The organism is Streptomyces sp. SID13726, assembly GCF_010548375.1.
GTDB lineage: Bacteria > Actinomycetota > Actinomycetes > Streptomycetales > Streptomycetaceae > Streptomyces.
Genome location: NZ_JAAGLY010000002.1, coordinates 282,172 through 743,544, shown reverse-complemented (window position 1 = coordinate 743,544; position 461,373 = coordinate 282,172). Strand labels below are relative to the sequence as shown.

The window sequence follows — 461,373 nt, the reverse complement described above, 5'->3', positions numbered from 1 at the left end:
CCCGCCGTCGGCTCCCCGCTCGTGTCCCCGTGCGCCTTTTCCTCGGCCGCGGGCTTGTCCGCGGCGGTCGTCACCTTGTCCGCGTCCGAGCCGCTCCAGTCGATCATGGAGACCATCGTGGCCGACCCGGCGATCACCAGGACCGCGGCCGCGGAGCCGCCGACCGCGCTCCAGACCCGGCGGCCGGGCAGAAAGCCCCGCAGCGGAGTGCGCGCCTTCCGGGCGAACAGATCGGCGAACTCGCCTTCCTGGCGGTCACCTTGCGGGGAGTCGGGCGTGTGCGGCATGAAGTGGGTCCTTAACAGGGGTGGGTTGAGAACGTGGTGCGGGCTTGCGGCTACGGCGTCTGCGGGATGTCCTCCGGCCTCAGCGTCAGCACGTCGGACTCCGACACGTCCGACAGCTCGGCCACGCGGTACGCCTGACGCTCCGTCATGGCCTGGAAGAGCTGGCGAGCGGTACGGCCGTTGCCGAACCCGCGGTCCCTCGGCATGGTGTCGAAGCGCGCGGTCAGCGCCTCACGGGCGTCCGGGGCGAGTTCGTACTGGTGCCGCGCCGCCTGGTGCTCCACGATGCTGACCAGCTCGGCGCTGCCGTAGTCCTCGAAGAGCAGGGTGCGGTTGAAGCGCGAGGCGAGACCGGGGTTGGAGCGGACGAAGGTCTCCATCTCCTCCAGGTACCCGGCGACGATCACCACCACGTCGTCGCGGTGGTCCTCCATCAGCTTGACCAGGGTGGCGATGGCCTCGCCGCCGAAGTCGTTGGAGCCCGCGTACTGGGTGAGCGAGTACGCCTCGTCGATGAACAGCACGCCACCGCGCGCCTGTTGGAAGACCCGGGTGGTCTTGGGACCGGTGTGGCCGACGTACTCGCCGACCAGCGCCGAGCGGTCGGCCTCGACCAGGTGACCGCGCTCCAGCAGACCCACGGCGGCCAGGATGCGGCCGTAGAGCCGGGCGACGGTGGTCTTCCCGGTGCCGGGGTTCCCGGCGAAGACCAGGTGGCGGCTGAGCGGCGGCGGCGCCAGGCCCATCTCCTCACGGCGGCGCACCATCCGCATGAGCTTCACCAGCGACGACACATCGTGCTTGACCCGCTCCAGACCGGCCAGCCCGTGCAGCTCGGCGAGCAGGTCGTCCAGGGTGTCCTCGGCGGGCGCCTCGGTCTCCCGCGCGGTGCTCGCCGAACCCGCCGTGTCCGGGCCCGCGGCCGCCGACAGAGCCTGTTCCGCGCCGGTCGGCAGGGACGGGTTCCGCACGTCCCGGGAGAGACAGTCGTCGAACACCGGCCGGGCGCCCTTCTCCAGGGCCACGTCCTCCTCGGTGTCCCGGACCAGACAGCCGCGCAGCACCGGCGCCGCGCCCGCCGACAGATGCAGCGCCGGGAACGCCGTACCCGAACCGCCCGCCCCGGCGAAGACGCAGTCCTCGAAGGTGCCGCGGGCCTTCTCGCCGACGAACACGCTGTTCTTGCCGGTCCTCGCCACCGTGACGGACTTGATACGCGGCTCGGCCTGCGGGCCCACGACCAGTCCCGAGCCGTCCGCGTCCCGGACCGAGCAGCCCTCGACGCTGGGGGTGGCCCGTTCGCCGATCACCAGGCCCGCCGTGCCGGTGCCGCTGACCCGGCAGTCCCGCAGCACCGGCGCGGTGCCGGTGCCGCAGGAGATGCCGGCCCGCTCGGCGCCCGCGACATCGCACTCCTCCAGGACCACCGTGCCGGTGGAGTCGGTGCTGATCCCGGACGTCCCGCGCAGCACGGACAGCCCGCGCACCCGCGCCTCGGCCGCCGCGTCGATCCGCACGCCCGCCAGCCCGCAGTCGGTGATCCGGCCGCCCTCGACGGTGAGCCCGGCCCGGTCCGTGGCCCGGATGCCGTGCTCCGCGGTGGAGCCGATCCGGCACCCGGTGAGCGTCACCCGGGAGTCGTCGCAGGCGTGCACCGCGCTGAAGGAGCTGTCCGTCACGTCGGTGGCGGCCACGCGGACCTCTGAACGGTCCCCGGCCAGCAGCCCGTTGGCCCGGCTGCCCGTCACCGACGTGCCCTCGGCGGACAGCCGCGCGGAGCCCCGGGCCACCAGCCCCGAGCCGTGCGCGCGCTCCACCTGGCAGTCCCGCAGCTCGGCCCGCGCCTCGCCGTCCGCGCTCACCCCGGGCCCCGAGCCGTCCCGCAGCCGGCAGTCGAGCAGCAGCACGTCCCCGGTGCCGGAGACGGCCACGCCGTCCGTCCCGGTGCGCAGCACCTCGCAGCCGGCCAGGAGCACCCCGCCGTCGGCGGACTCCCGGCGCCCCGGCGCCCCCTCGGGACGCGGCGAACTGCCCAGCACCCGGACCCCCTCGGCGGCCGTCTCCGCCAGCCGGCAGTCCAGCGCGGTGACCGAGGCGTCGTCCTCCACCAGCAGCCCGCTGCGGCCCGGACCGGTGATCCGGCACTCGCGCAGCACCGCCCGCGCACCGCCGCGCACCCGCACACCGGACCCGGTGACCCGCCGCACCACCACCTCGTTGGCCGCCACCTCCGCCGAGGCGCCGACGACGACACCGGTGCCGTCCACGTCCTCGACCACCAGCCGGGTCAGCCGCGCCGCGCCCGTGGTGCTCACATGCACCCCGGCCAGCGCCGCCCCCGAGACCCGGCAGTCCGTCAGGACCAGCGAGGCATCGGAGCCCGCCTCCACCCGGCCGCCGGTGATCTCGCACCCCTCCAGCTCCAGACCGCCCTGCCCGGTCACCAGCACCGCGGGCAGCGCCGGGTCCTGGCCGGTCAGGGCGAGGCCCTCGATCCGCACGCCGGGCGCGGCCACCTCCAGCACGGGCCGGCCGGGGGACGCCCCCAGCAGTCGTACGGCATGTCGAGGACCGTCCTCCGGGAGGAGCCGTACCGACCGGTCGAGGGTGAGGACCTCCACGTACTCGCCGGGGGCGACGCGGATCTCGTCGCCGTCGCGGGCGGCCCGCAGCGCGGAGGCGATGCTGCGGTGGGTGCCGCGGCCCTTGGGGGCGACCCGGTGCACGGTGGCGGTGGGCGTCACGAAAGCTCCTCGGTGGACGGCGCGGCCGTGTCGGCGGCCGGCTGGGCCGAATCGGTGGCGGGCGGGGGAGTCGGGGTGGTGGCGGGCGGGGAAGCGGCGGTGGCCGTCGTCGACGGGAACGGCCGGGTCGGCAGGATCTGGGCGGCCCTGTTGTTGATCCAGTAGTTGAGGACGCCCGCGGTCAGTGACTCGCCCGCCTGCCAGATCAGCTCGCCCGGACCGCCGCGGTGGAAGATCCGCGAGCCCGAGGCGGCGTGGAAGGTGTACCGGCCGAGACCGCTGGTGACACCGGTGAACAGCGAGCCCGCCATGCCCCACGCACCGGCTTCGAGGGCTTCGAGCCCGGTGCGCTTGTCGCCGCCGACGCCGAACACGGTCGCGTTGACCGCGTTGTTGACGAACCCGGTGAGCGCGCTGACCGCGAGGCCGTCGACGTAGGCGTAGGCCCCGGAGCGCCAGCGGGACGGGTTCTCGAACGACGACCACTCGCCGGCCCAGTCGTCGTTGGAGGCCAGCGGATGCCGGTTGAGGTCCTGGCCCTGGTCCAGGTTGGTCAGGCCGTACTTGAGCTTGCCCAGCGGGGTCATGTCCTGGGCCATGTTGACGCCGGAGCGGATGGTGCCGCCGATCGCGCCGTTCAACAGGGCCCGCTCGAAGGCCTGGAGCGGGTCGAAGCGGGTGTTGCCGAGGTCGGCGGTGATGGCCGACACCGCCATGCTGGTGCCGAACTCGATCAGGAAGCCCGTGGAGAACTCCGTGGCCGCCTTGCGCAGCCCGTGGAGCCAGGGCGACATGCTGTGCGAGGCGCCGTCCGTGACACCGGTCCAGATGTCGTGGAACGGGTCGCGGAACTCCCGGTTCACCCCCCGGAACTCGTTGGTGTAGCCCCGGAAGTCGACCTCGCGGCCGATCAGCCGCCAGGCCCGGTGCCCGTCAAGACCGACCTGCCCGCCCACCGACGGCAGACTGCTGATCTCCGGCAGCTTGGCCATGTCGAACGCCGACCAGCGGCCGAAGGCGTCGGTGGCCCAGACCCGCCCCATGATCGTGCGCTGGGCGACCAGCCGGTCGTCCTGGTACTCCCGCCACTGCCCCCACAGCGACTCCGACTCCCGGTACCGGCCCGGCACCCCCTCGACCGCGTCCCGGCGGCGCAGCACCTTGCCCATGTCGTACTCCCGCCAGACCCGCCGGTCCACGGTGACCGTCGTGGACGGCTCGAAGTGGCGCGCGGACCGCGACAGCAGATCGGCCAGCGACCCCGGGCCGTTCTCCCTGGCCGGCGTGAAGGCGGGCGCCGGGGTCTCCCGCAGTGTGTACGCGAACTCCCGCACCCGGCCACCGTTCCGCTGCCGTACGACGTCGTCGCCGACGCGGTCGCTCCAGCGGCCCTTGGCGAGGTCCTGGTACTCGCGCGTGCCCTGCGAGTGGACCGTGCCGTCGGCGTTCGTCCTCCGCCAGGTCCAGGTGTGGTCGCCCTGCCGGGTGGCGTCGATCCAGACGGTGCCGTCGTCGGTGGCGCTGCGCTCCCGGATCACGGCGCCGAGCCGGTCGTGGTCGACGAACGAGTCGTCCCAGGTACGGGAGTACAGCGAGCCGCGGTTCTGCTTGCGGACGCCCTCCGTGACGGTCCCGTCGGCGTCGGTGGCCTTCCAACTCCAGGTGCGGTGGCGGGGGTTGCCGTGCGCCTCGACATGGAGGCCGCCCCAGTGGTCGCGCCGCCCGGTGATCTGCATCTGGTCGTTCTTGTCCACCCACACCCCGGCGGCGTCGTCACGGCCCAGGCCCCGCGCCGGGTTCTCGGCGAGGTACTCGCGCACGTCGGCGCCCTGCGAGCGCATCGCCAGCACCTCGCGACCGGCGGCGTCGGTGAACACGTCCTCGAAGGCTCCGTCGGCGGCGACATGACGGGTGCCGGAGACCCCGCTCTTCGTGTCCAGCCAGGGCAGTTCGTACGACTCGGAGGTGCCGTTCCACTTCGGGGCCGGCGCCCACTTCTTCGGGTCGTCGAGACTGCGGCCGACCTCGACGACGTTGCCGTTCTCCAGCTTGCGGGACTCGCGCACGATCCGCCCGAACCGGTCGACGTCCCGCCAGCTGCCCCCGCCGTGCGAGACGAGCCGGACACCGGTCATCTCGGCACCGTCGGCGGCGACTTCGGTCCACTTGGAGACCGTGAACATGGACCGCCCGGTGACGAGGTTCCCGAAGAACCCGTCGAACCGCCCGAGTCCGGTCCGCGCCTGCCACAGAGAGGCGGGCATGCGCTGGTCGGAGAGGCGCACGACATGCAGGGTGCCGCCGTCCGCGAGATGCTCGACGACGTCGATCGGCTTGTTGGCAGGGCCGACGGCCGAGTGCAGCTCCGGGTCGACCCGCATCCCCGCCGGTCGCTCGCCGGGCAGCACCGGGTGCTCCAGATACAGACGGGAGCCGTGATAGCCGTTCAACGGCCACATGTTGCCCCGCTGTTGGGCGACGGCCCGCTCACCGGTGGCCGGGTCGAGGTAGGTGTCCCGGAAGCCGATGTGGTTCCAGGACCACTCCCGGGTGCCGGACAGCACCTCGGCGCCCTTGCTGTCGAAGCGCGTCCAGGTCCACTCGCCGGTGGCGGTCTTCTCGGTGCGGATCAGCCCGCCGTCGATCGCCTTGGTGTACGTCCGCACGTCGTGGACGTCGACCGGCATCCACCGGTACGACAGCGTGTCGTGGACCGTCCTGCGGTCGGCGTCCCAGATCCGCTCGCCGGCCCGCACCTTGGCCCCGGCCCGGTCGAACTCGGTCCAGCGGGCCCGGCCCACCCGGTCCATGTCGACGTGCAGGGTGTTGCCGTCGCCGAGCACCTCGCGCTCGAACAGGTTCACCTTGCCCTCACCGGTCAGCCGGAACTGCCCGGTGCCCGACAACTCCACCTTCGCGGTGGCGAAGCGGCCGGTGAGCGGGGTGCCCGTGGAGTCGACGCGCACGGCGGTCCCGGCGGCATGGTCGATCCTCCAGAACTCCCCGTTGGCCCGCCCGCCCTTGACCCGAACGGCGACCGTCTCCTCCAGCAGCGTGCCGGTACGGCTGAACACGGTCCGCTCCATCGGCTGGGCCGCCCTGCCGACGGGGATCAGGGAGATCCGGCCGTCGTCCAGCAACTCCGTTCGCACGCCCGGGAGTTCGGCACCCGCCCGGTCCAGCACCCGGGGCACCCTGCCGGGAGCGTCGGCGTCGAAGCGCAGGACGCCCCGGTCGCCCGGCAGCCGCACGTCCCGCAGGGCAGGCACACCGTCGGTGCCGTAGTGCCAACTGGCCGTGCCCGCCGTGTCGGTGAGCGTGAAACCGCCCCGCGGATTCGGGGCCACCGTGAAGCCGGCCGGGCGCGTGCCCGCGAAGTCGAGCGAACTCGGCGTCCACGCACCGCCGTCGACCGCACGGCCGGTCATCCCGAGCCTCAGCCCGTCCAGTTCCGCCGGACCACCCCTCAGGAAGACGTCCTGATGGACCAGTTCGCGGTTGGCGGTGAACCCCAGTGTCAGCCCGGACGGGTTGTGGGTGACGGTGAAACGGCTGTCGCCGTGAGGCGTCGGTGTGATCGTGAAGTCCCCCGTCACCCGGCCCGTGTCGCCCCGCAGGTCGTCGAGGCGGGTCGCCAGGGGCAGGTCGAGGTACTCCTGGAGAGCGCGGTTGCCCTCCCGCCGCAGCACCAGCTGGGCCTGCCCGGTGAGCTGCCGCAACTGGTCGTTGAGCAGCGCCGGATGCAGTCCGAGCCGGTCCAGCGACGAGGTCGCCTCCGCGGTGAGACGCTGGAGACCGGGGAGATCCAGGGACTGGAGCGCGTGCGTGTCGGGGGCGGCGTGCAGGAAGTCCATGGCACCGGAGATCCCCGACAGATCGGCCGACGCGCCCGCCGGCGGCGTACGGAAGCCCGAGGCCTCGTCGAGGGTGCGGTCGAAGAACCGCGCCAGGTCGACGCCGTCGTGCTCGGGACTCAGGCCGGGCGGGAGGTGCTCGCCCAACTGACTGCCGAGTCCGTCGAGTTCGTCCTCTCCCAGCCGGACCGGCGGGGTGTCGGAGGCCGCGCCCTCGGTGAGCCGGAGGAAGGAGCCGTCCTGGTCCGGCAGGTCGCGCAGGGCGAGCCGGCCGGTGTGGTCGAAGTGGAAACGCGACCCGGTGACGGTGTCGGTGAGGGTGAACCCACCGGGCAGGCGTCCGGCGAGTGTGCCCTGGGCCGGGGCGAGCTGTACGGACCGGGTGGCGCCGGAGGGGCCGAGCACATCCACCATGACCCGCCCGGCTGCGTCCACCCCGGGACCGTGCGTCACCTGGAGCCGTAGCCCCTCCGGGAGTCCGTCGAACGCCAGCGCGGTGTCCCGGCCGGCGAAACGGCCGTCCGAGTCGAAGGTGAACCGGGTCGTCCCGGCCCGGTCCGTGACGGCGAACCTCCCGCTGTTGTCGACCAGTTCGACGGTGAAGTCGGAGGCGTGGACCCCGGCCGCACCCGGAGCGTGCTCGACGAGCTCCAGTCGGTACGTGCCCGGCGGGACCGTGTCGGAGGCCGGGAGCGGAGCCCAGCGCAGGTCGACGCCGGCCAGCTCGTCCACACCGGACAGCGGCACGCGGTTGAGCTGGTCGACCACCTCCCGGTGCTCGTCCAGACGGGCCCGGATGGCGTCGAGGTCGAGGTCGGACAGCCCGCTGAGGTCGGACAGTGACTCGTCGGAGAGTGATCCGGTGGGGCGGTGCAGGCCGTCCAGGTGTGCCAACGGCAGCTCGGAGGTGGGGAGTTCGAGGGCTCGTACGTCCGCGAGAGCCGACGGATGGGCGCCGTCCGGTACGACGCGCACGCCGCCCGCCTCGTCGAGCGTGCGGTGGAAGAGTTGCGCCATGTCTCCCTGGGCGATGCCGTCGGGGAGGCCGCCGAGGTCGTCCAGGCGGACCGGGGCGGTACCGGGCACGGCGTCGGGCAGAGCGCCGGTGACGGCATGGGGCATGGCATCGGGCGTGGCGCCTTCGGTGAAGCGCAGGAAACCGTCGCCGTCCGGCGCCGGTACGTCCCGGACGGCGAGACGGCCGCCCTCGTCGAAGTGGAAGCGGCTGCCGGTGATCGTGTCGGTCACCGTGAACCCGTTCGGCAACCGCCCGGCGAGACCGCTCTCCATCGGACCGAGCCGGAAGGAGCCGGTGAGGCTGGACGGTCCGGTCAGTTCGAGGACCCGGGTCGTCAGGCCGCCCGCGCCGGGCGTGGTCGTCACCCTGACACCCAGACCGGCCGGGCCGTCGATCCCGCGCAGGATGACCGGCACCTCGTGCTGACGCAGCACTCCACCGGCCGCGAACCGCCACTCCGAGGCGAGCCCGTCGAGGCCCGGCACCCGCACGGTCAGCCCACCCAGTGCCCCGGACGCGTCCCGCATCGGCGTGAGGGTGGCCCCGTGGACGGGCACCCCGTCCGGGCCGACCACCCGGGGCAGCGGAGTCAGCACGTCATCGGTGAACCGCAGCGCGAAGTCGCTCCCGGACAACGGCAGTTCACGGTGTTCCAGACGTCCCAGGGAGTCGAACTGCCACCGCATCCCACCCTGCGGGCCGGAGAAGGACAGCCCTCCGCCCTCGCGCAGAGTCACTCCCACATCGGGGAGCCGCACCGGTCCGCCCACGGCGCCGACGTCCGTCACGTCCACCACGTCCACGCGGAACGAGGCCGGGGCGAGATCGCCGGCCGGGATCTCGGTGACCTTCAAGTGCAGCCCGGCGAGTTCATGCGACCCCGACAGGGCCATGCCGTCGAAGCGGGCGAGGTCGGCCGGCACTGTGTGAGCACCGTCGGTCAGATCCGCCGTCAGCCGGACCCGACCGAGTTCCGGCATATCGGTCAGGCGGGGGAGGGCAACTGCCGTCGGCCCGTGCAGCGCATCCAGCCCGCCCACCGACGGCACAGGCCGCCCATCCACCCCGAACCGCGTGACCACCCCGTCGAGACCCGTGACGCTGAACCCGCCGTCGATCATCCGTACCTCGACGCCGGGCACGACGCCGGAGTCCGTGCGCAGCACCCAGTTCACGGTGGGCCCCGGCTCTATGGTGATCGACTGGCCGGTGGGCCGCCCCAGGTCGTCCAGCAGGCGCAGCTCACCCGTGGGCAGGGCGGCCGCGGGGCCGTTGACGCGGGCGGCCATCACCACGATGTCCTGGCGGACCGCGTCCAGGCTCGTCCCGAGTCGGTCGAAGTCCATGCGGGCCTGGTTGAACTGCAACTGGGCGGCGCTGAGATCGAGTTCGGCCTCCGCGCGCCGCAGCGGCGGCACATCGCCGAGCTCGCCCAGCTCGGCGAGTTCACGGCCCGCGGTGTCCAGGCGCAGTTCGGCGGTCTGGGCGCGCGTCCACGCCTGGAAGCGGTCCATGGCGAGCTTGCCGGTCGCGCCGCCCGTGACGATGTCCCGCAGGGTCAGGGGCGGTGTCCTCGTGGCGGCCGTGTCGGTGGCGAGGCCGGCCCGGACCGGCCCGAGGCCGAGCAGGTCGCCGGCGCCCCGCACACCGTCGTCGGCCCTGGGGATCAGCCGGGCCAGGTCCTCCAGCCTCATGCCGAGGTCGTCGAGTTGCCCGCCGCCCGCCGCCGACCGGAAGGGCTGGACCTGCACGTCGGCCGGGCCGAGGACGCTGATCCGCACCTCGCCCTTGAGCCGGACGTGCACATCGATCGGGTCGGTCCCGCCGATCCGCAGGACGACGCCGTCCGGGGTGGCCCGCACCAGGTCCAGCTCGCCGTCGAGGACCTTGCCCAGCTGCGCCTCGGTCAGCCCGCCGAGCTTGCCGTCGATGCTCAGCGGGGCCAGGTCGGTCAACTCGTCGAACGGCTTGAGCAGTCCGGCGTCGGTGCGGCTGAGGCCGGTCAGGGCGTCCAGCTCCGTGAGCCGGTCGACCGCGGTGCGCGGCGGCAGCAGGACGGAGGTGGTGCCGGGGGCGACTGGAGTGCCGAACCCGTCGAGGGCGTGGAGGTCGTCGAGACCGGTGCGCGAAGGGCCGACCGGCAGCCCGGCCCTGTCGAGCACGGTGTCGAGGCCGTTCATGCGGACGCCCAGGTCGTCCAGCCGGCCGGGGAAGCGGACGGTGTCCGAACCGGTGATCCGGGGGAGCGAGGTGACACCCCGTGTGTCGGTCGCCGTGACCGGCTTCACCATGATCTCGGACAGCTCGTCGAGCGCGTCGTCCCACCCGGCGGTCCCCGGCACGACCAGCTTGCCCGCGGCCGTCTCCCCGAAGGGGACCGCGGACCGGGGCGAGTTCAGACCGCGGCTCGTCAGCTCGGCGAGGTCGGGGGCGAGGGAGCCGGTCCTGGCGAGCGGGGCGACCGTCTGCGGGGCCCGGGCCAGGCCGCGCTCCAGGATGCCGAGGCGGAAGGCGCCCGAGTAGCCGAACCTGGCGAGTTCCGAGTACCGCAGCGGCAGGACGGCGGACACCGCGAAGTCGAAGAAGCGGCCGGTGTTGACGACCGTGTAGACACCGAGCCGCTTGGCGGTACTGCCGCCGACGAACGCCGTCGACATGAAGAAGTCCCGGCGCAGCGCGAACCTGGCCTGCTGCCAGACACCCCGGGCGAACCCGGTGGCGAACCGCGCGGCCGACGACAGCATCCCGGGGGCCCGCGCGAACACCCGGGGGAGCTGGGCCAGCCCGCCGAAGGCCCGGCTCCCGGCCCGCCCGAACGCCCCGGCGCCCCGCAACAGGCCCTGGCCGGCCAGGCTGAGCAGGGCCCGGGGAGCGAGCAGGGTCCGCCCGGCCCGGAAGAGCATGCGGGCGGCCGAGGACGCGGCACTCCCGAAGGCCCGGGCACCCGCCCCCGCCATCCGGGTCAGCCCGCCGATCGTGGTCAGGCCCTTCGTCGAAGGGAACAGGATGCCGAGGAAGGCGAGACCGAGGCTCAGGGCGTTGCCGTTGCCCTGCGCGTAGTCCACCAGCGCCTTGACGAAGAGCACCGCGCCCAGACCGAACGCCACCAGGCCCAGCGGCCCCGACACCACGACCGCGACGAGGGTCAGCACCAGCGTGAGGATCTCCAGCGCCTTCCAGAACGCGGAGACGAACTTCTTCCAGAAACTCTTCTTCGGCGGCTTGATCGGCCGTGACACCAGCCGGGCCGCCTCGTGCAGGGCGTCCTCCAGGATCTTCGCCTCGCCCTGGATGCCGTCGATCTCGGCGGCCACGTCGTTGCGGGAGCGGGCCAGTTCCGGATCGTCCGCGGCCAGCGGCGCCCCGCCGACCCGCTCCAGCGCGGCCACCGTGTCCGCCGCGTTCTCCGCCCGGTCCTGCGCGTCCCCGAGCGCCCTGGAGTACCGGGCCGTCGCCGAGGCCGCCAGGTCGAAGGAGCGGGCCACGTTCACCATGAACGTCTTCAGCTCGTTCTTGACGTACCCGCGCAGCGCGTCCGCCGTCCGCCCCTCGAAGCCGCCGTCCTCCGCCTTCGTCAGCAGCGCGTCGAGCCCGCCGCCGACCTGCCCGGCCAGATCGCTCAGCCCGCGCAGCTCCTTGGTGACGCCGTCGATGACACCCGGGTCCCCCGTCACCGGATTCCCCGGGTAACCGACTCGGCTCCATTCGTCGGAGGTGGCCAAGGAACTCCTCCACGGTGTCCAGGACATGAGGTGCACGGAATGCGCCGACGCGTACGGGCCCGGTCGACGCTGTGGTGACGTATCAAGAGGGACGAAGAGTTCAACTGCGTGACGCACGCCACAGTCTTCGCAGGTCATGGCATCGCCGCCGAAATTCCTTTGAACCATCCGGGCCCGCGTCCTCGTCTACAGGGCGATTCACCGGCGCCGACCCAGGCGCCGTTTCCCGAAGGCTCCGGAAGGCTCTCCGAGGAAGGGACGGAAAACCGTGGTCCGCGTTTCCTACGACTACGACCTGATGACCGAACTCGCCCGCGACATCTGGCATCTGCGCGACGAGTTGGACGTCACCTCGCACTCGGACCACGCGTTCTCCGCGTCCGCCGTCGGGCCCCGCAGGGAGACGGCGGAGGCGCTCACCGACTTCTACGGCGCCTGGCAGAAGTCGTTCCGCGAGGCGTGGCAGGTCATGACCGACCTCGGCAACCTCCTCGACCAGGCGGGCAAGGCCTTCTACGACCAGGACGCGGCCAACGCGGCCGGAGCCGCCCAGCAGAACGCCGCCTTCGTACGCGAGGAGGCCCGCTCCCAGAACCAGGCGTACCAGGACAAGCTGGATGCCGCCCGGCGGGAGACGAAGGCCCAGGACCTGGACGCGCGTTACCGCACCCAGCAGGCGCGGCTCCAGAAGCAGCAGGACGGACTGCGCCGGAAACAGGACCTGATCGACCAGGAGCGCGCCGCCCAGGACAAGCGCCAGGAAGCCCTCGACCGGCAGAACCAGGAACTGCGCGAGCGCCAGGAGCCCCTGGAGAAGCACCAACGGGAACTTCAGCAGCGCCAGCAGGAACTCTGGGCCCAGGAGAAGGAACTCCGCGACCGGCGCGACGCGATGCTCCAGCAGAAGCAGGACCAGCTCCAGAAGGAGTACGACGACCTGCGCAAGGAGCAGGAGCCCCTCCAGCAGCGCTACGCCGACCTCCAGCACCGCCAGCAGGAACTCTGGGCCGACGAGAAGGCCCTGCGCGACCGGCAGGACCAGGAGAACCAGGCGAGGACCGCCGAACTGGAGAAGGAGCAGAAGGCGTACGAGGCCAAGCAGGACGCCCTCCAGAGGCGTCAGGACGAACTCCTCCTGGAGCGCCGGGCCCTGATCGCCGGCGGCCACGCCTCACCGGCCGACCTCGACGCCTGGCAGCGGAGACAGGACGCCCTGACCCGTGAGCGGGACGACCTCTCCGAGACGGAGGGCGAACCGCTCCAGCGCGGATGGGACGCCCTGGAACAGCAACAGCGCGACAACCAGAAGGCTTTCGGACCCCTCCAGAGGCGCCAGGAGGACCTGGACGCCGAGCGCACCGCGCTGGAGGGCGACCAGAAGCCCCTCGCGACACGGCAGGACGAACTCCAGAAGCAGCAGCACTCCCTGTGGGACCTGGAGAAGACCTCCCAGCGGGAACTCGACGACCGGGTGGGCGCCGCCCAGCAGCGACTCGACCTGGAACGCGAGGCCCTCGACCACGAACAGGAGCCCCTGGACCGGGAGTCGGACGACCTCCAGGACCGGCAGCAGACCCTCTGGCAGGACCAGGCCAGGACCGAGGACGAGCAGGCGGCGCTCCAGAAGGAGGAGGAGCCGCTGCGCCGGCAGCAGGACGACCTCCAGCAGAACTACGCCGAACAGCGCGAGGAACTGCGGAACTACACGTACGACCCGGCCAGCGGCGAGGGTGACCCGCTGATGCGCCGCCGGGACCTCGCCGACGAGTTCAGCGACCAGCCGGCCCCCGAACCCAAGGGCCTCACCTGGGAGAACGCCGAGAGCACCACCACGGTCTCCTACAAGCTCGACGCGAACGGCGATGTGGCGGTCGACAAGGACGGCAACCCCGTCGAGACCACGACCACCATCACGAACAAGGCGACGGGCCTCACCTACTCCGAGACCTACCACCAGCTCTCGCCGGACGGCGACTCCGTCACCACGACCCACAGCTCCGACGGCTCGGTCACCAGGTCCTATGTCGACGCGAGCCCCGAGGACCGCACCGACGGCACCATGGTCCGCTACGTCACCGACGAACACGGCGACACCCAGCAGATCTACACCAAGGCGCCCGGCGGCGACTGGCAGTTGACCATGGACAAGGACACCTACCTCGACTCCGAGGCGGGCAAGGAGGACGACCAGCAGTTCCTGGACCGGCCGCCCGCCTACCTGACCGTGGAGAACCCCGTCGTGGACAGCGGCGGCCACCCGTCCGGCGACCCGTCCGCCCCGGGAACGACGACCGCACTCCAGGACGGCGTGACCCGGACCGACTACACCGCGCCCGACGGCTCCCCTTTGAAGGTCGTCACCAACGAGAACACGGGCGTCCGCTATGTCGCCGGAGCGAACAACGAGATCCAGGAGGTCTGGCAGCGCGGCCAGAACGGCTCCTGGTACCTGAGGGACTCCGTCACCCAGCACGAACGCTACGGCGACGAACCTCCCCTGGGCTCGCTCGGCGAGAACTGGGCCTGACCCACCCCAAGACCCCGGTCACTCCCGACCGGTCGCACCGCCACGAAGTACGCACCGAAGAACGCCACGAAGAACGCACCGGAGAGCAAGGATCACCATGCCCAAGAACATCATCGACGACGCCGAAGTCGACGCCACCGCCGCCAAGCTGGACAACGCCGTCAGCAGCACGCTGGTCCCGCAGCTGACCTCGCTCCAGCGTGACGTCGAGGCGCTCCTCGGCAACGGTCTGGTGCTGGCCCAGACGAGCCCGCGGATGCTGGAGTCCTACACGAGCTTCAACACCTCGGTGACGCAGGCCGTCAACAACATCACGCAGTTCTCGAAGCAGTTCCGCGACATCGTCGCCGCCGTGAACAACCTGGACGGGCAGATCGCCAACGGCATCCCCAACAGCTGATTCCAGCACGGCTCCTGAACAGGGGCGTCGGCCAACTCCCCCTTGAGGCCGGCGCCCCGTTTTCCGTTTTTCTTTGCCCCTTTATTGCCTTCGCCTTCGCTACGCGCGTTGCGTCAGCTGTCGATTGGCTGTCGCACTTACCGGTAACCTCAGTTTCCCCTCAGAGTCTCTTGAAACTTCCAGAACCGCTCATAGACTCCCCCCACTGCCCAGCTCACGCCGCCCCCGCGGCGCCCGACCGGACCGGCCCAGACGAACCACGCCGGCCCTGGGGGAGATCCATGAGAACCACCATGCCCAGCCCCGCTCCGCGTGGGAGCGCTCCCGTAGCCGACGAGTCGACCGACTCCGGCGATGCCTGCATACGCAGGCTGTACGAAGAGCACCACGGCCCCCTCCTGCGCTATGTCTCCGGACTGCTGCGCGGCGACCGGCAGCGGGCCGAGGACTTCGTCCAGGAGACGCTCGTCCGTGCCTGGCTGAGCATCGCGGACCAGCCCGAGGGCTGGCAGCCGTCCCGGGCCTGGCTGATCAGGGTGGCGCACAACCTGGTCGTCGACTGGTCCCGGCGCGAGAAGACCCGCCCCGAACTCCAGCACGAGCAGGCCCTGGAGCAGCACACCGAGCCCGTCGACCCGATGAGCCAGGCGGTCCACCGCCGCTTCCTGGTCAGCGCCCTGTCCCGGCTCTCGCCCTCACACCGCGAAGTGCTCTTCTACGTCTACGTCCTCGGCTGCACCGGCCCCGACGCGGCGGACGCCCTCGGCATCCCCCCGGGCACCGTGAAGTCCCGCACCCACCACGCCATTCGCGAACTGCGCCGCCACCACCCGCAGCACGCGCTGGCGGCGGCATGAGCACCGGCTCCCCGGGCCCGGCAACCCCCGTCCCGACGCCCGCCGGCCTGGCCCACACCTCGGTCCTCGCCCTGCCGAAGCCCCATCAGTCCGCGCTCACCGCCGTCATCGTGGCCGCGGTCCTCCTGCTCCTGCTCGTCCTGCTGCTGCGGCACACGATCCGCAAGCGCGGCGGCTGGCGCCGCTTCCGCCGGCGCCTCGGCCAGGAAGCGACCCTGACCCGCCGGGCGTTCGGCGAACCCCTGCGCTCCTACGGCCGCCACCGCCGAGGCGTGCGCGCCCTGGGCCGCCAACTGTCCGACCCCCGCAAGGGCCTGCTCGTACGACGCCTGCTGGACGCGGCCGCCACCGCGCTGGCCGACGCACCCGGCGCCTTCCCCTACGCCGTGCGCACCGCCCCCGGACACGCCGCCGTCCAGATCGCCGCCCGCCGCCCGCCCGAACCGCCCGCACCCTGGGAGCCGGGCGCGGACAGCACCCCACAGGGCTGGGAGTTGACGTTCACGGACGAGGACACCCTGCCGGAGACCGGGGCCCGCCCCGCGCACCGGCTGCGCCCCCTCCCGGTCGCCGTCGGCATGGCGGACGACGCCTGCGTCCACCTCGACCTGGCCGCGGGCCCCCGCGTCATCACCGTCGAGGGCGACACCGCGGCCCGCACCCGCCTCCTCCATGCCCTGGCCGCACAACTCGACCGGCCCGGCAGCGGAGCCACGGTCACCGTCACCGAGGGAGTCCACCCGCACTTCAGGGGACGGCGTCTCGAAACGCTGCTGGGGGAGGTGGAGGAGAGGTCCACCATGCCGGTAGAGGAGGCCGGAGAGCCGGGCCGCACCGCGACCACCGTCGTCGTGTGCGCCGCCCCGAACCCGGAACAGGCCCGCAGGCTCGGCGCCCTCGCCGCCTCCGGCACCGTCGTCTGTCTGACCGACGGCCGGAGCGCGGGGCACAGCTGGGCCCTGCACGTCGACGGCCGCGGCCGGGTGACCGCGCCCGAACTGGAACTGGACGCCGACTCGGCCCCGTTGAGCAGGGCCGTCGCCGCGTCCGTCCGGTCCGACCTGCGCCGGCGGCGCCGCGAGGCGACCCCGCCCAAGGTCACCGCCGTACCCGTACGGCCCGAACCCCGCGAAGAGCCCCGGCGGCCGCGGACCGAGTCGCTCCAGGAGACCGAACCCCTCCAGGAAGCCCCCACCGAGACCGTCCCCCGGGTCACCACCGGCTCCGAACTCCTCGCCGAACCGGCCGCCGCCACCCGCGAACGCACCACCGCGGCCTCCTCCGGCACGACAGCCGACTAGGCCGCGGGGCCGCCCGCCCGCCCCGGCACCTCCGAACTCCCGCCCCTCGAACCACCCCTTAGGGCACACGTGAAACTCCTCATCACCTCCGTCGCCGACGACTCCGCCGGACGCCAGGACGTGCTGCTCAGCGCCTCCGGCGGTACGCCCGTCGAGGACGTCGCCGCACATCTGGCCCGGCTGCGCGCCGACGAGACCGGCACCACCGCGCCGGCGCCGACCGCCTACCTCGGCCAGGACCACCTCGCGCCCGGCACCCCGCTGGCCGCCACCGGACTCATGGACGGCGCCGTCGTCGCCCTCGGCGCCCCGCGACCGCCCGCCGTCACCCCCTACGGCCCCGAGCGCGACGCGATGGCGCAGCCGCACCGGCCCGACCACGCACCCGTCGTCGAACTCCAGGTCGTCGGCGGCCCCGACGCCGGCCGGGTCCACCCGCTCGGCCTCGGCACCCACGGCATCGGCCCGCTGGAGGGCGCCGCCGTCCCGCTGGAAGGCCCTGGCATGCCCAGCGAGGGCATCCGCGTGACCGTACGCCCCGACGGCTCCGCCGTGGTCGAACTCCCCGAGAGCGGCGCCGCCCGGCTCTCCCTGCCCGAACCGCCCGAGCACCGGGGCAGGCCCGACGTACCGCTGCTGCCCCTCGTGGAGCAGGACGAGGAGGGCGACGAGGAGCCCTCGGCCGAAGAACCGCCTCCCGGCTGGGCGCTGTGGGCCGTGGGCGCGGAGCTGTCCGTCGGCGAGTACCTGCTGCGGCTGGCCGAACCGACGCCCAGGGACGCCGCCGTGGTGCCGTCCGAGGGCGGCGGGGGACTGGACTACAACCGGCCGCCGCGCATCCTGCCCCACCTCGCGCCCGAGCGGTTCCGGCTGCCGGGACCGCCCGACCCGCCCGGACGCCGGCCGATCCCGCTCCTCGTGGCGCTCGCCCCGATGCTGTTCGGCGTCGTCATGGTGCTGGTCTGGAACTCGTACTACTACTTGATCTTCATGTTCCTGTCGCCGGTCCTGCTGGCGGCCAACTACTTCAGCGGGCGCCGCCAGCAGCGCAAGGACTACGAGGAGAAGTCCGCCGTCTACCGCAGGCGCCGCGCCGCCCTGGAGGAGGACGTCCGCGAGAAGGTCGCCACCGAGCGCCGGCTGCGCACCGAGAGCGCGCCCGACCCCGCGGTCGCCGGACTGTGGGCCGTCGGACCGGGCCGCAGGCTGTGGGAGCGCCGCCGCGGCGACCCGGACCACCTGGCCCTGCGCATCGGTACGGCCCCGCAACCCTCCCTGCTCGGCATCGACGACGCGGCCCGCGAGGACAACCACACCTCCGTGCACTGGACGATCCCCGACGCCCCGGTCGGCGTCGACCTGGTCGAGTGCGGAGTCGTGGGCCTGGCCGGCGCGGGCGGACCGGTGCGGGCGCTGGCCCGCTGGATGACGGCCCAGGCCGCCGTCCTGCACACCCCGCGCGACCTGCGGATCGTCGTCCTCACCGACAAGGCCTCGCAGGACTCCTGGCACTGGACGCGCTGGCTCCCGCACTCCCGCGACGGCCTGCCCGGCACCCGCGGCGGCGCCGTCACCCTCATCGGCAACGACCCGGAGACGGTCGCCAACCGCGTCGCCGAACTGGTCTCCACCCTGCGCACCCGGCAGCGGGCCGCCGAGTCCACCATGAGCAAGGCGCTGCTGAGCGAACCGGACGTCCTGGTCGTCATGGACGGCGCCCGGCGGCTGCGGGACGTGCCCGGTGTGGTCTCGATCCTCAAGGAGGGCCCGGCGGTCCGGATCTTCCCGCTCTGCCTGGACCAGGAGGAGCGCCTGCTGCCCGAGGAGTGCACGGCCGTCGTCCGCCACGAGAACCACCGGCTGACCCTGCGCCGCACCGGCGAGCCCGAGATCCCCGACATCCGGCCCGATCTCGTCGAACCCGGCTGGTGCGAGCGCGTCGCCCGGGGCATCGCCCCGATCCGTGACGTCACCCCGGACGCCTCCGAGGGCCTGCCCACCGAGGTCGGCCTGCTCGACCTGCTGGGGCTGCCGGAGCCCACCCCCGAGCGGGTCGCGGCCCGCTGGGCGGACCGCCCGGCCTCCACCGCCGTGCTGCTGGGCTCCGGCTACGACGGCCCGGTCGCTTTCGACCTGGTCAAGGACGGCCCGCACGGCCTGGTCGCCGGCACCACCGGGTCCGGCAAGTCCGAACTGCTCCAGACCTTCGTGGGCTCCCTCGCCGCGGTCAACCGGCCCGACGAACTCACCTTCGTCCTGGTCGACTACAAGGGCGGCAGCGCCTTCAAGGACTGCGTCGAACTGCCGCACACCCTCGGCATGGTCACCGACCTCGACAGCCACCTCGTCCAGCGCGCGCTGACCTCGCTGTCGGCCGAACTGACCCGCCGCGAGCACCTCCTGGCCGAGGCGGGCGCCAAGGACCTGCCCGAGTACCAGGGCATGCGCCGGCGCACCCCCGACCTGGTGCCGATGCCTCGACTGGTCATCGTCATCGACGAGTTCGCCACCCTCTACCGGGAGATCCCCGACTTCATCCCCGGCCTGGTGAGCATCGCCCAGCGCGGCCGCTCCCTCGGCATCCACCTGATCCTGGCCACCCAGCGCCCGGCCGGCGTGGTCAACGGCGACATCCGCGCCAACACCAACCTGCGCATCGCCCTGCGGGTCACCGACCCGGTCGAGAGCCAGGACGTCATCGACACCAAGGACGCCGTCAGCATCTCCCCGGCCACCCCCGGCCGGGCGCTGGCCCGACTCGCGCACGGGACGGTCGTACCGTTCCAGACCGCGTACGCCGGCACCCCGCTGCCCGGCACGGAACCGTCCCCCCGGCCGGAGCGGCCCGCCGAGGAGTCCCGGATCCAGGGTATCGCCCTGAACTGGCAGCGACTCGGCCGAGCCCTCGGCGTCCCCGGCGCCGACGAACCGCAGCAGGCGGGCGACCGGGCCGAGGACGAGGGGCTGCCCACCGAGCTCAACGCCCTGGTGACGGCCGTGTCGCGGGCCGCGGAACTCGCCGACTGCGCCCCGCAGCCCAGCCCCTGGCTGGCACCCCTCGGCCAGGACGTCCTCATCGACGACCTGCCGCAGCCCGAGGAGACCGGCGGCGCCCGCCTCGCCCCCGTCTCCTGGGCGCTGTCCGACCTCCCCGAGGCACAGGCCCAGCTCCCGGTCCGGCTGGACCTGCCGGAGTTCGGCCACCTCTACGTCGTCGGCATCCCGCGCTCCGGGCGCTCCCAGGTCCTCAGGACCATGGCCGGCGCCCTGGCCCGCGGTCACTCCAGCGCCGACGTCCACCTCTACGGCATCGACTTCGCGGGCGGCGCGCTGTCCGCCCTCGGAGTGCTGCCGCACTGCGGCGCGGTCGTGCCGCGCGGTGACGTGGAACGCCTGGAGCGGCTGCTCGCCCGGCTCGACGCGGAGCTGGCACACCGTCAGGAACTCCTCACCGAGCACCACGCGAGCAACCTCACCGAACTGCGCGGGATCGTCGCCCCCGGCGCCCGCCCGGCCCACGTCCTGCTGTTCATCGACGGCTGGGACGCCCTGGTCGACCTCATCGCCGACCACAACGGCGGCCGGCAGATGGACCAGGTCAACCGCCTGCTGAGGGAAGGCGCCGCCGTCGGCCTGCACGTCGTCGCCACCTCCGAACGCGCCCTGCTGGCCGGCCGGGCCACCGCCCTCAACGACAACAAGCTGCTGCTCCGGCTCAACGACCGCTCCGACTACCACGCCGTCGGCAGACGCCCCCGGGACATCCCCGACGTCGTCCCGCCCGGCCGCGGCTGGAACTCCGACGGCGGCACCGAGATCCAGGTGGCCCTGCTCGCCCCCGGCGCCACCGGCCAGGACCAGGCCGAGGCGCTGCGCCGGATCGGCGCCGACGCCACCCGCCGGGACACGGGGATCGCCGCCGACCGCAGGCCCGCCCGGATCGGCGTACTGCCGGTGAAGGTGGCCTTCACGGAAGCGTACGAGAAGGTCAGCGAGGCCGAACGGCGCCCGATGTGGGGCCTGTTGGGACTCGGCGGCGACGAAGTGGCGCCCCTGGGCGTGGACTTCGCGGACGCCACCCCGGCCTTCGCGGTCGCGGGACCGCCCGGCTCCGGCCGCAGCACCGCCCTCGCCTCGCTCGCCGTCTCCCTGCTCGCCTCCGGCACCCGCCTGGTGATCCTGGCGCCCCGAGAGTCGCCGCTGCGTCTCCTCGGGAACCATCCGGGCGTACGGCTGCTCACCGAACCCGATCCCACGCCGGACGCGTTCACCGAGGCCCTGGAGGCGGGTTCGGGTCCCCGCGTGGTCGTGGTGGACGACGCCGATCTGTTCGTCCTCCCGGCGATCGACCAGAACCTGCGGTCCGTGGCCGAGTCCGGCAGGGACCGCGGTATCGGCATCGTCGTCTCGGCCACCGCGGAGACCATGGCGGGCGCGATGGGCTGGCTCAGCGCCCTCAAGCGTCACCGCAAGGGTGTCCTCCTCGGCCCGACGAGCGTCCTGGAGGGCGACTACATCGGCGCCCGTCTGACCCACGCCCATCTGCGCGGCCGCAAGCCGGGCCGGGGCCTGACCGTCGACCAGCGCACCGGCGAACTGATCAACGTGCAGATCCCGGAGACCGTGCTCGACGGCCCGGACGGGGCCGCCTGACAAAGCCTGACGAGGACAGACCGACACGGCAGCGCACGGCAGGGAGCCCTATACGCCGAACAGACCCGCCGCGTTGTCGTGGCACACCGCCCGCAGCCACTCCTCCCCGAGCCCCAGCCGCTCCAGCGCCCGGAGCTGATGCAGGTACGGGTAGGGGATGTTGGGGAAGTCGGTGCCCAGCAGGACGCGGTCACCGAGCGCGGCCAGCCGGGGCAGGGCCTGCCGAGGGAACGGCATGAACCCCTCGGTGAAGTCGGTGAACGCCATCGTCGTGTCCAGCCGCACCTCGTCGTACCGCTCGGCGAGGTCCAGGAACTCCTCGTACTCCGGCATGCCCATGTGCGCGACGACCAGCCGCAGCCGGGGGTGGCGCCTGAGCACCCGGGCGATGGGCTCGGGCCCGGTGTGCTTGCCGGGCGCGGGCCCCGAGCCGCAGTGCGTCACCACGGGGATCCCGGCCTCGGCCAGCACACCCCACGCCCCCTGGAGCCGCTCGTCGGCCGGGTCGTACGCCCCCACCTGCACATGCGCCTTGAACACCCGCGCCCCCGCCTCGACCGCCTCGCGCACGTACGTCTCGACGCCCTCCTCCGGGTAGAGCGTCGCGGTGTGCAGACAGTCGGGGGTGCGCCGGGCGAAGTCGACCGCCCAGGCGTTCAGCCAGGTGGCCATGCCGGGTTTGTGCGGGTAGAGCATCGAGGTGAAGGCGCGGACCCCGAACTCCCGCAGTACGGCCGTCCGTTCCGCCTCCGCCTTCCGGTACGTGATCGGCCACTCCAGCCCGCCGACCAGCGGCCCGTTGGTGTCGAAGTACTCCCAGACCTTGTGCAGCACCCGCTCGGGCATGAAGTGGGTGTGCACGTCGATCAGCCCGGGAAGCCCGAGCCCCGCCCAGAAACGCCGGACCTCACCGGCCTCCTCCGAGTCGCCGGCCGTGCCGTGGTGATCGTTCATACCGCCCACGATCGTCCCTGGCACGGGGACAGGGCGACCTTTCGCGCCGGAGCCGCGCTGAGGGATCCATCACACGGACCGGGAACCGGGCCGGGCGCGAGCGCGTGATCACCACCGCCTACCCTTCCTCTGTTCGAAACGCCCGAGGACGCGGGGCCGAGACGGGGGAAGCACATGACATACCGGCGCGCGGTGATACCGGCACTGGTCGGAGGCCTGCTGATCACGCTGTTGCTGTGGTGGGCGGGGGCGAGCGCGCAGGCACTCCAACTGCGCGGCTCCACCAGCGTGTTCGACATCGATTCCGTGAACGAGCTCCGGCGCTGGCTCACCCCTTGGGCGTACGACTCCCCGACGGCCTCGGTGTCCGACGTGGCCGCCGACGCGGGAACCGCGTCGGTGAGCGGCGCGACCCAGTACTCCGGTCTGTACAGCACCGCGATGCAGATCAGGTTCGTGGCACTGTTCGCGTTCTTCGTGGCCGGCGCGCTGCTCCTGGTGCGCAGGATCCCGCCGGCGCGGGGCCGCACCCCGGCCACCCTGCTGGCGCTGTGGGCGTGGGGCCCGGTGGCCGCCACCCTGGCCGTGACGGTCTCCGCGCCCTGGTTCATCGCCTCCCGGGGCCACGGCAGTTACCGCGTCCTGCCCCAGCTGGCCGGGGTGATCGAGTCCGGCGCACCGGTCTCGGTGTTCGCGGCCCTGCTGACCGCCCTGCTCACGGTCCTGATCGGGCGGATCGCCGCCAAGGGGGAGGAGACACCGCCCCGGGCGAGCGTGCCGGCGCCCGCCGCCCGCCTGGCCGCGAGCGTGGGCACCGCGGTCGTCGCGGTGTCGCTGGTGATCCTCTCCTACCAGTCGGTGGCGGCCTGGATCCAGACCTCCTTCAGCGGCGCGGGCCTGTTCTCCGAGCCCGGCGACCTGCTGCGCCAGTGGCTGCTCCTCGGCGTCTGGACGAGCCCGTCGAGCACACCGTTCGGCGACTGGCTGCTCTACCGGGCCGCCGACGCGCTGGTGCTGGCCGTGGTGTGGTGGTCGCTGCGCCTCCTGCCCGGCCTGCTCACCCGGACCACCGCCCCGGCGATGACGCTCGGCGCGGTCTGCGCGACCGTACTGGGGCTGCTGTCGAGCCAGATCCTGCACATGGCGATTGACGGCACGGCCGCCGTGTGGGGCCCGGTCCACCTCTTCTCCAACCTCGGCCAGGGCGTCCCCGCCGCCCTCACCTTCGGCGGCACGGCGGGCCTCGTGGCCTTCGCGACGCTACGGCTGACCGGGGGCCGCGGCACCGACGCGGCCCCGCGGTGAGAGCGGGCGCAGGGCACCCGGGCCGGGCTCAGTCCGTGCGCGCCGGAGGCGTGTAGAAGTCACCGACCGATGTCCAGACGCCGTTCTTCACCTCCACGCGCTGCACACTGCGCGTGCCGAGATGCTGACTCGCGCCGAACTTCATCACCGGTGACACCCCCGGGTCCACGGAGGACGCCTTCTGGTAGGCGGCGGTCAGGGACTGCGAGGTGACCGGGCCCTTGACGGTCTCGGCGATCTGGGCGAACACCTTCGCGTTGCTCCAGCCCCACAGCGCGAGGAAGCCGGCGTCCTGACCGGGTTCGTACTTGGCCATCGCGGTCCGGAACTCCTTCACCGCGGGGTCCGGGTCCGAGGGCGCCTTCACCAGCTGCACGGCCTTGAGGCCCTCGGCGGCGTCCTTGGCGAGGGAAACGGTCGACTCGGCGGCCACCGGCGCGTAGGCGTAGGTGGGCAGCGAGACCCCCTGGAGCTTGGCCTCCTTGAGGAAGGCGGCCGCTTCCGGGGAGGTGAGGATCAGGATCACCGCCTGCGGTTTCGCCGCCTTCACCTTGCTGATCACCGGGGTGTAGTCGGTGGTCTGGTACTTCACCGGCAGCCGGTCCACCTCGACCGAGGGGTCCACCTTCTTCGCGACCGGGCCCACCTGCTCGGCCACGTTCACGAACGCGGCCGGGTCGCTGTGCACGACGAGGATCTTCTTCGCGCCGTCCTGCACCGCCCACGCGGCGATCGCCGCGGCCTGGTCCTCGTAGAGGGTCTGGGTGCCGAACAGACCGGGGCGCGGCGGCTTGTACCAGTTCTCGCTGCCGCCCACCTCGTTGAGGACCGGCACCTTGGACTGGTTGAGGACGAACGGGAAGGCGGCCTCCGCCTGGGAGGTGCCGTTCGCGTTGACGATGGCCACGACCTTGTCCTGGCCCACGAGTTCCCGCGCGATCTGCACGGTCTGCTGCGGGTCGGCCGCGTTGTCCTTGACGGTCCAGCGGACCTTGCGGCCGTTGATGCCGCCCTGGGCGTTGAGCATCTTGAAGTAGGCGTCGGCGCCCGCCTTCTGGGGCACGCCGTACGAGGCGGTGGCACCGGTCAGGGGGAGCCACGCGCCGATGCGGATCTCGGAGGAGCCGCCGGCGGCCCCCGAAGAGTCCTGGTCGGCGCAGGCGTTGGCGGTCAGCGCCACGACGGCCAGGACGGCCGTCGTCCCCGCGGCGCGGCGGAATCTACTCATTGTCCGGAACACGGTCCACCTCGTTCACAACGGGATTTCCAGCAACAGTTCTTGACGGGTTCTCAGGTCACCTGGGAGGTCCGGGCGGCGGCCCCCGCGGTCGTGGCGGACGCGTGACCGCCGCTGAAGTACGCCGCTTCCGCCAGGGCCGCGAACTCCGCGTCCCCGGGCCGCCCCTGGGCCGCCACGACACCCTCGTGCAGCACGGCCACCTCGTGGCAGACGGACATCGCGCGGCTGAGCAGCTGTTCCAGCAGGACGACCGTCAGGCCGTCGTGGGCCAGCCTCGCCAGCCGGTCGTAGACCTCGTCGACCAGCGCGGGGGCGAGACCGAGCGCCGGTTCGTCGACGATCAGGACGTCCGGCCCGACGATGAGCGCCCGGGCGATGGCGAGCATCTGCTGCTCACCGCCGGACAGCCCGCCGGCGGAGGCGGACATCCGGTCGCGCAGCCGCGGCGGCAGCCACTGCACGGTCTCCGCCATCCGCTCCCGCAACGCAGTCCCGCTGATCCCGGCCGCGTACGCCGCGACCTCCAGGTTCTCGCGCAGCGACAGCGTCTTGAACAGGGCCCGCCCCTCGGGCGCCAGGCTGGTGCGGACCGCCCCGCCCGTCTCCCGGTCGCCGCGGGCCGGGGCGAGCGAGCCGTGCAGGATGCCGGCCAGCGTGCTCTTGCCCGCCCCGTTGGCCCCGGCGATGCCCAGCACGACCCCCTGGCGCACATCCAGGTCGACGTCGCGCAGGGCCACCACCCCGCCGTACGTGTGGCCGACGCCGTGCAGCCGGATCATGCTCCGCTCGCCCACGTGCTCGGGCGGCCGGGTCCTGCCGTCGACCGTGCCCAGGTACGACGACCGCACCTTCGGGTCCGCCAGGACGGTGTCCGGGGTGCCCTCGCCGATCGTGCGGCCGAAGTCGAAGGCGAGCACCCGGTGGGCGACGGAGAACAGGTCGTCGAGGACGTGGTCGATGACCACCACGGCCGTGCCGCCGGCGTGCAGCCGCCTGATGTGCCCCGCCAGCAGCGCCCGTTCACCCGAGTCGAGCCCGCCGAACGGCTCGTCCAGCACCAGCAGCCGCGGCTCCCCGGCCATCGCGCGGGCCAGGTCGAGACGCTTCTGGAGGCCGAACGGCAGCTCGCCGGGGCGGCGTTCGGCCACCTCCGCGAGTCCGACGGAGCTCAGCAGCCGTGCCACCTCGGCCCGGTCCTTGGCGGTGATCCGGCGCCGGGTGCACAACACGTTCTCCGCGACGGTGAGTTCGGAGAACACCTCCGCGTGCTGGAAGGTGCGCCCGATGCCCAGCCGGCTCCGCGCGGTCGCCCGCGCCGCCAGCAGGGACCGGCCACCGAACTCGGCGGTGCCGCTGACCCTGCCGTTGCCGGTCAGCCCCGACAGCGCGTTCAACAGGGTCGTCTTTCCGGCCCCGTTGGGCCCGATCACCGCCAGGACCTCGTTCTGCCTGAGCGACAGCGAGGCGTCCTCCAGCGCCTTGAGCCCGCCGTACGACACCGACACGTGCTCCAGCTTCAGCAGCACCGGCCCGCCGACCTCCGGGGCCGCATCGGCCGGTGGCCCGCTCGGCGACTCGGCCGCGGGCAGGGGGAGTTCGGTGTCGGTCCGGCGCAGCACGCGCCGCAGGAGGCTCCGTGCGGGCCTGGCGAGGAACGGCACCACGCCACCGGGCAGGAAGAGGAGCCCGCAGATCAGGACGAGGCCCTGCACGACCGGCTGGGGCAGTCCGACGGCCGACGACAGGGACGGGTTCCATGTCAGGTAGACACCGCCGGCCACGGCGCCGACGACGGTGCCGACCCCGCCGAGCACACAGGCCGCGATCAGCGAGATGCCGAAGGTCAGCGAGAACGGGTCCGGGCTGACGAACCCGGTGAGCAGCCCGAGCAGCACGCCCGCGAAGCAGGTGCACGCCCCGCTCACCGCGAACGACAGCGACGACTGGGCCTCCGGCGCGATGCCGATCGTACGGGCCGCCAAGGGGTGCGACTTGGCGGCCACCAGCCGCATCCGCAGCCCCGAGGCGGCGGCCGGCACGGCCAGCGCGAGCACGACGGCCGCGGCCCCGACCGCGAGGTACTGCGACTCGGTGCTGCCGCCCAGGAGCGTGCCCAGCCCCAGCGCGCTGCGCAGCTGGATCACCGGCACGCCCTGGTCACCGCCGGTCACGCTGGACCAGCGGTTGATCAGCTCCAGGGTGACCGTGGTGAAGGCGAGGGTCAGCAGCGCGATGTACAGCACCGAGAACCTGGCACCGGCGTACCCGAGGAAGGCGCCCAGGGCGGCCCCGGTGGCGACGGCGCCGAGGACCACCGTCTCCAGCGCCCAGTCGTGACCGCTGCCGTACGCCGCGAAGTAGGCGCCGATGGCGAAGAACGCGGGGTGGCCCACCGACCAGATGCCGGACCAGCCGGCCAGCAGGCCGACCGACAGCACGACGATCGTGTACACGGCCGCGAGCCCCACCGAGTACATCTGGTACGCGGGGATCGCGCCGGAGGCCATGAACGCCATGAGCACCGCGCCGGCGGCCGGGCCCAGGGCGGCCCGCGCCAGGAGGGAACGGTTGAAGATCATGGATGCGACCCCTCAGACCCGTTGGAAGGTGCGGGTGCCGAACATGCCCTGCGGACGGATCAGCAGCACCAGCACGGTGAACGAGAACACGAACGTGTCCCGGAAGCTCGCGGAGACGTAGTTCGCCGCGAGGTTGTCCAGGACGCCGATGGTCAGCCCGCCGAGGACGGCGCCGTACATGCTGGTCAGGCCGCCCAGGAAGATCCCGGCGAAGGCCCGGAACAGGGGCGCGACCAGCGCGGTGGGCACCAGCCCGGACCGCGGGGCGTACAGACAGGCGGCGAGTGCGGCGAGGCCCAGGCCCAGCGCCCACGAGATCCGGGCCAGGCGCTGGGCGCTCAGCCCGAGCACCCGGGCGGTGTCCGCGGACTCGGCAACGGCGCGCATGGCCGAGCCGAGCGTGGTGCGGGCGAAGAGATATCCCACCAGTGCCATCGCGACGGCGGCGACGGCGATCGTCAACAGGCTCTGGACCGGTACCGCGGCGCCCGAGAAGCGCACGGTCCCGTCGACCAGGCTGGGGAAGGCCTTGGGCTGGTCGCCCCAGATCGAGCCCGCCGCGCTCTCCGCGATCAGGGACACGCCCATCGTCACGACGAGCGCGGAGAACAACTGGCCCTGTCCGAGCGGCCGGATCACCGTCTCCCGCACCAGCAGGCCCGCCGCCACGGTGATCGCGACGGCGGCGAGGATGCCGAGCACCGTGGCCACTCCGCGGTCGTGCAGCGAGACCGCCACGTACAGGCCCAGGGTCGCGAGCGACGCCATCGCGAAGTTCACGACGTCCGTGGCCCGGTAGATGATGACCAGCCCGAGACCCATGAGGCCGTACACGGCTCCACTGGCCACTCCGCTGACCAGGACAAGCAGGAACTGACTCACAGTCCCTCCCTAGGGGAAGGGCGCGTTCGCGCCACACGTGCAAGCGGCATGATCACCTCACGGGCCGCAGAGTTAAAGTGAACTCAATTCAGTAAGCTAGGCACTCGGCTGCCGGACGGGCAAGCCTCGTGCACGGGTTTTGTGGTGAGCGACCGATCCGGGTTCAGTGCGCGGGAGCCGTCGGTGACCCGGCGAGCGCGGTGCGTGCCGCCGCCAGCCCGAAGACCAGGGCGGGGGCGAGCCCGCCCGCGTAGGCGCGCCGGTACAGCCCGCCCGCGTCCGCCCCGGCCGCGAGCAGACCGGGCACCGGGCCGGTTCCGTCGCCGCCCGCGGACAGCACGCGCGCCTGTGTGTCGATCAGCAGGCCCGCGAAGGTGAAGGTGATCGCCGGGGCCGCCTCGACCACGTAGTACGGCGGCTCGTCGAGGGGCTGCCGGTCGAGCAGCCGGCCGGGCGCCGTCGTACCGCCCGCCCCGACGCCGGCGTTGAACTCCCGGACCCGGTCGCGGATCGTCGCACCGGGATAGCCCCACTCCTCGGGCATCGACGCGAAGGCCTCCAGGCTGTCCGCCACCGCGCTGCGGGCACCCGCGCGATGGCACAGCTGGAACTTGTCCACGCCGGGGATGCCCGCCACGTACGAGGCGCTGATCCACTCGCGGTGCACCCGCGCGTCGGCGACCAGCAGACCCCGCGCCTCCGGTCGTTCGAGCAGCGCCATCGTCGTCAGATGGTCCCCGAGCGTCTCGTCGGCGAAGCGCTCGCCCGTCGTGTCGAACAGGAGGGCGTGCTCGCTGTAGTAGAGCGCCAGGTCGACGAAGCGCGCGGGGTCGGCCAGGGAGACGCCCGCCGGCATCAGATGGCCGTAGAACCCCGCGTCCTTCTTCCTGAACGCGGCGCCGGCGGTCCGGCCGAGCGCGAGCCCGTCGCCGCGGCTGTGCGGGTTGGCGCGCAGGCCGATCTCCGCCGCCTGCGGGTGGACGTGCTCGGCGCGCAGCCCCGGATCGCCCTGGAACCCGCCGGTCGCGAGAAGGGTCCAGGTGGCCTCGATCCGGCGCGCCGAGCCGTCGGGAAGCACGCAGTCCGCGCCTTTGACCACGCCGTTCTCCGTCACGAGGGAACGGGTCCAGGTGTCGGTGAGGACCTCCTGGCCGCGGTCGCGGATCAGCCGCTCGCAGGTGTCGAGGTAGTGGTTCGTGTCGACCTGGTGCCCGCGCCCGAAGCCGAGCACCGGCACCGGCGGCCTGCACTCCACCCCGAGCGACCCGATCCACGCCACGCCGTCGCCGAATCCGTCCACCAGGGCGGCGTCGGGGTCGGGGTCGCCGTCCGGGTTGACCCGGCGCAGCTCCTCGACGGTGGGGGCCGTCCACACGAAACCGGCGAAGCGCGCGGAGCCGCCGGTGCGTTCCGCCTTCTCCACCAGCACCACCGAGCCGCCCCGGGCGGCCACCCGGGCGGCGGCCGTCAGTCCGGCCATGCCGCCGCCGATCACCAGCAGATCCACAGTCTCCGCGTCCATAGCGGGTCCCACCGCCTTCGTGTCGCCGAATGTCCCCCGACGCTAATTGAACTCACTTCTGGAGTCGAGAGGATGGCCGACACCTGGTTCGGCGGTACGGGTTTCGGCCGGGCCGCCGCCCGTCAGTCGGGGACCAGCACCGCCCGCCCCCGCACCCCGCCGGAACGCAGCTTCGCCAGGGCCTCGGGCGCGCCGGACAGCGGGAACCGTTCGACCTCCGCCGTCAGGACGCCCTCCCGGGCCAGGGAGACCACGGCCGCCAGTTCGGGCAGGGTGCCCCAGAACGGCAGCGAGACCCGGGTCCCGGCCGGGAGGACACCGGGCTTGCGCACGGTCAGCTCCCCGCCGCCGCTGCCCACCACGGCCAGCTCGCCGCCCGCCCGCAGCACCCGCACCGCCGGCTCCAGACTGGAACGGCTCCCGACGAAGTCGAGCACGGCCGCCGCCCCGACCCCGCCGGTCCGGTCCCGCAGGACAGTCCCGGTGTCGGGCCGCAGGAGCGTGGTGAAGTGCGCTCCGCACGCGTCAGCCAGGGCGAGCGTCTCCTCCCGCACGTCCACGGCCAGCACCCGCGCGTCGGTCGTGGCCCGCAGGATCTGCACGGCCAGATGCCCCAGCCCGCCGACGCCGAGTACGACCACACAGGCGCCCGGCGCCTCGTCCAGCGCGCGCCGGATGGTGGCCACGGCGTGGTAGGCGGTGAGCCCGGCGTCCGACAGCGGCGCCGCCTGCACGGCGTCCAGGTCGCCCACCGGCACCAGCAGCCGCCCGGACGGGACGAGCAGCAGGTCGGCCATCCCGCCGTCCCGCCCGAGCCCCGCGCCCATGCCGGCGCGGTCCGCGTCCAGGTCCGCGCGCCGGTCGCAGTAGTTCTCCGCCCCGGCCCGGCAGCGCGCGCAGCTTCCGCAGCCCCAGGGGCCGTGGACGAGGACCCGCTCGCCTGGCGCGGGACCGGTGGCCAGCGGACCGCGCTCCACCACCCGGCCCGCGACCTCGTGCCCGAGGGTGAACGGAAGCCGGTACGGGAGATCGCCCGGCCGGGCGTCGGTGACATGCAGATCCGAACGGCAGAGGCCGGCCGCCTCCACCCGGATCAGCACCTCTTCGCCGGCCGGGGAGGGGCGCGGTACTTCGGTGAGGACCGGTGGGCCGCCCCAGCGGGTCAGCCGGAACGCTCTCGTCGTGCCTGTTGACATACCGGCGACAGTAACAAAAATGAAGTCAGTTCAGTAGATGACTGCGAGGTGGTGACCGTGCATGAGCGGTGAGCACACGGGGCGCTTCGACGGGCGGATCGCGCTCGTCACCGGCGCCGGATCGGGCATCGGCGCGGCGGTCGCCCGCCGGCTCGCCGGACAGGGCGCCGAGGTCTTCGCCGCGGACGTCGACGGCCCGGCGGCGGAGACCGTCGCGAAGGAACTGCCGGGAGCCCGGGCCCTGACCGTCGACGTGGCCGAACCCGCACAGGTCGACCGGGCCTTCGACGAGGCCGTACGCCGACACGGGCGGCTCGACGTCGTGGTCCACGCGGCCGGGGTCGACGACCCCGCGGCCAAGCAGTGGATCGCCGAGGCCCTGGTCGCAGGGGAGCCGCCCGAGGTGACGGGGCGGCTCGGCGACGAGGCGTGGCGGCGCGTGATGCGCGTGAACCTGGACGGCACGTTCCATGTCCTGCGCGCGGCGCTGCGGGTCATGGCACCCCGCCGGACCGGCGCCGTCGTCACCGTCGGCTCCTCCTCCGCCTTCGACACGCTGGCCGGCTATCCGCACTACGCGGCCTCCAAGGCTGGTGCGCACGCGTTGAGCCAGTCCGTGGCCAAGGAGGCCATCGCGTTCGGCGTCCGCGTGAACACGGTGGCCCCGGGGCCCACCGACACCGGCATGGCGGCACGGACCCCCGCGCCACTCCGGCAGGGGTTCGCCGATCCCCGGGTGCGGCCGTACGCCACACCTGAGGAGATCGCCGACGTCGCCCTTTTCCTGGCGAGCGAGGAGGCGGCGAACCTGGTGGGGGCCGTACTCCTGGCCAACGGGGGTCGGTTCACGGTGTGAGGGCGGCTTCGACCGAGGGAGGCTTGGATGTTCCGGCTCGACGCCGATCCCGCGATGCTGGCGGAGACCGACGAACGGAGACAACTGCGGGCGGTGCTGCGGGACTTGCTCGCCGAGAACTGCGGGCCCGAGCAGGTCCGGGAACAGGCGGACAGCCCGCGCGGGTACGACCCGGTCCTGTGGGACCGGCTCGCCGGGGAGATCGGTGTGCAGGGGCTCACCGTCCCCGAGGACTACGGCGGGGCCGGCTACACCTTCGCCGAACTCGCCGTCGTCATGGAGGAGACGGGGCGCGTGCTGTGCCCCGCGCCGCTGCTGACCACCGTCGTCCTCGCCGGGAACGCCCTGCTCGACAGCGGCGACCGGCGGGCCTGCGCCCGCTGGCTGCCCGGCATCGCCGCCGGTGAACTCACGGCGACGGTAGCCGGATTCCTGCACCCGGCCGACGTGACCGCCGAACGGGGCCCGCGCGGCTGGGTGTTGCGCGGCGAGGCGGACTTCGTGCCCGACGGAGAGGGCGCTGACCTGTTGCTGGTGGCGGCCCGGGCGCCGGACGGGCAGCGGCTGTTCGCCTGCGAGCCGGAGCCCGCGACCTGCGAACGAGTGGCACGCCGGGTCCTGGACCCCACGCGCCGCCAGGCCCTCGTCCGGTTCCGGGGAGCACCCGCCGAACCGGTCGGCGAGCCAGGCCGGGCCACCGGCGTGATCGACGGCGTCCTGGAGGCGGGGCGGGTGGCGCTGGCGGCCGAACACGTCGGCGGCAGCGCACACGCCCTGGACGCCCTGCTCGCCTACCTGTCCGCGCGGAACCAGTTCGGGCGGGCCGTCGGATCGTTCCAGGCCGTCAAGCACCGGCTGGCCGACCTGCTGGTCGAGATCGAGGGCGCGCGGTCGGCGTCCGCGTACGCGAGTGCCTGTCTCGCCGGGCGCGCCCCGGAACTGCCGGTGGCGGCGAGCGCTGCGGCGGTGGCCTGCACCGGCGCCTACCGGCTGGCCACCACGGAGCACGTCCAGCTCCACGGGGGGATCGGCTTCACCTGGGAGCACCCGGCCCATCTCCATCTGCGCCGGGCCCGCGCCGACGAGGCGCTGTTCGGGACGGCCGACGACCACCGGCTGCGCCTGGCGGGCCTGCTCGGGCTCGTCGGCGCCACCGCCTGATCGCGGGCCATCGGTCCGTTCGTGACCGAGGGGCACCAGTCCATTGACAGGGGCAACCACTGCCCACAGAATCGAACTCAATTCAGTTCAGTTTGGAGGAGCTCATGGCAGTCGAGGACGAGATCCAGTTCGAGCGGGACGGGCACGTGGCGCGGGTCTGGCTGAACCGCCCGCACAAGAAGAACTGCGTGACCGTGCCGATCCTGAACCGGCTGGACGAGATCATCACCGAGGTCGACGCCGACCCCGAACTGCGCGTGCTGGTCCTGCGCGGACGCGGCAACACCTTCTGCTCCGGGTTCGACCTGGACAGCCTCAAGGCCGACTTCATCGGCAGCTCCACCGCCATCGACGTCGCCGTGCTCTCGGCGAAGGTCTGCGACCGGCTCTACTCGATGAAGACGCCGTCGATCGCCGTCCTGGAGGGTCATGTCACCGCGGGCGGCTTCGAGTTGATGATCTCCTGCGACTTCGCGATAGCCGCGGACGACGCCCTGATCGGCGACTTCCACATCCGGCGCGCCCTGTTCGGCGGCGCCGGCCCCATCTACCGGGTGCCGCGCATGATCGGCGTCCGCAAGACCAAGGAGCTGATGCTCACCGGCAAACTGCTCACCGGCGTCGAGGCCGCCGACTTCGGGCTCATCAATTCCTCGGCGCCCTCGGACAAACTCGACGCCACCGTCGAGGAGTTCGCCGACCAGCTCGTCGACAAGAGCCCGTTCACCATGTGGATCACCAAGATGACCATCGACCGCAGCCTCGACGCCGACATCCAGTCGCTGATGGTCATGGAGCACCTCGCGGTCGGCGTGATGCTCAACTCCGAGGACGCGGCGGAGGGCGTGGCGGCGTTCCTGGAGAAGCGGGAGCCGCAGTGGAAGGGCCGCTGAACCGCGCGCCGGAGACCGGGAGCCGGCTGCACGGCTCCCGGTGCCCCGACTGCGCGGTGGCCGTCTACCCCGCCGACCCGGCGTGCCCGCGCTGCGGAGGACCAGCCGAACCGGTCGAACTCTCCGGTACGGGCACGCTGTGGACCTGGACCGTGCAGCGGTACGCCCCCAAGTCCCCGCCCTACGTCCCGCCCGCCGCCGGGTTCACGCCGTTCACCGTCGGATACGTCGAACTGCCGGACGGGGTCCGCGTGCTGGCCGCCCTGGACATCGACCCCGAGGACGTGGAGATCGGGATGCCGGTGGTGATCGGTGCCGGGGGCGGGGTGCCGAGGGGTGCGGGGGGTGCCGTATGAGCAGTGAGGATGTGCTGGTCTGCGGTGCCGGGATCACCTCCTTCGCCCGCACGGAGGCCAGTGGGCGGGAGTTGGCGGTGCGGGCCGTGCGAGCCGCGCTCGCCGATGCCGGAGTGCCGTGGTCGCGGGTGCGGGCCGCCTACGGGGGCAGCGACGCCGCCGGGAACGCGGACACGCTGGTCGCCGAACTCGGGCTGACCGGCGTCCCGTTCACCAATGTGCGCAACGGCTGCGCGACCGGCGGCAGCGCGCTGGTGGCGGCCGCCCAGGCGATCCGGTCCGGGGCGGCCGACGTGGCGCTCGCCGTCGGCTTCGACAAGCACCCGCGCGGCGCCTTCGACCCACGGCCCGCGGACTGGGGGCTCGACGAGGCCTACGGCAGCGACGGGCTGATGGTGACCACCCAGTTCTTCGCCATGAAGATCCAGCGGTACATGTACGACCACGGCATCACCGCCCGCACCCTCGCACGGGTCGCCGAGAAGGCGTACGCCAACGGCGTGCTCAACCCGCACGCCTGGCGCCGCAAGCCGCTCGACGCCGACGAGATCCTGGCCTCCGGCATGGTCAACGACCCCCTGACCCGGTACATGTTCTGCTCCCCGGGCCAGGGCGCGGTCGCCCTGATCCTGTGCGATCGCGCGACGGCCCGCCGACTCGGCGGCACACCGGTCGCCTTGCGGGCGGCGGTCGTACGGACCCGGCGGTTCGGCTCCTTCGAGGTGTTCAGCCCCTGGGCGCCGACCGGCACACCGACGAGCGTGAGCGCCGACGCCGCCCGAGCCGCCTTCCAGGAAGCCGGGTTGGGGCCGCGTGACATCGACGTGTGCCAGTTGCAGGACACCGAGAGCGGTGCCGAGGTGATGCACCTGGCCGAGTGCGGGTTCTGCGAGCACGGCGAGCAGGAGTCGCTCATCCCCTTCGGCGCCACCGCGATCGACGGCTCGCTGCCGGTCAACACCGACGGCGGATGCATCGCCAACGGCGAACCCATCGGCGCGTCCGGACTGCGCCAAGTCCACGAGGTCGTCCAGCAGTTGCGCGGCCGGGCCGGCGAACGCCAGGTGCCAGGAGACCCGGTGGCCGGCTTCACCCATGTGTACGGGGCGCCGGGCGTCAGCGCCTGCACCGTGCTGACCCGTTGAGAGGAGCGCCATGGACGGGACACCCGGCCCGGACGAGTTCCGCGCACAGGCCCGGCGCTGGCTGAAGGGCGTGGCTCCGGCCCGCACCGCACCGCACGAGTGGGGACAGGGAAGCGACTCGGTCGCCGTCTTCGAGAACTGGACCGAGACCGAGGAACGCGAACGCACACGCCGGGCACAGGAGTGGGAACGCACCCGCCACGACCAGGGCTGGGGCGCGATCGGCTGGCCGCCGCAGTACGGAGGGCGTGAACTGCCCGCGTTCTACGAGCAGTTGTACCGCTCACAAGAGGCCGCCTTCGACGTCCCGCGGCGCACCGAGATCTTCCCGGTCACCCAGCAGCTCGTCGCCCCCGCCGTCCGCATCTGGGGCACCGACGAGCAGAAGGAGCGCTGGCTGCGGCCCATGCTCCGCACCGACGAACTCGCCTGCCAGCTGTTCTCCGAGACCGAGGCCGGCTCCGACCTCGCCGCCGTCCGGACCCGGGCCGTGCGCGAGGGCGACGGCTGGATCCTGCGCGGCCACAAGATCTGGACGTCCGGCGCCCGGGTCGCCACCTGGGGCGTGGCCGTCTGCCGCACCGACCCCGACCTGCCGAAACACGCGGGCATCACGGTCTTCCTGGTCCGCATGGACGCCCCGGGCGTGACCGTACGGCCGATCCGGCAGATGACCGGCGGTACCAGCTTCAACGAGGTCTACCTCGACGACGTCCACGTGCCCGACACCGACCGGCTCGGGCCCGTCGGCGAAGGCTGGCGGGTCACGCTCACCGTGCTCGCCGCGGAACGCCTCGACTCCGGCGGACTCGGCCTGGACAACGCCGACCGCGCCCTCGACCTCGCCCGCCACCTGCCCCGACCGCTCGCCGACGGCGAACGGCAGCAGGCGGCCGACCTGTTCGTCCGCTCCCTCGTCCAACGGCTCACCGGACTACGGGTCACCTCCGCCCTCGCCGCCGGCCGCGCACCGGGCGCCGAGGCCTCGGTCGGCAAACTCCACGCCACCGCGACCATGCGCGCCACCACCGACCTCGTCCAGCAACTCCTCGGACCACGACTCGCCGCCGACACCGGGGAGTGGGGCACCTTCGCCTGGACCGAGCACCTGCTCGGCGCCCCCGGCTACCGCATCGCCGGCGGCAGCGACGAGATCCAGCGCAACATCCTCGCCGAACGGGTGCTGGGACTGCCCAAGGAGCCGAAGGGACAGGGCCGTTGACCACCTCCCAACAGCCGAGAGGAGAAGGACGTTGAGCACCCTGACCGAGGTGACGGAACTGGAGCGACGGGTCCGCGGGCGTCTCGGCGCCGAATACGGCAGCCTGCGCACCCTGCCCGGCGGCCACTCGGGACTCACCTACTCCATCACGGCCGGACCCGTCTCCCGCGTCGTGAAGGCGGTACCCCCGGGCCAACGCCCCGTCGGCCGCAACGACGTCCTGCGCCAGGCCCGCATCCTGCGCGCCCTCGCCGGATCACCCGTGCCCGTCCCGGGCGTCGTCGCCGTCGACGAGCACGAACCCGCCTGGTTCGCCATGGAGTTCGTGCCGGGCGAGGCGATCGAACCGGTCCTCGACGAGCACGCACTCGACCCGCGACTGTGCCGGACTCGGATGCTGGCGCTGGCCGCCGTACTGCGCGACCTGCACGACGTAAGCACCGGAGCCGTCGAATCCCTGGGCCCCGCAGCCGAGTCGGAGCGGTGGAGCCGCACCATGCGCGCGGTCCCGACCGAACTCCGCCCCGGCGCCGAGGAAGTGCTGGACGCACTGGCCGCCCGCATCCCCGAGAGCGTGCCCCCCGCCCTCACCCACGGCGACTTCCGCCTCGGCAACGTCCTGTGCCAGGGCGAACGGCCCGCCGCCGTCGTGGACTGGGAGATCTGGGGGTACGGCGATCCCCGCATCGACCTCGCCTGGTTCCTCCTCTTCGCCGACCACCGCAACTTCCCCCGGCTGGGCCACGCCGTCCCCGGCCTGCCCACCGAGCAGGACCTCCTCACCGCCTACCTCGACGGACGCCCCGAACCCCCCGCCCTCGACTGGTTCCGGGCCCTGGCCCGCACCAAGATGGCCGCGATCATGGGCCACAACCTGCGCCGCCACCGCGAGGGCAAGCACCACGACCCCGACCAGGAGCGGCTGCCGCCGACCATCGCCGCGATGATCCGCACGGCCCACGACCTCCTCGCCCGACGGCCCTGAAGGAGCGCCACCATGGACTTCGGACTCTCCCCGAGGGCCGACGAACTCCGCGCGCGCATGGCCGCGTTCATGACGGAGTACGTCCTGCCCGCCGAGCCCGTCTACGACCGGCAGCTCGCCGAGGCGGACGACCCCCACGAACTGCCCCCCATCATGCGGGAGTTGAAGGAGAAGGCCCGCGCCGAGGGCCTGTGGAACCTCTTCCTCGCCCACGGCGACCGGGGCGCGGGCCTCACCAACCTCGAATACGCACCCCTCGCCGAGCTGGCCGGACGGTCGGTCATCGGCCCCGAGGTGTTCAACTGCTCAGCCCCCGACACCGGCAACATGGAACTGCTCGCCCTCTTCGGCACACCCGAACAGCAGGACCGCTGGCTCAGGCCCCTGCTCGCCGCCGAGATCCGCTCGTGCTTCGCCATGACCGAGCCCGAGGTGGCCAGTTCGGACGCCCGCAACATCCGCACCCGGATCGTCCGGGACGGCGACGAGTACGTCGTCGACGGCCACAAGTGGTACACCTCCGGCATCCTCGACCCGGACTGCCGGCTGATCATCCTGATGGGGGTCACCGACCCGGACGCGCCGACCTACCGGCAGCAGAGCATGCTGCTCGTCCCACGGGACACCCCGGGCATCACCGTCCTGCGCGACCTTCCGATGTTCGGCTACACCGACCGCTGCGGCCACGGCGACGTGCTCTTCGAGAACGTACGGGTACCGGCCTCCGCGCTCCTGGGCGGCGAGGGCGAGGGATTCGCCCTGGCGCAGGGCAGGTTGGGGCCCGGCCGGATGCACTACGCCATGCGGGCGGTCGGATTCGCCGAGCGCGCCCTGGAGCTGATGTGCCGCCGCACCCTCACCCGCACCGCATTCGGCGGCCCGCTCGCCGAACAGGGCGTCGTGCGCGAGTGGATCGCCCGCAGCCGGATCGAGATCGAGCAACTGCGGCTGCTGGTCCTCAAGTCCGCCTGGCTCATGGACACCTCGGGCAACGCGGCCGCCCGCACCGAAGTCGCCGCGATCAAGGTGGCCGCGCTGGAGGTCGCCCACCGGGTGGTCGACCGCGCGGTCCAGGCACACGGGGCCGCCGGGGTCAGCGACGACACCGTACTGGCCCGGCTGTACGCCATCACCCGGGCCCTGCGGATCGCGGACGGCCCCGACGAGGTGCATCTGCGGACGGTCGCCCGCCGTGAACTGGCCAAGTACCCAAAGGAGTTGGCGCAGGCGTGAACGGACATCGACTGGAGGGACGGGTCGCCCTGATCACCGGCGGCTCCCGGGGCATCGGGCTCGGCATCGCCAAGGCGTACCGGGAGGCGGGCGCCCATGTCGTCATCGCCGCCCGGAAGGCGGACGGACTGGCGGCGGCTCGCGCGGAGTTGCTGCGGGTCAAAGGGGACGGCGAGGTCCACGAGGTGGTCGCCAACGCCGGGGAGCCCGAGGACGCCGAGCGCTGCGTCGAGGAGACCACGGCCCGCTTCGGCAGCCTGGACGTGCTGGTCAACAACGCGGCCACCAACCCGTACATGGGCGACCTGCTCGACCTCGACCTGCCCCGCGCGGAGAAGACCGTGCGGGTCAACCAGTACGGCATGATCGCCTGGACCCGGTGCGCCTGGCGGGCGTGGATGGGCGAGCACGGGGGAGCGGTGGTCAACATCGCCTCCGTGGGCGGGCTGATCGTCGACCCCCACATCGGCTGGTACAACGCCACCAAGGCCGCCATGCTCCACATGACCCGCCAACTCGCCTACGAACTCGGCCCGATGGCCCGCGTGAACGCCATCGCGCCCGGGCTGATCAAGACCGAGCTGGCGCGGGCCGTATGGGAGCCGAGAGAGCCGATCCTGACCGCGAAGCTCCCGCTGCGGCGACTCGGGACGGTGGAGGACGTCGCCCACGCGGCGCTCTTCCTCGCCTCCGACGCCTCGTCCTGGATGACGGGGCAGACCCTGGTCCTGGACGGCGGCGCGACCGTGCTGCCGATCGGGGTGGAGGCATGACACCGGCCGAGCTGTTCTCACTGCGCGGCCGGACCGCCGTGGTCACCGGGGCGTCCTCCGGACTCGGAGCCCGGTTCGCCCTGGTGCTCGCCTCGGCCGGGGCCACGGTCCTTGCCGCGGCCCGGCGGCTGGAGAAGCTCAAGGAACTCGCCGACGAGGACCCGCGTATCCATCCCGTGGTCTGTGACGTCTCGCGGGAGGAGGACCGGGTACGGCTGATGGAGACGGCGCTCGACGAGACCGGCCGCGTCGACGTCCTCGTCAACAACGCCGGCGCGCCCGGTGCCGTACGGGCCGAGGACGAGAGCGCCGAGGACTTCGCCGGGGTGCTGGACGTGAACCTCGTGGCCCCCTTCCACCTGGCGCGGCTGCTGGCCGCGACGCCGGGGGCCGCAGACGGTCGTACGAGATCGGTGGTGAACGTCTCCTCCGTGCTCGGCCTGGTCTCCGGCGCTCCGCTGGGCGGGGCGGCCTATGCCGCGTCCAAGGCCGGGCTCGTCGGGCTGACCAGGGAACTCGCGGGGCAGTGGGGACGGTCGGGGGTACGGGTCAACGCGCTCGCGCCCGGCTGGTTCCGCTCGGAGATGACGGAGGGGCTGTTCGCGGACGAGCGCTCCCGGCGGTGGGTCGAGCGCGGGGCGATGCTGGGGCGGGGCGGTGAGGTGGGGGAGCTGGACGGGGCGCTGCTGTATCTGGCCTCGGACGCGTCGTCCTACTGCACCGGGCAGGTGCTCACCGTGGACGGGGGGTGGACCGCGCGATGAGGGTCACGGTCGAGGTCGACGGCGACGGGCTGGCGCGGATCGCGATGTGCCGTGGGGCGGGCAACGCCATCGACCTGGAGACGGCCCGTGCGCTGCTGGACGCCGCCCGGGAGTGCGAGAAAGCGCGGGCCCGGGCCGTACTGCTCACCGGGCGGGGACGGTCCTTCTGCGTCGGGGGCGATCTGAAGGAGTTCGCCGTGCTGTCCGGGGAGCGCCTGGCCGCGCATCTCATCGACGTGACCGACGCGCTCCACGGGGCGCTGCGGGTGCTCGCCGGACTGGACGCACCGCTGGTGGTCGCCGTACAGGGGGCCGTCGCGGGGGCCGGACTCGGGCTCGTGGGGGCGGCCGACGTGAGCCTCGCGGCGAGCGACGCCGGCTTCACGGCCGCGTACACCGCGATCGGGTACACGCCGGACGCCGGGGTCAGCTGGTCCCTGCCGCGACTCGTCGGACCGCGCCGGGCCCTGGACCTGCTGCTCACCAACCGGTGTGTCCCGGCCGCCGAGGCGCTGGAGATGGGGCTCGTGGGCCGGGTCGTCCCGCCGGAACGGCTGACCGGGGAAGCGGAACGTACGGCCAGGGAGCTGGCCCGCGGTGCGACGGCGGCGTACGGGGTGACACGGCGGCTGGTCGGACGGGCGCTCACCACGGGTCTCGACGACCACTTGGACGCGGAGGCCCGGCATCTGGCCGTCGCCGCGATGTCCGGGGAAGGGCGGGAGGGCGTGGCGGCGTTCCTGGCCGGGCGCCGAGCTGAATTCAGGGAGGGGGGTGTGCAGGGAGCCGGGGGAGCAGGGGGTAGGTGAGCAGGAGGGGCGGGTGACGGCGCCCCACACCGGACCTCGGACACTCGGCCGCCGCACGTTTCCCGCCCGATCCTCGATTCGTAACCGACTTGAACTTGGGTCTACTCTCGGACGACCGGACGGTGATCGGTACCGCTCGTGCGAGGAGAGGGAGACAGACGATGCCAAGGGCGCGGATCGTGGATCCGGAGGAGGGCCCCAGGTCGAAGCGCGGCGCGATCCTCGTGGCCGCCGTCGAGCGGTTCGGGGAGGACGGCTACGAGAACACCAAGTGGTCGGACGTGGCCGACCGGGTGGGCATCGGACAGACCGCCCTTTACCACTACTTCGAGTCCAAGGCCCACTGCCTGCTGACCATCATGCGCCTCGAACTCCAGCGTTCCCACGACCAGTTCGTCGAGGCCACGGCCGACGAGACGGAGCCCGTGGAGGAGGTGCGCGCCGCCGTCCGCTCGGCCTTCGCGGTCACCGAGCACGAGATCCGCCAGATGCGCATCCTCCAGGCCAACATGTCCCTGCTCGCCACCCCGCGGAAGTCCAAGCGCGAGGAGACCGAGCGGGTCGCCGCCCGCCAGCTGGTCCAGATGGTCGAGCGGGACTGGACGAACCTGCTCATGCGCGGCATGGCCAAGGGCTCCTTCCAGGTCCGGGACGCGCACACGCTCGGGCTCGCCGTCCTCGGCATGATCGTGAGTGTGTGGCGGTGGTACCGGCCGACCGGGGCGATTCCCCTGTCGGAGATCAGTGAGTTGATCGAGGGGTGTGTGGTGCGGATGGTCGCGGACTAGGTTCCGGCGCGAGGCCGGGCCGGTTCGGGCCGGGTCGGGTCGGGTCGGGTCTGGTTGGTTCAGGTCGGTTCGGTTCGGTTCGGGAAGCCTGCCGGACCTCGGCCTCCTCGGTCTACGTCCCGCCTCTTGTAGGAGGCGGGACGCTGCCTTACAGTCAAACTGAACTGAACTCAGGTTGTTTCATGGCGCTGAGGGAGAGCGATCGGCAATGGTGCTGCGCGAATACATGGCCAGAATGGACGGCCAGGACCCGGAGAAGGCCCTGGAGCTCATCGAACCGGACTTCCGGTTCCTCATCTCCCTCCCCGGCGGGCAACGGACCGGCGCCTCCCGCGAGGACTTCGCCGCTTATATCGCCGGGCGCAACGCGGTGGACCGCCGGCACGAGATCGTGCGGTACGCCGTCGACGGCGATGTCGAGACGGCGTACGGCTTCGTCGTCGACCAGGGCGTGACCACGGGCGCCTTCCTGTCCGCCGTACGGGTCTCGCCCGCCGGGCTGATGGCCGGCTACCAGTCCTTCTTCACCCCCGACTTCGACCTCGTGGACCGGCCGTGAGCGCGCGGGCGGATACGCCGTCCACCTCCGCGGCCCCGTTCCTGACCACCTGGTTCGGGATCCTGGACAGCGACGACGCCGACCGCATCCTCGACCTGATCAGCGACGACTTCTCGTTCTCGATCCTCTTCTCCACCGGCGGCGACGCCGGCACCGACTTCCACGGCGGCCGGGCCGAGATGGAGGGCTATCTCGCTCAGCGCGAGGTGGGTGTCCGCACCCATCACGCGCTCACCGCCTCCACGGTCGGCCGGGACGAGCTGTACCTCGGAGAGGTCCGCAGGTCGGGAGTGCCGGAGGCGACTTTCGTGGCCTCGGCCCGGCTGGACGACCGGGGCCGGGTGCGACGGCTGCTGATCGGGCGCTCGCCCGCAGTCCTGTTCACCTGAGGAACCCCGAGTCACCTGAGGAACCCCGAGGCACGACGAACGACCTGGAGACGCGCGATGTACAACCTCGTCCTGCTGGCCGCCCGGCCGCCCGACTGGACCCACGAGCGGTTCATCGCCTGGTGGCGCGGCGAGCACGCCGAACTCACCCGGCACCTGCCCGGGCTCAGGTCCTGGCGGCACACCGACATCGACGAGGCCCTCGAACCGCGCTCCGAGGGCTGGGACGGCGTCTCCGTCCTGAGCTTCGACACCGCCGAGGACCTGCGCACGGCACTCCGGAGCCCGGAGTGGGCGGCGGCCGTCGCCCAGGTCGGAGACATGCGCGGACGCCGGATCGCCGTCATGGGCGGCGAGATGGAGATGTACGGCGGCTGAGCACACCGGGCGCCCGTGTCGTACCGGGGGCCCTTCGCGAAGCGGCGAGGAGCCCTCGCGACATGGCGGACAGCCTTCGCAAAGAGGCGAGGAGACGGATGCGACAGACAGTGCGGGAGTTCTACGACCGCTCCGAACAGGCCGACTTCACAGCGGTCGTCGACGACCACGGACCCCACGGCGCACGCGACCTCCTGCGGCGCGCGACCGAACTGGCCGAGACGATGACCCCGGACGGCACGCCCGGCGGCACCGTCCTCCTCCAGGCCGACAACTCGTGGCGCACCGTCGCCGCGACCCTCGCCGTGGGGCTGACCGGCGGGGTCCTGGCCCTGGTGAACCGGCACACGACAGGCGCCGAGTTCGCCGCCGCCGTCGAGGACATCCGGCCGGACGTCCTGATCGCCGAGCCCGCCGCCATCGAGGAGTGGGGCGGCGGCCAGGGCCTGCCGGACGCACCGGCGGCCGAGGCCCTGGACGGCTGGACGGTCCGGGCCGGTAGCGGCCCGCGCGATGTCTCCCGCTGGTCCGGCGGCGCGGTCATCGGCCTCACCTCCGGCTCCACCGGACGCCCCAAGGGGGTCGTCCAGTCCGAGAGCGCCCTGCGCTACGCCTGCTCGTGCACGATCGACGTCAACGGGCTGCGTACGGGGGACGCGGTGGCCGCCGTCGTCCCGCTCTCCTCGACCGCCGCCTACTGCTTCGGCGTCTGTCTCTCGCTGATGCTGGGCGGACCGCTCGTGCTGTCCGGCCGCTGGGACCGTGAGGAGGCGCTCGCGCGGATGGCCGCGCATGACGTCCGGTGGACCATGTGCGTGCCGACCATGGCCCTCCAGATGGGTTCCGCCGCTGCGGGCTCGAAGGTTCTCGGCGGGGTCCGTTCGATCACCGTCGGCGGTGGCCCCATGGACCGAGGTGCCCTCGCCCGCGCCGAACGCTCCCTCGGGACACGGATTCTGCGGGTCTTCGGCATGTCCGAGTGCCTGGGACACACCTCGCCCCGGCCCGACGACCCCGAGGAGATCCGCCTCGGCCGCGACGGACGGCCCTTCCCGGGTACGGATCTGCGGGCCGTCGCCGGGGACGGCACCGTCCTCGGGCCCGGAGCGACCGGCCGCGCCCAGGTCAGGGGCCCGTCCCTCTTCCTCGGCTACGCCCGCGACGGCAAGGTCGAGCCGCCGGCCCTCACCCCGGACGGCTTCTTCCCCACCGGTGATCTGCTGGTGACCGGCGAGGACGGCACGGTCACCGTGATGGGCCGGGAGAAGGACGTCATCATCCGCGGTGGCCGCAACCTCGACATCACCGAGATCGAACGCGCCGTCGCCGCCCACCCCTCGGTCGCCCGCGCCTGTGTCACCCCCGTACCGGACCCGCTCCTCGGCGAACGCGCCGCCGTACTCGTCGTGATGGAGGACGGCAGCGCCGAACTCGGCCTCGACGAGATCACCGCACACCTCGCCCGTACCGGTCTCTCCAAGGCCAAGTGGCCCGAATTCGCCTTCACCGTCAGCGAGTTGCCGCAGACGACCGTCGGCAAGCTCGACCGCTCGGGAGCCCGCAGACTCGCCCAAGACCTGCACGCGGAACGCACCGCCCACCGCGAACGGGACGGTGTGGGCCCCGAACCGGACTCCGCCAACTCCGAACAGGACTCCGCTCACCCCGAACGGGACACCATTCACCCCGAACAGAACACGGCCCACCCCGATCAGCCCCGGCAAGGAGATGCATGACCACCCCCACGACCCGCACCCCCCGTTTCGACCGCGGCCGTTGGGCGCAGCCCGGACCCGAGACCGTGCACCCCGGTGTCCACCGCATCCCCCTCCCGCTGCCGGACGACGGACTGCGAGCCGTCAACGTCTACGCGCTGGAGGGGTTCACCGAGGGGCTGGTCCTGATCGACGGCGGGTGGTCGATACCCGAGTCCCGCAAGGCACTTGAGGACTCCCTGGCCGAACTCGGCCACGACCTCGGCGAGATCAGCCACGTCCTGGTGACCCACATCCACCGCGACCACTACACCCAGGCCGTCGAGCTGCGCAGGCAGCTGGGCTCACGGGTCTACCTGGGCGCGGGTGAGCGGCGCGGTCTGGAGGCCCTGGGGGAGCTGCGGACGGACGAGCCGGTCGGCTCGCTGGAGACACTGCGCCGCGCCGGGGCCCATGAACTCGCCGAGCGGGTCGCCGCGATGTACGGCGGCGACTTCGACCCCACGGTCTGGGAGGCGCCGGACCGCTGGCTGCGGGCGGAGGAACTCCGTTTCGGGGACGCCCGGTTGACGGTCGTGCCGACGCCCGGACACACCCAGGGCCACGTGGTCTATCTCGACCAGGCGCGCGGGCTGCTGTTCTCCGGTGACCACGTCCTGCCGCACATCACCCCGTCCATCGGCTTCGAACTCGGCGGCCCCGCCCTGCCGTTGGGCGACTACCTCGACTCGCTGCACCGGATGACCCTGCTCGCCGACGCCCGTCTGCTGCCCGCCCACGGCCCGGTCGGCGACAGCGTGCACACCCGGGTCGGCGAGCTGCTGGCCCACCACGACGACCGTCTCGCCGAGTCGCTCGCGGCCCTGGGCGACCGCACGCGCACCGCGTTCGAGGTGGCGGGGGAGCTGGGCTGGACCCGGCGCAGGGTGCCCTTCACGGACCTCGGCCCCTTCGACCGGATGCTCGCCGTCAACGAGACGGCCGCCCACCTGGACGTACTGGTGACCCGAGGACGGGCCCGGAGCACCAGCACCGACGGCGTCGACCGGTACACCGCGTCGACCGGCACGCCGTAACGGCCCTCCCGGGCGCTCCGGACCTTCTCGGCGCTCTCAGCGAGCCGTCCAGCCTCCGTCGACATACAGCTCCGACCCCGTCATGAAGCTCGCGTCGTCGGAGGCCAGGAAGGCCACGGCGGCCGCCACCTCCTCGGGGGTGCCGAGCCGGCCGAGCGGAGTGCCCTCGACCATCGCGGCCAACCGGGGTGTGTCACGCCACAGTTCACGTGACCGGGGCGTCTCGATGAACCCGGGGTGCAGCGAGTTCACCCGCACTCCGCGCGGCGCCCAGTGCAGCGCGGCGTTCTTCGTCATCAGTCGTACGGCCCCCTTGGCCGCGTGGTACGAGAACTGGGCGCCGAACCCGCCGACCGTGCCGAAGATCGACGCGATGTTGACGATCGAGCCGCCGCCGGAGCGCTCGACGGACGGGCCTGCGTGCTTCATGCCGAGCCAGACGCCGGTCTGGGTCACGCCCAGGACCCGCTCCCAGGAGTCCATGGTCTCGGTCTCGACGGTGTGCATGGTGGCGATACCCGCGTTGTTGACCAGCACGGACAACTCACCCAGCGTCGCCGTCGCGGTGGCGACGACCTCCTGCCACGCCGACTCGTCGGAGACGTCCAGGGCCAGTCCCAGGGCGCCGCCCCCGACCTCCTCGGCGAGCTTCTCGCAGGCGTCGGCGTCGAGGTCGGTCACCACGACCGCCGCACCCTCGGCCGCGAGCCGCCGTACGACGGCGTCGCCGATGCCGCCCGTGGCCCCGGTCACCAGAGCAGTCTTCCCGGCCAGCCTGGAACGCATGAACTCCCCTGACGTCGTGGTCATTTCGGTGCTCCTCAGTCCCGTACGCCGAGCCAGGCGAGCGCGCCGCCGTCGATCACGAACGACGATCCGGTGATGAACGCGGCGTCGTCGGAGGCCAGGAAGCAGGCCAGCCTGGCGACCTCCTCAGGACGCCCGAGCCGCTCCACCAACTGGGGCGCGGTCAGCTCGTGTTCCACGGCGTCACGGTCCCCGCCGGCCGCGAAGAAGCCCTGGGCCAGCGGGGTGTCGACGACACCGGGGCAGAAGCAGTTGCAGCGCACCGGGGCCAGATCGACCGCGGTGACCTTGGTCAGATGGATGACACCGGCCTTGGTGACGCCGTAGGCGGGGGCGTTGGCGAAGCCGGTGAGGCCCGAGACGGACGCGGTGTTGACGATGGCTGGCCCGCGCGCGGAGCGGCGCAGATACGGTGCCGCGAACTTGGTCGTCAGCCACACCGCCTTGAGGTTCACCTCGTAGACCGCGTCCCAGACCTCCTCGGCGAGCGTGTCGACCCCGCGCTCCGGTTCGGCCGTGAACGCGGTCTCGATCACCCCCGCGTTGTTGACCAGGACGTCGAGTCCGTCGAAGAGCCCCGCGGTGCGGGTCACCATGGCGGCGATGCTGTCGCGGTCGCGCAGGTCGCAGACGATCGCCTCGGCCCGGGCCCCCGCGGCCCGCACCAGCTCCGCGGTCTCGGCGGCGGTCTCCTCGTTCCGGTCGGCCACGGCCACGGCGGCCGCGCCCTGCCGGGCCGTCTCCACGGCGATAGCCCGCCCGATGCCCTGTCCCGCACCGGTGACGAGCACGGATTTCCCGTCCAGGGAACCCATCATGAGGCCACTCCTGACAACGCTTCGCTCGACACTTCGCTTGACCTGAACTGAACTGGCTTCATTTTCGTCGAGTCTAGATTCACCAGGCAGGGGCGGCAAGGTGCGGGACGGGCCGCTTGAAGTGACTTCCGGTCGGGCCGTGAGGTCAGGGCCGGTCGGCCCGCACGGCGGTGACGCGGTGCGTCACGCCAAGGTCGGCCTCCAGGCGCCACACACCGTCGCCCGCGGGGACGCGGACGGGATCGCCGCCCAGCCGGTCAAGCGGGGCGGGATCGACTGAAGCGGGCCTGCCACAGGTCGCGCAGCAGCGCGATCTCGGACATGTGGTGGATCAGTTCGAGGTTGGACCCCCACAACACGGCGGCGTACGGCTCGTCGGGGTCGGAGCCGTACGGGTACCGGGAGAAGCCGACCGTGTCGAGCTGCTCCTCGGTCACCGCGCCGACGCTCTCGCGCCAGCGGTCGAGAAGCGCCCAGAACCGCTCCTGCGCCAGATCGGCGGAGGGCGTGAAGTCGACCAACTCCCTGGGCTCCGCGCGGTGTTCGCCGAAGGTCCACTCCCAGCTGCCCGCGAAGCAGGAGTGCAGGTGTCCCAGCCGCCACGCGATGGTCGTGACCTGGGTCCGGTCGGGCTCCGGCGCACCGGTGTGGGCGAGGACCTCCTCGACCCGCTCGACGCTCACGCTCCAGTCGGCGGCGATCTTGTCCACGGTCATGCCGTCGGCGGCCTGCCGGGCGACCTCGGCGTACTCGCCCGCCGGGATGTCCGGCGCGCCCTGGTCGAGCAGCCACTCGCCCGGACCGTACGCCCGGGGCGTCACCGCCTCGCCCCGGCGCCGGATCGACCAGCAGTCCGGGACCGGCTCCCACAGGTACTCCTCGTCGCCGAGCCCGGTCAGCCGCACCTGGGCCCGTTCTCTGGCACAGTCGAACTGGTCGAGCAGCAGCCCCAGTCGATCGGTCCGTACGCGCTCGGTCCCCATGGCCCGGCTCCCTCCGCCGTCGCGTTGCCCGTCACGCCCGTGCGGAGGGTAACGGCCGACCCGCACGGGCCGCGACGGATTTCCGCGCCGACGGGCCCGTTCCGGACAGCCGTCTCCTCAGGCGTGTCCCTCAGGCATGTCCTCAGGCGTATTCCTCAGCCGAGTTCCTCCGCCAGGCCGACGACGATCCCCTCGGGGCCGCGGACATAGCACAGCCGGTAGATGTTCTCGAACTGCTCCACTTCACCGACGAGTTCGGCGCCGTGGGTCCGCAGCCGGGCGACCACGTCGTCGATGTCGTCGACCGCGAACATCACGCGCCGGATCCCCAGGGTGTTCGCCGGCGCGTCCTCGGGCTCCGACCTGATCGCCCTCGGCGCGTGGAACCTCGCCAGCTCGATCCGTCCGGGGCCGCCCGGGACCCGGAGCATCGCCACGTCCTGCCGCACGTCGTCGATGCCGATGACCCGCTCCACCCACCGCCCCTCGACCGGGCCCTTGCCCTCCAGCTCCATGCCGAGTTCGACGAAGAACGCGATGACGGCGTCGAGGTCCTCGACGACGATGAGGACGTTGTCCATCCGCTTGATCATTGTTCCGGTTCTCCCAGAGGTGTCGGGTACGGCCATGATGACCGCGTTCGCCTCTGGGACGGAGCCGCCGGGCCGTTCTCGACATGAGCTCGGTTCACGCGGCGCTGCGCCTCCTGTCCGCGTGCGCCCGGACGATGTCCGCGTACCGCCGACCGCTGCCCTTGATTGTCCGCTTCTGCGTGGCGTAGTCGACGTGCACCAGCCCGAACCGCTTGTCGTAGCCGTACGCCCACTCGAAGTTGTCCAGCAGCGACCACGCGAAGTACCCGGCGAGCGGCGCCCCTTGGCGGGCTGCCGACGCGCAGGCCGCGAGGTGCCGCTCCAGGTACTCCGCGCGCTCGGGGTCGTCGACGGTCCCGTCAGGCCGTACGACGTCCGGATAGGCGGAGCCGTTCTCCGTGACGTACAGCCTGCGGGCGCCGTACTCCCGTGTCAGCCGGAGCAGCAGCCGCTCGATGCCCGACGGGTCGATCTCCCAGTCCATGCCGGTGCGCGGGACGCCGAGCCGGCGGACCGTGCGGACCCGAGGGGCCGGACCGGTGGGGTCGTCGGCGACGGTGGACGAGAAGTAGTAGTTCAGGCCCAGCCAGTCCAGGGGCTGCGCGATCGTCTCCAAGTCCCCGGCGCGTTCGGGGAGTTCGACGCCGTAGACCTCGCGCATGTCCTCCGGGAAGCCGCGGCCGTGGACCGGGTCGAGCCACCAGCGGTTGGTGTGCCCGTCCAGCCGCCGGGCCGCGGCGAGGTCCTCGGGCCGGTCGGTCGCCGCCTCGACGACGGACAGGTTGTTCACGATCCCCACCTGCGCGTCCGGCGCCGCCGCGCGGATCGCCTGGGCGGCCAGGCCGTGGCCGAGCAGGAGGTGGTACGAAGCCCGCACCGCGGCCGTGAGGTCGGTCAGCCCCGGCGCCATCTTGCCCTCCAGGTGGCCGATCCACGCGGAGCACAACGGCTCGTTGAGCGTGGTCCAGTGGCTCACCCGGTCACCCAGCCGCTCGGCCACGACCGAGGCGTACGAGGCGAAGTGCCCGGCGGTCTCGCGCGCGGGCCAGCCGCCCCGGTCCTGGAGCGCCTGGGGCAGGTCCCAGTGGTAGAGCGTGACCGACGGGGTGATGCCCGCGGCCAGCAGACCGTCGATCAACTCGTCGTAGAAATCAAGGCCCTTGGCGTTGACCGGGCCGTCGCCGCCCGGCACCACCCGCGGCCAGGCGATCGACAACCGGTAGGCGTTCGTGCCCAGTCGGCGCATCAGCGCGATGTCCTCGCGCCAGCGGTGGTAGTGGTCGCAGGCGACGTCGCCGTGGTCGTCGCCCGCGATCTTCCCGGGGGTGTGCGAGAAGGTGTCCCAGATCGACGGCGAACGGCCGTCCTCGGCGACGGCTCCCTCGATCTGGTAGGCCGAAGTGGCCGTGCCCCACAGGAAGTCGTGCGGGAGTGCGGCGAGGTCGATGGTCACGAAGGTCCCTTCGGAGGAGTGGGTCACTTGACGGCGCCCGCCGTCAGCCCGGCGACGAGATAGCGCTGGAGCAGCAGGAACCCGGCCACCACGGGCACGCTGACGACCAGCGAGGCGGCCATGATCTGGTTCCAGTACACGTTGTTGAGCGTGGAGTAGCCCTGGAGGCCGACGGCGAGCGTGCGGGTGGTGTCGTTGGTCATCACCGAGGCGAACAGCACCTCGCCCCAGGCGGTCATGAAGGCGTAGACGGCGACCGCGACGATCCCCGGGACCGCGGCCGGCACCACCACCCGCAGCAGCGCGCCGAGCGGCCCGCACCCGTCCACCAGCGCCGCCTCGTCCAGGTCGCGCGGCACCGAGTCGAAGTACCCGATCAGCATCCAGATCGAGAACGGCAGCGAGAAGGTCAGATACGTCAGGATCAGCCCGCCGCGCGAGCCGAACAGCGCGATCCCGGTGGCGTTGCCGATGTTGACGTAGATCAGGAACAGCGGGAGCAGGAAGAGGATGCCGGGGAACATCTGCGTGGACAGCACGGTCACCGTGAAGACGCGCTTGCCGCGGAACTCGTAGCGGCTGACCGCGTAGGCGGCGAACACCGCGATCACTACCGAGCAGACCGTCGCCGCGCCCGCCACCACGAGCGAGTTCACGAAGTAGCGGGCCAGCGGGATCGTCGACCAGATGTCGATGTACGGCCGGATCGTCAACTCGCTGGGCAGCCAGTGGAACTGGCCCGTGACGTCCGCGAGCGGCTTCAGCGAGCTGGAGACCATCACGTACACCGGGACCAGCACGAAGCCGGTGAGCAGGGTGAGGAAGACCCGCCGCGTCCACAGGAACGAACTGGGCGGTGCCATCGGGGACTTACGCATCGGGGACTCAGGCATCGGCGGGCCTCCGTCGGCGTCCGCGTGCGGTCAGTGCCAGGTAGCCGCCCGTCACCACCAGCAGGAACAGCAGCAGGAGCACCGACATCGCGGAGCCGGTGCCGAAGTTCCAGGTGACGAAGGAGGCTTGGTAGATGTGGACGGAGATCAGGTCGGCGGCTTCAGGCGCGGTCCTGCCGAACAGGACGTACGGCGTGTTGAAGTCGTTGAACGTCCACAGGAACAGCACCAGGACCAGCACCTGGTTGACGGGCCGCAGCGACGGCAGCGTGATGCGGCGGATCTGCTGCCACACGCCGGCCCCGTCCAGCGCGGCAGCCTCGTACAACTCGCCCGGGATGTTCTGGAGTCCGGCCATCACGATCAGGAAGGCGAACGGCCAGCCCTTCCACACCGACACCGTCAGCAGCGCCCAGAAGCTGTTGTCGCCGATGAGCCAGAAGGACGGCTTGTCGGTGAGATGGAGCTGGTCGTGCAGGACATGGTTCACCAGGCCGTTGTCGTGCTGGAACATGAACACCCAGGTGATGACGGCCGCGTAGACCGGCAGCGCGTACGGCACCAGGAACAGCGCCCGCAGCAGTCCGCGACCGCGGAAGGTGTCCTGCATGCAGACGGCGGCCGCGGTGCCGATCAGCCAGCACAGGGCGACCGACAGCAGGGTGAAGGCGACGGTGACGAGGAACGAGTGCAGCAGGGCCTCGCCGACCGGGGCGTCGAAGTCCACCGACACCTTGTAGTTGTCGACGCCGGACCAGGGCGCGGTGCCCCAGTCACGGATGTAGAACTGCGTCAGCTCCTTGAAGCTCATCACGATGCCGATCACCATCGGCACCAGATGGACCAGGAGTTCGAGCAGCAGGGCGGGCAGGAGCAGCAGATAGGGCAGTCCGACCCGGCGGATCCGGCCGGTCCGGCGCGGGGGCCGGGGCGCGGCGGGCCCCACCCGCTGCTCGCGCACTTCGAGAGTGGTCGTCATCGTGCTCACTTCGCCGGCATCTGCTGCTGGGCCTTCTCCAGCGCCGCCTTCACCGAGTCGGTGGTGACCGGACGCCCGGCCGCCGCGTCGGCGAACAGCCCCTTGATCGCGGTGCCCACGGCCGTCTCGAACTGCGACTCGTCGGCGACCTGCGGCAGCGCGGCGGCGCTCTGCGCGAGGGTGTCCTTGAGTACGGCGTTGGCGGCCGTATTGAAGGAGGCGTCGCCCTGGGCCGACTTGACCGGGGGTATGGAGCTGTACGCGGTGTTGAGGACCTTCTGCTCCGCGTCGCTCGTCATGAACTTCACGAACTTCCGGGCGCCGTCGAGGTTGTCGGTGTTCTTGAAGACGGCGAGGTTGATGCCGGCGACCATCGAGTTGACGTTCGCGCCCGTCCCGGGGGTGCCCGACTGCACGGGGACCGGGGCGATGCCGTAGGCGTCCGCGCTCATGCCCTGGGACTCCAGGTTCGCGGACGCGGACTGCCACAGCAGCATCGCGCTCTTGCCCTTGGCGAAGTCGCTGACCGACTGGTTCTGGGCGTACTCGGCGTTGCCCGGCGCGATGATCCGGTCCTTGGCCATGAGGTCGACGTACTGCTGGACCCCGGCGACCGCGCCGTCGTTGGTGAAGTCGGGCTTGCCCTCGGCGGTGAAGAAGTCGGCGCCGTGCTGCTTGGCGAAGACGAAGGCGTGGTGGATGTTCTCCGACGGGTTCGAACCCTCCGCGCCCAGGCCCCACTTGCCGCCCTTGGAGAGCTTCTTGCCGTCGGCGATCAGCTCCGCCCAGGTGGCCGGCGGCTTGGCGATGCCGGCGTCGGCGAACATCTTCTTGTTGTAGTAGAGCGCGTACGCCATCGAGTACAGCGGCACGGCCGCCGGGTCCTGGCCCTGGGCACCCGTCGAGCCGAGCGCGGAGTCGACGAAGCGGTCCTTGCCACCGATCGCGGCGAGGTTGTTCGCGTCCCAGGGCAGCAGCGCGCCGGTGGCCTGGAGGGAGGCGCTCCAGGTGTTGCCGATGTTCAGGACGTCCGGGCCCTGGCCGGAGGTGGTCGCCGTGAGGATCCGGTTGAGCAGGTCCGACCAGGGGACGACCTCCAGCTTCACCTTGATGCCGGTCTGCTTCTCGAACTTGTCGAGTTCGGGCCGGAGGACCTTCTTGTCGACCTCGATGCTCGCGCCCTGGTTCGACGCCCAGTAGGTCAGTGTCTTCGGCGAGTCGTCGGACCCGCCGCCCGTCGACGAGCCGCCGCCGCAGGCGGTCACGGCGGTCAGTAGGGAGACGGTGACCGCACCGGCGGCCGCGGCTCGGATTCTGCGCATGGCTCAGCTGTCCCTTTCCGGAGGGAGCCCGCGAGTGCGTTCACTTCCCGAACGCCACTCAGGGGTTAATTTAGGGCGTGATTTAAGCTCCGGAAGAAGGGCGCGTCAAGAGATCGCGCAATCTGCGGGCGTCCGACACGGGGGACACGCCGGACCGGGCTCATCCGCGGCGGGGTGGACGTCGCCGGAACGGTCGCGTCAACGGCAGGGCGGCCGTCGGCAAAGGCGCGGGCAAGATTCGCCCTCCCGGCCCGCCGCACGCGCCTCGATGACCGTCTGGCCACGCACTGTTCACTCGGGCGCTGCCGACTCCCGCCAGGGTGCGGTCGTTCAGTTCAACTGCTCGGCAGGGAGGGCGCCATGACCGTACAGGCGGGTACATCGGACGAGTCGGCGAGATCTTCGGAGGGGGTCAGCCGGCGCCACGCGCTGGGCCTCCTGGGCGCGGCGGTGGCCGGCGCGGCCGTCACCCCCTTGCTGGGAGCGGGCGAGGCGCAGGCCGCGCCGGACGCCGCCCCGGCCTTCCACCTCACCGCGGACGCCTCCGGCGCACCGCCGGTCCAGGGTCTGCACCTGACCTTCGGAGCCGACCCGCGCACCCAGATGACCGTGTCGTGGCTCACCGACCGGCCCGTCAGCAAGCCGGTGGTCCGCTACGGCACCCTGGAGCACGGCTTCGGCTCCAAGGCGGAGGCCCGGACCGTCACCTACGTCGACGGCACGTCCAACCGGACCGTCTACGTCCACCACGCCTCGCTGAAGCGCCTGACCCCGGGCACCGAGTACATCTACCTCGCCACCCACGAGGGGGCCACGCCCGACAGCGGTACGTTCCGCACGGCCCCGGGCGGGCGCAGGCCGTTCACCTTCACCAGCTTCGGCGACCAGTCCGCCCCGCAGGTCACCTGGGCGGCCAACGGCACGGCGGCGCTCGACGCGAACTCCACCCCCGCGACCAAGGACATCGTCACCGGCATCGAGCAGGTCGCCCCGCTGTTCCACCTGCTCAACGGCGACCTCTGCTACGCCAACCTCGACGTCGACCGGGTGCGCACCTGGAACAACTTCTTCACCAACAACACCCGTTCGGCGCGCTTCCGCCCCTGGATGCCGGCGGCCGGGAACCACGAGATCGAGAAGGCCAACGGCCCGCTCGGACTCGGCGCCTACCAGACCTACTTCTCCCTGCCCTCGACCGAGACGGACGCCGAACTCGCCGGTCTCTGGTACGCGTTCACCGTCGGCTCGGTCCGGGTGATCGTGCTCCAGAACGACGACAACTGCCTCCAGGACGGCGGTGACGTCTACATCAACGGCTACTCCGGCGGACGCCAACTCGCCTTCCTGGAGAAGGAGCTGAAGGCCGCGCGGTCGTCCCGGGACGTCGACTGGGTGGTCGTCGCCATGCACCAGGTGATGATCAGCTCCTCGGACGCCAACGGCGCCGACCTGGGGCTGCGCCAGAAGTACGGCCCGCTCTTCGACAAGTACGGCGTGGACCTGGTGCTCTGCGGTCACGAGCACAACTACGAGCGCTCGCTGGCCGTCCGCGGGGTCGTCACCGGCAGCGAGACGCTGACTCCCCGGCCGGTCTCCGGGGCCATCGACTCCATCGACACCGGGCTCGGCACCGTGCACATGATCCTCGGCGGCGGGGGCGTCTCGGGCACCACCAACCAGAACTTCTTCAAGGACGGCTCCGCCAAGGTGATCACCTCGGTGTCCTCGACCGCCGGGGCCAACGGCAAGCGGACCGCCACGTACACCAAGGAACAGGCCGTCTGGACCGGGGTCCGCGACCTCGACCACCCGTACGGCTTCGCCGCGTTCACCGTCGACCCCGGCCGGCACGCCGGTGACACCACCCGCATGCACGTCACGTACTACAACGTGAACAAGCCCAACGGTGAGCTGTCGGTCTTCGAGACCTTCACGCTGCACCGCCGGCGCTCGGACGGCCACAAGAAGTGACGCGGCGGGGCGGTGAGGTCACTCGCCGCTGAGTTCCGCGAGCTGTTCGGCGGCGGTGGTGTTCCCCCGGTCGGCGAGGCGGCGCAGCTCGTCCAAGTCGTCCTGCTCGACGGCGAGTTGGATCAGCTCGTCGGTGGCCGTGGCATTGCCGCCGTCCGACAGCCGCCGCAGCTCCTGGAGGTTGCCCTGCTCCCCGGCGAGCTGTACCAGCTCGTCGGCGGCATCGGAGCTGCCTGCCTCCGCGAGGCGGCGCAGCTCCTTCACATCGCCCTGCTCGACCGCGAGTTGAACGAGTTCGTCGGTGTCGGGGCGGTTCGGGTCCGGTGAGGTGGGGTGCATGGGGGAGCCTTTCCCTGAAGTCGGTCCGGTTCTTCGAACGGCTACGAGGCGGCACCGGGGAGCTTCCCCGCGGCCCGCAGTCCGTCCCGGTGCGCCTCCCACTCGTCCCTGAGCCTTGGCAGGCGCTCGGCGAGGAACTCGGCCAGCGCGACCATCTCCTCAAGGGGGGCCCGGCGCTCCGGAGGTGCGTCGGCGAGCAGGGCGAGGCCCTCCCGGAACAGCGCCGCGTGCTCCGTGTGCAGGGCGGCGTCGAAGTTCTGCGGCTGCCGGCTCGCCGGGGCCAGGCCCACCCGGTCCATCCGCTCACCGGCGGTCCGGGTGCGCCGGGCCGTCCCGTAGGACTCCAGCAGCTTGACGGCGCCGGTGACGGCGCTGCGGCTGGCCAGCAGGGCCTCGGCCAGCTCGTCGATCGTCTGCTTGGGCGGATCGCAGACGAGGAGGTGGCCCAGCAGACGCCCGGCCATGGGCGGGAACCCGTACTGCCGTGCGTAGAAGCGGCCCACATGGTCGGCGAAGAGGAGCTGTGCGTCGTCCGGCATGTGTTCGAGCGTACCGTACGGAACTGAGATGACAGTTATTTGTGTCATCTCAGTTCTCGCTGTTACGGCCGGACGGTCGCGGCCACGGCATGGTCCAGGTGCGCGATGACGGTCGGCACGTCGTCGTTCTCGGTTCTGCGGATCAGTTCCAGCGCCGGCCGGACGAGACCGTGCGGGCGGGCTATGAGGCGGGCCAGTACTGCGGCCCGGACGTCGAGGCGGTCGACGGTGGCGGCGCGCTCCTGTTCGGTCTGGCCGGCCAGGAGGACGGCGTTGTACCAGGCCTCCTCGCGGGACTGGCGGATGCTGAAGTCGAGGATCTGCTCGTCCGTGCGGCCGCCGACCTTGTCGAGCAGGGACATGAGCGGCGACAGGGCGTTGACCGAGTCCTGCACCGCCAGGACCACCTGCGCGAGGATGTCGTTGATCAGCAGGAAGTCGTGGCGCAGGGAGTGGATGTCCGCGCCCGGGCTCGTGCGCGCGGCGGCGACGGCCAGGTCGAGGTTGATGTGCGCGTTCACCCCGAGCAGCAGATGCTGCACGATCACGGTGTCGGAGTCGTCGAGCAGCCCGAACGTCTCGCGCCAGCAGCGCGGCCCGCTCCGGTCGCGGCGCCACGCGTCGTACGCCTCGAAGTACCGGTTGCCGAAATGCGTGTCGAAGCGGTCCATCCGGGCCCCGTCGTCGAACCGGCCCTCATGGATGGCCGTCCGCACCGCGACGGTCACCTGCCGGTACAGCGCGGCGAAGTACCCGATCCGGTCACCGTCCCGCGTGGCCTCCCGCACGATCCCGGCAAGCCCGTCCACCACCTCGTCGATGTTCTGTGCCGCCATGCCCAACTCCCCTTTCCCGCAGCCAAGTTCGGCTCTCACCACCGGTGCCTCGTTGTACCACCGGCGGCCGGGAAAGGGGACTGTCCGTGAGGTCAGGCGGGCAGTGTCGCGGCCGCCGGTACCCAGCCCTCGCGCGGCACGGAGGCGAGCAGCCGCCGCGTGTACGCGTGCTCGGGTGCGCTCAACACCCGTTCCGTGGGCCCCTGTTCGACCACCTCGCCCCGGCACATCACCACCGTCTCCTCCGTGATGTGCTGCACGACCGCCAGATCGTGGCTGACGAAGACGAGCGCGACACCGGTGTCCCGCCTGATCTCGCCCAGGAGTTGGAGGATCTGGGCCTGGATGGAGACGTCGAGCGCGGCGACCGCCTCGTCCAGGACGAGGACGCGGGGGTCCACGGCGAGCGCGCGGGCGATGGCGAGCCGCTGCCGCTGACCGCCCGAGAGCGCGTGCGGCCTCGCGTCCGCCTCCCGGCTGCCGAGCCCCACCCGGTCCAGGAGCCCGATGACCACGGAGTCCGTCGCGTCGTGGCCGTGCAGCCGCAGCGCGATGCGCAGGCACTGGCGGGAGGTGAGCCGCGGATCGAGCGAGACGTACGGGTCCTGGAAGACCATCTGGATCTCGCGGGCACGGGACAGCCGGTCCCGCCGGGTGCGCCGGCCACGGCCCGGTGTCCGGTCCCGGCCGGCCACCGTGACGGTCCCCGTGTCGGGCCGGGTCAGCCCCACGAGGATCCGCGCGACCGTGCTCTTGCCCGACCCGGACTCGCCCACGATGCCCACGGAGCCGCCCTCGGGCAGGGTGAAGGACACCCGGTCGGCGGCGGTCAGCCGCTCGCCGCCCGGCAGCCTGAAGGTCTTGCGCAGCGAGTCGGCGACGAGCAGAGGCGTGTCGGCGACGAGCAGAGGCTTTTCGTGACGGGTCACCGTGCGCTCCCGGTGGTCTCGGTGGCGGGCCGTGCGGGGCCGGACAGGTCGGACAGACGTCGGCAGGCCGCCGTACCGCCGCCCTCGACGGCCGCCGGCTCCGGCCGCCAGGTCTCGCACGCGGCGTCGGCGTGCTCGCACCGCGCCGCGAACGGACAGCCGGTGAACACGTCCGCGAGGGACGGCGGCCGCCCCGGGATCGGACGCAGAGGCCGGGAGGTCTCGCCCAGTTCCGGGGAGCACCCCAACAGGCCCTGCGTGTACGGGTGCCGGGCGCCCGAGAAGAGACGGTGCGCCCGCTGTTCCTCGACCACCCGGCCCGCGTACATGACGTACACGCGATCGCAGTAGGCGGCGGCCAGTTGCAGGTCGTGGGTGATGAACAGCAGCCCCAGCCCCCGCTGTTCGCGCAGGTTGCGCAGCAGGGCGAGGATCTCGGCCTGGGTGGTGACGTCCAGGGCGCTGGTGGCCTCGTCGGCGAGCAGCAGACGCGGCTCGGCGGCCAGCGCGCCGGCGATGACCACGCGTTGCAGCATGCCGCCGGAGAGTTCGTGCGGGCGCTGGCGGATCCGGCGTTCCGGGTCGGGCAGGCCGACGGCGTCGAGGAGTTCGACGGCCCGGGCGCGGTCGGCACGCCGGTCGGCGGAGCCGGTGCGGGCGAGGCGTTCGAGGAGGAAGTCGCCGATCCTGCGCACGGGGTTGAGGGCCGAGCGCGGGTCCTGGTGGACCATGGCGACCGTGCGGGCGCGGTGCTCGCGCAGCCGCCCGGCCGCCATGGACAGCACGTCCTCACCGGCCACCCGGACCCGGCCCTCGGCGTGCGCGCCGTCCGGGAAGAGGTTCAGCACGGCCTTGGCGGTGGTCGACTTGCCCGAGCCCGACTCACCGACCAGGCCGACCACCTCGCCGGCGGCCACCCTCAGGGAGACGTCCGCGAGCACGGGCCGGGCGGCGCCGGGCAGAAGCAGGTTCAGGTGCTCGATGTCGAGCAGCGTGTCGTGCGGCACGGCGGGCTACCTCCTGGCGCCGAGTCGGTCGGCGGCCCAGACGCCGACCACGTTGAAGGCCACCACGACGGCGGCGATGGCGGTGCCCGGCACCAGCGCGGGCAGCAGGGCGCCCTGGACGATGGCCGCCTGCCCCTCCTGCACCATCAACCCCCAGTCGGAGCTGGGCGGTTGGGCGCCGAAGCCGAGATAGCTGAGGGTGGCGAGGCTCATCAGGGACTCGCCGAACAGGACGACCAGATAGCCGACGATCGAACGCGCGAGGTTGGGCACCAGATGGGCCACACAGATCCGGGTGCCGCCCATGCCCTGGACGCGGTAGGCGTCGATGTAGGACTTGGACCGCTCGGACAGCGCGACACTGCGCGTGTACTTCGCGATCGTCGGCGCGAACGCGAGACCGAGGGCGATCACGGAGGTCGTCATGCCGGGCCCGGACACCGCGATGATCAGGACGACGAACAGCAGGCCCGGGAAGGCGTACATGACGTCGGTGACCCGGGAGACGAGGGTGTCCGCCCAGCCGCCCCGCCATGCGGCGAGGGTGCCGAGACCGACCCCGAGGACGGCGGCCAGCAGGAGCAGCAGCAACGGCGCGATCAGGCTCGTACGGGCGCCGTAGAGCACCCGGGAGAGCAGGTCCTGCCCGGAGGCGTCGGTGCCGAGAGGGTGCGCCGCGGTGGTGCCGGCCAGGGACGACGACAGGTCGATGGCGTCCGGCGCGTACGGGGCGAGCAGCGGGGCGAGGACGGCGGCGAGCACCACCAGAGCGAGGAAGCCGCCGGCGAGCGTCACTCCCAGGGGGCGGCTCGTACGGGTCCTCGCGGGGAGGACGACGGCGGTCATGCGCTGCTCCTCAGGGTCTTCAGGCGCGGGTCGAGCAGCGGGTGCACGAGGTCCACGACGGTGGTGACGACGATGTACGAGGTGACCATCAGCAGCAGCACGGCCTGCGCGACCGGGAAGTCGTGGCTGTTGACGGCGCCCACGAGCAGGGAGCCGATCCCGCTGATCCCGAAGACGGTCTCGATCGCGACGGTGCCCGCGAGCATGCCCGCGGTGACCAGACCGCACATGGTGACGATCGGGCCGAGGGCGTTGCGCAGGACGTGCCGGCGGACGATCTCCCGCTCGGGCAGCCCCGAGGCGCGGGCCACCGCCACGTGCTCGGCGGCGCCCGCGTCGGCCATCGCCTGCCGGGTGACCCGGCTGATCACGGCGAGCGCGCCGAGCGCCATGGCCACCGCGGGCAGCGTCAGATGGTGCAGCGTGCCCGCGAAGCCCTCCCCGCTGCCCGTCACCGGGAACCAGCCGAGCTCGACGCCGAACAGCGCGACCAGGGCGATCCCGCCGACGAACGACGGCACCGACGCGGCCAGGGTCGTACCGCCGACCACCGCCGAGTCGACCCAGGTGCCGTGCCGTACGGCGGCCAGGACGCCGGCGCCCACGCCCAGGACGACGAAGAGGACGGTGGCGTAGCCGACGAGGGCGAGCGTGGTCGGGAACCGGGCGGCCAGCAGGTCGGACACCTGGTCGCTGTACTGGAAGGAGCGGCCGAGGTCGAGGTGGAGACAGTCCCACAGCCAGCGGCCGTACTGCACGACCAGCGGTTCGTCGAGGTGGTACTGCTCCCGTACGGCGGCCAGCCGCTCCGGGGTGAGCTTGTCGCGGCCGCCGGCCAGGAAGACGGCGGGGTCGCCGGGGGCGGCGTACACGGCGGCGAAGATCACGAAGGATGCCGCGAGCAGTGTGGCCACCAGGCCCGCGAGCCGCCGCGCGAAGGCGGTGATCATGGTCGTTCAGCCCTTCTTCGTGCTCTTCGTGCTCTTCGCGCCGAGCTTCGCCGCCCACGGCGAGTACAGGTACGCCATCGAGGCGGGCGGGCCGGTCAGCTCGTCGTTCATGACGAGGACGGTCGGCATCTGCGCGACGGGGATCCACACCGCGGCCTCGCTGAAGCGCCGCTGGATGTCGACGACGAGCGCGGCGCGCTTCTTGTCGTCGATCGTACGGAGGGCCTCCTCGACCTCGCGGTCGTAGGCGGCGTCCCGGTAGCCGACCCAGTTGTTGGAGTTGTCCGACATCCCGTTGTCGTAGAAGCCGAGCGGGTCGCTCTTGGATATGTACCAGTCGGCGACCAGCACGTCGATGTCGGCGCGGGCCGCCTTGTCGCCGTAGAACTCCCCGTAGGCCGCCGACGGCACGGTCTTGATCTGCGCCTTCAGGCCGAGCTGGGTCAGCGCGGCGCGCACCGCGTTCGCGATGACCAGGCGGCCCTGGGTGCTGTCGGTGCCGATGACGACGGGGGAGTCGGGGGCGTGCGCGGCCTCCTTGACCAGCTTCTTGGCGCGGGTGAGGTCGTCCGCGGTCGGGGCGGCGGGGGCGTCGGTGAGCTTCTTCTGGGCCGCCTCGAAGGTGGCCTTCTCATAACCCCAGGCCCCGGAGCCGACCGGGGTGGCCCACGGCTCGACCAGGCCGCCGTAGCCGGACTTCGCGATGCCCGCGCGGTCGAGCACCAGGGACAGTGCCCTGCGGACGTCGGGGTCGGCGAGTCCGCCGCGCTCGGTCGGGATCAGGGCGAGGCTCGCGGTGCTGGGGCCGTAGTACTGGGCGAGACCGGACCTGCCGCGCAGGGCGGCGGCCGAACTGACCGTGTCCAGATAGGCGCCGTCGGCCGCGCCGGTGCTCAGCGCGTTGACCATGGCGCTGTCCTCGGCCCAGCGGAACACGACCCGCTTGGTGAGCGGCTTCGCGCCCCGGTAGCCGTCGTAGCGGGTGAGGGTGATCGAGTCGCCGGACTTCCAGCCGGTCAGTTCGTACGGCCCGGAACAGGCGTCGCCCTGGCCGGGCGTGCCGAAGTCCTCGCCGGCCTTCTCGACCTGCTCGCGGTTGTAGACGAGCCCGGCGTCGCCCGCGAGCGCCTTGGTGAACAGGGCGTCCGGCTCCTTGAACGCGATGGTGATCTCGCGCTCGCCGGTCCTGCGCATCGAGTTGACGTTGGCGAACTCGTCGGACTGCTCCATCGCCGGGTCGGCGTGCCGCTTCAGGCTGTAGAGGACGTCGTCGGCGGTCATCGCCGAGCCGTCGTGGAAGGTCACCCCGTCACGCAGGCTCAGGACCAGCGTCCGCGCGTCGGGTCTGGTCTCCTTCGCGACGAGGGAGGGGCGTACGGACATGTCGGGCTGGAGCTGGTACAGGCGCTCGCACACGTTGCTGAGGACGGTACGGCCCGCGCTGCCGCCCTGGGTGTCGAGGTCCAGGGACTCGGGCTCGTCCTCCAACAGCCAGTTCACCGAGTCGACGGCGCCCTGGGCCGCGGCGGTGATCGGGGTGAGCTTCAGCTTGGAGACGTCGACGGCGCCGGTGCCCTGCGACGAGCCGGTGTCGGCGCCGCTGCAACCGGCGGTGAGGGCCAGCGCCCCGGCGAGGCCGAGGGGCGCGAGTCGGGAGGTGAGCTTCATGGTGGCACTCCTGAACGGGACGGGGGCGGAGCGGGTGGACGGGGTAACCGGTTCACCTGGGGGCGTGGGGGCCGTCGTAGAGGTTCCAGGGCAGTCGCTGGTACTCGCGGTCGCAGGGTGTCCCGGCCGTGACGTGGTAGTCGCCCGCGGTGAGGTCCACACAGGAGGAGACCAGTGTCGTCCAGTGCCTGATCTCGGGATCGCGCGGGTCGGCGTGGGTGCACAGCGACTCGGGGAAGCCGAGGTGGTCGGACATCGCCTGCTTGATCAGCTTGCGGGTCTCCTCCGGTGAGCCCGCCTCGCGCAGCAGGCGCAGGCCCTCCTCGGCGCGCGGGACGCGGACGAGCGAGTCGGGGGAGAGGGGGCGGTAGTCGGCGGCGAGGGCGGCGGGGACACCGGCCTGGTAGTGGTTGCCGTGCACCAGCAGACCGTCGTCCGGGTACATCCAGCCGTGCCCCGCCGGAGTGGTCTCCACGTCGACGGCGAAGCCCTCCCGGCAGGTCAGCAGGGCGTTGCTGGCGATGTGGGCGCGGGTGCGGCACAGGACGTTCAGCGCGTCGGTGACGGTCGGCTGGTCGAGCACGCTGCGCCGGATCACGGTCTGCGGCAGGCCCACGGCGTCGTCGAAGCGGCCGCCCAGCCCGTTGGCGTTGAGGGCGATCCCGGCCGAGTTGGCGCCCTGGCGGCCGATCTGGCCCGCCTCCACCTGCATGATCACCGTCGGCTTCGGCGGCTGGACGATCCGCAGCATGACGACGGTGTCGGCGACGCCCGCCCGCCAGTCCCAGTTCTGTCCCGCCCAGACATGGCCGTCGCCGCTCGCCGCTCCGTACGCGGCGAACGAGGTGCAGCCCTCGGCGGGCTCCTCCTGCGGCTGCGGGCCCTCGCTCTCGCTCAGGTGCGCGAAGGAGTCGTCGTAGATGACCTCGCCGCGCGCGTTCAGCGCGAGCACGTCGAGCAGGTCAAGACCGGCGCCGTCGGCGATGCCCCGCATCTCCTCCAACAGGTCGGGGGCGTAGTCGCCGACCGGGGCGAGCCAGCGCGCGGCCCGTGCCGTGACCTGCTGCCAGGTCAGTCCGGAGGACGCCCCGAAGGCCTCCTCGTAGTAGCCGAGGGCGGTGCGCAGCTGGGGGGCCACGGCCTCGCCGTACTGTCGGCCTCTCCGGGACGGGGTCCCCGAGATCTCGACGACGGGCAGGCTGTGATTCATGGAAGGCTCCTCGACGGGACGCAGGCGCTGTAACATCCATTTCGAAAGTTCGCTCTCTCGGAATGAATTGTTCAGAGCGTAACGCCGGTTCCGTGAAGGTCAAGGGGTGTAATGGATATTTCGCGAGCGGGCAGTGCCGCCCCCGGGGGCCTCACCCGCCTCCGTGCCACCGTCCGTGATCTGTGGGACGAGCTGTCCGCCTCGGAGCGGACCGTCGCCCAGTACCTGGTCAGCGCCCCCGTCGAGCAGGTGATGTTCGCCAGCACCCAGGAGCTGGGCACGGCCAGCGGCACCAGCAACGCCACGGTCGTCCGCGCGCTCCAGCGCCTCGGATACGCCGGTCTGCCCGCCCTCAAGCGCGAACTGGCCGCCGACTTCACCGCCGCACAGGCCCCCGACATCCGCCTCGCCCAGCGGATCGCGCATGTCGGCAAGGACCTGGACAAGATCTGGAACGACGTCTTCGTCGAGGCGCAGGAACGCCTCGACCAGTGCCGGCGGCTCGCCGACGCCAAGGCCCTCGAACGCGCGGTCGGCGTCCTCGCCGAGGCCCGCGAGGTGTACTGCTACGGCGTCGCGGCCTGCGAACTCGCCGCCCGACACCTCGCCCGCGCCCTCGGCCGCATCGGCCACCGGGCCCGCTTCGTCGGCGAGACCGGCTTCGCGCTTGCCGACTCGCTCCTCACCCTCGGCCAGGGCGACGCGGTCGTGGTCTTCCAGCCGGGGCGGCTGCTGCCCGAGCTCACCGTCGTGGTCGAGCGGGCCCGCTCGGTCGGCGCCCGCGTGGTCTTCGTGACCGACGAACTGAGCGACACGTTCGAGGGCCGGGTCGACGCGGTGCTCCTCGCGCCCTACACCCCCACGGGCAACACGAACGAATCCCTGACCGGCCTCGCCGTCGCCGACGTACTGCTCCTCGCCCTCACCGCCCTCGACGAGACGTCCGCGGTGGAGAACGCTCACCAACTCGACGTACTGCGGGGCCAGTTGCTGGGCGCGGAGGAGCACCGCGGGCAGCCACGCTGACTGTGCCGGCCGGTCCTGCGGTGGGCGGCTGGGCGGCGACCTCGGCCGTACGGCACGGTCGATCAGCGGGGTCCGCGGGGTGGCGTCGATCAGGCTCCCGGGCGCCGCCCGCGAGTCTCCACCGCGCGTACGGACGACGGGATGAGCGGCGTCTCCTGGACCTCGCCTGGTTCGGGCGACCGCTTGGGGCGGGGCGCGGGAGCATGGCGCGCAGCCTGTCGATCCGCGTCGGTCATAGACCCACCTCGGTCATCGACCCACCTCAGGCATCCCCTCGCCCCGCCCAACGGGGGAACAAGCTCGACCTCCCTCCCACCCCCCACCGGTCGTAGCGTGAAGACATGCCGCAGCGACCCGACAACCGCGCCGACATCCGCGACTTCCTCGCCCGCAGGCGGGCCCAGCTCACGCCGGAGCAGGTCGGACTGCCCACCAGTGGCAGGCGCCGTGTGCCGGGGCTGCGCCGGGAGGAGGTCGCGGTGCTCGCGGGGGTCAGTACCGAGTGGTACACGCGGCTGGAGAAGGGGCACATCGGCGGTGTCTCCGAGGATGTGCTCGACGCGGTCGCCCGTACCCTGCGGCTCAGCGAGGACGAGCGCACCTACCTCTTCGACCTCGCCAGGGCGGCCCAGCCCGGGCCCGCGCCCCGGCGGCGCCGCAAGGCCGGCACGATCCCGCCCCACGTCCAGTGGCTGCTGGACTCCATGACCCTCTCGGCGGCGTACGTCAACAACGGCCGCCTGGACATCGTCGCGGGCAACGCCCTCGCCCGAGCCCTGTTCGCCCCCATGTACGCCAGCCCCACCACGGCCCGGGACGGTCGCCCCAACTTCGCCCGGTACCACTTCCTCGACCCGGGTGCGCAGGACTTCGTCGTCGACTGGGGCAGTGCCGCCGACGTCACGGCCGCCCTGCTGCGCGCCGAGGCCGGACGGTACCCCCACGACCGGGCCCTGCGTGAACTCATCGGTGAACTGTCCACCGTCAGCGCCGAGTTCCGCATCCGCTGGGCCGCCCACGGCGTACGCGTCCACCACGGCGGCGTCAAACGCCTCCACCACCCCGAGGCCGGGCCGCTCCAGCTCACCTACCAGCCCCTCGACCTCCCCGTCTCCGCCCACGAGGCGCACTCCCTGACCATCTACACCGCCGAACCCGGCACCCCCGACGAGGACCGCCTCAAGCTCCTCGCCAGCTGGACGGCAGTGCCCCACGACCAAATGTGATCGCCTAAAACATTGTAAGCCTTGACTACATTGTTAACGGTGAATACATTGGTGATCATGGCAAAGACACCCCCCACCTCCGCATGGACCACCACCCGCATCCCCGACCAGACCGGCCGGCTCGCGGTCGTCACCGGCGCGAACACCGGACTCGGCCACGAGACCGCGCTCGCCCTCGCCGAGAAGGGCGCGCACGTCGTCATCGCGGTGCGCAACCTCGACAAGGGCCGGACCGCCGCCGCCCTCATCGCCGAGCGCGTACCGAACGCGGCGCTCTCGCTCCAGGAACTCGACCTCGGCTCCCTCGCCTCGGTGCGCACGGCCGCCAAGGAACTCGCCGACCGCCACGGTGCGATCGACCTGCTCATCAACAATGCCGGTGTGAGCCACTCCGGCAAGCAGCGAGAGCGCACCGAGGACGGCTTCGAACTGCACCTCGGCACCAACCACCTCGGCCACTTCGCCCTCACGGGGCTGCTCCTGGACCGGCTCCTGGCCGCCCCCGCCGCCCGGATCGTCACCGTGAGCAGCTCGACCCACCGCGTCCGCGGGGCGGACCACTTCGACGACCTGCCCTGGGACGACGACTACCGGGCCTTCGCCGCCTACGGCCGCTCCAAGCTGGCCAACCTCCTCTTCACCTACGCGCTGCAACGCAGGCTCGCGGGCACCGGCGCCACGGCCCTGGCCGCGCATCCGGGAGGCTCCGCCACCGAGTTGATGCGCAACACCCCGCGCCCCGTGCGGATGCTGAGCGAACTCGTCCTCCAGACCCCCGAGATGGGCGCCCTGCCGACCCTGCGCGCGGCGACCGACCCCGCCGCGCTCGGCGGCCAGTTCTACGGCCCCGACGGTCGTGGCCAGGTACGCGGCTACCCGGAACTCGTGACGTCCACCGACCGCTCCTACGACCTGGACCTCCAGCAGCGCCTCTGGAACGCCTCCGAGGAACTCACCGGAGTCCGGTACCCCGCGGTGTGAGGGCGGCCCACAAGGCCGGTCCCGCGCGGTCGGCCCACCAAGCCGGAACCACAGGGCCGAGCCCACACAGTCGGTCCCACCCCGTTCACGCTGCGAAATGCGGATCGGCCCCGCTCACCCGACACTTTGAGCACCCGGGGGGCCGACCGTGAGGAGTGCCGTTCCGTGGCTTCGCTGCTCTACCGTCTGGGTCGCCTCGCCTTCCGCCGACGCTGGTACGTGACGCTCTTGTGGGTCGCCGTACTCGCCGCCCTCGGCTTCGCCTCCGCGAAGGCCCCGGAGGCACCGAACAGCACCTTCTCCGCACCGGGCATCGAGGCGCAGCGCGCCTTCGACCTGATGGAGCAACGCTTCCCGGGTGCCACCGCCGACGGCGCGACCGCCCGCATGGTGTTCGTCGCCCCCGCCGGGCAGAAGGTCACCTCGTCCGCGAACCGGGCGGCCATCGACAAGGCCGTGGCCCAGGCGGCCGACGGTCAGCAGGTCGCCTCCGCCGTGGGCCCCTTCCAGGCGCAGGCGGTGAGCAAGGACGGCTCGACGGCGTACGCGACCGTCACCTACACGGTCGCCGCCGACGACCTCACCGACGCCGCCAAGGCCACCCTGCGCGACGCGGCCGGGTCCGCCCGCGACGCCGGGCTGACCGTCGAGATGGGCGGCACCGCGCTGGCCACCACCCCCGGAGCGGGCGGCGCCGGTGAGGTGATCGGCATCCTGGTCGCCGCCGTCGTCCTGCTCATCACCTTCGGCTCGATGGCCGCGGCCGGGCTGCCGCTGCTGACCGCGGTGCTCGGCGTCGGCATCAGCATGACCGCGATCACCGCCCTGGCCAGTGCGTTCGGGCTGTCCTCGACGACCGGCACGCTGGCCACGATGCTCGGCCTCGCCTGCGGTATCGACTACGCCCTGTTCGTCGTCTCCCGCTACCGCGAGGAACGGGCCAACGGCCACGAGGCCGAGACGGCGGCCGGACTCGCCGTCGGCACGGCGGGCTCGGCGGTGGTCTTCGCGGGGCTGACCGTCGTCATCGCGCTCGCCGGGCTCTCCGTGGTCGGCATCCCCATGCTCACCAAGATGGGCCTGTGCGCGGCCGGCGCGGTCGTCGTCGCCGTCCTGGTGTGCCTGACGATGGTCCCGGCCCTCGTCGGCTTCTGGCCGCGCGCCGTGCTCTCCCGCCGCTACCGCCTGACCGGACGGCGCGTGCAGGGCGTGCTCGGCAACCGGGGCAGCCGCTGGGCCGAGTTCGTGCAGCGCCACCCCTTCCCGGTGCGGTTCACCGCGATGGTCACCCTGATCGTGCTCGCCATCCCCGTGCTCAGCCTCCAGCTCGGCATGCCGGGCGACGAGGCCAAGTCCACCGCCACGACCGAACGCCGGGCCTACGACGATCTCGCCGAGGGCTTCGGACCCGGCTTCAACGGCCCGCTCACCGTGGTCGTCGACGCGCGAGGCGCCGACGACCCCAAGGCCGCCGTCGCGACCGTCGAGAAGAAGGTCGGCGCCACCCCCGGTGTCGTCTCGGTCAGCGCGCCCCGCTTCAACCAGGCGGGCGACACCGCGGTCTTCTCCGCCGTACCCCAGTGGGCCCCCACCGACAAGAAGACCGAGGACCTCGTCCACACGATCCGCGACGAACGCGACGCGACCGTGGCCGGCACCGGCGCCACCTTCGAGGTCACCGGCACCACCGCGCTGAACATCGACGTCGCCCAGAAGGTCCAGCAGGCCCTGATCCCGTATCTGATCGTCGTGGTCGGACTCGCGATCGTCCTGCTGCTCATGGTCTTCCGGTCGATCTTCATCCCGCTCAAGGCGGCCATGGGCTTCCTGCTCTCGGTGCTCGCCGCCCTCGGCTGCGTGGTCGCGGTCTTCCAGTGGGGCTGGGGCGCCTCGCTCATCGGCGTCGAGACCACCGGCCCGATCATGAGCATGATGCCGATCTTCCTGGTCGGCATCGTCTTCGGTCTCGCCATGGACTACGAGGTCTTCCTCGTCTCCCGCATCCGCGAGGCGTACGTCCACGGGCAGGGCGCGGGCGAGTCCATCACCACCGGATTCCGCTACAGCGCCCGGGTCGTGGCCGCCGCCGCGGCCATCATGATCGCGGTGTTCGCGGGCTTCGTCACCGCCGACGAGTCGATGATCAAGATGATCGGCTTCGGCCTCGCGATCGCCGTCCTCTTCGACGCGTTCGTGGTCCGCATGGCCTTCGTCCCCGGTGTGCTCGCCCTGCTCGGCGACAAGGTGGCCTGGCTGCCGAAGTGGCTGGACCGGATCCTGCCGCACCTCGACGTGGAGGGGGAGGCCCTCAGCCGTGCCCACCCCGCCCCCACCCCCGCGCCCCAGCCCGGCGACGGACAGCAGGACCGCGAGACCCCGGTCGGCGTTCCGTAGGGACGTCAGCGGTCGGCGGCCCGGGTGATCGTCGCCGCCACGGCGGCCAGCTCCTCCGCCGTGCGCGGACCGGTCCCGGAGTCCGCCAACAGCCCCTGGGAGTCCAGGAGTCGGGCCGCCGCCACGCCCCACGGCAACCGCAGCCCGGCCTCCCGGAGCAGCTCCGTGCGGGCCAGCGTCGTCGCGGCCGGACCCGTGTGCACGCCCGCCGGGGTGAGCAGGGCCGCGTCGTCGGCCCAGCGCAGGGCGAGGTCCACGTCGTGGGTGGCCATCACCACGGTGGTGCCGCTCTCCCGGAGCCGGTCCAGGGTGGCCAGCAGGCGCTCCTGGCCGTCCGGGTCGAGCCCCGCCGTCGGCTCGTCGAGGATCAGCACCCGCGGCCGCATCGCCACGGCCCCCGCGATCGCGGTCCGCTTGCGCTGGCCGTAGGAGAGCAGATGGGTCGGCCGGTCGGCGAGCGCGCCGATGTCGAGCGCGTCCAGCGCCTCGCCGACCCGGGCACGGACCTCCGGGTCGGACAGCCCGAGGTTCAGCGGCCCGAACGACACGTCCTGCGCCACCGACGCCGCGAACAGCTGGTCGTCCGGGTCCTGCACCACCAGCTGCACGGTCGTCCGCAACCGGGTCAGCCCCTTGCGGTCGTACGACACCGGCTGCCCCTCGGCCTCCAACCGGCCCCCGCGCGGCCGCAGTCCACCGCTCAGCAGCCGCATCAGCGTGGTCTTCCCACTGCCGTTGCGGCCGAGCAGGGCCAGCGCCCGCCCCTCGCGCACCTCGAAGTCGAGGCCGTCGAGCACGACGGGCCCCTCCTCGTAGGCGAAGGACACGCCCCGCAGGGCGACCAGGGCGACGGTCATGACAGCGGCCTTTCCAGTACGAGGGTCAGGGCGGCCAGCGTCACCAGCAGCGCCATGCTCGCCGCCGTGAAGCGGGCGGAGACGCGGGCCTCGGGCACCAGAACCCGCAGCGTGCCGTCGTAGCCCCGCCCGGCGAGCCCCGCCTGGAGACGGGCCGCCCGGTCGAAGGCACGCACGAACGCGGTGGCCCCGAGCCCGCCGAGCGAACGCCAGGCAGCCGCGCGCGTGGTGTGCCCGAGCCGTGCCGCCTGCGCCTCCCGGATCCGGCGGACCGAGTCCAGCAGCAGAAAGCTCATCCGGTACGTCACGAGGGCGACGTCGACGACCGGCGCGGGCACGCCCGCCCGCACGAGCCGGGGGAGGAGGTCGGACATGGGCGTGGTGAAGGCGAACAGCAGCACACCGAGCGAGGCCGCCGAGGTGCGCAGCAGCAACTCCCCGGCCCTGAGCGGACCTTCGGGGGCCGCGGACACGAAGCCGTCCGGGCCGCCGACCTGCACGAGCAGCGTGACCGCGCCGGTCACGCAGAAACCCAGCGGCACCCGGTAGGCGCGCCACAGCTTCCGCGCGGGCACCCCGGCCGGGCCCAGCAGCAGGGCGAGGGCGGCCACCAGGACCAGTGCCGCGCCCGGCCAGGGCGGCAGGGAGATCGCGAGCACGGTGAGGCCGAGCCCGAGCACGGCCTTGTCCACGGGGTGACGGCGGCGCCAGCGACTGCTGTGCGCCGCCGCGTCGATCGGCAGCACGCCGGCTCAGGCCCGTTCGGTGACGGACTCGTCCGGCGCGTCCAGCCCCGCCCGCGCCCGTTCCTCGCCCTGGCGTCGTCCGCGGTGCAGACCGAAGTAGTAGGCGAGCACACCCGCGCCGAGGGCCGCCTGGAGAGCGAACAGGGCGGACTCGATCTCACCCGAGGGCGGCTCGTACAGGGGCGAGAACCACGGCTCGTAGTCCGGCTCGATCTCGGTGATGGCGGTCTCCGCCTCGGCGTCGGCACCCGTGAAGGGCTCCTCCTTGTGGTCACCGAGCCCCAGGGCCAGCGGCAGCACGGCGAGCGCCGCCACGACGAACAGCAGCAGTGCGTTGATCTTCGCGTTGCGGCTCATCGGGCCACCGCCTCCGTCTCGCTCGCGCTCTTCTTCGCACCGGACAACAGCACGCCGAGGCGCGTCAGTTCACCCTTGCTGGACTGCACGAGCAGCCGCATCACCAGCACCGTCAGCAGGCCCTCGCTCACCGCCAGCGGGATCTGCGTGACGGCGAAGATGGAGCCGAACTTGCCCAGCGCGCCCAGGAATCCGCTGCCCGGGTCGGGAAAGGCGAGCGCCAGCTGCACACTGGTGACGCAGTACGTGGACAGGTCGGCGACGAACGCGCCGAAGAACACCGCGACCATCAGCGGCACGTCGAACCGCCGCAGCAGCCGGTACACCGCGTACCCGGCCCAGGGCCCCACGATCGCCATCGAGAAGACGTTCGCGCCGAGCGTGGTCAGTCCGCCGTGGGCCAGCAGCAGCGCCTGGAAGAGCAGTGTGATGGTGCCGAGCACCGCCATGATCGGCGGACGGAACAGGATGGCGCCCAGTCCGGTGCCGGTCGGATGTGAGCAACTCCCTGTCACCGAGGGGAGTTTGAGCGCCGACAGGACGAAGGTGAAGGCGCCGGAGGCACCGAGGAGCAGGGTGCTCTCGGGGTGCTCGCGCACTTCACGGGTGAGCGACCGGACTCCGTGGACGACGAACGGCGCCGACGCGACGCCCCAGGCGACCGCGTGCGCCGGAGGAAGGAAACCCTCGGCTATGTGCATGGCTCAGCAGACCCTCTCCAGCACCTCGTGGATGGTTGACGCGCCTTGGCCGGTCTCCTGGCTCACGGGTACCACCGCCCGTGCTCCGCCTTCCCGGGTCTGGAGGACCCAGTGGCTGCCCCTGAGGGCCGGAGCCGGACTTCCCGATCACAGTGGCGAGGGCCGCACCGGCATCACACCGGATTTCCCGTTCACCAAGGCGTGGTGACAGTAATGCCCGCATCAAGGGAGTGGCAAGCACAGGCCAAGACCGCCCCGGGTGCGGCACACCGCAGGGGCCCCGGCAGTGCCCACCCGACCGAAGACGCCCAGGCCACCGCCCCGTAAAGTGCGTCTCCGTTGACCGTCCGAGCCCCGAGGTATCGCGCAGTGACCCCCGCACGCCCCGACCCGCCCGCCACCGTGACCGTCGTCGGGATCGGCGCCGACGGCTGGCCGGGCGTCCCGGAAGACTCCCGCGCCGCACTCCTCGACGCGGAGGTCCTCCTCGGCGGCCCCCGCCAACTGGACCTGCTCCCGCCCGAGTGCACGGGGGAGCGGATCGCCTGGCCCTCACCCCTGCGGCCCGCGGTCCCCGGCCTGCTCGCCGCGCACACCGGCCGCCGGATCGCCGTCCTGGCCAGCGGCGACCCCATGTTCTACGGCATCGGACGCGCCCTGACCGAGGTCGCGGGCGCCGAGGCCGTGCGCGTGCTGCCCCATCCGTCGTCCGTGTCGTACGCCTGTGCCCGGCTCGGCTGGCCGCTGGAGGACGTCGAGGTCGTCACCCTCGTCGGCCGTCCCACCGCCCGGCTCGCCGCCGCCCTGCACGAGGGCCGCCGCCTCCTGGTGCTCAGCGCCGACGCCGCCACCCCGGGCGAGGTCGCCGCCCTGCTCAGGGACCGCGGGTTCGGCCCGAGCCGGATGCGGGTCCTGGAACAGCTCGGTGGCGCGAGGGAACGTACGACCGCCCCGGCCACCGCCGACGACTGGCGCGAGGAGTCCGGCGACCCGCTCAACCTCGTCGCCGTCGAGTGCCGTCGCGCCCCCGGCACCTCGCGCCTCGGCGCGGTACCGGGACTGCCCGACGAGGCGTACGAGCACGACGGCCAGCTCACCAAGCGCCACGTCCGGGCCGCCACGCTCGGTGTGCTGGCCCCCGCCCCCGGTGAACTCCTGTGGGACATCGGCGGCGGGTCCGGCTCGATCGCGATCGAGTGGATGCGCACCCACCCCTCCTGCCGGGCGGTCACCGTCGAGCGGGACCCGGTCCGCGCCGAGCGCATCGGCCGCAACGCCGACCGGCTCGGCGTGCCGACACTTCAAGTCGTCACGGGCCAGGCCCCCGCCGTACTGGCCGAACTCCCGCCGCCCGACGCCGTGTTCATCGGCGGCGGCCTCACCGCGCCCGGCCTCCTCGACGCCTGCTGGGCGGCGCTGCCCGCAGGCGGACGGCTCGTGGCCAACACCGTGACGCTGGAGTCGGAGGCACTGCTCGCCGACGCCCGTCGGCGCTTCGGCGGTGAGCTGGTCAGGCTCGCGGTGGCGCACGCCGTGCCGGTCGGCGCCTTCACCGGGTGGCGGCAGGCGATGCCGGTCACGCAGTGGGCCGTACAGAAGAACCCCGAACCAGGAGCTGACAGATGACCGTGTACTTCATCGGAGCCGGCCCCGGCGCCGCCGACCTGATCACGGTGCGCGGCGCCCGTACCCTCGCCGCCTGCGGGGTCTGCCTGTACGCGGGCAGCCTGGTGCCGCGCGAACTGCTCGCCGAATGCCCGCCGGACGCCCGGCTGGTGGACACCGCGCAGCTCGACCTGGACGAGATCACCGCCGAGCTGGTCCGCGCGCACGAGGAGGGACACGACGTGGCGCGGCTGCACTCGGGCGACCCGTCGGTGTTCAGCGCGGTCGCCGAGCAGATGCGGCGCCTCGACGCGGCCGGGGTGCCGTACGAGGTGGTGCCCGGCGTGCCCGCGTTCGCCGCCGCCGCGGCCTCCCTGAAGCGGGAGCTGACCGTCCCGACCGTCGGCCAGACCGTCATCCTCACCCGTATCGCCAACCGGGCCACCGCCATGCCGGACGGCGAGGACCTGGCCACCCTCGGCCGAAGCGGCGCGCTGATCGTGCTGCACCTCGCCGCCAAGTACGTGGACCGCGTGGTCGACGAGCTGCTCCCGCACTACGGCGCCGACTGCCCCACGGCCGTGGTCGCCTACGCCTCCCGGCCCGAGGAGCTGATCATCCGGGGCACGCTCGACGAGATCGCCGCGAAGGTGAAGGAGGCCGGGGTGCTGCGCACGGCCGTGATCATGGTCGGGCGCACGCTCGGCGCCGAGCAGTTCCGGGACAGCCACCTCTACTCGCCGGACCGGGAGCGCCATGTCTGCTGAGCAGACCATGCGAATGCGGGACGCCGCCGAGGCGGTCCTCCCGCCGGACGCCCTGGTCCACCCGCGGGGCGTCGCCCCCGACGCGGTCCGCCCCGGGGCGGGGACGGCCCGGGCGTGACCGGGCGGGCTCCGAGCCCCCGGTCAGGCCACCGCGCTGCGGCCCACGATCGTCCCCGCCCGGTCGATGCAGATCACGTCCACCGCGACGGGCGCGCCCCGCAGCACCGCCAGGGCCTCGTCGCGGGCGGCGACGGCCACCAGGTCGCCGAGCGGGACCCCGGCCGCCGCGCACAGCTGGAGGGCGGCCAGCCCCGTGTTGGCCTCCGCGACCTCGCCGGCCAGGGCCGCGTCCGCACCGCCCCGGCGGGCCAGTCCGGCGAGGAAGCCCTTGTCGACCTGGGAGCGGGCGGAGTGCAGGTCCAGATGGCCGGCGGCCAGCTTGGAGAGCTTGGCGAAGCCGCCGCAGATCGTCAGCCGGTCCACCGGATGGCGGCGGACGTACTTCAGGACCGCGCCCGCGAAGTCGCCCATGTCGAGCAGCGCGTCCTCGGGCAGCCCGTACGCGGCGACGACCGTCTTCTCCGAGGTCGAGCCCGTGCAGCCGGCCACATGGGTGCGCCCCGCCGCCCGGGCCACGTCCACCCCGCGCCGGATGGAGTCGATCCACGCCGAGCAGGAGTACGGCACCACGATCCCCGTGGTCCCCAGGATGGACAGCCCGCCGAGGATACCGAGACGCGGATTCCAGGTGGAGCGGGCGATCTCCTCGCCGTGGTCCACGGAGACGGTGATCTCGACGTCACCCGTGCCGCCGTGCCGCGCGGCGACCTCGGCGACGTGGTCCCGCATCATCTGACGGGGCACCGGGTTGACGGCCGGTTCGCCGACCGGCAGGGGCAGTCCGGGCCGGGTGACCGTGCCCACCCCGGGCCCCGCCCTGAAGACCACCCCGGCCCCGGCGGGCAGTCGCCGTACCGTGGCGCGGACCAGCGCGCCGTGGGTGACGTCCGGGTCGTCGCCCGCGTCCTTCACGATCCCGGCCATGGCGTGTCCGTCCATCAGCTCCTCGGCCGCCAGGGCGAACGCCGGTGTCTGCCCCTTGGGCAGGGTGATCGTCACCGGGTCGGGGAAATCACCGGTCAGCAGCGCGGTGTACGCGGCCGTCGTCGCCGCGGTCGCGCAGGCGCCGGTGGTCCAGCCGGGCCGTAGACCGGTGTGCTTCAGCTGGGCGCCGCGACCGCCCTTGGGCTCATTCATGAAGGGAACCGAACTCTCGTGCACGTACTGATCCTGGGCGGCACCACCGAGGCCCGCCGCCTCGCCGAGCTGCTGGCGGCCGGAAGTGGCCTCAGGGTGACGAACTCCCTGGCCGGCCGGGTGGCCGCACCCCGGCTGCCGCCCGGCGAGGTGCGCGTGGGCGGATTCGGCGGGGCCGAGGGCCTCGCGCGGTGGCTGCGCGAGCACGAGGTGGACGCGCTCATCGACGCCACGCACCCTTTCGCCGGGACCATCAGTTTCAACGCGGCGCTGGCCGCCGCCACCGCCCATGTTCCCCTGCTCGCGCTCCGGCGGCCCGGCTGGGTCCCCGTGCCGGGTGACGACTGGCACGAGACCGGCTCCCTGGAGCAGGCGGCGCTGCTGCTGCCCGGGCTCGGCGGACGGGTGTTCCTGACCACCGGGCGCATGGGCCTGGCCGCCTTCGCGGACCTGACCGACCTGTGGTTCCTCGTACGGTCCGTGGACGCGCCGGAGCCGCCCGTCCCGCCCCGGACGGAGGTGCTGCTCGACCGCGGCCCCTTCACGCTGGAGGGGGAGCGGGAGCTGCTGCGCCGGCACCGGATCGACGTCGTCGTGACGAAGGACAGCGGGGGAGCGGCCACCGCGCCGAAACTGACCGCGGCCCGCGAGGCCGGGCTGCCCGTGGTCGTGGTGCGCAGGCCGCCGGTGCCCGAGGGGGTACGGGTCGTCGAGGGCCCCGAACAGGCGCGGGAGTGGCTGGTCAGCACTTTCCCGGACGCTGGCTGAAACCTGACCCGAGCTTTGCCGCGGACCAGTGTTACCTGCAACCTATGTGCAGCAAGCTGGTGCGTGTGGCTGAGAAGATCCCCTCCCCGACCTGGCACCGCGTGCGCACCTCCATGACCCGCAAGGAGTGGACGAGCCTCGCCGGCATGGCCGCGTTCATCCTCGCCCTGCACGTCATCGGCTGGTTCACCCTGGTCGCGATCGTCGCACCCGAGCACTACGACCTCGGCACCAAGACGTTCGGCATCGGCATCGGGGTCACCGCGTACACCCTCGGCATGCGGCACGCCTTCGACGCCGACCACATCGCGGCGATCGACAACACCACCCGCAAGCTGATGAACGACGGCCAGCGCCCGCTCTCGGTGGGTTTCTGGTTCTCCCTCGGCCACTCCAGCATCGTCTTCGCGCTGGCCTTCCTGCTCTCCCTCGGCGTCAAGGCGCTCGCGGACCCGGTCCAGAACGACGACTCCGGGCTGCACGACGTCACGGGCTGGATCGGCACCACCGTCTCCGGCACCTTCCTCTACGTCATCGCGATCATCAACATCGTGATCCTGGCCGGCATCTGGAAGGTCTTCCGGCAGATGCGCACCGGCCACTTCGACGAGGCCGCGCTTGAGGAGCAGCTCGACAAGCGCGGCTTCATGAACCGCCTCCTCGGCCGCGTCATGAAGTCGATCACCAAGCCCTGGCAGATGTACCCGCTGGGCCTGCTGTTCGGCCTCGGCTTCGACACCGCCACCGAGATCGCGCTGCTCGTCCTCGCCGGCTCCGGCGCCGCCTCCGGACTGCCCTGGTACGCGATTCTCTGCCTGCCGGTCCTGTTCGCGGCCGGCATGTCGCTGCTGGACACGATCGACGGCTCGTTCATGAACTTCGCCTACGGCTGGGCCTTCTCCAAGCCGGTCCGCAAGGTCTACTACAACCTCACCATCACCGGCCTGTCCGTCGCCGTCGCCCTCCTCATCGGCACGGTCGAACTCCTGGGCCTGATCGCCGACAAGGCGAACCTGCACGGCCCCTTCTGGGACTGGGTCTCCGGCCTCGACCTCAACATCGTCGGATACGTCATCGTCGGCCTGTTCTTCGCCACCTGGGTCGTCGCCCTGCTGGTGTGGAAGGTCGGCCGCATCGAGGAGAAGTGGACCGCGGGCCTGGCCCAGGGAGCCGTCCCCGCCGAACAGGGCGCCGAATAGCGCCGCGAGGCCGAGGGAACCGGCACGGAAGGCGGCGGCGTCCCCCGGGGCACAGGACCGACAGCGGACGCCCAGGAGTGTGCGATGACCGGCACGGCCACCCGTCACCTCTACCTCGCCCGGCACGGCGAGGCGACGCAGGACCAGAGCGGGCTCTCGGACAACGGCCGCCGGCAGGCCGCCCTGCTCGGACAGCGCCTGCGGGGCGTCCCGCTCACGGCCGTCCACCACAGCCCGCTGCCCCGTGCCCGGCAGACCGCGCGGCTGGTCGCCGACCAGCTCGGGAACGTACCCCTGCGTCAGGAGGCGGCGGCCGGCGACTACGTCCCCCACTTCCCGGCGCGGGCCGAACTCCCCGCCGACTCCGCGGACTTCTTCCTCCGCTTCCTCGCCGACGTCACCGACGAGGAACGCGCACAAGGACCCGTACTGGCCCGCCGCGCGCAGGAGCTGTTCACCGGACCCGTGGCCGGCACCGAGGACCGCCACGAACTGGTCGTCACCCACAACTTCCTGGTCGCCTGGCTGGTCCGGGACGCCCTGCTCGCGCCGGAGTGGCGCTGGCTCGGCCTGAACCACGCCAACGCCGCCCTCACCGTCATCCGGTACGCGCCCGGCCGCCCCGCCACCCTCGTCGTCAGCAACGACATGCGGCATCTGCCGGCCGACCTGCGCTGGACCGGCTTCCCCGCCGGACAGCACGTGTGAGGGACGCGACCGCTACACGCCCGGCTCCGGATAGCGGCGAGGCGTCCAGACGATCTCCTCGCCGTTCCCGCGCCGCACGGTCCGAGTCTGCGAGGAACCCACCAGCAGGATCGTGCGCATGTCGACCTCGGCCGGGTCCAGGTCGGCCAGCCGTACGATCCGCACCCGCTCGTCGGAGCCGCCGACGTCCCGCGCGACCACGACCGGGGTGTCCGGCGCCCGGTGCTCCAGAAGCAGCTCACGCGCCTTGCCGACCTGCCAAGTGCGGCTGCGGGAGCCGGGGTTGTACAGGGCGAGCACCAGGTCGGCCGCGGCCGCCGCGTGCAGCCGCTCGGCGATGACCCCCCAGGGCTTGAGCCGGTCGGAGAGGGAGATCGTGGCGTAGTCGTGCCCGAGCGGGGCGCCCGCGCGCGCGGCGGCCGCGTTGGCGGCGGTCACCCCCGGCAGCACCCGCACCGGGATGTCGGCGTACTCCTGCTCCGAGGCGGCCTCCAGGACGGCCGTGGCCATCGCGAAGACCCCCGGGTCGCCCCCGGAGACGACGGCCACCCGCCGCCCCCGCCGGGCGAGCTGGAGCGCGAACTCGGCGCGCTCGGCCTCCACCCGGTTGTCCGAGCCGTGCCGCAGCTGACCGGGACGGACCGGCACCCGGTCCAGGTAGGTGGTGTAGCCGACCAGATCGTCGGCGGCGGCCAGCGCGCCCCGCGTCTCGGGCGTCAGCCACAGCGGCCCGGCCGGACCGGTACCGACCACGACGACCTCGCCCAGCTCCCGTACGGGAGGCTCGGCGTCGACCTGGCTCGGCAGCACGGCCACCGCGAAGTACGGCACCGACTCCGGTGTCACGTCGGCGAGTTCGGCCAGCCGCTCACCGCTCATGGTGGCCCGCTCGACGTACCGGGCCTCGGCGAGCCGCCCCGAACTCTCCAGCGCACCGCGGACCTTGGTGAAGGTGCGGCCCAGCTTCATCACCACGGCCGCGTCGGTGGCGGCGAGCCGGGCGGCCAGCTCCTCCTCGGGCAGCGTGCCCGGCAGGATCGTCAGCACCTCCTCGCCCTCCGCGAGCGGGGTGCCCAGGCGGGCCGCGGCGGCGGACACGGAGGTGACACCGGGGATGACCTCGGTGTCGTAGCGGTCGGCGAGCCGCTTGTGCATGTGCATGTAGGAGCCGTAGAAGAGCGGGTCGCCCTCGGCGAGGACGGCGACCGTACGGCCCGCGTCGAGGTGCGCGGCGAGCCGCTCCGCCGCCTCGGCGTAGAAGTCGTCGATGGCGCCCCGGTAGCCGCCGGGGTGATCGGTGGTCTCGGTGGTGACCGGGTAGACCAGCGGCTCCTCGATGTGCCGTTCCGTGAGGTGCCTCGCCGCGATCGACCGCGCGATGGACCTGCCGTGCCGGGCACTGTGATACGCGATCACATCGGCCTCGGCGATCACCTCGACGGCCCGGACGGTCATCAGGGACGGGTCGCCGGGGCCCAGCCCGACGCCGTACAGCTTCCCGCTCACTCTTCCTCGCTCGCGATCGCGTTGAGCGCGGCGGCGGCGATGGCGCTGCCCCCGCGACGGCCACGGATGATCAGATGCTCAAGGCCGGACGGATGTGCGGCGAGCGCGTCCTTCGACTCGGCGGCGCCCACGAAGCCCACCGGAACGCCGATGACGGCGGCCGGCCGGGGCGCGCCCTCCTCGATCATCTCCAGGAGGCGGAACAGCGCGGTCGGTGCGTTCCCGACGGCCACCACCGCGCCCTCCAGCCGGTCCCGCCACAGCTCCAGCGCGGCGGCGCTGCGCGTGGTGCCCAGCTTCGCCGCCAGGTCGGGGACGGCCGGGTCGGAGAGCGTGCACAGCACGTCGTTGTCGGCGGGCAGCCGCTTGCGGGTCACTCCGCTGGCCACCATCCGGACGTCCGTGAGGATCGGCGCGCCGGAGCGCAGGGCCTCGCGGGCTCGGGCCACCACGGCGGGCGTGTAGGACAGGTCCCGCACGAGGTCCACCATCCCGCAGGCGTGGATCATCCGGACCGCGACCTGGCCGACGTCGGCGGGCAGCCCCGCGAGGTCCGCCTCCGCGCGGATGGTGGCAAAGGACTGGCGGTAGATCGCCGCGCCGTCCTTCTCGTACTCGAACACCGTGCTCCTACTGGTCATGCGTGCGGGCCGCCGCCAGTGCGGCGGCGAGCTGAAGGGGGTTGTCGGTCGTGGTCGTGGCGTCCTCCCGGCCGCCGCGGACCACGGAGATCCGGTAGCCGCCGCCGTCCCGGGCGACGACGTCGACATGGTCACCGCGCGGCCGGCCGCAGCGCCGCTCGCAGCCGGACCAGTACGCGGGCAGCCCGCCGCCCGTGGTGAGCGAGCCGGCCGCGTCCGTACGGATGTCCGCCCGCGACTTGGCGCAGCCGGGCCGCCCGATGCAGGCGCCGACACCGAGCCAGGCGGAGCCCGGGTCGGTGACCAGCCCCGAGGATTCCAGTGCGGGGAGCCGGTCGGCCGGCACTGTGGGAATGATCACTCCGCGCCACGGGGTCAGACGCAGCTCACCGGAGGCGGCCGCCGTCACCGCGGCCCACTGGACGGCGGTCAGACGGCCCAGCGGGGCGAGGACCGACAGGCTTGTCGTGCCGTCGGGTCCGGTGACGGGCCCCGGGGACGGCTGCCCGCCCGCCAGGGACCAGACCGGCGAGGCCTGCACGGCCCCCGACCGTCGTACGACCTCGCCCAGCAACTCATCTGCGGGGCAGGGGAGTTCGGCCACCCGCCAGACCTGGCCGCCGCTCGCCTCCAGGAACACCTCCGCGGCCAGCAGCACGGCCCGGGGCGCGTCCTCGGCGCTCACGACGGCGACGGCGTCCGAGGCGCCGATCCGCAGCCACGCGGTCCCGTCCGGCGCGGCCCGCAGCGTCACGTCCGCGCCGAGCCCCGCCACGTCACCGCGCCCGTCGTCGAGCGCGAACAGGAACCGCCCGGACAGCCGGGCCGCCGCCTCGCTCGCACAGACCAGCTCGTCCAACGCCCGCAGCCACGGCCGTACGTCGGCCAGGCCCCGGCCGTCGAGGCCGGACAGCGGAGAGGCCACGACATTGCGCACCCGCTCGTGGCGCCACGAGGGCAGCAGCCCGGCCGACTCCAGCCGGGCGGCCAGGTCCGCGCCGCAGCCGGGCCGCAGACCGCGCAGCTGGACATTGCCCCGCGAGGTCAAGTGCAGCTCGCCGTCGCCCAGTTCACCGGCCGCCGCCCCCAGCTCCCGGGCCTGGCCGACGCTCAGCACACCCCCGGGTATCCGGATCCGCGCGAGCGCGCCGTCGTCCGCCGTGTGCAGCCGCAGCGCGCCCGGGCAGGCGTCGGCGCGGTCCCGGGGGACGGCTGTGGCCTGGGACGACGGACGGCGGGACGGCGTGGACATGGCGGCGAGCATACCCACCGTCCCCCGGGGCTGTATGGCCTGCCCTCTTCCCCCGCCCCTTACTATGCTCCTCGGTGGATCATCCGGTCCGCCGACGCCACGACGGCGACAGGGGAGGAAGCCGGTGCGACTCCGGCGCGGTCCCGCCACTGTGAGCCCGTCCCGCGAGGGCCGGGCGAGTCAGGAACTCCCGCCGTCCGACACCGCCCGGGGCGCGGACACCCCGAGGAAGGCCGACGCCGCATGATCCTCCTGCTGTCGACGTCCGACACCGACCTGCTCAGCGCCCGCGCGGCCACCGGCCCGGTCCCGTACCGGTTCGCCAACCCCGCCCGGCTCCCGCTCGACGACCTGCCCGCACTCCTCGACGGCGCCGACCTCGTCGTCGTACGCCTCCTCGGCGGGCTGCGCGCCTGGCAGGACGGTCTCGACCTGCTGCGCGCCGACGGCCGCCCGGTCGTCGTCCTCACCGGCGAACAGGCCCCGGACGCCCAGCTGATGGCCGCCTCCACGGTCCCCGTCGGCATCGCCGCCGAGGCCCACGCCTATCTCGCCCACGGCGGCCCCGCCAACCTGGAGCAGCTCGCCCGCTTCCTGTCCGACACCGTCCTGCTCACCGGCCACGGCTTCGAGCCGCCCGCGCCCGCGCCGAGCTGGGGCCCGCTGGAGCGCGAGTCCCGGGCCGCGGACGGTCCGACGGTCGCCGTGCTCTACTACCGCGCCCACCACATGAGCGGCAACACCGCCTTCGTGGGCGCCCTGTGCGACGCGATCGAGGACGCGGGCGCCCGCGCGCTCCCGCTGTACGTCGCCTCGCTGCGGGCCCCCGAGCCCGAGCTGATCGAGGCGCTCGGGGCCGCCGATGCCGTCGTCACCACCGTCCTCGCCGCGGGCGGCACCAGGCCTGCCGAGGCCTCCGCGGGCGGCGACGACGAGTCCTGGGACGCCGGCGCGCTGACCGGCCTTGACGTACCGATCCTCCAGGCGCTGTGCCTGACCGGCTCGCGCGCCGACTGGGAGGACAGCGACGAGGGCGTCTCCCCGCTGGACGCGGCCAGCCAGATCGCCGTCCCCGAGTTCGACGGCCGTCTGATCACCGTGCCGTTCTCCTTCAAGGAGATCGACGCCGACGGCCTGCCCGCCTACGTCGCCGACCCCGAGCGCGCGGCCCGCGTCGCCGGGATCGCCGTACGCCACGCACGGCTTCGGCACATCCCGGCCGCCGAGAAGCGGGTGGCCCTCGTGCTGTCCGCCTACCCGACCAAGCACTCCCGGATCGGCAACGCGGTCGGCCTGGACACCCCCGCCAGCGCGGTCGCCCTGCTGCGGCGCCTGCGCGAGGAGGGCTACGACTTCTCCGGCGCCGACGTGCCCGGGCTGGTCTCCGGGGACGGCGACGAGCTGATCCGCGCGCTCATCGAGGCCGGAGGGCACGACCAGGACTGGCTCACCGAGGAGCAGCTGGCCCGCAACCCGGTGCGCATCCCGGCCGCGGACTACCGGCGCTGGTTCGCCACGCTCCCCGAGCGGCTGCGCACGGCCGTCGAGGAGCACTGGGGTCCCGCGCCCGGCGAGATGTTCGTCGACCGCAGCCGCAACCCCGAGGGCGACATCGTGCTCGCCGCCCTCCGCTTCGGGAACCTGCTGATCCTCATCCAGCCCCCGCGCGGCTTCGGCGAGAACCCGATCGCGATCTACCACGACCCCGATCTCCCGCCCTCCCACCACTACCTGGCCGCCTACCGCTGGATCGCGGCCCGCGCCGAGGACGGCGGCTTCGGCGCCGACGCGATGATCCACCTCGGCAAGCACGGCAACCTCGAGTGGCTGCCCGGCAAGAACTCCGGCCTCTCCGCCGCCTGCGGCCCCGACGCCGCCCTCGGCGACCTGCCGCTGATCTACCCCTTCCTCGTCAACGACCCCGGCGAGGGCACCCAGGCCAAGCGCCGCGTCCACGCCACCCTCGTCGACCACCTCGTCCCGCCGATGGCCCGCGCCGACTCCTACGGCGACATCGCGCGCCTGGAGCAACTCCTCGACGAGTACGCCCAGATCTCCTCGATGGACCCGGCGAAGCTCCCCGCGATCCGCGCCCAGATCTGGACGCTCATCCAGGCCGCCAAGCTCGACCACGACCTCGGCATGGCCGACCGGCCCGACGACGACGGCTTCGACGACTTCCTGCTGCACGTCGACGGCTGGCTCTGCGAGGTCAAGGACGCCCAGATCCGCGACGGCCTGCACGTCCTGGGCAACCCGCCCGCCGGGGGCGACCGCGTCAACCTCGTCCTCGCCATCCTGCGCGCCCGCCAGATCTGGGGTGGCACCACCTCGCTGCCCGGTCTGCGCGAGGCCCTCGGCCTGGACGAGTCCGCCGCGACCCGTACGACGGCCGACGCGGCGGAGGAACAGGCCCGCGCCCTGGTGCAGTCGATGGAGGACGCGGACTGGGACCCGGCCGCCGTTCCCTCGTCGCACGGCGAACAGGTCGCCGCCGTCCTGGAGTTCGCGGCCCGCGAGGTCGTGCCGCGGCTGTCGGCCACCACGGCCGAACTCGACCACACCGTGCACGCGCTGGCCGGCGGCTTCGTCCCGGCCGGCCCCTCGGGCTCCCCGCTGCGCGGACTGGTCAACGTCCTGCCGACCGGCCGCAACTTCTACTCCGTCGACCCCAAGGCCGTACCGTCGCGGCTCGCCTGGGAGACCGGCCAGGCGCTCGCCGACTCGCTGGTCGAGCGCTACCGCACCGACAACGGCGAATGGCCCACCTCCGTCGGCCTCTCGCTGTGGGGCACGAGCGCCATGCGCACCGCGGGCGACGACGTGGCCGAAGCCCTCGCCCTGCTCGGCGTCCGCCCCGTCTGGGACGACGCCTCCCGCCGGGTGACCGGCCTGGAGGCCATCTCCCAGGAGGAGTTGGGCCGCCCGCGCATCGACGTCACCCTGCGCATCTCCGGCTTCTTCCGGGACGCCTTCCCGCACACCATCGGCCTGCTTGACGACGCCGTACGCCTGGCCGCCTCCCTGGACGAACCGGCCGCGGTGAACCACGTGCGCGCCCACGTCCAGGCCGACCTCGCCGCCCACGGCGACGAACGCCGGGCCACCACCCGCATCTTCGGCTCCCGCCCCGGCACCTACGGCGCCGGACTGCTCCAGCTCATCGACTCCCGCGACTGGCGCACCGACGCCGACCTCGCCGAGGTCTACACGGTGTGGGGCGGCTACGCCTACGGCCGCGAACTCGACGGGCGCCCGGCGCGCGACGAGATGGAGACGGCGTACAAGCGGATCGCGGTGGCCGCGAAGAACACCGACACCCGCGAGCACGACATCGCCGACTCGGACGACTACTTCCAGTACCACGGCGGCATGGTGGCCACCGTCCGCGCCCTGCGCGGCACCGCCCCCGAGGCGTACATCGGCGACTCCACCCGCCCCGAGACGGTCCGCACCCGCACCCTCGTGGAGGAGACCTCCCGGGTCTTCCGGGCCCGGGTCGTCAACCCCAAGTGGATCGAGGCGATGCGCCGCCACGGCTACAAGGGGGCCTTCGAACTCGCCGCCACCGTGGACTACTTGTTCGGCTACGACGCGACGACCGGCGTGGTCGCCGACTGGATGTACGACAAGCTCACCGAGACGTACGTCCTGGACCCCGTCAACCGCGAGTTCCTCCAGGAGGCCAACCCCTGGGCTCTGCACGGCATCGCCGAGCGGCTGCTGGAGGCGGAGTCGCGCGGGATGTGGGAGAAGCCGGACCCGGCGGTGCTGGACGCGCTGCGGCAGGTGTACCTGGAGACCGAGGGCGACCTGGAGGGCGGCGACTGACGTGACGAGGGCTCCCTCGGGCGCACGGCCCGCGGGAGCCCTGGTGTCAGTCCGCTCGGCCCCCGAACGCCCGCAGGATCTCCTCGGCGGCCAGCGTCGCCGTCAACTCGCCGTTCCTGACCCGCTGTTCGAGGCCGGGAGCGAGGGCGCGGACGGCCGGGTCCGCGTGCAGCCGGCCGAGGAGTTCGTCGCGGACCATCGTCCACGTCCAGTCGACCTGCTGGTCGCGGCGCTTGGCGGCGAGGCGGCCCGTGGAGTCGAGCAGCGCGCGGTGCTGTTCGAGGCGCTCCCAGACGGTGTCCAGGCCCGCCGACTCGCGGGCGCTGCAACTGAGCACCGGCGGGGTCCAGGCGGCGTCCTTGCCGTGCATCAGACGCAGCGCGCCCGTCAACTCCCGTGCGGCGGCCCGGGCATCACGCTCGTGCGGCCCGTCCGCCTTGTTGACGGCGATCACGTCCGCCAGCTCCAGGACACCCTTCTTGATGCCCTGCAACTGGTCACCGGTGCGGGCCAGGGTGAGCAGCAGGAAGGAGTCGACCATGTTGGCGACCGCGGTCTCCGACTGGCCCACGCCGACCGTCTCGACGAGCACGACGTCGTAGCCCGCCGCCTCCATCACCACGATCGACTCCCGGGTCGCCTTGGCCACCCCGCCGAGCGTGCCCGCGGTGGGGGAGGGCCGTACGAAGGCGTCCGGGTCGACGGCCAGGCGCTCCATCCGGGTCTTGTCGCCCAGGATCGAGCCGCCGGTACGCGTGGAGGACGGGTCCACCGCGAGGACGGCCACCCGGTGCCCCAGCGAGGTCAGCATGGTGCCGAACGCGTCGATGAACGTCGACTTGCCCACGCCCGGCACACCGCTGACCCCGATCCGCCGCGCCCGGCCGCTGTGCGGGAGCAGCTCGGTGAGCAACTCCTGCGCCAGCGACCGGTGCCGGGGATGCGTCGACTCGACGAGCGTGATGGCGCGGGCCACGATCGCCCGCTTGCCGTCGAGCACGCCCTTCACATACGCGTCGAGATCGATCACTGCCCGTGCCCGAGGTCGGCCGACAGACGCTCCACCAGGTCGTACGCCGCGTCCGGGATCACCGTCCCCGGCGGGAACACCGCCGCCGCGCCCATCTCCAGGAGCGTCGGCACGTCCTGCGGCGGGATCACCCCGCCCACCACGATCATGATGTCCTCCCGGCCCTCCTCGGCCAGCGCCTCGCGCAGCGCCGGTACGAGGGTGAGGTGACCGGCGGCCAGGGACGAGACGCCGACGATGTGCACGTCCGCCTCCACGGCCTGGCGGGCCACCTCGCCCGGGGTCTGGAACAGCGGGCCGACGTCGACGTCGAAGCCGAGGTCGGCGAAGGCGGTGGCGATCACCTTCTGGCCGCGGTCGTGGCCGTCCTGGCCCATCTTGGCGACCAGGATGCGCGGCCTGCGGCCCTCGGCCTCCTCGAAGCCGTCGACCAGGGCGCGGGTGCGGTCCACGGACGGGGACTCTCCTGCTTCGTTGCGGTACACGCCGGAGATCGTACGGATCTGGCTCGCGTGCCGGCCGTACACCTTCTCCAGGGCGTCGGAGATCTCACCGACGGTCGCCTTCGCGCGGGCCGCGTGCACGGCCAGCTCCAGGAGGTTGCCGTCGCCGTCGGCCGCCCGGGTCAGCGCGTCCAGCGCGTCCCGGCAGGCCGTCTCGTCCCGCTCCTCGCGCAGCCGCCGCAGCTTCTCGATCTGCTGGGCGCGCACGGAGGAGTTGTCGACCTTGAGGACCTCGATCGCCTCGTCGCTCTCCACCCGGTACTTGTTGACGCCGATGACCGGCTGGCGCCCCGAGTCGATGCGCGCCTGGGTGCGGGCCGCCGCCTCCTCGATGCGCAGCTTGGGGATGCCGGCGTCGATCGCCTTCGCCATGCCGCCCGCCGCCTCCACCTCCTGGATGTGCTGCCAGGCCTTGCGGGCGAGGTCGTACGTCAGCCGCTCGACGTACGCGCTGCCGCCCCACGGGTCGATGACCCGGGTGGTGCCCGACTCCTGCTGGATCAGCAGCTGGGTGTTGCGGGCGATGCGCGCCGAGAAGTCGGTGGGCAGCGCCAGCGCCTCGTCGAGGGCGTTGGTGTGCAGCGACTGCGTGTGGCCCTGGGTCGCCGCCATCGCCTCGACACAGGTGCGCGTGACGTTGTTGAACACGTCCTGCGCGGTCAGCGACCAGCCAGAGGTCTGCGAATGGGTGCGCAGGGAGAGGGACTTGGCGTTCTGCGGGTCGAACTGCTTGACCAGCTTCGCCCACAGCAGGCGCGCCGCCCGCAGCTTGGCGACCTCCATGAAGAAGTTCATGCCGATCGCCCAGAAGAACGACAGCCGGGGCGCGAACGCGTCCACGTCCAGACCCGCCTCCCGGCCCGCACGGATGTACTCCACACCGTCCGCGAGCGTGTACGCCAGCTCCAGGTCGGCCGTCGCACCCGCCTCTTGGATGTGGTAGCCCGAGATGGAGATCGAGTTGTAGCGGGGCATCCGCTGCGAGGTGTACGCGAAGATGTCGGAGATGATCCGCATCGACGGCTTCGGCGGATAGATGTACGTGTTGCGGACCATGAACTCCTTGAGGATGTCGTTCTGGATGGTCCCGGCCAACTTCTCGGGCGGCACGCCCTGTTCCTCCGCCGCCACGATGTACAGCGCCAGCACCGGCAGCACGGCGCCGTTCATCGTCATCGACACCGTCATCCTGTCGAGGGGAATCCCGTCGAACAGCTGCCGCATGTCGTAGATCGAGTCGATCGCCACGCCCGCCATGCCGACGTCACCGGTCACCCGCGGATGGTCGCTGTCGTAGCCGCGGTGCGTGGGCAGGTCGAAGGCGACCGACAGGCCCTTCTGGCCGGCCGCGAGGTTGCGCCGGTAGAAGGCGTTGGACTCCTCGGCGGTGGAGAAGCCCGCGTACTGGCGGATCGTCCAGGGCTGGTTGACGTACATCGTCGGATACGGGCCGCGAAGGTACGGCGCCACGCCCGGGTACGTCTCCAGGAAGTCCAGGCCCTCCAGGTCGGCGCCGGTGTACAGCGGCTTGACCTCGATGCCCTCGGGCGTCTCCCAGACGGGCTCCGTCTCCTGGGTGGCGTCCTTCACGGCGGTGCGCCACTCGTCGGCGCCGCCGTCGACGGTCGGGGTCCCCAGCTCGATGCCGGTGAAGTCGGGGATTCCCATCAGGACACTCCCATGCGGTCGAGGGTGGCGGTGAGCACGGAGACGGCGTCGCAGCCGGCGAAGACGTAGGAGTCCACCCCGGAGTACTGCCCGGGCCGGCCGGCGAGGAACACATGCCGTGCCCCCGCCGCCCGGAGGGTCCCTGCGACGTCGTCGGCCTGCTCCTCGTACAGCGCGTCGCTGGAGCAGAGGCAGACCTCGGTGGCGCCGCTCTCCTCGAAGCCGCCCTCGCTGACCGGCTCGACACCGCCGGCCTGGAAGAGGTTGGCGGCGAAGGTCAGGCGCGCGGTGTGGGCGGCGGCGGGGCCGATCGCCGCCAGGAAGACACGCGGGCGGGACCCGGTGGCCGCGAGGTGGGCGTCGGAGCGGGCGCGCAGCTCCTCGTACGCCTCGTCGCGGTGCACGCGCGGCAGGCCGCCCTGCTCGGGTGCCGGTGCGGGGGAGCGCTCCACCGGCTTCTCGCCGAGGTGCGGGAACTCGCTGACGCCGGTGATGGGTTCGCGCCGCGTGGCGAGCTTCTTGGAACGCGCCGCCCACGTCGTGGCCAGGTCGGTGCGGAGCCGGCCGGAGCGCAGGACGGCCGCCTGGCCGCCGTCGCGCTCGATCGTCCGGAAGAACCGCCAGGCGGCCTCGGCGAGTTCGTCGGTCAGCCGCTCCACGTACCAGGAGCCGCCCGCCGGGTCGATCACCCGGGACAGGTGCGACTCCTCGACCAGGATCGTCGAGGTGTTGCGGGCGATACGCCGGGCGAACGCGTCCGGCAGGCCGAGCGTGTGGTCGAAGGGCAGCACGGTGACGGCGTCGGCGCCGCCGACCCCGGCGGCCAGCGTGGCGATCGTCGCCCGCAGCATGTTCACCCACGGATCGCGACGGGTCATCATCACCGTCGAGGTCACCGCGTGCTGCACCTGAGCCCCCGCGCCCGGCGCCCCGCACACCTCGGCCACCCGCGCCCAAAGACGCCTGGCCGCCCGCAGCTTGGCGATCGTCAGGAACTGGTCGGCCGTCGCCGCGTACCGGAACTCCAGCTGGGCGCAGGCCTGTTCGACACTCAGGCCCGCCTCGGTCAGCTCCCGCAGATAGGCGACACCGGTCGCGAGGGAGGAGCCCAGCTCCTGCGCCGCCGAACCGCCGGCCTCGTGGTACGGCAGCGCGTCCACGGTCAGGGTCCGCAGGCCCGGGTACGACTCGGCGCAGCGCAGGGCGAGTTCGGCGACCGGCGCGAACTCCGACTCCCGCCCGGTGCGGGCCTCGTGGCCCAGCGGGTCGGCGCCGAGACTGCCGCGCGCCGCGTCCCGGGCGACTCCGCGCTCCTCGTGCAGCCGCAGCAACTCCTGTGCGGCGGGCCCGACTTCGGCGCCCGCGTCGAGCGCTACGGGCGCCAGGTCGAGATAGACCCCTTCCAGGACCCGGTCGAGCGACGGCACCGGAATGCCGCCCGCGCCCGTGACCAGCCAGAGCGAGGTGACGCCGTTCTCCAGGTCGGCCAGCACGGTCGCGTTGTCGGCGACCTGGTGCTGCTGCCGTACGTCCCAGCCGCCCGTGGTGTTGCCCACGGCGCGGCTCGCGCGGACGAAGGGGGCGAAGCCGGGGAGGCCGGGGTCGGGCGCGGCGTCGTGCGCGGTGTACAGGGGGCGGGTGCGCAGCCCGTCCTCGAGCGCGGTGGACAGGGCGTCCTCAGCTGCCGCGCCGGAGACTTCCTTGCCCGACTTCCGCAGGACGCCGGCCACCAGGCCGTGCCACTGTTCGAGAGTCGCGTCAGGGAACTCGGCGGCCAACGAGAGCCCGTCGTCAGGCAGGACCGTCATGCTCGGATGCTAGGGCAGATCGACAAAGGCGCAGCAGAGGGCACGGATGTGACCTTGCCCTCCATGCCGATGTGACGGCGGTCTCCTACCCTTGACCTGCGTAAACGGCGATAATTGCGGCTGTGGTGGATGCGCCCGCCGGGGTCTTAGGGGGCTGTGTGGGGGAGGTTCCAGGGGCGGAGTTTCTCGGGGTTCAGGACGATCCAGACCCGGCTGACGCGGCGGTCGGCGACGTCGACGGAGATGACGGCGGCGACCTGATCGTCGTAGCGCACGACGAATCCCGTGCGCCCGTTGACGGAGTGCGGGGCGAGAACGGTCCGGGGGCGGTGGGCCAAAAGGGTGAGCAGGCCGCGGGCGACCCTACCGCCGCCGTGGACGGGCCGGGTCGGCGCCCGTAGTCTGCCGCCGCCGTCGAAGAACGCGATGGCGTCCGGGGCCAGCAGCGCGGTCAGCCGCTCGGCGTCCTCGGTGAGACAGGCCCGGCCGAAGGCGTGGGCGAGCGGCTCGTGCTCCTCCGGGGTGGCGGGTCCGCGGTGCCTGCGGTCGGAGAAGCCGGACTCCGCGTCCGGCTCGCCGTCGCGGGCCGCGGCACCGGGGACCAGACAGAGCGCGACCGCGGTCCGCGTCAGCCACTCGCGCGCCGCCGGCATCCGACGCCGTCCCGCCTCCGGCAGCGCGCACCACCGCCGGTAGACCTCGTCGACGACCTGCTCCGCCGCCACCGCGTCGCCCAGCAGCCGGCCCGCGACCCCGGCCAGGTATCGGCGCTCCTCCAACAGCTCGGCGAGCGGCAGCACTTCGGCGTCGTCCATGCCGGGCCTCCCTCCCGTGCCTCGCGTGCGGTGCTCGTCCGGTCGGGGAGCACCGGGCGTTCTGGCGAAGCACCTGGAAAGAGGGCTCCTCAAGACGGGCCCCCGCCGGTCGTGCGCGTCGGCAGGGGCCGCTCGCTCCGGGACTACGACTGGCGCGCGAGCCAGTCCGCGAACCTGGTCCCGGCGATGTGCGCGTCCGGGCCCGGCAGGAGCGTGTTCTCCTCCAACGGCGCGCCCCAGTACGTCGCCTGCGGGTCCGTGACGATCTTGCGCGGGTCGTCGAGGGCGGTCAGCCCCATGCGGATGAACTCCTCCAGCTGGAACACGTCGGGGCCACCGACCTCCACCACGCCGCCCACCGGTGCGCCGACCGCGGCACGGGCGACGGCCTCGGCCACGTCGTCGGAGACGATGGGCTGGATCCTGGCGTCGGGCAGGTGCACGGTGTCACCCTCGGTGACCCCGTCGGCGAGCCCCTTCGCGAACTCGAAGAACTGGGTGGCGTGGACGATGGAGTACGGGTTGCCGGACGCCCTGATCAGGTCCTCCTGGACCTGCTTGGCGCGGAAGTACCCGCTGCCCTGGAGCCGGTCGGTGCCGACCACGGACAGCGCCACGTGATGCGCCACCCCGGCCTCCGTCTCCGCCTTCAGCAGGTTGGCCGTCGAGGTGCGGAAGAAGTCCATGACGGCGTCGTCCGCGAACGACGGCGAGTTCGACACGTCGACCACCACCGACGCCCCTTGCAGGACCTCGGCGAGCCCTTCGCCCGTCAGCGTGTTGACGCCGGTGTTGGGCGCGGCCGCGACCGCCTCGTGCCCCTGGGCGCCGAGCCCGGCGACCACCTTCGAGCCGATGAGCCCGGTTCCACCGATCACTACGACCTTCATCACGGAGTCCTCTCGTAGGTTTCTGTCTCTGCCCGGAGAGACCGGGCAGCGGTTCCGTCTGTGACAGGGGTCCGGCCGCGGGAGGTCATTCGGCGAGCTTTCCCTCGGTGGAGACCTCTTCCATCAGCGCGGAGATCTCCTCGGGAACCTCGGGAATGCTCTCGCGGGTCACCCCGGCGTCCGGGGACCACACGAGGTTGACCCGCAGCGCCGGGTCCGTGCCCGGATGGTCGCTGCGGTTGTGGCAGCCGCGCGTCTCACGGCGCTCCAGCGCCGACTCCAGGGTGGCCCGGGCCGCCAGGGCGGCGGACTTGAGGTCGAAGGCGTGCGCGAGGTCCTGGTGGCCGGCGATGTCCGGGTGCACACCGACGTCCCGCATCCGCTTCTCGATCACCGAGAGCTCCGCGAGCCCGGTGCGCAGCCCCTCCTCGTCGCGTACGACTCCCGCGTGCTCGGTCATTGTGTCGCGCAGGGCGCGCTGGAGGGCGCGCACGTTCTCCGGCCCGTCCGCCGCGAGCAGGTCGTCGACCTCCGCGCGGGCCTCGGCGACGGCCGCGGCCGACCGGGGCTGCGCGGTCAGCGACTGCGAGTAGGCGGCAGCGGCCCGGCCGGTGAGACGGCCGTACACCAGCAGCTCGATCAGGCTGTTCCCGCCCAGGCGGTTGGCGCCGTGCAGCCCGCTCGACGCCTCACCGATGGCGTACAGGCCGCGTACGTCGGTGCTGTGGTCCTCGGGGCGCACCCACACCCCGCCCATCGAGTAGTGCGCGGTGGGCGCGATCTCGACCGGGTCGCGGGTGATGTCCAGCATCTGGAGGTCCAGCAGGGTCTGGTAGACCCGGGGCAGCCGGGTCATGATCGTCCGCCGGGGCAGATGGGACACGTCCAGCCACACGCCTCCCTTGGGGGTCCCGCGGCCCTCCTTGATCTCCGTGTACGAGGCCAGGGCCACGCGGTCGCGGGTGGACAGCTCCATCCGCTCGGGGTCGTAGCGGGCCATGAAGCGTTCCCCGAGCGCGTTGCGCAGGACCCCGCCCTCGCCCCTGGCGGCCTCGCTGACCAGGGTCCCGGCCGCGTTCTCCGGCTCGATGATCCCGGAGGGATGGAACTGCACCAGCTCGGCGTCCCGCAGCCGGGCCCCCGCCTCCACGGCGAGCCGGAAGGAGTCACCGGTGTTCTCGTCGCGCCGCGAGGACGTCCGCCGCCAGATCCGGGTGTGACCGCCGGCGGCGAGGATCACGGCGTCCGCGTGGATCACGTGACGTGTGCCGTGGGTGAGATCGAAGCCGTAGGCCCCGAAGACGGCCCCCTCGTGCACCAGGAGCCGCGTGATGTAGACGCCGTCGAGGACGGGGATGCCGAGCTGCTCCGCCCGCCGGACGAGCGTGCGCTGGATCTCCAGACCGGTGTAGTCGCCGGCGAAGGCGGTCCTGCGGAACTTGTGCGCGCCGAAGAAACGCTGCGAGATCCGGCCGTCCTCCTCCCTGGCGAACTCCATCCCGTACCGCTCCAGGTCGTCGATGCCCCGGGCGGCGCCTTGGGTGACGATCTCCACGGTGCGCGGGTCGGCCAGCAGATAGCTCTCCTTGAGCGTGTCGGCCGCGTGCTGCTGCCAGCTGTCCTCGGGGTCCATCGTGGCCAGGGCCGCGTTGATGCCGCCCGCCGCCAGCGCCGTATGGGCGTCGTCCTTGGGCCGCTTGCCGACCGCGAGGACGTCGATGCCGGCCTCGGCCAGCTCGATCGACGCCCGCAGCCCCGCCCCGCCGGTGCCGATCACCAGCACCATCGTGGACAGATGCCGTTCGGTGAGTGCCACGGTTCGCTCCGATCGCCTGAGGTGACACCTCGCCTGGGGTGCCACCCCTTACGACCGGGTGGGACCGGGATCTGTGACAGTCCGGCCGGCGGGCGTCAGCTCGCCAGGGAGGTGACGTAGGGCGCCAGCTTGGCCGGATTCATGACCCACATGAGCCGTTCGACACCCCGCTCCGACACGTCCGCGGACAGCAGCACCACGGCGTCCTCGCCGACGGACACCAGGACGGCGGGCCGGCCGTTGGCCTCGACCCAGCGCACCTGCGTCGGGGGCCAGAAACGCGGGCCGAACGCCGCCAGGTACCGGGACACATGGGTGCGCCCGACCACCGGGATCCGGGACGCGCCGCGGATTCCGCCGCCGTCGGAGTAGCTGACCACGTCGGCGGTCAGGACCTCCTCCAGCACCGACAGGTTCCCGGTCTGCGCCGCCGTGAGGAACACCTCCAGGAGCCGCCGGTGGGCGCCCGAGTCGACCGGCTCCCTGCGCTCCGCCGCCAGGTGCTTGCGGGCCCGGCTCACCAGCTGACGGGTGTTGGCCTGGCTGGTCTCCAGGATGTCCGCGATCCGGTCGTACGGGTAGTCGAAGGCCTCCCGCAGCACGTACGCGGCCCGCTCCACCGGGTTCAGCTTCTCCAGCAGGAACAGCACCGCCATGTCGAGCGCCTCGGCCCGCTCCGCGCCCAGTTGCGGATCCGCGCTGGTGTCGACCGGTTCCGGCAGCCAGGGCCCGGTGTACGACTCGCGCCGCATCCGCGCGGACTGGGCCAGGTTGATCGCAAGCCGCGCGGTGACCTTGGCGAGGAACGCGGTCGGCTCACGGATGTCGGAGCGGTCCGTGTTCTGCCACCGCACCCACGCCTCCTGCACGATGTCCTCGGCCTCCACCGCGCTGCCGAGCACGCGGTAGGCGATGCCGAAGAGCTGGGGACGCGCCGCGATGAACTCCTTGGTCGCCCGGTCCAGGGCGCCCGGCTCGTCCTCGGCACGCATCGGCGTCCTCCACCTGTCGGTCTCTGTGCGGTTGTCGCGGCTGCCGCGTGGGTCAGTCTCACAGACCCGGCACCGCTCCGGTCGTCACCGGCACACAACCGGACAGTCGAGACGTGAATCCACGGGGGATCTCCTTGCCGTGCGGTCGATACACGGCAAAGACCGGACGGCAAGGAGATCTGTGACAGAGGGGCGGATCCCCGGTCCCGACCCGTCGGCTCTGTCACAGGGGCATCGGACCCTCCTCGATCGTGAGCGTGGTGTCGTGCTCCACGAGACGTCGTACGACGGCCCGCTCGTCGGGGGTGTTGTTCGGCTGGTGCAGGGTGAGGGCCAGGGAGCCGTCACCGAGCCGGAAGACCATCCCGTGCCCGCCGTCCGCCGGCCACAGGGCGTGCTCCTCCTGCGTCCACGGCCCGGTGATCAGCCCGGACGCGGAGTGGGCGAGCCCCATCGCATAGCCCTGCTCACCATGGCTGGACCAGAGCATGACGAGATGGCCGCTGCCGAGCCGGAAGAGGAACGGCCCGTCCGTCACGTAGGCGGGGAACTTCACGGACACCCCGGGCAGGGGCTCGGCCCAGGGAGCGTCCGAGGCGTTGAAGAGGAAGACGGGGGTTCCGGTGGTGTGCCGCAGATCCTCGTCGAGGCGCTGCGCGAAGACCGCCCCGTCGTGGATCTGGGTCCACTCGTGGCAGTAGACGATCCAGGGCGCGCCCGCCTCGTCGACGTGCAGGGTTCCGTCGAGGCACTGCCACTTGCGCGGGGTGACGGCCCCCTCGCTCCAGGGGCTGAACGGTCCCTGGGGTGTGTCGCCGACGAGGATCTGCGTGCCGCGGTAGCCGTCCGGAGCGGTGAAGGTGGCGAACATGTACCAGCGGTCCCGGTACGCGTGGACCTCCGGCGCCCAGAAGGAGCCCTCGCTCCAGAACCCGGCGGGCGGCCGGAACGCGGCGAACGGGCCCTCCCAGTGCAGGAGATCGGTGCTGCGGTAGGTGTCGAACCCGATCCCGGGACCGTCCCAGATGTTGGGGTCCGTGCTGCCGTAGAGGAAGTAGGCCGAGCTGGACGGGTCGTGCAGGACGAACGGGTCGCGGATCTGGATCCCGTCGAGGGTCAGGCCCTGCCGCACGGGTTCCGGGACGGCCGCGGCCGGTTCCTCGCCCGTCACGAGCCGCCCGCCGTTCACCGAGCGGACCAGGCCGTCCACCAGCGGCTGCGAGATCTTGCCCTCGCTGAGTTCGACGAGCCGGTTCAGGGAGAACACCCGGGCGGGCCCGAGGTGGGAGACGTCCTGGCCCAGCCGGGTGAGGAGCTCCCGGATCAGGGGGCCGCCGGTGGGGTCCTCCAGCCAGTCGCCCAGGGTGTTCCGGCCGGTCAGTGTGGTGCTCACGCGTGGTTCCTTGTCATGAGGATGCGGCCGGATCACGGCCATGGGATGAAGCCCTCGTGCCGTACCGACCAGCCCTTTGCCGGGAAGCCGGGGTGGTCGCCGTCCGCCCCGTCCCAGCCGGCGGCCATGAGGGAGACGGCCGCGAGGAGGGCGCCGTTGGAGGGGAGATAGACCGGCAGGAGACTGCCGATCTGGGGGGTGTGCCCGGTGGGCAGCCAGTGGTTCTTCGGGGTGTCCATGAGCAGGGCGTCCACTGCGAGGTCGGGGCGGCCCACGCGGGTCGCGGTCATCGCCATGACGGGGAAGTCCCAGCCCCAGGCGCTGTTCCACTCCCAGTCGGCCCGGACGTCCTCCAGCGTCGCGGCCATGACCTCGGCGTCCACGAGCGGGGTGTCCGGGACGACGCCGAGCGCGCACAGCAGCGCGGGGTGGTCGTCACGTTTCAGGTACGGCTCGGTGGTGATGGCGGTGTAGAGACCGTCACGCCGATGGGGGAACGCCAGTCCGTCCTGGACGCGCTGCCACTCCTTGTCCCGCTCCCGGCCGGAACGCTCACGCCAGCGCTGGGCGATCTCCAACCCCCACCACCAGTAGGCGAGTTCGAAGGTCGGGTCCTCGGTGGTCGTGGCGTCGTAGAACTCCTGCGCGGGAAGCAGCGGCGCCGGCAGACGGAAGGTGCCGTCCCGCTCCTCGACGAAGGAGGCCATGAACGCGGCGGTCTCCTCGACGAGTTCGGCGAAACGCGTCACCAGGTCGCTGTCGGGGCGGCCGCGGTACAGCAGTTCCAGGAGATAGAGGGGGTGCGGCTGCTGCCAGATCAGGAACACCCCGATGTCCGAAGGGCTTTCGCGGCCGTCGGGGCCGGTCTGCTTGGGCCAGCGGGCACCGTCGTAGCGCTGGCGGCGGGCGGTGGCGCGAGCCTCGGGGAGGATGGACAGATACCAGTCCAGGCTGCGTTCCAGGAGTTCGGGGCGCCCCCACGTGGCGAAGTGCGCCGCGTGCCACCAGTGCATCTCCAAGTGGTGCTTGCCGTGCCAGGAGTTGGTGATCAGGCCGGTCTCCTGGGGCGGCAGGGTGCCCGAGCAGTTGACCGCCGTGAGGTACTGCGAGAGCACGACCCGCCGCTCCAGCTCGGCGGCCCGCGGATCGGTGCTGCCGGTGAGGTCGATCGCGGCTCCGGAGGTCCAGAAGTCCTCCCACCAGGTGGCCGAGGCCGCGGCGAGGGCGGCGAAGTCCCCTTCGGTGGAAGGCACTTCGCCGTCGGGGGAGAAGGCGGCGACGAGTTCGAGCGTGTCCGAGTCCGTCGTCAGCAGGTACTCGTGCGGGTTCTCCGTCGGTCGTACGGCACCTGCCGGCCAGGTGAGCCGGACGCTGTACGTGGTGTCGTCGAGGGTCCGGCGGAAGACGCACCCGGTGTCGGTGACCTGGTCGAGGTCGGTGCGGTGGCGCTCGGGCGAAGTCCAGTCGCCGGTCTGGAAGAAGCCGTCACTCGCGTAGGGGAAACGGATGACCACGCCGGCCAGACCGTCGGCGAGCAGCTCGGACTCGATCCGGAACGCTACGCGGGCCCGGTGCGGGTCGGCGACGGTGGTGACCGCCGTCTCGTGACCGGCGTAGGTGAAGCGGCTGCTGACCGTCCCGGTCCACAGGTCCAGGCACTGCTCGGTGTCCCGCAGGGCCTCGGGGCCGGTCTCGGGCTCCGCGTCGGGCGTGGGGCGCAGCAGGAGCCCGATGCGGCCGAGGTCGAGCCGCTGCGGGTTGGCGCTGAGCCAGGCCCCGGGGAGCATCTCCTCGGGCAGGTCGCCGCCCATCATGGCCGCGATTCCGAACCGGTCGGGGTAACTCACCGTGCCCCGGGCGGTGTGGTGCTCGGACATGGCGTCCGGGAGCGTGTACCCCTCGGGGTTGGGCATGGCGTGCCAGCCCCAGGTGCTCATGGTTGCGGTGTTCACGGCGAGCCGGCGTTCCGCCATCGCGGCACTCTGGTCGTGGTGCGCCGGGAACGACTGCATGCCGGTGATGTCGCACGAGTAGGCGAAGTCGCCGTTCCCGACGGTGAGGACGTGTGCGGGGTCCGGCTCGGTCAGGCGGACGGTGTGCCGGCGGACCAGCGATTTCCTGTCGATCACGAGATTGCTTTCCTTGCTCGGCGGTGATGACGGCTCTCGGCGGTGACGTCGGTTTCACCCGACGGTGACGACGGTTTCACCCGACGGTGACGACGGCTTCACTCGACGGTGATGACGGCTTCGACCGGCTCGCAGTCCGGCGCGGTCGCCAGGACGCGGATCTTCCCGGGACCGGTGGGTCGTACGACGGCCAGGGCACGGCCCTCGTAGGTGCGCCGGACGCTCGTGTCGAAGCGCTCCTCCGATGCGGGGGCGGCACTGCCGAAACCGATCAGCTCCCCGGCGCCGGAGACCTCGACGGTGACCGGGCGGTCGGCCGAGGTGTGGCAGGTGCCGACCGCGTCGGTGAGCGTGAGGGTCACGTAGGCGAGGTCGCCGCCGGTGGCCTGGACGACCGGCCGGTCCGGCTCGGCGGACAGGCGTACCGGGCCGTTGGCCCACTGGAGGCTGGTGCGGCCGGTCTCGACACCGTCCCGGTAGGCGACGGCGATCAGTTCACCGGGGACGTACACCACCTCGAACTCGGTGCGGAAGCGGTGCTCCGCGCCTACGGGTCGCCGCCCGAACGAGTTGCCGTTGCCGAGGAGTTCGACCTCCTCGGCGTCGGAGTACACCTCGACGGTGACCGGCTTGCCCTCGAAGCCCGGCCAGGTCCAGCTGGCGATGGAGTCGCTCCAGGCCCAGGGGCCGCCGACGGGGGTCAGGCCGTGATTCTCCGGGCGCCGGACCGCGATGTAGGGCTCGGTGCGCAGGCCGAAGACGATCTCCCGGTAGTAGGAGGCGGGGCGCCGGTGGCCGGTGATGTCGAGGTCGCCGCAGCCCGCGAGGAGGTGGGGGAAGGGGGCGGTGTGTTCGGGGCGGGGGCTCTCCGGTGTCGCGAACTGCGGTCGCCCGATGCCGACTTCGCCGAGGTAGTCCCAGCCGGTCCAGGTGAAGTCGCCGATGACGTGCCCGTGTTCCCGCACCAGCTTCCAGTTGCCGTCGATGCGGGTCGGGAAGGTCTCGGTGCCGAGGATGATGCGGTTCGGGAAGAGCTCGCGGTCGAGGGCGTAGCGGGCCTCGGCGTAGTTCATGCCCGCGACGTCCAGGACGGCGAAGGACTCAGCGGTGCGCTGGGTGACCAGGTCGGAGGCGCTGACATAGTTGATCATGTCGCCGGCGTCGGTCATCTGGGAGTTGATGCCCCCGCCGTCCTCGGCCCCCTCCGAGCGTTGTCCCCGCAGGGCGGCCAGCTCGGACATCACGGCGAGGAAGCCGTTGACGGCGTTGGTGATATAGCGGGTGGAGTCGAGGGAGCGGACCTTCTCGGCGAGCTTGCGCCCCCACGCGGCACCGGAGGGGGAGCCGACCTCGGGGATCTCGTTGCCGATCGAGTACATGATGACGCTGGGGTGGTTGTAGTCCTTGGCGACCATCGCCTCGACGTCGCGCTCCCACCACTCGGGGAAGTGCAGGCTGTAGTCGAAGCCGTTCTTCGCGGACGTCCACACGTCGAAGGTCTCGTCGACCACCAGCATGCCGAGCCGGTCGCAGGCGTCGAGCATCGCCCGGCTCATCGGGTGGTGGGACATCCGGATCGCGTTGAACCCGGCGTCCTTGAGCAGCTCCACCCGCCGTTCCTCGGCACGGGCGTAAGTGGCCGCGCCGAGCGGGCCGTTGTCGTGGTGGACACAGGCACCGCGCAGCTTGACCGTACGGCCGTTGAGGCGCAGCCCCTGCTCGGGGTCGAGCCGGAGCGACCGGATGCCGAACCGTACGCTGTCGCCGTCCACCTGGTCGCCCTCGGCGCTCAACTCGACCTGACAGCCGTACAGATGGGGGTTGTCCACGTCCCACAGGCTCGGTTCGCGCACATACAGCCGGGAGCGGACCACCGTGTCCTCGCCGGGCAGCACGGTGACCTTGGTGACGTCACCCGTCACGGAGTTCCCGGCCGAGTCGCACACGTCGACCGCGAGATCGAGGGTGCGGATCGCGATCGAGTCGTTGCGCAGACGGGTCGCGACCTCGACCACCGCCCGGTCGGCCTCCACGTCCAGCGTGGTGACGCGGATGCCGTCCGGGACGATGCGCACCAGGTCGCCGGTGAGCATCCAGACGGGGCGGTAGATGCCGGCGCCGGTGTACCAGCGGGAGTCCTGGTGGGCGCGCGCCTCGACACGGATCTCGTTGTCCTCGCCGTAGCGCAGGTACGGGTCGGCGTCGACGGTGAACTGGGAGTAACCGTAGGGTCGTTGGCCGACGTAGGCGCCGTTGATGTGGACGGTGGCGTCGCGGTACACGCCCTCGAACTCGAACTGGACGCGCCTGCCCCGCAGTTCGTCCGTCACGGAGAACGTCTTGCGGTACTCGAAGACACCGCCGGGGAAGTAGGCGCCCGCACCTCCCTCCATGGTCACCTCGCCGTCCGGCGCGACCCGGTCCTGGCCGATCATCGCGTCGTGCGGGAGAGTGACGGCCTGGAACGGGGCCACGGGGCCGGACAGTTCGGCGAAGGGGTTCACCTTCCGCCGGGTCTGCCAGGCGTCGTTGAAGGAGGTGCGGATCATTGCCTGCCTTGTCTGTTCGGGAGGAGCCGGAAGGGGAGGGGATCAGGCCGCCTGGCCCGCCTCGACGGTGTCGATTCGACGTGCCTTGGGGATGAGTGCCACCAATACGGTGCCGAGGGCGCAGAATCCGGCGACGAGCAGGAAGCCGTTCGCGAAGCCGCCGTCGAGGTAGAACTGCGTGCCCTTCATGACCACGCCGTCCTGCGCCATGACCGTGAACACCAACTGGCTGACGATCACCTGGATAACGCTCTGGATCAGCCACTGGGAGCCGTTGGCGAGTGCCTGCTCCTCAGGCGCCACCGACTCGATGACCATGATCGGCAGCACGGAGACGACGAGGCCCATGCCCGGGCCGGAGATCAGGCCCAGCAGGATGAAGTGCCATATCTCCGTGTGGAGTTGGGAGCCGACGATGTATCCGGCGGTGGTGAGTGCGCCGCCGACGGCGAGCAGGATCCGGGTGTCGACGCGACGGGCGAGCCAGCCGGTGGCGACCGCCGTGGCGATCACCAGCACGCTGATCGGCGACTGGACCGTGGCGCTCTTGGTGACGGACCAGCCGAGTCCGTCCGAGATCGTCGGGATGTGCGGCATGAGGGTGAGGATCATGGTGACGGTGCCGACGGCGAAGGTCGCACCGGCGCCGACCGAGGCGGCCAGGAAGACGGTCCACACCCGGCGCCGCTTGACCAGCGACAGCGGGACCAGGGGGTCGGCGGCACGGGACTCGTAGGGCAGGAACAGCAGTACCGCGAGGGCGCCGAGGCCGATCCAGGTCAGGGTCTTCCCGCTGGTCCAGCCCCACGCCGCGCCCTCGCCGATGCCGTAGACGATCGCGCTGAGGCCACCGCCGAGCAGCAGTCCTCCGATCCAGTCCATACGGCGCGAGGCCTCGCGGACCGGGCTCTCCGGCACGCACAGCAGCTGGAGCAGCAGGCACACGGCCGTGGAGACGACGATGAACCACAGGGCGCCGTGGAAGCCGTGGTGGTCGATCAGCCAGGCCGACAGGAACGGGCCGCCGAGGCCCACCAGGCCGATGCTGGCGGCCAGGACACCGCTCGCCGTGCCGACCAGGCGGCGCGGGAAGATGTCGCGGGCGAGGGCGTAGGCGATGAAGACCGTGGCCCCGTAGGCACCGGCGATGACGCGGCCGGCGATCAGCGTCGAGTAGTCGGTGGCGAAGGCGGCGATGGCGTCACCGAGCAGACCGACGGTGGTGGCGACGATCATGACGCGCTTCTTGCCGTACATCGCGGCGGCCTTCATGGCGAACGGCGTCAGGAACGTGCCGAGCAGCGCGGACCCCAGCGTGAACCACGCGATCTGCGTGGTCTGGAAGTGGACGGCCACCTCGGCCTGCGAGTTCCCGGCGAGCAGACCCGCGATGGGGTTCAGGGCGACGGTCCACAGCAGGGCGACGAGGGCGAGCAGGTGCCGCGAGCTGAAACCGGGCTTCTCGGCCGGCGGGTTCGAGTCGGCCGGTGGGTTCGAGACCGGCTCTGTTTCGGTGGATGGCATGGGGAGCCTTTCGGGCGGGCGGTGGGTACAGCGGGGTTTTGAAACGATTCAGTCGCCTCGGTGGGGGTGCGGACGGCTGGATGAAGGCTGGGTGCTTGATCGCGATGGGTTAGTGATGCGCTTCAGTGATGCGCATCAGCAGAGAACCGCAGCCCGCCGTCGACGGCAAGAGCCGGTGCGGTAACAAATTGGCAATGTGCCGGACCGCCGACGCGGGCGGGGAGGGATTCCTCAGGAGGAGGCGCGCTCGACCAGACGCAGGCTGGTGCGGGGCGCGGGCAGCGCGACGTCCCGCCCGGCGAGGCCCGCGGCCACGGCCTGGGCGCGGTGCTTGCCGGCCTCCTCCAGGTCGAAGTAGACCGTGGAGAGCGGGGGAGCGGCGAAGCGGGCCATGGGGATGTCGTCGGCGCCGATGACCGCGAGGTCGTCCGGAGCGGTCAGGCCGAGATGGCGCATCGCCGCGAGCAGGGCGATGGCGTGCTCGTCGTTGAACGCGCACACGCCGGTGACCTCCTCGGCCGTCCAGCGCTGCACCACGCCGGCCAGGTCGAGGATGTCGAGGTCGGCGGCACCGAGCGCGAGCGGTTCGGCGAGCCCGGCGTGCGCGCAGGCTCCCACGACTCCCTGGAGGCGCTCCTGGCCCATGCGGTGGAACCTCGCGGGCGAGGGCAGCAGATAGCCGATCCTGCGGTGCCCGCGGCCGATCAGGTGCTCGGCCTGCATACGACCCACCGGCGGCATGGCGGACAGATGCGCGTCGGTCGGCGGCAGGACCACGCTCACGCCGAGGCGGTGCAGCGCCTGCACGGTCGGCTCGTCGAAGCCCTCGAAACCGAGCACCGCCGAGGCGCCCACGGTCGCGCACACGTCCGGCACCGACCTGCCCCGGGCGGCCATGAGGTGGGTGACCAGCGTCAGGCCGTGCTCGGCCAGCGACACGGTCAGCTCCTCCACGAACCGGCTGATGCTCGGGCCGATGGGCAGGTCCGGGATCGACAGCAGCACGATGTCGCTGCGCCCGGCCGCGAGAGCCCGCGCGGAGGCGTGCGGCCGGTACTGGAGACGCTCGGCGGCGTCCAGCACCCGCCGCCGGGTGTCCTCGGGGATGGACTGCCCCGGCCTGTTGTTGAGCACATAGCTGACCGTCGTGGGGGAGACCCCGGCCGCCTTGGCGACATCGGCGCTGGTGATCCGCTTCGCGGGACGCGTCATGACCCTCTGCTGCTCGTCCGGACCGTCGGCGCGGCGGGGGTGCGTGGCTCCCCTTCGTACGCCCTGCCACCCGCCGAGGGGTGGGCGGGCGTGTCGATGATACGCGCCCCGCCGGTCCGGCGCTGATGCGCATCACCGCAAGGCCCGCTGGGTACGTGCGTTCGGTCCCGAGGCCGTGGGCAGCGCTCTCCCCGCCCACGGGCGCGGCCCGGCGCTCCTCGCGGGCGGGCCGGGGGCGGGCCCGCCCGTCACTCGGCGGCACGGGTGCGGGCCATCAGGCGTTCCAGCGTCTCGTCCAGTACGTTGCCCTCGGCCAGGCCCACCACCCGCTTCATCGGCACGTCCCGCACCGCCTGGAGCAGCTCGGGCCGGTCGCCGATCCGGCTGCCCTGGTCCTCGGGCAGCGCGGCGGCCAGCTCGCGCAGGACGGTCGAGCCCACGACGGGATGCTCGACCCACTCGCCGAACGTGGACTCCAGGGTGAGTTCCTGGGCGACGGCGTCCCCGGCGAGGGAGACACGGACCTCGTCGATCACCGTGGCGGCGTTCTCACCGAGCTGCACGAGATAGTCGCCGGGCGCGACCGCCCAGCGGGCGTCCTGGACGTCGTAGTGGGCGAAGGCTCGGCGGCCCAGGTCGAAGCCGACCGTCCGGGACTCGCCGGGCTCCAGCCGGACCTTGGTGAAGGCGCGCAGCTCACGCGCCGGCCGGCGCACGGGCCCCGCCTCGGTGGCGACGTAGATCTGGACGACGTGCTTGCCCGCACGGTCGCCGGTGTTGGTGACGGTGACCGAGACGTGCGCCGAGTCGTCCCCGGTGGCCCGCACCGACAGATCGCGCGCGGTGAACGTCGTGTAGGACAGGCCGTGTCCGAACGGATGGCGCACCGGCGTACCGGTCGTCCCGTACCAGCGGTAGCCCACCATCACGCCCTCGCCGTAACGGACATGGCCCTGCTCGCCGGGGAAGTTCACGAAGCTGGGGTTGTCCTCCAGGCGCAGCGGAATCGTCTCCGCCAGGCGCCCGGACGGGTTGGCCTCGCCGAACAGCAGGTCGGCGATCGCGCCCCCACCGCCCTGGCCGAGCAGGAAACCCTCCAGGACGGCGTCGACCTCGTCGTGCCAGCCCTCCAGCGAGACGACCCCGCCGTTGGACAGCACCACGACCGTCCGCGCGGCCACCGCGGCGACGGCACGGATCAACTCGACCTGTACGGCCGGGAGACGCAGGGTGTCCCGGTCGAACCCCTCGGACTCCTCGCTCTCCGCGAGCCCGGCGAAGACGACGGCCACGTCGGAGGAGCGGGCCAGCGCCACCGCGTCCGCCCGCAGCGACTCGGCGTCACCGGAGCCGTCCAGGGCGAAACCGGGTGCGAACTCCACCGAGTCGCCGCGTCCGGCGGCCGACTCCCGCATCGCGTCCAGGGCGTTGTCGAGCCGGGTCGGATTGAGGTGCGAGCTGCCGCCCGCCTGATAGCGGGGTGAGACCGCGAACTCCCCGACGACCGCGATCCGTTGACCGGGCGCCAGGGGCAGGACGCCGTCGTCGTTCTGCAGCAGAACGGCACACTCGGTCGCCAGCTCCCTGGCAAGGCGGTGATGGGCGTCGGCGTCGAACCCGGTGGACTGCTCGACCACGTATTCAGTCAGGCCGAGGACCCGCCGTACGGCCGTGTCGACGACGGACTCGTCCAACTCCCCGTCGCGCACCGCCTCGACGATCCGCCGGGTGTTCTCGGGGGCGGGGCCCGGCATCTCCAGATCCAGCCCCGCGCGCACGGACGCCACCGGATCGTGGACCGCGCCCCAGTCGGACACCACCGCTCCGGTGAACCCCCATTCGCCGCGCAGCACTTCGGTGAGCAGCCGGTGATGCTGAGCCGCGTGCACACCGTTGACCTTGTTGTAGGCGGCCATCACCGTGGCCGGTGCCGCCTCGGTCACGACATGCTCGAAGGCCGGGAGGTAGATCTCCCGCAGGGTGCGCTCGTCGACGTCGGCGCTGACCCGCATCCGGTCGGTCTCCTGGTTGTTGACCGCGAAGTGCTTCAGCGACGCGCCCACGCCCTGCTCCTGCTGCCCGCGCACATGGGCCGCGCCGAGGTGCCCGGACAGCAGCGGGTCCTCGGAGTAGTACTCGAAGTTCCGTCCGCACAGCGGGGACCGCTTGATGTTCACGCCGGGACCCAGGACGACATGGACGCCGAGAGCACGGGCCTCACGACCGACCGCCGCCCCGATCCGGGCGGCCACCTCCGGGTCCCAGCTGCTGCCCACGGCCACCGCCGGCGGGAAGCAGGTGGACGGCAGGCTCTCGTAGATCCCCATGTGGTCGAACTCGCCGACCTGCCGCCGGACGCCGTGCGGCCCGTCGGTCAGTACGACGGAGGGGAGCCCGGGTTCCTCCAGCGGACGGGTGGACCAGAAGTCCTGGCTGGACAGGAGGGCGGCCTTCTGCTCCAGGGACAGCTGCGCGAGGTCGGTCCGCGGGTTCGGGGAAATCTGTGGCATCCGGAAGTCCTTCGAGGTCGAGGCGGTGGAATCGGGCCTGGGAGAACCGGCCGCTCATGTACACACCGTCATCTGCTGACGCGCATCACTGATGCGCGTCAGTGACCATAACCGGCACACCACGGCGGAACAAGGGTCGGTCAAGGCAACCAGTCCCCGAGGGCCCCCGAGGTCATCCCCAGGCACCATCCGGTGCTCCTCCTCCGGGAGGACCGGGCCCGGGCGCCTGGTGCCACGGCACCAAGCGGTATTGCCAGCACCGGCACGATGCCCCGGCACCCCCGCTCCGGACAGGCTGGTGATCCACCCGAACCCCGACCTGGAGATCCCTTTCTCGTGGCTACCTTGCTCTATCGGCTGGGCCGGACCGCCTTCCGACGCCGTTGGCTCGTGGCGGTGCTGTGGGCCCTGCTGCTCGGCGCCGTCGGTGCCGGCGCCGCCACCGCGCCCGCCGCCTCCGACGACGGCACGTCCTTCATGCCCGGCATCGAGGCGCAGAAGGCCTTCGACCTGATCGGCGAACGCTTCCCCGGCACCGACGCCAACGGCGCGAACGCCCGCATCGTGTTCGTCGCACCCGACGGGGAGAAGGTGAGCGCGTCCGGGCACCGCGCCGCCATCGACGCGTTCGTGACCGAGGCCGCCGCCGAGCCGCAGGTCGACAGCGCCGTGAGCCCGTTCGAGGCGGGCGCGGTGAGCAAGGACGGCTCCACCGCCTATGCCACGGTCGACTACAAGGTGAAGGCCGACGACCTCACCGACACCGACAAGGCCGCCCTGGAGAAGGCCATCGACCAGGCCCGGGACTCCGGCCTCACCGTCGAGGCGGGCGGCACCGCGCTCGCCGCGCAGCCGGCGGCGGGCGGATCCGCCGAGGCCATCGGCATCGCCCTCGCCGCCGTGGTCCTGTTGATCACCTTCGGCTCCCTCGCCGCCGCCGGGCTCCCGCTGCTGACCGCCGTCATCGGCGTCGGGATCAGCATGGCCTCGATCATGGCGCTGGGCAGCGTCTTCGGCCTGTCCCTGACCACGGGCACGCTCGCCTCGATGCTCGGGCTCGCGGTCGGCATCGACTACGCCCTCTTCGTGGTCTCCCGCTACCGCGAGGAGCGCGCGAACGGCCACGCACCGCGCGAGGCGGCCGGCCTCGCCGTCGGCACGGCAGGCTCCGCCGTGGTCTTCGCCGGCCTCACCGTCGTCATCGCCCTGGCGGGACTCTCCGTGGTCGGCGTCCCGATGCTCACCAAGATGGGGCTGTGCGCCGCGGGCGCCGTCGCCGTGGCCGTCCTGGTCGCCCTCACCCTGGTCCCGGCCCTGCTCGGCATGTGGCCCGACGCCGTACTCCCGCGCCGCACCCGCAAGGGCACCGCCGCTGCCCCTGGCGCCGCCGCCCCGCGCACCGCCGACAACGGCGGCACCCGCTGGGCCCGGTTCGTGCTCCGGCGCCCGGTGGCCGTGCTGGTGACCTGCGTCGCGGGCCTGGGCGTGCTGGCGCTGCCCGCCGCCCAGTTGGAGATGGGCATGCCGGGCGCCGAGTCCAAGCCCGTCTCGTCCACCGAACGGCGTGCCTACGACGCCCTCGCGGAAGGCTTTGGTGCCGGCTTCAACGGTCCCCTGACGGTCGTGGTGGACACCAGGGACGCCCAGGACCCGAAGGCCGCCGTCAAGGAGATCACCGAGGCCATCGGCGCGACCCGCGGAATCGTGTCCGTCTCCCCGGCCCGGCTCAACCCGGCCGGTGACACCGCGCTCTTCTCCGCGGTCCCGGCCACCGGCCCGAACGACGAGCACACCAAGGACCTCGTCCAGAGCATCCGCGGCGAGCGCCCCGGCCTGGAGGGGCGGACGGGCGCGACCTACGAGGTCACCGGCAGCACCGCGATGAACATCGACGTCGCGCAGGCCCTCCAGGACGCGCTCGTGCCCTACCTGGCCGTGATCGTCGTACTCGCCCTGCTCCTGCTGCTGGTGATCTTCCGCTCCGTGCTCGTGCCCGTCAAGGCCGCCCTGGGATTCCTGCTCTCGGTGCTGGCCGCCCTCGGCTCGGTCGTCGCGGTCTTCCAGTGGGGCTGGGGCGCGGGACTGCTCGGCGTGGAACAGCCCGGCCCGATCATGAGCCTGATGCCGATCTTCCTGGTGGGCATCGTCTTCGGCCTGGCCATGGACTACGAGGTGTTCCTCGTCGCCCGTATGCGGGAGGCGTACGTCCACGGGGACCGGGCCCCGCAGGCGGTGGTCTCGGGGTTCCGGCACAGCGCCCGGGTGGTCGTCGCGGCCGCGGTGATCATGATCGCGGTGTTCTCCGGGTTCATCGGCTCCGGTGAGTCGATGGTCAAGACGATCGGCTTCGGTCTCGCCGTCGCCGTGCTGTTCGACGCCTTCGTCGTGCGGATGGCGCTCGTGCCCGCGGTGCTGGCCCTGCTCGGCGACAAGGCGTGGTGGCTGCCCAAGTGGCTGGACCGGCTGCTGCCCCGCGTCGACGTAGAGGGCGCCGGTCTCACCGCACAGCCGCGACCGGGCGAGGGACCGGCGGACACCGGGTCCGAGGCGCCGGAACCCGCCCGCGTCTGAGCCCCGCACCGCGGGCCGGGCACCGGACAGCACGGTGTCCCGGTCCGCGGTGTGTGAGCATGGCTGCCGTTCCCCTATCCCGGAGTGTGATGAGCACCAGTCGGCAGCGCCGGGCAGTGACCCGTCCGAAGGCCGTCGAGGCCGCGACACTGGTCCTGCTGTTCGCGTTCACCGTCACCGGCGTCCTCGTCACCCGCGCGGTGACGGAGAGGCCCCTGGCCCTGTGGCCCGGCATCGCCCTGTCCGCGCTCGCCTGCGCCGCCCTGCGCCGGCGCCGTACCCACCCCCTGCCGGTCCTCGCGCTGACCACGCTGTGCACGATGGCCGAGGGGGCGCTCGGCTATCTCCTGACCCCCTTGCTGATGGGGCCGCTGCTGGTTGCGCAGTACGCCACGAGCGTGCGCACCTCCCGCCGTACGACCTGGAACAGCGTGGCGGCAGCCGCCGTCTGCATGATCGTCACCGGGGTGCTGCTCCCCACCTTCCTCGACTCGGTGATCCTCGCCGTCGTCAACCCCACGGCCTGGCTCCTGCTGTCCGCCGCCCTCGGCAGCTACACCCGGGTGCGCCGGGAGTACGCGGCGGCCCGCGCCGAGCACGCCGACCGGCGGCGTGAGGAGGAGGCACGGCACCGGGTGTTCCAGGAGCGGATGCGTATCGCGCGGGAACTGCACGACGTGGTGGCCCACCATCTGACCCTGGCCGACGCCCAGGCGGGCGCCGCCGCCCACCTCGCGAGGACCCACCCGGACCAGGCCCTCGGCATCATCGGCAAGCTGCCGGAGACCACGGCCGCCGCCCTGCGCGAACTCAAGGCCGCCGTGGGCCTCCTGCGCCAGGACACCGACCCCGCCGACGACCTGGCCCCCGCACCCGGACTCGGGCAACTGTCCGACCTGGTCGAGACATGTGCGACGGCCGGGCTGGAGGTGACCGTGACCGTCGAGGGACAGCGACGGCGCCTCACCCCCGTACTCGACCTGACCGCCTACCGGATCGTCCAGGAAGCGCTCACCAACGCGACCAAGCACGCCGCCACCCGCACCGCGCGGGTCCGGCTCACCTACACACCGCACCGGCTGACCCTGACCGTCGCCAACGACACCGACCCCGGCCGCCCCCGTGCCGTGCCGGGAGCCGGTGGCGGATTCGGGCTCATCACCATGCGCGAACGCGCCGAGTCGGTGGGCGGTACGTTCCACGCCGGTCACCGCCGGGAGGGCGGCTTCCGGGTCGACTGCGAGTTGCCGTTGGGCGGCGGGGACGGGCACGAGGGTGAGGGAGGACACGCCGAGGAGCGCACCGGCGCCCCCGCCCCCGACACCCGCGAGACTCACGGCATCCGCGAACCGCGTGGCGTCCGCGAGCCTCACGACATCGGTCAGCCGCACGACACCCGCGAAGCCCCCGCCGGCGGCGAACCCCACGACAGCCCCGCCCGCCCCGACGAAAGCCCCGCCCCATGACCATCCGCGTCCTGCTCGCCGACGACCAGGCGCTGCTCCGCGCCACCTTCCGTATCCTCATCGAATCGGCCGAGGACCTGACCGTGATCGCGGAGGCCGCCGACGGGCGGGAAGCCGTCGAACTGGCCGAGACGCACCGGCCCGACGTGGTGATCATGGACATCCGGATGCCGAACGTCGACGGGGTGACGGCCACCGCCGCCATCTGCGCCCGCCCGGAGCTGTCGGACACCCACATCCTCGTCCTCACCACCTTCGAGAACGACGAGAACGTGGCCAAGGCCCTGCGCGCCGGCGCGAGCGGCTTCCTCGGCAAGGGCGTCAGCCCCGAGGTCCTGCTGTCGAGCATCCGGACGGTGGCCGCCGGTGAGGCCCTGCTGTCGCCGACCGCCACCCGGGCCCTCGTCACCCGCTTCCTCGCGACCCCGGACACCGACGACTTCCTCGCGCTCCCCGAGGTGGTCAGGACCCTCACCGACCGCGAGCGCGAGGTGACCGCCCTGGCCGCGCTCGGGAAGTCCAACGCCGAGATCGCCGAACGGCTGGTGCTGAGCCCGCTGACCGTGCGCAGCCACATCCAGCGCGCCATGACCAAGCTGGACGCACGCGACCGCGCCCAACTCGTGGTCGTCGCCTACCAGAGCGGCCTGGTGACACCCCGCCCGCATCCCGGTACGTCCGGCACCTGAAGCGTGGGAAACGTCCTCACAGCACGCGGTACGTCACATGCGTGACCAGCTTCGCCGAGCGCGCCCCGAGCTGCTCCAGCTTCAGTGGCGGGACACCCTCGAAGAGCCGGGTGCCGGCGCCGAGCGTGACCGGCACGATGTGCAGGCGCAGTTCCTCGATCAGGCCGGCGGCCAGGTACTGGTTGACGGTGTTCGCGCCGCCGTGGATCAGGACATCGCCGTCACCGGCCGCCGCCCGTGCCTGGGCCAGCGCCGACTCGATGCCGTCGGTGACGAAGTGGTAGGTGGTCCCGCCCTGCATCGGCTGGGGCTCGCGCGCGTGGTGGGTGAGCACGAACACCGGTGCGTGGAAGGGCGGGTTCTCGCCCCACCAGCCGTTCCAGGGCCGGTCCCAGGCGCCGCGCACCGGGCCGAACATGTTGCGGCCCATGACGAACGCCCCGGCGGCGGCCAGCCGGTCGAGCTCGGCCCGGTTCTCGTCGGGGGTGTCGAACATCCAGGCGTGCAGCCGGTCGCCCGATCCGTCGCCGCCGTCGTCGCCGAACGGCCGCTCCTCGGTCTGTCCGAGCCCCGCCGCGTACCCGTCGGCCGAGATCGTGATGTCGCTGAGCACCCTGCCCGTCGGTTCGCTCATCGCTGTCCTCCAGATCCGCTGGACGACCAGTCTGCGGGGAGGACGCCGGAGGACACGAGCCCTGGGCGCACCGACCGGGCACAACGGCCGTCGCCCGCAGCCCGCCGTCAGGCCGGAGCGTGCGGGGACGTCGTACGGGCCGCCTCCGCCTGGACCAGCAGCGTGAGCAGCGAGGCCACGGTCAGGCCGGCCTCGGCCGGGTGGCGCAGGACCTTGCCGGGTTCGATCCGGTAGGTGTTGGTGCGGCCCTCTTTGACGTGCGAGAGATAGCCGTCCTGCTCCAGGTCGGAAATGATCTTCTGCACGGCCCGCTCGGTGAGCCGGCAGTGCGCGGCGATGTCGCGGATCCGGGCGCTGTGGTTGTCGGCGATCACGGCCAGCACGCGCGCGTGGTTGGTGACAAATGTCCATCCGGTGTGGGGCTCGGGCACTCCATCCATGCACCAACTGTACCGAGTTCGGATTCACGCATTCAAAAGCCGGAACAAAATTTCATGTATTGGTTGACGTACGTGGGCGGGGAGGGGAATCTGTTGAGCGGAGGCAGGCGCACACACGAGGGAGAAGGGTCATGCCGGAACCTGCGCACTCGGCGCAGCCCCTCACCGCACCGGAGTCCGGTCCGCCGTGTCTGGCCACGGTCGAGTACGTGGTGGCCGACGACCGGGCGGGGGTCACGTGCCGCGGCGAACTCGACATCGGCGCGCAGCGGTTGCAGCGCACGCTGCACGACATCCTCGACCGCTCGGCCACCGGGCTCGACCTGGACCTGAGCGCGGTCGCGTTCTGCGACTGCGGCGGCCTGAACGTCCTGCTCGGGCTGCGCAGGCAGGCCCTCGCCCAGGGCAAGACGGTCACCGTCCTGGCGTGCAGCCCACCGGTCGAGCGACTGCTGGAGCTGACCGGCGCCCACGAGCTGCTCGTGCACGACGGCACCGACGGTCAGGGGAGCGCCGCCACCGGGCCCGACGACAAGGAGACCGAGGAGGCGAAGAAGACGGAGGAGGCCAAGGAGACCGAGGAGGCGAATGAGGCCGAGGAGACCACTCCCGCCGGCGTTCTCGCCGAGTCGGCCCGCCCCGTGGACGTCAGCCACGAACTGCGCACGGAGGTCGCCCAGTTGCGTCGGGCCATGCAGTCCCGCCCGGCCATCGACCTGGCCCGCGGCATCCTCATGGCCTCCTTCGGCCTGAGCGCCGAGGACGCCTGGTCGGTGCTGGTCACCGCGTCGCAGAACACCAACACCAAGGTGCACCACCTCGCCCAGCACCTGATGGGCACCGTCCACGGAGCCCCGCTGCCGGACGAGGTGCGCCGGCAGATGGCGGCAGCCGTCGCCCAGGTCCGCGACACCCCGCTGCCGCCGTCCGGCACCCCGACGACGCCGTCCGACGACTCGACGGACACCGCGCCGGAACCACGGGACACCGCCTAGGCGCCGCGGCTACGACAGGTCCAGCAACCCCCGCCGGACCGCCTCCGACACCGCAGCGGCCCTGTTGTCGACGCCGAGCTTGCGGTAGATGCGCACGAGGTGCGTCTTGATCGTCGCCTCGCTGAGATACAGGGACTCGGCGATGGCGCGGTTGCTGTGCCCGTCCGACATCAGCTGCACCACCTCCCGCTCCCGGCGCGTCAACTCCGGCGCGGGACTGACCACTTGGCCCACGAGATCGCCGACGATCTCCGGCGCGAGCCCCATCCCGCCCACCGCGGCACTGCGCACGGCACGGAAGAGGTCCTCGGGCGGCCCGGCCTTCAGCACATACCCCCGCGCCCCCGCCTCCAGCGCACGCACCACCTCACCGCGCCCCGAGTAGCTGGTCAGCATCACCACGGGCAGCTCCGGCGCCCCGGCGGCGATGGCCCGGACCGCCTCGATCCCGTCGGCGGAGCCGTCGCCCCGCCCCCTGCCGTCGAACCGCAGATCCATCAGCACCACGTCGGGCCGCAGGGACAGGGCGAGTTGTACGGCCTCCTCGGGATGGGACGCCTCGGCGATCACCTCGAGTCCCGGCTCGCCCTCCAACAGGGCCCGCAGTCCCGCCCGTACGACCACGTGGTCGTCGGCGATCACCAGCCGCAGCGGAGCGTCCGTCATCAGGCGGCCGCCGTCGGAGGCAGCGGCAGCAGCGCGCCGGGCACCGGGCAGGCCGGGACGGTGGCCCGGACGCGGGTACCCCGGCCGGGCGCGCCGTCGACGGTGAGGTCACCGCCGTACTCCCGCAGCCGTGCCCGGGCGGCCGGAAGGCCGAAGCCGCGGTCCGCAGCGGACGCGTCGTCGACGCGGGTGTGGTCGAAGCCGACCCCGTCGTCGCGCACGTCGAGGTCCACGCGGTCGGAGCCGTGGTGCAGCGTCACGAGCAGGCTGGTGGCCCGCGCGTGCTCCCGCACATTGGCGAGCATGCCCTGGGCCACCCGGAACAGGGTGGTGGCGGCCTGTTCGTCCAGGTCGGGGCGGTGGCCGCCGGTGGACAGGAACCGTACGCTCGCCGCGGTGCCGTCCTGTTCCGCGCGGACGCACAGCAGGCGCAGGGAGCCTTCGAGGCCCTCCTCGGCGACCACGGAGGGGGTGAGGTCGCGGATCATCCGCCGGGTCTCCGAGAGACTCATGTCCAGACCGTCGGCGACCGCGCGCACCCGGCCACGGGCCGCGTCCGGTCGTAGCTCCCACTCCCGCTCGGCGGCCTGCAACAGCATCAGACTGCCGGACAGCTCCTGCGCGAGCGTGTCGTGCAGATCGCGGGCGATGCGCTCGCGCTCGCCGAGCACCCCGGCCCGGCGCTGCTCGCGCGCCAGGACGTCCCGGGTGCCGCGCAACTCGTCCACCAGGCGCTGGCGCTCGGCGGCGTCCCGCTGCTGGGCCTCGTAGAGCGCCACCGTGCCCCACACCGCGGCCACCGGGATGAGGACCATCTCGGCGTCGAACCCGCCCGCGCTGCGGGTGAGCTGGCCGACCAGGACGAGCGTGAGGGCGCCGAGCGCCACCCAGGCCGCCCGGCGTCCGAGCGCGCGCAGCGCCGCACAGGCCAGCGGCACCGCGCACCACACATAGGCGCCGGTCAGCGGCGGGGGAGTGAGGAACACCAGCCACGCCCAGAGCAGGACGAGCGCCGCCACCCAGGCGTGCCGGGCGAGCGGGCCCCGGCGCTTCCGCACGACGAGCCCCGCCGTGTAGGTCACGGCGAGCAGGGTGCTCACGGTGACGATGTCCCAGCACAGCGAGATGTTCAGCCGGGTCAGACGGACCAGGGCCGCACCGACCACGAGGAAGAACACCAGATGCGCCGCGTGCCGGGGAGCGAACCTGCGCCCGCGGGCCGGCGGTGACGGATGGGCGGGGCCCGGGTCGGACACGACAAACCCCCTGGAGAATGATCCTTCGGGGCCGCCGAGTCTATCCGCCGCCTGTAGGGGCGATGTGAAGAGCGGGTCCCGGCCCGAGGGCCGGGACCCTGCCGCCGTCAGGCGCCCGGGTGCAGTCCGGGCCAGCCGGGCGTGGGGTCGCCCTTGACCTCGCCGAAGTACAGGGCGAAGGTCTGCTTCAGGCGCTCCACCTCGGCACGGTCGGCCATGAACTTCGGGAAGCCGTCCACGTGCGCGTTCGGGTACTCCCAGATCGGCTTGAGGCCGGCCGGGGGCTTGATGTCGGTGCGCACCGACCAGCCGTTGAAGGAGTTCTTCTGCACCTCGTCGGAGAGCTGCCAGTTGAGGTACAGCTTCGCTGCCGTGGGGTTCTTGGCCTGCTTGAGGACGGCCGCGCGCTGGCCCCAGCCCATGAACGGGTGGCCGTCGGCGATCACGAACTTCGCGGGGGACGTCGAGGACGGCACCGCCGAGCCCGCGGTGCCGATGCCGATGGCCTTCTTCCCGCCGAAGACGGCGTCACCGGGCGAGTTGCTGCCCCGCGCGAACTGCACGTCCTGCGCGGCCAGCCGGGCCACCCACTCCCAGCCGTACTTCTGGACGTACAGGGAGTAGAGGTAGAGGACGGCGTCGTCGTCGTGCGGGTACGACGAGGCGATCTTGCCCTTCCACTTCGGGTCGACCAGGTCGCGCGGGCTGCGCGGGGCGTCCGAGCCGACGGCGGCGGTGCCGTAGAGGAAGCTGAACGCGATGGCGGCGACGGAGACCCAGGCCCCGTCGGGGTCCCGGAACGACTTGTGCAGCTTGGAGAACCCGGCGGGCTTGTAGTGGAGCAGCCGGCCCTGCTGGTTCCACCGGACGAAGTCCTGGAGGGTCTGGAGCTGTACGACGTCGGGGACGAGGGTGTCGGTCGCGAACTGGTTGTCGACGCGGACGTCGTGGTACTTGCTGTAGTCCACGATCAGCCTCAGGTCGATGTCCGGGAAGCGCGCCTTGAAGGCGGCCTTGGTGCCGTCCTGCTGGGTCGGGGTGTCGCCACCGCTGTAGACGGCGAGCTTCCCGCCCTCGCGGAGGGCGGCCTTGTAGAGCTCGTCGAGCGTCCGGGTCTCCTCGCGCCCGCCGGAGTGCCGTGCGGCGGAAGCGGCCGGGGCCGCCGAGGCGGACTGGGCGGTGGCGCCGACCGCGCCGAGGCCGAGGGCGGCTCCTGCGCCGGTGGTGAGGACACGTCGTCTGCTGAGGAAGCTGGACACGCTGAGGAGACCTCTCTGCTGGGGGGTGGCGTACAGGGCCCGGGCGCCATGGGCGTTCGCCATTGTGGTGCGCGTCGACACGCTGCCGCGTCGTCCGTACGGATCGATGAGGCGTACCGACGGTGGAACCGGGTTCAACCGATCGGTTGAACGCGGACGGACCGGGGAGCTACGCCGGCGGCGCGGCCGTGGTGCGCCGGGTCACCAGCGCGGGTGACAGCCTGACCTGGACCGACGGCTTGCGGCGGTCCGCGATCCGCTCCAGGAGCAGCCGGGCGGCGTTCCTGCCGATCTCACGGCCCGCCTGGTCGACGCTGGTCAGGGAGATCGGGCCGAGCGCGGCGAAGGAGGTGTTGTCGTAGCCCGCCACCGAGAGGTCGCCGGGCACCGAGAGCCCCGCCTCGGCCACCGCCTCCAGCACCCCCATCGCGGCGAAGTCCGCGCCCGCGAAGACGGCCGTGGGCCGCTGCGGACGCGCGAGCAGTTCCTTGGCGCCGTCGTAGCCGCCCTGCTGGGTGTAGCTGGTGGAGACGACGTCGATCTCCGCCTCCAGACCGAGGTTGCGCATCGCCTTGCGGTAGCCGTCGGCGCGCTGGGCGTTGGGCATTTCGGCGATCCGCGTCGGGTCGGTCTCATGGTGCTCGATATGGGCGATCCGGCGGTGCCCGAGGGCGGCGAGATGGCCCACCACCAGCGCCGCGCCCGCCACGTCGTCGTCCGCGACGGTGTCGTAGACCAGGGAGTCCCCGTGCCGTCCCACCACCACGGTCGGCACGGTGGCGGCGATGTGCTCCAGGCGGGCGCGCGAGGAGACCGGCGCGACCAGGACCAGGCCGTCCATGCCCCGGTCGATCAGCGCCTCGGTGACCCGGGCCTCCGCCTTCTCGCCGTTGCAGCCCGGGCCCATCAGGACCTGGTAGTCGGTGTCCTCCAGCCGGCCGGTGATGCCGTCGAGGATCTCCGGGAAGAACGGGTTGCGGATGTCGGGCAGCATCACACCGATCGTGTACGTCTGTCCGCGCAGCCCCCGTGCGGCCGCGTAGGGCCGGTAGCCCAGCTCGTCAATCGCGCGCCGCACCTTGGCCTGCATCTCGGGGCTCGCGCCGTACGCGTTGCGCAGCACCTTGGACACGGCGGTGGTGGACACCCGGGCGTGCCGGGCGACGTCGACGATCGTGACGCGACGCGGAGACGCGGACGGTTCCATGCTGTCCTCCGACACCGTGGGCAACGTTGGCTGAAAGTGTACGGATGAACGGCCTGCCCGGAGCCCATGATCCGGTGCGAGCTTCCGTGCTCCGCCGCAGGAAGCCGTAACAATCGCGCAGTGTGTGCGCCATCTTGACGTCATGCGGAGGGCTCTCTAGGGTCTGGCACCACCCTGTGGGAAACATTACCCACGGGCGCCGGGTCACGTGTCCTGGTGTCGTCGACGCTCCACCGCACGAGAACCCGGCTGGTCCCCTCACTCGGACAGGCCGCTTCAGCCTTCACCGGCGCCTCTTTGAAACGTTTCAAGGAAGCAGGTTCGCCCGTGACCCTCGCACCGAACGAGCAACTCCCCAACCGCGACCACCCCCCGGACCCCGCCCCGACCTCCGCACCCCGCCGCGCCCGCACCGGCCCGCCCTGGTGGTTCATGGCACCGGCCCTGCTGCTGTTCGCCTTCGTGGTGCTCGTGCCCAGCGCCCGTGGCGTGTACTACGCCTTCACCGACTGGGACGGACTCAACCCCCACTACGCCCTGGTGGGGTTCGGCAACTTCACCGACATGCTCCGCGACGAGGACGCGGTTCAGGCCATCTGGCACACCCTGCTGATCGCCGTGTCCATCACCGTCGTGCAGAACGCGGTGGGGCTGCTGCTGGCCCTCGGTGTCAACACCGCCATCAAGTCACGCAACCTGCTCCGGGTGTTCCTGTTCGCGCCCGCCGTCGTCACCCCGATCGTGACCGCCTATCTGTGGCGCAATCTGCTCGGTACGGACGGCGCGGTCAACAGCCTGCTCGGTGCCGTGGGGCTCGGCTCCTGGGAACAGGACTGGCTCGGCAGTCCCGACCTCGCGCTGTGGGCGGTGGTCGGGGTGATCGTGTGGCAGTTCGCGGGCTACTCGATGGTCATCTTCCTCGCCGGACTCCAGTCCGTGCCGCACGAGATCCTGGAGGCGGCGGCGCTCGACGGAGCCGGTCCGGTCCGCCGCTTCTGGTCGGTCACCAGGCCGCTGCTGGCCCCGGCGTTCACCATCAACCTGATGCTGTCGATCATCGGCGGCATCAAACTCTTCGACCAGGTCTTCGCGTTGACCGGCGGCGGCCCCGGCCACGCGACCGACACCCTGTCGACGCTCATCTACAAGGACGCCTTCGCGCTCGGCGAGTTCGGCTACAGCATCGCCCTCGCGGTGGTCCTGACGATCATCGTGGCGATCGCCTCCACCGGTCAGTACTTCGTGCTGGCCCGCAGCGAGAGGGCCGTGCAGTGAACCGCTACCGTCCCCGCACCCTCGGCCTCGAACTGACCATGGTCGCCATCGCCCTGGTCGTCGGCTTCCCGGTGTACGTCCTGGTCAACCTGGCCGTACGGCCCGCCTCGGACAGCTCGTCCCCGATCCGCCCGACGAGTTCGCCGACCCTGTCCAACTTCAGCCACGCCTGGGAACAGGGCGCGCTCGGCGGAGCGCTGGCCAACAGCCTGCTGGTGACGGTGTGCAGCGTCTTCATCGTGCTGGCCGTCTCCTCCCTCGCCGCCTACCCGCTGGCCCGCATCACCGCCCGCTGGTCACGGGGCGTCTATCTGCTCGTCCTGCTCGGCCTGGTGCTGCCCTTCCAGCTCGCCTCGCTGCCGCTCTACCAGACCATGCGCGACCTCGGCCTGCTCGGCACCCCCTGGGCCCTGGTCCTCTTCTACTCAGGGCTCCAGGTGCCGTTCACCGTCTTCCTCTACGTCGGCTTCCTGCGGGCCCTGCCCCGGGACTTCGAGGACGCGGCACTCATCGACGGCTGCACCCCGCTCCAGGGCTTCCGCTATGTGGTCCTGCCGATGCTCAAGCCCGTCACCGTGACCGCGCTCGTCCTCAACGCGGTCGCCGTGTGGAACGACTTCTTCACCCCGCTGCTGTACCTCAGCGGCAGCGCCCAGCAGACCATGCCGGTCGCGATCGCCGGCTTCGTCGGCCAGTACGTCACCGACTGGAACCTCATCTTCGCCGCACTGGTGATCAGCATCCTGCCGATCCTGCTCGTCTACTTCCTGCTCCAGCGCAGCATCATCAGCGGTTTCGCCGGCGGACTGCGGGGATGACACCCGCCTTCTTCTTCCCGAGGGAGACATCATGAAGACACGCACACTCACGGCTCTGGTGGCCACGACGACGGCCGCCGCGCTCCTGGCCGCGTGCAGCGGCGGCACCAAGGCGGGCGGCTCCGGCGGCGGCTCCAAGACGCTGACCCTGGCCTCGGTCGACCAGGGCTCCGTCGAGGACGTCGTCAAGGCCTTCGAGAAGGCCAACCCCGGCGTCAAGGTCAACTTCACCACCAGCGGTGTCGACCAGTACCAGCCGCAGATCCGCACCCAGCTCTCCTCGGGCACCGCGCCCGACGTGATGTCGGTGTGGCCCGGCAACGGAAACCCCGGCGCCACCTACGTGCTGGCCAAGGCGGGCTATCTGCGCGACCTCTCCGACCAGTCCTGGGCCGCCAAGATGCCCGACGCGATCAAGGGCGTCGCGCAGTACGAGGACAAGACGTACACCGCGATCTTCGCGCAGAGCGGTATCGGCATGGTCTTCAACGAGCAGGCGCTGGCCAAGTCGGGGCTCACCGCGCCCGACACCTGGACGGACCTGCTGGCCTTCTGCCGGGCCGCCAAGGCGAAGGGCACCCCCGCCTTCGCGCTGGGCAACCAGGACAACTGGGTCACCCAGCTCGTGCAGTACGCCCTGGTCGCCACCCTCGTCTACGGCCCGGACCGCGACTTCGACAAGAAGATGCAGGCCGGCCAGGCCACCTTCGCCAAGTCGCCGTGGCGGGCCGCCCTCGACAAGTACATGACGATGGAGAAGACCGGCTGCTTCCAGAAGAACCCGCTGGGCACCAACTACGAGGCCAGCCAGCAGCTCGCCGCCACCGGCAAGACGCTCGGCATCATCCAGGGCAACTGGGTGATCGCCCTGCTCCAGAAGAAGAACCCCGAGGGCACCTTCACCCTCAAGGCGCTGCCGGCCACCGACGACCCGGCGCAGACCGTCATCCCGGCGGCGGCGAGCGCGGGATACGGCGTCAACGCCAAGGCGAAGAACAAGGAACTGGCCCTGAAGTTCGTGAACTTCGTGATGTCCCCGGAGGGCATGAACCTGTTCGCGAAGAAGCAGGGCGGCCTGCCGGCCCTGCCCGACACCGGCTACCAGGTCGACCCGTCGCTCACCGAGCTCTCCACCTTCATCAAGGCGAACCGGACCGTGCCCTTCATGGACCAGCTCTGGCCCAACTCGAAGGTGCAGCAGACCATGCTGAGCGGTCTCCAGGAGGTCTTCAGCGGACAGTCCACGCCGGACAAGCTCCTCAAGGAGATGGACACCGACTACCAGGCCGGCTCGTGAGCCCCGCCCTGACGACCGAAGGGACGACGGTGTGAGCGACGCAGCACATGACCCACAGGGCCCGGAGCCCGAGACCCGCGGCGGCGACGGGCGGCGGACCGGACCGCCCCGCCGGACCGTCCTCGCGGCGACCGCGGGCGCGGTGCCCCTGGCGGCCGGCGTGACAGGGGGCGGCCCGACCGCGCAGGCCGCACCGGCCCGCCACGGAGAGGACGGCGCAGTGTACGGACCGACCGTGGAACACCGCACCGACCCGCTCGGCGTGGACACAGCCCACCCCCGCTTCGGCTGGCGCATGCGCTCCGCCGAGCGGGGGCGCGGCCAGGGCGCCTACGAGATCCTCGTGGCCACCTCGCCGGGCAGACTCGCCGCAGGCCGCGCGGACGTCTGGAGCAGCGGCCGGGTCCGCTCCGCCGACTCGGTGGCCGTCCGCTACCGCGGCAAACCCCTCAAGGCCTCCACCCGTTACTACTGGACCGTCACGGTCTGGGACACCGCCGGACGCCGTGCCGGCGGCGGGGCCGTCGCCTGGTTCGAGACCGGCCTGATGAGCACCGACGGCGTCACCGGCTGGGAGGGCGCCCGGTGGATCGGGATGAAGGGCAAGGAACCCGGCTCGCCCGGCGCCCCGATGCTCCGGACCGAGGCACCGCTGAAAGGCCCGGTCCGCGAGGCCCGCCTGTACGTCTCCGCCCTCGGGGTCTACGACGCCTACGTCAGCGGACACCGGGTGACCGTCCCGCAGGACGGCGCGACCACCCTCGAACTGCTGCCCCCGGGCTGGACGAACTACGACACCCGCGTCAACTACCTCACCTACGACGTCACCCACCTCGTGGCCAGGGAGCGGGCCGTCACCCTGGCGGCCGTCCTCGGCAACGGCTGGTACAACGGCCGTATCTCCGAAGGCAGCACCTACTGGTCCGCGGACGGCAACGCCCTCGCCCTCAAGGCCAGGCTGCTGATCCGCTACACCGACGGCACCACCGAGTCCGTCGTCACCCGTCCCGACGGCTCCTGGAAGGCCACCGACACCGGTCCCCACCGGGCCGACGACATCTACGACGGCCAGACCTACGACGCCCGCAGGGAGTTGCCCGGCTGGACGTCGTCCGGCTACGACACCTCCGGCTGGTCGGACACCGAACGGGTCCCCTTCGAGACCAGGTATCCCGACGCCCTGCTGCTCGCGTACCCGGCCGAGACGGCCCGGTTGATGAGCCGCTGGGACCGCAGACCCCGGTCCGTCACCGTGTACACGGGAGTCACCGGCGAGGGCAGGGGGCGGGTGATCGTCGACCCCGACCGGACCGTGACCGACCCGCACCGGGCCGCCTCCACCCCGGTCACCGTCGGAGCGGGCGACACCGCCGTCTTCGACCTGGGCCAGAACATGGTCGGCGTCCCCCGCTACAGTCTGCGCGGCCCGGCCGGCGCCCAAGTCACCTTCCGCTTCGGGGAGATGCTCAACGACGGCAGCGCCGGCGCGGACGGACCCGAGGGCTCCCTCTACCGGGCCAACCTCCGCAGCGCAAAGGCCACCAGCACCTACGTCCTCAAGGGCGACCGGCACGGGGAGAACCACCAGGACTCCCTCACCTTCTACGGCTTCCGCTACGTCTCCGTCACCGCCACCGAGACGGTCACGATCACCGGCCTGACCGGCAAGGTCGCCACCTCCGCCATCCACGAGACCGGCTCGGTCACCACCGACGACCCCGACACCAACCGCCTGATCGCCAACATCCGTTGGGGCCAGCGCGGCAACTACCTCTGGGTGCCCACCGACTGCCCCCAGCGCGACGAGCGCCTCGGCTGGACCGGGGACACCCAGGTCTTCTCCACCACCGGCCTCTACAACGCCGACGCCGGGCCGTTCCTCGACCACTTCCAGGACACCGTCGTCGACTCCCAGAGCGGATACGGCCAGGACAAGGCCCAGTTCACCGGGGTCGCCCCGAGCGGACGCTACAACTTCCCCGGCGGCGGCAGCGGTTGGGCCGACTGCGGGGTCGTCCTGCCCTGGACCCTGTGGCAGATGACCGGCGACCGCTCCGTGATCGAGCGCAACTGGCCTGCCATGACCCGTTACCTCGACTGGATCCGGCAGCAGACCGGAGACACCTACGCGGGCCAGGGCTCCCTCACCGGCGACTGGCTCGCCCCGCAGAAGACCAGCGCCCAGCTCATGAGCGACGTCTACTACGGCCATGTCGCCCGCCTCATGGCCCGGATGGCCCGAGCCGTCGACCGGCCCATGGAAGCAGCCGCGTACGAGCGGCTCTTCGGCGACATCAAGAACGCGTTCGTCAGGAAGTACCTGAGTACCGAGGGCGGCACCGTCACCGTGCGGTCCAGCCTCGGCGACGCCTCCCCGATCGAACCGGGCGCCGACCCCAGCCAGAAGACGGAGGACAACACCCAGACCGCCCTGCTGTGGGTCCTCAAACTCGGCTTCTACGACACCGAGGCCCAACGCCGGGCCCTCGTCGGCCACTTGGCGGACAACATCGGCAACGACGCGGCCTACAAGGCGGCCCACCCGGACAGCAGCCGGGTCGGGTACGCCGAGAAGACCCTGTCCGTGGGCTTCCTCGGCGTCAACGTCCTCGCCCCCGTCCTCAGCGACGAGGGCCGCTCGGACCTGGCGTACGCGCTGCTGCACCAGGACGCCCTGCCCTCCTGGCTGTTCTCGGTGCGCAACGGCGCCACCACCGTCTGGGAGCGCTGGAACTCCTACTCCACGCGGGACGGCTTCGGCCCGGTCAGCATGAACTCCTTCAACCACTACGCCTACGGCGCGGTCATGGAGTGGATGTACGCCTACATGGCGGGCATCGCCCGCGACCCGGACAGCCCCGGCTTCCGGCACTTCGTCCTCCAGCCGCACATCGATCCCACGGGCAGGATCCGGCACGTCTCGGGCACCTACTCCTCGCCGTACGGCGACATCCGCAGCGAGTGGCGGGTTGAGCACGGGGGCAGGACGCTGCGCTACGACGCCACCGTGCCCGCCAACAGCGGAGCGACCCTGCGTCTCCCGGCCGCCTCCGCCGACGCGGTCCGTGAGGGGCGCACCCCGCTGTCCCGCGTGGACGGGGTGCGGCTGCTCGGGCACGCGGACGGCACCGCCTCGTTCGAGCTGCCGGCCGGCCACTACTCGCTCACGAGCACGGTGAGCTGACCTCCTTCGCCCATGAGCAGGGTGAGCTGACCTCCTCGGGCACAAGCTCCTTGACGTCCCACGGCTGCGACTTTAGGGTCGGCCGCACGCCGTGGGTAACGTTACCCATCGCTCCGAGCCGCTGCATTGAAACGATTCACAACCTTTCGCGAGACGGTCCACACCGATCGGAGACTTCGCATGTCAGAGGGACGGAACGGCTCCCCGAGCCGCAGACGGGTGGTCGGCACGATGGCCGCCTCCGCGGCAGGGCTCGCCCTGCCCGTGACGCCCAGGATCCCGGTGCAGAGCGCACAGGCCCAGCCATCGGGCGGAGTCGAGAAGGCCCAGGTGGTGGGTCTGGCCGTCGACGGCCGCGAGGACCGTCCGCTCGGGGTCGACGACCCGGCCCCGCGCCTGAGCTGGCGGGTCGTCCGGGCCGGTGCCGCCTGGACCCAGACCGCCTACCAGGTCCGCGCGGCCCGCTCCGAACGGGACCTCGACGCGGGCCGGCTGCTCTGGGACAGCGGGCCGGTCCACTCCGCCGCCCAGACCGACATCGCCTGGCGCGGACCGGTGCTCCGGTCACGGGAGCAGGTCGTGTGGCAGGTACGGGTCTGGGGCCCGAAGGGCGGCGCGACACCGTGGAGCCGTACCGCGTCCTGGGAGATGGGCCTGCTGCGGCCCGCCGACTGGGGCCGGGCCCGCTGGATCGAGCACCCCGGCCGAGCCGTCGACCAGCCCCTGCCCCTCTTCGCCAAGGCCTTCAAGGTGGACGGGCGCGTCACCCGGGCCAGACTGTACCTGTCCGGCGTCGGGCTCCAGGTGGCCCGGCTCAACGGCGAGCCCGTCACCGACGAGGTGCTCGCGCCCGGCAACTCCAACTACCAGCTGTCCGTGGAGTACCGCGCCTACGACGTCACGCACCTCGTGCGGACCGGCGACAACACCCTCGGCGTCGAACTCGGCCACGGCACGGCCCTGGTGACCCGGTCCGTGACCAACACCGCCACCGGACGCAGCGCCCCGTACAGCTGGTGGCAGAGCCAGTTCAAGGGCACCGGCACCCTGACCGACCCCGCGGCACGGGGCGCCTCCACCGCCAAGGTGAGCAGCACGGCCAACTTCCATGTCGGCGGCACCGTCAACATCGACACCGGTGACGGCGGGGACCGGCTGGAGTCACGGACGATCACCGCGGTCGGCACCGCGGGCAGCGACGGCACCGGCATCTCCTTCCAGCCCGCCCTCTCCGCCGACCACGCCACCGGGGCGGCCGTCACGGCCTCGGGCAACTCGCTCGCCGGCACCGACCCCAGCGCGGGCGCCGCGGTCACCCCGCGCCTCATCGCCCGCCTGGAACTCACCACGGCCGACGGCACGACCCGCACCCTCGTCACCGACCGCTCGTGGAGGACCGCCCTCGGACCGACGACCACCGCCAACTGGTACTCCGGCTCCGACTACGACGCCCGACGCGAGCAGCCCGCCTGGACCGCCCCGCGAGCCGACCTGAGCGCGTCGGCCGAGCGGCGCGACGGCACCCCGGTCGGCTGGACCAGGGCCGGCATCGCACCGCCGCCCAACCTGACCACACAGCTGGTGTGGCGCAACGCCGAGCCGCTCAAGGTCGTCGACAGGCTGCGGCCCGTCAGCGTCAAGCAGCCCCGACCGGGCGTCTGGGTCTTCGACTTCGGCCAGAACTTCGCTGGCTGGCCCCGGCTCGACCTCGACCGGCTGCCCGCCGGAACGACCGTCAAGATACGGCCCGCCGAGTCGCTGAACGCCGACGGCACCGTCGACCAGGCGTCCATCATGGGCGGCGGCGCGGCCCGCGGCACCGACATCTTCGCCGCCTACACCACCCACGGCGGCGCCCGCGGCGAGACCTGGCAGCCGCAGTTCCACTACTTCGGCATGCAGTGGGTCCAGATCACCGGCCTCCCCGAGGGCTTCACCCCGACCCGGGACACCGTCACAGGGCTCCAGATCCACGCGGACGTCCCGGTCGCCGGGTCACTGCGGACCTCGAACGACCGGATCAACCGCATTCACCGCATGTCCCGTTACTCGATCATGAGCAACGTCATGTCGACCTTCACGGACTGCCCCGGCCGCGAGAAGCTCGCCTACCCGGCCGACTACCTCCAGCCCTTCGCCTCCCTGCACCGCACCTTCGGCTACGGCGCCTATCTGCGCACCATGGAACGGCACTTGGCGGAAGGCCAGTCGAAGTCGGGCGACAACATCGGCAACGTCGCCCTCAAGGCGCCGGTGTACGACTGGGGTTACACCGGCCGCTTCGGCGACGAGATCAACTGGGGCGACGGCATCGTCCTCACCCCCTGGTTCCTGTACGAGACGTACGGCGACACTCAGACGATGGCCCGCCACTACCCGCAGATGCAGGCCTTCCTCACCTACATCAGGACGAAGAAGGCGGGCACCGGCGCGGACGCCCACCTCGTGGACGCGGCTCTGGCCGACTGGATCTCCAGCGAGCAGACCTCCGGCCGCATCACCGGTACCTGGGGCTACCACCAGGTCGCCGACCGCATGGCGCGCATGGCCGCACTGCTCGGACGCACGGCCGACGCCGCCGAGTACCGCAGCCTCGCCACCCACATCAAGGACGCCTTCAACGACGCCTTCTACAACCGCTCACTCGGCCGCTACACCGCCGACGGCGACCGGGGAACCGCAGGAGCCACCCAGGCCGCGCAGGCCCTCGCCCTCGACGAGGGACTCGTCCCCGACGGGGAGCACGGAAAGGTCCTCGACGCCCTGGTGGAACTGGTCCATGCCCATCAACCCTTCGGCGGGGGACCGCACTTCAGCGGCGGCACCATCGGCCTGGCCCCCATCGTCAGGGCCCTGCACGAGGGCGGCCACGACGACGTCCTCTGGGCCGTCCTCCAGGAGGACACCCGCCCTGGCTACGGCTACTTCATGGCCCCCACCACCGCCAACCCCGGCGGTCTGACGACCATCCCGGAGAACTGGGACCTCGGCGCCTCCAAGAACCACATGATCCTGCTCCAGATCGAGGAGTGGTTCCACAGCGGTCTCGCCGGCATCCGACAGCCCCGTGGCGGCGTGGCCTACCGCGAACTCGTCATCGACCCCAGGCCGGTGGGTGACCTCACCCACGTGGCGGGCAGCTACCGCACGCCGTACGGCGAGGTCACCACGGAGTGGACGCGGGAGCGCGGTGTCTTCCGGCTCCGCGTCGAAGTGCCCCCGAACACCACGGCGGAGATCCGCGTCCCGACCGGGGGAGGCAAGCCGCAGACCGTGCCTTCGGGGGCGAGGTTCGAGCGCGTCGAAGGGGACCGCGCGGTCTACAGCGTCCGGTCCGGTTCCTATGTCTTCGCCGCCCGGGACGTACGACAAGGAGGCTGACGTCGGTCGGCCGGGCCGGGGCGTGTCGGTGATCGACGCGCCCCAGCCCGGCAACCTGTCACGAGGTGGTGCCGGTCACCGTGCCGCCCGACTTGGTGACGTGGTACGTCGCCGAGCCGCCGCTCCAGAAGTGGAAGGTCAGTGTCACCCGGGCATCGGACCTGAGCGAGTTGACGAAGTCCGGGGTGAGCTTGATCGAGTCGCCGGTGTAGGCGGTGAAGGCGCTGTCCCACTGCTGGTAGGAGGTCCAGTCGGCGGGTCCCGCGTTGCCGCCGTCGTCGTACTTGGCCTCCATGGTGGCCAGTTGGTCGCCACGGAACCGTGTGGGGATGGTCAGCCCCGTGCTGTCGCCGGAGGCGTCGGACAGGAGCGGGGCGTCGTAGGTGACGATGTCGATCCGCCACGGCACACCGCGCGAGAACCTGGCCTCGATCGTCGAGTTGAGCCCGTACGCCCGGTCGCCCGCCAGCTCGGTGAGCGCCGTGGCCGTGAGGGTGAGCTGGTCGCCGGAGACCGTCCAGTCCCGCCCCTTCACCAGGTTGCGGTTGCCCTGCCGGAGGCCCTGGAAGTCGGTCGTGTTGGTGTTCAGGGTGAGCGTCCGGCTCGTGATCGGGCTCGACCTGGGCAGGAACACCTGGTCGCTGGAGGCGGTGCCCGAGCGGGTGGTCCAGCTCGACCTGATCTGCCCGAACAGCTCGGGGTCGCGCCACTGGAGGGTGTTGCGGTTCAGGAACTGGCCGGCGTCCCACAGCATGGTGGTGAGGTGTCGCTCACGGGCGTAGTTGCCCAGGAACTCGAAGTACTTGCGCTGCTCGCCCCGTTCGATGATGCCGGGACGGTTGTGGTCGTAGGCGAGCAGGGCGTACTCGCCGACGATGACCGGCACGCCGTGCGCGACGAAGGTGTCGTACGCCCGGTCGAACTGGTCGGTGAGATCCTGCTGCACCGTGGCGTCGAAGCGGGTGGAGCCCGCGATGTTCACGCTGAACGGCCACCAGCCGTAGAAGTGGATGGTCGTGGCGACCATGGGATCGCGCAGGGCGGTGAGTTCGGCGGCAAGCGCGTCGAGGCGGCCCTGGTCGGAGTTGGTGTACAGGGTGGGCAGGACCAGCAGCCGCTCGGAGTTGCCGCCGCCCGAGGCCCGGACGATCCCGTGGAACTCGCGGTCCAGCTCGGCCAGCAGCCGGTAGTTCTGGTCGTCGCCCGAAGTGCCGCTGAACGTGGGCTCGTTGATGCTCTCGAAGACCAGCCTGGACGGCTCGTCACGGAACTCCCGCGCTATCTGCGTCCAGGTGGCCCGGTAGCGGGCGAGGACGGTGTCGTGGTCGGTGGGGAGGTTGTTGACCCACATCCACGAGTCGTGGTGCATGTTGAGCAGCACGTACAGGTTCTCGTCCATGGCCCAGTCGACGACCTGCCTGACCTTGGCCATCCAGACCGGGTCGATGGCGTATCCGGGCGCTGCGCCCTGGTGGGTGCCCCAGGTGACGGGCAGGCGGATGCTCTTGAACCCCTGCGACTTGGCCTTCCTGAGGAGTTCCCGGGTCACGGGCGGGTTGCCCCAGGAGGTCTCGTCGGGGATGGCGTCGTAGGTGTTGCCGAGGTTCCAGCCGGGCTGCATCGCGGCCACCATGCTCCGGGCGGCCGGAGCGCTGGGCGGTGGGGGATCGGCGGCCTGCGCGGAGGCGGGCATCAGGGGGAGCAGCAGGATCGCCAGGAGGAGTGCCGCCAGGGTCCGGGCGCGGGCCTGGAGCCTGGCCTTGACCTTGGCCTTGGCCTTTGCCCTGGCTCGTGGTCGGGGGAGGAGTCCTGCGAGTCGCGTCATCGTCACGTGCACCTTCCGGTGGGGGCGGCCTGGTGTCGGAGGCCGTCTGAGGTGTCAGCGGGGTGAAGCGGGTTCAGTGAGTGCGGCGGGTTCAGTGGGTTCACTGGGTACAGCGAGCTCGCCGTTCTGATCGCGTTCGTTGCGTTTGTTGCGTACGTCGAGCGAGGAAACTTTCGCTGTGTGCGGCGGAGAAATTAACATGAAGCGGTGTCAGAGGCCACAGGTTCGCGGGGTGGAGATGCGAGAATGAACCGGCGCGCGGGTACGGCGCGGTTCGGGCGGTTCGACGATCGGGAAGGCCACCTTGGCGGAGAACGCAGCAGACGGGCCGGTGGACGAGGGCCGTGAAGCACCCAGGTCGGTCACCATCGCGTACATCGCCGAATCGGCGGGGGTGTCGGTCCCGACAGTTTCCAAGGTGCTCAACGGAAAGTCCGGGGTGTCGGCCGACACCCGCGCCCGCGTCGAGGAGCTGATCAACCGCTACGGCTACCGCAAACCGGCCGGCGCGGGCCGCAGCAACGTCGTGGAGCTGGTGTTCCGCGAGCTCAAGGACATGTGGGCGGTCGAGATCATCCGGGGTGTGGAGCGGGTGGCCCGCCGCCACCGCGTGGGCCTCATGGTCTCCGAGTTCGGTCTGCACGACGCCGCCCCGACCTGGGAGGACACCGTCTCCCGGCGCCCCAACTGCGTGCTGTCCGTGGCGCAGCTGTCCGAGGCCGAGCGGGAGCAACTCACCGCGAAGGGCATCCCGTTCGTGGTCTTCGACCCGATCATGGAACTGCCGGACGACGTCCCGTACGTGGGCGCCACGAACTGGTCCGGCGGCCGCACCGCGACCCGTCATCTCGCCGAGCTGGGCCACCGGCGCATCGCGATGATCAGCGGTCCCGAGGGTCAACTCTGCTGCTCGGCACGGCTGGACGGCTACCGCTCCGCTCTCCGGGCCGCCGGACTCCCCGCCGATCCGGAGATCGTCGTACACGCCGGCCTCACCCGCGAGGACGGCTGCGCCGCTGCGCGCACCCTGCTGGCCCTGCCCGACCGTCCGACGGCGATCTTCGCCGCCAACGACCTCCAGGCGCTCGGCGTCTACCAAGCCGCGCGTGAGCTCGACCTGCGCATTCCGGAGGACCTGAGCGTCGTCGGGTTCGACGACCTGCCGGTCGTGGCCTGGGTGGACCCGCCCCTGACCACGGTTCACCAGCCGCTGACGGAGATGGCCGCGGCCGCGACCGAGCTGGCGCTCACGCTTGGCCGTGGCGAGGCGGCGCCCCAGGTGGGCCTGGAGATCGCGACCACCCTGACGGTCCGGGCGAGTACGGCTCCGCCCAAGGGGTGAGCCGTTGACCTCGGTGTGGCCGGTAGTTAGCCTCGACGGGAAACTATCTGCGATGCAGGTACGAAAGTTTCTCTGAAAGGGACTCGAATTGCCGAGCGCGCCCGAGAGGGACAACACCGTCAGCAACCCCGTGATCCCGGGGTTCCACCCCGACCCGAGCATCTGCCGGGTGGGGGAGGACTACTACCTCGCCTGCTCCAGCTTCGAGTACTTCCCCGGCGTCCCGGTCTTCCACAGCCGGGACCTGGTGCACTGGACGCAGATCGGCAATGCCCTCGACCGGCCGAGTCAGTTGCGCCTGCCGCCGGACACCAGGGCGTCCGGCGGGCTCTACGCACCCACCCTGCGCCATCACGACGGCCGCTTCTGGCTGATCGTCACCAACGTCAGCGGTGACGGCAATCTGCTGTTCACGGCCACCGACCCGGCCGGCCCCTGGTCCGATCCGGTCCCACTGCCCGGCGTCCACGGCATCGACCCGGACCTCGCCTGGGACGACGACGGCACCTGCTGGTGCACCGTCGCCGGAGTCAGCCAGATCCGCCTCGACCCGTACACCGGGGAGACGCTGGGCGAGTCGCGCCGCCTGTGGTCGGGCGCGCCCGGCGCGAAGGCCCCCGAGGCACCGCACCTCTACCGCATCGGCGACTACTGGTACCTGCTCATCGCCGAGGGCGGCACCGAGCGCTGCCACGGAGTCTCGATCGCCCGCAGCCGTACGCCCGAGGGACCGTTCGAGCCCTGCCCGGCCAACCCGATCCTGACGCACCGCGGCACCGATCACCCCGTCCAGAACACCGGCCACGGGGACCTGGTGCAGGGGCCGGACGGTTCCTGGTGGATGGTGTTCCTCGGGGTACGGCCACAGGGCGGCACCCCCGGCTGGCACGTGCTCGGCCGGGAGACCTTCCTGGCCCCGGTGACCTGGGTCGACGACTGGCCCGTCGTCGGCGAGGTGGCACTGGACATGGCCGCCCCGCCCTGGCCGCTGCACGCACCTCAAGTCCCCCCGGTCCGGGACGACTTCGACCTCAGCGAACTCGGCCACGCCTGGATCTCGCCCCGTTCCCGCCCGGCCCAGCACTGCACCACGAAGGAACGCCCCGGCTGGCTGAGCCTGCGGGCGCGCGGCCTCTCCATGGACGACCCCGAGGTCACCTTCCTCGGCCGCCGCCAGCAGCACCTGTCGTGCCGGGCCCGGGTCCTGGCCGACCCGGCGGAGGGGCGCGGAGGCCTCGCGGTCCGTCTCGACGAGCAGCACCACTACGAGATCGAGGCGGCGCCCGGCCAGGTGCAGGTCATCGCCAGAGTCGGCCCGTTCCGCTCGACCGTGGCCTCCCGCTCCACCCCCTCCGGCCCGGTGGTCCTCCGCATCGAGGCATCCACCACCCGCGAGGTCACCGACGCACGCCAGGGCCCCGACACCGTCACCCTCGGCCTGGAGGACGAGCAGGGCACCTTCGTCGAACTCACCACCCTCGACGGCCGCTACCTCTCCACCGAGGTCGCCGGCGGCTTCACCGGCAGAGTGCTCGGCATGTACGCCTCGGTCGGGACGGTCCACTTCGACTGGTTCGACTACGAGGCGCTGGAGGACTGAACGGGCTTCCTGGGTAGCTGTCTTGGGCGTCGACGCGGGAGGCGCCGGGATGTTCACCGGAGACTGCTTGCGGAGGCGTGGCCGCGTCTGTCGGCGCGAACTGGCTTTGCCGGTTGGCTCCCAGGGATGGCCCAACAACCTGAACCACGTGCCGGTTCGCCGTGCCGGTTCGCAATCTCGCTCAAGCGAACGCATCTTGTACCAAGACGTCAGGAGGCAGTCCGGAGACAGGCGGAGGTGAGCCGTGTCGACACATCAGGTACTCGATGAGTTGCTGCGTCAGCTGAGGCTTCGGGGTGGCCAGGACGCCTCGGCCGATGCGCAGGCGCTGATCGACTGGTTGGGGCGACAACTCGGAGCCGAGATCGCACTGGTCGACCCCACCGGCAAGGTGGAGGTGTCCACTACCCACCCCACGCCGCATATGCTTGCCGGGGTCCAACCGGTGCTCACTCGGCTGTCGAACGGACAACTGGCCGCTGCGGCCTCGCAGGTGGGCATGCTCCATGTGCGGTGCGAGGCATTGGGACGGCAAGTGCCGCGTCCGGTACTGGTCGTGGGGAGCTCGTCACCGCTGTCACGCGAGTCGCTGGCGCTGGCGTCCCATGTGGGCACCATGGTCGAAGTCTTGCGGCGAGCACGACAGGCCGACGAACTCACACTCCGCTACCGGCAGGCGGCGGGCCGGCTGCGTCTCGCGGTCTTCATGGCACTGATGACCGGAGAGCCGACGCTGGCCCGCCGGATGACGGCGGGTGCCGTCCCGCCGTTGCTGGATGCGGACCGGCTCCGCGTCCACCTTCTGTGCTGCCCGCCTTCGCACCGTGGAAGGCTCATCGACGCGCACCTGGATGCCTCCGGATATCACGGGCGCGGACTGATGGTGCGCTGCCCCGTCTACGACGACCACCTCATCTGCCTCGTGCCCACGGACCGCGATGCCGACGCCCTGGAAGGCAGCCTGGCCGAGCGATTACGGGCGCTGGTGAGGAACAACCCGGACTACACGCTGGGCATCAGCGCTCCCGAATCGCTGGCAGGTACCGCACGGGCCTACGACCAGGCTCGGCACGCTCTGGCCGTCGCCTGCCACAAGCCCGAGCGGGTCGCCGACTACCGCGGCAGGCCACCGCTGGCCGGGCTTCTCCCCGGTGAAACGGCTCTCGCCTGGGCCAGGGCTTTCCTTGCGCCGATCGGAGCGGCCCCACGGCTCACCCTGGACATCACCAGCCTTTCCCTGAACTTCCCCCGCTCCGGTGTGGCACGGCTGCTGGACATCAGCCGCAATACCGTCGCCGCACATCTGAGGCGGGTCGAGGACGCCCTCGGAGTCGACCTGCAGGACTCTCGCAGCCGTGCCGAACTCGCCCTGGCCCTTGCGATCAACGACCTCCCGCCACCCCGAGGCAAGACCGCAGCCGAGCCGCTGCCATCGCCCTCACTGGACAGCATCTTGTCGACCGAAGCGGCAGTCACCTGGGCTCGCGCTTTTCTTGAGCCCCTTCAACCAGGGACGAACCGTGCCGTGTACCGGACCCTGCGAGCCTGGATCGAAGCCGGTACCGATGCCCAGCGAACGGCTCGGGATCTCGGTATCAGCCGGACCACCGTTCGCGCCCATCTGCGCAGTGCCGAACAGCTCCTGAAACGCAGCCTGCTGGCCCCGGGCCCTGGCACCCACGAATTGGTCCACGCCTTCCGCATCGCCGACTGTGCACCGTGGACAGTTCCGCCCACCTGACTGCGCATGATGCGCATTGCCCGTTCTTTACCGTGCCTCCTAGGGTTTTCCTCATCCGGCCTGCGCCTTGGTCCCAATTGGCCAACGCGTCATTTCGGCCGTGACGTACGTCAGCGAACGACGGGTGAGGCAGGGAATGAGACAAGGGGCACCGAGAAGATCAGCCTGTGTCCCCCTCCCCGAAAAGGCCGTTGTATCCACGGGGAAGAGGAACGCATGAAAATCCGCACTGCCAGGCGTCGCATGGCTGTAACCGCCGTCCTTGGCGCCGCGCTCGGAACCACGTTGGCCATGGTCACGCTGCCCGCTTCCGCTGCTGTCTCCGACGGCTACATCAGCGGTACCGGAAGCTTCCGCAACGATTGGTCCGACGAGACCGTGCAGGCGGGCTATTTTGCGCAATCCAACGCCGCGTGCCTGTGGCAGAAGGTGCTGTGGGCGGAGGGTTTGCTCACCAACTCCGAGGTCGACGGTGACTTCGGCAGCAAGACCATCGCACGCACCAAGACACTCCAGTCACGCTGGCACATACCCGTGACCGGGAAAGCGGACAAGGCAACCTTCAACCGGGCCGGAGGTCGACTGTCGTTGGTCTCCGGCAGCATCGCGAACGGCAAACGGCTGGTGCTCGAGTACAGGGGTGCCGCACAGGAATTCACAGTGCGGCGCAATGAGAGCGGACGGCACGCATTCCACCTGGACGGCAGTTGGAAGACCGCCGCGTACAAGCAGCGCACCTGCAACTGACTCGCGACCCACCGCACATGAATCAACGGGAGGAACCCATGCGTAAGCGCATCGCAACAGTGCTCGGCGCCACGGCGGCAGCCTTCATGCTCACCACGACCACGGCGTCCGCGGACACGATCATCACCGACGACGGCAATTTCATCTACTGGAAGAGGAACTGCAGCACGTCGTACGCCGGAACGGTCACCAAGACCAAGGCGACCACCGCGAAAGGCAACGACGGATCGTGCGCGGGCCACGCCTGGCTCCGCGTCCTCGGAGACAGCTGGGGTACCTGGAAGCACGACCCGACCAGTAAGACCCTCACCAGTCCGAGTGGCAAGTTCCGTAAGGCCCAGCACAAGGGATGCGCCGACTGCACGGTCTACACCACAGAGGTGAGGTAAGCAGGCCGCCCCTGCAAGGGCGCCGTGAACAGGGCCCCGCGCGAGTGGAGAACACTGGCGCGGGGCCCTGTGGGGCTCCGTCGCGGACAGGACCGGCGACTTCGACTGTTCGACCGTGAGCGGGGACACCTGATCCGAGCCGACAGGCGCGCTCCCTGCTGGTAACGGGAGAGCGAGAGCGCCGCCCCGCCGCCCCACCCCGATCAACCAACCTCGAAACTCACCTGCCACCCCAACTCCACGAACCCCAGCACCCCCGCCACCCGCCGAGACGCGGCAGGCCGTGCCCTCCACTGCGGCAGCAGCCCGAGTCCCAGCGCATGCGCGACCGCCGCGGACCCCGTCACCCGGGCCAACCCCCGCCCCCGCACCCCCGGCGCGGTCAGCACGCTGACATGGGCCGTGTGTCCCGGCCAGACCTGGTATCCCGCGGCGGCCACCACCTCACCGTGAGCGCGCAGCACGAACGCGGGTGAAGTGATCTCGTCCAGCGCAGCCTCGTCGGCGTCCGACCGGCCGGCCGCCCGCTCCAGGCCCCGCACCTCCGGATGCCCGGCCGGCAGACGCTCCACCGCACCCGACTCCACCGGACGGAAACCCTCCGCGGACACATACGCCAGGGCGGCGGGACCGAGCGCTCGAGTCGTCGGAAGAGCCGCCCGGACCAGAGCGCCGTCCGCGACGGCAGAGACCGGGAGCCGCCCCAGCGCGTCCCGCAGGACTACGGCGGCACGCTCGCTCGGCGCCGTCGCGATCGCCGAGCCGCCCAGGGCCACGACCCCCGCCCACCCGGCCGGGCACAGCTCGGACCCAGGTGAGACGACCACGTTCACATCGCCCGCCGCCAGGAACGACATCGGCACCCGGGCCAGCTCCTCCCAGAGGGCACGGGCCCGGACCAGCAAGGGATCCATCGACACGCCCCCGATCCTGCCAGGCCAGGAGCCGGACGAGGCCGCGCCCTCCAGGGCCGTCAGGACAACCCGCTTTCGCGAACCTCTTGCGCAACGAAGACGACACAGTTAATTTACCGGGCACAGCTTAAACGTGTAAGCCAACCTCTCGGGACTCCGCGCATCCGGAGCCCGCCACCCCGAGCGACCACCCGGACCGACCACCTCGGTGGCTCCAGGTGGCTCCACCCTCAGCCTCCAGACCCAACGGAGTTCTCGATGAAGAGAAGAACCGTCCTGCACGTCTCGCTCGGCGCGGTCGCGGCCCTCGCGCTGGCCGCCTGCGGCAGCGGAAACGGCACCGGCGACAGCGGCGCCCCCCTCACCGCCATCACCCTGGGCATGTCCTCGGCGCCCAACAGCCTCGACCCCGCCCAGGTCGCCACAGGACCGTTCCTGAACTACGTCGACCCGGCCTACGCCACCCTCCTGACCCGCAACGCCGACGGCACCCTCACGGCCGCGCTGGCCGACAAGTGGGGCTACGTCGGCAGCGGCAACACCACCTTCCAGCTGCGCCTGCGCGACGGCGTGAAGTTCGCCGACGGCACCCCGATCACCGCCGCCGACGTCGTCAACTCGCTGAAGTACTTCCAGAAGGGCAGCGGCCCCAACGCCTCCTACTTCCGCCCGCTGACCTTCACCGCGCAGGACGACGCGACCGTGGTCGTCAAGAGCCCCACGCCCAACCCGGACATGGGCGCCCTGTTCACCCCGCAGTTCCTCGGCGGCGCCGTCATCAGCCCGGCCGGACTGAAGGCCCCGAAGAAGCTCGCCTCCGCGACCTTCGGCGCCGGACCGTACGTCTACAGCGCCGCCGAGTCGGTCTCCGGCGACCACTACGTCTTCGTACCGAACAAGAACTACTACGACCAGGCCGCCATCCACTTCAAGAAGATCACCGTCCGCGTGATGCCGAACGCCAACTCCCAGGCGCAGGCACTGAAGTCCGGGCAGATCGACTTCATGTTCGGCACCCCGGACGTAGCCCCCACCATCGCGGGCGACAGCTCCCTCGGCACCGCGAAGAAGCTCACCACCTGGGCCGGGCTCTTCCTCCTCGACCGCGACGGCACCGTCGTCAAGGGACTGTCCGACGTACGGGTCCGGCAGGCGCTCAACTACGCGCTCGACCGAGACGCGATCACCAAGGCGGTCTACGGTGACTACGGCGCCCCCGTCGCCCAGCCGGCGATGCCCGGATACGACGGCTACAGCCCCGCCGCCGAGAAGATGTACCCCTACGACCCGGCCAAGGCCAAGCAGTTGCTCGCCCAGGCGGGATACGCGAAGGGTCTCACCATCCCGGTGAACTACGGGTCGTTCGACCCCTCCACCGCCAAGCTCGTCCAGGCCGTGCAGGGTCAACTCGCCAAGGTCGGCGTCACGTTGAAGCTGACCGCCGCCACCAACTTCGGCGGCTGGATCAACGACCTGCTGACCAAGAAGTTCGCGGCCACCGCCCTCTCCCCGGGCCAGGGCGGCGACTCCAACTACTACGCCCAGCAGGCGGGGTTCACCAAGACCGGCATCATGAACGTCTTCGGTGTGGACGACCCCGAGGTCGACGCCGCCTACGCGAAGCTCGCCAAGGCCGACACCCAGGCAAGCGGCGCGGCGGCGAAGGACCTCACCGACGTGATCACGCGCAAGGCGCTCGCCCTGCCGGTCTCCGGCGCCGACCTGATCGTCATGTACAACAAGAAGCTCCACGGCGTGCAGTTCACCCAGGGCAGCGCCCTGCCGACGTCTGTCACCACGTGGACCTCTCGCTGACGAGGACCCATGTTCCCGATCCTTCTCCGCAGGCTGGCGCTGTCCGTCCCGCTGCTGCTGGTCGTCTCGGCGATCACCTTCCTTCTCGAGTCGTTCGTGCCGGGCAACCCGGCGCGGACCCTGCTCGGCCTCAACGCGACCCCGGAGCAGTACGCCGCGCTGCGGTCCGCACTCCATCTCGACGAGCCGATCGTCACGCAGTACTGGATCTATCTGCGCGGTGTCCTCCACGGTGACCTCGGCAGCTCGCTGTTCACCGACGAGTCCGTGCTCGGCCTGATCGGCCAACGGCTGCCGGTCACCCTGGCGTTGGTGATCGGGGCGACCGGCCTCGCGAGCCTCGTCGGCGTACTGCTCGGCGTGTACAGCGCGACGCGCGGCCGGGTCAGCCGGCGCGTGGTCGACGTCGTGTCCCTGCTCGGCGGCGCACTGCCCAACTTCTGGATCGCGTTGCTGCTGGTCGCCCTGTTCGCCGTGAAGCTCACCCTCTTCCCGGCGACCGGCTACACCCCCTTCGCCCAGTCGCCCGGACAGTGGGCGAACGGCCTGGTACTGCCCGTGGTCGCGCTCTCCATCGGCGGTGTCGCCATGATCGCCAAGGTCACCCGCGACGCGATGCTCACCACCCTCGGCCTCGACTACGTCAGAACGCTCAGAGCGTCGGGCGTCAGCCCGGCGTCCATCGTCTGGAAGCACGCCCTGCGCGGCTGCGGACTGCCGGTGGTGACCACGATCGGCCTCACGATGATCGCCTTCATCCCCGGCACGATCCTCATCGAGAACGTCTTCACCCTGCCTGGCCTCGGCACCACGGTCGTGGACGCGACCAACCAGCACGACCTGCCGGTCGTGCAGGGCGTCGCCCTCACCTTCACCGTCATGGTGATCGTGGTGAACGTTCTCGTCGACGTCCTCTACGGCCTCCTGAACCCGAAGGTGCGTACGCAATGACCGCAGTCGACTCACCCCCGAAGCCCCAGCCGCGGGCATGGGCACGGGCGCGAGCGCGGACCAGTCCCTTCACCGGGATCTGGCGCCGCCCCGTCACCGCCGCCGCGTTCGTCGTGGTCGCCGGGATCTGCGCCGCGGTGATCCTCGCCCCGTTCCTCGCACCCCACCCACCCCTCGCGCAGGACCTCCTGCACGCGCAGGCCGGACCCTCGGGCAGCCACCCGCTGGGCACCGACAGCCTCGGCCGGGACGTACTGAGCCGACTGCTGTACGGCGGCCGCCCGACCCTGCTCGGCGTGGGACTCGCCGTCCTCGTGTACGCGGTCGTCGGCATGTCCCTCGGCATCCTGGCCGGCTATCTGCGCGGCTGGACCGACCGGGTCATCGTCGCCGTACTGGACGTCCTGCTCTCGGTGCCCGCGATCATCGTCACGCTCGCCGTCCTCGCGATCTTCCACCAGAGCAACGTGGCCGCCATGCTCACCATCGGCTTCTTCGCCTCGGCCAACCTCGCCCGGATCATCCGCAGTTCGTGCATCGCCCTGCGCGAGGAGCTGTTCGTCGACGCCGCCAAGGTGTCCGGGCTCGGCCCCACGCGCATCATGGCCCGGCACATCCTGCCGGGTCTGGTGGGCCAACTACTTGTCCAGGTCTGCCTGTTCGCGGGGATCGCGCTCGCCATCCAGACCGGCCTCGGTTTCCTCGGCATGGCCACCCCGGCACCGGCCCCCAGCTGGGGCGGCATGGTCGGAGAAGCGGCGCAGGTCATGCAGCAGAACCCCCGACTCCTGCTGATCTCGGGCGGGTTGATCGGTCTGATGTCCATCGCCTTCGGGCTGCTCGGCGACGGACTGCGCGACCTGGAGGAGGACCGGCGCAGGGCGACCGGGGGCGGTGCGCAGCGGCCGGTTCCGGTGGTGGCCGCCACCGACACGTCCGACACCGCGCCCGAGGGCGCCGCGCTTGCCGTACGCGACTACTCGATCGCCTTCGCCACCGCGCGGGAGCCACGTACCGTCGTCGACTCCATCAGCTTCACCGTGCGACCCGGCGAGATCTTCGGCCTGGTGGGGGAGTCGGGCAGCGGAAAGACGGTGACCGGACTGTCCCTGCTCGGCCTGCTCGCCCCCGGCGGAGCCGTGACCGGCGGCTCGGCCTGGCTGGGCGGCACCCGCATCAGCGGACTGCCCGAACGGGAGCTGCGGCGCATCCGGGGCGGCGAGATCGCCCTGGTCTCCCAGGAACCCATGATGGCCCTCGACCCCTACTTCACCGTCGGCTCGCAGCTGGCCGAGGTCATCCGGCGGATCGGCACGGACACCGGCTCCGGTGGCAAGGAAGCCGTACGGCAGCGCATCCGCGAGCTGCTGACCAGCGTCCATCTGCGCGACCCGGACGACGTGGCCCGCAGACACCCCCACGAGCTGTCCGGCGGCATGCTCCAGCGCATCGCCATCGCCATGGCCCTGGCCGGCTCACCGAAGGTCCTGATCGCCGACGAACCCACCACCGCCCTGGACGTCACCGTGCAGGCGGGCATCCTGGACCTGCTGCGGACCCTGCGCGACGAACGCGGCATGGCGATCGTCCTGATCACCCACGACCTCGGGGTCGTCGCCGACACCTGCGACCGCGCGATCGTCATGGAGCGGGGCCGGATCGTGGAGGAGGGCTCGGTCGAGGACGTCTTCTACCGGCCGCAGCACCCGTACACGAGAAAGCTCATCGAGAGCACCCCCAGCATCGTCCGGACCGAGGGCAGGATCGCGTGACCGCACACCCCGTACCCCCGCTCGACGGGCCTCCCGTACTCCAGCTCGACGAACTCGCCGTCCGCTACCCGGGCCGCGGCTTCCGCAAGCCCGCGACCACGGTCATCGAGAACGTGTCGTTCGAGGTCGGACAGGCCGAGACGGTCGCGCTCGTGGGCGAGTCCGGCTCGGGCAAGACCACCATCGGCAAGGCGGTCCTCGGCCTGACCCCGGTCAGCGGCGGCCGCGTACTGCTCGACGGACGGGACATCACCCGCCTCACCGGCCGGGCCCGGCGCCTGCTGTCCACCGACCTCCAGGCGATCTTCCAGAACCCCTACGGCTCGCTCAACCCGGCGCTCCCCGTGGGCCGGACCCTCGCCGAGCCCCTGCTCACCGGCTCGACCCGGTCACGCGAGGAGGTCCACGAGCACGTCGCCGGACTGCTGAGGCGCGTCGGCCTCCCGGAGGGCGCGGCCGACCGCTACCCGGCGCAGTTCAGCGGAGGCCAGCGGCAGCGCATCGCGATCGCACGGGCCGTGGCCCGGCAGCCCCGGATCATCATCTGCGACGAACCGACCAGCGCCCTCGACGTCACCACCCAGGCCGCAGCGCTCGAACTCCTCTCGGAACTCCAGCAGACCCTGGGCTGCGCCTACCTGTTCATCACCCACGACCTGGCCGTCGTCAAGGAGTTCGCCGCCCGCACCCTGGTGCTGCAACAGGGACGCATCGTCGAGGAAGGGCCCAGCACCGACGTGTGCGACCGGCCGCGGCACACCTACACCCAGCGCCTGGTGGCGGCCGCACCCGTCCCGGACCCGGTCCTGCAACGACGGCGGCGTCGGCAACGTACCGAAGCCGAGGCGGCCGCCCTGTGAACTGGTGCCACCGGGTCTCCCCGGGGCCCGGTCAGGTGGATTCGCGGACGTGGACCACGAGTTCGTCCGGGACGGGCTCCGCGGGGGACTCCCGTCCTTCGAGCGAGTCGACGACCCGGCGGGCCATGTTCCGGGCGATGACGTCGGTGTTGCGGTGGACCGTGGTGAGCGGCGGCTGGGCGAGGGCGGCGTAGGTGATGTCGTCGACGCCGATGACGGCGAGGTCGTCGGGGGCCCGCAGCCCGAGGTGGTTGAGGCCGGCGAGGAGGGCCAGGGCCACGTCGTCGTTGAAGGCGCACACACCGGTGACCGACGGCTCGGCGGCGAGCCATTCCCGTACGGCTTCGGCGGCGCCCTGGGCGTCGAGCGGTACGGTCCGCACCGCGGGCTCCGGCAGGCCCAGCTCGGCACAGACCTTGCGGACGCCGTCCAGGCGCGGCTGGGCCAGGCTGTCGAGTCCTGGCAGGTCGGGGTAGGCGTAGCCGATCCGGCGGTGCCGGGCCTCGGCGAGATGACGGGCCTGGAGGGCGCCGATGGGGTGCTCGGACACCAGCGGAGGGCAGGACTCGCCCCGGATCGAGCCGTGCATCGCCATGACGACCTGGATGCCGGCGGCCCGCATCGCCTCGGCCTCCAGATCGGCGAACTCCTGGAGCGCCAGGACGGCGGCCGGGGTCATCGCCTTCCAGATCTCCCGCAGCGGGCGCGCCGGATGGGCCGACGAGTGCACCACGAACGTGAGTCCGTGCTCGGCGAAGGCGTTGGTGAGCTGCTGGATGAGGCGTCCGAGCACGTGCTCGATGGGCCAGTCCGGCAGCAGGCCGAGCACGATGTCGGAACGCCCGATCCGCAGGGCCCGCGCGGCGGCCGAGGGGGCGTACCCGAGCCGGGCCGCCGCCTCCCACACCCGCTGCCGGGTCGTCTCGGGGATCTTCTGATGGGGGACGTCATTGAGGACGTAGCTCACCGTCGCGCGGGAGACACCGGCCTCCTTGGCCACATCCGCGCTGGTCACCCGCCTGCCATCGGACACCCCGGTCACCCCGCCCGCCTCGGTCGCACCTCTTGTCAAAGCTCACGGCCGCAGTTAGCTTACCTGCCAGATCACTCAACTGGCACGCGTAAGTGAATCGAGTAGGCGCTCGTCGATCCGAGCCCCGCCCCCGCTCACCCACCCCGTCGCATCGCGGCCGGGCGACCGTACTCCACACCCCCCCATCACCGGTACTCAGGTACTCAGCGAAGAGGACCCATGACTGACGTCGAGAGCCCTGCGGGAAGGCCGTGGAAGACGGCGGTGCTGGCCGGTATGGCCTCCTACCTGGACGCCGGAGCACTGGTGACGTCAGGGGTCGCGATCGGCGGTTATTACGCCGGTCCGCTCCAGCTCGGCGCCGGGACGATCGGGTCGCTGCTGGGGTTGCAGACGCTGGCGTTCGCGGTCGGGGCGCTGTTCGGGGGCGGGCTCGGTGACCGGTTCGGCCGCCGGAAGGTCTTCACGTTCTCGCTCGTGCTCTACGTCGTCGGCGTCCTGCTGCTCCTCGTGGCCGCGGGCCCGGTGCTGCTGTACGCCGGTGTCGTCGCCACCGGCGTGGCCATCGGCGCGGACCTGCCCGTCTCGCTCGCGCTCGTCAACGAGGAGGCGCCGGTCGGGAGGAAGGGCACCATGGTGGTCTTCTCCGGCATGCTCTGGCTCGCCGGCATCGTCGCCGTCCTGCTGCTGAGCTCCTCCATGGGAGTGCGGGGCACGACCGGGGGCAGGATCCTGTTCGCGCATCTGCTGGTCGTGGCGGTCGTAGTCCTCCTGCTGCGTCTGACCCTTCCCGAGTCGGCCGAGTGGACGGCGGCCCGCCGAGCCGCCGACGCACGGCAGCAGGCCGACACCGGGACCGTCCAACTCGCCCGGCTCCGCGAGCTCTTCACGGCACCGACCGGCTACGCCCTCCTCGCGACCGGCCTCTACTACGCCACCTGGAACCTCGGCGCGAACACCCTGGGCCAGTTCGGCACCTTCCTGTGGACCGCCCTGGCCGGGGGACAGGTGGAGGAGTTCTCCCGACTCACTCTGATCGGGCTGCCGGTCGGCTTTCTCGCCGGGCTGGTGTTCATGCGGGTCGTCGACAAACCGGCACGGCACGGCTGGTTCGCCACGGGCTCGGCCCTGATCGTCGTCGCCTGGGCGCTGCCCGCGCTGGTCGGGCCGACGAGGTTCGCCCTGGTCGCCGCCATGCTCATCTCGGGGCTCGGCAACGCGTTCGCGGGGGAGTCCGTCTACAAGATCTGGTCCCAGGAACTGTTCCCGACCCTGCTGAGGGCCACCGCCACCGGTGTGACCATGGCCTTCACCCGGGGTGTCGCCGGACTGGCCGCGCTGGGCACACCCGCCCTCGCGCTCGGGCACACGCGGCTGTTCTTCGGCCTGCTGTTCGGGGTCACGCTGGTCGCCGCGGTCATCGGGCTGGCCTGGGTGCCGCGGCTGCCGAGGGTCCAGGAAGAAGCCGGGCTCTCGACGGGCGGGCACGAGGAGGCCGGTCTCTCCTCGGCACTCGGGTACGAGAAGACCGACCTTCCCGAGGCGCGGCGGAGGCAAGTCGGCCGGCCCGGAGCCCAGGAGCCCGCGGAGGCCGACACCTCGAACCCCTTCGCCTCCAAGGCCACCGGAACCCCAGCGGCGTGACCGCCTGCCCCATCGACCCGTACCGCACCCGCATTGCACTCGCACCGCACCCGCCTCCGCACCAGCCATGAGGAACCCCATGCCCCTGACGCCTCCGCCCTTCGACCCCGAACTCGCCGTGGAGCTGGCGGCGATCGGTGAGGTGCTGCCGCCCACCATCACCCCCGACATGATCGAGGCCGGACGCCGGACGGACGGCCCGTTCGCTCCTCCGACCGACGAAGAGCTGGCCCGTGACGGTCACTTCGAGGTCGAGGAACGGGCCGTACCGGGACCGCCCGGCGCACCGGAGGTCCCGCTGGTGATCTGCCGGCCCGCCGGTACGACCGATCTTCGCCCGGTCCTCTACAACATCCACGGCGGCGGCATGGTGGCGGGCAACAGCCGGCTCGGCATCCCGCTCGACTGGGCGGAGGAACTCGGCCTGGTCGTGGTCTCGGTGGAGTACCGGCTCGCTCCCGAACACCCCCATCCGGCACCGGTGGAGGACTGCTACGCGGGTCTCCTGTGGACCGCCGAGCACGCCAAGGAGATCGGCGGCGACCCGGACCGCATCATCCTCGCGGGAGGCAGCGCGGGCGGCGGGCTCACCGCCGCCGTGGCGCTGCTGGCCCGTGACCGCGGTGGCCCGCGGGCGATCGGGCAGGTGCTGATGTGCCCGATGCTCGACGACCGCAACGACACCCCGTCCGCCCATCAGATGGCGGGCCTGGGCGTATGGGACCGCACCTCCAACGAGACAGGCTGGAACGCCCTGTTGGGGCAGGCCCGCGGTACCGCCGACGTGTCGCCGTACGCCGCTCCGGCCCGTGCCGACGATCTCTCCGGGCTGCCCTCGGCCTACATCGACGTCGGTTCGGCGGAGACCTTCCGGGACGAGGACGTGGCCTACGCGAGCCGTATCTGGCAGGCGGGCGGGATCGCCGAACTCCATGTGTGGCCCGGCGGGTTCCACGGCTTCGACGGCATGGTCCCGCAGGCCGCGCTCTCCCAGGACGCCCGTGCGGCCCGACTGCGCTGGCTGCGCCGACTCCTGGGCGAGTGACGGACCGGCGCCCGCCGTACCCGTGAACTGACCGTACTCGTGGGCCCGCCCGTACCCGTGCACTGCCCGCAACGGCCGAACTGCCCGTAACAGCCGACGTGTTGCTCCGGACCACTCACCCGGAGCGCGCGCTCCCCGTCCGGCAGCGGGTCTCCCCGTCCCGCTGCCGGACCACCGGGCCGCCGCCGCGCGACCGACTCCCCGCAGCGCGGCGGCGGCCCACCGGCGGCCGATGCCGCCACCGAAGGCGAGACGGCACACGAGCGGCCCGCCGCGGTTCAGGTCACGGCGGGCCGCGTCCGGAGGGCACCGGCTCACAGGAGCCGCCGCCGGGACGAAGGACGGTCAGGCGGAGCGCAGCACCAGCCGGTGGTCGCCCGAGCCGAGCAGGCCCGTCGCCGTCTCGGTCCGCCATCCCTCGGGCGCCAGGAAGCTGCCGGTGGTGCCCGGCGGCAGCGAGACGGCCACCGTCAGCGCCGAGCCGTCCAGCGACCAGGCGACGGACGTCGTGCCGTACGGCGTCTCGATCGACGCCTCCGCCGAGGTGAGCCCGCCTCCCGGCCGGGGCGCGACCTCGAAGGTGCGGTAACCGGGCGTGGTGGGCCGCAGCCCCGCGACGGACCGGTACAGCCAGGCCGCGACGGCACCGTAGGCGTAGTGGTTGAACGACAGCATCGTCCCGGCCTTCTCGGTGTCGATGGTGCCGTCGGGGCGGATCGCGTCCCACCGCTCCCACATGGTCGTGGCGCCCCGCTCGACCTGGTAGAGCCAGCCGGGGCACTCGGTGTTGAGCAGCAGCCGGTACGCCTCAGCCGTGTGCCCGGTGCCGGTGAGGGCGGGCAGCACGAACGGCGTGCCGAGGAAACCGGTGGCGATCCGCCCGCCGTTGGCCCGCACCAGGGCGGCCAGGGCCTCGCCCACAGCGGCGCGCTCTCCTTCCGGTACGACACCGAACTCAAGGGCGAGTGCGCACCCGGTCTGCGTGGTCCTGGCGTGCTCGCCCCACTTCCGCCACGCGGCCTCGGCCGTACGACGGTGCAGTGCCGCATACCGTTCGGCGTCCTCGAAGAGTCCCAACTCGTCGGCGGTGTCGGCCAGAAGCCGTGCGCTGTGCGCGACGAAGGCGGTGGCCACATAGGCGGAGTCGGTGGTCGCGCGGGCCGGGTCCTCCGGCGGTGCGGCCGGGTCGAGCCAGTCCCCGAGCTGTGCGTTGCCGCTCCAGGTGCCGTCCTCGTCCAGACGGTCCGCGGTGAACTCGACCCACGCGCGCATCGTCGCGTAATGGCGGCTGAGCAGTCCGCGGTGCCCGTAGGCGTCGAACAGGGCGGTGGGCACGACGGTGGCGGCGTCGCCCCAGCCCGCCGCGGTCCCGGCGAACGGCAGCTCGCTCGGCGGCGGATCACCGAGAGGCACGTCGGGAATCACCATCGGGACCGCGCCGTCCGGCCGTTGCTCGACCGCGAGGTCGGTGAACCAGCTGTCGAGGAAGGAGCGGCTGTCGAAGGTCGCGCACGCCGTCGGCGCGAAGGCCATCAAGTCACCTGTCCAGCCCAGCCGTTCGTCGCGCTGCGGACAATCCGTCGGTACGGCGAGGAAGTTGCCGCGCTGGGAGCGGACCACGTTGGCGTACAGGGAGTTGACCCGTTCGTCCGAGCAGCGGAACGTACCGATGCGGCGCAGGTCGCTCGCCACGACCCGGACCTCGACCGCCTCGACGGTGACACCCGGGGACGCCTCGATCTCGGCGTACCGGAAGCCGTGGAAGGTGAACTCCGGCTCCAGATCGGCCGTTTCACCGGCGAGCGTGTACACGTCGGTGGCCCGCGCGCCGCGCAGGATGCTGGTCAGCAGCCGCCCGTCGCCGTCGAGCACCTCGGCGTGCCGGACGGTGACCGTGCCGCCCCGCGGGCCGCTCGCGCGCAGCCGGAGCCAGCCGGTCAGGTTCTCGCCGGCGTCGACGGTGATCGTGCCGTCGGGCAGGGTCCGCGGCTCGGGCCGCAGGACCTGTACGACCCGCACGGGCGGGTGGGCCCGCTGGACGAGCCCGGTGGGCAGGCCGAGGGGCACGGCCCGTTCCCAACCGCGGTCGTCGAAGCCCGGTTCCTGCCAACCGCCGGGCTCCTGACGGAGATCGAGCTCGCAGCCGTCGTACAGGTCGGCCGTCAGCAGGGCGCCGTGTCCGCCGCGCCAGCTGTCGTCGGTGGCGACGGTGACGGTGCTGCCGTCGGCCAGGGTGACCTCCAGCTGGGCGAGGAGCGCCGAGGTGTCGCCGTAGACGTCACGGGTCTTGTGCCAGGTGAGATGGCCGCGGTACCAGCCGTCTCCGACCGCCGCCGACAGGGCGTTGCGGCCGGCGGCGAGGAGGCCGGTGACGTCGTAGGTGGCGTACAGGAGCCGGTTGGGGTAGCTGGTCCAGCCGGGTTCCAGCAGGTCCTCGGAGACGGGCCTGCCGTTGATCGCGGTGCGGTGGACGCCCAGCGAGCTGACGTACAGCCGGGCGGAGACCGGTGCGGCCGGGAGGTCGAACTCCTGGCGCAGCAGTGGCACCGGGCCCGGTCCTGGGCGCCCCCGGTCACTGGGCAGGTGGACCGGACGGGCCGTCCAGTCCGCGTCGGTGAGCAGCGCGGCCTCCACGCGTGCGGGCTCGCTCCAGCGGGTCCGGCCGGCGTCGGTGCGGACCCGCACCCGCCAGTACCGGACCTCGCGACTCGCCAGCGGTTCGGCCGGCCACGGGTGGTCGACGACCAGGCCGGACGCGACCTCACCGCTGGAGACCGCGTCCTCGAAGGAGGGGTCGGCGGCCACCTGGACCTCGTAGGCGTGCTGGAGGACCCCCGGCCGGTGGCTCGCCAGCGACCACGACAGGCGGGGCGAGGGGTACGGCGTGGCCACGAGACCGGAGTCGTCCCCGGTGCGCAGCCCGGTGACGGCGGTCGTGGAGTCCGTCGCGCGCAGGACCCCGGAGCTGGACGTCGTCATGACTGGAGGTGCCTCCGGAGGAATCGCAGCGTCGACTGGTGCAGGGTGGTGCGGTGCGGCACGGAACCCCAGGCGTGGTCCGCGCCCTCGACGGCCTGGAGCTCGGCGTTGCCGTCGTAGTGGTCCAGGTACCGGCGACCGTACGCGAGGGGAGCGATGTCGTCCTTGTCGCCGTGCAGGATGTGGACCGGGCCCCGGTACGGCGCGGACCGCCCGTACACGTCGAGGCCGGCGATGTCCGCGACGAGCGCCGGGCTCATCCGGTAGCCGTCGGCGTCGACGTACCCCTTGTCGGCGATCTCCGGTGCCAGCTCACGGCCCTTGAGATAGCCGCTGCCGATCTCGAACGGCGCGACCGCGGCCGGTGACCACAGACACAGGGCGCCGACCCAGGGCTCCTCGGCCGCGGCGATGCCGGCGACCACGCCCCCCATGCTCATCCCGACCAGGCCCACGCGGTCGGGGTCGACGAAGCCGAACTCCCGGACCGCCCGCAGGACCGCGCGGGTCTCGGTGATCTCCCCGGCGATGGTGACGTCGAAGAAGTCGCCGTCGCTCTCGCCGTGGCCCGAGAGGTCGAACCGGACCGAGGCGATCCCGTTCGCCTCCAGCAGCCGGGACATGCCGACGAAGGAGGGGAGTTCGAGCCGGTTCGAGGTGAAGCCGTGGACGAACACCGCGGTCGGCCATCGGGTCGCGTCCGCGCCGTCGGGGATGTGCACCGTGGAGCGAAGCGTAAGGCCGTTGTGCTGGAAATCGTGGTGGCGAATCACGCGGCCGCCTTCCTTACAGAGAGTTACTTAATCGCGCCACTTAAACGTGTATGCTGACTGAGCGGGTAAGTTAGCCGCACTCGTGGGCTTTGACAAGAGCCGGGCCGGAGGGAGGGGGCGCATGACCGGGACGCCCGGCCGCAGACGCGCGACCAGCGCGGACGTGGCGCGCGAGGCCGGAGTCTCCCGTGCCACGGTCAGCTACGTCCTCAACGACACCCCGCACCAGCGCATCACCGAGGCCACCCGGCAGCGGGTGTGGGAGGCGGCGGCCCGGCTCGGCTACGCCCCCTCGGCCGCCGCGCGGACACTCCGGATCGGACGTTCCGACATCGTGCTCGGCCTGCTCCCGGACTGGCCCATCGAACACGTCCTCGGACGCCTCATCCAACAGCTCACCAACGCCCTCGCCGAGCACGAACTCACCTTCCTCGTGCACTCGTCGGGCCTCCCCGCGCGTCCGCTGCGGGAGATCTGGAAGGCGATGACCCCGGCCGCCGTCTTGGCCCTCGACGAGTTCCCCGAGTCCGAGGCGGAGGCCATGCGCACGGCGGGCGTCGAGGTCGTCATGGCGGTCTACGGCGACTTCCGGGGCGAACCCCGCGGCCCCCTGGTGTCCGAGGAACCGATCGGCGCGGCTCAGGCGCGCTACCTCGCCGCGTCCCACCACCGACTGGGATACGCCGCCCCCGACCTGGGCAGGCTCGACGCCCTGGTCCGGCCGCGCCTGGACGGCGTCCGCAAGGTCTGCGCCGAACTGGGCCTCCCGGAGCCGGAGGTGCGGACCGTCCCTCTCGACGCACGCGACGCCGCCGAAGCGGTACGGGGCTGGCTCGCCGTCGACGCGCCGGTCACCGGCGTCTGCGCCTTCAACGACGACGTCGCCCTCGCCGTCCTGGCCGGCCTCGCCCACCTCGGCCTGCGCGCACCCGACGACCTCGCCGTCATCGGCGTCGACGACATCTCCTACGCCGCCCTCTCCCAGCCACCCCTCACCACGATCGTCCGTGACACCGACGCCATCGCCCGCAACATGGCCCGCCGCCTCGTCGAGACGCTGGACCGGAGGGAGGTGACCGCGGACCCGCTCCAGGACCCTTTGCGGGTGCGGGTGCGGGAATCCGCGTGAGCCGGTGAGCCGGGACCGGATTGTGGGCGACGCCTGGTCGAGGGCGGGTGAGTGGGCGTGTGTGGGGTGGTGAGGGTTGCGTGTTCGGGTACGGGGGTTCGGTGAGGTGGGGCCGGAGTGCAGGCGACGTGAGGGCGGGTGAGTGGGCGTATGCCGGGTGGTGGGGGCTGCGTGTTCGGGTACAGGGGTTCGGTGAGGTGGGGCCGGAGTGCAGGCGACGCGTAGGCGGGTGAGTAGGTGTGTGCCGGGTGGTGGGGGCTGCGGATCGGGTGTGGCGGACCGGTGAGCCAGGACTGGAGTGCAGGCGACGCGTGGGCGGGCAAGTGGGCGTGTGCCAGGTGGGGAGGACTGTGTTGTTCGGGTGCGGCGGTCCGGGCCGTCGGTCTGGTCGGAGACCGCAGTTCAGGTGCGGGCGCGAATGGGTCGGACGGCTCCCCGTCCGCTGCACCGGTCCCGATCACCGGGATCGGCCGGAACCCATGCCCCGGCCCGGGCGCTCCGGAGCCCCGCGGCGTCGCGCGATCAACACCGTGCTGACACCCTGACACCTGCGGGCACGGGTAACCACGGTCGCCGTACCCGCAGCCAGACCGCCCGCCCTCCCCGCCCCAAGGACCACTCGTGACCACCTTCGCCCTCATCGGCGCCGGCCCCGGACTCGGGCTCGCCACCGCCCGTCGCTTCGGCACCGCCGGCCACACCGTCGCCCTCATCGCCCGGGACGCGGGGAAGCTGGACCGCCTGACGGCCGAACTGGCCCGCGACGGCGTCGAGGCCCGCGCCTTCACCGCCGACGTGCTCGACACCGAGTCCCTGGACTCCGCCCTGTCCGCGGCCGGTTCGTCGCTCGGGCCCGTCGAGATCCTTCAGTACAGCCCCGCGCCCCGCGCCGACTTCATGAAGCCGGTCCTCGACACCGGCGCCGCCGACCTCGACGACCCGCTCGCCTTCTCGGTCAAGGGCCCGGTCACCGCCGTGCGGGCCGTCCTGCCCGGCATGCGTGAACTCGGCCGCGGCACCCTGCTGTTCGTCAACGGCGGCACCGGCGCCCGCCCGCACCCCGAACGGGCCGGTACCTCCATCGCCTTCGCCGGCGAGAGCGCGTACGCCCGGATGCTCCACGACGCGCTCGCCCCGGAGAACATCCACGTGGCCCAACTGATCGTGCCGGGTGCCATCCGGCCCGACGCCGAGCACAGCAGCCCCGACGCCCTGGCCCGGCGCCTCTACGACATCCACCGGGAGCGTGCGGGCTTCCGCCACTTCGCGGAGCCGCTGCCCGACTGAGCGCTCGGAGTCCGGGCCCGGCCTCGGATGTGTGCAGCGCTCACAATGTGTTCGACGCCCACATGGAGGTAGGGTCACCTGCATGAAGACCCGCCCTTACCACCACGGAGACCTCCGCGCCGCACTGCTCACCCTCGCCGAGCAGACGCTGCGCGAGAACGGGCCGGGGGCGGTGTCACTGCGGGAGCTGGCCCGGGAGGCCGGTGTCAGTCCGGCCGCGCCGAGCCGGCACTTCAAGGGGAAGCAGGCACTCCTGGACGCGCTGGCGCTGGAGGGGTTCGACCGTCTGACGGTGGAACTGGGCGGAGCGCTGGAGCGGGCCGGTGACTCCTTCGGCGACCGGATGGCCGCCGTCATGCGCGCCTACCTCGGCTTCGCGACCGCCAACGCGGCCCTGCACGACCTGATGTACGAGTTCAAGTACGCCCCCAGCACCTCCGCGGAACTCGCCGAGGCCAGACAGCGGTTGGGGAACCTGACGGCCGAACTGGTCGAGGAGGGACAGCGGCGGGGCGAGGTGCGCGCGGACCCCCTCGACAGCGTCACCCTGCCGCTCACCGCGACCCTCCAGGGCTTCGCCGCGCTGGTGGTGGGCGGCGCGATCCCCGCCGACCGGATCGAGCGGAGCCTGGACGACACGATCGCCTTCGTCCTGCGCGGATACGCGCCGTGACCTGTTGACACCGCCATGACCCACTGACGCGTGACCGCCGAGACGCTCGTCCAGCACGCCGGGACGCCCCCGTCCAGTACCTCGGACGGGGGCGTCCCCGCAGGTGCCGTAGCCCTCAGGCGGTCATCGCGTCGCGGACCTTCGCGGTGTCCACGAACTGCTCGAAGCGCACGATCAGCCCGCCGCGTACGACGAAGTGGTGCGCCACGCGGACGTCGATCCGTTTGCCGGTGGCCTTGTTGGCGGCGGTGTAGCGGGCCAGGACGACGACGTTCTCGCCGTCCACGACATAGGTGTCGTCGTGGGCGGTCCAGCCGTCCCAGTCCTTGCCGAGCTGCTCCATGACGTTGGAGGTGACCCCGTCCGGGGTGCGGTAGGTGCCGGCCAGCGGGAAGCCGGCCATCTCCGTCCACTCCACGTCGGGGGCGAGGGTGGCGCGCAGGGCCTCCAGGTCCCCGGCCGCGGAGGCCAGGTACTGACGCCGTACGACATCGGCGGGGGCCGGGGAGGAGGCGAACCCCGTGTGATCGCCGGCTTCGGTCATCGTCAGCCCCACTTCATCTCGCCCTTGGCGACCTTCGCGCCGATCTGGGCGGCGATCAGCATGCCGTTGTCGGGGTAGCGCTCGACGAGTGCCTCGGTCAGCGCGGCGCCGTCAGCCGCCTTGCCCAGCTCCTCCTCGAAGGCGACGAGGTAGTCACGGGTGGCGGCGATGGCGGAGGCGTCGGCGGCGGTGCCGGGCAACCGGTGGCCGGGGACGACCAGTTCGGGCCGGAGGGCGGCCATCTCGTCGAGCAGGTCGATCCAGGACGCGCGGTCACCGGGGGTGGGGGTGTCGGCGACCCAGACGTGCTCCTGCTGGAAGAGCAGGACACCGCCGAGCAGGGCGCGGGACTCGGCCTGCCACAGGTAGTGCCGGTCGGGCAGGCTGGCCGGTCCGCCCTTGAGCTCGAAGCGGTGGCCCTCCAGCGTGAGGTCGCCGGTGAGGGGTTCGAGGTCGACCAGACGGGTGGGCAGGTTCGGGCCGAGCGCTTCCCATGCCTTGAGCTTGCCCTCGTAGGAGTGGCGGATGTGCTCGATGACGATCGGGGTGGCGACGAACTTCGCGTCCGGGAACGCGTCGGCGATCACCTCGGCGCCGAAGTAGAAGTCGGGGTCGCCGTGGGAGACGTAGACGGTGGTGAGCGTCTTGCCGGAGTCGAGGATCTCGGCGGCCAGGCGGTGGCCGTCGGCGCGGGTGAAGGCGGCGTCCACCAGCAGGGCTTCGCGCTCACCGGTGACCAGGGTGGCGGTCTTGTTCTTGCTGCCTGCGGGGAAGTCGAGGTCGAGGACCTTGAAGTCGAGGGCACTCATCGGGGGCTCCTTGGACGGGGGAGAAGGACAGGTCAGGAGAGGCTCGCGAGCCGCCGGTCGACCTCGTCGGCGGTGGCGTGGCCGCGGGCCAGGACGGTGACGTGCTCGCCGTCGACGGCGAGGAGGGTGGGGAAGCCGGTGACGCCCAGTTCGGCGGCGCGGCGGAAGTCGCCGGCCGCCGCGTCGGGGTCTTCGAGGGCGGCGACCACGGCCTCGCCGTCCAGCCCGGCGGCCGCGGCGACCTTCCGGTAGGTCGCCGGGTCGGACAGGCTCAGGCCGTCGACGTAGAAGGCGCTCTGGAGGTCGGTGGCCAGTTCCGCCGCCCGCCCGGGAGCGGCCCGGCGCAGCGCGGCCATGCCACGGGCGGCGGCCTCGGAGTCCATGACGAACGACCCGTCGGCGATCAGCCGGTCGTAGGCCGCGCCGAACTCGGCACCGGTCAGCTCGGCGATCTGCGCGTTGGCTCCCTGTACGTAGCCGAACTCACGGATCGGGACGCGGCGCCCGCCGGTGAACAGACCGCCGGAGACGACCTCGACCGGCAGCCCGGGGTGGCGGGCGACGATCTCGCGCAGGGTGGCCGAGAAGCCGTGCGACCAGCCGCAGTAGGCATCGAAGACGTGGACGAGCTTCATCGAAGACCTCGGGGGACGTGGCGCCCGCCTGGTGCGGGCACTCACCCGGGGCCAACATTATCTGACTCGTCAGATATTTCAACGCGGGGAGGCCCGGCCGGGTGACGTGCGTCTCTCAGGGCAGCAGCGGCAGGGAATCGCGGGCCGCGTGACTGAGAATCCGCAGGTCCTCCGCGAAGCGCTCCCGGTGGGAGGCGGGCAGGGGGTCCAGGAAGAACCGCTTGATGTTCTCCACGTGCAGCCGGGAAGCGCGTACGGCGGTCTCCTCGCCCAGCGGTGTCAGGCGCACCAGGCGTCCGCGCCGGTCGCCCGGGTCCGTGACGCGCCGCACCAGGCCCGCCGCCTCCATCCGGTCCACCAGCCGGGTCGCGCCGCCGGTGCTCAGTACCTGCTCCTGCCCGATCGCCCGCATCGAGAGCCCCGGTTCGCCCGCCCGTCCCAGGATCAGCAGCACCTCGTACATGAGGTGGCTGATTCCGCACTCCTCCTCTATGCGCCGCCCCAGGATGTACTCCAGCCGGTTCGCGGCGCCCTGGAGGCGCCCGAACGCCAGGACCAGCTCGTCGTCGGCCGCCTCCTTCGCGGTCGTGATCTCCCGCTGCCCGTCCTGCTCGCCCACGGTGCCTCCGCATGTTCGTCCAGGCGGAACCTATCGCGCCTGATCGCGTGAGGGGGCCCGGAGGTCCGGAGTCGGCGGGTGGGCGCCGACGGGGAAGGTCGGGATGGAGAAGGCCGGGATGTTGCGCGAAGTATTGACACGCCCTGTTCGACTGCGTACATATGACTGCGCAGTCATGACAGCGCAGTCATAAGGATGACTCGCTACTATTCAGGCCGCCGGACACAGGGAGACGCCATGGCGCGAGGGGAAGCACGGAGCGGTGCCTCCACCGCCCCGCGCGGTGTGGACGTGGCCCGTCGGGCGGGCGTCTCGCAGAAGACCGTCTCACGGGTCTTCAACTCCGAGCAGTACGTGTCCGCCGAGGTCCGCCGCCGGGTGCTCGAAGCCGCCGAGGAACTCGGCTACCGGCTCAACAGCGCGGCCCGGACCCTGGCTTCGGGGCGCACCCGCTCCATCGGCGTGGTCGCGCTGGGCACCGCCCTCTACGGCCCCGCCTCGCTGCTCATCGGCATCGAGCGGGCCGCCAGGGACGCGGGGTACGCGCTGCGCGTGGTCAACACCCTGGAGGGCGACCCGGGCGGGGTCGCCGGTGCCGTGGAGTCACTGCTCGAACAGGGCGTGGACGGCATCGTCGTATCCGAACCGATCGACGAGGGCTCGGTCTCGCTCAGCGTCGACGTACCGGTCCTCGTCCTCGGGGCGCCCGCGGCGTTCGGCGGCCCCCGGGCCGTGGCCGCCGGGGTCGGTGCCGAGGCGCTGGCGCGGGCGGCCACCGAACACCTGCTGGGCCTCGGTCATATGACGGTCCATCATCTGGCCGGTCCGCAGCGGTGGTTCGCCGCCCGTGACCGCCTCGAAGGCTGGCGCACCGCGCTGGCCGCCCGGGGCAGGGAGCGGCCGGCCGTCATCGAGGGGGACTGGTCGGCTGCCTCCGGCTACGCGGCGGGCCACGAACTCGCCGCCACCGCCGGGGTCACCGCGGTGTTCGCCGCCAACGACGACATGGCGATCGGACTGGTCCGCGCGCTCACGGAGGCGGGCCTGCGCGTGCCCGACGACGTGAGTGTCGTCGGCTTCGACGACATCCCCGTCTCCGCCTATGTCACCCCGCCCCTGACCACCGTCCGCCAGCCCTTCGACGCCGTGGCGCACGACGGGCTCCGGCTCCTCGTGCAGGCCATCGAGAAACCGGACGCGGAGCCCGCCCCGGCGAGCGATCCGCCGGTCGAACTGGTCGTCCGCGCCTCGACCGCACCCCCGCCGACCCGCGGACCGGCCTCCCGGGCACGCGGCTCGGCCCACGCACCCCCGGCGGGCGCAACGCCCACCACCGGCTGATCCAGCGGTACCCGTTCCCGGTCCGGCGGTGGGCCCGCATGCCCACCGCCCCTTCTCCACAGCTGACTTGAGCCACCCGGCACGTGACACCCGTGCCGGTCAGGGCCCGCGCGACGCACACCCGCACATGGCGATCCCGATGCCCCGGTAGCGCTCCGCGCCGCACACCCCTTCCTCTCCTCTTCTCTTTCTTTTCGTTCCCACCCGTACGACACGCCCTCGCCAGGCGTGCCGTCCCCATGCCCACCGGCGGGAGTTCACCATGCCCCGATCCTTCGTACCCACGTCCGCCATGAGCCGCCGGCGCTTCCTCGCCGCGACCGGAGCACTGTCCCTCGGGGCCGCGCTCACCGCGTGCGGCGGCGACTCCGACTCGTCCGCCGCCGCGAAGCCGGTCAGCCAGGCCGACATCGACAAGGCGATGAAGACACCGACCCAACTGACCTTCTGGACCTGGGTCCCCGACATCCAGAAGGAGATCGCGCTCTTCGAGCGGCAGTACCCCGCGATCAAGGTCAAGGTCGTCAACGCCGGCCAGGGAGTCGCGCACTACACCAAGCTGCGCACCGCCCTGAAGGCCGGCAGCGGGGCACCGGACCTCGCCCAGATCGAGTACCAGGCGATCCCCACCTTCACCATCACCGACAGCCTGCTGGACCTGAGCCCCTACGGCGCCTCCGCACTGAAGGACAAGTTCGTCGACTGGACCTGGGGCCAGGTCAGCGGCCCCGACGGCGAGGTCTGGGCGATCCCCCAGGACACCGGACCGATGGGAATGCTCTACCGCAAGGACATCTTCGACCGGCACGGCATCCAGGTCCCCACGACCTGGGACGAGTTCGCCGACGCGGCCCGCGCCCTGCACAAGGCCGCACCGGACGTCTATCTGACCAACCTCGCCGCGAACGAACACGCGGCCTGGCACGGCCTGTTGTGGCAGGCGGGTGCCAAGCCCTACACCGTCTCCGGCAAGAGCGACCTGTCCGTCGACGTGGACGGCGCGGTCTCCAAGAAGCTCGGCGAGTACTGGGGCGGACTCGCGAAGGAAGGCGTCATCAGCACCGACCCCGACTTCACCGACGGCTGGTACGCGGGCTTCAACAAGGGCAAGTACGCCACCTGGCTCACCGCCGCCTGGGGCCCGGCCTTCCTCTCCGGCTCGGCCAAGGCCACCGCGGGCAACTGGCGCGCGGCCCCGCTGCCGCAGTGGGACGCCGCCAAGCCGGCCTCCGGCAACTGGGGCGGCTCCACGACCGCGGCCCTGCGCTCCACCAAGAACCCGGTCGCGGCGGCCCGGTTCGCCCAGTTCCTCAACAGCGACCCCGCGAGCGCCAAGATGTTCGCCACCGAGCAGTTCTTCTTCCCGGCGACCAAGTCCCTGCTCGCGGCCCCCGGTTTCACCGGCGAGGCACCCGCCTTCTACGGCGGCCAGAAGGTCAACCAGGTCTTCGCCGACATCAGCGACACGGTCTCCACCGCCTTCCAGTGGCCGCCGTTCCTCGACCAGGCCGCCACCGACTGGACCGAGACCGTCGGCAAGTCCCTCGCCGACAGGTCCGACACCGTCGCCGCGCTCGGCGCCTGGCAGTCCCGCCTGACGGCGTACGCGAAGAAGCAGGGCTTCACCGTCAAGGAGTCCTGACATGGCCGTCGCCCGCTCCCGCAGGGCCGGACCACTCTTCGTGGCCCCCTTCCTGATCCTCTTCCTCCTGCTCTTCCTCACCCCGCTCGGCTACGCCGCCTACCTCAGCCTCTTCCAGCAACGCCTCGTCGGCGGCACCGTCTTCGTCGGCCTCGACAACTACGTCACCGCCCTCACCGACCCCCAATTCCTGCACGGCGTCGGGCGCGTGGCCCTGTTCTTCCTGATCCAGGTCCCGCTGATGCTCCTGCTGGCCCTGGCGTTCGCCCTCGCCCTCGACAGTGGCCTGCTGCGGCTGGCCCGGGTGATCCGGCTCGGCATCTTCGTGCCGTACGCCGTCCCGAGCGTGGTCGCCGCGCTGATGTGGGGCTACCTGTACGGCCCCGACTTCGGTCCGTTCGCCCAGCTCAGCCGGAAACTGGACCTGCCCGCCCCGCACTTCCTCAGCGAGGGCTGGATGCTCGGCAGCCTGGCGAACATCGTCACCTGGGAGTTCGTCGGCTACAACATGATCATCCTGTACGCGGCCCTGCGCACCGTCCCGCACGACCTGTACGAGGCGGCGGCCATGGACGGGGCGGGCGCCTGGCGGATCGCCTGGTCGATCAAACTCCCCGCGCTGCGCCCGGCGTTGCTGCTCACCCTGCTGTTCTCCGTGATCGGCAGCTTCCAGCTCTTCAACGAACCCAAGCTCCTGATGAGCATCGCCCCGGACGTCGTCAGCAGCTCCTACACCGCCAACCTCTACGCCTACACCCTCGCGTTCACCGGCAACCAGCTCAACTACGCGGCCACGGTCTCCTTCCTCCTGGGCCTCGTCATCGTCGTCGCCTCCTACGCCGTACTCCTGACCGCGAACCGCAGGAGGACCGCATGACGACCACCTTGCGGCAGCCGCGGCCGACCACCGCGAAGACCCGGACCGCACCCGTACGGCAGCCCCGCGCAGGGCGCCGCCGCAGCACCCCGCTCACGATCGCCATGCTCGCCGCCCTGGGCTACTTCCTGCTCCCGCTGTGCTGGCTGCTGATCGCCTCGACCAAGAACACCCAGGACCTGTTCAACAGTTTCGGCCTGTGGTTCTCGCACACCCCGCGCCTGTTCGCGAACATCCGGGCGACCTTCACCCAGGACGACGGCGTCTTCGTGCACTGGCTGCTCAACACCACCGGGTACGCCGTCGTCAGCGCGGTCGGTGCCGCGCTGCTGGCGGCCGCCGGGGGATACGGCTTCGCCAAGTTCCGCTTCCGCGGCGACCGGGCCGCCTTCAACCTGGTCCTCGGCGCCGTCATGGTCCCGGCCACCGCCCTCGCCATCCCGACCTATCTGCTGTTCGCCGAGGTCGGCCTGGTCAACACCCCCTGGGCGGTCATCCTGCCGTCCCTGGTCAACCCCTTCGGCCTCTACCTCATGCGCGTCTACGCGGCCGACGCCGTCCCGGACAGCCTCCTGGAGGCGGCCCGCATCGACGGCGCGGGGGAGGCCCGGATCTTCTTCCGGATCGCCCTCAGACTGCTGGCCCCCGGCTTCGTGACCGTCCTGCTCTTCACGCTCGTGGCGACCTGGAACAACTACTTCCTGCCGTTGATCATGCTCAACGACCCGAAGCTCTACCCCGTGACCGTCGGCCTGTCGTCCTGGGCGGCCCAGGCACAGAACGGCGGAGCCGGCGCCAGCGGCGACATGCTCCCGCTGGTCGTCACCGGGTCCCTGATCTCCGTCGTACCGCTCGTCGTCGCCTTCCTGCTGCTCCAGCGCTACTGGCAGAGCGGCCTCGCGACCGGCGGCGTCAAGCAGTGACTCCCCTTGCTCTCCTGGAGGTTCATCCATGGCGGTCCTGCCCGCCCGCGTTCTGTTCGGTGCCGCGTACTACCACGAGTACACGCCCGCCTACGACCCCGAACTGCGCCCCGACGAACGGCTGAAGACCGACCTCGACCTGATGGCCGACGCCCGCTTCACCGTGATCCGCGTGGGCGAGTCCGTCTGGTCGACCTGGGAGCCGGAGAACGGCCGCTTCGACCTCGACTGGCTCCAGCCGGTCCTCGACGGCGCCCACGAGCGCGGCATCTCCGTCATCCTCGGCACCCCGACCTACGCCGTACCCCCTTGGCTGGCCCGCCAGTACCCCGAGCTCACGGGGGAGTCGCGCACCGGTGAGCGCATCGGCTGGGGCGGCCGCCAGGAGGTCGACTTCACCCACCCCGGCTTCCGCCACCACGCGGAAAGGGTCATCCGTCGGATCGTCGCCCGCTACGCCGACCACCCGGCCGTCATCGGCTGGCAGGTCGACAACGAACCCGGCCTGCACCTCTTCCACAACCACGGCGTCTTCCAGCGCTTCGTCGACCACCTGCGCGACAGGTACGGCGACGTCGAGACCCTCAACCGCGAATGGGGGCTGGTCTATTGGTCCCACCGGCTGTCCGACTGGGCCGACCTGTGGACCCCGGACGGCAACGTCCAGCCCCAGTACGACGTCGCCTGGCGGGAGTTCCAGGCCCGCCAGGTCACCGAGTTCATCGGCTGGCAGGCGGACATCGTCCGGGAGTACGCGCTGGACGGGCAGTTCGTCACCACCTGCATCTCCTACACCCGTCAGGGAGTCGCGGACGACGAGCTGTCCGCACGGCTCGACATCGCCTCCGGCAACCCGTACTACGACATGCAGGACGGCCTCCTGCTGCCCGACCCCACGCCCGACGAGCACGAACAGGTCTGGAAGACCACCGGCGTCTGGTCGATGTACCAGACCGCCGACTGGATGTTCTCCTCCCGCCAGGAACCCTTCCTCGTCACCGAGACCAACGCCAACTCCATCGGCTTCGCCTGGGACAACCGGCCCGGCTACGACGGCCAGTGGCGCCAGGCTGCGTGGGCCCATGTGGCGCGCGGCGCGCGGATGATCGAGTACTGGCAGTGGCAGACCCTGCGCTTCGGCACCGAGACCTACTGGGGCGGAGTCCTCCCGCACAGCGGCCTACCCGGCCGCACCTACGCCGAACTCGCCCGGCTGGGCGCCGAGTTCGACAAGGCGGGAGCGCTCGTCGCCGGTCTCGAACCCGACGCTGACCTCACCCTGGTGTACTCCACGCCCAGCAAGTGGCTCATGCAGAAGCACCCTCCGCTCGCCACCGCCTCCGGCGACCCCGACCCGGCCTCCTACCACCGCATCCTCGACCCCTTCTACCGCGGCGCCTTCGACGCCGGCCGCCAGGTGCGCATCGTCCACGCGAGGCAGCTCCCGACGGCCACGACACCCTCCGAGGCCGTCCGGCGTCACCCGGTCCTGGTGGTCCCGGCCCTGTACGTCGTCGACGACGCCACCCTCGACTGGCTCGCCGCCTACGCCCACGCGGGCGGCCACCTCGTCCTCGGCCCGCGCACCGGATACGCCGACCACGAGGCCCGGGCCCGGCACGAGAAGGCACCGGGACGCCTCACCGACGCGGCCGGGGTGTCGTACGACGAATTCAGCAATCTCGGCCGGGCCGTCCCGGTCCGCCCCGTGGCCGGGAGTCCGCTGCGGCTGCCGCAGGACGCGACGGCGACCCACTGGGCCGATGCACTGACCGTCGCCGACGCCGAGGTGCTCGCCGGCTACGACCACCCGCACTTCGGCCGCTGGCCCGCGATCACCACCCGCGGGCACGGCGCGGGCCGGGTCACCCACGTGGGCACGGTCCCGGGGCGCTCCCTCGGACGGGCGCTCGCCGAGTGGCTGGCCCCCACCGCCCGGCACGGCTGGGGCGACCTGCCGCGGTCCGTGACCGTGACGACCGGCACCGCCGCCGACGGGCGCCGCGTGCACGTCGTCCACAACTGGAGCTGGGAGCCGGTCCACGTCACCGCCCCCGCGCACCTGACCGACGTACTCGACGACAGCACGCTCCCCACCGGGGCCGAACTCGCCCTCGGCGCCTGGGACGTGCGGGTGTTCGTCACCGCGCCGGTCGCACAGAACTGAGCATCGACCGTGGTCATCCTCAAAGGAGAGGCAATGCAGAGAAGACGGCTGGGAAAGGCGCTGGGAACCTTCGCCGCGGCATCCGCGATGCTGGCGATCCCCCTGGGCAGCGCGCAGGCCTACGACCCGACGGGCGGAATCCTCTACCAGCTCGGCAACGAGCCGTGTCTGAAGGGGCGCGGCAACTGCGCGATCTACCCGAAGACCGCACAGCTGCCGAGCGGACGGCTGGTCGCGTCCTTCGAGAAGGCGACCGTCGTACCGGAGACCGGGAGCGCCGACCGGGAGACGCTGCCGGTCTACAAGAGCGACGACTACGGCACGTCCTGGCAGCCGCTGTCCCAGGTCAAGGCCCCGGCGTACCTCTCCAAGGACCCGAAGTACGCGAAGTACACCAGCAATTGGACCAACCCTTACCTCTACACGCTCCCGCAGGACGTCGGAAACCTGAAGTCGGGCACGCTGCTGCTCGCGAGCGTCGTGTCGGGTGACGACTACTACTACAAGGAGCACAAGGCGGCCGATCCGAACTGGACGCCGTCCAACGACGGCGACCGCAAGGACCTGGCGATCGCCCTCTACTCCAGCACCGACCAGGGCGTGACCTGGAAGGTCCTGAACGTCGTCGCCACCGGCGGCTGGCAGGGCGGCAGCGCGGGCGCGGTCGGCCAGAACATCGCCGCCGCCAACACCCGCCGGCAGGTCGACCCCCTCTGGGAGCCGTACCTGATGGTCCACAACGGCCGGCTCGTCTGCTACTACTCCGACGAGAACGACTACACCGGCTTCGACCCCGCGACCGGCGTCCCGACCCTCGACCCGGCGAACGGCACGGCCACGGACTCGCACGGCCAGATCCTGGTCCACCGGACGTGGGACGGCCGCGGTGCCCGGTGGAGCGGGCCCGTGGTCGACATCGCGGGGCTGACCCAGGACATGGGAGGCGGCAAGAAGGAGATCGGCGGCGGCCGGCCCGGGATGACCAACGTCGTCCCGACGACGGACGGCAAGTGGCTGCTGACCTACGAGTACTGGGGCGGCGGGGCCAACGTCCGCTACGCCGTCGCCGACGACCCCACGAAGTTCTACGCCGGCTCCACCGGCAACCCCGTCACCTCACTGCCGGTCGACGCGGGCTCCCGTCCCCTCGCGACGGGCGGCAGCCCGGTCGTCATCCGGCTCCCCGACGGGCGCCTGGTCTACAACGCCGCTTCGAGCGGCAACGTGTGGGTCAACGAGAGCGGACGCAGCGACGGGGTGTGGAAGGAGTACCAGACGACCGCCCCGGGCGCCTACAGCCGCCCCCTCCAGTACGTCGCCGGCACCGGCCGCGTCTCGATCCTCAACAACCAGGGCACGTCGACCATCGCCTACTCCGAGGTCGACCTCGGCCGCTCCCAGGGCGCCTACCACCAGTTGGTGAACCGCAGGACCGGCCAGGTCATCGGCACCGGGAACAAGAGCAACGACGCGAACATCGGCAACGGCGACGTGCCCGACGTCGTCCTGGAGGACTCCGGCGCCGCCGCGAACAAGGACACCCAGTACTGGCACCTGGTGACCGAGCCCAACGGCGGGACGACGCTGCTCAACAAGTCCGGCGGCCGGGCGGCGGCCATCTGGACGGGCAACGCCACGGTCGGACAGCGGATCGGACAGTGGGTCGACAACAGCGCCACCGGCAGCTGGAACCTGATCAGGACCGCCGACGGCTACTACCGGTTCCAGTCGGTCAAGAACACCGGTGTGTACCTGACCGGCGCGTCCCGCGGTGCCGCGCTGACCCTTCAGAACGCCACCGCCGACGGCTCGCAGGACTGGCAGCTGGTCCAACAGGCGCCCGCCGCGGCCGCGTTGACCACGGACACCCGGTCGAAGGGGCTGATCGCCGGTTCCGTGGGACACCGGGCGACCGTGCGGCTGCACGCGGCGGCCTCCGGACCCGGGGGCGCTCCCCTGCACGCCGGCACGACGGGCCGCGCCTACGCGTTCGCCGCCGACGGGAAGGTCACCGACCTCGGCGCGGTGTCCTTCGACGGGAAGCAGAAGGGCACGCTGACCCTGCCGGGGACGGTCGCGGCCGGCCGGACGTACCGGATCGCCGTGGTCTTCGACGGTACGCCGCTGATGTGGGACGAGGTCGCGATCCGGCGCCGGTAGCCCGGACGCCGGCCGGAGGGGCGGGAGCCGACCCTCTCGGGGATCGGTCCCGCCCCTCCGGACCCGTCACACGACCAGCGGGCTCTCCACCTCGACCTTGCCGTGCTCGATGAGCCACCGCAGCGACTCCAGTACCGCCGCCTCGGGCTGGTAGCCGGGCTCGTAGCCGATGAGCGACCTGGCCTTCTCGATGGTGAGGCAGTGGCTGCGGTACAGGTGCTCCCAGCTCACCCGGGCGTGCTCCTCGCTCGTGTCCGCGCGGAACTCCTCCCACGTCACGCTCTCCAGCGTGGCCGTCCGCCCGAACCAGCCCGCCGCCTCATGGGCGAACCCCCGGACGTTCAGCGCGGTCGGGGCGACGACGTGGAAGTCCTCACCCGCCGCCGCTTCACGGTGCTCGATCGCCCTCTCGAAGCCCTGCGCCACGTCGTCGGCGTGCACGTGGTGCATCAGCTCGACACCGAGGCCGGGGATCCGCAACGGCCGCCCCGCCGACAGGGTGCGCCAGACGGCGGGGTCGTTGTTGCCGAGCGGGCCGATCGGGTCCCATCCCTCGCCGACGATGTGCCCGGGATGCAGCGACGTCGTCACCAGGCCGCCGCCCGCGGTCTCGTCCTTCAGCATCCGCGCGATGCGGTCCTTCTGGATGCCGTACTCGCCGAAGGGCTCGGTGCCCTCCCCTTCCGCGATGGGCAGCTTGTGGCTCGGGCCGTAGCGCCACAGGGTCCCGCAGTGCAGCAGATGCCCGACCTCCCCACGCAGCCGCTCCACCAGGGCCGTCGCGGACTCGAGGGTGAAGCACACCAGGTCCACGACGACGTCCGGGCGCAGGTCCGCCACCGTGTCCCCGAAGACGCCCTCGGCGTCCTCCCGCTCACGGTCCGCCACGACCTGCCGCACCTGCCGCCACTCGGGCGACTCGGTGTACGCGGTACGGCTGCCGCGGCTGATGTTGACCACCTCGTGGCCCGCGCGCACGAGCCGCGGGACGAGGAAGGTGCCGATGTGCCCGCTTCCCCCGATGACGACGATTCTCATACGGCTTCCTCTGCTGCTTGCCCTGATCACACGGAACGCGACTACGGCCCCCGTCGCCGAGCCCACCCGACGAGCCTAGCCGGGGCCCGCTCCATGAAAGCGGCCCTGCCGGACGGGCGGGAGGGTGCGCCGGTGGGGGCAGCGGCGGTACCCCTCACGCAGCGTGGCCGAGCGGGCCGTAGCGTGGGGTCATGGACCACCGCTCCGACATCCAGGACTTCCTCACCCGCAGACGGGCCCAGCTCACGCCGGAGCAGGTCGGGCTGCCCACCAGTGGCAGGCGTCGGGTGCCGGGGCTGCGCCGGGAGGAGGTCGCGGTGCTCGCGGGGGTCAGCATCGAGTGGTACCGGCGGCTGGAGCGGGGGCACATCGGCGGGGTGTCCGAGGACGTCCTGGACGCGGTCGCCCGCGCGCTGCGGCTGAGCGAGGACGAGCGCATCTACCTGTTCGACCTGGCCGAGGCCGCCCGGCCCGGCGCCGCGCCCCGGCGCCCCCGTGAGGCCGTCGGCCTGCCGCTCCGCGTCCAGTGGCTGCTGGACTCCATGACCCTCTCGGCGGCGTTCGTCAGCAACGGCCGCCTCGACATCGTGGCCGTCAACGCGCTGGGCCACACCCTCTACGCCCCGCTGTACGACAGCGCCACCACCGCCGAGTACGGCGGCCCCAACATCGCCCGGTACTTCTTCCTCGACCCCGGCGCGCACGACTTCCTCGACGACTGGGGCGTCTCCGCCTCGCTCACCGTGTCCCTGCTGCGCGCCGAGTCCGGGAGATACCCGGACGACACGGCACTGCGCGCACTCGTCGGCGAACTGGCCACGCGGAGCGCGGAGTTCCGCACCCGCTGGGACGCCCACGAGGTCCGTGTCCACCACGGCGGCGTCAAGAGCTTCCACCACCCCGACGCCGGCCTCCTGACCCTCACCTACCAGCCCCTCGACCTGCCGGTCTCCTCCCACGAGGCGCACTCCCTGACCATCTACACCGCCGAACCCGGCACCCCCGACGAGGACCGGCTCAGGCTCCTCGCCGATCTGGCGGCGAAGCGCCGCTAGTACACCGGCGTACGGCACAGCACCCGGCGCGGCCGACCCTGTCTCAGCGGCCGTGGTTGTGCATCACGTGCTTGGTGCGCGAGTAGTCGTCCAGGGCGTAGATCGACAGGTCCCGGCCGTAGCCCGAGCCCTTGAAGCCGCCCCACGGGACCTCACCGGCCAGCACCAGATGGGAGTTGACCCACACGGTCCCGAAGTCGAGGCGCGCGGCGATGGCGTGGCTGCGGCGGGCGTTCTCCGTCCACACCGACGCCGAGAGGCCGAGCGGGACGTCGTTGGCCCGGCGTACCGCCTCCTCCTCGTCGGCGAAGGTCTCGACCGTGACCACGGGCCCGAAGACCTCCTCGCGGGCGACCTCGGCACCCTCGGGGACGTCGACCAGGACGGTCGGAGCCACGAAGTAGCCCGGGCCGTCGAGAGGGCCGCCGCCCGTCGCCACGCGCACGCCGTCCTTCGCGGCCCGCTCCAAGTAGCCGGTGACCCGGTCGAAGTGGGCCTTCGACACCATGGGCCCGACCTCGACGTCCTCCCCGGCACCCGGCTCACCGACGACCAAGTCGCTTACCTCGCCCACCAGTTGCTCGACGAACCGCTCGGCCACCGACTCGTGGACGAGGACCCGGCACGCGGCCCCGCACTCCTGCCCCGAGTTCCAGAAGCCCGCCACCCGCAGGGCGGACGCGGCGGCCGTGAGATCGGCGTCCTCGAACACCAACACCGGTGCCTTGCCGCCGAGTTCGAGGTGCACCCGCTTCAGGCTTTCCGCGGCGGCCCGGGCGACGGCACGGCCGCCGTGCACCGATCCGGTCAGGGCGATCATGTTCACGTCCGGGTGCTCGGCGAGCCGGGCTCCGGCGGTGCCGCCGTACCCGTTCACGATGTTGAGCACTCCCGGGGGCAGGAGGTCGGCGACGAGTTCCGCGAACTTCAGGGTGGTCAGCGGGGTCTGCTCGGACGGCTTGAGGACCAGGGTGTTGCCGGCGGCCAGCACGGGCGCGATCTTCCAGGCCGCCATCAGCAGCGGGTAGTTCCACGGGGTGATCACCCCGATCACGCCGAGCGGCTCCCGCAGGATGACGGAGAGATGGTCCTCGGCGTAGTCCCCGGCCGCCATCGACGTCGTCGCGCGCACCGCGCCCGCCATGAACCGGAAGGTGTCGACGGTCATGCCGACGTCGTCCCGCGAGACCGCGAGCGGCTTGCCGGTGTTGGCCGACTCCAGCCGGGCCAGCGGTTCGGCGTGCTCGGCGACCCGGTCGGCGACGGCGTGCAGCACCTCGGAACGGGCCTTGGGGACGAGCCGCGCCCACCCGGCCTTGGCCCGTACGGCGGCGGCGACCGCCAGGTCGATGTCCTCGGCGGTTCCTTCAGGGACCCGGGCGACGACGTTCTCGGTGCTCGGGTCGACCACGTCGATGAGCGCGTCGGTGGAGCCGTCGAGGAACTTGCCGTCCACGAAGTGCCGGAGCGGAGGCAGGTCGCCGTCGGTGATCAGCGCGGGGGCGTCCGGCGCGCGGCGGACCGTGGTGTGCGTGGTGGTCATGGTCAGCGGTTCCCCTCGGTCGACCGCGGAAGGGCCCGGACGAGAGCGGCGATCCGCTCGGCCGTGTCGGAGTCGAGGGCCACCAGCGGCTCGCGCGGGTCACCGACGGGGAGTCCGGCCGCGTCCAGGGCGGACTTGACCGCCTGGATGAACGGCGCCGACATGATCGCGTCCATCAGCGGATGGATCCGGGACCACTCGGCCCGGGCCCGGTCCAGTTCGCCGGACACCAACGCCCGGTGGACCGAGACGAGTTCGGCCGGCAGCACGTTCGCGGTGCCCGCCATGACACCGGCGGCGCCCTCGGCGATCGAGGTCAGCAGCAGACTGTCCCAGCCGACGAAGGTCGAGATGACGTCGCCGTGCCGGTGGATCAGCTGCCCGGCCTGGGCCATGTCGGCGCTGGTGTCCTTGATGTAGCGGATGTTCTCGACCTCGCGGGCCAACTGCCCCACGGTGTCCGGGGCGAGGTTGACGCCGGTGGCCCCGGGCAGGTTGTAGAGCATGATCGGGAGCTCCACCGCGTCGGCGACCGTCCGCAGATAGCGCAGCGTCTCGTCGAGTGTCAGCGGCTCGTAGTACGGGGCCACCACCATCAGCACCGACGCCCCGGCGGCCTCGGCGTGCCGGGACAGCTCGACCGCCTCCCTCGTGCTCAGCGCTCCGGTCTGGGCGACCACCGGGACGCGTCCGGCCGTCTGGTCGACGACCGTCTCGACCAGATGACGGCGCTCGGCCCCGGTCAGCGCGGCGAACTCACCGGTGGAACCGCAGGCGACGACACCGTCGACCCCGCCGTCGACACTGCGGTCGACCAGGCGGCGCAGTGTCTTCTCGTCGATCTCCCCGTCCGGCGCGAACGGGGTGGCGAGGGCGGTCAGGACACCGCTCAGCTGTGACGACATTCTGGAATCTCCTCAGGTCGATCCGAGTAAGGGGCGGGGGAGGTGCTAGTCCGCCGGGGTCAAGTGGCGGTGCGCGGACTGCCGTTCGGTGGCGAGCAGGCTCCGGGCCTCCTGCGCGGCGGACAGTCCGGTCTGGATCGCGGTCTCGGTGTAGAGGGTGCCGAGGTAGTCACCGGCCAGCAGGACGCGACCGCTGCGCCGGGTCAGGGTCTGCTGGAGCCGGCCGCGGCCGGGGAAGCAGTACGGGGCACCCGTGGGCCAGCGCTGCACCTCCGCCTCCACGACGTGGTCGGCGAAGCCGGGCAGCACCTGGTCCAGGTCGTCCAGGTAGATCCGGCGGATCTTGTCGTCGTCGTGCTCCAGCAGCTCACGCGCCAGGCTGCCCGGCGAGAACGTCATGATGCTGCTGCCGGGCCGGCGCTCACGCTCGTAACCGTGCACGACGTTCGACATGTTGAGGGCCACGTTGAAGGACCGCTTCGGCGTGGCGATGGCGTAGGCGCCGTCCCAGACCTGGCGCCCGGTCTCGTCGCTGAGGAACGCGGCGCTCACATAGGGGCCGTAGACGACCTTCGACAGCGCCTCGCGGACGTCACGGTCGAGGTCGACGGCGATGCGGTGGCTGACGGTCGCGGGCGTGGCCAGGACCACGCAGCGCGCGTCGACCTCCTTCTCGACGCCGTCCTGCCGGTAGCGGACGACGACCGAGCCGTTCTTCTGGACGATCTCGTCGACGTCCGCCCCGAGCCGCACCCGGTCCGACAGGGCGGCGGCGATCGACTCGGTGAGGGTGGAGGGGCCGCCGAGGATGCTCTGCGAGAGACCGCCGCCGATGTTCCAGACCAGGCTGAAGTAGCCGACCCCGGCGCCCGCCGAGAGCTGGTCGATATCGGCGGCGGACCGGGTCACCGTCGGCTTGAACAGGGCCTCGGCGTCCTCGGGCAGATCGCCGATGAAGTCCTTGAAGGAGCGGTCGTTCATGAAGTCGTAGATCCGCTGCTGCCGTTGGGCCTCGGTCTCGCCCTTGCGCCGCTGCACGATCCGGGCGTAGCGCGCCACCTGCACGGCGACCTTGGCGCCCGCCCTGACCATGCCGACCCGCGCCGACATCGGCATCGGGATGCGGAACGGGTAGCTCTCCACCCGGCCCTTCAGCAGCAGCCTGCCGTTCATCGACAGCCCCGCCAGCGAGCCGGGCACCGGGACCGCGTCGACACCGGTGCTGTTCAGCAGCCAGGAGGTGGCCGAGTTCCCGCCGGCGTAGACGTGTCCGCCCCAGTTGAGCCAGTACGGTCCCCTGCGCTCGGAGCGGATACGGCCGCCGACCCGGGCCCGCGACTCCAGCAGGAGTGTGTCCCAGTGCCGCAGTCGCCAGGCGGCGGACAGTCCCGCGATACCGCCTCCCACGATCACTACGTCTTTCATCGGTGCCCTCCTGCGGGTTCACGGGCGGGGAACTCGGCCGCTGCGAGCGGCAGTCGGTCCCCGGACAGCGCGGTGGATGTGACGGCCCGGGCCCCCGGCAGCGGGGGCCCGGCCGGGCGGTCAGACGCTCGCGGGGCGGCCGGTCGGCTCCGGCCGCACCGGCCGGGGAGTCAGCGCGGCGGCCTCGTGCAGGGCCATGCCCCGGGTCTCGGGGGCCCAGAAGACCGAGACGACGGCGCCGAGCAGGCTGATGGCGGCGGCCGCGAGCATGGTGCCGCCGACGCCCCAGCCGGTCAGGGCCATGGGGACGAGATAGGTACCGACGGCCGCGCCGATCCGGCTGGCCGAGGAGGCGAGACCGACGGCGGAGCCGCGCACCTCGGTCGGGAACAGCTCGTTCGGGTAGATCCACTGGAGGATCTGGGTGCCGCCGATGATGACCGCGTACAGGGCGAACAGGGTCATGATCACGCCCGAGGGCGCGTCGGGGAAGACGCCGAGCAGCAGCAGGGCCAGACCCGACCAGAGGAAGCTGTGGATGACCAGCGGGCGTCGGCCCATGCGGTTCACGCCGAGCAGCGCGATCACACAGCCGATCAGGAACATGACGGTGATCATCGCCTCGCCGATGTTGGCGAGCCCGCCCTCCAGCTTCAGCGCGTCCAGGATCTTCGGCCCGAAGGCGTAGATGGCGAAGAGCGGGACGATGGAACAGGTCCAGAAGACGGTGATGTAGAGCATCCGGCCGCCGTAGCCGGAACGCAGGATCGCCTTGATGTCGACGTTCTCGCGCTCCTCCGCCTCGTCCGGCATGTCGGCGATCGTCACTCCGGGGCCGTAGACCTGCTTGAGGACGGCGTTCGCCTCCTCGGTGCGGCCCTTGTTGGCCAGCCAGCGCGGGGACTCGGGGGTGCCGTGCCGTAGCAGCACGATGACCACGGCGGGCAGCGTGGCGCTGGCGAGCATCCAGCGCCAGGCGTCGTCGCCGGTCTGGAGCAGGATCTCGCCGACGATGTACGCCACCGCGGCGCCGACGAACCACATGACGACCAGACCGCCCAGGAGCGGGCCCCGGTAGCGGCGCGGGGTGAACTCGGCCAGCAGCGAGGTGGCGATGGGATAGTCCGCGCCGACCGCCATGCCGATCAGCAGCCGCAGGACGAACAGCCACACCGGGTCGGTGGCCCAGAACTGCGCGACCGAGCAGACGATGATGGCGATCAGGTCGATGGTGTAGAGGAGTTGTCGGCCGAACCGGTCGGTCAGCCAGCCGCCGGTGAACGCGCCCAGGAAGATGCCGATGAGCGCGGACGCGCCGATCAGGCCCTCGGCGGAGTCGGAGAGGTTGAGCTGCGGCGAGATCTGCACCATGGCGACACCGATGATGCTCAGGACGTATCCGTCCAGGAACGGGCCTCCGGAGGAGTAGAGCGCCAGTTTCTTGTGGAAGCGCGACAGGGGCGCGTCATCCAGTTTGTTTCCTGCGGCTTCGGTCATCACAGCCTCCGGGAGCGGTTCCCGGGCCTTCCCGTGCGGGAGTGGGCCGGGCCAGATCGGGGTTTGATGTGCGGTTTCCAGGTCGCGAGCGGTGCGCGCCGAGCGCGGTCGGCTCGGTCGGGCAGGAGAAGAACTCGCGGTTTCCGGGGGACGCCGGCAGCGTGGCCGCCGGATGGCAACGAAGTATGTGAAGGCCGGGAGCGGCCAACAATGGCCCCGGCCCGGCCCCGGCCGCAGGGGTGCTTCCGAGTCGGAAGTTCGGCTACGGTTGCCGCCATGGCCGGCCGCCCCCGTGACACCGTGCTCCTCACCGAGGAGGAACGCGCCACGCTGCTCGCGTGGACCCGCAGCCGCACCTGCTCCCAGGCCCGGGCCCTGCGCGCACGGATCGTCCTGGCCTGCGAGGACGAGCCGACCAACACCGCCGTCGCCGGGCGCCTCGGCGTCTCCCGGGACATGGTCGGCAAGTGGCGCGCCCGCTTCCACGCCGAGCGGCTGGCGGGACTGGACGAGCAGCCCCGCTCCGGGCGGCCTCCCACGGCCGACGACGACACCGTGGCGCACGTCCTCGTCCGCACCCTCACCCCGGCGCCGCCGGGCGCCCGGCAGTCCTGGTCGACCCGCTCCATGGCGGCGGAGACCGGCCTGAGCCAGAGCACGGTGAACCGCATCGGGCGGACCTACCGGGTACGGCCCGGGGTGCGCGCGGCGGCCGGACCGCGCCGGGCGTGGTCGCTGCCGGACCACGCCGAGGAGGTCGTCGGCCTGTTCCTCGCCCCGCCGGTGTGCGTGCTCGCCGTGACGGCACCGGCGGGCGGCAGGCCGGTGCGCAACCCCGCCGCCACCGCCGTGGGCCGGCTGTTCGGGCAGGACCGGGAGGCACCCCATGTCCTGGCCGTGGCCTGCGCCTTCGCGGTGCTGCGGGGCCGGCCGGACACGCCGTGGACGGACCACTCCGCCCTGCGCGCGTTCCTCGACCGGGTGCGGGCGGCGACCGGGGGAGTCGTCCACCTGCTGGCGCACGGGGTGCCCGCGGAGATCCGCGACGCCCTCACCGCACCGGACGCGGCCCCGCACACGCGCCCGCGCTGGCACCTCGCTCCGGGCGCGGCGGAGTGGACCGACGAGACACAGCGCCTGCTCGCCGCCGACAGCCGGCTCAGCCGGGAGGCCGCGCCGGACGTCCCCCGCCTCCGTGACGCGCTGCTGACCTGGTCCACGACCTGGACCGCCTCGGCGGCCCCCTTCACCCGGATCGCCGCACCGCGCCCGCGCTACGACGTCCCGGCCATCTGCGGCCCCGGTAACGACTCGAATGCTCCGGAGGCGCGCGCACCCGGAGGTCCCACGGGGGAGCGCGGCTCCTTTCCCGACGCTCCGCCGGGCGCCCCCGTCACCACCGACCCGGTCGTGGGCAGGCTGCGCGAAGCCGTCCTCGCGGGTGGTTACCGGCCCGGCGACCGCGTCCGGGAAGCGCCGCTCGCGGCCCGGTTCGACCTGTCACGACGGGGGGTCCGTGCGGGACTGCACGCGCTGGCCGAGGAGGGCTTGCTCGAACTGCTCCCGGGCGGAGCGACCGCCGTCCCGGCGATCACGGTGAAGGACGTCCTCGACCTCTACGCCCTGCGCGCGAGCCTCGGCGCGCTGCTCATCCGCCGGGTCGCCATGCTGGGCCCCGACAACCTCGCCCAGGCCACGGCCGCCCTCGCCGAGGTCCGCGCGGCGGCCCGGGACAAGGACCACGCCCGCATCCGCGAGGTCGACCTGTGGTACCAGGACGCCCTCGCCCGCACCGCGGACCTCCCGCAGGCGGCCGGCACCTTCGAACGCCTCACGGCCCGGCTGCGGATGTTCGTCACCGTGCTCGACATGGACTACAGCCAGGCGTTCGACACCATCACCAACGAGGACGCCGCCGTCCACGACGCGCTGCTCGCCGCCGACGGCAACGAGGCGGCCCGGCTGTGGCGGGTCAAGATCGAGCGCTGCGTGCGCTACATGATCGCCCAGCTCCCGGAGGACGACGTGGCCCCGCATCTGTGGGCGACGCTGGCGGGCAGGCCGCGAATGCACCGGGACGATCTGCGGAGTGCCGGGCACTGACGGGTGGTGCGTGACGGGGCTCGGACGGCCCGCGTCCGAGGGTGCCGCACAGCGGCCGAGTGAGACGGTCCCGCTGTACCGCCCGCTGCGGACAGCCCCGCGTACCGGCTCCCGCTTGAGACGGCCCTGCGTGACGCCCTCGCTTGAGACGCCCCCCACAACGCCCCTGCTTCAGACCGCCCCGCGCAACGGCCCACGCTTGAGACGGCCCCGCGCAACGGCCCCGCCTGAGACGCCTCCCCGCAACGCCCCCGCTTCAGACGCCCCCGCGCAACGGCCCCCTCAGACAGCCCCGCGCAACGCCCGCCTCAGATCGCCGCCCGAATCGCCCGCTCGAACCCCTCGACATGCCCCCGGGCCAGCCGCGCCGCCTTCTCCGGCTCACCCCTGACGATCGCGTCGATCAGGCCCCCGTGCTCCTCGACATGCCCTGCCATGTCCGGCAGCCGGTCGATGAACAGGCACCAGATGCGGGTGGCGAGGTTGTCGTGGCGGACGAGGGTGTCCTCCAGGTACGGGTTGTGCGCGGCGGCGTAGACGGCCCGGTGGACCTGGAGGTCCAGGTGCATCAGCTCGCCGGCGTCCTGGCGGCAGGAGTCCGCGCCCGCCAGCTCCCGTCGCAGCGCGGACAGCGTGGCCCGGTCCGCCGCCGTGGCCCGCCGCGCGGCCTGGGCGGCGGCCAGCGGCTCCAACTCCAGGCGCACCTCGGAGATATGGGCCAGGTCGGTGATGTTGACGTCGGTGGCGAAGGTGCCGCGCCGGGGATACGTCGTGATCAGCCGCTCGTACTGGAGCCGCTTGAGCGCCTCGCGCACCGGGGTGCGCCCCACGCCGAGGGACTGGCCCAGCTGCTCCTCGTTGATCGGCGCACCCGGGCGGATCTCGAGCATGACGAGCCGGTCACGGATGGCGCGATAGGCGCGCTCCGCGAGCGACAGCTCCTCGATCTCGGTCGCGACCTGCTGCATGGATGCCCCCTTGACCTGTTCGGCGAGCTCCCATACCTTACCGCACAGGCTGATATATCAGTTGCTCTTTAGTTGGCTCCCAGGATGGTGCACAGATGGCAACGAACCCGTCGCTCACCACGCTCACCTCCCCCCTCTCCCTCCCGCTCAGCGAACTCGACCCGGACGTCGCCACCGCGGTGGAGGCCGAGCTGCACCGCCAGCAGTCCACCCTCGAGATGATCGCCTCGGAGAACTTCGCCCCGGCCGCCGTCATGGAGGCCCAGGGCTCGGTCCTGACCAACAAGTACGCCGAGGGCTACCCCGGCCGCCGCTACTACGGCGGCTGCGAACACGTGGACGTCGTGGAGCAGTTGGCGATCGAGAGGGTGAAGGAGCTGTTCGGCGCCGAGGCCGCCAACGTGCAGCCCCACTCCGGCGCCCAGGCCAACGCGGCGGCGATGTTCGCCCTGTTGAAGCCCGGTGACACCATCCTCGGCCTCGACCTGGCGCACGGCGGCCATCTGACCCACGGCATGCGCCTCAACTACTCCGGCAAGCTGTACGACGTGGTGCCATACCACGTGCGCGAGTCCGACCTGCGCGTCGACATGGACGAGGTCGAGCAACTGGCCCTCGCGCACCGGCCCAAGATGATCGTCGCCGGCTGGTCGGCCTACCCCCGGCGGCTAGACTTCGCCGAGTTCCGGCGGATCGCCGACGCGGTGGGCGCGTACCTGATGGTGGACATGGCGCACTTCGCCGGACTGGTCGCCGCGGGCCTGCACCCGAGCCCGGTGCCGTACGCCGACGTGGTCACGACCACCACCCACAAGACCCTCGGCGGCCCACGCGGCGGAGTCGTCCTGAGCCGCGCCGACCTCGCCAAGAAGATCAACTCGGCGGTCTTCCCCGGCCAGCAGGGCGGCCCGTTGGAGCATGTCATCGCGGCGAAGGCGGTGGCCTTCAAGGTGGCGGCGAGCGAGGAGTTCAAGGAGCGTCAGCGGCGCACGCTGCGGGGCGCGAAGATCCTGGCCGGCCGGCTGCTCTCCGACGACGTGGCCGAGACCGGGATCACCGTCCTGACCGGCGGCACCGAAGTCCACCTGGTCCTCGTCGACTTGAGGAACTCCGACCTCGACGGGAAGCAGGCCGAGGACCGGCTGCACCGCATCGGCATCACCGTCAACCGCAACGCGGTGCCCTTCGACCCGCGCCCGCCGATGATCTCCTCGGGACTGCGCATCGGCACGCCCGCCCTGGCCACCCGCGGCTTCGGCGAGGTCGAGTTCCGCGAGGTCGCCGACATCATCGCCGAGACCCTGAAGGGCGAACAGCCCGACGACGAACTGCGCGCCCGGGTCGAGAAGCTCGCCGCCGCCTTCCCCCTGTACCCCCACCTGACGGGAGACGCGGCATGACCTCCGAGCCGCTGCCGGAGCACCCGGACTTCCTGTGGCGCAACCCCGAGCCGCGCTCGTCGTACGACGTGATCGTCGTCGGCGCGGGCGGCCACGGCCTGGCCACCGCCTACTACCTCGCCAAGAACCACGGCATCACCAACGTGGCCGTGCTGGAGAAGGGCTGGCTGGCGGGCGGCAACATGGCCCGCAACACCACGATCATCCGCTCCAACTACCTCTGGGACGAGAGCGCGGCGATCTACGAACACGCCCTGAAACTCTGGGAGGGACTCCCCGAGGAGCTGGACTACGACTTCCTGTTCAGCCAGCGCGGTGTCCTCAACCTCGCCCACACGCTCCAGGACGTCCGCGAGGGCGTGCGCCGCGCCAACGCCAACAAGCTCAACGGCGTCGACGCCGAGTGGCTGGAGCCGGACGAGGTCGCCAAGGTCTGCCCCATCCTCAACGTCTCGTCCCGCACCCGCTATCCGGTCCTCGGCGGCACCTTCCAGCCCCGGGCCGGTATCGCCAAGCACGACCACGTGGCCTGGGCACTGGCCCGCCGCGCCGACGAACTCGGCGTGGACCTGATCCAGGGCTGCGAGGTCACCGGCTTCCTCAAGGACGGCGACCGGGTCGTCGGCGTCGACACCAACCGCGGCCGCATCCACGCGGGACGGGTCGGCCTCGCGGCGGCCGGCCACAGCAGTGTGCTGGCCGAGCGGGCGGGCGTACGGCTGCCGGTGCAGTCCCATCCGCTCCAGGCACTCGTCTCCGAACTGCACGAGCCGGTGCACCCGACCGTCGTCATGTCGAACCACGTGCACGTCTACGTCTCCCAGGCCCACAAGGGCGAGCTGGTGATGGGCGCGGGCGTCGACTCGTACAACGGCTATGGCCAGCGCGGCTCCTTCCACGTGATCGAGCAGCAGATGGCCGCCGCCGTCGAGCTGTTCCCCGTCTTCGCCCGCGCCCATGTGCTGCGCACCTGGGGCGGCATCGTCGACGTCACCCCGGACGCCTCGCCGATCATCGGGCGCACCCCCGTCGAGAACCTGTACGTCAACTGCGGCTGGGGGACCGGCGGTTTCAAGGCCACCCCCGCCGCCGGCTGGACGTTCGCGCACACCATCGCCACCGGCGAACCGCATCCGCTCAACGCCCCCTTCGCCCTCGAACGCTTCACCTCGGGCGCACTGATCGACGAACACGGCGCAGCCGCCGTGGCCCACTGAGGCATCGAGGAGGACACCATGCTGCTGATCACCTGCCCGTGGTGCGGCCCGCGCAACGAGACCGAGTACCACTACGGCGGCCAGGCCCACGTCCCCCACCCCGAGGCCCCCGCCGACCTCACCGACGAGCAGTGGGCCGAGTACGTCTTCTACCGCGACAACCCCAAGGGCCCCTTCGCCGAGCGGTGGATGCACGGCACCGGCTGCCGCCGCTGGTTCAACGTCCTGCGGGACACCGCCACCTACGAGGTGCTGACCTCGTACCGGCTCGACGAGCCCCGCCCGGGAGGGACCCGATGACCGACCAGCACTTCCGGCTCGGCCGAGGCGGCCGCATCGACCGCGGCACCGTCCTGCGATTCACCGTCGACGGACGGGAGCTGACCGGCCACCCCGGCGACACGCTCGCCTCCGCGATGCTGGCCAACGGCCTCGTCGAGGTCGCCCCCTCGCTCTACCGCGGCCGCCCGCGCGGCATCGTCGCCGCGGGTGTCGAGGAGCCCAACGCCCTGGTGCAGCTGGACGGTTCGTGCTCGGAGGGCATGCTCCCGGCCACCACCGTGGAGCTGTACGACGGCCTGTCCGCCACCACACTCTCCGGCATGGGCCGGCTCGACCCCACCCCCGACCCGGCCGTCTACGACAAGAAGCACGTCCACACCGACGTCCTGGTCGTCGGCGCCGGACCGGCCGGACTGGCGGCAGCCGCCGCGGCGGCCGGTTCCGGCGCCCGGGTGATCCTCGTCGACGACCGGCCTGAGCCCGGCGGTTCGCTGTTCTCCGATGCCGAGTGGATCGCCGACGTCCGCGCGGCCCTCGCCGCCGCCCCCGAGGTCGTCGTCCTCCCGCGCACCACGGCCTTCGGGTCGTACGACGACAACTACGTGCTCGCCCTCCAGCGCCGCACCGACCACCTCGGCACGGCCGCCCCCGAAGGCGTCTCGCGCCAGCGGCTGTGGCACATCCGGGCCCGCCAGGTCGTCCTCGCGACCGGCGCCCACGAGCGCCCCCTGACCTTCGCCGGGAACGACCGGCCCGGGGTGATGCTCGCCGGAGCCGTGCGCACCTACCTCAACCGCTATGCCGTGGCGCCGGGTTCGCGTGCCGTGGTGAGCACGACGAACGACAGCGCCTACGACACGGTCGCCGACCTGCACACGGCAGGCATCGACATCGCCGCCGTCGTGGACGCCCGGCCCGAACTCTCCGACCGGGCAGCCGAGATCGTCACGGCCACCGGCGTGCGGGTGCTGACCGGCAGCGCGGTGGTGGACACGTCGGGGGAGCACAGGCTCACCGGCGTCACCGTCCGGGCACTCGACGCCGAGGGCCGACTCGGCGGTGAGCCCGAGTCGTTGGACTGCGATCTGCTCGCTGTCTCCGGCGGCTGGAGCCCCGTGGTCCATCTGCACAGCCAGCGCCAGGGCACCCTGCGCTGGGACGCCGAACTGGTCGCCTTCGTGCCCGACGGGGCCGTACGGGACCAGCGGGTCGTCGGTGCGGCACGCGGCACGTACGACCTCGACGGCTGTGTCGCCGAGGGAGCGCGGGCGGGTGCACTGGCCGCCGGGGCGGCCGGGTTCCCGGTGGCCGTACCGTCCGAAGCCGCGCGGACCCCTGTCGGCCCTACCCGCGCCCTGTGGCTGGTCCCCGGCCCGGACGGCGAACCCGCCGACTGGGACACCCACTTCGTCGACCTCCAGCGCGATGTCACCGTCGCCGACGTCTGGCGCTCCACCGGAGCCGGGATGCGCGGGGTCGAGCACGTCAAGCGCTACACCTCGCTCGGCACGGCCAACGACCAGGGCAAGACGTCCGGCGTCAACGCGATCGGCGTGATCGCCGAGGCCCTCGGCGGATCGCTGGGCGAGATCGGCACCACGGCCTACCGGGCACCGTACGCGCCGGTGGCGTTCGCCGCGCTGGCCGGGCGCGAGCGCGGCGACCTGTTCGACCCCGAGCGGACCACCTCGCTGCACAGCTGGCATGTGGCGCAGGGCGCGGAGTTCGAGGACGTAGGGCAGTGGAAGCGCCCCCGGTACTACCCGCAGACCGGCGAGGACATGGACACCGCCGTGGCCCGGGAGTGCCGGGCGGCCCGCGAGGGCGTGGCCTTCATGGACGCCTCCACCCTCGGCAAGATCGAGATCCGGGGCGCGGACGCGGGCGAGTTCCTCAACCGGATCTACACCAACGCCTTCAAGAAGCTGAAGCCCGGCACGGCCCGCTACGGCGTCATGTGCAAGCCGGACGGCATGATCTTCGACGACGGGGTGACCCTGCGCCTCGACGACAGCCGCTACTTCATGACCACCACCACCGGCGGCGCCGCGAACGTCCTGGACTGGCTGGAGGAGTGGCTCCAGACCGAGTGGCCCGAACTCGACGTGCACTGCACCTCGGTGACCGAGCAGTGGGCGACGATCGCCGTCGTCGGACCGCAGTCGCGCGAGGTCGTCGCCCACCTCGCGCCCGACGTCGACCTGTCCGCCGAGGCGTTCCCCTTCATGGCCTTCCGGGAGACCACCCTGGCCTCCGGAATCCCCGCCCGGATCTGCCGGATCTCCTTCTCCGGCGAACTCGCCTACGAGATCAACGTGTCCGCCTGGTACGGCCTGGCGGTCTGGGAGGAGGTCTACGCGATCGGCCGGCCGTACGACATCACGCCGTACGGCACCGAGACCATGCACGTCCTGCGGGCCGAGAAGGGGTACATCATCGTCGGCCAGGACACCGACGGGACCGTGACCCCGCAGGACGCGGGCATGAGCTGGGTGGTCTCCAAGCAGAAGGACTTCATCGGCAAGCGCTCCCACTTCCGCGCCGACACCTCCCGCACCGACCGCAAGCAACTGGTCGGCCTGCTGCCGAGCGACCGCACGACGCGGCTGCCCGAAGGCACCCAACTCGTCGCGCCGGACGTCTCCTTGGAGACCGTGCCCGTGCCGATGCTCGGCCACGTCACCTCCAGCTACCACAGCCCGGCCCTCGGCCGCCCCTTCGCCCTCGCCCTGGTCGCCGACGGAAGGGCCAGGATCGGCGAGACCCTGCTCGCCCCGGTGGGCGAGGACCTGGTGCCCGTCGAGGTGGCCGAGTTCGTCCTCTACGACCCCGAAGGGACCAAGCGCGATGGCTGAACCGACGACGCTCGACGCGGGCGCGGGCCCGGTGGCGCTGCGCACCAGCCCGCTGGCCCATCTGGAGGCGCGGATGCGGGCCGCCGCCGTCACCGGCGCCCGTGGCGTCACCCTGGCCGAACTGCCCTTCCTCACCATGGTGAACGTGCGGGTCGACCCCGACTCCGAGGCGGGCGAGCGCATCGGGAGGACCCTCGGGACACGGCTCCCGCGCGAGTGCGGCGGCACCGCCACGTCCGGCCCCCGTACGGTCGTCTGGCTCGGCCCCGACGAATGGCTCGTGCTGACCCGGCCCGAAGGAGCCTCGCCGGGGGCCGAGTTGAGGCAGGCGCTCGCCGACGACCCGGGTTCGGTCGTGGACGTCTCGGCGAACCGCACCACACTGGAGCTGAGCGGCCCGTCCGCCCGGCAGGTGCTGGAGAAGGGGTGCCCGCTGGACCTGCATCCCCGCTCCTTCACCCCGGGCCGGGCGGTGTCGACCACGGTCGGCCCCATCGCGGTGGTGCTCTGGCAGGTCGACGACACACCGACCTACCGGCTGCTCCCGCGGTCCTCGTTCGCCGACTACCTGGCCCGCTGGCTCATCGACGCGATGAGCGAGTACGGCGGCCCGGAGATCGACTGACGGGGACTCCCCTGGGGGAGCAGGGCGCGGTGAGTCGAGGCGGTGGCGAGGTCAAGCGGCGATGCTCCGGCTCCAGCGGACCTCGCCGTCGTGCCAATCGCCGGTGGGGGTGAGCCCGGCGGCCGTGGCCACGGCGGCGGAGGCCGCGTGGGCGGGGTGGACATGGGCCACCACGGTCTCCACCCGCTGCCCGCCCAGCCACTCGACGAGTCCCCGGGCCGCCTCACCGGCGATGCCCCGGCCCTGCCACGAGGTCCCCACCACCCAGGCGACCTCGGCGACGGCACCGTCGACCGTGGCCTGGACGGTGCCCGTCAGAGGACCCTCGGCCCGCAGCCGGATCACCCAGTTCAGCCAGGAGACCGACGGGTCGGGGGAACCGGCGGTCAGCCGCTCGTACCGCGAACGCAGGGCTTCCGGAGTGTACGGAGTCCCGCCGATGAAGGTGTGCAAGGCGGGGTCCGAGAGCACCGCGGCCATCTCGCGCGCGTGCTCGACGCGAAGCGGCAGCAGGTCGAGCCGTTCGGTGCGGATCACCTGTGCGGTGACCGCGCTCACCGCGCACCACCGGTGCCGGGGCGTGGACTCGGGGCGGGGCGTGGAGAGTTGGATACGGCGAGCACAGGTGTCCTTTCCTGACCGGCGCACGGCGGTCGCGTCGTGATTCTCGCTCAGGCGGTCGCCGCGCGCCGGGTGAAGAGGGCGATCATGGCGGCCGTGGCCGCGAGCACCGCGACACTGGTGAGGGCCGCGGAGAGGGAGAACCAGTCCGCCATGAACCCGATCGCGGGCGGGCCCAGCAGCATGCCGCCGTAGCCGAGGGTGGAGGCGATGGCGACCCCGTCGGGACCGGCCAGCCGGCCCGCGCGCTCGACGGCGACGGGGAAGAGGTTGGCGAGCCCGAGCCCGGTGATCATGAAGCCCAGCAGGGCCGCCCAGACCGAGGGGGCGAGGGCGCCGAGCAGCATGCCGAGCGCGGCCGTGGTGCCGCCGCCCACCAGGGTGCGGGTCTGGCCCAGCCGCTCCAGCAGCCTGGTGCCGGTCAGCCGGCCGATGGTCATGGCGAGGGCGAAGCAGGAGTAGCCCACCGCGGCGACCCCCGGTGAGGCGTCCAGGTCGTGCTCCAGATGCAGCGCGCTCCAGTCGGCCAGGGCGCCCTCGCCGTAGGCCGTGCACAGGGCGATCAGACCGAAGGTGACGACGAGCCCGCGGGTACGGGTGTCCAGTCGGCGCGGCGCGGTCTTCTCCTCGGCCGTGCTCTCCGGAGCCGTCGGCGGCTCGATGCGCAGCAGTGCGCGGCCCGCGAACGCGGTGACGAGCAGGCCGATCACGGTGAGACCGAACAGGTGCTGAGTGGGCGTGAGCCCTCCTGCGACGAGCCCGCCGAGCCCGGCGCCGAGCATTCCGCCGAGGCTGAACGCGGCGTGGAAGCTCGGCATGATGGGCCGCCGCAGGGCGCCCACCAGGTCGACGGCCGCGCTGTTGAAGGCGACGTTGATGCTGCCGTACGCGGCGCCGAAGAGCAGCAGCACGGCGCCGAGCGCCGTCGCGGAGTGGGTCAGCGGAGGCAGGGCGACGCTCAGCGAGAGCAGGACCGCGCAGACGACGGTGACCCGGTGGGTGCCGTAGCGACGGCAGAGGCGGCCGGTGAGCATCATGGTGATCACCGCGCCGGCCGAGACACCGAGCAGGGCGAGGCCGAGGGCGCTGGCGGAGGCGCCGGTCTGCTGCTTGATCGCGGGGATACGGACGACCCAGCCCGCGAAGACGAATCCGTCGAGGGCGAAGAAGACGGTGAGGACGAGTCGGAGCCGGGCGAGGGTGCGGGGGGTCTCCGGCGCGACGCTGCGTGATCCGGATTTGTTTATTAGCGGCACAAACTCAGCGTAGGCGGGCGCTCGATTGTCGGCAAGGGTGTTCGGGTGAGCGGAATCGGGAGCGGGGCGCTGTCGGCCGGCGGAAGTCTGCGCCGGACGCGAAACCCCCATGGGATCTGCACCTGTCCGCACATTCCGGCCGGTGAGGCGGCCGTACCGCCGTGGATACAGTGAGACGTGGTCTCTGGCGCACGCGGCGGCACGACCGGGACGGGCGCGATCGACATCGCGCGGCTCGGCGGGATGTGGCGGGTCACGAGACCCTGGCATCCGGGGTTACGGCCGTACTTGCGCAGCTACGTCGGCTACTGGCAGGCGGTGACTGCCCCGTACGAGGCACGGCTGGTGCCGTCCGGGCGGGCCACGCTGGTGATCAGCCTCGCGGAACCGTTCTCCGAGATCCGCCGCCTCGGCGTACCAGACGGCGGCAGCGGGGGCATCGGGTCACTGGTGGTCGGCCTTGAGGACCGGCCCGCGATCTGTGTGCACCCCGGCGGCCAGGAGGCGATCCGCGTCGAGTTCGCGCCGCTGGGCGCCTACCGGCTGTTCGGCATGCCGATGAGCGAACTGACCAACCTGGCCGTCGAGATCGAGGACGTGCTGGGACCCGGGGCCGGGGTACTGGTGGAACGGCTGGCGGCCACTCCCGACTGGTCGGCGCGGTTCGACCTGCTGGACGCGGCCCTGCTCGCCCGCCTCGACGACGGCCCCGCGCCCACGCCCGAGGTCGGCCAGGCCTGGCAGCTGCTCTCCGGCAGCGCGGGGACGGTCCCGATCTCCCGGATCGCCGCCGAAGTGGGCTGGAGCCAGGGGTACTTGACCCGGCGCTTCACCCAGCAGGTCGGGCTCACCCCCAAGGCGTCCGCGCGCGTGCTGCGTTTCCGGCGTGCCGTGGCGATGCTCGGCGGCGGTACCGCGAGCCTCACCGAGATCTCCCTGGCCTGCGGCTACTACGACCAGGCGCACCTCAACCGGGAGTTCAGGGCGATCGCCGGGACCACGCCCGGACAGATGATGGCGGCCCGCCGGGTGGAAGGGGCGCTGGCCCTGACGGCGAGTGCAGATTCGTCCAATACCGCGTCGGCCGCCGGGCGATAGCGTCCGCGTCTGTGCGCCGACGGCCGGTCGGGTGGCGCGGGGGACCGTCCGACCGGCCGTCGGCGCGCGGCCCGGGCACCTTCGGGCTCGGGACGCCATCGGGTACGGGACCTCTTCGGGCTCGGGCGCCTTCGGGTACGGGCGCCTTCAGGCACGGGACGTCGTCACGCAGCCAGGAATCGAGTTGACCGACAACGGCACACGGCGGTGCGGGAGTTCGCCCCCTTCCCGAGACGGCGTGGCCCCGGAACGGCGGGCCGCCCGGGAAGCCCGAGCCAGGCGCTCCCTCGAATTCGGCGCCGCCTGGCTCATCGGCGGTGTCCTCGTCGCCGTCATCACCCACGGGCAGTTCGAGAACGCGGGCGCGTACGTGGTGACCTGGGGGCCGATGGTCTACGGCGTCCACCGGATCGTCGCCGGTCTGCGCCTCCTCATCGGAAACCGGTGGCTGCCCTGACCGGCCTCGACATGCGACGGTTCTCCCGGGCGGCTGTCTCCCTATGTAGACAGTGTCTTTCATTCGGGACGGCCCCGGGGGACGATATGGCGTCCTCGACAGAAGGGAACGTCACGTGGGGGCCGACTCCGTACTCCTGCTCGCCGTCGCGGGAGTCGCCTCGGGGCTGACCGGATCCATTGCGGGGTTGGCCTCGCTCTTCAGCTACCCGGCACTGCTGGCTGCGGGGCTGCCCCCGGTGGCCGCCAACGTGACCAACACGGTGGCGCTGTTCGCCAACACCGCCGGAACCGCGGCCGGTTCACGCGAGGAACTGCGGGGCCAGGGGCGCCGCCTCCTGCGCCTGGCGCTCCTCGCCGCAGCGGGCGGTTCGGTCGGCGCGGCGCTCCTGCTCTCCACCCCGGCCTCGGCCTTCGGCGACGTCGTACCGTGGCTGATCGCCCTGGGCTCGGCCCTGATCCTCGTCCGCGAACCCCTGCGCCGGCTGGCCGAGAACAGCCCCCACTTCACCGCGGGCGGCCTGCGCGCCCGACTGCCCCTGGCCGGAGCGGTCCTCCTCGTGGGTCTCTACGGCGGCTACTTCGGCGCCGCGGCGGGCGTGCTGATGCTGGCCGTGCTGTCCATGTCGGTGAACGAACCCCTGCGGGTGACGAACGCCGTCAAGAACATCGCGACCGGCGCGGCCAACGTCACCGCCGCGGTGGCCTACGCCTTCCTGGCCCCCGTCCACTGGGCAGCGGCGGCGGCACTGGGCCTGGGGTGCCTGGTGGGCAGCCGGATCGGACCCGTGGTCGTACGCCGTCTCCCGGAGAAGCCGCTGCGCGTCGCCATCGCGCTGGCCGGACTGGGTCTCGCGGTCTCCCTGTGGTGGCAGGGAAGTTGAGCGCAAGCGGTCGCAAAGCGCCCGTGTCCGCGAGCGATTCGTGCACACCCCATTGACCGGGTGATCGCAGCCCCCTAGCCTCCGTCCTCATATGTAGACGCCGTCTTTGTATGAGGATGAATCTATGCCGCTCGTGGTGGTCGCGATCAGCGTCCTCGTCCTGCTCCTCCTGATGACGAAGCTGAGGCTCAACGGCTTCGCCGCCCTGCTCCTGGTCGCCGTGGGTGTAGCCCTGGTCCGGGGCATGGCCCTTGAGGAGATTCCGGACGTCCTCTCCGAGGGGATCGGGGACCAGATCGGCGACACCATGCTGACCATCGGCCTCGGTGCCATGGTCGGCCGCGTGATGGGGGACTCCGGCGCCGCCCAGCGGATCGCGGACCGGCTGCTGGAGATCTGCGGCCCGCGCGGGGTCCAGGTCGCCATGGTGCTCACCGCGATGCTCATCGGCGTGACGATGTTCTACGAGGTCGCCTTCGTCATCATCGTGCCGATCGCCTTCACCCTGGTCCGCGTCACCCGGTCGAACCTGCTCTGGGTGGGCCTGCCGATGTCGATCGCCCTGTCCACCATGCACAGCTTCCTGCCACCGCATCCTGGCCCCACCGCGGTCGCCGCCACCTTCCACGCCTCCGTCGGACTGACCCTGTTCTACGGCCTGTTCATCGCCGTACCGGCCGGCGCGCTGGTCGCCCTGGTGTGGCCGCGCCTGCCGTTCGTCCGGCGGATGAACCCCGACATCCCCAAGGGCCTGGTCAGCGACCGGGTCTTCGAGGACGAGGAGATGCCCGGCACGGGCTGGTCGCTGGCGGTGGCCCTGCTGCCCGTGGTGCTGATCGCCGGAGCCGCGGTCACCGACCTCGCCGCCGACGGCGACTCCCCGGTCCTGCACTTCGTCGCCTTCATCGGCTCCGCGCCGATCGCCCTGCTGCTCACCCTGCTCGTCGCCGTCTGGGCCTTCGGGCCGCGCATGGGCCGCAGCCTCGCCGAGGTCAGCACCTCCTGCAAGGAGGCCGCCCAGGCGATGGCGATGATCCTGCTGGTGATCGGCGCGGGCGGCGCCTTCAAGAACGTCCTCGTCGAGGGCGGGATATCCGACTACATCAAGGACTCGACCGACGGCTGGTCCGTCTCGCCGATCGTCCTGGCCTGGCTGATCGCGGTCATCCTCCGGGTGGCCCTCGGCTCCGCGACCGTCGCCGTGGTCACCGCCTCCGGCGTGGCCCTGCCGCTGCTCGCGGGCAGCGGAGTGCACGCCGAGGTGATGGTTCTCGCTGTCTCCTGCGGCTCGATCGCCTTCTCGCACGTCAACGACCCGGGCTTCTGGATGTTCAAGGAGTACTTCAACCTGTCCGTCATCGACGCGATCAAGGCCCGCACCACCTACACCACGGTGCTGGCGATCCTCGGTCTGGGCGGTGTACTGGTCCTGGAACAGGTACTGGACGCCCTGAAGGTCTGACCCCCCAACCCACCAGAAGGACACCGCCCCGCGATGAGCCAGCCCGTCGTCACCAAGTTCTCCGTCTACCCGGTCGCCGGCCGCGACTCCATGCTCCTCAACCTCTCCGGCGCCCACGCCCCGTACTTCACCCGCAACGTCGTCGTCCTGGAGGACTCGCAGGGCCGCACCGGCCTGGGCGAGGTCCCGGGCGGCGAGGGCATCACCCGCACCCTGCGCGACGCCGAGCACCTGGTCGTGGGCGCCCGCGTCGGCGACTACAAGCGCGTCCTGCGCACGGTCCACGACACCTTCGCCGACCGGGACTCCGGCGGGCGCGGCGCCCAGACCTTCGACCTGCGGACGACCGTGCACGCCGTCACCGCCGTCGAGTCGGCGCTCCTCGACCTGCTCGGCCAGCACCTTGAAGTCCCCGTCGCCGCCCTGCTGGGCGACGGCAGACAGCGCGACACCGTACGGGTCCTGGGCTACCTCTTCTACGTCGGCGACCCGGACCGCACCGACCTCGACTACGTTCGTGAACCCGACGCCGACGTCGACTGGTACCGGGTCCGCCGTACGGAGGCGCTGACCCCCGAGGCGATCGTCCGCCAGGCCGAGGCCGCCTACGACCACTACGGCTTCCGGGACTTCAAGCTCAAGGGCGGTGTCCTGCCGGGCAGCGAGGAGGTGAAGGCCGTACAGGCGCTCAAGGAGCGGTTCTCCGAGGCCAGGATCACCCTCGACCCGAACGGTGCCTGGTCCCTGCGGGAGGCCGTCGAGCTGTGCCGCCCGCTCGTCGGGACGCTCGCCTACGCCGAGGACCCGTGCGGGGCGGAGGACGGTTACTCGGGACGCGAGATCCTCGCCGAGTTCCGCCGGGCCACCGGTCTGCCCACCGCGACCAACATGGTCGCCACGGACTGGCGGCAGCTGACCCACGCGCTGGCCCTCCAGTCGGTCTCCATCCCGCTCGCCGACCCGCACTTCTGGACCATGCAGGGCTCGGTGCGGGTCGCCCAGCTGTGCCACGCCATGGGGCTGACCTGGGGCTGCCACTCCAACAACCACTTCGACATCTCCCTGGCGATGATGGCCCACTGCGGCGCGGCGGCCCCGGGCGAGTACAACGCCCTCGACACCCACTGGATCTGGCAGGAGGGCCTGGAACGCCTCACCGTCGAACCGCCCCGCATCACCGGCGGCGAGGTCGCCGTCCCGGACGTGCCGGGCCTCGGAGTCCGCCTCGACCGGGACCGGCTCCTCGCGGCCCACGAGTTGTACCGCGAGAAGGCGCTGTCGGGGCGCGACGACGCGGTGGGCATGCGGTACCTCGTCAAGGACTGGACGTTCGACGCGAAGCGGCCGTGTCTCGTGCGGTGAGGCGGGGGAGGGCAAGCGTGCCGTGCCCCGGGGCTGTTCCTGAGTCGTTGACATGCTCAAGTCGACTCATTAGCATCCGGGAACCCTGAAAGCGCTTTCCCCCAAGGCGTGTTCAGGCCTTTGCACCCCCACACGCGACGGCTCACCCCCCCGCAGGAGGACCCCCACATGAGCCCCCAGCCCACAGAGTCCGCACAGCGCGCTGAACTCACCGAGCGCCGCACCACCGCCCCCTGGCGCAACAAGGCCCTGGTCGCGACCCTCGCCGCCGCCCTCCTGGCGGCCCCCGGCATCGCCCAGGCCGCTCCGCCCGCCCCGCCCGCCGCTCCGCCCGCCGCGTCGGCCGCCCAGGAACAGGTCGCCGCAGCCACCGTCACCTGGACCCTGGAGCGGGCGAGCAACCCGACCGCGGACCAGCAGGCGGCGTACACCCTCATCACCTCGGCCATGAACGCCGCGGTGTCCCGCTACAACAACCTCAGCGATCTGGGGAAGTCCATCACCGTCCGCTACGACACGAGCGTGCCCACCGCGGACGGCAGCATCAACGGGACGATCCGCTTCGGCGCCAACCGCAGCTACATGACCGAGCGGACCGCGCTGCACGAGATCGCCCACACCATCGGCGTGGGCACGAGCGGGGGCTGGTCCTCCCTCGGCGGCAGCGGCACCTGGACCGGGGCTCAGGCGACCGCGCTGGTGCGGCAGTTCGACGGCTCGTCGGCCAAACTGTCCACCGGCGGCGGGCACTTCTGGCCCTACGGACTGAACTACGAGAACGAGTTCTCCAGCACGGCGGCCGACCGCCACGTGCGGATCGTCGCCGCCATGGTGCGTGACGGTTTGTGATCCCGGCGGTTGGTGTCCGGGGGCGGAAAACCGCCCCCGGACACGGTGTTCGAGCGCAAGTACGGCCCTTCCAGGGAAGGGCCCTTGTTGTCCCGCACATCACCCGCGCGCACTGGGAGCTCCCTTGGACGTCCACGACACGCAAGACAACTCCTGGCCCGGCCCCCTCTCCCGCCGCAGATTCCTCCAGGCCGCCGGCGTCTCGGCCACCGTCACCGCGGTCGGCGTCCCGCCCGCCGTCGCCGACCCGACGACCGCGACCACCCTCTCCCTGACCGCCGCCACCGGCGGTTCCGCGACCCTCTCCCCGGCGGTGGACCGCCTGGTCGCCGAGATCCAGAACGTGCTCTGGTCCGTTCCGCGCGGGGGCGGCGCGGCCACGGCCCTCACCTCGCCAGGACTCGAACCCACCCGCCCGCAGTTCTCGCCCGACGGCAGCCGGCTCGTCGTGTGCGCCTACCGCGGCGGCGGCTTCCACCTCTGGACCCTGCGCCCCGACGGCAGCGACCTGCGCCGGCTCACCGACGGCCCCTGGGACGACCGCGGCCCCGCCTGGTCGCCGGACGGCACCCGGATCGCCTTCGCCTCCGAGCGCGGCGGCGACACCGTGACCGGCAGCCCGTACGGCATCTGGACCGTCGACGTACGGAACGGCGAACTCCGCAGGCTCACCGACGGCACCTGGGAGGACTTCGACCCCACCTGGTCGGCCGACGGCGAGCGGGTGCTGTTCGTGCGCGCCACTGTCACCCCGACCGGCACCCTGCGCGCCGACACCATCGCCTCGGTGCCCGCCGACGGCTCAGGACCGGTCACCGTCGAGCACCGCGACGACTCCGGCGCCCAGCTCATGACCCCGGCCGTGGCACCCGACGGCCGCCTCGCCTACCTGCGCACCACACCCGCGCCCACCGCCTCCTGCACCCTCGTCGTGGCCGGGGCACCGGTCGCCGTCGACGGTGACGTCCTCCCGGCACCGCCCCGCTGGACCGACGGCGACCGGCTGCTGCTCGCGGTGAACGGGCACTTCCGCGTCATCGACCCCGAGGCGCCCGCGGCGGGGGAGGAGATCGCGTTCACGGCGACGATGCCGCTCGACCGGCCCCGCTACCGGAGCAAGGCCTACGACTTCGACGGCTTCGGCACCCGGCCCGTGCGCTCCCTGCACCTGCCCGCCCTCGCGCCCGACGGCCGCAGCGTCGCCTTCGCCGCGCTCAACGCCCTGTGGACGGCCGGCACGGAAGGCGGCCACAAGCCCCGGAAGATCCTCCAGGTCCCGCCCACCCGCTATGTGTCGGGCCCGGCCTGGACCCCGGACGGCAAGGGCCTGGTGTACGCCGACGACCGCGACGGACTCTTCGCCGTACGACGCCGGGACCTCGACACCGGCCACGAGACCCTGCTCGCCCCGGGCGGCCGGGTCTTCCCCGCCCTCTCGCCCGACGGAACCCGGCTGGCCTGTCTCGACATGTCCGGCAACCTCGTCGTGCGCGACCTGCCCGACGGCGCCGAACGCACCCTCGCCGCCCCGCTCGGCGCGGGCGGACTGCCCGGCCGCCCCAGCTGGTCGCCCGACGGACGGTACGTCGCCCTGTGCGACCGCAACCGTCTCAACCAGCGCTTCCGCGAGGGCTACAACCTCATCCGGGTCGTCGACACCACCACCGGAACCGCCGCCCTGCACGCCCTCGCCCCGCACACCTCCCTCGCCGACCGCTACGACTCGGGCCCGGTCTGGTCGCCGGACGGCCGCTGGATGGCCGTGATCGCCGAATCGGCCCTGTGGCTGCTCCCGGTCCGCGCCGACGGCACCCCCGACGGGGAACCGCGCCGGCTCACCACCGACCCCGCGGACCACCCCTCCTGGTCCGCCGACTCCCGCACCCTCCTCCACCTCTCCGCGGGCGCCCTGCGCCTGCTCGACATCCGCAGCGGCAAGTCCCGTACCGTCCGGGTGCCGTTGGACTACCGCCGCCCGCGCCCCGCCGACACCGTCGTGCACGCCGGCCGGTTCTGGGACGGCACCGGCCCCGGCGTCCGCGAGGACATCGATGTCCTGATCCGTGACGGCCGGATCGCGGAGGTGGTCCCGCACCGCGGCGACCGCCCGGCCGCACACCGGGTCGACGCGAGCGACCGCACCGTGCTGCCGGGACTGTGGGACGCGCACACCCACCCCTGGCAGACGACCTACGGCGGACGCCAGACCGCGCTCCAACTCGCCTACGGCATCACGACCGCCGTCTCCCTGGGCGGCTTCGCCTACGAACAGGCCCGCATCCGCGAGGCGGTCACCGCGGGCGCGCTCGCCGGACCGCGACTGCTGGCCACCGGCGAACTCCTCGACGGCGCCCGTGTCGCCTACAGCATGGGCCGCGCCCACCGCACCCCCGAGGGACTTCGCCGGTCACTGGCGCGCGGGGCGGCACTGGACTGGGACTTCGTGAAGACGTACGTCCGCGCCCCGGGCTGGATCATGAATGAGGCCGCCGACTTCGCCCACGAACGGCTCGGCGTGCGCAGCGGAAGTCACCTCTGCACTCCCGGTGTTCAGCTCGGCCAGGATCTGACGACCCATCTCCAGGCCACGCAGCGACTGGAGTTCGGGCACGCGACCACCGCCACGGGCCGCTCCTACGAGGACGTCGAGCAGATCTACACCGAGGCGGGCTTCCACCTCGTCGCCACCCCATTCACGGCCCTCGCCCTGCTGGGCGCGGACGCGGCGCTCGCGGAGGACCCACGGGTCACCACGCTCATGCCGCCGTGGGACACCGCACTGGTCCGGCAGCAGGCCGGGCTGCCGCCCACCGCCGACCAACTCACCACACTCGACCGTGAGTTGGCCATCTACCGGCGCATCCTGGCCGAGGGCGGACTCGTCGCCCTCGGCACCGACCAGCCGCTCGTGCCGGTCGGCCTGCATCTCCACCTGGCCCTGCGCGCACTGCACCGCGGGGGACTCACGCCGGCCGAGGCACTGCGCACCGCCACCCTGCTGCCCGCCCGCGCCTTCGGAGCCGACGCCGACCTCGGCACCCTGGAGGAGGGCAAGCTCGCCGACCTGACGATCGTGGACGGCGACCCCTTCACCGACTTCGACACCCTCGTCCGCACGACGGCGGTACTGCGCGGGGGAGTGCTGTTCGAGCAGAAGGACCTCGTGGACGCGTTCGCCCCCACGAGCCGCCGGAGAGCCGACTCGGGCGAGGAGTGGTTGGAGGTGAGCCGGCACATGCGGCGCGAAGGCTGCTGCGACCCGGCGACCGCCCTCTGAGCGAGCAGCCGCGAGGCAGGTCCGACGGCGGGGAGCCCACGGGCCCTCGGAGCTGACCTGTCCGGTCCGGTGGCGCTCCCGCGACCAAGGGGCCGCCACCGGACCTCAGCCGTTGTACACGTTCCGTGAGCGGCGGGTCGCACACCGCCCCGGTGCTGCCCGCTGACTGTCCGGGGCGCCCCCGAGGTGGGACGCTGGGACGAGAGAGGCAGCCGCCGAGGGCACTCGGGAGGACCCGATGGGACGTGACGTGCCGGCCCTGGTGTTCACGCGGGAGGACCGCCGCCGGTACCGGGACAAGATGCACACCTGCCTCGACGTCCTCGCGCAGATGCTGCGCGAGTCGGGCTTCGAGAGCGAGCGGCCGCAGGTCGGGCTGGAGATCGAACTCAACCTGGTGGACGGGGACGGGCTCCCCGCGATGCGGAACACCGAAGTGCTCCAGGCGATCGCCGACCCGGCCTGGGCGACCGAACTGGGCCGCTTCAACCTGGAGATCAACATCCCGCCCCGCGGGCTCACCTCCGGCGGCCCCGGCTCCTGGGAGCGCGAGATCCGCGACGCCCTCAACCACGCCGAGGAACGCGCCGCGGCGGTCGGCACCCACCTGATCATGGTCGGCATCCTGCCGACGCTCGGGGAGGCGGACGTCGGCGAATCCTCCCTGTCCGGCGACCCGCGCTACCGGCTGCTCAACGAGCAGATCTTCGCGGCGCGCGGCGAGGACCTGCGCATCAAGGTGGACGGCGTGGACCGGCTCGCGATGTACGCCGACGCCATCACCCCCGAGGCCGCCTGCACCAGCACGCAGTTCCATCTCCAGGTCGACCCGAAGGAGTTCGCCGACTACTGGAACGCGGCACAGGCTGTCGCGGGCGTCCAGATCGCCCTCGCGGCCAACTCGCCCTTCCTGTTCGGCAGGGAGCTGTGGCGCGAGACCCGCATCCCCCTCTTCGAGCAGGCCACCGACACCCGCCCCCAGGAGATCAAGGCACAGGGAGTACGGCCCCGGGTGTGGTTCGGGGAGCGCTGGATCACCAGCGTCTTCGACCTGTTCGAGGAGAACGTGCGCTATTTCCCCGCGCTTCTGCCGATCTGCGACGAAGAGGACCCCCAGCGCGCCCTCGACGGCGGCGGAGTACCGGAACTCGGCGAACTGACCCTGCACAACGGCACGATCTACCGCTGGAACCGGCCCGTCTACGCCGTCACCGACAGCGGCCCGCACCTGCGCATCGAGAACCGCGTCCTGCCCGCCGGACCCACCGTCGCCGACACCATCGCCAACGGCGCCTTCTACTACGGCCTGACCCGCGCCCTCGTCGACGACGACCGCCCGGTGTGGACCCGGATGTCCTTCTCGGTCGCCGAGGAGAACCTCCACACCGCCGCCCGCGACGGCATCGACGCCCGCCTGTACTGGCCGGGCGTCGGCGAAGTGCCGGTCACGGAACTGGTGTTGCGCCGTCTGCTGCCCCTCGCCCACCACGGCCTGGAGCTGGCCGGCATGGACGCCGAGTGGCGCGAACCCCTGCTCGGCGTCATCGAGCAGCGCTGCGTCACCGCCCGCAACGGCGCCGTGTGGCAGGCGGAGACGGTGCACCACCTGGAGAAGGCCGGAGTCTCCGACCGCCAGGAGGCGCTACGCCGGATGACGTTGGCGTACCGGGACTACATGCACCTCAACGCGCCCGCGCACACCTGGCCCGTGGACTGATCACCGCCACTCCTCCCGAGGCGTCAGCGGCACCGGGGCCGGCCGCCGCACCGACGTCGACAGCTCGATCCGCCGCCCCTCGGCCGACGAACGCAGCAGCGCCGTCATCGTCTCCAGTACGTGCAGGGCGAGTTCACCGCTCGCACGCGGTGCCCGGTCGCCGTCGGCCGCCACGAAGTCGAGCAGCCCGACGCCCCGCGCGGCACCGGCGTACCCGGCCGACGGAGGCAGTGTGCGCCACTCGGTCCCGCCGAGTTCGAGGAGCCGTACGTCTCCGTCGAAGGTGTTCGGGTCCGGGACCGTCAGGGTTCCCGTCTCGCCGTGCACCTCGATCGGCGCGGCCGTGGTGGCCACGCCGTCGAAGCTCGTCGTGAGCGTCGTCAGGGCGCCGCCCTCGTGTTCGAGCACCCCGGAGACATGGCTGTCCACCTCGACGGGGATCCGCTCGCCCGCGCGCGGACCCGAGCCGATGACCCGCTCGGACCGCAGCCGGCTCGACGCCCCGATCACGGCCCGCACCGGGCCCAGCAGATGCACCAGGGAGGACAGGTAGTACGGCCCCATGTCCAGCAGCGGGCCGCCGCCGGGGACGTAGTAGAAGTCGGGGTGCGGATGCCAGCGTTCGTGGCCCGGGGTGACCATGACCGCCGAGGCGAACAGGGGGCGGCCGACGGACCCGGCCTCCACCGCGGCCCGGGCCGTCTGGACCCCGGTGCCCAGAACCGTGTCCGGGGCGCAGCCCACCCGCACCGCCGCCTTCGCCGCCGCCTCCAACACCGCGTGGGCGTCGGTGAGTTCGGCCGCCAGCGGCTTCTCGCCGTAGACGTGCTTGCCGTGGGCGACGGCACCGAGGGCGATCTCGGCGTGCGCCGCGGGGACGGTGAGGTTCAGGACGGTGTCCACGTCCGGGTCGCTCAGCAGCTCCGCCACGGACAGCGCCCGCACGCCCGGCAGTTCGGCGGCCACCGCCGCCGACCGGGAGGCGTCGAGGTCGGCGACCGCCGTGACACGTACGGCGGTTCGGCCGACCAGCGTGTCCAGGTAGGCGCGCGAGATGACGCCCAGCCCTACGACGCCGACGCGGTGCGGCTCGCCCACAGCATGCCCCTCTCGATCACGGTACGGACGTTCGGGTTCTCCAGCACGTCGAGGCTGTGCCCCGGGGTCGTCACCACGACACGACCCGCGCCCCATCGGCGCGTCCACACCGCGGGCGAGGTGACGGGCCGGTGCCAGGGCTGCCAGGGCCGGGTGGGATGCGTGGTGGTGGCCAGGACGTCGATCAGGTCGTCGTGGAGCACCCAGTACTGCTCGGTGTGCAGCTCGAAGTCCTCCACGCCCGCGGTGATCGGGTGCGTGCGGCCGAGGTCGGTGATCCGGACGACGTGCGGAAGGAAGTTGTCCTCCGCGCCTCCCTGACGTTCGCACGGCTCCTTGCCCGGGTGGGTCGCGAACTGGCCGCCCACCAGGTGGAGATAGTCGGAGGAGGCCCGGAACGAGTCGGCGATCCCGCCGTGCCAGCCGGTGAAGCCGGTCCCCGCCTCGACCGCCGACCTGAGTCCGGCCAGCTGCTCGCGGGTGATCTCCGACATGGTCACGCACTGCACGACCAGATCCGTGGCGGCCAGCTCGTCGGCGTCGGCGTAGACGTCGGTCGACTCCTCGACGCGGACGTCGAAGCCGTTGCTGTCGAGGAAGGGCACGAACAGCTCCGTGGCCTTGACCGGCTCGTGTCCCTCCCAACCGCCTCGGACGACCAGGGCTTTCTTCCGTGTCATCGTGTTCCTTCGTGGGACGGACAGGTGTTCCTGGGGGAAATCCCCCAGGTGAGTCGGAGGAAATCCACGTTCCGGCGACCGGTCCACGTTCGTAGGTTCGATCGCATGAGGTCAACCACCAGGAAGCAGTCATGATCGAAGCCCGCGGACTCACCAAACGCTACGGAGACACCGTCGCCGTCGACGGACTCGGCTTCGAGGTCCGGCCCGGCGCGGTCACCGGATTCCTCGGCCCCAACGGGTCCGGGAAGTCCACCACCATGCGCATGATCATGGGCCTGGACCGCCCCGACACCGGCACCGCCCATGTCAACGGCAAGCCCTACCGGGAGCTGCGTCGGCCCCTGTGCGAGGTCGGCGCCCTGCTGGAGGCCCGCACCTATCACCCGGGCCGCAGCGCGCGCAGCCACCTCGCCGCGCTCGCCGCCGCGAACGGCATCCCCCGCACCCGGGTGACCACCGTCCTCGGCACCGTCGGCCTCACCGACGTGGCCCGCAAACGGACCGGCGGCTTCTCGCTCGGCATGTCCCAGCGCCTCGGCATCGCCGCCGCGCTGCTCGGCGACCCGGCCGTGCTCCTCTTCGACGAACCCGTCAACGGCCTCGACCCGGAGGGCGTGCGCTGGATCCGCACCCTGATGAGATCCCTCGCCGCCGAGGGCCGGACCGTCCTGCTCTCCAGCCACCTGATCAGCGAAATGGCCCTCACCGCCGACCACTTGATCGTGATCGGCCGAGGCAGGCTCCTCGCGGACACCAGCGTCGCCGAACTCACCGCGGGCGGACGCTCGTTGGAGGAGGCGTTCTTCGAACTGACCGGAGACAGCGCGGAGTACCGGGGCACCGCACCCGCCCACCGGAGGAGGCAGCCATGACGGCCGTGCCGGGACACTACCGGTTCACCCATGTGGCACACATGGAGTGGATCAAGCTGCGCAGCCTGCGCTCGACGCTGTGGGCGCTGCTCGCCACCGTCGCCGGGATGATCGCCATCGGCGTCCTCACCATGGCCAACACCAAGGCGCCCGGCGCGGCACAGGCCGACACCTTCGACCCCGTGAACAACCTCCTCGCGGGCGTCGCCCTCGGCCAGCTGATCGTCGGCGTGCTGGGCGTCCTCGCGGTCACCGGCGAGTACTCCTCGGGCGCCATCCGCTCCACCCTGGCCGCGGTCCCGAACCGGCCCCTGCTGCTCACCGCCAAGGCCGGAGTCCTCGGGCTCGTCACGCTCGCCGTCGGAGAGGCGATCACCTTCGTCACCTTCTTCGTCGGACGGCTCGCCCTCGACCCGGAGGTGGCACGGCCCGCCCTGGGCGACCCCGGGGTACTGCGCGCGGTGGTGCTCTCCGGCGCGTATCCCGCCCTGGTCGGGCTGATCGGCGTCGCGATCGGGGCGGTCGTACGGCACACGGCGGCGGCCATGGGGACGCTGGTCGTAGTGCTGTACGTCGCGCCGGCCGCGCTGGCCGGGCTGACGGGGACGACGGTCGCGAAGTTCTTTCCCACCATGATCGCCGGGAACTCGCTGGCCGTGTCCAAGCCGGTCGCCGACTGCCTCTCGCCGTGGGTGGGGTTCGCGGTGCTGTGCGGGTACGTGGCGGCGGCGCTGGCCGCGGGCGGCTGGTTGCTGGTGCGGCGCGATGCGTGAGGACTCGGCCGGGACGGGCGCGATGCGCGAGCACCCCACCGGCCCTCCGTTTCCCCGCCCCTCGTCCGAAATGGACACTGGAACCATGCGCGACACAGCGGCGGCGGCGAGGTCGGTCCTCCGCGGCCCCCTCACCGCCCGGGCCTGGGCGGAGACCCTGTACTGCCTGGCCGGCTTTCCCGTCGCGCTGGCCGGATTCCTCCTGGTCGTCGTGGCTCTCGCCCTCGGCACCGGGTACACCCTCTCCCTCCTCGGCGCCGTCCTCGGGTTGCTGCTGATCGCCGGGGCGCTCGCCCTCGCGCGGGGACTCGCGGTGGTGCACCGGGGGCTGGCGAAGGGACTGCTGGGGGAGACCGTACGGACGCCGATGCGGCAGAAGCCGACGGGCGGGGCGTTCGCCCGGCTGGACGCCCGGCTGCGGGACGCGACCGGCTGGCGGTCGGTGGCGTACGTGCTGGTGAAGCTGCCGGTCGCGGCGCTCGGCCTGTACGCGGTCCTGTGGTGGGCCGCCGGACTGGCCAACCTCACCGCGCCCCTGCGCTGGGCCGTCCTCGGCCGACGTGACATCCCGACCCTCAATCCGATCCCGGTGGGCGGCGGCGCACCCCACGGCACCACCTTCGCCGGAACCCTCGTGACAGCCGCCCTCGGCGTGGCCGTCCTGCTGGTCGCGCCCTGGCTCACCCGGGGTGTCGTCACCGTGGACCGGTACGTCCTGCGGGCCCTGCTCGGCCCGGGCGCGCTGGCCGAGCGGGTGCGGGACCTGGAGGAGACCCGCGCTCTCGCCGTCGACGACTCCGCGGCGCTGCTCCGCCGCCTGGAGCGCGATCTGCACGACGGGGCACAGGTCAGGCTCGTCGCGCTCGCCATGAGCCTCGACATGGTCAGGGAACGCCTGGGCCCGGACGGCGACGCCCGGGTGCGGAAACTGGTCGAGTCCGCGCACCTCAACGCCACCGAGGCCCTCGCCGAGCTCCGCGACCTCGCCCGCGGCATCCACCCGCCCGTCCTCGACGACGGACTGCCCGACGCGCTCGCCACCCTGGCCGCACGCAGCGCCGTCCCCGTCGAACTGTCCGTGGAGGTCCCCGAACGGCCCACCCCGGCCATCGAGACGATCGCCTACTTCTGCGCCGCCGAACTCCTCACCAACGTCATCAAGCACAGCGGTGCCGACCGCGCGGTCGTCGGCGTGACGCAGTCGGACGGGGTGCTGCGGCTGCGCGTCACCGACGACGGGAGGGGCGGCGCCGAGACGGGCATCGGCAGCGGGCTCACCGGGCTGACCCAGCGCGTCCGTACGGTCGACGGCACCCTGGACATCAGCAGTCCCGTCGGCGGTCCCACGGCCGTGACCGTGTCGCTGCCCCTGCACGCGTGAGTACGGCATCGGCCGCACGGCCCGTGAGAGCATGCCGCCCATGCGCATCGTGATCGCCGAGGACGCCGCCGTGCTGCGGGAGTTGCTCGCCCAGATGCTGACCGAGCGCGGCCACGAGGTGTGCGCGGCCGTCGGCGACGCCGAGGCGCTGAAGGCGGCCGTGGCCGAGCACCGGCCCGACGTCACCGTCGTCGACATCCGGATGCCGCCCACCCACACCGACGAGGGACTGCGCGCCGCGATCGACATCAGGGAACGGCAGCCGGGCACCGGGGTGCTGCTCTTCTCGCAGTACGTCGAGACGAAGTACGCCACCAGGCTGCTCGCCGCCGGTTCCGCGGGCGTCGGCTACCTCCTCAAGAACCGGGTGGCCAACGTCGCCGAGTTCACCGAGGCGTTGGCCAGGGTCGCGGCCGGGGGCACCGCCCTCGACCCCGAGGTGGTGACCCAGCTGGCCGGTGCGGGAAGGCGCCGGGCGGACCTGGACACCCTCACGGAACGCGAGCGGGACGTACTGGCGCTGATGGCGGAGGGCCGCTCCAACGCGGCCATCGCCCAGGCGCTGACGGTCTCGGCCGGAACCGTCGAGAAGCACATCGCGGCCGTCTTCGCCAAGCTGGGCCTGCCGACCTCCGAGGACGCGAACCGGAGAGTGCTGGCGGTTCTGCGCCATCTGGGTGCCTGAACTCCGGCTCCGGGCACGCGATTTCGCCAACCCGGAGATTGGTATGGACCTGTCAATCGTCTCCCGCTAGGCTCTGCCGCGCCACACCACTGAGAGCGCTCTCAGAGAACACTGCCGTCCCGTTGGAACAACGAAGGGCAATCTCCATGAGACGCACCCGAATCATGCGCGCGGGCCTCGCCGTGCTCCTCCTGCTCGGCGCGGGCGCCACCGCGAGCACCGTCCCCGCCGGCGCCGACGAGAAGGCACCCGCATCCGCGGGCGTCCTCACCGCGATGCAGCGGGACTTCGGCCTCTCGCGCGAGGGGGCCGTGGCCAGGCTCGCCGCCGAGAAGAAGGCCACGGCCCTGGAGCCCGCGGTCCGCCGGACCGCCGGTGCCTCGTACGGCGGCTCCTGGTTCGACGCCGCCGACAACACACTGACCGTCGCCGTCACCCCCGACACCCCCGCCACCGCCCTCCGCGAGATACGCGCCACCGGCGCCATCGTCCGCACGGTCGCCCACAGCGCCCGCGAACTCGACGCCGCCCAGGCCAGGATCGACCGACTCCCCGCCCCGGCCGCCGTCAGCAGCTGGCACGTGGACGTCAAGGCGAGCACGGTCGTCGTGAACGTCGTCAAGGGCAAGCAGCGTGACAACGATGTCCGGGCGTTCGTCGCCCGCGCCCGCCAGGCCGGCCCGGTCACCGTGCGGGAAGTGGCCGCCGCACCCACGACCTTCGCCGCGGGCACCGTCGGCGGCGACCCCTACTACACCGGCAACGTCCGCTGCTCCATCGGCTTCTCGGTCTACGGCGGCTTCGTCACCGCCGGCCACTGCGACCAGCACACCGGCAGCGTCTACGGCTGGGACCGCAGCTACGTCGGCAACTTCCAGGGCTCGTCCTTCCCGGGCGACGACTACGCCTGGGTCAACGTCGGCAGCGGCTGGTGGACCGTCCCGGTCGTGCTCGGCTGGGGCACCGTCTCCGACCAGCTGGTCCGTGGCTCGAACGTGGCGCCCGTCGGCTCCTCCGTCTGCCGCTCGGGCTCGACCACCCACTGGCACTGCGGCACGGTCCTCGCCATGAACGAGACCGTCAACTACAGCCAGGGCGCGGTCTACCAGATGACCAAGACCAACGTCTGCGCCGAGGGCGGTGACTCCGGCGGCTCGTTCATCAGCGGCGACCAGGCCCAGGGCGTCACCTCCGGCGGCTGGGGCAACTGCTCCAGCGGCGGCGAGACCTGGTTCCAGCCCATCAACGAGATCCTCAACCGCTATGGCCTGACCCTGCACACCTACTGAGCCGGCGAGGTGTGGGTCCGGCATATGTGCCAGACCCACACTCCGGTCAGGACACGTCGGCCACCGAGAACACTCCGGGCCCGCTGACCCCGTACAGCACGTCCCCCACCAGCAGCGGTGGAACCCCGCTCGGTGACAGTTCCTCGAAGGAGCGGCCCGCGGTGTCGAAGGACGGGTCGGTGCGGCTGATCTCCTTGCCCGTCCTCGGGTCGAGCGCCAGGATGCTGGTGTCCGGCATCGTGACGTACAACCGGCCCTCGTAGTAGGCCGGTTCACTGAAGATCCGCAGATCCCGCGAGCTGGACCACAGCGGCTTGCCCCGCTTCACGTCGTAGGCGAGCAGGGTCTCGTTGCCGTAGTCGAAGATGTACATGGTGTCGCCCTGCACCAGTGGCGGCGCCTCCGGCTCGACGCTCCACGGGAAGTCGATCCGGCGGGTCCTGCCGCTGGTGAGGTCCTGGACGACGAAGTCGGCGGAGACACCGCTGTCGTTCTCCCAGCGCGCGTAGTACGCCGTGCCGTCGTGGACCGTGGCCAGCCACAGGCCGTCGTCCGGTGCCGTCACCTTGCCCAGTGTTCTGCCGGTGCGGGCGTCGAGGCGGGCGATGCCACCGGCACCGCCGCGCAGATCGGCGTAGAGGGTGCCCTTGGGTCCCTCGTAGAACGGGCTCACCGAGCTGGAGGTCAGCTCGTGGCGCCACAACTCCTTGCCCGTGCGCGGCTCGTAGGCCGCGTAGCGTGCCGTGTCGGAGTCGCCGAGCTTGTCCAGGTGCACGAGCAGCACTCCGCTCAGGGAGTGGAACTCGCCCAGTGGACCCGGGAGTTGCCACAGCCGCTCGCCGGTCCGCGCGTCGAACGCCTCGATCCCCTCGGAGCGGTCGGTGCTGTTGGTGAACACCACGCCGTCATGGACGACGGGCTCGCGCACCGAGAAGCCGCTGACCTGCTTGCGGCTCATGGGCTTCGTCCAGTCCACGGCGCCCGTGGCCGGGTCGAGACGCGTCAGCGCGACCTGCTCGGAGGTGCAGAAGACGCCGAGGGCGTCCGGGGTGCACGACGAGCCGATCGACATCTGCGTGCCGTCGCCGTCCGCTGTGAGCGCGCGGTGCCAGGGCTGCCAGCCCGCCGATGCCCCGCCGCCGGACGCCGACTCCCGGGCGAGCGCGTCGTACGACTCGACCGAGGGCGCCGGTTCGTCGGTCACCACGGCGAACGCGGCGGCCCCGATGCCGAGGACGGCCACGCTCGCGGCCACGGCGACCCACAGCACCTTGCGGCGGCGCTTGGGCTCGGCCTGGCGGGCGTTCGGGGTCAGCGCCATCGTCTGCTCCGAGGCGACGGCCACCGGTGTCCGGGACGGCTCGACCACGGGCTCGTCGGCCGGCTCGCCTGCGGTCAGGTCCTCCGGCAGATCCGCCAGCGCCGCGAGCACCTCGCTCGACGTCGGCCGGTCCGCGGGCTCCTTCGCCAGACAGGCCGAGACCAACGGGAGGAGCGGCGCGGGCAGTTGGCCCAGCTCGGGCTCGCCGTGCACGGTGTTGTACGCGGCCAGGTAGGCGTTCTCCGCCTCGAACGGGCTGTGCGCGGTGGCCGCGTACACCAGCACCGCGCCCAGCGAGAAGACGTCCACCGCGGAGCCGACCTCGTGCGGGCTGCTGAACTGCTCCGGCGCCATGAACGGCGGCGAGCCCATCACCATGCCGGTCTGGGTGCGCACATCACTGTCGGCCGCCCGCGAGATACCGAAGTCGATGACCCGTACGGCCCCGTCGTCGCCCCCGCCCTCCAGCAGGAGCACATTGCTCGGCTTGAGGTCCCGGTGCACGACCTCCGCGCGGTGGATCTCCCGCAGCGCCTCGGCGAGTTCGGTGCCGAGGCGGCGCAGCGCGGGCCAGTCCAGCGGGCCCGATGCTTCGACCCGCTGGGACAGCGTGGAGCCCGGGACGAACGCGGTCGCCATCCACGGCCGTGCCGCCTCAGCGTCGGCGTCCACGACCGGTGCGGTGAACGCCCCGCTGACCCGCCGCGCGGCCGCGATCTCCTGCCGGAACCTGGCCCGGAACTCCACGTCGTCGGCGTACCGCGTGTGGACGACCTTGACGGCCACGGCCCGACCGGAGGCCGACCTGGCGAGATAGACGACCCCCATGCCGCCGGTGCCGATCCGCGATTCGATCCGGTAGCCGCCGACAGACTCCGGGTCGTTCTCGCGCAGGGTCACCGTGGCTCCTCCACCGGCACCGGCCCAGGAGGCCGCGGTCCGGACGCTTCTGACAGGGACCCCTCACTCTAGAGGGGCACCGGTCCGAAGGGGACGCCGATCCCGGCCTGCTACGGGCCGGAACCCGGCCGCATCACCGTCCGCATGCGGAACGCAAGGGGTCAATCCCGGCACCTGGCCCTATTCTGGGGAGGCATGGAGGGGGCTCGGGGCAGGAGTGCGTTCGGTGAAGTGCCGGAATCCGAGGGGTCGTTCGGTCCGCTCGTCGTCGCCGGACAGCCGATGTACCTGAGGGCCGCACAGGTCGAACTGCCCCCGGAGAACCCCGATCCCACGGTGCTGCCGTCGATCGCCTTGCTCGGACGCGGCTGGATGCCAGGCGGTGTTCCCGAGCAACTGCCTCTGCCTCCGGGCCAGTTGCTCGCCGGGCAGTACCGGCTGATCCGGCCGCTCGGCTACGGCGGCATGGGTGAGGTCTACCTCGCGCTCGACACCAAGGTCGACGACCGCGAGGTCGCCATCAAGATCCTCCACCCCGACCAGGCGGCGGCCGCCGCGGGTGCCCTGGCCAGGGAGCGGCGGGCCCTGGTCGACCTCGGCCACCATGACATCATCCGGGTCTTCAACTACGGCCATCACCCCGAGGTCGGCGACTTCCTGGTCCTCCAGTACGTGGACGGACTCACCCTTGAGGAGGTCAGGGCGCGGGCCGAGCTGAACCCCGGCGAGTTCGGCGGCCGACGCTTCCACGAGTTCGTGCTCGCCTACGGGGTGCGCGTCCTGTCCGCCCTCGCCTATCTGCACGCCGACCGGCCCGGCAAGGTCTACGGCGACCTCAAGCCGGACAACGTCATGCACGACGGCACCACCACGAAGATCATCGACGTGGGGAGCGTACGGCCCGTCGGCGCACCGGGGATGACCACGGACGGCTACCGCGCGCCGACCGTGGGCCGCAACGGCGAATCCCGGGGGCAGGACGACCTGTTCAGCCTGGGGGAGACCCTGCGCAAACTGAGCGGACTCGGCACCTCCGCCCAGGACCTGGCCCGCCTGGGGGACCTCGGGATGCTGGGCGTGGACGGCGTGGACGGCGTGGACGGCGTGGACGGCGTGGACGGCGTGGACGGCGTGGACGGCGTGGAGGGTACGGATGCCCCGGAGGGTGCGGCTGGCGTGGGCGGCGCGGAAGCCGCGGGATCCGCCGAAGCCGCAGGATCCGCCGACGTCACAGCGGCACCGCCCGCCGCCCACGGACCGCCGCCCGAAAAGGAAACCTGGTCCCCCGACGACGCCACCGCCCCCACCCCCCACGGCCTGGGTCTCCTCTCCCTCGCCCGTGTCCTGCACCGCGCCACCCTGAGCGAACCCGCCGGACGGTTCGCCGACGCACGCGAGATGGACGAACAACTGCGGGGCGTCTTCAGAGAGTTGAGATCGCTGCGCACCGGCACCGAGACCTTCGAACCGTCCCCGCTCTTCCTCCAGTCCGCCTACGCCCTCGACGGCGCCCTCGGCTCCGCACCACCCCTGGCCCACTGGACCGCCCCCGACGCCCCGGCCCCCTTCGCGCCGCCCTCGCCCGCGGAGGTCGCCCAGCGTCTGCCCGTCCCGCGCCCCGACCCCCACGACGAGCACCACGCCGAACTGAGCAGACTGGCCGACGCCGCCCCCGAGGCCCTGCTCCAGCACATCGGCGACTGGCGGGACTCCACCGAGGTCCATCTGCTGCGCTTCCGGCTGCGGTTGCGCAACCCGGCGGACGGCCCCGAGGCCGCCGCCCGCGAACTGCGGGCCGCCGAGGCGCGGATCGGGCCCGGGCGCGCCCCGTACGACTGGCGGCTGGACTGGCACCACGGACTGCTCGCCCTCGCCCGGGACCAAGTCGACGCCGCCTGGCGGTACTTCGACCGGGTGTACGCGGCGATCCCCGGCGAGTACGCGCCCAAGCTCGCCCTCGGCCACTGCGCGGAACGCCTCGACCGCCGCCACGAGGCCCTCACGTTCTACGAGGCGGTCCGGCTGCGCAACCCCTCCCTGGGCAGTGCGGCCTTCGGCGCCGCCCGCGCCCGGCTCGCCCTGGACGGTGAGCGGGCGCGCGAGGAGGCCGTACGCGAACTCGACGCCGTACCGCAGCACTCACGGCACCGGACCGCCGCGCGGACGGCCGCCGTGCGGATCGGGATCGTGTACGCGCGCACCACGGAGCGCGCCGACGAGGTGCCGCGACGGCTGCGCGAGGTGCTGGAACGTCTCGCGCTGCTCTTCCACGCGCACGGCCTGACCGACGAGGAGGCCAGGGTGCGGATGACCGTGGAGGCGTGGGAGGCCGTCCAGGGAGCCCTCGCGCGTGGCGCCCTCGACGCGGCCGGTCTCGCGGCCCTGTCCACCGGCGCCGATCCCCGGCTCGGGCTGCCGGCCGACGAACACGGTCTGCGCGCGGACCTGTCCCGCCGCTATGTCACCCTCGCCCACCAGGCCGCCCGCTCCGCCGTCCCCGAGGACGCGGCCGTCGCCGAGATCCTCCTGGACCGCGCCTACGAGGTCCGCCCGCTCGCCTTCCGACACCACAGGGACAGCCCATGGCTCGGCAAGAGAGTCGCCGACTGGCTCCGCACGGCCGCCCGCGCGCCCTCGCACCGGACGCCCTCCGCCTCGCGCGGGCCGTCGCCGCCGTAGTCGCCGAACTCGGCCGCCGCGTCCGGCGTTACGCCTGGCCCGCCACCGCCGGGCGCCGCAACCGCGCCTATCTGCGGGACCGGCTCGTCGCGCTGCCCCTGCTCGCGGTGGTGGCGTTCGGGACGCTCGGCTGGGCGTACTCGGGCGTGCGCGGCGACTCCGCGTACCTCAGGCAGCGCGCGGCGCCCGCGCTGGTCGACCTCGCCGACGCCCGGGCCTCGCTGCTGATCGCGCAGGGCGAGGCCGAGCGGAACCTCGACGAGGGCCGGGCCGCCGAACTCAGCGGCCTGAGCGAGCGGTACCGGACCCGGATCGCCCGTGCCACCCAGAGCCTGAACCAGGTCACCCGCAGCGGTGCCCTCACGGTCGCCGAGGAACAGGAGCTGCGGGTGGTGTCCGCGCTGGTCGTCGACTACACCGGCTGGATCGGCCGGGCCCAGGGCCACGCCACCGACCCGGTCCTGCGCGACGCCGAACTGACCTACGCCCGCAGCATGTTGTGCTCGCAGACCGTCGCCGCGACCGTCCGGAACCCCTACCCGGCGTGCCCGGCGGCCACCGGTTCCGCGGCGACCTCGATCGTCGACCGGGTGACCGGCCTGGAGGGTCGACTGCGCGAGCGCCTCGCCGACCGGGCCGCCTGGGGCCCTGGCGCCATCGCCGCGTCGGTCGTCGCCGCCCTCGCCCTCGCGCTGCTCGCCGCGGGCCTGTGGCGCACGGTGGCCTTTCTGCGCAGCCGCTTCCGGATCCGCCTCAGCGTCCCCCTCGCTCTCGCCGCCCTGCCGCTGCTCGCCGTGCCCTTCCTGACCGCCGACGCCCTGCTCGCCCTGCACGCACAGCACGAGACCGTCCCCGTCGCCGACACCCTGGCCGAGCGGACCTCGCCGCGCACGGAGACGGTCGCCGAGGAACGCCCCTTCGCGGGTCCGGAGCCCGAGGCCATCGAGACGCTCCAGGCCCGGATCGACACCGGTCTCGAGGACGGCCGGCTCGCCTTCCTGGACGGTGTCGCCCCCTTCGTGTTCCCCACGGGACTCGCCACGGCGGCCCTCATCGCCGGTGCCCTGCACGCCTACCGCCGCGAATACCTCGCCGTCACCCGCCCGGGAGCCACCGCATGAGCCGCCTCGCGCGGGCCCTCCTCGCGGCCTGTCTGCTCGCCCTGGTCCCCGGCTGCGGCACGGACACCCGCGACCCGCTCGTCGTCCTCGGCCCCTGGACGGGGGAGGAGGGCAAGGCCTTCGAAGCCGCCCTCGACAGACTGGACGACGGCACGGGACGGACGTACACCTACGAAGGCACCCGCTCACTGCGCGAGACGCTCGTCTCACAGCTGGAGGCCGACGACCCGCCGGACGTGGCCGTTCTCAACAGCATCGGCGAGCTCACCGAGTACGCCCGCCGCGACAAGCTGCGGCCCCTCGCCGAGGAGACCGCCGAGCGCGCCTACCCGCCGTGGGCGCCGACCCTGCTCGTCGACAGCAGACGGCTCACCTACTGGGTGCCGCTGAAGATCGACCTCAAGAGCCTGGTGTGGAGCGAGAAGGGCACACCGGACGACCACCCCACCTGGTGCGTCGGGCTCGCCTCCCAGGCCACCTCGGGCTGGCCCGGCACCGACTGGATCGAGGACCTGGTGCTGCACCAGGCGGGCCCGGCCGTCTACAGCGAGTGGGCCACGGGCCGCCTCGACTGGCGCGACCCGGCCGTCGAGCGCGCCTGGACCACCTGGGCCCAGCTCCTCGGCAAGCGCTCCCCGGCGTCGGTCGAACGCTCCCTGACCACGTCGTTCGAGGGCTCCTCCGATCCTCAGGGCCGGCCCCGCGGGCTGCTCGACTCACCCGGCTTCGACTGCACGCACGAGCACCAGAGCGCCTTCATCCGGTACGTCTACTCCGGCGACGCCGTGACGGTGGAGCCGTCGGCCCGCTATCTGGACGGCCCGTCCGCGTACCGGGACGCCTTCGAGGTGGCGGGCGACATGGCCGCCGTCTTCAGCGACGACCCGGACGCCCAGGAACTCGTGGAGCGGCTGTCCAGCCCCGCCGGACGGGAACGCTGGCGCGCGGAGGCGGACCCCGCGGTACGGCCGCTTTTCCCGGACACGGCCGGGCTGTCGCCGTCGGCCCCCACGACCCCGCTCGAACGGGAGATCGACACCCTGCTCACCACCCGCGCCCGCACCCTCTGCTTCGACGCCTCCGACGTGATGCCGCCCGAACTCCGCGACGCCTTCCATCGCGCGGTCCTGGAGTTCTTCCGCGACCCGACCCGACGACAACTCACCTCACTGCTCCAGCAGTTGGAGACCATACGCACCCAGGTGAACGCCGACTCCGGCACCGACCGCACGTTCCGCCCGCCGGAGGACATCTGCGCACGGCCCGGCGGCTGAGCGCACCGCACCGATCCCGCCCCGGCCGCACCGATCCCGCCCCGGCCGCACCGATCCCGCCCCCACCGTGGCGCAGTCCGCGCTCGGCGGCCTCGGCTGACATGGTGGTGTCATGTGCTGGAGTGCGACAGCGGATCTCGTGGCAGGCGCGGCGATCACGTCCGTCGGAGTGGCCTGCGTGTCCCGGACCCGCCGCGCCGGGGACCTGCCCCTCGCGGCCCTGCCGTTGCTCCTGGGTGCCCACCAACTCGTCGAGGCCCACGTGTGGCACACCGGCGGGGGCACCGGGGCGGCCACCGTCGCCTGGGCCGTCATCGCCCTGCCCCTGCTGGCGGTATGGGTGCCCGTCGGCGTGTGGTGCGCCGTCTCCGGCCGGGCCGCGCGCCGGGCGGCGGTGTTCGTGGCGGTCGGCGCGGTGACCGCCGCCTTCCTCGCCCACGGCCTCGCCACCCGCCCCGTCCGCGCCGAGATCCGCGGTCACACCATGGCCTACGTCATCGGACTGCCCCGCGCCGAACTGCTCGTCGCGGGCTACCTGATCGCCACGGTCGGCGCGCTGCTGCTCTCCGGCGACCGCTGGCTGACGGCACTCGGCATGCTGGCGGGAGTAGGGGCCCTGGTGTGCTGGCTGTTGTGGCGACTGGAGTTCGTGTCGACCTGGTGTGCGCTGGCGGCGGTCTGCTCGGTCGTCCTGTACGGCTGGGTGAGCCGGCGCTCCCGGCCGGGGCGGGCCGCCCCGGCCTGAACCGCCGGGCACGGGCGAGGAGTTCAGCCGGGCGGCCGTCCTGAGCTTTCCCGGATCACCAGCTCCGGCACCGAGACGGGGTGCGGGGCGACCGCTGCCGACTCCTCCAGCACTCCGTGCAGCAGGGCGAACGCCGACCGGCCAAGACCCGTGAAGTCCAGCCGTACGGTCGTCAGGGACGGCATCAGATAGGCGGAGTGCGGGGCGTCGTCGAACCCGGCCACACTGACCTCGCCCGGCACCGAGCGGCCGGACTCGTGCAGGGCGCGCAGCACCCCGAGCGCGAGGTCGTCGTTGCCGCACAGGATCGCGGTGACGGCCGGGTCCCGCGCGAGCGCCAGGCCCGCCGCGTGCCCGCCGGCCGGGCCCCAACTCCCTTGCACGGGACGGGGTTCAGGAGCGCCCGCCTCCTTGAGGGCTCGGCGCCAGCCTGCGGTGCGGGCGCTGGTGCGGCGGGTGCTGGAGGGGATGGCGACGTAGTGCACGGTCCCGTGGCCCAGGGACAGCAGATGCCGGGTCGCCTCGTACGCGGCCTCGCGGTCGTCGGTCCACACCCACGGCTGGTCGCCGGTGGGCGGGCTCGCCGGGGTCTCGACCACGCCGACGACCGGCAGCCCGGCCGGTACGGACTCCAGAGCCCGGACCCCGGCCGGGTCGTAGGCGATCACGACGAGCCCGCCGCCCGTGTCCCCGGCCCGCCGCACCTCGGCGGTGACGGCGGCCTCGTCGGCCGACTCCAGGACGCCCACGCCCACCGAGTAGGCTGCCGCGCGCGCGGCCTCCTCGATGCCCTGGAGGATCGAGGCGTAGCCGTAGTGCGTGGTGTTCGCGGTCAGCACGGTCACGGCCCTGCTGCGGCCCCTGGCCAGCGCGAGCGCGGTGGCGTTGCGCCGGAAGCCCAGCTCGTCGATGACGGCGAGCACCCGCTCCCGCGTCGACTGCCTGACGCTCGGGTGGCCGTTGATCACCCGGGAGACGGTCTGGTAGGAGACCCCGGCGGCCGCGGCGACATCCCTGATGCTCGCCGGACCGCGGGTGTGACCGGTCACATTCATCTGTGGATTGTGTCCCGCGCGCGAGGGGGCGTCAAGAGAACATGACGGGCCTGCCCGCGGAGGAACCCGCCGACTCCGCAGGGGGCCGGCGGGCTCCGGTCGGCGTGCCCGCCTCAGCGGGGCTGGTACGCCCTGGGCAGTCGCATGCCACGCTCGGCCATGATCTGCCGTACGTAGTTCGGGTAGTCGGTGATGATGCCGTCCACGCCCATGTCCATCAGCGCCTCCACGGTGGCCGGGTCGTCACAGGTCCACGGGATGACCTTCAGGCCCCGGGCGTGGGCCTCGCGGACCATCGTGCGGTCGGGGTAGAAGCGGAAGCCGGGATCGCCGACCTTGCCGTTCTGCGGGAAACCGTAGTTGGGGGAGAGCGCCTTGACACCGGGGATCGTCGCGGCGGCCCTCACGAAGTCACCGCCGTAGTCGTCGGCGTCGATCCCGCCGAGCCAGGGGGAGGCGCCGGGCTGACCGACCTGGAGGAAGTCGTAGTTGGTCAGCGCGACCAGCGGCCACTTCGGGGCCAGTCGGTGCATCGCCTTCAGCGCGCCCCAGTCGAAGGACTGGATGGTCACCTGGTCCTCGATGCCCGAACGGTGGATCTCCTCATGGACCCGCCGCACGAACAGCCCTCGCGGCGCGGTCTGTTCGGGCGCGCCCGCCTCCACCTTCGTCTCGATGTTGAGCTTGACCTGCTTGGCGCCGTAGCTCTTGACCAGGTTCAGGACGTCCTTCAACTCGACCATCCGGAAGCCCTTGACCACCTCCTGGTCCGGGAAGCCCGGCAGTTGCCGGTAGCCGCAGTCCATCGTCCTGATCTGAGCCAGCGTCAGATCCTTGATGTACTTGCCGACATACGGGTACATCGGGTCGCCAGGCGTGACAGGGCCCGTGTCACGGCACTTGACCGCGCTGATCTGCCGGTCGTGGTTGACGACGACCTTGCGGTCCTTGGTGACATGGGTGTCCAGCTCCAGCGTGGACACCCCGAGGCGCATCGCCTTGCCGAACCCCTCCAGGGACTCCTCGGTCGTCATGCCGATGCCGCCGCGGTGCGCCTGGAGGTCGAAGTGCCGCTTCTGGGCGGGCGGTCGGCGGCCGTCGTACGCCGTCGCGGGCGCGGCGACCGAGAGCGCGAGCAACGGCGCCAGCGCCAGGCCGGCGAGGACATGTCTCGATGACATCGACACCTCACTCGTGTGGGTCGGGACTCGTGTGGGTCGGGCGGGTGGTCCGGGCGGGTGGGTCGGCCGATGGGCCGGGCGTGTGGGTCGGGCGTGTGGTTCGGGACGCCCACAGACGCTAGTGAGGACGCGGACCGGTTCAACCCCTCGGACGTGATCCCGCCGTGAATGTCCGGGGAACGCCGTCCCGGTCGGCCGAGTAGCGGTTCGGCCGGTGTCCTGCCGGTGTCCGGCCGAGCCGAGGCACGCCCGTCGGAGCCCGCCCCCTGACCTCCGCGGTCGACGTCAAGGCGTCGGGATCCCCGCCGGCCGGGCCGGACGGCCCAGGCGGACCGGGACGCCGGGGGAGTACAGGACGCTGACCGGGGCGTCGGTGAGCGCGGGCAGCCCGGCCGCGGTGACCAGGTCCTGATCGCAGGTGAGAAGCTCGGCGCGGTGCAGGGGCCAGCGCGGATGGTCGTTGGGGAGGAAGGCCAGCGGCTCGGGGCCGCCGAAGAAGGCGTTGTGCATGCCCCAGCGCGCGGTGAGGAAGTGCTCCAGCTCGGTGGGCTCCTCGACGCGCTCCCCGGTCCGTACGGTGATGCGGCTGTGGGCGCCGCGCGGGCCCGGCCAGCGCCGCGAGCTGGTGTAGGTCACGGTGTCACCGGCCGTGCGGACGCTCATCCGGGACCAGAGGTACGGCAGCCGGAAGCCGACGCGTCCCATCACCACCGGGATCAGCCGGGAGGCGTCCATGGAGCGGAACACCACCCCGCGCCGCCCGTGCGAGTCCACCGAGTACAGGCGCACATTGGTCTCCGGGAAGGTCCCGAGGTACGGCACCCCGGGCAGCCGCAGCCATCCGACCCGGTGCATCCGGAAGGCGACGAGGCCGACGTACGTCATCCCGTCGTGGGTGTCGGGCACCGTCCCGCGCGGCAACAGCCCTGCCACGGCGGCCGGTTCGACGGCCCAGTGCAGGAAGGCGAGATCGAGCCACCGCTGGGTGAGGAGAGGGGTCCGTATGAGGGCGGGGGCGTCCGGGGTGACGGGGGTGGGGTTCGGCACGGGGTCCAGGGTGCCAGAGGCACGCCGTGCGCAGCGGGACGGCGGCGGCCGCCGGACCGTGGCCCGGCAGCCGCCGTGGATCAGTTGCGGCGCCCCGCCGGATCGTGGGTGAGCGTGTCCCGGCCGCCGCCCGAGACCGGCGCCGGGGTGGCCGGTGGTTCCTTCGCGCGGTCCGCGTGACCCGGCCACCAGGCCGCGTGGCCGATGAGGGCCGTGAGGCTCGGCGTGAAGAACATCGCCATGACGAAGGCGGCGACGGCGATGCCGAAGGAGACCGCGAAGCCCATCTCCGTGAGCAGGGAGTTGCCGGCCAGCATCATCGTGGCGAAGGTCGCCGCCAGGATGAACCCGGCCGCGGCCACCGTGGGCCCGGCGTGCCGGAGCGCCATGCCCGCCGCCTCGCGTGGCTCCCGGCCCTCGCGGGCCTCCTCCCGCAATCGGGCGATCATGAGGATGTTGTAGTCGGTGCCGATGGCGACCACGAAGAGATACATGATCACCGGGAGCATGAACATCAGGCCCGAATGCCCCTGCCCCTCCTGGAAGATCCAGACGGTGGTGCCGAGCGTGGCGCCGAAGCCCAGACCCACCGAGGCGATCAGGTACCAGGGGGCGACCACACTGCGCAGCAGCAGTCCCAGGATGAGCATGATCAGCGCGGCGGCGACCGGGAAGACCGTCTTGTAGTCGTGGTTGACCGCGGTGTCGATGTCCTTGTAGATCGAGGACATGCCGCCGACCAGGGCCTCGGTGCCGTCCGGGGCGTCGGCGTGCGCCACGTCTCGGACCCGGCCCACCGCCGCGATGGCCTTGTCGGTGGACGCCTCGTACTTGAGCGTCACGGTGAAGTCGGCGGTCGTGCCCGCCTTGTTGACCTGGGCCATCCGGGCGCTCGCGACACCGTCCACGGCCCCGAGCTTCGAGGCGTACGCGGCGAAGGCGGTCCTGTCGAGCGGCTTGCCGTCGGTGCTGGAGAGATAGACGTCGGTGGGTGCGGCGGCGCCCGCCGAGTAGGCCTTCTGCATCTCGTCCTGGACGACCATCGACTCCTTGGTCTTGGGCATGGAGCCCGACGCCAGGTCGAACGTCGCCTTGTAGCCGAGCGTGCCCAGGGACAGCGCGACCAGGACGAGACCGGAGAGCACGGCGGTGAGCGCCGGACGCTTCTGCACGCCCCGGCCAAGCGCGGCGAACCGGGCGTTCTCCGGCTCGCGCTGCCAGGACTTGGAGGGCCAGAAGACCTTCGGGCCGATCAGGGAGACGACGGCCGGGATCAGGGTCAGGCCCGCGATCAGCGTGACGGTGACCGCGATGGCCAGCGCCGGGCCCATCTGCTTGAGGAAGCCCAGCGTGGACAGCACCAGCGCGAGGAAGGCGATGATGACCGCCCCGGCGGCGGAGGCGATGGCCTCACCGACCCGGTCGACCGCGTTGACCATGGCCTGCTTCGGCTCGTCCCCGAGACGCAGGCGTTCTCGGTAACGGAACATCAGGAACAGGAAGTAGTCGGTGCCCACGCCGAACAGCACGACGATCAGGATCGAGGAGATCGAGCTGTTGGCCTGGAGGTCGAACAGCTTGGTGGCGTACGCGATCAGCCCGTTGGCGATCGCCGAGACCAACCCGATGGTGATCAGGGGCAGGAAGGCCAGGATGGGCGCCCGGAAGATGATCAGCAGGGTGATCAGGATGATGACGAAGGTGCCGATGCCGATCAGGGCCTCGCCGCGCTTGGACGAGTCCTGCTGGTCGAGGGCCTGGGCGGCGGAACCGCCGAGCTTGACGTCGAGGTTCGTGCCCTTGGCGAGCTGTTTGACGTCGTCGCGCAGCACCTTGGCCGCGTCGGCCTGCTTGGGCTGGCCGGCGTTCTTGCTGTCCATCTGGACCAGGGTCAGGGTGTACCGGCCGTCCTCGGACGGCTGGCCGGGGACGACCTTCTGCACCTCGTCGATCTTCTTCGCGCCCAGCTCGGTGGTGATCCGGGCGACGTCCTTCTTGTCCTCGGCGGTGAGCTTTCCGCCGTCGGTGCGCTGGTACAGGGCGATCGCGGACGGGGTGAAGGCGCTGGGGAACGCCTTCTCCTGGAGATCGGCCGCTTTGATGGACTCGTAGCTCTTGGGCAGAAAGCTGCTCTCGTCGCTGTTCGAGGGCAGGCTCGGGGCGGTGGCGACGATCGCCACGGCGGCGATCAGCCAGGCCACGATCGTCCAGACGGGATGTCGGACGACTACGTTGCCAATACGTCGGAACATGCGGGGCGTCCTCCTGGGCAGGAAGATCACCGCAGCCCGGGGAGCGGTCCCTGGCATCGGCGACCCCGGCCGTCCCGCAGGGCACTCCCCCCATCGGACCGGCCGGACTGGTTGTCTTGGGCTCTCATGGTAGGGATCACGGGTGAAGATCGCTTCAGGGGGCGTCCCCGGCACCCGGTGGGCACCCGGGCGCGCTCACTCGCCGTCGGGCGCGAAGAGCAGTCGTACGAAGTCGTCGACCGGGCCGACGATGTCGAGCTCCTGGTCGAGGACCCACTGGAGCTGGAGGCCGTTGAGCACGGCCTGGAAGAGGACCGCCGCGCTCTCGGGGCTGATCCCCTCGCGGAGCCCGCTGCGGGCCGCGCCGGCCGAGAGCCCCTCGGAGAACAGTGCGCGACCGCGCTCGTAGCGTTCGACGAAGTAGCTGTGGGCCGGATGACCGGGCCGTGAGGCCGCGGCGGCGAGCTCGATCCACAGGCGCATCAGCTCGGGCGCCTTCTGGTGGTGGCGCAGGAGCGCGCCGAGGTACGGGCCGAGCCGCGCGGGGTGGTCCACCTCGGCCAGGCCCTGCCGCCACTCCTCCGCGTCACGGTCGGCCAGCACGGCCGCGAGCAGTTCGTCCTTGCTGCGGAAGTGGTGCAGCAGCCCGGCATGGGTGATGCCGGCCCGCTCCGCGATGTCCCGCAGCGAGGCCTTGGCGAAGCCCTTCTCGGCGAAGCTGTCCCGGGCCGCCCGGACGATCTCGGCCCGGCGGGCCGGCGTCTTGGCGTACGGCCCGCGCGCCTTCGCCTCACCCACGATGCGCTTCGTCGATGGAGCCGGTCCGGTTCGGCTCGGGTTGGTCCCGCGTATGCGCGAAAGATAACGCTGAGATTACGGACGCTGATCGTGCACTTCCCGCCTTGGTGGCCTGAGCCGCCGTCATGTCCGCGACCGGCCCTCACCCCGACGACGAGCCGCCCTCGGGGTCACCGCCCTCGAACCGCTGGAGCAGCTGCTCCACCAGGGCCTCGGTCTCCGCGTGCCCGCCCGACATTCCCATGCCCTGTCTCCAGTGGGAGCAGTGGACCGACCGGCTCTCGGTCGACCACCACTACCGCTCCAACGTGGCCACCTGGTTCCAGAGCCTCGCCGGGATCGGACCCACCTCAACTGCCTACGAGACGCTGCGTGTTCGGCCGTACAGCCCCACCGTCGCGGTCAACAGCCAGGTGCCGAAGGACGCTCAGGACACCGAGCTGTAGTCCATCACCCTCGACCACGTCAGTGCCGCCGTCGACACCGTGCCGTACAACATCGAGGCCGAGATCTTACGAGGTGTACCGAGCGCGGGCGGGGTCGTACCGCTTCTGGGGGAGGAAGGCGGGACCTCGCCCGTGCCGGGTGGTGCGGACCCGGCACCGGCGGGCCGGCGTCACCAGGTCGGCATCATGCTCTCGGGGTAGCGGGAGCCGGCGGCTCCCTGGGGGAGGATCTCCTGGATGCGGGCGAGGTCGCCGGGGGTGAGGTCGACGTACGCGGAGGAGACGTTCTCCTCCAGGCGGCGCGGGCTGCGGGTGCCCGGGATGGGCACGATGTCGTCGCCCTGGGCCAGGAGCCAGGCGAGGGCGAGCTGCGTGACCGCGATGCCCTTGCTCTCGGCGAGCGCGGTCAGTTCGCGGACGGCGGCCAGGTTCTTCTCGTAGTTGCCGGGCTGCCAGCGCTCGTCGAAGCTGCGCATGTCGTCGGCCGGGTACTCGGCTCCCGGCTTCACCGCGCCGGTGAGGAAGCCGCGGCCCAGCGGCGAGTACGGGACGAAGCCGATGCCCAGCTCGCGCACGACCGGCAGCACCTCGGCCTCCACCGCCCGCTCGAACACCGAGTACTCGGTCTGGAGCACCGACACCGGGTGCACGGCGTGGGCGCGCCGGATGATCTCGGGGCCCGCCTCGCTGAGACCGAAGTAGCAGACCTTGCCTTCGGCGATCAGCTCGCCGACGGTACCGGCCACGTCTTCGATGGGCACGGCCGGGTCGACCCGGTGCTGGTAGAGCACGTCGATGTGGTCGGTGCCGAGGTGGCGCAGGCTGTTCTCGGTGACCTCGCGGATGTGCTCGGGGCGGCTGTCGAGGCCGTAGCCCGCCGATGTACGGCCGCTCAGGTCGAAGCCGAACTTGGTGGCGAGGACGACCTCGTCGCGGACGTCCTTCACGGCTCGTCCGAGGAGCTGTTCGTTGCTGCCGGTGCCCATGCCGTACAGCTCGGCGGTGTCGAAGAAGGTGACGCCCAGCTCATGGGCGCGGCGAATGGTGGCGAGGCCGCCCTGCTCGTCGCCGGCGCCGTAGGCCATGGTCATGCCCATGGTGCCGAGGCCGACGGCCCCGACCTCCAGACCCTGGGTGCCGAGCCTGCGGTGGGGGAGGTTCGTGTCCTGCTGTGTCATGCCCTCAACGCTAGGGACGCGACACCGGGGAGTCATGGGGCACCGATCGCATAGGATTGCCTGATCCTCTCAATCGGCCGAAAGGTGCGCTCATGCTGGACCGGCTTGGTGAGGCCATCGAGCGGCACTGTGTGGGGCGGTGGTCGGAGACCGCCGTGCCCAGGCTGTCGCTGGTCGCCCTCGACGAACTCGTGGAGCCGATGGAGGTGACGTACGAACCGATGATCTGCTTCATCGCCGACGGCGCCAAGCGCACCGCGGTGGGCGAGCGCAGCTGGATCACCCCGCCCGGCGAGATGGCCCTGTTCACCCTCGACCTGCCGGTCACCGCCGCCTTCGAGAAGGTGCCGTACCGCGCCGCGATCATGCGCCTCGACAACCAGGCGCTCTCCGCCCTGCAACTGGAGCTGGCCGAGGCCGGACCCCAGTCGCCGCCGCCCGCCGCCGCGGCGGTCACCGCGCCGATGGCACCGGAACTCGTCGACGCGGTCGCCCGGTGGGTCCGGCTCCTCGACTCCCCGGAGGACATCGGCCCCCTGGCGCCCCGCGTCGAGACCGAGATCCTCTACCGGCTGCTGCGCAGCGGGCTCGGACCCGTCCTGCGGCACTGGTCGCTCGCCGACTCCGCCGCCGCCCGCATCCGTACGACCGCCCGCTGGATCCGCGACCACTACGCCGAGCCGCTCGGCATCGACGAGATCGCCGAGGTGGCCCGGATGAGCCCGGCCACCCTGCACCGGCACTTCAAGGCGGCCACCGGCATGAGCCCGCTGAGGTTCCAGAAGCATCTGCGCCTTCAGCATGCCCGACGGCGGTTGTTCGCAGGGGATGTGACGGCGGCTCAGGTGGCCCAGGAGGTCGGATACGTCAGCGCCACCCAGTTCAACCGCGAGTACCGCCGCGCCTACGGCCTCCCGCCCGGCCAGGACGCGACTCAGCTGCGCACCCGGCTGGCCGAGGCGCGGGAAGTGCCGCTGCTGCACGATGGGTCCGGCGCGAAGCCGTGACTATGTGGCGGGGTTGGCCTTGAGTCCTGTGGGGGTGCCGTGCCGTGCCGCGACTCGACGAGTTCGGTGCCGAGCGGTCAGCCTGGCGAACCCGGTTCGGACTGCGGGTCCGCTGATCCCGGCCTGGGGCCGGTGGCCGTCGGCCAGGTGGTTGACGTCCCGGCGGGCGTGACTGACCTGCTGTAGAAGGGTGGTGCGGTCGATGCGTGCTGACTCGTAGTGGTTCAGGGCCTGTTGGGGATCGTCGTCCGACACGGCGAGGCAGTGGGATCCCGCTGTGATGAGCGACCTCACCTGCCGGGGCTCAGTCGGCGAACGGTGACGGCCCGGCAGCCGGCGATCGGGTAGCGCACGAAGTGCCGGCCGGGTCCGAGTCAGAGGGTGTGGGCGGGGCGTAGAGCGAAGTCCGGTGCGGAGGCGGCGGGCCCGAGGGTACGGAACGCGCAGATCCCGGAGTACTCCGGCGGCGCGGGGTCGGCGACCGCGCCCCGCACGACCGAGTGCACCCCGTCGGCACCGATCACGACGCCGGCCCCCACCGCGCCGCCGTGGCGAAACGCAGCAGCACGCCGACCCGGCCCGTCCCTTCGATCGACGTGCACCGCGCACCCAGCCGGACCTATTCGCCGGGCACCGCCGACCCGACGGCGTCGAGCAGGTGGGCCCGGTGGACGACGTACGTACGCTCGCCGTAGAGCCGCTCGCAGACCCCGGCCAGCCGCTCCACCGAGAGCACCGACCCGTCCGCCCAGCGCCGCCTGCTCGTAGACCGTGGCGGTCGGCCCCGCGCGCCGTAGGGCGGTGAACGGTTCGCCAACTTCCTGTGTGCGAACGAGATTCACCCGTGACAGGGATCAAGCACATCGGGTAATCTTCAAGTAAAGCAACAGTCAAATGAGCAGGGAGGTAGCGTTGTTCGACTTGCGGACCGAAGCCGAGATGAGGCTGTACTCGGACAAGACGGCGAAGGAACTCGCCGTGAAGAAGCAGCGCGAAGAGGTCGGCGAGGAGCAGGCGGTTGCTGATGCGACCGTCGTCGCCGAGCAGGAGCAGGAGCAGGAGCAGGAGCAAGGCGCCTGAGTTCAGGCGCCGATCATGTTGAAGCCGCCGTCCGCATTGAGATAGACCCCGGTCATGTGGGCGGCGTCGTCGGTCGCGAGGAAGAGCGCGGTGCCGGCGAGTTCGGCCGGGCCCGGGATGCGGCCCATCGGGGTCTTGGAGATCATGTCCTCCCGGCGGCCCGACCTCCAGTCCGCGCGGTTCAGCAGCGTCTCGGTCTCGATGAAGCCGGGCGCGAAGGTGTTCACCCGCACGACCGGCGCGAACGCCTGGGCGTAGGACTTGGTGATCCCGAGGATGCCGTACTTCGCGGCGGCGTACTGCGGCGCCCGCGCGCTGCCGCGCACGATCACGGTCGAGCCGATGTTGACGATCGCGCCGTGGCCCTGGTCCAGCATCCGTGAGCCGAACTCATGGACGCAGAGCATGGTTCCCTTCACGTCCACGGCGAGCACATGGTCGACGGACTCCTCGGTGAGGTCCCGCCAGGACATCTGATCGCCGGCCACGTCCCCGACGTTGTTGACGAGCACGTCGAGACCGCCGAAGCGCTCGAAGACCTCCCCTGCCATCCGGATCACCTCGGCGTGCACCGCGATGTCGGCCCGCACCGTGAACGCCTCGCCGCCGACGTCCTTGATCCGGGCCACGGTCCGATCGGCCCCGGCGGCGGAACTGCGGAAGTGCACGGCGACCCGGGCACCCTCCTGCGCGGCCCGGACGGCGATCTCGGCGCCGTAGCCGGTGCCGGCGCCTGTGACGAGAACGGTGCGGTTCTCGAAACGGCGGGGGAGGGGAGGCGGGGTGCGGTGGGGCATGGGGGGGGCCTTTCGGGAGTGGGTGGCGGGTTGTGGGGCGTGCGGCTGTTTCGAGGTGTACGGCGAATCGAAAGGCGTACGGCGAATCGCGAAAGGCGTGCGGCGGATCGGAAGGCGTTCAGCGGATAGAGAGGCGTGGGGCGGCGCACGGCGGTTTCAGCGGTGCCCGGCGGTTTCAGCGGTGCCCGGCGGTTTCAGCGGTGCCCGGCCGTAAAGTGCTGGCGGATCTCGCCGATCCCCTCGATCCGGCTGACGAGTTCGTCGCCCTCGGCGAGATAGCGCGGCGGGTTCATCCGGTTGCCGACCCCGGCCGGGGTGCCGGTGAAGACCAAGTCCCCCGGAAGCAGGGGCAGTACGGCGGAGAGGCGGGCGATCAGCTCCGGCACCGGGAAGATCATGGACTTGGTGCGGTCGTGCTGGACCGGCTGACCGTTGAGCAGTCCGGTGATCTCCAGATCGTCGGGGTCCTCGAACTCGTCCGGCGTGACCAGCGCGGGACCGATCGGGCCGAACCCGGGAAAGGACTTGCCGAGGCTGAACTGCGCGGGCCTGCCCTGGAGTTGGCTGACCCGCTCGGAGAGGTCCTGGCCCACGGTCAGACCGGCGACGGAGTCCCAGGCGCGGTCCTCGCTCACCCGGTAGGTCTCCCGGCCGATCACCGCGACCAGTTCGACCTCCCAGTCGACCTTGCCCGGAGGAAGGGAGACGGTGGTGTGCGGGCCGCCGACGCAGGACGGGAACTTGGTGAAGACGAGCGGTTCCTTGGGCGGCGTGTAGCCGGCCTCCGCCGCGTGCGGTGGGTAGTTGAGCGCGACGGCGAACACCTGCCGGGGGCGGGGGACCGGAGCGCCGAGTGCGGTGACGTCGAGCGTCAAGTCGTAGGCAGAGTCGGGGAGTTCGGCTGCCCAGGCGCTGGTCCTTGACCAGTCTTCCAGGAGGGCCATGGGGTCGGACGGCAGCAGGCCCTGCGAGGCCGTCGCCACGTCCGCGGCTCGGTCGCCGCTGACGACGACAGCCCGGCCGTCGAGTGCCGCGAGCCTCACCACTCGACCCTCTTCGGTACGGGTGTGCCGTACCCCTCCTGCCAGCTGACGATCGGGCTGCGCAGGACGCCGAGGCGCTCGACCTCGGCCTCCACCACGTCACCGGGCTTGAGATACATGTCCGGGTCGCCGCTGAACCCGGCCACGCCCTGGACGGTGCCGGTGGTGACGAGGTCGCCGGCGCTGTAGCCCTGGGGGGAGTGGTAGGCGACCAGGTGCGGGATCGAGACCGACATGCGGTTGGTGTTCGACTTCTGCCGGACCACGCCGTTGACCCGCAGCTCCATGTCGAGGTTCTGCGGGTCCGGTATCTCGTCGGCCGTCACGATGTACGGCCCGACCGGGCAGAACGTGTCGATGGCCTTGCAGAAGGAGAAGACGCCCGACTCCATCTCGCGGCGCTGGATGTCCCGGGCGGTGATGTCGTTGAAGACCACGTATCCGGCGATGTGGTCGGGGGCGTCGTCCACGCCGAAGAACTTGCCGGACTTGCCGATGACGACGGCGATCTCCAGCTCGTAGTCCAACTCGCTGGTGAGGTGCTCGGGGTAGATCACCGGTTCGTCGGGGCCGACGATCGCGTCGACGTTCTGGAAGAAGACGATGCCCTTGTGCATGGGGTGCGACCAGTCGACGTTCTTCGACTCGTCCTCGTGCTCACGGAAGTTGCCGGAGGTGTGGAAGAACTTCTTCGGCGTGATCGGAGCGCGCAGCCGTACCTCGTCGAGCCGGAGCCGCTCACCGGACTCCCTGACCCTGCCCTCCTGCTCGAAGTAGGCCCGGGTGCTCTCCACTTCCAGTGGCAGCACCAGCCGTTCCTCCGGTTCCAGCCTGCCCACCCGTCCGTCGTCGAAGGTGATCAGCTTCACGGGGTATCGCCCTCTTTCGCTGAATGAAAGTCTGATTCACTGAGTGAAGGTGACTTGAGTATTGATGGGGCGTCATACCCCGTCAAGGCTCCTCACCTGTGAAAACGCGCAGCTGAAGGGCGAGGGTGGCGTAGTAGCCCACCAGTGTCGTCAGCTCGAACAGGGCGCGCTCTCCCATTGCGGCCACCGCGTCGGCGTACTCCTCGTCGGTGAGGGTTGCGTGCCGTAACAGTGCGCGCGTGGCTCGTAGGACCGCCTTCTCGACGGGGTCGGGGAGTTCCGGCACCGCTCCGATGCGCAGAGCTGCCATCTCCGGTTCGGTCAGTCCGGCGGCCCGGCCCACGGCTTCGTGTGCCTCCCGCTCGAAGGCGCTGTTCCAGTGCGCGGCCACGGCGAGGATCGCCAACTCCCTTGCCCGCTCGCCCAGGACGGAGCCGTAGCGCACGGCTGCACCCAGCTCCTGGAGCGCGTGCCCGACCGGCGGGCTGAGCAGCATGGCGTTGAACGGTCCGCGCAACCGGCCGTCTTCGTCGGTCAAGGAGAAGGCCCGCGGACCGGCCGCGCGCGGGCCGCCGGTGATGGCTTGGTAGACCTTCCGCTGTTCCCCGTCCAGGTCTTCGGGCGGGATAGCGGCGAGTCGCGATTCCATGCGTACTGCTCGTCCTTCCTGGTTGCTTCCCGCGCTTCCCGCGCTTCCCGCGCATCTCGTGCGCTTCGGTGATCCGTCCGGTGATACCGGCTTCCGTACAATGAAAGTCCCGCGTCAGACGTACGACCGTGCAGAAAGCGAGCCACCCCGTGCCGCCGCGTGACGAACCGACCGCTCCGTCCTCCGAGGGCCCCGCGGCGAAGCGCAGTTACCACGTCGAGGCCCTGGCCAAGGGGCTGCGACTGCTCGGGCTGTTCTCCGAGCAGCGCCCGGCGATGAAGCTCACCGACATGGCCGCCGAGACCGGCGTCCCGCTGCCGACCGCCTTCCGGATGGCCGCCACACTCGTCACCGAGGGGTTTCTGGAGCAACTGCCCGACGGCGCCTACCGACCCGCCCCCAAGGTCCTCACCCTCGGCTTCTCGGCGCTGCGCGGGATGGACCTGGTCGAACTCGCGGACGGCCCGCTGCGCCGGCTCGCCGCGGCGACCGGTCAGACGGTCAACCTCGGCACCCTCTCCGACGACCGTGTCCTGTACCTGATCCGGCTGCGCAACAACGACCTGGTGACCGCCAACATCCAGGTCGGCTCCCGACTCCCGGCGGTCTCCACCTCGATCGGCAAGGTACTGCTGAGCAGCCTGTCCGACACCGAGCTTGAGCAGCGCCTCGGAGAGGACTCGTTCGCCGGGGCGACCGGGCCCAACGCCATTCGCTCGCTCGCCCAGTTGGAGATGACCCTCGACGGGATCCGCAAGCAGGGCTGGGCACTTCAGGACGAGGAACTGGCCTATGGGCTGCGCTCGGTGGCCGCGCCTGTCAGCGACGCGTCCGGGACGGTGGTGGCCGCCGTCAACGTGGCCGTACCTGCGATGGAGTTCCCGGTGACCCGTCTGGTCGACGAACTGCGTCCACCGCTGATGGAGGCTTGCGGGGAGATCACGCGGTTGCTGGGCGGGAAGTGAGCGGGGAGGGTCGGCGTCGTAGGTCACCTGATGGGCAGGGCTGATCGCGCTCAGGGGCATCGGCCCTGACTGGTCGGTGCTGGGACGTGCCGAACTTGCCGGTGACGGCTGGTCGGCACCAAGTCGTACCGAACCCGCCGGCGCTGACTGGTCGGCACCGTCACGTACCGAACCCGCCAGTCCTGGCTGATCGGCACCGACACACACCGAACCCACCCGCCCCGCACCGGCGATCCCCAGCCCCGCCCGCTCAGACAAGCGTCCGGCCGCCATCCACATACAGCACCTGCCCGGTGACGAACGACGCCCGCCGTGAGGCCAGATACAGCACCGCGCCGACCACGTCCTCCGGCGTGCCCAGGCGTCCGGCCGGGACCAGCCCGGCCATCTCCTCCCGCATCCCCGGCCGGTCCAGGTACTCCCTGGTCAACTCGGTCTCCGTGTAACCCGGGGCGACCGCGTTGACGGTCACTCCGTCCGCCGCCCACTCCCGGGCCATCACCCGCACCAGCTGGTCCAGGCCGCCCTTGCTCGCCGCGTACGGGGCGTGATGCCGGTGGGCGAGGCGGGAGGAGACGGAGGAGAAGAACACCATGCTGCCCCGGCCGTTCTCGCGCATGAGGCGACCGGCGGCCCGCCCGGCGTAGAACGCGCTCGACAGGTTCAGCGTGATGATCCGCTCCCACACCTCGTCCGGGGTGTCCAGCACCGGGCGGCGGTCGTTCGTGCCGACGGCGTGGACGAGCACGTCGAGTCCACCCAGCTCGCCGGCGGCCGCGGTGACGGCCCGCTCGCAGGCCTCGGAGGTCGTGACATCGGCCGGGAAGATCCGTACGCCGGCTTTCGCGAGCGCATCATCGTCCCCCAGCGCCTTGAGCCTCGCCTCGTCCACATCGACCACGGCCACCCGCGCCCCGGCATCCACCAGCCCCCGGACACAGGCCGCGCCCAGTCCACCGGCCCCCATGACGAGCGCCCTGTGGCCCTCCAGCCCCAACCAATTCATGAAAGCGCCCTCGACTTCACTCAGTAAAAGTGACTTTCACGCAACAGTCTGGACGATAGACCGGGGCCTGAGGCGGTGTCCATGGGGCGGTCCTGTGAGTCGGGAGCTGGCGGTTCGCCGTTCCTCGACTGGGAGTGGTGGCGGTGGGTGGCCGATAGGGTGGGTTCAACCGGACAGGAGTCCGGTACCTGCGGACGCGCCGGACGTCGAGCCGGGCGCCAAGGGGCTTCGATGCTCGCGAGGAGGGTGAGTGGAGTCGAGGAGTGAGGGGCCGCAGCGCTCGGACGCGCAGCGCAACCGGGAGCGCATCCTGGAGGTGGCGCTGGCGGAGCTGTCGCGTGCGGCGGACGTCCCGCTCAGTGTGATCGCCAAGAAGGCCGGGGTGGGGCAGGGCACGTTCTACCGGAACTTCCCGAACCGTGACGCGCTCGTCCTAGAGGTGCACCGGCACGAGGTGCAGTTGCTCACCGACAGCGCGGCCGAGCTGCTCAAGACCCGGGAGCCGGACCGGGCCCTGCGCGAGTGGATGGACCGGCTCGCCCGCTTCGCCATCGCCAAGGCCGGCCTCGCCGACGCGATGCGCCAGGCCATCGGCACGTCGGACGCGCCGGCGCAGCCCGGCTATGCGCTGGTGGTCGACGCCATCGAGGTCCTGCTGGCGGCCAACCGCGAGGCCGGCACCATCCGCCCCGACGTCACCTCCGACGACTTCATCCTGGCGATCGCCGGCATCTGGCAGATCGACGCCCACGGGGAGTGGCAGACCCGGACCACCCGGCTGCTGGACATCGTCATGGACGGCCTGCGCGCGGGGGCGCCGGGGCGGGGGTGAGGGCGGCTCTGCCTGGCGGGCAAGAGCTACCCGATTGATAAGCGGACAGCTGTCCGGTACCGTTCCTGGTATCGGACAGCTGTCCGCTTCCTGTTCCCGCCAAGGAGATCCCCGCCATGAAGCTGCTCGTTCTCGGCGCCACCGGCCCGACCGGCCGCCACGTCGTCGACCTGGCCCTCGCGGCCGGTGACGCGGTCACCGCCTTCGTCCGCAACCCCTCCGCCCTCGGTGACCTGGCCGATCGAGTCACCGTGGCCACCGGTGACGCCACCTCCTTGCGGGACGTCGCCGGTGCCATGGCCGGGCAGGACGCCGTGGTCGCCGCCCTCGGCCGGGGCAACTCCGTGGTCGCCGACGACTTCTTCACGCAGTCCTCCGCTGCTGTCCTCGCCGCAGCCGCCGAAACGGGCGTGTCCCGCCTGGTGTGGCTGTCGTCCTTCGGCGTCGGCCATACGCTCGGCTGGTCGAGCGTCCCGCAGAAGCTGATCTACCGCTCCCTGCTGCGCTCGGTCTACGCCAACAAGGCGCTCGCGGACGACGCGATCCGCGCCAGCGGCCTCGACTGGACCCTCGTCTACCCCACCCGCCTGACCCACGGCCCCGCGCAGGGCGCCTACCAGGCCGGGGACCGGCTGCCGATGAAGGGCAATCCGACCATCAGCCGGGCCGACGTCGCCCACTTCATGCATCGCGCGGCGCACGGTAACGAGTGGATCCACCGCACCGCCGTCATCTCCGACTGACCCCGCGCGGGTGGCGGACGGTGAGCGTTCGTGAAGCATCTGTACAGGACTGGAGTAACTTTAAGTCTCAAGCTTCTTTACCGCCGCGACACCTGTGACGGTGGGTCCATGGGGGCAGCGCTCATGCCGGACAGACCACCCTGGACCACGAATTGATACAGATCCACAGTGCCGCACGCCTGCTCGGCATGCTGCTCGCCCCCGTTCTCATCGGCGGCCTGGTGCTCATCGGTACCGTCGACCACGTCAGCGCGACCACGGTCCGGGCTCCGGCCTCGGAGTGGCGCCAGGTCTACGGCGACGAGGTGGAGGTCCGCTCCACGGTCGTCCCGACCTCGTCGCGCTGCGGCCCGGGAAGCCCCGTTTCCCGCCCGGTCAGGGTTCCCTCGCCCACTCCGTTGCCGCCGCCGGTCCCGCGGGACTGAAGTTGCGTTCCCGTAGCGCTGAAGTCGAGCCGGGGGCGGAGTCCGAGCCCTGACCGCCCTCGGCGATGCGCCGAATCTGCACCTTCTGTACCAAAGACCTTCTGTACCAAAGAAGGAGTATCCGGCCTCCGGATGTCGCCTCGGACCGCCCTTCGGGTATTTACTAGGACGTCCTAGTATTTTCTCAGCCCGCGCTGCCGACATGTTCTCGGAAGGCCTCGCCATGAGCGATCTGCACCGCCCCGTCCATCCCGTCCGCCTGGTCACCGCCTCGGCACTCTTCGACGGGCACGACGCCTCGATCAACATCATGCGCAGGATCTTCCAGTCCCAGGGCGCCGAGGTGATCCACCTCGGTCACAACCGCTCGGTGCGGGAGGTCGTGGACGCGGCTCTCGAAGAGGACGCGCACGGCGTGGCGGTCTCGTCCTACCAGGGCGGGCACGTGGAGTACTTCGAGTACCTGGTTGCCTCGCTCCGCAAGCAGGGGGCGGAGCACATCCGGGTGGTCGGCGGTGGCGGCGGTGTCATCGTGCCCGAGGAGATCACCCGGCTCCGGGAGAGCGGGGTGACGATCTTCTCGCCCGAGGACGGCCAGCGGATGGGCCTCGCGGGGATGGTCAACACCGTCGTACGGGACTGCGACTTCGATCTCTGGGACGGCAAGCCGGCCGGCCTCTCCGCGGTCCTGGCAGGCGACCGCTTCGCCGTGGCCCGCGCCCTCACCGGTGCCGAACTGGGCAAGCTGCCCCCGGAGTTCCAGGCGGAGCTGCGGACGGCTGCGGCGGCGCGACATGTTCCGGTCCTCGGCATCACCGGCACCGGCGGCTCCGGGAAGTCGTCGCTGACCGACGAGTTGGTGCGCCGCTTCCGTGTCGACCAGCGGGACGCGCTGCGCATCGCGGTGATCGCGGTCGACCCGACCCGCCGCCGGGGTGGCGGCGCGCTGCTGGGCGACCGCATCCGCATGAACTCCCTCGACGGCGACCGGGTGTTCTTTCGCAGCCTGGCCACGCGAGGCAGCCGTGAGCTGCCCGAGCACCTCTCCGACGTGATCGACGTGGTGAAGGCCGCCGGGTTCGACCTGGTGATCGTGGAGACGCCCGGCATCGGACAGGGCGACGCGGCGATCGTGCCGTTCGTCGACGCCTCGCTGTACGTGATGACACCGGAGTTCGGCGCGGCCTCGCAGCTGGAGAAGATCGACATGCTCGACTTCGCCGACGTCGTGGCCATCAACAAGTTCGAGCGCCGCGGTGCCAAGGACGCCCTGCGGGACGTGGGCCGCCAACTGGTGCGCAACCGCGAGGCGTTCGGGAAGCGACCGGAGGACATGCCGGTCTACGGCACCTCCGCGGCCACCTTCAACGACGACGGCGTCACCGCACTCCAGCAGCACCTCACGGCCGTACTCGCCGAGAAGGGACTCCCGCTGCCCGAGGGCACCCTGCCGCGGGTCGACGTACGCCACTCCTCGGGCATCCGCCAGGTGGTGCCCCCGGAGAGGGTGCGCTACCTCGCCGAGATCACCGAGGCGGTCCGCCGCTACCACACCGACACCGAGCAACTGGCCGACGCGGCACGGCGGGTGCAGCGACTGGAGCTGGTCGGCGCCGAACTCGCCGACGCGGGATCCGATGCCGCGGGGGTGCGGACGCTGCTGGAAGACGCCCGTACGCGGCTCCCGAACGACCTTGTGCGCCAGATCGAGAACTGGCCCGCCGTGATCGCCTCCTACTCCGGGGACGAGCAGGTCGTGAAGGTCCGTGACCGCGAGATCCGCACCAAGTTGACCCGTGAGTCGCTGTCCGGCAACAAGATCCCCCGGGTCGCCCTGCCCCGGTTCACCGACCACGGGGAGCTGGTGCGGTTCTGGCGGAACGAGAACCTTCCTGGTCAATTCCCCTTCACCGCCGGGGTGTTCCCCTTCAAGCGGGACGGCGAGGACCCGGCCCGGATGTTCGCCGGCGAGGGCGACCCGTTCCGCACCAACCGCCGCTTCAAGCTGCTCTCCGAGGGCCAGCCGGCGACACGGCTGTCCACCGCGTTCGACTCGGTGACGCTGTACGGCCGTGACCCCGACGAGCGCCCCGACATCTACGGCAAGGTCGGCACCTCGGGTGTCTCGGTGGCCACCCTGGAGGACATGCAGGCGCTCTACGACGGCTTCGACCTCGTGGCGCCCACGACCTCCGTCTCCATGACGATCAATGGTCCGGCACCGGCCGTCCTGGCGTTCTTCCTCAACACGGCGATCGACCAGCAGATCGAGCGGTTCCGCACGGAGGAGGGCCGCGATCCGTCACCCGAGGAGGCGGAGGGACTGCGGGCGCACGCGCTGGCGAACGTGCGCGGGACCGTGCAGGCCGACATCCTCAAGGAGGACCAGGGGCAGAACACCTGTCTGTTCTCCACCGAGTTCAGTCTGCGGATGATGGCCGACATCCAGGAGTGGTTCATCGAGCGGAAGGTCCGCAACTTCTACTCGGTGTCCATCTCCGGCTACCACATCGCCGAGGCCGGCGCGAACCCGATCAGCCAGCTCGCCTTCACCCTGGCCAACGGCTTCACCTACGTCGAGGCGTACCTGGCCCGGGGCATGCGGGTCGACGACTTCGCCCCGAACCTGTCGTTCTTCTTCTCCAACGGCATGGACCCCGAGTACTCGGTCCTGGGCCGGGTCGCCCGCCGGATCTGGGCCGTGGCGATGAAGGAGAAGTACGGTGCGGGCGAGCGCAGCCAGAAGCTGAAGTACCACGTCCAGACCTCCGGACGCTCCCTGCACGCGCAGGAGATGGACTTCAACGACATCCGCACCACCCTCCAGGCGCTCATCGCGATCTACGACAACTGCAACAGCCTGCACACCAACGCCTACGACGAGGCGGTCACCACGCCCACCGAGGACTCGGTGCGCCGGGCGCTGGCGATCCAGCTGATCATCAACCGGGAGTGGGGCCTGGCGATGAACGAGAACCCGCTCCAGGGGTCGTTCATTATCGACGAACTCACTGACCTGGTCGAGGAGCAGGTCCTCCAGGAGTTCGAGCGGATCAGCGAACGCGGTGGCGTGCTGGGCGCGATGGAGACCGGTTACCAGCGCGGTCGTATCCAGGACGAGTCGATGTTGTACGAGCAGCGCAAGCACGACGGCACGCTGCCGCTGATCGGCGTCAACACCTTCCGCAACCCGCACGCCGACACCGCCGAGCCCGGCGCCGTCGAACTCGCCCGCGCCACCGAGGAGGAGAAGCAGTCCCAGCTGGCCCGCGTCCAGGACTTCCACTCCCGCCACCAGGAGGAGGCCAGGGCGGCCCTGGACGCCCTCAAGGACGCGGCGGTGCGCGGGGAGAACGTGTTCGCCGTGCTCATGGACGCCACCCGGGTCTGCTCCCTCCAGCAGATCACCGAGGCATTCTTCGAGGTCGGCGGCCAGTACCGCCGTAACGTCTGACCGGCAGGCGATTCGGGCCAGGGCGCTGAAGCCTCGTCACTCCTCGATCGTGGCGAGGATCAGCGCCTGGAGCTGTTCCGCGGTGTGGTCCAGCGGCTGGGTGCTGCGCTTGGCGCGGCACATCGCCACCGTGCCCTCCACGGCCGCGACGATCAGCGTCGCGAGCTGCGCCGCCCGCCCGGGCTCGGCGCCGTGCTCGCGCAGGGAGTCCGCCAGCAGGGTCTCCCAGGTCTCGAAGACCTCGGCGGCGGCCGCCAGCGCGGCCGGTGTCTCCTCGGTGGCGGGCTCCTCGATGGACACGGCGAGCACCGGGCAGCCCGCCCGGAAGTCGCTGTCCACGACGATCCCGCGCCACAGCCCGAGAAAGGCCCGCAGACCCGCGACCGGCCCGGCCCGGAGCTCCTTGCGCAGACTGCGCGCGGTCCACTCGCCGGTGTAGCGCACCGCCTCCGTGGCCAACTGCTGCTTGCCGTCGGGGAAGTAGTGGTACGTCGAACCGAGCGGCGCCCGGGCGTGCTTGGCCATGTCGCGGATGCTCGTCGCGTTCAGACCGCGCCGGCTGATCATGTCGGCGGCTCCGGCGACGATCCGCTCGCGCGGCGTCGAGGTGGGCTCGGTCACGTACGCATCCCTTCCGGTCTCCCTGGCTATAACGGCCGTCATAGTCTACCGTGATCGTCGCCTATAACGACTGTCATAGCGAGGTGTGCCATGCCGATGATCCGTCTCACCGCCCCGGCCGGGGCCCTGACCGAACAGGGCCGCGGCAGCGTCCAGAAGGACCTCGCCGGGGTGCTGCTCCGTTGGGAGGGCGCCCCCGACACCGCCTTCTTCCGCGCCCAGGCCTGGAGCTACCTCGTCGAACTGCCCGAGGGCGCCCAGACCACCGCCGAGGACGACGCCCCGCGCTTCCTGGTCGAGGTCACCGTCCCCCGCAGGGCGCCCTCTCCGAGCGCCGCCAGGCCGGTCTGGTCGACGAGGTGACCAGCACCGTCCTGGCCGCCGCCGGTCTCGGCCCGGACGAGGCCCCGCGGGTGTGGGTCCTGGTGCACGAGCAGCCCGACGGCACCTGGGGCGCGGGCGGCTCCGTCATCCGCTACGCCGACCTCGTGGCCCTCGCCCGGCAGGGGAGGGGCGATGCGTGAACTGACCTACGTCGCCAAGCGCACCGTCGAGTGGCGCGAGGTGCCCGACCTTAAGGTCGAGTCCGCCGGGGAGGCGATCGTCGCACCGGTGGCCGCGACCCCCTGTGACGTCGACTCGTCGATCCTCGCCGGACACGGCTTCATAGAACCGCCGTTCGCCCTCGGGCACGAGTGCGTCGCCCGGGTCGTCGAGACCGGCGACACCGTCACCGCCGTGGCGCCCGGAGACCTCGTCGTCGTGCCGTGGTCCATCAACTGCGGTGTCTGCGACCGCTGTCGGGCCGGACTGACCGCACACTGCGAAGCCGTGCCCTACATGGCGATGTACGGCGCCCCGATCGGCGGCAGTTGGGGCGGACTCTTCTCCGACCTGGTCCGGGTGCCGTACGCCGACGCCATGCTCGTCCCGCTGCCCACCGGTCTCGACCCGGTCGCCATGGCCTCGGCCAGCGACAACTGGTCCCTGGCCTGGCGCCTGGTGGCGCCCCACCTCACGTCCCGCCCCGGCGCCCGGGTCCTGGTCGTCGCCCGCGGCAGCATCGGCCTGTATGTGTGCGACATCGCCCGCGCGCTCGGCGCCTCCGAGGTCCTCTACGTCGACCCCGATGCCGAACACCGGCAGATCGCGCGGGAGTTCGGGGCCGTCACCGCCGAGACACTGGAGCCGGGACCGCAGCGCTACGACATCGCCGTCGAGGCCACCGGCCGGGTCGACCAGCTCGCCCTCGCCGTCAAGTGCCTTGCCCCGGAAGGGATCTGCGAGAGCGCCGGGAACCACTTCCGCCCCGGCGAACTGCCCCTGCTCGACATGTACCTCACCGGCGTCACCCTGCGCGTCGCCCGCGACAACGTCCGTGCCCACATCCCCGACGCCCTGGAACTCGCCGCCTCCGGCAAGGTCGCCCCCGAGAAGGTCGTCTCCCACGTCATCGACTGGGAGGACCTGCCGACCGCGCTGCCGGAGAAGCACACCAAGCCGGTCTTCGTCCGGGCCGATGACTGAGCGCACCGCCACGGAGGCGCCGCCGATCGCCCTGACCACCGCCGAGGAACGGGAACTCCAGAAGGCCGCCGTCACGCGCCTCGGCCAGGAGCTGCGCTCCCTGGTGGAAGCCACCGTCCGCACCGCCGCCACCCCGGACACCCTGCACCGCGTGGCCGACGGAGTCCGTCACCTCACCGGTCGGCTCACCGGACGGCGGCGGGCACGCGCCGAGATCCCCGAGGTGGACGAGTTCCCGGCGGGTGCGCGGATGTACAGCCCCGTCGTCGGACCCGGCAGCCCGCTGGCCCCGCCTGTGGTCGTCACACCCACCGAGGACGGACTGCTGGGCCGCTGCACCCTCGGCATCGCCCATGAAGGCCCGCCCGGCTACGGCCACGGCGGCATGAGCGCCATGCTCCTGGACGAACTCATGGGCCGTGCCTGCGCGGTGGCCGGCACCCCCGGCCTGACCGTCTCCCTGGAGGTCCGCTACCGCCGTCCGGTACCGCTGGAGACACCGTTGCGGATCACGGCCCGCGTGACGGTCACCGACCACCGCAAGGTCCACGTGACGGGTTCCATCACCACGGAGACGGACCCCGCCACCGAACTCGCCACGGGCCAGGGCGTGTTCGTCGCATTGGACCCCGAGCGCGCCCGCGCGCTGTTCCCGGGGCTGCGGACGGAGGGATGAGCGGAGAGGTGAGCGGAGGTCAGCGGGCGACCGGTGACTCCACCGCCGACCCGCACTCGACGGCGTCCACGACATGGCGGAGGAAACCCGCCGCGCTGCCGCCGTCGCAGACCCGGTGGTCGAAGGTCAGCGACAGATTGACCACCTTGCGCACCTCGACCCGGCCGTCCACGACCCACGGCCGCTCGGTGACCCGCCCCACGCCGATCATCGCCGCCTGCGGGTGGTTGAGGATCGGCGTGGCGCCGTCGACGTCGAAGACGCCGTAGTTGTTGAGGGTGAACGTGCCGCCAGTGCGGTGTCCGGCCGGCAGCGCGTCCCGCCGGGCGAGGTCGGTCAACCGCCGCAGTTCCGCCGCGAGGTCGTCGAGCGCCAGCAGGTCCGCGTCCCGTACGACGGGCACGACCAGCCCCTTCGGCGTCTGCGCGGCGAAGCCGAGGTGCACCCGGGAGAGGTGGACGACCTCACCGCGGTCACCGTCGACCCGGGCGTTGAACTCCGGGAACTTCACGAGCCCGGTGAGACAGGCCTGGGCGAGCAGCGCCAGCAACCCGGCCCCGCGCGCCGCCCGTTCGGCGAGGATTCCGGTGGCGTCCACGTCCGCCCAGATCGTCACCGCGGGAGTGCCGCGATGGGTGCGCAGGAACTTCTGGGCCGCCGCGTCCATCGGCAGTCGGACGTCGGAGCCGTCAATGTCCTTGTTCTGTACGGCCTTTGGGCTGGGTCGGCGCTCCAGCACGCCCGTTCCGTACCCCGTCAGCACCGCACCCGACCCGCTCTCCTCTTCCGCCACGGTGAGCAGCGGTGCGCCCACCTCGACGACCTCACCGGCCGGGCAGTGCAGGGCGGTTACCGTTCCCGCGAACGGACTCGGCAGCGTCACCAGGGACTTGGCCGTCTCCACCTCGGCGACCACTTGGTCGTGGGTGACGGTGTCGCCCACCGAGACCTTCCACTCCAGGAGTTCGGCGTCCGTCAGCCCCTCGCCCAGATCGGGCAGGGTGAAGGTGCGGGCCGAGGAGGGGACGGCGGGAGCGGTGACACGACGTCCGCCGACACCCGACAGGCGGTGCAGCGCGGCCAACACACGCGGGACACCCGGAAGGTGGGCGCCCTCCGTGAGCGGCGGGGGATAGGGGACGTCCAACCCCGTGACCCGCAGCACGGGTGCGCGCAGCGCGTCGAAACACCGCTCCTGCACCAGCGCCGCGATCTCCGCGCCCACGCCGGCGAAGCCCTGGGCCTCGTGGACCACCGCACAGCGCCCGGTGCGCCGCACGGACTCGGTGAGTGCGGGCACGTCCAGCGGAACCAGGGTGCGCAGGTCCAGGACCTCGATGTCCAGGCCGTCGGCGGTGGCCTCCTGTGCGGCGGCCAGGGCCAGCGACACCGACGGGCCGTAGGCGACCAGGGTGGCGTCGGTGCCGGGGCGGCGGACCGCGGCGGTGCCGAACGGCTCGGTGCGGGCGGGGAGTCCGGTGTCCTCCTTCGTCCAGTAGTGCCGCTTCGGCTCCAGGAAGATCACCGGGTCGGGGTCGTCGATCGCCTCGCGCAGCAGGGAGTAGGCGTCCGCCGCCGTCGCCGGGGTCACCACCTTGAGACCCGCCGTGTGCGCGTAGTACGCCTCGCTGGAGTCGCTGTGGTGCTCGACCGCGCCGATGCCGCCGCCGTACGGGACGCGCACCACGATCGGCAGCCCCACCCGGCCCCGGGTGCGGTTGCGCATCTTCGCCATGTGCGAGGCGATCTGCTCGAACGCGGGGTACGCGAACGCGTCGAACTGCATCTCCACCACGGGCCGGAAGCCCGCCATCGCGAGGCCGATCGCGAGCCCCGCGATTCCGGCCTCGCTGACCGGGGTGTCGAAGCAGCGCCCGTCGCCGAAGCTGTCCGCGAGCCCGGCGGTGATCCGGAAGACCCCGCCCAGCCGGCCGACGTCCTCACCGAAGACCAGGACGCGTTCGTCGGCGGCGAGCGCGTTGCGCAGAGCGGTGTTGAGGGCCTGCGCCATCGAGGTCGTGGTCGGTTCGAGAGCCTGTGTCATCTCAGCGCCTTTCCAACTCGGCGTGCAGCGCCTCGCGTTGGGCGAGCAGCTGGGGGGTGGGGGTGGCGAAGACGTGGTCCAGGAGGGTCGAGGGGTCCGCCTCCGGGTCCGCCGCCAGCCGTTCACGCAGCCGTGCCGCACAGGACTCTGCTTCCTCCGCCACGGCCGTGACGTCCGCGTCGCTCAGCAGGTCCCGGGCGCGCAGCGCGGCCTCCAGCCGGGCGATCGGGTCCCGCGTCCGCCAGTGTTCCTCCTCGGCGGCCGTCCGGTAGCGGGAGGGGTCGTCGGCGCTGGTGTGCGGGCCGAGCCGGTAGGTGTGGGCCTCGATCAGCCAGGGGCCGCCGCCCGAGCGCGCGTCCCGCACGGCAGTGGTCAGCACCGAGAGGACGGCCGCCATGTCGTTGCCGTCGACCTGCTCCGCGCGGACGCCGTAGCCGATGCCCTTGTACGCCAGACTCGGCGCGGCGGTCTGGGCGGACAGCGGCACCGAGATGGCGTACCGGTTGTTCTGCACCAGGAACACCACCGGCGCGCGCAGCACCCCGGCCAGGTTGACGGCCTCGTGGAAGTCGCCCTCACTGGTGGCCCCGTCACCGACCAGCGCCAGGGCGACCGTGTCCGTGCCCTTGAGGCGCTCGCCGTGCGCCAGCCCGACGGCGTGCGCGGTGTGGGTGGCCAGCGGGGTGCACTGCGGGGCCGTGCGATGGCGCCCGGGGTCGTAGCCGCAGTGGGCGTCGCCGCGCAGCAGGGTCAGCGTCTCGACGGGATCGATGCCGCGGCTCACCAGGGCGACACAGTCGCGGTAGGTGGGGAACAGCCAGTCGGTGCCGCGCAGGGCGAGGGCCGCGCCCACCTGACAGGCCTCCTGGCCGAGGCTCGACGGATACACCGCGAGCCGTCCCTGGCGGGCGAGCGCCGTCGCCTGCTGATCGAATCGGCGTCCGACGACCATGCGGCGATAAGCCAACAGGAGAATTTCCGGCGGAGGTTCTGTGAAAGTTCCAGGCCTCGATTCGGAGTTGGTTTCCCCGCCGTTATCCAGTTCTCGCAAAAAGGAAACCGGAACCTGGGAAGGAAGCCAGGCGGAAGGATCTACCCATTCTGCGGCCTCCTGATGCATCGGTGTATCTCCCATGGCCCGACGTCCTTTCTTGAAGGGCTGTGCGCCAAGGATGCTGGTCGCTCTCCCGACTCCCGTGCAGGGGTGGGCGGGTGAAGCACAGTTAAACATCGAGGTCGTTGTTCGACCTGGTGAACGCAGGTGGATACGTGTAAGCGAGGCGTTGCCGAAGAGTCATGTGCCCGTCGCCTGTGATTCCGGTGGCCCGGGGTCCAATTGACCGGCGAGACACGGCACTTCGGAAAGCGAGCGAAAATGTCCCGAGCGCTCCCGGGAACACGTCACTACACGGTTGTCTGTTCCTCATGCGGAACCCGCTACGAGGACGACGGACTCATGCTCGACTGCCGTGCCTGCCAGGAACCCGCGTTCCTTCGCACCGAGTACCACGGGACGCACACCGCGAGCACCGCCGGACTGTTCCGCCACGCCGCGCTGCTGCCCGTCGCCCGGACCTTCCCCGGGGTGCCGGGCCCCGTGGTGTACCCGGCGGAACGGCTCGGCCGGCTGCTCGGACTCGACCGGCTGTGGGTGGCGTTCAACGGCCACTGGCCCGAGCGCGGAGCACAGCTGCCCACCTGCACGTTCAAGGATCTTGAGGCCTACACCGTCCTCGGCCGGCTGCCCGACGACCCGCCGCTCCTCGTGATCCCCTCGGCCGGCAACACCGCCGCCGCCTTCGCCTGGGCCGCCACCCGTCACCAGGTCCCGTGTCTGCTGGTCGTGCCCGCCCCGGCCCTGGAGCGCATGCGCTTCCCCGGCCCGCTCGACCCCTGTGTCCGCATCGTCGCCCTGGACGGACCCGCCACCTACAGCGACACCATCGCCTGCGCCGACCTCCTCGCCCGTATGCCCGGACACATCGCCGAGGGCGGCGCACGCAACATCGGCCGCCGCGACGGACTCGGCACGGTCATGCTCGCCGCCGCCGAGGCCATCGGCCGTCTCCCCGAGGTCTACGTACAGGCCGTGGGCAGCGGCACCGGCGCCATCGGCGCCCACGAGGCGGCCCGCCGCATCCGCACGGACGGCGAGGCGCTGCCCCGGCTGCTGATGTGCCAGAACCAGCCGTTCGCCGCCCTGTACGAGGCCTGGTGCCACGGCGGACAGCCGCCCGCGAGCCGTGAACTGGAGCCGCTGGCCCGCGAACTCACCAACCGCCGCCCGCCGTTCGCCGTCCGGGGCGGGGTGCGCGACGCCCTGCACGAGAGCGGCGGCCACGTCCGATGTACCGACAACGAGGCCGCTCTCACCGCCATGGCCCTCTTCGAGGAGACCGAGGGCATCGACATCGAACCCGGTGCCGGAGTGGCCGTGGCCGCGCTCGCGGAAGCCGTACGCGACGGACAGGTGCGCCCCGACGAACTCGTCCTCCTCAACATCACCGGCGGTGGCCGCGCCCGCCAGGCCCAGGACCTCACCCTCGTACCGGCCGAACCCTGGCTGCGGGTCACGTGGCCGGGCGGCGAGTCGGGGCCGCGGTGCGTGGCGGAGCAGGTGGAGCGTCGGCTGACGGGGGTCATGGCGGCGGGGGTGGCTCGATGAGCGACCCATCTGAGACGACCGCGGCGATCGGCACGGCTACGACAAGCGGTGCGACTGCCACCGCGAGCGACGCGACCGGTTCTCCCGAGCCCGCCTGTCCGATCGACCCGACCCAGCCCGCTCACCGGTTGGACCTCTCCGCCGCCCAACGCTCGATGTGGTTCGGCCAACGACTCGACACCGCCGCCGGCTCCGCCTACAACGTCGGCGAGTACACCGAGATCCACGGCCCCGTCGACGTCGCCCGCTTCCGCACCGCCCTGCGCCAGGTCGTGGCGGCGACCGAGACCCTGCGGACCCGCTTCACGGCCGACGGCGACACCGTCCGCCAGATCGTCGAGCCCGACCCCGCCTGGGAGTTGACCGTCGTCGACCTCAGGGACGCGCCCGACCCGGGTGCCGCCGCCGACGCCTGGCGGGAGGCCGACTTCGTGGTGCCCTTCGATCTCGAACGGGCCCCGCTGTTCCGGTATGCGCTGCTCCAACTCGGTGACGAGCACTGGATCTGGTACCACTGCTACCACCACCTCGCCGTCGACGGATTCAGCTGCTCCCTGATCGCGGCACGGGTCGCCGAAGCCTGTACGGCCCTCACCGCCGACACCGGACACACCCCACCGCAGGCCCCCCTCGCCCCGCTGGTCGCCGCGGACGAGACCTACCGCGTCGACGACCGTCACACGGCCGACAGCCACTACTGGACCGGCGCCTGCGCCGACCGCCCCGACCCGGTCGTCCGCGCCGCCCACCCGCCCCGGGTGACCGACGGCTTCCTGCGCCGGACCGGTCATCTCGTGGACGCGGCGGGCGACTTGGTCCACTCGGCCGCCGCGCACGCCGGCACCCGCTGGTCCCGTGTCCTGATCGCCGCGACCGCCGCGTATCTGCACCGGCTCACCGGAGCCCGGGACATCGTCCTGGGCCTGGCCGTCACCGCCCGCGAGACCGACACCGAGCGCGCCACCCCGGGCATGGCCTCCAACGTCCTCCCGCTACGGCTGTCCGTACGCCCCGACACCTCCGCGCACGACCTCGTACGCCAGGCCGCCGCCGTCACCCGCGAACTGCTCGCCCACCAGCGGTACCGGGGCGAGGACCTGCGCCGCGAACTCGACTGGCCCGGCGGCGACCGGCGGTTCTTCGGCCCCGTCGTCAACATCATGGCGTTCGGGCCCGAGTTGAGGTTCGCCGGTCACCCGACCACCCGCCACAACCTCTCCACCGGCCCGGTCGAGGACCTCGCCGTCAACGTCTACGAGCGCGCCGACGGCAGCGGCATCCGCATCGACCTCGACGCGAGCACCGCCTGCTACACGGACACCGAACTCACCGCGCACCACCGCCGGTTCACCCACTTCGCGGAACGCTTCGCGGCCGCCGTACTCGGCCCCGGCACCCCGGTCGGCCGGGTCGAGGTGACGCTGCCCGAGGAGGCGGAGGCGTCCCGGCTCGACGGCAGCACACCCTCCCGCACCGTCACGGGAACCGTGCCCGCGCTCTTCACGGCCCAGGTCGCGGCGACGCCCACCGCGACGGCCGTCTCCTGCGGCGAACAGACGCTCACCTACGCCGAGTTGAACACCCGCGCCAACCGCCTCGCCCACCACCTGCTGCGCCTCGGCATCCGCCCGGAGGACCGCGTCGCCGTCCTGATGCGCCGCTCCGAGCACCTGGTCACCGCCCTCCTCGCGATCCTCAAGTCGGGCGGCGCCTACGTCGGCCTGGACCCCCGCGCCCCGGCGGCACGAACCCGCCGGATCCTGGAAGGCACCTCGACGACGGTCCTCCTCACGGACAGGTCGACCGCGGCGGCGATCCGAACGAGCGGCCCGGCACAGTCGTACGACTGCCGGACGGTCGTGGTCGACGATCTCCCGGCGCTCGCCGCAGAGCCGGACACCGACCTCGAACTACTGCTCCATCCGGACCAGTTGGCCTACGTCAGCCACACCTCCGGCTCCACCGGCACCCCCAAGGGCGTGGCCGTCACCCACCGGGACGTCACGGCTCTCACGACCGACAGCGCCTTCGCGGGCGGCGCGCACACGCGGGTCCTCGTGCACTCGCCGGTCGCGTTCGACGCCTCCACCTATGAGCTGTGGGTCCCGCTGCTGACCGGCGGCACCGCCGTGGTCGCGGGCCCGGACGAGGACGTGGACGCGGCGACGATCGCCCGGCTGACGCGTCGGCACCGACTGACCGCGCTGTGGCTGACGGCCGGACTGTTCCGCCTCGTCGCGGAGGAGGACCCCGGCTGCTTCGCCGGACTCCGCGAGGTCTGGGCCGGTGGCGACACGGTCCCCGCGAGCGCGGTCCGCAGAGCGCTGGACGCCTGCCCCGGGCTGACCGTCACCAACGGCTACGGCCCCACCGAGACCACCACCTTCGCCACGATCCGCCCTTGCGCCGACGCTCGGACGGTGCCGGACCCCCTGCCCATCGGCCGCCCGCTCGACGGGATGCGCGTGTACGTCCTCGACGGCGCTCTCCGGCCCGTTCCGCCCGGCGTGGTGGGGGAGTTGTACGTCGCCGGACCCGGAGTGGCCCGCGGTTACCTGGGCCGTCCGGGTGCGAGTGCCGAGCGCTTCGTCGCCGCCCCCTTCGGGCCGCCCGGTGGACGCATGTACCGCACGGGGGACCGTGTACGACTGACCCCCGGGCGTGAACTCGCCTTCCACGGAAGGGCGGACGACCAGGTCAAGCTGCGCGGCTTCCGCGTGGAACCGGCGGAGGTCGAGACGGCCCTCGCCGAACACCCGCACGTCGAGCACGCCTTGGCCGTCGTCCGCGAGGACCGTGCGGGAGACCGTGCCCTCGTCGGCTACGTCACCGCCGCGACGGACACGGAACCTGATCCGGACGCCCTGCGCGAGCACCTCGCCCAGCTGCTGCCCGCCTACCTGGTGCCCTCCGCCGTGGTCCTCCTGGACCGGCTGCCGCTGACCGCCAACGGCAAGGTGGACCGCGCGGCCCTGCCGGCACCGGTCCGCACCGGCCGGGACACCAGCGGCACCACGGGTAGCTCCCGTATCGCCCGCACCGCGCAGGAAGAACTGCTGTGCGCCCTGATCACCGACGTCCTCGGCGTGCCCGAAGTAGCCCCCGACGACGGCTTCTTCACCCTCGGCGGGCACTCTCTGCTCGCACTGCGACTCGTCCACCGCATCCGTACCACCCTGGGCGCCGACCTTGCCCTGCGGGACGTCTTCGAGGCACCCACCGCCACGGCCCTGGCCCGCCTCCTCCCGAACGCCGAACCGGCCCGTCCGACGCCCCCGCTGGTCAGGAGCACGGAAGACGGCGAGCCCCCGCTGTCCTCGGCCCAGCGACGGCTGTGGTTCCTGCACCGCGCCGAGCCGAACGGCGCCGCCTACCACGTGCCTCTCGCCGTACGGCTGACCGGCGCCCCCCTGGACCGGGACGCCCTGCGAGCGGCCCTGGCCGATGTCGGCGACCGGCACGAGATCCTGCGTACCGTCTATCCGGACACCGACGGCGCCCCGCGCCCCCGGCTGCTGGAGTCGGCGGCACCGGAGCTGTCCGTCGTTGACGTGGCAGAGGGCGAAATCCCGCGTGTGAGTGCCGAGTTGGCGTCCGCGGAGTTCGAGCTGGCCACCGAGACGCCGCTCCGCGCCCACCTCCTCGTCCTGAGCCCCGAGGACCACGTCCTGCTGCTCGTGCTGCACCACATCGCGGCCGACGGCTGGTCGCTCCAGCCGCTCCTGACCGACCTGGCCACCGCTTACCGGGCGCGCCTCACGGGGGAGGAGCCCGGCTGGGCGCCGCTGCCGGTCCGCTACGGCGACTACGCCCACTGGCAGCGCGAACTCCTCGCCGGTGACCGCGACCGGCAGCTCGCCCATTGGCGACAGACCCTCGCCGGCCTGCCCGACGAGCTGTCGCTGCCCGTCGACCGGCCGCGCCCGGCCCGGGCCACCCACCGGGGCGGCGACATCCCGGTCCGCTGGGACGCCGACCTGCACCAGCGGCTGCGTGACCTCGCCGCAGGGCGGGGCGCGACGGTGTTCATGGCCGTACAGGCCGGACTCGCCGCCCTCCTCACCCGCCTCGGCGCGGGCACCGACATCCCGCTCGGCACACCGGTCGCGGGCCGGACCGACGAGGCCCTGGACGACCTGGTCGGCTGCTTCGTCAACACCCTCGTGCTGCGCACGGACACCTCCGGCGGGCCGTCCTTCCGTGAACTCCTCGACCGGGTACGGGAGACCGACCTGGCCGCCCACGCCCACCAGGACCTGCCGTTCGAGCAGCTCGTCGAGGCGCTCAACCCGTCCCGCTCGCTGGCCCGGCACCCGCTGTTCCAGGTGATGCTCGCCTTCCGCCCGACCGCCACCTGGCACCTCGACCTGCCTGACATACAGGACCGTGCCCTGCCCGTGGAGACCGGCGCGACCAAGATCGACCTCACCTTCAACCTCGCCGAGCACCGCGCCTCCGACGGCACCCCGAACGGCATCGAGGGCACCCTCCAGTACAGCGCCGATCTCTTCGACCGGCGCACCGCCGAGGAGCTGGCCGCTCGACTGGAACGGCTGCTGCGGGCCGCGCTCGCCGAACCGGATCGCACCATCGACGCCCTGGACGTCCTCACCCCGGACGAACGCCGGCACCTGCTGTCCGACCTGACCGACACCGCGCGGGACATCCCGGACACCACGTTCCCCCGGATGTTCGAGCGGCGGGCGGTCGAGACGCCGGACGCGGTCGCGGTGTCGGACGCGCACACCTCACTGACGTACCGCGAACTCGACGCGAGGTCAGCTGACTTGGCGCGCGTGCTGGGCGAGCGCGGCGCAGGGCCCGGCCGTGTGGTCGCCTTCGCCCTGCCTCGCTCGGTCGACCTCGTGGTCGCGGTCCTGGCCGTCCTCAAGGCAGGCGCCGCCTATCTCCCGCTCGACCCGGACCACCCGGCCGAGCGCACGGCCTACCTGCTGTCCGACGCCGATCCCGTCTGCGTGATCGCCAGGCAAGCGGTCGACGCGGACCGTCCGCACGTGCACCCCGACGCGACCCCCACCGATCCCGCGGCCCCGCTGCCCGAGGCCCGGCCCGCCGACCCGGCCTATCTCATCTACACCTCGGGCACCACGGGCCGCCCCAAGGGTGTGGTCGTCGAACACCGCAACCTCACCACCTATGTGGCCCGCTGCGTCGAGGCCTACCCGAGCCTGCGCGGCACCTCGCTGCTGCACGCCACCATGACCTTCGACGCCACCGTGACCACCCTGCACGGAGCACTCGCCCTGGGCGGCCGCGTCCACATCGCCGCCTTCCACGAGGCGGGCACGACCGACCTGCCCGGCGGCTACAGCTTCCTTAAGGCCACCCCCAGCCACCTCCCGCTGCTGCCCGCCCTGCCGTACGACCTCTCGCCGACCGAGGAGTTCATGCTGGGCGGCGAGGCACTGGTCGGCGAGGCGCTGAGGTCCTGGCGCCGGGACCATCCCGACGTACGGCTCGTCAACCACTACGGCCCGACCGAGCTCACCGTCGGCTGCACCGACCACCGCATCGAACCGGGGGAGGAGCTGCCCGCCGGACCGATCCCCGTCGGTCGCCCCATGTGGAACACCAGGGCCTATGTGCTCGACACCCACCTGAACCTGGTCCCGCCGGGCGTCGAGGGCGAGCTGTATGTGGCCGGCGACCATGTGGCCCGCGGCTACTGGCGGCGCCCCGGCCTGACCTCCGAGCGGTTCGTCGCCGATCCCTTCGGACCGCCCGGCGAGCGCATGTACCGCACCGGAGACCTGGCCGTGCGCCGCGCCGACGGTGTCCTGGAGCTGCGCGGCAGGGCCGACGGCCAGCTGAAGATCAGGGGCCTGCGGATCGAGCCCGGCGAGGTCGAGGGCGCACTGACCGCCCACCCCGCCGTCACCCAGGCGGCGGTAGTGGTGCGCGAGGACACCCCTGGCGTACGACGCCTGGTCGGCTATGTCGTCGGAGCCACAGCCACAGCCACAGCCACAGCGACTGCCACAGCGGCAGCGGCAGCGGCAGCCACTGCCGCCACCGCCACCGCCCCCGACCTCGACGACATCCGCGCCCACGTCGCCCGACAGCTGCCCGCCCACATGGTGCCCGAGGCGCTCGTCGCCCTCGACGCCCTGCCCATGACACCCAACGGCAAGCTCGACCGGGCCGCCCTGCCCGCCCCCGAGACCGGCGGCACCGCGAACGACCGGCAGCCGCGGACCCCGGAGGAGCAGACACTGCGCGCCCTCTTCGGCGAGGTACTCGGCCTCGCCCCGTCCCAAGTCGGCCTGGACACCGGTTTCTTCGACCTCGGTGGCGACAGCATCACCTCCATCCACCTCGTCAGCAAGGCCCTCACGGCGGGACTGCGACTCACACCCCGGGACGTGTTCGAGCAGCGCACGGTCGCGGGCCTCGCCGCAGTCGCCGCCACCGCGCCGACCGCGGCCGGGACAGCGTCCGCGGCCGCGCAGGACGACCCGACGGGCGAACTCCCGCTCACCCCCGCCCTGCGGCGCATGGTCGAACGCGGCGGGCCCATGGACACGTTCAGCCAGTCCATGCTGCTCGTCACCCCGGAGGACGCCGACGAGGAGCGCCTCGGCAGGGCCCTCCAGTCCCTCCTCGACCACCACCACGCCCTGCGGATGAGGCTGAACAGGGACGGCACGGCCTTCATTCCGCCGGTCGGTTCCGTGTCCGTGGACGACACCCAGCTGCTGGAACGGGTCACCGATCCGGACGATCTACGGCGCCCCGCAACCCACCTGGCCCCGGATCGCGGCGAGTTGGTGCGCGCGGTCTGGCTGGACGCGGGCCCCGGCCGCCGAGGCCGACTGCTGCTGACGATCCACCACCTGGCCGTCGACGCGGTGTCCTGGAATCTCCTGCGCACCGATCTGGCCGCGGCCTGGCGAGGCGAGGAACTCACCCCGCAGGGCACGTCCTTCCGGACCTGGGCACACCTGCTGGAACACGACAGCACAGCAAGGGCCGCCGAACTCGACCTGTGGCGAAGCGTGTTGGAGGGTGCTGATCCCCTGCCTGCCGTGCGGCAGACGGACCAGGTCGGCCAGATGTGCCACCTCACCAGGGAGCTCCCGACCGACGGCCTGCTCACCACCGTCCCCGCGGCCTTCCACGCCGGCCCCGAGGACGTGCTCCTCGCCGCGCTCGCGACCGCCTTCGCCCGCCTGCGGGGCAACCCGGCCCTGCTGGTCGACATCGAGCGGCACGGCCGTGAGGAGTTTTCGGACGGCGTCGACCCGACGCGTACGGTCGGCTGGTTCACCAGCGTCGTACCCGCCCGCGTCGACCTGAGCGGGCTCGACCTGACCGACCCGGCGCAGATCCTCAAGACGGTCAAGGAACACCTGCGGGTGGCCCCCGACCACGGCCTCGGCCACGGCATGCTGCGCCATCTCAACCCCGAGACGGCCGCGGTCCTCACCGAACTCCCCGCCCCTCAGGTCGGGTTCAACTACCTGGGCCGCAGCGCTCCCGGCACGGACACCCCCTGGTCTCCGGCCCCGGAGGGCCTGCCCGGCACGGCACTCGGCGCCGCCCACGACCCCGCGCAGCCCGTCGCCCACGGTCTGGAGATCACGGCCGTGGCCGACGCCGACGGCACGCTCACCGCCACCTGGTCGTGGGTGCCGCGCCTCTGGAACGAGGACGAGGTGAGCGCCCTGGCCGACGGGTGGTTCCAGGCCCTGGCCGGCTACGAGGACACCGGCGAGGACGGCGGCCACACCCCGTCCGACCTGCCCCTGGTGTCCCTGTCCCAAGCGGAGATCGACGAACTCGAAGCCGAGTTCGGAAGCGAGTGGAGGTAACCAAGGTGTCCCGGTCCGGAATCGCCGACATCCTGCCCCTGTCGCCGTTGCAGGAGGGGCTGCTCTTCCACGCCCTGTACGACGACGACCAGGCACCCGACGTCTACGCGGCCCAGCAGATCCTGGAGCTGACCGGAGACGTCGACCCCGCCGCCGTACGCGCCGCGGGCCAGGCCCTGCTCGACCGCCACCCGAACCTGCGCGCCTGCTTCCGCCGCCGCGAGTCCGCCTCCCCGCTCCAGATCGTGCCCACGGACGTCGAACTGCCCTGGGTCGAAAAGGACTTGAGCGCCCTCGATGAGGCCGGACGCGAGACGGCCTGGCAGGCGATCCTGGACGAGGAGCGCGCCCGGCGCTTCGACCTGTCCCGGCCCCCGCTGCTGCGGTACCTGCTCGTCCGCTGGGCGGCGGACAGCTACCGCCTGGTGATCACCAACCACCACATCCTCCTCGACGGCTGGTCGAAGCAGCTGCTGGTGAGGGAGTTCACCGCCCTGTACGGAGGCGAGCACCCCACCGCCCTGCCGACGCCCCCGCCGTACCGCGACTACCTCACCTGGCTCTCCCGACAGGATCGCGCCGCCGCGGAGACCGCCTGGCAGAAGGCGCTGGAGGACATCGAGGAGCCCACGCTCCTGGCCCCCGGAGCGACGGCCGGTGCGACCGTGCTGCCCCGCGAACTCGTCGTCGAACTCCCCGAGTCGGCGACCGCCGCCGCCGAGACCGCGGCCCGCAACCTCGGCATCACCCTCAACACCCTGGTCCAGGGCGCCTGGGGCGTGCTGCTCGGCCGCCTCACCGGCCGCACCGACACCGCGTTCGGGCAGACCGTCACCGTCCGCCCGCCCGAGCTGCGGAACGTGACCTCGATGGTCGGTTTCTGCATCAACACCGTGCCCACCCGGGTGCGTTGGGACGACGGCGACACCGTCAGCGGGTTCCTCACCGCCCTGCAGGAGCGCCAGGCCGCCCTGCTCCCGCACCAGCATCTCGGTCTCGCCGACATCCGGCGCAGCACCGGCACCGGCGACTTCTTCGACACCCTGCTGGCCTTCGAGAGCCACCCCACGGTCACCGGCCCCGGCGAGGACCGCGTCACACAGCTGACCGGCCGGGACGCCACCCACTACCCGCTCACCCTCGCCGTCCTGCCCGCCCGCCGCCTGGCCCTGCGCCTCGCCTACCGGCCCGACCTGTACGACGAGACCGGCGCCCGCACCCTCCTGGACCGCTTCGCCGCCGTCCTGGCCCAGCTGGCCGCCGGCCCGGCCCGCCGAGTCGGTGACGTGGAGGCGCTGCTGCCGGGGGAGCGGGAGCAGCTCACGGGCGGTGGAACAGCCCCCTCGGCCTCCGAGGCCGAGCCGTCGGCCGCCCTCACCGACCTCTTCGCCCGCCAGGTCTCCCGTACCCCCGACGCGACGGCGGTGGTGTACGGGGAGCACCGCCTCACCTACGCCGAACTGGACGCACGCGCCACGGAGTTGGCGCACCGCATGGCCGCCCACGGCGCCGCCCCCGAGTGCCTGGTCGCCCTCGCCCTGCCGCGCTCCACCGACCTGGTCGTGGCGATCCTGGCCGTCCTGAAGACCGGCGCGGCCTATGTCCCGCTCGACCCGGAGTACCCCGCCGAGCGGCTCACCCACATGCTCGACGACTCCGCGCCCGTCCTGCTCCTCACCACCCGGGACACAGGACCGGACCTCCCCGCGACCGCCGTACCCGTGCTGACCCTGGACGACCGGCGCTCACCGGCCGCGCGTGCCGATCTCCCGTCGCCGACCGGCGACCACCTCGCATACGTCATCTACACCTCCGGTTCCACCGGCCGCCCCAAGGGCGTCGCCGTCCCGCACGGCAACGTGGTCCGTCTCTTCGACTCCACCCGGCACTGGTTCGACTTCGGCCCGGACGACGTGTGGACCCTGTTCCACTCCTACGCGTTCGACTTCTCCGTGTGGGAACTGTGGGGGGCGCTGCTGCACGGCGGCACGCTCGTCGTCGTACCGCACGAAGTCAGCCGTGATCCGCACGAGTTCCTGCGCCTGCTCACCAGCGAGCGGGTCACGGTCCTCAACCAGACCCCTTCGGCCTTCGGCGAGTTGGTGCGGGCCGACGCCGAACATCCGGTAGCGGCAACCGAGCTGAGTCTGCGTTACGTGGTCTTCGGCGGCGAGGCGCTCGACGTCACGCCCGTCGCCGACCGGTACACCCGGCACGCCGAGGACGCGCCCGTCCTCGTGAACATGTACGGCATCACCGAGACCACCGTCCACGTCACCGGACTCCCGCTCACCAGGGACCGCCACGAGGGCATCGGCGAGCCCATCCCCGATCTGCGCGCCCACGTCCTGGACGCCGGACTGCGGCCCGTCCCGCCGGGCGTGGTCGCAGAGCTGTACGTGGCCGGCGCGGGCCTGGCCCGTGGCTATCTCGGCCGCCCCGGGCTGACGGCGGGCCGCTTCGTCGCGGACCCCTTCGGGGCGCCCGGCGAGCGCATGTACCGTACGGGCGACCTGGCCCGCCGCTCGCTCGACGGGCGGCTGGAGTACGCCGGTCGCGCCGACGACCAGGTCAAGATCCGCGGCTTCCGCATCGAACTGGGCGAGGTCGAGGCGGCTCTGTCCTCCCACCCCGAGGTGTCCCGCGCGGTCGTCCTGGTCCGCGAAGGTCGGCTGGTGGGGTATGCCGTCACCGAGGGACCCCTCGACCCGGCGGCGCTGCGGGCCCACACCGCACGGACACTGCCCGAGCACATGGTGCCTTCGGCGGTCGTCGTCCTGGACGGGCTCCCGCTGACCGCCAACGGCAAGCTGGACCGCACGGCCCTCCCCGCCCCGGCCGCCGCCACCGGCGCCGGTCGTGCTCCCCGCAGCGCCCAGGAAGAGATCCTGTGCGGTCTGTTCGCGGGCGTCCTCGGCCTGGAGCCCCACCGGGTCGGTCCCGAGGACGCGTTCTTCGACCTCGGCGGCGACTCCCTGCTCGCCATGCGCCTCGCCGACCGGATCAGGACCGCCTTCGGCACCGCCCTGCCCGTGAGGGCCGTCTTCGAGGCCGCCACCCCGGCCGCACTGGCCGGCCGCCTGGGCGAGACACAGGACGCACACCGGCCCGCGCTCCTCCCGCTGCCGAAGCGCCCCGACCCGATCCCGCTCTCCTACGGACAGCAGCGACTGTGGTTCATGAGCCGCCTCGACGGCGGCCACACCACCTACACCGTCCCCGCGGCCCTGCGCCTGACCGGCCCCCTGGCCCGCCAGGCCCTCACCGACGCCCTCGCCGACGTCGTCACCCGCCACGAGCCGCTGCGCACCCTCCAGCCCGACCTCCGGGGCACCCCGTACCAGCGGATCCTGGACCCGGAGGAAGCCCGGCCGCACCTGGCGACCGTCCGCACCACCGAGACGGAACTCCCCGCACTGCTCACCGCCGCGACCGGCCACCGCTTCGACCTCGCCGCCGAACCGCCCCTGCGGGTCACCCTGTTCGACCTCGGCGACGACACCCACGTCCTGCTTCTGCTCGCCCACCACAGCGCGGTCGACGGCTGGTCGATGGGCCCGCTGACCCGCGACCTGGAGACCGCGTATTCGGCCCGGTCCGCGGGCCGGGCACCCGAATGGCCGCCCCTGCCCGTCCAGTACGCCGACTTCGCGCACTGGCAGCGCGAGACGCTCGGCGACGAGAACGACCCCGGCAGCCTGATGTTCGATCAGATCGACTTCTGGCGCACGGCGTTGGAGGGGCTGCCGGACGAACTCCCGCTCCCCGCCGACCGTCCGAGGCCCGCCGAGCCCAGCGGCCGGGGCGACCGTACGGCCGTCGCCCTCGACCCCGCGCTCCACACCGGCCTCGCCGACCTGGCCACCACGCAGCGGGTGACCCTGTTCATGGTCCTCCAGGCAGCTCTCGCAGCTGTGTTGACCCGGCTCGGCTCGGGCACCGACGTGCCCATCGGCACCCCGGTCGCCGGTCGAGGCGACCAGCGCCTGGACGATCTCGTCGGCTTCTTCGTCAACAGCCTCACCCTGCGGACCGACACCTCCGGCAACCCCACGTTCCGAGAACTCCTCGCCCGGGTGCGGGAGTTCGACCTCGCCGCGTACGCCCACCAGGACGTGCCGTTCGACCTGCTCGTGGACGCCGTGAGCCCCGAGCGGAGCCTCGCCCGCCATCCCCTCTTCCAGGTCATGCTTGCCTACACCGGCCACGGCGCGGACCCGGTCCCGGCCCTGCCCGGCCTGAGCGTCAGCCGGGAACCCGTGGCGACGGGCGCCGCGCGCTTCGACCTCTCCCTCTACCTCACCGAGCACCGCCACGACGACGGCTCCCCGGCCGGCATCGACGGTGTCGCCGAGTTCAGCACGGACCTCTTCGAGCCGGAGACCGCCCGCCGACTGGCCCAGAGGCTCATCCACTTCCTCACCGCCGTCGCCGCCGATCCCGACCGCCGCATCGGCGACGTGGACCTCCTCACCGAGGACGAGCACGCACGCCTCGACGACTGGAGCGGGAGCGGGGCCGGAGTGCGGCCCGAGTCCCTGGCCGAGATGTTCACCCGGCAGGTCCAGCTCCGGCCCGACGCCACCGCCCTGAACCACCTGTCGTACGCCGAACTCGACGCCCAGGCAGGCAGGTTGGCCCGCGTCCTCGCCGGTCGCGGCATCGGCCCCGGCGACCTGGTCGCCGTACAGCTGCCGCGTTCAGCGGACCGTGTCGTCGCCCTGCTCGCCGTCGCGCTGTCCGGTGCCGCGTTCCTCCCGGTCGACCCGGCGCTCCCCGCCGACCGCATCGAGGCCCTGCTGGCCGACGCCCGCCCGGCTCTCGTCCTGACGGACCTCACCGCGGACGGCACCCCCGGCGAACTGCCCACCGCCCACCACCCCCGGCACGCGGCCTACGTCATCCACACCTCCGGCTCCACCGGCACCCCCAAGGGTGTGATGGTCGAGAACCGGGGCCTCGCCGCCCTCGCGCGGACGCAGATCGAGCGCTTCGGACTCGGCCCCGACAGCAGGGTCCTGCAGTTCTCGGCGCCCGGATTCGACGCGTCGGTGATGGAGCTGCTGATGGCGTTCGCGTCCGGCGCGACCCTGGTGGTGCCGGACGCGCAGGGGCCGTTGCTGGGTGAGGAGCTCGAACAGGAGCTGATCCAGGGCCGGATCACCCATGCCCTGATCCCGCCGACCGCCCTCGCCACCCTGCCGCCGAACGAACTGCCCAGCCTGGAGACGCTGGTTGTCGGCGCCGAGGCCTGCTCGGGCGAGCTGGTGGCGCGGTGGGCGCCCGGCCGCCGTATGGCCAACGCCTACGGGCCCACCGAGTCCACGGTCTGCGCGACCGTCGCCGTCCCGCTCACCGGCGACCTGGCCCCGCCCATCGGCCGGCCCGTCGCGGGCACCCGGGTCCTCGTCCTGGACGCCTGGCTGCGCCCGGTACCGCCCGGCGCGGTCGGCGAGCTCTACCTCGCGGGAACCGGCGTGGCCCGCGGCTACCTCGGCCGCCCCGACCTGACGGCCGTACGCTTCGTCGCCGACCCGTACGGCGACCCCGGCGACCGGATGTACCGCACCGGTGACCTGGCCCGCTGGTCGGCCGACGGGCAGCTGGAGTACCTGGGGCGCGCCGACGAGCAGGTCAAGCTGCGCGGCTTCCGGATCGAACCCGGCGAGATCGAGGCCGTGCTGGCCCGCGACCCGGCGGTCGCCCAGGCGGCCGTGGTGGTGCGCGAGGACGAACCGGGGGAGCGGCGCCTGATCGCCTACGTCACCACCCGCGCCGGACACCCTCCAGTCGACCCCGCCGCACTGCGCCGGGAGGCCGAGCGGCTGCTCCCGGAGTACATGGTGCCCTCGGCCGTCGTCGCCATGGACACCCTTCCGCTCACCCCCAACGGCAAGCTCGACCGCAGGGCGCTGCCCGCCCCCGAGGCGCCGTCCGCCGTCGAGACGGCCCGGGAGCCGAGGACGCCCGCCGAGCGGGTACTCGCCGAACTCTTCCGTGACCTGCTGAAGCTGCCCGGACTCACTCTCGACGAGGGCTTCTTCGCGCTCGGCGGCGACAGCATCTCCTCGATCCGGCTGGTGAGCCGGGCCGCCGAGGCCGGGGTGGTGATCAGCCCGCGTGATGTGTACGAGCACCAGACCGCGGCCGCCCTCGCGGCGGTGGCCCGCGGGCCCGTGGGCGCCGCGAGCGTGCGGGCCGCCGACGACGGTGTCGGACCGGTGCCCTTCACCCCCGTGATGCACTGGCTCGTCGAGCGCGGCGGACCCATCGGCCGGCTCAGTCAGTCCGTGCTGCTCACGGTGCCCGCGGAGGCCGACGCGCCACGCCTGAAGCGCGCTCTCCAGGCGCTCGTCGACCACCACGACATGCTGCGCTCCCGGCTGACCGGGGAGCGCGTGCTGGAGGTCGGCCCGGTGGGCTCGATCACCGCCGTCGTGGACCGCCGGGACGTCAGCGGGGAGAACGACCTGAACACCGCCGTGGCCGAGGAGTTCGACCGCGCGCTCGCCACCCTCGACCCCGCGACCGGCGCGATGCTGCGGGCCGTGTGGCTCGACGCGGGCCGCGACCGTCCAGGGCGACTGCTGCTGGTCGTGCACCACCTGGCCGTGGACGGGGTGTCCTGGCGGATCCTCGTGCCCGACCTGGAGTCGGCCTGGGACGCCGTCACGGCCGGACGGGAGCCCCAACTGCCGCCCATCGGCACGTCGTTCCGCACCTGGACCTCCGTGCTGCGCGCGGAAGCCGGCAAGCGGGGCGCCGAGGCCAAGCTGTGGCGGCGGACCAGTGACGCCCCGCGCGTCCCGTTCGGCGCCCGGCCGCTCGACCCCGCCCAGGACACCGCGGCCACCACCAGGTCGCTCCGCCTGACCCTCGACGCCGACACGACCGGCCCGCTGCTCGGCAGCGTGCCCGCCGCGTTCCGGGCCGGAGCGCAGGACGTGCTGCTCGCCGGACTCGCGCTGGCCGTCGCCGCGCACCAGGACGTCCCGCACGTCCTCGTCGACGTCGAGGGACACGGCCGCGAGGAGATCGCCTCCGGCCTCGAACTCTCCCGCACCGTCGGCTGGTTCACCTCGCTCTACCCGGTCCACGTCGACCTGGACGGCCTCGACCTGTGCGACGCGCTGGCAGCCGGTCCCACCGCCGACGGCGTGGTCCGCCGCGTCGCCGACCGCACCGGCGAACTCCCCGACCGGGGCGTCGGGTTCGGCCTGCTGCGCTACCTGAACCCCGACACGGCAGGCGAGTTGGCGCAGCAGCCCGCGCCGGCGATCGGCTTCAACTACCTCGGCCGCTTCACGTCCGCCACCGGTGATGGCCCGTGGTCCTTCGCCCCGGAGTCCCCGGCCCTTGGCAGCGGCACCGACCCGGGCCTCGCCGCCGCCCACGCCCTCGACCTCAACGCGGTCGTCCACGACACCCCGGCCGGACCCCGGCTCGTCGCCGACTGGTCCTGGCCCGAAGGAGTGCTCACCGAGCCCGAGGTGCGGGAGCTGGCCGAGGCCTGGTTCGCCGCCCTCACCGCGCTGACCGACCGCGCCGCCCGCACGGCACCCGCCGCTCCGGCGGCCCCGGGTGCCCTGCTGTCGGCGGAGCTCGACGCGGACGAACTCGACGAACTCGCCGCCGGCCTCGACGGCTAGGCACTGTCCGGTGGATCAGGGCGGCCGTGAGAAGCGGCGCATACCGAAAGAGACGAAGCGATGACCCAGCCCGCGCTGGCCGACGTACTGCCCCTCACCCCCCTCCAGGAGGGGCTCCTCTTCCACGCCGTGTACGAGCACGAGCGGGACGCCGCCGACGTGTACCTCGTACAGCTGGTCTTCGAACTCGAAGGCCCGGTCGACGGCGCGCGGCTGCGCGCCGCCTGGCAGGCCCTGCTGGACCGGCACCCCAACCTCCGCGCCGCCTTCCGGCGCCGCAAGGGCGGCGCGCCCGTCCAGGTCGTCCCGCACCGCGCGACCCTGCCCTGGACCGAGACGGACCTCGACACCGAGGAGACGTGGTCCCGGCTGCTCGACGAGGACCGCGACCGCGGCTTCGACCCGGCCACCCCGCCCCTGCTCCGCTGCACCCTCGCCCACCTGCCCGACGGACGGCACCGCCTCCTCGTCACCCACCACCACATCCTGCTCGACGGCTGGTCGGTCTCCGTCCTGGTCCGCGAACTCCTCGCCCTCTACGAGAAGCCGGGGGCCGACCTGCCGCCCGCCCCCGCCTACCGCACCTTCCTGGAATGGCTGGGCCGCCAGGACCGCACCGCCGCCGAGAGCGCCTGGCGCACCGCCCTCGACGAGGTCACCGAACCGACCCGGCTGGCCCCGCCCAACCCCGGCCCCGGCCCCCTCGCCCAGGCCCGCGCCGAACTGCCCGAGGCCACCGGTGCCGCCCTCACCGCCCTCGCCCGCAGGCTCGGCGTCACCGCCAACAGCCTGGTGCAGACGGCCTGGTCGATCCTGCTCAGCCGGACGACCGGCCGGAACGACGTGGTGTTCGGCGCCACCGTCTCCGGCCGCCCCGCCACCCTGCCCGGCGTCGAGTCGATGGTCGGCCTGTTCGTGAACACCGTCCCGGTGCGCGTACGACTCCGGCCCGACCGCTCCCTGAGCGACCTGCTGCGCGAGGTCCAGGACGGCTACATCGGCCTCCTCGACCACCACCACCTCGGCCTCGCCGACATCCAGCGCACCACCGGACTGCCCGAACTCTTCGACACCCTCGTCGTGTTCGAGAACTACCCGATGGACGAGGCCGCCCGGCCCGGCGCCGACAGCCTCCGCATCACCGGGACCAGCGGCCGGGACGCCACCCACTACCCCGTCACCCTGGTCGCCTTCCCCGGACCACGTCTCCGCTTCCGCCTGGCCCACCGCGAGGACCTCTTCGAGTCCGGCTGGGCCGACGCCCAACTCGCCCACCTGGTCCACATCCTGGAGACCGTCGCCACCCACCCGGAACTCCCGCTGGGCCGCCTCGGCCTCCTCGACCCCGAACACGACCCCCGGCCAGATCCGGCCACGGAACCGGCGCCCGCGACCCGCACCCTCGCCGAGCTCTGGACGGCCCAGGCGACGGCCACACCCGACGCCGAGGCCGTACGAGCGGGCGCCACGAGCCTGTCGTACGGCGAACTCGACGCACAGGCGGCACAGTTGGCCCGCCGCCTCACCTCGCTCGGCGCCGGTCCCGAGCGGGTCGTCGGGATCGCCCTGCCGCGCACGCCCGACCTGATCGTGGCCGTCCTCGCCGTACTGAAGTCGGGGGGCGCCTATCTGCCGCTCGACCCGGCGTACCCGAAGGACCGGCTCGCGTACATCGTCGAGGACGCCCGGCCGGTTGCCGTACTGGCCACGGCCGATACGGCGGAGGTGCTGCCCGAAGGAACCGAACTGGTCCTGATCGACGGGGAGATGACCGAGGCGCAGGACCCGCCGACGTGCGCCCGTCCCGACAACCTCGCCTACATCACGTACACCTCCGGCTCCACCGGCCGCCCCAAGGGCGTCCTCGCCACCCACCGCAACGCCGTCGAGTTCGTCGAGTGGACCCACCGCGCCTTCGGCCCCGAGGCGTTGAAGAAGGTCCTCTTCTCCACCTCCCTCAACTTCGACGTCTCCGTGTTCGAGATCTTCGCCCCGCTGCTGTGCGGCGGACGTATCGAAATCGTCGACAACCTGCTGGCCCTCACCGCCACCGGCACCGACGCGGGCCTCGTCAGCGGTGTGCCCTCGGTGATGGCGGGGGTGGTCGCCGAACGCCCCGAGGCCGCGCCGCACACCGTCGCCCTGGGCGGCGAGCCCATCCCCGCGCAACTGCGGACGGACCTCGAAACCGCCTTCCCCGGCGCCCGGTTGGTCAACTTCTACGGACCCACCGAGGCCACGGTCTACGCCACCGCCTGGCGCTCCGACGAGGATCCCGCGGAGGGCTCACCACCCCTGGGCCGTCCCCTCGCCCGCAACCGCGTCCACCTCCTCGACCAGGCCCTGCGCCCCGTACCAGACGGGATCGTCGGCGAGGTCCACATCGGTGGCGGCGGACCCGCCCGCGGCTATCTCGGCCGACCGGGACTCACCGCCGAACGGTTCGTCGCCGATCCGTTCGGGGCACCGGGGGAGCGGATGTACCGCACCGGAGACCTCGCCGTACGCGGCCGGGACGGGCGGTTGCGGTTCGTCGGACGCGCCGACCATCAGGTGAAGATCCGCGGCTTCCGGGTCGAGCTGGGCGAGATCGAGGCTGTGCTCGGCGCGCATCCCGCCGTCGCACAGGCGGCGGTGACGGTACGTCAGGACACGCGCGGTGAGAAGCAGTTGGTGGCGTACGTCGTGGGTGCCGCCGAGCCGAGCGGGCACCTGACCCGTACGGCCCCGTCGGAGACCGCCCTGCGGGAGCACCTCGCCCGCGCACTCCCCGCCCACATGGTCCCCTCCGTGATCGTGCCGCTCCCCGCCCTCCCGCGCACCGCCAGTGGCAAGACCGACCGCACGGCCCGGCCCGACCCCGCCGCCCCGGCCGCCACCACCAGTGCCCCGCGCACCCCGAACGAGGAACGGCTGCGCACGATCGTCGCCGACGTCCTGGGCCTGGACCCCTCCCGCGTCGGCGTCCACGACAGCTTCTTCGACCTCGGCGGGCACTCCCTGCTGACCCCGCGCCTGACCGCACGCATCCGCACCGATCTCGGCACCGAAGTGCCGTTGCGCGCGGTGTTCGACACCCCGAGCGTCGCCGGACTGGCCCAGCGGCTGCGGGGCGGCACGTCGGGCACGGCGCCCCTGGACGCCGTACTGCCCCTGCGCACCCGTGGCACCAGAGAACCCCTCTTCTGCCTCCCGCCCGCCTCCGGACTCGCCTGGGGCTTCGCCGGACTCGCCCGCCACCTCGACCCCGAACGGCCGCTGTACGGGCTCCAGTCGAAGGGGCTGATCCCGGGCGACCCGCGCTCCGGCAGCCTGCGGGAGACGGTCGCGGGGCACATCGCCCGCATCCGCGAGATCCAGCCCGAGGGGCCCTACCACCTGCTCGGCTACTCCATGGGCGGCCTGGTGGCGTACGACGTCGCCGTCACCCTCCAGCGCGACGGCCACGAAGTCGCCCTCCTCGCCATGCTCGACGCCTTCCCCGGCGTCTGGATCGACCGGGGCGCCCGCGCGGCCGACCGGCCCGCACTGCTGCGCAGCCTGCTCGGCATCCTGGGCCGGCCGCTCCCCGACGACTCGGAGCACCTCACGGACGCCCGGTTCGCCGAACTCGTGCGCCGTGTCCCCGACATGACCGCGAGCCTCGACGACGCCGAACTGTCCGCTCTCGTCGAGGTCACCGCCGGGAACCGGCGGCTGATGGAGGAGTTCGCTCCCTCGTCGTACCGCGGTGACCTGCTGTTCTTCACGGCCGCACAGGATCCGGACACGCATCCGGAGCGCCACCACGCATGGCGGCCGTACGTCGACGGACGCGTCGACAACCACGACATCCCGTGTGTCCACGGGGAGATGACCCGGCCGGGCCCGCTGGAGCGGATCGGCCCCGCACTGAACACCGCGACCCATCGGAGGAGCCCCGTATGAGCACCAACCCGTTCGACGACGACACCCTGGAGCACTTCGTCCTCGTCAACGACGAGGGACAGCACTCCCTCTGGCCCGCGTTCGCCGAGGTCCCGGCCGGCTGGACGGTCGTGCACGGCCGGGCGAGCCGTCAGGAGTGCGTGGCGTACGTCGAACAGCACTGGACCGACATGCGCCCGACCAGCCTCGTCACCGCGATGGGCGAATAGGGCACGTACGCAAGGGACTTGGAAGGTGGGACGCAGATGACCGCGCGGCGGACGATCGCAGCCGGGGAACTGGACACGCTGGACCTGGCCGATCCGCGGCTGCACGCCGAGGGCGACCTGTCCGCCGTGTGGCGCCGGCTGCGGGAGGAGGAGCCGGTCCACTGGAACCCGGCGACGGACGGCCGGCCCGGCTTCTGGGTGGTGACCCGGCACGCCGACGTCACCGCCGTGTACCGGGACAACGCCCGCTTCACCTCCGAGGGCGGAAACGTCCTGGAGACACTGCTCGCCGGCGGCGACTCCGCGGCCGGACGGATGCTCGCCATCACCGACGGGCCCAAGCACACGGGGCTGCGCCGGCTCCTGATGTCGGCGTTCACCCCGCGCGCCCTCCAGCCGGTGGTGGCGAGCGTGCGCCGTACCGTCGACCGGTTGCTGCGGGAGGCGATCGAGAAGGGGAGCTGCGACTTCGCCGCCGACGTGGCCGCGGGCATCCCCCTCGGCGCGATCTGCGACCTGCTCGGCGTGCCGGAGAGCGACCGCGCCTACGTGCTGAGCCTCACCTCTTCCGCCCTCGGCTCCCACGACGCCGACGGCACCGCCGCCGACACCTGGATCGCCAAGAGCGAGATCCTGCTGTACTTCGCCAACCTCGCCCGCGACCGCCGGGACAGCGGGCACGCCGACGTCATCGCGCTGCTCGCCGGAAGCAAGGTGAACGGGTTCCCGCTCGACGACGACGAGATCATGCTCAACTGCTACAGCCTGATCCTCGGCGGCGACGAGACGGCCCGGCTGTCGATGGTCGGCGCCGCCCTGGCCCTGGCGGAGCACCCCGAGCAGTGGCAGGCGCTCAGGCGGGGCGACGCGGGAGTCGACACGGCGGTGGAGGAGATGCTGCGCTGGACGACCCCCGCGCTGCACTCGGGCCGTACGGCCACGGCCGCCACCGAGATCGCGGGCCGTGCCGTCGGCGAAGGGGACATCGTGACGGTGTGGAACGCCTCCGCCAACTACGACGAGCAGGTCTTCGAGCATCCGGACCTGCTGCTCCTTGACCGCACCCCGAACAAGCACTGCACTTTCGCCTACGGCCCCCACTTCTGCCTGGGCGCCTACCTCGCCCGCGCGGAGATCGGAGCCGTCCTGGAGGGCCTGCGCGACCAGGTCGCCGACCTGGAGCAGACGGGCCCGGCGAAGCCGGTGTACTCCAACTTCCTGAACGGCCTCAGCTCGCTGCCGCTGACGCTGAAGGCAGCGTGACGGCGCCGAAGGAGGACGGGACCGTCACTGCTGCTCCCGCGCGGCGGACCGCCGGGCGACCTCGGTCCGCACCGTCTCGTGGAGTTCGTCCGCGGTGAAGCCGAGGTCACGCAGGATCCGCGCGGCCGGGCTCTCGGTGACGCGGATCAGTCCGAGCAGGGTGTGTTCGGTGCCGACCCAGTCGTGGCCGAGGTCGGCAGCCGCGCGCACTGTCTCGTCGATTGCCTCCTTGCCCTCCGGCCGGAAGGGGATGTGCCCCCGCAGCGCCTTCTCCCCGGCCGGCGGAAGCGCTGCCTCGATCGCGTCCCGGACCCGCTGCTCCGAGTTGCCCTTCGCCACCATCACCTCATAGGCCAGCCCCTGCGGCTCACCGAGGAGCCCGAGCAGCATGTGCTCGGTCCCGATGGAGTCGTGCTTGTGAGTCCGCGCGGCCTCCTGCGCCAGCACGATGCTGTGCCGGTTGAGATTCGTGAACCGTTCGAACGGCGCGGGCGTGTGCCGCTGCTGCGCGGCCTGCTTGGACACCCCGATGGCGTCCCCGATCTGCGTCCACGACGCACCGGCCTGCTTGGCCTTCCCCACGTAGTGATCCATGAGCTGATCACCGAGATCGGCCAACGTCTGCGCCCGCAGATGCGCCTCACTGATACGAGCCAGGTTGTCCGCGTCCGGGAGTTCCTCGTCGAGTCGTGCGATCAGGTCGGCGAGGCTGATGTTGAGAGGAGTCATGCGTCAAGCGTAGGTTGACGATTCGATGTCGTCAATCTGTGGTTGACGCCCGCTTCGGTCGACGGCACGAAGGGCGTCGTCTCCTCTTCGTCAGACCCGCTCGATGCCCGCCCCATAGCGCCGAAACTCCGGAAACAACACCACCAGCGCCACCGCAGCCCCGGCAGCCAGCACGCCCCCACCCGCGACCACCCACCCCGCCCCGAAGGCCGCCCCCGCCATGCCGTGCAGCAGATCGCCCAGTCGAGGCCCTCCCATGGCCACCACCGTGTCGAGGCCCTGGAGCCGGCCCCGCATCCCGTCCGGGACGGCGGTCTGCAACACCGTCTTGCGGAAGACTCCCAGCGCGAGGAGCGCCCCTCCGGCCAGTAGCAGCCACCCCACCGCGGGGAGCAGCGAACCGGCCGACCCGAACCACGCGATGGCCAGCCCCCACACGCCGACGGACACCGCCACGGCGACTCCGTGCCGGGTGACGCGGGTGAACGCCCCGGAGACGAGCCCGGCCAGCACACCACCGGCCGAGACGGCGGCGTACAACACCCCGATGTCGGACGGGTGGTACGTCTCCTCCGCCAGTTGCGGGAAGAGCGCGGTGGGCAGGGCCAGGGAGAGCGCGGCGAAGTCGGCCAAGTAGGTCACGAGGAGGATCTGACTTCGTGTCACATAGCCCACTCCGTCAAGGATTTGACTCAGGAAGGGGGCCCGTCGACGACCCGTGGAGCCCACGGGTGGCAGCGCCGGCAGCCGCCACACCGCCCACCCCATCGCCCCCATCGCGACGGCATCCGCCAGATACAGCGTCCCGGCCCCCGCCACCGGCAGCAGCCCTCCCGCCAACAGCGGCCCGGCGATCCCGGCCGACAGGGTCACCAGCGACTGCAACGCGTTGGCGGCGGGCAGGAGTTCGGGCCGGACCAGTCGAGGCGTGACGGCTCTGCTCACCGCGGTGTTGGCTCCGAACAGGGCCTGCTGGACAGCCACCAGCGCGAGGAGCACCCCGACCGACCGCAGATCCGCCCACGCCTGTGCCCAGAGCAGGAGTGAGGTCGCGCCGATGCCGATCGTGGTCGCGAGCAGCACCCGCCGCCGGTCCCGTACGTCGGCGAGCACCCCGCCCCACAGCGCGGCCACGGCCATCGGAGCGAAGCCCACCAGCGCGGCCAGCCCCACATAGGCCGACGATCCGGTGATCTCGTAGATCTGCAACGGTACGACCACCGCCGTCAGTTGAGCGCCCAGGCCGGTCACCGTCCCGGCCAGCCACAGCCGCCGGAACCCGTCGACCCGCAGCGGCCGCACATCGACCAGCACCCGCCCGCAACGCACCATGCGGCGATGTTGCGGGCTCACCTTGGGGCAAGGTCAATGCGACCCGGCGCGTCACCCCGCAGGCGGCGCCGTGCTCCCCCTCACCACCAGGCTCGTCGGCACCAGATCGGTCCCGGGCCGTGCGCCACCGTGGGCGCGGATCTGCTGGAGGACCTTCTGGACACAGCGGTGGCCCACCTCGGCGAAGTCCTGATGGACGGTGGTGAGCGGAGGGACGAAGAACGCCGCGTCGGGGATGTCGTCGAAACCGACCACGCTGACCTCGTCCGGCACCGACCGGCCCCGCTCGTGGAAGGCGCGCAGCAGCCCCAGCGCCATCTGGTCGTTGGCGGCGAACACGGCCGTACAGTCCGGCTGTCGGGCGAGCGCGAGCCCGGCCGTGTACCCCGACTCCGCCGACCAGTCGCCGTGCAGCGGCGGCGGCACCGGCCGGCCCGCCTCCTCCAGCACCGCCCGCCACGCCTGACTCCGCCGCTGCCCGGCGAAGGACGCCTCGGGGCCGGTGACATGCCATACGGTCCGATGGCCCAGGTCGAGCAGATGGCGTACGGCCTTCCGCGCGCCGTCCGCCTGATCGGTGTCGACCACGCTGTAGCGGTCGCCGGCGTCGGAGTCCACCACGACGACATGCACCCCGGGCGGCAGCTGGACCGTCCCGGTGTCGAGCAGGTGGATCTCCATGATGACGATGACGGCGTCGACCGCCAGCTCGCCCATGCGGGTGAAGGCGCCCAGGACGTTGTCCTGCGTCGGCACGTCGATCGGGATCAGGGTGATCGCGTACCCCTCGGCCGCCGCGTGTGTGGCGATCGCCTCCACCGTCCGGCTGTTGCCGGTGGAGGACAGGCTGAACAGGATCACGCCGATGGTGTTGAACTGGCCGTAACGCAGGGCCCGCGCCGCGCTGTTGGGCCGGTAGCCCAGCTCCCGCATCGCCGCGAGGACCTGCTCGCGCGTCGAACTGATCACCCCGGGGTGACCGTTGGACACCCGGGACACCGTCTGCGAGGAGACACCCGCGCGCTCCGCGACGTCGGCCATGGATACCCGCTGCTTGCGCCGCCCACCGGGGACACCGGACCCTCCCCGTTCCACCACTGCTGCCTCCTCCGATCGAACTCCGACCGAGCCCGGACCCGACTTCCGCCGAGCCCGGACCCGATTCCCACCGAGACCGGACCCGACTCCCACCGAGCCGGGCCCCGACTCCCACCGAGCCCAGGCCCGACGCGACCCCGGCGCGCCCTGTCACCTACCGCACCGGATGTTACGTGTGGGAAACCTTGACGGTCGCCGGGGCGGATGCCACGATTCCGGCGCCGTCATGTTTACGTAAACATGCTGTCATTCCGAAAGGGTTTGGTCGATGCGCAAGACCCCCGTCAGCACCCGTCGCGCCCCGAGGCTCCGTGCCTCGCTCGTCGCCCTCGCGGTCGCCGCGATCAGTGGCGCCACCCTCACCGGCAGCCCCGCGTCCGCCGCCGCGCCGACCATGGACACGACCCAGTTCAAGGGCGTGAACTGGGCCGACCCGCGCGACAACTTCGCCGACGACGAGCTCCAGCTGTCGGGCCTGTCGACCTCCGACAGCTACGCCCGGACGTACACCAAGGCCACCCGCATCATCGCGGCGTTCCGCGCGAACCTCGGTGCCAACACCGTCCGGCTGCCGATCAACCCGTACACCGTCAACGGCTCCTACTGGAAGTCGTACCGAGGCGTCATCGACGCGGCGACGGCCCAGGGCTTCAAGGTCATCGTGTCCTACTGGGAGGGCACCGGCGACCGCAAGGACGGCTTCATCGACGACGAGGCCACCTACTGGCCCATGTGGAACACCGTGGTCAAGGCCTACAAGCACAACTCGCGGGTCTACTTCGAGCCGATGAACGAGCCGCACGGCTACACCGACACGCAGTGGGCCGACATCGCCGCGAAGTGGCTGAACACCTACAAGTCGGTGCCCCGCAACCGCGTCTTCGTCAGCGGCGCCGGCTACAACGACCACGTCACCACGGTGTGCGCCGACCCGCGCCTGAAGGGCACCTACCTGTCCCTGCACCACTACGGCTTCTGGAAGTCGTACGCCACCTACGACGAGTGGGTCGCCGACCTGAAGGTGCGCATCGGTGACTGCGCGAACCGGACCGTCGCCGACGAGTTCGGCGCGCCGATGACGACCGGTCTGAACTACAACGTGAAGACCCCGGACGACAACTTCGTCAACTACATCCAGGCCGTCACCGACACCTTCCGCGAGCTGAAGATGGGCTCGGTGTACTGGCCGGGCCTGCGCACCGACGACATCTACTCGATCCAGAAGCTCGTCGGCCCGGCCAACCGGCCGTGGCTGGAGACCACCAACAAGACCGGCGCGGACCGTCTCGCCTGGGCGTGGGGCCGCGGCAAGCCGGTCAAGAACTGACCTGCCGCCCGGCCGGCCACGGTGCTTTCGGGCACCGTGGCCGACTCGCGCCCTTCCCACACCCTCCTGAGCTGCCCAGACTCCTGGGAAGGAGCACAGGGGGGTGACGCCGTGGTCAGGCGTGGACGGGGTGCGGCCGCTCAGCGCCGGCGGACGCGGCGCCGGGGGTGGGGCGGCGCGGTGGCGTCGGCCCTGCTGGTGATCTTCTGGACGAGCGTGTGGCCGTATCTGCTGGGTGTCCTGCTCGTCGGTGCCGCCGTGGCCATCGGCTGGTGGCTGTGGCGCACGGACCGGCTCGTACGGGGCCGGGACCGGCTCCGGCGGCAGGAGGAGGCGGTACGGGCCGGCCGCCGGACCCTCGCCGAGGTCGACGGCATGACGGGCACCGAGTTCGAGGAACTGGTCGCGGAGCTGTGCCGGCGGGACGGATGCACGGAGGTCCGGCGGGTCGGCGGTGCGGGGGACAACGGCGCCGATGTCCGCGGACGGCTGCCGGACGGCCGGACGATGGTCGTCCAGTGCAAGCGGTACGCCCCGAGCCGCGCCGTCCCGACCCGGGAACTGCGCGAACTGCTGGGCGCCCGGGTCCACTTCGGCGCCGATCTGGCCGTCCTGGTGACGACCTCACGCTTCACCGGGCCCTCGGTGAGGTTCGCGCTGGAGCACGGCATCCTGCTGGTCCACCGCGACCTTGTCGGCGCCTGGAACAGCGGGGCCTCTCTCGTGTCGCTGAGCGCGGTGAACGGCAGGGGACAGGGGGACGCCCGGTACCGGCGCCGTATCGCGTCCGAGCAGTGACGGGACGCGCGGGCGTGGGCTTGATTCCGTCCTGTGGCGGGCGGGAGCCGTTGCCACAATGAGTGGCCCGTCGCCGTATCCAGGGAGTCGACCATGCGTAGACCCGCTGTGCTGTTGGCCGTCGCCGTCGCCCTCGGTGTCCCGTTGACCGCACCGGCCCCGGTCGCCTCGGCCGCGAGCCCGACCACCGAGGTCGTCTGCCAGGACTGGTCCGGGGCGCCGCAGTACATCCGGCACATCTACCTCAACGCGGAGAACCCGTCCGCCGTACGGGACTTCGACGAGCACCCGGAGAACCTCACCTGCTACGAGTGGTCCGGCTCGGCTCCCGCCACGATCCAGTACTCCATCAGCTATGTCATGAACGGCGTCGACCACCCCGACGGAGTGACGGAGATCCTCACCATGGGCCACGGCTTCGGGTGGACCCCCGCGATGCCGGGCTACGTCTACCGCGCGAGCTTCACACTCGTTCCCTGACGCCGCTCGTCGACAGGGCCGGTCGCCGGGGAGACGCAGGTCACATCCGTGCGTGTCACATCTCGCCGAGGCATTCAGTCATAGGTGTGTAGCCATCGACAACGGCAAAGGAGCACACCATGGAAGCCCGACTGAACGTCTTCGCCAGCCCGCTGTCCGGCCGGTTGATGAAGCACTTCGGTGCGGCGGGCAAGGTGGTCACGGACTCGGGAGTGCCGGCGGCGACCCAGGAACTGGTGAAGATCCGGGCCAGCCAGATCAACGGCTGCGGGTTCTGCCTCGACATGCACACCAAGGAGGCCGCCGCCGCGGGCGAGACCGTGCAGCGCCTGCACATGGTCGCCGCCTGGCGTGAGGCCAAGGTCTTCAGCGAGGCCGAGCGCGCCGCACTGGAGCTGACCGAGGAGGGCACCCGCCTCGCCGACGGGACCGGCGTCTCGGACGAGGTCTGGGGGAACGCCGCCAAGCACTACGACGAGGACCAGCTCCTCGCCCTGGTCTCCCTGATCGCCCTCATCAACGCCTACAACCGGCTGAACGTCCTGACCCGGCAGCCGGCCGGCGACTACGTGGTGGGCCAGTTCGGCTGACGGACCACCACGGGCCCCGGCTGACGGAGCACCGCAGGCCCCGACTGACGGACCACACCGGCCCTGAAGGGCTGCCGCCGGCGCGCGACGGCGGACACCCTTCAGGGCCCGGCCCGGGTCACACCTCCCGGTGCTCGATCCCCAGCAGACTCGCCGCGGCCCCGAAATCGGCCCCGTGCCGTCCCACCGCCAGCGACCAGTGGTGCCCCACGCCCGTGGCGCTCCACGCGTCGACCCACTCGCCCGGGTCCCGGCCGAAGTCGACCCGGCTGGTCGTGTTGCCGATCTCCAGCACCGGTCCCGGCACGACCGTGCCCTCGGACGTGATGAACGACAGGCTGCCGTCGGCGTCCTGACCGAGCCCGAGCAGGGTGACCGGCCCGTGCCGGACGTCGAACTCCACGCTGACGCCCCAGCCGCGCTTGCCGTGGTACACGCCCAGTCCGCGCAGCAGCGGGTCCCGGGCGCTGACCGCGAGATGGGCCGGCCCGTCATGGCCCATCTCCACCACGCCGTCCTCGAAGTCGAGCGCCTGGATCTCCGTGAAGGAACCCCCGGCGCCGATGCTCTGCGAGGCCAACTGGGCGATGCTGGTGCGCAGTTCGAACTCGCCGGCCGCGGGCACTCCCCGGGCCGTGAGCAGCGAGGCGCCGAGGATCATGCCCGCGCCGAGCCGCTCGTGCAGTTCCCCGTCGAGCCCTCGGTGGTAGTACGCGAGGGTGTCGAGCCCGAAGTCCGCCACCAGCCGGTCCAGGGCCACCGACACGGTCGCCCCCCACGCGAAGTCCTCGTCGACCACGCTGTCGTCGACGGTGAAGAGCTTCCGGGCCAGCGCCACCCGCTCCCGGGTCTCGGCCTCCGTCACCTTCTCCACCCGGTGCCGCAGATCGTCGAACTCCAGCACCTCCACATGCGAGCCGAACGTCGTCGACAGCAGCGTCGGATCGGTCTGCACGTCGAGCATCCCGGGATACACGTGCCCCATCAGCCCGTGCCGCGCGTGCCTGAGCGCGGCCCGGACGTGTGCCGCCCGCACCCACCGCTCGACCCGCCGCCACGCCGACTCCTGGCGCAGCCAGCCCGACACCGACCGGAAGGGGATCCCGGCCCGCCGGAAGACGTTGCCGACCTCCGGCACCGAGCACTGCGAGCAGTACGCCAGCCAGGCGCCCGTGTCGAAGGAGGCGTGGTCCATCCGCTCGGACGGCTGGAGGTCGACGACCAGGACCGGGGTGTGCGAGCGCTGGGCGATCGGCAGCACCATCGACGAGGTGAGATAGGTCGTGAGGAAGAGCACGATCAGATCGCAGTCCGCCAGCCGCAGCTTCTCCGCCGCGGCCGCGCCCTCCTGTGCGTCGGAGACGAACCCGGCGTCCGTCACCTCCGCGTCCAACTGCTCCAGGCGCTCGGCCACATACGCGGCCGACTCCTTCAACTGCGGCAGCAGGTCCGGGAATTGCGGCCAGTACGTGCCGAGCCCGCCGGACACCAGTCCGATCCGGGTACGGCGCCGTGTCACGGGAGGCAGCGACTCACGCAGGACAGCGGCTCGTTCGGTGGCGCGGGGGTCGGTCGTCGCCATGTCGGCGCTCCTTGGGGGTCGGGGTCAGGTCTGTACGACCTTCAGGTCCGCCGCGGCGGCCGGGGCCGGGGAGTGACGCGGAACGAGGACGCGGACGACGTACAGGCCCGCGACCCCCGACACGGCCATGCAGGCGGTGATCGTCCAGAGCAGGACGGCGGGGCTGTGGTCGAGCAGGGCGGGGGTGACGAACGCGGCGGCCGCGAAGACCGCGCGTGAGAAGGCGTAGGTGATCCCCTGGGTGGTGCCTCGGGTGTCGGCGGGCAGCGTCAGCTGCGACCACACCTTGTAATTGGCTTCCCCGGCAAAGGGGTTGGACAGCTGGTAGAGAACGAAGAACACGATCATGCCGACGATGGCCCCGGTGGTGAGCGAGGCGACGGCGAAGGCCACCACCTGCACGATCGCGGCGGTGCAGAACAGCCGGTCCCGCCACGGCCCGTCGGCGAAGCGCACGAAGGCCAGCGTCAGCACCAGGCCGATCGGCAGACAGACCAGGTTGATGCCGGTGGCCATGCTCTGCGAGGCACCGCTGACGGTGACGAGCAGGTAGGTCGCGAACTGGCCGACGGTGTTGGCGCCGAGACCCCAGGTGACGTAGAAGACGAGGGTCGCGGCCATGGGCACCAGGGCGGCCCGGTTCCACACGTTCCGCAGCGGCACGCCTCGCGGCTCGTCCGGCGAGTCCCCGCGAGGCCCGTCCCGCACCACGTCCGGTCCGGCGGCCAGCTCCAGCCGGGACCGCAGATGCCAGGTGACCAGCGCGGCGACGGCCAGATGGCCGGTGATGAGCCGCGCGCCGGTCATGCCCGTGGTCGACAGGGCGAAGCCGAGGGCGATGACGACGATGATGCCCAGCATCCACATGACCTGGGTGAAGGCGATGAGCCGCCCCCGGGCCCCGTCGGGAGCCGTGTCCGAGACCACGGCGAGCGACGTCGGCAGGTCGGCGCCGGCCGCGAGACCGGCCAGCAGCACACCCACCAGCAGGGTGATGTCGTCGGGCGCCAGGGTGATGACGAGGGCGCCGAGCGCGTAGCAGAGGATGTCCAGGTTGTAGAGGCGGCGCCGGCCGAACACGTCGGCGAGCCGGCCGCCCACCAGGGAGCCGACGGCGATGCAGCTGGTGACGATCGCGCTGATCGCCCCTGCCATCCACACGCCCATGTCGTAGGCGTCGCGGTAGATGGCCAGGTTGACGGCGATGCTGACGATCAGCGCGGCGTCGAGGTAGGACGCCATTCCGGAGAGCGCCGCCACCTTCCACAGGCGCTTCTCGACGGGCTGTTCCCGGTGGAGTGGTTCGGGGGAGATTCGGGCCATCAGGCGGCTCCGTGTGGGGGGAGAGGGTCCGAGCGGAGGGGGACGTCACGGTTCTCGGCCGGTGCCCAGCGACTATAGGAGGGTAAAAACGTTCCAACAAGACGTCATGCGGCCATCCGTGGGAACGAGCTGACGGCCCCGCAGCTCTGGCCGGTGCCTTGCGGGTGTCCTACGGTGAGGCTGAAGTAAAACGTTTTTGGTCCGTGAGAGTGTCCGAGCCGCCGTCGGAAGGACCGATCCGTGATCTCCCCCTCCCTGCACCACCTGTTCGACAATCCGCCCCGCGACTTCGGCCCCACCCCGCTGTGGTGGTGGTCGGGCGCGAAGGTCACCCGCGAACGACTGGCCTGGCAGCTGCGCCGGTTCGCGGACGGCGGGATCCACAACCTCGTCGTGATCAACCTGGCCCCGGCAGGACCGACCTTCGGCGCCCGCACCGACGACCCGGTGTGGTTCGGCGAGGAATGGTGGGCCCGCTTCAGGGACACCTGCGAGATCGCCGGAGAGCTGGGCACCCGCCTGTGGTTCTACGACCAGATCGGCTTCTCCGGCGCCAATGTGCAGGGCACCCTCACCCGACGGCATCCCGAGGCCACCGGCCGGGCCCTGCGCACCCGCCGGGCCGTCGTCACCGGAGACACGGTCGGACTCCGGGGCACGGAGACCCTCCTCGGCGCCTACGACAGCACGGGCGCACGCCTGCCGGTCGGCGAGGGCGCCCGGATCGACGCCGCCGACGGCACGGACGTACGACTCGTGACCGCCGTGCCCACCGCCTTCGACTACCTGGCCCCCGGCGCCGTCGGCCTCCTGCTGGACACCGTGCACCGCGAGTACGACCGCCGCGTCCCCGAGTACCTGGGCAACGTCATCGCCGGCAGCTTCCAGGACGAGCTGCCCGCCACCAACTCCTGGACCGTCCGCTTCCCCGAGGAGTTCCGGGCCCGCCGCGGCTACGACCTCCTCGACCACCTGCCCGCCCTCTTCACCGGCGCCGACACCACCCGGGCCCGGAAGATCCGCGCCGACTACTACGCCGTCCGCGCCGAACTCACCGAAGAGGCCCTCTTCCGCCCCCTCGCCGCCTGGCACGACGAGCGCGGCCTGCTCCTGGGCTGCGACCAGAGCAATCCCGCCCGCTCCGGCTACCCGGCCCAGTCGACCCAGCTCTACACCGACTACTTCCGCACCCACCGCCACTACAGCGCCGCGGGCAGCGACCACCACGGCGACGCCAAGGTGCACTCCTCGATGGCCCACCTCTACGGCCACGAGCGGGTCTGGATGGAGGCGTTCCACTCCTCCGGCTGGGGCGGCACCCTGGAGGACACCTACGACTGGCTCCTGCCCTTCGTACGCGGCGGCGCCAACCTGTACAACCCGCACGCCAGTTACTTCGGCACCGCGGGCGGCTGGTTCGAGTGGGCGGCGCCCTCCACCGACTGGCGTCAGCCCTACTGGCGGCAGTACCCCGCGTTCTCCCAGGCCGTCGCCCGGCTCTGCTCCCTCCTGTCCTGGGGCACCTACAGCGCCGACGTGGCGGTCCTGCACCCCACCGCCACCATGCAGTCGCTGATCCCCGTGGACGTGCCCGTCCAGCACTTCGGCAACGGCCGCCTCGGCGCCGCCCACTCCGACGTCGACGAGACCCAGCGCCACTACCTCGACCTGTGCGGCACCAACAACTGGCTCCGGCCCGCCGTCGGCGCCCTTGACCGGCACCGGATCTCCTTCGACGTCATCGATGACGCCTCGGTCCAGGCCGCCAAGGCGGGCGACGGCGCCCTGCGCGTCCGGGACCTGGCCTACAGCGCGGTCCTGCTGCCCTCGGCGAGCGTCCTGGAGGAGGAGACGGCCCGCCGGCTGACCGATCTCCTCGACGCCGGCGGGCGGGTCGTCGTGGTGGGCCGCCCGCCGACCCACGCGGCCGGGACCGCAGGCGATGACTCCGTCGTGGCGGCGCTGCTGGCCCACCCGCGCCTGGAGCGGGCGCCGGACGCCGAGTCCGGCGCCGCCTCGGTCGCCGACGCGGCCGGATACGCGACCGGCGAAGTACCGCTGCTCGTGCGGAGGAAGGGCGAGGAGGCCATCGCCCTGGTCACCGGGGCATGCCCGGACGCCCGGGTGGACCCGGCCCGCGGCAAGCACGAGGCCGACCCCACGCGTTACGCCCGCACTTCGTCCGTCACGGTCCGGGCCGAGATCGCCGAGGCCGAGATCTGGAACCCGGCGACCGGCGCCCGCCGCCCGGGACACGTCACCGTCGCCGACGGCGTCTCGACCATCGAGGTCCCGCTCGACGGCGCCCCCGCCGCCCTCGTCGTATGGCGCGAAGGGCCGTCCGCGGCGGTCGTACGGCACGAAGGGCCTTCTGCGGCACGTGAGTCGGCACCACGGACGCCACGTCCGCCGGAGACGATCGACCTCTCGACCGGCTGGCAGGGCAGCCTCGCCCCCACCATGGACAACACCTGGGGCGACCTCGCCCTGCCCGCCGGAACCTCCGTCGACGCACCGCAGATCTGGACCATGAACTGGTCGGGGACCGAGGGTGGTTGGGAGACGTCCCGGGTGACCTACGGCAACCGGGTCCGTGTCCTGCCACCCGTGCCCGCCGCCGAGGCGCCCGAGCCGCTGGACCGTGCGGCCGTCGAGCGGATCCTCGCCGGGGAGCAGGCGCTGGCGTCCGCGGCCTGGGGTGTCTTGCTGTACTCGTCGAGTCGTGGCATCCCCGATCCCTACGGTCTGCTCGGCAACAAGGGCCTGGTTCCCGAGGAGTTCGTCCGGGTGCCGGTGCCCGTGCGCGGGACCGTCGCCCGGGTCCGGACCGTCGTCGAGACCGGCCATCGCGGCCCCGCCGACCTGCATCTCGGCGCGGCGGCGGTCAAACGCGTGTGGTGGAACGGCAGTCGGCTCGACACGAGCGGCGGCTGTCTCGCGACCGCCCGGGTGCGGGTCGACCAGGACCGCAATGTGCTGGAGTACGAGCTGTCCGACGCCGAGGACCGGCCCCGGGCCATCGCGGGCGCCCCCGACACCCCGTTGGGCAGCTACTTCTGTCTGTCCCTCCCGGACGGGTTCGGCCCCCGCCCGCACTTCATGTGCCTGCCCGACGACGTACGACCGGACGGAACCGTCACCTACCGCGGCCGACTTGAGATCCCCGAGGAGGGCGCGGCGGCCGTGCTCGTCGTCGGCGCCGCGGTGGGCGTGACCGTCCTGCTCGACGGGACCGTCGTGGCGCGGCAGGAGAAGACGGAGTACTACGAGTCCGACTGGGGCGCGGTGCCGATGTTCTTCCGGCACGAACTCACCCTGGGCGGCGGCGAGCACGTCCTCGACGTCGTGGCGGACAGCGTCGAGGTGCGGGACGCGGTGTTCGTCGACCTGGTCGCGGGCTCCACCGCCCTGGTCAGCGGCCCCGGCTGGGAGGCCCGGACGGGGGAGTGGCACGGCCTCACCCTCGAACACGAGGGACGCTGGGGGGAGTTGCAGCACTGCTACGCCGCCGTACGGCCCCACCCGCTGCCGGACACCGAGTGGCTCACCGGCGCCCCGGCGCTCGGCACCGCCGTACTTCCGCTGCGGTCCACCGACGAACTCCGGGAGACCGAGCAGCGCTTCCGCTTCACCGTGCCGCCGGGCACGGTCAGGCTCGACCTGCCGCTGGAGCTGACAGCACGGGTGAAGTCCGAGGACGGTAAAGAACTCCTGGTGCAGGAAGGGGAACTGAGGCTGCCTCAACCCCTCGACACGGCAACGGAGTTCGAGGTCGTCACCGAACCCACGGCCTTCCTGCGCGGCGGCTCCGCCTGGAGCGGGCCGGTGCGGGCGCACACCGTCCCCGCGCCGCTGCCGCTCGGGGACTGGGGTGAGGCGGGGCTCGGCGGCTGGAGCGGTGGGGTGACCTACTCGCGGACGCTGGAGGTGCCGCCCGGGGTGGATCCGGTGCTGGATCTGGGCCGGGTGCGCGGCAGCGTCGAGGTGTCCGTCGACGGCGAGTCCGTCGGGGAGGCGTTCTGCGCGCCGTACCGCTTCGAACTCCGCGGTACCGCAGGGCGGACCGTGCGCCTAGACGTGACCGTCCACAACACCCTGGCCCCGTATCTGGCCGAGGCCACGCCGACCGCCTGGGCCTTCCCCTCCCAGCTGCCGTCGGGGCTGTTCGGCCCGGTCAGGCTGGAGCGGGCCGTCTGAGGCGGCGAGGGTGGAGTCCCGCAGGACCAGCCCGGGCGCGAACACCCTTGTCTCATGGGTGTGTTCGGCGCGGGCCTCCACCTCGTCGAGGAGCATCTCGACGGCCGCCCTGCCGAGCTCCTCGACCGGCTGCCGGACCGTCGTGAGGGTGGTGCCCACGAAGCTCGCTATGTCCAGGTCGCCGTAGCCGACGACCTGGACGTCCTCCGGAATCCGCACCCCGCGCTCACCGAGAGCACGGCACAGTCCGGCCGCGAGGAAGTCGTTGGTGCAGAAGACCCCGTCGGGCAGTTCGTCGAGCCGCCGGGCGATCTCCGCGCCGTGCGCCACCGTCATCTCCCCGGCGACGACCTGCCCGAGCCGTGCCTCGCGCCGGGTGCGCACGGCCTGGCGGGCGCCCTGGTAGCGGTCCGCGCACTGGCGGATGGTGCGCTCGCCGTTGACGACGAGGAGGTCGCGCGCCCCGCGGTCCAGGAGGTGCTGCACCGCGATGCGGCCGCCGGCGATGTCGTCCACCGAGACGGAACAGCCCTCCTGGACGGGTATCGCACGGTCCGCCAGCACCAGCGGGACACCGCGCTCGCGCAGCCGCGTCAGCCGGGTGGGGTCGGCGCCGAGCGGGACCACCACCGCGCCCACGGCCCGCTGTTCGGCGAGCATCGTGAAGTACCCCTGCTCCCGCTCCGGCGCGTCCCCGCTGTCGCAGAGCACCAGGGAATAGCCGTGTTCGTAGGCCGCGTCGGCGGCACCGCGGGCGATGCGCGAGTAGAAGGTGTTGGTCACGTCCGGCAGCACCAGGCCGATCGACGACGAGTGCCCGGTGCGCAGCCCGGCGGCCCCCGGATGGGGGACGTAGTCGAGCGCGGCGACCGCGGCCCGGACCCGCTCGGCGGTACGCGCGTTGACCCGCTCGGGCCGGTTCAGGACGTTCGACACCGTGGAGACCGACACACCGGCCGCGGCGGCGACCTCCTGGATACGGGCGGGGCGGACGGACACCCTGGTCACCCCCTCCTCGTCGCGGCCGGCGCAAGTCTACCCACACGGTATGTGAAACGTTTTTCGACGGGGAGACGGGCCACGGATCCGAGGGGCGGCCATCGAAAATCCGGTGAACCTGCACACCGTTCACCACTAGGTCATGGGAAGACCGGACCGTCGCGGTCATGAGCCCGTTGTGTCCGATAGCGGCGGCGAATCGTGTGAAGGAACAGGTGAGTTCGGTGATCGGATTGCGCGGCTGATGGAGCCGTGCGCCCGTTTCGCCACGCAGTTAACTGGCGGTGATGCTCAGGGCATGCTTCGATCCGGGGGTCGTTCTCGACATTGCTTCCGCGAAAGGAAACGCGCCGCCATGAACTCCGCCCCCCGCTTCGAGACCACCGAGATCCACGACGCGGACCTCGACAGCATCTCCGGTGGTGTCGCCGTCTCGACCGGCGCCGCCCTCCACCTCGAGGTCGGCCCGCTCGCCGTCTGCGCCGACGTCGACGCGCTCGTCTCCACCGAGGGTGTCGCGGCCAACGCCTACCTCGGCCTGCACTGACGAAACCCCCGCCGCGGGCCCCGATCACTCGATCGGGGCCCGTCGCCGTCACCGCGGACGCGCGGCCAGCTCCGCCAACTCCCCGTCCGTGAGCAGCCGCCCCTCGCGCGCCATCAACTCCCTTGCCCGTACGAGGATGTCGTCCACCTCGGCCGGTCCGCGCTCGATGCCCAGTGCTGCCAGCCGGTCGGCCAGCGTGTAGGGGCCGCTGTCCGGAGTGAAGGGGACGGCCCGGGAGTTGCCCACCAGCTCCGGCTCAAGGCAGTTGTGGAGGAGCGGGTCGATCGCCGTCTCCTGGGTGATGAAGTCCAAGCCTCCCCAGCAGAAGGCGTGAGTGCCGGTCACCGGATGGTTCCACGCGGTGTGATATCCCGTCAGGTCCTGTCCCGCCCGGGCGAGTTCGGTGAGTCGCTCGGTCCTGATGCCGGTCTCCACGCCGTACAGCGCCTCGAAGGCGAGGGCCGTCGCCGCCAGGTCGGCGTTGCCTGGGCCGCCGCAGTAGCCGTTGACCGACAGCTCGACCGCCGAGGCTCCCGCCCGGACCGCGGCGACCGCGCAACCCACGGCCAGGCCGAAGGTGTTGTGCGGATGCAGGCCGACCTCGACGTCCGGAGCCAGGGCCCGGGTGAGCCGTACGAGATGGGCGTAGGCCTCGGGACTCATCGCGCCCGGCCCGTCGAACAGGGTCAGTTCACTCGCGCCCGCACCGGCGAGCACGGTGACGGACTCCTCATGACTCTCCTCGGTCGCGTACGACACCATCAGCAGCGGCACGATCACCTCGAGCCCGCGCTCACGGGCGTACGACACCAGCCGCGCCGCATGCGTCAGTACGGCCGCCCGGTCGCGCGGGATGTCCCCGGACCGCCACTCCTCGCCGCGCCAGGCACTCTCGTACACCGGCGCCCGGTAGATCAGCGAGGTCTCCCCGAACGCCTGCACCCACACCTGTACGGCGTCGTAGCCGGCCGCGGCCGCGCGGTCGACGTCCGCCGGGGAGCGCATCAGCGGGCACACCACCCGGCAGTCCGGGTTCTCCTCCTTGACCAGCCGCACCTCGTCCTTGAGGGCCGCGTCGCCTCGCCCGCCGAGGCCCGCCGTGACGACCTCGGGCACCCCGCTGCCGACCAGCCGGCGCAGGAAGTCCGCCTTCGCCCCGGGGGTCGCGACGACGCCAGGCAGTGTCTCGACCGAACGCAGGGTCGCGTCCCGCAGCCGCACCGACGGGGGCAGTGAACCCACCACATCCGTACGCCGGTTGAGCGGACTGACCGACCAGCGGCCCGGCTCGTGGGCGCCGGGTGCGCGGCGCAGCGCCAGCTCGGCGCGGAAGCGGGCGATCTCCTCGGGGGTGAACACGGAGGGCTTGTCCATGGCCCCCATCCAAACCCTCTGTCGACAGTAATGGCAATACTCGCGCTCACAGGGTGCTGATGTTTACTTTCTGTCGACACCTAGCTAGAACTGTCGACAGTTTCGGCAACCCTAGTGAGGGAGAACCCGTGCCCGAAGACCTGCCCGAAGGCTTGCCCGAAGACCTGTCCGACCGACGGCTCGGCCGGCTCGCGGGCCGTATCGCCGTCATCGGCGGCGCCGGCAGTGTCGGCCCCGGCTGGGGCAACGGCCGTGCCACCGCCGTGATCTTCGCCCGGGAAGGCGCCACCGTCTTCCTGGCCGACCGTGACAAGGAGTCCCTGGAGGTCACCGCCCGCCAGATCCGCGAAGAGGGCGGCACCGCGCACACCACCGTGCTGGACGTCACCGAACCCGAGGCCGTACAGGGCCACTTGGCGGAGTGCGAGCGGACGGCGGGACGTATCGACGTACTGGTCAACAACGTCGGCGGCTCCCGGGCCGGGGGCGCGGTGGACCTCGCTCTCGACGACTGGGAGGGGCAGTTGCGCACCAACCTGACCAGCGCCTTCCTCGCCTGCAAGTACGCCGTCCCGATCATGCGGCGCGGTGGCGGGGGCACGATCGTCAACACCGCCTCAGCGTCCGGGCTGCGCTGGACCGGCTCCGCTCAGGTGGGGTACGCGGCGGCCAAGGCGGCCGTCATCCAGCTGTCCCGGGTCTCCGCCGTGGAGTTCGCCCCCGACGGCATCCGGGTGAACACCGTGGTCCCGGGGCAGCTGCACACCCCGATGGTCGAGGCCCGCCTCGCCGGCCAACGCGCGGGCGGTGACGTGGAGAAGCTGCTCGCCCAGCGGCAGGCCCGTATCCCGCTCGGCTTCATGGGCGACGGGCGTGACACCGCGTACGCGGCCCTCTTCCTCGCCTCGGACGAGGCCCGCTTCGTCACCGGCACCGAGATCGTCGTGGACGGCGGAATGACGGCCCGCTGTGACTGAGCCCGCCGTGGTCCGTGAACCGGCCGCCGCGCAGGCCGAGTTGCTTCCCTCGCCCGGCTGCCCGCCCCCGCCCCCCCCCCCGCGCGAGCCCTCCCTGCTGCTCCCGCCGGGCAGCTGCGACGCCCACTGCCACGTCCTCGGCCCGGCCGACGTCTTCCCCTACGCCCCGGACCGCACCTTCACGCCGTTGGACGCCCCCAAGGACCAAGTGCGCGCCCTGCATGCCCACTTGGGGCTCGACCGGGCCGTGATCGTGCAGTCCTCGTGTCACGGGAACGACCACACGGGCCTGCTGGACGCCCTCGCGACCGGCGACGGACGTCTGCGCGGTGTGGCCCTGATCGGTGCGACGACCACCCGGGGCGAGATCGAGGAACTGCACCGGGCCGGCGTACGGGGCTTCCGGCTCAACTTCCTGCCCCATCTGCGCACCCCGCCCACCCGCGCCGAGATCGACTCCGTCCTCGAACGCGTCGACGGACTCGGCTGGACGGCCCAACTCCACGTCCACGACGAGGAGATCGCCCTCCTCGGCGACCTGGTGCGCGCGCTGCCGGGCAAGGTGGTCGTCGACCACATGGGGCGCGTCGACCTCACCGCGGGGCCGGACGGAACGGCGCCGCGCAGCCTGCGCGCGCTGCTCGACACCGGCCGGGTGTGGGTGAAGGTCAGCGGTGCCGACCGGATCTCTCGGCAGGGGCCGCCGTACGCCGACGCGGTCGCCCTGGCCGCAGGCCTGGTGAAGCACGCGCCGGAGCGGGTGGTGTGGGGCACCGACTATCCGCACGTCAACATCGTCGGCGCCGCGCCCGACGACGGGCTGCTCGTCGACCTCGTCGAGCACATCGCACCCGACCCCGCACATCTTCGCCTGCTGATGGTGGACAACCCGGCAGAACTCTTCGACTTCTCAGCAACTCCATAGTGTCGGCAGAAACCCACAGGTATTTCGTTGTCGCATCCCTTGATGGGGAAAAGTGTCGACAGTAGTGTCCCGACTCGAACCCCGCGTGAGGAGAACGTCCATGGTTCAGCTGTCCCGGGACCGACTGCTCGGGCGCGGCGACGCGGCCTACGAACAGGCCCGTCGCGACGCCGTCTGGAACGAACGCAAGCCCGACCGGTACCCCGACGTCATCGTGCTCGCCCACGACGAACGGGACGTCGTGGCCGCCGTACGACTCGCCCGCGCCGAAGGATTCACGATCGGCGTCCGCTCCGGCGGCCACAGCTGGGTGGGCAACGGCGTCCGGGACGGCGGCATGCTGCTCGACCTCTCGCGGCTCCAGGACATCAGCGTCGACCCGCTCGCGGGCACCGCCGCCGTACAGCCCTCGGCCACGGGCCCCGCCCTGCTCGAACAGCTCGCTCCACACGGCCTGTTCTTCCCCACCGGACACGCGCCCACCGTCGGCATCGGCGGGTTCGTCCTCGGCGGCGGCTACGGCTGGGACTCCCGGGGGCTCGGCCCCGCCTGTCTGAGCATCCGGGCGATCGACGTCGTCCTCGCCGACGGCACCCTCGTCCACGCCACCGACGCCACCCACCCCGACCTGCTGTGGGCCGCCCGCGGCAGCGGACCCGGCTTCTTCGGCGTCGTCACCCGCTTCCACCTCGCCCTGCACGACAGGCCGCGCCGCATCCTGCGGACCGTGCACAGCTACCCCCTCGACCTCCGGGACGAGGTGCTGGCATGGTCGTACGACATTTTCGAAACCCTTGATCCGGCAGTCGAGTTCTCCGCCAAGGTCGGCTTCACGCCCGGGCTCGACCGCAGGACCGTCTCCGTCACCGCGACCGCCTTCTGCGACGCGGACGACGACCTCCTCGCTCCGCTGGAGGACGCGCCGTTCCGGGACCGGGCGATCCGGGCGGTCGCCGCGCAGGAGACCACCATGGCGCGGCTGTACGAGTACGCCGACCGCATGACCCCGCCCGGCATGCGCTGGGCGCTCGACGGGATCTGGACCGACGAGCCCGTCGACAAGGTGCTCGACGCCGCCCGGCCGCTGTTCGACTCGATCCCGGACACCACCAGCCATGTGCTGTGGATGCTCTGGGGCCACCACCCGGAGCGCCCCGACGCCTGCTGGTCCAGCCAGGCCAAGCTCTACCTCTCGCCCAACGCGGGCTGGACGGACCCCGCCGAGGACCTGGCCCACGAACAGTGGACGCACGGACTCCTCGCCGACCTCCAACACCTGTCCGCGGGGCTCCAGTTCTCCGACAACAACCTCGCCGACCGCTTCGACCACGGACTCAGCCCCGCGAACTCCGCGCGCCTGGAGGAGATCCGGGCGGTGTACGACCCCGAGGGCGTGTTCCGGACGTACATGACCCCTCAGGAGTCCACGACCGCCTACGCCACCGCGGGTCGCTCCCGGACGCACAAGTACTCATGAGCTCAAAGGAGAGCCGTTCCATGCACACTTCGAGAACCACGCGGCGCCATGTCCTCGCCCTCCTGTCCGCGCTGACCCTCGCCACGCCCCTGACCGCCTGCGGCGGGGAGTCCGGAGCCGCCACCACCTCCGACGGCAAGGCACGGATCACCGTGCTGCGGTCCAACGGCGCCATCTTCGAACCGCTCTACATCGCCCAGCAGCAGGGCTACTTCGAGGACGCCGGGCTCGACGTCACCATCAAGGCCGGCGCCCAGGACACCTCGCAGAACGCCCCCTCCGTCCTCAACGGCGAGGCCCAGTTCGCGATGACGGACAGCTCCGGCTTCCTCAAGGGCGCCGCCCAGGACATGCCGATCCGGATCGTCACCGGACTCCAGTCGGCGACCACGAAGACCGACCCCACCGACGGACTCCTGGTCAAGAAGGACAGCGACATCGAGTCCTTCAAGGACCTGGAGGGCAGGACGGTCGGCATCTCCGCACTCGGCGGCACCATCCAGTTCATCTGCGAGTACCTGGTGCAGAAGGCCGGCGGCGACCCGGGCAAGGTCAAGTTCGTCGCCCTGCCCACGACGTCGCTCACCGACGCGGCCACCTCCGGCAAGACCGACGCGGTCTTCTCCTTCGGCCCCTTCTACTTCGCCGGCAAGGACAGCGGACTGCGCTCCGTAGGCAACGGCATGAACGATGTGCCTGGCATGGTCCAGGGCCTCCTGTTCTCCAGCGAGGAGTACCTGTCGAAGAACGCCGACGCGGCGAAGAAGTTCGTCGAAGCGGTCGCCAAGGCCATCACCTACGCCAACGCGCACCCCGCGGCCGTCAAGGCGATCGACAAGAAGTACACCCAGGTCCCCGCGAGCTTCATCGACGCGCACGACATCAACTACTACGACAAGACCCTCAACACGACGGTGATGCGCACCGTCATCACGAAGATGCACGAGTTCGACCTCCTCGACAACGAGCCCAAGGACGACTCCCTCTACTGGGACCAGGCCCCGACCACGGCCGGGGAGTAACCATGGCCAAGGTCCGACTGCTGCAACTCGGTGCCCTGGCAGCCGTGTTGACGCTGTGGGCGCTCATCACGGCGGCGGTAGCGGTGAGTCCGACCGCCCTGCCGGGACCGGCGTCGGTCGCGTCCGCGCTCGGCGACCTGCTCGGCAGCGGCGCCTTCTGGCAGGCGGTGGGGGAGACCCTGCGCGGCGCGGTCACCGGGCTCCTCCTCGCGACCGCCGTCGGCATCCCGGTCGGACTGGTGACCGGCGTGTACGCGACGGCCGAGGAGTCGTCCCGGCTGCTGATGGAGATCCTGCGCTCCTTCCCGGTGATCGCCCTGCTGCCGGTGTTCCTGCTGGTCCTGGGCTCGACACCCGGCATGAAGGCCACCGTCGTCTTCATCGCCTGCGTCTTCCCGGTCCTGCTCCAGGCGCAGTACGGCGCCCAGGCCGTGACCCCGGCCGTCCACGAGACCGCCGACAGCTACCGCATCCCCAGGCTGCTGCGCTTCCGCCGGGTGATCCTGCCCGGCGCGGTTCCCTCGATCATGACGGGCCTCAGACTGGCCGCCACCACCTCCGTGCTCGTGTCCATCGGCGTCGAAGTGCTCACCACCCTGCCCGGCATGGGCCACATGATCATGGAGTCGCAGCAGGCAGGGGCATCGGCACGGGCGTACGCCTACATCCTCGCCGCGGGCGCCATCGGCCACGCGATCACCCTGCTCGCCCAGTTCGCCGAGCACCGGCTGCTGCGCTGGCGGCCACCCGCCCACACGGGAGGGGAGTAGCCGTATGCCGTGGAGAGCGATCCTGCGCCAACTCTGGCTGCCCGCTTCGGTGTTCGCCGTCCTCCTGGTGGCGACGGCAGACAGCACCAGCTTCTACTTCCCGCCGCTCACCGAGGTCCTCGGCACCCTGTGGGACCAGCTGGCGCACGGCGGTCTCGTCGAGGACCTGCTGTTCAGCCTGCGCAACATCCTGCTCGGCCTGGCCCTCGCCACCGTCGTCGGAGTCGGCGCCGGACTCGTCATCGGGGAGATCCGCACCCTGCGCCTGGCCACCGGCCCACTTCTCGACTTCGCCCGCGCCACCCCCACGGTCGGGTTCGTGCCGGTCATCATCCTCACCCTCGGCATCGGCTCGGGACCCAAGATCTTCCTGATCTTCCTGGGCTCGGTGTGGCCGATCCTGCTCAACACGATCAGCGGAGTGCAGGCCATCGGCCCCGCCGTGCACGAGACCGCTCGCGGCTACCGCATCCCCTGGCCGCTGAGGCTGCGCCGGGTGATCCTTCCCGGCGCCCTGCCGCAGATCCTCGCCGGCATCCGGGTCGCCCTGTCGATCGCCGTCGTCCTCATGGTCGTCAGCGAGATCTACGGCTCACCCGTCGGGCTCGGCAACTTCATCCTCCAGAGCGGATCCAGCTTCCACGTCGCCGAGACCTGGGCCGGAACCATCCTGATCGGCGTCCTCGGCTACGGCCTGAGCGTGCTGCTCCTGCTCGTCGAGCACCGCGTCCTGGGCTGGTACCACCAGCGCGCACCCCGGGTGCGGTCCCCGCGGCCCGTCCCCGCAGAGAGCGTCAAGAGCAACGGAGTCGTCGTATGACACGCGGATCGAGCCTGTACGTCGAGGACGTCGGCATGAGCTTCGGGGAGCACCGGGTGCTCGAAGGCCTCTCCCTGCGCGTGGACCCGGGGGAGTCCGTGTGTCTCGTCGGCCCGTCCGGCGCCGGCAAGACCACCCTGCTGCGCTGCCTCGCCGGCCTCACCTCGCCGACCGGTGGTCAAGTCCGCTACGGAGACCGGCCGTTGACCGAGCCCCATGCCGACATCGCCGTCGTCTCCCAGGACTACCGCGGCTCCCTGCTGCCGTGGCTGCGCGTCTGGGACAACGTGGCCTTCCCGCTCCAGGGCCGGGGTGTGAAGAAGGCCGTCCGCAGGAGGCGCGCGCTGGAGTGCCTGGACGCCGTGGGGTTGCCGGACGTCGGCGAGAAGTACCCCTGGCAGCTCTCCGGCGGCATGCAGCAGCGGGTCGCCATCGCCCGCGGACTCGCCTACGACGCCCCGGTGCTGCTGATGGACGAGCCGTTCGGGTCGGTCGACGCCCAGTCCCGGTTCGACCTGGAGGACCTGACCCTCCAACTGCGCCGCCGGCTCGGCATCACCGTGGTCGTGGTCACCCACGACATCGACGAGGCCGTCTACCTCGGCGACCGCGTCATCGTCCTCGGCGGCAGACCCACGGCCGTCCTCGACACCCTTACCGTCCCCCTCGGCACCGAACGCGACCAACTGTCGACACGGGCCGACCTCCGCTTCGCCGAACTGCGCACCCGCGTCCTGGCGTTGATCCGCGGCGAGAGCGTCCCGACCCGGCCTGAGACAGCCCGCCGGTGAATTGATCGCACCCCCCCACCACGGCCGACCGCCCCGTGTCGGTCACCCCTGCCCGAAAACCGCTGAGAACAAGGGAGTTCAGAGTGACACGCACCAGCAGGACAGGACCCGAGGTCACCTACCGGGCCCGCCCCCGTGCCCTGCTCGTGGCGGTGGCCGCCGCCATGGCCCCGACGCTCCTCGCCCCCGCGAGCGCCCACGCCGCGTCCCACCAGGCCAGGAAGAAGGCCGCCGCCTGCATCGAGGTCGGCTCCGGCGAGACCCTGGAGCTGACCGAGACGACCACCGCGAGCTGCCTGACCATCGAGGAGGGCGGTGCCATCACCGTCCCCGACGGCTACAGCCTCAGCCTCACCGTCAACGGCGTCGAGACCGGCAGCGAACTCGCCGCACTCACCGACGGCGACGGCGGAGTGGCCACCGCGATCGCCGCGGGCACCTACACCGGCACCGTCGTCCTCTCGGTCGCCGAGGCCAACGAACTGGCCTACAGCACCCTCACCTTCCCCTTCCGGCAGGCCATCTACGTGGACTCCGACGGGGTCGACGAGTCGAAGTCGGTGCCCTCGGACGTCCTCGGCGGCACCGTCACCGACACCGGCGCCTCCGGCATCACCCTCACCTCCAACGGCGAGGCCTTCAACGGCGTCTACGTCACCGGCGGCGGCAGCTACACCCTCACCGACCCGACCATCGCCTTCGACGGCAACGGCCGCTGCGACTTCATCGGCTACGGCGCCTCCGTCGTCGGCACCGGCTCGGGCACCACCCTCGTCCTGGACGGCGCGAACATCAGCAACGTCGGCGTGGTCCGCACCGCCGTCATCGCCGACGCCACCGCCAACGTGATCGTCAAGAACTCCACGCTGCACTGCGCCGACGGCGTCGTCCCCGACGAGTATCCGGCCGCCGGCACCGGCGACACCCGCTACATGATCACCGTGCCGTGGATGCTGGGCCTGTCCGGCAACGTCCGCACCACCAACCTGCTCGGCACCAGCACCAAGGCGTCGTACATCAACTCCTCGATCTCCTCGGAGAAATGGGGCGCCCTCTCGGTCGACGGCGGCAGCTACTGCACCCTGACCGCCATCAACAGCACCATCGCCAACACCGGTGGCCAGGGCTACGGTTCGTACGCCATCGGCAACGTCACCGAGCACTTCCTCGGCTGCACCTTCGACGTCGGCGACTACGCCCTGATCCACTGGGGCGCCTCGGCACACTACGGCGACAGCGCCAAGGACGCCGTGTCCGACCTCAACGACTCGCTCGAACTGGGCCTCACCTCGGCTGAGTTGAGCGCGCTGCCGGTCCGGTCGACCACCGTGGACGCGGGCCGCTTCATGGTCCTGTGGTACGCGGCCGGGTCCGTCACCATCGACGGCGGCACCCAGGTCAACACCGGTGAGACCGCGTTCGTCTCCAAGGCGGTCGCCAGCACGGTCACCGTGGACGGCTCCGACGGCGCGACCGTCAACGCGGGCAACGGCGTCATCTTCCAGCTGATGGACACCGACCGGCCGAGCAGCGTCACGGTCTCGGGCCACCCCTGGTCCTCGGAGACCACCGGCACGTACACCGAGCCCACCGGCTCCCCGGCCAAGTCGTCGTCCTGGGTCACCACTTCCTCCCAGTCGACCGACTCCAGGGCGACCTTCACCGACATCGACCTGACCGGCGACTTCTACAACTCGGTGTGGGGCGGCGGCAACGCGAGCCTCCAGGGCCAGAACCTCACCCTGTCCTTCACCCGCTCCACCGTCGAGGGAGTCATCTCGGCGAGCACCGCCAAGCACAGCGTCTCCATCCTCACCAAGGACTCCTACCGGGAGATCAGCGAGGTCACCAACACACCGAGCGCGGTGGTCAACAACGGCGTCCTCGTCACTCTCGGCACCGGATCCACCTGGACCGTCACCGGGACGTCGTACCTGAGCTCCCTGACCCTCGCCTCGGACGCGGCGGTCACCGCGCCCTCGGGGAAGACGGTGTCCCTGACCGTCGGTGGCACCGCCACGGCGATCGAGGCAGGGAAGACGTACTCGGGCGCGCTCACCCTGACGGTGGCCTGAGCGGGACAGAGGAGAACCGGCCCCCGGGGCAGTATGCGAACCGAATCCCGGGGGCCGGGCCCCGACCGTAAGCCAAAGACGCAGTTGTGTCGACACTTTCAGGGAGATCTCATGAAACCGGCGACCTTCGACGCGACCGGCGACCACAGGGAAGGTGGCGCTGAGGCATGACACGAACCACGCTCTTCACCGACGTCCAGGTCTTCGACGGCACCGGACGCGATCCCTTCCCAGCACAGGTCCTCGTCAAGGGCGACAGGATCGCCCAGATCGCCGACTCCGTCTCCCGCGACCGGCGTACCGAGGCCCGGGTGATCGACGGAGGCGGCGGCACCCTGCTGCCCGGACTCGTCGACGCCCACACGCACTTGGGCTTCGGCTCCACCGTCGAGCACCGCTCCCCGCGCCGCGACGAACCGCTGGAGGAGAAGGCGCTGCTCGTCGCACACGCCGGCCGGGTCCTGCTCGACCACGGCATCACCAGCGCGTACTCGGGCGGCAACCGGCAGCCCCGCACGGAGACCGCCGCGCGCAAGGCCTTCGACGAGGGGTGGATGCCCGGACCGCGCCTCAAGGCCGCCTCCTGGGAGGGCAGTGCGGGCATGGTCGAGCCCGGCGTCTACGACTTCCCGGGCGTCGACGGCCGGGCCTCCGACCCGGAATCGGTGGCCCGGTTCGTCACCGAGATGGCCGAACTCGGCGTCGACATCGTCAAGTTGTCGCTCTCCGGTGAGAGCGCGGTCGTCCAAGGGACCTCGCGGATCGTGCAGTTCACCGACGAGGAGGTGGCGGCGGCCTCGGCGACGGCCCGGAAGCACGGCGTCTGGCTCACTGCCCACGCCCATGCCGCCGAGTCGGTCAAGATGGCCGTACGGCACGGCATCCGCGCGGTCTACCACTGCACCTTCGCCGACGAGGAGGCCCTCGACCTCCTCGAAGCCGCCCGCGGCCGCCTCTTCGTCGCCCCGACTCCCGGCATCATCCACGCCAACCTCCATGAGAGCGGCAGCGAACCCGAGCCGGGCATGGAGGTCGAGGCCACGGCGAAGGCCGTGCGCGAGGTCGTGCCCGAACTCGTCCGGCGCGGCATCCGGGTCGTCCCCGGCGGCGACTACGGCTTCGCCTGGAACCCGGTCGGCCGCAACCTCCGCGACCTCGAACTCTTCGTGGACTGGTTCGGCTTCACCCCGGCGGAGGCGCTGCGCGCGGCGACCCAGCACGGCGGCCAGGTCATGGGCATGGGCGACGAACTCGGCCTGATCGGGCCGGGGTTCCTCGCCGACCTGGTCCTGGTCGACGGTGACCCGCTGGCGGACATCCGCATCCTCCAGGACCGCCATCGACTGACGGCGATCATGAAGGACGGCACCCTGCACAAGGCCCCGGCGTGATCCGCACCCGCACGGCCGCGGGACGGCTCGCGGGGGAGTGGGCCGGGGACGTGGCGGTGTTCCGTGGCATCCCGTTCGCCGAGCCACCCGTGGGCGACCTGCGCTGGCGACCACCCCGGCCACCGGCGCGCTGGGACGGCGAGCGACGGGCGCACGACTTCGGACCCGCCCCGCTCCAGCCGCAGCCGCCCCGCGACTCGATCATGCACCACACCAACTTCGCCGACCGGCGGGCGCTGGTGATGAGCGAGGACTGCCTCCATCTGAACGTGTGGACACCCGATCCGGCACCCGGCACCGCCCTCCCGGTCATGGTCTGGATCCACGGCGGCGGCAACCGGTACGGCCATGGCGGCCAGGAGATCCACGACGGCCGCGCCCTCGCCGGCCGGGGCCTGGTCGTCGTCACCCTCAACTACCGCCTCGGCGCACTGGGGTTCCTCGCCCACCCCGCGCTGGCCGGCGAGGACGAACCGGGCGCGTCCGGAAACTACGGACTGCTCGACATCGTCGCCGCCCTCACCTGGGTACGCGAGAACATCGCGGCCTTCGGCGGCGACCCCGACCGGGTGACCCTCGCGGGCAACTCCGCAGGGGCCGCCCACATCTGCCACCTCATGGCATCCCAAGTGGCTCGGCCACTCTTCCACGCGGCCCTCGGCCAGAGCGCCTCCGGTATCGGCCGAGCGGAGGGGCCGCTCACCGAACAGGCGGACGCGCAGAAACAGGGGCTGCGCTGGGCGGAGAGCTTCGGCGACCGGGACATCGAAGGGCTACGGCGCCTCGACGGAGTGGAGTTGGTGCTGCGCGGCCACTTCGGCCCCGTCCTCGACGGCCGCGTCCTCACCGAGCCCAGCGACCAGGTCTTCGGCACGGGCAGACAGCACGCCGTACCGCTGCTGGTCGGCACGAACACCGACGAGGGCTCCGTGTACGCCACCCCGGACGCACTGCGCAGCCTTCCCGTGGACCCCGAGGCCGACGAACTGTACCCGGTCCGCGATCTGGACGAAGCCCGGCGCACGGCACGGCGGTTCACCGGCGAGAGCCGCTTCACCTACCCGGTCTGGCACTGGGCCAGGGCACACCGGGGCACGGCACCCACCTGGATGTACCGCTTCACCCGGACCCCACCCCTCCCGACCGGCCTGGACCTCGCGCCACCACGCGACGGAGTCCCGGGCTACGGCGTGCACCACACGGCCGAACTCCCCTACGCCCTGGACAACTTCGACCATCGCCCCTGGCCCTGGACCGAGACCGACCGCGAACTGGCCCGGACCATGGCCGACACCTGGGCGCGCTTCGTCGCCACCGGTGATCCGAACGGCGACGGGCTGCCGCCCTGGCCGACCTTCACCGAGGACGAAGTCATGTTCCTCGGGGACGCGGTGACGCCAGGCCCCCTCGAACGACTGGCGGCTATGCGGCTGTTGGCCCGCTGCGACCGCCCCCTGTGAAAGGACCAGGCATGGCACGGCTCCCCGACACCGAAGGCAGCGGCGAGATCGCCGACCGCATCCGCGCCCGCCGGGGCGGAGCCCTACGTCCCCTCGACCGGATGCTGCTGCACAGCCCGCAACTCGCCGACGGCTGGAACAGCCTCCTGGGTGCGATCAGAGGGCGCATGGAACTGCCCGCGGATATCCGGGAGTTGGTCATCCTCAGGATCGCCGTGCTGAACGACGCCCCCTACGAATGGACCGCACACGAACCCGAAGCACGCCGGGCCGGGCTCGACGACGACGTCCTGTCCGAACTCCGCCGAGCGAGGCCCCACCTCGACACGCACCACGCGCGGGTCATCGCCTACACCGATGCGATGACCCGCGACATCCACGTGCCCGACGAGCTGTTCGACGCCCTGCGCGGCGACTTCACCGACGCCGAACTCGTCGAACTGACGGCGACCGTGGCGGCGTACAACATGGTGTCCCGCTTTCTGGTCGCCCTCGACGTCCAGGCGGGTTCGTCCGGGTCGGGTGTCAGCGGCGGCTGACACGTCGGGCCCTAGCCGCGGTGCCGTCCGACGAAGTGGAGCAGCAGTCGGTTCCAGGCTGCGGGCTGCTCCCAGTGCGGGTTGTGGCCCGCCTCTCGGACCACGTGGGTCTCGACGTCCTGGAGGTGCCCGGCGTTGAGGCGCATGAGTGAGGGTGGGCTGTACAGGTCGGCGTCGCCGGTGATGAGTTGGACAGGCAGGGTGAGGGTCTCCAGTGCCGACCAGGTGATGGTGTGCGCCAGGGACTGGGGGAAGGCGTCGGAGGTCCGTGCGCGGGCGTTGATCTCCAGCCAGGCCGCCACGCCGTCCCGGTCGCCGCCTCGGTAGGAGGGGCCCAGTTCCCGGAAGTCGACGGGAAGGTCGTCGAACGGGTCGGGCTGGAGCGCCGAGGTCAGCTCCTCGTACTCGGCGTCCATGATGCCCATGACACTGCCGGACACGGTGAGGCTGAGGAGGCGGTCCTGGTGGGAGAGCGCGTAGTCGACGGCGACGGGTCCGCCGGCCGCCGAGCCGGACAGGTGGAAGCGGTCCAGGCCCAGCTGGTCGGCGAGCGTGTCCAGGTCGCCGGAGGCGGTGTCGGCCTCCGCTCTGGTGCCCGCGACCGAGTTGTGGGCACCGCGCCGCGAGTAGCCGACGACCCGCAGGCCCGCGCGGGACAGCACCGGCTGCTGGTAGGGCCAGCTCTCGCCGCTGCCGGAGCCGGGGTGCAGCAGGACGACGGGCTCGCCGTCACCGCCGGTGTCCCAGCACCACAGGCTGCCGCCGCCCGACACCGGCACCTGGTACTCGGTGACCGGCACCTGTGCGGGGATCGGCACGGGCTCCCACGGCTCCTGCCCGGACACGGCCCGGGCGGTGCCGCTCGCTCCCCCCGATGGGGCCCCGGCCGCCGCTCCGGTCGTCGTGACGGCGGCCAGCGCGGTGCCCGCCATCACGGCGCGTCTGGACGGGCCTGTGCTGTTCTTCTTCACGATTCCTCATTCCTCCGGTAAAAGGTGTGCTCTGTCGACAGGAAGCCAGGGACCTGGGGCTGATGAGGGGAACTGGTTGAGATAGTGTCGACACAGTTGCGTCGCCGAGGGCCGGGACCAGGCAGGGAGAAGTGCCGCATGACCGATCAGGACACGCACCTCGTGCTGGAACGGCTGCTGCGGCTGCGGGAACGGCGTGAGCCGCTGGTCGCGCAGATCGCGGAGTGGGTGGGGGCCGGGATCATCGAGGGCCGTCTGGAGGCCGGGCAGGACCTCAACAGCGTCGATCTGTCACGCCGGTTCGACACCAGCAGGACGCCTGTGCGCGAGGCCCTGATGCTCCTCGAACAGGAGGGCCTGGTCGAGATGAAAGCCCGGCGTCGGCCTCGGGTCGCGGCGCCCTCCCTCCAGGACATCCGGGACATCTACCAGGTGCGCAAGAACCTCCTGGCGATGCTCGCCGGCCTCCTGGCCGACCGGGCGACCGACGAGGAGCTGGGCGAACTGCGCACCCGGGTCGAGCGGATGCGGAAGCTCGCCGACGACGGTGACGTGGACGCGTACTTCTGGAGCCATGTGCTGCTCCAGGAACGGATGACCGAGATCGTCGGCAACGCCACGCTGAAGCAGATCCTCGACTCGCTCGCCCTGCGCACCCTGATGCTGCGCCACCTCAGCCTGACCCGCACCGGCCGCCTCGCCTACAGCATCGACGACCAGGAACGCCTCCTCCAGGCCTGCGAGGAGCGGGACGGCGAGTTGGCCTCCGCCCTGATCGCGGGGGCGACGGTCCGGGCCCAGCGGGCGGTGGAGGAGCAGTTGGAGCAGGACACGGCGGCGCGCAAGCCGGTGCGGAAGCGCCGGGCCGAGTCGTGACGGCCGGGGGCGGACCACCGTACGAATGACATCCCTCGCCGATCGGGCCGCGCGCCTTCGGTGTCGGCCGGTCGGCCTGGCGACACCCTCTCGCCCGCACATCAAGGCGACACCCTCGCGTCCTCACCTCGATGCGACACCCTCGCGCCCGCACTTCAACACCCGTGGAAGCGCAGCTCACTTGGCCAACACCCCACCGTCCACCGGGAAGTTGCCGCCCGTGACCCACGCCGACTCGTCCGACGCCAGATAGACCGCGCACCAGGCGATGTCCTCGGGCGTCCCGACCCTGCCGAGCGGGATCCGGGCGAGCAGCGCGTCCCGGGCCGCGCCCTCGTGGGCCCCGGCGGACTCGGTGGCGGGGGTGCGCACCATGCCGGGCGAGATGGTGTTGGCGCGGATGCCCGACGGGCCGCCCTCCACGGCGAGTTGGCGGGTCAGGCCGAGCACGGCCGACTTCCCGGCGCAGTGCGCGACCATCCCGAAGGTGCCGCTGCCCCGGAAGGCGTTCACCGAGGCGAAGTTGACGATCGAGCCGCCGCCGGAGGCCTCCAGATGCGGCCAGACGGCCCGCACCGGCAGGAAGACCACGTCGACCTCCCCGCGCAGGGTCGGCGTCCACTGCCCGTCGAAGTCCATCTCGGCCGTCGTCGCCATGTGCGGGGCGATGGCGCCCGCGGTCACCAGGACGTCGACCCGGCCGTGCCGCTCGAACGCCTCGTCCGCGAAGCGCCGGGCATCGGCGGGGGAGGTCATGTCGAGCGGGGCTAGCACCTCTACGGCGAGCCCCTTGTCGGCGGCCGCCTTGCGGGTGCGTTCGGCGGCGGCCGGATCGATATCGCAGCCGACGACACGGGCACCCTGTTCGGCGAAGAGCAGCGCGCACCCCTGGCCGATACCGGCGCCCGCGCCGGTGACGAGAGCGACTTTCCCGGAGAGCCTGCCGGTCACTTGGACCCCCTTGTCGAGGCAGCCGTGCACGACCGCGGCGCGGCTCGCCCTCCCTTCTTAGTGTCGACACTAAGTCTTGGTCAAGGGTGATGAAGCTGTGAGAGTGGCACTTCTGCCGACAGTTCGCGCTAGCTCCGAGGCAGAAGCTCGCTCAAGGCCGCGATCAGACGGTCGAGCGCGGACTCGTCCCCCGCACGGTCTGTCATGACCGTACGGCCGTCGAAAGTGAGCGTGTACTGGAACATGTCGGCCCCGCCCGCGTGCATCGAGAACGCGGGCACGTCGTCGAGCGCGGGATCGCCGAGCAGCGTGCGCAGCTCACGGAAACGGGCGGCATCGGTGCGGCGCACCACGGATCGGCCCTTGTCGGTGACGCGGGCGGTGCCGTCACCGCGGAGAACCACCCTCCGATCGACGCCCGCGAATCCGCCCGTGACAGTCATCGTCACCAGCTTCTGGTCCGGGCCGGTCACGGGCGCGGGCGTGGGAGTCGCGGACGCAGAGGCCGACGCGCCGGGCGAAGGGGACGCGGGTTCCGTGGGCGACGGCGTGCCCGCGGCGGACGCGCTCACCGCGCTGCTCACCGCAGAAGTCGCCGTACCCACCGCCGAGGTCGCTGCCCTGGTCCCCTCGCCACCGGCGTCGTCGTCCCCGGTGCCGACACCGCAGCCGGCCAGGCCCAGCGCCCCGGCCACCAGTACCGTTCCCGTACGTCTGCCGATCACAGTGCCCCCCTCGCGTGGACGGTCGGTGACATGCTGTCAGCCCCGGAGCGTTTCAGGAGGCCCTCATGCACGAGCAGCCGTCCCTTCTCGCCGCCTTGGTGTCCGCGCTGCGCGGCGGTTCGATCGAGGTCGTCGATCTCACCTCGCCCCTGTCGTCGGACACCCCGGTGATCCAACTGCCCCCGGAATTCGGCCAGACGGCGACCTTTCAGCTGGAGGAGATCAGCCGGTACGACGACCGGGGGCCCGCCTGGTACTGGAACAACTTCCGCAGCGGCGAGCACACCGGCACCCACTTCGACGCCCCCAACCACTGGGTGACCGGGAAGGACCTCGCCGACGTGGCATCCGTGCCCGCCCACCGGCTCATCGCCCCCGCCGCCGTACTGGACTTCACCGCGGAGGCGGCCAAGGACCCGGACTTCCTGGTGGAGGTGGAGCACGTCAAGGCCTGGGAGGAGCGCAACGGGCCGCTGCCGGACGGGGGTTGGCTGCTGCTGCGCACCGGCTGGGACGCCCGCTCGACCTCCCAGGAGGCCTTCCTCAACGCCGACGAGAACGGCCCGCACACCCCGGGCCTGTCACCGGAGTGCGCCCGCTGGGTCGCCCAGGAATCGCCCGTGATCGGCCTGGGCGTCGAGACGGTCGGCACGGACGCCGGACGCGGACACTCCTTCGACCCCGCCTTCCCCTGTCACGCCTATCTGATGGGCAGCGACAAGTACGGCCTCACCCAGCTCCAGAACCTGGCCGCGCTGCCCGCGACCGGGAGCGTCGTCATCGCGGGCCCGCTGCCGATCGTCGCGGGCTCCGGCTCGCCCGCGCGCGTGCTCGCGCTGGTGGAGCGTTCATGAAGGTCGCGGGGGCCGTCGGGCGGGCCCTGCACGCGGCCGGGATCGAGCAGGTCTTCGGAGTCGTCGGCTCCGGCAACTTCCACCTGACCAACGCCCTGGTCGCGGCCGGGGCCCGTTTCGTCGCCGCGCGCCACGAGGGCGGGGCGGCGACCATGGCCGACGCCTACGCCCGGGTGAGCGGCACGGTGGCCGCCGTCAGCGTCCACCAGGGTCCCGGCCTCACCAACGCCATGACCGGCATCGCCGAGGCCGCCAAGAGCCGCACACCGCTCGTCGTGCTGGCCGCCGAGGTGACCCGCCCGACCTCCAACTTCTATGTCGACCAGGAGGCGTTGGGGGCGGCCGTCGGCGCGGTCCCGCTGCGGATCACCTCCGCCGAGGCGGCCGTGGAACAGGCCGTGACGGCAGTGCGGCGGGCCCTGCACGAGCGGCGCACAGTGCTCCTCAACCTCCCTCTGGAGGTACAGGAGTTGGACGTCCCGGACGGGGCTCTGGCACAGGTGGCACCACCGGCGCGGCGCCCGTCCGTCGAGGCCGTTGACTCCGAAGTGGCCGCGCTGGCACAGGTGTTGAGGCGGGCCCGCCGCCCGGTCTTCGTGGCCGGTCGTGGAGCGCGCTCGCCCGCCGCCCGGGACGCCCTCGAAGACCTCGCCGAGCACTGCGGCGCCCTGCTGGCGACCTCGGCCGTGGCGAAGGGCCTATTCCACGGCAACCCCTGGTCGCTCGACGTGTCCGGTGGCTTCGCCTCGCCCCTGGCGGCCGAACTCATCGGCGGGGCCGACCTGATCGTCGGCTGGGGCTGCGCGCTGAACATGTGGACCATGCGGCACGGCGCCCTGATCGGCGCGGACACGACCGTGGTCCAGGTCGACGACGACCCGTCGGCACTCGGCGCCCACCGCGAGGTGCACCTCGGGGTCACCGGTGACGTCGAACTCACCGCACGGCGCGCCCTGGAGGCCACCGACGGGAGACAGAAGGGCCTGCGCACCCCCGCCGTCGCCCAGGAGATCGCCGCACGCGTGCGCTGGCGCGACGTGCCGTACGAGGACGCGGGCACCCGCGACCGGATCGACCCCCGCACGCTCAGCATCGCCCTGGACGACATCCTCCCGGCGGAACGCGTGGTCGGCATCGACTCCGGGAACTTCATGGGCCACCCGAGCATGTTCCTGTCCGTGCCCGACCAGGACGGCTTCTGCTTCACCCAGGCCTTCCAGTCGATCGGCCTCGGCCTTGCCACCGCGATCGGCGCGGCCCTGGCCCGACCGGACCGGCTGCCGGTGGCCGCGCTCGGCGACGGCGGCGCGCTGATGGGCGCCGCCGACCTCGACACCGTACGGCGGCTGGGGCTGCCCATGGTCGTCGTCGTGTACAACGACGACGCCTACGGCGCCGAGGTGCACCACTTCGGCCCCGACGAACACCCCCTCGGCACGGTCGAGTTCCCGCCGACGGACATCGCCGCCGTGGCCCGGGGCTACGGCTTCGAGGCGGTGACCGTGCACACGCCGGCGGACCTGAAGGCCGTGGAGGACTGGGTGGCCGGGCCGCGGTCCGCGCCGCTGCTGATCGACGCCAAGGTCGTGAAGGACCACGGGTCCTGGTGGCTGGAGGAGGCGTTCCGGGGGCACTGAGACACGCGTGACCGACGAGCCCGCCGCGCGACCTCTGCCAGGGCGACCTGTGCCAGGCTGATGCGACTCGCCGTACAGGAACAGGGAGAACCACGCGGTGCGACCCATGCAGATCGCCGTCGTCATCGAGCTCGCCGACGGTGACGCCGAGGAGACGGACGCGCAGACTCGTGCGCTTCAGGAGGAGTTGCTGCTGCTCGACGCGGCCGACACCGTCCACCTGCCCGTCGGGGCGACGGCCCCGCCGGGATCCCGGGGCGGCACCGTCACCACCCTCGGCGCGCTGCTGGTCACCGGGGTGTTCTCACGGGCGGCCCTCGGCGCGCTCGTCAGCCTGGTGGGGGAGTGGCGGCAGCGGGCGCAGGCCCGGCGCGTCGAACTCACCGAGGGCGAGGACTCGTTGATCGTCGAGGGCGTCTCCGCGAAGGACCAGAAGGCCCTCGTCGAGGCCTGGCTCCGGCGCCGCTCCGGCGAGAACGAACCGCAGGAGTAGGGCGGTTGGGGAGGAGGCCGGTCGCCGCAGCCAGTGACTGCGGCGACCGGCCTCACGCTTGTGCGGTCAGACCGCCGCGGCCGGGTACGTCGGGTATTCCACCCCGGACACGTGCTGTACGACCCGGATGACCTGGCAGGAGTAGCCGAACTCGTTGTCGTACCAGAGGTAGAGGATCGCGTTGTCGCCGTCGACCTTGGTGGCGCCGGCGTCCACGATCGAGGCGTGGCGCGAACCGACGAAGTCCATGGAGACGGCGTCGGGGGCGGTCGTGAAGTCGATCTGGCGCTTGAGCGGAGAGGTCAGCGAGACGTCACGGAGGTAGTCCAGGACCTCCTCGCGGGTGGTCTCACGGCCCAGCCGCAGGCTCAGGATCGCGATGGAGACGTCCGGCACCGGGACCCGGATCGAGCTACCGGTGATCGGCGCCTTGAGGTCGGGCAGCGCCTTGGCGACGGCGGAGGCGGCACCCGTCTCCGTGATCACCATGTTGAGCGGCGCCGAACGGCCCCGGCGGTCCGCCTTGTGGTAATTGTCCAGCAAGTTTTGGTCGTTGGTGAACGAGTGGACCGTCTCGACGTGGCCGCGCAGCACGCCGTACTCGTCGGCCATCGCCTTCAGCGGCGGCACGATCGCGTTGGTGGTGCAGGACGCGCAGGACAGGATCTGCTCGTCCGGCTTGATCGTGTCGTGGTTGACGCCGTGCACGATGTTGGGGACGTCGCCCTTGCCCGGCGCGGTCAGCACGACCTTGTCGATGCCGGGACGCAGATGCCCGGAAAGGCCCTCGCGGTCACGCCACTTGCCGGTGTTGTCGATCAGGATGGCGTCCTTGATGCCGTACGCCGTGTAGTCGACCTCGGACGGGTCGTTCGCGTAGATCACCTTGATGGTGTTGCCGTTGGCGATGATCGCGCCCTCGGCCTCGTCGACGGTGATGGTGCCCTGGAACTGGCCGTGGATGGAGTCCCGGCGCAGCAGCGAGGCCCGCTTGACGAGGTCCTCGGAGGCCCGCCCGCCGCCCCGCACGACGATCGCGCGCAGCCGCAGACCGTTGCCGGAGCCGGCCTTCTCGATGAGCAGCCGCGCGACCAGGCGGCCGATGCGGCCGAAGCCGTAGAGGACGACGTCCCGCGGCTCACGGCTCTCGATCTTGTTGACGCCCGTCGCACCGGCCACGGCCTCGGCGGTGAACTCGGCCACCGACAGCCCGCGGTCATCGGCCCGGTGGTCCTCCGCCAGCAGACCGATGTCGATCTGTGAGGGGCCGAGGTCGAGCGCGGTCAGCGCCTCCAGGAACGGCAGGGTGTCGGTGACGGAGAGCTCCGTGCCGGCGATCTGCCGGGCGAACCGGTGGGTCTTGAGAATGCTGACCACCGACTTGTTCACGAGGGAACGGCTGTGCAGCAGAACGGTGACGTCCCGCTCCCGGTGCAGCCTCCCGATCATCGGGATCATCGATTCCGCGATCTCCTCGCGGTTCTTCCAGTCGGTGAACGAGTCGTCGTTGACAGTCACAGAATTCTCTTTCGAGCTAGGCGGCGCTCATATGCTAACCCCCTGTTGTTTTGATCGATCATCGGGGTGGCGCACCTCACTGCCCCGGAATCCTGCGCGGGGTGTCGGGCACGGGCCGCGGCAACGCCGGGTGCGCGTCCGTCGCGCGCTCCTCGGCGAACGCGTCCACGATCCTGCGGGCCCGCAGCGGATCGACGGGAAGCACGTGCACCGCGAACCAGCGGGCGGCCCACGGGCCGGGGGAGGGCTCGACGGACTCGGGGCCCGCGTAGTCGTCCAGCGGCGGGTCGTAGCGGAAGCCGGAGCCCACGTCGTGCCGGACCAGCCGCTGGACCAGGGCGTTCCGGTCGTCGGCTGGCAGGGGTACCCGGAGGGGCGGGAGAGCCGGGATGATCGCGCCCGCGCTACCGCAAGGGAGCGATGACGATCGCGTCCGCGCCGCCGTAAGGGAGCGATGACGATCACGCCCGCGGCCCCGCACGGCAACCGCGACGATCACGCCCGCGCTCCCGGCACAACCACCGCAATGATCACACCCGTTCAGCCGGTCCGAGAAGCCGGAGTGATCCCGCCCCTCAGCCGGCCGGCGGTCCCGACTTGTCGGAGTCCCTGTACTGCCTGGACGTACGCAGCGTGCCGACCGTCTTCAACAGGCGGTCGGCGGGCTCGCGCAGGGCGGGGTGGGCGTTGACCGTGTTGCGCAGGCCGCGGACCGGTCGGCGCCACAGGCGGTGTGCCGTCGCGACCGGGTGGGGACGGGTGACGAATCCTTCCGCCACACGCAGCTCGCGGGTCTTGAGCCAGTCCTTCCACTCCTTGTCGCCGCGCCCCATGTCCATGAGCCGCGCCCCGCGCCGGCCCGCCGCCTCGGCCATCCGCAGATGCATGATCAAGCCGGGGGAGTAGTAGCGCAGTTCGGGGTCGTACGCGGTGAACCAGGGTGCGAACACCGTGCGTGAGATGGGCCCGAAGTGGGCGGCCACCGGACGGTCCCCGGCGTACACCACTGACAGCACCCCGGTGAAGTGCTCCTCGCGGACCTGGAAGAGATCGTCCACGAGGTCCACGATCCAGGGCCGCGCGAACCGGTCCATCCGGCCCGTCCTGCGGTACTGCGCGGACTTCCACCGCATCAGCGTGCGCAGCGCGTCCGGGTCCCGCTCGTCGAACACGAACCTCATCTCGCCCAGGTCCCGCGCCAGTCGGCGTTCCTTCTTGAGCGTCGTCTTGGCCAGGCCCGGGTACGCGCCGCGCAGCCACTCCGGGTAACTGTCGCTGCCCACCTTGAGATCGATCACCGGGGAGGCGAACGTCCCTGTCACATAAGGGGCGAAGGGCTTCTGCTCCTCGACGAGGTGGTCGAACTCGAAGACGGAGAGCCGGCACGCCTTGAGCAGCGCCCGGGTGTCCCAGGTGACCCCGGGGCGGTGCACCAGGCCCTGGCAGTCGGAGAGTCCGAGCCCGATGGCCCGGCCGACACCGAACGAGCCCCGCTCGTACGGCAGGAAGCCCACGGCCTCGCCCTGCTGGTGGAGGACCGCCACCCGGGCGGCGCCCCTGCGGTGTCTGCCGATACCGGCCGCGAACTCCGGTGCCAGGAACGGGTTGGCGTAGTCGGGCGAGTCGTCCATCGCCCGGTGCCAGGCCGTGCGGAGCGAGGCACCGAGTTCCTCGGGTCTGTGGATCGTGATGTCCGTGTCACTGCTCATGGATCGCATGGGCGAGCGCCCCCCCAATTCCCCCATCGCCGATCGAACGGTCGGCAAGGATCAAACGTCGCGAAACAGTACGCACGCTGTCAAGGGTGTCTGCCGTAACGAAGAACGCAGATCGGATACCCATGGTTCCCACGGGCACGCACAGCATCGGCCACCGCCCGCCCCGGTACCGCCGATCACCGCGCCGGCGGATATTCCCTACCGCTGTGGCCTGCGAGGGCGGAGACTCGTCTCATGGCTGACATGGGGGAGTTCCGGGATGCGGTCATCGCGTGGGCGGCCGGTGGCCCCGGCGACCCCGCGCGCGAGCTGGCCGCGCTGTTGTCCGTGCGGGTGGCCGTCCTGCTCGAAGGGCCGAGCGATGTCGCCGCGGTCGACGCGCTGGCCGCGAGCCGTGGCCGGGACCTGGCCGCCGAGGGGATCTGCGTGCTGCCGATGGGCGGTGCGATGAGCGTCGGCCGCTTCGCCCACCTCCTCGGGCCCTCCGGCCTGGGCCTGCGCCTGACCGGCCTGTGCGACGAGCGCGAGCGGCCTTATTACACCCGTGGCTGGGAGCGGGCGGGCGCGGCGCCGGACGGGATCTTCGTGTGCGCCGCCGACCTGGAGGACGAGCTCATCCGCGCGCTGGGCCCGGCGCGGGTGGAGGAACTCGTCCGCGCGGAAGGCGACTTGCGCCCACTGAGGACCTTCCTGCGCCAGCCCGCCCAGCAAGGCAGCACCTCCCAGCAGCAGTTGAGGCGCTTCTTCGGCACCAAGAAGGGGCGCAAGATCCATTACGGCCGTGTCCTGGTCGAAGCCCTCGACCGTGACCGCGTCCCCGCCCCACTCGAAGGGCTGCTCGCGGGCCTCTGAGCGGCGCTGTGCCCAAGCCGTGCCCGACAGGAGCGGAACGGGCCCCGGAATGCCCCAAAGCCCGTCCCGTGTGCCGCAAAAGCCAGTCCCGTATGTCCCAAGGCCCGTCCGTGCCCCCCGGTCGAGCCTCAGTCCCGCAACTCCGCCTGTCCCTCCCCGAGCACCACCGCACTGGTCCGATTCGTGCTCGCGTCCTCGATGCAGCCCCGCAGCCGCATCACGTCGTGATCGGGCAGGGCCGGCCGGATCACGGCGCTGTAGACACCGTCGTCGAGCCTGCTCAGGGTGGCATCGTCGTTCTGCGCGGCCGTGGAGCGACGGCAGGTCTCCCAGAGATCCTGCGCGGCCAGCCGGAGCGCGGTGTCGCCTCCTTCGGCGGTGGTCTCGACCCGGAACACCATGGTCGTGCCCGCCGCGTCCGGCGTCTCCTCGGCGCGGGTCTGCGTCGCGTCGGCGAGGGCCGTCCACAGCACCGGCACCAGGACCAGGCCGCCGACGGCCGCCGCCGCACCGACCAGCGTGTGCCGGGTGCGGGCGGGCGGCACCGCGGGGCGGCTCTCCAGCGGGGTCCTGCCGACCCGCGGGCCGAGCGGCGGGGCGGTGAGGACCGCGAGGCGCCCGGCCAGCCGGCGTTCCGCACCGGGCCGGGCGGTGGCACCGGCCAGCTTCTGGATGACCATCGCGATACCCGACAGCGCCGCTCCGGCCGCCATCAGGACCGGCACGAACACGAACGTGTGCTGGGTGCCGTCCAGTTCCTGCGTCCGCGCCGAGTCCATCCAGCGGAACCGGTTCGGATGCGGGGCCCGCGACTGCTGGAGCCGCTGCCGCACCTCCTCGATCCGCGCGTCCGACTGCTCCATCCGCTGCTCCAGCCGGGCGAAACGGGTCAGCAGGACCACGGTGGCCAGGAACACCTCGACCACCAGCAGCAGAACCCCGGACATCATCGCCCGCTGCCACTCCCAGCGGGTCAGGTACAGCACCATGTAGTAGCCGGCGTACACGGCCGACAGCCCGCCGAAGGCGTACCCGACGATCCTCAGGCTCCTCATGCCGCTTCCTCCTCCACTCGCGGGTCCCGCACGGTCACCGAGCCCGAGCCGCCGTCCACGTCGAGCGGGGTCCCGCCCGGGAACCGGTCCACGGCGGCGGGCACCCCGACCGCCGTCGGGACCTTGAACTCACGGGCCAGCACGGCGAGATGGGACAGCGCGCTGCCGGTCTCGGCGACCAGTCCGGCCAGCCCCGGCAGTACCGGCGCGAGGGCCGGGTCGAGGGAGCGCACCACCAGGACGGCGTGCTCGGGGCGTTCGCCGCGTCCGTCCCAGGCGACCCCGGTGCCGAAGCCGCCGCCCGCGCCCTGTCCGTCGCCCGAGTTCCGGTGTCCGGGCGGGAGTTCGGCGACCGGCACACCGTCGGCGAGCCGGAACGCCGCGGGCAGCGGACCGGCGTCCGTGGACCGCGGCCGCCGCTGGGCCAGATCGGCCGGCAGCCCCCCGTCCTCGGTCGCGAGGACCAGCTCCTCCCAGCTCAGCAGCGCCAGCCGGGAAAGCCCGGGCGCACACTCGCCGGCCCCGAGCCGCACGGCCAGCTCCCGGACCATCCGGGCCTGCATCTCCTGCACCCAGCGGACGCGCAGCCTCAGCCCCTCACGCACCGGCAGCGCGCCCACCCCTCTCGGCAGCGCGGTCCAGCCGGTGTGACCAGGCAGCGGGACGGGCGTGCCGAGCGTCGGCGGCAGCAGGGACATCAGGACGGGATGCCGGGCGAGGAGCTCCGCCTCGCCGAGCCCCCGGGAACGGCCCTCGGCGAGCGCGGCCAGCGCCTCACCGGCCGCCGTGGCTCCGGAGCCCGCGCCGAGCAGGGCACCGGCCAGGGACTCCTGGGCGTGCAGCGAGGACAGCGCCTCCCGGCCCCAGGAGACGGCGTCCAGGAGCTGTCCGCCGAGCAGCTGGCCGGGTTCGGGGATGTCGGCGAGGGCGCGGTCGACGTCCGCCATGAGATCGGTGGCCAGCAGGGGCAGGGCCGACTTGAGCCGCCCGATCCGCCAGGCGGCCCCGGCCCGCCGCGCCCCCGGTGCCGGGTTGATGAAGTCCAGGACGGGATGGGCCGACGGTACGGCCCCGAGGAGCCGCAGATCGGCGGCGACCCGGCCGTCCACGGTGGTCACCAGCGGGAGCCTGCGCAGCGTACGGCGCGGAGCCGCACCGGCGATGTCCAGGGCGAGGGTGAGCCCGTGGGACATAGGGGTCACCCACAGGTCCTCCTCCAGGGGCTGGAGCACCCCGGGCAGGGTCTCGGCGACCGGGCCCGGGCCGAGCAGCCGGGCCCCGCGCGCGGGCCGTGCGGTCATCGCGGTGACGGGCCGGGCCTGGAACAGCCACAGCTTCCCCTCGGCGTCGAAGCCGAACTCGATGTCCTGGGCGCCGCCGAAGACCCGCTCCGTCCTCTTCGCCAGCGCCACGAGCCGGGTGATCCCGCGATGGGTCAGCAGCCGCTGCCCGGGCGGTTCGGCCGGCTCGGTCCGCACCAGTCGGGCGAACCGGGTCAACTGGTAGCGCACGCCCTGGGTGCTGCCGTCGACCAGCTGGTCGGGGCCGCCGCTCACCGCGCTGACCAGGATGCGGTCGGTGCGTCCCGCGACCGGGTCCGCGGTGAACATCACCCCGCCGACCGTCGCCCGCAGCATGGGCTGCACCAGCACGGCCATCCCGTCGTCCGGAGGAGCGTCCCGCGGCGGCCGCAGTGGCTGCACCCGCCGCGCCGACTCCAGCACGGTCCGCACGGCGGCCTGGAACGCCTCCCAGCCCCGCACGTCGAGCACCGAGTCGAACCGCCCCGCCATGGAGGAGTCCTCGGTGTCCTCGTGCGCGGAGGAGGATCTGACGACCAGAGCCCGGCGGTCGCCGTCGAGCTCCCGCCAGGCGGCCCGCACGGCGTACTCGCCGAGGGGGGCGTCCGGGGCCCGGTCGGCCGGGACGAGGACGAACCCGGGCAGCGCGGGCAGCCCCGCGACGGCCGACCGGGCCAGGTTGGCGGCCTTCGCGCCGGTGACGGCCGGGTCCTTCGCCCACAGCGTGTCGAGGGGTACGACGGCGAGGTGCGCGAGCGGATTTCCCATGAGCTGCTCCTGTGGTGGGGGAGTTCTATTGCTTGAGTTAGGCAAGCATATTTGGGTTACTTGAGTCAAGCAAATGAATTGTGTGCGTGCCGTGCTCATCAATAAGGCCCCACGGGGGTCTTGTTCGGACAATCGCCGGGGATCTAGGGTCAACTCCGGAGAGCAAGCGCTTTCCCCGCACGTCAGCGTCCCGTCACCGGACGCCCGAGGAGGACCGCATGTCCCGTCCAGCCCGCCGCCGCGTCGCCGTGGTCGGCACCGGCGCCATCGTCAGCGGCAGCCATCTGTCCGCGCTCAGGGCCCACGCCGAGCGTACGGAGCTGGTCGCCGCCGTCGACGTGGACCAGGGCAGACTCGACGCCTTCCGGGAACTCGCGGGCGACCAGGTCGCCGGGTTCACCTCGATGGACGAGATGCTGGACGCCGTACACCCCGATCTGGTCCTCATCGGCACTCCGCCGTCGCTGCACCGGGAGCAGACGGTCGCCGCCCTCAAGGCCGGCGCCTGGGTGCTGTGCGAGAAGCCGCTGACGCTGTCGCTCGCCGAGTACGACGAGATCGCCGCCGCCGAGGAGGCCTCCGGCGCGTACGCCGCCGTGGTCTTCCAGCACCGCTACGGGTCCGGCGCGGTCCACGCGCGCGAGCTGATCACCGGCGGCGAGCTGGGCGCCCCCCGGGTCGCCCACTGCCAGACCACCTGGTACCGGGACGCCGCCTACTACGCCGTACCGTGGCGCGGGACCTGGGCCAGCGAGGGCGGCGGTCCCACCATGGGCCACGGCATCCACCAGTACGACCTGCTCCTGCACCTCCTCGGCCCGTGGGCGGAGATCCGCGCCATGGCCGCCCGGCTGGTCCACGACACCGAGAGCGAGGACGTCTCCACCGCCCTCGTCCGGTTCGAGAACGGCGCCCTGGCCACCGTCGTCAACAGTGTGCTGTCACCCGACGAGGTGAGCCGCATCCGCGTCGACTGCGCCGACGCGACCGTCGAGCTCACCCACCTTTACGGGCACCGCAACGAGGACTGGACCTACACCCCCGCCCCCCACGTGGCCGCCGAACGGGTCGACGCCTGGCGCACTCCCGCGTCCGACGTGCCCAGCTCGCACGCGGCTCAGCTCGAAGCGCTGCTCGACGCGTACGACAACGGTGTCAGGCCTCCCGGCAGCGGCACCGACGCCCGTGCGACCCTCGAGTTCGCCGCCGCCCTCTACAAGTCCGCGTTCACGGGTGCCCCCGTGCTCGCGGGCGAGATCGCGCCCGGCGACGCCTACTACCAGGCCATGCACGGCGACCACCCCCACTGGGCCCCCAAGGAGCGCGCATGAGCATCCGCGTCAGCCACGTCCACGGCGAGCACATCGCCGTCGAGGCGGCGAACGGCACGGAGATCCTCCGCTACGTCTACCGACCCGACCCCGAGGCCTTCGAGGCCAAGAAGCCCTACGCCCATCCGGTGCGCACCCTCGGCGGCCGCACAGTGACCGGCTACCGGCCCAACGACCACCGCTGGCACAAGGGCCTCCAGATGACGGCGAGTCATCTGTCCGGGCAGAACTTCTGGGGCGGCAACTGCTACGTCCACGGACAGGGCTATCTGCCGCTGCCCGAGCGCGTCGGCTCGATGCGGCACGACGGGTTCACCGGGTTCACGGTCTCCGAGAGCCGCCTGGACGTCACCGAGGCGCTGACCTGGGTGGAGAACGGCGGCGAGGAGTGGGCCCGGGAGGAGCGGGGCCTGGCCCTGCACTCGGTCGACGAGGAGGCCGGCTCCTGGGCGCTCGACTGGTCGATCCGGCTGACCAACCTGCGGGCCGAACCCCTGGTCTTCGGTTCCCCCACCACCGCGGGCCGGGAGATGGCCGGCTACACCGGACTCCAGTGGCGCGGCCCCCGCGACTTCACCGGCGGCACGGTCCTCGCCCCGGACACGGACGCCGACGCGGACAAGCTGATGGGCAGCCAGAGCCCCTGGCTCGCCTTCACCACCGAGCACGACGACGTGGACGCCCACTCCACCCTCGTCTTCGCGCACGCCCCCGAGAACCTCGACGGAAGCGGCGCGATCCACGAGTCGCACTGGTTCGTGCGCTCCGAGCCCTTCCCGACGGTCGCGTTCTCCTGGGCGTTCTTCGAGGAGTTCGAGCTGCCTCCGGGGGAGTCCTTCGCGTACCGCTACCGGCTCGTGGTGGCCGACGGTGCCTGGGACTCCGAACGGGTGGGTGAGCACCTGGAGGGGCTGGCGTGGTGAGCGGCGGGCAGGGCCCGGCGGACGTGGTCAAGCCCGTGCTGCCCCACCCGCTGCCCGGCGCCGTGGGCCTCTCCCATCTGAGCGCCTACGACTGGGAGGCCGCCGACGGCGTGTGCGGCGGCAGCCCCCATCTGCACCTGGTGTGCACGGAGGCGTACGTCGTCACCGGCGGCCGGGGCGCGGTCCAGACCCTCAGTCCCGACGGCTACCGCGAGATCCCGCTGGAGGCCGGCTCGATCGCCTGGTTCACCCCGGGCACCGTGCACCGCATGGTGCAGGGCGGCGACCTGCGCATCACCGTGCTGATGCAGAACAGCGGCCTGCCGGAGGCCGGGGACGCCGTCTTCACCTTCCCGCCCGAGGTGCTCGCCGACCCCGCGCGGTACGCCGAGGCGGCTCAACTCCCGTCGGGTAAAGGGCCGGAGACGGCCTCAGCGGCCCGGCGCCGCAGGGACCTCGCGATCGAGGGCTACCTCGGCCTGCGCGAGTCCCTGGCCGCCGGGGACAACGGCCCGTACCTGGAGTTCCAGCGTGCGGCCGCCCGCCTGGTGCGCGAGAAAGTGCCCGACTGGCGTCAGCTGTGGGAAGCCGGCGCCCTGGCCACCGCCGAGCGCACCGGCGCCCAGCTCGACGCGCTGGCGTCCGGCGAGACGTCGTACCTCGGCGAGGCGACCGCCCACGAGGCGGCGCCGACCCGGCTCGGCGGCTTCGGGATGTGCGGCAGACGCGACGAGTACAACCTGCCCGGTACGACGCTGCCGTATCGCGGCGAGTAACACCGCTCCACCTGGGGGGCCGAGGGGGGCCGTAGAAAGTCCGAGGAAGGGATGAGGTGACCTCGGCATGCCCGGACACAGGACAAAGGGGTTCTGCGCTTCGGCCGTCGCACTCGCGCTCTGCGCGCTGGCGGCCGGTTGCGGGGGATCCGGGGAATCGGTCGGCGGCGGCAAGGTCGTGCTGCGCTACACGTGGTGGGGCAACCCCGACCGCGCGGAGCGCACCGAGCAGGCCGTCGCCCTGTTCGAGAAACAGCATCCGAACATATCCATACGGACGTCGTTCTCGGGTTACGACGCCTACAAGCAGAAGCTCGCCGTCCAGGCCACGGGCGGTGACGCACCCGACGTCATGCAGCTCGACTACCGCCAGATCGACCAGTACGCGTCCGGCGGGGTCCTGCTCGACCTCGCGGAGCAGAAGGCCGTACTGCGCACCTCAGAGATCGACTCGGGGCTGCTGGCCACCGGCCGGGTGGACGACGTGCAGTACGCGATCCCGCAGGGCCGCGGCACCGAGACCGTCGTCTACGACGTGAAGACCTGGAAGGACTCCGGGGTACCGCTCCCGCGCGCGGGCTGGACCTGGTCCCAATGGGCGGACTCGGTACGGGAGTTGGCGCAACGCGCCGGACGGCCCGGGGCCACCGATCCCGGCCAGAGTGAGGACGCCTTCGAGGTCTGGCTGCGCGGCCGGGGCAAGGCCCTCTACACGAAGGACGGCGGACTGGGCTTCACCGCCGACGACCTCACCAAGTGGTGGACCTTCACCGACCGGTTGAGGCGCGAAGGGGCCGTCTCACCGGCCGAGCAGACCACCCAGCTCGACGGCTCGGTGGAGAACACCCCGCTGGGGCGCGGCAAGGCCGTCTCGGACATGAACTGGGACGCCCCGTCGAGCGGTTACCTCGCGCTCATCCCGACGGGGACCGAACTGGCACCCATGCCGTCCGGCTCCGACGGCACACCCGGCCAGTACTTCAAGCCGTCCATGTTCCTCGGGGTCTCCGCCCACACGAGCCACGCCAAGGAGGCCGCCCAGCTCGTCGACTTCCTCCTCAACGACGACGCGGCGGCGAAGATCCTCGGCGCCACCCGGGGCATCCCCGTCAACGAGTCCATCCGCGAGGAGACCACCCCCCTCCTCAAGGACTTCGACAAGACGGTCGCCGACTACCAGGCCTCCCTGGAAGGGAAGTTGAAGGACCCGCCGCAGGCCCCGCCCTCCGGCGACAACGCCCTCCAGAGCACCTTCCAGCGCGACTACGACCAGGTCTCCTACGAGCGCATGTCGCCCCGCGAGGCGGCCGAGAACTACGTCACCGAGGCGAAGGCGGAGCTGAGGTCATGACCACCACCGCGATCCCGGCGGCGAAGAAGCCCACTGCCGCCGGTACCCCGAAGCGCCGCCCCAGGCGTGAACGCGAGGGCGCAGCCTGGGTGTTCCTCTCCCCGTGGGTCCTCGGCGCCTGCGTCCTCACCCTGCTGCCGATGGCCGTCTCGCTGTACCTGTCCTTCACCGACTACAACCTCTTCGACCCGCCCCACTGGATCGGCCTGCGCAACTACACGCAGATGTTCACCGAGGACCCGCGTTACTGGCGTTCGGTTACGACGACCCTGATGTACGTCGTCGTCGCCGTGCCGTTGCAGCTCGCGCTGGCCCTCGTCGTCGCGTTGGCCCTGAAGTCCATGAAGCGCGGCAAGGCCTTCTACCGCTCCGCGTTCTACGCCCCCTCGCTGCTCGGCGCCTCCATGTCGATCGCCCTGGTCTGGCGGGCCGTCTTCAACGACGGCGGCACGGTGGACAACCTCTTCGGCACCGGCGGCTGGGTCAACAAACCGGGCTGGGCACTGCTCGCCGTGGCGCTGCTGACGGTCTGGCAGTTCGGCGCGCCGATGGTCATCTTCCTCGCCGGACTCCAGCAGATCCCGGCCGAGCTGTACGAGGCTGCGGCGGTCGACGGGGCGGGCCGGTGGCGGCAGTTCCTTTCCGTCACCGTGCCCATGCTGTCCCCGGTGCTCTTCTTCAACCTGGTCCTCCAGACCATCCAGGCCTTCCAGGTCTTCACCCCCGCCTTCGCGGTGAGCGCGGGCAAGGGCGGCCCCGCCGACTCCACCCTCGTCTACACCATGTACCTCTACGACCGGGGCTTCGTCGCCTCCCACATGGGCTACGCCTCCGCCATGGCCTGGGTGCTGCTCCTGGTCATCGGTGTCGTCACCGCGGTGCTGTTCCGCACCTCGCGCTCCTGGGTCTTCTACGCGTCCGAGGGGGACCGATGACCACAACTGCCTTCGCCCGCAAGCCCGTTCGCTGGAGCCGGGTCGCCCTGCACCTCGGCTGCCTCGCCGCCCTGCTCGTGATGCTCTACCCGCTGGCCTGGCTCCTGGCCACCTCGCTCAAGCCGGCGGACGAGGTCATCGCCAGCCTCGACCTGCTGCCCGGCCACCTGGAGTGGTCCAACTACGAGACAGCCTTCGAGGGCGTCAACGACGTCTCCATCTGGCGGCTGCTGTCCAACTCCCTGCTGATCGCGGGCGGCGCGGTCCTCGGCAACGTCATCAGCTGCTCGCTCGCCGCCTACGCCTTCGCCCGGCTGCGCTTCCGGTTCCGCGGCCCGATGTTCGCCTTCATGATCGCCATGATCATGCTGCCGCACCACGCGATCCTGATCCCGCAGTACATCATCTTCAATAAGCTCGGCATGGTGAACACCTACTGGCCGCTGATCCTGCCCAAGTTCCTCGCCACGGAGGCGTTCTTCGTCTTCCTGATCGTGCAGTTCATGCGCGGTCTGCCACGCGAACTGGAGGAGGCCGCCCGCATCGACGGCTGCGGGCCCTTCCGCAGCTTCTTCCAGATCGTGCTGCCGCTGACCAGGCCCGCGCTGATCACCACGGCGATCTTCACCTTCATCTGGACCTGGAACGACTTCTTCACCCAGCTCATCTACCTCTTCGACCCGGACAAGTTCACGCTCACCCTCGCCCTCAGGTCGTTCGTGGACGCCTCCAGCCAGTCGGCGTTCGGCCCGATGTTCGCGATGTCGGTGATCGCCCTGCTGCCGATCGTGCTGTTCTTCCTCGCCTTCCAGCGGTTCCTGGTGGAGGGCATGGCCAGTTCGGGACTCAAGGGATGAGCGACCTGCGCGCACGTGAACCCGGTGAGGTCTTCGGCCCCCGGATGGCCCTCTTCGCCGACATGCTGAGCGTCGGCCTGGCAACGGCCCTGGTATGCCTGCCCCTTGTGACGATCCCGGCCGCGCTGTCGACCGCCTGCGCGGTGCTGCGAGGGGCGGGGGAGGGGCAACCGGCCACCGCCGGACGGTACTTCGCGGTGCTACGGCGACGGCTGCGGGCCGGTGACCTGGCGGCCGGGGCCGTGGCGCTGGCCGGGGCGGTGCTGTTCCTGGCGGATCTGGCGCTGGCCGGGGCGGGGTTGCCGGGGGCACCGCTGTTCGCGGTGGTGGCCGCCGGTATCGGTGCCGCCGCCCTGGTGGTGGGGCTCAGGGCCTGCGCCCGCCCCGAGTCGCTCACCGACTGGGCGGCCGCCGTGCGGGAGGCCGCCCGGGACGCCGTACGGGACGTCGGCGGGAGCGCGCTGGTGCTGCTCGCCGTGGCCACGGCCGCGCTGTGCGCCTGGATGCTGGTGCCGCTGGCCTTCCTGGTGCCGGGGCCGTTGGCGCTGGCGCTCACCGCCGTTCATGTCCGACTGAACGTCATATCCGAGAGTTAATGGGCCATTAGGGTGCATGGAGGGTAAGGCGACGTCTGCGGTGTCCATCATCTTGACATGAACCTGTGGCCCGACGGGCGGGCCGCGGTCTCATGGAGGTGTGGAATGCACCGCAGACTCGCCACCGCACTGAGCGCCTCGGCGCTGGCCCTCGTCACCGTCGTCGCCACCGCCGCTGCCGCCGACGCCGCCCCCGCCGACAAACCGCAGGTCCTCGCCGACTGGACGCAGACCAGCGCGTCCAGCTACAACGCCTGGACCGCCGCCCGCGCCAACCAGACCGCGTGGAGCGCCTACGCCTTCGACTGGTCGACCGACTACTGCTCCTCCTCGCCGGACAACCCCTTCGGATTCCCCTTCGCCGCGTCCTGTGCGCGCCATGACTTCGGCTACCGCAACTACAAGGCGGCGGGCGCGTTCGACGCCAACAAGTCCCGACTCGACAGCGCCTTCTACGAGGACCTCAAGCGGGTCTGTGCCACCTACAGCGGCGGCACCAAGACTTCGTGCGACGGCACCGCCTGGACGTACTACCAGGCGGTGAAGGCGTTCGGCTGACCGGTGGTGATCCGGTGAGCACTAGGACCCGGCGATCTCCTGCCGGAGCTGGTGGGTGAAGCGACGCAGGAGGTCGACCGTCTGGCGGAACTCCGCCCGACGGTCGTCCCTGCCGTCAGTGGGCGTGGTGGCCCAGACCCGGCGCGCGAGGGCATCGGCGAGATCGACGGTGTCGTCGGAGCAGAGCAGATAGAGGGCCGAGCGTGCCTCCTGCAGCCGGTTCGCCAGCTCGTTGGCGCCCGGACCGTCGTCGCTCAGCTGTGTCTCCTTGAGGTGGTCCAGAAGCTGGACCACGGCCGTGTTGAAGCCGATCCCCGCTTTGAGCTTCTGTTCGCGGAGCCACATGCGGTCCTGCCGACGCGCGGTGAACCAAGACCCGAACACCACCCCCATGAGGCCGATGGCGGCCCCGACGGCCACGGGCAGTATGTTCTCCACGGTCAGCTCCCCCCGATCTGCTGCGCCGCCAGGCTACCCAGGCCGTCGGACCCGATGAGCGCGCTCACCCGCCAAAGGCTCGGTGATCCGGATTCAGGACTGTGCCTCGAACGAGCGCAGCCTCAGTGAGTTGCCGACCACGAACACCGACGAGAAGGCCATCGCCGCGCCCGCCAGCATCGGGTTGAGCAGCCCGGCCGCCGCCAGCGGCAACGCGGCCACGTTGTAGGCGAAGGCCCAGAACAGGTTCGAGCGGATCGTGCCGAGGGTGCGGCGGGCGAGACGGATGGCGTCCGCCGCGGCCCGCAGGTCGCCGCGGACCAGGGTCAGGTCGCCCGCCTCGATTGCGGCGTCCGTGCCCGTGCCCATCGCGAGGCCCAGGTCGGCCTGGGTCAGCGCGGCCGCGTCGTTGACGCCGTCGCCGACCATCGCCACCGAACGGCCCTCCGCCTGAAGGCGCTTGACGACGTCGACCTTGTCCTGCGGCAGCACCTCGGCGATCACCTGATCGGCGTCGATGCCGACCTCGCGGGCCACGGACTCGGCCACGGCCCGGTTGTCCCCGGTCAGCAGGACCGGGGTGAGCCCGAGCGCCCGCAGCCGGGTGATGGCCTCGCGGCTGGTGTCCTTGACCGCGTCGGCGACCTCCAGCACGGCCCGCGCCTCACCGTCCCAGGCGACCGCGATCACCGTACGGCCGGCCGACTCCGCCGTGGCCTTCATGAGCTGGAGCTCCTCGGGCAGTTCGATCGCCCACTCGCCCAGCAGCCGCTCGCGGCCGACCAGGACGGCGTGTCCCTCGACCACGCCCTGCACTCCGAGCCCGGGGACGTTCGCGAAGTCCTCGGGCGTGGGCAGTGCGCCCACCTTCTCCAGCGCCCCGTCGGCGACCGCGCGGGCGACGGGGTGCTCGGACGCGTGCTCCAAGGCGCCGGCCAGCCGCAGGACTTCGGCCTCGTCGGTGCCGTAGGCCGCATGCACGGCCAGCAGTGTCATCCGGCCGGTGGTGACGGTGCCGGTCTTGTCCAGGACGACGGTGTCGACCGCGCGCGTCGACTCCAGGACCTCAGGACCCTTGATGAGAATGCCGAGTTGGGCGCCGCGCCCGGTGCCGACCAGCAGCGCGGTCGGGGTGGCGAGGCCCAGGGCGCACGGGCAGGCGATGATCAGCACCGCTACGGCGGCGGTGAACGCGGCGGCCGTACCGGCGCCGTTGCCCAGCCAGAAGCCCAGGGTGCCCAGGCTCAGCGCGATCACGACCGGGACGAACACGCCGGAGATCCGGTCCGCCAGCCGCTGGGCGGCCGCCTTGCCGTTCTGCGCGTCCTCCACCAGCTCGGCCATCCTGGCCAGTTGGGTGTCCGCGCCGACTCGGGTCGCCTCGACGACCAGTCGTCCGCCCGCGTTGAGGGTGGCCCCGGTGACCGAGGCGCCGGGGGTGACCTCCACGGGCACGGACTCACCGGTGAGCATCGAGGCGTCCACGGCGGAGGAGCCCTCGACCACGACTCCGTCGGTGGCGATCTTCTCGCCCGGGCGGACGAGGAAGCGGTCGCCGGCCTTCAACTCCGCTACCGGAACGGTCTGTTCGCCCCCGTCGGCACGCAGCACGGTGACGTCCTTCGCGCCCAGCTCCAGCAGCGCCTTCAGCGCTGCGCCCGCCTTGCGCTTGGAACGGGCCTCGAAGTACCGCCCGGCCAGGATGAACGCGGTGACACCGGCGGCGGCCTCCAGATAGAGGTTCCCGGTGCCGTCACCGCGGGCGATCGTCAGCTCGAAGGGGTGCTTCATGCCCGGGGTGCCCGCCGTCCCGAGGAACAGCGCCCACAGCGACCAGCCGAAGGCGGCCGTCGTCCCGACCGAGATCAGGGTGTCCATGGTCGCGGCGCCGTGCCGGGCATTGGTGAACGCGGCCTTGTGGAAGGGCCATCCGGCGTACGTCACCACGGGCGCGGCCAGGGTCAGTGACAACCACTGCCAGTACTCGAACTGCAACGCCGGGATCATCGCCATCGCGATGACAGGGACGGCCAGCACCACCGCGGTCACCAACCGCTCGCGCAGGGAACGCAGTTCGTCGGGCTCCCGCCCGTCGGGGGCGGCCGGCTCCGGTGGCGCCGGCTCCCGGGCCGTGTAGCCGGTCTTCTCGACGGTCTCTATGAGGTCCTGGACCGAGACGTCGACGCCGTGCGTGACCTTGGCCTTCTCGGTGGCGTAGTTGACGGTGGCGGTGACCCCCTCCATCCGGTTGAGCTTCTTCTCGATACGGGCCGCGCACGAGGCACAGGTCATGCCGCCGATGGCGAGCTCGGTCCCGACCGCTGCGGTGGTGGTCATCGCCGCTCCTCATGAATACGGGGTGGGGGTATGGTGTGTGGCGTCTCCTGTATACCCCCAGTAGGTATCTGAGGCAAGCGAGCCGAGTCGGTTGACTTAATACCCCCCAGGGGTATGGTGAAGTGCATCGGGAAACCCATGTCGAGCCGGAGGTGCCGACCATGCACGCTGGACTGAAGATCACCGCGTTCGCCGCCGCCCTGGCCGCCACCTTCGGCACCGCGTACGGCGTGGGCCAGGGCATCGGCCCGGTCGTCGAGGACAAGACGCCCGCGCGCCATGACGCCCACGAGAGCGACAGCGGCCCCGAACAGGGGTCACCCCCGGCCGGCGGGCTCCAGATCTCCGAGAGCGGCTACAGCCTCGACCTCCGCACCCCGCGGGTCCAGGCCGGACACACCGCCGACCTCCGCTTCACCGTCCGGGGCGACGACGGCCGCGCGGTCACCGCCTTCCGCCGGGAGCACGACAAGGAACTGCATCTGATCGTGGCCTCGCGCGACCTGAACACCTACCGCCACGTGCACCCCGTCCGGGCCGTCGACGGAACCTGGAGCATCCCCCTGTCGCTGCCCCGCGCCGGCGGCTACCGGGTCTTCGCCGACTTCACCCCCGACAGGAAGGGCGCCGAGAACCTCGTCCTGGGCGCCGACCTCGCGGTCTCGGGGGCCTACGACCCGCAGCCCGTCCCGGCACCGGACACCACCGCCACGACCGACGGCTACGAGGTGAAACTCGGCGCAGCCCTGCGCCCCGGAGCCGCCCGCGAACTGAAACTCACGGTCTCCCGCGACGGCAAGCCGGTCACCGACCTCCAGCCCTACCTCGGCGCCTACGGCCACCTCGTCGCCCTGCGCTCCGGCGACCTCGCCTACCTGCACGTCCACCCGCACGGCGAACCCGGCGACGGGATGACCGAGCCCGGCCCGGCCATCTCCTTCACGGCCACGGCACCCAGCGGCGGGACCTACCGGCTCTTCCTGGACTTCAAGCACGAGGGCAAGGTCCACACCGCGGCGTTCACCGTCCGCGCCGGGGGAGCGGCGACCACCGAGGAGACCCCGCAGGAGTCCTCCGAGGGGCATGGTCACTGATTGCAGGACCCGTCGTCAGCCGAGGGCCCGGTCCAGGTTGAAGGCCGCGCTGATCAGGGCGAGATGGGTGAACGCCTGCGGGAAGTTGCCCTGTTGCTCTCCGGTGTGGCTGATCTCCTCGGCGTACAGGCCCAGATGGTTGGCGTAGGTGAGCATCTTCTCGAAGGCCAGGCGTGCCTCGTCGATCCGACCCGCGTGCACCATCGCCTCGACGTACCAGAACGAACAGATCGAGAACGTGCCCTCGTCGCCGCGCAGTCCGTCGGGGCTCGCCATCGGGTCGTAGCGGTAGACGAGGGAGTCCGACACCAGCTCCCCGGTCAGCGCGTCCAGTGTGGCGAGCCACTTGGGGTCGGTCGGCGCGATGAACTTGGTCAGCGGCATCATCAGGACAGCCGCGTCCAGGACATCGCCGTCCTCGTGCTGGACGAAAGCCTGCCGGGTCTCCGACCATCCGCGCTTCATGATCCGGCGGTAGATGGTGTCGCGGCACTCCCGCCAGCGGTTGAGGTCGGCGGGGAGTCCGCGCCGGTTGGCCATGCGGATCGCCCGCTCGATCGCCACCCAGCACATGAGGCGTGAGTACAGGAAGTTCTTGCGGCCGCCCCGGGTCTCCCAGATCCCCTCGTCGGGCTGGTCCCAGTGCTCGCACACCCACTCCACCAGCGTGCACACGTCGTCCCACTGGCCGCTGGAGATCGGCTTGGCCCACTTGTCGTAGAGGTAGATCGAGTCGATCAGGGCGCCGTAGATGTCGAGTTGGAGCTGATCGGCGGCGGCGTTGCCGACCCGGACCGGCGCGGAGCCCTGATGTCCTTCCAGGTGGGCGAGTTCACGCTCCGTCAGATCGGTGCGGCCGTCGATGCCGTACATGATCTGGAGTGGTCCGGAGGGGCCGTGGCTGTCCGGGCTGACGTGCCGGATCAGGAAGTCCATGAACTGCTCGGCCTCGCTGGTGAATCCGAGCCGCAGCAGGGCGTACACACAGAAGGCGGCGTCCCGCACCCACACGTACCGGTAGTCCCAGTTGCGCTCACCGCCCAGCTGCTCGGGCAGGCTCGTCGTCGGGGCGGCCACGATGGCGCCGGTGGGCGCGTAGGTGAGGAGCTTGAGGGTGAGGGCGGAGCGGTGGACCATCTCCCGCCAGCGGCCCCGGTACTTGGAGGCGGACAGCCAGTGCCGCCAGTAGGCGACCGTGCTGTTGAACTGCTCCTCGGCCTCGGTGTGCGCGCACCGGCGCGGGGTCACCTCACCGCCCACCTGGTCGAGCGCGAACACCGCCGACTCGCCCTCGGCGAGCTTGAAGTCGGCCCGTACGTCCGGGCCTTCGGGCTCCAGCGGAACGGTCGCGGTCAGTCCGAGCGTCAGCTTGGGGGACTCGAAGACCGCGACCTCGCCGACCATGCGGAGGGTGTGCGGCTGGGCGCCGTAGTCGAAGCGCGGCGCCACGCGTGTGCGGAACGGGATCGAGCCGCGCACGCACAGCACCCGCCGGATCAGCCGGTGCCGCTCGGTCTCCACGGTGTCCCCGTCGACCGGCATGAAGTCCTGGACCTCGCCCACGCCGTCCTCGGTGTAGAACCGGGTGATCAGGACGTTGGTGTCCGGGAAGTAGAACTGCTTGGTCCGCGCCGGCACGGCCGCCGCCAGCTCGAACCGGCCGCCGCGCGCCACGTCCAGGATCGACGCGAAGACACTCGGCGCGTCGAAGGACGGACAGCAGTACCAGTCGATCGTGCCGTCGGTCCCGACCAGCGCCACACTGCGCAGATCGCCGATCAGACCGTGCTCGGCGATCGGCAGATAGCCGTTGGCGTTCCCAGGTGCTCCGCTCATCGCAGCCTCCCTGCCGATCAGCCTAAGCAGGATCGGCCGCGGGTGTCCTGGGAACAGCCCTCACACGGTGAGGACCCGCACCCCCGCCTCCTCGAACCGCCGCACCGCCTCCGGTGCCGCCGCCGAGTCCGTGACCAGCGTGTCGATCTTCTCGGCGCCGCAGATCCGGGCGAACGCCCGCTGCCCCAGCTTGCTGGAGTCGGCGGCCACGACCACCCGCTCGGCCCGCTCGCACAGCAGCCGGTTGATCGCCGCCTCCGCCTCGTCATGGGCCGCCGCCCCGTGCGTGACGTCGAGGGCCACGACCCCGAGGACCGCCACGTCGAGGGTGATCTGGCTCAGCACGCCGTCCGCCAGCGGCCCGATCAGCTCGTACGACTGCGGACGCGCCACCCCGCCGGTCAGCACGATCTTGAACTGCGGGCGCACCGCCAGCTCGTTGGCGATGTTGAGCGCGTTGGTGACGATCGTCAGCGCGGGGGAGCCGGTGGAGAGATCACCGCGCACGGCCAGCGCCCGTGCCACCTCGGTGGTGGTCGTCCCGCCGGTCAGCCCCACGGCCTCACCGGGCGCGATCAGCTCCCCGACCGCCTTCGCGATGCGCTGCTTCTCGGAGGCGTGGCGGGCCGTCTTGTACCGCAGCGGCAGCTCGTACGACACCCCGTGCACCACCGCCCCGCCCCGGGTGCGCACCAGCATCTGCTGCTCGGCCAGCTGGTCGAAGTCACGGCGGATCGTCGCGGCCGATACCGCCAGCTCGACGGCCGCCTCCTCGACGTCCAGCCGGCCCCGCTCGACGAGCAGCTCCAGCAGCGCCTTCCAACGGGCGTCCCGCGACATCCGCACCCTCCGACCCTCGATCTCCGGCGACCCTAGCGCACCCCGCCTGCACTCGAATGCTTGATTGTGCTCGAAAGGTCGCTATATCTTGCAAGAATAATCAATGCGACGGAGGGGTACGACATGACCCATGTCGAGGACGAGCTGACCAGCCAGCCGGAGTGCTGGACCCGGGCGGCGACGGAGGCCGCTCGGCACGCCAATGTGCTTCCGGCGGCCGGGGAGCGAGTGGCGATCGTCGGATGCGGCACGTCGTACTTCATGGCCCAGGCGGTGGCGGCGCTGCGCGAGAGCGCGGGCCAGGGGGAGACGGACGCCTTCGCCGCCTCGGAGTTCCCCTACGGCCGCTCGTACGACCGGGTGGTCGCCCTCACCCGCTCCGGCACCACCACCGAAGTCCTCGACCTGCTCGGCCGGTTGAAGGGCGGCACCCCCACCATGGCCCTCACCGCCGACCCCGCCACACCGGTCATGACCGCCGCCGACGAGGTCGTCGTCCTCGACTTCGCCGACGAACGCTCCGTCGTCCAGACGAGGTTCGCGACCACCGCCCTCACCCTGCTCCGCGCCCACCTCGGCCTGCACACCGACGCCGTCGTCGCCGACGCCCGCACCGCACTGTCGACTCCCCTGCCCGCGGGGCTCGTCGAGTGCACGCAGTTCACCTTCCTCGGCCGGGGCTGGACTGTGGGACTGGCCAACGAGGCCGGACTCAAGATGCGCGAGGCGTCCCTCGCCTGGACCGAGGCGTACCCGGCGATGGAGTACCGCCACGGCCCCATCAGCGTCACCACCCGGTCCACCGCCACCTGGATGCTCGGCGAGGCCCCCGAGGGACTGGCCGGACAGGTCCGGGAGACCGGCGCGCTGTGGGTCCCCGGCACCCTCGACCCGCTTGCCGAACTGGTCCGGGTCCAGCGCCTCGCGGTGGCCGTCGCCGCGGCCCGCGGCCTCGACCCGGACCAGCCCCGCCACCTCACCCGCTCGGTGATCCTCACCTAGGAGACGTCGTGCCCCTCGTCGCCACCGGCGAGCTCGTCACCCGGGCCGCCCGCCGCCGCTCCGCCGTCGCCGCCTTCAACATCATCACCCTGGAACACGTCGAGGCCGTCGTCACCGGCGCCGAGTCCCTCGACACCCCCGTCGTCCTCCAAGTCAGCGAGAACGCCGTCAAGTTCCGCTACGGCCGCCTCCTCCCGCTCGCCCGCGCCGCCGTCACCGCGGCCGAACGCGCCGCCGTGCCCGTCGCGTTGCACCTCGACCACGTGCGGAGCGACGAACTGCTCCGCCAGGCCGCCGACGCCGGCTTCAGCTCGGTCATGTACGACGCGGCCCACCTGCCCTACGCCGAGAACCTCGCCGCCACCCGCGCCGCGGCCGACTGGGCGCACTCTCAAGGTCTCTGGATCGAGGCGGAGTTGGGAGAGGTCGGCGGCAAGGACGGGCGGCCCCCGCTGGACGCCCACGCCCCCGGCGCCCGCACCGACCCCGACGAGGCCCGCGCCTTCGTCGCCGACTCCGGGGTGGACGCCCTCGCCGTGGCCGTCGGCAGCGCCCACGCGATGACCGAACGCACCGCCACCCTTGACCACGACCTCCTCAAGCGCCTCGCCACCACCCTGGACGTGCCCCTCGTCCTGCACGGCTCCTCCGGAGTCCGCGACGACGAACTCACCGCGGCCGTCGCGGGAGGCATCGCCAAGGTCAACGTCGGCACCGCCCTCAACATCGCCATGACCGGCGCGATCCGGGAGTTCCTCGCGACTCACCCCGAGGCGGTGGACTCGCGCAAGTACCTCGGTGTCGGCCGGGACGCCATGGCGGACGCGGCTCGGCGGATCATCCGGATGCTGGGCGCCGGGCAGTGAGAACGGGCTGGTAGAAGCCGCCGGGCGCGGGCTCGTGCCACCGGAGGTCCACGAAACCGGCCGCCGTCACGAATTCCGTCAACTGAGCACGGGACAGCGCCCAGGAGGTCGTACGGCGGACGCGGACGGACCAGTCGTCCCCGCCGCCGGACACCAGCTGGAAGTACTCCTGGTCGTAGTGCTCCCCGTCGGCGTGCCAGTGCCACAGTTGGAAGGTGATCGCCCGGCCGTCGGAGCCGTCCGAGACCTGCGGGGGAGCGGCCCCGGGCCTGGTCCGGCGGATCTCGTCGTAGTCCCGGACGGTGAGCAGCAGCAGACCGCCCTCCCGCAGGGCCCGCCGCATGCTCGCGAGCGCGGCCTCCACGTCCGGGGCTGTGAGCAGATGTGCGACGGAGTTGTCGGCGCAGACGACGACGTCGAAGGCCGAGGCGGCGAACGGGAGTTGGCGCATGTCCGCGGCGGCCGTCGGCAGCACGGCACCGCGGGCCGACGCCTCCGTGGTCGCGCGTGCGGCGGCGACGGGACTGAGATCGCTGCCCACGACCCGGTGCCCGGCCAGCGCCAGCCCGATCGCCTGCGTCCCGATCCCGCACGAGCAGTCCAGGACCCGGTGGGGTCCGGGCCCCAGGAGGGGTTCCAGTACGGCGGCCTGATACGCCATGTTCGCGTCCCAGTCCGCGAAGACGCGGTGGTAGTCCGGAGCCAGTGAGTCGTAGAAGTCTCGCGTCGAGGAGTCAGTCACCCGACCGTTTTACCGCCTTGAGGACCACGAACTTCGGGTCGCTCGCCACCAGTTGGCTGTTCCCGAACAGTTTCCGCAGCTTCACGTGGTACCCGAGATGCCGGTTCCCGACGACCCACAGCTCACCACCCGGCCGCAGCGTCCGGCGCGCCCCGGTGAACATCCGCCAGGCCGACGCGTCCGTCGTCGCCTGGTGGGAGTGGAACGGCGGGTTGTTGAGCACGAGGTCCACGCTGCCCTCCGGGACCCCGGTCAGACCGTCCCCGACGCGGAACTCCGCGTGCCCCGGCACGCCGTTCGCCTTGTACGTCGCCTCCGCCGAGGCCACGGCCTGGAACGACTCGTCGACGAACAGCACCTCGGCCTCCGGGTTCGCCAGCGCCACCGCCGTACCGACCACGCCGTTGCCGCAGCCCAGGTCCACGATCCGCTGGGTGCCCCGGCTGTCCGGGAGGTGCCGGAGGAGGAACCGGGTGCCGATGTCGAGCCGGTCGGCGCAGAAGACGCCCGCGTGGTTGACGACGGTCCGTCCGGAGACGGTACCGACGCCGTCCGGGAGCGAGTAGCCGTACGGCCAGGGATTGGCCGGTCGTACGAGCGACGGCTGCGGAGCGCAGAAGATCAGCCGGGCCTTCTTCTCGGCGAGCGAGGTGCGGGTCGGGCCGAGGATCCGCTCGAACAGCCGGAGCGTCGAGGTGTGGATCTCCTTCACCATGCCGGTGCCGACGACGACCGTGTCCTCGTGCACCCCGGGCGCCAGCCGCAGCAGCTGGTCCTCCAGCAGGGCCAGGCTCTTCGGCACCCGCACCAGGAGCACGTCGATCCGGTCGGGCGGCGGGTCCTGCGTGGTGAGCAGCCGCACGGTCCCCGGCTCGACGCCGGCGCGCGCGAGGTTCGCCCGGGTCGCCTCCTGGCTCAGGAAGGAGTCGGTGATCTGCACCGGCCGGTGCTCGGCCAGCGCGGTGACCAGCGCGCCCCAGCGGTCCCCGACCACCACGACCGTGCCGGACAGCGACACCCCCTCGTCCGTGAGATGCCTCAGCAGATACTCGTCGGAGGCGTCCCAGGCACGCAGCCGGTCGCGCGGGTCCTCGGGGAAACGGGTGAGCGGGAACTCGCCCCAGGGGGTCGTCATACGGTCGTCCATCGTGCGCCCAGGCTATCGGAGTCGCAGCTCAGGCCTTGTCGGGCAGGATGGCGTCCATGGAAGGCGAGCTGTTCCCCAGGCCCCGCACGCAGGTCGCGCCGGGCGCGGTGCACCTGCCGGACTGGCTGGACCCCGCGCGACAGCGCGAGCTGCTGGATGCCTGCCGGGAGTGGGCGCGCCCACCCGCCGGACTGCGCACCGTCCGCACCCCGGGCGGCGGCACCATGACCGCACGGCAGGTCTGCCTGGGCTGGCACTGGTATCCGTACGCCTACGCCCGCACGGTCGCCGACGGCGACGGGGCACCGGTGAAACCGTTCCCCCACTGGCTGGGCGAGCTGGGCCGGGAGGCGGTACGGGACACGCTCGGCCCGCGGCAGGCGCTGTACGACATCGCACTGATCAATTTCTACGACGGCGACGCCCGCATGGGCATGCACCGGGACAGCGACGAGGAGTCGGACGCCCCCGTGGTGTCCCTGAGCCTCGGCGACAGCTGTGTCTTCCGGTTCGGGAACACCGAGACCCGGACCAAGCCGTACACGGACGTCGAGCTGCGCAGCGGCGACCTGTTCGTGTTCGGCGGCCCGGCGCGGCTCGCCTACCACGGGGTGCCCCGTGTGCATCCGGGCACCGCGCCGCCCGAGTTGGGGCTGACGGGGCGGCTGAACATCACGCTGCGGGTCAGCGGGCGGTAGGCCGTGTCACGAGCGGATCATGGGAGACTCGCCCTCATGAGCGGCAAGGCGGACCCCCGGCCGGCGGGGGAAGGGACCACCTCAAGGACGCGGCTGGACCGGGGGCGAGGCGCGCTCGGGCCCGCGTTGGAGCTCGTGCACACCGGACGCGCCCCCACCCGGGCCGTGCTCACCGCCGAACTCGGGGTGACCCGGGCGACGGCCGGAGCGGTCGCCGCCGAACTGGAGGCGCTCGGGCTGATCCGCGTCGACGCCCGGCCCACCGCGCCCGCGGGCTCCCAGGGCCGGCCCTCGCACCGGCTCGCGGTCGCCGAGGACGGCCCGGTCGTGCTGGCCGCGCAGGTGCACGCCGACGGTTTCCGGGCCGCGCTGGTCGGTCTGGGCGGCCGTATCGTCGCCACCGCGCCCGGCTGCGAGACCGTCGACGCCGACCCGGCGAAGGTCCTCGGCTCCGTCGTCGAGGCGGGCACCGAACTGCTGCGCACGACCGGCAGACGCTGTGTCGGCGCCGGACTCGCCGTACCGTCCGCGGTCGCCGAACCCGAAGGACTCGCCCTCAACCCCCTGCACCTGGCCTGGCCCGCCGGTGCCCCCGTCCGCCGGATCTTCGACGAGTGCGTGCGGGCCGCCGGCATCACCGGACCGGCCTTCGCGGGCAACGACGTCAACCTCGCCGCGCTCGCCGAGCACCGGCACGGCGCCGGTCGCGGCGCCCGGGACCTGCTCTGCGTGGCGACCGGACACCGGGGCGTGGGCGGCGCGCTGGTGCTCGACGGGCGTCTGCACACGGGCAGTTCGGGCCTGGCGCTCGAAGTCGGCCACCTCACCGTCAACCCCGAGGGCCGCCCCTGCCACTGCGGCAGCCGCGGCTGTCTGGACGTCGAGGCCGACCCGCTCGCCCTCCTCACGGCGGCGGGCCGCGAACCCGGTCCCGAACTCTCCCTCCTCCAGCAGGCCAACGACCTCGTCCGCGACCAGTACGACGACCCCGCCGTCCGGGCCGCCGTGGAGACGCTGATCGACCGGCTGGGACTGGGACTCGCGGGCCTGGTGAACATCCTCAACCCGGACCGCATCATCCTCGGCGGCGTCCACCGCACCCTCCTGGACGCCGACCCGGAGCGGCTGCGCGCGGTCGTGGCCGAGCGCAGTCTGTGGGGCCAGAGCGGTGGCGTCCCGATCCTGGCCTGCACCCTCGACCACAACAGCCTGGTCGGGGCGGCCGAGTTGGCGTGGCAGCCGGTGCTGGACGACCCGCTGGGTGCACTCGTCCGTGACTGAACTGATCGAGCCCGCCGGGATGCACCTGGTCGAGGTGGCACCGCCGGTGCTGACCGCCGAGGAACGCACGGCCATGGACCGGGCGTGGGACGCGGCGCTCACGGCCAACCCGAGCTTCTTCGACGGACCGGTGGCGGTCTGCGCGGGCCTCGACCGGACGGACCCGGACCGTCTGGTCGTCTCCTGGGCCCGGACGACCTACCGCTACTTCGCCCTGCGCCGCGTCCCGGGCGCCCGGCCCCTGCGCTCCCTCTTCGTGAGCGTGGTCCAGCCGACCGGCGACGGTCGGATGCTGGTGGGCCGGATGTCGTCCTTCACCGCCGCGCCGGGCCGCTGGCAGTTCCCGGGCGGCTCGGTCGAGCCACCGCTCGGCGACACGGTTCTCGACGAGCCCGCCCTACGCCGTCACGCCGCACTCGAACTGGCCGAGGAGACCGGCGTCGACATTCCGGCCGACACGCTCACCCGCCTGCTGGTCACCCACGGCGAGGGCGGCCAGGTCGGCGTCCACTACCTCGCCCCGCCGTTGCCCGCGTCCGAGGTGCGGGCGCGCTTCGATGATCTGGTCGCCGCCGAGACAGCACGCGGACAGGACCCGGAGTTCGACCGCATCGCCCTGGTCGGGTCCCCGGCCGACCTGGCCGGGCTCACCGGGCCGCACGTCGTCTACCTGGAACCCCTCGTCCGCAGGCTGAGCCGCCGAGTAGGCTCGTGACATGCGGATCTCCGTCTCCTCGGACATGGACGAACCGGTCGCGCGCGCCCTCCTCGACGAGCTGCGCGTCCGCGGCCACAACGTACTCACGCACGGCGCGCTGAGCCCCGGCGACGACCCGCGATGGGCCGTCTGCTCCGAGGCCGCGGCCCGTGAGGTGGCCGCCGGGACGGCCGACCAGGCGATCGTGTGCTGCTGGACCGGCACGGGCGCATCCATCGCCGCCAACAAGGTCCCCGGCGTACGGGCCGCCCTGTGCACGGACGCCTACACGGCGGACGGCGCCCGCCGCTGGAACGACGCCAACGCGCTGGCCCTGAGCCTGCGGCTGACGTCGGAGCCGCTGCTCAAGGAGATCCTGGACGCGTGGTTCGCGGGGGAGCCGAGCGGGGACGCGGAGGACCGGGGGAACGTGGCGCATGTGGGGCGGCTGGAGGGTCGCGACCAGGGGACTGGATAGCCAGTGCTGGGCGACCGGATGGCCGGTGCTGGTAGCCCGGGCAGGACTCACCACTCAGACAGGCCTCACCCGCACAGACTCCACAGCGCCGCCACCGCCGGCCGCCGCAGATCCGCCCGCCGCACGCACAACCCGATCGGGAACCGCTCCGGCGCCGACTCGGCGGGCACCTCCGCCAGCCGCTCCCGCACCGCGCTGTGCTCGAGTACGAGACGGGGGACCACGCCCGTGCCGCAGCCCAGGGCGACCAGTGTGAGCAGCCCTTCGTGGCCGTCGGGCTCGCAGGCCACGTCGGGAACCGTGCCCCGGGCCCGGAACCAGCGGTCGGCGGCCTCGCGGACCAGCCCGCGGTGCGGGAGGACGAACGGCCCGGCCAGATCCGGGTCGGGCCGCTCCCGCGCGGTGACGAGGACCAGCTCGGTCACCGCGACCGTCCGGCTCACCAGCCCCTCCGGCAGCCGGGCCGGGATCCCCGCGACGGCCACGTCCACCTCGCCCTCGTCCAGCCGGGCCAGCGCGGCCGCCGCGTCACCGGTGCGCAGATCGAGCCGCACCTGGGGATGGGCCGCGCGGAACGGCGCCAACAGATCGGGAAGCAGGGCCTGGCAGGCGGTCACCGTCGCGAACACGGCCAGGCGGCCGGTCAGTTCGGCCGGATCGGGATGCTCCTCACGGTAGGCGCGCCACAACTCCAGTGCCTGGACGGCGTATTCACGGAAGCGGTGCCCCTCCGCGGTCAACGACACCCCGCGCGGGCCACGGTCGAACAGCCGGTGCCCGAGATCCGCCTCCAGCCGCTGCACGGTCCTCGTCAGCGTGGCCGGGCTGACATGGCAGTCGAGGCTCGTCCGGCCGAAGTTCAGCGTCTGCGCGAGGTGCAGGAAGAGACGCAGCTCCCGGTGATCATCCATGTGACCTGGGCCTTTCATGCAGTGCAACAGCGCGATGCGGAAGTTGCGCTTGCCGCAACACTCGGCCGGAGCCTACAACTCCACCATGACCTCCACCACGTACGCCTCCCGCGTCTTCGCCCTCGAAACCATGGACGTCCCCGGCGGCACCGAGACCGTCCTGCGCGGCGGCCGGCACCTGTTCGCCCTGCTGCCCCAGGCCTTCGCCGGGGTCCGCCGGGTCGGGGTGCTCGGCTGGGGCCCGCAGGGCCGGGCCCAGGCGCTCAACCTGCGCGACTCGCTCGCCGGTACGGACATCCGGGTGGCCGTGGGACTGCGCCCCGGCTCCTCCTCGGCCGCCGACGCGCGCGCCCACGGCTTCACCGAAGAGGACGGCACGCTGGGCGACTGGCTCGCGGTCGCCGCCGACAGCGACCTGGTCGTGCTGCTGATCGCGGACGCGGCACTGGCCGCCCACCACCAGGAGATCTTCGCGGTGCTGAAGCCCGGCGCGGCGATCGGGCTCTCGCACGGCTTCCTGCTCGGTCATCTCCGGGAGACGGGCGGTGAGTTCCCGGCGGGGCACCCGGTGATCGCGGTCTGCCCCAAGGGCATGGGCGACTCGGTGCGCCGCCTCTACCAGCAGGGCGCCGATGTCAACGGCGCCGGGATCAACAGCAGTTTCGCCGTGCACGCCGACCCCGACGGCCGGGCCGTCGACCTCGCGCTCGGCTGGTCGGTGGCGCTCGGATCGCCGTACACCTTCCGCACCACGCTGGAGAGCGAGTACCTCTCGGACATCGTCGGCGAGCGGGCCATCCTGCTCGGTGCCGTCCACGGGATCGTCGAGACGCTGTACACGCGGTACCGGCTGGCGGGGGACGACGAGGTGACGGCGTACCGGCGGTCCTGCGAGAACGTCACCGGGCCGATCGCCCGCACGATCTCGCACTCCGGGCTGCGGGCCGTGCGAGAGGCTCTCGACCCGGCCGGACAGGAGGTCTTCGACCGCGCCTACACGGCGACCTACGGTCCCGCGCGCGAGATCGTCGCGGAGATCTACGACGAGGTCGCCGACGGCACCGAGCTGCGCAGCGTGATCCTGGCCGAACGGCGGCTCGGCGCACGGCGGATGAGCGAGATCGGCGGATCGCCCATGTGGGGCGCCGGCGAGCGGGTGCGGGCGCTGCGGAGCGAACGCGAGCTGTCCGTCGACCCGTTCACGGCCGGGGTCTTCGTCGCCACCATGCTCGCTCAGGTCGACGAGTTCGCCGAGCGCGGCCACCCCTGGTCGGAGATCGTCAACGAGTCCGTCATCGAGGCCGTCGACTCGCTCCTGCCGTACATGCACGCCCGGGACGTGGCCTACATGGTCGACAACTGCTCCCGCACGGCCCGCCTCGGCGCCCGCCGCTGGGGCCCGCGCTTCCAGGCCGCCTACGAGCAGATCGCCTACCCGGCCGCCGAACACCCGGCGGACACAGCCCTGTTGGCGGCCTTCGCGGCCCACCCCGTGCACGAGGCACTGGCCTCGGCTGCCAAGCTCCGCCCCTCCGTGGACATCTCAGTGGCCTAGCGGCCGGCTCGGCGGCGGGGCCTCGGGACCAACTCGCCGCCGCAGTTGGGGCAGACGCCCGCCATGGCCTCCGTGCATGGCACGCAGAAGGTGCACTCGTACGAGCAGATGCGGGCCGGGGCGTCGGGCGGCAGGGACGCGGTCTCGCAGCGTTCGCATCGCTCGCGCATCTCCAGTGCCATGGCTCCGCCTTTCCTCGCGCGGACGTGCTTCTTGCGTCTGCGCGGACGTCGTCCCCTCATCCTCGTGCCGCCCGACCGGGCCGAAAGGGCACGGCGGGTCAGCGAGCGACAGGATCGGGCCACTCCACCGCGAACGCCCGGCCCGGGTTGTCGGTGAGGATCCGCCGGACCAGCTCCTCGCCCAGCTCGGCCGCGAGCCGTGGCCGCACCCGGCGCAGCAGGTACGGCATCCCCGGTCCGCCGTCGACCGAGCGCGCGGACGCGGTCGTGGTGTCGCCGCCGAGCAGCAGCCGGTCCCCGTGACCGGCGTCGGCGAGGGCCCGGAGAGCGTCCGGCATACGCCAGTCGGTGGCGTGGTGGGCGCGGGACGGCCCGTCGAAGGCGAGGAAACAGCCCGATTCGGCGGCCTGGCGGTGCAGCACGGGATCGGGGGAGCGGTTCAGATGCCCCAGGATCACCCGCGACGGCGGCACCGCCAACTCCCCGCACAGCAGGTCGAGTACGTCCGGCGCACCGGTGCCCAGCTCCAGGTGCACGGCGATCGGCGCCCCCGTCGCCCGGTGGGCCTCGGCAGCCGCGGCCAAGGTCCAGCGCGCGTGCGCGTCCAGGGCGTGGAAGCCGCCCGCCACCTTGATCAGTCCCGCGCGGACCCCCGACGTGCCGATGCCGTCCGTGAGTTCGGCGACGAACACCTCGGCCAGCCCGCCCCGCAGCCCGGCGAGCGTACGGTCGTCGTAGTGGACCGCCTGGTGCAACCCGGTCGCGGCGACGATGTGCACCCCCGTCTCCCGGGACAGCGCAGGCAGATCGGCGGCCCGCCGCCCCAGCCCGTACGGCGTCCACTGCACGACGGCGCCGCCGCCCTGCGCCGCGAACGCCTGGAGTTCGGCCCGGGCCGCGGCCGCGCTGCGCAGTTCCTGACCGGGCAGTCGGGGGCTGCCGAAGAACAGGTGGTCGTGCGCGTCGCACACACCGAGCCGCTCGGCCGGGAGATCCCCGGCCACCGTACGGACCGCGCTCACCACTGGCGCCCCCTCGGCAGGCGCTCCCGTCCCGGCGCCGACACGTGCAGCACCTCGAACACGTCCCCGTCGGCCTTGGGTGTCTCCTGCGTCCAGAGCGAGAAGTGGACGACTTCCCAGCGGGCCGTGTCCACCGCGGAGGCGACGAACAGCGCGCCGTCCTCCTCGGCCAGCCGCTCCGCCGTCCCGACCGCGTCCGCCATCAGCTCCGCCAACTCCGCGCCCTCGGGCACCGGTTCACTCCGCCGCACAGCCGACCGCGCGGGAGAGCCCGCGGCGCCGCCCTCCTCGTACGACAGCCCTGTCCACTGCCGTACCGACGGCCGCCCGAAGTCGTTGCTGAGGCCCTGGAAGGCGCCGCCCCAGAGGAAGGTGTTCATGCCCTCCACGGTGTTCCAGAGGTAGAAGGGCGCGTACTGGTTGACGGGTGAGCCGTGCACCCCGCGCTCGCGTATCAGGTACGTCTTGAAACCGAGGCCCTCCCAGTCGTCGAGCAGATGCCCGATCCGGGCCACCCGGGCGCGGACGACGGCCATGTCGTAGTCGGCGGGGAGTGTGAGCTCGTACTGCATGGCGTGCATCGGGCGCCTCCTCAGGCGGGGTGGTCCTCGGGGGCGACATGCTCGGACCGGTCGGCGGTCGTGCCGTCCGCCGCCGCCTCGACGACCGCGAGACGGGTCATGAAGGTGCGCGGCCCGGCTCCGTGCCAGTGCCACACGCCCGGCTCGATCCACGTGGTGTGCGCGCCGGGCGCGAAGTGGACGTTGAACATCCGCACTCTCGACGGCGCGGGTGGTGCGGCGATCTCGTCGAGCCACACCGTCCCGGTGCTGTTCTCCGCCGCGCCCTGCCGGGTCTCGGCCCGCTGTCGGGTGATCCGCACGTCAATCGGCTCCCTTACGACGACTTGGGGGTGAGCAGTGAGAGCAGGCCCCGCACACCGGCGTCGAACGCCGCGGGCGAGCCGGATGCCCGGGCCAGTACATAGCAGCCCTGGACGGTGGCGAGGACGGTCGCGGCGATCTCTTCGCCGTCCAGCGAGGACGCGAACTGGCCCTGTTCCTTGCCCTCTTCGACGATCCCGGCGATTCGTTCCCTGATCCAGTCGATCGTCTCGTCGACCGGTGCGCGCAGCTCGTCGCTGGCGATCACCTCCGGGTCCATCGTGAGCCGGCCGATCGGACATCCGCGCAGCACGTCCCGCTCGCGTCGCAGATACGCCTCGATGCGCTCGTACGGTGTCCCGGGACCGCCGAGCACCTCTTCCGCGGTGGCCCGCAACTCCTCGGCGGAGCGCCGGATCGCGGCCAGCGCGAGATCGGGCTTGCCCTTGAAGTGGTGGTACATGCTGCCCTGACCGGCACCCGCGCGCTCCAGGATGGCCTTGGGGCTGGTGCCCACATAGCCCCGCTCCCACAGCAGCTCACGGGTGGACTCGATCAGTCGGTCCGAGGTGCTCATGGACTCACTGTACATACTAGTAGTTACAGAAATCGAGGGCCTTGTGGAGCAGCCGGAACAGGCCCGCGTACTCCCCGGGAGGTACACGCACTGCCGCTGGCCGTACGACGACCCGGACCCCTCCCCGGAGCCAGTCTCGAAACAGCACCGAAGGACAGCGTCAGAACCTCCAGGGAGATGAACCGACATGCAGACACTCGCGAACTGGGACGGCGGCCCGGGCCCGTGGATCCTCTTCTTCCCGCTGATCTGGGCGGCCGTCGTGCTCGGCGTCGTCACCGTCCTGCGCCGCACCGTCTGGCGCGGGCGCCGCGGACCGTGGCGCGCCATGGCCGACAGTGGCCCCTCCGGTGACTCGCCGATCGCCGTGCTCGGCCGCCGTTTCGCCTCCGGCGAGATCGACGAGGACGAGTACTGGCGCAGGCTGTCCGCCCTGGACGAGCAGTTCGGCCGTACGACGGGCAAGGGAGGTGCGGCATGACGGCGACGACCGTCTCGACCGCCCGGGCGGACATGCCGCCGGCCGCCCGCGTGGTCGACGCCGTGAAGGTCTACGGCAGCGGCGACACCGGCGTCAGGGCCCTGGACGGGGTGAGCGTCGACTTTCCGGCCGGCCGCTTCACCGCGATCATGGGGCCCTCGGGCTCCGGCAAGTCCACCCTCATGCACTGCGCGGCCGGCCTCGACACGCTGACCGCGGGCGCCTCCTACATCGGCGACACCGAACTGGGCGCGCTCGACGACCGTCGGCTGACCCTGCTGCGCCGCGACCGGGTCGGCTTCGTCTTCCAGGCCTTCAACCTGGTGCCGACGCTGACCGTCGAGGAGAACATCAGGCTGCCGCTGGACCTCGCGGGCGGCAAGGGCGACCAGGAGTGGATCGACGCCCTGGTCGACGTCGTCGGCCTGCGCGACCGGCTCCACCACCGGCCCGCCGAACTCTCCGGCGGACAGCAGCAACGCGTCGCCGTGGCCCGGGCGTTCGCCGGTCGGCCGGACGTCGTCTTCGCCGACGAACCCACCGGAAACCTCGACTCCCGCTCCGGCGGCGAGGTCCTCGGACTCCTCGGCCGTACCGTGCGCCAGACCGCCCGAACGGTCGTCATGGTCACCCACGACCCGGTCGCCGCCGCCCACGCCGACGAGGTGGTCTTCCTCGCCGACGGGCGCCTGGTGGACCGTATGGAATCCCCGACGGCCGACAAGGTGCTGGACCGGATGAAGGCGTTCGAGACGGCCTCACGGACGGCGGCGGACTCGCGGACAGCGGCCTCTTCAGCGGCTCCGGCGTCCTCACCGGCATCGGCACCGGCGTCCGTACCCGCACCGGCCTCTCTGCGGACGCCGACGCAGACACGGACGGAGGGACCGTCATGAACGCCTCCGTCCGCCTCAGCGCCTCCTCCCTCCGCGCCCACAAGCGCCGCTTCGCCGGCACCTTCCTCGCCGTGTTCCTCGGCGTCGCCTTCCTCGCCGGGACGCTCGTCATGGGCGACACGCTCCGCGCGAGCTTCGACACGATGTTCGGCAGGGCGACCAGCGGCACCGACGCCGTGCTCCGCAGCGCCGACGCGATCACCACGCCGGGGGAGAGCCAGGGGGTGCGCGCACCTGTCGACGCGAGCCTGGCCGAGACCGTCGAGCGGGTCCCCGGTGTGGCGGCCGCCGCCCCCGACGTCCAGGGCGCGGGCCAGCTGATCGGCGCCGACGGCAAGCCCATCGGCGGCCAGGGCCCGCCCACCCTGGCCGGGAACTGGATCGACGACCCGGAGCTCAACCCGTACCGACTGGCCGAGGGCCGCGCCCCGGAGAAGTCCGGCGAGGTCGTCGTCAACCGGGGCACCGCCGACCGGGGCGGCCTGAAGATCGGCGACACGACGGTCCTGCGCACCCCCGACCCCGTCGAGGTGACGATCGTGGGCCTCGCGACTTTCGGCGGCGAGGACGGCATGGCCCAGGTGACCTTCACCGGCATGACCCGCGCCGACGCCGAGAAGTACCTCACGGCAAGGCCCGGCGAGGCGACGGGCATCCAGGTGCGCGCGGGACCGGGCGTCGGCCAGCAGCAGCTCGTGGACCGGCTGACTCCCTTGCTGCCCAAGGGTGTTGAGGCGATCACCGGCCAGGAGTCGGCCGAGGAGAACACCGACATGATCTCCAGTCAGTTCCTGTCGGTCTTCACCACCCTGCTCCTGGTGTTCTCGGGCATCGCCCTGCTCGTAGCGACCTTCTCCATCCACAACACCTTCGCGATCGTCGTCGCCCAACGCACCCGCGAGAACGCCCTGTTGCGCGCCCTCGGTGCCTCCCGGCGCCAGGTCACCGCGATGACCCTGACGGAGGCGAGCGTGGTCGCCGTGACCGCGTCCGCGGCGGGCCTCGCGGGCGGCATCGGCATCGCGGCCGGACTCCAGGCGCTGTTCCCGGCCATCGGATTCCCCTTCCCCGAGGGCGACTTGGTGGTCAGCGTCCTGTCGATGGCGCTGCCGCTAGCGGTCGGCGTCCTGGTATGCCTGGGCTCCGCGCTGCTCCCCGCCGTCCGGGCCGGCCGCACCGCACCCCTGGCGGCGCTGCGCGAGACGGCCGTCGACCAGTCGGGCGCCTCCCGGGTCCGCGCGGTCGTCGGAGGAGGCCTCGCGGCACTCGCCGTGGCCGTCACCCTCACCGGTGTCCTGGTGTCCCCGTCCCTCTGGCTCGCGGGAACCGGCGCCGTCCTGGCCCTCGTCGCCTTCGTGGTCCTCGGTCCGGTCGCCTCCACGACGGCCGTACGTCTCCTCGGCAGCCCTCTCGACCGGCTGCGCGGAGTCACCGGCGCTCTCGCCCGGCGCAACGCCCTGCGCAGCCCCAAGCGGACGGCGGCCACCGCGAGCGCGCTGATGATCGGCGTGGCCGTGGTCTCGCTGTTCACGGTGTTCGGGGCGTCCCTGAAGGCGACCATGGACCAGACCGTGTCCCGGTCCTTCGCGGGTGATGTGGCCGTCAGCACCCCGTCGTTCGGCGCGGGCGGCAGCGGACTGAGCCCCCGGCTCGCCGGAGCGGTCCAGGAGCTGCCCGAGGTGGACACGGCCGTCGGACTCGGCCGCGGTGTCGCCGAAGTCGACGGTGAGGGAAGGCCGTTGACCGTCACCGACCCGCTCGCCCTGGAGCGCACCTTCGACCTCGGCAAGGTCCGGGGCTCCCTGTCCGGCCTCGGTACGGACGGCATCGCGATCACCGAGAAGGAGGCCGAGAGGCAACACCTGGCCACCGGCGACACGGCCCGGCTGACCTTCACCGACGGCACCTCACGGACCTTCACGGTCCGCGCGGTCTACGGCCGGTCCGAACTCGCCGGCGACTACGTCATCACCCGCGCGGCCTGGGCCCCGCACCGCACCCAGGACTCGGACACCCTGGTCGCCGTCTCCTTCAAGGACGGCGTGAGCACGGACACCGGCAAGGCGGCCGTCGAGAAGGTCGCGGCCCGGTACGGCGACCCCGAGGTGCAGACCCGCGACGAGTACGCGCAGTCCTCGGCGGGCGGCATCGACATGATGCTCACCCTCGTCTACGCGCTGCTCGCCCTCGCGGTCCTGATCGCCCTGCTGGGCATCGCCAACACGCTGACCCTCGCCATCCACGAGCGCACCCGCGAACTGGGCCTGCTCAGGGCCGTGGGCCAGACCAGGTCGCAGCTGCGGGCCATGGTCCGCTGGGAGTCGGTCCTGGTCGCCGCCTTCGGCACGGTCGGCGGACTCGCCCTCGGCGGCTTCCTCGGCTGGGTCCTGGTCAAGGCGTCGGACGGCACGAGCGACAGCGCCTTCGCCTTCGCGATACCGCCGCTGCAACTCGCGGTCGTCGCCCTGGTGGGCCTCACGGCGGGCGCCCTCGCGGGCCTGAGGCCGGCTCGCCGAGCGGCACGCCTGGACGTGCTGCGGGCCATCGCCACGGAGTGACGACCGGCTGCACCGCCATGGAGTGACGACCGGCCGTACCGTCGTCACCTCACGGGCCGCGAACGGCCCGGCGACCCGGCGGCCCGGCAGCCCGGCGGCCGGCGGTCCGACGGGACGAGCCGGAGAGACCCGGCCGGGGTTGCTCCCACCGGGGGAGCGGACCCGCACAGCCCCCGCGGACGACCGTAGGGACCACAGGCGTGTCACCGCCCGGTCAGCCGGCAACGGCGGACCGGGCGGGAGCGTGTTCGGGACGGTGGCTGTCCACCGAGACCTCGGCGAACCGGATCGCGGGTTTCTCCGCGACCTTGCGCCGCGGCGGACGCGCGGCGGCACCCCGAGCGGCGGCAGGCGTCGGCAGCGTGAACCACACGACCTTGCCCGACTCACCGTCCGGCCGGACGCCCCAGCTCTCGCTGACCGCGGCGACCATGGCGAGCCCGCGCCCGCACGTGGCGAGCGGCTCGGTGTCCTGGATGTCGGCCACGACCGGCAGACGCGGGTCGTGGTCGTGCACCGAGACCGTGAGCCGGTCGAGCAGCAGCTCGATCTCCACGGTGCACGTCTTGTCGGGCTGGGCATGGCGGTGGACGTTGGCCAACAGCTCCGTCACACCGAGCGCGGCCCGGTCTATGAGGGGATCCATATGCCAGTAGCGCAACTGCGCTGAAAGGATTCTGCGGACCTGGCCGATCCGCGACGGCAGGGCTTGGAGCTCCACCGTGCAGTGCCTGCTCGGATGACTGATCACGGCTGCGACTCCCCGACGAGAGGTCCGGAAGAACACGGAGTTCGGATCGATGCGGCAGGGTGCCTGAGTGAAAACGGCCGCCTGCTGTCGTGCCCGGCGGGCTGGTTCGCAGCGTAATCGCCGGTAAACCCAGAGTGATGTGAGACCAGCGTGACCCAGGAGGTGCGGTACCGCAACACGGGGCCCGCGGAGCCGGTCGTACGGCGCGGAATCAGTTCCCGCGCCCCGCCGCCCTGCGTACGGCCTCGATGAACCGGCGTGCGGCGGGCGGCCCGGGCTCGCCCGGAGCCGGGTCGTGCTCGCCCAGGGTCAGCAGGTACCGGTTTCCGTTGAGGTCGGCGAGGGCCCGGTCGTCCGCGGCGAACCAGGGCTTGGAGGCGCGCACCGCCTGCACCGGCGCACTGTCGATCTCACTGCCGTAACTGGTGAGCAACTCCAGCCTGCCGTCACTGATCCGGACCTGACCGGCCCGGGTGAGCGAGCGCAACCTCTTGCCGATCCGCACGCCCGTAGCCGTGAACTCCGGCTCCGCCATGCCGTCCCGCCCCCTTGTGCGCGTCGGTGTGCCGGCCCGTGCTCCCGCGTGGGCCGAGAGCCGGCTCCTGTCGTGATCCAGTGTGCGCCCCCGTCCGGGACGTCCGTCCCGTCCGGTGCAGTCTGCCCGCCACGGGCGTCTGGCACCAGTGCGCATGACACCTCGGCGGGGAGTGTCCGGAGCACTCGTCCGAATGCGCCCCCGCAGGCGCGTCCCGGCCCGGCCCCAGGGGTGTCTTTGGGGCGCTCAAAGATGCGTTTATGCAGGTGAGGAGCGTGCGGAAGGTGTCTATGATCGAAGCGTCGGCCGCGCGATCCGCCGTCGGCGCGCAGCGTAAGGAGCCCCGTCGTGAGCACCCCTCAGCAGATCCGGACCGGCGACACCCTCGACGTCGACCACAGCGACGCCGCCTACCGCGGCTGGCTGAAAGAAGCCGTCCGCAAGGTCCAGGCCGACGCCAACCGCTCGGCCGACACCCACCTCCTGCGCTTCCCGCTCCCGGAGAAGTGGGGCATCGACCTGTACCTCAAGGACGAGTCGACCCACCCCACCGGCAGCCTCAAGCACCGACTCGCCCGCTCACTCTTCCTCTACGGCCTCTGCAATGGCTGGATCCGGCCCGGCCGCCCGGTGATCGAGGCGTCCAGTGGCTCGACGGCCGTGTCCGAGGCGTACTTCGCGGGGCTGATCGGGGTGCCCTTCATCGCGGTCATGCCGCGCACGACGAGCGCCGAGAAGATCCGCCTCATCGAGTTCCACGGCGGCCGGTGCCACTTCGTGGACGACCCGCGCACCATGTGCGAGGAGTCCGCCCGCCTCGCGGTGGAGACCGGCGGCCACTACATGGACCAGTTCACCTACGCGGAACGCGCCACGGACTGGCGCGGCAACAACAACATCGCCGAATCCATCTTCCGCCAACTGGAGTTGGAGCGTTTCCCGGAGCCCGCGTGGATCGTCGCCACGGCGGGTACCGGCGGCACCTCGGCGACCATCGCGCGGTACGTCCACTACATGCAGTACGACACCCGCATCTGTGTGGCCGATCCGGAGAACTCCTGTTTCTTCGAGGGCTGGACCACCGGCGATCCGGACGTCACCTGCGACTGCGGCTCACGCATTGAGGGCATCGGCCGGCCGCGCATGGAGCCGAGCTTCGTACCCGGCGCGATCGACCGCATGATGAAGATCCCGGACGCGGCGAGCGTGGCCGCCGTCCGCGCCCTGGAACAGGCCATCGGCCGCAAGGCGGGCGGCTCGACCGGCACCGGACTGTGGAGCGCCCTGAAGATCGTCGCCGAGATGGTGGCCGAGGGACGCCGGGGGAGTGTCGTCACCCTGCTCTGCGACCCCGGCGACCGCTACCTGGACAAGTACTACTCGGACGCCTGGCTGGCCGAACAGGGCCTGGACATCGAGCCGTACACGACGGCGATCACCTCGCTCCTCGCCACGGGCGTCTGGCCCGACTGAGCTGTTCGGGCCACGGGCGTACGGCCCGACTGAGCTGTGCGGGCAACAGGTGTACGGCCCGACCTGACCTATCCGGCCAGGCGCCGGTCCAGCGTGGTCACCGCGCCCCGGAAGGCCCGTCCGAGACCGGCCCGCCCGAGCATCGCCACGAACCGGAAGGCGGCCGTGCCGTCCGCCGTGAACGTCCAGCGCACGCGCGTGCCCGTCCCGGCCGGGGTGAGCCGCCACTCCTCGACGATGGCGCGGACCCCGGGCGCGTTCGCCACGTCCACGCGGTAGGCGTACACCTCGGGCGCCTTCGCCACGAGGACCGTCTCCTGGAAGCGTCCGCCGCCCTTGAGGTGGACCTCGCGGGTCGAGCCGTCCCCGGTGGACCGGGCCAGCGTCACCGCCGAGAACCACTCCGCCCAGCCGGGCACGTCCTCGGCGAGAGCTTTGAAGACGGCGTCCGGCGGTGCGGACATCTCCTGTGCGAACACCATCCGGACGGGCGCGGTCTCGATGAAGTCGAGCCCCACCGCGCGGAGTTGGTGAGCCATGGACACCCCCCCTGGCGCCGATCGGGAGGTGTCACCCTAGCTGACGTTCAGTCAGCTGTCTGTACCCTCACCGGTCTCACCGGCCACCACCAGCCGCCGCAGATGCTCGGAGATCTCCGCGCGCGCCTCCGTCGGCAGCCCCGCGTCCGTCACCAGCGTGTCGACCTGCTCCAGCGAGGCGAACGAACTCAGGCCCACGGTGCCCCACTTGGTGTGGTCGGCGACCACCACGACCCGCCGCGCCGACTGCACCAGACGGCGGTTGGTCTCGGCCTCCGCGAGGTTCGGCGTCGACAGACCGGCCTCGACCGATATGCCGTGCACCCCGAGGAAGAGCACGTCGAAGTGGAGCGCCCCGATCGCCTGGTCGGCCACCGGACCCACCAGCGAGTCGGACGGGGTGCGCACCCCGCCGGTCAGCACGACCGTGGCCGCGCCCTGCCGGGGGCCCGTGGTGCGCTGCGCCGCGTGGAAGACGTCGGCGACCCGCACCGAGTTGGTGACGACGGTCAGGTCCGGCACGTCCAGCAGATGGTGGGCCAGCGCATACGTCGTCGTACCGCCCGACAGTGCGATGGCGGTACCCGGCGCGACCAGCTCCGCCGCCGACCTCGCGATGTCCTCCTTGGCCGTCAGCTCCAGGCCCGACTTCGCCTCGAAACCCGGCTCGTGCGTGCTCGCCTCGACCACCGGCACCGCGCCGCCGTGCACCTTCTCCAGCACGCCCTGACGCGCCAACGCGTCCAGATCCCGCCGTACGGTCATGTCCGACACGCCGAGCTTGCGGGTCAGCTCGTTGACCCGGACCCCGCCTCGGCGCCGGACCTCGTCCAGGATCAGGGCGCGCCGCTGCTCCGCGAGGAGGTTCTGATTCTCACTCACGTACGCTCCGGTCCTTTCGCCTCAAGCCGTCCGACACGCCCGGCGCACCAGCCCCGACAAGCGCGTTTTGCCCGTCCCTGGTGCGCGGACGTCCCATCCTCGCACGCGCCCCGCGGGGTCGCGCCACCGACCGCCCCGTCGCGCTCATGTCACCACGTCGACACCAGGGCTCCCGCTGTCACACGGATCGGGGAGATTCCGTGACGAGAGGTGTGCGGATCACGCCGAGCGGCGATCCTTGTGCCCGCACGAACAGATGCCGACGGCGCGTCACGGGGGAAGTGCGGAACAGTGGAACGTGTCACGACCATGGGCGCGGACGGCCCGGCCGCCCGGCCCGAAGAATCCGGGATCGCCCTGGAACTCCTGGTCCACGGAGTGGGCGGCACCACGCCGGAGAAGATGCTCGACGACCCGCGCACGGTACGGGTCACCGGCGACGACACGGCGGCCGTCTTCCGGCGCGCCGACGACGTCGACGCCGAGACCCGCCCGGAGGCGGGCCGCACCGGACCGGTGCCCGAGGCGTACGTCTGGTGCAACCTCACCTCCGGCAACGGCACCCGCGCCCTGTGGCTGCTGTTGCTGCCGTTCATGGTGGTCAACCTCGCCCACTGGATGCGCCCCGGCGCACGCGGCCGCAGGCGGACGGTGCGGGTGTACGGGCTGCTGGTGCGGCTCGCCGGCCTGACCTTGACAGTGCTCCTCGTCGCCGCCGCCTGCGAGGTCGCCCTGGACCTCGTGGCCTGGCAGTGCGCGGGCACCCGCGCGTGTGCCGAGTCGCACTCCTGGCTCGGCTTCCTGTCGCCCGACGTGTCCGCCGACGGCTGGTGGAGCAGGCCCGGCCGCCGCCTCGCCCTTGCCGCCCTGGTCCCGGCCGCGCTCACCGGCCTGCTCTGGTACCTCTCCCACCGCACCTGGAGCGCCTACGAGTCCCAGCGGCCCATGGACCACCGGGCCGAGCCCGAGGAGGACAACAGCCGCACCGCGCTCGGCCGGCCCGGCTTCTGGTACGGCCGCCGCCTGGTCGCCCGCCTGCGCGCCGCGCACACCGCCGCCGGACTGCTGACCATCGCCGCCGCGGTCTCCTCCACCGCGACGCGCTTCGACCACGAGCCGGGCGGCCCCGCACTGCTGGACACCCTCGGCCGACTGCTCCAGGCGGCCCTCGTCGCCGCCGGTGTCGCCGTCGTCTGGGTGGTGTGCCGCCGCGGCCGCAGCGAGCGGCACCTGGACCGGGAGCTCGACGAGCATCTCGTACGACGCCTGCCGCTCGCCGCCCTCGTCCTGCTCGTCCTCGCCGCGGTGTACGCCGGGTGGGAGCGGCCCGGGTGGGAGTCGCACGGCAGGCTGTCCGGGGACGCCACCTTCGGCGGGATCGCCTTCGTCCAGGGACTGCTGGTCATCGCCCTCGCCGTGGTCGCCCACCTGCTCCACCGCACCCACCCCGAGCCCCGAGCCGCCGTGCGGGGCTTGGGCGGACCCGCCGTCGCGACCCTGGCCTGCGCCCTCGGCGGAGTCATGTCCGGCGGCGTGTCGCAGCGCGTGGCCGACTGGCTGGACGGCACCGGCGCGACCGTACCCGGCCCACCGGTCCTGCTGACCTGGCAGGCGTCCGTGATCCCGCTGGTCCTGATCGTCCTGCTCGGTCACTGCGCGTGGCTGGGGTGGCGGACCTGGCGGTCGAGCCGGGCCCAACTCGGCGCCGTGGAGAGCGACTACCCCGGCGAGGCCAAGGACGCGGCGTACAGCCGGCGCATCGCCAGGACCCGCGCCATGGCCGCCCTCACGGACCGGGGACCCCGCCTGATCGGCGTGACGGCGGCCAGCACCCTGCTCCTCGGCGCCGCGGCCCTGGTGGGCGCCCTGACCTCCCACAAGACACCGGGCAGGGCCGCCGAGGGGGCGTACGCCATCGTGGAGAGCGCCGCGGAGACCGCCCAGGCGCTCGGCTCCTGGCTGATCGGCCTCGGCTTCATACTCTTCGTCACCTGGGGCCGCCGCGCCTACAAGGACCCCTCGGCCCGCCGCACCATCGGCATCCTCTGGGACGTCGGCACCTTCTGGCCGCGCGCCGCCCACCCCTTCGCCCCGCCCTGCTACGCGGAACGCGCCGTACCCGACCTGACCTGGCGAATGGCGACCTGGACCCGCGCCACCCGCGGCCGCCTGGTCATCTCCGGACACTCCCAGGGCAGCGTCCTCGCGGCGGCCGCTGCCTGGCAGCTGGAGCCGTCGGTCCGCAAGCGGGTAGCCCTGCTCACCTACGGCTCGCCGCTGGAGCGCCTCTACGGCCGCTGGTTCCCGGCCCACTTCGGACCGGCCGCCCTCACCGCCCTGCACCACGACGTGGACTGCTGGCGCAACCTCTACCGGCTCACCGACCCCATCGGCGGCCCGGTCCGGCTGCCCGGCGACTGCGGCCCCGAGGTGGACCGGGCACCCCTCAGGGACCCGCTCTCCTACGGCCGCAGCGATCTGCACCCGCTGCCCGCGCCGATCCTCGGCCACTCCGACTACCAGGCCGACCCCGCGTTCGCGCAGGAGCGGGCGCGACTGCTGGCCCGGCTGCAACCGGACCTGCCGGGCCCGCGCTCTCAGGGGGAGTCGGGCAGGTCCTCGGCGTAGAGCAGCGTCAGATCGTCCGTGGTCGGGTCGGCCACCTGGGCGACCCGGCTCGCGTGCCGCTCCACCATCGCCTCGAAGGTCTGGCGCGCGGTACGGCCGTTGCCGAAGGCCGGGCCCTTGGGCAGCACGGTGAAGTACTTCCGCAACGCCTCCGAGGCGCCCGGCGCCAGCCGGTACTCGTGCTCCTCCGCCTGCTGTTCCACGATGCTGAGGAGCTCGGCGGGGTTGTAGTCGCTGAAGGTGATGGTCCGTGAGAACCGGGACGCCACACCCGGGTTGACCGACAGGAACCGCTCCATCTCGGCGGTGTAGCCCGCGACGATCACCACGACCGCGTCCCGGTGATCCTCCATCAGCTTCACCAGCGTGTCGATGGCCTCCTTGCCGAAGTCCCGGCCCGAGTCCTCCGGCGACAGCGCGTACGCCTCGTCGATGAACAGCACCCCGCCGCGCGCCCTGTCGAACGCCTCCTGGGTGCGGATCGCCGTGGAGCCGATGTGCTCGCCGACCAGGTCGACGCGGGACACCTCGACGAGATGACCCTTCTCCAGGACGCCGAGGGAGGCGAGGATCTCGCCGTAGAGCCGGGCGACCGTCGTCTTGCCGGTGCCGGGGGAGCCCGTGAAGACCAGGTGGCGCTTGACGGAGGCCGCCTTGAGGCCCGCCTGCTGGCGGCGCCGGCCCACCTCGATCATGTCGGTGAGCGCCCGCACCTCGCGCTTGACGCTGTCCAGGCCCACCAGCGCGTCGAGTTCGCCCAGGACGGCCTTCGAGGTACGCGAGGGCTGCTCCGGCTCGGCGGGGGTGACCAGCGGCTCCTGCTCGGTGACGCGCTGCCCCGGGATCGCGCCCAGCAGGCCGGCCGAGCGGGACTCCGTCTGCACGGCCGTCTCCAGGGCCGCGGGCGGCGTCAGGCTGCCGCTCTCGTCGCTCGTGCAGTCCTCGACGACGGGACCCGCTCCGGTCGCCGCGTCCGGGGCGTCCGCGAACTCGTAGCCCCCGCGCGCACAGCGTTCCGTGCGGCACTTCCTGAGCGTCGAGCGGGAACCGTCTATGACGTGGAAGCCGTAGCCGCCGCTGCCCGTCACCCGGCAGTTCAGGAAGCTGCCCCGGCCGCCCGCCGAGACGTAGAAACCGGCCTCCGCGGGGGAGTCGACCGTGCAGCGCTCGATCGTCGGGTCGGCGCCCTTCGTGACGATCACACCGGTCTGAGTGCCGTCCACGGTGCAGCTGTTGAGGGTGCCGCCGCTGCCGTGGTCCCGGAACCAGGCGCCGGTCGCGGCGTCCCGGATCCGGCAGTCGTCGAGCTGCGCGGTGGCCCCGTCACTCACCGACACCGCGGTGTTGCGCACCTGGGAGATGTCGGTGTCGACCACGTCCGCGCGCGAGCCGCGGTCCAGGACGAACAGCGCGTCCGGCACGTCGTGCACCCGGCAGGAGTCCAGTACGACGGTGGCGCCGTCGCTGACCCAGACGGCCGGGTAGTCGCCCGTGCTGTCGAAGATCTCGCACTGGTTGGCGTCCACGCGGGTGCCCGGGTCCCACACCGACAGGCCGTTGCGGCCGAACTGGCGGACCGTCGTGCGGGTCAGGGTGAGCACCGAGCGGGAGCGCAGGTCGACCGCGTTCTCCGGGATGTCGTGGATGCGGCAGTCGGCGAGGGTCAGCACCGCGTCGGTGTCGAGCGTGATGCCGTCGGAGGTGGTGCGGTGCACATCGCAGTCGGTGAGGTGAGCGGTGGCCCGGCCGGACACCTGGACCCCGCTGCCGCGGACCTCGTAGACCTCACAACCCACGGCCTCCAGCGCGGAGTTCTCGCCGGTCACCGACAGGCCCGAGCCCGAGGCGTGGTGGATCCGGCAGCGCTCCAGACGGGGGTGGGCGCCGCCGCGCACCGCGACACCGGACTGGCCGGCCGCCACGATCTCGCACTCCTCGTACACCCCGCCCGCGCCGTCCAGTACGGCGATGCCGATGCCGGCCGGGTTGTCGACGGTGCAGCGCCGCACGGTGGGCCGCGCACCGCCGCGCACCTCTATGCCGGCCGCGGACCGGGTGACGACCCGGATGTCCGCGAGCTCCGGGGTGCCCTCCTCGACGAGCAGGGCGGGCGCGGCCGCGTCCTGCCCCTCCACGTGCAGGTCCTGGACCACGGCCGAGGCGCGCACGGTCAACGGCACGCCGTCCATGGGCGCGATGCGCACGGAGCCGGGCGAACCCTCGGGACCGCGCAGGGTCACCGCCCGCTGCACGACGAGGTTCTCCCGGTAGGTGCCCGGGGCGACGGTGAGGACGTCGCCGTCGGCCGCGGCCTCGTGGGCGGCGGCGAGCGACGCGTACTCACCTGTGCGGCGCCGCCACCGCGATGTACCGGTGTGCGTCACCTGGACCGTGCCCTGTGCCATGGCGTTGCTGTGCCCCCACCTCGTAGTACGCGGGTTTGTGCTGCCGAAGAGGTTCGGCCGGTCCACCGTAGCGTGCGCGCGGGCGGTGGGTTGACCAGAGCCGCAAGGCCGTCAACTGCCGGTACCGGTCCGGCCCCAGTCCGGGCCCGCGCTGTCCCAGGCCTGGTCCCAACGGGCGTACCGGCGACGGACCATGCGCCACACCGCCAGCCGTCGGCCGCCCTCGAGCGCGCCCGCGGTCAGCAGGGCCGCGCCTATCCCGGCGAGGACGGCGTGCGTGGTGGCGGTGGCCGAGTCCAGCGGGCGGGCCGCCAGACTGCCGCGCAGATCCGTCCACAGCGTGAAGTGGTCGCCGCGGTGCGGGCTCTGGAGGTCCGCCATGACCGAGCCGTGGTGCGCGCTGCCGTCCGGACCGGTCCAGTCGGCCAGCACCCGGCTGCGCAGATCCCGCCCCGTGGAGGTCTCGGGATCGGCGTCCAGCGGCGAGCGGTCCAGCTTGCGGACCACGGTCGCCGTCACCAGCTGGCGGGACTCGCGCTGGTCCCGGACCGACTGCTGCAGCGCGTCCTCGGCGACACCGCCGACCACGGCACCGATCACCGGTCCCACGACCAGGATCAGCAGCAGGGCCACCAGGCCCACCCAGGCCTCGGCCAGATCGGTCGCGCGGCGCAGCGGGTTGCGCCGCCACCGCCAGAGTCCGCTGATCGCTCGCACCGTCCGCACCCCCTTCCCGCTCCGTGATAACCCCCCGCGGAGTCGTTCACGCGCGGCACCGGCCGAAGAGAGAGCGAAATCACCTGCGGCCGGGACCTCTCATGAACTCCTCATGAAAGCCCCAACGCACGGGCACCCGGGCGGGGTTCCCGCCCGCGCCGACCGAGTGGATCTTTGACAGATCTTTGTCCGGATACCGCCCCCGGCCCGCCGCTCAGCCGAGGATCCGGACCGGGTCCCCGACCCTGACGGTGCCCCGGGACTCGGGCACCAGGTTCTGGCCGAAGACCAGCTTGGTGCCGAAGCGCCGGTGCCGGCCCAGGGTGTGCAGGGGCTCCTTGCCGCGGGCGGCGGTGGCCTGGTCGGTCGTGGTCACCACGCACCGTCCGCACATCTTGGCCACCCGGAAGGCGACGTCACCGATCGCGATGCGCGACCAGTCGTCCTCGGCCCAGGCGTCGGTACCCGTCACCACGACGTTCGGCCGGAAACGGTTCATGGGAAGCGGGCCGTCGGCCACGTTCCGGCCCTCGGCGATCAGGGAGTTGAGGGCGTCCAGCGAGGACGCGGAGGTGAGCAGCAGCGGAAATCCGTCGGCGAAGGTGACCGTCTCGCCGGGCAGCGCGTACTCGGGGTCGACAGGGCGGCGACGGGAGGGCTCGTCCATGTGCACGAGACGCGTTTCGGAGCCGAGGTACTCGGTGCACCAGGCGTGGGCGTCGTCGTCCGATGCGGGCACGCCTTCGATCTTGTTCCCGAAGAGCTCCATGGTGAGCGTCCCGGCCGCTTCCGGGACAGGCACGGTCAGCGGATCCATGCCGGGCCCGGACAGACGAACACCGCCGCCGGGCATCAGCTCGGCGGCGGCCAGGGCGAGGCGCGGCTGCTGTCGTTGTGTGACGACCTTTCCCCCGTCGTCGACCAGGGCCCAGCGCCGGTCCCCGGCCAGCCCCCAGGGCTCCACCTCGGCCTCCCGGAGCGTCAGAGCCCGGAACGCCTTGACCGGATGGACGTGGATCGACAGCAGTCGTGCATTCCCCATGGAGCCATCGTGCCAGGTGGCGACGGCCCGAGCGGGGAATCAGTACCCGCGGTACTGCTGGTTGTACGGGTCCTGGTAAGGAGCCGGCTGAGCGGGCCGGGGAGCCGCGGGGCGCATCGCCTCGTACCCCGTGGCCATGCCGGGCGCCGCCGGACGCGGCTGCTGCGGCCCGGGATACCCGCGCGGCGCGGCGGCCTGCTGCGGGATGTACGCCGCGGGCGCCTGCTGGAGCGGGGAGGGCTGCTGTGCCTGCGGGTAGCCGTAGGACTGGGAGGGACCCGCGGGAAGGGCGGGCAGCGCGGACGGCAGTGCGGGCAGGTTGCTCGCCGGCATGTCGTACGCGGCGGGGACCCGGATCGGAGCGATCTGCGGGGTGCCCCGCTCGGCCACGAGCGAGTCGTAGATCGGAGTGTCCGGGAAGGAGGCGGAGTAGTAGCCGCCGCCATAAGTGGAGCGGGGGGAGGTCATGGCACATAAGTTAAGCCCACGATGTGCTGGTTGGGGAGACCGATAAGAGGGTTGTTTTCCGTGTCCGCAGTGACTCGGGATCCCCAATGCGAGCGAACTCGGCAAAAAAGGACGCCAATCGGCGTTCGCGCAGTGTAAAGGCCGAGTTCCCAGGGGGTTACCAGCGGTTGACGACCGATCTTCCTGTGCGCGGGATGGGAGTTCGCTGTCCCGGAGGAATAGGTTGAACGGGTAAAGCCCGATGGACCGCCGGGGTGGGTCCTGGCCTGCTGACACGTGATGGGGGCGGACATGTCAATGTCGAAGGGTTCGAACGCTCCGGTGCCCACGACGGCACTGCGCGTCGAATTGGGCTGGCGCTCCGGGCCAGGCGTCCCCGACGCGGACGCCTCGGCCCTGGTGCTCGTCGGCGGAAAGGTCCGCTCCGACGCCGACTTCGTCTTCTACAACCAGCCGCAGCACGCCTCCGGCGCGGTGCGCCACGAGGGCAAGCGCACCGAAGGCGGCCGGGTGACCGACACCCTGCTCGTCGACCTCGCGCGCGTGGAGCCCGCGGTCGAGACCGTCGTCCTCGCCGCCTCCGCGGACGGCGGGACCTTCGCCCAGGTCCCCGATCTCTACATCGAGGTCCGCGACGCGGAGCGGGACACGGTGGCCGCGCGCTTCGACAGTGACGGCGCCACCGTAGAAACCGCTTTCGTGCTCGGGGAGTTCTATCGTCGCCAAGGCGCGTGGAAATTCCGTGCCGTCGGACAGGGTTACGACAGCGGTCTGGAAGGGCTCGCGACGGACTTCGGAATCACCGTCGAGGAACCCCAGCAGTCCGCGCCCGTCAGTACGCCCGCACCGCCCGCCGAACCGGTCCGCCTCACCAAGGTCACGCTCACCAAGTCGGCGCCCTCCGTCTCCCTCACCAAACAGGGCGGCACCTCGGGCGCCCTGCGCGTGAACCTCAACTGGGAGGTGCGCAAACAGTTCTCCGGCTGGGGCGGCAAACGCGGTCGCGCGGTCGCCCTGCACGCCGACCTCGACCTCGACCTGTGCGCCCTGTACGAACTCGCCGACGGCCGCAAGGGAGTCGTACAGGCACTGGGCAACGCCTATGGAGCCCTGCACCAGCCGCCGTACATCCATCTGGACGGCGACGACCGCACCGGCGCGGTCGCGAGCGGTGAGAACCTCACCGTGAACCTCGACCACAAGCGCGACTTCCGGCGCATCCTCGTCTTCGTGACCATCTACGAAGGCGCGCGCTCCTTCGCCGACCTGCACGCCACGGTCACGCTCCAGCCGCAGTACGGCGCCCCGATCGACTTCTCCCTCGACGAGTGCACGGTGCCCTCCACGGTCTGCGCGCTGGCCCTGATCACCAACACCGGCGACGACCTGGTCGTCCAGCGCGAGGCCCGCTATCTCGTGCCCGATCGCGGGGTGAGCCCGCAGCGGACCGTCGACCACGCCTACGGCTGGGGCATGAACTGGACCCCCGGCCGCAAGTGAGGCCTCACCTCTCGTCCCCGACGACGGCGTCCGGACGCGCGTACGTGCGGCCCTTCCAGGCCGCACCACGTCCCCTGTAGTGCTGCACCGCCGAGTCGACGGTCATCAGGAGGTAGAGGAACGCGGTGAACGGCAGCAGGGGAGCGAGCCACAGCGGCTGCCGGTAGTAGCGGAGCATCGGGAGGTACGTCCCGCTCATGACGAGCCACGCCAGACCACCGAGCACCGCCGTCACCGTGTCCCCCAGGGACAGCCCCGCGACGACGGCGACGGGCGGCACCAGATAGACCAGCGCGAGCCCGGACACGGTGCCGAGGAGCACGAGAGGGCTGTGGCGGAGCTGGGCGTAGGCGCTGCGCGAGACCATCCGCCACAGGTCGTGCAGCTGGGGATAAGGGCGGACGCTGTCCACCCGATCGGCGAGGCCCAGCCAGATGTGGCCGCCGCCGCCCTTCACGGCCCGCGCGAGAGCCACGTCGTCGATGACGGCGTGCCGGATGGCGTCCGGGACACGGGCCCGCTCGGCGGTCTTGGCGCGCAGCAGGACACAGCCGCCCGCCGCGGCCGCCGTCCGCGCCCCCTTCCTGCCGATCCGGCGGAACGGATACAGCTGGGCGAAGAAGTACACGAACGCCGGCACCACGAGCCGCTCCCACAGGCTCTCCACCCGCAGCCGGGCCATCTGCGAGACGACGTCGAAGCCCCCGGCGTGCGCGGCCGCCACCAGCCGTCGCAGACTGTCCGGCTCGTGGGCGATGTCGGCGTCCGTCAGCAGCAGGTACTCGGGGCCACGCGCGCGTGCCAGACCGATCCCGTGACGTACGGCCCACAGCTTTCCCGTCCACCCCGCCGGCGGTTCACCGGGAGACGACACGGTCAACGGCAGCCCGCCGTGCCGGCGAGCCAGGTCGCGGGCCAGCTCCCCGGTGCCGTCCGAGCTGCCGTCGTCGACCAGGAAGACCTCCGCCCGCCCCGGATACTCCTGGGCCAGCAACGAGGGGAGGCTCGAAGGCAGCACCTCCGCCTCGTCACGGGCCGGGACCACCACACCCACGGCCGGCCAGGACCCCGGATCGCGCTCCGGGGGCAGTCGTACGTCCGTGCGCCAGAAGAAGCCCTGGCAGAGCAGCAGCCACAGCCAGGCGGCGAAGGATACGGCGGCAATCCACGCGATGGCGCTCACGCGCGCAGTCTGCCCCACGGGACCGGCCTCCAAGAGCTCATCGTCTATCGTGGCCGGGTGAAGATCGCGCTCTTGGACTCCGGAATCGGTCTGCTGGCGGCCACCGCCGCGGTACGGCGACTGCGCCCCGACGCCGATCTCGTGCTCTCCCTCGACCCCGACGGCATGCCCTGGGGTCCCCGCACACCGCAGGACATCACCGGGCGCGCCCTGGCCCTCGCCGAGGCCGCCGCCGCCCATGATCCCGCCGCGCTGATCATCGGCTGCAACACCGCCACCGTGCACGCCCTCACCGCCCTGCGCGCCCGCCTGGAGCCGGAGCTGCCGGTCGTCGGCACCGTCCCCGCGATCAAGCCGGCCGCGTCCGGCGGCGGCCCCTTCGCGATCTGGGCGACGCCCGCCACCACGGGCAGCCCCTACCAGCGCGGCCTCATCGAGGAGTTCGCCGACGGGGTCCCCGCGACCGAGGTGCCCTGCCACGGCCTCGCCGAGGCCGTCGAGCACGCCGACGAGGCCGCGATCGACGCCGCCGTGACCGCGGCCGCCGCCCTGACCCCCGAGGACGTGACGACCGTCGTCCTGGGCTGCACGCACTACGAACTGGTCGCCGAGCGCATCCGGGCCGCCGTGCAGCGCCCCGGCCGCCCGCCGCTCGTCCTGCACGGCTCCGCCGGAGCGGTCGCCGCCCAGGCGCTGCGCCGGATCGGCGAGGAGCCCGCGCCCGCGTCGACGGCCACCGGCACCCTCACCGTCCTGCTGAGCGGACGCGAGGGCACGCTGCCCGCGCCGGCCCTGGCCTACGCCGAAGGCCGGCTCCTGCGGACGGCCACCCCCGCCCGCTGACCGCCCTCACCGAGGGGACGGCCCCGCCCGGAGCAGTCACCCCGCGCAACGAGCTACCCGTGCGGCGAAACCTGAGTAACCTCGTAGACATGAGGGACCACCCCCACGGCGAGCACACCTCGCACCACACCGACGTCTGGACCGGACGCGCTTCCAACCGGATCCAGTGGCTGCTCGCGCTCGGCGGTGCCGCGATCGTGGCGCTCGGAGTGGAGCTCGCCGTCGACTCGGCGTGGACCTCAGGGGTCGCCCCGCTCGTCATGTCCGTGGTCGGCTGCATCGCGGCCGGACTGCTGGTCCTCTTCCTCACCCTCGCCTTCGTCCATGTCGCCCTCAAGGTCGACATGGACTCCCTGGAGGTCCGCTGCGGCCACATCGGAGTGCCGCGCCGGCGGATCCCGCTGGCCCACGTCGCCGGAGCCGACTTCGCCCCCCATGTCACCCCGCGCCAGTGGGGCGGCTGGGGCTACCGCTGGCGGCCCGAGAAGGGCACCGCCGTCGTCGTACGCCGAGGTGAGGGCGTGGTCCTGCGGCTGTGGGACGGACACACGTTCACGGTCACCGTGGATGACGCCGAGGCCGCCGTACGCATCATCCGTGACCGGCTGCGGTCCGGTTCCACGGGGCCGCTGCGCTGAGGCGACGGCTCATCCCGGGGCCCGCTCCTCGGTGAGCGGGTGCGCGGTGGCCAGGCCCGCGAGGAGGCCCGCACCGACCGACACCGTGGTGAAGCTGAGTGCATTGCCGACCGCCGCTATCGCCGCCAGTGCCGTGAGCGTGGCGCCCGCGGTCAGGACCAGCGGTGTGGGGCGCGGGGAGCGCCACAGGGCGTACAGCAGCCAGCAGAACCCCGCCGCCAGCAGCACCACCCCGACCAGCCCCTGCTCCGCGGCGAGCTGAAGGGGCGCCGAGTGCGGCTTCCCGTCGGACACCAGGGTCCGGGTCGCCGTCGAGCTCAGCTCGCCGAAACGCCCCGGACCCACGCCGAGAGCGGTGTCCTCGCGGGCCAGGCGCAGGGCGTCGTGCCACAGGTCGATCCGGTGCGGGGTGAGCTGCCCGCGCAGGGACTCGGCCAGTCCGTCCGGCACCGCGTTCCCGGCCACCGCCCAGGTCAGACCGGTCACCGCGGTCGCGGCGGCGGCGAGTCCGGCGATGCCGGGGCCGCGATGGGGCATCCGGCCCGCCGCGAGTGAGCACAGGACCACCACGGCACAGGTGACCAGCCCGGACAGCGACCCCAGCACGGCCGCGGTCACCGTGATGCCCACGGCCGTCAACCGCAGCACGATCCGAAAGGCCGGCGATCCGGTGGCCCACGCGGCGCAGCAGACGGCACCGGTGGCGAGCGTCAGCAGGGCGGCCGTGGCGCCCGCGTGACCGAGCGGGGCGACGATCTCAGGACCCGACGAGAGACGCGGGAGCCCCACGGCCAGGCCCAGACCGGTCAGCGCCGCCGCGCAAGGGGCGGCGACCGGCAGCAGGGCACCCGAGATCCGGCCCGCCGCATACCCCGCGGCAACGGCCAGCAACGCGAGCAGCACGCCCTCCGGACGGCCGTCGTGCGCCGCCGCGGTGATCAGCGACCAGGTGGCACAGGCCCCCAGCACCAGCACGCCCACCACGTCGGAAACGTTTCGTCTGTCGCCGTCCTCTTCCGGACCGGCCACAGAAGTCATCCCCGTGGAACCCACCCCGCCCCCCGAACCCCGGTCCCCCGACCTGTGACGGGTCCCGGCCGCCCGGGCACTACCGGCCCGTACGACAGAGACTCGGGCACACCGTAACGGCTGATGGGCGATTTGTGGACGAGTTGTGCCGCGTTGCACTGGAACGACGTGGCACGGGACCACGGGCGCGGCCCCGGTCACCGGGCGGACCGCGCTGTCGATGCCAAGGTCAACCGCCGTACACTCCCCGGGTGACCGTCACCGCAACTTCCGTGGACGAATCGGACCGGCTGGAGCCGCGGCCCCCGGCTGCCTCCCGCTGGGCCGCCCGGCTCCGCCGCCTCGTCCCGGCCGCCGCAGCGGCGCTCTCCGGAGTGCTGCTCTACGTCAGTTTTCCGCCCCGCACCCTGTGGTGGCTGGCCCTGCCCGCCTTCGCCGTCTTCGGCTGGGTGCTGCGCGGCCGTGGCTGGAAGGCGGCCTTCGGTCTCGGCTATCTCTTCGGCCTGGGCTTCCTGCTGCCCCTGCTGGTGTGGACCGGCGTCGAGGTCGGCCCGGTGCCGTGGATCGCCCTGGCGGCGATCGAGGCGATCTTCATCGGGCTGGTCGGCGTGGGCGTCTCCGCGGTGTCGAAGCTGCCCGGCTCTCCGGTGTGGGCCGCCGCCGTGTGGATCGCCGGAGAAGCGGCACGCGCGCGTGCGCCGTTCAACGGCTTCCCCTGGGGCAAGATCGCGTTCGGCCAGGCGGACGGCGTCTTCCTGCCGCTCGCCGCGGTGGGCGGCACCCCGGTGCTCGGCTTCGCCGTCGTCCTGTGCGGCTTCGGCCTCTTCGAGATCGTCCGGCTGGTCGTGGAGCGGCGGGGCACCGGTGCCGTACGGCGTCCCGCGGCCGCCGTGGCCCTGCTGAGCGTGGCCGTACCGGTGGCCGGGGCGCTCGCGGCACGGACGCTGGTCAGCGACAAGGCCGAGGACGGCACCGTGACCGTCGCGGCCATCCAGGGCAACGTCCCGCGCGCGGGACTGGAGTTCAACGCCCAGCGACGGGCCGTCCTCGACTACCACGCGCGCGAGACGGAGCGGCTCGCCGCCGAGGTCAAGGCCGGCAAGGTCGAGAAGCCCGACATCGTGCTGTGGCCCGAGAACTCCTCCGACATCGACCCGTTCGCCAACGCGGACGCGGCCGCCGTCATCGACCAGGCCGCCAAGGCGATCGGCGCACCCATCTCGGTCGGCGGAGTCGTCGAGCGGAACGGCAAGCTCTACAACGAGCAGATCCTGTGGGACCCGGTGAAGGGCCCCACGGACACCTACGACAAGCGGCAGATCCAGCCGTTCGGCGAGTACCTGCCGCTGCGCTCGCTCATCGGCGCGCTGAACAAGAACTGGACCTCCATGGTCCGCCAGGACTTCAGCCGGGGCACCGAGCCCGGCGTCTTCCAGATGGCCAACGCCAAGGTCGGACTGGTCACCTGCTACGAGGCCGCCTTCGACTGGGCCGTGCGCTCCGAGGTCACCGACGGCGCCCAGCTGATCTCGGTGCCGAGCAACAACGCGACCTTCGACCGCAGCGAGATGACCTACCAGCAGCTCGCCATGTCACGCGTGCGTGCCGTCGAGCACAGCCGGACCGTCACCGTCCCGGTGACCAGCGGGGTCAGCGCGATCATCATGCCGGACGGCAGGATCACGCAGAAGACGGGCATGTTCGTCGCCGACTCGCTGGTGCAGAAGGTGCCGCTGCGGTCGTCGGAGACCCCGGCCACCCGGCTCGGCGTTCTGCCCGAGATGGCCCTGGTGCTGGTCGCTGCGGGCGGACTCGGCTGGGCGATCGGCGCGGGGGTGCGCAGGCGGCGCGCCGGGGACGCGTGAGGCTGCCGGCCCCGGTGACGCGTGAGGCCTGCCGGCCCGGTGACGCCTGGCCGTATTCCGGCGGTACGTCCCGGCAAGATCACCGGAGGGGCGGGAGCCGCCGGTTAGGGTCGGAGCCATGGCTACTCCTGACTTCATCCGCACCCTGCGCGCGTCCATCGGGCACGCCCCGCTCTGGCTTCCCGGAGTGAGCGCCATCGTCCTCGACGACGCGGGCAGAGTGCTGCTCAACCGCCGCTCGGACACCGGCAAGTGGTCGCTGCTCGGCGGCATCCCGGAGCCGGGGGAGCAGCCCGCGGCCTGCGCCGTGCGCGAGGTCGAGGAGGAGACGGGCGTGCACTGCGTCGTCGAGCGCGTGGTCCTGGTCCAGGCCCTCAAGCCCGTGACGTACGACAACGGCGACGTCTGCCAGTACATGGACATCTCGTTCCGCTGCCGGGCCGTCGGCGGCGAGGCACGGGTGAACGACGACGAGTCCCTGGAGGTGGGGTGGTTCGCGGTGGACGCCCTGCCGGACCTGAACGAGTTCGGGCTGCTGCGGATCAAGCAGGCGCTGGTGGATGGACCCACATGGTTCGACACCATGAGTTCCGAGTGAAGTATGGGCTCTGACCATATGTAGTGCCGGGTGGGAGCTGCCTAGGCTCGGACCATGACCGCTCGCAGCGCCCACCCGGGCCCCCACGCCCCCACGCTCGACCTCGGCGGCCGCACCGCCCTCGTCACCGGCGCCGCCGGAGGCATCGGCCGGGCCTGTGCGCTGCGGCTCGCGGCGGCCGGGGCCAAGGTCAGAGCGGTCGACCGGGACGCGGCCGGTCTGGAGGCGCTCGCGGAGCGGTCCGCGGGACTGGCAGGCACCCTGGAACCGCTCGTCCTGGACCTCACCGACCTGGATGCCGCGGAACACGCCGCCGCGGGCACCGACGTCCTCGTCAACAACGCCGGCCTCCAACTGGTGCGCCCCATCGAGGAGTTCCCGCCCGAGGTGTTCCACACGGTGCTCACCGTGATGCTGGAGGCGCCGTTCCGGCTCATCCGCGGCGCCCTGCCGCACATGTACGGACAGGGCTGGGGGCGGATCGTCAACGTGTCCTCGGTCCACGGCCTGCGCGCCTCGGCCTACAAGTCGGCCTATGTAGCCGCCAAACACGGACTGGAGGGCCTGTCCAAGACGGCCGCCCTCGAAGGAGCCCCCCATGGAGTGACCTCGAACTGTGTGAACCCCGCCTATGTGCGCACCCCACTGGTCGAGCGGCAGATAGCCGACCAGGCCCGGGCGCACGGCATCCCCGAGGAGCGGGTGATCTCCAAGGTACTGCTCCAGGACAGCGCCCTCAAGCGACTCATCGAGCCGGAGGAGGTCGCCGAGGCCGTGGCCTATCTGTGCAGCCCCCAGGCGTCCTTCGTGACCGGCACCTCGCTCGTCCTCGACGGCGGCTGGACCGCGCACTGAGCGGCGAGAGCGGTGCGAGGCGCCGGCTCCGCGGACCGGGGTGGGCTGGGTTGGACCCGGGTGGGCCGGACTGGGGTGGGTCGGACCGGTGTGGGCTGGGCCGGGGTGGGCCGGACTGGGGTGGGCCGGACCGGTGTGGGCTGGGCCAGGCACCGGGTCCGGGCACCCGGCCCGGAGTTTTCCACAGGCCTGACGGGGTGAGCTTGCGATGAGCAATCCTGTGGGCATGTCCCGCGATCACGTGCAGTCCGCCGAGCGTCCCGTCGGCAGTGCCGAGGCCCCCTTCCTCGAACTGCTGGCCAGGGGCGCCTCCGCCGACGCCTACGAACAGCCGGTGCTGATCGCCCGCGCCGAGGGCAGGCCGGCCGAGCGGATCACCGCGCTCGAAGAGGCCAAGGTGCTCGCGCTGCGGGTGCGCTCGGAGCTGGAGGGGCGCCGACGCCGGGAGGCAGAGCTGTCCGCCCTGTTCGAGACCGCCCACGACCTGGCCGGCCTCAGGGACCTCGACGCGGTGCTGCGGGCCATCGTGCAGCGCGCCCGCTCACTGCTCGGCACGGACGTGGCGTACCTCAGCCTGAACGACCCGGCGCGCGGCGACACCTACATGCGGGTCACCGAGGGCTCGGTCGCCGCCCGCTTCCAGCAACTGCGGCTCGGCATGGGCGAGGGGCTCGGCGGACTGGTCGCCCAGACCTCCCGCCCCTACGTCACCGACGACTACTTCAAGGACGACCGCTTCCAGCACACCCTCGCCATCGACGCGGGCGTACGGGACGAGGGCCTGGTCGCGATCCTCGGCGTGCCGCTGACGCTCGGGCACCACGTGATCGGGGTGCTGTTCGCGGCGGACCGGCGGGCCCGGGTCTTCGAGCGGGAGCAGATCGCCCTGCTCGGCTCCTTCGCCGCGCTGGCCGCGGCCGCCATCGACACCGCGAACCTGCTCACCGAGACCCGCTCCGCCCTGACCGAACTGGAGCGGGCCAACGCGATCATCCGGGACCACAGCGGGGTCATCGAGCGCGCCTCCGACGTCCACGACCGGCTCGCGGAACTCGTGCTGCGTGGCGGTGGGGTGCACGACGTGGCGGCGGCCGTCTCCGAGATCCTCGACGGCAGGGTCGAGTTCGCCGAGACGGCACCGGCCGAGGCACTGGAGTCCTCCCGCGCCGAAGGACACGCGGTGCGGCACAAGGACGACTGGATCGCCGCCGTCGCCGCCGGAGGCGAACTGCTCGGCGCGCTCGTGCTGCGCGGCCGCCCCGGACTCGACCCCGTCGACCAGCGCACCCTGGAGCGTGCCGCCATGGTCACCTCGCTGCTCCTGCTGGCCAGACGCTCCGCCGCCGAGGCCGAACAACGGGTGCGGGGCGAGCTGTTGGACGACCTCCTCGACGTCCGGGACCACGACCCACGCCTGCTGCGCGAACGAGCCGCCAGGCTGCACGCCGACCTCGACGCCACCCATGTGGTGCTGGCCGCCCGCCTGGACGGCTCCGCGGCCGACGCCGACCTGGAGGCCGCCGCCCGCAGACGCCTGTGGTCCGCCGCCTCCCACCTTGCCGCCACCCGGCACGGCCTGGCCGCGGCCCGCGACGGCGGCACGGTCCTGCTGCTCCCGCTCACCGAGGGGGACACGGCCACCGAACTCGCCCGCCGCACCGCCGGGCACCTCGGCACCGCCGTCCACGAGGCCGTCACCGTCGGCGCCTCCGCGCCGGTGCGCGACCTCGCCGCTCAACCCGACACCGTGGCCGCGGCCTATGAGGAGGGGCGCCGCTGCCTGGAGACTCTGCGCCTCCTGGGCCGTTCGGGCGACGGGGCCGCGGCCCAGGACTTCGGGTTCCTCGGCCTGCTGCTGGCCGGCGACCGGGACATCCAAGGCTTCGTCGAGCGCACGATCGGCCAGGTGGTCGCCTACGACGACCGGCGCAACACCGATCTCCTGCGGACCCTCGACGCGTACTTCGCCTGCGGGATGAGCCCGGCGCGCACCAAGGACGAACTGCACGTCCACGTGAACACCGTCGCCCAGCGACTGGAGCGGGTGGGCCGCCTGCTGGGCGAGGACTGGCAGAGCCCCGCCCGGATCCTGGAGATCCAACTGGCCCTGCGGCTGCACCTGTTGTCGGGGCGGGCGCGTCCTGCCGCTGCCCAGACAGGCCGGTGACCCCCGTACGCGTGGGCGTACGGGGGCAGACCGTGATTCAGACAGCTCGCGCGTCAGCCGCGGGGGCCTTGGCCGACGCAGTCTCCTCGGCCGTGTCGACCTCGGCCAGGTCCCGGTGCCGCGTCTCCTTGGCGACACCGACGGCGACGACCGTCAGGACGGCCGCGGCGATGACGTACAGGGCGATCGGGGTGGAGCTGTCGTAGTCGGCCAGCAGGGCGGTGGCGATCAGCGGGGCGGGGGCACCGGCCGCGACCGAGGCGAACTGGGCGCCGATGGAGGCACCGGAGTAGCGCATCCTGGTCGCGAACATCTCGGAGAAGAAGGCCGCCTGGGGCGCGTACATGGCGCCGTGCAGGACCAGCCCGACGGTCACGGCGAGGAGCAGGTTGCCGAAGCCACCGGTGTCGATGAGCGAGAAGAACGGGAACATCCACAACCCCACGCCGACCGCGCCGAGCAGGTAGACGGGGCGGCGGCCCACCCGGTCCGACAGGGCGCCCCAGGCGGGGATCACCGCGAAGTGCACGGCGGAGGCGATCAGCACCGCGTTGAGGGCGGTCTGCTTGGAGACACCGGCCGAGGTGGTGGCGTAGACGAGGATGAACGCGGTGATGACGTAATAGCTGATGTTCTCCGCCATGCGCGCGCCCATCGCGACCAGCACGTCGCGCCAGTGATGGCGCAGCACGGACACGATCGGCAGTTTCTCGCTCTCACCGTCCCGCGCCGCCTTGCGTGCCTCTGCCTGCGCCAACGCCTGCTTGAACACCGGGGATTCGTCGACGGACAGCCGGATCCACAGGCCGACGACCACCAGGACACCCGAGAGCAGGAACGGAATCCGCCAGCCCCAGCTGCCGAACGCCGCGTCCGACAGGACGGCCGTCAGCAGCGACAGCACACCGGTGGCGAGGAGTTGGCCCGCGGGCGCCCCGGTCTGCGGCCACGAGGCCCAGAACCCGCGCCGCCGCGCGTCGCCGTGTTCGGACACCAGCAGCACGGCCCCGCCCCACTCGCCGCCGAGCGCGAAGCCCTGCACCAGACGCAGGAGGGTCAGCAGCACGGGCGCGGCGGTGCCGACGGTCGCGTGCGTCGGCAGCAGACCGATCGCGAAGGTCGCCCCACCCATCAGCAACAGGCTCAGCACCAGCAGCTTCTTGCGGCCCAGCCGGTCGCCGTAGTGCCCGAACACCAGGGCACCCAGCGGGCGGGCGGCGAATCCGACGGCGTACGTCAGAAAGGAGAGCAGGGTGCCGACGAGCGGGTCGGAGCCGGGGAAGAACAGCTTGTTGAAGACCAGGGCGGCGGCGGAGCCGTAGAGGAAGAAGTCGTACCACTCGATGGTGGTGCCGATGAGGCTGGCGGCGACGATGCGGTTGAGGTTGGCGGGGGGTGGGGGAGCGGTGGTTCCGGAGGCCATGTGCGCCACTTCCTCGTGTGCGGTGGGGACGGGTGGGTGTCGGGACACCGTAGAAATCCGCAGGTCAGGCGCACATGTGGTGGGACAACATAGTTTGGGGCATGGGTATGCGTTCGGCCGCCATGCTGGGTTGGTGCTGACTACGTTCCGTTGAACTCGGGCCTCAGGGGAGGATCAGGGTGGGAGTGGCTCTGCAGCAGGCGCCACGACCGGAGGGCGTCAACGCGCTCATCCGCCCCCTCGCCTCCTACGCGGGACCGGACCAGCGGACGGTACCTGCGGCCGGGTAGCACTCGGGCGGTAGGCGAGCAGCCGATCGCGGTGTCACCACCCCCTTTCCTTGGCGGCCTCCAGGGCTGCGAAGACCGTGAGCGCGTCGCGGAGGGCGCCGACGTCGTGGGTGCGGATGAAGTCCGCCCCACTGCGCGCGGCGTACAGTTCCGCCGCCAGCGTGGCCGGACCGATCGCGGCGACGTCGCTACCGGTGAGAGTCCGCAGGAACGACTTGCGGGACGGTGAGATGAGCACCGGTACGTCGAAGCGGGCTTTCAGCCGCTCCAGGTCGGCCAGGGTTCTCAGCGACGGTTCGGGACCGCTGCCCAGGAAGTACCCGAGCCCCGGATCGAGGATCAGCCTGTCGTGAGCGATACCGGCCGCCTCCAGAGCCTCCAGCCGATCGGTGAAGAACTCCTCGATTCCTCGGCACACCGCGGTGGGGTCGGTGTGCACCTTGGTGGCGGGGCCGTGGCGCTGCACGGAGTGCATGGATGTCGTTGACGTAGGCGGCGCCGTGTGCGGCGGCGAACTTCTGGGTCGCGGGTTGGTAGGAGTCGACCGAGACCGGGACGCCCTCGTCGACCAGGGATTCGACCACGTCGGTCAGCTGCCTGATCTCCTTGGCGGCGCTGACCTGCTGTGCTCCGGGATGGCTTGCGGCGGGCCCGAGTTCGATGACGTCGGCCCCCGCCAAGCGCAGCCGGCGGGCGTGGTCCACCGCGGCGTGCGGGGTCAGGAATCTGTTCCCGTCCGAGAACGAATCCGCGGTGATGTGGACGATCCCGACCAGCACAGGGCGGCGGATTCCCACGGGGGAGGTATCTGCTGCACTTCATGACCATGAACTTCTCCACAGTGACGACGGAGATCTACCAGAACCTCGGACTCCATGAATAAGCACCCACCTGACCGCTTTCGGATCGTCCTCGACGGCCGGCATCCGCGCGGCGAGTCTCGCGGGGACGACCGCGGTGGAGAGGGTGGGAATGCGGCGCAGCCCGGCGGGGCCGGGACGCTTGTGGCGTCCCGGCCCACTGGGGACCTGCCGTCAGGAGGCGGGCAGCTCCCCGCGCACCCGGTGCGCGGCCGCGACCAGGTTCTCCAGGGACTCCCGGGTCTCGGGCCAGCCGCGGGTCTTGAGGCCGCAGTCGGGGTTGACCCACAGCCGTTCGGCCGGGATGGCTTCAAGTCCCTTGCGCAGCAACGCCGCTGCCTCGGTCGTGCTCGGCACTCGCGGCGAGTGGATGTCGTACACGCCCGGCCCCGCCTCGCGCGGGTAGCCGTGGGCGGCGAGTTCACGGGCGACCTGCATGTGGGAGCGGGCGGCCTCCAGGCTGATGACGTCGGCGTCGAGGTCGTCGATGGCCTGGACGATGTCGCCGAACTCGGCGTAGCACATGTGGGTGTGGATCTGCGTGTCCGGACGCACGCCCGCGGTGGTCAGCCGGAACGCCTCGGTCGCCCACGCCAGATACCCGGCACGGTCCGCCGCGCGCAGCGGGAGCGTCTCACGCAGGGCGGGCTCGTCGACCTGGATGACCGAAGTCCCGGCCACCTCAAGGTCGTTGACCTCGTCGCGCAGGGCGAGGGCGACCTGGCGGGCGGTGTCGCCGAGTGGCTGGTCGTCGCGGACGAAGGACCAGGCGAGCATCGTGACCGGACCGGTCAGCATGCCCTTGACGGGCTTCTCGGTAAGCGAGTTGGCGTACGACGTCCAGCGCACCGTCATCGGCTCGGGGCGGGAGATGTCGCCGGCCAGGATCGGCGGGCGCACGTAACGGGTGCCGTAGGACTGGACCCAGCCGTGCTGGGTGGCCAGGTAGCCGGTGAGCTGCTCGGCGAAGTACTGGACCATGTCGTTGCGTTCGGGCTCGCCGTGGACGAGGACGTCGATACCGGTCTTCTCCTGGAAGGAGATGACCTCCTGGATCTCGGCCTTGATGCGCTCCTCGTAGCCGGCGGTGTCGATGCGGCCCGCCCTCAAGTCGGCGCGGGCGGTGCGCAGTTCACCGGTCTGCGGGAACGAGCCGATCGTGGTGGTCGGCAGCAGCGGCAGGCCGAGGTGGGTGCGCTGGGCGGCGGCCCGCTCGGTGTACGGCTGGGAGCGGCGGCCGTCGGTGTCGGTGACGGCCTCGGTGCGGGCGCGTACCGCGGGGTCGCGGGTGATGGGGGAGGCGGCCCGGGAGGCGAGGTCGGCCCGGTTGGCGGCGAGTTCGGCGGTGATCGTGTCGGTGCCCTGGGCCAGGCCTTTGGCGAGGGTGACGATCTCGGCGGTCTTCTGCTTCGCGAAGGCGAGCCAGCGCAGGATCTGCGGTTCGATGTCGCGTTCCGCGGAGGCGTCCAGCGGCACGTGGAGCAGGGAGCAGGAGGCGGCGACGTCGACCCGGTCGGCGAGGCCGAGGAGGGTGCCGAGGGTGGTCAGGGACTTCTGGAGGTCGTTGATCCAGATGTTGCGGCCGTTGACGACACCTGCGACCAGGCGCTTGCCGGGCAGCCCGCCCACGGCGGCCAGGGCGTCGAGGTTGGCGGCGGCGGACTCGGTGAAGTCCAGCGCGAGTCCCTCGACCGGGGCCTTGGCCAGCACCGGCAGGGCGTCGCCGAGCCGGTCGAAGTAGGAGGCGACCAGCAGCTTCGGGCGGTCGGTGAGGGCGCCCAGGTCACGGTAGGAGCGGGCGGCGGCGTTGAGTTCGGCCGGGGTGCGGTCCTGGACGAGGGCAGGCTCGTCGAGCTGCACCCACTCGGCGCCCGCCGCGCGCAGGTCGGCGAGGACGGACGCGTACACCGGCAGCAGCCGGTCCAGCAGGGTCAGCGGGTCGAAGTCCGCGGCCACACCGGGCGCCGGCTTGGACAGGAGCAGGTAGGTGACGGGGCCGACGAGCACCGGGCGGGCTGTGAGCCCGAGAGCCAGGGCCTCCTTCAACTCCCCGACCTGCTTGGCGGAGTTCGCGATGAACTCGGTGTCCGGGCCCAACTCCGGGACCAGGTAGTGGTAGTTGGTGTCGAACCACTTCGTCATCTCCAGCGGCGCCACGTCCTGGGTGCCGCGGGCCATCGCGAAGTAGCCGTCCAGGACGTCCGCGTCGACGGCGGCCCGGTGACGTTCCGGAATCGCGCCGACCATGACGGAGGTGTCGAGGACGTGGTCGTAGTACGAGAAGTCGCCGGTCGGCACTTCGTGGATGCCGGCTGAGGCCAGTGACTGCCAGTTGGCGCGGCGCAGTTCGGTGGCCACGGCCTTCAGGGCATCAGCGGTGACGCGGCCCTTCCAGTAGCCCTCGATGGCCTTCTTCAGTTCACGGTGCGCGCCCTGGCGGGGGTAGCCGTACACGGTGGCCCGTGCTGCCGCGGCTGCGGACTTCGCTGTCACGGAGATCTCCTTCGCGAGATGAATCCCTGAGATCCCGGAGACGGGACGAGAGCGCGAAGGGGTGACGGACCGGACGGCGACGACCCCGCGCGGCAAAGGCACGGTCGTTCCGTCTGGTGTGTACGCCGACCCGCCCACGAGGTCACCGGGATGTCCGCGCACGGAGTGGTCCGCACGCGGGCAGTTGGCAGGTCTTCGGACTCGCGGGCACGTCCCGGTCGTACGGACGAAGCCGTACGGGACACCTACTGGCCGTCGCTTCCCAGACCCTGTTCGTCGGGCCCAGTGCGTATGACGGCGGTCGTTCCCACTCACCGCTGCGGGGCAGTCCCGGAATTCCACCGGGTTCCCTCTTGCGACGCCCTGTCTGGCGGACAGGGCGAACCATCTGCTCCGGTCAGCGTACGGGGTTTCGCGCCGCGGTGAGGAGTGACGTCCAGCATCCGGAAGGTGACGCGGGACACCCGGTGAGTGCCGGACGAAGGGGCGGGAAGCGCCGCACACGCGCTTCCCGCCCCCTTCCCAGTCGCGCCGCGCGGGACCTCACCCTGCGGCGGTGCGGGCCCCTCAGCCCGCGTCGTGCCAGGCCCTCAGTCCTGGCCGTAGGTGTGGAATCCGCGGCCGCTCTTACGGCCGAGGAGTCCGGCCTCCACCATCCGCTGGAGCAGCGGCGGCGGGGCGTACAGGGGTTCGTGGAACTCGTCGTAGAGCGACTCGGCGATGGAGGCCACGGTGTCGAGGCCGATCAGGTCGGCGAGCTTGAGCGGGCCCATGGGGTGGGCGCAGCCGAGTTCCATGCCGGCGTCGATGTCGGTGGCGGTGGCGAAGCCGGACTCGGCCATTCGGACGGCTGAGAGCAGATACGGGATGAGCAGGGCGTTGACGACGAAGCCCGCGCGGTCCTGGGAGCGGATCACGGTCTTGCCGAGCGTACGGGTCGCGAAGTCCTCGACCGCCGCGGTCGTCTCCACCGAGGTGTGCAGCGAGGTGACCACCTCGACGAGCGGCAGGACGGGGACCGGGTTGAAGAAGTGCAGGCCCACGACCCGGTCCGCGCGGCCGGTGGCCATGCCGAGCCGCATGATCGGCAGGGAGGAGGTGTTGGTGGCCAGGACGGCGGCCGGGTCCGTCACGATCTTGTCGAGGGCCGCGAAGATCTCGGTCTTGGCGTCCGGGTTCTCGATGACGGCCTCGACGACGAGCTGCCGGTCGGCGAGGTCGTCCAGGCTGCCGGTGAACACGAGCCGGGCGAGTGCGTCGCGGGCGGCGTCCGGGGCCAGCTTGCCGCGTCGTACGGCACGGTCCAGCGACGCCGCCACGCGATCACGTGCGGCGTGGGCCGCGATCGCGTCCACCTCGCAGACCACGGTGTCGAGGCCGGCCCGGGCACACACCTCGGCGATACCGGCGCCCATCTGCCCGCCGCCGACCACGCCGACGCGCTCGATCACGGTGCTCATGCCTGGGCCTCCGCCCGCTTGACGAGGTGACGGCTGTAGGCGTCGGGGGTGAAGAACAGCGGCAACTCGCCTGTCATCGCGGTGCGTTCGAAGAGGGCGCGGATGTCGTCGACGGGCGCCCACGGGTACTCGGCACCGAGCGCCACGACCTCGTCGTCGAGTATCCGTTCCACGCTCTCCCGGTCGATCACGCGGTGCCGGAGCCACTGCCAGATCTGCACGCGGGCGATCTCGGCGGTGGCGGCGTCCTCCATCAGACCGTCTACGGCGACCGCGCCCTGGCCGCGCAGCCAGGCGGCGAAGTACCGCAGCGTGACGGCGATGTTGGTCCGCACCCCGTCCGCGGTGGGCGGTCCGCTGATCCGGCGTACGGACAACAGGTCGGCCGGTGTCACCTCGACGTCGTCCCGGGTGCGGTCGAGCTGGTGCGGCCGGTCGCCGAGGACACCGTCGAAGACCTCACGGCAGACCGGCACGAGTGCGGGGTGGGCGACCCAGGAGCCGTCGAAGCCGTCCTCGGCCTCGCGTTCCTTGTCGAGGCGGACCGTGGCGAGGGCGGCCTCGTTCGCGGCCGGGTCCTTGCCGGGGACCTGTGCGGCCATGCCGCCGACGGCGTGGGCACCGCGCTTGTGGCAGGTGCGCACCAGGAGTTCGGTGTACGCCCGCATGAAGGGGGCGGTCATCGTGACCTTCGCCCGGTCGGGGAGCAGGAAGTCGGTACGGTGCCCGAAGGTCTTGATCAGGCTGAACAGGTAGTCCCAGCGCCCGGCGTTCAACCCCGCGCTGTGCTCGCGCAGTTCGTGGAGGATCTCCTCCATCTCGAACGCGGCCGTGATCGTCTCGATGAGCACGGTGGCCCGGATCGTGCCGCGCGGGATGCCGAGCAGCTCCTGGGCGGTGACGAAGACGTCGTTCCAGAACCGCGCCTCGTAGCAGTTCTCCAGTTTGGGCAGGTAGAAGTACGGGCCGTACCCGGCGTCGATCTGACGCTGCGCGCAGTGGAAGAAGTACAGGCCGAAGTCGACGAGCGCGGCGGGCACCGGGCGGCCGTCGAACTCCAGGTGCTCCTCTTCGAGATGCAGACCCCGCGGGCGCACCATGATCGTGGCGAGCCCGGAGCTGTCACCGAGCCGGTACTCCTTGCCCTCGGGCGTGGTGAAGTCGATCCGGCGCTCGATGGCATCCAGCAGGGTGAGCTGGCCGCCGACGATGTTGTTCCAGGTGGGGGCGGTGGCATCCTCGAAGTCCGCCATCCACACCTTGGCGCCGGAGTTGAGCGCGTTGACCGCCATACGGCGCTCGGGCGGACCGGTGATCTCCACTCGCCGGTCCGTCAGCCCGGGGGCGGGCGGGACGACCCGCCAGTCGGAGTCGGCGCGGACGGCGGCCGTGACCATCGGGAATTCGAGCGGGGAACCGCTCGCCAGCCGCAGGACCTGCCGCCGGCGCTCCTTGAGCAGCCACTGCCGACGCTCACCGAAGGCCGCGGCCAGGTGCCCGACGAAGTCGAGGGCGGCGGGGGTGAGGATCTCGTCGTGACGGTCGCCGGGGGTCGCGAGGACGCGGACGTGGTGGGTGAGGGCACTGGTGGACATCGGTTTCTCCTGCGCGAGGGAAGAGGAGGGGAGCGGGGGGCGGACGGAGACGGTCGTGCGGCCCCCGCTCGGCCGGCGGCGGACCGGACGCCCGCCGTGCGGCCGGCCTAGTGGAACTGCTCCTCCTCCGTGGACCCGGCCAGCGCCGTGGTCGAGGAGGTGGGATTGACGGCCGTGGAGACCAGGTCGAAGTACCCCGTCCCGACCTCACGCTGGTGCTTGACGGCGGTGAAGCCGTGCGCCTGCGCCGCGAACTCCCGCTCCTGAAGGTCGACATACGCGGTCATGCCGTGCTCGGCGTAACCCCGTGCGAGGTCGAACATGCCGTGGTTGAGGGAGTGGAACCCGGCCAGCGTGATGAACTGGAAGCGGTAGCCCATCGCCCCCAACTCCCGCTGGAACTTGGCGATCTGGTCGTCGTCGAGAGCCGCCTTCCAGTTGAAGGACGGCGAGCAGTTGTAGGCGAGCATCTGGTCCGGGTACCGCGCGTGGATCGCCTCGGCGAACTCGCGGGCCTGCGCCAGGTCCGGCGTGCCGGTCTCCACCCAGATCAGATCCGCGTACGGGGCGTAGGCCAGACCGCGCGAGATGACGGGGGCCATGCCGTTGCGGACCCGGTAGAAGCCCTCCGCCGTGCGCTCGCCGGTGACGAACTCGGCGTCGCGCTCGTCCACGTCGGTGGTGAGCAGGTTGGCGGCGAGCGCGTCGGTCCGGGCGATGATCACGGTCGGCACGTCGGCGATGTCGGCGGCGAGGCGGGCCGCGTTGAGGGTGCGGATGTGCTGCGAGGTCGGCACCAGGACCTTGCCGCCGAGGTGCCCGCACTTCTTCTCCGAGGCGAGCTGGTCCTCGTAGTGGATGCCGGCCGCGCCCGCCGTGATCATCGCCTTGGTCAGCTCGAAGGCGTTCAGCGGACCGCCGAACCCGGCCTCCGCGTCGGCGACGATCGGCGCGAGCCAGTCGACAGTGCGGTCGCCCTCGCTGACGGCGATCTGGTCGGCCCGGAGCAGGGCGTTGTTGATCCGACGGACCACCTGGGGAACGGAGTTGGCCGGGTACAGGCTCTGGTCGGGGTAGGTGTGTCCGGCCTGGTTGGCGTCGGCGGCGACCTGCCAGCCGGACAGGTAGATGGCCTGGAGCCCGGCCTTGACCTGCTGCACGGCCTGGCCGCCGGTGAGCGCGCCGAGCGCGTGGATGTAGTCCTGCTCGTGCAGCTGGCGCCACAGCCGCTCGGCGCCGCGCCGGGCCAGGGTGGACTCCTCGCGGACGCTGCCGGAGAGCCGTATGACGTCCTCGGCGCTGTAGGTGCGCTCGATGCCCTGCCAGCGGGGGTCGGTGGCCCAGCGCCGCGTCAGTTCCTCGGCCGCCTGCGTGCTCGCCTCTGCCATGACTGTCACCGTCTCCTCGGTCTGTTGCGTCTGCCAATCCCGGGTCGTTCTCGACAGGAGTGGCACTGCGTGTCGCTCTATGGGATGCGGCCCGCCGCCGCCCCGGAGGGTGAAGGTGAGCAATGCTGCCGGCGTGAAGGCGCCACCACTGCCGGGATCTCCGACGTCAGGGCATAAATCGCGCCCCGGGGGCGGGTGGCGCCTGCCGGGTCCGGCGGGCCGCACAAGAACTGTGACACTGGCACTGAGTGCCATCAAGCGTGGACGCGTGCCAAGTTCTGCGAATCTTCTAGCCGGAGTTTGCCAATCTTGCGAAGGGCTGGACGGGGACCGTTTCCCGTACGCTGACCCGGATGCGTCCCGGGCCCGGAGGAGCACAGGGTGAGCAAGATCTATGCGGGGGTACGGCTGCGGAGGCTGCGCGAGGAACGCCGGATGAGCCAGGCGGAGCTCGCCCGGGTCCTGGCCATCTCCCCGAGCTATCTGAACCAGATGGAGCACGACTCCCGCCCGCTCACCGTGCCCGTCCTGCTCAGGCTCACGGAGACCTTCGGCGTCGACGCGAGCTTCTTCTCCGAACGTGACACGGCCCGGCTCGTGGCCGACCTGCGAGAGGCACTGACGGGAGAGATCGACGCCGCCCGGGTCTCCCCGTCCGACCTCGCCGAGCTGGCCTCACGGATGCCCGACGTCGCGCAGGTCCTCCTCGATCTCGGCAACCGCAACCAGCAGCTGGCCGAACGGCTCGCGGGGGCGGCCGACGGCCGTGACATCGGCGTGGAACCGCCGCGCTCGCCCCACGAGGAGATCCGGGACTTCTTCTACCGCAGGCAGAACTACCTCCACGACACCGACCTCGCGGCCGAGCGGCTGGCCGCGCGGATCGGCGTCCGGGCCGGTGAGGTGATCGGGGCCCTCACCGCACGCCTCGCGGACGCCCACGGCATCCGGCTCGACACGGAACCCGGCGAACGGCTGCACCACTACGACGAGAGAAGCCGCACCCTCCACCTCTCCGCCCGCCTGCGACCCGGCCGGCGGGCCTTCCGCATGGCGACCCAACTCGCCCTGCTGGAGCACGGCGACGACCTCGACCGCCAGGCCGCCGAGGACTTCGAACCCGGCTCACCCACCCACGCGTTGGCCCGCATCGGCATCGCGCACTACTTCGCCGCCGCGCTGATCCTGCCGTACACCGCGTTCCACACGGCGGCCGAGGACGCCCGCTACGACATCGAACGGCTCTGCGACCACTACGGCCTCGGCTACGAGACCGTCTGCCACCGCCTCAGCACCCTCCAACGGCCCCGGCTGCACGGCGTCCCGTTCTCCTTCGTCCGCGTCGACCGGGCGGGCAACCTCTCCAAGCGCCAGTCGGCGAGCGGCTTCCCCTTCTCGCGGGCCGGCGGCACCTGCCCGCTGTGGAACGTCTACGAGGCGTTCGCCGCGCCCGGCCGCATCCACGTCCAGATCGCCGAAATGCCCGACGGACAGCGGTACTTGTGGACCGCGCGGGCCGTCACCCGACACCGTGGGGGCTGGGGCGAACCCGGCCGTACCTACGCCATCGGCCTGGGCTGCGAGATCCGCCATGCCCACCGGCTCGTCTACTCCGACGGCCTCGACCTCGCCAACGCCTCCGCCGCGACCCCGATCGGCATGGGCTGCCGGGTCTGCGAACGCCTCGGCTGCTCCCAGCGAGCCGTGCCACCGCTGGGCCGTCCCCTGCTCATCGACCAGAACAGCAGCACGTTCGTGCCGTATCCGGTCCGGGACGACGGGGCCGCGTGACCGTACGGGAGACGGCCCGACGCACCCGGCACCGTCCCGTGGCTCAATGCGCCTCAGCGGAGTCGTACCCTCACGGGCGCCGAACCCCGGTCACCGGTCCGCGTCGGCCCCCGAGGCCCTGGCCGTCCTGATCGCCGCCTCGACGCGGACCGCGTCGGCCGTGGCCCGCACCTCGTGCACCCGTACCGCCCAGGCGCCCTGAGCGGCGGCGATCGCGGACACGGCGGCGGTCGCGGCGTCCCGGGCACGGGGCGGCCGGGGATCGCCGGTCGTCGGGTCGGCAAGGAGCGTGCCCAGGAACCGCTTGCGGGAGGCCGCGATCAGGAGCGGGCGACCGAGGCGCCGCCAGGCATCCAGTCCGGCCAGCAGGGCCCAGTCGTCCGCCCGGGTTCGCGTGGCGATGCCCAGCCCGGGATCGATGATCAACTGACTCGGATCGACTCCCGCGGCCACCAGGGCGGCCATCTGCTGCTCCGCCTCGGCGACGGCCTCGCTCACCGCACCGCCCGAGCCGTCCGGCTCCGCCGTGCCGACGGACCGCACGCGCCGGTGCAGGAGGACGAACGGGACGCCCGACCGGGCGACCACCTTCGCCATGCCGGGATCGGCCTGACCACCGCTGACATCGTTGATCATCCGCGCACCCGCGTCCACGGCGGCTTCGGCCACCTCGGCACGCATGGTGTCCACACTGACGAGCACACCGTCCTCCGCCAGCGCCCGGACGACCGGCAGCACGCGGAGCAGTTCCTCGTCCCGGGCGATCCGTACGGCGCCCGGACGGGCCGACTCCGCGCCGACGTCGACGATGTCGGCGCCCTGGCCGACCAGTTCCAGACCGTGCGCGACGGCCCGGTCGGCGTCGAGCCGGGGCCCGCCGTCCGAGAAGGAGCCGGGGGAGACGTCGACGACGCCCATCACCCCGCAGCGGCCCCACGCGGGGACACCGGGCGGCCGGTCGCGGTAAGCGTTCATGAACACATTGTGTCCGGACCGGCGGCCACGTCCGCACCGGAGCCGACGCGACGGGCGAACTCCCCGCAGGGAAGCGGGCATCGGCCAGACAGCAACGCCCGAGTCGCCGGGACGTAGCGCCTCTCCCGCCGGACCACCGATACCTCATGCCTCGTGACCAAGCGCACGACCCGACCGTACGACGATCTTGATAGCCTCGACGGGCCAGTCGAGCCACAACCGAGGCCAGGGAATCCGGTGCGAACCCGGAACTGACGCGCAGCGGTGAGGGGGACGGGCGGGGCACATCGCCACTGGGAGACCGGGAAGGCGCCCCGTCCGGACGAACCCGAGTCCGAAGACCTGCTGGCACCTCCGCGCCCCCGCGCGGAGGGACGTCCGTAGGCCGGCTCCGCGAACGAGCCCCGACCCCAGAGGCATGCCCGTGCTCCGTAACGCCCTCCGTCCCGCCGCCTTCCTGCTCGCCCCGGCTCTCCTGCTCACCGCCTGCGGAGGCTCCGGCAGCGAGGCGGCGGGCGACGAGCCGTCCGCCGCGTCGGGGTATCCGCGCACCCTCGACAACTGCGGTGCCAAGGTCACCCTGAAGTCGGCCCCGAAGCGGGCCGTCTCCCTCAACCAGGGCACCACCGAGATCCTGCTCTCCCTCGGCCTCGCCGACCGCCTGGCCGGAACGGCCACCTGGACCGACCCGGTGCTGAAGAACCTGGAGAAGGCCAACGCCTCCGTGCCGAGGCTCGCGGACAACGCCCCCTCCTTCGAGAAGGTCCTGGACACCGAACCCGATTTCGTGACCGCCTCCTTCGTCTCCACCCTCGGCAAGGGCGGGGTCGCCACCCGCGAGCAGTTCGAGAAGCTCGGCGTACCCACGTACGTCTCGCCCTCCGACTGCTCCGGCAAGGACAACGACAGCGGCGGCGACGGCTCGCGCAGCGAGCCCCTGACCCTCGACGCGGTGTACGGCGAGATACACGACCTGGCCCACGCGTTCGGCGTCGATGCCCGCGGCGACAAGCTGGTCGCCGAGCTGAAGCAGCGGGTGAGCAAGGCCACCGACGGCATGGACGCCTCCGACGTCTCCCTCATGTACTGGTTCGCCAACTCCCAGTCGCCCTACCTCGCCGGCTGCTGCGGTGCCCCGGGCGCCATCACCCGCGCGGTCGGCGCCGAGAACGCCTTCTCCGACACCCGCGACGAGTGGCCCCAGATCAGCTGGGAGACCGTGGCCGACCGTGACCCCGACGTGATCGTGATCGGCGACCTGACGCGCAAGCAGCAGACCGCCGAGACCGCGGCGGCGAAGATCCGCTTCCTGGAGACCAACCCGGCCACCCGCAACCTGACCGCCGTGAAGAAGAAGCGGTACGTCCTGCTGAGCGGGCAGGCGATGAACCCGTCCCTCCGCACGGTCGAGGGGATCGAGAAGGTCGCGGCCGGTCTGCGCGACTTCGGACTCGCCAAGTGACCTTCCGTACGCTGCTGTTGACGGGCGGCGGACTGGTCGCGCTGCTCGTCTCGGTCGCCGTGGCCGTGACGATCGGACCGGCGGACATCTCCACCGGGGACGTCTGGGCTGCCGTCGCGGCCCATCTCGGCTTCGGCGAAAGCGAGTTGGCGCCGCTGCGGGACGGCATCGTGTGGAACCTGCGGATGCCGCGCACCCTGCTCGCCGCGGTCTGCGGGGCCGGACTCGCGGTGTGCGGGGCGGTGATGCAGTCCCTGCTGCGCAACCCGCTCGCCGACCCCTTCGTGCTGGGCGTCTCCTCCGGCGCGTCCACGGGAGCGGTCGCCGTGGTCGTGCTGGGCGTCGGCGGGGGAGTGGTGTCCCTGTCGGCGGGCGCCTTCCTCGGCGCGCTGCTCTCCTTCGCCCTGGTCCTGCTGCTCAGCCACACCCTGGGCGGCAGCACCGACCGGGTCGTGCTGTCCGGGGTCGCGGCGATGCAGCTGTTCTCGGCGCTGACCTCGTTCATCGTCCTGACCTCCGCGGATGCCGAGACCACCCGGGGCGTGCTGTTCTGGCTGCTGGGCTCGCTCTCCGGCGCCGACTGGGGACAGGTGCTGCTCTGCACGACCGTGCTCGCCGTCGTCCTGGCCGTCTGCCTCGGGTACGCCCGCACCCTGGACGCCTTCGCGTTCGGCGACGAGGCCGCCGCGGGACTCGGGGTGCGGGTCGCCCGCACCCGCCTGGTCCTGCTCTGCGCCACCGCGCTGCTCACCGCCGCCCTGGTGAGCTGCGCCGGCGCGATCGGCTTCGTCGGCCTGGTCCTCCCGCACGCGACGCGCGCCCTCACCGGCGCGGGCCACGCCAGGCTGTTGCCGGTCACCGCGCTGACCGGGGCCGTGTTCCTGGTGTGGGTGGACACCCTGGCCCGTACCGTCCTCGACCCCCAGGAGGTTCCGGTGGGCGTGGTGACGTCCCTCATCGGCGTACCGGCGTTCGTGGCCGTGCTCTACCGAGGACGGAGGAGAACATGACCAGCCTCCACGCGGCCGGTGTCGTACGGCGCCTGGGCGACAAGGTCGTCGTCGACGGCGTCACCCTCGCCCTGCACCCCGGCGAGACCGTCGGCCTCCTGGGCCCCAACGGCTCAGGAAAGTCAACGCTGTTGAGACTGCTGGCCGGGGTCCTGGCTGCCTCTGCCGGGGTCGTGACCCTGGACGGACGCCCGCTCACCGAACTCGGCCGCCGGGCCACCGCCCGCCGTATCGCCACCGTCGAACAGCACGCCGACACCCAGACCGAACTGACCGTCCGGGACGTCGTCGCGCTCGGCCGCATCCCGCACCGTCGGGCCTGGACACCGGCAACGGCGGCCGATGCGGAAGCCGTCACCGAGGCCCTCGCCCGCACCGGCCTGACCGACCGCGCCGAGCAGTCCTGGCACACCCTCTCCGGCGGCGAACGCCAACGCACCCAGATCGCCCGCGCCCTCGCCCAGCAGCCCCACGAACTCCTCCTCGACGAACCCACCAACCACCTCGACATCCAGCACCAGTTGGACCTCCTGGAACTGATCGCCGACCTGCCGGTCACCACCGTGATCGCCCTGCACGACCTCAACCTCGCCGCGATGTACTGCGACCGCCTGCTCGTCCTGTCCGACGGCCGCGCGGTCACGGAGGGAACTCCGGCCGAGGTCCTGACCCCCGCCCTCATCGAGCGGGTCTACGGCGTCCGGGCCGAGGTCACCCACGATGCGGGCCACCCGGTGATCCGCTTCCTGCGCCCGCGCCCTGTGCCCATGGCGAAGCAACCGTCCCGGAAGAGGAGTACGACGAGTGGCGCCTGACCAGCACTCCGAAGAAGCCCGCACGCAGCACGTTCCCGCCGGACCGGCACCGTGCCGCGTCGTCGTCTGCCGGGACTGCTGCTGCGGAACCCCGAAGGTGCCCGGAGTCGACCACGACCAGCAGGTCGCTCACCTCACCGCGAAGGTCCCCGTTCGCATCGTTGACTGCCTCGACGTCTGCGAGCACGCCAACGTGATCGTCGTCCAACCCTCCGCTGCCGCACGCGCCACCGGCGCTCGTCCGGTCTGGCTGGGCCTCGTCAACGACTCCGACGCCACCGAGGACATCGCCGCCTGGGTCCAGGCCGGCGGTCCGGGTATCGCCCCGTGTCCCGACATCCTCGACCTCTACGTCTTCACGCCGCCTCGGAGAACACCTTGAGCCAGGCGGCGGAGGCCTGCCTGGCTCGCTCGCAGGGCGAGCAGGGATGGGTACAGGCCCTCGACCTTGGTGAGCCCCGGCCTCTCAGCTCGTACCGGCGCCTGACTCGGCGTACGGTGCCTCCACTGATGTCCGCCTTACAGCAGGCGTCGGGCACCTGAATGCGGCTCGGGCGCTTGACGATGATTACGTCGGTGATGCCGGGGCTGCGCGCCACGGCGGAGTGCCGGGTCGAGGGCGTCCGAGGGGCAGCCGGGATCGTCTCGGGCATCCTGCCCGTTCTGTTCCCCTGGGCCCGGAATCGGCCGTAGACGTCCGGCCGGGGGCCGAACTCCTCGGGCATCTCGCGCCATTGAGCGCCGGACCGGAGATGCCAGATCACCCCCTCGAACTCGTCACGCAGCTTCACCGGGTAAGGGCCGTTCTTCCCAATGGTCGTCGCCGAGCTGTCGGCGCGTCACACCGGCGTTCTGCCGCGATCACTCCTGCGCGGCAGCGAAACACAGATATCGATCACGACTTCACACAAACCCCAGGCTCACTGTGCCAAACGCTGCGGGTCGGCTGCCGTATCCCCGCTGCTGTCCTCGGTAGCCGGCGACGGTATCCGGGTTGAGTGATCCCCGGCGGGCACCTCGATGGTGACGTCTGACCGGCGTTCTCCTCGCGGAGCTTGTCGAAGACCTGCATCAGCTTCGGTTCGGTGCTGGGCAGCTGCTTGTCGACGACGTTCTTGCCAGCCGGGCCCGAGGGGCCTTTGCGAGGGCTCGTCGCAGGTTCTGGGGCACGTAGATGTCAGGCGCTCGCGGTCGGTGTCTCGATGCACTCTTTGACGGGACTGTCCGACTGTGGGCCGGCGTCCGGCAGCCTGGAAGGCGACCCCAGAACACCTCCGGCCCTGCCGGGCCACCCGAGAACGTACGGAGTACGCCATGACCCGCGACATCGCCTCGCTCGTCGCCGCCGCCGACCGCCACGACGCGGACGCGTTCGTCGCGCACCTCACGCCCGACGTGAGGTCCGTCTTCGCCAACACCGAGCCCACCATCGGACGGGAGAACGTGAAGAAGGCGACGACGGCCTTCTGGGACACGATCGACGGCGTCAGCCACCACATCCTCGCGATGCACGAGATCGGCGACGCCGTCACCGTGCAGTTCGACATCGAGTACCGCCGCAAGGACGGCAGGACGGTCACCTTGCCCGTGTGCAACGTCCTGACCTTCGAAGGCGACCTGGTGAGTGTCTCCCAGGTCTACGCCGACCTTGCCCCGCTCCACGCCTGAGCACACGCAGGCCGCACCGACCCAACCGAATCGAACCGTCCGTCAGGAGAAACACGACATCATGAAGCACATCAAGCTGGGAGACCTCGACGTCGCACGCATCGGCCTGGGCGCGATGGGCATGTCCCACGGCCTGACCGGCGCCGGGACCGACGACGCGGAGTCCGTCCGCACCGTGCACCGCGCCATCGACCTCGGCGTCACCCTGATCGACACCGCCGAGATCTACGGCCCGTACACCAACGAGGACCTGCTCGGCCGGGCCCTCAAGGGCCGCCGTGACCAGGTCGTCCTGGCCACCAAGTTCGGCCTCGTCTCCCATGCCGGTGCCGGTGCCGGTGCCGGTGCCGGAGCCGGAGCCTGGACGGTGGACTCCGGTCCGGCCAATATCCGCACCGCCCTCGAAGGCTCCCTTAAGCGACTGGGCACCGACCACATCGACCTGTACTACCAGCACCGCGTCGACCCGAACATCCCGATCGAGGACGTCGTCGGCACGCTGGCGGAACTCGTCACGGAGGGCAAGGTCCGCCACATCGGACTGTCCGAGGCAGGCCCGGACACCATCCGCCGGGCCCACGCCGTCCACCCGGTCACCGCCGTGCAGTCCGAGTACTCGCTGTGGACCCGCGGCATCGAGGACCGCGTCCTGCCCGTCCTGCGTGAACTCGGCATCGGCCTGGTGCCGTTCTCCCCGCTCGGCCATGGCTTCCTCACCGGAACCGTCCGCGACGAGAACGACTTCGAGGAAGGCGACTTCCGCCGCGGCAACCCCCGATTCACCGGCGAGAACTTCCGCCGCAACCTGGCCCTCGCCGACGAGGTCCAGGCCATCGCCGCCGACGTGGATGCCACGCCCGCTCAGGTCGCCATCGCCTGGCTGCTCGCCCAGGGCGACGACATCGCCCCCATCCCCGGCACCAAGCGCGTGACCCGCGTCGAGGAGAACACCGCCGCCGACCGCCTCCACCTGCCCACCGAGGTCCTGACCAGGCTCTCCGGCCTCCCCGCGGCCGCCGGCGACACCCACACCGAAGCCGCCATGCGCATGATGGAACGCTGACCAGCCCAGCCAGCACCGCCCTCGTATCTCTGTACGCTCTGCGCGGCCCGTGATGCGTCTTCACCTACGCCAGGTCGGTGGCTTACGAGTGTTGACCGCGAGAGCCGCCTGGTCAACGGTGGCAGGAGGTGCTGCACGGCACGGTGAGAGGGTCGTGTCGGTGGCCGTTGCTGGACCGCGTGAGGCCGCGCGAGCGGGCAAGTCGCCGAGCCTGGTGGTGGAGTTCGCCGCAATCGCGCACTGCTTCGAGCATCGGTAGCTCTCGGCCTGTTCGCGGGCCGCATCGGCGGATCTGTACGGGCTCTCGTGCCTACCGCCCGTGCCGCGCCCCTCGGTCCGGTCCGGACTGCTGGGCCGAGCAGAGTGTGCAACGGGACGCCAAGCACCTTGCCGTTGAAGGTCCAGCATGAGCGGGTTCTTGATGGTCGGGAACGCTGGCCGAGGTCGGCGTGGCACGGCCCGCCGACCTCGAGTCGTGCGTGTTCGGCAGTCGGTCATCCCTTGGGGTTCATGTCGATGACGGCGATCTGGGTCGCCAGGGCCGCGATCGTCGTGAAGACGACGCTCCCGACGACGATGCGGATGGCGCCCGTGTTGCCCCAGTTGATGATGGCGCGCGAGATCTGACTCCAGTTGTTCTGGAAGTCGATGCCCGTGACTTGGTGCAGGGGTCCGCCGACGCCACCGTTTCCGCTGACCGGACGGTGGGAGCCGGAGGTGAACTCGTCGCCGTCGCGCATGGCCTGGCCGATGTTCGTGGACATGAAGTCGAACCGTGCGCCCTCGGCGAGTGCCTGGATGAACAGGGTGATGGCCCGGGCCGAGGCGGGGACGTCGGCGTTCGGGTTCGCCAGCGTCTCGAACGCCCGCCACATGCCCTGGGCGCCCAGGCCCTGGCTGCCTCTGTCAAAGCCGCCCGGGAAGCGCACGGCACCCTGGCGCTCCAGGTAGGTGTAGTCCCCCTGCCTGAGGAAGCTGCTGCGTACATGGCTCGCCCCGAGGTTGAACGGGTCGGAGGGACCCTCGTCGCCGAAGCGTGTGTACCTCCCGCCGGTCTCGTAGCCGACCACATACAGATTCGCTGTGTTGAACACCAGACGGACCTGCGGATGATCCGGTGCCACGAGGTTGACGCTGAAGAACTGCTCCGCGGTCCGCTCCCTGAGGATCCCCTCGCGGAAGGTCCCGTCCGTGACGCGTCGGCGGAGTTCGCTGATGGTGTTGTTGTAGGCGTTGGCCAGCGGATGGTTGGCACCGCCCTGCGGTTGCCCGATGAGTTCGAAGAGGACCTTGTCGGTGGATGCGACCTTCTTGTCGGCCGTCTTCACAGTGCTCTTGTCGGCGACCGTCTGGACGTGGTCCGGGGAGGACGGGTTCGGTGAGTGCAACGCCGTCGTCTCCACGCCGGTGATCAGCACCGCGCCTGCCGCGGCTGCGGCAAGGGTGCCGACCAGCCGGTTGCGGAGTCGTAGTCCTAGCGGTACATGCACACGGGCGCACGCCAGTTCTCGGAGATGCGGATGCGTAACGGCTCCGCCGGATGCCTGGGTTCTCCGCTGTCGGCGTCATCAGGTGTCCCCATGTCAGTGTCATCAGGTGTCCCCATGGGCCGGGATCCGAAGACTCACCTCGTAGCCGCCGCCGGCGGTGGGACCGGATGCGAAGGTGGCGCCGAGGAGTTCGGCGCGTTCTCGGAGGCCGATCAGGCCCTGGTGAGAGCCGGGAAGTGGCAGTGAGGGGCGGGTGGGTGGTGTGTTGGTGACGGTCACGCCGAAGGCGGTGCCTTCGTCGGCTTGCCAGAGTCGCACGGTGGCGGTGGCGCCGGGTGCGTGTTTGCGGACGTTGGTGAGGGCTTCCTGGACGGTGCGGTAGACGGCGCGCTGCGCGGTGGAGCTGACGTCGGGGGGCAGTTCGCCGGTGAGTTCGGCGTCGATGCCGCTGGTCGTGACGAGCTTGTGGAGGTCGGCGAGGGTGGGCTGGGGGGTGAGCTCGGTGGACCGGCTGCCGGAGGCCCGGAGCAGGGTGACCATGTGGCGCAGTTCATCAAGGGTGTCGACGCTGAGGGTGCGGATGGTGCGGGCCCCCTCCTTGAAGTCCGGGTCTTTGGCGGCGACTTGGAGGGCACCGGCCTGCACGGCGATGAGGCTGACCTGGTGGGAGACGACGTCGTGCATCTCCCGGGCGAGCTGGGCGCGTTCGCGGGCGAGGACGGCCTGGGAGTGCAGCAGGCGTTCGTGTTCTCGGGCCTCCTCGATCTCGACGAGCCTGCGGGCCAGGTCCCGGCGGGCTTGGACGAGTTGGCCCAGTAGGACGGGGGCGGCGGCGGTGGCGAGCGTGTAGAAGAAGTAGACGACGGTCCAGGTGCGCTCGTGCGCGGTGAACTCGTCCAGCGGCCAGGGCGCGGCGGAGGCGAGGGCGAACAGGACGGCGCCCTCGACGAGCAGGCGGCGGTCCCGGGAGCGTTCGGCCAGTGTGAACAGGGCGGCGAACGGGGCGAAGACGATGTCCAGCATGAGGCTGGCGGGAAGGGTCAGCAGGAACACCGGGAGCGGGAAGCGCCGTCGCACGGCGAGGGCGGCGCAGCCGAGCGCGGCCATGGCCTGTGCGACGGGGCCGGCGTCCTCCAGGCTGAGCAGGACGTCGACGACGGCGACCGTGACGACCATGGCGTCGATGACCGGATCCGGGACCCGTGTCCACCATGTGCCGGGCGCGGTCATCGCCCGGGCTCCGGCTGCCGCTGTCCTTCGTCGAGCAGCCCGGCCCGCTGAGCGAGCAGGGCTGCCTGGACCCGGCTGCCGACCCGGAGCTTGGTGAGGATGGCGCTGACGTGGTCCTTGACGGTGCCCGCGCTGAGGTGGATCCGGGTGCCGATCTCGGCATTGGAGAGCCCCTCCGCGATCAGCACGAGGACCTCACGTTCGCGTTCGGTGAGCCGTCCGACGCGGATGGTCTCCTCGTCGTCGACGACCGTGGCGCCGGGGTGGCTCTGCCAGACGGCCCGGGATGCCTTCGGTGACATCACGACGCCTCCTGCGGCCAACGTACGGACCAGCTGGGCGAGTTGGTCGGGCTCGGTGTCCTTGAGCAGGAACCCGGCCGCGCCGGAGCGCAGTGCGGTGAGGATGTACTCGTCGGCGTCGAAGGTCGTCAGCATCGCCACCACCGGCGGCTCAGGCAGGGCACGCAGCTGCCGTAGCACGGTCAGTCCGTCCACGTCCGGCATCCGGATGTCCAGCAGCACCACGTCGGGAGCTTCCAGCCGTACGGTCTCCACCGCCTCCGCGCCGACCGTGGTCGCGACGACCTCGATGTCGTCGGCCGCGCTCAGGATGAGCTTGAAGCCGGAGCGCACCAGCGCCTCGTCGTCCACCACCATGACCCGGATCACGCGTGTCCCGCCTCGCCGTTCCTCTGCGCACGGCTCCGGCCGCACGTCGATGTTGATTGTCACGGTTTCGACGGTAGAACGTGAACTGCGTGGTGAGGCGGGTCGGCGGGACACTCCCGCCACCCGGGGGGTGGGTTCCCGCCGTACGGGGGAGACGCGGCGACCGGCCGACGGGGGCGTTCCGGCAGAGCGACGGATGGTGCCGTCCGCAGCGCATCGGCTGTCCTGGAAGACGGGCCGCTCCGGCTCGGCAACCCCAGATCTGAGGAAACCTCTCATGACCATGTCCCCCGCCCTCCGACGTGTCGCGGCACAGCCGAACGTGCTGTTCGGAGGTGTGTACGGGGCTGTACTGGCCAGCTCGATGGTCGCCGCACTCACGCAGTACGGTGAGACGGCGCGCGACGATCGGCTGTACGACGCCCGGTGGCTGCTGATCACCGCCTTCGCCTCGGCCCTGGCGCACGGGTACGCGCACATCATCGCCCGCCGTGGCGACGGGTCCCATCCGGGTGTCCTCGGCGCCTTGCGCGTGGTGGCCCACGAATGGCCCCTCGTCGTGGCCACACTTCCCACGGCCGTGATGCTGCTCGGCGCCGGCTGGGGCTGGTGGCGCTCGGCGGGCATCGAGTATGTCGCCTTCGGCTTCAACATCGCCCTGCTCTTCGCCTGGGGGCTGTCCGCCGCCCGCGTCTCGGGCCGGACCTGGCGGTCGGCTCTGGCGGTCGGCTGCGTGGACGCGCTGCTGGGCCTGATCGTCGTGATCGCCAACGCGCTCATCAAGTAGCACCCCCCTGCCGGGTGGAGCTCCACCCGGCAGGGGACCACCCGCCGGTCGGCGGGGTAGGACCGGACAGTCGCCGGATACTCCGGGCCCGAGCCGCCCTCCAGCCTGGAAGCATGACCCAGAACGCAGACGACACGGCGCTCGCGGCGCCGGCCGGCATCCCGTCCGGGACCGCGGGAACCGAACACTCCAAGACCCCGGAGACGGGCCGAGTCCCGGTCGGACGCCTGATAGGCGTGGACCTGGCCCGCGGGCTCGCGGTGTTCGGCATGTACGCGGCCCACGTCGGCCCCGATCCCTCCCAGGGCGGCATCACCGGGCACCTCATGGAACTGGCGCACGGCCGGGCCTCCGCGCTCTTCGCCTTCCTGGCCGGTTTCTCGATCATGCTGATGACCGGCCGTCGTGCCCCGAAGACGGGCCGAGCGGGCCGGCAGGCGGTCGCCAAGGTGGTGATCAGGGCGCTCGTCCTGCTGGCGCTGGGCACCTGGCTGACCTCGACGGGCACCCCGGTCGAGGTGATCCTCGCCTTCTACGGCCTCTACTTCTTGCTCGTCCTGCCGCTGTACCGGCTGAGCGCGGCCCCGCTGGCGATCATCGCCGCGGCGGCCGCCCTGGTCCTGCCGCAGGTTCTGTACATCGTCCAGCACGCACTTCCCGCCGACGGCGCCGAGGGCGTCTGGGCGTGGCCCGCGGACGCCGACGGCATCGTCTCCCTCCTGTTCACCGGCAGCTACCCGGCCCTGACCTGGATTCCCTTCGTCATCGCGGGCATGGCGGTGGCCCGCCTCGACCTGGCCGCCGCTGTCGTACGGACGCGCCTCGCCTTCACCGGCGTCGGTCTCGCCGTCGTCGGGTACGGCGGCTCCTGGCTGGCCCTGCACCTGGTCCCGGGCGCGCTGTCGAAGCTGGGCGGCGGGGGCTGGGGCGAAGGTGACTGGGGTGGGGGCGGTTCGGCCGCCTCCGCCTGGTGGTCCGACACCTGGGGCTACCCCGACGGCAGCACCCCGGTCGGCCTCCTGGTCGCCTCGCCGCACAGCGAGACCACCCTCTCGATCGTGGCCAACGCCGGAGTGGCGATCGCGGTCCTCATCGGCTGCCTCGCCGCCGTGGACGCTTCTCCCCGCTTCCACCGCCTCGCCCGCCCGGTGATCGCTGTCGGCACGATGTCCCTGACCGCCTACGTCTTCCACATCGCCGGTATCCACTTCCTCGGCATCGAGGAACTTCCCGGCTCCACCCTCCGTGTGCTTGTCGGCTTCATCGTCGCCATCACCGTGTTCGCCACCCTCTGGTCGCGGTACTTCCGCCGCGGGCCCCTGGAGTGGCTGCTCGGCAAGGCCACCAAGCCCGCCGAACTCGTCCGCTGAACCAACCGCTGCGGCCACCGCGGCCGCCACGCAGCGGAACGTACCTCCGTCAGCCGCACTCCACCCCCACAGGAGATCCACTTCCATGCTCTTCAACCCGCTGCCGACCCCGAACCAGCAGCAACCGCGACCACACCGTTTCTCCAGGACCCTTGTGGCTGCCACGATCGCCCTGAGCGTGGCAGCCGTCGGCCTGGCCCTCGGGACCGCCGCACATTCCGAAGGCCGGCCAGGGGCCGAGGAGACCAGGACGCTCGATCAGCTGTACAGGGCGGCGAAGGCCGAGGGCGGCAGGTTCGTCGTCTACGCCGGCGGTGACTGGAAGGACCAGCAGGACGACACCAAGCGGGCGTTCGAGAAGCGCTTCCCGGGCATCAAGGTCGAGATGGTCGTCGACTACAGCAAGTACCAGGACGCGCGCATCGACAACCAGCTCGCCACGGGCACGCTTGTCCCCGATGTGGTCCAGCTCCAGACGCTTCAGGACTTCCCGCGCTGGAAGCGGGAGGGCGCCCTGCTGTCGTACAAGCCGGCCGGTTTCGGCAAGGTCCACGACAGGTTCAAGGACGAGGACGGCGCCTGGGTCGCCACCAATGTCCTGGCCTTCGGCGCCGCGTACAACAAGGAGTTGGTGGGCCATGACGCGCCCCACAGCGTCCGGGACTTCGCGGACCCCAAGTGGAAGGGGCGGATCGCCTCCGCCTACCCGAACGACGACGACGCCACGCTCTACCTCTACAGCCGCTACGTGAAGAAGTTCGGCTGGCACTGGCTCGCCGGCATGGCCAGGAACACCGAGTTCCTGCGCGGTTCCGACTCCGCCGGCAACCAGATGTCCGCCGGCAAGAAGGCCATCGGGCTGGGCGGTTGGGTCACCCCGGACGCTGGCAAGGACCCGGCCGCCACGACGGTCGGCATGCTCCCGAACACCAGTGACCCGTTCATGGCCTGGGGACAGCGCGAGGCGATCCTCAAGCACGCCAAGCACCCGGCCGCCGCCAAGCTCTTCCTCAACTGGCAGCTCTCCAAGGAGCAGCAGACCAGCGACGGGTGGTCGGTACGCACAGACGTCGCCGCGCCCGCCGGACTGAAGAGGGTCTGGCAGTACCAGAACGCCGACATCGACGGCTTCCCCGCGTTCATGACCGACCGTGGCGCCGCCGAACGCCTCCGCCAGCAGATGACGGTCTACATCGGCGAAGCCAAGGGCGAACCGACCCCGGGCCGCCTGGGCACGCACCCCGGCCGCTGACGCCTGGCGCAACCCGCAGTCAGGTCACACCCACAGGATTCTGTTCACCCGGCCGGGCGTTGACACGACCGGACAAGGCCGGGCGGCTGCCACTGAGAGCCGCCCGGCCGATCAGGCGTGCCGGCTGTCAGGCCCAGGGCGTGACGGGCTGGAGGCTGCGATCCGCGCGGAACAGGTCGGTGGCCGTGTAGCGGTCGACCCAGAGCCCGCCGTTGCGATGGCGGATGTAGTAGCCGGGGAAGTTGTACGACTCCAGGGCGACCGAGCCGGCTGATGTTCCGGGGTGGGCGTTGAAGTGGCGTCCTTGGCGAAGGCCGCCGTGCCGTCGTTCGCGTCCACGCGGATCCGGAAGGCCGAGTGTGCCCGGCCTGTCCGGCACCGTCAAACACCTCACGGTCGTCAAGGATCCGTCACCGGAGGCGTGGAACTACCGCTCAACACCACCCGCTCCGTCGGCGTGGCCGAGGAAGCCGCGGTGGCGCATGTACCGGTCGGGGAAGTTGACCGACTGGAAGCCCTGCGACGGCCGAAGTCCTCGAAGAAGATGCGCCAGGCGCCGTTGTCGAGCTGTACCAGGACGGGCCTTCACCGTCGAGGTCGGTCCAGTTGCCGGAACTCGGCGGTCGTCGGCGCCTTCGGCGTGGGCCGCGACCTCTTCAGCGTCAGCGCCACCCTCACCAGCGCCCAGGGCTACGCCAACTTCCCGGTCCTCATCGGCTACCTGGCGATGACACTGCCCGCCGCCCTGTTCTTCCACGCCCCGGCCCGAAGGCCCGCCGACGCATCCGCCAGGGCAGCGCCGTCGCCTACGCCGTGCTGCTCGCCCTCCTGGCCGCGGTCGTCGTGCGCCTGGCCGACGCCGGTCAGTTCACCGCCGAGAAATGGGGCCCACTGCTCTTCCCGAGCGACGAGAACTTCGACGCCCTGTGGAACGTCCTCGGCACCGGGATGCAGCACACCCTCGTCGCGGCCGTCGTGGCCATCGTCTGCTCCCTGGCCATCGGGACCGCGGTCGGCGTCCTCAGGCTCAGCCTCGGCCGCGTCGCCCGCATCTGGTGGGCGCCATGGAGGTGGTGCGCGGGGTGCCCGTGGTCATCAGCATCTACTTCGCCTCCCGAGTCCTGCCCGACCTCGGGCTGGCCTTCGCCGACGCACCGGGCGGGCGCTTCCTGTGGTACCTGGTCGTCGGCCTGACCGCCTACAACTCGGTGATCATCGCCGAACTCGTCCGGGCCGGCGTCGAATCGCTGCCCAGGGGTCAGCGGGAGGCCGCCCTGGCCGTCGGCCTCACCAGGTGGCAGACGCTCCGGCTGATCCTGCTCCCACAGGCGTTCCGGGTGATGCTCCCGTCCCTCATCAGCCAGCTGGTGGTCATCCTCAAGGACACCTCACTGGCCGCCCTGATCCTCGGCCAGTACCAGGAGCTGCTGCGCGCCTCGAACCTGGCCGCACAGCAGCTCGACAACCCCATCCCGATGTTCCTGGTGACCGGCGCCGTCTACGTCGTCATCAACTGGCTGCTGTCCAAACTGGACGAGTACGCCGAGCGCCGCGGTGGCCGAGCCGGCCGGAGCCGACGTGGACGACGCACAGCGACCGCACCCGGCAGTACACCGAGCCCACCCGTTGCTCCCCTCGCCAAGGACAGGGTGACCTCCTGACGTGTCTCCAGGAGTGCCCGGCCGTCAAGAGGTGATCCATATCGTTGACAGTCAGAATCAGACTTTGAGTCTATGGAAAGCGTCTGGTGGACTCGATGCCATGGCAGTGATGAACGAGCGTCTTGACCTGCGGGTCGACGGTGTGGATCTGAGTGTCGCCGCGAGCCGCCGGGACGGAACCGGTACCCCCGTCGTCTTCCTGCACGGTTTCGGCTCCACCAAGGAGGACTACGCCGACGTCGCGCTCCACCCCGCGTTCGCCGGGCGGCCGCTGCTCGCCTACGACGCTCCGGGCTGCGGGGAGACGACGTGCGAGGACCTGTCGAGGGTCTCGATCCCGTTCCTGATGCGGACCGCCCGGGCGGTACTCGAACGAGTGGGCATCGTGCGGTTCCACCTGGTCGGGCACTCCATGGGCGGGCTGACCGGGCTGCTGCTGGCCCACCTGGAGCCCGACCGTGTCCTCAGCTTCGTCGACATCGAGGGCAACGTGGCCCCGGAGGACTGCTTCCTGAGCCGCCAGATCCTCACCCACCCCTCCGACGACGCCGAAGACTTCCTGGCCGACTTCACCGAACGGGCACGCCGCGCACCGCAGTTCGCCAGTGCCCTGTACGCGGCGGGCCTACCGCACAAGGTCCGGGCCGACGCGGTGCGCGCGATCTTCGAGTCGATGGTCGACCTGTCCGACCACGGCGACCTCATGACCAAGTTCCTGTCGCTGCCCTTCCCGCGCATGTTCCTGTACGGCGAGCAGAACGCCTCCCTGTCGTACTTGACGAAACTCGCCGCGAACGGCGTCGAGTTGGCGGAGATCGCACAGAGCGGGCACTGGCCGATGTACTCCAACCCCGTCGCGACGTGGGAACGGATCGCCGATTTCCACGCCCACGCCAGAGCTGACGAACCCCGAAGGATCCGATGATTGTCTTCCGGCCGTCCGAGGCCATCTCCCGTGTCCAGCAGTCCTCCCTGCGGCCGACCTTCGCGGCGCCGCCCGGGGTCGTCTCCCTGGCGATGGGAGAACCCGACTTCCCCACCCCGGAGCCCATCGCCGAGGCCCTGCGCCAGGCGATCCGGGACGGCCACACCCACTACGGCGACCTCAACGGCGATCCCGAACTGCGCGCGCTGATCGCGGACCGGGCCGGCCGCCTGTCGGCGGAGCCGTACGGCGAGAACACCGTGGTGATCAGCCACGGCGGCTCGGCGGCCATCACTGCGAGCGTGCTGGCGGTCGTGGATCCCGGGGACCGGGTGGTCATCCCCGAGCCCACCTATTCGCTCTACCCGGATGCCGTACGCCTGGCCGGCGGTGAACCGGTGCTCGTCCCCATGACCGCCAACCATCACCTGGACTTCGACGCGCTGACCGCCGCGCTGCCCGGTGCTCGCATGGTCGTGCTGTGCAACCCGTCCAACCCGACCGGCGCGGTGCTGCCGCCCGAGGACCTCGCGCGGCTCGGGGAACTCCTCGACGGCACGGACACCCTCGTCCTCGTCGACGAGGCGTACGCCGACCTCGTCTATGGCGGTGTGCCCTTCGTCTCCTCCCTCTCCGTCACCTCCCTTCGTGACCGGCTCATCTACGTCAACACCCTCTCCAAGACGTACGCCATGACAGGCTGGCGCATCGGCTACGCGATCGCCCCCGCCGAGGTCACCACCGCCATCCGCCACGTCCACCGCACCTTCAACGGCTCCGTCAACGCCGCCGTGCAGCGCGCCGCCCTCGTGGCCCTCCAGCTGGGCCCCGAGATCGCCGCCCCCATGTTCGAGGCGTACCAGGAGCGCCGCGACTTCGTGGCGAAGCGCCTGGCCGCCACCGATCTGCTCCACGGCAACGAGCCCGAGGGCGCCTTCTACGCGTTCGCCCGCTACGACGCCGACCTGCCGTCGACGGACGTGACGCGCTTCCTCCTGGAAGAGGGCGTCGCCGTACGGGCCGGCGGCGAGTACGGCCCCAGCGGACACCGGCACATCCGGCTGTCCTTCGCCGCCTCCCTCGACACCCTCGACGAGGGCATCACCCGCATCACCACGGCACTTGAACGGCTTCGGACCACGGGGGTGTCCTCGGCTCAGGCATAGCCGTCGTCGTCTCCGCCCGGTTCATACGCGCCGTTGCCCGGGCGGGAACAGCCCCGGCCGCCCCACCCCTTGGCGGCCGGGGCCGTACGCATGTCCGTGGGGAGCGAGAAGAGAGGCGCGGCGTGCTGCCGCCGGAGCCGAAAGGCTCACGGCGGCAGCACGCCGCGCCAGGTGGATCTCTGTCAGCTCAGCCGGTCGGCAACCCGTAGTACTCGAGAGTCGTCACGCCCATGCGGATGGCTTCGAGGGCCCGCTGCTCGGCGGCTACGCGGGCGTCCGCCTGGTCGAGGGTCGGGGTCACGGCCTGCGCGGGGACGACCACCACGCCGTCCGCGTCGCCGACCACCAGGGCGCCCGGGTGGACGACGACATCCGCGACGCGGACGGGCACGGCGAACAGACCGGGGTGCTCCTTGCCGGTGCCGACGACGGTGACATGCCGGGCGAAGACGGGGAAGTCCAGCTCCGCCTGCTCGGCCGTGTCCCGTACCCCGCCGTCCACGACCAGGCCGAGGATGCCCCGTTGCTGGGCGGCGACCGCGAGGATCTCGCCCCAGTGGCCGTGCCGGGCGCCCTGGAGGTCGACGACGAGGACGCTGCCGGTCGGGGCCTCGGCCACCGCCCGGTGCAGGGCGAGGTTGTCGCCGCCGACGCCCTGGACGGTGAACGCCGGGCCGGCCACGCGCGCTCCTGACCAGGCGGCGCGCAGGGCGGGGTGGCAGGCGAGGGCGGCCCCCGTGGACGCCTCGTAGAGGGTGGCGGTGCTGTGCCCGCGGGCCGCGTCCGTCATGTCTGGCTCCTGGTCTGAAGGGTGTGGTAACCGAAGTGCACGCGGGACTCGCGCAGGGTGCTGCCGGCGCGTGCGGCGGCGACGATGTCCGACTCGACGCGTTCGATGCGTTCGGCGCTCTCGGTGATCCGCTCGGCCTCGGCGGCCGGGACGACGACCACGCCGTCGGCGTCGGCACAGACACCGGGCCTGATCTCGATGCCGCTCACGGTCACCGGCTCGTCGACGGCGACGAGCCGCACCCGGTCCTTGCCGGTCCGCATGAACCTGCCCCGGCTGAAGAGCGGGTAGTTCTGGGTGAGGGACGCCGACACGTCGCGGCAGACGCCGTTGATCACGGTGCCGGCGATACCGCGGTGGGCCGCGACCTCGGTCATGATTCCGCCCCAGACGGTGACGTCGGTGCGGCCGTCGTTGTCGATGACGATGACCGCGTCCGACGGTACGTCGTCGAGGAAGTCCCCGACCGTGCCGGCGCCGGCCTCGTCGACGGCTGCGTAGCGCACGGTGAACGCCGGGCCCACCGCGCGGAAGTCGTTGGAGAGAGGGGTGACTCCGTGCAGAGCGCCTTCGATGCCCGCCCGGTCGAGGGCGTCCGAGATCGCGGCGGTCGGCAGCGCGCGGAGTCGCACGACGAGGTCACTCATCACCGCGCCTCCGTTCCGGCCAGGCGGGCGTCCCGCATCGCCTCCGGCAGCGGAACCCCGGCCCGCACCTCGGCTTCGACGGAGGCCTCCCGGTCCGCGAGCCGCTGCGCCTCCCGGAGCACTTCGGCAGCGCGCTCGCGCGGGACGACCACGACACCGTCCTCGTCCGCCAGCACCACATCGCCGGGGTGGACGGTGACCTCACCCAGCGAAACCGGCGCACCGGACGACTTCTGCCGCAGCCGGCCGCGCGCGGTCACCGGCACCTGGGCGCGGGCGAACACCGGGAAGCCGAGCGCGCGCGCCTGTCCGACGTCCCGGCAGGCACCGTCCGTGACCACACCGCGGACGCCGCGCACCGAGGCGCCGACGCTGACGATTCCGCCCCACGAGGACACATCCGTACGGCCGCCGTTCGCGACCACCACGACGTCCTCCGCACCGGCCTCGGCGACCGCACTCGTCAGAATGTGCGCCCCGCCGTGCTCACCGCTCAGGGGCTCAAGCTCGATGGTTCGAGCGAAGCCGGCCACTTTGGGTGTGCCCCACATCGGGCGCAGTCCGCCCTGTCCGGGCGGAAGGCCGCAGGCGTCGAGGGCGTCGGACACGGTGGCGCTGTCCAGTGCCGCGAAGTGGTCCAACAAGGAAGTTTCAACGGTCATGCAGTTCAGTCAAACTCAACAATCCCATACACTGAAGGTCTGATTTCCTCTCCCTTCGATATGTGGAGCGTCTGGTGATCGAGGTCCGTCAGGCCCGCTACTTCCTCGCTGTCGCGGAGACGCTCCACTTCGGCAGGGCGGCGGAACAGCTGCGGATGTCGCAGCCGCCGCTGAGCCAGGCGATCCTCCAGCTGGAGCGGCAGTTGGGCGTGCGGCTGTTCGACCGCAGCGAGCGCAGGGTGCGGCTGACGGAGACCGGCCGGGCGTTCGCCGAGGAGTGCCGCAAGCTGGTGGCGGCCGCCCGGCACGCACACGATGTGGCGGCACAGGCCGAGGCCGGGCTGGTGGGCACGCTGAGGATCGGCGTGGTGACCTCGGCGCTGAGCGAACCCCTGCTGGGCACGCTGTCCGCCTTTCGCGAGGCCCGGCCGCGCGTCGACCTGCATCTCACGGAGGTGGACACGGGGGAGGGGCAGGAGGCCGTCGTCCGGCACGAGATCGACATCGCGGTCATCCGGCCGAGCGCACCGGTGCGCGGTCTGCGTATGCGGCCGTGGCGGCACGACCAGTTCGTGATCGCCCTGCCGGAAGGTCATCCGATGACCGGGGATGCCGAGGGCCCGGTCGACCTCGCACGGTTTGTGGACGAGCCGTGGGTGTGGCTGCGCCGCGAAGCCTCCCCGGACTACCACGACCAGCTCATGGCGACCTGCCGCCGGGCCGGGTTCACCCCCGACGCGCGCCACATCGCCAACTCCATCCTGACCCAACTGGCGATGGTGGCCTGCGGCCTGGGCGTCACCCTCGTACCGAACGTGGCGGTCCGCTCGATCCAGGGCCCGATCGTCTACCGGCCCCTCACCGATTCCGCCGACATCGTGGAACTCTCCCTCGTCTCCCGGGCCGGCACGCACGAGCCTCTGGTGGAGGAATTCCTGCGGCACGCGGCGACGGACCGGCAGGAGCCTTGCTAGGCGCGCACGCGTGACTCACCGGCCCGGGCCAGGACACCCCGCGCGCGTTCGAGTACCGGTCGGTCGACCATCCGCCCGTCGACCGTGGTGACCGAGTCTCCGGCGTCGAGGACGCTGTGCGCCCAGCGCAGTTCGCCTGCCGTCGGAGCGAACCCTTCGGCGACGCCGCTCACTTGAGCGGGGTGGATGCAGAGTTTTCCGGTGAACCCCAGGCGGCGGGCGTGGGTGACGTCGGCGTCGAGCGCGTCGGGATCCCGTACGGCTGTGGTGACGCCGTCGAGGGGAGGGTGGGCGCCCGCCGCCGCGGAGGCGAGGACCAGTCGGGAGCGGGCGTGGGTGAGGGCGAGGCGGTCGTCGTGGGCGACGCCGAGCTGGGTGGCCAGGTCGACGTTGCCGAAGGCGGCGCGGACGACGCCAGGGACGGCGCACACCTCATGGGCCCGCTCGATGCCGAGGGCGGTCTCGACCAGCGGGATCATCGGGCAGCGTCCGGCTGTGCGCGCGGCGATCTCCGCGAGGACATACGGGTCCTGGGACTTGGGGACGACGATCGGGCATCCGTGGTCGGCCGCCCGAGCCAGATCCGCTTCGAACCACGGGGTACCGGGCGGATTGACGCGTACGACAGCTGAGTTGCCGAGACCGAGCCAGGTGTCGGCATTGTCGCGGGCACGGTCCTTGTCGTCGTCGGCGACGGCGTCTTCGAGGTCGATGATGACGAGGTCGGTGCCGGACGCGGCGGCCTTGCCGAAGCGGTCGGGCCGGTGGCCGGGGACGAAAAGCAGGGTTCGCGCGGCGGCGACGCGGTCGGTGTCCGGGTGACCAGCGCTCATGAGAAGGTCACCTCGGCGGTGGCGTGGCGTGCCTCGCGGTGCGTGGCGATGTGCAGCCGGGCGCCGTCGTCGCTGGGTGTGCCGTCGGCCAAGAGGCGCTCGGCGGCGAACGCCGGGCGGTGCAGCCGGTAGGACAGCGACCGCACCCGCCGCTCGCGGGCGTTCCTGCGGACCAGTTCCAGCATGAGCAGGGCGAGCAGGGGGCCGTGGACGACGAGATCGGGGTAGCCCTCCACCACACGGCAGTACGGGGCGTCGTAGTGGATGCGATGGGCGTTCGCGGTGAGTGCGCTGAACCGGAAGAGCATGGTCTCGGTCGGGTGCAGGCGCAGCTGCCACGGCCCCTCGGGACCGGGCTCGGCCGATGCGTCGAGTCCGGCCGGGTGCTGAGGCCGGTGGCCGTCGCCCGACCGGTAGACGATGTCCTGCTCCTCCACCAGACACAAGCGACCGTTCTGCCGGAACTCGTGGCGCTCGGTGACGAACAGCAGATCGCCGCTGCGGCCCTGTTTGGGGGTGACAGCGGCCAGGCTGACGGTGCGTTCGGCCGGTTGACCGAGGCGCAGGGGTTCGGTGATCTCGCAGCGTCCGCCGGCGAACATGCGCCTGCGGTCGGGGATGGGCGGCAGGAAGCGGGCGTCGCGCAGGTGGCCGTCGGGGCCAAGGGCCTGCTGGGGTGCCCAGTGCAGGAAGTACAGCCACTGCCACAGCGGCGGCAGCGGGTCCCCGGACCTGGCTGCGGGGGCGGAGAGGTCCAGCAGCGCCGACAGCGCCGCCGCCGGACCGGGCGGCAGGGCGTCCTGGTCGGTGACCGGTTCGGGGTGCAATGACTCCACATGGGAGGCGAGAGAGGCGTGCATGGGCTCGTTCCTTGTATGACGGAGTCAGGTCAGCGGGGCGGTGGCCTGCGGGGCGGGCGTCGAGTCTTCCAGGAGGGAGGTGCGAGACGGTTCGCGTACTACGAGCGTCGCCAGGAAGGTCAGGCCGATGCACGCGGTGACGTACCAGAAGAAGGTGGTCTCGTGGCCGCCCTTCTTCAGGGCCAGCGCGATCGGCTCGGTCAGGCCGCCGAAGGTGGCGGTGACCAGCGCGTGCGGCAGGCCGACGCCCAGGGCCCGGACCTTGGTGGGGAACATCTCGGCCTTGATGATCGCGGCCAGGGCCGAGTAGCCGCTGAGGAAGGTCAGTGCCGCGGTCATCAGGAGGAAGGCGAGCCACGGGCTTCTCGTGTGGCCGAGAACGGTCATGATCGGGACCGTCAGGAGCATGCCGCAGATCGAGAAGGCGAACATGACCGGGCGGCGACCGTAGCGGTCGGAGAGCGCACCGGCGACCGGCTGCAACAGCATGTAGACGAAGAGCGCGGCGAAGCCGATGACGGAGACCGTGGACTTCGGGATGCCCGCGGTGTTCACCAGGTACTTCTGCAGGTACGTGGTGTAGGTGTAGAAGGCGACGGTGCCGCCGATCGCGAGGCCGAAGACAGCCAGCAGCTGACGCGGGTACTCCGTGAACAGGGCGTGCAGACCCTTGCGTTCCTGCGTAGCGGCGGCCTTCGTCCTTTCCTGCTCGAAGTGCTGCGACTCCTCCATCGTGCGGCGCAGGTACATCACGACCAGCCCGGCCGCGGCACCGATCACGAACGGGACGCGCCAGCCCCAGCTCTCCAGCTGGCCTTCCGTGAGCAGGTTCTGCAGGACGATCGCCACGAGCAGGGCGGCGAGCTGACCGAGCACGATGGAGACGTACTGGAAGCTGGAGTAGAAGCCGCGCCGTCCCGGCGGGGCGACTTCGGCGAGGTAGGAGGCGCTGGAGCCGAACTCGCCGCCGACGGAGAGTCCTTGGAGCAGGCGCGCCAGGACCAGCGCGAGGGGTGCCCAGAGGCCGATGGTCTGGTGACCCGGGGCGAGGGCGATCGTGAGCGAGCCGAGGCTCATGAGCGTGACCGACAGGGTCAGGGCGCGGCGGCGGCCGTACTTGTCGGCATAGGCGCCGAGCAACCAGCCGCCGAGTGGGCGCATGAGAAATCCGACGGCGAACACGACGGCCGTGGAAAGGAGTTGGGCGGTCTGGTTGCCTTCCGGGAAGAAGGCGCCGGCGAAGTAGATGCTGAACGTGGCGTAGGCGAACCAGTCGTACCACTCGATGAGGTTGCCGAGACAGCCGCGTACGACGTTGGCGGTGACCTGGGAGCGTGCGGGGACGGAGGTGCGGCTCTGCGACATGGGAAGCTCCGTTGCTCGTGTCGCGGCGGGGAGGGGACGGAGGATGCGCGCGGGACGTCTCAGCGGAGGACGAAGGGGTTGCCGGTGGGAGCGCCGGTGTTGATCCAGACGCTCTTGTCCTCCAGGTAGGAGGCGAGGGCGCCGATACCGTTCTCGCGACCGATGCCGGAGTCCTTGAAGCCGCCGAAGGGAGCCAGGTAGCTCACCGCGCGGTAGGTGTTGACCCAGACGGTGCCGGAGCGGATCCGGTCGGCCATGCGGAAGGCGCGGCCGATGTCGCCGGTCCAGACGCCGGCGCCGAGGCCGTATCGGCTGTCGTTGGCGAGAGTGACCGCTTCGTCGTCGTCCTTGAACGGGATGACCGCCAGGACGGGTCCGAAGACCTCTTCCTGAGCGATACGCATGCTGTTGCTGACGCCTGTGAAGACGGTCGGTTCGATGAACCAGCCCTTGTCCCCCGCAGGCTTGCCGCCCAGAGCGAGCCGGGCGCCTTCCTGCTGCGCGATGTGGATGTAGTCGAGCACCTTGGCGTACTGCGCGGGCGTGGTGATGGGCCCGACCTGGGTGGCCTCGTCCATCGGGTCGCCCATACGGGCGGTGCGTGCGAGGTCGACCAGACGGCCCACGACCTCGTCGTGCACGCTCTCCTGGACCAGCAGCCGGGAACCGGCGATGCAGGTCTGTCCGGTGGCGGCGAAGATGCCGGAGACGGCACCGTTCACGGCGGCATCCAGATCGGCGTCGGCGAAGACGATGTTCGGTGACTTGCCGCCGAGTTCGAGGCTGACGTGCTTGAAGTCGCGGGCGGCGGCCTGGTTGATGTGACGGCCGGTGGTGTCCGAGCCGGTGAAGGTGACCTTGCGGACCAACGGGTGCTCGACGAGAGCGGCGCCGACGTCCCGGCCGAACCCGGTGACCACGTTGACCACTCCGGACGGCAGCCCCGCCTCGTGGAAGAGCCCGACCAGTTCGAGTGTCGACGCGGAGGTGAACTCCGACGGCTTGATCACCACCGTGCAGCCGGCCGCGAGCGCCGGGGCGATCTTCCAGGCCAGCAGCAACAGGGGAGAGTTCCACGGCGTGATGACCGCCACGACCCCGACGGGCTCCTTCTTCGTGTAGGCGAAGTAGCCCTTCTTGTCCAACGGCGGGACGGTGCCCTCGACCTTGTCGGCGAGTCCCCCGTAGTAGTGGAACCACTGGGATGCGTAGCCGACCTGGCCGTGCATCTCCGTGAACAGCTTGCCGTTGTCGCGGACCTCTGTCTCCGCGAGCCGGCGGGCGTTCGCGGCGATGATGTCGCCGAGCCGCCGCACCAGGGCGCCCCGCGCACTGGCGGTCAGCCCGGCCCAGGCGCCGCTGTGCAGGGCGCGGTGGGCGGCTCGCACCGCGTCGTCCACGTCCTGCTCGGTGCCCTGGGCGATCTCCGCCCAGGGCCTGCCCAGGTAAGGGTTGTCGGTGGGGAACCACTCACCGCCGGCCGCCTTGCGGCTCTCCCCGTCGATGAACATCTCGTAGCGTTGCATTCGGAATCCTGCCCGCTAGAAGGTGCTGAGGCCGAGGGCGGCGCGGAAGGTGTTCTTGTTGGCGACGCCGTCGCGGGGCGGCAGGGCGCGCGGGGGCTCGGTGGTGTCGATGAGTACCTGGGCGTACGTGGTCGCGGCGCGCGCCGTGATGCGCGTGGCGACTTCCTCGACCTGGGCGACGTTGGTGATCCGCACGGCATCGCGGATGCCGAAGCCCTGAGCGACTGCGATGAGATCGGTGCCGAGGCCGGTGTGGCTGGGCTGCATGCCGGTCTCGCCGAAGTGGGCGTTGTCGAGGACGACGAGGGTCAGGTTCGGCGGGAGTTGGGCCCCGATCGTGGCCAATGTGCCGATGCCCATGAGGTGTTCGCCGTCGCCGGTGATCGCGACGACCGGGCGGTCCGGCTGGGCGAGGGCCAGGCCGAGGGCGAGGGGGGCGGCGGCACCCATCGCGCCCCACAGGTAGAAGTTGGTGGGCCGGTCTCCGGCGGTGAACACGTCGTAGCTCGGGGAGCCGAGGCCGGTGACGACAAGCGCGTCCTCCGGGAGCCGGCAGATCAGGTCGGCGACGAAGCGACGGCGGTCGAGGCGTGCCGGGGTGTCGACAGCGGTCATCAGTTGCGCTCCCACTTCTTGCGGCCGATCAGCTTCTGTCCGAGGAGTACGGCGACGCGGTCGCCGGCCTCGAACACCGAGTCCAGGGCGGCCTCGACGGTCTCCTCGACGTCTTCGGGTTCGTCGGCCCGGAGCACGGTGATGCCCATGAGTTCCAGGGCCTGCTGGGTGGTGCGGCCCATGGGGCTCTGCCAGGGGTTGAACTCCGCGTACTCGCCGCGCATCGTCACCAGCGTGAGGAAGGGGAACCGGCACATCTCCAGCAGGGAGAACATGTTCACGCAATTGCCGACGCCGCTGCTCTGCATCAACAGAGCCGCGCGCTGACCACCCAGCCAGGCCCCGGCGACGACGCCGACGCCCTCCTCCTCCGTGGTGAGGACCACGTCGTGGATCGTGGGGTCGCGTTGCGCCTCGACGAGGGTGTGGGAATGCCCGGCGTCGGGGACGTATGCGATCTGCTGAATTCCGCGCTTCTTGAGCACGGCGAAGACGTCCTCCTGCCAGGAGGGCGGCCCGGGAGCGGGTGTCTCGTTCATGCCGTTCATCATGGGTTCTGATGGGTGAGGCTGAACAATAGAAACGTGTGATACCCGCATGCGCCGCCCGCATAGCGAGGGGCTGTGGGCCTGCGGCTGCGCCTGACTACGGTCCTTCGCTGAGGAAGGCCGAGACGAGGGCACTGGCCTCCGTGCGGCATTCCTCGAAGTACGCGTGCCGAGCGCCTGGGAAGACATGACTGGTGGCCCGGGGGATGCGGCCGGCGAGCAGGGGGAGGTTGTCCGGCGGAGTGAGCCGGTCCTGGTCGCCGTGCAGCAGCAGCGTCGGTGCCGTGATGCGGTGGAGCGCGTCCCAGGCGTCGTGCCCGTTGCTCGCCACCAGGTGACCGTGGCGGGCGTGCGCCGGCATGTCCGGGTCGCCGAGGGTCGTGTACGGGTCGGGGTGGCCGGCGAGCCAAGCGGGGGTGTACATCAGGTCGAGCAGTACGCGGCGGGCTGCGTCCGGGTCAGCTTGAGCCAGGGCCCGGCGTACGGAGGCGTCACGCTCGACGGCGTGCGGACCGCCGGGGGAGGTGCAGCCCAGGACGAGGCGTCGCACCCGCGCCGGGTGACGGGCGGCCACCCATTGGGCGACCCGCCCGCCCATGGAGGTCCCGTAGACATCGGCGCGCTCGACGCCCAGGTGATCGAGTACCGCGATCACGTCATCCGAGAACTGCTGCGTGGAGTAGGGCCCTTGGGGCTTGCCGCTCTCCCCGGTCCCGCGGTGGTCGAGCGTGATGGTGGAGTGGGTGGAGTGGAAGTCGGCGCGGACGGTGTCCCACCAGTGATGGTTGTTCGCCTGTCCGGCCAGGAGGACCAGCGGATACCCGTCTCCCATGGACTGGCAGGCCAGTGTGGTGCCATCCTGGGCGCGGGCGATGGTCGTGTACCGGTGTCCGGTGTCGGTCATGTGTGTCCCGGGATTCCTCGATGGTCTTCTCGGACGGCTGGGTCGGCGTGTGGGTCAGGTGCTCTCGGTGTCGGATCCGTGGACCTGGGCGGAGGGCCATCTGCCCTGTCGCACGGCCGAGTTGACCTGCCGGACCAGCTCGCGTGCGACGACCTCCACGGCGGGGGGCGTGCGCCCGTGCCGCGGTGTGCCGAGGACGACCGAGCGCCACACGTCGGGTTCGCACAGCGGCGCGGCGCTCAGCGTGCCCCGTGCGACGTCCTCGGCGATACCCACGCCGGGCAGGACGGTCCAGCCGTGCCCCGCCTGGACGAGCTGCTTCTGCACCCGCATGGAGTTGGTCTGGACGACTACCTGCATGGCGGCTCCGGCGCGCACCGCCGCCGCGTCGATCAGGCGGCGCAGGGCGTGGCCCGAGGCGGGCATGACCAGAGGGTGCTCGGCCGCTTCCGTGAACGGCACGGGGCGATCGGCGCGGAGACCGGCGGATGCGGGAGCGACTGCCCAGAGATGTTCCCGGACCAGCGGGTGGGCGTTGAGGGAGGGGGTGCTGTCGAGGTTGTAGAGCAAGGTCAGGTCGAGGTCGCCGACGTCGAGCCACTGCTGCAGATGGCCGGAGTAGGCGGTCATGAGGCGCAGCTCGACGCCGGGGTGCTCGCGGGCGACAGCGGTCACCAGCGGCTCGGCCAGTAGATCGCTCGTGCTCTCCAGCAGCCCGACGCTGACGATGCCCGTCACCACACCCGGGCTCGGCTGCACCTCGGCACGGGCTCGCTCCAGTTCGTCGAGGGCGCGCCGGGCGCGGTCCACCATGATCACTCCGGCGTCGGTGGGGCGCATGCCCTGCCCGGTCCGCTCGAAGAGGTCGATGCCGAGCTCCTGCTCCAGGGTGCGGATCTGCCGGGTGACCGCGGGCTGCACGAGGTGCAGCAGCTCGGCGGCGCGCGTGACGCTGCCCACCTCCGCGACCGTGACGATCGCCTTGAGCTGCTTGATGTCCAAGGGTCTTCCTTCCGTGGCCACACCGCACGAGGGCGTATCGGCCATCCGCACCGCGCATGGGGGCATTACATTTTGCTATTTCCTTTGCAGTCTCATGAGCATTGATGATGGTACCCGCGTACGGGACTCGCACCTTCCTGGAGGTCATCTCATGACCGGGCACTCCGAAGAACGGCCGCTGGCCGGCATCACGGTCGTCAGCATCGAGCAGGCGGTGGCCGCGCCCTTCGCCACCCGCCAGCTGGCCGATCTGGGCGCCCGGGTCATCAAGGTCGAGCGGCCCGGCGGAGGCGACTTCGCCCGCCGGTACGACACCACGGTGCACGGCGAGTCCAGCTACTTCGTGTGGCTCAACCGGTCGAAGGAATCCGTCACGCTCGACCTGAAGTCGGACGCGGGCCGCGGGATCCTGGACCGACTGCTCGCCGGAGCCGATGTGTTCGTGCAGAACCTCGCGCCGGGCGCGGCCGCGAGGATGGGCCTGGGTCCCGAAGACCTCGCCGAGCGCTTCCGCACCCTGATCCCCTGCTCCGTCTCCGGCTACGGAACCAGCGGCCCTTGGGCCGACCGCAAGGCGTACGACCTCCTGATCCAGTGCCAGACCGGCCTGGTCGCGCTGACCGGCAACGAGCAGGGCGCGGCCCGCGTCGGAGTGTCGATCGCCGACATCGCCGCCGGCATGTACGCCTACTCCGGCATCCTGACGGCCCTGTTCACCCGGGCGACCACGGGGGTCGTACGGGCCGTGGACGTGTCGCTGTTCGAGGCCCTGGCCGAGTGGCTGAGCCAGCCCGCCTACTACACCCGCTTCGGCGGCACCCAGCCCCCGCGCATCGGCACCCAGCACGCCACCATCGCCCCCTACGGTGCCTACCGCTGCGCCGACGGCAAGGACGTGCTGCTCTCCATCCAGAACGAGCGCGAATGGACGGCCCTGTGCGAGCGGTTCCTGGGGCAGCCGGGGCTTGTCGCGGACCAGCGGTTCGCTACCGGCTCAGCCCGTGTCGGCCACCGCGTCGAGCTGAACGCGATCGTGGCCGAGCGGTTCGGCGAGCTGACCAGTGATGTGGTGACGAAGCTGCTGGACGAGGCGGGTATCGCCAACGCGGGGGGGAACGGCATCGAGGAGTTCCTGGCCCACCCGGTGCTGAGCGAACGGGGCCGCTGGCGCGACGTACGAATCCCCGGGGAGGCCATGGTGCCCGCGCTGCTGCCGCCGGTCGACCTGGCCGGAACCGTCCCGCGCATGGACCCGGTGCCCGCAGCCGGGGAGCACACCGAGTCCGTCCTGGCCGAACTGGGATACGGCAGCACCGACATCGAACGCCTCAGGGCCGACAACGTCATCTGAACCACCTCTGCACCACAAGGAGTTCCCGTATGAGCACCCTCGACATCCTCGCCGAGGACGAGCAGTTCATCGTCCGCACGGTGCGTGACTTCGTCGACAAGGAGGTGAAGCCGGTCGTCCAAGAGCTGGAGCACGCGAACACCTATCCCGAAGCCCTGATCGAGCAGATGAAGCAGCTCGGCATCTTCGGCCTCGCGGTCCCCGAGGAGTACGGCGGCACCCCTGTCTCCACGCCTTGCTACGTCCTGATCACCGAGGAACTGGCCCGCGGCTGGATGAGCCTGGCCGGCGCGATGGGCGGGCACACCGTGGTCGCCAAGCTGCTGCTGCGCTTCGGCACGGACGAGCAGAAGCGCCGCTATTTGCCACGGCTGGCCACCGGGGAGATCCGCGCGACCATGGCCTTGACCGAGCCTGGCGGCGGCTCCGACCTCCAGGCCATGCGTACGGTCGCCCGCAGGGACGCCGACGGCTATCTGGTGAACGGCGCGAAGACATGGATCACCAACTCCCGGCGCTCCGGTCTGATCGCCCTGCTGTGCAAGACCGACCCTGAAGCCACACCCGCTCACCAGGGCATCTCGATCCTCCTCGTCGAGCACGGGCCGGGCCTGACCGTCTCCCGTGACCTCCCCAAGCTCGGCTACAAGGGCGTGGAGAGCTGCGAGTTGTCGTTCGAGGACTACCGGGCGCCCGCGGACGCGGTCCTCGGCGGTGTCGAGGGCGCGGGTTTCGCCCAGATGATGAAGGGGCTGGAGACCGGCCGCCTCCAGGTCGCCGCCCGCGCCCTTGGGGTCGGCCGGGCGGCCTTCGAGGACGCGCTGGCCTACGCCCAGGAGCGCGAGTCGTTCGGCAAGCCGATCTGGAAGCACCAGTCCATCGGCAACTACCTCGCCGACATGGCGACTTCACTCACGGCGGCCCGCCAGCTCACCCTGTACGCCGCCCGCGAGGCGGATGCGGGCCGCCGCGTGGACATGGAGGCCGGCATGGCCAAACTCTTCGCCTCCGAGACGGCCATGCAGATCGCCCTCAACGCCGTCCGCATCCACGGCGGTTACGGCTACTCCACCGAGTTCGACGTCGAGCGCTACTTCCGGGACGCTCCGCTGATGATCGTCGGCGAGGGCACCAACGAGATCCAACGCAACGTCATCGCCGGCCAGTTGGTCAAGCGCGGCGGCCTGGACGGGTGAGGCCGAGGAGATCGACACCCACAAGGGCTGACCAGGGCAGCACCGGGCGCCTCGTTCACCTCGGGTGTACACGGACCTGTCCGGTCAGCCGCCGGAGCCGCCGCCCCGGCATCGGTTGATCGTGGTGCATCCCCTTTCCCAGGAGTTCGCGGCGCCGGTGAGCAGTGCCGTGTGATCGTTCCACTGGGCGTTCCCGTCGGTGGCCGGGTTGTACGGGTTGCGGATCCCACCTCGCAGCAGGGCATCGGCGTGGGCGCGGTTGTCCTGGAGACGGTCGTACCGAAAGGTGATGGTCCGCGTGTTGATGCAACCCCGTTCCTCCTGCGCGGTCATCTGGTAGATGTGCACGCCGACGATCGCGTAGTTCGGGATGTGGCGGACGTAGGCCCATTCGTCCTGGGTCCCGTACCGCGACAGAGCGGAGTGGTGGCGGACCTGGTCGGGGACGTAGAGCGCGTCGTCGGCCCAGCGGGGGTCGATGACATAGACAAACGTCTCCGCGGTGACCTCACCGTGGTTGCAGGTGCCCAGGAGCCAGTTCCCGAAGGCCGGGATGATCTTGTAGACGGCCTCCCGCGTGGTCGAGCAGCGCGGGCGCATGGCCGCCTGCTCAAGGTTCGCCAGCCCCTGACTCCGCGCGAACGTCTCCGACACCTGCCGTGACTCGCTGGTGGAGATGTAACCGCTGTTGTGTGCGCGGTCGCCCTGGAGGTGCTGCTGGAGGTCGTAGTTGGTGCCGCGCGAGGTGACGCCGTCACGGAAGATCATCTGCCAGGGACGGGAGTCACCGCGGAAGACGTCACGGGGCAACGCCCGTCCCTCCTGGAGGTTCATGTTGTGCAGCGCCGGACAGCTGCCGGACGAGGACGCCTCTCCGGAGTGGTTGCCTCCCTGGCGGGAGTCCAGGTGCCGGCCTGTGCGGTCGACACCGGGCCGAGCAAGGCGGCGGCCAGCGCCAGCAGGGGCGCGGTGAGGAGTGAGATGGTCGTCGGTCTGTGGTGTGTCCCCGGTTCCAGGGACGCCGAGTGGCAGGTGTCGGACATGCGCTGATCTCCAGGTGAGCTCGATGACAGGACAGCGATCGGCGTTCCGAGCCTGGCGGGGACCAGCGGACAGCCACGTCCAAGGTCGCCGGGCGAGGTTTGACAGGCAATCCGCCTCGTCAGCGACATCAATCCCTCTGACCTGGGATGACAACCTCCCGCCCCGAGTTCATGCGGCATGCGATGTGCTACGTCGACGTGATCCGTCGGGCAGACGGCTGGAATCGGGGTGGGTCGCTCCCACCGGAACACCACGACCGCCGGTGCCCGGCCAGGCATGACGTACCGGGGCACCTGGGATACGGGCCTGGCGGACTGCCCTTCTGGCAGTTCCAGACATGCGAACGGGCTGGACGGGGTGCGGAGGCTTTCCGCAGGACTTCCAGGTCGGGCTGTTCGCCGCGATACCGGCGCTCTGTGCGGTGATCGCCATGTACGTGATGAGCCACTTCGCCGACCGTGCCCCGGACCGCCGCCCCTAAGGCGTGTCCGGCGGATCACGCTGCGATCGGCACGGTGAAGGAGGCCATCGCACTACGATCACGGGATGTTCGAGTACCACGGTTGGATCACGGTCAGGGAGACCGCAGCTGATGACGACGATGAGGCCAGTCTGCGGCAGATCGTCGATGAGCTTCGGCTTCGCATCGCCGAGATGGACAGCCCGTACTTGCTTGACCTCAGGTGGATGAACGGCGAGCCGTTCATCCACCTCGGCGGCCACTCCAATCACCGCTCGTCGCCTGACGTTATCGAACTGTTCGAGCATGTGGCTGTGGTTGCTCCTGGTTCCTATGGGCTCCTCCACGTTCGCGATGACGAAGAACCGGACCACGAAAACGAGGTACGCGTGCTCAGGCTCGTTCGCGGCGTGGTCACGCAGCACACGGAGGCGCTGCTGTCTCCGTGCATCCCGACAGTGGAAGATCCCTGCACCGACTGAGGCGCCTCCGGCGAATCACGTTTGGAGCCATAGGCGGATTGCGGCGAGGGCGACGGTGCCGTGGAAGACGTAGGCACGCTTGTCGTAGCGGGTCGCGACGGCGCGAAAGCTCTTCAGGCGGTTGATCGTCCGCTCGACTTCGTTGCGGCGCTTGTACTGCCCCTTGTCGAACCCGGTGGGCCGGCCGCCGCGGCTGCCACGGCGCCGACGGTTGGCCCTCTGGTCCTTCGGTTCGGGAATGGTGTGCTTGATATGGCGTCTGCGCAGGTAGTGGCGGTTCCTGCGGGAGGAGTACGCCTTGTCCGCGCTCAGGTGTCCCGGCCGGGTGCGCGGGCGCCCCTCGCCCTTGCGGGCCACTCGAATGCGTTCGAGTACGGCGATCATCTGCGGTGCGTCGCCCCACTGACCGGGAGTGACCAGCAGTGCGAGCGGTCTGCGACCACCTTCACTGGCGAGGTGGATCTTGCTCGTCAGGCCGCCCCGGGACCTTCCGAGTCCCCCGTCGGGGCGGTGCTGCCGGGGCGTGGCTCTGTTTTCGGTATGCGGGGTGTCTTCCTGCGGGCGCCGGCGGCGTGTTGGTGGGCACGACAGGACGTAGAGTCGATGCCCACCATGCTCCAGTCGATCCGGCCGTCGGCGTCGGCCTGGACGGCCTGGAGGATCCGGTCCCAGGTCCCGTCCGCGGACCAGCGTCTGTGCCGTTCATAGACGGTCTTCCACCTGCCGAACCTCTCCGGCAGATCCCGCCACGGGATCCCGGTCCGCTCACGGAAGAGGATCCCGTTGATCACCCTGCGGTGACTGGCCCACCGCCCACCACGCCGTCCGCGGACAGGCAGATGCGGCTCCAGGCGGCGCCACTCTTCGTTCGTCAGATCGCCACGGTCCACGACGAACTACACGGCTCCGCGAGCCGAAACCCTCATGATCCGCCGGACAGGCCTTAGGCGCCGTCCCGCGGATCACGCCGGAGGGTGGTACCCAGCGTTCCCCGATGACCTGACCGATCTACCGGCCAGGGACCTGGAACCACTGCCAGGGCTCCGAGCTCGGGCCGCCGGAGGGCACGGGGGCACGGGTCGAGAACGTCTCCGAGAGGGTCTGGGCGACCCTGGAGTTGAGCGAAGTCGGGCCTGGCGGCGAGGGACTTCCGGACATGACGCGCGCACGCCCCCCGGATCACCGCCGTACAGGCCATCGCTCTGTGGCACCCCGACGCGACCCCCGCCGCGACCTCTGCTGCCCCCGGCCTGGCCGGCAGAGGTCGCGCCCGCAAGGGCGGTGAGACGTGGGAGCCATGGGCCCCGAGTATCAGCCGGCGCGTCCCAGAAGCGGAGTACCCCCTCGTGGCCATGCGACCTGCGGGGCGGTGTTTTCATCCGGCAGTTCATCCGCGGCACGACGACGCATGGCTGCACGACCTGTGCGCCTCGATGACGTCGCTCACCTCGGCCGCGGGCTTCTGCGACGCGCTCAGGAACCCGACACGCGCGAGGCATGGGTATTCGGCTGTGGCGCATGAAGCGATGCAAAACAGCTGAGAACGACCTCCAAGTAGATGCAGACACCGCTGGGTTCGTGGGAGTGCGTCATCCGGCCGGTGTGCCCGACACTGAGCCAGCACGCCGCCAACCCACCACTCGATGGTGGTGCCGATGAGGCTGGCGGCGGCGATGCGCTTGAGGTTGGCGGGGGTGGGGGAGCGGTGGAGAGCTGACCGCTGACTTAGCCTCGCTCCATTCGGCGAACCGGCGAACAGACGAACCGGCGTGCCTGCGAGGCTCTCCGCTGTCCAGAAGGACCGGGTCAGCCGAGGCGATCGATGAAGGTGAGCACCGACATGTCCTCCTCGATCAGCGGGGCGAGGGCGGCGTTGAACGGGGCGCCGTAGGGAGCCTTGAGGTGCGCTTGGAAGGCGTCCGCGTCCCGGTACTCCTCGAAGATCCAGAACGCGCGTGGGTCGGCTGCCTTGGTATAGGCCTCGAAGGCCAGGTTGCCGTCTTCCTCACGCACCTTCCTCGTGTAGTCCAGCAACAGGCGGGCGACCTCGTCCTCCGCCCCCTCGCGGGCGGTGAACTCGGCGAACAGGGTCTTCTTCACGGTGTCGTGTCCTCGCGTCGGGGGGTCTGCCTGTTCGCGGTCAACCCGCGTTCGGGGTGAGCTTCTTGGCCCCGGTCATGATGGCGACCGCGTCTTCCATGGAGTGGGACTGCGGAGTGACGACCCCGGCGCAGCCGCCGAGGCGCTGGATGTGGATGCGGTCGGCGACGTCGAAGACGTTGGGCATGTTGTGGCTGATCAGGATGACGCCGAGGCCCTGGTCGCGCAGGTCGCGCACGAGCTTGAGGACCTGGCCCGTCTCGCGGACGCCGAGGGCCGCGGTGGGTTCGTCGAGGATGACGACCCGGCCGCCGAAGGCACCGGCGCGGGCGACGGCCACGGACTGGCGCTGGCCGCCGGAGAGGGTCTCCACAGCCTGGTTGATGTTCTGAAGGGTGCTGATGCCGAGCCGCTTGACGTGGTCGGCGGCCTGTTTCTTCATCTCGCCGGTGTCGAGCATGCGGAACACCGAGCCGAGCACACCCTTGCGGCGGATCTCGCGGGCCAGGAACAGATTGCTGGCGATGTCCAGCGCCGGGGCGACGGCCAGGGTCTGGTAGACGGTCTCGATGCCGGCCTCGCGGGCGTCCTGAGGGCGCTTGAAGCCGACCTCCTTGCCGTCGACGAGGATGCTGCCCCGGTCCGGGACGAGGGCTCCGGACAGGCACTTGATCAGGGTGGACTTGCCGGCGCCGTTGTCACCGATCACGGCGAGGACCTCGCCGGGGTAGAGGGTGAGGTCGACGTCGTTGAGGCCGACTACCCTGCCGAAGACCTTGACCAGGCCCTTGGCTTCGAGCACGGGGGCGGTGGTGGTCGTCACGACTTCACGCTCCGGATCCACTGGTCGACGGAGACAGCCGCGATCACCAGGATGCCGACTGCGAGGACTTGGTAGTTGGGGTCGATGCCGGCCAGCGCGAGGCCGTTGACGAAGACCTGGACGATGAGCGCGCCGATCAGCGAGCCGAGCACCACGCCGCGTCCGCCGAAGAGGCTGGTGCCGCCGATGACGACGGCGGTGATGGACTGCAGGTTGGCGTTGAGACCGCTGTTGGGGTCGCCGCCGCCGACCCGGCCCACCAGGATCCAGGCGCCCACGGCGATGGCGAAACCGCCGACCAGGTAGGCGCTCAGCAGGACCCGGTTGACGGAGATGCCGGCCAGGCGGGAGGCCTCGATGTCGTCGCCCACGGCGTACAGGTGCCGGCCCCACGCGGTGTAGCGCAGCGCGTAGCCGATCACCAGGTAGAGGGCGATCATGAGCAGGACGCCGTAGGTCAGGTTCAGTTGCCCGATGGAGATCGTCTCGCCGCTCCACATGAGGATGTTGCCGGGCTGCAGGGAGATGGTCTGGCCCTTGGCGTAGATCAGCGTGATCGCGGTGAACACGCTCAGGGTGCCGAGGGTGACGATGAACGGTGGCAGCTTGATCCGGGTGACCAGCAGTCCGTTGACGGCCTGGGCGGCGACGGCGACGACCGCTCCGGCGAGCAGGGCGAGCACACCCGGCCAGTGGTTGTCGGCGACGAGCTTCGACATCAGCAGCGAGGAGAGCACCATGACCGCGCCGATGGACAGGTCGATGCCGGCGGTGAGGATGATGACCGTCTGGCCGACGGCGAGCGAGCCGATGACGGCCACCTGCTGGGCGACCAGGGACAGGTTCTGGAGCGCGTAGAAGCGTTCGTTGACCAGGGAGAACACGATGGCGGCGAGCACCAGGACGATCGCCGGGCTGAGGGCCGGCTGCCGGTGCAGCACGGAGTGGAGGCGCTGGGCCGGCGTGGCGGGCCGGTTGAGGAACTCCTCCGCCGGGGCCGGTGTGGCTTGACTGTCCACGTGGGTGGTCACTGGGGGTCCTTCCGGATTTTCCTCGTGGGGCCTCGGTACGGGCGCCGAGGCTGGTGGAGTGCGGGTGCGCCGCCGGGGCGGGGACCGGCGGCGCACCGGCTCGGACGGGGTCAGCTGCCCCAGCAGGCGGAGGCTGCCTGGGACGGGGACTGGACCGTCAGACCACCGAGGGACTTGGCGGCGACCAGCGCGGTGCCGGTGTCGTAGAACGTCTTGCCGTTGGTCACGCTGGGCTTGCTGCCGCCCCGGGCCAGCTTCGCGATGGAGCTGACGCCGAGGGCGGCCATCTTGCCGGGGTACTGCACGGCGTCGGCGGCGAACTCCCCGCTGGTGACGTTCTTCAGGCCGGAGCAGCTGCCGTCGATCGCGTAGATCGCGACGTCCTTCTCCTTGCCGGCTGCCTTGAGGGCGTTGTACGCCCCTTCGCCCGCGGGCTCGTTGATGGCGTAGACGACGTTGATGTCCGGGTTCGAGGACAGGCAGTTCTCCATCGCGGTACGTCCGCCGTCGATGGCGCCCTGGGTGGGCTGATGGCAGGCGATCTTGTACGTGCCGCCCTTGCCGCCGGTGTACTTGCCGGACTTGGCTTCCTTGCCGTTCTCCGTCTTGCTGCCGGGGTCGATGCCCATGCCCTCCAGGAAGCCGTGGTCGCGCTGGATGTCCACGGAGACGACCTGGTTGTTGAACAGGTCGAGCATGGCGACGACCGCGGGCTTGCCGTCCAGGGCCGCCGCCGCGTACTGGCCGACGAGCTTGCCGGCCTGCTCGTTGTCGGTGGCGTAGGTGATGTCGGCGACGTCCGCCGGGTTGGTCGCGGTGTCCAGGGCTATCACGAACAGGCCGGCCTGCTTGGCGCGCTTCAGCGCGGCGTTCACCGCGTCGCCGTTGGTGGTGATCAGGATGCCCTTGTCGCCGCGTGAGATGGCGTTGTCGATGGCGGTGATCTGCGTCTGGGTGTCGCCGTCCGTGGTGCCCGCCGCCACCGTGAGGCTCACGTTGTCCTTGGCCGCCTGGGTCTTGGCGTCCTTCTCCATGCTCACGAAGTACGGGTTGGTGAGCGTCTTCAGGACCAGCGAGACACCCACCTTCCCGTCACCGCCCGACCCGGACGAGGAGGAGCCGGAGTCGGAGGAACCGCAGGCAGCGAGGGTGGCGCCGAGGCACACGGTGATCCCGATCGCTGCCGCCCGGATGCGCCGGCTGCGGCGGCCCGACGTCTGGGTGGAGGACATGTTCATGGCTTGATCCCTTTCGGAGCCGTCCCGTGGTCGACGCTGAGACAACGTTGACTGACCGGGATACTGGGCCCGTATGGACGAGTCCGTCAAGGCACTGGTAGACATACGTCCGCAACGACTGGATAACGCGCTACCGGTTGGAGACAACGATGACTCAGGGCGAACCGCCGCCCCGGTCCCCCCGCAGCCGCCCCACCATGCGTGAGGTGGCGGCGCTGGCCGGCGTGGCCATCAAGACGGTCTCGCGCGTGGTCAACGAGGTCCCCACCGTCGATCCCGCCATCGCCGCCCGGGTGCGCGAAGCGGCCGACAAACTGGGCTACCGGCCCAACCTCACGGCCAGCAGCCTGCGCCGCGGCGACGGCCGTACGGCCACGGTCGGGATGCTCGTCGAGGACGCCGCGAACCCCTTCTCGGCCGCGCTCACCCGCACCGTCGAGAACGTGGCCCGCGCGCGCGGAAGCCTGGTCCTGGTCGGCAGCCTGGACGAGGACCCGGCCAGGGAACGGGAGTTGGCCCAGGCCCTCATCGACCGCCGGGTCGACGGCCTGGTGATCGTCCCGGCCGGACGCGACCACAGTTACCTGATCAGCGAGCAGCGTTCGGGCACGTGCGTGGTCTTCGTCGACCGCGAACCCAGCCTGCTGGACGCGGACGCCGTGGTGTCCGACAACCGGCGGGGCGCGGTCACCGCCGTCGGCCATCTGCTGAAGTCCGGCCACCGCCGGATCGCCTACCTCGGCGACCAGGTGACCATCTCCACCGCGGCCCAGCGCTTCGACGGCTACCGGCACGCCCTGGAACTCGCGCACATCGAGTACGACGACGAGATCGTGCACCACACCGGGGCCAGCGAGGCGGCCGCCATCGAGGCGACCAGGCGGGTCCTCTCCCTGCCGAACCCACCCACGGCACTGTTCACCAGCCAGAACCTGGTGACCATCGGGGCCGTGCGCGCCCTGCGCGCGCTGGGCCTACAGCACTCCGTCGCGCACCTGGGCTTCGACGACTTCCCCCTGGCCGACATCCTCAGCCCGGGGATCTCGGTCATCGCGCAGGACATCGAGCAACTCGGCAGGACGGCCGCCGAGATGCTCTTCCGCAGGCTCGACGGCGACGAGTCCGCCACCACCACCGTCACCGTGCCGACCCGGCTGATCGAGCGGGGCTCCGGCGAGATCCGAGCCGGAGGACATCAGGACTGAAGCGGGGCGGACTGCAAGTCGGCGCTCCCGACGGGGAGTCGGGCGTGGCCGCCTCGCGGCGGCCGAAGGGTCCGAACCCCTGCCGGGAATCAGGCCGCGACCAGCTCCTGCTCGCGCTCCGGCGCCTTGACGCTGGGCTTCTTGTTCGGCAGGGAGAGCCGGACGACCTTGCGCCACGCGGAGAACACCTGCTTGGGCAGCGGCCCGGTGACGTACTCCAGCTCGTACTTCTCGAACAGCGCGCGCACCTTCACCGCGACCTCGGCGTACCGGTTGCTCGGCAGGTCCGGGAACAGGTGGTGCTCGATCTGGTGCGAGAGGTTGCCGGTCATGAAGTGCATGGCCTTGCTGCCGCTGATGTTCGCCGAGCCCATCATCTGGCGCAGGTACCACTGGCCGCGCGTCTCGCCCTTGATCGACCGGCGCTCGAAGACCTGCACACCCTCGGGGAAGTGCCCGCACATGATCACCGAGTGGGACCAGATGTTGCGGACCAGGTTCGCGGTGAACGTGGCGGCGAGCGTGGGGAGGAACGACGGGCCCGACAGCAGCGGGTGGATCACGTAGTCCTTGAGGACCTGCTTGCGGATCTTGCGGCCCACGGCCCTGGCCCGGGCGCGGAACTCCGGGTTCTTGCGGCGGCGCTTGTGGAGGTTCTTGCCGAGTTCGAGGTCGTAGGCGGCGATGCCGTACTCGAAGAAGCAGGCGTTGATGAAGTTCCACAGCGGCTGGCCGAGGTGGAAGGGGTGCCACTTCTGGTCCTCGTCGACGCGCATGATGCCGTAGCCGAGGTCGTTGTCCTTGCCGATCACGTTGGTGTACGTGTGGTGCAGCTCGTTGTGCGAGTGCTTCCACTGGTCGGCCGGGGAGACGTGGTCCCACTCCCAGGTGGTCGAGTGGATCTTCGGGTCGCGCATCCAGTCCCACTGGCCGTGCAGGATGTTGTGGCCGATCTCCATGTTGTCCATGATCTTCGCCACGGAGAGCCCGGCGGTGCCGATCACCCATGCGGGCGGGAAGAGCGAGAACAGCAGCACACCCCTGCTGACCAGTTCGAGCTTGCGCTGCGCCGAGATCACCTTGCGGATGTAGGCGGCGTCCTGCTCACCACGGCTGGCGATCACCTCGTCGCGGATCGCGTCCAGCTCGCGGCCGAGCTCCTCGATCTGCTCCGCGGTCAGGTGGGCGGTGGGGTCGATGGCGGTCAAGGTGCTCCTACCGTTCGATGTCGCACGGGCCCGCCGCGGCGGACACGCAGGTCTGGATGAGGACGCCCGGCTCGGCCTCGGTGATCTCGCCGGTGCGCAGGTCACGGACGGCGCCCGCCTTGAGCGGCGAGACGCAGCCGAAGCAGATGCCCATACGGCACCCGGACGGCATGAGCACACCGGCCTCCTCGCCGACGTCCAGCAACGGCGTGGCGCCGTCCGCGTCGACGGTCCTGCCGGTGGCGCTGAAGGTGACCTCGCCGCCGTCACCGGCGACGACGACGCTGGGGCGGAAGCGCTCGGTGTGCAGACGCTCGGGGACGCCGTGCTCGCTCCAGTGCTTCTCGGCGGCGTCGAGCAGCCCCGCGGGCCCGCACGCCCAGGTCTCGCGCTCGGCCCAGTCGGGCACGAGTTCGTCGAGACGGGTGATGTCGAGCATGCCGTCGGTGTCGGTGTGCAGCTCGGTCAGACGCAGCTTCTTGTCCGCGACCAGCTCGTGCAGGTCCTTGCGGAAGATCACGTCATGGGGCCGGGGCGCGGAGTGGACCATGACGACGTCGTCGAACTCCGTGTCGCGCAGCATGCCCATCACGGGCGTGATGCCGCTGCCGGCCGTCAGATAGAGCACCTTGGCGGGCCTGGTCCGCGGCAGCACGAAGTCACCGGTCGCCTGGTCGAGGTGGATCAGCGTGCCCGGTTTCGCCCTGCGGACCAGATGGTTGCTGACCTTGCCGTCCGGAATCGCCTTCACGGTGATCGTGACGCGGCCGTCCCGGCGGTTGGTCGGCGAGGTGAGGGAGTAGGCGCGCCACAGGCGCACCCCGTCGACGTCGACCCCGATCCGCATGTACTGACCGGCCGTGTGGCCGCGCCAGCCCCGGCCCGGTCTGATCACGATGGTCGCGGCGTCACCCGTCTCCGGGTGCACGGCCTCGATACGCCCCCGCAGGTCCGCGCCCGCACGCAGCGGGCTGACCAGGTCGAGGTAGTCCGACGGCAGCAGCGGCGTCGTGACCATCTCCAGCAGCTTCCACGCCCTGCTGCGGAGGGCAGTACTCGTCATGGCTCCAGCTTGCTGCGTCGCAGGGCGTAAAGTCCTGACCGTAGGACGTGAATCTGGTCGGTGGGATTGTTCGCAGGGAATAGAAACGTGAGCCATGTGATCCGTAGGGCCAGCGAACTGGCCCTGGATGAGACGACCGTCACTGCCCTTCGGGCCGCGCTGAGGACCACCGCCGACGAGGTCGTGCAGGCGATCATCGACGAGGTCCCGCCCTACGCCAACGCCCTTTCGGGCAGCATGGGCGGCACCATCCGCCGAGCCGTCCGCACCGCCCTGGGGCACTACCTGGACCTCGCGAGCGGGAACGCAACCGGCGGCGACGCCAGTGACGCGGCCTACGAGCTGGGCCGCGGCGAGGTCCGCGACGGCCGCTCGATGGACGCCCTGCTCGGCGCCTACCGCGTCGGCGCCCGGGTGGCCTGGCGGTGCCTGGCCGCGGGTGCCGTACCCGCGGGGCTGCCCGCCGCCGAGGTCGCCAAGTTCGCCGAGCTGACCTTCGCCTACATCGACGAGCTGTCCGCCGCGAGCGCCGCGGGCCACGCCGACGAACTGGCGGCCCGGGGCCGGGCCCACGAGCGCCACCTGGAACACCTGGCCCGCGACCTGCTCGCCGGCGCGGGCCCGGACGTACTGCTGGCCTCCGCGCAACGGGCCGGATGGCAGCCTCCGGTCTCACTGACCGCGGTCCTGCTGCCCGCCGCCCAGGCCCGGCCCGCCTACCGCGCGCTCGACCCGAGCACCCTCGTCCTCGACGATCTGCCGGACGCCTTCGGCGTGCTGCTCGTCCCCGATGCCGACCGGTCCCGTCTCCTGCGGCAGCTGACCGACCGCACCGCCGTGGTCGGTCCGGCCCGGCCGTGGACGCGTGCGTCCGCCTCGTACGCGCGCGCCGCACGCGCGCGCTCCCTGTCCTCCGACATCCGCGACACCGAGGACCACCTGCCCGAACTGGTGCTGAGCGCCGACGCGGACGCGTTCGCGGACCTGCGTGCCCGAGCGCTCGCGCCCTTGCGGAACCTGCCCGCCGCGACCGCACGGCGGCTGGAGGAGACGCTGCGGGCCTGGCTGCTGCACCAGGGCAGACGCGACGAGGTGGCGGCGGAGCTGTTCGTCCATCCCCAGACCGTCCGGTACCGGATGTCGCAGCTGCGGGAGCTGTTTCCGGATCTCGCAGCGCCGCAGCGAGTCCTTGAACTGACGCTGGCGCTCGGTCTTCGGGGCGGCTGACGCGCGGCCGATGAGTTTGCGGCTCCCGGCCGGTCCAAGCTCGTGACACCCCACGAAAGGACACCGCCATGTCGGAGCTTCTCGTCGACTTCATCACCTCCCTCGACGGCTGTGCGTCGGGAGAGGGATGGCCCGGGTTCTGGGGCCTCGAAGGCCCGGAGTACCTCGCCTGGCTCGGTGAGCAGCCCGAGGTCACCTATCTGATGGGAGCGAACACCTACCGCCTGATGTCGGGCTTCGCCGCGGGAGAGGTCCCGAGCGGCCAGGACGAGTTCAGGCCGGAGGAGGAGGCGTCCGTCGACGAGCTGACGCAAGCGTCCAAGGTGGTGTTCTCGTCCTCGCTCGATGACCCTCTGACCTGGGCAAACTCCACACTCGTCCGCGACGACGCCGTCGAGAAGGTCCGCGCCATGAAGGCGAGCGGCTCGGGGCTCCTCAGCACGATCGGCAGCCTCAGCCTGTGCCGGTCCCTGCTGCGTGCCGGACTCGTCGACCGCTTCCGGGTCGTGATGTTCCCGGTGATCACCGGGGCCACGGGCGAGGAGCGCATCTACGACGGCTATCCGGACGTCGCCCTCGACATGACCGGGCACCGCACCTTCGACGGCCGCATCCAGCTGGTCGAGTACAGGCCCAGGGTGCTTGAGCATCCGCCGCTCGTCGAGACCGCGAAGTCCACACGCTGAACCGTCCCTTCGCCGCTGTCCCCGCGCGGAGCGGAGCGGCGAAGGGAGAGTTCTCCCGGCCAGGCGGCTCAGACGACTCCGGCTTCGCCCGGTACGGCCTTCTCGGTGCCGGCCTTCGGCTCGGCCGGTGGCTGGTCGGTGGCATCTTCTTCCGTGAAGGGGATCTCCTGGTCGAGGACCTTGCGGGCCCGCGCCGTGTCCAGTGCGCCCTCCCAGCGGGAGACCGCGAAGACGGCGACGCAGTTGCCGAGGAGGTTCGTGGCGACGCGCATCGAGTCCATGATGCGGTCCACGCCGAGCAGGAGGGCCACGGCGCCCGCGGGGATGACGCCCAGGGAACTCGCGGTGGCCGAGAGGGCGAGGAAGGCGGAGCCGGGCACGCCCGCCATGCCCTTGCTGGTGAGCATCAGCACCAGGACCACGGTGACCTGCTGCCCCAGGGTGAGGTCCACACCCACCGCCTGGGCGATGAACAGGGTGGCCACGGACAGATAGATGGAAGCCCCGTCGAGATTGAAGGAGTACCCGGTGGGCAGCACCAGGCCCACGGCGTCGTCCCGGCAGCCCGCCTGCCGGAGCTTCTGCATCATGCGGGGCATGACGCTCTCGCTCGAAGCCGTGCCCAGCGCGAGCAGCATCTCCTCACGGGTGTAGCGCACGAACTTCCACAGGCTCAGCCCGGTGACCGCCTTGAGCGCCACGGACAGCAGGAGCAGGAAGAGCAGGGCGACCGCGTAGCAGACGCCGATGAGCTTGCCGTAGGTCGTCATGACGCCGACGCCGTACTGACCGACCAGGTGGGCGGTGGAGCCGAAGACGGCGAGCGGGGCCAGCCGCATGATGAAGCCGACGACCGTGAAGACGATCTCCTGGACCTGCTCGATGGCGGGCAGGACGGCGGGGACCCTCGACAGTCCGAGGTGCAGCAGTGCGGCGCCGACGAGGCACGCGAGGACCAGGACCTGGAGCAGGGAGTTCTCGGCGAAGGCGCCGACGGCGCTGTCGGGCAGCGAGTGCAGGATGAACTCGCTGGTCGAGGGGAGGGAACCGCCACCGGTCTTCTCGTCCACGGCGGAGGCGTCGAGCTGCGACGGGTCTACGTTCATCCCGGCCCCGGGGGCCACGAGGTTGCCCGCGACCAGGCCGAAGAGAAGCGCGAAGGTGGTCGCCACCTCGAACCAGATCAGCGCCTTGACGCCGATCCTCCCGAAGGCCTTGAGGTCGCCCGCCTTCGTGATGCCGAAGACGACCACGCAGAACACCAGGGGAGCGATGAGGGCCTTGATGAGCCGCACGAAGCCGTCACCGAGAGGCTGGACCGCGGTGCCGGCCTGAGGCCAGAGCGTTCCCACGAGGATGCCGAGCGCGAGCGCACACGCGACCTGCGCGAAGAGTGACAGACGCAGCGTGCGTAGAACGCGTCGCGGCATGGACGGTGCAGACGACGGCACTGGTGCCTCCAAGCATGTTCTGCTATGCGGAAAGTATTTTCCGAAAACGAACTATGCTCGAAGGTCGGGCCCGACAGAAGACCCGTGTTACAAGCGCGTGAAATCTTGGGTGAATCTCCAAACGGTGGCGATGGGCCGGCGGACGGCCAGGGTCGGTTCCGTATACATCCCATGTATGTGGATTCTCACCGCAATATCTGCGGGACAGGCTCGAAATTATGGCGCTGCCTCCCTATAGACATCCCATCTGTCGCTTGGTGATGATGACGCTGCCTTCAGCTGAGACCGCGCTTCCGTCCGCAAGCAGAACCGACCCATGGCTGGGAGATCCGTAGTGACCCGTGCGTCCGAACCGCAGCGAAGAAGCGTTCTCAAGTTCGGCGGTGCGCTCGCCCTCACACCGTTGGCCGACGGCCTCCTCGCGGGACAGGCCGTCGCTGCCGACAGGGCGGAGGCGGCAGCTGTCCGGTGGCCCGTCCTGTCGCGGAAGGCGCTCAAGTACTCGGTGCCCGCCACGGATTGGGAGTCGCAGGCCCTGCCGATCGGCAACGGCCGACTCGGAGCCATGCTCTTCGCCGATCCCTTCGAGGAGCGCATCCAGTTCAACGAGCAGAGTCTGTGGGGCGGGGTCAACAACTACGACAACGCCCTCGCCGGTCAGCCGGACAGCGCCTTCGACACCAGCATGACCGGCTTCGGTTCGTACCGGAACTTCGGTGACCTCGTCGTCGCCTTCGGGTCGCACGGGGCCCGGCCGAAGGTCACGGCCCCCGGAGGGCCGTACAGCTCCTCGTCCTCGGAGGGTGTCGACAAGTCGTACGACGGGACGTCGAGCACCAAGTGGTGTATCGAGGGCCCCGGTTCGAAGGTGCAGTGGCAGGTCGAGCTGCCCGAACCGGTCACCGTCACGTCCTACCGGCTGACCAGTGCCAATGACGTGCCCGAGCGCGACCCGCAGCGGTGGACGCTCTCCGGCTCCGCGGACGGCTCGAGTTGGACCACGCTGGACGACCGCACCCTGACGGCACCCTTCGAAAGCCGTTTCCAGACAAAGGAGTTCACCTGCTCCGACAGCGGGCCGTACCGCTTCTACCGGTTCGACTTCGTCCCCAAGGCGGGCGTCAGCCATTTCCAGGTGAGCGAGATCGGGCTGTCCGGGGTCGACCTCGGCGCCGGCGTCGGTCCGGTGTACCTGTCCTCGCCGAGCGGGCACGCCGACATCTCCCGTTCGGTGGACGGCGATCCCGGCACGGTCTGGCGGGTCGGCGGCGCCGCGAAGACGGTCGTATGGCAGGCGGATCTGGCCGGCGAGGCCGCCGTCACCTCGTACACCCTGACAGCGGCACCGGACCGGCCGCGGGACGACCCCCGGCGGTGGACGCTCCAGGGCTCGCAGGACGGGCAGGCGTGGGTGACGCTCGACACGCAGAGCCCCTCGGCGCCTTTCGCCGGGCGCGGCGAGAGCCGGACCTTCCGGTTCACCAACACCACGGCGTACCGCACCTACCGGCTCACCTTCACCCCCGGTGAGTCGTCCACCGGCTTCCAGATCGCCGAAGTCGCTCTGGCGGGAGCGGAGTTCGACAGCCGCACGCAGAGCACGTTCGTCGATTACCAGCGTGCCCTGGACTTCACCCAAGGGGTGCACAGCACCCGCTTCGGCACGCCGGGGCAGCGATTTCGGCGGGAGGCCTTCGCCAGCCGCTCCGCGGACGTCATGGTCTTCCGGTACACGTCGGAGCGCGCCCGGGGACTCTCCGGAACGATCGCCCTGACGTCCGCACAGGACGGCGCCCCGACGACCGCCGACGCCCGGCAACTGGCTTTCCACGGCGTCATGGGCAACGGCCTGGGGCACGCGTGCGCCGTCCGGGTCCTGCACACCGACGGCACGGTGAGCGCCGACGGTTCGAAGCTCGGGTTCTCCGGCTGCACCACGCTGACCCTGCTGCTCGACGCCCGCACCGACTACAAGCTCGACGCCGCCGCCGGGTGGCGCGGAGCCGACCCACGGGCGGCCGTGGACCGGGCGCTCGCCAAGGCGGCCAAGAGGTCGTACGACGCCCTGCGCGACGACCACACCCGGCAGATTCGCGCTCTCATGAACCGGGTCTCCGTCGACTGGGGCACCTCCGAGGACGCCGTCGTCGCCCTGCCGACCCACGCCCGGCTGGCGCGCTACGCGGCGGGCGGCGACGATCCGACCCTCGAACAGACGATGTTCGACTACGGCCGGTACCTGCTGATCAGCTCCTCCCGCCCGGGCGGCCTGCCCGCCAACCTCCAGGGCCTGTGGAACGACAGCAACTCGCCCGCCTGGGCCTCCGATTACCACACCAACATCAACATCCAGATGAACTACTGGGGGGCCGAGACGACGAACCTGCCGGAGTGCCACGAGGCGCTCGTCGAGTTCGTCAAGCAGGTCGCGGTACCGAGCCGTGTGGCCACCCGCAACGCCTTCGGCGCGGACACCCGCGGCTGGACCGCCCGCACCAGCCAGAGCGTCTTCGGCGGCAACGCGTGGGAGTGGAACACCGTCGCGAGCGCCTGGTACGCCCAACACCTCTACGAACACTGGGCGTTCACCCAGGACGTGAAGTACCTCCGCACCGTCGCGTACCCGATGATCAAGGAGATCTGCGAGTTCTGGGAGGACCACCTCAAGGAGCGCGAGGACGGACTCCTCGTCTCGCCGGACGGCTGGTCACCCGAGCACGGGCCGCGCGAGGACGGCGTCATGTACGACCAGCAGATCATCTGGGACCTGTTCCAGAACTACCTCGACTGCGAGGCGGTGCTCAAGGCCGACCCCGCCCACCGGGCCAAGGTCGCCGACATGCAGGCGCGGCTCGCGCCGAACAAGATAGGAAAGTGGGGGCAGTTGCAGGAATGGCAGGAGGACATCGACGACCCCGCCGACATCCACCGCCACACCTCGCACCTCTTCGCGGTCTACCCCGGCCGTCAAATCACCCCGAGGACAGCCGACTTCGCGGCCGCCGCCCTCGTCTCGCTCAAGGCGAGGTGCGGTGAGAAGGAAGGGGTTCCCTTCACCGCGGCGACGGTGTCGGGGGACAGCCGCCGCTCGTGGACCTGGCCGTGGCGGGCCGCGCTCTTCGCCCGCCTCGGTGACGGGCACCGCGCCCAGATCATGCTGCGCGGGCTGCTGACGTACAACACGCTGCCCAACCTGTTCTGCAACCACCCGCCCTTCCAGATGGACGGCAACTTCGGCATCTCGGGCGCGGTGGTGGAGATGCTCCTCCAGAGCCACGACGGCGTCGTCCACCTGCTGCCCGCCCTGCCCGACGGCTGGAAGGCCAAAGGCTCCTTCACCGGGCTCCGAGCCCGCGGCGGCTACGAGGTCAGTTGCGCGTGGCGGGACGGGAAGGTCACGTCGTACAAGATCGTGGCCGACCGCGCACGGGACCGCGAGAAGATCACCGTGCGCGTCAACGGCTCCGAGACGAAGGTGAAGCCGGACAGGTCCTGACCCCCTGACGGGGGCGACCTCAGTACGTGCCGGAGCTGTTCACCGGCCGGTCGCGGGCCACCCGCGTCCCGGCGGGCCCGCCGTGGTTCTGATACGCCCCGCCGGACGGTTGCGTCCGGCGGGGCGTCGTGAGAGGTGCTGTCAGCCGATGGGATAGGCCCGGATCACCTGCTGGCTGAAGGTGTTGCCGGAGTGGTCCGTGCCGGTGGCGCGCAGCGAGACCCAGCCGTTGCCGGAGCCGGCGGCGGGGTGGGTCACGGTGGCCAGTCCGGCCGTGCCGCGGACCTTCGCGGGGACGGTCGTCCAGGTGGTGCCGTCGTCGTAGGACACCTCGACCTTCACCGCGTCGAGGCGCCGGTGCCCGCCCGGCCCCTGCTGCTGCACCGTGAACGGCAGGGTGACCTCGGTGGCCGCCGGGGCGAGGCCGTTCAGGTCCGTGCGGGGCTGGAAGCGCAGCACGGTCAGCGGGAGCGCGGTGGACGTCTCGGTGGTTGCTGAGGAGAACGTCCAGGCGGCGTCGATCCGCTGCGAGCGCTGGCCGTGCCAACTGGTGCTGCGGGACGCGGAGACGTCGAGCCGGTAGTCGGCGTCGCCGGCGGGCACGTCCCAGAACGAGGTGAAGTTGTCGAAGTGCGTCTCGTCCTGCCAGGGGCTGTTCAGCCTGCCGACCAGGGTCCCGTTGCGGTAGAGGGTCGCCGAACCCCGGCTGAAGGCACGGTCGTTGTAGTTGTAGTGGTTCGGGTCCGAGTCGCCCCACAGGGACAGGGCGGGGGTGATGCGGTTGCCGGTGCGGTCGAGGAACTGCCCGTTGACGGGTAGCGCCGGGCCGACCACCGGAAGGTTCCAGGCCTCCTCCGTGGTCGTGCCCGGGCGATAGCTGCGGGGGTTGGACCGCTGGCTGCCGAGCGAGTAGTAGCTGTCGCCGTCCGGGGTCATGTACGGCCCGAGGACCCCGGTCCAGGTGACGTCCGGGTCGGCGCTGTAGTACTCCACCCGCTTGGCTGCGAGCGGCACGTTGCGCACCACCGAGACGAGGCTGGTCTGGCCGCCCAGGAAGCCCGAGATGATCCGGGCCGCTCCGGCCCGCGAGCCGTCGCGCTTGCCGTAGGTGGCGTTCACCTTGGCGAGCTTGTGCAGCGGGACGTCGTAGGAGAGCCGGCCGGGGATGCCGCCCTTCTTCTCCTCCAGCAGTGAGTAGACCGGGCTGGCCAGCAGTGCCTCGGGGTCCGTCGTGGCGGCCAGGGTGGTCCGGTGGTAGTAGCGGAAGGACGCGTCGCGCTCCGTGGCCGGGGTGGGCACGGCGGACAGGGCCGAGGTCGAGTAGTACGGGGAGAAGACACCGAAGGACGAGTTCTCCCGGTTGCCCGCGGCGTCGACCGCGGTGGTCTGCGCTCCGAAGTCACGGAACAGAGGGGTGACCGTGTCGTCCGGGACGCCGACGGACGCGGGCCTGCCCTTGCGGGCGTCGAACCGCACCGAGACGTCCGAACCGAGGTCGACCGCGGGCCGGCCGTCCAGCGTGGTGTCCGTGACCGCCCGCGTGTCCGGGTTGGTCGTGGTGGTGAGAGCGGTGAGGGCGTACCGGCCCTTGGGCAGCCGGACGCGCGCCTCGGGGGTGGCCGTGTTGATCAGGGCGCTCGGCGCGAAGCCGGTCTGGTCGAGGCGGTGGATGACGACCGCAGTCCAGTAGGGCGCGACAGGCGTGTTCCCGTTCCGGTCGAGGGCGGTGAGGGAGAGGGTGTGGCTCTCCTCCTCGAACTGCGCCCCGACCAGCGTCTCGACGCGGGTGCCGCCGTCGGCCGTGGTCGCTTCGAGGCGCCAGGCGTACGTTCCCCCGCCGGCCGGGATGCCCGTCGTCGGGTCGATCGCCACGTCCAGCGTGGCGGTGCCGTGGGCCGGCACGGTGACCTCGTCGGCGGACAGCCGCAGGGTGCCCTCCGGTGCCGTCGCTCCCTCCGGCGAGGTGAGCGACGGACGGACCGTCAGGGCCACCGGCCCGTCACCGTCGTTGCGGTAGGTGACGGTCCGGGTCTCGGCCTTGTGCGCGGTGTGCGGCCAGGTGAACGGCCCCACCGTCGTACTGGCGGGGGAGGCCGTGACGGACTGGCCGGTGCCCCGGGCCACGTCGGCCAGACCGCTGCCCTGGACCAGGACGCTCTGCCCCGGCTGCGGGTTCGCCGTGGACATGAGGGCGTCCTTGAGCCGCTCGCCGTCCCAGTCGGGGTGCCTCTGGGCGAGCAGGGCCACGGCACCCGCCGTCGCCGGGGTGGCCATGGACGTGCCGGACAGGGCCGTGTAGTTGTCGTCGATCGGGCCCTGTGGCCCGGCGGGGTCGACGTCGCCGACCGGCGTGCCCTTGGCGCGGGCCGAGACCACGGCGACGCCGGGGGCGGTGATGTCCGGCTTGAGAGCGCCGTCCCCGAGGCGGGGACCTCGGCTGGAGAAGGACGCGATCGCGCCCGTGGAGTCCACCGCGCCGACGGTGAGGGCCGTGTCGGCGGCGCCCGGAGCGCCGATGGTGGTCGCGTCCGGCCCGGTGTTCCCGGCCGCGACGACGAAGAGGGTGTCGCTGTTCGCCGACAGGGAGTTCAGCGCATCGGAGAGCGGGTCCGTGCCGGTGCTCGGGGCCCGGGTGCCGAGGCTGAGGTTGACGACGTCGGCGCCCTGCGCCACCGCCCACTCCATACCGGCGACGATGTCGGAGCTGAGGCCGCTGCCACCGGCGTCCATGACCTTGCCGATCAGCAGCGAGGCGCCGGGCGCCACGCCCTCGTACCGGCCGCCCGAGGCCGCGCCGCTGCCCGCGACGATGCCGGCCACATGGGTGCCGTGACCGTTGTCGTCGTCGGCGTTGGCGGAGCCGGTGATCAGGTTCCGCTCCGAGGTGACCTTTCCCTGAAGGTCGGGATGGTCGCGCTTGACGCCCGTGTCGAGGACGGCGACCTTCACGCCCTCGCCGGTGTATCCGGCCGCGCGGGCCGCCGGGACGCCCATCTGTACGTTGCCCACGTCGTCACGGGCCTCGACCGGGGCGTCCAGCCACACCTTGGTCAGGCCCGGCTTGAGCCGGGCGGAGCCGCCCGCCCCCGTCTCGCGGACGAGGTCCGCCCAGAACCCGGCCGCCCTGTCGTGGTCCTCCGTCACGGCGGTGGCGTCGATGCTCCTCAGTTCGTGGCGGACATCGGCACCGTCGGCCGAGGCCAGCGCGGCGGGCGTACGGTCCCCGGTGTGCCCGACGATCAGCGGCAGCGCGTCACGCGCGGGGTCGGCGTAGCCGTCGCGGGTGAGGGCGGTGACGTCGAACAGCCGGGCGTCCAGGGTTCCGTCGGACACCAGGCCCAGCGCGTCCGACGGGATGACACTGAACGCGCCCGCCTCCTCGCGCTGGTAGAACACGATGTCCGAGCGCCCCGCTCCGGCCCGCACCTCCACTGAGCGTCTGCCGCCGCCGAGTTCGGTGACCTGGACGACGTCGCCGGTGATCAGGGTGATGGCCGTGGGGTCGGAGCCGGGGGCGGTGGGGGAGGCCGCGGAGACGGCCGGCGGTGACGCGGCGAGTACGGCGCCGGTCAGGGCGATGGCCAGGGCGGCGGCCGCCGACCGGGGGCGGGTGGGGCGTCTGCGGGATGCGGGGGGTGTCAAGGAGAGTTCCCTTTCCGGGCGCGGAAGGTGGGGGCGGAGGGGAGGAAGGCCCGTTCAGAGGGGTTCGAACCGGCTTTCCTCCCGCACCTCGTCGGCGGGCTCCTCCTCGCCGACGGGGGACTCGGGCGGACAGAGCGGACCGCTTTCGTCCTGCTCGTCCTGCTCGTCTCGTGCGGGGCAGGGCGGCTGTCCGTGCGGGTCGACTCGCATGCACATCAGCGTGCTGGGTCACCCTGCCCACGGCGATCGGTCAGCCGACCGAAAAGTTAACCGCGCGGTGCCGCTTCCCCGCTGGCCCCCAACTCATCTGTGTCCAGGGCCAGTACGCCGGTCTCGACGGCGGCCCGGACCACGGCGGTCCGTGACGAGACCCGCAACTTGCGCATCGCCGAGCTGAGTTGAGTGGCGACGGTCTTCGGGGACACGAACAGGGCCTCGGCCACCGCCCGGTTGGTCATCCCCTGCGCGACCAGTGCCACCACCTGCCGCTCCCGGGGAGAGAGCCGGGTGCCGTAGCCGCGCGGGCCCCGGCGCCAGGGACGGGACACCTCCACGCCGTGCTCACGCAGGAGTTGGGCCACCCGGTCCGCGTCGGTGCGCGCGCCCAGTGTCCACAGCCGTTCCTGCGCGGTACCGAGGAGCGCGAGTGCCGGATCGGGTCTTCCGAGGCGCAGCAGACAGCGGCCCTGCCGCTCCAGGGCGAGCAACTCGTCGTACGGGCGCGGCAGCCGGGCCCACATCGAGGCAGCTGTCGCGAATGCCCCCGCGGCTCGGTCGAGTTCGCCGCGGGCCTCGGCGAGGATCGCGCGGCCGAGGGACAGTGCGGCCACGGCCGACGGCGCGTCCCGGCCGCCGGTCCCGTCCGCGTACCGGCCGAGCAACTGCTCGGCACGGTCCGGCCGGCCGACGCCGGACAGGGCGTCGAGGCGGGGTCCGAGGGCATCGGTCGCCCACAGCCACGCGTCCTTGTGCCCGGCCAACTCGACCACCCGGCCAGTGACGTCGAGGGCCGCCTCCCAGTCGCCGTCGGCCACGTAGGACCGGGCGAGGGCGGCGGCCGAGAGACCGGCCTCGGGCTCGCACAGGCCCGTCTCGGCGAACTCGTCGGCCATCTCCCGCAGTCGCCGACGCGCTTCGACACCGTCGCTCGCGGCGAGGGCGAGCACGGCGCGGATCTGCCGGATCAGCCTGGTGCCGTACGGATTGGCGTTCCGGTCGGTCGCCAGCTCGGCGGCCGTCTCCTCCAGGCCCGCCCAGTTCCCCGTGCAGAAGTCCAGATAGAGGAACGGGACGCGTACCGTCGCGGTCAGCCGTCCGTACCCGATCTCCGCCACGAGTGCGGCCGCCGCCGTCAGCCGTGAGCGGGCCTCGTCGTAGCGGCCCCAGGCGATGGACATCTGGCCGACGTTGAAGTGGAACCGGGCGAGCAGTCTGTGCTCCGGCACCGAGGCGGGGGCCGTCGTCCGCTGGATCTCGTCGGCCGCCCGCCAGCCCTCCTCCTCGCCGAGCAGCAGCAGGGCCGAGGCGCAGTTCGTCGTCACCCTGAGCCGGTCGGAAGGGGACGCGATCTCCGGCAGGAGCGCCGCCGCGCGCGCGAGCCAGGCGCGGTGCCGGGCACCCGGCCAGTGCGGTACCAGCGGCATGCCCAGGGTGGACATCGCGGGACCGGCCAGCTCGGGCCGGTCCCGCAGATGGGCGACGGCGGCCTCGATCTCGTCGAAAGCGGCCGACTCCTGCCCGACGTCCCGCAGCAGCCGGCCCAGCAGCAACTGGATCTCGCCGCGGTGCGCCCGGGCCAGATCGTCGTACGACAGGACATGCCGTACGGCGTCCAGAACGCCCCGCGCGAGATCGCTGACGTCCCGTGCGCCGAAGACGGCCGCACCGCCCATCTTGCGCACCAGCCGCGACCGGTCCTCGGTCGGCAGCGACTCGGCTCCGAGCAGGCTCAGCAGGGTCACCACGGCGGCGCGGTCGTCGCCGGACTCCAGGGCCACGTCGGCGCTGACCTCCCCGTACCGGCACCAGCCCTCGACGTCACCGGCCTCACGGCAGTGCCGGAAGAGCCGGGCGATGGGTTCCGGCCGCAGCGGGCGCAGGCTCACCGCGGCCCTGGCGTGCAGCCGGCGCCGGTTCGGCGCGGGGAGCGACTCGTGGACGGCGAGCCGGTCCAGGGCGTGCCGGTAGGCGTAGGCCCCGGGCGTCCACTCGCGCAGCAGGCCCGAGCCGAGCGCCGCCGCGAGCCCCTTCAGTACGTCGTCGGGCGGGAGGCCCGCCACCTCGGCGATCAGCGATTCGTCGGAGGGGGCGTCCAGGACGGCGGCGGCCTCCAGAACACCGCGGGCGCCGCCGTCGAGCCGCGCGACCCGTTCCAGTACCGAGTCCCGCAGCGTCGAGGGCACCTTCAGCTCGGCGAGCACCCGGCCTATCCAGGTGCCGTCGCGGTGCACCACGTCCTCGCGGTCGCGCAGCAGCAGGACGCACTCCTCCAGGGCGAGCGGCACCCCGTCGGTGTGCTCGTGCAGGAAGGACACGAACTCCGTCGACACGGCGGGGGTGTCGAACATGGAGGCGACCAACGCGTGGGTGGCGGCCAGGTCCAGCGGCTCCAGCGTCATGCGTACGAACGACACGTCCGCCGGTACCCGGGAGGTCAGCCGGGACAGGAGCGAGCCGGCCGCCACCTCGTCCGGGCGGAAGGTGACGACGACCGACATGTCGGTGCTGCCGGTGGTGGTGAGAGTGAGGAGCCATTCCAGAGTCGCCGGGTCCGCCCAGTGGACGTCCTCGATGACCAGGACCCTGACGTCGAGTCGCCCCACCATTTCGGTGAGTGCGCTCAGGAGGCGGTGCCGGGTCGCCCGGGGGTCCGGGAGCCCTTGCGGAGGCGGCGGCAGCTGGTCCGCCCAGTCGGGGAGCAGGGGCCGTAACACCCCGGCCAGGGGCGAGAGTTGGAGGCCTGAGGGGGGAGTGGGGCACATCCGGCGAAGGGCGTCGACGACGGCGCCGAGGGTGAAGGGCTCGGGCAGCGGCGGGCAGGTGGCGATCAGCGCACCACGTTCGTCCGGTGGGCCGACGGCTTCCCGGACGAGCCGCGACTTGCCGATTCCGGGCTCACCCTCGATCACGACGAAAGCCGGTCCGCGCTCCAGGACGGCACGCACTGCGGCGAGTTCGGCACCGCGACCCACGAAGTCCGGGGCGGGGCGCGGGGCTTGCGGGGGTAGGGCCGGACGGCGCGTCGCCCCGCGCGGTTCCTTGCGACTCGCAGCACTCGGCAACCCGCGACCTCCGGAATCCTGTCGGAGCGGGCTCCCATATTGTCATGCTCCGGGCAGCCAACTCTGCGCTCGCCGAACGCTGATGACCGTCCGTACGGACCGCGAGAGTTCCGCGGCGAGGGAAGGGCCTCACTGTCGTGACGAGTTGGACGTTCGCGGCCGGCGCGACGACAACGGGAGCCCGGGGCACCGCCTCGCATCACGCCCCGTCCCTCCCCGTGGCCGTCGAGTTCCGGAGCGCTTCGGCGATGACCTGGACGAGGTGGCGGCTGTCGAGGCCGGCCAGGTCGCGGACCTGGGTGCGGCAGGAGAAGCCGTCGGCGAGGATCCGCCGGTCGGGGCTCGCGGAGGCCTTGGCCAGGATGCCGTCCTGGGCGATCTTCGCGGAGATGTCGTAGTGGCCTTTCTCCATGCCGAAGTTCCCGGCGAGGCCGCAGCATCCGGCCGAGGTCTCGACATCGCAGCCCATGGCTTCGAGGAGCGCCCGATCGGCGTCGTAACCCATGACCGCGTAGTGGTGGCAGTGCGGCTGGACGAGGAGTCTCTCGGCCGTACGCGGGGGTGCCCAGCCGATCGACGCGATGAACTCGGCGACGGTCCTGACCGAGCCCGCGAGTTCGGCGGCGCGAGGGTCGTCATGGAGGAGTTCCACGAGATCCGAGCGGAGGGTGGCCGTACAGCTGGGCTCGATGCCGACGACCGTCCTTCCGTTACGGACATGGGGAAGCAGCAGGTCGAGGGTCTTGCGGAGCTTGGCCTTGGCGGCGGTCAGCTGCCCGGTGGAGACGAGGGTCAGGCCGCAGCAGGCCCCGGGAGCGGCGATCTCGATGTCGCAGCCCGCGGCGGCGAGGACTTCGAGGGCGTCCCGGGGGATGTCCGGATCGATGGCGTCGGAGAAGGAGTCGACCCAGAGCAGGACCTTGGGCCCGCCCGTCCGCCCTGCGACGGTCCTCGCCGACCCGCTCCACCGGAACGGTCTGCGGGGCAACGCCGGGAGCGAACGACGGCTGTCGGCGCCCATCATCGCCGTCACGGCTCTGCGGAGGAGAGGGATGCGGCCGGTGAGGTTGAGGAGGGGGGCCAGCGGCGCGGCGAGCCTGAGCCACCGCGGGAGCCGGCCGAGCGTGTAGTGGCTGAGCGGCCGTAGACGGCCCTTGTACGTCTGGTGCAGGGTCTCCGACTTGAACGTGGCCATGTCGATGCCGGTCGGGCAGTCGCTCGCGCAGGCCTTGCAGCTCAGGCACAGGTCGAGGGCGTCGTGGAGTTCGGGAGATCTCCAACCACCCGTGACGACACCGCCGTTGAGCATCTCCTGGAGTGCCCGGGCGCGCCCTCGCGTGGAGTCCTTCTCTTCCCTTGTCGCGGTGTACGAGGGGCACATGAAGCCGCCCTGTCCGCGCAGGTCGGACCGGCACTTGCCCACCCCGACGCACCGGTGGACGGCGTCGGTGACATCTCCGCCGTCGTGCGCGAAGGCGAAGCCGTCCGTGGCGCGGAGTGGGCGGGCCTGCGGGCGGCGGAGGTCGGAGTCCAGCGGGGCCGGCCGGACGACGACTCCGGGGTTCATGAGGTCTGCGGGGTCCAGCAGCGCCTTGAACTCCTCCATGGCGCGCAGCGCTTCGGGGCTGTACATGGTCGGCAGAAGCTCGGAGCGGGCCCGTCCGTCCCCGTGCTCGCCGGAGAGGGAGCCACCGTGCTCGGCGGCCAGGGCGGCGGCGCGTTCGAGGAACCGGCGCATGGGCGCGCCCCCGGAGTCGAGCGGGAAGTCGACGCGGACGTGGACGCACCCGTCGCCGAAGTGGCCGTAGGCGAGACCGGAGAGGTTCTCCTCGGCCATCAGGGCTTCGAGCCCGCGCAGGTAGTCGCCGAGCCGTTCCGGGGGTACGGCGGAGTCCTCCCAGCCGGGCCAGGCCTGCTTGCCGTCGGCGGTGCGTCCCGCCAGTCCCGCACCGTCGGCGCGGATCTGCCAGAGCCTGGTCGCCTCGGGGCCCGCGGGCAGCACGACGGCGTCGGGCGAGCTGGAGGCGGCGACGAGTCTCCGCGCCGCCGCGACGGCTTCCTCCGAGTCGGCGCCGCCGACTTCGGCGATCAGCCATCCTCCGCCCGTGGGCAGGGTGGGGACACCGGCGCTGCCGTGCGCCCGGCGTACGACGTCGACGAGTTGGGCGTCCAGGCCCTCCAGGGCGAGCAGCCGGAAGGGGAGCAGGTTCGGTACGTCGTCGGCCGCGGTCGCCATGTCGTCGTACCCGAGGACGGCCAGAGCGGGAGCGGGAGCACGGGGGACGAGCCTCACCGTGGCTTCGAGGAGGACGCCGCAACTGCCCTCGGTGCCGGTGAGGGCGGCGGCGAGGTTGCGGCCGTTCTCCGGGAGCAGGTGCTCCAGGGAGTAGCCGGAGATCTGGCGTCCGAAGCGGCCGAACTCGGTACGCAGGACAGCCAGGTTCGCCGTGACGAAGGTGTCCAGGCCGGGCACCGCCGCGAGCGCGTCGTCCCCCGAGCCGGCCGTGACTACCTCGCCGCTGCCGCGGCCCGGCGCCACGGCATCAAGCCGACCCTGTCCTGCGACATCGTCTCCCTGGGCACGGGCGACCTGTTCACGCAGACCCGGATGGGCCTGGCCTTCCAGCGGTGGGCCGACACCGAGTCGCTCAACCTCGCGGGCGGCGACCCCACCGCGGTGACCGTCACCGCACAGGAGGCATTGGCCTGGACCACCGTCAACGCGGCCGAGGCGACAGGACTCGCCCACCGCATCGGCAGCCTCACCCCCGGCAAACAGGCCGACATCATCGTCACCGGAGGGCCGGGCCTCTCCCAGCACCCGCACCTCGACCCGGCCGGGACCCTCGCCTTCCAGACCGTTCCCGCCGACGTCCGCCACGTCCTGGTCGCCGGCCGCTTCGTCAAGCGTGACGGCGAACTCACGGGCACCGGTCTGCCGGCCCTGCCGGCCCGCGCGGACCGCTCGGCGGAAGCGGTACTCGGTCGACTCGCCTCCGCCGGACGCCCCCTGCCCGGCACCCCGCCGGAGGGCTGGGGTCTCGTCGCCCGCATGTCGTCCGCGCTCCAGGAGGCCCCCGAACGCCGGTGACTCATCGGTGTGCGCCGGTGCGGGTGATGACAAGGTGGAACCCGCCGAGCCGACTCCGACCGCGGGACGGCCGTCTCGCCGAAGCCGGGCTGGGGCCCCTACGCGTCCAGTCCGAGCGCCGGCCACTGCTTCGGGGTCACCAGGGTCGGAGGCCGTGGCTTCGCAGGGAGGGCGAGGCTGAGGAAGGAGCCGTCCTCGTGCAGCATGAGGTCCTGCCGCTCGAACGCGAAGAGGATCTCCTCGATCTGTTCCACGGACTGTTCCAGGGCGAGTGTCTTCTTGAGCTGCCGGGCGTTGGTCGGACGGTCGCTGCATGCTCGGTAGAGCGCGGCCGAGTCGTCCTGGAACCTGTACGACTTCCTGTCCGCCGGGTCCCGGAAGTCGTCGATGTAGATCTGCCCAGGCGACGCCCAGAAGAGAAGCGTCGGTTTCGCACTCGTCCTCCAGGACTTCTGCCACTCCCGGACCTCGTCGCGGATGGGCTGATAGGCGGCGTCCGGCAGTGCGTCCGTCATCTCGTAGTCGAAGAAGTAGGCGATCCGGGCCAGGTCCATCCGAGCGGGATACACGTACGCGTAACTCGCCTCGGGGTTGATGTATTCGGCGGCGAAGGAATCCCTGTCCGAAAAGAGCGGACTGTATCTCTCCATCCAGATACGGCTGGTACTGGTCGGTGGCTGGAGATGGCGGAGCCTGCGGATCGTTTCGAGCTGGTCGTCGTAGAAGGCTGTTTCTTCGCCCGGGAAGCCCCAGATGATGTTCCAGGCGATGTCGATTCCGTAGTGCATGCCCCACCGGAGCATGTTGACGTTCTGGAGTCCGGTGATTCCCTTTCGCATCAGCTTGAGCACCCTGCTGTCCAGGGACTCGATGCCCGGCTGTACATGCACGATGCCGCTCTCGCTGAGGGCCTTGATTCTCTCCCGTGTCAGATTCGATTTGACCTCGTAGAAGAACTGGTAGTTGAAGCCCTCCTCCTGGAGTTCGGGGAGGAGGTCGCTGAAATACTTCATGTCGAGGATGTTGTCGACGGCCTCGAAGCGCAGACTTCCGTACGCCTTTGCCAGTTCCGCGAGTTCCTGTCGCACGCGGGACGACGACTTGGACCGGAAGCCCATGGTCGATCCGTTCAGGCCGCAGAACGTGCAGTGGTGTTTCTGGCCCCACCAGCATCCGCGAGAGCTTTCGAACGGAAGGGAGACGAGGCGACGCGATTCTTCCGATATCACCCCCAGGTCCAGGGCGCGATCGAAGTATTCTGCGAAGTCGGGAACGGGCAGGCGGTCCAGGTGATTGAACGGAGGTCTGCTATCCGCGGGTTCCGGTTGGTTCGAGGCGATGCGTTCACGCGCCAGAACTCCCGGCACCGCCGTGGGATCGCCGCCCGCGGCCACCACTTCGAGGAACTCCGGAAAGGATTCGTCGGATTCCCCGTCGAATGCGTAGTCCATGAAATCCAGGTGGGACATCAGCTCCTTCCCCATGTCGCCCTCGAAGTTCGCGCCGCCGAATATGATCAGCGTCGCGGGGAAGCGCTTCTTGATGCGCCTCGCGAGGGCGAAGGAGGCCGCGTTCTGCTGGAAGGTCGACGTGAAGCCGACGATGCGGAACCGGCTCCAGTCGGTCTTCTCCAGCAGGGAGTCGATGAAGTGGGGGACACCGTCGTTCCTGATGCCGATGAGCTGATCGCGCGTCAGCTTCAGATCGGCCAGCAGCGCGTCGGTCTCCTCGGCGAAGTGGTCCAGCATCAGGCCCCGCGGATCCGGTGCCTCGTCGCCGAACGCCGCGACGGAGAAGAGCCAGTCACCGAACAGCCGTCCGCGATGGTGCGCCATCTGCTCGTAGGCGCGGCTTCCCATCAGTTGGGAGAACTCGAGGTTGAAGTAGAAGTCCTCGGCCCGGAAACCGGCGTCGGTGGCCAGGGACTTGAGCAGACCGAGTTGGAGCGACGGCTGGTAGATGGAGACGAAGGGCATGTTGACCAGTGCCACCGTGCACGCCGCGCGTTGGCCGGCCGTCGCCTCCGGGGCGGGGGACGGTGCCGATGTCAGCGGAACGAAGGTGTGGGGGGTCATCGCGTGACCCTTCCGTTCCCGTCCGCGATCTCGATCCATCCGTACGCTGTGAGTTCCTCCACCAGGCGTGCCACCGGCGTCACCGTCTCCGTGAGTGAGCAGCCGGCGGCCTGCGCGAGGACGGACTCCAGGTCCCCTCGGGTGCGGGGCTCGCGGAGGGCCTCCAGGAGGATGCGCGCGGACTGGTTGACCTGCGCGGCCGTGAAGGTCCGGTCGTCCACGACGCGCGCGGTGCCGTCGGCTTCGACCTGGAGATGGAGGGAGTCCACCAGGCACAGTCGGGTGTCAGCGGGTGACAAGGCGGGCCTCCGTGGAGATGAAGTCGAAGTGCATGCCGTTCAGGCCGTTGCCGACACCGAGGTGAATGCCGGCGGCGCCTTCGTTGAGCAGACAGTTGAGGCTCCAGTCGACCTGGGCCGGGTCGAGGAGGCCCGTACCGATGGCGATCTCCGTCACCGCGGCCCGGTACTCGGGGCCGCTGGTGGCGTCGATGCCGTCGGCCCAGGGCCCGAAGCCGTCGACGAAGCGGTTGTCCTCGATCGTGACGTACAGAGGACACGCGTTCCGCATGCTCGCGGCGATTTCCCCGGCGGCTTCGAAGCGATCCGCCCGGGCGCCCTGGAGTTCCCGGTGCCTGGCGACCAGCACGGAATCTATGCGCAGGGTTCCGGAGACCGAGAGTTCTGAGTCGATACGGCCCGCCAGATCCGTCGGCGACATGGCCACCTCGAAATAGTTTCCGATGGTGGAGTGCTCGTCGGGTAGGAGTGCGGCGCGGGTACGGCTGGAGAGCTGGAGCACTTCGGGGAGGCGCAGGGACAAATCGGTTCCGGGGCCGGAGAATCCGATGTCACCATGGCTCAGCAAAAGCTGCGTGATGATCCGTCGATTCGTCGCCACCGCGCTGTTGAGATCTATCTCCGAGAATTTCTCGATGGCGTACCGCGCGATCTCGGGATCGCCGGAGAAGGACGCCAGGGAAATCCACAGTACGCTGCTGGCGGAGAGGATGTCCCGCAGTTCCAGCCGGGACGGAAGACGTCCGTAGTCCAGGGGAACGGCGACGGCGCGCGCCGGTGGGGCCTCCCGCCCGGAGAGCACCCCGTCGAAGGTGGCCGCCCGCAGTCCGTGCTCCGCCAGCCATGCGGCTAGCCCCGGATCGTCGGTCAGGACGCAGCCGTCGTCGGCGCCGAACACGGCCCGTAAGTTGGCCTCCGCACCGCTGAGCCGGGTCCCCTCAGGCATCGGCGGCCTCCGGGATGCGCAGGCGCTCGTCCGTCACCAGCGCGGCCAGGCAGGGGCAGGACGGGATGTCGCCGAGATGGTTCTTGAGGATCGTCCCCGCTCTGCGCTGCACTCCCGTGTCCCCGGTGGGGGAGCCCGCGGCGTTGCGTCCGTCCGGCAGCTGGAGGGCCCGTCCGTACACATCTCCGTCGCTCGCGACGCCCTCCGCGACCCATATTCGCCTCGGCATTTTCCGGCTCTCATTCTCGAGGATGCACCCAGAAAGACAGGAATCGGCGGCAGCTGGCACCGGAAAGAAGTGCGGTGCCAGCTTCTCTCACGCTGTTCCGGAGATCAGATACCGTTGTAGATGATCGCCATCAGGGGCTTGGGGGGCTGGTTCTCCAGACCCATGCCGCTGACTCCCTGTTCGTCGTCGAGGGCACCGAGCGGTGTGATCCTCGGGGCTTCCAGACTTCCCAGCATCAGCGGTTCGGCGTGGGTGATCTGAGTCACTTTGCTGCCTCCGTACAGGTCGGTCGATTGCCGGGATGGAATTCCATCCACAATGCGAGATTACGAAGGCGGGTAGCGCGTGTCCATGATGTCGAAGGAATGGTTGAACAAATAAATTATTGCTCACGCTTGTCGAACCCGCACGAAAACTTGAGAGCCTCCGGGGTTGAGGGAACGCCCGGGGCGTCAGGGCCTTCCGGCATCCCCCCGGCCGACCAGGACCCCCATCAGAATGATGTCGAGCGCGCCGCCGAGTCGTTGCTGGAGGTCGAAGGGGGCCGGTTCCTCGCGGATCCAGCGCAGGATCGTCGAGAAGTAGCACATGGCCAGCAGGGCTCCCGCCTGGTCGCAGTCGACGCCCGCCCTGATCTCGCCCCGCCCCAGGCCTTCCTCGACGATCCGTGCGAGCTCCACCTCCAGCGACGGGTCCTGAAGGAGACGGCCGTAGCGCGCCGAGGCGTCCATCAGGACCGTCGTCTCGGCGCGGGAGGCGATGTTGAGGTCGGCCATTTCCGTCAGGTAGCGCCGTAGCCGGTCGTCGACCGGCAGGTCCTCCGCATGCTGCGCGCCGAGGATCTCGGCCACCCGGGCCCGGCGCCGGGCCCCCCACTCCTCCAGGAAGCCGACCTTCTGCGCGTAGTGGTTGAAGACGGTGGCACGGGCCACGTCGGCCGCCTCGGCGATCTGCTCCATCGTCGTCGCCTCGAATCCCTGGGCGACGAAGAGGCCGACAGCCGTGTCGTACAGCCGGTCGTGCAGCTTGCGGCGCCTGCGCTCCTGGCGTCCGACCGGCGCGCCGCCCTCGGCCGCGGCTGTCGTGTCAGGGATCTTCATGGCGCCCAGTACAGCACAACGCCTCCCGCCTCTTGACCTCACCCCGGCACATCTCTAGATTCCTCGCCATTGGTGGACTCTAGTCCAGCAATGGATTGGAGTCTCGCTGAGTTGGCCGCGAGACGCGACAAGGAGGCACGATGGCTTCAGCCACCTCCCTCACCGGCCGGATCGACCTGGGCAACGGCTGTCACGCCTGGATCGCGGGCGTCGGCGGCTGGGGCATGAGCAACGCCGGGCTGATCACCGGCCGGGGCACGTCCCTGCTCGTCGACACCCTCTACGACCTGCGCCTGACCCAGGACTTGCTGGACGCGCTGGCCCCGCTGACCGCCGCCGCGCCGATCTCCACCGTGGTCAACACCCACGGCAACGGCGACCACTGGTTCGGCAACCAGCTCGTGGCCCACGCCGAGATCGTCGCGGCCCGCGGTTCGGTGACGGACATGCGGCAGGTGGGCCCCGCCGAGATGCGCGCGCTGACCGGCATGGACAACCCCGCCGGACGGTTCGCCCGCCGCGCCTTCGGCCGTTTCCACTACGACGACATCGACCCGGTCCTGCCCCACCGGGTCTTCGACGGCGAAACCGCCCTGGACGTCGGCGGCACGGAGGTCCACCTCATCGACGTGGGTCCCGCACACAGCGCCGGGGACACGATCGTGCACGTCCCGAGGGCCGGAGTCGTCTACACCGGCGACATCGTCTTCGCCCGCGCCACTCCGATCGTCTGGCACGGCCCCTTCGCCCGCTGGCTCGCCGCCTGCGACCTCCTGCTCGGACTCGACGCCCACGCCGTCGTGCCCGGCCACGGCCCCGTCACCACCCGAGAGACCGTCCGCGAGATCCGCGACTACCTCGAATTCGTCCACGAGCAGGCCACCGTCCGGTTCACCGCCGGCCTGCCGGTCCTGGACGCGGCGCGCGACATCCGTCTGGGCCGCTTCGCCGACCTGGGCGAGAGCGAGCGCCTCGCCGTCAACGTCCACACCGTCTACCGGGAGCTCGACCCCGCACTGCCCCCGCTCGACGGCCCCGGACTGTTCGGCTGCATGGCCGAGCTGTGCGCCGACGTCTGACGGTCACGCCGACCCCCAAGCCCCCAGTCCCCGGTATGTGCTCGCGCCGGCCTTCGAAGGAGAAGCCATGGTCGCCACCCCTGCCTACGACCCACCGACCACACCGTCCGTGACGGCACCCGGAGCCGGTTCCCGGCACACCGGCACGATCGTCGCCGGCTGTCTGGCCGTCTGCCTGGCCCAGATCGGCCTGGTGCTGCCTGCCGCGATAAACGGCGTCATGCAGCGCACCCTCCAGGCATCCGGCTCCGAACTGACCTGGATCAGCGACGCGTTCCTGGTGCCCGCCGCCGTCCTCGCCCTGACCTTCGGAGTCCTGGGTGACCTGTACGGCCGTAAGAAACTGGTCGTGGGCGCCGCACTGCTGGCCGCCGTCGGCTACTTGGTCTCCGCCACCTCCGACTCCCCGGCACAGCTGATCACCGGCCAGGCCATCTCGGGCATCGGAGCCGCCGCGCTCTTCCCGGCCTCCCTCACGATGATCACCGCAGTCACCACCACACCGGCCGCCCGGGCCAGGGGGCTGGCCTCGTGGACCACGGCGCTGTCCCTGGGTGCCCTCATCGCCCCGCTCCTGTCCGGTGGCATCGTCGAACACACCTCGTTCCAGTGGGCGTTCGGCGTGACCGGAGTGATCGCCGTCGTCACCGCCGTGGCCGCCTGGCTGCTGGCGTCCGAGTCCAGCGCCCCCGAGGGCCGCTCGCTGGACTGGCCCGGTCAGATCTGCATCGCCGTGGCCATGCTCGCCCTGCTGTACGGGATCATCGAGGGCCCCTCGGACGGCTGGGGCTCGGCGCCGGTGGTGCTGTCCTTCGTCGCCTTCGGGGTGTTCCTCGCCGCGTTCGTGACGGTGGAGAACCGGAGCGCCGCCCCGATGCTGCGCCTTGAGCTCTTCCGCATCCGGGCCTTCGCCGCGTCCGCCGCGATGGCCGTGATCGGCATGTTCGGTTTCCTCGGCGGCGCCTACGACCTGAGTATCCGGCTGGGCGTCATCCAGCACCAGAGTCCCCTGCGCGCGGCGATTCCGTTCGTGATCATCCAGGGCATCACGCCGTTCATCTGGCCCCTGCTGGCCCGGCTGCTGCACCGCGTCGGCCCCGGCCCGATGCTCGTCACCGGCTTCGTCTCGCTCGCCGCCGCCCAACTGTGGCTGCGCGCGGTGCCGGTCCAGGAGACCGGCCTGATCCCCCTGCTCGGACCACTGGTCCTCAACGGCGTCGGCTTCGGCCTGGTCGTCGCCGCGCTCACCGCCGCCGCCGTCAACGTCGTACCGCAGAGCCTGACGGGGATGGCCGGCGCCACCACCAGCCTGGTCCGCGACCTCGGCCAGACCCTCGGCCCGGCCGTCGTCGGCGCCGTCGCCCTCGGCATGGCCGCCGACCGGCTCACCGGCGACCTCGCCGGCGCCGGTCTCACCCCCAAGGAACACGGCATCGCGAGTGCCGTCCTGCACGGGGGCGGACCACTGGCGCTGCACACCGCCGACCTCGGGCCGCTCAGCGCCAAGCTCGCGCCCTACACCTCGGACGCACTGGCCCACGGCTACAACAACGGACTCCTGCTCACCGCCGCGGCCTGCGTCGCCGCCGCCGTGATCGCGGCCGTCTTCGTCGGCCTCCGGCCCGGCGCCACCCACCCGGTCCGATCGCAGGAGAGCGCGCGATGAAGTTCGCCACCTTCGTCCATGACGGAAAACGGCAGGCAGGAGTCGTCGCCGACGACCGGATCCATCCCTTCGAACACCCCGTGGAACTGGACGATCTCATCGCGGAGGGGGAGGGACCGCTGTGCGAGGCGGGGGAGCGCGCCCGTGCCGGTACCCTGCCGGTGGCGCTGGCCGACGTCCGACTGCTGCCGCCCCTCCAACCGCCCACCGTCCGTGACTTCATGACGTTCGAGAGCCATGTCGTCGGCGTGGCACGGGGTTACGGCGACACGGTTCCCGACGAGTGGTACGCCGCGCCCGCGTTCTACTTCACCAACCCGTACGCGATGATCGGCGCTCACGACGACGTGCCCGTTCCGCCCGGTTGCCGTCGCTTCGACTTCGAACTCGAAGTGGCCGCTGTCATCGGAAAAGCAGGCCGGGACCTCACCCCGGAGCAGGCACGCGAGCACATCGTCGGCTACACGATCCTCAACGACTGGTCCGCCCGCGACCTCCAGAGCCGCGAGATGCAGGTCAGACTCGGCCCGGCCAAGGGCAAGGACACCGCCACCACCCTCGGCCCCTGGCTGGTCACCGCCGACGAACTCGAACACCACCGCACCGCCGACGGATTCCTCGACCTCGCGCTGACCGTGTCCGTCAACGGAGAGACGGTCGGGGAGGACCGGCTGGCCAACATGGCATGGACGTTCGAGGAGATGGTGACCTACGCCTCCCGGGGCACCTGGGTCCGCCCCGGTGACGTCCTGGGCTCGGGCACCTGCGGCAACGGCGGCTGCCTGGCCGAACTCTGGGGCCGCACCGGCACCCTGGACCCACCGCCCCTCACCCCCGGCGACACGGTCACGATGAGCGTCGAAGGGCTCGGCACCATCAGCAACGCCGTGGTGGAGGGCATTGCCCCGGTACCTCTGCCGGAGAGCCGCCGCAGGGTGTGAGGTCCCCGCGCATACGTGTTTTTCTACAGTTGTGTACTTTGGAACAGGTGAGTATTATCGGGGAATGGATCACCAGCCCGCCGGGCCTTCCCCCTCTCCGTCCAAGCCTCAGGACCGTCGGGTCCAGCGCTCACGCGTGGCTCTGATGCGTGCGGCGGTGCGGCTGGTGTCCGAGCGAGGGACGACCTCCATCGCCGTCACGGACATCACCGAGGCGGCCGACGTCAGCCGCAAGCTTCTGTACATGCACTTCGGTGATCGCGAACAGCTCTTCACGGCGGCGGCTCGTGATCTGCTGGAACGCGAGGTGCTGCCACCAGCCGACGATGACGTCCTGGAGTCCCTGCGCCCCCAGGCCGTGGCCATGGCCCAACACTTCGCACGCCATCGACGTTTCTACCGCCCGATGCTGACCGGGGCGTGCGCGTACGAGATGAACCGGACCGTCAACGAGTTCTTCGAAACGCTGAACCTCGACTCGGTGACGGTCCTGTACCCGGACCTCGACCCGGGTATGGCCAGGGACCTCGCCGCGTTCCTGACGGGCGGTGCGAGCGCGTTGGTCACCGCTTGGGTGGTCGAGGGACCCGACCCCCTCGACGTGGAACGACTGGTCGACCGGCTGTTCGGTGTCGCCGAGTTCATCGCCCCCGTACTGAAGTCCCCTTCCGGCGGCACCCCGTAGAAAGCAGGAACGTCCGGTGAACCTCATCAACTCTCTCGCCCAGCGCAGGATGAAACTGTCCGAACCGCTGACACGAGACCTGGTGGTCCAGCGCGATCTGCGCGTGCCCATGCCCGACGGAGTGGAACTGCTGGCGGACCGATGGGCGCCGCGCAGCGGGGGAGAGGGGCTGCCGACAGCTCTCATCCGCTGTCCCTACGGGCGAGGTGGCATGCTCGCCGCCCTCCAGGCGCGGCCGTTGGCGGAGCGCGGCTACCAGGTGCTGATACAGAGCGCGCGCGGCACGTTCGGCTCCGGCGGCACCTTCGATCCGATGCGGAACGAACGCGAGGACGGGCTGGCGACCCTCGACTGGCTGGTGAAGCAGCCCTGGTGCGGCGATGCGATCGTGCTGTGCGGGGCGAGTTACATGGGCTACGTCCAGTGGGCGGTCGCCGACCAGCTGCCACCCCAGGTCAAGGCGATGATTCCGCAGGTCACCGCGTCCACGTTGGTACTGGAATTCCTGCGCGCGGACGGGTTCTCACTGGAGACCCCCTTCGGGTGGGGCACAGTGGTCGGCGCTCAGGAACGCCGAGGCGCGCTGCTGCGTGTGCCCCTCCAACTCAGGCGCACGGCACGGGCGTTGAGAACACTCCCGCTGGAACGGGCTGACACAGCTGCCCTTGGCGAGCGCAGCGGGATCATCCAGAACATCCTGGCCCAGGACGCCGACTCCCCGCACTGGGACGGATGCGATCACCGGCACCGGGTGGCCGAGACGACGGTGCCGGTCAGTTCGATCGCCGGCTGGTACGACATCTTCCTGCCCGGGCAGTTGCGCGACTTCCGCGCTCTGCAGGACGCGGGACGCCCGGCGCGGCTGACGGTCGGCCCCTGGACGCACACCTCCCCGGACAACGGCGCGATCACCGAGACGCTCGAGTTCGGGCTCGCCCACGCGCGCGGTGTCCAGCCGCCCGAGCGGGCGCCGGTCCGGCTCTACGTCACGGGAGCGGAAGCGTGGCGCGATTTCACGTCCTGGCCTCCCCAGGGCTACGACCCGCAGCGCTTCCACCTCCAGCCGGACGGCGGACTGGCCGTTGAACCGCCCGCCGACAGTGCCCCCGACCACTACCGCTACGACCCGACGAATCCCACCCCGGCCGTCGGAGGCATCCGGATGCTCGCGAAGGCCGGCCCGGTGGACAACACCGCGCTGGAGGCCCGCCCGGACGTACTCACCTACACCACACCCGTCCTCGACCAGGACACGGAGATCGTCGGCGACGTCGAAGCCGAGATCTTCTTCCGCTCCAGCCTCGCCCACGCCGATGTCTTCGTCCGGCTCTGCGACGTCGACCCGAAGGGACGTTCCCGCAACATCTGCGACGGTCTGGTCAGCCTGACCGGCGCGGACGAAACGCAGTCCGCCACCGTCCGGTTGTGGCCCACCGCGCACCTCTTCAAGCGCGGCCACCGCATCCGCGTGCAGGTCTCCAGCGGCGCCTTCCCGCGCTACGCCCGCAACCCCGGCACCGGGGAAGCCCACGTGACCGCCACGACCTTCCGCGCCGCCGACCAGACCGTCCACCACGACCCGGAGCACCCCTCGGCGATCGTCCTCCCCGTCCGCGCCCGAGTCTGACGTCCGAAGCCGTTCCGGAGGCATCCCGTTCCGGCTGCGTCACACCGGGACGTATGTGCGTGCATCGTCGTGACCGGCTGGTGGATCTGGCGCCGCTGCGGGAACCGGCGGCGAAGGAAGGGGGCGTCGCGACGGCGCTGCGGATGCCGGAGCAGGGCATGCGGCCCGTCGGGGAGTGGCTCGGTACCTGGCCGAGCGGCGGACGTGCCGAAGGGCGCGCTAATTCAAGAGATCCTCTTCGAACGGAAACTCGGAGAGGAGCTCGGTACCGGTCTCGGTGATCAGGACCTGTTGTTCGAGCTTGACGCCTTCACGACCGTTCTCCAAGCCGATGTAACTTTCCACGCAGATCGTCATGCCCGGCACGATCTCGCCGTCGTACCCCGCTTCCGGGAAGTCTCCCTCGTGATAGAGGTACGGGTATTCTCCCGTCATTCCGCAGCCGTGTGCCGAGAGGTAGTACCGGTTCGCGTAGTACTTGTCAGGGATGTCCCAGGCTTCCCTGGCGTAGTCCCGGAACCCCATGTGCGGCCGAAGGACGGAGATGTTGTGCCGCACCTGCTCGTAGGCGATTCGGTAGAGCGTCCGTTGCTCCTGGGTCGGCTTCTCCGGGCCCGAGTGGAAAGTCCGGGAGAAGTCCGAATAGTAGCCGTGGCAACCGACGACATCCGTATCGAGTGCGATCAACTCGTTGGGTCCGATGACGCTCTCGCTCGTTTCCTGGAACCAAGGGTTCGTCCGCCGGCCCGCGCTGAGCAGCCGCGTCTCCACATAGTCGCCGTTCTGGGCGATGATCGACTGGAGCAGGACCGACCAGAGTTCGGCCTCGCTGAGTCCGGGTCGAATGGCCGCGCGGAGAGCGGCGACGCCCTTTTCGGTCGCACGCAGGGATGCCTTGATGCACTTCAACTCTTCGGTGGATTTGACGGATCGCGCCATCTCCACGGCGTATTGCGCGTCGACTACGCGTACCCCGTTGGCGTTGAGTTCGATCGCGGCGCCGGCATTCATCCGCTCAAGGCCGACCGTTGGGCGATCACCGACGAGCCGCATGATCTCTTTCGCCATGTCCTGCGCCCAAGCGCGCTCGATCGCGGCGATCTGAGGACCGGCGGCCACGAAACTCGCGGTCTTCGCGGGCCGGACCTCGTCAATGGTCTCAAGTCCCTCGGCAAGGTGCAGACACCCCGTGAACTCATAGAGGATGGAGTCGTTCTGGGTGAGCAGCAGATATCGGGACGGGGCATTGCGCATGGAGAAGACCTGCATGTTTCGCGCGCCGGTCGCGTAGCGGATGTTGACCGGGTCGGAGAGGACCACCGCGTCCACGCCGAGTTCGGCCATCTGAGACCGTACTCGCCCCAGTCGGTATCCCCGCACTGCCACGAGGTCGATGTCCTCGTCGGCGGGTTCCCGATCGAGCAGGGTGAGACCTTCCAGGTCCGCCCGCTCGGCATGCCAATCCAGTTCTGCCATGTCCGTGGTCCTTTCGATGAGTGGGGTCACGTGATCCCGACGGACGTCTCGGTGAGGTTCTTTCCCTTGGTCTCGGGGGCCAGCCACTGGGAGAGCGCGGCGCCGATTCCGGCGATGGCCGCGGCGATCAGCATGCTGACCGTGGTGCCGAGGTTCGTCATCGACCACGGCAGGAGGAACGTGCCGAGTGCGGCGCCGATCCGGCTGACGGCGGCCGAGAAGCCCGTCCCGAGCCCACGGATCTCCGTCGCGAAGACCTCACCCGGGTAGACACTGGTCAGCGTGCCGTAGATCGCCGTGAAGAAGGAGAAGGCGAAGAAGAGAACCAGCACGGCGATCGGCGGCGCACCCGCCCACAGGCCGATGACCGCAAGGATCACGCAGCAGAGCCACTGCGGTGGGACGGTCAGTACACGGCGCCCGACCCTGTCGATCAACAGGATCGCGAGCGTGACCCCGGCGACGGAGAGCGCGGAGAGCCCGACGCCACCGGCGATCCCGCCGCTCAGGCCGTACTTCGCCAGAACGCTGTCGGCGAAGGTGGCGATGGCGAAATACGGTGTCACGGCACAGAACCAGAAGCCCGACGCGAAGAGCGTGGTGCGCCAGTACTGCCGGGAGAACAACGTACCGAAGGTGCCCTTGCACGGGTCCTCGTGCTCGACGTCCGCCACCTCCGAGGAGTTCTCCATGTACCCCTGCGCGATGGCCAGGGCCTCGGCCCGGCGATCGTGGGCCCACAGCCAGCGCGGTGACTCGGGCAGGCCGATGCGGGCGAGGAACAGGGGCACCGCGATCAAGGTGCTCGAGCCCAGGATCACCCGCCAGCTCAGGTCGGTCGTCGCGAGCAGCAGGTGACCGACGAGGAACGCGATCATGAAGCCGACGTACCAGGCGAACACGGTCAGGGCCAGCAGCCGGCCACGGAGGCGGGCCGGGGCGAACTCGGCGACCAGCGGGAAGCCGATGGCGTACTCGCCGCCGATCGCGATGCCCATCAACAGCCGGATCAGGAAGAGGTGCAGGGCCGAGTCGGCGAAGAACTGCAGTCCCGACGCGAGTACGAACAGCCCCATGTCCACCAGGAACATCGGCTTGCGGCCGAACTTGTCGGTCGCCCACCCTCCGAGCGGGGAGCCGACGAAGATCCCGAGGAGCGCGGCTGCCGCGATCAGGCCTTCCCACAGCGAGGTGAGGCCCAGGTCGGCCGACATGGTGCCGGTCACCGGGCCGATGATGCCGAGAATGTAGCCGTCGAGGAGCATCCCGCCGGTGAGGACCAGTATCAATCTCCTCATGAAACGGCGCTTGAACGCCGTCGAGGTCCCACCTTGGCCTTCTGATTTCTCGTCCACCGCTGACACGATCACTCCTCGTGCTGGCTTGTGTGGACCTGAAAATTAGGCCTGCTCCAGGGACCGCGTCATCGGAGCGATGTCGAGCAACGCCTGGCACGACCGCGGCTCTTTGCTACAGGTGTCGAATCGGCCATGATGAGGCCTCCCGCACCCCTCGCCGATCCAGGAACGGGAGTGCTCGCCAAGGTGCTGAACGACCTGCAGGAGATCACGGACGAGCTGGCAGCCGGTTTGAACCGGGCGGCCTTCGTGGAGGACGGCTCGTTTCGACCGCTTGCGGCGAGCGCACAGATCGGACGTATCGACGATGCGCGAGTCAGGGCCATGCTGGACCGCAGTCCTACTCCGGAGCATCTGCGCTATTTCATCGACTGCGGTGTGGCGATCGCCCGCGAGGCACTGCGTATTCCCGCAAGCGCAGAACACGGACTGCTGCCGAGGGTGATGGTTCCGGTCATGTCCGGAGCGCGGACACTGGCCCGTATATGGCTTATTGACGCCGACCCGCCGGTCGACGACGAGGACATCGCTCGCACGATCCAAGCCGGTTGCGAAATGCGACCCCATCTGCTGGGCGTGAGTGAGGGGAAACGGCGCCATGTCGCCGTCGGCAGTCAGGTGTTGCGTGATGTCCAGCGCGCCGGCGCGAGCCGTCGGCACGCGCTGTTCAGGAGATTGCGCGACGACTTCCAGATCGAGGACCTGGAACGCGCGTACCTATGTCTCATCACCTTCGTCTCTCCGACGTCCGGACAAGTGGAGCTGGTTGACGGTGTCCTGGACACATTGGTCAACCTGCTCGGTATGCACGGCTTCGTGGCCTTCGTACAGGGGGAAGACGTCGTGGCGCTCGTCTCGTCGCCGCGAGAAGCCGCTGAAGCGCTGCTCGAACAGCTATCGGCCGCTGCGCGTCATACCGCCGAGGTGCACGACGTCTCCGTCACCGCGATCGGGCTCGGTGGTGCGCTGGGCTCGGCGGACGGATTCGACCGGTCGTTCCGGCAGGCGGAGTTCGCGGCGAAGGTCGCCAACAGGGTTCCCGAGTTGAACGGCCGCGCGTGGTGGGAATCCCTCGGTGAATACCGTCTGTTCTCCGCGGTGGATTGGGACCCTGCCGGCATAGCTTCCATCAACCAGGGTGTGGCGGCGTTGATATCGGAACGCAGAATCCCGTTGGCGGCGACCCTTCTTGCCTATCTTGAGCGGGAAGGCAACGTCAGCGCGACGTCCGATGCGCTCAACGTCCACCGCACGACTCTTTACTACCGAATCGAACGTGCCAGGGAACTGCTCGGGGAGGAACCAACGGGCCAGTCACGGTTCTCCATTCATGCCGCCTTGCGGTTGGCTGACCTCGCGGGGCTGCTTGCGCCGGCGCAGCGAAACTGCTGAGTTACATCAGCCCGTCGGCCGGGACCCGCCAAAGGGAGCCCCGGCCGGGAAACGTCCTAGGAGTGCGTACGGACCGGAGCCCGGAGTCGCCCGGACGGTGTGTCCCACCGGTAGATCAACACGGTGCCGCAGGCGACCACCGCCGAGATGCCGACGGGGGTCAGCCACCAGGGAACTCCCAGCCACACCAAGGGCAGGCCCACCGCGAAGGTGGCACTCGCCAAGGTGATGACAAGCCGCTTTCCGTACGGCTTCCAGGCGACGTACTTCCGGTCGGGCCTCCCGGCCAGACGTGCCGTGCCGAACGCGAGGGCGAGGATCGCCAGGAGACCGCTGGACGTGCCGATCGCGGCCACCATCTGGGGTTCGTCGCGCGGCGCGCCTGAGGTGTTCTGCCGCAGTTCGCCCTTGGTGAGCATCGTGACGGTACCGCGCCATACGGTGCCGGTGACCTGGTCGCCCCTGCTGAGTTCGGGTAACAGGGGATCGGTGTCACCGAACGAGACGGTGCCGTTCCAGAAGGGTGCGCCGGACAGTGTCACCTTCTTGTCGTTCTTCTTCTGGCGCCCGAGCCGGACGTCCTCGACGGTGAAGGTGACCGTGCGCACGCAGTCCTCCACCGCCTGCCGCGCGGGCCGTTCGGGGCAGGGCGAGGCCGCCGTGTAGTCCCGGTACCGGTCCACGTCGGCAGGCAGCCACGAGGTGAAGGCGAACCAACTCCCCACGCCGGCGGCCAGTGCCATGAGGACGAGCAGCACGCCCATGACACGCGTACGTACACCTGTTGCAGTCAACTTCCACAGCTCCCGTGGGTGGTTCGCATGTTCTTGTATCGGTATTCACTAGTAGGCGGGGACGGCCCAGGTGGTCTTGTGGCGGCTGTCGGCGTCCTTGTAGCGGCCGAAGTGCTCATTGCAGGTGCAGCAGTCGGCGGCGCCGCTCTTGGAGAGCTGTACGGTGCCCGCGTCGGCGACGATCCACAAGCGGTCGGGGTCGCCGTGGACCGGCGTGAGGTCATGGCCGTACGCGCGGGCACCGCCGGACTGCCTGGGCAGAGCCCACGTGGTCGCCTCGCCCAGCTTGCCGTTCGCGGTTCCATGACCTCGTCCGACCAGCGGTCGAGCACGATGACCTCGGCATCTCTGCTCATGCCGGAGTATCACCGCATCCGCCCCATCCTCCGCAACCACATTGCACAACCGGCGGACGTCGGCAACGGGCGGGCGGATTGACGACGTCCGGTGCCCGGTCACCTGCCGTGACAGATCGCGCGGCCCGGAGGGCTGTCGTCTGGATGCCGCCTTCGATATGAGCGCCCTGATCTATCTGCTCAATACATCCTAGGTTTTGTGGTTGCGACCCTGGGGTTTATGGGGCAATGCGCCGTTTTATCTGTGGCTTCTGCTGAACCTCTGGACAGATCTCGTAGCGGTGCCTCTTAATACATCCGATGTTGCCACGGAGATCACACTCCGCGCGTCACCCGCACTCAGTCCACAGGAGTGAGCATGTCCTCAGGAAGAATCACTCGCCGTACGTTCCTCGGCGCCGCCGGTGCGGCGACGGCGGCGACCGCCCTGCCGATCGTCCCCGGCTTTTCCGCCCTGCTGTCTTCGGCGGCCGCCGCCGACACCCAGACCAACCTCAGCAAGATGGTCGACATGCGGTTCGGCATGTTCAACCACTTCAGCCTGGGCACGTTCACCGACCAGGAGTGGGCCGAGCCCAACCAGAGCCCCACCATCTTCGCGCCCCCGAGCGTCAACTGCGGGCAGTGGGCCGATGCGGCGGCCGCCGCGAAGATGAACTACGGCATCCTGACCACCAAGCACCACGACGGCTTCGCCCTGTGGCCGAGCGCCTTCGGCACCCAGAACGTCGCCAACAGCTCCTACAAGCACGACGTGGTGCAGGCGTACTGCGACGCCTTCCGGGCGAAGGGCCTGAAGGTCGGGTTCTACTTCTCGATCTGGGACCGCACCTTCGGCGTCGAGGCGTGGGAGACCCGGCACAACGTGACCGGTCTCGACGCCACCGACGCGATCCAGCCCGGCGACATGACGTTCATCCTGGGGCAGCTCACCGAACTGCTCACCAACTACGGCACCATCGACATGCTGATGACCGACGGGTACGCGTGGCAGATGGGCCAGCAGGCCGTCTCCTACCAGCGGATCCGTGCGCTGGTGAAGCAGCTCCAGCCGGACTGCGTCATGCTCGACATCGGCGGCCTCGCGGAGCCGTTCCTCGGTGACGCGATCTTCTTCGAGGAGCCGCTCGGCGTCACGGCGCCCACCGGCAACACCTACGCCGGAATGCAGGGGCAGACCATCAGCAACGGCTGGTTCTGGCACCCCTCCACGCCGACCGAGAGCCTCATGAGCAAGGACGCGATCGTCTCGCACCTCACCGACCTGGAACCGAAGTACACCTCGTTCATCCTGAACTGCCCGCCCAACCGCAGCGGGTTGCTGGACACCAACATCGTCAACCGGCTGGCCGAGGTCGGCGCCGCGTGGAGCCCCGACACCTCCAGGCCGGCGCTGCCCACCCAGCCGCTGCGCGCCGAGAACCCCGTCACCCCGGTCAACGCGTACGCCACCGCCTTCCGCACCGGCGAGGGACCGCTCAACGCCATCGACGGACTGAGCGACGTCCGCTACGAGACCTGCTGGTCGACCTGGGGACTGTCCTCGCCGCTGTCCCAGTCGCTCACGATCGACCTCGGCGGTGTGTGGAGCAACGTCTCCACGCTGGAGTACCTGCCCAAGCAGTGGAACCGCAACGACTCCACCGACGGCGACATCACCTCGTACACCATCTCCACCAGCACCGACGGCACGAACTTCACCCAGGTCGCCACCGGCACCTGGGCGGGCAACCGCAAGACGAAGATCGTCGAGTGGTCCGCCCGCAACGTGGGCTTCGTACGGATCCAGGCGAACGCGGCCACCGGCGGGTACGCCAACGTCGGCGGCGTCCGGATCGGTGGCCGCACGGCCAAGCCCGCCCTGGTGTCGAGGGTGCTGCCGGGCGACGGCACGGTGTACCGGCTGGTCAACCGCAACAGCGGCAAGGTGGCCGACGTCGCGAGCTTCGGCACCGCCAACGGCACCAACATCCAGCAGTGGACCTGGCTGAACAACGCCACCCAGAAGTGGACCTTCGCCTCCACCGGCGACGGCTACTACGAGATCAAGGGCGTCAACAGCGGCAAGCTCATGGAGGTGGCCGGCCTCTCCCGCGCCGACGGCGGCAACGTGGCCATCTACGCGGACTCCGACGTCCCCCAGCAGCACTGGGCCGTCACGCCGACCGGTGACGGGTACTTCTTCCTCATCAACCGCTTCAGCGGGCTCTGCCTCGGCGTCGACGAGGGCGGCACCGCCGACGGGACCAACATCGAGCAGCAGCCGTACGCGTCCCTGACGCAGCAGCAGTGGCAGATCGTCGCCTCCTGACCCTCCTCGGGGGCGCGAGGTCTGGGCACCTCGCGCCCCCGACGTACGCCTGCCGCCTGGTCCACATGACGCGCGTGGCACCGTCACCCCGGGACGTACGTGGCGAGCGCGCCCGCATCCCGTCTGCGGCCGAGCCGGTGGGACACCTCGGAGGTGGCCGCGAGAAGGAGGGGCACGACTTCCTCGACGCGGTCCTCGGTCAGGTGGTCGACCGGTTCCGAGACGCTCAGCGCCGCGACCACGTCGCCGCGGGCGTCGCGCACCGGAGCGGCCACCGCCGCCAGGCCCTCCCCGAAGTCGTTCGCGGCGACCGTGTAGCCGAGTTCGCCGATCCGCGCGAACTCCTCGCGCAGCCGGGCCTTCTCGGTGGGGGCGAGACCGGTCCGCCGCGAGAGCACGCCGAACAGGTCGGCGCGCCCGTCACTGTCCAGTCCGGCCATCAGCACTCTGCCGGCGCCGGTGGTGTGCAGGGGGACGTACCGGCCGACCCGGTCGTACGACGGTGGTGCCGACGGGTCCGCCGCCTGGTCCAGGTAGAACACCGAACTGTCGGAGCGTACGGCGAGGTTCACGGTCCGGCCCGTCGCGGCCATGAGCCGGTGGCAGACCGGTCGCGCCTCCTGGAGCAGCTCCAGGCCGCCTGCGGCCGCTCCGGCCAGTCGCAGCAGACCCGCGCCCAGCCGGTACTTCCCGCGATCGTCCGACTGTTCCACGATGCGGTGCCGCCCGAGCGTCTGGAGTATCCGCCAGGCGGTGGTCTTGTTGACGCCGAGCTCACCGGCGAGTTCGACGACGCTCGCCTCACCGTTCCGGGCGAGCGACTCCAGAACGGCCAGGGCCCGGTCGACGGATCTGGTGCCCGTACGGACGTCGCCTGACGGGGCGGTACGCCCGAGGCTCATGTCGTGACGGGTGCCGTGGAGCCGCTGTCGTCGACCTCCCACGGCGGGACCCAGTCCCCGGCGAGGCGGAAGGACACGTCGGCGTCCTCCTCGATGCGCTTGGCGACGAGCAGTTCGGCCGCCTCGGGGCCGTACCGGTCGGCGGCGAGCTTGAACGCACCGCGGGCGGCGTCGGTCAGGGGCAGTTCGGCGCCGAGGCCGGACTGGAGCCCTTGGATGAGGCGCAGGTCCTTGAGGCAGAGATCCAGGGTGAACGACGGGTCGTAGTGCCCGGCGAAGATGGAGGGAGCGTCGTGCGAGGCGACGAACGAGTCGCCCACCGACTGGCGGATCGCGGCCCAGAGGACCTCGAGCGCGACGCCGTTGCGCACCCCGAGCGCGAACCCCTCGCCGATGGCCGCGGCGGAGATGAACCACAGCTGGTTGGTGACGAGCTTGACGACGTTCCCGGTGCCGAGCGGACCGCAGGCGATCATGGTGCCGAGGGTCTCCAGGACCGGGCGCACGCGCTCCACATCGCCGGCCTCGCCCCCGGCGAACAGGGTGAGACGGCCGTTGCGAGCTCCGTCGACGGCACCGGTCACCGGTGAGTCGACGACGCTGACACCTGTGGGCGCGTGTTCCGCCAGGCGCGCGACCAGCTCGATGTCGTTGGTGGTGAGGTCGACCCAGACGGAGCCCGGGCGCAGCGCCGCAAGGGCACCGCCGTCGAGCATCACGTTCTCCACGTGATCGGGCCGCGGCAGCGACGTCAGGAAGATGTCCGCCGCGGACGCGCAGTCCGTCGCGGACTCGGCGGCCACGGCACCGGCCTCCACCGCGGAGGCGACCTTGGCCGGGTCGATGTCGAAGGCACGTACGTCGTACCCGGCCCGCGCCAGCCGCCGGCACATGGGACCACCCATACTGCCGAGACCGACAAAGCCCACAGCAACCATGATGTCTGCCCTTCACTCGGCGCGTCGCCGTCGACGAAGCGCTTTCACCGGGGTTGCGCAGCAACCTAGGCCGAGCTCGGGCAGCGAGGTAGCCTCTGCCTCCTTCAGGAGCCAAAGGAGATGCCTTGGTCACGCTCCATCAGCTGCGCTGCTTCGTGGCGACCGTCGAGCACGGCTCGTTCACCAGGGCCGCGGACGCCCTCGGCCTGGCCCAGCCCTCGCTGGCCCAGCAGATCCGGTTGCTCGAACGGGGCATGTCCACCGCCTTGTTCCAGCGCGTGGGGCGTGGAGTCGTCCCCACCGAGGCCGCTCTGGCACTGGAGGGATACGCCCGGCAGGCCCTCGACGCGGTCGAGCAGGGGAGCAGGGCGGTCGCGGACGCGGACCGGGCGGTCACCGGAACCATCCGGTTCGGCCTCTTCGGCGCCGCGCACCTCTATCTGGAGACCCGGCTCGTGGCCGACATGCGCGAGCGCTTCCCCTCGGCCCGGCTCTCCCTCGTAGGGCAGAACTCCATGGACACCATCGAACTGGTCCGGCGCGGGCAACTGGAGGCGGCGCTGGTCGCCCTTCCCATCGACGACAGCGCGCTGAGCGTGAAACCGGTGACGCGTGACGAGGTCGTGTACGTCACCGCTGATCCGGACCGGGTGCAGCGGGCCGTGACCTGCACCGACCTCGCCGCCGCCACCCTGGTGCTCTCCGAGGCCACATGGGGCGACGCCGACTACACCCGGCAGCAGCTCAGGAACGCCGTGCAGTCGGTGGGCGGCACCCTGCAGGCCGCCATCGAGGTCGAGAACGTGGAGACCGCGCTGGAGGTGGCCGCCCTGGGGCTGGCCGACGCGATCACCGCACGCAGCGTCGTGCGCCGGTATCAGGACAAGCTGCCCGCACAACTGCACTGCTTCTCGCTGGAACCGCGGCTCTACGACCACTTCGCCATCGTGTACCGGCACAACGCGGTGCTCTCCCGCCCGGTGCAGGCCGTGATCGAGATGGCCGCCGCCCGGCTCCGTCAGCTGGTCAGGAGCACCAGGGCCTGATCCACCGGGCGCTCGGCCGCCGTGACGAAGGAATCTCCACTGCCTCCCGAAGGAGACGGAGGCTACCTCGTGACCAGCGTGCGGCCTAGTACTGCAACGGTGTTTGTTCTGATTGCTGGGCAGTTTTCAGGGGCTGTGTCCGCGCCGTTTGTAGTGACTGAGGCGGGCCTGATACTGGCGTCGTCGGCGCCAGGTTGACCATCGCAGAATGTGCTCGACCGGGGTGGGGCGGCCGTCGGTGAGGCGGGTGATCAGGCGTCGGATTTCGGCGAGGCTGAGTTGGATGAGCTGGGAGGATCCGTTTCTGCTTTGTCCGTGTCCAGCTGTCGGGCCCGCAGGACGGTCAGGCAGGCGTGGGCGGCCATGGCGAGGGTCATGTGGCGGTGCCAGCCGGGGTAGCGGCGGACCTGGTAGTCGTCCAGGCCGCACTCCTGCTTGGCGGTCTGGAAGCATTCCTCGACTGCCCAGCGGCTGCCCGCGATGTGGATCAGCTCGTCCAGCGTCGTGTCGGCGGGGCAGTAGGCGATGTAGTAGGAGATCTCCTCGGGCCTGCTGACGCTGCGGCGGGCGAGGACCCAGTGCCGGCGGTCCTCGCGGTGCCAGGGCCTCACTTCGACGCGGGCCCAGTCGAAGATCCGCCGGCCGTGGGCTCCGTCGCCGCAGGAACGGCGTTTCCATTTCTGCCGAGGCAGGCCGGGAAACAGGTCGTGGACGGGGTGGTCGATGGACCAGCGGGTGACGACGGTGTCGTGCCGGGTGGTGGCCATGACGTGGAAGACGTCCGCCTGCTCCAGCTCGAACCGCCAGCCCTTGCTGTAGCCGTAAGCGGCGTCCGCCGTCACCCAGCCGAACGGGACCTTGTCGGCGACGGCCCGGCGGACCATCGCCTTGGCCATGGCCACCTTCGTCTCGAAGGCGACACTGTCGTCGATGCCGGCCCGCCGGCAGCGGTCCCGGTCGTCCGTCCAGGAGGTGGGCAGATACAGCCGTCGGTCGATCAGAGTGCGTCCGCGGCCGGTGGCGTAGGCGAGGAACACACCGATCTGGCAGTTCTCGGTGCGGCCGGCGGTGCCGGAGTAGTGCCGTTGCACGCCGGCCGAACGGATGCCCTTCTTCAGAAACCCGGTGTCATCGACGATCAGGACGGCATCGCGGTCTGCGAGATGTTCCACGACGTAGTCGCGTACGTCGTCAAGGACCTCGTCGGCGTCCCACTCGATCCGGTTCAGCAGCCGGTGGATGCGATCGGGACCCGCATGGCCGGCCTCCTCCGCCAGCGTCCAGCCGTTCTTCCGCTCCAGTGACGCAACCAGCCCACGCATGTAAGCAAGCGCCGACTGTCGCGGCTCCTCCCGGTTGAACCGGTGCACGAACCGCTCATGCAGAGCACCCAGCTCTCCAGCCCACAACCTGACATCGGCAAGGTCCCCACCCATGACCACTTCAACGCGATCCCGTACAGAGAGCCCGTACAGAGAGAACGAAGGGGAAGCCATGCTGTCTTCGCCGAGACTTACGGTCATCACCGCCGGACTGGCGACCGCCCTGCTCGCTCTGACCGCCTGCGGCAGCGGTCTGAGCGAGGGCGGCGCCGACACCGGAAAGGGCCCCTGTACGGGCGTCGAGCCGGGGTCGGTCGATCCCGCCGCCCTCAAAGGGGTCACCGTGAAGGTCGGCTCCAAGGAGTTCGACGAACAGCTCCTGCTGGGGCAGCTCACCCTCAAGATGATGTGCGCGGCGGGAGCGAAGGCCGTCGACGAGACCAACAGCAAGGGCGCCAGCCAGACCCGGGCGAAGCTCACCCGGGGGGAGAGCGACATCTACTGGGAGTACACCGGCACGGCCTGGGTCGACTTCCTGAAGCAGAAGCCGATCTTCGATCCCGAGCAGCAGTACGACGCGGTCAAGAAGCTGGACCTGGAGAAGAACGGCGTCGTCTGGGGACAGCGCGCTCCCTTCAACAACACCTACGCCTTCGCGGTCTCCGACGCCTTCGCCAAGAAGAACAACGTGGAGACCGACTCCGACATGGCCGCGTACCTCAACGCACACACGTCGTCGAAGGTCTGTGTGGAGTCGGAGTTCCTCAGCCGCGTCGACGGCTATCCGGGCTTCAAGAAGGCATACGCCGTCACCGGCGGTACGACGACCTCCCTCGGCATCGGCGTGATCTACACCCAGACCGGCAAGGGCGCCTGCGACTTCGGTGAGGTGTTCACCACCGACGGCCGCATCAGCGCCCTCGGCCTGCACGTACTCAAGGACGACAAGTCCTTCTTCCCGGTCTACAACGCCGTACCGCAGGTGATGAAGAAGACGGACGAGGAGCATCCGGAGATCCTCCAGGTGCTCAAGCCGCTCGCCGAGACACTGACCACGCCGGTGATGCAGGAGCTGAACGCCGAGGTGAGCGCCAAGGGCGAGGAACCCGCCGCCGTCGCCACCGAGTTCCTGAAGGAGAAGGGTTTCCTGAAGCAGTGAGCCGGACGAAACGGATACTGGCCGGCAGCCCGCACCATGACGCGGCCTGCACCCCCGCTCCCGCAGGGGCGGTGTCAGGCGCCGATGCCGAAGGCGGCACGCTCCGTGGGGAGGGCGAAGGGGGTGCGGGTTTCGTGGTGGAGCCACAGGGCGTGGTGGAGGGCCAGGGACGGGGTGTTGTGGCGGCGCCCCTCCTCGAACAGCTTCTTGTAGGTTGCCTGGCCCAGGGCGCGGACGGTGTCCTCCGCGCAGCGAGCGTGGTCGGCCGCCGGTTGCGGACCGAACGCGGCGATCGAGCTGCCGGCGTCGCGCCACAGGGCTTCCGCGACGCCCAGCAGGTGGGCGGCCTGCCGGTGGTCTCCTTCGGCGGCGGTGGCCCAGGCCAGCAGTTCCAGCATCCGCGCGATCATCGCGTGGTCGTGGAAGCCGCGCATGCACTCCAGCGCGGTCCTGGCCAGCGTCCTGGTCCGGTGCGCCCGGCCGCGTGCCCAGGCGTCGTGGCCCAGTGCGAGCAGCATTTGTGCGCGGCCCCACCGGTCGCCGCTCGCCTCGGCCGCGGCGATCACCCGCGCACCGGTCTCCGTCGCACGCGGATCACCGGCGTACGCCTGGGCGCAGGCCAGCGCGAGCAGCCAGGATGTCGCTTCACGCCCGTCGCCCAGGTCCTTCATGGCGGCCCACGCCTCCTCGTAGCGGGCGATGCTCTCCTGCGGTCGGCCGCGGTAGTTCGCCGAGACTCCTCGGAAACCACCTATGTGGGTCAGCATCCAGGGGTCGGCCAGCCGCTCGGCCAGCGACTCGGCCTCGTCCAGAAAACGGTCGGCCGTCGCCAGGTCGCCCTGGGTCTGTGCCAGCCAGGCGGCCGCGACCAGAGCTCCGGCGCGCTCGGCCGTGGGCTGCGGGGTGGCCGCGAGTGTCTCGAGGAGGCGACGGCGTCCCTCGCCGAGGAATCCTCCGGCGACCCAGTGCCAGGACAGTTCCGTGGCCAGGGCCAGCCGGTCGCGCCCACCGGGGCCGTGGTCCAGTGCGGCCACCAGATTGTTGTGCTCGACGCGCAACCGGGTCAGGCTCTCCACCTGATCGGGTCCGTACCAGTCCCGGTTGACACGCCGGGCTAGGGCGAGGAAATGGGCGAGGTGACGCAGGCGTAGCCGGTCCTCCTCGCCGGATTCCGTCAGCCGTTCCCTGCCGTACCGCCAGACGGTCTCCAGCAGCCGGTAGCGCGGTACGCCCTCGCACTCCGAGGTCAGGACGACGGACTGGGCGACCAGCCGGTCCAGCAGGACCGGTACGTCGTGTGCGGTGATGCCGTCGCCCGCACACACGGCCTCGGCCGCGTCCAGGCCGAAACCACCGACGAAGACGGACAGCCGCCGCCAGAGCAGCCGTTCGTCCGGCGCGCACAGCTCGTGGCTCCAGTCGATCATCCCCCGCAGGGTGCGCTGGTGGGGCGGTCGGTCCGCGCCGCCCGAGCAGAGAAGGGCGAAGCGGTTCTCCAGACGGTCCGCCAGCTGCCGCACGCTGAGTGTGCGCAACCGGGACGCGGCGAGCTCGATGGCCAGCGGCAGCCCGTCCAGATCGGCGCACAGCCGGGAGACCTGGGCGTGGTCGGCGTCGTCGAGGGTGAACCCGGGCCGGACGGCCGTGACGCGGTCCAGAAGGAGCCGGGCCGCGTCCCGCGGGGACAGCGGGGGGACGGTGAAGACGTGCTCGCCTGCGACGCCCAACGTGTGACGGCTCGTCGAGACGACGTGTACCCCGGGAGCGGCGCCGAGGAGGGCCGCCGCCACTTCCGCGCAGGCGTCGACGAGGTGTTCGCAGTTGTCCAGCACGATCAGGGCCTGCCGCCCGGCGAGGTAGTCGGAGAGCTGTTCGACGACGGGCAGAGCCCCGCGGTCGGGCAGTCTCAGCGCGGCGGCGACGGCGCAGGCCACGGCCTCGGGATCTTGGACCGGCGTCAGGTCCACCAGCCACGCTCCGTCGCGGAACGCGCCCGCCCGGCTGCGGGCCACCTCCAGAGCCAGCCGTGTCTTGCCGATGCCGCCCGCGCCCGTGAGAGTGAGCAGCCGTGCCTTCGCGAGCAGAGCGGTGGCTTCGGCGAGTTCGTCCTGCCGTCCGACGAGGCTGGTGAACGCGGTGGGCAGATTGCCCGTCCGCAAAGCCCCGCCGCGTGTGTCACCGCGCTGTGCGGAGACGACGAGGAAGGAGCGTTCGACGGGCGTGAGGTCGTCGTTCCCGGCATCGAGGGGGAACAGTTCCTCGGCGAGAGCGAGCCGTCGGCCCCGGTAGAGATCGCCGTCGTCCTGTCCGAGGTGTTCCCACGCACGGGCGGCCTCGGTGAGATGGCGGCGGTGCGGGAGCCGTTCGCGCTCCTCCCCGAGCCAGGCGGCCAGGCGCGGCCAATGGGTGATCAGCGCGGGGTCCGAGAGTTCGACGCGGTCGCCCGCCACGATGACCAGCCGTGCCGCGATCAGCGCGTGCACGACGGCACGGGTCTCCAGCTGGGTGAAGGCCCAGGCGTCACAGCGCCGTACGGGGTGACGGACGTCCGGCGCGGTGCCGCCGGGGGCGACCAGGCGCAGCATGATCCGGCGGGCGGTGCGGGCCTGTGCCGTGGTGAACCGGCCGTAGATCCGCTCGGCGGACGTGGCGATCGCGCCGCGTGCTCCGCCCGCCGCCTCGTAGTCGGCCAGGGTCAGCAGCCGGCCCCGGCGGCGGCGCCAGGCCTCGTGGAGAGCGTGGGAGAGCAGCGGGAGCGCGCCGGGACTGCCCAGGACGTCGCCGACGAGCCGGCTGGTGAGCTCGCGTTCGACGGTCAGTCCGGCGACGGCCGCGGGACGCACGATCGCCTCACGCAGTTCGGTCGCCGTCATCGCCGGCACGTCGAGCGTGCTGTCCCGCAGGGCCGCGGAGAGGGCCTGGCTCGCGGGGTACCAGGAGGGGAAGTCCGAGCGCAGGGCGATGACCACCCGCAGTCGGGAGGCCGGGTCGCCGGCCCGCAGCAGGAATTCGGCGAACCGGGTTCGTTCCGCGTCGTCGCAGTCCAGTGTGGCGAGTTCATGTGTCTCGTCGACGACGATCCAGCGCTCCGGGTCCCGGGCGCCCGGGGTGAGCAGCCGTCCGTATGCCGTGGCGGGTCGCGCGCCCGGTGTGATCAGCCGGACGTCCACCGGCCGGCCGCTCTCTCGCGCGGCTTCGGTCAGCACGGGCAGCAGCCCGGCCCGCAACAGTGAGGACATGCCGCTTCCGGAGGGCCCGCACAGCGCGGCGAACCGGTGCTCGCGCAGCAGCAACAACAGGTCGTCGACGACCCGGTCACGGCCGAAGAACAGCTGCCGGTGCTCGGTCTCGAAGCGTTCCGGTCCCCGGTAGGGCGACACCGACCGGCCGTCGTCGGGTGCCGTGAGCCGCTCGGCGGCGTCCGCGGCTTCCAGCCAGCGCCCTTCCCAGGGCGCGGCGTCGGCGCCGCAGGCACGGGCGTACGCGAGCACGACCGCCAGCGACGGCAGTCTCTCTCCCGACGCCGCCAGCGCCAGCGCGGCGGCGGAATAGTGCGCCCGGCGGGCCATGAGCCGGTAGGCCGGACTTCCCGCGGACGCCCGCAGTCCGCGCAGGTCGTGGGCGAGACGCTGGACGGGACCCGCGTCCGGGTCGATCGGTTTCTCTGGACGGCCCATGTCGTCACCTCCTGGCTGATATGAGGAGGTATGGGTGACGAGAGGGTGAACGATCAGAAATGGAATGGCAAAAGCGAACATTCTGAGGGCGAGGTCATGCCTGTCGCGCACGGGCTGAGGGCCGGGTGGCCCCGGCCCTCAGCCCGTGCGGATGCCTCTGTCTGCCTACAGCTCGTCGTGGATGTTGGAGGTGCTGGCTCGGTGGGCCAGCGCCACGAGGAGCAGGGCCGCCGCGTCCGCCGCGGTGCGGACCCATCCGTGGTTGGAGGTCTGGACGGCGGGCGACCCCGGAGTGGTGACGATGTTGCTGATGGAGGACCAGTTGTTGATCAGGTCCACGTACGGCGCCAGGTTGAGGTTCGTGCCCATGTGCAGGGCGCGCCCGAGGTCGTTGGCGAGCGGACGGGACCGTACGCCCTCGGAGACGGCGGCGATCATGCGCAGGACGCCGCCGGCCTTGTTCCGCAGGGAGTTCGCGTCCCGGCCCTGCGGGTCGGTGCGCATGTCGAAGATGGCCTGGCGGAGGTTGTGCTGGTTCAGCGTCACGTCCCGCAGGGCCGTTCCGGCCATTCTGGCCAGGTCGTTGTAGTTCTCGTGGCCCAGGAAGGTGGCCGTCTCCTCCCAGGTCGAGGTGTTGCTGTGGCCGTCGCCCAGGGCCCAGGACGGGAGGGTGACGCCCTCCCTGGCGAGCGGGTAGTACGTGTTCCCGTGCGTCTGGTCCCAGAAGTGGTACCCGATGACGTACATGTCGCTGGCGCGCACCACGAGGTGGATGTTCGCGCCGGCCGTGCGGACCTCCAGGTCGATGAACTCCCGGTCGTTGGTGCCGGTGACGTCGACCGCGAGGTTGCGCCCGTTCGCGTTGACGTTGGTGCGGTGACCGCCCGTGGCCGCGACGGCCGCGCGCAGCGAGTTGACGAGTTCCGCGTAGCTCGTCGAACCGCCGTCGACGTCCCAGACGACCTTGGACCACTTGTCGCCGACCGCGACGGTCTGGACGGTGTCGGAGCCGAGACGGGTCCCGACGGCCGCGTGCGTGTCCTTCGAAGTGGGGTGGGTGGTGGGGCTCTCGGCGAGCGACAGGGCGCCGACGGCCATCGCGGGGAGGGCGAGCGAGATGCCGAGACGTCGGAGGACACGTACTGACATGGGGGGTTCCATTTCCGTGAGGCTGCTTCCGCGGGACCGTGAGACCGCGGGGCGGGGAGAACCGTTGCGCCTTCGGTCTCGCGCGGCGAGCCCTGGATGCCGGTTCACGGGAAATCCTCAGTGCACTGACGTTGTCCATCGAGCCCCTCGCGTCACGTGTGGACAAACCGCCGCGAGAGCGTGGATCTCGGGAAAGCAGAGCGTCACCCCGCGGGGAAACCCGTACACGGCCGGGGAGCCGGCGGAGTCCGCCGAGCGAACCGGAGCCGCATGTGTCCGCGCACGCGAACGGCGTGCCAGGCCCGGTGCGGGTCTGGCACGCCGTTGGCGGTGGTGCCGGCGGTGCGGTGTTCAGCGGGCGCCGGCGGTGCGGTATGGGTCAGTGGCGGTTGCCGGGGCGGTGGTGGCGGCCGCCCCAGGACTCGTCGTCGACGAAGCGGCCGTGGTCGTTGCGCAGGGTGGCGGTGTCGGCGCGGTTGTCCCAGACCTCGTTGCGGCGGTCCTGGTAGAGGTCACGGTCGGTGTCGCGGCCCTGGCCGGTGTGGACGCGGACGGTGGCGCGGCCCTCCAGGCGGTAGTGGTGGAAGGTGTAGGTGCGGCCTTCCTTGTTCCGCAGGGTCCAGCCGTCGAGGTTGACCGTGTGGCGCGTGGTGTTGGTGAGCTCCACCCATTCCTTGTTCAGCGAGCGCTGTGAGCGGTCGTTGTGGCCCGGCGCGTCGTACTGCACCGCGCTGATCTCCACCTGCGGGCGCTGCGGCCGGGAGTGGTCGGCCGCGGAGGCCGGCAGCGCCGACACCCCGATGACGGCGGCGGCCGCCAAGGCCGCGGCGGAGATTCGGCGAGCGGTCACAGTGGAAGAAGACACAAAGCCCCCTGGCTGTACGGCATCCGCGCGGTCCGGCACTTCGGTGAGTGCCGGGTGGGTCCGGCGGATGCGGTGTGCGGGTGGCGGCCGGTCGGCCGCACATCCACACCATGGCCTTCTCGTGCAGGTTGTGAACGCGATATGGGAGCTCCGTTACCTTTAGCCCACGTTTCTGTGACCCTTGCCTGCAACGTCCATTCATGCGGCGAACGCACCGAGTTGACGCCGTATCGGATCATGAGCCGTTGTGCCCCTTGGCCCGTCACCTCCGATCGCCAGGACGCGCCACCCCGGCCCGCGCGGGACCGTCACCCGAAAGTGAGTAACAGGGAGATTCCGGCGGCGGCCCCCTGACCGGTCAACAGCCCTACTGCTGAACGCCGGTGTCCGCTTGGGCATATCTTTGGAAACCCTCAGCGACACGCTGGAGGAACAGGAGACAGTCGTCGCGCCGAAAGGAACCCGACCGTGGTCGAGTGGGTGTTTCTCCGTTCCGGTGCGCGGCCTGTGCCCGAGCCGGCCGCGACACCGCTGGTGTGGTCCGCCGCGTTCGGCGGTGCGCTCCTGCTCGTGGCCTCGACGAACGCGGTCATCGGTCCGGACCGCCCCCTGTTCGCCCTGGCCGGCCTGTCCCTGCTCGCCTCTCTGCTCGGGTGGCGGGCCCGGTTCATGGCGGCTCCCGGTACGGCGGTGCTGTGCTGGCTCTTCCTCAACGCCTTCGGGATACCGCCCGCGGGCACCCTCAGCTGGTCCGTGCAGCGCGACACGTTCTGGTTGGCCTGTCTGCTGGCCGCCGCCGTCGCCGGTACGGCACTGGCGCGGCTCGGCCATGCGCGTGCCGCCTACCGGCGTCTCTCCACCATGAACAGCACCGGCACCGCGGACTCCGGCGGCGACCCGCGCCCTTGAGATCCGGCCCCCGCGGCGTCCTGGCGAGGCCGACACCTCGGCGGTTGACGCGAGCCGTGCGGTCAAGTCGTGCGCGTCCGGTCCGGATCGAAGTCCCGCGTGTCCGGTCCGGACAGAAGTCGCGCGTGTCCGGCCCGGACCGGAGCCCCGCGAGTCCGCCCTGGACGCCCGTCACGACCCCTCCGCCCAGCAGTCACGCAGCAACTCGACCGCCCCGGACTCCGAGAGGCCCGCCTCCCGGGCCGCCGCCACCAGTTGCAGGGCGAACTCGCGCAGCCGGGCCTGCTCCGGAGCGGCGATCACCACGGCGCCCCGGCCGCGCCGCAGGTCGATCAGACCCTCGTCACGCAACAGCTGATAGCCGCGCAGCACGGTGTGCATGTTGATGTCGAGCAGCCGTGCCACCTCACGCGCGGCGGGGAGCCGCTCGCCCGGTTTCAGGGCCTCGTCCGCCAGCGCCCTGCGCACGGTGGCGGCGATCTGCTCCGCCAGCGGGACGGTGGAACCCGCGTCGATACGGATCAGCATCTCAGCGGTCCCGCGAGGTGTCCCGGGCCAGCAGGTCGCCCAGCAGCGCTGCCGCCGTCGCGGCGTCCTCCACGGCCACGACGAACTCCTTGCCGTCATCGAGCTCCAGCCACACCGCCGGTCCGGACCGCAGCGCCAGCCCGCGTCGGCCCTTCACGAACCGGTATCCGTAGCCCCCGAGGTCGGACACGGGACGGACGTCCGCGGCCCAGGCCCGTTCGATCCGCCGGAGCGGGATGTGGATCCGGGGTACGCCGAGCAGCGGGGGCCGGATCGTGAGCCCGTCGTCGCGGACCCACACCCGGGCGCCGACCAGCCCGGCGACCAGCAGACCCAGCGGCCAGAGCCACAGCCCCGGACCCCAGCCGACGACACCGGCGACCAGCGCGGTGACCGCGCCCAGCACTCCCGTGGCGGCGAGCCCCCGCGGACCGACCCCGCCCACCCATACGGCCGTCTCGCCAGGGCGCAGCCCCACCGAACCGGAGTCGGGCCGATCCGCACCGGCGAGGCCCGTACGAGGCACCAGCAGGCGCACCCCGACGGCGGCTGCACCGGCCGCTCCAGCGGCGACGGCCAACTGCCACAGGGGCATCCTCGGGTTACGGGAGGCGTCCGCGTTCACCAGCACCGTGACCGTGAAGAAGTAGCCCAGGAACACGGAGACCGCGGCGGACGCGACCCACAGGGTCCGCGGTGGGAGCGATCCCCGCAGCCCGCTCCGGAACAGCGCGACGCCGAGGCCGAGCAAGGTCAACTCGCAGACCAGCAGCAGCACCACGGGGGAGGCGGAGCGGTTGGCGTCGCCCCGTCCGTCGAAGTGGACGGCCATGGGGTCCGGCAGGTTCGCCCATGACACGGCGAACACCACACCCACCACCAACGCGGCCACCAGGCAGGGGAGTCCCACATACCACCGCGGCTGCCCCGGCTGCCGGACGCGGTGAGTCCGGTCGACGTGATCCATTCCGCCTCCTCATCATTGTTCGTGTATCACTAGAACAATTAGATGTTAGCTCGACGGGCTCCGGAGGTGTCGGGTGTGGGCTCACGGCGAGGGCCGGTCGACCCGGATCAGCGTCTGCTGCCCGTTGGCCACGAGCTTTCGCCGGTCGCCCTGGACGCCGTAGACCTCTAGCAGGCACACCGTGAGGGTGCGGCCGGACTTGAGGACCGTCCCGACCGCCTCGATGTGGTCGCCGACGGCGGGGGAGAGGAGGTTGATCTTGTACTCGACGGTGAGGACCTCGGAGTTCTCGGGGAACAGCGTGTAGGCCGCGTAGCCGCCCGCGCTGTCCGCGACGGCGCTGGTGGCGCCGGCGTGGAAGTAGCCGTGCTGCTGGGTGACTTCGGGGCGGCTCGGCAGGGTGATGTGGACGCGGCCGGGCTCGATCCGGGTGATGCGGGCGCCGAGGTGGGTCATCAGCCCCTGCCGTTCGAAGCTGTCCCGGACGCGCGCCGCCGTCTCGGGGGTCACGTGCTGGTCTTCCATGTGCGCTCCTCGTGCCGGGCTCGGCGGACGTCGCGGTGGGGTACGGGGGCGGGTCCGTCAGCCGGCCAGGCGCTCCAGGAGCAGGAACCCGCCGATGGCGATCATCATCGCACCGGAGACCCGGGTGACCGCCCGGGCCGCCGACGGACGGGTCCTGAGGACGGTACGGGCCAGCACACCGACGGCGAGATAGACGACGGCGCACAGGGTCATGTGCAGCGCACCGAGCAACCCGGTCTGCGCGGCCACCGGCCAGCCCCTCGCGGAGTCGATGAACTGCGGGAACAGCGAGAAGTACAACAGCAGCGCCTTGGGGTTGAGGCCGCTGATCCCGACCCCCCTGAGCAGGACCTGGGTGCGGGAGGAGCCGACGGTCTCCTCGGCGGCCGCCAGGGTGACCGGACTCCGCAGCACACCCCAGCCGAGCCACACCAGATATCCGGCCCCGGCGACGGTCAGGACGGTGAGCAGGGTCGGCGAACCCGCCACGATCACCACCAGCCCGGCCACGGCGAGCAGGGTGTACCCCGCGTACCCCGCTATGAGCCCGGCGACCGCCGGGACGACCGACCGCTCACGCAGCCCGGCCGCGATGGCGTAGGCCCAGTCCGCGCCCGGCGTGAACACCAGCAGCAGATCCACCGCCAGGAAGGCCGCCAGTGTGGTCGTGTCCATCGATCGATCCCTCTCGCCTGTTCCGTTGCGAGGGGAAGGTTAGGTCGAACCTGTTCGAAAGTGTTCCTCTATTTACTCCATGATCGCGCTTTTACGAGGATAATCTTCTCCATGGATGCCTTGGACCGGAAGATTCTCACCGAGCTTCAGCAGGACGGCCGTCTCACGGTCACCGAACTCGCCGCCCGCGTGAAGCTGAGTGTCTCGCCCTGCCACCGCCGACTGCGCGATCTCGAACGCGAAGGCGCGATCCGCGGCTACCGCGCGGTCGTGGACCCGGCCGCCGTGGGCCTGAACTTCGAGGCACTGGTCTTCGCCACCCTGCGCTGGGAGGACCCGGACACCGTCACCGCGTTCGAAGAGGCCGTCGCCGCCATTCCCCATGTACTCCAGGCCCAGCGCCTCTTCGGTGAACTCGACTACCTGCTGCGGGTCACCACCACCGACCTGACCGCCTTCCAGCAGCTCTACGACCAGCGGCTCGCCCGGCTGCCCGGGGTTCAACGCCTCACCTCCACGCTCGTCATGAAGCACGTCGTCGACGAACGCCCCCTGCCCGAGCAGTGATCGCGCGCCGCCCCGGTGAACAGGGCCGGGGGCGGTGAACGCTGTCGGTGGCGGCAACTAAGCTCCCGCCCATGAGTGAGTCAGGCGAAGGCCCCGGCAGACGAGTCGTCGACGGGCGCTTCGAGTTGGAGACCCGCCTCGGCGGCGGTGGCATGGGTACGGTCTGGCGGGCCAGGGACCTGGTGCTGCACAGGATGGTCGCGGTCAAGGAGGTCCGCCCGCCGGACCGGGACCTGGCCGAGTACGACCCCGACAGCGCGCGGCTGCTGCGGGAACGGGTACTGCGTGAGGCGAGGGCGCTGGCCCGGATCGACCATCCGAACGTCGTCACCATCCACCACATCGTCGACGGCGGCCCCGGCACCTACCCGTGGATCGTGATGGAGCTGGTCGCCGGCGGCTCGCTGGCCGACCGGCTGACCCAGGCGCCGATGGCGCCCGTCGAGGCGGCCCGGATGGGCCGAGGAGTCCTCGCCGCGCTGACCGCCGCGCACGACGCCGGTATCCAGCACCGGGACGTCAAGCCCGCCAACGTCCTGATCAGGACCGACGGACGCCCCGTCCTCACCGACTTCGGCATCGCCGCGATCCGGGAGACGACCAGCCTCACCGCCACCGGCTCGATCATCGGTACGCCCGACTTCATGGCCCCGGAGCGCATCTCGGGGCACGAGGGAGGATCGGCCTCCGACCTGTGGTCGCTGGCGATGATGTTGTACACCGCGGTGGAGGGCAACCACCCACTGCGCCGGGCCAACACCCTGGCCACCCTCGCCGCCGTCCTCAACGACGACGTGCCGACGCCGCAGCGGGCCGGTGCCCTCGGTGACGTCCTGATGAGCGTGCTCGTGAGAGATCCGGCTGTCCGGCCGTCGTCCGCCGTACTGGACCGACGGCTGGCCGAGATCGAGTCCGGGCCGTCCGGTCCGGTCGCCCCCGCGTGGCAGGAGCCCACTTCCTACCCGCTCGGCCCGCCGCAGGCCGCCACCGCCTCGTACTCGGGGACCTTCACCAACCCGACCACCGCCCACGGCCCCCTGGGCACTCCGGCCGGATTCGGGCCGCCCCCCGCCCACTTCGGGCCGGGGCAGGTCACCTCGCCGGTGCGACCGGGAGGCGGCGGCCGCCGCACCAGGGGTGTCCTGCTCGGCGTCTCGGGGATCTCGCTCACCGCCGCACTGGCCCTGACCTGGTGGCTGGTGCCCTTCGGCGGTGACTCCGGCAGTTCGGGCAGCTCCAGTGACAAGGGCGCCGACTCCAGCGCCTCGGCCCCGCAGTCGAGCGGCTCGCCGAGCGCCGCCCCGGCCGCCCAGCAGTCCCAGGACACCGACGCAGACGCGGACACCACCGGCCTGCTCACCCCGCAGGGCATCCGCACTGCCATCAAGGCGATCGAGAAGGAGACCGGCCGGAAGCGGTTCGGTGACTTCTCCGTCTACGACGACTTCGCGTCGGCCCAGGTGATGGTCGACGGCAGCGACACCAAGTACGACACCTACACCTACCGCGCCGGACAGGGCGTGGAGGAAGGCATCATCAAGAGCAGCCTGTCCGGCGGCGACCGGCCCTTCACCCTGGACGCCTTCGACTGGGACAAGGTCCCCGCGCTCCTCGCCGAGGCCAAGAAGAAGCTCAACGTCGACAAGCCGGACACCCGTTACCTGGTGATCCGCCAGCCCAACGACACCTTCGACACCCCCCTCGGCATGGCCGTCTACCTGAGCAACGAGTACAGCCAGTCCGGCTATCTGGAGGCGACCACCAAGGGCAAGGTGACCCGCATCCTGCCCGCGGACGACTGACCCGCGCCCGGGGGTGACGGCTCACGCCGGTCCCGGTGCGCGGGCCGCCTGGGCCTCGGCTACGGTCTCAGCAGCCGGTGGTCCAGGTGTGCGAGTCGCCCCGGTCGTTGGCGCCCGCGTTGGAGGGGACCTCCTGCCCGGGAGTCAGGCAGATGGTGACGCCGCCGCCCTGCCAGGCGCTGGCGTACACCTTCACGTGGTCCTTGATGCCCGGGCCCGAGATGCCGTGGTTGGCCCAGGAGCTGTCCTCGTCGGCGATGTTGCTCTCCCACCAGCCGTCGTCACCGGTCCAACCCACGGACAGACCGCCGTAGTTGGCGTCCGTGTAGGCGCAGAAGCTGCCCTGCGCGCACGGGGCGGCGGCCTGGGCCGTACCGGGGACGACGGCGAGTGCGGTGCCGGCGGCGAGGAACAGGCCGGCCGCGGTGAGGAAGGTCTTGCGCATGGTGTCGGTCCTTTCGATGTGCTGTTCGGGATGGATGAAGAGGTGCCTTGAGCAAGCGCCTCAGGGGAGTGCTTCAAGCGAGCGCCTCACAACGGGGCGCCTCAGAGCCCCTGCCGCACCGCGAACCGCAGCCCGTGCTCCCGCAGTCGCCGGTGCTCGGCGATCACGTCGGCGTACTCGGTGCGCAGTTCGGCGGCATGACGCCGCTCCAGCCGAGCGCCCGTGTCCGCGAGGCCGGTGCGCAGCACGCACCGCGCCTCGGCCACGGCGTACCGCCTCTCCGACTCGGTGGCCCGCTGCGGATCGAGGCCCGCGGCCCGGCGCTGCCACACGCGGCGCAGCTCCCCGGGGTCCTCGGCCTTCTGTACAGGGGCGACACAGCGCGCCCAGCGCACGAGCACGGCCCGGTAGGCCGGGTCCCGTGTCACCCGCTGATGCGCGGCGGCCCCGAGGTTGTTGATCGTGACCTCGGTGCGGAACCAGCGCCCCTGGTCGCCGTACAGAACCCGCTGGGCCTCGGCGAGACAGCCGTCGCTGTTGGTCCTGACGACCAGACCCGTGGCCGTACGGGTGGACAGCTCACGCCGTCCGGTGCCGAACAAGGCGTCGACCAGGCGCTGTTGACGCGGGGAGACGTCCGCCTCCTTCGCCGCCGCTGCCTCCTTCGTCGTCGCCCCGGACCCCTGCCCGCTGCCGAACCCGTGCTCGGCGGCCCACTCGGGGTCGTCGATCCCGTACGGGAACTCGCGTCGCTGTGCGATACCCCGGTCCTGTCCGGCGTCGGCGGTGCCCGGCTCTGCCGACGGCTCGATGTGACGATCCGTCAGGCAGCGCCGTACGAGAGCCGATTGGGCGGTCTGAAGCAGGGCGTCCTGAGCCCGGACGGACCGCGGTACGGACCCCGGCCCGCTCCCGTCACCGCCGTCCGCGCAGCCGACCGCCACGGTCGCCACGTACACGGACAGCGCCAGCGTGGAGACGAACCTCGAAGTCCGCACCGTGGACACCCCCGTTCCGCCCGGCCTCACCGGCCGGATCAGCCGCTTCCGACTCCCCGTCGGTTCGCTCTCCAGTAGAGGGGAGCGGCGGGCCGCTGTGATCCTCGGACGTCATAGGGCGGATGTCGCGGGCGTTGCGCGATTGACGCCCCACCGGCCCCTGCCTACGGTCGCCCCAACACGTCTGAACAGGCAGGTCGACGATGACAGACTCCTCGGGTTCCCCCGACAACAGATCCACCTCCCGGCAGCTCCAGGTGGAGACGCACGGGCTGGACGTGATCGGCGACGCCGAACGCAAGGGCACTCCGCGGACCCTGTTCTGGCCTTGGTTCGGCGCGAATGTGTCCATTCTCGGTCTGAGCTACGGCGCCTTCGCCGTCGGGTTCGGGATCTCCTTCTGGCAGGCGCTGATCGCCGGTGTGATCGGGATCGTCTTCTCGTTCCTGCTGTGCGGTCTCGTCGCCGTGGCCGGCAAGCGCGGCTCCGCCCCGACCATGGTGCTCAGCCGCGCGGCTTATGGTGTGCGCGGCAACCGTCTGCCGTCGGTCGTCTCCTGGGTGCTCACGGTCGGTTGGGAGACCGTGCTGTGCGCCCTCGCGACCCTGGCCACGGCGACCGTCTTCGGGCGGCTCGGCTGGGGCGGCGGGACGGAGACCCAGGTCGTCGCGCTGATCGTGGTCGCGGGGCTCACCGTCGTCGGCGGGGTGATGGGCTTCGACCTGATCATGCGCCTCCAGACAGTGATCACCATGGTGACGGGCGTGCTGACCGTCGTCTACGTCTGCCTCGTCGCCGACCACATCCACTGGAGCACCGTCAGCGCCCTCCCGGCGGGCTCCGCCCAGGAGTTCATCGGCGCGCTCGTCTTCATGATGACCGGCTTCGGGCTCGGCTGGGTCAACGCCGCCGCCGACTACTCCCGCTATCTGCCCCGGACCTCGTCGAGCCGGGGCGTGGTCGGCTGGACCGCGTTCGGCGCCTCCGTGGCCCCGCTGCTCCTGCTGGTCTTCGGACTCCTGCTGGCCGGCTCGTCCCCCGCGCTCAACACCGCTGTCGCCGCCGACCCGATCGGTGCCCTCACCACCATCCTGCCCACCTGGTTCCTGGTGCCGTTCGCCGTGGTCGCGGTCCTCGGCCTGGTCGGCGGCGCGGTCCTCGACATCTACTCCTCGGGCCTCGCCCTGCTCTCGGCCGGCCTCAAGATCCCGCGCTACCTGGCCGCGCTCGTCGACGGTGTCCTGATGATCGCGGGCTCGGTCTACATCGTGTTCTTCGCCGACGACTTCCTCGGCCAGTTCATGGGCTTCCTGACCACCCTCGGCGTCCCCATCGCCGCCTGGTGCGGGATCATGCTCGCCGACCTGGCCCTGCGCCGCCGCGACTACGACGAGCGGGACCTCTTCCGCCCCGACGGCCGCTACGGCGACGTACCGCCGACCCCGCTGCTCCTCACCCTCGCCGCCACCGCCCTCGGCTGGGGCCTGGTCACCAACTCGGCCGCCAGCTGGCTGGACTGGCAGGGTTACCTCCTCGACCCCTTCGGCCTCGGCGGCAGGACCGGCTCCTGGGCCTACGCCAACCTCGGCGTCCTCGCCGCACTGGCACTCGGCTTCCTGGGCACCCTGGCACTCGGCCGACGCAGGGTGCGGGCACAGGAGGCACAGGCACCGGACGCGGGGGCCGCCGTATGAGCACAGCGCCGGGCGCGGGGGAGGGCCGCAGGGCTTCGGAACAGGCGGCGGGGGAGGACCGGACCGCCTCGGAACGGGGCGCGGGTGAGGGCCGTACCGCCTCGGAACGGGTCGCGGAGGAGCGCCGTACAGCCGCAGGGCTGCTCGCCGTCATCGACATGCAGCGGGTGTTCGCCGAGCCCGGCAGCCCGTGGGCCGCTCCTCGTTACGCCGAGGCGGCGGCCGGTGTACGACGGCTGCTGCCGGCCTTCGAGGAGCGGGTGACGTTCACGCGGTTCGTCGCCCCCGGCCGCCCCGTCGGTGCCTGGCGGGCGTACTACGAGCAGTGGCCCTTCGCGCTCCAGCCGTCGGACGCCCCGCTCTGGCGCCTCACCGACGAGTTCTCCGAGCGGGCCCAACGCGTCCTGGACGCGCCCACGTTCGGCAAGTGGACACCCGAACTCGCCGCCCGAGCAGCCCCGGAGAACCGGCTCGTCCTGGCCGGTGTCAGCACCGACTGCTGTGTGCTGTCCACCGCCCTCGCCGCCGCCGACGCCGGTGTCGAGACCCTGGTGGTGTCCGACGCGTGCGCCGGGGCGGACGACGACTCGCATGCCAAGTCGCTGTACGTGATGGGGCTTTACGGGCCGCTGATCCGGG

At 71.5% G+C, this 461,373-nt stretch carries 369 protein-coding genes, 10 pseudogenes and 4 riboswitches (2 of these 383 cut by a window edge); of the genes and pseudogenes, 193 read left to right on the top strand and 186 right to left on the bottom strand.

The features are described from left to right. The 3 genes in view from G3I78_RS07210 to G3I78_RS07200 are tightly spaced (at most 50 nt apart) and all read right to left on the bottom strand, a layout consistent with a single transcriptional unit that may run on beyond the window. Positions 1-287 carry the 5' end (the start) of a hypothetical protein gene (locus G3I78_RS07210; RefSeq protein ID WP_164421943.1) on the bottom strand. 658 nt of this gene lie to the left of the window's left edge, so only the first 287 of its 945 coding nucleotides appear in the window; the start codon lies at positions 285-287; its stop codon lies beyond the left edge, outside the window. Positions 288-337: 50 nt separating this feature from the next. Then, complete coding sequence (locus G3I78_RS07205) at positions 338-3,031, bottom strand: right-handed parallel beta-helix repeat-containing protein (RefSeq protein ID WP_164421942.1); 2,694 nt, start codon at positions 3,029-3,031, stop codon at positions 338-340. Continuing rightward, positions 3,028-11,625 carry a hypothetical protein gene (locus tag G3I78_RS07200; RefSeq protein ID WP_164421941.1) on the bottom strand — a complete coding sequence of 2,866 codons (8,598 nt, stop codon included), beginning with the start codon at positions 11,623-11,625 and terminating at the stop codon, positions 3,028-3,030. The genes G3I78_RS07205 and G3I78_RS07200 overlap by 4 nt, the downstream gene beginning before the upstream one ends. A gap of 268 nt (positions 11,626-11,893) precedes the next feature. Here G3I78_RS07200 and G3I78_RS07195 point away from each other — a divergent pair, with 268 nt between their 5' ends. From G3I78_RS07195 to G3I78_RS07175, 5 genes are all read left to right on the top strand, one after another. After that, positions 11,894-14,152 carry a hypothetical protein gene (locus G3I78_RS07195; protein ID WP_164421940.1) on the top strand — a complete coding sequence of 753 codons (2,259 nt, stop codon included), beginning with the start codon at positions 11,894-11,896 and terminating at the stop codon, positions 14,150-14,152. Positions 14,153-14,249: 97 nt separating this feature from the next. After that, complete coding sequence (locus tag G3I78_RS07190; protein ID WP_164421939.1) at positions 14,250-14,552, top strand: hypothetical protein; 303 nt, start codon at positions 14,250-14,252, stop codon at positions 14,550-14,552. Between the two features lie 281 nt (positions 14,553-14,833). Beyond that, complete coding sequence (locus tag G3I78_RS07185; protein ID WP_164421938.1) at positions 14,834-15,409, top strand: sigma-70 family RNA polymerase sigma factor; 576 nt, start codon at positions 14,834-14,836, stop codon at positions 15,407-15,409. Further along, positions 15,406-16,710: a hypothetical protein gene (locus G3I78_RS07180; protein WP_164421937.1), complete on the top strand. Its 1,305-nt coding sequence runs from the start codon at positions 15,406-15,408 to the stop codon at positions 16,708-16,710. Before G3I78_RS07185 ends, G3I78_RS07180 begins: the two co-directional genes overlap by 4 nt. 69 nt (positions 16,711-16,779) lie before the next feature. Continuing rightward, positions 16,780-21,363, top strand: coding sequence for an FtsK/SpoIIIE domain-containing protein (locus G3I78_RS07175; protein WP_343243665.1), 4,584 nt, complete (start codon positions 16,780-16,782; stop codon positions 21,361-21,363). Positions 21,364-21,411: 48 nt separating this feature from the next. Here the strand turns inward: G3I78_RS07175 and G3I78_RS07170 are convergent, their stop codons facing one another. Next, the gene (locus G3I78_RS07170; protein WP_164421936.1) at positions 21,412-22,317 is read right to left on the bottom strand and encodes an amidohydrolase family protein; all 906 of its coding nucleotides are present in this window, start codon (positions 22,315-22,317) and stop codon (positions 21,412-21,414) included. A 174-nt stretch (positions 22,318-22,491) separates the two neighbouring features. On the opposite strand from G3I78_RS07170, the gene G3I78_RS07165 reads away from it, so the two are divergent. Further along, a complete protein-coding gene (locus G3I78_RS07165; RefSeq protein ID WP_164421935.1) occupies positions 22,492-23,622 on the top strand; it encodes a hypothetical protein in 1,131 nt (376 codons plus the stop codon). Between the two features lie 28 nt (positions 23,623-23,650). On the opposite strand, the gene G3I78_RS07160 is transcribed toward G3I78_RS07165, so the two are convergent. The 5 genes from G3I78_RS07160 to G3I78_RS07140 all read right to left on the bottom strand — a co-directional run bounded on the left by G3I78_RS07160 (position 23,651) and on the right by G3I78_RS07140 (position 31,041). Next, a complete protein-coding gene (locus tag G3I78_RS07160; RefSeq protein WP_164421934.1) occupies positions 23,651-24,850 on the bottom strand; it encodes an ABC transporter substrate-binding protein in 1,200 nt (399 codons plus the stop codon). Between the two features lie 62 nt (positions 24,851-24,912). Next, on the bottom strand, positions 24,913-27,441 hold the full coding sequence (locus G3I78_RS07155) for an ATP-binding cassette domain-containing protein (protein WP_164421933.1): 2,529 nt from the start codon (positions 27,439-27,441) through the stop codon (positions 24,913-24,915). A gap of 12 nt (positions 27,442-27,453) precedes the next feature. Beyond that, complete coding sequence (locus tag G3I78_RS07150; RefSeq protein WP_164421932.1) at positions 27,454-28,323, bottom strand: branched-chain amino acid ABC transporter permease; 870 nt, start codon at positions 28,321-28,323, stop codon at positions 27,454-27,456. A 163-nt stretch (positions 28,324-28,486) separates the two neighbouring features. After that, positions 28,487-29,845, bottom strand: coding sequence for an FAD-dependent oxidoreductase (locus tag G3I78_RS07145; RefSeq protein WP_164421931.1), 1,359 nt, complete (start codon positions 29,843-29,845; stop codon positions 28,487-28,489). Positions 29,846-29,967: 122 nt separating this feature from the next. Further along, positions 29,968-31,041: an NAD(P)-dependent alcohol dehydrogenase gene (locus G3I78_RS07140; protein ID WP_164421930.1), complete on the bottom strand. Its 1,074-nt coding sequence runs from the start codon at positions 31,039-31,041 to the stop codon at positions 29,968-29,970. Positions 31,042-31,102: 61 nt separating this feature from the next. Here G3I78_RS07140 and G3I78_RS07135 point away from each other — a divergent pair, with 61 nt between their 5' ends. The 17 genes from G3I78_RS07135 to G3I78_RS07055 all read left to right on the top strand — a co-directional run bounded on the left by G3I78_RS07135 (position 31,103) and on the right by G3I78_RS07055 (position 46,143). Further along, positions 31,103-31,897 carry an SDR family NAD(P)-dependent oxidoreductase gene (locus G3I78_RS07135; protein ID WP_164421929.1) on the top strand — a complete coding sequence of 265 codons (795 nt, stop codon included), beginning with the start codon at positions 31,103-31,105 and terminating at the stop codon, positions 31,895-31,897. Between the two features lie 27 nt (positions 31,898-31,924). Next, complete coding sequence (locus G3I78_RS07130) at positions 31,925-33,058, top strand: acyl-CoA dehydrogenase family protein (protein ID WP_164421928.1); 1,134 nt, start codon at positions 31,925-31,927, stop codon at positions 33,056-33,058. A 104-nt stretch (positions 33,059-33,162) separates the two neighbouring features. Beyond that, a complete protein-coding gene (locus G3I78_RS07125) occupies positions 33,163-33,951 on the top strand; it encodes an enoyl-CoA hydratase/isomerase family protein (RefSeq protein ID WP_164421927.1) in 789 nt (262 codons plus the stop codon). Further along, positions 33,936-34,307: an OB-fold domain-containing protein gene (locus G3I78_RS07120; protein ID WP_164421926.1), complete on the top strand. Its 372-nt coding sequence runs from the start codon at positions 33,936-33,938 to the stop codon at positions 34,305-34,307. Before G3I78_RS07125 ends, G3I78_RS07120 begins: the two co-directional genes overlap by 16 nt. After that, complete coding sequence (locus G3I78_RS07115) at positions 34,304-35,452, top strand: thiolase family protein (protein WP_164421925.1); 1,149 nt, start codon at positions 34,304-34,306, stop codon at positions 35,450-35,452. The genes G3I78_RS07120 and G3I78_RS07115 overlap by 4 nt, the downstream gene beginning before the upstream one ends. A gap of 10 nt (positions 35,453-35,462) precedes the next feature. Next, positions 35,463-36,674, top strand: a complete 1,212-nt coding sequence (locus G3I78_RS07110; RefSeq protein ID WP_164421924.1) for an acyl-CoA dehydrogenase family protein — start codon at positions 35,463-35,465, stop codon at positions 36,672-36,674. Positions 36,675-36,705: 31 nt separating this feature from the next. Then, complete coding sequence (locus G3I78_RS07105; RefSeq protein ID WP_164421923.1) at positions 36,706-37,659, top strand: phosphotransferase family protein; 954 nt, start codon at positions 36,706-36,708, stop codon at positions 37,657-37,659. A gap of 12 nt (positions 37,660-37,671) precedes the next feature. Beyond that, positions 37,672-38,892 carry an acyl-CoA dehydrogenase family protein gene (locus G3I78_RS07100; RefSeq protein ID WP_164421922.1) on the top strand — a complete coding sequence of 407 codons (1,221 nt, stop codon included), beginning with the start codon at positions 37,672-37,674 and terminating at the stop codon, positions 38,890-38,892. Then, entirely contained in the window at positions 38,889-39,665 is a 777-nt protein-coding gene (locus G3I78_RS07095) for an SDR family oxidoreductase (protein WP_164421921.1), read from the top strand. The genes G3I78_RS07100 and G3I78_RS07095 overlap by 4 nt, the downstream gene beginning before the upstream one ends. Further along, positions 39,662-40,429, top strand: coding sequence for an SDR family oxidoreductase (locus G3I78_RS07090; protein WP_164421920.1), 768 nt, complete (start codon positions 39,662-39,664; stop codon positions 40,427-40,429). Before G3I78_RS07095 ends, G3I78_RS07090 begins: the two co-directional genes overlap by 4 nt. After that, positions 40,426-41,238: an enoyl-CoA hydratase-related protein gene (locus tag G3I78_RS07085; protein ID WP_164421919.1), complete on the top strand. Its 813-nt coding sequence runs from the start codon at positions 40,426-40,428 to the stop codon at positions 41,236-41,238. Before G3I78_RS07090 ends, G3I78_RS07085 begins: the two co-directional genes overlap by 4 nt. Before the next feature lie 161 nt (positions 41,239-41,399). Continuing rightward, the gene (locus tag G3I78_RS07080; protein WP_164421918.1) at positions 41,400-42,026 is read left to right on the top strand and encodes a TetR/AcrR family transcriptional regulator; all 627 of its coding nucleotides are present in this window, start codon (positions 41,400-41,402) and stop codon (positions 42,024-42,026) included. Positions 42,027-42,234: 208 nt separating this feature from the next. Then, positions 42,235-42,585: a nuclear transport factor 2 family protein gene (locus tag G3I78_RS07075; RefSeq protein ID WP_164421917.1), complete on the top strand. Its 351-nt coding sequence runs from the start codon at positions 42,235-42,237 to the stop codon at positions 42,583-42,585. After that, the gene (locus G3I78_RS07070) at positions 42,582-42,974 is read left to right on the top strand and encodes a hypothetical protein (RefSeq protein ID WP_164421916.1); all 393 of its coding nucleotides are present in this window, start codon (positions 42,582-42,584) and stop codon (positions 42,972-42,974) included. Before G3I78_RS07075 ends, G3I78_RS07070 begins: the two co-directional genes overlap by 4 nt. Positions 42,975-43,031: 57 nt before the next feature. Next, a complete protein-coding gene (locus G3I78_RS07065) occupies positions 43,032-43,352 on the top strand; it encodes an EthD family reductase (protein ID WP_164421915.1) in 321 nt (106 codons plus the stop codon). Between the two features lie 98 nt (positions 43,353-43,450). Beyond that, complete coding sequence (locus G3I78_RS07060) at positions 43,451-45,088, top strand: class I adenylate-forming enzyme family protein (RefSeq protein WP_239157643.1); 1,638 nt, start codon at positions 43,451-43,453, stop codon at positions 45,086-45,088. Next, on the top strand, positions 45,085-46,143 hold the full coding sequence (locus G3I78_RS07055; protein ID WP_164421914.1) for an MBL fold metallo-hydrolase: 1,059 nt from the start codon (positions 45,085-45,087) through the stop codon (positions 46,141-46,143). The genes G3I78_RS07060 and G3I78_RS07055 overlap by 4 nt, the downstream gene beginning before the upstream one ends. A gap of 36 nt (positions 46,144-46,179) precedes the next feature. On the opposite strand, the gene G3I78_RS07050 is transcribed toward G3I78_RS07055, so the two are convergent. Both G3I78_RS07050 and G3I78_RS07045 read right to left on the bottom strand, forming a co-directional pair. Beyond that, positions 46,180-46,929: a glucose 1-dehydrogenase gene (locus G3I78_RS07050; RefSeq protein WP_164422133.1), complete on the bottom strand. Its 750-nt coding sequence runs from the start codon at positions 46,927-46,929 to the stop codon at positions 46,180-46,182. Positions 46,930-46,964: 35 nt separating this feature from the next. Beyond that, positions 46,965-47,768, bottom strand: a complete 804-nt coding sequence (locus G3I78_RS07045) for an SDR family NAD(P)-dependent oxidoreductase (RefSeq protein ID WP_164421913.1) — start codon at positions 47,766-47,768, stop codon at positions 46,965-46,967. A 139-nt stretch (positions 47,769-47,907) separates the two neighbouring features. Here G3I78_RS07045 and G3I78_RS07040 point away from each other — a divergent pair, with 139 nt between their 5' ends. Next, positions 47,908-48,048, top strand: a complete 141-nt coding sequence (locus G3I78_RS07040; protein WP_164421912.1) for a hypothetical protein — start codon at positions 47,908-47,910, stop codon at positions 48,046-48,048. Here G3I78_RS07040 and G3I78_RS07035 read toward each other — a convergent pair. The 6 genes from G3I78_RS07035 to G3I78_RS07010 all read right to left on the bottom strand — a co-directional run bounded on the left by G3I78_RS07035 (position 48,026) and on the right by G3I78_RS07010 (position 53,991). Beyond that, a complete protein-coding gene (locus G3I78_RS07035) occupies positions 48,026-48,751 on the bottom strand; it encodes a DinB family protein (RefSeq protein WP_164421911.1) in 726 nt (241 codons plus the stop codon). The genes G3I78_RS07040 and G3I78_RS07035 overlap by 23 nt on opposite strands. Positions 48,752-48,906: 155 nt before the next feature. Then, a complete protein-coding gene (locus tag G3I78_RS07030; RefSeq protein ID WP_164421910.1) occupies positions 48,907-49,332 on the bottom strand; it encodes a VOC family protein in 426 nt (141 codons plus the stop codon). Between the two features lie 106 nt (positions 49,333-49,438). After that, the gene (locus tag G3I78_RS07025) at positions 49,439-50,797 is read right to left on the bottom strand and encodes a GH1 family beta-glucosidase (RefSeq protein WP_164421909.1); all 1,359 of its coding nucleotides are present in this window, start codon (positions 50,795-50,797) and stop codon (positions 49,439-49,441) included. A gap of 23 nt (positions 50,798-50,820) precedes the next feature. Next, positions 50,821-51,660: a carbohydrate ABC transporter permease gene (locus tag G3I78_RS07020; RefSeq protein ID WP_164422132.1), complete on the bottom strand. Its 840-nt coding sequence runs from the start codon at positions 51,658-51,660 to the stop codon at positions 50,821-50,823. 22 nt (positions 51,661-51,682) lie between these two features. Further along, entirely contained in the window at positions 51,683-52,669 is a 987-nt protein-coding gene (locus G3I78_RS07015) for a sugar ABC transporter permease (RefSeq protein WP_203614462.1), read from the bottom strand. Between the two features lie 5 nt (positions 52,670-52,674). Further along, positions 52,675-53,991 carry a sugar ABC transporter substrate-binding protein gene (locus tag G3I78_RS07010; protein ID WP_164421907.1) on the bottom strand — a complete coding sequence of 439 codons (1,317 nt, stop codon included), beginning with the start codon at positions 53,989-53,991 and terminating at the stop codon, positions 52,675-52,677. Between the two features lie 360 nt (positions 53,992-54,351). Here G3I78_RS07010 and G3I78_RS07005 point away from each other — a divergent pair, with 360 nt between their 5' ends. Beyond that, positions 54,352-55,962 carry a metallophosphoesterase family protein gene (locus G3I78_RS07005; protein WP_164421906.1) on the top strand — a complete coding sequence of 537 codons (1,611 nt, stop codon included), beginning with the start codon at positions 54,352-54,354 and terminating at the stop codon, positions 55,960-55,962. A gap of 18 nt (positions 55,963-55,980) precedes the next feature. Here G3I78_RS07005 and G3I78_RS07000 read toward each other — a convergent pair whose 3' ends face one another. From G3I78_RS07000 to G3I78_RS06960, 9 genes are all read right to left on the bottom strand, one after another. Beyond that, a complete protein-coding gene (locus G3I78_RS07000) occupies positions 55,981-56,301 on the bottom strand; it encodes a hypothetical protein (protein ID WP_203614459.1) in 321 nt (106 codons plus the stop codon). A 41-nt stretch (positions 56,302-56,342) separates the two neighbouring features. Continuing rightward, positions 56,343-56,840 carry a MarR family transcriptional regulator gene (locus G3I78_RS06995; RefSeq protein ID WP_164421905.1) on the bottom strand — a complete coding sequence of 166 codons (498 nt, stop codon included), beginning with the start codon at positions 56,838-56,840 and terminating at the stop codon, positions 56,343-56,345. A gap of 62 nt (positions 56,841-56,902) precedes the next feature. Beyond that, on the bottom strand, positions 56,903-57,676 hold the full coding sequence (locus G3I78_RS06990) for a DUF5995 family protein (protein ID WP_164421904.1): 774 nt from the start codon (positions 57,674-57,676) through the stop codon (positions 56,903-56,905). Between the two features lie 92 nt (positions 57,677-57,768). Continuing rightward, positions 57,769-58,605, bottom strand: coding sequence for an ATP-binding cassette domain-containing protein (locus G3I78_RS06985; RefSeq protein ID WP_164421903.1), 837 nt, complete (start codon positions 58,603-58,605; stop codon positions 57,769-57,771). Next, positions 58,602-59,612 (bottom strand): ABC transporter ATP-binding protein, encoded by a 1,011-nt coding sequence (locus tag G3I78_RS06980; RefSeq protein WP_164421902.1) that lies wholly within the window; start codon positions 59,610-59,612, stop codon positions 58,602-58,604. Before G3I78_RS06980 ends, G3I78_RS06985 begins: the two co-directional genes overlap by 4 nt. 6 nt (positions 59,613-59,618) lie before the next feature. Then, entirely contained in the window at positions 59,619-60,458 is an 840-nt protein-coding gene (locus tag G3I78_RS06975) for an ABC transporter permease (RefSeq protein WP_164421901.1), read from the bottom strand. Next, complete coding sequence (locus G3I78_RS06970; protein WP_164421900.1) at positions 60,455-61,408, bottom strand: ABC transporter permease; 954 nt, start codon at positions 61,406-61,408, stop codon at positions 60,455-60,457. The genes G3I78_RS06975 and G3I78_RS06970 overlap by 4 nt, the downstream gene beginning before the upstream one ends. A 6-nt stretch (positions 61,409-61,414) precedes the next feature. Continuing rightward, a complete protein-coding gene (locus G3I78_RS06965) occupies positions 61,415-63,076 on the bottom strand; it encodes an ABC transporter substrate-binding protein (RefSeq protein ID WP_164421899.1) in 1,662 nt (553 codons plus the stop codon). 52 nt (positions 63,077-63,128) lie between these two features. After that, positions 63,129-64,286 carry a C45 family peptidase gene (locus tag G3I78_RS06960; RefSeq protein WP_164421898.1) on the bottom strand — a complete coding sequence of 386 codons (1,158 nt, stop codon included), beginning with the start codon at positions 64,284-64,286 and terminating at the stop codon, positions 63,129-63,131. Between the two features lie 111 nt (positions 64,287-64,397). Between G3I78_RS06960 and G3I78_RS06955 the strand changes: the two genes are divergently transcribed. The 4 genes from G3I78_RS06955 to G3I78_RS06940 all read left to right on the top strand — a co-directional run bounded on the left by G3I78_RS06955 (position 64,398) and on the right by G3I78_RS06940 (position 69,913). Further along, positions 64,398-65,312 (top strand): MurR/RpiR family transcriptional regulator, encoded by a 915-nt coding sequence (locus G3I78_RS06955; protein WP_164421897.1) that lies wholly within the window; start codon positions 64,398-64,400, stop codon positions 65,310-65,312. A gap of 341 nt (positions 65,313-65,653) precedes the next feature. After that, positions 65,654-66,538: a helix-turn-helix transcriptional regulator gene (locus tag G3I78_RS06950; RefSeq protein WP_164421896.1), complete on the top strand. Its 885-nt coding sequence runs from the start codon at positions 65,654-65,656 to the stop codon at positions 66,536-66,538. A gap of 57 nt (positions 66,539-66,595) precedes the next feature. Further along, positions 66,596-67,519: an oxidoreductase gene (locus G3I78_RS06945; RefSeq protein ID WP_164421895.1), complete on the top strand. Its 924-nt coding sequence runs from the start codon at positions 66,596-66,598 to the stop codon at positions 67,517-67,519. A 165-nt stretch (positions 67,520-67,684) separates the two neighbouring features. Further along, on the top strand, positions 67,685-69,913 hold the full coding sequence (locus G3I78_RS06940; protein WP_164421894.1) for an MMPL family transporter: 2,229 nt from the start codon (positions 67,685-67,687) through the stop codon (positions 69,911-69,913). Between the two features lie 5 nt (positions 69,914-69,918). On the opposite strand, the gene G3I78_RS06935 is transcribed toward G3I78_RS06940, so the two are convergent. From G3I78_RS06935 to G3I78_RS06920, 4 genes are read right to left on the bottom strand one after another with little or no spacing between them, the layout of a single operon-like run. Next, positions 69,919-70,770, bottom strand: coding sequence for an ATP-binding cassette domain-containing protein (locus G3I78_RS06935; RefSeq protein ID WP_164421893.1), 852 nt, complete (start codon positions 70,768-70,770; stop codon positions 69,919-69,921). Beyond that, a complete protein-coding gene (gene cbiQ, locus G3I78_RS06930) occupies positions 70,767-71,516 on the bottom strand; it encodes a cobalt ECF transporter T component CbiQ (RefSeq protein ID WP_164421892.1) in 750 nt (249 codons plus the stop codon). Before cbiQ ends, G3I78_RS06935 begins: the two co-directional genes overlap by 4 nt. A gap of 6 nt (positions 71,517-71,522) precedes the next feature. After that, the gene (locus tag G3I78_RS06925) at positions 71,523-71,873 is read right to left on the bottom strand and encodes an energy-coupling factor ABC transporter substrate-binding protein (protein WP_164421891.1); all 351 of its coding nucleotides are present in this window, start codon (positions 71,871-71,873) and stop codon (positions 71,523-71,525) included. Continuing rightward, positions 71,870-72,574 carry an energy-coupling factor ABC transporter permease gene (locus G3I78_RS06920; RefSeq protein WP_164421890.1) on the bottom strand — a complete coding sequence of 235 codons (705 nt, stop codon included), beginning with the start codon at positions 72,572-72,574 and terminating at the stop codon, positions 71,870-71,872. Before G3I78_RS06920 ends, G3I78_RS06925 begins: the two co-directional genes overlap by 4 nt. 29 nt (positions 72,575-72,603) lie before the next feature. Continuing rightward, positions 72,604-72,788: riboswitch (cobalamin riboswitch) on the bottom strand. A gap of 155 nt (positions 72,789-72,943) precedes the next feature. Here G3I78_RS06920 and cbiE point away from each other — a divergent pair. From cbiE to G3I78_RS52780, 3 genes are read left to right on the top strand one after another with little or no spacing between them, the layout of a single operon-like run. Further along, complete coding sequence (gene cbiE / locus G3I78_RS06915; RefSeq protein ID WP_164421889.1) at positions 72,944-74,200, top strand: precorrin-6y C5,15-methyltransferase (decarboxylating) subunit CbiE; 1,257 nt, start codon at positions 72,944-72,946, stop codon at positions 74,198-74,200. Next, positions 74,197-74,946, top strand: a complete 750-nt coding sequence (cobM, locus tag G3I78_RS06910; RefSeq protein ID WP_164421888.1) for a precorrin-4 C(11)-methyltransferase — start codon at positions 74,197-74,199, stop codon at positions 74,944-74,946. The genes cbiE and cobM overlap by 4 nt, the downstream gene beginning before the upstream one ends. Next, positions 74,936-75,064, top strand: a complete 129-nt coding sequence (locus G3I78_RS52780) for a hypothetical protein (protein WP_275424787.1) — start codon at positions 74,936-74,938, stop codon at positions 75,062-75,064. The genes cobM and G3I78_RS52780 overlap by 11 nt, the downstream gene beginning before the upstream one ends. A 23-nt stretch (positions 75,065-75,087) precedes the next feature. Here G3I78_RS52780 and G3I78_RS06905 read toward each other — a convergent pair whose 3' ends face one another. Beyond that, positions 75,088-76,203 carry a cobalt-precorrin-5B (C(1))-methyltransferase gene (locus G3I78_RS06905; RefSeq protein ID WP_164421887.1) on the bottom strand — a complete coding sequence of 372 codons (1,116 nt, stop codon included), beginning with the start codon at positions 76,201-76,203 and terminating at the stop codon, positions 75,088-75,090. 18 nt (positions 76,204-76,221) lie between these two features. Here G3I78_RS06905 and G3I78_RS06900 point away from each other — a divergent pair, with 18 nt between their 5' ends. From G3I78_RS06900 to G3I78_RS06890, 3 genes are all read left to right on the top strand, one after another. Beyond that, a complete protein-coding gene (locus tag G3I78_RS06900) occupies positions 76,222-76,971 on the top strand; it encodes a cobalt-precorrin-6A reductase (protein ID WP_164421886.1) in 750 nt (249 codons plus the stop codon). 113 nt (positions 76,972-77,084) lie between these two features. Then, positions 77,085-78,170 (top strand): HoxN/HupN/NixA family nickel/cobalt transporter, encoded by a 1,086-nt coding sequence (locus tag G3I78_RS06895; protein ID WP_164422130.1) that lies wholly within the window; start codon positions 77,085-77,087, stop codon positions 78,168-78,170. 84 nt (positions 78,171-78,254) lie between these two features. Beyond that, the gene (locus G3I78_RS06890) at positions 78,255-78,878 is read left to right on the top strand and encodes a histidine phosphatase family protein (RefSeq protein WP_164421885.1); all 624 of its coding nucleotides are present in this window, start codon (positions 78,255-78,257) and stop codon (positions 78,876-78,878) included. Positions 78,879-78,890: 12 nt separating this feature from the next. Here G3I78_RS06890 and G3I78_RS06885 read toward each other — a convergent pair whose 3' ends face one another. The 3 genes from G3I78_RS06885 to G3I78_RS06875 are packed head-to-tail and all read right to left on the bottom strand — an operon-like array spanning position 78,891 to position 82,277. Beyond that, complete coding sequence (locus tag G3I78_RS06885) at positions 78,891-80,384, bottom strand: precorrin-2 C(20)-methyltransferase (protein ID WP_164421884.1); 1,494 nt, start codon at positions 80,382-80,384, stop codon at positions 78,891-78,893. Then, complete coding sequence (locus G3I78_RS06880) at positions 80,381-81,025, bottom strand: precorrin-8X methylmutase (RefSeq protein WP_164421883.1); 645 nt, start codon at positions 81,023-81,025, stop codon at positions 80,381-80,383. Before G3I78_RS06880 ends, G3I78_RS06885 begins: the two co-directional genes overlap by 4 nt. Continuing rightward, positions 81,015-82,277: a nitrite/sulfite reductase gene (locus G3I78_RS06875; protein WP_239157642.1), complete on the bottom strand. Its 1,263-nt coding sequence runs from the start codon at positions 82,275-82,277 to the stop codon at positions 81,015-81,017. The genes G3I78_RS06880 and G3I78_RS06875 overlap by 11 nt, the downstream gene beginning before the upstream one ends. A gap of 114 nt (positions 82,278-82,391) precedes the next feature. Beyond that, positions 82,392-82,467: riboswitch (cobalamin riboswitch) on the top strand. A gap of 53 nt (positions 82,468-82,520) precedes the next feature. On the opposite strand from G3I78_RS06875, the gene cobN reads away from it, so the two are divergent. Beyond that, complete coding sequence (cobN, locus tag G3I78_RS06870) at positions 82,521-86,108, top strand: cobaltochelatase subunit CobN (RefSeq protein WP_164421881.1); 3,588 nt, start codon at positions 82,521-82,523, stop codon at positions 86,106-86,108. 46 nt (positions 86,109-86,154) lie between these two features. Here the strand turns inward: cobN and meaB are convergent, their stop codons facing one another. The 13 genes from meaB to G3I78_RS06805 form a co-directional block, all read right to left on the bottom strand. After that, positions 86,155-87,138, bottom strand: a complete 984-nt coding sequence (gene meaB / locus G3I78_RS06865) for a methylmalonyl Co-A mutase-associated GTPase MeaB (RefSeq protein WP_164421880.1) — start codon at positions 87,136-87,138, stop codon at positions 86,155-86,157. Next, a complete protein-coding gene (gene scpA / locus G3I78_RS06860) occupies positions 87,135-89,309 on the bottom strand; it encodes a methylmalonyl-CoA mutase (protein ID WP_164421879.1) in 2,175 nt (724 codons plus the stop codon). The genes meaB and scpA overlap by 4 nt, the downstream gene beginning before the upstream one ends. Continuing rightward, positions 89,309-91,117, bottom strand: a complete 1,809-nt coding sequence (locus G3I78_RS06855) for a methylmalonyl-CoA mutase family protein (protein ID WP_164421878.1) — start codon at positions 91,115-91,117, stop codon at positions 89,309-89,311. The genes scpA and G3I78_RS06855 overlap by 1 nt, the downstream gene beginning before the upstream one ends. 146 nt (positions 91,118-91,263) lie before the next feature. After that, positions 91,264-91,932 carry an RNA polymerase subunit sigma gene (locus G3I78_RS06850; RefSeq protein WP_164421877.1) on the bottom strand — a complete coding sequence of 223 codons (669 nt, stop codon included), beginning with the start codon at positions 91,930-91,932 and terminating at the stop codon, positions 91,264-91,266. A 143-nt stretch (positions 91,933-92,075) separates the two neighbouring features. Next, the gene (locus tag G3I78_RS06845; protein ID WP_164421876.1) at positions 92,076-92,822 is read right to left on the bottom strand and encodes an SDR family oxidoreductase; all 747 of its coding nucleotides are present in this window, start codon (positions 92,820-92,822) and stop codon (positions 92,076-92,078) included. An 85-nt stretch (positions 92,823-92,907) separates the two neighbouring features. Continuing rightward, the gene (locus tag G3I78_RS06840; protein ID WP_164422129.1) at positions 92,908-94,608 is read right to left on the bottom strand and encodes an FAD-dependent oxidoreductase; all 1,701 of its coding nucleotides are present in this window, start codon (positions 94,606-94,608) and stop codon (positions 92,908-92,910) included. 125 nt (positions 94,609-94,733) lie between these two features. Continuing rightward, positions 94,734-95,630 (bottom strand): RNA polymerase sigma-70 factor, encoded by an 897-nt coding sequence (locus G3I78_RS06835; RefSeq protein ID WP_164421875.1) that lies wholly within the window; start codon positions 95,628-95,630, stop codon positions 94,734-94,736. A 223-nt stretch (positions 95,631-95,853) separates the two neighbouring features. After that, positions 95,854-97,023, bottom strand: coding sequence for a glycoside hydrolase family 43 protein (locus G3I78_RS06830; RefSeq protein ID WP_203614450.1), 1,170 nt, complete (start codon positions 97,021-97,023; stop codon positions 95,854-95,856). 32 nt (positions 97,024-97,055) lie between these two features. Then, entirely contained in the window at positions 97,056-99,152 is a 2,097-nt protein-coding gene (locus G3I78_RS06825; protein WP_164421873.1) for a hypothetical protein, read from the bottom strand. A gap of 98 nt (positions 99,153-99,250) precedes the next feature. After that, positions 99,251-101,701 (bottom strand): glycoside hydrolase family 2 TIM barrel-domain containing protein, encoded by a 2,451-nt coding sequence (locus G3I78_RS06820; protein WP_164421872.1) that lies wholly within the window; start codon positions 101,699-101,701, stop codon positions 99,251-99,253. Positions 101,702-101,743: 42 nt separating this feature from the next. Continuing rightward, positions 101,744-103,225, bottom strand: coding sequence for an MFS transporter (locus G3I78_RS06815; protein ID WP_164421871.1), 1,482 nt, complete (start codon positions 103,223-103,225; stop codon positions 101,744-101,746). A 231-nt stretch (positions 103,226-103,456) separates the two neighbouring features. Next, the gene (locus G3I78_RS06810; protein ID WP_164421870.1) at positions 103,457-104,437 is read right to left on the bottom strand and encodes a LacI family DNA-binding transcriptional regulator; all 981 of its coding nucleotides are present in this window, start codon (positions 104,435-104,437) and stop codon (positions 103,457-103,459) included. Between the two features lie 248 nt (positions 104,438-104,685). Next, a complete protein-coding gene (locus tag G3I78_RS06805) occupies positions 104,686-106,947 on the bottom strand; it encodes a glycoside hydrolase family 3 C-terminal domain-containing protein (protein ID WP_164421869.1) in 2,262 nt (753 codons plus the stop codon). A gap of 336 nt (positions 106,948-107,283) precedes the next feature. Between G3I78_RS06805 and G3I78_RS06800 the strand changes: the two genes are divergently transcribed. The 3 genes from G3I78_RS06800 (at position 107,284) to G3I78_RS06790 (ending at position 111,673) form a co-directional block, all read left to right on the top strand. Continuing rightward, complete coding sequence (locus G3I78_RS06800) at positions 107,284-109,518, top strand: MMPL family transporter (protein ID WP_164421868.1); 2,235 nt, start codon at positions 107,284-107,286, stop codon at positions 109,516-109,518. Positions 109,519-109,634: 116 nt separating this feature from the next. Beyond that, positions 109,635-110,984 carry a sensor histidine kinase gene (locus tag G3I78_RS06795; RefSeq protein WP_343243664.1) on the top strand — a complete coding sequence of 450 codons (1,350 nt, stop codon included), beginning with the start codon at positions 109,635-109,637 and terminating at the stop codon, positions 110,982-110,984. Then, a complete protein-coding gene (locus tag G3I78_RS06790) occupies positions 110,981-111,673 on the top strand; it encodes a response regulator transcription factor (RefSeq protein ID WP_164421867.1) in 693 nt (230 codons plus the stop codon). Before G3I78_RS06795 ends, G3I78_RS06790 begins: the two co-directional genes overlap by 4 nt. Before the next feature lie 16 nt (positions 111,674-111,689). Here the strand turns inward: G3I78_RS06790 and G3I78_RS06785 are convergent, their stop codons facing one another. Together G3I78_RS06785 and G3I78_RS06780 are read right to left on the bottom strand one after the other, a co-directional pair. After that, complete coding sequence (locus G3I78_RS06785; RefSeq protein ID WP_164421866.1) at positions 111,690-112,307, bottom strand: dihydrofolate reductase family protein; 618 nt, start codon at positions 112,305-112,307, stop codon at positions 111,690-111,692. Positions 112,308-112,414: 107 nt separating this feature from the next. Continuing rightward, complete coding sequence (locus G3I78_RS06780; protein ID WP_164421865.1) at positions 112,415-112,747, bottom strand: helix-turn-helix domain-containing protein; 333 nt, start codon at positions 112,745-112,747, stop codon at positions 112,415-112,417. A 131-nt stretch (positions 112,748-112,878) separates the two neighbouring features. Here G3I78_RS06780 and G3I78_RS06775 point away from each other — a divergent pair, with 131 nt between their 5' ends. After that, a complete protein-coding gene (locus tag G3I78_RS06775) occupies positions 112,879-113,742 on the top strand; it encodes an ANTAR domain-containing protein (RefSeq protein WP_164421864.1) in 864 nt (287 codons plus the stop codon). A gap of 9 nt (positions 113,743-113,751) precedes the next feature. Here the strand turns inward: G3I78_RS06775 and G3I78_RS06770 are convergent, their stop codons facing one another. The 4 genes from G3I78_RS06770 to G3I78_RS06755 all read right to left on the bottom strand — a co-directional run bounded on the left by G3I78_RS06770 (position 113,752) and on the right by G3I78_RS06755 (position 118,130). Then, a complete protein-coding gene (locus tag G3I78_RS06770) occupies positions 113,752-114,408 on the bottom strand; it encodes a response regulator transcription factor (RefSeq protein WP_164421863.1) in 657 nt (218 codons plus the stop codon). Continuing rightward, a complete protein-coding gene (locus tag G3I78_RS06765; RefSeq protein WP_164421862.1) occupies positions 114,408-115,664 on the bottom strand; it encodes a histidine kinase in 1,257 nt (418 codons plus the stop codon). Before G3I78_RS06765 ends, G3I78_RS06770 begins: the two co-directional genes overlap by 1 nt. A 107-nt stretch (positions 115,665-115,771) precedes the next feature. Next, positions 115,772-116,923 (bottom strand): ABC transporter substrate-binding protein, encoded by a 1,152-nt coding sequence (locus tag G3I78_RS06760; protein WP_164421861.1) that lies wholly within the window; start codon positions 116,921-116,923, stop codon positions 115,772-115,774. A gap of 169 nt (positions 116,924-117,092) precedes the next feature. After that, complete coding sequence (locus tag G3I78_RS06755) at positions 117,093-118,130, bottom strand: LacI family DNA-binding transcriptional regulator (RefSeq protein ID WP_164421860.1); 1,038 nt, start codon at positions 118,128-118,130, stop codon at positions 117,093-117,095. A 327-nt stretch (positions 118,131-118,457) separates the two neighbouring features. On the opposite strand from G3I78_RS06755, the gene G3I78_RS06750 reads away from it, so the two are divergent. The 5 genes from G3I78_RS06750 to G3I78_RS06730 all read left to right on the top strand — a co-directional run bounded on the left by G3I78_RS06750 (position 118,458) and on the right by G3I78_RS06730 (position 128,085). After that, positions 118,458-119,405: a sugar ABC transporter permease gene (locus tag G3I78_RS06750; RefSeq protein ID WP_343243663.1), complete on the top strand. Its 948-nt coding sequence runs from the start codon at positions 118,458-118,460 to the stop codon at positions 119,403-119,405. After that, a complete protein-coding gene (locus tag G3I78_RS06745) occupies positions 119,402-120,223 on the top strand; it encodes a carbohydrate ABC transporter permease (RefSeq protein WP_164421859.1) in 822 nt (273 codons plus the stop codon). The genes G3I78_RS06750 and G3I78_RS06745 overlap by 4 nt, the downstream gene beginning before the upstream one ends. 31 nt (positions 120,224-120,254) lie before the next feature. After that, positions 120,255-121,520, top strand: a complete 1,266-nt coding sequence (locus G3I78_RS06740; protein WP_164421858.1) for an extracellular solute-binding protein — start codon at positions 120,255-120,257, stop codon at positions 121,518-121,520. A 160-nt stretch (positions 121,521-121,680) separates the two neighbouring features. Next, positions 121,681-124,704 carry a family 78 glycoside hydrolase catalytic domain gene (locus tag G3I78_RS06735; protein WP_343243673.1) on the top strand — a complete coding sequence of 1,008 codons (3,024 nt, stop codon included), beginning with the start codon at positions 121,681-121,683 and terminating at the stop codon, positions 124,702-124,704. A gap of 180 nt (positions 124,705-124,884) precedes the next feature. Next, complete coding sequence (locus tag G3I78_RS06730) at positions 124,885-128,085, top strand: alpha-L-rhamnosidase (RefSeq protein WP_164421857.1); 3,201 nt, start codon at positions 124,885-124,887, stop codon at positions 128,083-128,085. Between the two features lie 58 nt (positions 128,086-128,143). On the opposite strand, the gene G3I78_RS06725 is transcribed toward G3I78_RS06730, so the two are convergent. Beyond that, entirely contained in the window at positions 128,144-129,910 is a 1,767-nt protein-coding gene (locus G3I78_RS06725; protein WP_239157641.1) for a cellulase family glycosylhydrolase, read from the bottom strand. A 304-nt stretch (positions 129,911-130,214) separates the two neighbouring features. Between G3I78_RS06725 and G3I78_RS06720 the strand changes: the two genes are divergently transcribed. The 5 genes from G3I78_RS06720 to G3I78_RS06700 all read left to right on the top strand — a co-directional run bounded on the left by G3I78_RS06720 (position 130,215) and on the right by G3I78_RS06700 (position 135,729). Beyond that, positions 130,215-131,252 (top strand): LacI family DNA-binding transcriptional regulator, encoded by a 1,038-nt coding sequence (locus tag G3I78_RS06720; protein WP_203614430.1) that lies wholly within the window; start codon positions 130,215-130,217, stop codon positions 131,250-131,252. A gap of 88 nt (positions 131,253-131,340) precedes the next feature. Continuing rightward, on the top strand, positions 131,341-132,852 hold the full coding sequence (locus G3I78_RS06715; protein WP_164421856.1) for a glycoside hydrolase family 43 protein: 1,512 nt from the start codon (positions 131,341-131,343) through the stop codon (positions 132,850-132,852). Between the two features lie 244 nt (positions 132,853-133,096). Continuing rightward, a complete protein-coding gene (locus tag G3I78_RS06710) occupies positions 133,097-134,593 on the top strand; it encodes a helix-turn-helix domain-containing protein (RefSeq protein WP_164421855.1) in 1,497 nt (498 codons plus the stop codon). A 216-nt stretch (positions 134,594-134,809) separates the two neighbouring features. Then, on the top strand, positions 134,810-135,340 hold the full coding sequence (locus G3I78_RS06705; protein ID WP_164421854.1) for a peptidoglycan-binding domain-containing protein: 531 nt from the start codon (positions 134,810-134,812) through the stop codon (positions 135,338-135,340). Positions 135,341-135,378: 38 nt separating this feature from the next. Next, positions 135,379-135,729 carry a hypothetical protein gene (locus G3I78_RS06700; protein ID WP_164421853.1) on the top strand — a complete coding sequence of 117 codons (351 nt, stop codon included), beginning with the start codon at positions 135,379-135,381 and terminating at the stop codon, positions 135,727-135,729. Positions 135,730-135,932: 203 nt separating this feature from the next. Here G3I78_RS06700 and G3I78_RS06695 read toward each other — a convergent pair whose 3' ends face one another. Beyond that, positions 135,933-136,649, bottom strand: coding sequence for a GNAT family N-acetyltransferase (locus tag G3I78_RS06695; RefSeq protein ID WP_164421852.1), 717 nt, complete (start codon positions 136,647-136,649; stop codon positions 135,933-135,935). Between the two features lie 252 nt (positions 136,650-136,901). Here G3I78_RS06695 and G3I78_RS06690 point away from each other — a divergent pair, with 252 nt between their 5' ends. The 4 genes and pseudogenes from G3I78_RS06690 to G3I78_RS06675 all read left to right on the top strand — a co-directional run bounded on the left by G3I78_RS06690 (position 136,902) and on the right by G3I78_RS06675 (position 142,041). Further along, complete coding sequence (locus tag G3I78_RS06690) at positions 136,902-138,458, top strand: ABC transporter substrate-binding protein (RefSeq protein ID WP_164421851.1); 1,557 nt, start codon at positions 136,902-136,904, stop codon at positions 138,456-138,458. A gap of 9 nt (positions 138,459-138,467) precedes the next feature. Continuing rightward, positions 138,468-139,409, top strand: a complete 942-nt coding sequence (locus G3I78_RS06685) for an ABC transporter permease (protein ID WP_164421850.1) — start codon at positions 138,468-138,470, stop codon at positions 139,407-139,409. Beyond that, positions 139,406-140,908, top strand: a pseudogene (locus G3I78_RS51740) (ATP-binding cassette domain-containing protein); the annotation flags it as partial. The gene G3I78_RS06685 and the pseudogene G3I78_RS51740, both read left to right, overlap by 4 nt. Before the next feature lie 125 nt (positions 140,909-141,033). After that, positions 141,034-142,041: an ATP-binding cassette domain-containing protein gene (locus tag G3I78_RS06675; protein WP_203614657.1), complete on the top strand. Its 1,008-nt coding sequence runs from the start codon at positions 141,034-141,036 to the stop codon at positions 142,039-142,041. A gap of 31 nt (positions 142,042-142,072) precedes the next feature. Here G3I78_RS06675 and G3I78_RS06670 read toward each other — a convergent pair whose 3' ends face one another. Then, positions 142,073-143,074, bottom strand: coding sequence for a LacI family DNA-binding transcriptional regulator (locus tag G3I78_RS06670; RefSeq protein ID WP_343243662.1), 1,002 nt, complete (start codon positions 143,072-143,074; stop codon positions 142,073-142,075). Between the two features lie 219 nt (positions 143,075-143,293). On the opposite strand from G3I78_RS06670, the gene G3I78_RS06665 reads away from it, so the two are divergent. Then, on the top strand, positions 143,294-144,718 hold the full coding sequence (locus tag G3I78_RS06665; protein WP_239157640.1) for an MFS transporter: 1,425 nt from the start codon (positions 143,294-143,296) through the stop codon (positions 144,716-144,718). Between the two features lie 79 nt (positions 144,719-144,797). Further along, positions 144,798-145,763: an alpha/beta hydrolase gene (locus G3I78_RS06660; RefSeq protein ID WP_164421846.1), complete on the top strand. Its 966-nt coding sequence runs from the start codon at positions 144,798-144,800 to the stop codon at positions 145,761-145,763. 345 nt (positions 145,764-146,108) lie between these two features. On the opposite strand, the gene G3I78_RS06655 is transcribed toward G3I78_RS06660, so the two are convergent. Next, positions 146,109-148,742 (bottom strand): alpha-L-rhamnosidase, encoded by a 2,634-nt coding sequence (locus tag G3I78_RS06655; protein ID WP_164421845.1) that lies wholly within the window; start codon positions 148,740-148,742, stop codon positions 146,109-146,111. After that, positions 148,739-149,515 (bottom strand): alpha/beta fold hydrolase, encoded by a 777-nt coding sequence (locus G3I78_RS06650; RefSeq protein WP_164421844.1) that lies wholly within the window; start codon positions 149,513-149,515, stop codon positions 148,739-148,741. Before G3I78_RS06650 ends, G3I78_RS06655 begins: the two co-directional genes overlap by 4 nt. A 121-nt stretch (positions 149,516-149,636) precedes the next feature. Here G3I78_RS06650 and G3I78_RS06645 point away from each other — a divergent pair, with 121 nt between their 5' ends. The 3 genes from G3I78_RS06645 (at position 149,637) to G3I78_RS06635 (ending at position 152,604) form a co-directional block, all read left to right on the top strand. Then, the gene (locus G3I78_RS06645) at positions 149,637-150,644 is read left to right on the top strand and encodes a LacI family DNA-binding transcriptional regulator (RefSeq protein ID WP_164421843.1); all 1,008 of its coding nucleotides are present in this window, start codon (positions 149,637-149,639) and stop codon (positions 150,642-150,644) included. Positions 150,645-151,265: 621 nt separating this feature from the next. Further along, positions 151,266-151,931, top strand: a complete 666-nt coding sequence (locus G3I78_RS06640) for an SDR family NAD(P)-dependent oxidoreductase (protein WP_164421842.1) — start codon at positions 151,266-151,268, stop codon at positions 151,929-151,931. A gap of 82 nt (positions 151,932-152,013) precedes the next feature. After that, positions 152,014-152,604 carry a TetR/AcrR family transcriptional regulator gene (locus G3I78_RS06635; protein WP_164421841.1) on the top strand — a complete coding sequence of 197 codons (591 nt, stop codon included), beginning with the start codon at positions 152,014-152,016 and terminating at the stop codon, positions 152,602-152,604. 115 nt (positions 152,605-152,719) lie between these two features. Here the strand turns inward: G3I78_RS06635 and G3I78_RS06630 are convergent, their stop codons facing one another. The 4 genes from G3I78_RS06630 to G3I78_RS06615 form a co-directional block, all read right to left on the bottom strand. Continuing rightward, complete coding sequence (locus tag G3I78_RS06630; RefSeq protein WP_203614429.1) at positions 152,720-153,148, bottom strand: nuclear transport factor 2 family protein; 429 nt, start codon at positions 153,146-153,148, stop codon at positions 152,720-152,722. 2 nt (positions 153,149-153,150) lie between these two features. Beyond that, positions 153,151-153,957 (bottom strand): MBL fold metallo-hydrolase, encoded by an 807-nt coding sequence (locus tag G3I78_RS06625; protein ID WP_164421839.1) that lies wholly within the window; start codon positions 153,955-153,957, stop codon positions 153,151-153,153. 32 nt (positions 153,958-153,989) lie between these two features. Beyond that, positions 153,990-154,592 carry a DsbA family protein gene (locus G3I78_RS06620; RefSeq protein ID WP_164421838.1) on the bottom strand — a complete coding sequence of 201 codons (603 nt, stop codon included), beginning with the start codon at positions 154,590-154,592 and terminating at the stop codon, positions 153,990-153,992. Between the two features lie 115 nt (positions 154,593-154,707). Further along, positions 154,708-155,211: a MarR family transcriptional regulator gene (locus tag G3I78_RS06615; protein ID WP_164421837.1), complete on the bottom strand. Its 504-nt coding sequence runs from the start codon at positions 155,209-155,211 to the stop codon at positions 154,708-154,710. A 237-nt stretch (positions 155,212-155,448) separates the two neighbouring features. On the opposite strand from G3I78_RS06615, the gene G3I78_RS06610 reads away from it, so the two are divergent. From G3I78_RS06610 to G3I78_RS06585, 6 genes and pseudogenes are all read left to right on the top strand, one after another. Beyond that, positions 155,449-156,552, top strand: a complete 1,104-nt coding sequence (locus tag G3I78_RS06610) for a LacI family DNA-binding transcriptional regulator (protein ID WP_164421836.1) — start codon at positions 155,449-155,451, stop codon at positions 156,550-156,552. Positions 156,553-156,814: 262 nt separating this feature from the next. Continuing rightward, positions 156,815-158,194 (top strand): extracellular solute-binding protein, encoded by a 1,380-nt coding sequence (locus tag G3I78_RS06605; protein WP_164421835.1) that lies wholly within the window; start codon positions 156,815-156,817, stop codon positions 158,192-158,194. Between the two features lies 1 nt (position 158,195). Then, positions 158,196-159,071 (top strand): sugar ABC transporter permease, encoded by an 876-nt coding sequence (locus G3I78_RS06600; protein ID WP_164421834.1) that lies wholly within the window; start codon positions 158,196-158,198, stop codon positions 159,069-159,071. Beyond that, complete coding sequence (locus tag G3I78_RS06595) at positions 159,068-159,994, top strand: carbohydrate ABC transporter permease (protein WP_164421833.1); 927 nt, start codon at positions 159,068-159,070, stop codon at positions 159,992-159,994. Before G3I78_RS06600 ends, G3I78_RS06595 begins: the two co-directional genes overlap by 4 nt. 28 nt (positions 159,995-160,022) lie before the next feature. Beyond that, positions 160,023-162,161: a beta-galactosidase gene (locus G3I78_RS06590; protein ID WP_164421832.1), complete on the top strand. Its 2,139-nt coding sequence runs from the start codon at positions 160,023-160,025 to the stop codon at positions 162,159-162,161. A gap of 33 nt (positions 162,162-162,194) precedes the next feature. Next, positions 162,195-163,994 (top strand): annotated as a pseudogene (locus G3I78_RS06585) (RICIN domain-containing protein); the annotation flags it as partial. A gap of 393 nt (positions 163,995-164,387) precedes the next feature. Here the strand turns inward: G3I78_RS06585 and G3I78_RS06580 are convergent. Next, entirely contained in the window at positions 164,388-165,359 is a 972-nt protein-coding gene (locus G3I78_RS06580; protein ID WP_164421831.1) for an NAD-dependent epimerase/dehydratase family protein, read from the bottom strand. Positions 165,360-165,550: 191 nt separating this feature from the next. Here G3I78_RS06580 and G3I78_RS06575 point away from each other — a divergent pair, with 191 nt between their 5' ends. Continuing rightward, positions 165,551-166,414, top strand: coding sequence for a helix-turn-helix transcriptional regulator (locus G3I78_RS06575; protein WP_164421830.1), 864 nt, complete (start codon positions 165,551-165,553; stop codon positions 166,412-166,414). A 43-nt stretch (positions 166,415-166,457) separates the two neighbouring features. On the opposite strand, the gene G3I78_RS06570 is transcribed toward G3I78_RS06575, so the two are convergent. The 4 genes from G3I78_RS06570 to G3I78_RS06555 form a co-directional block, all read right to left on the bottom strand. Continuing rightward, positions 166,458-167,957, bottom strand: coding sequence for an aminobutyraldehyde dehydrogenase (locus G3I78_RS06570; RefSeq protein ID WP_203614428.1), 1,500 nt, complete (start codon positions 167,955-167,957; stop codon positions 166,458-166,460). Between the two features lie 2 nt (positions 167,958-167,959). Next, entirely contained in the window at positions 167,960-168,862 is a 903-nt protein-coding gene (gene dapA, locus G3I78_RS06565) for a 4-hydroxy-tetrahydrodipicolinate synthase (protein ID WP_164421829.1), read from the bottom strand. 45 nt (positions 168,863-168,907) lie between these two features. After that, the gene (locus G3I78_RS06560; protein ID WP_164421828.1) at positions 168,908-170,287 is read right to left on the bottom strand and encodes an NAD(P)/FAD-dependent oxidoreductase; all 1,380 of its coding nucleotides are present in this window, start codon (positions 170,285-170,287) and stop codon (positions 168,908-168,910) included. A gap of 120 nt (positions 170,288-170,407) precedes the next feature. Beyond that, the gene (locus G3I78_RS06555; RefSeq protein ID WP_164421827.1) at positions 170,408-171,784 is read right to left on the bottom strand and encodes an MFS transporter; all 1,377 of its coding nucleotides are present in this window, start codon (positions 171,782-171,784) and stop codon (positions 170,408-170,410) included. A gap of 276 nt (positions 171,785-172,060) precedes the next feature. Between G3I78_RS06555 and G3I78_RS06550 the strand changes: the two genes are divergently transcribed. After that, the gene (locus tag G3I78_RS06550) at positions 172,061-173,887 is read left to right on the top strand and encodes a helix-turn-helix domain-containing protein (protein WP_164421826.1); all 1,827 of its coding nucleotides are present in this window, start codon (positions 172,061-172,063) and stop codon (positions 173,885-173,887) included. A gap of 308 nt (positions 173,888-174,195) precedes the next feature. On the opposite strand, the gene G3I78_RS06545 is transcribed toward G3I78_RS06550, so the two are convergent. Beyond that, positions 174,196-174,855 (bottom strand): GntR family transcriptional regulator, encoded by a 660-nt coding sequence (locus G3I78_RS06545; RefSeq protein WP_164421825.1) that lies wholly within the window; start codon positions 174,853-174,855, stop codon positions 174,196-174,198. 95 nt (positions 174,856-174,950) lie between these two features. Between G3I78_RS06545 and glyA the strand changes: the two genes are divergently transcribed. Genes glyA through G3I78_RS06520 form a run of 5 tightly spaced genes read left to right on the top strand, consistent with a single transcriptional unit; the run spans position 174,951 to position 181,234 of the window. Then, positions 174,951-176,255, top strand: coding sequence for a serine hydroxymethyltransferase (glyA, locus tag G3I78_RS06540; RefSeq protein ID WP_164421824.1), 1,305 nt, complete (start codon positions 174,951-174,953; stop codon positions 176,253-176,255). Further along, positions 176,252-177,472: a sarcosine oxidase subunit beta family protein gene (locus tag G3I78_RS06535; RefSeq protein ID WP_164421823.1), complete on the top strand. Its 1,221-nt coding sequence runs from the start codon at positions 176,252-176,254 to the stop codon at positions 177,470-177,472. Before glyA ends, G3I78_RS06535 begins: the two co-directional genes overlap by 4 nt. A gap of 18 nt (positions 177,473-177,490) precedes the next feature. Further along, a complete protein-coding gene (locus G3I78_RS06530; protein WP_164421822.1) occupies positions 177,491-177,772 on the top strand; it encodes a sarcosine oxidase subunit delta in 282 nt (93 codons plus the stop codon). Beyond that, positions 177,769-180,609: a sarcosine oxidase subunit alpha family protein gene (locus G3I78_RS06525; protein ID WP_164421821.1), complete on the top strand. Its 2,841-nt coding sequence runs from the start codon at positions 177,769-177,771 to the stop codon at positions 180,607-180,609. The genes G3I78_RS06530 and G3I78_RS06525 overlap by 4 nt, the downstream gene beginning before the upstream one ends. Then, positions 180,602-181,234 (top strand): sarcosine oxidase subunit gamma family protein, encoded by a 633-nt coding sequence (locus G3I78_RS06520; protein ID WP_164421820.1) that lies wholly within the window; start codon positions 180,602-180,604, stop codon positions 181,232-181,234. Before G3I78_RS06525 ends, G3I78_RS06520 begins: the two co-directional genes overlap by 8 nt. 51 nt (positions 181,235-181,285) lie before the next feature. On the opposite strand, the gene G3I78_RS06515 is transcribed toward G3I78_RS06520, so the two are convergent. Further along, positions 181,286-181,792, bottom strand: coding sequence for a GNAT family N-acetyltransferase (locus G3I78_RS06515; RefSeq protein WP_164422123.1), 507 nt, complete (start codon positions 181,790-181,792; stop codon positions 181,286-181,288). A 113-nt stretch (positions 181,793-181,905) separates the two neighbouring features. Further along, positions 181,906-183,102 carry an MFS transporter gene (locus G3I78_RS06510; RefSeq protein WP_164422122.1) on the bottom strand — a complete coding sequence of 399 codons (1,197 nt, stop codon included), beginning with the start codon at positions 183,100-183,102 and terminating at the stop codon, positions 181,906-181,908. Positions 183,103-183,288: 186 nt separating this feature from the next. Between G3I78_RS06510 and G3I78_RS06505 the strand changes: the two genes are divergently transcribed. The 8 genes from G3I78_RS06505 to G3I78_RS06470 all read left to right on the top strand — a co-directional run bounded on the left by G3I78_RS06505 (position 183,289) and on the right by G3I78_RS06470 (position 194,216). Further along, the gene (locus tag G3I78_RS06505) at positions 183,289-184,209 is read left to right on the top strand and encodes an AraC family transcriptional regulator (protein WP_164421819.1); all 921 of its coding nucleotides are present in this window, start codon (positions 183,289-183,291) and stop codon (positions 184,207-184,209) included. Between the two features lie 238 nt (positions 184,210-184,447). Beyond that, on the top strand, positions 184,448-184,666 hold the full coding sequence (locus G3I78_RS06500) for a hypothetical protein (RefSeq protein ID WP_164421818.1): 219 nt from the start codon (positions 184,448-184,450) through the stop codon (positions 184,664-184,666). A gap of 115 nt (positions 184,667-184,781) precedes the next feature. Beyond that, positions 184,782-185,549, top strand: a complete 768-nt coding sequence (locus G3I78_RS06495; RefSeq protein ID WP_164421817.1) for a sulfite exporter TauE/SafE family protein — start codon at positions 184,782-184,784, stop codon at positions 185,547-185,549. A 124-nt stretch (positions 185,550-185,673) separates the two neighbouring features. Continuing rightward, positions 185,674-187,011: a gluconate:H+ symporter gene (locus tag G3I78_RS06490; protein WP_164421816.1), complete on the top strand. Its 1,338-nt coding sequence runs from the start codon at positions 185,674-185,676 to the stop codon at positions 187,009-187,011. Between the two features lie 33 nt (positions 187,012-187,044). Continuing rightward, positions 187,045-188,373: an enolase C-terminal domain-like protein gene (locus tag G3I78_RS06485; RefSeq protein ID WP_164421815.1), complete on the top strand. Its 1,329-nt coding sequence runs from the start codon at positions 187,045-187,047 to the stop codon at positions 188,371-188,373. A 168-nt stretch (positions 188,374-188,541) separates the two neighbouring features. Further along, on the top strand, positions 188,542-189,222 hold the full coding sequence (locus G3I78_RS06480) for a hypothetical protein (protein ID WP_164421814.1): 681 nt from the start codon (positions 188,542-188,544) through the stop codon (positions 189,220-189,222). Between the two features lie 124 nt (positions 189,223-189,346). Further along, positions 189,347-192,499 (top strand): amidohydrolase family protein, encoded by a 3,153-nt coding sequence (locus G3I78_RS06475; RefSeq protein WP_164421813.1) that lies wholly within the window; start codon positions 189,347-189,349, stop codon positions 192,497-192,499. Positions 192,500-192,737: 238 nt separating this feature from the next. Further along, positions 192,738-194,216, top strand: a complete 1,479-nt coding sequence (locus tag G3I78_RS06470) for a glutamate-cysteine ligase family protein (protein ID WP_164421812.1) — start codon at positions 192,738-192,740, stop codon at positions 194,214-194,216. Here G3I78_RS06470 and G3I78_RS06465 read toward each other — a convergent pair whose 3' ends face one another. Together G3I78_RS06465 and G3I78_RS06460 are read right to left on the bottom strand one after the other, a co-directional pair. Beyond that, complete coding sequence (locus tag G3I78_RS06465) at positions 194,217-195,314, bottom strand: Gfo/Idh/MocA family oxidoreductase (protein WP_164421811.1); 1,098 nt, start codon at positions 195,312-195,314, stop codon at positions 194,217-194,219. Then, on the bottom strand, positions 195,284-195,994 hold the full coding sequence (locus G3I78_RS06460) for a ThuA domain-containing protein (RefSeq protein ID WP_164421810.1): 711 nt from the start codon (positions 195,992-195,994) through the stop codon (positions 195,284-195,286). The genes G3I78_RS06465 and G3I78_RS06460 overlap by 31 nt, the downstream gene beginning before the upstream one ends. A 131-nt stretch (positions 195,995-196,125) precedes the next feature. Between G3I78_RS06460 and G3I78_RS06455 the strand changes: the two genes are divergently transcribed. From G3I78_RS06455 to G3I78_RS06435, 5 genes are all read left to right on the top strand, one after another. Then, positions 196,126-196,869, top strand: a complete 744-nt coding sequence (locus tag G3I78_RS06455; RefSeq protein WP_164421809.1) for an ATP-binding cassette domain-containing protein — start codon at positions 196,126-196,128, stop codon at positions 196,867-196,869. After that, positions 196,866-197,642, top strand: coding sequence for an ABC transporter permease (locus G3I78_RS06450; RefSeq protein WP_164421808.1), 777 nt, complete (start codon positions 196,866-196,868; stop codon positions 197,640-197,642). The genes G3I78_RS06455 and G3I78_RS06450 overlap by 4 nt, the downstream gene beginning before the upstream one ends. Before the next feature lie 85 nt (positions 197,643-197,727). Further along, complete coding sequence (locus G3I78_RS06445; protein WP_164421807.1) at positions 197,728-199,023, top strand: sensor histidine kinase; 1,296 nt, start codon at positions 197,728-197,730, stop codon at positions 199,021-199,023. Between the two features lie 40 nt (positions 199,024-199,063). After that, the gene (locus G3I78_RS06440) at positions 199,064-199,708 is read left to right on the top strand and encodes a response regulator transcription factor (RefSeq protein ID WP_164421806.1); all 645 of its coding nucleotides are present in this window, start codon (positions 199,064-199,066) and stop codon (positions 199,706-199,708) included. A gap of 146 nt (positions 199,709-199,854) precedes the next feature. Continuing rightward, a complete protein-coding gene (locus G3I78_RS06435; protein ID WP_164421805.1) occupies positions 199,855-200,997 on the top strand; it encodes a S1 family peptidase in 1,143 nt (380 codons plus the stop codon). A gap of 46 nt (positions 200,998-201,043) precedes the next feature. On the opposite strand, the gene G3I78_RS06430 is transcribed toward G3I78_RS06435, so the two are convergent. Further along, positions 201,044-203,218, bottom strand: a complete 2,175-nt coding sequence (locus G3I78_RS06430; RefSeq protein WP_164421804.1) for a serine/threonine-protein kinase — start codon at positions 203,216-203,218, stop codon at positions 201,044-201,046. Positions 203,219-203,500: 282 nt separating this feature from the next. Here G3I78_RS06430 and G3I78_RS06425 point away from each other — a divergent pair, with 282 nt between their 5' ends. The 4 genes from G3I78_RS06425 (at position 203,501) to G3I78_RS06410 (ending at position 209,037) form a co-directional block, all read left to right on the top strand. Next, positions 203,501-205,897, top strand: coding sequence for a tetratricopeptide repeat protein (locus tag G3I78_RS06425; RefSeq protein ID WP_164422121.1), 2,397 nt, complete (start codon positions 203,501-203,503; stop codon positions 205,895-205,897). Further along, a complete protein-coding gene (locus G3I78_RS06420; protein ID WP_164421803.1) occupies positions 205,801-207,018 on the top strand; it encodes a hypothetical protein in 1,218 nt (405 codons plus the stop codon). The genes G3I78_RS06425 and G3I78_RS06420 overlap by 97 nt, the downstream gene beginning before the upstream one ends. Beyond that, positions 207,015-208,292 carry an extracellular solute-binding protein gene (locus G3I78_RS06415; protein ID WP_164421802.1) on the top strand — a complete coding sequence of 426 codons (1,278 nt, stop codon included), beginning with the start codon at positions 207,015-207,017 and terminating at the stop codon, positions 208,290-208,292. Before G3I78_RS06420 ends, G3I78_RS06415 begins: the two co-directional genes overlap by 4 nt. A gap of 112 nt (positions 208,293-208,404) precedes the next feature. Then, complete coding sequence (locus G3I78_RS06410) at positions 208,405-209,037, top strand: DUF6629 family protein (protein WP_164421801.1); 633 nt, start codon at positions 208,405-208,407, stop codon at positions 209,035-209,037. Positions 209,038-209,060: 23 nt separating this feature from the next. Here G3I78_RS06410 and G3I78_RS06405 read toward each other — a convergent pair whose 3' ends face one another. The 5 genes from G3I78_RS06405 to G3I78_RS06385 all read right to left on the bottom strand — a co-directional run bounded on the left by G3I78_RS06405 (position 209,061) and on the right by G3I78_RS06385 (position 215,370). Continuing rightward, positions 209,061-210,092, bottom strand: coding sequence for a LacI family DNA-binding transcriptional regulator (locus tag G3I78_RS06405; RefSeq protein ID WP_164421800.1), 1,032 nt, complete (start codon positions 210,090-210,092; stop codon positions 209,061-209,063). 113 nt (positions 210,093-210,205) lie between these two features. After that, complete coding sequence (locus tag G3I78_RS06400; protein WP_164421799.1) at positions 210,206-211,273, bottom strand: glycerophosphodiester phosphodiesterase family protein; 1,068 nt, start codon at positions 211,271-211,273, stop codon at positions 210,206-210,208. 285 nt (positions 211,274-211,558) lie between these two features. Beyond that, positions 211,559-212,320: a DUF2071 domain-containing protein gene (locus G3I78_RS06395; RefSeq protein WP_164421798.1), complete on the bottom strand. Its 762-nt coding sequence runs from the start codon at positions 212,318-212,320 to the stop codon at positions 211,559-211,561. A gap of 80 nt (positions 212,321-212,400) precedes the next feature. Further along, complete coding sequence (locus G3I78_RS06390) at positions 212,401-214,572, bottom strand: MMPL family transporter (RefSeq protein WP_164421797.1); 2,172 nt, start codon at positions 214,570-214,572, stop codon at positions 212,401-212,403. A gap of 195 nt (positions 214,573-214,767) precedes the next feature. Beyond that, positions 214,768-215,370 carry a TetR/AcrR family transcriptional regulator gene (locus G3I78_RS06385; protein WP_164421796.1) on the bottom strand — a complete coding sequence of 201 codons (603 nt, stop codon included), beginning with the start codon at positions 215,368-215,370 and terminating at the stop codon, positions 214,768-214,770. Positions 215,371-215,612: 242 nt separating this feature from the next. Between G3I78_RS06385 and G3I78_RS06380 the strand changes: the two genes are divergently transcribed. Next, the gene (locus G3I78_RS06380) at positions 215,613-215,816 is read left to right on the top strand and encodes a hypothetical protein (RefSeq protein ID WP_239157639.1); all 204 of its coding nucleotides are present in this window, start codon (positions 215,613-215,615) and stop codon (positions 215,814-215,816) included. A 170-nt stretch (positions 215,817-215,986) separates the two neighbouring features. On the opposite strand, the gene G3I78_RS06375 is transcribed toward G3I78_RS06380, so the two are convergent. Continuing rightward, the gene (locus G3I78_RS06375) at positions 215,987-216,994 is read right to left on the bottom strand and encodes an aldo/keto reductase (RefSeq protein ID WP_164421795.1); all 1,008 of its coding nucleotides are present in this window, start codon (positions 216,992-216,994) and stop codon (positions 215,987-215,989) included. Positions 216,995-217,086: 92 nt separating this feature from the next. Between G3I78_RS06375 and G3I78_RS06370 the strand changes: the two genes are divergently transcribed. Continuing rightward, positions 217,087-218,001, top strand: a complete 915-nt coding sequence (locus G3I78_RS06370) for an AraC family transcriptional regulator (RefSeq protein WP_164421794.1) — start codon at positions 217,087-217,089, stop codon at positions 217,999-218,001. Here G3I78_RS06370 and G3I78_RS51070 read toward each other — a convergent pair whose 3' ends face one another. Both G3I78_RS51070 and G3I78_RS51065 read right to left on the bottom strand, forming a co-directional pair. Then, entirely contained in the window at positions 218,002-218,256 is a 255-nt protein-coding gene (locus tag G3I78_RS51070) for a hypothetical protein (RefSeq protein WP_203614425.1), read from the bottom strand. Positions 218,257-218,375: 119 nt separating this feature from the next. Continuing rightward, a complete protein-coding gene (locus tag G3I78_RS51065) occupies positions 218,376-218,540 on the bottom strand; it encodes a hypothetical protein (RefSeq protein WP_203614422.1) in 165 nt (54 codons plus the stop codon). A 355-nt stretch (positions 218,541-218,895) separates the two neighbouring features. Here G3I78_RS51065 and G3I78_RS06360 point away from each other — a divergent pair, with 355 nt between their 5' ends. Beyond that, positions 218,896-219,081 (top strand): hypothetical protein, encoded by a 186-nt coding sequence (locus tag G3I78_RS06360; protein WP_164421793.1) that lies wholly within the window; start codon positions 218,896-218,898, stop codon positions 219,079-219,081. 2 nt (positions 219,082-219,083) lie between these two features. Here G3I78_RS06360 and G3I78_RS06355 read toward each other — a convergent pair whose 3' ends face one another. The 4 genes from G3I78_RS06355 to G3I78_RS06340 all read right to left on the bottom strand — a co-directional run bounded on the left by G3I78_RS06355 (position 219,084) and on the right by G3I78_RS06340 (position 222,439). Next, complete coding sequence (locus G3I78_RS06355; RefSeq protein ID WP_164421792.1) at positions 219,084-219,878, bottom strand: SDR family oxidoreductase; 795 nt, start codon at positions 219,876-219,878, stop codon at positions 219,084-219,086. 194 nt (positions 219,879-220,072) lie between these two features. Then, on the bottom strand, positions 220,073-220,921 hold the full coding sequence (locus G3I78_RS06350) for a fumarylacetoacetate hydrolase family protein (protein WP_164421791.1): 849 nt from the start codon (positions 220,919-220,921) through the stop codon (positions 220,073-220,075). Then, positions 220,918-221,790, bottom strand: a complete 873-nt coding sequence (locus G3I78_RS06345; RefSeq protein WP_164421790.1) for a fumarylacetoacetate hydrolase family protein — start codon at positions 221,788-221,790, stop codon at positions 220,918-220,920. The genes G3I78_RS06350 and G3I78_RS06345 overlap by 4 nt, the downstream gene beginning before the upstream one ends. 82 nt (positions 221,791-221,872) lie before the next feature. Then, positions 221,873-222,439 carry a carboxymuconolactone decarboxylase family protein gene (locus G3I78_RS06340; protein WP_164421789.1) on the bottom strand — a complete coding sequence of 189 codons (567 nt, stop codon included), beginning with the start codon at positions 222,437-222,439 and terminating at the stop codon, positions 221,873-221,875. A gap of 128 nt (positions 222,440-222,567) precedes the next feature. Here G3I78_RS06340 and G3I78_RS06335 point away from each other — a divergent pair, with 128 nt between their 5' ends. Further along, positions 222,568-223,404: an IclR family transcriptional regulator gene (locus G3I78_RS06335; RefSeq protein WP_343243661.1), complete on the top strand. Its 837-nt coding sequence runs from the start codon at positions 222,568-222,570 to the stop codon at positions 223,402-223,404. 250 nt (positions 223,405-223,654) lie between these two features. On the opposite strand, the gene G3I78_RS06330 is transcribed toward G3I78_RS06335, so the two are convergent. Then, entirely contained in the window at positions 223,655-224,410 is a 756-nt protein-coding gene (locus tag G3I78_RS06330; protein WP_203614419.1) for an SDR family oxidoreductase, read from the bottom strand. A 250-nt stretch (positions 224,411-224,660) separates the two neighbouring features. Here G3I78_RS06330 and G3I78_RS06325 point away from each other — a divergent pair, with 250 nt between their 5' ends. The 4 genes from G3I78_RS06325 to icmF all read left to right on the top strand — a co-directional run bounded on the left by G3I78_RS06325 (position 224,661) and on the right by icmF (position 229,864). Further along, positions 224,661-225,242, top strand: coding sequence for a TetR/AcrR family transcriptional regulator (locus G3I78_RS06325; RefSeq protein ID WP_164421788.1), 582 nt, complete (start codon positions 224,661-224,663; stop codon positions 225,240-225,242). Positions 225,243-225,358: 116 nt separating this feature from the next. After that, a complete protein-coding gene (locus G3I78_RS06320) occupies positions 225,359-225,985 on the top strand; it encodes an NAD(P)-binding oxidoreductase (RefSeq protein ID WP_164421787.1) in 627 nt (208 codons plus the stop codon). A 152-nt stretch (positions 225,986-226,137) separates the two neighbouring features. Then, positions 226,138-226,410 (top strand): hypothetical protein, encoded by a 273-nt coding sequence (locus G3I78_RS06315; protein ID WP_164421786.1) that lies wholly within the window; start codon positions 226,138-226,140, stop codon positions 226,408-226,410. A 223-nt stretch (positions 226,411-226,633) separates the two neighbouring features. Next, positions 226,634-229,864, top strand: coding sequence for a fused isobutyryl-CoA mutase/GTPase IcmF (gene icmF / locus G3I78_RS06310; RefSeq protein ID WP_164422118.1), 3,231 nt, complete (start codon positions 226,634-226,636; stop codon positions 229,862-229,864). 36 nt (positions 229,865-229,900) lie between these two features. Here the strand turns inward: icmF and G3I78_RS06305 are convergent, their stop codons facing one another. Continuing rightward, complete coding sequence (locus G3I78_RS06305; protein WP_343243660.1) at positions 229,901-230,485, bottom strand: TetR/AcrR family transcriptional regulator; 585 nt, start codon at positions 230,483-230,485, stop codon at positions 229,901-229,903. Positions 230,486-230,575: 90 nt separating this feature from the next. Between G3I78_RS06305 and G3I78_RS06300 the strand changes: the two are divergent. From G3I78_RS06300 to G3I78_RS06290, 3 genes and pseudogenes are all read left to right on the top strand, one after another. Next, a pseudogene (locus G3I78_RS06300) lies at positions 230,576-231,009 on the top strand (tautomerase family protein). Beyond that, entirely contained in the window at positions 231,002-232,012 is a 1,011-nt protein-coding gene (locus tag G3I78_RS06295) for an alcohol dehydrogenase catalytic domain-containing protein (RefSeq protein ID WP_164421784.1), read from the top strand. Before G3I78_RS06300 ends, G3I78_RS06295 begins: the two are co-directional and overlap by 8 nt. After that, positions 232,005-232,688, top strand: a complete 684-nt coding sequence (locus G3I78_RS06290) for a PaaI family thioesterase (protein ID WP_164421783.1) — start codon at positions 232,005-232,007, stop codon at positions 232,686-232,688. Before G3I78_RS06295 ends, G3I78_RS06290 begins: the two co-directional genes overlap by 8 nt. A 19-nt stretch (positions 232,689-232,707) precedes the next feature. Here G3I78_RS06290 and G3I78_RS51735 read toward each other — a convergent pair. The 3 genes and pseudogenes from G3I78_RS51735 to G3I78_RS06280 form a co-directional block, all read right to left on the bottom strand. Beyond that, a pseudogene (locus G3I78_RS51735) lies at positions 232,708-233,685 on the bottom strand (dihydrolipoamide acetyltransferase family protein); the annotation flags it as partial. Between the two features lie 66 nt (positions 233,686-233,751). Next, positions 233,752-234,732 (bottom strand): annotated as a pseudogene (locus G3I78_RS51730) (alpha-ketoacid dehydrogenase subunit beta); the annotation flags it as partial. Between the two features lies 1 nt (position 234,733). Further along, a complete protein-coding gene (locus tag G3I78_RS06280; protein ID WP_239157679.1) occupies positions 234,734-235,684 on the bottom strand; it encodes a thiamine pyrophosphate-dependent dehydrogenase E1 component subunit alpha in 951 nt (316 codons plus the stop codon). 423 nt (positions 235,685-236,107) lie between these two features. Between G3I78_RS06280 and G3I78_RS06275 the strand changes: the two genes are divergently transcribed. Genes G3I78_RS06275 through G3I78_RS06250 form a run of 6 tightly spaced genes read left to right on the top strand, consistent with a single transcriptional unit; the run spans position 236,108 to position 258,277 of the window. Continuing rightward, a complete protein-coding gene (locus tag G3I78_RS06275; RefSeq protein WP_164421780.1) occupies positions 236,108-237,397 on the top strand; it encodes a cysteate synthase in 1,290 nt (429 codons plus the stop codon). Further along, positions 237,394-245,229, top strand: coding sequence for a non-ribosomal peptide synthetase (locus G3I78_RS06270; RefSeq protein WP_164421779.1), 7,836 nt, complete (start codon positions 237,394-237,396; stop codon positions 245,227-245,229). Before G3I78_RS06275 ends, G3I78_RS06270 begins: the two co-directional genes overlap by 4 nt. Before the next feature lie 5 nt (positions 245,230-245,234). After that, positions 245,235-252,878: a non-ribosomal peptide synthetase gene (locus tag G3I78_RS06265; protein ID WP_164421778.1), complete on the top strand. Its 7,644-nt coding sequence runs from the start codon at positions 245,235-245,237 to the stop codon at positions 252,876-252,878. Positions 252,879-252,938: 60 nt separating this feature from the next. Beyond that, on the top strand, positions 252,939-256,805 hold the full coding sequence (locus tag G3I78_RS06260; protein ID WP_164421777.1) for a non-ribosomal peptide synthetase: 3,867 nt from the start codon (positions 252,939-252,941) through the stop codon (positions 256,803-256,805). Continuing rightward, complete coding sequence (locus G3I78_RS06255; protein ID WP_164421776.1) at positions 256,802-257,014, top strand: MbtH family protein; 213 nt, start codon at positions 256,802-256,804, stop codon at positions 257,012-257,014. The genes G3I78_RS06260 and G3I78_RS06255 overlap by 4 nt, the downstream gene beginning before the upstream one ends. A 36-nt stretch (positions 257,015-257,050) precedes the next feature. Beyond that, positions 257,051-258,277, top strand: coding sequence for a cytochrome P450 (locus G3I78_RS06250; RefSeq protein ID WP_164421775.1), 1,227 nt, complete (start codon positions 257,051-257,053; stop codon positions 258,275-258,277). 24 nt (positions 258,278-258,301) lie between these two features. On the opposite strand, the gene G3I78_RS06245 is transcribed toward G3I78_RS06250, so the two are convergent. From G3I78_RS06245 to G3I78_RS06235, 3 genes are all read right to left on the bottom strand, one after another. Continuing rightward, on the bottom strand, positions 258,302-259,006 hold the full coding sequence (locus tag G3I78_RS06245; RefSeq protein WP_164421774.1) for a Clp protease N-terminal domain-containing protein: 705 nt from the start codon (positions 259,004-259,006) through the stop codon (positions 258,302-258,304). A gap of 90 nt (positions 259,007-259,096) precedes the next feature. Beyond that, positions 259,097-260,338: an MFS transporter gene (locus G3I78_RS06240; RefSeq protein WP_203614416.1), complete on the bottom strand. Its 1,242-nt coding sequence runs from the start codon at positions 260,336-260,338 to the stop codon at positions 259,097-259,099. Positions 260,339-260,389: 51 nt separating this feature from the next. Continuing rightward, a complete protein-coding gene (locus tag G3I78_RS06235) occupies positions 260,390-261,379 on the bottom strand; it encodes a LacI family DNA-binding transcriptional regulator (protein ID WP_203614414.1) in 990 nt (329 codons plus the stop codon). Positions 261,380-261,704: 325 nt separating this feature from the next. Between G3I78_RS06235 and G3I78_RS06230 the strand changes: the two genes are divergently transcribed. From G3I78_RS06230 to G3I78_RS06215, 4 genes are all read left to right on the top strand, one after another. Then, positions 261,705-262,763, top strand: a complete 1,059-nt coding sequence (locus G3I78_RS06230) for a cellulase family glycosylhydrolase (protein ID WP_164421772.1) — start codon at positions 261,705-261,707, stop codon at positions 262,761-262,763. A gap of 180 nt (positions 262,764-262,943) precedes the next feature. Beyond that, positions 262,944-263,561 (top strand): restriction endonuclease, encoded by a 618-nt coding sequence (locus G3I78_RS06225; protein WP_164421771.1) that lies wholly within the window; start codon positions 262,944-262,946, stop codon positions 263,559-263,561. A gap of 93 nt (positions 263,562-263,654) precedes the next feature. Further along, positions 263,655-264,041 carry a hypothetical protein gene (locus G3I78_RS06220; protein ID WP_164421770.1) on the top strand — a complete coding sequence of 129 codons (387 nt, stop codon included), beginning with the start codon at positions 263,655-263,657 and terminating at the stop codon, positions 264,039-264,041. A gap of 119 nt (positions 264,042-264,160) precedes the next feature. Then, the gene (locus G3I78_RS06215; protein WP_164421769.1) at positions 264,161-264,631 is read left to right on the top strand and encodes a carboxymuconolactone decarboxylase family protein; all 471 of its coding nucleotides are present in this window, start codon (positions 264,161-264,163) and stop codon (positions 264,629-264,631) included. Positions 264,632-264,749: 118 nt separating this feature from the next. Here the strand turns inward: G3I78_RS06215 and G3I78_RS06210 are convergent, their stop codons facing one another. Next, on the bottom strand, positions 264,750-266,213 hold the full coding sequence (locus tag G3I78_RS06210) for an L-fucose/L-arabinose isomerase family protein (RefSeq protein WP_164421768.1): 1,464 nt from the start codon (positions 266,211-266,213) through the stop codon (positions 264,750-264,752). A 24-nt stretch (positions 266,214-266,237) separates the two neighbouring features. Continuing rightward, the gene (locus tag G3I78_RS06205; protein ID WP_164421767.1) at positions 266,238-267,536 is read right to left on the bottom strand and encodes an MFS transporter; all 1,299 of its coding nucleotides are present in this window, start codon (positions 267,534-267,536) and stop codon (positions 266,238-266,240) included. Positions 267,537-267,776: 240 nt separating this feature from the next. Between G3I78_RS06205 and G3I78_RS53120 the strand changes: the two are divergent. Beyond that, a pseudogene (locus G3I78_RS53120) lies at positions 267,777-269,018 on the top strand (glycosyl hydrolase); the annotation flags it as partial. 2,589 nt (positions 269,019-271,607) lie between these two features. On the opposite strand, the gene G3I78_RS06195 reads toward G3I78_RS53120, so the two are convergent. After that, positions 271,608-272,741, bottom strand: coding sequence for a LacI family DNA-binding transcriptional regulator (locus G3I78_RS06195; protein WP_343243659.1), 1,134 nt, complete (start codon positions 272,739-272,741; stop codon positions 271,608-271,610). Between the two features lie 346 nt (positions 272,742-273,087). Between G3I78_RS06195 and G3I78_RS06190 the strand changes: the two genes are divergently transcribed. Next, positions 273,088-273,279, top strand: a complete 192-nt coding sequence (locus G3I78_RS06190; RefSeq protein WP_164421765.1) for a hypothetical protein — start codon at positions 273,088-273,090, stop codon at positions 273,277-273,279. A 48-nt stretch (positions 273,280-273,327) separates the two neighbouring features. Here G3I78_RS06190 and G3I78_RS06185 read toward each other — a convergent pair whose 3' ends face one another. Continuing rightward, positions 273,328-274,653: a hypothetical protein gene (locus G3I78_RS06185; protein WP_164421764.1), complete on the bottom strand. Its 1,326-nt coding sequence runs from the start codon at positions 274,651-274,653 to the stop codon at positions 273,328-273,330. Positions 274,654-274,781: 128 nt separating this feature from the next. Here G3I78_RS06185 and G3I78_RS06180 point away from each other — a divergent pair, with 128 nt between their 5' ends. The 11 genes from G3I78_RS06180 to G3I78_RS06130 all read left to right on the top strand — a co-directional run bounded on the left by G3I78_RS06180 (position 274,782) and on the right by G3I78_RS06130 (position 286,900). After that, a complete protein-coding gene (locus G3I78_RS06180) occupies positions 274,782-275,630 on the top strand; it encodes an SDR family NAD(P)-dependent oxidoreductase (protein ID WP_343243658.1) in 849 nt (282 codons plus the stop codon). Next, a complete protein-coding gene (locus G3I78_RS06175; protein WP_343243657.1) occupies positions 275,623-276,555 on the top strand; it encodes an amidohydrolase family protein in 933 nt (310 codons plus the stop codon). The genes G3I78_RS06180 and G3I78_RS06175 overlap by 8 nt, the downstream gene beginning before the upstream one ends. A gap of 100 nt (positions 276,556-276,655) precedes the next feature. Then, a complete protein-coding gene (locus G3I78_RS06170; protein ID WP_164421762.1) occupies positions 276,656-278,032 on the top strand; it encodes an FAD-binding oxidoreductase in 1,377 nt (458 codons plus the stop codon). Positions 278,033-278,052: 20 nt separating this feature from the next. Continuing rightward, positions 278,053-279,054, top strand: a complete 1,002-nt coding sequence (locus tag G3I78_RS06165; RefSeq protein WP_164421761.1) for an ABC transporter substrate-binding protein — start codon at positions 278,053-278,055, stop codon at positions 279,052-279,054. Positions 279,055-279,056: 2 nt separating this feature from the next. After that, positions 279,057-279,824, top strand: a complete 768-nt coding sequence (locus tag G3I78_RS06160; RefSeq protein ID WP_164421760.1) for an ABC transporter permease — start codon at positions 279,057-279,059, stop codon at positions 279,822-279,824. Positions 279,825-279,828: 4 nt separating this feature from the next. Then, positions 279,829-280,644: an ABC transporter permease gene (locus tag G3I78_RS06155; protein ID WP_164421759.1), complete on the top strand. Its 816-nt coding sequence runs from the start codon at positions 279,829-279,831 to the stop codon at positions 280,642-280,644. Continuing rightward, positions 280,641-281,435 (top strand): ABC transporter ATP-binding protein, encoded by a 795-nt coding sequence (locus G3I78_RS06150; protein ID WP_164421758.1) that lies wholly within the window; start codon positions 280,641-280,643, stop codon positions 281,433-281,435. Before G3I78_RS06155 ends, G3I78_RS06150 begins: the two co-directional genes overlap by 4 nt. A gap of 83 nt (positions 281,436-281,518) precedes the next feature. After that, entirely contained in the window at positions 281,519-283,510 is a 1,992-nt protein-coding gene (locus tag G3I78_RS06145) for a hypothetical protein (protein ID WP_164421757.1), read from the top strand. Positions 283,511-283,677: 167 nt separating this feature from the next. Beyond that, the gene (locus G3I78_RS06140; protein ID WP_164421756.1) at positions 283,678-284,901 is read left to right on the top strand and encodes an amidohydrolase family protein; all 1,224 of its coding nucleotides are present in this window, start codon (positions 283,678-283,680) and stop codon (positions 284,899-284,901) included. Then, positions 284,898-286,361 (top strand): carboxylesterase family protein, encoded by a 1,464-nt coding sequence (locus G3I78_RS53115; protein ID WP_164421755.1) that lies wholly within the window; start codon positions 284,898-284,900, stop codon positions 286,359-286,361. Before G3I78_RS06140 ends, G3I78_RS53115 begins: the two co-directional genes overlap by 4 nt. Positions 286,362-286,372: 11 nt before the next feature. Continuing rightward, the gene (locus G3I78_RS06130; protein ID WP_164421754.1) at positions 286,373-286,900 is read left to right on the top strand and encodes a carboxymuconolactone decarboxylase family protein; all 528 of its coding nucleotides are present in this window, start codon (positions 286,373-286,375) and stop codon (positions 286,898-286,900) included. Positions 286,901-286,911: 11 nt separating this feature from the next. On the opposite strand, the gene G3I78_RS06125 is transcribed toward G3I78_RS06130, so the two are convergent. Continuing rightward, complete coding sequence (locus G3I78_RS06125; protein ID WP_203614412.1) at positions 286,912-287,871, bottom strand: alpha/beta hydrolase; 960 nt, start codon at positions 287,869-287,871, stop codon at positions 286,912-286,914. A gap of 138 nt (positions 287,872-288,009) precedes the next feature. Between G3I78_RS06125 and G3I78_RS06120 the strand changes: the two genes are divergently transcribed. Further along, positions 288,010-288,747 carry a GntR family transcriptional regulator gene (locus G3I78_RS06120; protein WP_164421753.1) on the top strand — a complete coding sequence of 246 codons (738 nt, stop codon included), beginning with the start codon at positions 288,010-288,012 and terminating at the stop codon, positions 288,745-288,747. A gap of 177 nt (positions 288,748-288,924) precedes the next feature. On the opposite strand, the gene G3I78_RS06115 is transcribed toward G3I78_RS06120, so the two are convergent. Next, entirely contained in the window at positions 288,925-289,698 is a 774-nt protein-coding gene (locus G3I78_RS06115) for an SDR family oxidoreductase (protein ID WP_164421752.1), read from the bottom strand. Positions 289,699-289,826: 128 nt separating this feature from the next. Beyond that, positions 289,827-290,423 (bottom strand): hypothetical protein, encoded by a 597-nt coding sequence (locus tag G3I78_RS06110; protein ID WP_164421751.1) that lies wholly within the window; start codon positions 290,421-290,423, stop codon positions 289,827-289,829. 65 nt (positions 290,424-290,488) lie between these two features. Here G3I78_RS06110 and G3I78_RS06105 point away from each other — a divergent pair, with 65 nt between their 5' ends. The 3 genes from G3I78_RS06105 to G3I78_RS06095 all read left to right on the top strand — a co-directional run bounded on the left by G3I78_RS06105 (position 290,489) and on the right by G3I78_RS06095 (position 293,407). Continuing rightward, a complete protein-coding gene (locus tag G3I78_RS06105) occupies positions 290,489-291,277 on the top strand; it encodes a cyclase family protein (protein ID WP_164421750.1) in 789 nt (262 codons plus the stop codon). Next, a complete protein-coding gene (locus G3I78_RS06100) occupies positions 291,274-292,914 on the top strand; it encodes a thiamine pyrophosphate-binding protein (protein WP_164421749.1) in 1,641 nt (546 codons plus the stop codon). The genes G3I78_RS06105 and G3I78_RS06100 overlap by 4 nt, the downstream gene beginning before the upstream one ends. 97 nt (positions 292,915-293,011) lie before the next feature. Then, positions 293,012-293,407: a hypothetical protein gene (locus G3I78_RS06095; RefSeq protein ID WP_164421748.1), complete on the top strand. Its 396-nt coding sequence runs from the start codon at positions 293,012-293,014 to the stop codon at positions 293,405-293,407. A 66-nt stretch (positions 293,408-293,473) separates the two neighbouring features. Here G3I78_RS06095 and G3I78_RS06090 read toward each other — a convergent pair whose 3' ends face one another. The 3 genes from G3I78_RS06090 to G3I78_RS06080 form a co-directional block, all read right to left on the bottom strand. Continuing rightward, on the bottom strand, positions 293,474-294,925 hold the full coding sequence (locus G3I78_RS06090) for a glyceraldehyde-3-phosphate dehydrogenase (RefSeq protein WP_164421747.1): 1,452 nt from the start codon (positions 294,923-294,925) through the stop codon (positions 293,474-293,476). Positions 294,926-295,001: 76 nt separating this feature from the next. Continuing rightward, positions 295,002-295,235 (bottom strand): hypothetical protein, encoded by a 234-nt coding sequence (locus tag G3I78_RS06085; RefSeq protein ID WP_343243656.1) that lies wholly within the window; start codon positions 295,233-295,235, stop codon positions 295,002-295,004. A gap of 265 nt (positions 295,236-295,500) precedes the next feature. Beyond that, a complete protein-coding gene (locus G3I78_RS06080) occupies positions 295,501-296,643 on the bottom strand; it encodes a GNAT family N-acetyltransferase (RefSeq protein ID WP_164421746.1) in 1,143 nt (380 codons plus the stop codon). A 234-nt stretch (positions 296,644-296,877) separates the two neighbouring features. On the opposite strand from G3I78_RS06080, the gene G3I78_RS06075 reads away from it, so the two are divergent. After that, complete coding sequence (locus tag G3I78_RS06075; protein ID WP_164421745.1) at positions 296,878-297,495, top strand: TOPRIM nucleotidyl transferase/hydrolase domain-containing protein; 618 nt, start codon at positions 296,878-296,880, stop codon at positions 297,493-297,495. A 128-nt stretch (positions 297,496-297,623) separates the two neighbouring features. On the opposite strand, the gene G3I78_RS06070 is transcribed toward G3I78_RS06075, so the two are convergent. After that, positions 297,624-298,550, bottom strand: a complete 927-nt coding sequence (locus G3I78_RS06070) for a hypothetical protein (protein WP_239157637.1) — start codon at positions 298,548-298,550, stop codon at positions 297,624-297,626. Beyond that, positions 298,547-300,619 carry a PEP/pyruvate-binding domain-containing protein gene (locus tag G3I78_RS06065; protein ID WP_164421744.1) on the bottom strand — a complete coding sequence of 691 codons (2,073 nt, stop codon included), beginning with the start codon at positions 300,617-300,619 and terminating at the stop codon, positions 298,547-298,549. The genes G3I78_RS06070 and G3I78_RS06065 overlap by 4 nt, the downstream gene beginning before the upstream one ends. Positions 300,620-300,837: 218 nt before the next feature. On the opposite strand from G3I78_RS06065, the gene G3I78_RS06060 reads away from it, so the two are divergent. From G3I78_RS06060 to G3I78_RS06025, 8 genes are all read left to right on the top strand, one after another. Then, positions 300,838-301,950 (top strand): Gfo/Idh/MocA family oxidoreductase, encoded by a 1,113-nt coding sequence (locus tag G3I78_RS06060; protein ID WP_164421743.1) that lies wholly within the window; start codon positions 300,838-300,840, stop codon positions 301,948-301,950. Further along, complete coding sequence (locus tag G3I78_RS06055) at positions 301,947-302,873, top strand: PmoA family protein (RefSeq protein ID WP_164421742.1); 927 nt, start codon at positions 301,947-301,949, stop codon at positions 302,871-302,873. Before G3I78_RS06060 ends, G3I78_RS06055 begins: the two co-directional genes overlap by 4 nt. Then, positions 302,870-303,649 carry a cupin gene (locus G3I78_RS06050; RefSeq protein WP_343243655.1) on the top strand — a complete coding sequence of 260 codons (780 nt, stop codon included), beginning with the start codon at positions 302,870-302,872 and terminating at the stop codon, positions 303,647-303,649. Before G3I78_RS06055 ends, G3I78_RS06050 begins: the two co-directional genes overlap by 4 nt. A 67-nt stretch (positions 303,650-303,716) precedes the next feature. After that, positions 303,717-305,000, top strand: a complete 1,284-nt coding sequence (locus G3I78_RS06045; protein ID WP_164421741.1) for an ABC transporter substrate-binding protein — start codon at positions 303,717-303,719, stop codon at positions 304,998-305,000. After that, positions 304,997-305,935, top strand: coding sequence for a sugar ABC transporter permease (locus tag G3I78_RS06040; protein ID WP_164421740.1), 939 nt, complete (start codon positions 304,997-304,999; stop codon positions 305,933-305,935). Before G3I78_RS06045 ends, G3I78_RS06040 begins: the two co-directional genes overlap by 4 nt. Then, positions 305,932-306,792: a carbohydrate ABC transporter permease gene (locus G3I78_RS06035; RefSeq protein ID WP_164421739.1), complete on the top strand. Its 861-nt coding sequence runs from the start codon at positions 305,932-305,934 to the stop codon at positions 306,790-306,792. Before G3I78_RS06040 ends, G3I78_RS06035 begins: the two co-directional genes overlap by 4 nt. Further along, a complete protein-coding gene (locus tag G3I78_RS06030) occupies positions 306,789-307,388 on the top strand; it encodes a hypothetical protein (protein WP_164421738.1) in 600 nt (199 codons plus the stop codon). Before G3I78_RS06035 ends, G3I78_RS06030 begins: the two co-directional genes overlap by 4 nt. 105 nt (positions 307,389-307,493) lie before the next feature. Next, entirely contained in the window at positions 307,494-307,946 is a 453-nt protein-coding gene (locus tag G3I78_RS06025) for a phospholipase (RefSeq protein WP_164421737.1), read from the top strand. Between the two features lie 21 nt (positions 307,947-307,967). On the opposite strand, the gene G3I78_RS06020 is transcribed toward G3I78_RS06025, so the two are convergent. Both G3I78_RS06020 and G3I78_RS06015 read right to left on the bottom strand, forming a co-directional pair. Next, positions 307,968-308,384 carry a hypothetical protein gene (locus G3I78_RS06020; protein WP_164421736.1) on the bottom strand — a complete coding sequence of 139 codons (417 nt, stop codon included), beginning with the start codon at positions 308,382-308,384 and terminating at the stop codon, positions 307,968-307,970. A gap of 93 nt (positions 308,385-308,477) precedes the next feature. Further along, positions 308,478-310,721, bottom strand: a complete 2,244-nt coding sequence (locus G3I78_RS06015; RefSeq protein WP_164421735.1) for a heavy metal translocating P-type ATPase — start codon at positions 310,719-310,721, stop codon at positions 308,478-308,480. Between the two features lie 161 nt (positions 310,722-310,882). Between G3I78_RS06015 and G3I78_RS06010 the strand changes: the two genes are divergently transcribed. After that, entirely contained in the window at positions 310,883-311,815 is a 933-nt protein-coding gene (locus G3I78_RS06010) for a hypothetical protein (protein WP_164421734.1), read from the top strand. Between the two features lie 15 nt (positions 311,816-311,830). Here the strand turns inward: G3I78_RS06010 and G3I78_RS06005 are convergent, their stop codons facing one another. Both G3I78_RS06005 and G3I78_RS06000 read right to left on the bottom strand, forming a co-directional pair. Next, positions 311,831-313,651: a glycoside hydrolase family 15 protein gene (locus G3I78_RS06005; protein ID WP_164421733.1), complete on the bottom strand. Its 1,821-nt coding sequence runs from the start codon at positions 313,649-313,651 to the stop codon at positions 311,831-311,833. Between the two features lie 60 nt (positions 313,652-313,711). Further along, positions 313,712-314,491 (bottom strand): DeoR/GlpR family DNA-binding transcription regulator, encoded by a 780-nt coding sequence (locus G3I78_RS06000; RefSeq protein WP_164421732.1) that lies wholly within the window; start codon positions 314,489-314,491, stop codon positions 313,712-313,714. Between the two features lie 123 nt (positions 314,492-314,614). On the opposite strand from G3I78_RS06000, the gene G3I78_RS05995 reads away from it, so the two are divergent. Next, positions 314,615-315,493, top strand: coding sequence for an SIS domain-containing protein (locus G3I78_RS05995; RefSeq protein ID WP_164421731.1), 879 nt, complete (start codon positions 314,615-314,617; stop codon positions 315,491-315,493). Positions 315,494-315,501: 8 nt separating this feature from the next. Continuing rightward, positions 315,502-316,359, top strand: a complete 858-nt coding sequence (locus G3I78_RS05990) for a class II fructose-bisphosphate aldolase (RefSeq protein ID WP_164421730.1) — start codon at positions 315,502-315,504, stop codon at positions 316,357-316,359. Here G3I78_RS05990 and G3I78_RS05985 read toward each other — a convergent pair. Continuing rightward, positions 316,331-317,101, bottom strand: a complete 771-nt coding sequence (locus G3I78_RS05985; RefSeq protein WP_164421729.1) for a class I SAM-dependent methyltransferase — start codon at positions 317,099-317,101, stop codon at positions 316,331-316,333. The genes G3I78_RS05990 and G3I78_RS05985 overlap by 29 nt on opposite strands. Continuing rightward, on the bottom strand, positions 317,094-318,236 hold the full coding sequence (locus tag G3I78_RS05980) for a methyltransferase (RefSeq protein ID WP_164421728.1): 1,143 nt from the start codon (positions 318,234-318,236) through the stop codon (positions 317,094-317,096). The genes G3I78_RS05985 and G3I78_RS05980 overlap by 8 nt, the downstream gene beginning before the upstream one ends. Positions 318,237-318,304: 68 nt before the next feature. On the opposite strand from G3I78_RS05980, the gene G3I78_RS05975 reads away from it, so the two are divergent. Genes G3I78_RS05975 through G3I78_RS05960 form a run of 4 tightly spaced genes read left to right on the top strand, consistent with a single transcriptional unit; the run spans position 318,305 to position 321,402 of the window. Further along, entirely contained in the window at positions 318,305-318,946 is a 642-nt protein-coding gene (locus tag G3I78_RS05975) for an alpha-ketoglutarate-dependent dioxygenase AlkB (RefSeq protein ID WP_164421727.1), read from the top strand. Positions 318,947-318,982: 36 nt separating this feature from the next. Then, positions 318,983-320,227 carry an ROK family protein gene (locus G3I78_RS05970; protein ID WP_164421726.1) on the top strand — a complete coding sequence of 415 codons (1,245 nt, stop codon included), beginning with the start codon at positions 318,983-318,985 and terminating at the stop codon, positions 320,225-320,227. Continuing rightward, entirely contained in the window at positions 320,220-320,942 is a 723-nt protein-coding gene (locus G3I78_RS05965; protein WP_164421725.1) for an NUDIX hydrolase, read from the top strand. Before G3I78_RS05970 ends, G3I78_RS05965 begins: the two co-directional genes overlap by 8 nt. 1 nt (position 320,943) lies before the next feature. Further along, positions 320,944-321,402: an RpiB/LacA/LacB family sugar-phosphate isomerase gene (locus tag G3I78_RS05960; RefSeq protein WP_164421724.1), complete on the top strand. Its 459-nt coding sequence runs from the start codon at positions 320,944-320,946 to the stop codon at positions 321,400-321,402. A 65-nt stretch (positions 321,403-321,467) separates the two neighbouring features. Here the strand turns inward: G3I78_RS05960 and ilvY are convergent, their stop codons facing one another. Further along, entirely contained in the window at positions 321,468-322,313 is an 846-nt protein-coding gene (gene ilvY, locus G3I78_RS05955) for an HTH-type transcriptional activator IlvY (RefSeq protein ID WP_164421723.1), read from the bottom strand. Between the two features lie 85 nt (positions 322,314-322,398). On the opposite strand from ilvY, the gene G3I78_RS05950 reads away from it, so the two are divergent. Then, on the top strand, positions 322,399-323,868 hold the full coding sequence (locus G3I78_RS05950; protein WP_164421722.1) for a ketol-acid reductoisomerase: 1,470 nt from the start codon (positions 322,399-322,401) through the stop codon (positions 323,866-323,868). Here the strand turns inward: G3I78_RS05950 and G3I78_RS05945 are convergent. The 5 genes from G3I78_RS05945 to G3I78_RS05925 all read right to left on the bottom strand — a co-directional run bounded on the left by G3I78_RS05945 (position 323,865) and on the right by G3I78_RS05925 (position 326,533). Continuing rightward, on the bottom strand, positions 323,865-324,050 hold the full coding sequence (locus G3I78_RS05945; protein WP_164421721.1) for a DUF1272 domain-containing protein: 186 nt from the start codon (positions 324,048-324,050) through the stop codon (positions 323,865-323,867). The two genes, G3I78_RS05950 and G3I78_RS05945, sit on opposite strands and share 4 nt — an antisense overlap. A gap of 98 nt (positions 324,051-324,148) precedes the next feature. Further along, positions 324,149-325,072: a phosphotriesterase gene (locus G3I78_RS05940; protein WP_164421720.1), complete on the bottom strand. Its 924-nt coding sequence runs from the start codon at positions 325,070-325,072 to the stop codon at positions 324,149-324,151. Then, positions 325,069-325,653, bottom strand: coding sequence for a DUF4865 family protein (locus G3I78_RS05935; protein ID WP_164421719.1), 585 nt, complete (start codon positions 325,651-325,653; stop codon positions 325,069-325,071). Before G3I78_RS05935 ends, G3I78_RS05940 begins: the two co-directional genes overlap by 4 nt. Positions 325,654-325,664: 11 nt before the next feature. Next, complete coding sequence (locus tag G3I78_RS05930; protein WP_164421718.1) at positions 325,665-325,955, bottom strand: cupin domain-containing protein; 291 nt, start codon at positions 325,953-325,955, stop codon at positions 325,665-325,667. A gap of 14 nt (positions 325,956-325,969) precedes the next feature. After that, positions 325,970-326,533, bottom strand: a complete 564-nt coding sequence (locus G3I78_RS05925; protein ID WP_239157636.1) for a TetR/AcrR family transcriptional regulator — start codon at positions 326,531-326,533, stop codon at positions 325,970-325,972. 187 nt (positions 326,534-326,720) lie between these two features. Between G3I78_RS05925 and G3I78_RS05920 the strand changes: the two genes are divergently transcribed. From G3I78_RS05920 to G3I78_RS05910, 3 genes are read left to right on the top strand one after another with little or no spacing between them, the layout of a single operon-like run. Further along, a complete protein-coding gene (locus G3I78_RS05920; RefSeq protein WP_164421716.1) occupies positions 326,721-327,014 on the top strand; it encodes an SHOCT domain-containing protein in 294 nt (97 codons plus the stop codon). Beyond that, positions 327,011-327,910 carry an ABC transporter ATP-binding protein gene (locus tag G3I78_RS05915; protein ID WP_239157635.1) on the top strand — a complete coding sequence of 300 codons (900 nt, stop codon included), beginning with the start codon at positions 327,011-327,013 and terminating at the stop codon, positions 327,908-327,910. Before G3I78_RS05920 ends, G3I78_RS05915 begins: the two co-directional genes overlap by 4 nt. Continuing rightward, on the top strand, positions 327,907-330,468 hold the full coding sequence (locus G3I78_RS05910) for an ABC transporter permease (RefSeq protein ID WP_164421715.1): 2,562 nt from the start codon (positions 327,907-327,909) through the stop codon (positions 330,466-330,468). Before G3I78_RS05915 ends, G3I78_RS05910 begins: the two co-directional genes overlap by 4 nt. 214 nt (positions 330,469-330,682) lie before the next feature. Here G3I78_RS05910 and G3I78_RS05905 read toward each other — a convergent pair whose 3' ends face one another. Further along, positions 330,683-331,219, bottom strand: a complete 537-nt coding sequence (locus G3I78_RS05905) for an ATP-binding protein (protein ID WP_164421714.1) — start codon at positions 331,217-331,219, stop codon at positions 330,683-330,685. A 211-nt stretch (positions 331,220-331,430) separates the two neighbouring features. Continuing rightward, positions 331,431-331,754: a hypothetical protein gene (locus tag G3I78_RS05900; protein WP_164421713.1), complete on the bottom strand. Its 324-nt coding sequence runs from the start codon at positions 331,752-331,754 to the stop codon at positions 331,431-331,433. A gap of 348 nt (positions 331,755-332,102) precedes the next feature. Between G3I78_RS05900 and G3I78_RS05895 the strand changes: the two genes are divergently transcribed. After that, entirely contained in the window at positions 332,103-333,227 is a 1,125-nt protein-coding gene (locus G3I78_RS05895; RefSeq protein ID WP_164421712.1) for a PLP-dependent cysteine synthase family protein, read from the top strand. A 68-nt stretch (positions 333,228-333,295) separates the two neighbouring features. Here G3I78_RS05895 and G3I78_RS05890 read toward each other — a convergent pair whose 3' ends face one another. After that, positions 333,296-333,766 carry an SRPBCC family protein gene (locus G3I78_RS05890; protein WP_164421711.1) on the bottom strand — a complete coding sequence of 157 codons (471 nt, stop codon included), beginning with the start codon at positions 333,764-333,766 and terminating at the stop codon, positions 333,296-333,298. Between the two features lie 51 nt (positions 333,767-333,817). Beyond that, positions 333,818-334,648, bottom strand: a complete 831-nt coding sequence (locus tag G3I78_RS05885; RefSeq protein WP_164421710.1) for a DeoR/GlpR family DNA-binding transcription regulator — start codon at positions 334,646-334,648, stop codon at positions 333,818-333,820. A gap of 309 nt (positions 334,649-334,957) precedes the next feature. On the opposite strand from G3I78_RS05885, the gene G3I78_RS05880 reads away from it, so the two are divergent. Continuing rightward, on the top strand, positions 334,958-337,276 hold the full coding sequence (locus tag G3I78_RS05880) for a lipase family protein (protein ID WP_164422112.1): 2,319 nt from the start codon (positions 334,958-334,960) through the stop codon (positions 337,274-337,276). Here G3I78_RS05880 and G3I78_RS05875 read toward each other — a convergent pair. From G3I78_RS05875 to G3I78_RS05860, 4 genes are all read right to left on the bottom strand, one after another. Next, the gene (locus tag G3I78_RS05875; protein ID WP_164421709.1) at positions 337,246-339,681 is read right to left on the bottom strand and encodes a right-handed parallel beta-helix repeat-containing protein; all 2,436 of its coding nucleotides are present in this window, start codon (positions 339,679-339,681) and stop codon (positions 337,246-337,248) included. The genes G3I78_RS05880 and G3I78_RS05875 overlap by 31 nt on opposite strands. A 111-nt stretch (positions 339,682-339,792) precedes the next feature. Beyond that, entirely contained in the window at positions 339,793-340,398 is a 606-nt protein-coding gene (locus G3I78_RS05870; RefSeq protein WP_164422111.1) for a hypothetical protein, read from the bottom strand. Positions 340,399-340,612: 214 nt separating this feature from the next. Then, positions 340,613-341,440, bottom strand: coding sequence for an MOSC N-terminal beta barrel domain-containing protein (locus tag G3I78_RS05865; RefSeq protein ID WP_164421708.1), 828 nt, complete (start codon positions 341,438-341,440; stop codon positions 340,613-340,615). A gap of 39 nt (positions 341,441-341,479) precedes the next feature. After that, positions 341,480-341,908: a DUF6643 family protein gene (locus G3I78_RS05860; RefSeq protein ID WP_164421707.1), complete on the bottom strand. Its 429-nt coding sequence runs from the start codon at positions 341,906-341,908 to the stop codon at positions 341,480-341,482. A 297-nt stretch (positions 341,909-342,205) separates the two neighbouring features. Between G3I78_RS05860 and G3I78_RS05855 the strand changes: the two genes are divergently transcribed. After that, entirely contained in the window at positions 342,206-343,408 is a 1,203-nt protein-coding gene (locus G3I78_RS05855) for a TerD family protein (protein WP_164422110.1), read from the top strand. Between the two features lie 4 nt (positions 343,409-343,412). Here G3I78_RS05855 and G3I78_RS05850 read toward each other — a convergent pair whose 3' ends face one another. Beyond that, complete coding sequence (locus tag G3I78_RS05850; RefSeq protein WP_164421706.1) at positions 343,413-344,609, bottom strand: glycosyltransferase; 1,197 nt, start codon at positions 344,607-344,609, stop codon at positions 343,413-343,415. Positions 344,610-344,648: 39 nt separating this feature from the next. Between G3I78_RS05850 and G3I78_RS05845 the strand changes: the two genes are divergently transcribed. Then, positions 344,649-345,434, top strand: a complete 786-nt coding sequence (locus G3I78_RS05845) for an aspartate/glutamate racemase family protein (RefSeq protein WP_164421705.1) — start codon at positions 344,649-344,651, stop codon at positions 345,432-345,434. Between the two features lie 89 nt (positions 345,435-345,523). After that, entirely contained in the window at positions 345,524-346,072 is a 549-nt protein-coding gene (locus G3I78_RS05840; protein ID WP_164421704.1) for a hypothetical protein, read from the top strand. Between the two features lie 9 nt (positions 346,073-346,081). Here the strand turns inward: G3I78_RS05840 and G3I78_RS05835 are convergent, their stop codons facing one another. Beyond that, the gene (locus tag G3I78_RS05835) at positions 346,082-347,053 is read right to left on the bottom strand and encodes an O-antigen ligase family protein (RefSeq protein WP_343243672.1); all 972 of its coding nucleotides are present in this window, start codon (positions 347,051-347,053) and stop codon (positions 346,082-346,084) included. Between the two features lie 299 nt (positions 347,054-347,352). Here G3I78_RS05835 and lnt point away from each other — a divergent pair, with 299 nt between their 5' ends. From lnt to G3I78_RS05815, 4 genes are all read left to right on the top strand, one after another. Beyond that, the gene (lnt, locus tag G3I78_RS05830) at positions 347,353-348,966 is read left to right on the top strand and encodes an apolipoprotein N-acyltransferase (RefSeq protein ID WP_164421702.1); all 1,614 of its coding nucleotides are present in this window, start codon (positions 347,353-347,355) and stop codon (positions 348,964-348,966) included. Positions 348,967-349,084: 118 nt separating this feature from the next. Continuing rightward, positions 349,085-349,564, top strand: coding sequence for an NUDIX domain-containing protein (locus tag G3I78_RS05825; protein WP_164421701.1), 480 nt, complete (start codon positions 349,085-349,087; stop codon positions 349,562-349,564). A gap of 54 nt (positions 349,565-349,618) precedes the next feature. Continuing rightward, on the top strand, positions 349,619-350,419 hold the full coding sequence (locus tag G3I78_RS05820; protein ID WP_164421700.1) for a 3-hydroxybutyrate dehydrogenase: 801 nt from the start codon (positions 349,619-349,621) through the stop codon (positions 350,417-350,419). 226 nt (positions 350,420-350,645) lie between these two features. Then, a complete protein-coding gene (locus G3I78_RS05815) occupies positions 350,646-352,586 on the top strand; it encodes a GAF domain-containing protein (protein ID WP_164421699.1) in 1,941 nt (646 codons plus the stop codon). A gap of 37 nt (positions 352,587-352,623) precedes the next feature. Here G3I78_RS05815 and G3I78_RS05810 read toward each other — a convergent pair whose 3' ends face one another. From G3I78_RS05810 to aceA, 6 genes and pseudogenes are all read right to left on the bottom strand, one after another. Next, positions 352,624-354,009, bottom strand: a complete 1,386-nt coding sequence (locus G3I78_RS05810; protein WP_164421698.1) for an MFS transporter — start codon at positions 354,007-354,009, stop codon at positions 352,624-352,626. Between the two features lie 324 nt (positions 354,010-354,333). Continuing rightward, positions 354,334-355,090 (bottom strand): annotated as a pseudogene (locus tag G3I78_RS05805) (dihydropteroate synthase). A gap of 243 nt (positions 355,091-355,333) precedes the next feature. Then, a complete protein-coding gene (gene metE / locus G3I78_RS05800) occupies positions 355,334-357,652 on the bottom strand; it encodes a 5-methyltetrahydropteroyltriglutamate--homocysteine S-methyltransferase (RefSeq protein WP_164421697.1) in 2,319 nt (772 codons plus the stop codon). 168 nt (positions 357,653-357,820) lie between these two features. After that, a riboswitch (cobalamin riboswitch) is annotated at positions 357,821-358,056 on the bottom strand. A 186-nt stretch (positions 358,057-358,242) separates the two neighbouring features. Beyond that, a complete protein-coding gene (locus tag G3I78_RS05795) occupies positions 358,243-359,112 on the bottom strand; it encodes a 3-hydroxybutyryl-CoA dehydrogenase (protein WP_164421696.1) in 870 nt (289 codons plus the stop codon). Further along, the gene (gene aceB / locus G3I78_RS05790) at positions 359,109-360,707 is read right to left on the bottom strand and encodes a malate synthase A (protein ID WP_164421695.1); all 1,599 of its coding nucleotides are present in this window, start codon (positions 360,705-360,707) and stop codon (positions 359,109-359,111) included. Before aceB ends, G3I78_RS05795 begins: the two co-directional genes overlap by 4 nt. A 107-nt stretch (positions 360,708-360,814) precedes the next feature. Next, a complete protein-coding gene (aceA, locus tag G3I78_RS05785; protein WP_164421694.1) occupies positions 360,815-362,095 on the bottom strand; it encodes an isocitrate lyase in 1,281 nt (426 codons plus the stop codon). Positions 362,096-362,476: 381 nt separating this feature from the next. Here aceA and G3I78_RS05780 point away from each other — a divergent pair, with 381 nt between their 5' ends. Then, the gene (locus G3I78_RS05780; RefSeq protein ID WP_164421693.1) at positions 362,477-363,886 is read left to right on the top strand and encodes an XRE family transcriptional regulator; all 1,410 of its coding nucleotides are present in this window, start codon (positions 362,477-362,479) and stop codon (positions 363,884-363,886) included. 90 nt (positions 363,887-363,976) lie between these two features. Here the strand turns inward: G3I78_RS05780 and folP are convergent, their stop codons facing one another. Next, positions 363,977-364,861: a dihydropteroate synthase gene (gene folP, locus G3I78_RS05775; RefSeq protein ID WP_239157634.1), complete on the bottom strand. Its 885-nt coding sequence runs from the start codon at positions 364,859-364,861 to the stop codon at positions 363,977-363,979. Positions 364,862-365,049: 188 nt separating this feature from the next. Further along, a riboswitch (cobalamin riboswitch) is annotated at positions 365,050-365,226 on the top strand. 53 nt (positions 365,227-365,279) lie between these two features. Between folP and G3I78_RS05770 the strand changes: the two genes are divergently transcribed. From G3I78_RS05770 to G3I78_RS05755, 4 genes are read left to right on the top strand one after another with little or no spacing between them, the layout of a single operon-like run. Then, positions 365,280-366,323 (top strand): ABC transporter substrate-binding protein, encoded by a 1,044-nt coding sequence (locus tag G3I78_RS05770; RefSeq protein ID WP_203614407.1) that lies wholly within the window; start codon positions 365,280-365,282, stop codon positions 366,321-366,323. Continuing rightward, on the top strand, positions 366,320-367,333 hold the full coding sequence (locus G3I78_RS05765; protein ID WP_164421692.1) for an iron chelate uptake ABC transporter family permease subunit: 1,014 nt from the start codon (positions 366,320-366,322) through the stop codon (positions 367,331-367,333). Before G3I78_RS05770 ends, G3I78_RS05765 begins: the two co-directional genes overlap by 4 nt. Beyond that, positions 367,330-368,148, top strand: a complete 819-nt coding sequence (locus tag G3I78_RS05760) for an ABC transporter ATP-binding protein (protein WP_164421691.1) — start codon at positions 367,330-367,332, stop codon at positions 368,146-368,148. Before G3I78_RS05765 ends, G3I78_RS05760 begins: the two co-directional genes overlap by 4 nt. Next, positions 368,138-368,530 carry a (2Fe-2S) ferredoxin domain-containing protein gene (locus G3I78_RS05755; protein ID WP_164421690.1) on the top strand — a complete coding sequence of 131 codons (393 nt, stop codon included), beginning with the start codon at positions 368,138-368,140 and terminating at the stop codon, positions 368,528-368,530. The genes G3I78_RS05760 and G3I78_RS05755 overlap by 11 nt, the downstream gene beginning before the upstream one ends. 295 nt (positions 368,531-368,825) lie before the next feature. Here G3I78_RS05755 and G3I78_RS51715 read toward each other — a convergent pair. After that, positions 368,826-368,963, bottom strand: a pseudogene (locus G3I78_RS51715) (transposase); the annotation flags it as partial. A gap of 499 nt (positions 368,964-369,462) precedes the next feature. On the opposite strand from G3I78_RS51715, the gene G3I78_RS05745 reads away from it, so the two are divergent. Both G3I78_RS05745 and G3I78_RS05740 read left to right on the top strand, forming a co-directional pair. Further along, positions 369,463-369,816 carry a nuclear transport factor 2 family protein gene (locus G3I78_RS05745; RefSeq protein WP_164421688.1) on the top strand — a complete coding sequence of 118 codons (354 nt, stop codon included), beginning with the start codon at positions 369,463-369,465 and terminating at the stop codon, positions 369,814-369,816. Between the two features lie 61 nt (positions 369,817-369,877). Further along, positions 369,878-370,879, top strand: coding sequence for an aldo/keto reductase (locus G3I78_RS05740; RefSeq protein WP_164421687.1), 1,002 nt, complete (start codon positions 369,878-369,880; stop codon positions 370,877-370,879). Between the two features lie 494 nt (positions 370,880-371,373). On the opposite strand, the gene G3I78_RS05735 is transcribed toward G3I78_RS05740, so the two are convergent. The 3 genes from G3I78_RS05735 to G3I78_RS05725 form a co-directional block, all read right to left on the bottom strand. Then, on the bottom strand, positions 371,374-372,369 hold the full coding sequence (locus G3I78_RS05735; RefSeq protein ID WP_164421686.1) for a ribosome-inactivating family protein: 996 nt from the start codon (positions 372,367-372,369) through the stop codon (positions 371,374-371,376). A gap of 102 nt (positions 372,370-372,471) precedes the next feature. Beyond that, positions 372,472-373,599: a histidine kinase gene (locus tag G3I78_RS05730; RefSeq protein ID WP_164421685.1), complete on the bottom strand. Its 1,128-nt coding sequence runs from the start codon at positions 373,597-373,599 to the stop codon at positions 372,472-372,474. Continuing rightward, the gene (locus G3I78_RS05725) at positions 373,596-374,258 is read right to left on the bottom strand and encodes a response regulator transcription factor (RefSeq protein WP_164422107.1); all 663 of its coding nucleotides are present in this window, start codon (positions 374,256-374,258) and stop codon (positions 373,596-373,598) included. Before G3I78_RS05725 ends, G3I78_RS05730 begins: the two co-directional genes overlap by 4 nt. A gap of 289 nt (positions 374,259-374,547) precedes the next feature. On the opposite strand from G3I78_RS05725, the gene G3I78_RS05720 reads away from it, so the two are divergent. The 3 genes from G3I78_RS05720 to G3I78_RS05710 all read left to right on the top strand — a co-directional run bounded on the left by G3I78_RS05720 (position 374,548) and on the right by G3I78_RS05710 (position 377,679). Next, entirely contained in the window at positions 374,548-375,057 is a 510-nt protein-coding gene (locus G3I78_RS05720; RefSeq protein WP_164421684.1) for a hypothetical protein, read from the top strand. 113 nt (positions 375,058-375,170) lie between these two features. Then, positions 375,171-376,427 carry a DUF418 domain-containing protein gene (locus G3I78_RS05715; RefSeq protein WP_164421683.1) on the top strand — a complete coding sequence of 419 codons (1,257 nt, stop codon included), beginning with the start codon at positions 375,171-375,173 and terminating at the stop codon, positions 376,425-376,427. Between the two features lie 154 nt (positions 376,428-376,581). Next, a complete protein-coding gene (locus G3I78_RS05710; protein WP_343243654.1) occupies positions 376,582-377,679 on the top strand; it encodes an extracellular solute-binding protein in 1,098 nt (365 codons plus the stop codon). A 127-nt stretch (positions 377,680-377,806) separates the two neighbouring features. Here the strand turns inward: G3I78_RS05710 and G3I78_RS05705 are convergent. Beyond that, positions 377,807-378,018 (bottom strand): annotated as a pseudogene (locus G3I78_RS05705) (AbfB domain-containing protein). A gap of 378 nt (positions 378,019-378,396) precedes the next feature. Next, positions 378,397-378,636 (bottom strand): hypothetical protein, encoded by a 240-nt coding sequence (locus G3I78_RS51060; protein WP_203614396.1) that lies wholly within the window; start codon positions 378,634-378,636, stop codon positions 378,397-378,399. 107 nt (positions 378,637-378,743) lie between these two features. Between G3I78_RS51060 and G3I78_RS05700 the strand changes: the two genes are divergently transcribed. The 3 genes from G3I78_RS05700 (at position 378,744) to G3I78_RS05690 (ending at position 381,431) form a co-directional block, all read left to right on the top strand. Then, a complete protein-coding gene (locus G3I78_RS05700; protein WP_203614394.1) occupies positions 378,744-379,340 on the top strand; it encodes an ABC transporter permease subunit in 597 nt (198 codons plus the stop codon). A 109-nt stretch (positions 379,341-379,449) separates the two neighbouring features. Then, positions 379,450-380,265, top strand: a complete 816-nt coding sequence (locus tag G3I78_RS05695) for an alpha/beta hydrolase (protein WP_203614393.1) — start codon at positions 379,450-379,452, stop codon at positions 380,263-380,265. Then, positions 380,262-381,431 carry an aminotransferase class I/II-fold pyridoxal phosphate-dependent enzyme gene (locus G3I78_RS05690; protein ID WP_164421680.1) on the top strand — a complete coding sequence of 390 codons (1,170 nt, stop codon included), beginning with the start codon at positions 380,262-380,264 and terminating at the stop codon, positions 381,429-381,431. The genes G3I78_RS05695 and G3I78_RS05690 overlap by 4 nt, the downstream gene beginning before the upstream one ends. Before the next feature lie 187 nt (positions 381,432-381,618). On the opposite strand, the gene G3I78_RS05685 is transcribed toward G3I78_RS05690, so the two are convergent. The 3 genes from G3I78_RS05685 to G3I78_RS05675 are packed head-to-tail and all read right to left on the bottom strand — an operon-like array spanning position 381,619 to position 383,530. Beyond that, entirely contained in the window at positions 381,619-382,221 is a 603-nt protein-coding gene (locus G3I78_RS05685; RefSeq protein WP_164421679.1) for an RraA family protein, read from the bottom strand. Beyond that, positions 382,218-382,868, bottom strand: coding sequence for an RraA family protein (locus G3I78_RS05680; protein WP_164421678.1), 651 nt, complete (start codon positions 382,866-382,868; stop codon positions 382,218-382,220). Before G3I78_RS05680 ends, G3I78_RS05685 begins: the two co-directional genes overlap by 4 nt. Next, on the bottom strand, positions 382,868-383,530 hold the full coding sequence (locus G3I78_RS05675) for an RraA family protein (protein ID WP_164421677.1): 663 nt from the start codon (positions 383,528-383,530) through the stop codon (positions 382,868-382,870). The genes G3I78_RS05680 and G3I78_RS05675 overlap by 1 nt, the downstream gene beginning before the upstream one ends. A gap of 74 nt (positions 383,531-383,604) precedes the next feature. Here G3I78_RS05675 and G3I78_RS05670 point away from each other — a divergent pair, with 74 nt between their 5' ends. Beyond that, on the top strand, positions 383,605-384,504 hold the full coding sequence (locus tag G3I78_RS05670; protein WP_164421676.1) for a LysR substrate-binding domain-containing protein: 900 nt from the start codon (positions 383,605-383,607) through the stop codon (positions 384,502-384,504). Here the strand turns inward: G3I78_RS05670 and G3I78_RS05665 are convergent. From G3I78_RS05665 to G3I78_RS05630, 8 genes are all read right to left on the bottom strand, one after another. After that, positions 384,501-385,337, bottom strand: coding sequence for a CoA ester lyase (locus G3I78_RS05665; RefSeq protein WP_164421675.1), 837 nt, complete (start codon positions 385,335-385,337; stop codon positions 384,501-384,503). The two genes, G3I78_RS05670 and G3I78_RS05665, sit on opposite strands and share 4 nt — an antisense overlap. Continuing rightward, complete coding sequence (locus G3I78_RS05660; RefSeq protein ID WP_164421674.1) at positions 385,334-386,197, bottom strand: hypothetical protein; 864 nt, start codon at positions 386,195-386,197, stop codon at positions 385,334-385,336. Before G3I78_RS05660 ends, G3I78_RS05665 begins: the two co-directional genes overlap by 4 nt. A 24-nt stretch (positions 386,198-386,221) precedes the next feature. Then, positions 386,222-387,562, bottom strand: a complete 1,341-nt coding sequence (locus G3I78_RS05655) for an MFS transporter (RefSeq protein ID WP_164421673.1) — start codon at positions 387,560-387,562, stop codon at positions 386,222-386,224. 59 nt (positions 387,563-387,621) lie between these two features. Further along, complete coding sequence (locus tag G3I78_RS05650) at positions 387,622-389,088, bottom strand: aldehyde dehydrogenase (RefSeq protein WP_164421672.1); 1,467 nt, start codon at positions 389,086-389,088, stop codon at positions 387,622-387,624. A 15-nt stretch (positions 389,089-389,103) separates the two neighbouring features. Beyond that, on the bottom strand, positions 389,104-389,703 hold the full coding sequence (locus tag G3I78_RS05645) for a thiamine pyrophosphate-dependent enzyme (protein ID WP_164421671.1): 600 nt from the start codon (positions 389,701-389,703) through the stop codon (positions 389,104-389,106). Next, the gene (locus G3I78_RS05640; protein ID WP_164421670.1) at positions 389,703-390,242 is read right to left on the bottom strand and encodes a thiamine pyrophosphate-binding protein; all 540 of its coding nucleotides are present in this window, start codon (positions 390,240-390,242) and stop codon (positions 389,703-389,705) included. The genes G3I78_RS05645 and G3I78_RS05640 overlap by 1 nt, the downstream gene beginning before the upstream one ends. Positions 390,243-390,348: 106 nt before the next feature. Then, entirely contained in the window at positions 390,349-391,155 is an 807-nt protein-coding gene (locus G3I78_RS05635; protein WP_164421669.1) for an alpha/beta fold hydrolase, read from the bottom strand. Between the two features lie 54 nt (positions 391,156-391,209). Next, positions 391,210-392,157, bottom strand: a complete 948-nt coding sequence (locus G3I78_RS05630) for a LysR substrate-binding domain-containing protein (RefSeq protein WP_164421668.1) — start codon at positions 392,155-392,157, stop codon at positions 391,210-391,212. Positions 392,158-392,308: 151 nt separating this feature from the next. Here G3I78_RS05630 and G3I78_RS05625 point away from each other — a divergent pair, with 151 nt between their 5' ends. Together G3I78_RS05625 and G3I78_RS05620 are read left to right on the top strand one after the other, a co-directional pair. After that, positions 392,309-393,508 carry a CaiB/BaiF CoA-transferase family protein gene (locus G3I78_RS05625; protein ID WP_164421667.1) on the top strand — a complete coding sequence of 400 codons (1,200 nt, stop codon included), beginning with the start codon at positions 392,309-392,311 and terminating at the stop codon, positions 393,506-393,508. 29 nt (positions 393,509-393,537) lie between these two features. Beyond that, entirely contained in the window at positions 393,538-394,704 is a 1,167-nt protein-coding gene (locus tag G3I78_RS05620; RefSeq protein WP_164421666.1) for an acyl-CoA dehydrogenase family protein, read from the top strand. A gap of 84 nt (positions 394,705-394,788) precedes the next feature. On the opposite strand, the gene G3I78_RS05615 is transcribed toward G3I78_RS05620, so the two are convergent. Then, positions 394,789-395,538: a hypothetical protein gene (locus tag G3I78_RS05615; RefSeq protein ID WP_164421665.1), complete on the bottom strand. Its 750-nt coding sequence runs from the start codon at positions 395,536-395,538 to the stop codon at positions 394,789-394,791. Between the two features lie 547 nt (positions 395,539-396,085). Here G3I78_RS05615 and G3I78_RS05610 point away from each other — a divergent pair. Continuing rightward, a complete protein-coding gene (locus tag G3I78_RS05610; protein WP_164421377.1) occupies positions 396,086-396,229 on the top strand; it encodes a hypothetical protein in 144 nt (47 codons plus the stop codon). Positions 396,230-396,294: 65 nt separating this feature from the next. Further along, on the top strand, positions 396,295-396,690 hold the full coding sequence (locus tag G3I78_RS05605) for an Imm7 family immunity protein (protein WP_164421664.1): 396 nt from the start codon (positions 396,295-396,297) through the stop codon (positions 396,688-396,690). Between the two features lie 15 nt (positions 396,691-396,705). Here G3I78_RS05605 and G3I78_RS05600 read toward each other — a convergent pair. The 5 genes from G3I78_RS05600 to G3I78_RS05580 form a co-directional block, all read right to left on the bottom strand. Next, positions 396,706-397,580, bottom strand: a protein-coding gene (locus G3I78_RS05600) for an IS5 family transposase (RefSeq protein ID WP_164421663.1) whose coding sequence is annotated in 2 segments (ribosomal slippage) — positions 396,706-397,223 and positions 397,223-397,580 — 876 coding nt in all. Because the reading frame shifts where the segments join, the coding sequence is not laid out codon by codon here. A gap of 916 nt (positions 397,581-398,496) precedes the next feature. Further along, entirely contained in the window at positions 398,497-398,790 is a 294-nt protein-coding gene (locus tag G3I78_RS05595) for a putative quinol monooxygenase (protein WP_164421662.1), read from the bottom strand. A 40-nt stretch (positions 398,791-398,830) separates the two neighbouring features. After that, positions 398,831-399,613 (bottom strand): ATP-binding cassette domain-containing protein, encoded by a 783-nt coding sequence (locus G3I78_RS05590; RefSeq protein WP_164421661.1) that lies wholly within the window; start codon positions 399,611-399,613, stop codon positions 398,831-398,833. Beyond that, positions 399,610-400,644, bottom strand: coding sequence for an ABC transporter permease (locus tag G3I78_RS05585; protein WP_164421660.1), 1,035 nt, complete (start codon positions 400,642-400,644; stop codon positions 399,610-399,612). Before G3I78_RS05585 ends, G3I78_RS05590 begins: the two co-directional genes overlap by 4 nt. Before the next feature lie 110 nt (positions 400,645-400,754). Further along, complete coding sequence (locus tag G3I78_RS05580; protein WP_203614392.1) at positions 400,755-401,882, bottom strand: substrate-binding domain-containing protein; 1,128 nt, start codon at positions 401,880-401,882, stop codon at positions 400,755-400,757. Between the two features lie 149 nt (positions 401,883-402,031). On the opposite strand from G3I78_RS05580, the gene G3I78_RS05575 reads away from it, so the two are divergent. Then, positions 402,032-403,087: a LacI family DNA-binding transcriptional regulator gene (locus G3I78_RS05575; RefSeq protein WP_164421659.1), complete on the top strand. Its 1,056-nt coding sequence runs from the start codon at positions 402,032-402,034 to the stop codon at positions 403,085-403,087. Between the two features lie 89 nt (positions 403,088-403,176). Here the strand turns inward: G3I78_RS05575 and G3I78_RS05570 are convergent, their stop codons facing one another. Beyond that, positions 403,177-404,295 (bottom strand): acyl-CoA desaturase, encoded by a 1,119-nt coding sequence (locus tag G3I78_RS05570; protein ID WP_164421658.1) that lies wholly within the window; start codon positions 404,293-404,295, stop codon positions 403,177-403,179. Positions 404,296-404,302: 7 nt separating this feature from the next. Continuing rightward, positions 404,303-405,358 (bottom strand): ferredoxin reductase, encoded by a 1,056-nt coding sequence (locus G3I78_RS05565; protein WP_164421657.1) that lies wholly within the window; start codon positions 405,356-405,358, stop codon positions 404,303-404,305. 87 nt (positions 405,359-405,445) lie between these two features. On the opposite strand from G3I78_RS05565, the gene G3I78_RS05560 reads away from it, so the two are divergent. Then, entirely contained in the window at positions 405,446-406,585 is a 1,140-nt protein-coding gene (locus G3I78_RS05560) for a PucR family transcriptional regulator (protein ID WP_164421656.1), read from the top strand. A 68-nt stretch (positions 406,586-406,653) separates the two neighbouring features. After that, positions 406,654-407,271 carry a dihydrofolate reductase family protein gene (locus tag G3I78_RS05555; RefSeq protein ID WP_164421655.1) on the top strand — a complete coding sequence of 206 codons (618 nt, stop codon included), beginning with the start codon at positions 406,654-406,656 and terminating at the stop codon, positions 407,269-407,271. A gap of 68 nt (positions 407,272-407,339) precedes the next feature. Here G3I78_RS05555 and G3I78_RS05550 read toward each other — a convergent pair whose 3' ends face one another. Next, on the bottom strand, positions 407,340-408,722 hold the full coding sequence (locus G3I78_RS05550; RefSeq protein WP_164421654.1) for a cation:dicarboxylase symporter family transporter: 1,383 nt from the start codon (positions 408,720-408,722) through the stop codon (positions 407,340-407,342). Between the two features lie 334 nt (positions 408,723-409,056). On the opposite strand from G3I78_RS05550, the gene G3I78_RS05545 reads away from it, so the two are divergent. Continuing rightward, positions 409,057-412,218: a glycoside hydrolase N-terminal domain-containing protein gene (locus tag G3I78_RS05545; protein ID WP_164421653.1), complete on the top strand. Its 3,162-nt coding sequence runs from the start codon at positions 409,057-409,059 to the stop codon at positions 412,216-412,218. Between the two features lie 141 nt (positions 412,219-412,359). Here G3I78_RS05545 and G3I78_RS05540 read toward each other — a convergent pair whose 3' ends face one another. The 4 genes from G3I78_RS05540 to G3I78_RS51710 all read right to left on the bottom strand — a co-directional run bounded on the left by G3I78_RS05540 (position 412,360) and on the right by G3I78_RS51710 (position 421,680). Beyond that, the gene (locus tag G3I78_RS05540; RefSeq protein ID WP_164421652.1) at positions 412,360-415,860 is read right to left on the bottom strand and encodes a S8 family peptidase; all 3,501 of its coding nucleotides are present in this window, start codon (positions 415,858-415,860) and stop codon (positions 412,360-412,362) included. 54 nt (positions 415,861-415,914) lie between these two features. Then, on the bottom strand, positions 415,915-416,070 hold the full coding sequence (locus G3I78_RS05535) for a hypothetical protein (RefSeq protein WP_164421651.1): 156 nt from the start codon (positions 416,068-416,070) through the stop codon (positions 415,915-415,917). Positions 416,071-416,126: 56 nt separating this feature from the next. Beyond that, complete coding sequence (locus G3I78_RS05530; protein ID WP_164421650.1) at positions 416,127-419,051, bottom strand: LuxR family transcriptional regulator; 2,925 nt, start codon at positions 419,049-419,051, stop codon at positions 416,127-416,129. Between the two features lie 289 nt (positions 419,052-419,340). Continuing rightward, entirely contained in the window at positions 419,341-421,680 is a 2,340-nt protein-coding gene (locus tag G3I78_RS51710; RefSeq protein WP_343243653.1) for an FAD-linked oxidase C-terminal domain-containing protein, read from the bottom strand. Between G3I78_RS51710 and G3I78_RS05520 the strand changes: the two are divergent. Beyond that, positions 421,567-422,232 (top strand): annotated as a pseudogene (locus G3I78_RS05520) (amidohydrolase family protein); the annotation flags it as partial. The gene G3I78_RS51710 and the pseudogene G3I78_RS05520 sit on opposite strands and share 114 nt — an antisense overlap. Positions 422,233-422,330: 98 nt before the next feature. Here the strand turns inward: G3I78_RS05520 and G3I78_RS05515 are convergent. From G3I78_RS05515 to G3I78_RS05490, 6 genes are all read right to left on the bottom strand, one after another. Continuing rightward, positions 422,331-424,307: a RiPP maturation radical SAM C-methyltransferase gene (locus tag G3I78_RS05515; protein WP_164421648.1), complete on the bottom strand. Its 1,977-nt coding sequence runs from the start codon at positions 424,305-424,307 to the stop codon at positions 422,331-422,333. After that, positions 424,304-424,606 carry a hypothetical protein gene (locus G3I78_RS05510; protein ID WP_203614386.1) on the bottom strand — a complete coding sequence of 101 codons (303 nt, stop codon included), beginning with the start codon at positions 424,604-424,606 and terminating at the stop codon, positions 424,304-424,306. The genes G3I78_RS05515 and G3I78_RS05510 overlap by 4 nt, the downstream gene beginning before the upstream one ends. Further along, positions 424,593-425,552: a hypothetical protein gene (locus G3I78_RS05505; RefSeq protein WP_164421647.1), complete on the bottom strand. Its 960-nt coding sequence runs from the start codon at positions 425,550-425,552 to the stop codon at positions 424,593-424,595. The genes G3I78_RS05510 and G3I78_RS05505 overlap by 14 nt, the downstream gene beginning before the upstream one ends. After that, positions 425,545-425,781: a hypothetical protein gene (locus tag G3I78_RS05500; protein ID WP_164421646.1), complete on the bottom strand. Its 237-nt coding sequence runs from the start codon at positions 425,779-425,781 to the stop codon at positions 425,545-425,547. Before G3I78_RS05500 ends, G3I78_RS05505 begins: the two co-directional genes overlap by 8 nt. 104 nt (positions 425,782-425,885) lie before the next feature. Continuing rightward, positions 425,886-426,047 carry a hypothetical protein gene (locus tag G3I78_RS05495; protein WP_164421376.1) on the bottom strand — a complete coding sequence of 54 codons (162 nt, stop codon included), beginning with the start codon at positions 426,045-426,047 and terminating at the stop codon, positions 425,886-425,888. A 186-nt stretch (positions 426,048-426,233) separates the two neighbouring features. Further along, entirely contained in the window at positions 426,234-426,881 is a 648-nt protein-coding gene (locus G3I78_RS05490) for a TetR/AcrR family transcriptional regulator (protein WP_164421645.1), read from the bottom strand. A 140-nt stretch (positions 426,882-427,021) separates the two neighbouring features. Between G3I78_RS05490 and G3I78_RS05485 the strand changes: the two genes are divergently transcribed. The 5 genes from G3I78_RS05485 to G3I78_RS05465 all read left to right on the top strand — a co-directional run bounded on the left by G3I78_RS05485 (position 427,022) and on the right by G3I78_RS05465 (position 432,879). After that, a complete protein-coding gene (locus tag G3I78_RS05485) occupies positions 427,022-427,960 on the top strand; it encodes an MBL fold metallo-hydrolase (RefSeq protein ID WP_164421644.1) in 939 nt (312 codons plus the stop codon). Between the two features lie 67 nt (positions 427,961-428,027). Further along, complete coding sequence (locus G3I78_RS05480) at positions 428,028-429,626, top strand: MFS transporter (protein ID WP_164421643.1); 1,599 nt, start codon at positions 428,028-428,030, stop codon at positions 429,624-429,626. Next, complete coding sequence (locus G3I78_RS05475; protein WP_164421642.1) at positions 429,623-430,567, top strand: fumarylacetoacetate hydrolase family protein; 945 nt, start codon at positions 429,623-429,625, stop codon at positions 430,565-430,567. The genes G3I78_RS05480 and G3I78_RS05475 overlap by 4 nt, the downstream gene beginning before the upstream one ends. A 145-nt stretch (positions 430,568-430,712) precedes the next feature. After that, positions 430,713-431,252 carry a TetR family transcriptional regulator gene (locus tag G3I78_RS05470; RefSeq protein WP_239157666.1) on the top strand — a complete coding sequence of 180 codons (540 nt, stop codon included), beginning with the start codon at positions 430,713-430,715 and terminating at the stop codon, positions 431,250-431,252. A gap of 16 nt (positions 431,253-431,268) precedes the next feature. Next, positions 431,269-432,879 carry a CocE/NonD family hydrolase gene (locus G3I78_RS05465; RefSeq protein WP_164421640.1) on the top strand — a complete coding sequence of 537 codons (1,611 nt, stop codon included), beginning with the start codon at positions 431,269-431,271 and terminating at the stop codon, positions 432,877-432,879. Positions 432,880-433,098: 219 nt separating this feature from the next. Here G3I78_RS05465 and G3I78_RS05460 read toward each other — a convergent pair whose 3' ends face one another. Then, positions 433,099-434,355 (bottom strand): Xaa-Pro peptidase family protein, encoded by a 1,257-nt coding sequence (locus tag G3I78_RS05460; RefSeq protein WP_164421639.1) that lies wholly within the window; start codon positions 434,353-434,355, stop codon positions 433,099-433,101. 26 nt (positions 434,356-434,381) lie between these two features. Continuing rightward, the gene (locus G3I78_RS05455; protein ID WP_164421638.1) at positions 434,382-435,653 is read right to left on the bottom strand and encodes an MFS transporter; all 1,272 of its coding nucleotides are present in this window, start codon (positions 435,651-435,653) and stop codon (positions 434,382-434,384) included. Positions 435,654-435,887: 234 nt separating this feature from the next. Here G3I78_RS05455 and G3I78_RS05450 point away from each other — a divergent pair, with 234 nt between their 5' ends. Next, complete coding sequence (locus G3I78_RS05450) at positions 435,888-437,105, top strand: helix-turn-helix domain-containing protein (protein WP_164421637.1); 1,218 nt, start codon at positions 435,888-435,890, stop codon at positions 437,103-437,105. A 56-nt stretch (positions 437,106-437,161) separates the two neighbouring features. On the opposite strand, the gene G3I78_RS05445 is transcribed toward G3I78_RS05450, so the two are convergent. Then, positions 437,162-437,869, bottom strand: coding sequence for a hypothetical protein (locus tag G3I78_RS05445; protein ID WP_164421636.1), 708 nt, complete (start codon positions 437,867-437,869; stop codon positions 437,162-437,164). A gap of 78 nt (positions 437,870-437,947) precedes the next feature. Continuing rightward, a complete protein-coding gene (locus tag G3I78_RS05440) occupies positions 437,948-438,268 on the bottom strand; it encodes a hypothetical protein (RefSeq protein WP_164421635.1) in 321 nt (106 codons plus the stop codon). A gap of 345 nt (positions 438,269-438,613) precedes the next feature. On the opposite strand from G3I78_RS05440, the gene G3I78_RS05435 reads away from it, so the two are divergent. Continuing rightward, positions 438,614-440,566, top strand: a complete 1,953-nt coding sequence (locus tag G3I78_RS05435; protein WP_164421634.1) for an alpha-L-fucosidase — start codon at positions 438,614-438,616, stop codon at positions 440,564-440,566. 83 nt (positions 440,567-440,649) lie between these two features. Here the strand turns inward: G3I78_RS05435 and G3I78_RS05430 are convergent, their stop codons facing one another. Both G3I78_RS05430 and G3I78_RS05425 read right to left on the bottom strand, forming a co-directional pair. Then, positions 440,650-441,468 carry an IclR family transcriptional regulator gene (locus G3I78_RS05430; RefSeq protein WP_164421633.1) on the bottom strand — a complete coding sequence of 273 codons (819 nt, stop codon included), beginning with the start codon at positions 441,466-441,468 and terminating at the stop codon, positions 440,650-440,652. Next, complete coding sequence (locus G3I78_RS05425; RefSeq protein ID WP_275424786.1) at positions 441,465-442,406, bottom strand: NAD(P)-dependent oxidoreductase; 942 nt, start codon at positions 442,404-442,406, stop codon at positions 441,465-441,467. The genes G3I78_RS05430 and G3I78_RS05425 overlap by 4 nt, the downstream gene beginning before the upstream one ends. A gap of 125 nt (positions 442,407-442,531) precedes the next feature. Between G3I78_RS05425 and G3I78_RS05420 the strand changes: the two genes are divergently transcribed. Further along, positions 442,532-443,452: a LysR family transcriptional regulator gene (locus tag G3I78_RS05420; RefSeq protein WP_164421631.1), complete on the top strand. Its 921-nt coding sequence runs from the start codon at positions 442,532-442,534 to the stop codon at positions 443,450-443,452. Positions 443,453-443,703: 251 nt separating this feature from the next. On the opposite strand, the gene G3I78_RS05415 is transcribed toward G3I78_RS05420, so the two are convergent. After that, a complete protein-coding gene (locus tag G3I78_RS05415; protein WP_164421630.1) occupies positions 443,704-444,888 on the bottom strand; it encodes an IS701 family transposase in 1,185 nt (394 codons plus the stop codon). A 58-nt stretch (positions 444,889-444,946) separates the two neighbouring features. On the opposite strand from G3I78_RS05415, the gene G3I78_RS05410 reads away from it, so the two are divergent. Then, positions 444,947-445,933, top strand: coding sequence for a glycine betaine ABC transporter substrate-binding protein (locus G3I78_RS05410; RefSeq protein WP_164421629.1), 987 nt, complete (start codon positions 444,947-444,949; stop codon positions 445,931-445,933). 74 nt (positions 445,934-446,007) lie between these two features. On the opposite strand, the gene G3I78_RS05405 is transcribed toward G3I78_RS05410, so the two are convergent. The 3 genes from G3I78_RS05405 to G3I78_RS05395 all read right to left on the bottom strand — a co-directional run bounded on the left by G3I78_RS05405 (position 446,008) and on the right by G3I78_RS05395 (position 451,609). After that, positions 446,008-449,610 (bottom strand): AAA family ATPase, encoded by a 3,603-nt coding sequence (locus G3I78_RS05405; protein ID WP_164421628.1) that lies wholly within the window; start codon positions 449,608-449,610, stop codon positions 446,008-446,010. 165 nt (positions 449,611-449,775) lie between these two features. Continuing rightward, positions 449,776-450,759: a ribosome-inactivating family protein gene (locus tag G3I78_RS05400; RefSeq protein ID WP_164421627.1), complete on the bottom strand. Its 984-nt coding sequence runs from the start codon at positions 450,757-450,759 to the stop codon at positions 449,776-449,778. 379 nt (positions 450,760-451,138) lie between these two features. Then, on the bottom strand, positions 451,139-451,609 hold the full coding sequence (locus G3I78_RS05395) for a lamin tail domain-containing protein (RefSeq protein WP_164421626.1): 471 nt from the start codon (positions 451,607-451,609) through the stop codon (positions 451,139-451,141). Between the two features lie 483 nt (positions 451,610-452,092). On the opposite strand from G3I78_RS05395, the gene G3I78_RS05390 reads away from it, so the two are divergent. Further along, positions 452,093-452,533 carry a hypothetical protein gene (locus G3I78_RS05390; protein WP_164421625.1) on the top strand — a complete coding sequence of 147 codons (441 nt, stop codon included), beginning with the start codon at positions 452,093-452,095 and terminating at the stop codon, positions 452,531-452,533. Between the two features lie 171 nt (positions 452,534-452,704). Here G3I78_RS05390 and G3I78_RS05385 read toward each other — a convergent pair whose 3' ends face one another. From G3I78_RS05385 to G3I78_RS05370, 4 genes are all read right to left on the bottom strand, one after another. Further along, positions 452,705-453,061 carry a GntR family transcriptional regulator gene (locus G3I78_RS05385; protein ID WP_164421624.1) on the bottom strand — a complete coding sequence of 119 codons (357 nt, stop codon included), beginning with the start codon at positions 453,059-453,061 and terminating at the stop codon, positions 452,705-452,707. 1 nt (position 453,062) lies between these two features. Continuing rightward, positions 453,063-454,028, bottom strand: a complete 966-nt coding sequence (locus G3I78_RS05380; protein ID WP_164421623.1) for a DUF1648 domain-containing protein — start codon at positions 454,026-454,028, stop codon at positions 453,063-453,065. Positions 454,029-454,109: 81 nt separating this feature from the next. Further along, positions 454,110-454,553 (bottom strand): PaaI family thioesterase, encoded by a 444-nt coding sequence (locus G3I78_RS05375; protein WP_164421622.1) that lies wholly within the window; start codon positions 454,551-454,553, stop codon positions 454,110-454,112. Positions 454,554-454,610: 57 nt separating this feature from the next. Further along, positions 454,611-455,228 carry a LysE family translocator gene (locus G3I78_RS05370; RefSeq protein WP_164421621.1) on the bottom strand — a complete coding sequence of 206 codons (618 nt, stop codon included), beginning with the start codon at positions 455,226-455,228 and terminating at the stop codon, positions 454,611-454,613. 111 nt (positions 455,229-455,339) lie between these two features. Here G3I78_RS05370 and G3I78_RS05365 point away from each other — a divergent pair, with 111 nt between their 5' ends. Then, a complete protein-coding gene (locus G3I78_RS05365; RefSeq protein ID WP_164421620.1) occupies positions 455,340-455,795 on the top strand; it encodes an Lrp/AsnC family transcriptional regulator in 456 nt (151 codons plus the stop codon). A 71-nt stretch (positions 455,796-455,866) separates the two neighbouring features. Next, entirely contained in the window at positions 455,867-457,597 is a 1,731-nt protein-coding gene (locus G3I78_RS05360; RefSeq protein WP_164421619.1) for a serine/threonine-protein kinase, read from the top strand. Positions 457,598-457,664: 67 nt separating this feature from the next. On the opposite strand, the gene G3I78_RS05355 is transcribed toward G3I78_RS05360, so the two are convergent. Both G3I78_RS05355 and G3I78_RS05350 read right to left on the bottom strand, forming a co-directional pair. Continuing rightward, a complete protein-coding gene (locus G3I78_RS05355; protein WP_164421618.1) occupies positions 457,665-458,042 on the bottom strand; it encodes a peptidase inhibitor family I36 protein in 378 nt (125 codons plus the stop codon). A gap of 101 nt (positions 458,043-458,143) precedes the next feature. Beyond that, positions 458,144-459,040 (bottom strand): hypothetical protein, encoded by an 897-nt coding sequence (locus G3I78_RS05350; protein WP_164421617.1) that lies wholly within the window; start codon positions 459,038-459,040, stop codon positions 458,144-458,146. 203 nt (positions 459,041-459,243) lie between these two features. Here G3I78_RS05350 and G3I78_RS05345 point away from each other — a divergent pair, with 203 nt between their 5' ends. Together G3I78_RS05345 and G3I78_RS05340 are read left to right on the top strand one after the other, a co-directional pair. After that, a complete protein-coding gene (locus tag G3I78_RS05345; protein WP_164421616.1) occupies positions 459,244-460,734 on the top strand; it encodes a cytosine permease in 1,491 nt (496 codons plus the stop codon). Further along, positions 460,731-461,373, top strand: the 5' portion of a protein-coding gene (locus G3I78_RS05340; RefSeq protein WP_275424785.1) for a cysteine hydrolase. 38 nt of this gene lie beyond the right edge of the window; only the first 643 of its 681 coding nucleotides appear in the window; its start codon is at positions 460,731-460,733; the stop codon falls past the right edge of the window. Before G3I78_RS05345 ends, G3I78_RS05340 begins: the two co-directional genes overlap by 4 nt.

Excerpts from the sequence above, each read along its gene's own strand:
- G3I78_RS07190 (WP_164421939.1), top strand. The coding sequence starts at position 14,250 with ATGCCCAAGAACATCATCGACGACGCCGAAGTCGACGCCACCGCCGCC.
- G3I78_RS07185 (WP_164421938.1), top strand. The coding sequence starts at position 14,834 with ATGAGAACCACCATGCCCAGCCCCGCTCCGCGTGGGAGCGCTCCCGTA.
- G3I78_RS07180 (WP_164421937.1), top strand. The coding sequence starts at position 15,406 with ATGAGCACCGGCTCCCCGGGCCCGGCAACCCCCGTCCCGACGCCCGCC.
- G3I78_RS07170 (WP_164421936.1), bottom strand. The coding sequence starts at position 22,317 with ATGAACGATCACCACGGCACGGCCGGCGACTCGGAGGAGGCCGGTGAG.
- G3I78_RS07165 (WP_164421935.1), top strand. The coding sequence starts at position 22,492 with ATGACATACCGGCGCGCGGTGATACCGGCACTGGTCGGAGGCCTGCTG.
- G3I78_RS07160 (WP_164421934.1), bottom strand. The coding sequence starts at position 24,850 with ATGAGTAGATTCCGCCGCGCCGCGGGGACGACGGCCGTCCTGGCCGTC.
- G3I78_RS07155 (WP_164421933.1), bottom strand. The coding sequence starts at position 27,441 with ATGATCTTCAACCGTTCCCTCCTGGCGCGGGCCGCCCTGGGCCCGGCC.
- G3I78_RS07145 (WP_164421931.1), bottom strand. The coding sequence starts at position 29,845 with ATGGACGCGGAGACTGTGGATCTGCTGGTGATCGGCGGCGGCATGGCC.
- G3I78_RS07140 (WP_164421930.1), bottom strand. The coding sequence starts at position 31,041 with ATGTCAACAGGCACGACGAGAGCGTTCCGGCTGACCCGCTGGGGCGGC.
- G3I78_RS07135 (WP_164421929.1), top strand. The coding sequence starts at position 31,103 with ATGAGCGGTGAGCACACGGGGCGCTTCGACGGGCGGATCGCGCTCGTC.
- G3I78_RS07130 (WP_164421928.1), top strand. The coding sequence starts at position 31,925 with ATGTTCCGGCTCGACGCCGATCCCGCGATGCTGGCGGAGACCGACGAA.
- G3I78_RS07125 (WP_164421927.1), top strand. The coding sequence starts at position 33,163 with ATGGCAGTCGAGGACGAGATCCAGTTCGAGCGGGACGGGCACGTGGCG.
- G3I78_RS07115 (WP_164421925.1), top strand. The coding sequence starts at position 34,304 with ATGAGCAGTGAGGATGTGCTGGTCTGCGGTGCCGGGATCACCTCCTTC.
- G3I78_RS07110 (WP_164421924.1), top strand. The coding sequence starts at position 35,463 with ATGGACGGGACACCCGGCCCGGACGAGTTCCGCGCACAGGCCCGGCGC.
- G3I78_RS07100 (WP_164421922.1), top strand. The coding sequence starts at position 37,672 with ATGGACTTCGGACTCTCCCCGAGGGCCGACGAACTCCGCGCGCGCATG.
- G3I78_RS07090 (WP_164421920.1), top strand. The coding sequence starts at position 39,662 with ATGACACCGGCCGAGCTGTTCTCACTGCGCGGCCGGACCGCCGTGGTC.
- G3I78_RS07085 (WP_164421919.1), top strand. The coding sequence starts at position 40,426 with ATGAGGGTCACGGTCGAGGTCGACGGCGACGGGCTGGCGCGGATCGCG.
- G3I78_RS07080 (WP_164421918.1), top strand. The coding sequence starts at position 41,400 with ATGCCAAGGGCGCGGATCGTGGATCCGGAGGAGGGCCCCAGGTCGAAG.
- G3I78_RS07075 (WP_164421917.1), top strand. The coding sequence starts at position 42,235 with ATGGTGCTGCGCGAATACATGGCCAGAATGGACGGCCAGGACCCGGAG.
- G3I78_RS07065 (WP_164421915.1), top strand. The coding sequence starts at position 43,032 with ATGTACAACCTCGTCCTGCTGGCCGCCCGGCCGCCCGACTGGACCCAC.
- G3I78_RS07060 (WP_239157643.1), top strand. The coding sequence starts at position 43,451 with ATGCGACAGACAGTGCGGGAGTTCTACGACCGCTCCGAACAGGCCGAC.
- G3I78_RS07055 (WP_164421914.1), top strand. The coding sequence starts at position 45,085 with ATGACCACCCCCACGACCCGCACCCCCCGTTTCGACCGCGGCCGTTGG.
- G3I78_RS07050 (WP_164422133.1), bottom strand. The coding sequence starts at position 46,929 with ATGCGTTCCAGGCTGGCCGGGAAGACTGCTCTGGTGACCGGGGCCACG.
- G3I78_RS07045 (WP_164421913.1), bottom strand. The coding sequence starts at position 47,768 with ATGATGGGTTCCCTGGACGGGAAATCCGTGCTCGTCACCGGTGCGGGA.
- G3I78_RS07035 (WP_164421911.1), bottom strand. The coding sequence starts at position 48,751 with ATGGGGACCGAGCGCGTACGGACCGATCGACTGGGGCTGCTGCTCGAC.
- G3I78_RS07030 (WP_164421910.1), bottom strand. The coding sequence starts at position 49,332 with ATGGACAACGTCCTCATCGTCGTCGAGGACCTCGACGCCGTCATCGCG.
- G3I78_RS07020 (WP_164422132.1), bottom strand. The coding sequence starts at position 51,660 with ATGGCACCGCCCAGTTCGTTCCTGTGGACGCGGCGGGTCTTCCTCACC.
- G3I78_RS07015 (WP_203614462.1), bottom strand. The coding sequence starts at position 52,669 with ATGACGACCACTCTCGAAGTGCGCGAGCAGCGGGTGGGGCCCGCCGCG.
- G3I78_RS07010 (WP_164421907.1), bottom strand. The coding sequence starts at position 53,991 with ATGCGCAGAATCCGAGCCGCGGCCGCCGGTGCGGTCACCGTCTCCCTA.
- G3I78_RS07005 (WP_164421906.1), top strand. The coding sequence starts at position 54,352 with ATGACCGTACAGGCGGGTACATCGGACGAGTCGGCGAGATCTTCGGAG.
- G3I78_RS07000 (WP_203614459.1), bottom strand. The coding sequence starts at position 56,301 with ATGCACCCCACCTCACCGGACCCGAACCGCCCCGACACCGACGAACTC.
- G3I78_RS06995 (WP_164421905.1), bottom strand. The coding sequence starts at position 56,840 with ATGCCGGACGACGCACAGCTCCTCTTCGCCGACCATGTGGGCCGCTTC.
- G3I78_RS06990 (WP_164421904.1), bottom strand. The coding sequence starts at position 57,676 with ATGGCGGCACAGAACATCGACGAGGTGGTGGACGGGCTTGCCGGGATC.
- G3I78_RS06975 (WP_164421901.1), bottom strand. The coding sequence starts at position 60,458 with ATGACCGCCGTCGTCCTCCCCGCGAGGACCCGTACGAGCCGCCCCCTG.
- G3I78_RS06970 (WP_164421900.1), bottom strand. The coding sequence starts at position 61,408 with ATGATCACCGCCTTCGCGCGGCGGCTCGCGGGCCTGGTGGCCACACTG.
- G3I78_RS06965 (WP_164421899.1), bottom strand. The coding sequence starts at position 63,076 with ATGAAGCTCACCTCCCGACTCGCGCCCCTCGGCCTCGCCGGGGCGCTG.
- G3I78_RS06960 (WP_164421898.1), bottom strand. The coding sequence starts at position 64,286 with ATGAATCACAGCCTGCCCGTCGTCGAGATCTCGGGGACCCCGTCCCGG.
- G3I78_RS06955 (WP_164421897.1), top strand. The coding sequence starts at position 64,398 with ATGGATATTTCGCGAGCGGGCAGTGCCGCCCCCGGGGGCCTCACCCGC.
- G3I78_RS06950 (WP_164421896.1), top strand. The coding sequence starts at position 65,654 with ATGCCGCAGCGACCCGACAACCGCGCCGACATCCGCGACTTCCTCGCC.
- G3I78_RS06945 (WP_164421895.1), top strand. The coding sequence starts at position 66,596 with ATGGCAAAGACACCCCCCACCTCCGCATGGACCACCACCCGCATCCCC.
- G3I78_RS06935 (WP_164421893.1), bottom strand. The coding sequence starts at position 70,770 with ATGACCGTCGCCCTGGTCGCCCTGCGGGGCGTGTCCTTCGCCTACGAG.
- G3I78_RS06925 (WP_164421891.1), bottom strand. The coding sequence starts at position 71,873 with ATGAGCCGCAACGCGAAGATCAACGCACTGCTGCTGTTCGTCGTGGCG.
- G3I78_RS06920 (WP_164421890.1), bottom strand. The coding sequence starts at position 72,574 with ATGCACATAGCCGAGGGTTTCCTTCCTCCGGCGCACGCGGTCGCCTGG.
- cobM (WP_164421888.1), top strand. The coding sequence starts at position 74,197 with ATGACCGTGTACTTCATCGGAGCCGGCCCCGGCGCCGCCGACCTGATC.
- G3I78_RS52780 (WP_275424787.1), top strand. The coding sequence starts at position 74,936 with ATGTCTGCTGAGCAGACCATGCGAATGCGGGACGCCGCCGAGGCGGTC.
- G3I78_RS06905 (WP_164421887.1), bottom strand. The coding sequence starts at position 76,203 with ATGAATGAGCCCAAGGGCGGTCGCGGCGCCCAGCTGAAGCACACCGGT.
- G3I78_RS06895 (WP_164422130.1), top strand. The coding sequence starts at position 77,085 with ATGACCCGCAAGGAGTGGACGAGCCTCGCCGGCATGGCCGCGTTCATC.
- G3I78_RS06890 (WP_164421885.1), top strand. The coding sequence starts at position 78,255 with ATGACCGGCACGGCCACCCGTCACCTCTACCTCGCCCGGCACGGCGAG.
- G3I78_RS06880 (WP_164421883.1), bottom strand. The coding sequence starts at position 81,025 with ATGACCAGTAGGAGCACGGTGTTCGAGTACGAGAAGGACGGCGCGGCG.
- G3I78_RS06875 (WP_239157642.1), bottom strand. The coding sequence starts at position 82,277 with ATGTCCACGCCGTCCCGCCGTCCGTCGTCCCAGGCCACAGCCGTCCCC.
- cobN (WP_164421881.1), top strand. The coding sequence starts at position 82,521 with ATGATCCTCCTGCTGTCGACGTCCGACACCGACCTGCTCAGCGCCCGC.
- scpA (WP_164421879.1), bottom strand. The coding sequence starts at position 89,309 with ATGGGAATCCCCGACTTCACCGGCATCGAGCTGGGGACCCCGACCGTC.
- G3I78_RS06855 (WP_164421878.1), bottom strand. The coding sequence starts at position 91,117 with ATGACGGTCCTGCCTGACGACGGGCTCTCGTTGGCCGCCGAGTTCCCT.
- G3I78_RS06850 (WP_164421877.1), bottom strand. The coding sequence starts at position 91,932 with ATGGACGACGCCGAAGTGCTGCCGCTCGCCGAGCTGTTGGAGGAGCGC.
- G3I78_RS06845 (WP_164421876.1), bottom strand. The coding sequence starts at position 92,822 with ATGAAGGTCGTAGTGATCGGTGGAACCGGGCTCATCGGCTCGAAGGTG.
- G3I78_RS06840 (WP_164422129.1), bottom strand. The coding sequence starts at position 94,608 with ATGGTGCTGGTGATCGGCACCGGCGGGGCGGGGCTGCGGGCGTCGATC.
- G3I78_RS06835 (WP_164421875.1), bottom strand. The coding sequence starts at position 95,630 with ATGCGTGCCGAGGACGAGCCGGGCGCCCTGGACCGGGCGACCAAGGAG.
- G3I78_RS06820 (WP_164421872.1), bottom strand. The coding sequence starts at position 101,701 with ATGATCCGCACCTCCTTCAACGACGCCTGGCAGACCCGGCGGAAGGTG.
- G3I78_RS06815 (WP_164421871.1), bottom strand. The coding sequence starts at position 103,225 with ATGCCATCCACCGAAACAGAGCCGGTCTCGAACCCACCGGCCGACTCG.
- G3I78_RS06810 (WP_164421870.1), bottom strand. The coding sequence starts at position 104,437 with ATGACGCGTCCCGCGAAGCGGATCACCAGCGCCGATGTCGCCAAGGCG.
- G3I78_RS06805 (WP_164421869.1), bottom strand. The coding sequence starts at position 106,947 with ATGCCACAGATTTCCCCGAACCCGCGGACCGACCTCGCGCAGCTGTCC.
- G3I78_RS06790 (WP_164421867.1), top strand. The coding sequence starts at position 110,981 with ATGACCATCCGCGTCCTGCTCGCCGACGACCAGGCGCTGCTCCGCGCC.
- G3I78_RS06785 (WP_164421866.1), bottom strand. The coding sequence starts at position 112,307 with ATGAGCGAACCGACGGGCAGGGTGCTCAGCGACATCACGATCTCGGCC.
- G3I78_RS06780 (WP_164421865.1), bottom strand. The coding sequence starts at position 112,747 with ATGGATGGAGTGCCCGAGCCCCACACCGGATGGACATTTGTCACCAAC.
- G3I78_RS06775 (WP_164421864.1), top strand. The coding sequence starts at position 112,879 with ATGCCGGAACCTGCGCACTCGGCGCAGCCCCTCACCGCACCGGAGTCC.
- G3I78_RS06770 (WP_164421863.1), bottom strand. The coding sequence starts at position 114,408 with ATGACGGACGCTCCGCTGCGGCTGGTGATCGCCGACGACCACGTGGTC.
- G3I78_RS06755 (WP_164421860.1), bottom strand. The coding sequence starts at position 118,130 with ATGGAACCGTCCGCGTCTCCGCGTCGCGTCACGATCGTCGACGTCGCC.
- G3I78_RS06740 (WP_164421858.1), top strand. The coding sequence starts at position 120,255 with ATGAAGACACGCACACTCACGGCTCTGGTGGCCACGACGACGGCCGCC.
- G3I78_RS06730 (WP_164421857.1), top strand. The coding sequence starts at position 124,885 with ATGTCAGAGGGACGGAACGGCTCCCCGAGCCGCAGACGGGTGGTCGGC.
- G3I78_RS06725 (WP_239157641.1), bottom strand. The coding sequence starts at position 129,910 with ATGACGCGACTCGCAGGACTCCTCCCCCGACCACGAGCCAGGGCAAAG.
- G3I78_RS06705 (WP_164421854.1), top strand. The coding sequence starts at position 134,810 with ATGAAAATCCGCACTGCCAGGCGTCGCATGGCTGTAACCGCCGTCCTT.
- G3I78_RS06700 (WP_164421853.1), top strand. The coding sequence starts at position 135,379 with ATGCGTAAGCGCATCGCAACAGTGCTCGGCGCCACGGCGGCAGCCTTC.
- G3I78_RS06690 (WP_164421851.1), top strand. The coding sequence starts at position 136,902 with ATGAAGAGAAGAACCGTCCTGCACGTCTCGCTCGGCGCGGTCGCGGCC.
- G3I78_RS06685 (WP_164421850.1), top strand. The coding sequence starts at position 138,468 with ATGTTCCCGATCCTTCTCCGCAGGCTGGCGCTGTCCGTCCCGCTGCTG.
- G3I78_RS06665 (WP_239157640.1), top strand. The coding sequence starts at position 143,294 with ATGACTGACGTCGAGAGCCCTGCGGGAAGGCCGTGGAAGACGGCGGTG.
- G3I78_RS06660 (WP_164421846.1), top strand. The coding sequence starts at position 144,798 with ATGCCCCTGACGCCTCCGCCCTTCGACCCCGAACTCGCCGTGGAGCTG.
- G3I78_RS06655 (WP_164421845.1), bottom strand. The coding sequence starts at position 148,742 with ATGACGACGTCCAGCTCCGGGGTCCTGCGCGCGACGGACTCCACGACC.
- G3I78_RS06645 (WP_164421843.1), top strand. The coding sequence starts at position 149,637 with ATGACCGGGACGCCCGGCCGCAGACGCGCGACCAGCGCGGACGTGGCG.
- G3I78_RS06635 (WP_164421841.1), top strand. The coding sequence starts at position 152,014 with ATGAAGACCCGCCCTTACCACCACGGAGACCTCCGCGCCGCACTGCTC.
- G3I78_RS06630 (WP_203614429.1), bottom strand. The coding sequence starts at position 153,148 with ATGACCGAAGCCGGCGATCACACGGGGTTCGCCTCCTCCCCGGCCCCC.
- G3I78_RS06625 (WP_164421839.1), bottom strand. The coding sequence starts at position 153,957 with ATGAGTGCCCTCGACTTCAAGGTCCTCGACCTCGACTTCCCCGCAGGC.
- G3I78_RS06620 (WP_164421838.1), bottom strand. The coding sequence starts at position 154,592 with ATGAAGCTCGTCCACGTCTTCGATGCCTACTGCGGCTGGTCGCACGGC.
- G3I78_RS06610 (WP_164421836.1), top strand. The coding sequence starts at position 155,449 with ATGGCGCGAGGGGAAGCACGGAGCGGTGCCTCCACCGCCCCGCGCGGT.
- G3I78_RS06605 (WP_164421835.1), top strand. The coding sequence starts at position 156,815 with ATGCCCCGATCCTTCGTACCCACGTCCGCCATGAGCCGCCGGCGCTTC.
- G3I78_RS06600 (WP_164421834.1), top strand. The coding sequence starts at position 158,196 with ATGGCCGTCGCCCGCTCCCGCAGGGCCGGACCACTCTTCGTGGCCCCC.
- G3I78_RS06595 (WP_164421833.1), top strand. The coding sequence starts at position 159,068 with ATGACGACCACCTTGCGGCAGCCGCGGCCGACCACCGCGAAGACCCGG.
- G3I78_RS06590 (WP_164421832.1), top strand. The coding sequence starts at position 160,023 with ATGGCGGTCCTGCCCGCCCGCGTTCTGTTCGGTGCCGCGTACTACCAC.
- G3I78_RS06580 (WP_164421831.1), bottom strand. The coding sequence starts at position 165,359 with ATGAGAATCGTCGTCATCGGGGGAAGCGGGCACATCGGCACCTTCCTC.
- G3I78_RS06575 (WP_164421830.1), top strand. The coding sequence starts at position 165,551 with ATGGACCACCGCTCCGACATCCAGGACTTCCTCACCCGCAGACGGGCC.
- G3I78_RS06570 (WP_203614428.1), bottom strand. The coding sequence starts at position 167,957 with ATGACCACCACGCACACCACGGTCCGCCGCGCGCCGGACGCCCCCGCG.
- dapA (WP_164421829.1), bottom strand. The coding sequence starts at position 168,862 with ATGTCGTCACAGCTGAGCGGTGTCCTGACCGCCCTCGCCACCCCGTTC.
- G3I78_RS06560 (WP_164421828.1), bottom strand. The coding sequence starts at position 170,287 with ATGAAAGACGTAGTGATCGTGGGAGGCGGTATCGCGGGACTGTCCGCC.
- G3I78_RS06555 (WP_164421827.1), bottom strand. The coding sequence starts at position 171,784 with ATGACCGAAGCCGCAGGAAACAAACTGGATGACGCGCCCCTGTCGCGC.
- G3I78_RS06550 (WP_164421826.1), top strand. The coding sequence starts at position 172,061 with ATGGCCGGCCGCCCCCGTGACACCGTGCTCCTCACCGAGGAGGAACGC.
- G3I78_RS06545 (WP_164421825.1), bottom strand. The coding sequence starts at position 174,855 with ATGCAGCAGGTCGCGACCGAGATCGAGGAGCTGTCGCTCGCGGAGCGC.
- glyA (WP_164421824.1), top strand. The coding sequence starts at position 174,951 with ATGGCAACGAACCCGTCGCTCACCACGCTCACCTCCCCCCTCTCCCTC.
- G3I78_RS06535 (WP_164421823.1), top strand. The coding sequence starts at position 176,252 with ATGACCTCCGAGCCGCTGCCGGAGCACCCGGACTTCCTGTGGCGCAAC.
- G3I78_RS06530 (WP_164421822.1), top strand. The coding sequence starts at position 177,491 with ATGCTGCTGATCACCTGCCCGTGGTGCGGCCCGCGCAACGAGACCGAG.
- G3I78_RS06525 (WP_164421821.1), top strand. The coding sequence starts at position 177,769 with ATGACCGACCAGCACTTCCGGCTCGGCCGAGGCGGCCGCATCGACCGC.
- G3I78_RS06520 (WP_164421820.1), top strand. The coding sequence starts at position 180,602 with ATGGCTGAACCGACGACGCTCGACGCGGGCGCGGGCCCGGTGGCGCTG.
- G3I78_RS06490 (WP_164421816.1), top strand. The coding sequence starts at position 185,674 with ATGCCGCTCGTGGTGGTCGCGATCAGCGTCCTCGTCCTGCTCCTCCTG.
- G3I78_RS06485 (WP_164421815.1), top strand. The coding sequence starts at position 187,045 with ATGAGCCAGCCCGTCGTCACCAAGTTCTCCGTCTACCCGGTCGCCGGC.
- G3I78_RS06480 (WP_164421814.1), top strand. The coding sequence starts at position 188,542 with ATGAGCCCCCAGCCCACAGAGTCCGCACAGCGCGCTGAACTCACCGAG.
- G3I78_RS06470 (WP_164421812.1), top strand. The coding sequence starts at position 192,738 with ATGGGACGTGACGTGCCGGCCCTGGTGTTCACGCGGGAGGACCGCCGC.
- G3I78_RS06460 (WP_164421810.1), bottom strand. The coding sequence starts at position 195,994 with ATGACACGGAAGAAAGCCCTGGTCGTCCGAGGCGGTTGGGAGGGACAC.
- G3I78_RS06455 (WP_164421809.1), top strand. The coding sequence starts at position 196,126 with ATGATCGAAGCCCGCGGACTCACCAAACGCTACGGAGACACCGTCGCC.
- G3I78_RS06450 (WP_164421808.1), top strand. The coding sequence starts at position 196,866 with ATGACGGCCGTGCCGGGACACTACCGGTTCACCCATGTGGCACACATG.
- G3I78_RS06445 (WP_164421807.1), top strand. The coding sequence starts at position 197,728 with ATGCGCGACACAGCGGCGGCGGCGAGGTCGGTCCTCCGCGGCCCCCTC.
- G3I78_RS06440 (WP_164421806.1), top strand. The coding sequence starts at position 199,064 with ATGCGCATCGTGATCGCCGAGGACGCCGCCGTGCTGCGGGAGTTGCTC.
- G3I78_RS06435 (WP_164421805.1), top strand. The coding sequence starts at position 199,855 with ATGAGACGCACCCGAATCATGCGCGCGGGCCTCGCCGTGCTCCTCCTG.
- G3I78_RS06425 (WP_164422121.1), top strand. The coding sequence starts at position 203,501 with ATGTACCTGAGGGCCGCACAGGTCGAACTGCCCCCGGAGAACCCCGAT.
- G3I78_RS06420 (WP_164421803.1), top strand. The coding sequence starts at position 205,801 with ATGGCTCGGCAAGAGAGTCGCCGACTGGCTCCGCACGGCCGCCCGCGC.
- G3I78_RS06415 (WP_164421802.1), top strand. The coding sequence starts at position 207,015 with ATGAGCCGCCTCGCGCGGGCCCTCCTCGCGGCCTGTCTGCTCGCCCTG.
- G3I78_RS06410 (WP_164421801.1), top strand. The coding sequence starts at position 208,405 with ATGTGCTGGAGTGCGACAGCGGATCTCGTGGCAGGCGCGGCGATCACG.
- G3I78_RS06405 (WP_164421800.1), bottom strand. The coding sequence starts at position 210,092 with ATGAATGTGACCGGTCACACCCGCGGTCCGGCGAGCATCAGGGATGTC.
- G3I78_RS06400 (WP_164421799.1), bottom strand. The coding sequence starts at position 211,273 with ATGTCATCGAGACATGTCCTCGCCGGCCTGGCGCTGGCGCCGTTGCTC.
- G3I78_RS06390 (WP_164421797.1), bottom strand. The coding sequence starts at position 214,572 with ATGTTCCGACGTATTGGCAACGTAGTCGTCCGACATCCCGTCTGGACG.
- G3I78_RS06380 (WP_239157639.1), top strand. The coding sequence starts at position 215,613 with ATGCCCTGTCTCCAGTGGGAGCAGTGGACCGACCGGCTCTCGGTCGAC.
- G3I78_RS06375 (WP_164421795.1), bottom strand. The coding sequence starts at position 216,994 with ATGACACAGCAGGACACGAACCTCCCCCACCGCAGGCTCGGCACCCAG.
- G3I78_RS06370 (WP_164421794.1), top strand. The coding sequence starts at position 217,087 with ATGCTGGACCGGCTTGGTGAGGCCATCGAGCGGCACTGTGTGGGGCGG.
- G3I78_RS06360 (WP_164421793.1), top strand. The coding sequence starts at position 218,896 with ATGAGCAGGGAGGTAGCGTTGTTCGACTTGCGGACCGAAGCCGAGATG.
- G3I78_RS06355 (WP_164421792.1), bottom strand. The coding sequence starts at position 219,878 with ATGCCCCACCGCACCCCGCCTCCCCTCCCCCGCCGTTTCGAGAACCGC.
- G3I78_RS06340 (WP_164421789.1), bottom strand. The coding sequence starts at position 222,439 with ATGGAATCGCGACTCGCCGCTATCCCGCCCGAAGACCTGGACGGGGAA.
- G3I78_RS06330 (WP_203614419.1), bottom strand. The coding sequence starts at position 224,410 with ATGAATTGGTTGGGGCTGGAGGGCCACAGGGCGCTCGTCATGGGGGCC.
- G3I78_RS06320 (WP_164421787.1), top strand. The coding sequence starts at position 225,359 with ATGAAGCTGCTCGTTCTCGGCGCCACCGGCCCGACCGGCCGCCACGTC.
- icmF (WP_164422118.1), top strand. The coding sequence starts at position 226,634 with ATGAGCGATCTGCACCGCCCCGTCCATCCCGTCCGCCTGGTCACCGCC.
- G3I78_RS06295 (WP_164421784.1), top strand. The coding sequence starts at position 231,002 with ATGCGTGAACTGACCTACGTCGCCAAGCGCACCGTCGAGTGGCGCGAG.
- G3I78_RS06290 (WP_164421783.1), top strand. The coding sequence starts at position 232,005 with ATGACTGAGCGCACCGCCACGGAGGCGCCGCCGATCGCCCTGACCACC.
- G3I78_RS06280 (WP_239157679.1), bottom strand. The coding sequence starts at position 235,684 with ATGGTCGTCGGACGCCGATTCGATCAGCAGGCGACGGCGCTCGCCCGC.
- G3I78_RS06275 (WP_164421780.1), top strand. The coding sequence starts at position 236,108 with ATGTCCCGAGCGCTCCCGGGAACACGTCACTACACGGTTGTCTGTTCC.
- G3I78_RS06270 (WP_164421779.1), top strand. The coding sequence starts at position 237,394 with ATGAGCGACCCATCTGAGACGACCGCGGCGATCGGCACGGCTACGACA.
- G3I78_RS06260 (WP_164421777.1), top strand. The coding sequence starts at position 252,939 with ATGACCCAGCCCGCGCTGGCCGACGTACTGCCCCTCACCCCCCTCCAG.
- G3I78_RS06255 (WP_164421776.1), top strand. The coding sequence starts at position 256,802 with ATGAGCACCAACCCGTTCGACGACGACACCCTGGAGCACTTCGTCCTC.
- G3I78_RS06250 (WP_164421775.1), top strand. The coding sequence starts at position 257,051 with ATGACCGCGCGGCGGACGATCGCAGCCGGGGAACTGGACACGCTGGAC.
- G3I78_RS06245 (WP_164421774.1), bottom strand. The coding sequence starts at position 259,006 with ATGACTCCTCTCAACATCAGCCTCGCCGACCTGATCGCACGACTCGAC.
- G3I78_RS06240 (WP_203614416.1), bottom strand. The coding sequence starts at position 260,338 with ATGGTGCGTTGCGGGCGGGTGCTGGTCGATGTGCGGCCGCTGCGGGTC.
- G3I78_RS06235 (WP_203614414.1), bottom strand. The coding sequence starts at position 261,379 with ATGGCCGACGTCGCGGAGCGCGCGGGTGTCTCCTCGCAGACGGTGTCC.
- G3I78_RS06230 (WP_164421772.1), top strand. The coding sequence starts at position 261,705 with ATGCGCAAGACCCCCGTCAGCACCCGTCGCGCCCCGAGGCTCCGTGCC.
- G3I78_RS06220 (WP_164421770.1), top strand. The coding sequence starts at position 263,655 with ATGCGTAGACCCGCTGTGCTGTTGGCCGTCGCCGTCGCCCTCGGTGTC.
- G3I78_RS06215 (WP_164421769.1), top strand. The coding sequence starts at position 264,161 with ATGGAAGCCCGACTGAACGTCTTCGCCAGCCCGCTGTCCGGCCGGTTG.
- G3I78_RS06210 (WP_164421768.1), bottom strand. The coding sequence starts at position 266,213 with ATGGCGACGACCGACCCCCGCGCCACCGAACGAGCCGCTGTCCTGCGT.
- G3I78_RS06205 (WP_164421767.1), bottom strand. The coding sequence starts at position 267,536 with ATGGCCCGAATCTCCCCCGAACCACTCCACCGGGAACAGCCCGTCGAG.
- G3I78_RS06190 (WP_164421765.1), top strand. The coding sequence starts at position 273,088 with ATGAACTCCGCCCCCCGCTTCGAGACCACCGAGATCCACGACGCGGAC.
- G3I78_RS06185 (WP_164421764.1), bottom strand. The coding sequence starts at position 274,653 with ATGGACAAGCCCTCCGTGTTCACCCCCGAGGAGATCGCCCGCTTCCGC.
- G3I78_RS06170 (WP_164421762.1), top strand. The coding sequence starts at position 276,656 with ATGGTTCAGCTGTCCCGGGACCGACTGCTCGGGCGCGGCGACGCGGCC.
- G3I78_RS06165 (WP_164421761.1), top strand. The coding sequence starts at position 278,053 with ATGCACACTTCGAGAACCACGCGGCGCCATGTCCTCGCCCTCCTGTCC.
- G3I78_RS06160 (WP_164421760.1), top strand. The coding sequence starts at position 279,057 with ATGGCCAAGGTCCGACTGCTGCAACTCGGTGCCCTGGCAGCCGTGTTG.
- G3I78_RS06155 (WP_164421759.1), top strand. The coding sequence starts at position 279,829 with ATGCCGTGGAGAGCGATCCTGCGCCAACTCTGGCTGCCCGCTTCGGTG.
- G3I78_RS06150 (WP_164421758.1), top strand. The coding sequence starts at position 280,641 with ATGACACGCGGATCGAGCCTGTACGTCGAGGACGTCGGCATGAGCTTC.
- G3I78_RS06140 (WP_164421756.1), top strand. The coding sequence starts at position 283,678 with ATGACACGAACCACGCTCTTCACCGACGTCCAGGTCTTCGACGGCACC.
- G3I78_RS06130 (WP_164421754.1), top strand. The coding sequence starts at position 286,373 with ATGGCACGGCTCCCCGACACCGAAGGCAGCGGCGAGATCGCCGACCGC.
- G3I78_RS06120 (WP_164421753.1), top strand. The coding sequence starts at position 288,010 with ATGACCGATCAGGACACGCACCTCGTGCTGGAACGGCTGCTGCGGCTG.
- G3I78_RS06105 (WP_164421750.1), top strand. The coding sequence starts at position 290,489 with ATGCACGAGCAGCCGTCCCTTCTCGCCGCCTTGGTGTCCGCGCTGCGC.
- G3I78_RS06100 (WP_164421749.1), top strand. The coding sequence starts at position 291,274 with ATGAAGGTCGCGGGGGCCGTCGGGCGGGCCCTGCACGCGGCCGGGATC.
- G3I78_RS06080 (WP_164421746.1), bottom strand. The coding sequence starts at position 296,643 with ATGCGATCCATGAGCAGTGACACGGACATCACGATCCACAGACCCGAG.
- G3I78_RS06075 (WP_164421745.1), top strand. The coding sequence starts at position 296,878 with ATGGCTGACATGGGGGAGTTCCGGGATGCGGTCATCGCGTGGGCGGCC.
- G3I78_RS06070 (WP_239157637.1), bottom strand. The coding sequence starts at position 298,550 with ATGAGGAGCCTGAGGATCGTCGGGTACGCCTTCGGCGGGCTGTCGGCC.
- G3I78_RS06065 (WP_164421744.1), bottom strand. The coding sequence starts at position 300,619 with ATGGGAAATCCGCTCGCGCACCTCGCCGTCGTACCCCTCGACACGCTG.
- G3I78_RS06060 (WP_164421743.1), top strand. The coding sequence starts at position 300,838 with ATGTCCCGTCCAGCCCGCCGCCGCGTCGCCGTGGTCGGCACCGGCGCC.
- G3I78_RS06055 (WP_164421742.1), top strand. The coding sequence starts at position 301,947 with ATGAGCATCCGCGTCAGCCACGTCCACGGCGAGCACATCGCCGTCGAG.
- G3I78_RS06045 (WP_164421741.1), top strand. The coding sequence starts at position 303,717 with ATGCCCGGACACAGGACAAAGGGGTTCTGCGCTTCGGCCGTCGCACTC.
- G3I78_RS06040 (WP_164421740.1), top strand. The coding sequence starts at position 304,997 with ATGACCACCACCGCGATCCCGGCGGCGAAGAAGCCCACTGCCGCCGGT.
- G3I78_RS06035 (WP_164421739.1), top strand. The coding sequence starts at position 305,932 with ATGACCACAACTGCCTTCGCCCGCAAGCCCGTTCGCTGGAGCCGGGTC.
- G3I78_RS06030 (WP_164421738.1), top strand. The coding sequence starts at position 306,789 with ATGAGCGACCTGCGCGCACGTGAACCCGGTGAGGTCTTCGGCCCCCGG.
- G3I78_RS06025 (WP_164421737.1), top strand. The coding sequence starts at position 307,494 with ATGCACCGCAGACTCGCCACCGCACTGAGCGCCTCGGCGCTGGCCCTC.
- G3I78_RS06015 (WP_164421735.1), bottom strand. The coding sequence starts at position 310,721 with ATGACCACCACCGCAGCGGTCGGGACCGAGCTCGCCATCGGCGGCATG.
- G3I78_RS06010 (WP_164421734.1), top strand. The coding sequence starts at position 310,883 with ATGCACGCTGGACTGAAGATCACCGCGTTCGCCGCCGCCCTGGCCGCC.
- G3I78_RS06005 (WP_164421733.1), bottom strand. The coding sequence starts at position 313,651 with ATGAGCGGAGCACCTGGGAACGCCAACGGCTATCTGCCGATCGCCGAG.
- G3I78_RS06000 (WP_164421732.1), bottom strand. The coding sequence starts at position 314,491 with ATGTCGCGGGACGCCCGTTGGAAGGCGCTGCTGGAGCTGCTCGTCGAG.
- G3I78_RS05995 (WP_164421731.1), top strand. The coding sequence starts at position 314,615 with ATGACCCATGTCGAGGACGAGCTGACCAGCCAGCCGGAGTGCTGGACC.
- G3I78_RS05980 (WP_164421728.1), bottom strand. The coding sequence starts at position 318,236 with ATGACGACCCCCTGGGGCGAGTTCCCGCTCACCCGTTTCCCCGAGGAC.
- G3I78_RS05975 (WP_164421727.1), top strand. The coding sequence starts at position 318,305 with ATGGAAGGCGAGCTGTTCCCCAGGCCCCGCACGCAGGTCGCGCCGGGC.
- G3I78_RS05970 (WP_164421726.1), top strand. The coding sequence starts at position 318,983 with ATGAGCGGCAAGGCGGACCCCCGGCCGGCGGGGGAAGGGACCACCTCA.
- G3I78_RS05960 (WP_164421724.1), top strand. The coding sequence starts at position 320,944 with ATGCGGATCTCCGTCTCCTCGGACATGGACGAACCGGTCGCGCGCGCC.
- ilvY (WP_164421723.1), bottom strand. The coding sequence starts at position 322,313 with ATGGATGATCACCGGGAGCTGCGTCTCTTCCTGCACCTCGCGCAGACG.
- G3I78_RS05950 (WP_164421722.1), top strand. The coding sequence starts at position 322,399 with ATGACCTCCACCACGTACGCCTCCCGCGTCTTCGCCCTCGAAACCATG.
- G3I78_RS05945 (WP_164421721.1), bottom strand. The coding sequence starts at position 324,050 with ATGGCACTGGAGATGCGCGAGCGATGCGAACGCTGCGAGACCGCGTCC.
- G3I78_RS05935 (WP_164421719.1), bottom strand. The coding sequence starts at position 325,653 with ATGCACGCCATGCAGTACGAGCTCACACTCCCCGCCGACTACGACATG.
- G3I78_RS05925 (WP_239157636.1), bottom strand. The coding sequence starts at position 326,533 with ATGAGCACCTCGGACCGACTGATCGAGTCCACCCGTGAGCTGCTGTGG.
- G3I78_RS05920 (WP_164421716.1), top strand. The coding sequence starts at position 326,721 with ATGCAGACACTCGCGAACTGGGACGGCGGCCCGGGCCCGTGGATCCTC.
- G3I78_RS05915 (WP_239157635.1), top strand. The coding sequence starts at position 327,011 with ATGACGGCGACGACCGTCTCGACCGCCCGGGCGGACATGCCGCCGGCC.
- G3I78_RS05910 (WP_164421715.1), top strand. The coding sequence starts at position 327,907 with ATGAACGCCTCCGTCCGCCTCAGCGCCTCCTCCCTCCGCGCCCACAAG.
- G3I78_RS05900 (WP_164421713.1), bottom strand. The coding sequence starts at position 331,754 with ATGGCGGAGCCGGAGTTCACGGCTACGGGCGTGCGGATCGGCAAGAGG.
- G3I78_RS05890 (WP_164421711.1), bottom strand. The coding sequence starts at position 333,766 with ATGGCTCACCAACTCCGCGCGGTGGGGCTCGACTTCATCGAGACCGCG.
- G3I78_RS05880 (WP_164422112.1), top strand. The coding sequence starts at position 334,958 with ATGGGCGCGGACGGCCCGGCCGCCCGGCCCGAAGAATCCGGGATCGCC.
- G3I78_RS05875 (WP_164421709.1), bottom strand. The coding sequence starts at position 339,681 with ATGGCACAGGGCACGGTCCAGGTGACGCACACCGGTACATCGCGGTGG.
- G3I78_RS05865 (WP_164421708.1), bottom strand. The coding sequence starts at position 341,440 with ATGGGGAATGCACGACTGCTGTCGATCCACGTCCATCCGGTCAAGGCG.
- G3I78_RS05860 (WP_164421707.1), bottom strand. The coding sequence starts at position 341,908 with ATGACCTCCCCCCGCTCCACTTATGGCGGCGGCTACTACTCCGCCTCC.
- G3I78_RS05855 (WP_164422110.1), top strand. The coding sequence starts at position 342,206 with ATGTCGAAGGGTTCGAACGCTCCGGTGCCCACGACGGCACTGCGCGTC.
- G3I78_RS05840 (WP_164421704.1), top strand. The coding sequence starts at position 345,524 with ATGAGGGACCACCCCCACGGCGAGCACACCTCGCACCACACCGACGTC.
- G3I78_RS05825 (WP_164421701.1), top strand. The coding sequence starts at position 349,085 with ATGGCTACTCCTGACTTCATCCGCACCCTGCGCGCGTCCATCGGGCAC.
- G3I78_RS05820 (WP_164421700.1), top strand. The coding sequence starts at position 349,619 with ATGACCGCTCGCAGCGCCCACCCGGGCCCCCACGCCCCCACGCTCGAC.
- G3I78_RS05815 (WP_164421699.1), top strand. The coding sequence starts at position 350,646 with ATGTCCCGCGATCACGTGCAGTCCGCCGAGCGTCCCGTCGGCAGTGCC.
- G3I78_RS05810 (WP_164421698.1), bottom strand. The coding sequence starts at position 354,009 with ATGGCCTCCGGAACCACCGCTCCCCCACCCCCCGCCAACCTCAACCGC.
- G3I78_RS05795 (WP_164421696.1), bottom strand. The coding sequence starts at position 359,112 with ATGAGCACCGTGATCGAGCGCGTCGGCGTGGTCGGCGGCGGGCAGATG.
- aceB (WP_164421695.1), bottom strand. The coding sequence starts at position 360,707 with ATGTCCACCAGTGCCCTCACCCACCACGTCCGCGTCCTCGCGACCCCC.
- aceA (WP_164421694.1), bottom strand. The coding sequence starts at position 362,095 with ATGGCAGAGGCGAGCACGCAGGCGGCCGAGGAACTGACGCGGCGCTGG.
- folP (WP_239157634.1), bottom strand. The coding sequence starts at position 364,861 with ATGAACGCTTACCGCGACCGGCCGCCCGGTGTCCCCGCGTGGGGCCGC.
- G3I78_RS05770 (WP_203614407.1), top strand. The coding sequence starts at position 365,280 with ATGCCCGTGCTCCGTAACGCCCTCCGTCCCGCCGCCTTCCTGCTCGCC.
- G3I78_RS05760 (WP_164421691.1), top strand. The coding sequence starts at position 367,330 with ATGACCAGCCTCCACGCGGCCGGTGTCGTACGGCGCCTGGGCGACAAG.
- G3I78_RS05745 (WP_164421688.1), top strand. The coding sequence starts at position 369,463 with ATGACCCGCGACATCGCCTCGCTCGTCGCCGCCGCCGACCGCCACGAC.
- G3I78_RS05740 (WP_164421687.1), top strand. The coding sequence starts at position 369,878 with ATGAAGCACATCAAGCTGGGAGACCTCGACGTCGCACGCATCGGCCTG.
- G3I78_RS05730 (WP_164421685.1), bottom strand. The coding sequence starts at position 373,599 with ATGACCGCGCCCGGCACATGGTGGACACGGGTCCCGGATCCGGTCATC.
- G3I78_RS05725 (WP_164422107.1), bottom strand. The coding sequence starts at position 374,258 with ATGGTGGTGGACGACGAGGCGCTGGTGCGCTCCGGCTTCAAGCTCATC.
- G3I78_RS05720 (WP_164421684.1), top strand. The coding sequence starts at position 374,548 with ATGACCATGTCCCCCGCCCTCCGACGTGTCGCGGCACAGCCGAACGTG.
- G3I78_RS05715 (WP_164421683.1), top strand. The coding sequence starts at position 375,171 with ATGACCCAGAACGCAGACGACACGGCGCTCGCGGCGCCGGCCGGCATC.
- G3I78_RS05700 (WP_203614394.1), top strand. The coding sequence starts at position 378,744 with ATGGAGGTGGTGCGCGGGGTGCCCGTGGTCATCAGCATCTACTTCGCC.
- G3I78_RS05695 (WP_203614393.1), top strand. The coding sequence starts at position 379,450 with ATGAACGAGCGTCTTGACCTGCGGGTCGACGGTGTGGATCTGAGTGTC.
- G3I78_RS05690 (WP_164421680.1), top strand. The coding sequence starts at position 380,262 with ATGATTGTCTTCCGGCCGTCCGAGGCCATCTCCCGTGTCCAGCAGTCC.
- G3I78_RS05685 (WP_164421679.1), bottom strand. The coding sequence starts at position 382,221 with ATGACGGACGCGGCCCGCGGGCACAGCACCGCCACCCTCTACGAGGCG.
- G3I78_RS05680 (WP_164421678.1), bottom strand. The coding sequence starts at position 382,868 with ATGAGTGACCTCGTCGTGCGACTCCGCGCGCTGCCGACCGCCGCGATC.
- G3I78_RS05675 (WP_164421677.1), bottom strand. The coding sequence starts at position 383,530 with ATGACCGTTGAAACTTCCTTGTTGGACCACTTCGCGGCACTGGACAGC.
- G3I78_RS05665 (WP_164421675.1), bottom strand. The coding sequence starts at position 385,337 with ATGAGCGCTGGTCACCCGGACACCGACCGCGTCGCCGCCGCGCGAACC.
- G3I78_RS05660 (WP_164421674.1), bottom strand. The coding sequence starts at position 386,197 with ATGCACGCCTCTCTCGCCTCCCATGTGGAGTCATTGCACCCCGAACCG.
- G3I78_RS05655 (WP_164421673.1), bottom strand. The coding sequence starts at position 387,562 with ATGTCGCAGAGCCGCACCTCCGTCCCCGCACGCTCCCAGGTCACCGCC.
- G3I78_RS05650 (WP_164421672.1), bottom strand. The coding sequence starts at position 389,088 with ATGCAACGCTACGAGATGTTCATCGACGGGGAGAGCCGCAAGGCGGCC.
- G3I78_RS05645 (WP_164421671.1), bottom strand. The coding sequence starts at position 389,703 with ATGACCGCTGTCGACACCCCGGCACGCCTCGACCGCCGTCGCTTCGTC.
- G3I78_RS05640 (WP_164421670.1), bottom strand. The coding sequence starts at position 390,242 with ATGAACGAGACACCCGCTCCCGGGCCGCCCTCCTGGCAGGAGGACGTC.
- G3I78_RS05635 (WP_164421669.1), bottom strand. The coding sequence starts at position 391,155 with ATGACCGACACCGGACACCGGTACACGACCATCGCCCGCGCCCAGGAT.
- G3I78_RS05625 (WP_164421667.1), top strand. The coding sequence starts at position 392,309 with ATGACCGGGCACTCCGAAGAACGGCCGCTGGCCGGCATCACGGTCGTC.
- G3I78_RS05620 (WP_164421666.1), top strand. The coding sequence starts at position 393,538 with ATGAGCACCCTCGACATCCTCGCCGAGGACGAGCAGTTCATCGTCCGC.
- G3I78_RS05615 (WP_164421665.1), bottom strand. The coding sequence starts at position 395,538 with ATGAACCTCCAGGAGGGACGGGCGTTGCCCCGTGACGTCTTCCGCGGT.
- G3I78_RS05610 (WP_164421377.1), top strand. The coding sequence starts at position 396,086 with ATGCGAACGGGCTGGACGGGGTGCGGAGGCTTTCCGCAGGACTTCCAG.
- G3I78_RS05605 (WP_164421664.1), top strand. The coding sequence starts at position 396,295 with ATGTTCGAGTACCACGGTTGGATCACGGTCAGGGAGACCGCAGCTGAT.
- G3I78_RS05580 (WP_203614392.1), bottom strand. The coding sequence starts at position 401,882 with ATGAACATGTCCTCCACCCAGACGTCGGGCCGCCGCAGCCGGCGCATC.
- G3I78_RS05575 (WP_164421659.1), top strand. The coding sequence starts at position 402,032 with ATGACTCAGGGCGAACCGCCGCCCCGGTCCCCCCGCAGCCGCCCCACC.
- G3I78_RS05565 (WP_164421657.1), bottom strand. The coding sequence starts at position 405,358 with ATGACGAGTACTGCCCTCCGCAGCAGGGCGTGGAAGCTGCTGGAGATG.
- G3I78_RS05555 (WP_164421655.1), top strand. The coding sequence starts at position 406,654 with ATGTCGGAGCTTCTCGTCGACTTCATCACCTCCCTCGACGGCTGTGCG.
- G3I78_RS05535 (WP_164421651.1), bottom strand. The coding sequence starts at position 416,070 with ATGCGAGTCGACCCGCACGGACAGCCGCCCTGCCCCGCACGAGACGAG.
- G3I78_RS05515 (WP_164421648.1), bottom strand. The coding sequence starts at position 424,307 with ATGACCCCCCACACCTTCGTTCCGCTGACATCGGCACCGTCCCCCGCC.
- G3I78_RS05505 (WP_164421647.1), bottom strand. The coding sequence starts at position 425,552 with ATGCCTGAGGGGACCCGGCTCAGCGGTGCGGAGGCCAACTTACGGGCC.
- G3I78_RS05500 (WP_164421646.1), bottom strand. The coding sequence starts at position 425,781 with ATGCCGAGGCGAATATGGGTCGCGGAGGGCGTCGCGAGCGACGGAGAT.
- G3I78_RS05490 (WP_164421645.1), bottom strand. The coding sequence starts at position 426,881 with ATGAAGATCCCTGACACGACAGCCGCGGCCGAGGGCGGCGCGCCGGTC.
- G3I78_RS05485 (WP_164421644.1), top strand. The coding sequence starts at position 427,022 with ATGGCTTCAGCCACCTCCCTCACCGGCCGGATCGACCTGGGCAACGGC.
- G3I78_RS05480 (WP_164421643.1), top strand. The coding sequence starts at position 428,028 with ATGGTCGCCACCCCTGCCTACGACCCACCGACCACACCGTCCGTGACG.
- G3I78_RS05475 (WP_164421642.1), top strand. The coding sequence starts at position 429,623 with ATGAAGTTCGCCACCTTCGTCCATGACGGAAAACGGCAGGCAGGAGTC.
- G3I78_RS05470 (WP_239157666.1), top strand. The coding sequence starts at position 430,713 with ATGCGTGCGGCGGTGCGGCTGGTGTCCGAGCGAGGGACGACCTCCATC.
- G3I78_RS05460 (WP_164421639.1), bottom strand. The coding sequence starts at position 434,355 with ATGGCAGAACTGGATTGGCATGCCGAGCGGGCGGACCTGGAAGGTCTC.
- G3I78_RS05455 (WP_164421638.1), bottom strand. The coding sequence starts at position 435,653 with ATGAGGAGATTGATACTGGTCCTCACCGGCGGGATGCTCCTCGACGGC.
- G3I78_RS05445 (WP_164421636.1), bottom strand. The coding sequence starts at position 437,869 with ATGGGCGTGCTGCTCGTCCTCATGGCACTGGCCGCCGGCGTGGGGAGT.
- G3I78_RS05435 (WP_164421634.1), top strand. The coding sequence starts at position 438,614 with ATGTCCTCAGGAAGAATCACTCGCCGTACGTTCCTCGGCGCCGCCGGT.
- G3I78_RS05430 (WP_164421633.1), bottom strand. The coding sequence starts at position 441,468 with ATGAGCCTCGGGCGTACCGCCCCGTCAGGCGACGTCCGTACGGGCACC.
- G3I78_RS05425 (WP_275424786.1), bottom strand. The coding sequence starts at position 442,406 with ATGGTTGCTGTGGGCTTTGTCGGTCTCGGCAGTATGGGTGGTCCCATG.
- G3I78_RS05415 (WP_164421630.1), bottom strand. The coding sequence starts at position 444,888 with ATGGGTGGGGACCTTGCCGATGTCAGGTTGTGGGCTGGAGAGCTGGGT.
- G3I78_RS05410 (WP_164421629.1), top strand. The coding sequence starts at position 444,947 with ATGCTGTCTTCGCCGAGACTTACGGTCATCACCGCCGGACTGGCGACC.
- G3I78_RS05405 (WP_164421628.1), bottom strand. The coding sequence starts at position 449,610 with ATGGGCCGTCCAGAGAAACCGATCGACCCGGACGCGGGTCCCGTCCAG.
- G3I78_RS05400 (WP_164421627.1), bottom strand. The coding sequence starts at position 450,759 with ATGTCAGTACGTGTCCTCCGACGTCTCGGCATCTCGCTCGCCCTCCCC.
- G3I78_RS05385 (WP_164421624.1), bottom strand. The coding sequence starts at position 453,061 with ATGCTGATCCGTATCGACGCGGGTTCCACCGTCCCGCTGGCGGAGCAG.
- G3I78_RS05380 (WP_164421623.1), bottom strand. The coding sequence starts at position 454,028 with ATGGATCACGTCGACCGGACTCACCGCGTCCGGCAGCCGGGGCAGCCG.
- G3I78_RS05375 (WP_164421622.1), bottom strand. The coding sequence starts at position 454,553 with ATGGAAGACCAGCACGTGACCCCCGAGACGGCGGCGCGCGTCCGGGAC.
- G3I78_RS05370 (WP_164421621.1), bottom strand. The coding sequence starts at position 455,228 with ATGGACACGACCACACTGGCGGCCTTCCTGGCGGTGGATCTGCTGCTG.
- G3I78_RS05365 (WP_164421620.1), top strand. The coding sequence starts at position 455,340 with ATGGATGCCTTGGACCGGAAGATTCTCACCGAGCTTCAGCAGGACGGC.
- G3I78_RS05360 (WP_164421619.1), top strand. The coding sequence starts at position 455,867 with ATGAGTGAGTCAGGCGAAGGCCCCGGCAGACGAGTCGTCGACGGGCGC.
- G3I78_RS05355 (WP_164421618.1), bottom strand. The coding sequence starts at position 458,042 with ATGCGCAAGACCTTCCTCACCGCGGCCGGCCTGTTCCTCGCCGCCGGC.
- G3I78_RS05345 (WP_164421616.1), top strand. The coding sequence starts at position 459,244 with ATGACAGACTCCTCGGGTTCCCCCGACAACAGATCCACCTCCCGGCAG.